Genomic DNA, 424,440 nt, shown 5'->3' with positions numbered 1-424,440 from the left:
TGGTGAGTGCTGTGTGGGCAGTGTTTGCTGTTGTTCGCAGCGGCTATTACGGAGGAAGCTGGCCCACCCTGCCGAAAGGAATGATCATGGCGATCGCAACGATCAACCCGGCCGACAATGTCACAGTCGAGGAGTTCGACGAGTTCAGCGACCAGAAAGTCGACGATGCCGTCGACGTCGCAGACGGTGCATTCGCGTCCTGGCGCGCCACGACGAAATCCGAGCGTGCGGCCGTTCTCGCCCGAGCCGCACAGCTCATGGCAGATCGGGCAGATGAGCTGGCGCCGCTGCTGACACTGGAGATGGGCAAGTTGATCGGCGAGAGCAAAGGCGAGGTTGCGCTGGCTTCGGAGATCTTGCGGTACTACGCGAACCACAGCCAGGAAATGACCGCGGATGAGAGTATCGAGGTCGACGACGGTACTGCGATCGTGCGCACCGTGCCGATCGGGACTCTGCTCGGGGTAATGCCGTGGAACTTCCCGCTGTACCAGGTTGTTCGCTTCGCCGCCCCGAACCTGGCACTCGGCAACACAGTGCTGATCAAACACGCCAGCAATTGCCCACAATCGGCGCTGGCCCTGGAACAGCTGTTCGCCGACGCCGGAGCCCCGAAGGGCGTGTACACCAATCTTTTCGTCTCCGGTTCGAAGATCGCGCGCATCATCGGCAACCCCAAAATCAAGGGCGTCTCGCTCACCGGAAGTGAGGCCGCCGGCGCGAGTGTGGGCGAACATGCCGGCAAGAACCTCAAGAAGTCAGTGCTCGAACTCGGCGGCAGCGACCCGTTCATCGTTCTCGACGATGGCGATGACTTCGATCGGCTGATCGAGGGCGCGGTCACCGGGCGAATGGCCAACACCGGGCAGAGCTGCGTGGCCTCGAAGCGATTCTTCGTCGTCCAGGGCCTCTACGACCGTTTTGTCGAGGGACTGGTCCAGGCTTTCGGGACCTTGAAGGCCGGGGACCCACAGGACGCGGCGACCACGCTGGGGCCACTGTCTTCCGATCAAGCCGCTGCCGATCTCGCGGAAATCGTGCAGGACGCACTCGACCGAGGAGCTACTGCCGAGATCGGCGGTCATCGAATCGATCGACCCGGCGCCTACTTCGAAGCTACGGTGCTGACCGGAGTCACCGCGGATATGCGCGCGTACAGCGAAGAACTGTTCGGCCCGGTCGCCGTCGTCTACGCGGTCGACGACGCTGACGAGGCGGTGGCGAAAGCCAATGCGTCGACCTTCGGACTGGGAGCCACCATCTTTTCGGGTGACGCCGACGCCGCCCGATCGGTCGCGGACCAGCTCGCCGCCGGCATGGTGTGGATCAATCACCCCACCGGGACCGCCCCCGAACTGCCTTTCGGCGGGGTCAAGCGCTCGGGATTCGGCCGCGAGCTCTCGCACTACGGGATGGGGGAATTCGCCAACCACAAGCTGATTCGCACCGTTCCGACGAACTCGGAAATCGCAGGCGCGGGCGGCTGATACCGATCGACATGAGGTTCTTGCCGAGAGAGGTGGTGGGAGTATGCGTGCAGCGGTGATCAAGGAATTCGGTGGACCCGACATGCTCGGGGTCCAGGATGTGGATACACCGCGCCCCGGGCCGGGGGAGGTGCTGGTGCGGGTGCATGCGTCGAGTGCGAATCCGGTGGATGCGCTCGTGCGCGAAGGTGCGGTGAATCCGCAGCTGTCGTTGCCCGCAGTTCTGGGCAGTGATGTCGCCGGGGTTGTCGCCGAAATCGGCGCAGGCGTCAGCGATTTCGCGGTGGGTGATGAGGTGTATTACACCTCGGAACTCGCCGAGGGCGGAGGCGCGTACGCCGAATACCATGTCGCGTCCGCCGCGATCGTGGCGCCGAAACCGTCGGCGCTGACGTTCGGCGAGGCGGCGGCGATCCCCTTGGCTGGTGGGACAGCGTGGGAGGCGATAGTCCGGCGGCTCGCGGTTCGGCCGGGACAAGTGGTGGTGGTGCACGGCGGGTCAGGTGGTGTGGGGTCTTTCGCTATCCAATTCGCCCAGGCCGCAGGAGCGTCGGTGTTGGCTACGGCCGGTTCGGCCAACATGGAGATGGTGGGTGAGTTGGGTGCGACTCCGATCGACTATGAGTCGGAGGACTTCGTCGAAGTGGCTCGCGAACATACCGGTGGCCTCGGCGTCGATGCCGTTCTCGACACCGTCGGCGGGGGCAACGTGGCACGCAGCCTGTCTGCCACACGGGACGGCGGCAAGGTAGCTACGGTCCTCGCTCCGGACGGATCCCTCGACTCTCTGTATCAGCGCAACCAAACGCTGTATGGCATCTTCCTCACCCGGGAGCGCGCACGGCTCACCGAAATGACCCCGGTTTTCGAACGCGGGCTGGCACGTCCGCGGATCGGGAAAGTTCTTCGCCTCGATCAGATCGCTGAGGCCCATCGACTCCTCGACGCCGGACACAACAGCGGCAAGATCGTCATCGACATCAGCTGATGGCACGAACTTCAAGGTAGCGGGCGTTGCGGTCACGACGGCAGCGGGCTCGGTGGCGGACCACCGCCAGCGGACCCGCGTATATACAGTGTCAGCCGGGCGTGCATCTGCCTCGTGGGTGGAGTCCAAAGATGTTGGGCAGTGGGCGATCTGGTTGAACCGAAGGGCGTGAGCTACCCTTCCTGTCGGCGCGGTCCACAGTTCGGCAACACCTGGCAGCTGATCCGCGAGAACGGCGGCTGGCAAGCCGACCTGCCCGCCCTGCGGCATGGTGGGCGGCGCGGCGAGTCGGCGCAGGCTGGCTGACCGCCGATTCGCCGAGGACGCGGCACTTTTCATCGGGCTGGCGATGACCGTCACGTCGGCCACACCCAGTGGCTCGGCTCCGGTCGGCGGGCGCTATGACGGCTCCCCGGCGCCGCGGACACTGATCTACCCGGCGCCGGAAGGCCGCACCACGCGGATCAGTTCAGTGCGCCGTTGTAGTCGGGGAACTTGAAGGTGCGCTCGGCATGCCCACCGGACAGGTCCGACGCACTGTTGCCGATATTGGCGACGATCGTGTAGCCCTTGCTCTCGATGTCGGCCCGGCTCGCGGTCTTGTACTCGGCCAGCCCGGCATTGCCCGCCGACAGCGTGGTCGGCGCACTGCCGTACAGCGCGTCAACCGGGTAGCCGACCGAGGTCAGGTTCGCTTGCGAGTAGGCGTTGACCAGGGCGGGCCTGCCGGTGACGAAGATAATTGCGGCGCCGTGCTGTTTCGCCCAGGTCGCCAGGCCGAGCACCGGCTGGATCGCCGGGATGATCAGGCCGGTGTTGTAAGTGGTCTCCAGCGTCGTGTTGTCGATGTCGAAGACGATCGCGGGCCGGGTCGCGCCGGGCAGCCGACCGGCGAGATAGGTCTTCGCCTCGGCCACGACCGGGGTGATCTCGCCGATCCACTGCGCGTACGGCGGCAGCTCGGACTGGTTGCCCGACAGCGAGGACGAACCGCCGCCGGACAGCGACGACGAACCGGTGTCGGCGCCCGCGGCGGGCAGTGGAGCTAGGAGCGCGGCCGCGACACCGGCGACGATCGATGCAGTAACACGTTTCATCTGTCGCACGCTAACAGCGGACCGAGCCACGCAGCTTCACAATCCGTGCAGTGGGACTGCTACGCGGGACCGCCCACTGAATCGGCGTCGGACACCTCGGCCCGGTTCAACCGCTGCGAGATCACCTGGGTGATGCCGTCGCCGCGCATGCGCACGCCGTAGAGCGCGTCGGCGATCTCCATGCTCGACTTCTGGTGGTGAAGAGCACCTGGCGGAATGCAGTGGCGAAGCTCTGACCCCGGGTCAGCTTGTTCACCTGAACGTCTGCACGGCCGAAGGTGGGACATGGACGCTAGGAATAGCAGAAGGTTCACATGCGGCTGGCGCCCAGGTTCGAGGCTCTATTTCGGTGCCGGGCTGGTGTGTGAGCGAGAGAATCGGCAGGGCGATGAAACTCTGGGGCAGGCTGCCCTCCACCAGACCCGTGCTTCGGCGGCGGGCACACCTGCGGTGATCGCTAAAGCGCGTAGCGCGGTGAACGACAGCCAGAAGAAAGCGCTGTCGGCTTGGTGGATATCGGTGGCGCGGCAGTCAGGTTGGAACCGTCTGTTCAGATATCGGTGGCCGGATGCTGTGGTTCGGCATCAAGTGGAATGTATCCGTCGCAGTTGGCTCATTGGGTTGTCTGAACTACCCGGCATCACATGTATAAATATAGATATGCGTATCTAAGCATGAAAATATTCACTCTTTGCAGCGTTGGAAACCATCCTCGGTCACATGCATTGGCTATGGAGCAGGGAAGGCCTCGGGCCAAATGCGTGGCGCGGTCGGCGTAATTGTGTCCACCGCACTGGTGGGCGCCGAGCAAGCCGGGCCCAGCGGGTCTGTCGGCGTGGACCCCTTCTAGATGGGGCTATCGTGTCGACCGTGTTAGACGAATGCGCAGCATCGAATCCGGTTCAAGACGACTAACACTGAAGGACCCGACGATCCACGACACCGAGCCGTTGAGCCTCGGCAAGATCTGTGCGATTCACAGTGTCGATGGCCGATGTCAGTGATGAAGGTTGGTCGCTGTGCCTTCGATATCAGGCAGGGACCAGGTGTGGTCGTAGAGTTGCGGGGTGGGGCACACCCCGGAGCGAAGATTCAACCCGTCTCGGAGTTCGATCCGGCGACAGCGTCATTGGCGAACCTCCGCAAGTCAGGGTTCGCCATCTCGCCGAGAAGTGTCCAACCCGGCAGCGGCAAGTTCTTCGAAGGTTCCCGTGCGGATCTGATCGAGCGCGCTGACGACCGAAGGCGATCTCCCCGTCAGGTCCTCGACGCGGATCAGCCGTATCTTGGGCGAATCGCCATCGCGAAGCCTCAATCCAGCGCGGCGAGATGATGTAATGAGCGCCAACGGGTTCCGATCCATCGAGGAGGCAAATCGCATGCGCTCGAGATCGATTTTCGCCGTAGCTGCCACCCTGGTCGCGTTGCTCTCCGGAGCACCGGCCATCGGTGCGGCCGCGCCGGCTGGACCGTGCAGTCCGGGCACTCCCGACACCGCGCCGGCGACCACCACTTTCTATGACGGCGACCGCCAGTATCTCGGTCCCGACCCACTACCGACGCAGCCACCGGTCGGTCCGCTCCTGGCTGGATATCAGCGGTTCGGAGCCTTGAACGCTGACCAGTTCGTCGCGAAATACCGTACCGAGCAGGGGTGGTGGATCTACCCACCCGAGGACGGATTCGTCGTGCGTGCCGGACACACCATGCGCCACCCGCAGGCATTGCCACCGGGTAAACGGGTCGACCGTTTCGGCTACGCGGGCGGCAAATTCCTCGCACCGCAAGATGACTCGTTCGCCGCCCGCGCCCTACCGCCGCAGAACCTGAACACCCCGACCGGCACACCGCTGAGCAACTACCACCTGTATTGCGTGCTCAAACCGTTTCAGGTCGACGCGGGCCCGATCGCGGCGTGGTTCGAACAGCCCGGCGGCGGCACCCAGTACAAACTGGAGTCGAACTACCTCCCCGAAGCCGGTCCGGCTTTGAGTGTCACCTGGCTGCTGCAGAACGGCTACCTCGTCGAAGAACGACCTTCCTGAGCGGAGTGCCCACCATGAATCGCCATGAACTCGCCGACGCCCTCACGGCCGCCGGCTTGCCTTCCGAGTCGTTCCAGATCGCCGGCGTTCACGAAACCAGTCCACCCCCCACCGACTTCTGGTTCCTGCGACCCGGCTCCGACGATGGCTGGGAGGTCGGTGCCTACGAGCGGGGACGATTCGACGTGCGGGCGAACTTCGACACCGAAGCCGATGCCGCCCAATGGATGCTGAACACGCTCACCGGCGCACCATCGAACTGACGAAAACTGGTGCCGCACCGACAATTCGGTGCGGCACCCGCTGGGTCGGCTTAGTACTGCAGCTACACTCAGGTGAGCGAGTGGCCGCGTCGCCGGTAGCGCGAGTGTGAGAGTGGTCGAGTCCGCCTTCGCCTATGGCCTGCTGAAACGTTTCTTCCGCGTGCCAACGCGACCCGGCGGTCCAAGCCAGATCACCATCCGCGACGAGGCCGGACCGTAGCAGAGGTAGTAGGCGATTTCGGTCGGGTTACAGATGCTGCGCCAAGAAACGCAGACCTGGCAGTTGCTCCGTGCGGCCGGCGGTGCCGGAGTACTGCCGTTGCACGCCAGCGGATTTGATGTACTTCTTCAGGAACCGGTCTCGTCACCGGGTGATGTGGGTGTCCTTCGCCGGGAGGTGGCGGATGGGGGAGACCTTGCGGTATCGGTCGGGTACCTGCGCGGGTGTACCGCCGAGGAGCTTCGGGACGAAGGGGTCGCGGCCGTCGATGACGGCCAGATCCAAGTCGAGCACCGCGGCCGAGGTCGCCGAAAGTCTCGGGTGAATCCCCATAGCTGATGCGCATCTCGATTGCATCCTGACCCGCACCGTATCGTTCCCGCCGTCGGCCGACGGTGATGTAAGGCCGAGGGCGCGCCTCACCACCACCCGAGTATCGGCTGCAGCTCCCGCCCGAGTGGTCCGGCCAGTGACCGGGAGTAGCTGGCGGTGAGGTGATGCTCGTCGTGATAGATCAGAATGTTGCCCTCCGCCACCGCGCACAGCGTGGGCTCGCAGACCGCGTCCGTCATGTCGATCGGGAAGACGCTGGGGAACGCCGAAGCCGGTTGCAGCCCTGGGTTGATCGGGTCGAGCGCGTCTTCGCGGCGCATGCCGCAGCTCCTGCGATTCCCGCCGCCGGCCAAACAATCGGTGGCTTTGTATCGGACGGTTCCTCGGCGCAGCCACGGGGTGTCGCGGATGGCGACCACGTTGAGACCACGATCCGACAGTGCCGTCCAGACGGCGAGATAGTCGGCGGGAGTCTCGTCGCCGCCTTCGTCGCGGGGCCGTGTTCCGGTGGTGAAAACCCAGTCGGGGCGGTCGGCGTCGAGGCGGTTGATCACTTCGGTCGACCAGTACCGGCAATCGGGGATGGGCTCGCCTTTGTATGTGGCGTCCTCGGCGAGCGTGAGCGGGCAGCCCATCTTCAAGTACACCTGGATGCGGAACGAGTGTTCGGTGGCGAGCACCTGGAGTGCGGGCAACCAGTGTTCGGCGTGGGAGCTCCCGACGAGTGCCAGCGTCCGATCGGCCTCCGGGTCGCCGTAGGTACAGGTGACGACGTCGCGGGTGTCCCAGTCCGCGATACACCCGTCCGCTGTGGGCGGGGGGACTTCGGTGAGCGCGTCGAAGACGGTGGGCCGCATCGGCTCGTCGGGAGTCGCCGCGCCGGAGGCCAACGCCTCCGCACCCGGGTACTTCGCCGGGTCGAGCTCCCAGGCCGCGACCGGTGGGTGGACCTGGGCCACTGTGAACTGCCAACCGGCGGTGACGGTGATGGTCGCCACCAGCAACACCGCGACCGTGGAGGCGACCAGATGTCGCGATCGTGAATGCCTTACATCGGGTGTGTCGATGCGCGTAGTGCGTTGCCGCAGTGGCTGTTCGATCCAGCGGTGTGTCATCCAGGCCAGGACAACCGACAGCCCGATCACCCCGGTGCCGCCAACGAGCCCGGCGTGGGTGTTCCCGCGTTCGGCGAGGAAGAAGATCAGGATCGGCCAGTGCCACAGGTACAGGGGATAGGCGATATCGCCGAGCCACCGTATGGCCGGGTGAGCCAGTAGCCGGTTCGCCAACGGCCAGTCGGCATACCGCAGCCGCATCGCCGACAGGATCACAGCAGCTGTCGCGCAGACCGGGAGAAGGGCCGCGGGCCCCGGGAAACGGTTGGCGCCGTCGACGATGAGCCACCCGCACAGCACGACACCGAGAGCGCCGAGCACCGAGAGCGCGACACGCACCTGCCGCCACAGCACCAGCGAAGGCGCGACGACGGCGAGACCGGCGCCGACCGACAATTCCCACCCGCGGGCGAAGCTGTCGTAGTAGTTCCATCCTTGATTCGTCGCGGTGCCATAGGCGGCGTAGCAGAACGAGGCCACGGACACCGCGACCACCATCCCGCCGACAGCGGGGCGAACTCGACCCGGTCGTGAGAGCCGAGTAAACAGCCAGGCGACAGCGGCGACCACCAGCAGCGCAACCGAGTAGAACTGGGCCTGCACCGACATCGACCACAGATGTTGCAGCGGGCTGACCGAAGGATCAGCGGCCAGGTAGTCCGACCATGTCAGGGCGAGTTGCCAGTTCTGGTAGTAGAACAGCGACGACAGAATCTGTGCGGCTGCTGGCGACCACTGCGTATACGGCAGCAACAGCACTGACGCGACGGCAACCGCCGCCAGCACGACCGTCATGGCCGGGACGAGTCGGCGCAGGGTGCGGCGCACGACCGACCACGCCCAGAACGGTTCCGACGATGCCGCCCGACGCAGCAGCAAGCCCGTGAAGAAGTACCCCGAAAGCACCAGGAAGACGTCTACACCGCCGGAAACACGACCGAACCACACATGAAAGACCACGACCAATGCGATCGCGAGCCCCCGCAAGCCGTCCAGATCGAAGCGGTACTCCCACTGACGGCTGGTTCGCGTCGCGGTGGCGAGGCGAGCCTGCTCGGTCGAGTCGATCGAATCGGCGTCAACATCGGTCACAACCGCTGACACCACCCTGCCGAGATCACATCAGGCACAGGCGAGCCGGTTCCCCGGCGAACGGACGATGACGACGACATGACAACTCTCCTATCACGGTCGAAACCACCAGGTCCATTCGCGCTGGTACGCAACGAGTTACACCATCGCGGCGGTGAGCCCGCAGGCCGTTCCAGATCGGAGCAGAGTTCGACGGCTCCGAGGATCGGTCACGCGGCGGCGGAGAGGAAGGTCGATCGTTCGAACTCTCGGTGGCGCACCGCGTCGACGAACGCGGTGTATTCGAGGCGGTCGAAGAAGAGGCGGGCGGTCCCGGCTGATGCTCTGCACTCCGGCGCGGCGCTGAATTCGTAGAGGCCGTCGAATCTTCGAGCGACGACGAGAGCTCCCCGGATGGGCCGGCCTGCTCGGATCGCGGCTTGCAGGGCCTCGAACTGGTGATGGTCGAGGGTCAGGCATTCATCGAGTGGGACCGGTTGCGTCACAGTGTCGACGGGGCCGGCGAGTTTGTCGTCCCAGATGATGGTGCGGTGGTTGTCGCGGTAGACCATCACGCACGCCTGTTGTGGGGAACTGGCGGCCGCTTTACGGAAATGATGAGCGGGCGGTGTCGGTAACGACATGGTGGATCCTTTCGAACAGCGCTGTCGGCGACGTTGACGACAGCGCGGGCGCACACTACGGCAGGCTGCCGATAGCGGCGAAATTGCAGGGGCGGGCATAGTCGTCGTAGTCGATCGGCTGGTCGGGCCGCCAGTCCGTGGCGTAGGTGATGCCCGGGTCGGCGATGGTCCACCCGTCGAAGAACGTCTGGAACTGCGCACGGGTGCGCAGGGTGACCGGTGTGCTGGCATCGGTGAAGACCGCAGCACCGGCGGCCACCTGCGCTTTGATCTCCGGACCCGCGTCTTCGAGGGACACATGGGTCATCGCGATGTGGCTGCCGGGGGCCAGCGCGTCGCGCAGTTGCGCGACGATCTTGCCGGGCTCGCTGGCGTCGGTGACCCACGGAAGCACCGAAACCAACAGCAGCCCAACGGGTTCGCTGAAGTCGATCAGGCGTTGAGTGTCGGGGTGGGCGAGGATGCGCCCGGGCTCGCGCAGATCGGCGTCGACCATCGTCGCGGTGTCGGTGACGCCTTGCTCGCGCAGCAGGTCGCGGGCGCGGTTGATCGCTTCTTCGTCGTTGTCGACGTACACGACGCGGGAGTCGGGGGCGAGCTCGCGCGCGACTTCGTGGGTGTTGCCGCCGGTCGGCAGGCCGGACCCGATATCGAGGAACTGGCGAATTCCGGTGCCCGCCATGTGGCGAACGGCGCGGGCGAGGAACCGGCGATTGTGCTGAGCCCACAACGGATAGAAGGGAATATCGGCGTAGAGCCGCTGGATGAACGGCAGGTCCGATTCGAAGATCACCTCGCCGGTGACCATGTGGTGATAGATGCGTGCGGAGCTGGGCTTGTTGGTGTCGATGGGGCGGGGCTCGAAGTCACTGTCGGACATCGTGTTTCCTCTGCGGTTGAGGTGGGGCCGGTCTATCGCTGGATGGTCGGTCGGCTGCGGAGTCCGCGGACGAGGTGTTCCATGAACTGACGGGAGTCGTGGGGGCTCAACGCGGTCATCGTCAGGCGGTTGAAGATCTTGTCGCGGATCCCGACAGCAGGTTTGTCGTCGATGTAGCGGATCTCGCCCTGGGCTTCGATGACGGCCATCTCGAGATCGCCCGCGGCCCCCGGGGAGGGCACGCGAACCAGGATGTAGCGGTCCTCCATGCCCGCGCCGGGTGCTTGGTGGGTGAAGGGCATGACCTGGATCTGGATGTTGGGGCGGCGGGACAGCTCGAGCAGATGGGTGATCTGGGCGAGCATCACCGTGTCCCCGCCGTAGGTACGGCGCAGGCAGGACTCCGACAGGATGGCGTGGAACTCGGGTGCTCCCCGCTTGAGCAGGATTCGCTGACGTGCGATGCGGGCCTGCACGTAGTCGTCGACGGTGACCGCGCCCGGGTCGTCGGGGTCGGGTTGCAGGGGTTCGTGCAGCGCGCGGATATAGCTCTCGTGCTGCAGCAGGCCGGGAACTATCTCGGCACCGGTCTCGCGCAGGCGATCGGCCACATCCTCGAGGTCGACGAGTAGTCGTAGCTCCTCGATGTAGGCGCGGCGATAACCGGAGTTCCAGAATCCGCGGCGGTGGTTGTCTTCGCGGAGATCGAGCAGGATCGCGATGTAGTCCTCGTCGGTGACGCCGAGCTCTCGGACCAGCTCGTCGAGCGCCTGGGCGCTCAGGTTGCCTGTGCCGCTGATCACCGCCGCGATCCGCGACTGGCTGACCCCGATCATCTTCCCCGCCTCGGCCTGGGTAGTTCGAGACCGCCGCAGGAGCGCGTCGATCTCGCGACCTAGCAGCACTTTTCGTGCGGTTCGTGCCATGGATCCCACCGTATCGGGCTGCTGGGCGGCGGATGCCACCAGTTTCGCAATCCTGATTATCAGGTTAGATTATCAACCAAGATTATTTGGCGAACAAGTCAGAGGGTGAGTCCGGACTGTGACATACCCTGCGGCGCAACAAGAGTGGGGCCCACTCATGGACGTCACCGACTCCGAAACCCTGCGCGGCTATCCCGACGCTGGGGCCGTGAACAGCTGGGGACAGCGACTTCGGACCTATCGCCGCGCTCGATTAGGGCTCAGCCGTGGGGATTTCGCCGAGATGATCAACGATCGTGCTCGCCGCGACAGCATCAATGTCGCGTGTTCGGAACGCCACGTCGCGCGCTGGGAACTCGGCGAGGTCCGCAGGCCGAGCAAGACCTACCGCGGCCTGCTGGCTGTGCTCGGCGCGCCGGTACCCGAGGTCGACTCCGTTCCCTCGGCCCCGGACCCGACTGTCGGGATCGCTGATAGAGCGGTGTCACAGTCTCCCGAATTTCCCGGTGCCGGGACGCATCGCGGCGCGAACGCGACTCTGCTGGAGGCCCTTGCGACCGCCGTCGTAGGTTCGGCTGACATTCTGACTCCGTGGCTGCCGTCTCTCGACGGTCCCGAGAGCGTCAGCGACACAACGCAGCTCGACCTCGATGTCGTACGTAGCGCCATCGCGGAACTGCGGGAAAAGGACCAGCGACACGGGGGCGGCTCAGTCGCGCGCACGGCTGTCGGCCTGCTGAAATCGACCACCGCGCTGCTGGCCCAGTACCGCGGACACACGGCACTCGCGCACTCACTGCTGGTCGCCACCGCCGACCTGGCCAGGCTGATCGGATGGGCCTACCACGACATCGGTGATCAACAGCGCGCCCGCCAATTCGCGACATTGGCCCTGGTCTCCGCGCGGCGGGCGGGCGTGGACAGCCTGGTGGCGTCGACGCTCTACGTCCTGGGTCGGATCAGCCTGATCGAGCGCGACCCACGCGTTGCCCTGCGGGTGTTCCAACTCGGGCAGTTGCCCGCCCAAGACGCCGCCGGCGGTGGGGAATCGGCCCGCTTGTATGCCAATGAGGCATGGGCGCATGCCATGATGGGCGATGTCGGCCGGATGCGGACCGCGCTCTCGCGCTCCGAGGAAGCGATCGGCAGGGTCGCGGACCCCGTCGAGCCGTGGACCCGGGTGTTCTTCACCCCCGGAGAGTTCACCGGTATGCGATCGGTGATCTACAACGAGTACGCCCTGACGGCCCGCGGACAGACCGCTGAACGCTATACGGTCGAAGCAGTCGACGCCGCCCGAGCCTCGTTGGCCGCGTCCACACCGGGGCGACCGGTCCGCAGCATTCTGTTCGACAACATCACTGTCGCCACCGGCGCCTTCCGCCTCGGCCAGATCGATGATGCGGTCTCGTTTGCGGCGGCTGCGCTGGACATGACCGGCCAGGTCGACAGCAGGCGAGTCGGCGACCGACTGGGGCAGCTGGTGCATGCCGCGACCCTCGCGTCCTCGCGATCCGATGTGCGGGAAATGTGCCAGGTGATCCGGCGGACAGTTCGCGCCGACCAGCACGCTCCGCGTTCGACGTCTCGATACCGCCTCGCGACCGCGTAGCCATGCGGGCGCGCCTCCGGACGAGCTCGGTCGATGTCATCCGCGCTTGGCGCCACCGAGGACATGTCCGGTCGAATGTCATTGTCGCAGAAAATCTTTGGGGCTGTAATCGAACAATGATCACCACGACCCCCAGACGTGGCCAGCGGGACATGGCCAGACGCCAGTGCGCCGGGTGTGTGTAATGAACGGAGTGACGCACGCGGGCCGCTCCACCGCGACGCCTGACAACCGCGGCGTGGCCGACGTGCGGGCACGGACCGCGGAGGGATTGCTCGAAGCCCGCCAGCTACTGCTGGCCGTCGCCGGGAATCTGCAGGGCGGTTCCCCGTTGATCGAGTGGGCGCGCGAACTGGCTGATCTGCATGCGACGCTGCTCACCGCCTCGGTATCGACCACCCGTCGGCCGGCGGACTTCGATGCCAGCGTCACCAGCGGCCGGATCAACACCGTCATCGGCCTGATCGACGAGTGGGCGTCGTGTCACCTTCCTCGTCCCACCTCGGGCCGTCGCCACACCCATTCCCTCGGCGAGGTGATCAGCCACGTAGCCGACAACTACACCCAGGTTCAATGGACACTGCGCCACACCAAGAGCGCTGAGCACCAGCACCATGCCGTCCTGCGATTCGCTCAAGTCCAGGAAGGCTATGCCGATCTGGTCGACGACATTCGAGCATTGCGCGTCGCGCTACCGCTGGGGCGGGGCAACCAACCTGTCCGGTAACGAGGGCAACAGCGCAGCATCGGGGCTCGGCGGCGCTGCCGTGCGATCGTCTGACCTGGGGTAACGAGGTTCAGTGCACGGTCTCGGAGAGCCGAAATAGTCAGTGCGCGCAGAGGGTTCGCAATTCGGATTCCTCGGGTAATATCGCCGTCGGGGGGAGCACGAGATGAAGGTCTTCGGCTGCCCCTATACCGATATACCACCATCTCCAGGGGATGAAACTTGATCGACATGGCACCGAACCCCACCTCGCGTCGGCGCTTCGCGCGACGTTCCGGCATCACTTCGGTCGTCGCGGCGGCGGCGGTCTGCGCGGCTCTCGTATCCGGCTGCACGAAAGACGATTCGGCCACCACGGCGGGTCCGGCGCCCACCGGCCAGTTGCCCGAGGGCGCGCAGATCGTGAAGGAGTCGGCGAAGACCACGCAGACCCTGCACAACGTGCACCTGAAGATCAACGTCAAGAACCTGCCCGACCTGCCGGTGGAAACCGTGTCCGCCGACGTCACCAACGAGACACAGGGCTCGGGCGCGGCGATGGGCGAGGCGAAGGTCAAGCTCACCCCCGAAGCCTCCTTCACCGAGGCGAAATTCCTTGTGGTGGACAAGGTCCTCTACACCCAGACCGGCGGCCGCTACGTGCCCGCGGGTCCGGCCGAGAAGGTCTACGATCCGGGCGTCATCCTGGACAAGGACAAGGGCATCGCGAATGTGATCGCCAATATCCAGAACGCGAAGACCGAGGGCCGTGAGGTGATCGACGGCATCAACACCGTCAAGGTTTCCGGCACCATCGACGCCGCCGTGATCGACCCGATCGTGCCGCGCATCGGCCAGAACGCGGGCACCATGCCGATCACCGTGTGGATCCAGGACACCGCCCCGCCTGCCTCCGATTCCACCAAGCCCTCGGATGCGGCCTCTACCGGCGACGGCCCGAATCTTGTTCGCGCCGTGGTGAAGAAGGACCAGGGCGAGGTCACCGTCGGCCTGTCGAACTGGGCCAAGCCGGTCAACATCATCAAGCCCGCCGGCTGATATTCGCCGGTAATACCGGATCAACCCACACCGGTCCGGGGTCAGCGGAACCTGGCACGCAGTGCCCTCCGCAGCCCCGGGCCGGTGTGTCGTCTGGGTGTCGTCAGCGGTAAACGAATCACGAACGCACGAGTGCGCATCCAATAAGAGAATGTTCAGCGAGATGCAAGGCGCCACAAGGACTATACGTGTCGGGACGCTGGTCGGCAGGCAACACGCATCGGAAGCCGATCGGACACGAAGGAAGAACTAATGACGATCGATGATCGACCTGATGAAGCGGAGCGCGAGCTCCCGCCACCGCCGGGCCCGGGGGGTCGTCCTCCCGTCAACAACGTATGGGTTTATAACGGAAGAGCCTACGACCTGAGCGAGTGGATCTCCAAGCATCCAGGTGGTGAATTCTTCATCGGCCGCACGAAAAATCGCGATATCACCTCGATCATCGGTTCCTACCACCGTGATCCGGAAAAAATCGGGCGGATGATCGAGCGTTACAGTCTCGGTCGCGATGCTACGCCCGAGGACATCCATCCCAAGAACAACGCCCCCGACTTCCTGTTCAAGGACGGCTTCAACAGCTGGGACGACACCCCGAAGTACAAGTTCGACAACAAGTCCGATCTGCTGCACCAGGTGAAGGCCCGGCTCGAGGAGCCCGAGCTGGCCGCGCGACTGAAGCGCATGGACCGCGCGTTCGACATCGTCGTGGGCGTGCTGATCTTCGCCTACATCGCTGTGCAGGCGCTGCGTCTCTACGACACGAGCTGGATGCCGTTGCCTGCCTTCGTGATCGCGATGGTGCTGCTGCGCAGCTCGCTGGCGGGCTTCGGCCACTACGCGATCCACCGCGCGCAGAAGGGCTTGAACAAGTACGCGGTCAACGCCTTCGACATGAACTATGTCGCACTGTCTTTCGTCACCGCCGACGGCCACGCGCTGCTGCACCACCCGCACACCCAGAGTGAAGTCGACATCAAGAAGAACGTCTTCACGATGATGATGCAGATCCCGCGCCTGTACCGGGTGCCGGTGCACACGGTGCACAAGTTCGGACATCTGTTGACGGGCATGATCATTCGGCTCCTCGATGTCTGCCGGCTCACCCGCAAGGTGGGCATCAAGGACATGTACGGCAGCTGGCGCGGCGCGCTGCCGCACTTCATCGGCTCGTTCGGGATGCGGTTCCTGCTGGTGGCCGAGTTCGTGGCCTTCGCCTTCGCGGGCGATCTGCTCGCCTGGGGCCTGCAATTCGTGATCACGCTGTGGATCAGCACCTTCATGGTGGTGGCCAGCCACGACTTCGAGGTCCCGACCGAGGAACTGCACACCGAGACCGAGGACTGGGCGGTGAACCAGCTCGAGCAGGCCTACGACCTGACCGTGGTCGGCAACAAGTACGTCGACTGCTTCCTCTCGGCCGGGCTGAGCTCGCACCGGGCGCACCACGTACTTCCGTTCCAGCGCAGCGGGTTCGCCAATATCGCCTCGGAGAACGTGGTGCGTGAGGAAGCCGCGAAGTTCGGCGTGGAGTGGCTGCCCGCCAAGAGCTTCTTCGGAGATCGTTTCCCCAAGCTGTGCCGGACCTACCTGCTCGCACCTTCTCGTGCGGCCGAGGAGAACCGGTGGGGTTTCGTGCGCGAACACTGCGCACCGTCAGCGCTGAAGACCTGCGTCACCTACACCGCGCAGGGCTTCTCCGGCATCGGAACCGTCTGACCCGGCCGTTGCCACCTCTGATCTGTCTCGAAAGGATAAGTGCCCGTGTCTGTTTCCTTTGACCTGCTCCGCACGCCCGACGTCGAGCGCGGGCACGACCTGCTACCACCCACGCCGCCGACGACCGTCGGCGTGATCGAAGCGGTCGCCACCGGTTCGCCCTCGCTGGTCGTCGATCAGTCCGTGAACGCGGGCCGGGTCGCCGACATGTTCTCCGATCCCGCGCAGCGCCAGCGCATTCCGCGAATCTACGCCAAGACCAGGATCGACACCCGTCGCCTGGTGATCGACCCGCTCGATCCCGATTTCCTCGAGTTCAGTCGCAAGCCCGGCACCATCCGGGAGCGGATGAACCTGTTCCTCGAGCACGCGGTGCCGTTGGCGGTCGACGTGGCACGGCGCGCGGTCGCGGGACTGGAGAATCCGGCCGACGACATCGGCCAGCTGATTTTCGTGACCAGCACCGGCTTCATCGCCCCTGGCGTCGACGTCGCGGTGGTCAAGCAGCTGGGCCTGTCGCCGACGGTCGGCCGGATGGTCATCAACTTCATGGGCTGCGCGGCGGCCATGAACGGCATTCGCGCCGCCGTCGACTACGTCCGGGCGCATCCGGACAAGAAGGCGATGGTGCTGTGCATCGAATTGAGTTCGGTCAACGCCGTTTTCGACGACGACGTCAACGATGTGATCACCCACAGCCTGTTCGGTGACGGCTGCGGCGCGGTGGTGATCGGCGCCAACCAGGTGCACAAGCCACTCGCGCCCGGCAGCGTCGTGATCCGCGACAGCTTCAGCCACCTGTTCGACGACGCCGAGGACGGCATCGTGCTCGGTGTGAAGGACGCGGGCATCACCTGCGAACTGGCGACCAGCCTGCCCGACTACATCTACCGCGGTGTCGACCCGGTGGTCTCGGAGGTGTTGGCGCGCAACGGACTCGGCAAGTCCGATATCGAGTTGTGGGCGATCCACCCTGGTGGTCCCCGCATCATCGAGGAGTCGGCGCGTTCGCTCGGCATCCCCGCCGAACTGGCGGCGCCGAGCTGGGAGGTGCTCGCCGAGCACGGCAATATGCTCAGTGTCTCGCTGATCTTCGTGTTGGAGCGGATGATCCGCGACGCGCAGACGGCGGCACCGATCTCGACCGGTGTGGCGTTCTCGTTCGCACCCGGTGTCACCCTCGAGGGCATCGTGTTCGATGTCATCCGCAGCTGAGAGCGCAGTCAAGTCATGCATCTGCTCCGTTTTCTCGCCGCGCTGTCGCCGGCCAGGATCGCGGCCGTCGTCGCCGCGGGCCTGATCTGCGGCGCCGCCAACACCTACCTGGTCACGCTGATCAACGCGGTCGTCTCGCCGCGCCCGCAACCGGACAATCTGCTGCTCCACTTCGGGGCGACGGGTCTGGTGATCCTCGTCAGCGGTGTGCTGTCGCAGGTTCTGCTGATCCGGCTCTCCCAGGACGCGATCTACCGGCTGCGCAGCGATCTGAGCTCCGGCATCGTCTCCGCCCCACTGGAACACCTCGAACGGCTCGGCATGCATCGTCTGATGGCGACGCTCACCGAGGACGTGCGTTCGCTGTCGCAGGCCGTCACCGCCATCCCGTCGATCTGCGTGGATGTGGCGACGATCGTCGGCTGCTTCGTGTTCCTGGCGGTGGTGTCGGGACCGATCTTCGCGGTCACGGTGGGCGGCACATTGGTCGGCATCGCGTGTGTGGAACTGGTCCTCAAACGGGTTCGCGGTATCTACCGGGAAGCCCGTGAGAACGAGGACGCGCTGTTGCGATCGTTCCAAGCCGTGACCCTCGGCATCAAGGAACTGAAGCTGCACCGTGGTCGGCGTCGTGACTTCATGGACCGGCACCTGCTCGGTTCTGCGGGCACGCTGCGCGATCAGAACACCGACGCGGGCTCGAAGTTCTCCTACGCCCAGGGCTTCGGCCAGGCGTTGCAGTTGGGCACGATGGCGCTGATCCTGTTCGTCATCGCGGCCGCACTGGATCTGCCGCGCGAGACGATGGTCGGCTACGTGCTGGTCACCACGTTCCTGGCGATGCCGATGCAGAACTTCATGCACCGCATCCCCGACCTGCTGCGCGGTGATGTGGCGCTGGCCAAGATCCGTGCGATGAACCTGTCGATGACGACGCTGCACGACGAGGAGTCGCTGCCGTATTCGGAGCGTCCAGCGGCAGGGGAGGCCAAGCTGGAACTGACCAACGTCAGCTACATCTATCGCGCGGAGGCGCCCTCGCAGGTGCCACCGCCGCCGGGATCGCATGGGCCGGGCGGGCATCCGCCGCGTCCCGGGATACCGCCGCGTGAGGGTAACGGCAGGCCGCCGCATCCGCATCCCGCTCATCCCGGTGCCCATCCGGGTGGCGGTCAGGTGGATGTCAACGGCAAGAACTGGGTCGACCACGGTGGCACCGATGTGCGTCCGCTGGCTCCGCCGCCCGGACTCGACGAGTCCGACGACGCCGGTTTCCGGCTCGGTCCGATCGACCTGGTTTTCGAGCCGGGCCAGATCACGTTCATCGTCGGTGGCAACGGCAGCGGGAAGTCGACGCTGGCCAAGCTGATCACCGGTCTGTATGTGCCACGCTCGGGGTCGTTGTCGCTCAACGGGGAGAGGATCGACCACGACAACATCGAGTGGTACCGGCAGAATTCGTCGGCGGTGTTCACCGATTTCCATCTGTTCGAGGACTACCTGGGTTTCGACCGCCCCGGTATCGACGCCGACGTCCAGCGTTATCTCGACGAGTTGCAGATCGCGCACAAGGTGACCGTGCAGGACGGGCGGTTGTCGACGGTCGATCTGTCACAGGGGCAGCGCAAGCGCCTGGCCCTGCTCACCGCACTGCTCGAAGACCGCCAGATCTATGTCTTCGACGAATGGGCGGCTGATCAGGAGCCACGCTTCCGCGACGTGTTCTACCACGAGATCCTGACCGATCTGAAGCGGCGCGGAAAGACCGTCATCGTGATCACCCACGACGACCGGTACTTCGATTGCGCCGACCAATTGGTGAAGCTCGACTTCGGTCTCGTCGCTGTGTAGTGCGTGAACGCCGGCCCCACGCGGGGCCGGCGTTTTCGTGTGTCAGGCGATGTCGCGGTACTCGGCGATGCGGCGCGACATCGGCGGCCTGTCGGCCAGACTCACCTCGGAAGGTGTTCGCCGCCAACCGGTTTCCTCGGGCAGGAACTGCACGAGACCGATCCCGGAATCACGGATGCCGAGTCGGTCGAGCAGAGTCGCCACGACCTGGCGGCTCATCACCGCGAGTTCGTGCGTCGGCCGATTGCGGTGCACGCGGATCCCGAGGTCGACCTGGGCGATGGCCGACAAACCGCGTCGCTGCCAACAATCGAGCAGGATCCCGATCTCCGCGCCGTACCCGCTGGCAATGGAGATCTGGCCGAGAAACGCACGGGTAGTGGCACATTCGCCGCCGAGCGGCTGGATGATCTCGGCCAACGCGGGCGCGAGCGCGGTGAGCAGCGGGCGCGCCATCAACTGGGTGACCCGTCCGCCGCCATCGACGTCATCTGTCATCGGCCTGCGATAGAAACCCTTGACCAGGGTGATCTGCGGGTCGGTGAGCAACGGTGCGAGCAGGGTGGGCACGAACATCGGATCGGGTTCGATGAGATCCGCGTCGAGAAAGACGATCAGGTCTCCGGTGCACACCGCCATCGACCGCCACAGCACCTCGCCTTTGCCCGGCCGTATCGCCACGCCGGGCAATGCCTGCTCCCGCGTGTAGACCTCGGCGCCGGCGGCGCGTGCCCGCGCGATGGTGCGATCAGCGGACCCGGCATCGAGCACGATCAACTCATCGACCAGCCCACCGAGCAGCGGCCGAACAGAAGCGACCACCCCGGCGACGGTGTCCTCGTCATCCAGCGCGGGCACCACCACCGAGACCCGACGACCGGACTTGCGGTCGTTCAGTTCACGGATATCCATCCAGCCAGTCAACGACACACTCGCCCCCGCCGCCACCGGTGCGCGCCGATCCTGTGACCGACTCCAACGGTTTTCCGACAGGGGTTGGTCATACCCACAGGTCCGGGCCGGTTACCGAGTGCGGGACCGGCGGCGGCCCCTGCGGGTACCGTGGGGCTCAGTCGACTGGCAGAGGGGCGGAATCATGAGCGGGAGTGCGGCAACGATGGTCGAGGTTTCCAAAGGGTCCAAGACGGATCTCGTCGACGGGCAGTACACGGTGCGCCTGGATCTCGACAGCCCGGCCGGGGCGGTCGACATCGCCGCGGTGTTGTTGACCGCCGACGGCAAGGTGCGCTCCGATGCCGACTTCGTGTTCTTCAACAATCCGTCGTCCTCCGGTGTTCGTTTGGAGTCGGATGCGGTTGTCGCGGTCGATTTTTCGGCGCTGCCCGCCGAGATCCATCGAGTGGTGATCACCGGAAGCACCGAGGCGCAGGGGATTCGGTTCGGCGCGGTCACCGGTCTGCGCGTCTCGGCTGTCGGTGCGAGTCAATCGGTGAGTTTCGTGCCACCGGGTCTGGACTCGGAGACGGTGCTGCAAGCTGTCGCGCTGTATCGCCGGGGGAGTAGTTGGCGGCTCGACGCGATCGGGCAGGGCTACAGCGCCGGGCTGGCGGCGTTCGCCACCGATCACGGCATCGTCGTCGATGCCGAGGAAGAACCGGGCGATTCGCCTTCGAATGTGACCGAAGTGCCTGCGCCCCAGCATGTTAGGCCCCCCGCTCCGTCGGTCGATCTGCGCAAAGTCGATGTCGTGCTGACCAAGGATTCGCCGGACCGCCGGGCCACCATCGATCTGCGCAAGGGCGATTCCGGCTATGTCCTGACCGTCGGCCTCGAATGGGACGGGCGCGGTGCGAAGTACGACGCGAACGGTCGGGTCACCGAGTTCGGTACGGGCGACCTGGACGTGTACTTCTTCTGCCGCAACGAGATCACCGGCGACTATGTGGTCCTCAGCGGCGAGAAGGGTCACCAGGGCGACATCACGCAGTGGCCGTTCATCCACCACCAGGGCGACACCCGCGGTCCCGGCGCGAACAACCTCCCCGCGACTGAACAGGTCACCGTCCGCCCCACTGAGAACGGCGACCTGCTCCTCAACGTTTACCAATCCGTAGACAACGGAGCGGGCGCCATCGACAAATTCGGCAATCCCCGAGTCCGAGTCCGCTACGGCCGTCCCGGCCCCGACGGTCTGCCCGACAAGGACGCCGACCAGATCACCGTCATCATCGGCAACGGGAAGAGCTCGTTCTGGGCCACCGTCGCCCACATCGACGTCCGCGACGGCATCCTCACCGTCGACGGCACCATCTACTACAGCCGAGCCTTCAGCGAACGCATGCCCGTTCTCGACACCAACGGCACCTGGGTCCGCTCCGCCAAGAACGGCCCCGTCGGCCGCAGCAAGAAGGCCAACGGTCTGGGCTTGAGCCGCTACGAAGGGCAGTGCCCGACCTCTCGCTGAGCTGAAAACCGCCCCCGAGACCAGTCGAGGGCTGGGCTACATCGCTAGCTCGAGCCAGCCGACTCGTCCTTCGAGCAGCCCTCGCAGAGCAATCGCTTCGCTTCGACGGCCGTCAGCTGGTCCGGGGGAAAGAGTTCGGCGCAGCTCGCGCAACGCTTCCTACGGGTCGATGGCGGCAACGGAGGACCATATTGCGAGAGAGCGGAGAGATCGAATGTCCACTCCTTCTCGGAGCGGACACGCCATTGCTCGAACTGCTGCTCGAGATAGAGATCGGTTTGCGTCGGGGTCCAACCATTCACCTCGGCCAGGTGACTGCGGGCTCGCTCTCCCCGGCCACCGGCATACTCCCGGCCTATGTGCTTGACGGCATGGCAGTCCGCGCACAGCGCCTCGAGCCGGACCAAACGCTGGATCTGTTGCTGGTCATCATATTCCCAGACCTCGTTGCAATCCGGAGCCCGCCGCCCGACACCATCGCAGATCTCACACTGGTTGCCTGCCGCCTCGCACACGATCCCTCGAAGCCGCTTCCACTCCCTCGCGGACAACTCCGACCGCAAGTTGGCGCCCGACCGCGTCTTCGGAACCAGTTCGACGGCGAGCCGCGGAGGAGACGGGCGAGTCGTCGGCGTAGTCACCTGGAGTGCCCGCGAACTCGTCGTAGTGCCGACGAATCTACGGCGTCTGCTGCTAACCAGGGCCACCAACATGATCAGCACGGCGGATAAGACAACGCCGACGATTCGAATCATGCGAGTGATCGTGTCACTCAATCCGCATGTTGACGTAGCAATCAGAAGGATGTCGGTTCGCAAATCCGGGAAGCTCCTGGAATTCGATCCGGCGGCCGTGCAGTGCCCACGGGGCACTGGCTCCGTCGAGTGGCGCAGAACGGTGTCATCATCTTTCGGGATCGGCGACCTGACGGTGCGCGAGAATGATTCCTCCGAGTTTGCTCTCGGCTGAGCTGAGGGTTCTGTATGTATCGATGACGAAGCCGGCGTCCTTGAGCCACGCGTGCATCTGTCTGTGCTGGCGACGATGGACATAGAGATTCATCGGGCGCCCGCCGTAGCCCTGGGTCAGCAGGTGCGACTCGTCTCCGACGTGGAAGCCGAGTAGCAGCGGACCGCCGGGCCGAAGCACTCGCTGGAAATGTGTGAAGACCGAACGGATCTCATCGTCGGGGATGTGGATCAGCGAGTACCACGCAAGAAGGCCGGCCATCGAGGCATCGGCCAGGGCCAGGTTTGTCATGCAGCCGAGATCGAATCGCAGGCCGGGGTGATCGCGGCGGGCCACCTCGATCATTGCGGGCGACAAGTCGATTCCGAACACGTCCATGCCCAGCTGACTCAAGTGAGCGGCGATCCGTCCCGTCCCGCACCCCACATCCACAACTGGTCCCGCGCCCTGGGCCTGCACCAGATCGGCGAACGATGTCAGGACAGCGCGCTCTTCAGGTGTTTCATCCAGAAGTCCGCGCGTCAGTTCTGCATAACTATCAGCGATGTTGTTGTAAGACGTGCGCGTGTCTTCCCGCCAGCCATCTACGTTCGTTCCCATCCCCATGGACACAGCTAACCAGGCCAATCGAGACGATCCCCAAGTTCGGCCCGAATCGCGCACATGCTCTGACCACCACAAGCCATCTCGGCAGCCGGAAGTCCAGTCGACGATGTGTTTGCCCAGGTGGTTTCAGTCGCTGCGGAGCCGGGCGTGGAGGTGCATATCGTGACGGCCGTCGCTATGGCGACCGGCTCCACGCAGCGTGCCCTCGAAGGCGAATCCGCACTTCACTGCCACCCGGCACGATGGCGGATTCTGGACCGAGTGGGTGAGCTCGATTCGGTCGAACCCGATGTCGTCGAAAGCCCAGCGGGTCAACGTGTTTGCGGCGCGGGGTGCGATTGAGCGCCCGCGCCAGCCGGGCAGGGTCCAGTAGGCGAGCTCGGTGACACCCTCGGCGAGGTCCGACTGCCGCAGTCCGATGCGTCCGGCGACTTCTCCGTTGCTGGTGACGGCCCATTGGCCGTTGCCAGTGGACCAAGCCGCGCCCCATCGATGAATCCATTGGCGGACCTCTTCGATGGACTCGGCGGTTCGAACATGCCAATGGCGGACCGCGGGGTCTCGGAATGCTTCGTACACGGTGCGCGCATCGGCGGCGGTCCAGGGGCGCAATGCCAGGCCGTCGGCGCCGGTGAGTGTGGGCTGGGCGGTGGTGAACGTGCCGGGATCGATCACGGCCGACATCAACTCGGGCATGTCTGCATTGTCCGCCCGGGGAGGCCGCGGTGTGAGCATGGCGAGACCGACCCTGGCTGCTCCGGAACGGGGCCACGTCCGATCGACGACAGCGCGTTTCCCTCGAGGCGCATTCGCATGCCGTCGAACGAAGGGTGTTGCGCAGCAACGCTTCTCTTGCGGCTGCGCGGATGACCTGGGCGACCAGAACTCGGTCTACACCCGCGCGGCCTGGACCAATGGGACAAGCGCAACGTTGAGGGCACGCGCCTCTGGTGCGCATCGCGAATGTCACCGGCCGCGAGGAACTTCGGGAGGCCATCCGAGGTGGTATCCGACCGCCGCCGACCACCCTGCCCCTCTTGATTGGTGCGCCAGGAGGAGTTCAGCGGGCGCCGTGGCCGGTTCTCGGGCGCGGCGGTGCGTAACGCGCGGGGGTCCGGATCCGACCGCAATGGTGTGAGCTGGGCTATCGAGGACGGGACGGGGGGCGCGTGACGGCCGGTCGGATGAGACGAACAGCCGTGGTGGCCGGGGCCGCGGGCGTTCTCGGGCTCCTCGGATACGGCGGGCTTGCTGCTGCTCAGCCGACTGTCCGCCCCAGCGAAAAGGTCGCTGTCGTCGCAGGACTCGGCTCCACCGAGGTTCCGGGTGGTGATGGACTCGGCACCGGCGACGCCGTCCGGTTCGTCGCGGGTCCGGGAGACCACGGTCATGGCGGGAACAACGGCAACTCGAACGCTGGCAGCGGGAACGGCAACCAGGGAAAGGGTGGTGGTAATCAGGGCAACAACGGGAATCAGAACCCGGGCAGCGGGAACGGCAACCAGGGTAACGGTGGTGGTAATCAGGGCAACAACGGGAATCAGAACCCGGGCAGCGGGAACGGCAACCAGGGAAATGGTGGCGGTAACCAAGGCAACAACCCGAACCCAGGCAATGGCCCGGAGCCGCAGGCGCTTGCCCCGGAATCCGCTCCCGAAGCCCCTGCCCCTGCCCCTGGCGCACCATCCGTACCCGTACCGCCCGAGCCGAAGGCTGCCCAGCCGGATACTGCCGAACCCGACAGCGACTCACGCAGCGGTGGCGGCGCAGCACCGCCGGTCCGATCGGCGCCCGGGGGAGTCGGCGAGTCGCCCGGGGGAGTCAGCGAGTCGCCCGGATCACCAGCTCCCGGCGGAGTCGGTGGTCCACCCGCGTCCGCGCCTGGCAGCGGCGGTGCAGCGGTTCCGGTCCACGAGGTCGAGCCCACCAGCGATACGAGCAACCTTCCCGAGCCGAATCTCCTCTCGGTGATCGGCGGTCTCCTAGCCTTGGGGATCGCCGGTGGCGGATCGGCCGCGGTCAGCTTCCAAGGCGCTGCCCAGGCTCAGGCCCGCATCGATGCCGCCCGAGCCGAGTTCTTCGGACCGCGTGCGTGATCGTGGGCTGCATGCCGCGTCGGTGCGCGGGCGTGCGGGCGCTCGGCCCCGTCGGTGATCTCCCGCCGATCCGGGCGTAGATAGGACTCGGGTTGTCCGGCTGTCAGCTGGCCCGCGATCGACTGCAGCGCAGGCAGACTGACGTCGGCGGCGCGCAGAACACGCGTTGCGATTCGACCGGTCTATCCTGTCTCATCGTCGCGCTCCTGTGGTCGGTCGTCCAGGTTCGCAATGGCAGTGTTGAATGCGTCGATATCATCGGTTGAAGGTGGTTCCCTGGAACGGGGTGGCCGGCCGGTTGTGATCAGCGGTCCTGGCTCGTCGCCCGGGAGGCGACCAGTTCGGCGAAGGCGGTGGCGACGAGGGCGACAGAGTGATCGGTGTCCGCGCTCAGTGCCCGCAAGGTCGTCAGCGCGCGGGTGCCGGGCAGCTCCACCAGTGCCTGGATGAGCCGGATTCGGATGCCTGCGTCGTCCTCGTGTGCGGTCAGCGCGTCGGTCAGCGCGCCCAGTATTCGATCTGCGGATGCCGGGTCCCCCGACAGCGCGCCGAGCACTTCGCCCGCGTCGACATCGTTGGTGCCCGCGATCACCATGGCCACCAGGACCGGCTCGGCCGCGGTCACCCCGCGGGTACCGGCGGCGAGGGCGGCGGGGCCGCGGACAGCGGAGTCCGGGTCCTTGATCGCGGCGGTGAGCAGCTCGGTCGCGGCGTCGCCCGGGATCTCCGCCACTGCCAGCACAGCCCGGCGCCGGACCTCGACGTCGGGGACGGACAGCCCGGTCGCGAGCCCGACCAGGCCGTCGTCACCGGCCCGCGACAGCGCCCAGCGCAGGGCGCCTGCCATGTTCGGTTCGGTCTCGGCGAGCACGGCCGCGGCCAGCAGGTCGGTCGGTACCGGCTCGTTGTCGGCCGGGTTCAGCACCGCCTGTAGGCGACGGTGCGGGTCGGTCGAGCCGAGAGTGCGCACGAGTTGCACGATGCGCAGCACATCGCGCCAGTCTCCGGGCTCGGCGTTCTCGACCGCGCGCAATCGTTCGAGCAGTTCGCGCTCGCGCACCAGCCGCTCCTCGGTGCGTCGGATGAGATCGCTGACCAAGGTCCGCGGCGTGAACGACTGGTCTGCCAGTACCTGGGCGATCTCGCGCAGCGAGAGGCCCAGGGAGCGCAGGCTTTCCACGTGAAAGATGCTGCGGATGTCGGCATCGGAGTACTGGCGGTAGCCGCCGACGGTGCGCCCGGTGGGGCGAACCAAACCGAGCGAGTCGTAGTGGCGCAGCATTCGGGTGCTGACTCCCGAACGCCGCGCCACCTCGCCGATCAGCACGGCGCGCCGTCGAGCGCCGCGACCCGCTTCGCCGCGTCGACATCGAGATCGAGATCGAAGGCGGCGTCCGGGTCGCGCAGCAACTGCTCGGTGGCCTGTGCGTGCGCTCGCACGTGCGGGTCGGTGCTGCGCGCCGCCCGATGCAGTACCGCGAGGATCACCTCGCCCAGCGTGGTCAGCGCCCGGCTCAGACTGCGCTGAACCTCCCGATCGCCGCGCCCGAATTGGGTGGACAGTTCGGTGGCCAGCGCCTCGCGCTCGGGGTCCGGCACGAGAACAACCGCTGCGCGCCACGCGCTGCGCGCCACGTCGTCGTCGGGATCGCGCAGCAGCGCCGGGGTGATCGCCGGCCAGACCGCCGGATCGCCGATCTTGGACAGTGTGTGCAGCGCCTGGCTGCGGGCCTGGGCACCGTCGGATTCCAGTTCGGCGCGAAGCCGGGGCACGGTCAGCTCGGTGGGGAGCCTGGTCAGCGCCCAGGTGAGCATGTCGCGGACGAAGAAGTCCGGCTCCACGGCACAGCGGTCGATCAGTGCCCCGAGCAGCGCCGGGCCGGGATGTGTGCCCGCGATCAGCGCGGCCTGCAGCCGGGTCGACGTATTCTCCGCGCTCAGTGCGGCGAGCAGCCGCGGATCTACCGATTGTCCTGGTGTCGAGTTCATGGGAACCACCTCCTGCCTCCAGTGAAGACGTTGTCACTGTGTCAGGGTCAAGCGCTGGATCGTGTCAGGCTGCTCATGGCAGACCCCTCGGTGAGTCGAAAACCACCCGATAGTCCCTACGGCCCCGGGTTACGCTCGAATCGACGTTTCCGACGACGAGGGGACACGAAACACGATGAGCGGCACAGTGATCGCGGTGAACAGCAATGGCGAGTACTCGTTCACCAAGCCGACCAGGCCCAGCATTCGGCTGTTGACCGGCCTCGGCGTAGAAGGCGATGTCCACGCCGGAACGACGGTCAAACACCGCTCTCGTGTCGCGAAGGACCCGACCCAACCGAACCTGCGGCAGGTGCACCTCATGCACGAGGAGCTGTTCAGCGAAGTCGCCGAACACGGATTCGAGCTATTCCCCGGCGATCTCGGTGAGAACATCACCACCAGCGCCATCGATCTGCTCGCACTACCGGTAGGCACGCTGCTTCGTATCGGCTCCGACGCGGTGGTCGAGGTAACCGGCCTGCGCAACCCGTGCGTGCAGATCGACAGATTCCAAGACGGGCTTTTGAAGCGGCTCGTCCATCACGACGCGGCAGGCACCGTTGTGCGCAAAGCCGGAATCATGGGCGTGGTCACCGCAGGCGGCGAGGTCAGACCCGGCGACAGCATTGTCGTCGAATTTCCGCCTGAGCCGTGGAAGGCGCTGGACCGGGTCTAGGCAGCGGAAACCTCTCGGCAGTCGGGGTTGATGGCCAGCCGTCGACCCTCGGATTCGGTCGGCGAATTCAGGCTTGCACCTGACGTAGCGTCAGGTTCTACCGTCGACGATGCCGACGCACAGTGCGTCGGTGGAAGTGGGATGAAACGGATGAACCAGCGCGGAACCGGGCGTCTGTGGAAGGTCGGTGAGCTCGCGGCCGAGGCCGGTCTGACCGTACGGACGCTGCACCATTACGACCGCATCGGGTTGGTACATCCTGCGGAGCGAAGCAGCACTGGTCACCGGCTCTACACCGCGGGCGATGTCGAGCGGCTGTACCAGGTACTCGCCTTGCGTCAGCTTGGCCTCGGGCTGGATCAGATCGCCGACGTGCTCGCGGGCGCCGTGGTGATGCTGCGGGTATTGGCTGCTCATCGCGACTATCTGGCCGCGCAGCTGGCCGCGACCCGGGACCTGCATGCCCTGGTCGCCGCACTGGCTGCCACAGCGGACAGCCGCTCGGACGCATCCACAGAGCACTTCCTGGATTTGATCAGGAGGACCGTCATGGTCGACGACACCATCAAGCAATATTTCACCGAGGAGCAGGTGACTCAGCTCGCGCTGCGCCGGGAAGAGCTCGGTGAACCGCGTATTCAGCAAGCCGAAGCGGACTGGGCCGTGCTGATCCCACAGGTCGACGCGGCGATAGCGGCGGGAATGGACCCGACCTCACCCGAGGCGCAGCACATGGCGGCGCGATGGATGGAGCTGTTGGAAGGGTTCCACGGCGGTGACACGGGCCTGCGCGACAGCATGTACCGGATGCAGGCCGAGGAGTCCGAGCGCATCGAGAGCGAGTACTGCGGACCCTCACCCGCGCAGATCGAGTTCATCACGACCGCGAACGCCGCACGCGGGTAGCGGTTTCGGCGATGCCGTGCGGGCGGCACGGCTGAACGTGGAACGTCGTGTGGGCCAGCCGGTGTAGAGATGGAGCGCCTCTTTTGATGGCTATCTGAATTGATGTGTTGCACCGCAACGGAATTCACCATCGAAGGAGACTCTGATGTCTAGTCTGTACACCGTCCTCACCCTGGTGACCGCGACGGCGACCGGCCTGGGGTGCTGGATGAACTACATCCGCCATCCCGTTCCGGTCGCCGCAGCGAAAGTCGTCCGGGTGCCGGAGTCTTGGATTGTGGTGATGGGCACGCTGCTGGGCGCTGGTGCGCTCGGACTACTTGTCGGGTTCGTCGTTCCGGTGCTGGGGCTAGCCGTCGCGACCCTGGCCGTCACGCTGAACTACCGGCTCGGCTGACGCTCCCGGCCACACTCGACATCATGAGCAAGCTGATGCACTCGACGCTCACAGCAGCAGAAGTGTCATTGTTGTCCGTGCCTCTATGTTTCGGCGTCGACGAGATCGGGCGGCGGTGGTAGGTGCCTTCAGTGCGGTTCGCGGCCTGCGGCGACCCGGCCCGCGACATGGCGTACGTCGCGGTGCGAGATCAACCACTCACCCTCGTGCTGCTCGAACTCGTCTCGGACCAGTCCGATGACGGTCCAGTCCGCCGGGCGGCCCACGTCGGTGCTCGAGAACCAGTGCCAGACAGTGGCATACGCTGTGAGCAGTGGTTTGTCACCGTTCCACTCGATGGTGGCTTGCCCGATGACGTGGGCTACCAGGGCGCGCTGCGATTTGGGAACCCGGCTCATGTGATCGGTGAACTCGTCACGGCCGTGAAAGAACACCGGCGGGCCCGGCATGATTCGATACTCGATCAACGCGTCGGGGGTGAAGCACTCGCTGAACCGTTCGCTCTCCTGGGTGTCGGCGATCCGGAAGAATTTGAAGAACGTTCGGAAGATCGCCCGCTCCGCTTCGATCGTGGTAAGCAGATTGTCGTGTACCGCGGTCACATCGGTCCTTTCTCTGCCGAGCGACAACGCGTCGCGCGGCGCGTGTTTCGGTGGTCGACTTCGGCGTGATTCCGAAGCTCAGGGAGCCTCCGGCGTCCCATAGGCGCGCAGGAAGGTGTCGACAGCAGCGGCGGCGACGGCACGCATCTCGGCGGTGGAGACCTTGCGGGTGCCGAGGCGGGTGCGCCCCTCCATGGGACCGGTGATCAGTACGAGGAATTGCTCGGCGGCGGTCCCCGGATCGCTCGGGCGCAGGCGACCCGACAGCGACAAGCGCGCCAGTCGATCCGCGATTGCTTCGCCGAGCTGATCAGAGGTCCGGCTCACCACGACATCCATCAGATCGGGGAACTGCGCGACCTGCCCGTAGGTGAGCCAGCGCAGCGACCGGGACCGCTCAGTACAGCAGGACCGGATCAGTCGGTACGCCACGTCTTCCAGGGTGGCGCGCAGATCGTCACCCGGGTTCCGCAACCGCTCGATCACCGCCAGATTCTCGGCCAGCACCGCGTCGCCGACAGCGGCCAGCGTGTGCCGGAACAGCGTTTCCTTGTCGTTGAGGTGGTTGTAGATCGTTGGTTTGGCGACGCCGGCGACTTCGGCGATCTCCTGCACGCACGCCTGCGCGTAACCACGGCGAGCGAAGACGACGAACGCCGCCTCCAGAATCGCCTGCCGCTTGTCGATCCGTCCCCGCGAGGCCGACTGTCCGGTCGGTGGTGTTGCTACAGCCATCCATGAACTATAGCTCAATCATGTCAAAAATTTACTAGCGGGTTCAGTTTTATATACCGGGTGGCAATTTTCTGAGTGGGATTTCAAAGTGAACCGGTGAGTTCAAAAGTTAAGCGGTGATCTCACGCGTGCCAACTCTTGTCGGTGCGTGTCAGGACCACTCGGCGCTCACTACGCGGCAGCGCCGTCGGCGAACGAGTAAGTGGTGACCACACACCGGATACCTAGCCGCGCAGGGAGCTACACCTGATGACTACTTCGACTTCCACGAAGGACGATGAGACCGAAGCGTTGTATCCGCAGCGCTGGGCCCCTATCTGCTGGCCTTCGAGGCCGCCCTGATCCCCGCGGCCCGATTGGGCGACCTTGTGGGGGCATTTCTCGTCGGCTTGGTTCTGTTCGCGCTGTCCGGTGCCTGGTTCGCGCTCGGGAACAGTCCGGGCGAACTGATCGTCAGTCGCGCCGCGCAGGGCGCAGCCGCGGCAATTCTGGCGCCACAGGTTCTCGCCAGCCTGTTCGTTCGGCGCTCAGCCTCGCTCTGCCCGCCCCGGCCGCCCAGTCGGAAGGAAACGGATAGCGCTGCCCGTCGTGGGCGACAGCCCGTCAGCCGGATGGTTCCACGCGGTCGCCGAGTAGCTCGTCGCGGCGGTCGTCCACGGTGGCGCGCAGCGCCTCGACGACCGCGGCGACTTCGGGGCGGCGCAGCGTTTCCGGGCGAGTGACGAGCCAATAGGTGAGTTGAACACGGACCTCGTCGGGCAGAACGCGGATGAGGTCGGGGTGGCGGTCGGCCATGAAGCAGGGCAGTAGGCCGATGCCGGCCGCGGCCCGGGTGGCTTCCACATGGACGAAGACGTTGGTAGAGGAGACGGATCTGCGCATGGTGGGAGCGAAGGCGAGAGCCAGGTCGAGATCGTCGACCTGGAGGATGGACTCGATGAAGTAGACCAGCGGGTAGCGGGCGAGTTCGGCGACGGTGGTCGGGACGCCGTGTTCGGCGAGGTAGTCGCGCGAGGCGTACAGGCGCAGGCAGTAGTCGCCGAGCTCGATCGCTACGGCGCGGTGTACCTGGGGTTTACCGACCACCACTTCGATGTCGAGGCCGGTTCGCTGGGTGGATGCTCGTCGGGTCGCGGCGATGATGTCGACGGCGACGCCCGGATGCCTGCGCTGCACGCGCGCGGCGGACGGCGGAGCCAGGTAGGCGCTGAAACCGTCGGTGGCCGAAATCCGCACCACCCCTTCGAGCGTGCGTTCGCCCGCGCTCGAGCCGAGCGATCGGACGGCGGCCTCGACGGCTTCGGCGGCGGTCAGCGCCTCGCGGCCGAGGTCGGTGAGCTCCCAACCACCGGTGACCCGGGTCAGTACCCGCCCGCCCATGGCGTGCTCGAGGGCCGCGATGCGCCGCGAGATCGTCGTGTGGTTGATGCCCAGTTCCTCGGCGGCGGTGATGTAGCGCCCTGACCGGCCGACCGCGAGCAGAACCAGCAAATCGTCAGCGCTCGGTCTGCGCCCCGAAGTCGAGGAAGAATGGCTCACGTGTGCAGTTTCGCAGATTGCTGCTGCGAAACTGGCCATTGTCACCGAGATGGATCTGCACGAATACTCTCCTCACGGATTGTGGGCCACGTCACAGTTGTCTGCTGATGTGGCCTGGAACATCGAAGGAGTAGTGCGATGAGCGTGCGGAACGCGATACGACCGACCGGCGACGACCCGGACGAGGCCCCCACCGGACTACGGCGGGTCGTGGCCGCCTCGATGGCGGGCACCGTCGTCGAGTGGTACGAGTTCTTCCTCTACGGCACCGCCGCGACCCTGGTGTTCAGCAAGGTGTTCTTCTCCAAGGACACCAGCGACCTCGACGCGATCCTGGCCGCCTTCGTCACCTACGCCGTCGGTTTCGCGGCGCGCCCGCTCGGCGGCATCGTCTTCGGCTACTTCGGCGACCGCTACGGCCGCAAACAGCTGTTGCAGGTGAGCCTGGTACTCGTCGGCGCGGCGACCTTCTTGATGGGCTGTCTGCCGACCTTCGCCCAGGTCGGTTACTGGGCACCGGCGATGCTGGTGATCCTGCGCTTCGTCCAGGGCTTCGCGATCGGCGGCGAATGGGGTGGTGCGGTGCTGCTGGTCGCCGAGCACAGCCCGAGTCGCAGTCGCGGTTTCTGGTCGAGCTGGCCGCAGGCCGGTGTGCCCGCGGGCAATCTGCTCGCCACGGTCGTGCTGCTGGTGCTGACCTCGACCCTGTCGGACGCGGCGTTCCTGAGTTGGGGCTGGCGCGTGGCGTTCTGGCTGTCGGCGGTGGTCGTGCTGGTCGGCTACTACGTGCGGACCAAAGTCACCGATGCCCCGATCTTCGTGGCCGCCCAGCAGACGATGGATCAGGCCAAGGCAGCTTCGTTCAGCCCGTTCGAGGTGCTGCGCAAGTACCCGCGTGGGGTGTTCACCGCGATGGGTCTGCGGTTCGGCGAGAACATCATGTACTACCTGGTCGTCACGTTCTCGATCACCTATCTCAAGGTTCACGTGCATGCCGACACCACGACCATCCTGTGGTGGCTGCTCATCGCCCACGCCGTGCACATGGCGGTGATTCCGTTGGCGGGCAGGCTCGGTGACCGTGTCGGGCGCCGCCCGGTCTACCTGGCCGGTGCCGTCGCCGCGGCCACCTGGGGCTTCTTCGCCTTCCCGATGATGGACAGCGGCAACAGCGCGATCATCTTGTCCGCCATCATCATCGGACTGGTGTTCCACGGGTTCATGTATGCCGGTCAGCCCGCGATCATGGCGGAGATGTTCCCGACTAGGATGCGCTACTCCGGTGTGTCGCTGGGTTATCAGGTCACCTCGATCGTGGCGGGTTCGCTGGCGCCGATCATCGCGGTCAAGCTGCTCGACGAGTTCGGTTCGTCGGTGCCGATCGCCTGGTACCTGGCGTTCGCGGCGACCGTCACTGTGATCGCGGTGCTGTGCGCCAAGGAGACCCGTGGTATCGACCTGGAATCTGTGGACCTCGCCGACGCCTCCGCCGCGAAAGGTGTTGCCGCATGACCGATCTCACGGGGCGTAAGGCGCTGGTCACCGGAGGTGCGAGCGGCATCGGCGCGGCGTGCGCGCGCGAATTGGCCGCGCGGGGCGCCGAGGTCACCGTCGCCGATATCGACGGAGTCGGCGCGAAAGCGGTCGCGCACGAGATCAGCGGACACGCCTGGAGTGTCGATCTGCTCGAGGTCGATACCTTGGCCGAATTGCGTCTCGACGTCGACATCCTCGTCAACAACGCGGGCGTGCAGAGCGTGAACCCCATCGAGGACTTCGCGCCGCATCGGTTTCGCGCCATGCAGACGCTGATGGTGGAAGTGCCGTTCCTGCTGATCCGCGCCGCCCTGCCACACATGTACGCCAAGGGTTTCGGGCGGATCGTGAACATCTCCTCGGTGCACGGGATCCGCGCCTCCCAGTTCAAGGTCGCCTATGTGACGGCCAAACACGGGCTCGAGGGGCTGTCGAAGGTGACCGCGCTCGAAGGCGGTCCGCACGGGGTCACCAGCAACTGCGTCAGTCCCGGATATGTGCGAACGCCGTTGGTGGACAAGCAGATCGCTGAGCAGGCGGCCGCGCACGGGATCCCGGAGCAGGAGGTACTCGAGAAGGTGCTGCTCACCGAGAGCGCGATCAAGCGGTTGATCGAGCCGGAAGAGGTCGCGGCACTGGTCGGCTGGCTCGCTTCCGACACCGCGGGCATGGTCACCGGTTCCTCCTACGTCATGGACGGAGGATGGAGCGCGCGATGACCGTGGTCGGTGCCGGATAGGCACGACACTGGACCGGTAGCCCGTCAGTCGCCACACATCATGTGACTGACGGGTCGCTGCCGTCGGGGGTGTCCCTATGGTTTCGTCAGGGGGCTCGGTGTGGGCCGTCGCGGATTTCGGCGAGGAACCGTTCGACGTCGTCGGGGTGTCGGAGCAGTCGCAGGGTTGCGTGGGGAGCGTGGTCGGCGATGGCGGTCGTGATCACCGGGAGGCTGTGGCGGCGGTAGCCGATCAGCCAGCGCCAGAAGGCCAGGTTCTCGCGGGAGCGACGCAGCGCGCGCCATGCGCAGATCCAGAGGGGGAAGTCGAGCAGAACAATGGTGTCGGCGGTCTCGAGTCGCACCTCGAGTGCGTCGAAGGGGCCGAGGTCGCCGTCGAGAATCCACCCTTCGGCGTCGGTGAGCCGCTGCTGGATCGGCCTCCATTGATCAAGGGGTAGCGGTGTCAGGTCCGGTGGCCAGAAGTGCTGGTCGAGCTCGATGACCGGCAGTTCGATGGCGGCGCCGAGTCGGCGGGCGAGGGTCGACTTGCCTGCGCCGCCGCGACCCAGGATCACGATTCGCTGCACGCTGCCTCCGTGTCGGGGGTGGTCGATAGTGCTGTTCGATTCTCAGCATGGCCTAGAGGACATCGCAGCGGCGTCTGGCCAGGCAGATGAGGCGGCGCAGAAGGTGGGGTAGATCGTGGGCGGGGGCAGCGATCTACGCAAGATTCGCCAGCAAGAGCGCTTGTTGTGGACGCTTGTTCATGTTGTAATCCAGATGTTTGCTGGTGGATGTCGGCGGCGCTTCGTGACCGGTATGACGGAGGGGCGTCGACACTGTTCGAAAGGTGGGGGACGAGATGGCGCGACGCAGGGAAAACGGGTCGGAGACGATCGTGGGGGCCATCGGAGATCTCCCGGTGGTCGAGCTCGCGGACAGTCCGCTGACCGCTGACCGTGTCGAACGGCTGAGCTCGGCGGCCCGGCACCGGATCGCGGCGTTCGTGCACACCACCCTCGCTGATCTGGACGAGCTACCCGAGCCCTGGGTCCCGCCCATCGAGGTGACCTTGGGGTTGACCGACCGCGAGCAATAGCGACCCATTGTCGAGCGGCTCTCGTTCGACAGTTGGCACCCCCGGTCGGCATGTTAGCGATACAGCACACCGCCGGAATCGTTCGCGATACGTAGCGTGCGTGGCGAACTACCCCCGGTCGGATAGCGTCGGGCGCCCATCACCGTGCCCTCACCGAGGAAGACACGGTGATCACGGCCGAGGGTTACCGGAAGAGGGCGGCGACGTCGACGGTGGCTGCCATCGCGGCGGCGCCCTCGTCGTTGAGGTGCATGCCGTCACCGCTGTCGAACTCGGGACGGATGTAGTCGGGGCGCTCGGGGTCGGACACGGCACGGTCGACGTCGAAGACCGAGTCGAAGACTTCGGTGGTGCGCAGCCATTCGTTGACGGCGTGGCGGGTCGGCTGGGTTTCCAGCAGGGGCATGCCGGGGTAGACGCAACCGGCGTACGGGCCGATGGTGGCCGCGTGGATTCGCAGTCCGACGGCGTGCGCGCGGTCGGCCAAGTCGATGAAGCCGGCGATCAGTTCCTCACTGGTCGCGGAGGACTGTCCGCCCATCGCGCCGAGGATGAGGTCGTTGATGCCGAAATTGATCAGAATGTCGGTAACGCCGGGGACCTGCAACGCGTCGGAATCGAAACGGCCAGAACCGGATTCGCCGATCTGGTCGGCCGTGAGGCGATTGCCGGAGATCCCGTTGTTGACCACCCAACCCTGGGTGAGACGGGCGTTGAGAGCGTCGACCGAGCGGCGATTGGCGCTCTGCGTCGTACCGAAGCCCTCGAACCAGGAGTCGCCGAACGCGACGGCGACCGGTGGCGGGTCGGTGACCAGCACGTCGATCCCGGTGACGAAGAATCGAAACGGAACCTCTTGCGCGTCAACGAGTTCCACGTCCGCGGTGCGGTCGCCGGTGGCGATGTAGGCGACCTCGCCGGGTTGGTGGGAGAAGGTGGCGAGCCCGGTCGGCGTCGGGAGGTACAGGCTGAGCAGCAGGTCTTCGCCCGCGGTGACCGGCAGGGCGATCGGATCGCTCACGAGCTCGGCGCCCGCGTCGATGGTGACCTGTGCCGCGCCGTCGAAGGTGATCTCGCGATCGGCGATGATCGCCGATCCGGTCTTGCGGGCTGCGAAGCGCGCGGCGCCGATCCGCAGCGGCGCGAGACCGTAGCGGTTGGTCAACCGCACGCGCACCGCCTCGCCGCCACCTGCCATGTGTACGACGTGGCGCACGGTTTCGTCGGCGAACTCCCGTGACTCGGCGAGCTTGATCTGCTCGTTCGGGGCGATGACACCGGTCCGGAACCCGGCGACCCACATGTTGCGCTGCATGATCTCTCCGATATTTGCTGTGCGGAATAATGCTTACGCATAGGTCTACTCGGATGTATTCCTCGTGTCAACTATCCGCATGGCAAGTATCAGCTAAGCTGGCCTCATGTCCGTCCACGAGCTGTTCGACGACCCCCGCTTCACCATCTCCGGCTTGCTCTTCGAGGCACACAGCGGTCTGATCGCCAAGCTCGAGCCGACCTGGAAAGCGCACGGCCTGTCCGGTCTGGACCTCAACGCCTTGCTGAGACTGAGTCGCTCTCCGAACAGCCGCCTACGGATGTCGGATCTCGCCACCCAAACCGAGCTCTCGACCAGCGGCGTCACCCGTGTGGTCGACCGCCTTGTCACCGCGGGACTGATAGAACGCCAGCTCGACCCGACCGACCGCCGCAGCGCATACGCGGCCTTGACCGACGCGGGCGTCCGCCGCCTCGAACAGGTCCTTCCCGATTACCTTGCCGCCCTCGAGCAATGGCTCACCGGCCTGCTGACCCCCGAGCAACTCGACGGCTTGATCACCGGCCTGCGCGTGATCCGCGATGCCACGAACCCGGCCGCTACCGCTGTGTCCGACCGGTCGTGAGGCTGTCACGGTCTCCGCGGGGCGAGCCGGGTCACTGATCGGCCCAACTGTCATGGCGCAGGCGTGGAATCGGTCGTCGTGCGGTCGCGCTGGCGTGCTGGTGAAAAGCAGGCGGGTCGGCTTCAGGGGAGTGAATGGTAACCGGTTAAGGTGCCGACCCGCCTGCAATCACATTCGTTGACACGAACGGCACGGATGGGGGGTATTCTCCAACGCGATGGTGAAGTCCCGCACCATAACTCGTGCGAGTGGCCGCTCGGACCACCGCAAGCCCGGAGAGTGCCGGGCCTGCGGTGTGGAGTGGATCAGGGCAGGGGAACCCAGGTGCCGAAGAACCAGAAGCCGTGCTGCGGCGCGTCGTTCTGGTGATGCTCCGGCTGTTGCTGCGGCCGATGCTGCTGGCCCTGCTCGGGCCGCTGCTGGTCGTGCCCGCCCGGATCCGCGCTCGCCACGCTCGCCGTCGCGCCGAGGGCCCCGAGGGCCAGCGCGCCCGCCACCGCGGTCTTGGCCAGTGTCGATTTCATCCTCATGCGCGTTCCTCCAGATCGTCGATCTCACTGCCGAGATCATCGGCCGGCCGAAGTGCTCGGCCGATAGCTGAATCTTCGCGGTGGAACTGTCGAGCCCGGTGGGACGCGGCTGGGAGTCGGCTGTTGTATCGGCGCCGACCCTCGACGGAGCCGACGTTGCTACAGTTCACCAGCCGTGGTGTTCGGGAAACCGGTGTAGAACCGGTGCGGCCCTCGCCACTGTGATCGGGAGTTGTGAATCGATCCGTACGACGTATGTCGTCCGGAGCCACTGGGGCACCTGCCCTGGGAAGGTGGATTCACCGCGCACTATCCCGTCAGCCAGGAGACCGGCCACGGCTACGCAGTACCCCATTCCACGAGGACCTGGAAGGCCGTCTCTTGACCCGCTCTGTTTTCGCGCGCCTACGTTCCGGCGCGTTGCTCACCTGCACGATTGTTCTAGCCGGTTGCGGTGTGCAACCGACCTCCGATACGGGCGGCGCAGCTGTTGTCACCCGCGTGAACTGTGGAATCGACGTCGCTGTCGACGGCCCACCGCAGCGGATCTACGCGGCGTATCAGCCCTCGATCGAGATCGCGCACGCGCTCGGCGTCACCGATCGGCTGGTGGGCACAGCATTCCTGGACTCAGCCGTGCTTCCGGAATATGTCGCCGCGCAGGCACGCTCGCCCTACGTCGAGAAGCTGCCGAGTCGCGACGAACTGCTCGCCCAGCGACCCGACTTCGTCATGTCGGGGTTCAACGGGGTCTTCGCCTCCTCGGCGCAGAACAGCGTCGGTACCAGGGCAAGCCTGAACGAGTTGGGCGTGCGCAGCTGGGTGCTGAGTCCGCTGTGCCCCAGCGCCGACGGACTCGCCGATGAAGCGATCGACCCCGATACCGTGCGCTTCGACAACGTGTACGCCGACCTGCGCGACCTCGGTGCCCTGTGGGGCGCCGCCGAGCGCGCCGAAGAAGTTGTCACGCAGCTGAGTTCGCGCATCGACGCGGTCCGCGCGAAGGTCGGCAACGCCGTGAAGCCTAGGGTCGCGGTCGTCACCCCCAAAGACGACGGCTCCTACACCGTGGCAGGCGGCATCGACTTCATCACCCAGATCATCGAAGCCGCAGGCGGAGTGAATGTCTTCGCCGATCTCACCGCCAAGCGCAATGTGCCCGTCGGCGCGGAAGAGCTCATCGCTCGTGACCCCGACGTCATCCTGACCAGCCTGTGCTGCAAGGCGACCTACACGCGCGCCGACGGCCGGCCCCAGGTCGACAAGATCGTCGGAAACCCGGCATTCGCGAATCTGGCGGCCGTGCGCAACGCGACCGTGCACCCGTTCCTGTTCGCCGACCGGGCGGCAGGGGTGCGGATCGCGCACGCGACCGAATTGGTCGCCGAATTGATCCATCCTGAGTTGTTCAGGCGGTGACGCGCACCGCTCGCGGCACCGGTCTGATCCTGGCCGGCGCCGCGCTGGCGGCTGCCTGCGTGGCGTCCATCCTGATCGGTTCGCACCCGCTCACCCTCGACCAGGCCGTGGTCGCGTTCACTGATTTTCAGGGGACCGATACCGACCGGGTCGTGCGCTACATCAGGCTGCCCAGAACTGTCGCGGGCCTGCTCGCGGGTGTCGCGTTGGCGCTGGCGGGCGCGGTGATGCAGGGGCTCACCCGCAACCCGCTGGCCGGGCCGGGCCTGCTCGGCATCAACGCGGGTGCGTCGCTGGCGATCGTGATCGCGATGGGTGCGCTCGGCCTCACGGCGACGGGCGGATTCATCTGGTTCGGCTTCCTCGGCGCCGCGATCGCCGCCGCGTTCGTCTACACGCTGGGATCGTTGGGGTTCGGCGGCGCGACGCCGGTGAAACTGGCGCTCGCGGGCGCTGCCTGCACCGCATTGTGTGGGTCGATCACCACGGCGATCACCCTGCTCGACCGGGCCCTGTTCGACAACTTCCGATTCTGGGTGGTCGGTTCGTTGACTCGTGCCGACATCGAATCCGTTTGGGGGACAGTACCGTTCATCGCGGTCGGGTCGTTGCTGGCGGTAGTGGTGGCACGACCGTTGAACGCCGTCGCCATCGGTGACGACATGGCGCGCACGCTGGGCACCCGACTGGTCGCGACGCGCGCGATCGGTGCGTTGAGCGTGGTGCTGCTCGCCGGCTCGGCGGTAGCGATCGCCGGACCGATCGCCTTCATCGGCTTGGTGATCCCGCACATCGCCCGATTCTTCGCCGGGCACGACTACCGGTGGATTCTGCTGTGGTGTGCGCTGCTCGGTCCGACGTTGCTGTTGGTGGCCGACATTCTCGGACGGATGCTGGTGCGGCCGCAGGAAATCCAGGTCGGCATCATCACCGCCTTCGCGGGCTCGCCGTTCTTTCTCTATCTCGTGCGCAATCGAAAGGTGGCCACACTGTGACGCGCACCGAGCCCGGCGTGCTGCCCAGCGGCACATTATTGCTGCGAACACCCGACCGGCGCATCGTCTTTCGCGTCGGGAAACGCTCCGCGGTCCTGACCGTGCTGATCACGGCGGCCGCGGTGGCGGTGGCGGCATGGTCACTCACGATCGGCTACTACCCGCTCACCGTCGCCGATGTGATCCGGGTGCTCGGTGGCGGCGGCACGCTCATCGAGTACGACGTGGTGGTGGCCGACCGGTTGCCGCGCGTGCTCACCGGACTGTGTGTCGGCGCGGCCTTCGCGATATCGGGGGCGATCCTGCAACGGATCGCGACCAACCCACTGGTGAGCCCGGAGATCATCGGGATCAACGCGGGCGCCTCACTGGGCGCGTTGGTGGTGAGCGTGTTGCTCGGCGGCGCCGGACTGGGGCTGGTCGGCGGCGCGGTGCTCGGCGCCGGGGTGGCCATGGCGCTGATCGTGGCCGTGGCCACCAAGGACGGACTCGATGGCTATCGACTCGTGCTCGTCGGCATCGGCGTCACGGCGATGCTGTCCTCGGCCATCGCGTTCATCCTGACCGTCGCTGACAACTACCAGGCGCATACGGCCGCCATGTGGCTCACCGGCAGCTTGGCCAACCGCGATTGGAGCCATGTCGGCTTCGCCGCGGCGGCACTGCTGGTGGTCGTGCCGCCGCTGATCGTTCTCGCTCGCTCGTTGCCGCTGCTGGAAATGGGCGACGACCTGGCGAACTCGCTGGCCGGGCGACGCGGCCCGGACCGCAGCACGCTCATCGTCGTCGCGGCCGCCGCCGCGACCCTGGCGACGGCCGCGGCCGGTCCGATCAGTTTCGTCGCCTTGGTGGCGCCGCAGATCACGCGACGGTTGCTGGCCGAACGCGGTGCCGGGCTCGCGCCCGCAGCGGCTACCGGGGCGTTGCTGGTGGTCGCCGCCGACCTGGCCGCCCGGCGGCTGTTCCCGGCGGAACTCCCTGTCGGGGTGGTGACGGCCATCCTCGGCGCTCCCGTTCTCATCTACCTACTCGCCCGCGCAACCCGGATCGGACACGCTGGATGACCGCACACTTGACCACCGAGGGACTCACGCTCGGCTACGGCGACACCGCGATCGTCACCGACGCCACCGTCGACTTCCCGACCGGTGCGATCACTGTCATCGTCGGCCGCAACGGCTGCGGCAAATCGACCCTGCTGCGCGGCCTGGCCCGACTGATCGCGCCGACGGCGGGCGTGGTCCTGCTCGACGGCGCCGATATCGCACCGCAGCCCGCGCGCACCGTCGCCCGGCGGCTCGGCATGCTGCCGCAACAACCCGTCGTCCCCGACAGCATCACCGTGGGTGAACTCGTCGGCCGCGGTCGCCATCCGCACCAACGCTGGTTCCGTCAGTGGTCGGCGCAGGACGGTGAGGCCGTGCGAAAAGCGTTGGTGGCCACCGACACTCTCGAGTTGATCGACCGGCCGGTGGATCAACTCTCCGGCGGTCAGAAACAACGGGTGTGGATCGCGCTCGCGCTGGCGCAGGACCCCGAGGTGATGCTGCTCGACGAACCGACGACCTTTCTCGACCTGGCGCACCAACTCGACGTTCTCGACGTCCTGCGAAACCTGTTGCCGCGCACCATCATCGTGGTCCTGCACGACCTCAACCTCGCCGCGCGCTACGCCGACCATCTCGTCGCAGTACAGGACGGTCGCGTGGTCGCTCAAGGCTCACCCGCCGAGATCGTGCGCCCCGAGCTGATCTCGGAAGTCTTCGGCATCGACTGCACGGTGATCGACGATCCGATGACGGGCACACCGCTGGTGATTCCGGCCGGGCGAACGGTGCGCACCGCATGACGCGCCGGTATGTCCTCATCGCCCGGCCGACTCCATCGGGCGTCGACCTCCCGTCCCTCGAAGCTCTGGCGCAGGCCTGCGGGGTCGACTACGCGCTCCTCGACCAGCAGGAGCCGACCATCCACACCGCACTCGATACCGCCGCGCGCGACGAATCGCCGGTCACGCTGATCCCGCTCGCCGTGCCACGCGACCGTTACCTCGAGACCTGGATCGCGCGGGCGGTGGCGAACTGGAAGGAGACCCGCGCCAGCGACCTCGACGTGCGAATCACCGACGGCATCGACACCGCCGCCGGATTCGCCGATGTGGTGCGTTCGAGGATGTCCGAGGACGGCGTACCGGTGACGGCGAGCCCGCGGGCTTTCCGCAGCCCGGCCTGGTCCGAAATCCCGGACCACACCACGCACATCCTGGTCTGTCGAGGTCCCCGCTGCACCGTGTACGGCGCGGGCGAGCTGCACCGAACTCTGCGCCGCGACCACCCCGACGCCCTGATCACCCCGACCGGCTGCCTCAACCCGTGCAATCTGGGCCCGCTCTACATCACCTACCCGGACGGGCAATGGCACACGAACGGCGTACGCGGGGGTGACGCCATCGGTGCCGTGCGCGATAGCCTGACGGAATGATCGAGGACGAGCCGACCACGATCCACCCCGACCGGGCTGCGCGGCAGTCGAGACCCGCATGCTGATCGAGAAGCAGCGCTGGGCCGGGATCCGCAGTGGGGCGGTGACGGTGCTCTTTCGCCGGTGGCGTCATCGGCAGGCCACCGAGGGCAAGATCTACCGCACGGGTGCCGGGCGTATCGCCGTCGACCAACTGTCGACGGTCACCGCCGAGCAGATCAGCATCGAGGACGCACGCGCCGCGGGATATGGCGCGCCCGCCGATGTGCTCGCCGATCTCCGGGGCGCCGAGCAGGACCCGATCTATCTGCTCCGGATCCGCTGTCTCACCGACGAGGACCCGCGCGACGCGCTGGCCGCCGACGACCGGATCGACGATCCCGCGGCCTTGGCCGCTCGCCTCGCACGCATGGACCGGACCGATCCCGAGGGCCCGTGGACCCACGCAACACTCCGAATCATCCAGCGGCGCCCCGCGACCCGAGCTCCCGACCTGGCCGAGGAACTCGGGCGTGACCCGCACCGCTTCAAACTCAACGTGCGCAAACTGAAGAATCTCGGCCTGACTATCAGCCTGGGCACCGGATATCGGATCTCACCCCGCGGCGTGGCCTTGCTGGCAGCGCTGGATTCGACGCAGGCCGGGGAGTGAACGCCGACGCCGTCCTTCATGCCGGGGTGAGGACCCGAACCTGCCCGCACGGCTGAACCGCGCGGGCAGGGGACGTCAGCTTCGGAAACGTTCGGCGACCATCTCCTCGGTCAATCCGTAGTCGGCGAGGGAGTAGTGGTGGGTGGCTTTGCGGTCGCCCGTGCGGCTTTCGTGATCGAGTGCGGTGATGGCTGTTCTGGCCTCGGGGGTCAGAGTGGTGCCGGTCCGGGTGTAGATGCGGTCGACGACGCCCAGAGGATCGGCGCGCAGGTCGTCGAAGTCGACGTCGATGAAGGTGGCCTCGGGGTGGCGGGTGCGGGCGGCGGTGAACTCGGAGAGGCCGCTCGCCCACAGGTCGAGCTGTGTGCGACCGATGGTTTCGCCGGTGAAGACCGTCGACCAGCCTCGGGTGGCGTGCTCGTTGAGGCTGCAGACCGACGGGATGATGGTGGCGGGGTCACGATGGGTCTGGATGACGATGGCGTCGGGGTAGGTCGCCAACAGGGCATCGAGGCAGAACAGGTGGCTGGGATTCTTGAGCACCCAGCGGCGGGTGTCGTTCATGCCGATCAGCTGCAGGTTGCGGCGGTGACGTGCGTAGGCGGGTGTCCAATCCTGACCGGACAGCCATTGCGTGTAGCCCGGAATATAGGCGAGGCATCCGTAGGAGTACGACATGCCCGATTGGCGCAACAACTGCCAGCATTCCTCCACGTCGGAGGCGCTCATATAGTGCAGGCCCATGAATTCGGGGTTCTGGACCTGATGCTGTCGCAGACCCGCGTCGATCTGCGCGTAGGCGGGATTGTCGGCCCAGCTCTCGCGCGGTGGTCGCGGCTGCGGGAAATCGGTCAGCCACATCTCCAGCCCCTGATTGGCCGGATCGGCCGCCAGCAGCCGGTGCAGTGCGGTGGTACCGGTCCGGGGCAGCCCGGTGACAAAAATCGGCTTGGTGACAGGTGTTTCGACGTAGCCGGGATTGGCCGCCCACGCGGCTTCACTCAGCGCACGAGCGACCAGCGCACCGCGCAGGAAGAATCGCGACATTTTGGAGCCGAGCTCGGTGAGACCGGCCTCGTCGCGATACGAGTCGAGCAGAACCTGCAACGCCTCGGTGTAGTCGTCGGCCCCGAAATCGGTGAGACCGGTGAGTTTGGTGGCTGAGGCGTGCAGGTCGGCCACGGTGCCGACATCGGTGCGCACAGTCATCTTCTACAAGCTCCTAGTTGTGGTATTCGCCGCAGTTGACGTCGAGGGTCTGACCGGTGATCGCCGACGACCAGTCGGAGGCGAGAAACACCACGGCACGGGCGATTTCTTCGGGCTCGGGCAACCGCTTGAGATCGGACTTCGACGCGGTCTGCTCATAGACCTGCTCGACGGTGATGCCGTACTTCTCGGCGACCTGACCGAAGTACCACTTCAGCTGATCGGTCCAGATGTAGCCGGGCAGCACACTGTTGACCCGCACGCCCTTGCCGCCGAGTTCGGTGGCCAGGGTCTGCGACATGGCCAGCAGCGCGGCCTTGGTGAGTTTGTAACTGCCGTACCTGGGTTCGGAATGACGTACGACCATCGAATTGATCATCACCACAGCGCCTTTGGCCTCGGCGAGCGCGGGCGCGAACGCCTGCGTCATCCGCAGACCGCCGAGCACCGTCATATCGAGGCTCGACCGGATGTGGTCGAAATCGGTGCGGTCGAGGGGCTTCATCGACGGCACCGAGAACGCGTTGTTCACGAGTGCGTCGACCCGGCCGAAGGTGTCGACCGTGCGCGCCACGAGATTCTGCACCGCGGCCTCGTCGGTGATGTCGGTGGGCACGCTCAGCGTGGCGCCCCCGGCGGCCTCGATTTCGGCAGCCACCTCGAGCAGACGGGATTCGGTGCGCGCCGCGAGCACGACCGTCGCCCCTGCCGCGGCCGCCTCCAGACAGATCGACCGGCCCAGACCCGGCCCGACCCCGGAGACGACGACGACCTTGCCGTCCAACAGTGCCCCGCTCATCCCAGCATCCTTTCGGCGAAGGCCCGCTGGCGGGCCGCGATACGGTCGCGCCAACCAGCGGCGTCGATCCGGTTGTCTTCGATATGGGGAAGGTGTTGTGCGACGTCGTCGATCGGCACGACGACGACCGTCGGGCCATCGGCCTCGGTCATCGGGCGATCGGTGCGCTGCCACCGGAACTGCAGAATGCCGCGGGTACGGCCGGTGGTCTCGATCCAGTTCGCGATGCCCGGATCCTGTTTGCTCACCACCATCCGGATCAGCCCGTCCGAATCGACCTGGGCCTGAGCGTGATTGAGGCTCGTCTGGTGGTTGACGTAGTCCAGGGAGATGTACCAGAGACTGCCCAGCTGGAACCCCTGGTACGGCGCATCGGACTTCGGCACGGTGATCACCAGCGCCTGATCGTCGGCGAGATCGAAATGCCCCACCGAGGAGTACTGGGTGCTCAGCCCACCGGGCGTGAGCCGGGGTGCGGTGAGGGTGTTCACCGGCAGATCGAGGTAGAACCACTTCGGGAAGTTGAACCAGGTGTGCACGCGGGTGAGCAGCATTTTCGCCGCCGCGCCGTACCGTTTGCGGATCCGCGTCAGGTCCGGTTCGACCGGTGCGGTGCCGATGGTGTCGACCCGCTCGATCCGGATCGAGCCCTTGCGCTCGGACCAGTCGCTGTAGACCTCGCGCACGGCCAGCATGGACGCGCCTTCCCCGAGTGGGAAGTAGTCCGGGCCCGCATCGGGTTTCGCGGGGCCGAAGCGCAGGGTGAAGCTGCCGTCGGCGGCGATCGGAATGCGCCGGTCGTCGAACGCGTCGGCGCCACCGGGCACATCGGTCGCGGTGTAGTCGCCTTTGAGTACTTGGAAACTCAGGTCGACGGTGCTGCCGCGCACCCCGCTCACCACGTATTCGGCGGTCGGCTCGATATTTGCGTGGTAGTAGAGGGTGTCCGGGTTGTCGAGGCCCATTTTGGCGTACGGGCCGGTCGAGGACACGAAATACGGATGTGATGTGCCGTGTGCGCCCGAAAGACGCAGGCATGCCGCGACACTCGCCGCGAGGTAGTCATAGCCCTCGGCGAGATCCTGATCACTGCGGACGAATTCCGCTGCGGCGATAAGTTCTTCGGCCTGGGCGACCGCGGCGAGGAACGGCGCGGTGAGCGGTTCCGGTGGCGCGCTGCTCCCGGATTCGGTGGCGGTACTGGAGTGGGTCAACGGTCTGCTATTCCTAGCTCTCGGAGGATATGGGCGGCGATCTCGGCAGGGGAGCCGAGCTCGGGTGTGATGATCAGGTCGGCGTTCTCGGGTCGTTCGTAGGGGGAGCCGATCCCGGTGAAGCCGGGCAGCTCGCCTGCTCGGGCCTTGGCGTAGAGGCCCTTGGCGTCGCGGCGCTCGCATTCCGCCAGTGGGGTGTCGACGAAGACTTCGTGGAAGGGGAGCTCGCGGTCGGCGTGGGCGGTGCGGGCATTGCTGCGCTGCGCGGCGAACGGGCTGATCACCGACACGATCGCCACCGCACCCGAATCGGCGAACAGTGCGGCGACTTCGGCGACGCGGCGCACGTTCTCGTCCCGGTCGGCGGGGGTGAAGCCGAGGCCCGCGTTGAGACCGTGCCGCAAATTGTCGCCGTCGAGCAGATAGGCGGGGCGGCCGGCCACGACCAACTGCCGCTCCAGCTCGACGGCCAACGTGGACTTGCCCGATCCGGACAGGCCGGTCAGCCAGACCGTCGCACCCGCATGTCCGCGTTCGGCGCGACTGACTGCCGACCGGTGCCAGACCACAGACGACGCCGCGCGCGCACGGTCCGAGGTCACCGAGTCGGTCCCGGTTTCTCGGCCGGTCACCATCCCCGCGGCAACCGTTTGATCGGTGACCGGATCGATCAGGATGAAGCTGCCGGTGCGCCGATTCTCCCGATACGGATCCGACAGCAGCGGATGACGGCTGCGCAATCGAACGCGCGCGATGTCGTTGAGCGACAACGTGGTGACGTCCTCGATTCGGTGCAGGGTGTTCACGTCGAGGCGGTAATCGATGGCCGTGATCTGCGCGGACGAGGTCTGCGCGGCGGTGCGCACCAAGTATTGCGCGCCCTCGCGCAACTGAGCGCTCTCCGAGAACCAACACACCATCGCGTCGAGTTCGGTGCCGATATGGGGACGGTTGCCGGGCCGCGCTAGCAGGTCGCCGCGCCCGACGTCGATGTCGTCGTCGAGGGTCACCGACACGGCCATTCCGGTGAACGCCTCGGCGACCTTGCTGCCACCCGGACCCCAGATCTGCCTGACATGGGTCGACTTCCCCGCGGGCAGCACCACCACTTCGTCGCCGGGCTTGAAGATGCCCCCCGCGACAGTGCCCGCGTAACTGCGGTGGTCGAGACCCTCCTGCGCCCGGATGACGTACTGGATCGGCAACCGGGCATCGATGAGATTGCGGTCGGAGGCGATATGGACGTCTTCGAGGTGGCGCAGCAACGGCGGGCCCGGATACCAGTCCATGTGCTCGGAGCCGTCGACGACGTTGTCGCCGAGCAGCGCCGACACGGGCACGAAGCTCAGATCGCCCACCGTCAGTTTGGCGGCGAACGCGGCGAACTCGGTGCGGATCTCCTCGAAACGCTCCTGCGACCAGTCCACGAGGTCCATCTTGTTCACGCATACCACCAGGTGCGGAACGCCGAGCAGGGTCGCGAGGAACGCGTGCCTGCGGGTCTGCTCGGAAACGCCGGTGCGGGCGTCGACCAGGATCAGCGCGAGGTCGGCGGTGGACGCACCGGTCACCATATTGCGGGTGTACTGGACGTGTCCCGGAGTATCGGCGATGACGAATTTGCGTCGTGGTGTCGTCACGTAGCGGTAAGCGACGTCGATGGTGATGCCCTGCTCGCGTTCGGCGCGCAGACCATCGGTGACCAGCGCGAGATCGGCTGAGGCGCCGCCACGTTCGGTGCTGACTCGTTCGATGGCGGCGAGTTGATCGTCGAACAGGGACTTGGAGTCGTAGAGCAGCCGACCGATGAGGGTGGACTTGCCGTCGTCGACGCTGCCCGCGGTCGCCAGTCGTAACAGATTGCGGCGCATCAGAAATAGCCCTCTCGCTTGCGGTCTTCCATGCCGGTCTCGGAGATCCGGTCGTCGGCGCGAGTGGCGCCGCGTTCGGTGAGCCGGGTGGCGGCGGTCTCGGCGATCACCTTCGCCGGGGTGTCGGCGGTGCTCTCGACGCAGCCGGTGCAGGTGGCGTCGCCGACGGTGCGGAACCGGACGGTGGCTTCGAAGGTGCGTTCGCCGGGGGCCGCGGTGACGAAGCGTGTCGCCGACAGCAGCATCCCGTCGCGCTCGATCACCTGACGCCGGTGCGCGTAGTACAGCGAGGGCAGCTCGACGGCCTCGCGATCGATGTACTCCCAGATGTCGAGCTCGGTCCAGTTCGACAGCGGGAACACCCGGATGTGTTCGCCGGGCTGATGGCGACCGTTGTAGAGGTTCCATACCTCGGGCCGCTGGGCTCGGGGGTCCCACTCGCCGAAACTGTTGCGGAAGCTGAACACCCGTTCCTTGGCGCGGGCCTTCTCCTCGTCGCGGCGCGCGCCGCCGAATGCCGCGTCGAACCGGTGCTCGGCGATAGCGCGCAGCAAGGTGGTGGTCTGCAAGGGATTGCGGGTGCCGCCCGGGCGCTCCACGGCGCGACCCGCGTCGATGTCGTCCTGTACGCGGGCGACTTCCAGGCGGGCACCGGTGCGCTCGGCGGTGCGGTCGCGGAACTCGATCACCTCGTCGAAGTTGTGGCCGGTGTCCACGTGCAGCAGCGGAAACGGCAGCGGCGCGGGCCAGAAGGCGCGCCGCGCCAGGTGCAGCAGCACGGCGGAATCCTTGCCGCCGGAAAAGAGCAGCGCCGGTCGCGCGAGCGTGGCCGCGACCTCCCGGAAGATGTGCACCGACTCGGCCTCCAAGGCCGCCAGATGCGATAACTCGTACCCCGTCTGCACTGTTCACCCACTTCATTCGCGCATTTCGTCGGAAAACATTCCCCGACGGGTTGCGATGTCGAATATTCGACGCTATTGTTCGGTATTGTGACACCGACGATAAGCCGGGCCGAGCTCGCCGGTCAAGAGGCGGCCCCGGATTCGTCCGGTGATGCCGAGATTTCCGGCGCCGCGTCGCCGCCGACGCAGCGCGTGGTGAAGGTGCTCGAGCTGCTGTCACGGCGGGCAACCGAACGGCTGTCGCTGGCCCGCATCGTGCGAGAAGCGGGGCTCTCGCGGGCCACCGCGCACGCCGTGCTCACCCAGCTCACCGCCGACGGCTGGACGATGCGTGACGAGGACGGCTGCTACGGCATCGGCTTGCGGCTACTGACAGTGGCCAGGCGTGCCGAATTGGCGTTCCCGCTGCGCCGCACCGCGGTGGCGCACCTGCGAGCGCTGTCCGAGCAGGCCGGCGTGCCGGTGTTCCTCGCCGAACGCGATGGGGAGAGCATCGTGGTCACCGAGGTCGTCGGTCATCCGTCGGCGGGCTGGATTCGCCCGGGTCGGCGCCTTCCGCTGGCACCGCCTGTCTGCCGCGAATTCATCGCCTGGGCAACGGAACCCGTCAGGCAGGCATGGCTCGCGACAGCGAACTCGGCTCACCGCGACCGCCTAGCCCGTGTACTCGCCGAGATCCGGACCCGCGGCTACTCCGTCGAACGACTGGTCGACGACTCGACGCCGATGCTGGAAGTCCTGGCGGGTTTGCGCGATACGCCGATCACCGCCGCCCTGCGCGCTCAACTCGGTTCCGTCATCACCGAACTGATCACCATCGACTACCTGCCCGATGAACTCGGCCCCGAGAACGCGGTAGTGACCCTCGCCGCCCCCATCCGCGATCGCAACGGTGCGGTAGTGGCAGCGGTCGTCAGCTGCCCCGACACCCGCTTGTCGAGCCGGGCACTGAGTGAGCTCGGTGCGGCGACAGTGGCGGCCGCGGACCGGATTACCGCAGGCGTACCAGGGGACTGAATCGCGCGCTGCCGGTCAGAACCTGGACAAGGGTGATCACCTCTCGCGCCGAACGGGTTGTGTTCCTCCGGTTTCGAGTACTCGGCAGCGGCGGTTCGCCATTACGCTGAGGGGTGGATCTGCCCGAATGCGACCCGCTCGACGGTCGCGGAGGCGGAGGGCGAGGAAGGACGGGCCGTGGCAAACGACAGTGATCGGTGGTGGGAGGCGCCCGAAATCTCAGGCTCCACCCCTGACTCCTCGGCGCAACCGGCCTCGGACCCCACCATCCTGAGAGCTCCCGGCAACCAGGGTCAGCCAGGCGGTGCGCAGCCGGCACCCGGACAGCAGCCGGGAACGGGGGAGCAGTCGCCATGGCAGCAGTCAGGTAGCGGCCAGCATCCGTACGCGCCGCCAACAGTCGTCGGGCAGCACCCGTTCGGACAACCAGGGACCGGCGAACAGCCATACGGACAGCAACCCGGTACCGGACCGCAGCCACCGTGGCAGCAGTCCGGGGCGGGGCAACCGGGCAGTGGCCAGCATCCGTTCGCGCCGCCGACAGTGGTCGGGCAGCCAACATATGGGCCGCAACCCGGGGTGGGCCAGGATCCGTATGCCCCGCAACCCGGCAGTGGGCAGCCGTACCAGCCGGGAACAGGCCAACAGCCGTACGGGCAGCAGTACGGATCAGGCCAGCAGCCCTTCGCCCAGCCGGGATACGGGCAGCAGCCTTACGGCTATGCTCCTGCGCCACAGCAGTATTCGCCCCCACCGCGTCGCAATGGCGGCTCGGGCATGATCATCGCGGTGGTGGGTGTCGTCCTGCTGCTGGTGATCGGAGTCGGGGTCGCGGCCGCGTTTGCCGCCCGTTCCTCCGACGAGTCCTCGGCGTCGGCGGGTACGAGCACCACCACGAAGGCGGGACCACTGTCGGGCACGAGTACCGCACCCCTGGCCCCGGGCTCGAAAGGTGTGCTCATCCCGACCTATCGCGTCGCCTACGACGTGCCGTCGGCCTGGACCATCCACTCCGACTCCGACCCGATGTCGTTCACCAGCGCGACCGGCTCGGTGGACGGACGCGGTCAGGCCACCGAGGGCGCCAGCTACTGCCCCGGCTCGGTCTACCGTGCCATGGCCGCCGTTACCTCGAGCACGGAAAACGACCTCGCTGCCGCCGCCAAGAGCGTCGCGAAAATCTCCGCGGCAGGCGGATATTCGGATCCGACCGGCGGAAAGATCAGCACGCCTACGTCGCTGAAGACCCAGAGCGGCGTCAGCGGGCAATTCGTGGAGACCTCCGGCGCGTGGACCCCCCAGATCCCGGGTTGCACGGCGAACGCCTACTCCGTGTACACCTTCGGGTTCCGCAACGCAGCAAACACCACCCTCGTACTGACCATCCTCGTCGACCGGGGCGCCACCGGCGAACTCACCGCTGACCAGGCTCAGAAGATGATCGCCAGCCTGCGCCTGGTCTAGCGGCGTCGGCGCCACCGCGCTCGGTGTTCGTAGACTCGACTCATGACGGCAGCCGCATCGAATTCGTCCGATCTCCCGGCGAGTCTGGTGGAGATGACCGCCGACCACGTGCGTGCGGAGGTGCTCGGCGGCGCCTTGGCACCGGGGGAGCGGGTTGGTGAGGAGGCGCTGTGCGCGCGGCTGGGTATCAGCCGAGCGCCGGTGCGTGAGGCATTGCGCCGCTTGGCCGAGCAGGGTCTGGTCGAGCACCTGCCACGGCGCGGATACCGCGTGGTCGTGTGGTCGGCGCAGGATATCGTGCAGCTGTTCGAGGTGCGGCGGGCGCTGGAGCAGCACGCGCTGTCCGCCGCGCTCCCGTCTGCGGATCTGCCGCGACGGCTGAGCCGGGTCCGTGCCGCGTTGGCGGAACTGACCGCGGCGGACCGGCGTGCGGACTGGGTCGCCCGCGACGATGCCCACCGTCGCTTCCACGTCGAAATCGTCGCGCTGGCTGGCAATCGGCAGCTGGATCTGGTGTACGAGCAGGTGCTGGTGAAACTTCAGCTCGCGATGGCGCGCAATCTGCGCGAGGAAACCGAGGCGGGTGCTCGTCGCGAGGGCGTGCGCAGACATCAGGAACTGCTCACCGCGCTGCAGGCCAATGATCCGCTCCGGGCCGAGGCCGCGCTGCGCAGGCACGGCGAGCAAACATACCTGAAACTCGGTATCTGCTAACACGTCCGATACAGACAGATCCCACCGCCGTCATACTTTCTGTCGACAATCGACAACATGACAGGCTCTACGGTCACCGAAATTCTCACCCAGCATCAGGGTGGTAGCGGCTCCCCGACCAGAACCGCGGAACGGGTGGCCGACGCGATCGCCGCGCGCGGCGACGACGGCACCTGGATCACTCCGGTGTCGCGTGCCGAGTTGCTCGCTGCCGCAGCGGCTATCGAACGCAGGCCGGGCGCACTGACGCTGCCGCTGTACGGCGTGCCGTTCGGGGTGAAGGACAGTATCGACGTCGCCGGCTACCCGACAACCCTGGCCTGCCCCGACTACGCCTATGTGGCCACCCGCACTGCACCGGCGGTGCAACGCTTGCTCGACGCGGGCGCGTTGTTCGTCGGCAAGACCAATCTCGACCAGTTCGCCACCGGGCTCAACGGAACAAGGACCCCGTATCCGGTGCCGCGCAGCGTCTTCGGCGGCGATCTGATCTCCGGCGGTTCCAGTTCCGGATCCGCGCTCGCCGTCGCGCTCGGACAGGTGCCGTTCTGTGTGGCCACCGATACGGCGGGATCGGGCCGTGTGCCCGCCGCGCTCAACGGCATCGTCGGCTGGAAGCCTTCCCGTGGCCTGATCAGCACCGTGGGGCTTGTGCCCGCCTGTAAGTCGCTGGACTGCCTCACCCTGATGGCGACCACGGTCGAGGACCTGGATCTGGTCGCGGAGGTGATCATGGCGGTTGATCACGAGGATCCGTGGACCCGCGCCAGGGGCGGGCGATTCTCCGGCGGCCCGATCCGGCTCGGGTTACCGGCACCGCAGGAGCTCGAGTTCTTCGGCGACGACGCCATGCGCGCCGCGCACCTCGGCGCGCGAGACCGGCTGCCGGGCAAGGGATTCGATTGCGTCGACATGACCCTCGCGCCGTTCCTCGCGGCGGGCGCTCTGCTCTACCAGGGCCCGTGGGTCGCCGAACGCCTGGTCGAATTCGAGGAGTTCCTGACCGAACGGCCGGACTCGATTCTGCCCGTGATCCGGGAAATCCTCGACAGCGGAAAACAATTCAGCGCCGTGGACGTGTTCCGCGCGCAACAGCGACTGCAGACACTGCGCGCGCAGGTCAACCGCATGTGGGACGAGGTCGACGCGGTGATCGTGCCGACCATCGGCACCACGTTCACCGTCGACCAAGTGCTGGCCGACCCGATCGCGACCAATACCGTGCTCGGCCACTACACCCACTTCGGCAATCTCCTCGACCTGACCGCCATCGCGGTCCCCGCAGGCACCACGCGCGACGGAAGACCGGTCTCGCTCATGGTCTTCGGCCCGGCGCTCGCCGACGATGTCGTCCTCGCCGCCGCCGCGCGGCTGCTCGACGAGCCGCGCACCGCGGCTCTGCCCCATCACCTCGGCCCGGTATCCCTTCAGGAGCGACGATGACCGAAATCCCCGCCGACCCGACCCCCTTGTCCTTCGATCCCGCGACGACGGCGCTCGTCATCATCGACATGCAGCGAGACTTCCTGCTGCCCGGCGGGTTCGGCGAAAGCCTCGGCAACGATGTGGCCCTGTTGCGTACCGTGATCGAACCGCTCGCCGAGCTACTCGCGTCCGCGCGAGCGGCGGGCATCACCGTGATCCACACCAGAGAAGGGCACCTGCCCGATCTCTCCGATTGTCCACCGGCGAAACTGCGGCGCGGCAACCCGTCTCAGCGGATCGGCGATCCGGGACGGTTCGGGCGCATCCTGATCCGCGGCGAATACGGCCACGACATCATCGACGAACTGGCGCCGCTCGACGGCGAGACCGTCATCAACAAGCCGGGCAAGGGCGCGTTCTACGCGACCGACCTGGCCACTGTGCTGCAACAGAATTCGATCACCACGTTGCTCGTCGCCGGCGTCACCACCGAGGTCTGCGTGCACACCACCGTGCGCGAGGCCAACGACCGCGGCTACGAATGCCTCGTCGTCGCGGACTGTGTCGGCTCGTATTTCCCCGAATTCCAGCGCGTCGGGCTCGCGATGATCGCCGCCCAGGGCGCGATCTTCGGCTGGGTCGCCGACTCGGCGGATGTCATCGCCGCACTCACCACCACAGCCCCCGTCACGGCCTAGCGAACAGGATCCACCATGTCCGTCGACACCTCGAAAACGACCACCGCACCAGAACCCCCCGCGCCATTGGCACTTCCGTGGTGGACCAGGGGAGACACCAACGCCTTCTTCGGCCTGGCGTTCAACATCCTGGTCAACGTCCTCACCCTGACCACGCTCACCATCGCGGTGGTCAAGATCCCCAGCAGCGATGTGCTCGGCACGGTGCTCCCGGCTCTCGGTATCGCCCTCGTGCTCGGCAATCTGTACTACATGGCGCTGGCCAGGCGCCTGGCGCGGCGCGAAGGACGCTCCGATGTCACCGCCCTGCCCTACGGACCGAGCGTTCCGCACATGTTCATCGTCGTGTTCGTGGTGATGTTGCCGATCTACCTGGCGACGGGAGATCCGTTGCGGGCGTGGGCAGCCGGTCTCGCCTGGGCGTTCATGATCGGGATCATCGTGATGATCGGCGCCTTCGTCGGGCCGTACATCCGCAAGGTCACCCCGCGCGCCGCGATGCTCGGCACCCTGGCCGGAATATCGATCACCTTCATCGCCATGCGCCCCGCCGCGCAGATGTGGGAGGTGGCCTGGATCGGGCTCCCGGTGCTGGCCATCATCCTGATCGGCTTCTTCACCGATGTGAAGGTGCCGGGCAATATCCCGGTCGGACTGGTCGCGCTGCTGGTCGGCACGGCGATCGGTTGGATCGGCGGATACATGTCGGCACCCGACGTGGCCCAGGCCGCAGGCGATATCGCGCTCGGCTTGCCCGACCTGCGCCTCGATCTGCTCTTCGACGGCCTGAGCGACCTCGCCCCGCTGCTGGCCACCGCCATCCCACTCGGCATCTACAACTTCACCGAGGCCATGAGCAATGTGGAGAGCGCCGCCGCGGCGGGCGACAACTACAACCTGCGCAGTGTGCTGCTGGCCGACGGCTTCGGCGCTGTGATCGGCGCCGGCTTCGGCTCACCGTTCCCGCCCGCGGTCTACATCGGTCATCCGGGGTGGAAGGACGCGGGCGGGCGCACCGGCTATTCCCTTGCCAGTGGCCTGAGTATCGGAATCATGTGTCTGCTCGGGCTGTTCGGTGTCCTCGCGACGCTGCTGCCCATCCCGGCGATCGTGCCGATCCTGCTCTACATCGGCCTGCTGATCGGCGCGCAAGCCTTCCAGGCGGTGCCGCGCATCCACGCGGTCGCGGTCGTGGCCGCGCTGCTGCCCAATCTGGCGGAATGGGCGGTGACCCAGATCGACAACGCGCTGACCGCCGCCGGGACCTCGGCGGAGAAAATCGGTTCGGACGCGCTCGGCCAAGCGGGCGTGGTCTACGACGGGTTGAAGGTGCTCGGTTCCGGTGCGGTGCTGGCAGGTCTGGTGCTCGGCGCGATTGTCACGTTCATCCTCGACAAACGGTTCCGGGCGGGCGGAGTGGCGGCGCTCATCGGCGCGGGGCTGAGCTGGATCGGGCTGATCCACGCGCACGCGGTCGAATGGGCTGCCGCGCCCGGTGTGGCGCTGGGCTATCTGCTTTTCGCAGTGGTCTGTCTGGCCTACTCGCTGCTGCCGTCCCCGAGCACGGAGACCCCGGTCGCCGACGAGGTCGCCGTGTGAGGTGGTCTGCCTGACCCGGCCCAGATGAGCCGGGTCAGGTGTTCTTCGGCAGCGTCGCGAGGAAATCGCGAAAGTCGGTGGCGGGGTGGCCGGTCAGGTATGGGACCGCATCGCTGACGTGCTCGAGCTCGCCCTGAGCGATCGCGGTGTAGGTGCTGACCCAGCCGTCGACTTCCCACTGTGGCGCGTCGTATTTCGCGCGGGAGGCGTAGGCCTCGTCGACGGTTTGGTCGACGTAGCGGAACGGACGACCGAGGATCTCGGTCATATCGGCGGCAGCGGTGGTCAGGCTGAAAGCGAGCGGACCGGTGAGGTCGAAGGTCTTGCCGAGGTGGGCGGTCGAATCGAGCACTGCCGCAGCGCAATCGGCGACATCGGCGCGAGTGACCGCGGCGACCTTACCGTCGGCCGCCGGGCCCTCGATCACTCCGTCGGCATCGGCGAAGTGCGGGATGATGTCCTGGTATTGGTTGTCGCGCAGGAAGGTGAACGCGAGCCCGGAGGCGCGGATGGCCTGTTCGGTGTACCAGTGGTCGCGACCGAAGGTGAACGTGGCGTCGGGCGCCGCGCCGACGAAGGACAGATACACGATCCGTTGCACACCCGCGTCTTTCGCGGCGTTCACCACCGCGCTCTGCTGGGCGGCCCGGTCGGCGCTCTCGGTGGCGGAGACGAAGAAGAAGGTCTGCACGCCGTCGAGCGCAACGCCCACGCTGGCCGGATCGCCGAAGTCGATGGTCGCTGTGGTGGCACCGTCGATGGGCGCGATGTGGTCGACGTTGCGTCCGAGCAGTCGCAGTCGCGCGCCCGACGCGGCGAGCAGATTGGCCACCCGGCCGCCGACATGTCCACTGGCTCCTGAAATCGCAATGGTCTCCGGCATCGGTCCAGGCTATGGGGCGGGCGCGACAGGTGGTGCCGACACGCCCAGCAAGCAGGTCGGCGCGCGCGTCGAAGCGCGGATCCGCCGATGAGGTGGTGGAATCGGCGCGTGCGCGTATCGAGTGGAATTGCAGCCTGTGTCGCGGTCGTGGCATTGGCCTTGCCCGTAGGCCCGGCCTCCGGCGCGGTACAGGACACGGCCTGCGGGTCGACCCTGTCGCAGGCCGACATCGCCGAGCTCGCGCGGCTGTCGGACACGTCGGCGATCTCCGGTGCGGGCAGCCTGGCCGGCCTCGAGGACGCGGTGGCCCGCCACCATCGGATCACCGAGATCCTCGTCGAGCATCGAGACTTGCGCGGGCTGTTCGCGATCGGGCTCGACGGCGTCGAATACGCCGCGGTGATGCCGATGCAACGCGATCCGGCGGCCTTCGTGAACCGCGAGTACGCGCACGCGATCAGCTTCGAACTGCTGCGCCGGTTCCTCGACAATCTGCACGCCGAGTTCACCGGTGGCATCGCGGAACCCCACTGGGCGCACTACTTCGCGCTGGCCCGCGACTGCGGGGCATCGCGTGCTCGCACGGCCATGGCCGGATACAACGCGCACCTGACTGTCGACCTGACCTATTCGGCGGCAGCGGTCGCCACCAAGCCCGAGAACGCGCCGGACTACTTCAAGATCGTGGCGGGAATCGCCTCGGTCGGCGACGTGATCATCGACCGCACGAAGGCGGCCTACGGGGCCGACCTCGGACCACTGTGGCGGTTCTACTTCGTCGGCGAAGGACTCGACCAGCTGTTCGGCGCGGGCGTAGCCACCGAACAGCTGCTCATCGCCGCCGACCTCGGCGCGAACACGGTGATCTTCACCAACGGCCTCGCCCTACAAGACCCCGCTCTCGCCCCCGCGGTCCGTACCGAGATCACGGCGTTGTGGCAGGCAGCCGATCTGGCGTTCGAAGCACTGGCCCGAATCAACGCACTCTGAACACTTCGGCGGTGCCTTCAGGAGCGGTCGAACCGGATATCTGCCGCGAGCGGGTCATGACAGATGTCGTCGAGCTCGAGAAGCTGATGGATCCAGGTCGGCGCGGAGACCGGATTCCGGATCAGTGCGCGCACCGTGATGGCGGCGACCACGGCCGTAGCCTGTGATTGTCCACGGCCGCACGCGATCTGATGGATCCGTCCGCGGACTGCGCGAGCGCTACCCAGCGATCACTGCTGCCGGGCATATGGGCAGGCGCCAGCGATTGCAGGGCAGGCGTCCACGTGAGGGCAGCCAGGCCGAGCGTGGCGAGTCGGGAGTCGAGGCGGAGGTAGGTGCGCACCGGGACACCGAACTCGCGGGTGAGACGGTGCTGATCGGCGAAGTCCGCGCGGAGAGCGGGAAACGGTCGGTAGCCGGCGTGCGCGGGCGCCGCAAAGCGTTGCCGCCCGGTGAAATTGCGGATGCTCGTGCCGTCGGCGTCGGGAAAGCGCTGACCGAGGAGCCGATAGGTTCAGGCAGTCGCGGCGGGGCCGTGGGATTCGCCGGAGCCGAGGCCGATCATGATGTCGACGGGGCCGCTGCGGGCTGTGAGTGCGTCGACGGCGAGCAGGGTGGTGAGTCCGGGAGCCAACCCGACATCCTCGGTGCCCGCGCAGTTCACGACGATGGTCGCATCTGCCGAAGCCGCGTCGACACCGGCGCTGTCGCGCAGGTCGACCACCCGGTCCGCCCTGGCGGGATCGCGCCCCGCCGCCTGCACGGAGATCCCTTCGGCGCGGAGCAATCGCACCAGATGCGCGCCGACCGTTCCGTAGCCGCCCAAAACCAGCACCGTCATCGAAAGCTCCTCCCCGTCGTCGGCACCGATGCTACGTGTCCGGGAACAGGAAAGGCCCCGGCCTTGCGGTAGTAACCGCAAGGCCGGGGCCTGATTTCGTCGAATCAGCCCGCGGTCTTCTCCGAGCTGCGGACCTCGATGATCGGCAGGATCAGGGCGGCGGGCGCGCTCGCGGGCACGACCGGCTGGTTCGGGCGAACCGGGGCGATCTTGCTGTAGCCGGCGCTCTGCTCGGGGCGGGTGTCGACCTCGCCGTTGTTGGGCCAGTAGGCGGCCGCGCGCTCGGCTTGGGCGGTAATGGTGAGCGAGGGGTTGACGCCGAGGTTGGCCGACACGGCGGCACCGTCGACAACGCTGAGCGTCGGGTAGCCGTACACGCGGTGGTAGGCGTCGATCACGCCGTGCTCGCGGTCGGCGCCGATCGCCGCGCCGCCGAGGAAGTGCGCGGTCATCGGCACATTGAACACATCACCCCAGGTGCCACCGGCGACGCCGCCGATCTTCTCCGCGACCCGTCGGGTGACATCGTTGCCCGCCGGGATCCACGTCGGGTTCGGCTGTCCGTGGCCCTGTTTGGAGGTCAGCTTGCGGCCACCGAACAGCCCGCGCTTGGTGTAAGTGGTGATCGAGTTGTCCAGGTGCTGCATGACGAGAGAGATGATCGTGCGCTCGCTCCAGTTCTTCGTGCTCATGAAGCGGAAGAAGGTCAGCGGATTGGACAGCACCAGCCCCAGGAACCGCAGCCATCGCGGCACCCGCCCGCCGCCGTCGACCATGAGCGTTTGCAGCATGCCCATCGAGTTTGAGCCCTTGCCGTAGCGGACCGGCTCGACGTGGGTATCGGGGGTGGGGTGGATCGAGGAGGTGATCGCGACGCCCTTGGTGAAGTCCTGGTCCGGCCCCAGCGTCTTGGTCGCCGCACCGACGATCGACTCGGAGTTCGTGCGGGTCAGCAGGCCGAGCTTGTCCGACAGATTCGGCAGCGCACCCTCATCACGCATCGCGTGCAGCAGCTTCTGCGTACCGAGCGTGCCCGCCGCGAGCACGACATGCTTGGCGGTCAACGTCTTGGGCGCCTTGCGCACCCACGCGCCGGTGCGCTCGGTGGCCACGTCCCAGGTGCCGTCGGGCAGCGGTCGTAGCGACGACACTGTGGTCATCGGAATGACCTGCGCGCCGGCCTTCTCCGCGAGGTAGAGGTAGTTCTTCACCAGGGTGTTCTTGGCGCCGAACTTGCAGCCGACCATGCAGTCGCCACATTCCACACAGCCGGTGCGCTCGGGACCGACACCACCGAAGTAGGGGTCGGCCTCGGTCTCACCGGGCGTACCGAAGAACACGCCGACGGGAGTCTGCACGAACGTGTCGCCCACACCCAGGTCCTCGGCGACGGACTTGAAGATCTCGTCGGCGGGAGTCATGTGGGGATTCGTCACGACACCGAGCATCTTCTTCGCTTGCTCGTAATAGGGAGTCAGCTCGGTGCGCCAGTCGGTGATCTCCCGCCACTGCGGGTCCTGGAAGAACGGCTCCGGCGGCACGTAGAGGGTGTTGGCGTAATTCAGCGAGCCACCACCCACGCCGGCGCCGCCCAGGATCAGAACGTCGCGCAGCGGGTGGATGCGCTGGATGCCGTAGCAGCCGAGCTTGGGTGCCCACACGAATTTACGCAGGTCCCAGCTGGTTTTCGGCAGTTCGTCATCGGCGAAGCGGCGGCCCGCCTCGATCACGCCGACCTTGTAGCCCTTCTCCACCAGGCGCAGCGCGGTGACACTGCCACCGAAGCCGGAGCCGACGATCAGAACGTCGAAATCGGTGGTGCGCTCGGGCATGGGGGAGCTCCTCGATCGGTGTCGACAGTGACGCGGGTAACGCTAATGGCGACAGCCAGAGCTGTCAACGTAGGCTCCGCTTCGACCTATGCTGTTCGGGTGGCCCGATATACCCGAGCGGAACTCGCCGACGTCAGCGGCGTGGCGTCGCGCACCATCCGCTATTACCACTCGCTCGGCGTGCTCCCCAAGCCCGGCCGCGCGGGTAAGGAAGTCGTCTACTCCGACGAGCATGTGGACCGCTTGCGCGACATCGTCGCCATGCAGGCGCGCGGCCTGCGCCTGGACGCGATCCGCGAGGTGTTCGACGCTGAGCCGCAGGCCGGTGATTGGCGCGTGCTGTTCGATCCGCGCGCGAGCCAGGCTGCCGAACGCTCGTGCCACATCGACGACGCCGAGCTCGCGGCGATGCTGGGCGACCGTGGTACCGATGTGCTCGCGGAGCTCATCTCGGCGGGATATCTCGAGCGCCGTGACGAGCGCTGGTTCCTCGGGGACCGGTCGATGTTCAAGGCCGCGCTGGTCCTCTACGACGTCGGCATCGACATCACGCTCAGCGGGGTGCTGCGCACGATGATCCAGTCGCGGATCGCCGTGCTCGCCGACGAAGTGGTGCACACGATCCGTGACGCCGCGGGCACGAGCTACGGCGGCGAGAGTGTCGGTGTGGACCTGAGCCGCTTCCGCGACCGATTGCTCGCGATGGCATGGGAGGTCGGCGGTGCCACGCTCGCCGCCGAGATCGAACGCGCCGCGGCCGCCGCCGACGACGCGGCCGGGCGCCGTGCCCCGGCTCGCGCCACCAGTGGGCGATGATCGGAAGATGAGTTCCGACCAGCCGGGCCCGCGCGCCCTGGCCCGTGCGCAGACGATCGCCGACATCAAACGCATCGGCCGCGAGCACCTCGCTACCCAGGGCGCCGCGGCACTGTCGTTGCGTGCGGTCGCGCGTGATCTGGGTGTGGTGTCCTCGGCGGTGTATCGGTACGTGCGCAGCCGCGACGAACTGCTGACCATGCTGGTGGTCGACGGCTACAACGCATTGGGCGACGCCGTCGACGCGGCACTGATCGACGCACCCGGCGACCCGGCGACCCGTTTCCGGGTCACCGCGCGGGCGGTGCGGGAATGGGCGCTGGCCGAACCCGCCTGGTACGGCCTGCTCTTCGGCACGCCCGTACCCGGCTACGACGCACCCGCCGCTGACACCGAGGCGCCAGGGGTGCGGGTGATCGCGATCCTGCTCGGCATCGTCGACAGCGCTTACCGTCAGGGGCAGCTCGACGTCCCCGCTACCGGACCGGCGATCAGCGCGCGAACGGCCGCCGATTTCGCGACGATTCGTGAGCAGTTCGGCCTGCTCGCCCCCGACTCGGTGATCGCGTCAGCCCTCACCGCATGGACCACGCTGTTCGGTGCCGTGAACTTCGACGTGTTCGACATGTACGGCCGCGACACCTTCGCCGATCGCGCGGAGATCTTCGACCTGAATATCGATCGGTTACTGCATCTGCTCGGCTTCGTCGTGCCGCGCTCGGATGATGTGGACCGGTCGGTACGGTAGCGATTCGAAGGGTTCCCGCGGTATGTGGGGAGAGGGAATGTGTGAACGGCGACGACGGCGTCGCCAACGAAGGAGAGTGCCCGAGTGAATTCCCGCGAGGAGATCTTGCGCCGAGTCCGTGACGGGCTGCTCGACCTACCCGAGGACGAGCGCCGGGTCCCCATGCGTCGATCCTCCGGCAGGCACGCGTTGGTGGATCCGGCCGAACGGGCCGAGGTGCTCGAGCGGTTCGTCGAAAGGTTGCGCGAGCACGGCTCGCTGGTGCGCACCGTCGACATCGCGGGCCTGCCCGCCGCGGTCGCCGACGTGCTCTACGGCATGAGCGTGCAGACGGTACTCGCCGCGGTCGAGCCGGGCCCGGCGTGGCTGGACCACTGGGCCAGCGCACCGGGACATCGGGTCGTGCACAGCGGCTCGGATTCGGATGAGTCCGGTGAGGCGGTGGTTCGCGACGCGGTGGCCGGTGACGCGTCTACCGGCTCGCTGGCACTCGATGCCGACGGTGGACCAGCCGTCTCTGAGGAGATGCCTCAAGTCTGCGTCGTACGTGCCGACCGGGTGTTCCTCTCCCTGCCCGAAGCGCTGGACCACCTCGACCAACGTCGCCCGTTGATCTGGCTCGGCGGCCCCGGCGATACCGAGTTGGCCCGCCAGATGGTGGTGCTACTGGTCGAATAGCTCGTGGGGAAACGTTATCGAGCCAGGGTTGTGTGGGACTGGAGGTCTCAGTTATTCTCGGGGTAACGGTGTGACGGCGCTAACAGGGCCGTGCGCGCCGCACGCGAACCGAGGAGGCACCGATGACGCTGACCGAATCGAGCCGTGGTGGACCCATTACCGAGGAGTACCGAGAGGCGCTGGCAACCCTGTCACAGGGGTCTGTCGACCGCCATTTCGATCCCTACCTCGATATCGACTGGGATTCGCCCGAGCTCGCCCTTGACCCGAACGACGTGCGGTGGGTTCTCTCGCCCGAGATCGACCCGCTCGGCGCGACACAGTGGTACCGCGATCAACCCCTGGACCGGCGCATTGCGATCGGCAAATGGCGCACCGCCAATTCGATCAAGGTCGGCGCCGCCTTCGAGAGCATCCTGATCCGCGGAATGATGCAATACATCATGAAGCTGCCGAACGGGTCGCCCGAGTTCCGGTACTGCTTGCACGAGATGACCGAAGAGTGCAACCACATCCAGATGTTCCAGGAGCTGGTCAACCGCATCGACGTCGACGTGCCCGGCATGCGGCCGATGTTTCGCGCGTTGTCGCCGCTGATCGGTGTGGCGGGCGGCTACGCCCACACGATCCTGTTCATCGGGATCCTCGGCGGCGAGGAACCGATCGATCACTATCAGAAGGCCGTGATCCGCGCGGGTGCGACGATGCCGCCGATGGTGTTGCGCACCATGGAGATCCATATCGCCGAGGAAGCGCGTCACATCTCCTTCGCCGGTGACTTCCTCACCGCGCATATCGGGCGGATGGGCAAGTTCAATCGTGGCGTCTGCTCGGTGGCCTTCCCGATCGCGATGCGCTGGCTGGCCAGCGAGATCATGGCGCCGCCGCGTTCGTTCGAGCGCGAGTTCGATATTCCGCGCGAGGTCATCGAGCAGGCGTTCTGGAAGTCGGAGCATTCCCAGCAGATCCTGTCGGGCTACTTCGGCGATATGCGCAAACTGGCCAATGACCTCGGTCTGATGAACCCGACCGCCAAGTGGCTGTGGCGCAAGTTCGGCATCGACGGGCCCGTGTCGCGCTACCGTAGCGAGCCCGAACGCAGCGCTCGGCGCGTCGCCTGAGCTGACGTCGCCGGCGATCAGCCGCCGGCGACCAGCTGGGTGATGATCTCGGTGAGTTGCTTGTCGGGATCGAGGTTCAGGCCGTGGCGGCGGGCGACGCCGTCCACGACGTGCCAGGCGTAGGAGGCGACTTCCTCGATCAGCTGGTCCCTGGTGAGCGCCGGACCGGGGTCGTTGGCCCAGCGGGTGACGGTGGCCTCGGTCATCGAGACGATGGCGAAGGTCATCGTGTCGGCCGAGGCCTCGTCGGTCACGCCCACGACACCGGCCAAGCCCGTGACGAGCGCCCTGGTCGAACCCGCGAGGGTGTCGATCAGCGCGCTCATCGCGTCGATATCGGGATCGGTCTCCGATGGACCTGTCCGCAGGAACTCGTGTAGCCGGGGATGGTCCTGGATCCAATCGACGACGCCGCCGATCGTGCGAACCAGGATTTCGTGGATCGATCCCTCGGCGATGTCGAGGGCGTCTTCGATATCGGCGACGAACCGGTCGGCGATCTCGCTCCTGATCCGGCGATCGAGCTCGTCGCGGCCGGCGAATTGCCGGTAGACCACCGATTTCGCGAGCCCCGCGTGCTCGGCGATCTGGATGATCGGCACCTCGACGCCGGCGGGCGCCTGTTCGATCAGCTCGACCGCGGCCAGCACGATTCGCTCCCGGCGGCTGTCGTTGTGCGGCTGCCATCGGGCTTGCCTGCCGCTCACGGCGCCGGCTGGGTGTGACGCTGTGCTCGACACCCGCCCGAGTGTAGAGCAAGCATCGGCGGTTCAAACCTCTACCGGGGGACCGACACCGGATCGGTGCAACTGGCGAGACCGTCGACGAGCGAGCACACGGCGACGGGGCGCGTCGGCCGGTAATCGGGGGCGACGCCGCCCGCCGCGGTGATCGCACGGTAGGCGGCGACCGCGTCGGTGGGCGTGCGAGTCAGAGTCGGGTCGGTGAGGACGTCGACCGTGTAGAGGCCGAAACGTGGAGTGTAGGAGCCCCATTCGTAGTTGTCGGTGAGGCTCCAGTAGTTGTAGCCCATCAGCGGGATGCCGTCGGCGACGGCGCGCTGGAGCCAGTAGACGGTGTCGCGCAGTGAGTCCGCCCGCGTGTAGCCGTCGGCGCGGGGGAGTCCGTTCTCGGTGGGGATGCCGTTCTCGACGATGTAGAGCGGGCGACCGGGGAACTTCCGCGCGAAGTGGTCGAGCGCGTAGTAGATGCCTTCGGGTTGCAGCGGCATCGTCCAGAGGCGGTCCGGATCGGGAATCTGTAGCTGGGTGGGGGAGAAGCCGTAGTAGTAGTCGATGCCGATGTAGTCCAGGCGCGCCGAGATCCGGTCGAGCAGCGGTCCGCTGACCGCGTCGTCGACAGTGGGGACGTAGGCGACATTGCTGGTCACCTGGGCGCCGGGGTGTACGGCGTGGATATAGTCGTAGATGCTGTTGTGCGCCTGGGCGATTCGTTCACCCATGGTGAGAATGTCGGCCGCGCCGATGCCGCCGTGGCGCAGATCGTTGACTATGTAGAACGTAGGCTCGTTGAACGTCACCCACAGCGGATCCGCGTCGGCGAACCGGTCGACGACCACGCGCGCGTTGGACAGCCAGTTGGCGACGATCTCCGGATCGCGCCAGCCGCCGCGGTCGGCCGCCCAGCCCGGGTACACCCAGTGATCGAGCGTCAACATCGGCCGCATCCCCGCCTCGGTGATCGCGCTGACGACGTCGTCGTAGAACGCGAGTGCCGCCTCGTCCCAAACGCCGGGTCGCGGTTGGACCCGGGCCCACTCGATGCCGATGCGGTACACGCGCACACCGAGTTTCGCGGCGAGCGCGATATCGGAGCGGTAGCGATTCCGGAAGTCGACCGAGTTCAGATAAGGATCGTCGGTGGTCCCGGATTCGACATACCGGCGCCAATTGCTGTCCGGCGCATCACCTTCGACCTGGAATCCGGAAGCTGCCACCCCCCAGAGAAATTCGGGCCCGAGTGGTGCCAGCTGGGCCGGCGCTGGTGGTCGCGCCAGGGCAGGGGAGGTGCTGGTCGTGAGCAGGGCCGCGGCGGTGAGAGCAACTGCGGCGAGGATTCGGCGACCAGTGGGGGAGGGCATGGCACTCCTGGGGTCTGAGGGAGGGGAGGGGAGTTCAGTGTGCGACATCGAGGTAGTCGTGCGGGGGAAGTGGGGCGGAGCGGCGGGCATGGAGCCTGTCACTTTCAGAAAGTACATGGAGTTACGTAGATATGCGCATCTCAATATGTTTCTCCCTCTTGGTATTGATCGGACCGGTTCAGTTCACAACATGTTCGAACCGAACAACCACTCACCAGCAAAGACAGGGGAGGGGTTGCGTCACGTCGTTAAATCGACGGCAACTGCGCGACCGGTGTCGAACCAGTACGCATGCAGGTTCCGGATCTTCGCCCGCGCCGAACTCCACCGGCACCACGGTGTCGCACAGCAGGGCACGTGCGGCGATCGGTCGTCCAGCACGTCGAGTGAGTTGCCTCTCAGCGCAGCATCGTGAGTGGGCGTACTCGGTTCGCTCGAGCCAGGATTCGTGGATGGTTTTCAATCCCTTGCCAGGCTTTGCGCGCGTGTTCGCGACACAGCCCTGGGTGATGCGTGGCGCCGGCGTAGTCCTGCCGACCGAGCGGTTGTTGCGCAGGCTCAGTGGCGGTCGGTGGGGTGTACTCGACCTGGCAGGGCTCCCATCGATCGAGATCACGGTGGTCGGGCGTAAATCGGGACAGCCGCGAACCACCTCGCTGCTCTGCGTGCCCGATGGTGACGGCTTCTATTTGGTCGGGTCGAACTGGGGCAAACCGGAGCATCCGGCCTGGTCGGCGAACCTGCGCGCGGCCCGCACGGCATCGGCTCGATTCGGTGGCAGTTCCGCGTTCCCGGTGACCGTCGCCGAGATCACCGGTGTCGATCGCAAGCGCGTGTGGGACCAGGCCGTCGAGTTCTGGCCGGGCTACGAGATGGAATTCCAGCTCTCGGGTGGTCGTGAGTTCCGCATCTTCCGACTCGACCGGATCGCCTGACCCCAAGACCTCGGGGATGATCTGCTCGGCGATCACTAGCTGATACCTTGGGCGGCCAGGAGGAGCCTTGGCGCGGATCACCAGTCTGGATGTCGCTCGAGAAGCCGGAGTCTCACAGACGACGGTGAGTTTCGTGCTGAACGGCAAGAACGAATTCGGGATTTCGGAGACCACGCGGCGACTGGTCCTCGATACCGCACAGCGGCTCGGCTATGCGCCGTCGGCGGTCGCTCGGGCATTGCGCAGCGGCCGCAGCCAGGTAGTGGTGTTCCTCTTGGCGGATGCTCCGGTGTCGGAGCCGTTCGCGCGGTTCAAACGCGAGGTGACGACCGCTTTGCAGGCGCAGGGGTTCACGTGCGTGTTCCTCGAGTTGACCGGGCTGGCAGGTGGGGTGAGTGCTGTGTGTCAACATCTGGACCCGGCCATCGTCGTTTCCGCGACAGTTCTTCCCGAGGCCGACAAGCAGGCGTTGGTGAAGTCGGGGGTGCCGGTCATCGATGGCGTTCTGGGGTCCGAGGATGCCTCGGTCGCCGGACTCGATCAGCGCGAGATCGGGCGAATGCAGGTGCGGCACTTGGCCGATCGTGGGCATCAGGTGATCGGGTTCGCCGCGGTCGAAACGCCACAGGATCAGCCGTTCTGTCTGCCTCGGCTGGAAGGCGCTCGCGAACAGTGCCGGCTGCTCGGGCTCCCGGAGCCGGTGGTGGCGAGCATGGATTACTCGCTGGACGGGGCCGCTGACGCGTTGACGCGTTGGGTCGAGAGCGAGCCGCCGGTGACGGCAGTGGCGGCGTTCAACGATGTTGTGGCCGTGGCTGTCCTGGGTGCGTGCCGGTTGCGTGGCCTCGATGTTCCTGGAGATCTGGCGATCATCGGGGTCGACAGTGAGACGATCGGCGCTCTGACAGTGCCCACGTTGACCACTATCGGCATCGATCTGACGGTTCCCGCCGGGAGTCTCGCCGGCGCCATCGTCGATCTGGCACAAGGCGGCGCGGCCCAGGTGCGCGCGGTCGCGACGGATGCGCTGGCGTTGGTTCACCGCGGGTCGTCCTAACCCTCGCTGTAGTGCCACGACGATCCAGCCGTGGATATTTCGTGCTCGATTCTCCCTTCGAAGGTTCTTACTCACTGTTAGCCTCAATGGACCTAATACGTATTAGTCGGCCTGCCGTTGCAGTCCGGCAATGGCTATTGGTCGCACCCTGATCGCGGAATCGGTAGACACCATCGCCTGATTCTGCGTTGACCAACCGATTCGACCCAGAGGTGATCCGAACGATGCGCAACGTTGCACACCGTGTATTACTCCTTGCCGCGGCGGGACTGCTGTTGTCCCCGGCGGCGCTGACGTCCGCCGCGCCGGGGGACCCTTCTCACCGACCTGGCGCCGAATTCGTCGCAATCGGCGACTCCTATATCGACAGCGGCTCCTTCGGGGGCTCGCTCATCGGACCGTGCATTCAGGCCACCGACAGCGTCGCGCGACTCATCGCCGCGAAGATGCCACAGACCACCTTCGGCGACTGGGGCTGCGGAGGCGCTGTCTCCGCCGACATCACGCAGGTATCACCGATGGGCCCACAGGTGGACGGGTTGTCCGCCGCCACCGAGTTCGTCGCGGTCTCCATCGGCGGCAACGACGAGAACCTGTTCGTCTCGGTGATCAGCAACTGCTTCCTCGCCGCCACCTGCACGCAGGCCTTACGAGACCAGGCTGCGGACGCGCTCACGAGACTTCCGGCGCGACTGGACGCCGCGTACGCCGCGATCGGACAACACGCCCCCAACGCCGAGGTTGCCGTGCTCGGCTATCTGAATATCCTGCCCGAGGACCCCACCGGCTGCTTCATCGATCCGATCGCCGGCCCGACGGCCATCGCCTTCAACATCCGCGCGCAGAAAGCACTCAACGACACAGTCGCGGCGGCCGCTGACCGAGCGGGTTTCACCTTTGTCGATCCCGACTCCGAGGGAGATCATTCGATCTGCGCCCCTGTGGGGCAACGCTATGTGTCGTTGGTCGGACTCGAACCCGGAGAGGGAGGCACGTTCTTCCATCCGACTCGACTGGGCCGGGAGTATATGGCCGCGAAAGCGTATGAGGCGTTGACCGTCAATTGATACGAGAACTGCGGAGCCGGACCGCTTGCCGGCAGTCACTCGGGTTCATAGGCCGAGTTTGGTGACGGCGTTGTCTTCGAGTGGGTTCGCGGTGCGGATGTAGCCGTGGACGGTGCGGGGGTTGGACCAGCGGCCCTGGCGCATGATCTCGCGGTCGCTGGCTCCGCCGAGGGCGGCTTGGGTGGCGAAGCCGGCGCGTAGGGAGTGCCCGGAGAACAGGTCGGGGTCCAGGCCCGCGCGGGCCGCGTAGCGCTTGACGAGTTCGGCGACGGCCCGGCCGGACAGGGCGGTGTCGCTGATCGAGCCGTGTCGGTTGATCGTGGGGAACAGCGGGCGGTCTTCGTCGGTGCTGAGGCGGGTTCCGGTGAAGCCGTGGCAGCGGTGGATCGTGGTGTCGGCCGCGAGGTTGTTCGTCGTCCAGGTGCGCGCCCCCGCGTCGCCGGTGTCGGCGTGGACTTCCAGAAGCCGGACCCAGTCGGCGAACGCGCAGATCGGGCAGGTGCGTGGATGTTTGCCGCGAGGCAGGGCGATGCGCTGTTCGGCGACGCCGGTCGGGTCGGTCTTCGTTGTCGGCAGGTGAACGACGAGCAGTGGTTCGCCGGTGGTGTGGTCGGTGCGCACGTGCACGTCGCTGATGCGTAGGCCCGCGAGTTCGCTGCGCCGCAGAGCGCCGGCGAAACCGACCAGCAGTGCCAGCGCGTCGCGGCGGCGCGCGGGTTCGGTGGGCCAGTCGCGCGCGGGGAGCTCGGCGAGAAGTTGGTCGAGGGTGTGCAGCAGGACCGGCCGTTTGCGGGTCGGTGGGGTGCGGCGGGTGCGACGGATACCGCGCAGGGTGAGCCGGACGACGTCGGAACGGGTCGGTGAGGGGAGTCCGTTGGCGGCGTGGACTGCGGCGATGGCGGCGGACTTGCGATCGAGGGTGGCCGGGCTGAAGGCCCATGTGCCGTTTTCTCGCCGGGCGTCGGCGGAGGCCGCCAGGTAGACGGCCACATCGAGCGGGTCTGCGGGGAGCGCTTGGCGCTGTTCGATCGCGCACCAGCCCGCCCAGGCGATCCAGTCTGTTCGATAGGCGCGCAGGGTGTTCGCCGATTGGGACGCTTCGAGGTAGCGGCGCAGTGCGCCTGCTTGATTGTCGTCGAAGCGTTCACGGACCAGGCGTAGGGCCGCGGTGTCGACCAGGACGCTGCGCACTCCGCGGCGTAGTTCGGTGCGGACCTGTTCGGGAAGCACGACCGATGCGTCGCTCAAACCTCGCCACTCCTCGCGTGAATCGCTGTGTCGCCGATGACTCCTGGCGTTGCAGCCTAGTCGTGCGCGGGTGCGATGACGTGGGGACGCGTGGTCATGGGTGTGAGGTCACGGCATCTCTTCGAGTTCGGCGAGCTGGGTGTGGATGTAGGCGGCGAGGCGGTGTCGGGCCGCGCCGGTCAGGAAACTGGTGTCGCCGAGGCGCGGGAAGTGCTCGTCGACCTCCTCGGTCGGTGCGCCGGTGGTGGCGGGCGCTTCGCTGACGAGCTCGAGTCGTACCGGATGCTGTTGGGGCAGAGGAACACTCGGTTCGTACGGCTCTGAGGTTACTGCTCCGGTACGTACCATGAATGAACCCTAACGTTTTGGTTACGGCCGTTGCCAACATCGCGGGCCAAGTAGTGATTACTGCCACGTTTTGTTCGATATAGTTCATGACTGCCGGTCCAGGTGCTTTCGGGCCGCCATCATGGGGCGATGCGGGCGGTCATCGGCGACACAGAGATTCAGTTTGTCGACTATCCTTTCGCGGGCGCATCGGTGTATCCCGATGGCGTGCTAACGGTTTCGGAGATCGCCGATGCCGATCCGCGCGCGTTTCCGCCGGAACTTCGCACTGTCTCGGGGGAGACGCTGTTCGTGCTCGCGGCCGATGCGCCGGCCCTCGCCGAGTTCTGTCGGCGCACCGAGATTGCCGTGCGTCGGCGTGGCGATATCTGGGCGGATCTGCTGGAGCCGTTCCTCGATACCTCGTTCGAGGACGACGATCAGCGCGCTACCGAGGCACGACTGCATCGGTCGGGGATCGCGCCGCAGGAGGTCACCGACATCCGGGAGCGCGTCGAGCGGGCGATGATGTCGTACAACTTCGACAGCATGTTGTGGGAATGGGTGCATCTGGGCCTGTACGATCTGTTGTCCGCCGCTAACGGCGTCCTGGTTCGGCCCGCAGCGCGAGCGACGCTCGGAGATCCCGAACAGCTGTACCGCTGGGCGATGCGGATTGCCGCGCGCACCGGTCCCGATCACGAAGCGCGCGCTACCGGACCAGGCTGAGCCGTCGCGGCGACATATCCGGCGACCGGGCTCAATCGCAGGACGGCAGGCATCCGGCGGGTGATCGCGGGTGGACCGGTGAACCTGATCCGTCCGGTGTGCTGCGCATGGGTGAGCGGCATGCGCCCCAACCACACCTCGTACAGGCCCGCGACGTCGGCATTGATGGTGACGTCGACTGGATAGCCGGGGTCTGTTTCGCACACCGAGGCGACGGCGGCTTCGACCACGATCCAGAACCGACGGATGTCGTCGGTGAACCGGACATGCAGCACCTGTCGTCGTCCGGGCAGCATGGAGGTGTCGAGCCTGGTGTGCATCCACCAAACCAGCAGCGCCGCGTCGAGCTCTTCTTCCTGCGGTTCGCCGAAGGTCCAGCGCGCACCCCATTCGCCGAGGCCGAACAGGATCGGCTCGAGTTGGCTGCCCGCTTCGGTGAGCAAGTGTTCGGTGCCGAGCTTCTCGATCAGTCCGGCGCGTTCGAACTGGCGCAGGCGTTTGGCGAGCAGGCTGCGTGAGAGGCCGGGTAGGCCGCGAGCGAGGTCGTTGAAGCGGGTGGTGCCGACGAACAGGTCGCGCAGGATGAGCAACGACCACCGTTCGCCGAGCACGTCGAGCGCGCGCGAGATCGGGCAGTACTGGCCGTAGCCTACGGTCGTGGTTGTCATGGTCACCTCACCGACGGGGTCCACTTTCAGGACCGGGAGAGTCCACTTTCTGGACTATCTGGTTATCGCGGCGCTTCCTACCTTCGAAACATGACTTCCACAATTTCTGACACCACGTCCAGCACCGACCGGGTCGCACTGGCTCGCGAGATCGGTGAAACCCTGCGTCTCGAGGTCCCCGAACGGGACCGCACCGGTGAGATCTCCGTCGCCGCGTTCGACCGGTTGCGGTCGAGCGGTCTGTCGGCAGCGCTCGTGCCGGTCGAGTTCGGCGGCGGGGGTGCCTCCCATCAGGAGATGGGGCAGATCCTGCGCGAACTCGGCAGCCACGATCCGTCGACAGCTGTCGCGTTCGCGATGCATTCGCACCTGGTGGCCGCGCAGGTGTGGCGGCACAACCATGGGGTGGACGCTTCGGCGGTGTTCGCGAAGGTGGCAGGCGGGGCGATCCTGGTCAGCACCGGGGCCTCGGATTGGGTCGAGTCCAACGGGCAGGCGGTGCGCGTCGACGGTGGGTATCGGGTGAGTGCGCGCAAGGCGCCCTCGAGTGGGTGTGAGGTGGGCGACGTGCTCGTCACCAGCGTTCGCTACGACGACGAGGTGCTGCATTTCGCCATCCCGTTGTCTGCCGCGGGGGTGAGCATCGACAAGACCTGGGATTCGTTCGGTCTCCGCGCGAGTGGCTCGCACACCGTCGTCCTCGACGACGTCTTCGTGCCCGACGCCGCGATCTCGATGACCCGCCCCGCCGGTCCGTGGCCGCCGGTGCTGAATGTGGTGATCGGCGCCGCCCTTCCCCTGGTACTGGCCGCCTATCTCGGCGTCGCGGACGCAGCCGTCGATCTCACCGCGCACCTGCTGGCGGGCCGTTCCGAGGCCCACACGATCCAGTCGGCCGGTGAAATGCTCAACGCCTACACCACCGCCGAGGACCTCATCACCGCCATGTTCACCGACTCCGAGAACCTGAACTTCCCCAACACCGACACCTACGCCGCCCGCACCCTCAGCCGCAAGACCGTCGCGTCCGACGCCCTGATCACCACCGTCCGACTGGCAATCGAAACCACCGGCGGCGCAGGCTATTCCCGCGCCTGCGACCTCGAACGCCTCTACCGCGACATCCACGGCTGCCAATTCCACCCCCTGCCCCGTGCCAAACAGACCCGCTTCAGCGGGCGAGTTCTGTTGGGGCACAACCCCCTCGGCTGAGGTGACGGGTCATCCGTGGTGGATGGCCCCTCGGCTACCCGTACAGGTGGTCCGAGACGGTCGGGTCGTTGGCCAGCACATAGTCGACGACACTCCAGAACTCCGGAAGGCGAGGGTGGACCAAACCGTCCGCACGCGAGAGCACCACACCGTGGACGTCATCGGCTGATCCGTCCAAGCAGGCCTGGACCAGGGTCGCCGCAGGGTTCGGATTGTTCTGCACCGGCCCGACCCGGCAACCGAAAGTCACGTGATCGTCGGCGGTGTCGGAATCCCAGGTGCCCAGGATGACGTCGATCCAGGTGTCATGGGCCTGACCCGTGTGGTGGTAGCTGTTGGCGAAGTACGCCGCGTAAGCGATCCCATCGCGGGTGATCATGTTCCAAGTGCGCTCGATCGGCTTGTCGCAACAGGGGCATTCGTACCGCGCGAACTGGCGCTCGTCCAGATCGGCCGCGAGTTCGGTGGTTTCCATGTCAGGCAGCCGCCGGGGTCGGTCGGTTCGCGAGGTGCGAAATGGCCCGCTCGCGACCGGTTCGGTCGGGCATGCACACGTTTTCGGCGGCGAATTCCGCCGCCCGAGACCGCAGAAGATCTTGATTCACCGCCATATGATCCGCTATAGCGACGAATTTCGCATAGTCGACAGTACACCGACATGATTCAATCACCGGGTGTTGATGTTCGCGCAACTGTGGTGGCCGCTGACCTAGCGGCTGACCGAGTTGTGCTCGGCCGCCCCCAAGCGGCCGAATCTGTCGTGAAGACAGCTGTTCCGGCCTCCGTGGCGGTCCCGGAAACAGGAGGACGACCATGATCGACAACGACAAGTCCGCGGGAACCGGCGGGTTCGGCGAGATTCTCGTCAGCTCTCGCTCCCTCGGCGAGTACCAGGCGATGTTCGCGCTCACCGACGACGACCTCGGGCGCCGAATTCTGGACTGTCCGGGCGGTGCGGCAGGATTCGCCGCCGAAGTCATGGAACGCGGCGGTGATGTCACTGCCTGCGACACAGCCTATTTCGACAACGGCGTCGAACGTGTGGCTGCCACCGCGGTCGCCGAAGCAGACCGCGGCAACGAATACGTTCGCCAGCACGCCGACGCCTACCGCTGGACATTCTTCGCCGACCCCGACGAACACCGACGCGCCCGTCGCGAGTCGGCCCAACATTTCGCCACCCACACCCGCACGTCCCCCGAGTGCTACATCCCGGCCCGTCTCCCCACACTCCCGTTCGCCGACAACACCTTCGACCTCGCCCTGAGCTCACACCTGCTCTTCAGCTACGCCGACGACCTGGACTACACCTTCCACCACCAGTCGATCATCGAGTTGGCACGGGTCGCCACGACCGAAGTCCGACTGTTTCCCTTGACGCCCATCGGTTCGTCGGCCCGGTACCCGCAGCTCGATCAGTTGCTCGCGGATCTGTCGTACTCCGGTATCCGGGGCCGAATCGTGGAGGTCGAATACGAGTTCCAGGCGGGCGCACACGAGATGCTGGTCTGCCAGGTGCCGACCTAGTCGGCGCGCTCATCGGCGGCTACCGTCAAATGTGTGAGTGACACGCAGTGGAAGATCCTCGGCGAGCATCTGGTGGACGAGAACCGCCACATCCAACTCAAAACCGTCGATATCGAGCTTCCCGACGGTGTGAGGTTCACGCAGTACGTCGCGAAGATGCCGCGGTGCGCGATGACGTTGGTACTCAACCGATCCCGTGAGGTGCTGCTCATGCGGCGCCACCGGTTCATCATCGATCAGTGGGTGTGGGAAGTCCCCGGTGGCTATGTCGACGGTGCGGAGGATGTCGCCGCGGCAGCGGCCCGGGAGGTGGAGGAGGAGACCGGCTGGCGGCCGACGTCGATGGAGCATCTCGTCACCTACCAGCCCGCGATCGGCACACTCGACCAGCCGCAGGAGATCTACCTCGCACGCGGTGCCGAGCCCACCGGCGCGGCGCCCGACATCAACGAAGCGGTCGAGGTCCGGTGGTTCTCCCTACGCGAGGCAGAGGCGATGATCAGTCGCGGCGAGATCGTCGGCGCGGCGACCGTAGTCGGGATCTACCGGGCGCTGGCGCTCGCCTGAGTTCTTACCCGCTGACGGAATTCCGCCACTTCGGGGATCGTGTCGTGGGGTGCGAGGCGGGCACGGACATCACGCAAGTACGCGCCGGTCCGCTTCGACTCCACCTCGCCGGCCAGCTCGAGTGCCTGGTCGCCGATATTGACAGCTTCGCGAGGGTCGTCGGCTGCGAGGCTGGACGCGAGTAAACACAGATTGAACGCGCGCCCACGCAGGTATCCCTCGCTCATGTTCAGCGAATCGAATGCCAACTCCGACGCCCGCTTGTGGTCACCCAGGTCGCGGAAGCAGTGCGCCGTGATGGCCGACATGTACGCGGTATCGAGGTAACTGAGCCACCTCGGTCGATGCGGGTCTGCGCGACCGAATGCCCGCTCAGCTGATGCCAGGGTGGTGGTGCAGGTCGACCGGTCGAAGCGGGCGGCATGGCCATGGGCTTCCACCATCAGACACCCGGCCTCCAAGGTCGGCGAACCCGCGGTTCGGGCAGCTCTGCCGACGCTGCGTACAGGCGGCGCCCGACATCCTCGGTGTAGGTGCCGTGCAGCATCGGCGCGACAGACGTGTGCAGATAATGCACGACAGTGGAGCGGATACGCCCGCCACCGACCCGGTTATCCAGTTCGACGAACGCCGTGGTCATCGTCCGGACCGCATCGACATCTGCCTGGCCGATCCGGCGGTACCCGGTCGAGGACACCGGGTGCTCAGGTCCAGGCAGTGTCAACCATCGCATTGTCGCAGCCGGGTAGACCGCAACGGCATAGGCAGAGTCGCGCAGGAACCTCCTGCATTCGACGTCACTGCGCCACAGGGCGGTCGCGGCGGCAGTGGCCTCGGCGAGCGACAAGGAAAATTCCAAACCGAGGTCGGCTGACTCGGATCCTGTCATCCCGCAGTCGGCGGACGTGATTCGGCGACCGGTCAACTCGCTCATCACGTCCGCGATGAGCGAGGGCGCGGGTGGAATGGGCTGCTCACCCGCGAGCCACCGTCCGACCGAGGTGTGGTCGTAGGCGAGGTCGACGCCCACCGTGCGACCACGTTCGACAACGCGTCGGGCCAGACTCTTTCGGAGCACGCCCGTCTCGTCGACGAGTTCCTGCAGCTGGCGGTTGGGTTGCTTCGGGTGGCGTCCCATCTATGGAGTGTGGCACCGGGTGAACGCCGTAGCCAGGAATTCCCTCTCGCGCACACCCCCTCTGCACACATCCGCCCCGGACACGCGCCTTCCGCATTGGCGTCCGCCACGGTGTGCTTGGTTTCGGCCCAGCAACCCTGGAGCCTGCCGATCCAACGATGGGGCCACCGTGAACGTTCTCTTGTTCTGCAACCGCGACCCTGGTCCACTCACGGCCGAAAATGCACACAAAGTGATGCAAATCCACTTGGAGTGTGAGGTCGACACCTGCCGCGCTCGTCGACGCGCCCGGAATACGTTGGTCGAGCTGAAGCGGATGGTGCTCGACGAGCGGGCTCAGCAAGCGAGATCTTGACGATGGTCGTCAACTCCCCGGCGCTGACGAGGTGCGAGACCATGATCCTCGCCGCTGTTGTCCTGTGGGACAAGCCGATCGCTGGTTGCACATCGGAGGATCTCGTGAAGGCTCTGCAGCACAACCGGTTTCGCACCGAGCAGTATCTGGGACAACTTCATGCCAAGGGGATGATTCGTCGTCGACACGGGCAGCGGACCGACCGATGGTGGCCGACCGCGCGAGGCATCAGCGCCCTGGAACTACCGGAATGAAGCCCCCGTGCTGGGACATCACCCGGTTCAGCGCGGCATCTCGCTGGGGTGCTCGGTTCGTTGAGTGTGGTGGTCCAACAGTTTCGACAGCAACTTCGTCAGGTTTTCTCGTTCCGGGGGAGACAGCGGTTCGAGGAGTTCTTCTTGGCTTTGGGCGAGTTGTTTTTCCAGGCGGCGCAGTTGGCGTTTGCCCGGGGTGGTGAGGGAGATGACGTTGCGGCGGCGGTCGGTGGGGTCGGGGGTGCGTTCGACGAGGTTGTGGTCGGCGAGTTCGTTGATGGTGGCGACCATGTCGCTGACGTGGATGCCACTGCGGCGGCCGAGGGTGGCTTGGCTGGCGGGGCCGAATTCGTCGAGGCTGGACAGGAGGCGGTAGTGGTAGCCGCGGGCGTCGGCGGCGGCGAAACCTTCGGTGACCAGGCGGTGGGCGTGGTTGCCGGTTTGGGTGAGTAGCCAGGTGGGCAGGGTTGCCCACCTGGCGGGGGTCGGCTCTGGTGGGTGTTCCATGTGACAACTCTAACAAATCGTTTGTGTGACCAACGATCGCGATATCGTTGGTCACACAAACGTTAGTCGCCCAAACATTGGGCCGACAGAGGAGTCGAGACCATGATCGAACCGTTCCGCGTCGACATCCCGCAAGCAGATATCGACGACCTCAACAACCGGCTCGCCCGCACCCGCTGGCCCAACGAAATCGCCGACGCCGGCTGGGACTACGGCTTCCCCCTGGCGCGGTTGAAGGAACTCGCCGAATACTGGCGCACCGGCTACGACTGGCGAGCGCACGAGGCGAAACTCAACGAACTGGCGCACTTCACCACCGAAATCGACGGCCAGAACATCCATTTCGTCCACGTCCGTTCCCCGAAGCCGGACGCGCTCGCGCTGATTCTCACCCACGGCTGGCCCGGCTCGTTCCTCGAATTCCTCGACGTGATCGAACCGCTCTCGCGCGACTTCCACCTGGTGATCCCGTCCATCCCGGGCTACGGCTTCTCCGGTCCGACCCATGAACGCGGCTGGGATATCGTCCGCGTCGCGCGCGCCTGGGCCGAGTTGATGCGTCGGCTCGGCTACGAGCGCTACGGCGCGCAGGGTGGCGACTTCGGTTCGGGAATCTCCCAGTCACTGGGGGCTCTGGCGCCCGAGAACGTTGTCGGTGTCCACGTCAACTACCTGCCGACCCGACCGAATCCGGAGGTCGAACTCTCCGGCACCGACGAAGCGCGACTCGACAAGGTCAAACAGCTCATGGCCAATCGCGCGCCCTACCAAGCACTACAAGCCGCCACCCCACAGACCATCGGCTACGCGCTCACCGATTCACCCGTCGGCCAACTCGCCTGGATCGCCGAACGCTTCGCGCAGTGGACCGACCCGCGCTCGCCGATCAGCGACGACCGGATGCTCACCGACATCTCCCTGTACTGGCTCACCGCCACCGCGGCCTCTTCGGCGCGACTGCATCGGGAGTCTTCGCGCGGGAGCGAGCCGTGCCCGGTGCCCGTTGGCGTCGCGGTATTCGCCCATGACATCACCCAATCGGTGCGCCCGCTGGCCGAGCAGCTCTACGACATCAGGCACTGGTCGGAATTCGACCGTGGCGGTCACTTCGCCGCGATGGAGGTGCCGGACCTACTCGCCGCAGACATCAGGGAGTTCTTCCTGCACAACATCAAGTGAGATCGGCGCGGAAAGTTGACAACAGGTGTCAAGTTATGGGTCGAGGATGGGTTCGCTGGTTGATGCACAACTAAGAGATAAGGGACCTCCTTGCGTGAAACTTCAGAAGATCTCGCAGAGCTTCAGGCGCTTCTCGACGCCTCGCTGTCCAGCGCGACCTCGCACCTTCGCTCGATCATCGATGGTGAGAACACGCTGACCGCAGAGCAGCTCGCCCAGACCCTCACGGGCATGTGCACGCTCGCTCTGTCCACGGTGACGGCGAAGGGCGAACCGCGGATCAGTGCCGTGGACGGACACTTCCTGCACGGACGGTGGCACTTCGGTACGGCGCGCCACGCCGCGAAGGCGCGCCACCTCGCAGCGCGACCGGCCGCCAGCGTCGCGCACCTGCGCGGTGAGGACTTGGGCGTGTTCACGCACGGCACGGTCGAGGTCCTCAATCCGCTGGGTGGCGAGCCTTGCGCGGAGTGGCCGCAACTGCTCGCGTACTTCCAAGACTTCTACGGCGACGACGCCTTCGACTGGGACAGCGAGGTGGTCTATTACCGGCTGCGTCCGCACTGGATGACCGTCTACGCACCCGACATCACCAGACTCGCTACCTGACCGCGGGGCATCTGTAGCTCCGCTGAAAACTCAGGGTTGCGCTATACGTATACATCTACTTATAGTGAGAGCACGCAATGTACGTATACATCTACGTATAGCCTTCGCAACTTAGGAGTACAGATGCCTACTTTCCAGACGTCGCAGCCGATCGCCGTCACCGTTGATGTGGCCTGCGGTGATGTCACCGTGGTCGCCGCCGACCGAGCCGACGCTGTTGTGGACGTCCGACCGGCCGACGCGTCCAGCAAAGCGGATGTGCGTGCCGCCGAACAGATTCAGGTCGAATTCGCCGGCGGCAAGCTGACGGTCGAGTCTCCCAGGAAGTGGAAGGCCTTCACCCCGTTCGGCGGCAACCCGACGGTCTCGGTGACGGTCGAGGTGCCGATCGGCTCCGTGCTCGACGCGACCGTCGCCATGGGTCGACTGGTCAGTGTCGGCGAATTCGACCGGTGCGAGCTCGAGGTTTCCGCCGGCGACATCGTGGTCGAGCGCCCGGGCGGCTCGGTGACCGCGAAGACCGCCAAGGGCAACATCCGCGTCGACGAGGCCGCGCGCGGGGTGCTCCGACTGGAGACCTCGATGGGCGATCTCGAGGTGGGGATCCGGCCGGGCAGTGCGGCGCGGCTGGAGACCAACGCGCTGCACGGCAGCGTGCAGAACCGGATGGAACCCGTGAACCCCTCGCGGGGGAGCGGAGATTCTGTGCAGGTCTTCGCGCGCAACCTCTACGGGAACGTCACCGTGGGGCACGGAACTCTCGTGTAGCGAAGGCCAGAACTATTGCGCCCGAAGCCATTCACGTGTGACCTTCATTGCCCTGAGCGATGATCGCCTGACCGACCGGCAGCACATGATGGGCCTCGAGCGCTCCGCAACTGGTGCGACAGCCGCCGACCACCCCCTGGTGGTCGGCGGCTGTTTTGTCGTCCGCGCAGGAGCTTGTGTCATCGGTTGAACGCGCCGGCGTCCGCGGCGAGCGCGGCACTGGTGGCCGCGCGGGCGGGCAGGCGGGGGTCAGCCGGAGCGCGCAGGAGAACCAACTGGTGGTAGATCGGTGCGGTCGCGGCGATCAGGAGGGCGTGCGCGTCGATATCGGGTGGAAGCTCGCCGCGCTGGATCGCGCGCTCGACGATGACCTCGGACTGGGCGTAGCGGTCGTCCCATAAACGCCGCAGAGCTCCGGCGGCTTCCTCGGAACGGAACGACGCGGCGATCAGCGCCACCGCGAGCGACGGCTCCTCGACCAGGGAAGCCTGGATCTCGTGGTTGAGCGCCGCGAGATCGCCGCGCAGCGAGCCGGTGTCGCGAGGGCTCCATTGCTGGTCACTCGCCGCATCGAAGAGGTCGGCGAGCAGACCGCCGACGTCTTGCCAGCGGCGATACACCGTGGCTCGGTGCACGCCCGCCCGGGCCGCGACGGCGTCCATGCTGAGCGCGTCGAAGCCGTGTTCGGCCAACTCCGCGGTGACGGCGTCGAGCACCTGGGTTCGGATGCGGGCGGTTCTGCCACCCGGGCGGGGGCGCGCCGGGGGAGCGGGCTCGGAGGTCTCCGGTTCGGATCTCATTGTCGGCCATCCGATTGCTTGACGAGGTAGGGCTGTCGACGTAGCTTAGTGCGACAATTGTCGTATTAACAACGGTGGGTGTGCGACCTCCACCGGCGTCCGATAGCGCACCCGCCGAAGGAGTTTCGCTGTGCCCCACGAATCCGCACCTGTTCCCGCAGACCCGACGGTGTTGCACCCGATGCCCGAGCAACCGCGAGTCGTGCTGCTGAAGCCGCTGATCACCTCACCCCTCATCGAGGTCGGCGAGTACTCCTACTACGACGACCCCGATGAGCCGACCTCGTTCGAAACTCGCAACGTCCTCTACCACTACGGGCCGGAGAAACTGATCATCGGAAAGTTCTGTGCGCTGGGCACCGGAACGCGGTTCATCATGAACGGCGCCAACCACCGGATGGACGGACCGTCGACCTTCCCGTTTCCCACCATGGGCGGCTCCTGGTCGAACCACTTCGACCTGCTCACCGGACTGCCGATCCGAGGTGACACCGTGGTCGGCAACGATGTCTGGTTCGGCAACGGCGTGACGGTGATGCCCGGCGTGCGGATCGGCCACGGCGCGATCATCAGCACCGGCTCCGTCGTCACCCGCGATGTCCCCGACTACGGCATCGTCGGCGGAAATCCGGCCAACCTCATCAAAACCCGATACAGCGACGGCGATATCGCCCGACTGCTGGCAGTGGCGTGGTGGGACTGGCCCGCCGAGCACATCACCGCACACGTGCCGACGATCATGTCGGGCAGCATCGACGACCTGGAAGCCGCCGCCGAATCTTTGAAATGAGTGAAATGCCCTCTCGCCCAGCACATATCGCGATGGTCGGCATCCCCATCGTCAGCCATGTCCTGCCGAGCCTCGAGATCATCCGTGAGCTGGTGGCCCGTGGCCATCGCGTCACCTACGCCAACGACCCGGCCGTAACGGACTTGATCACCGCAACCGGTGCCGAGCTGATCCCGTGCACCTCGACGCTGCCGGTGGCCGACAACAACTGGCCCGACGACCCTGTCGCGGCGATGAACCTGTTCCTCGACAATGCCCTGCTCGCCCTCCCACAATTGCACGCGGCCTACGACCACGACCCCGCGGCACAGCTGCGACAGCTGCCGGGCGCCGACGCCTACCAGGCGAGGTTCGCGCAGTGGCTAGCCGATTGCGGTGCCGCAACCACCGATGTCGACGACTTCTCCGGCCTGCCCGACAAGGCCGTAGCGCTGATCCCGCGAGCGATGCAACCGCATGCCGACCACGTCGACTCCGGCACAGTCACTTTCGTCGGCCCCTGCTTCGACACCCGCGAGTCAGCGGGTTGGGTCCGCCCCGAACACGCGGAGAAGGTCTTGCTGATCTCCCTGGGATCGGCCTACACCCACCAACCGGAGTTCTACCGCCAGTGCCTCCAGGCTTTCGGTGACCTACCCGGCTGGCATGTGGTCCTGCAGATCGGCAAACACACCGACCCCCACGAGCTCGGCGACATCGCAGCCAATGTCGAAGTGCACTCCTGGGTTCCCCAGCGGGCGATCCTGGAACGGGCCGACGCCTTCGTCACCCACGCCGGTATGGGTGGCTGCGGCGAAGGGCTGCTGGCTGGTGTCCCGATGATCGCTGTGCCCCAGGGCGCCGAGCAGTTCATGAACGCGGACCGTCTCGTCGAACTGGGCGTAGCTCGCCGCATCGACACCGCGGAAGCCACCGCCCACAACCTCCGCTCAGCCCTGAACGATCTGATCGGCGATCCCGAGGTCGCCCGCCGCTCAGCGCAACTGCGCACCCGAGCACACGCCGAAGGCGGGACCATCCGTGCCGCCGATCTCATCGAAAACATGCTGGTCTGAGACATCTGTCCCTGTTGTGCAAATAGATGTTTTATGGCTCCCGCGACCTGCGGTTAGCGTCGAATTCATGGATTGGAATTTCGCGTCGGCTGAAGAACTCCTGACCGCTTTGCGTGCCGGTGAGGTGACATCGGTGGAACTGACCGAGGAGGCGATCGCCCGGATCGAGCGTGACGACGAGGCGATCAACGCGATCTGTGTGCGGGACTTCGATCGTGCTCGGGTCGCCGCGCGTCGTGCCGATCAGGCGCGTGTGGGTGGTGAGGATCGGCCGCTGCTCGGTGTTCCGGTGACGGTCAAGGAGTCCTACAACATGGCTGGGCTGCCCACGACCTGGGGCGTGCCGCACAACAAGGACTATGTTCCTGCCGAGGACGCGATTCAGGTGTCGCGGCTGGAAGCCGCCGGGGCGGTGATGCTCGGCAAGACCAATGTGCCTTTAGGGCTGCGAGATGTGCAGAGCTTCAACGAGATCTACGGCACCACCAACAACCCGTGGGATCACAGCCGGACGCCGGGTGGATCTTCCGGCGGATCATCGGCGGCACTGGCGTCGGGATTCGGTGCGCTGTCCATCGGTTCCGACATCGGCGGTTCGCTGCGCACCCCCGCACATTTCTGCGGTATCTACGCGCACAAGCCGACACTCGGGCTGGCGGCGAATCGCGGAATGGTCTCGCCGCCCGCGCAGGCTTTGCCGGTCGACCTCGACCTCGCCGTTGTCGGTCCGATGGCGCGCACCGCCCGCGACCTCACGCTGCTCCTCGATGTCATGGCCGGGCCCGACCCACTGACGCTCGGTAAGGCCTACGAGTTGACGCTGCCGCCTTCACGCCATGAGCGGCTCCACGATTTCCGGGTTCTTGTCCTCGACGAGCATCCGCTCATCGGAACCGGGATCGCGGTACAAGCAGGGGTGAATCGGGTAGCCGACGCGCTCGTCGACAGCGGTGCCCGCGTCGAACGACACAGCGCGTTGCTGCCCGATCTGGCCGAGGCCGCGACGATCTATATGCAGTTGCTGTTCTCGGGCTCGGGCGCAGGGTTTCCCGTCGAAGCGTACGAACAACTTCGGACCCAGGCCGCGGAACTGAGCATCCACGACCAGAGTCTCGACGCGACGCGGTTGCGCGGCATAGTCTTCACCCACCGCGACTGGGTCGAGGCTAACAACCGCCGCGAACTCCACCGCCACGGCTGGCGCCAACTCTTCGCCGAGTTCGACGCCGTGGTGTGCCCGATCACCCCGACTCCCGCATTCCCCCATGACCACGATCCCGATCTGCTGGGACGCCGCATCGACATCGACGGCGTCGAATACCCCTACCTCGACCAGCTCGTCTGGGCCGGTCTGGCCACCATGCCCGGCCTACCCGCCACCGCCATCCCTACCGGCCTGTCACCCGAGGGGCTGCCGGTGGGAGTGCAGCTCGTCGGTCCGATGTTCGAAGACCGCACCCCGCTGCGGCTGGCCGAATTGCTGGAGCAGAAGATCGGCGGCTTCCGAGCACCCGTTCGTGAGTAGGTTCGAGACCATGGACAACGACGGACCCAGCCGGACCGCACTCATGACCGCCTACGCTCGCGCCTACCACCAGATCGCTGACAGGCCACTGATCCTCACCGACCCGATCGCGGCGCGTCTGCTCGGCGTCACCGCGGACGAACTGTCCGAATGGGCCGAGCCGACAGGTGATCGTCACGGTGGCCAGGCCGGCGATCGGTCGCGACGGCTGTTCTTCGCTGCTCGCGCCCGGTTCGCGGAGGACCGGGTGGCGACGGCAGTCGCTGCCGGGGTACGACAGGTCGTGTTGCTCGGCGCGGGCCTCGACACCTTCGCCTACCGCAACCCGCACCCGGACCTGCGAGTGTTCGAAGTCGACCACCCTGCTACCCAAGCGTGGAAACGCCAACGTCTCGTCGCGGCCGACATCGACCGCCCCGAGACGTTGACCTTCGTCCCAGTCGACTTCGAAACCCAGGTGCTGGCAAAGGAACTGGAGTCAGCTGGATTCATCCGGTCGGAGCCGGCCGTATTCGTGTGGCTCGGTGTGGTCTTCTATCTGACCCCGGGAGCCGCTCAGTCGACCCTCGACTACATCGCTGGTCAGGCAGAGCCGGTCGAGGTGATCCTCGACTACCTGCAACGGGCAGAGACCGACGCGGAGCGCGCGCACCTGAAGGCGCGCGCGGAGCGCCTGGCCGCTATCGGCGAGCCGCTGTTCAGCTACTTCACACCCGACGACATCGCCGCACAGTTGCACGCTCTCGGCTTCACCGACGTCGAAGATCACCCCGCCGCAGACCTCATCGACAGCTACCTGGACGGATCCGCGAAATTCGACGGCGAATCAGCCCAGGGCCTGCGCGCTAGCCGGATGCTGCGGGCGACGAAGCGGTCATAGACGCTGGTGGAAGTGCCAACGATGTCCCGACAGACCAGCGTCATCGTGGACCGATCCCCTCATGCAATGTCGCTGCCGAGGGCATATTCTCGCGGAACCCGGTGGAGAGATCGTCGAGCACATGGACCTGATAGCCCACGGTGCACAGGTCGTCGGGACGCGCGTACTTCTGCGCCGTCAGTGGTCCTTCGAGTGCGTGGATTGGAATCCGCTGGTACCAAGGACAAGTGAATACCGAAGCCGCCATCGAACCGGAAATCCGTACGGCTGCCGGAGTGGTACGCGGCCGACGGGAGGGCCTTCTCACCGTATTTCGGGGGATTCCCTATGCCGAGCCGCCAGTCGGCTCACACCGATTCCAGGCTCCCGTCCCGGTGCGGCAGTGGGAGGGGACCCGCGACGCATCGAAGTTCGGTCCGCCGGTTCCGCAAACCAGCCACACGGGCTCGGTGATGACGGCTGAATTCGGAAGTACCGCAGATGGTTCCGCCGATTGTCTAACGCTCAATGTATGGTCACCCGATCTCAGTGATGCCCGGCTTCCGGTAATGGTGTGGATCCACGGTGGCGCCTACCTGGAAGGCACCTCCGGCAACCCGGATGCCGACGGTGCGACGCTGGCCCAAGAGGGCGTGGTGATGGTCAGCATGAACTACCGCACCGGAGTGGAGGGTTTCGCTCACATCACCGGTGCTGTGGACAACCGGGGCATTCTCGACCAGGCCGCCGCCCTGCGATGGGTGCAGGACAACATCGCCGGTTTCGGTGGAGATCCGAGCAATGTCACCGTATGCGGCCAGTCCGCAGGCGCCGGATGCATCGCTGCCCTACTGGCGATGCCGACGTCGGCCGGGCTGTTTCGCCGTGCGATCGCGCAGAGCGTCCCGGGCACCTATTTCTCGTCACGGCTCGCCGGCGCGATCACCACGACGATCGCCGCAGAACTCGGTACTCGGGCCACTGTCGATGAAGCTGACAAGCAGCTGACCGTGACACTCGATCTCCTTGCACCCGCTCCGGACGGTGGGCGCGATTACCGCGCCGCATACCCCGATGCCACTGCGGCGCAGTTGGATGAAATCGTCAACGCCGACTGGCTGTTCAGGATGCCCAGCCTGCACCTCGCCAATGCTCAACACGCGGGCAACGGGAGAGCATGGACCTATGAACTCGGTTGGGGCTACAACCAGGAGCAGGACGCCTCACACAGTCTCGATTTTCTGCTCGTGTTCGGAACGCTCGACATCGACGATGTGCGCAACCACTCCGCCGTGTACCCGAACGCCGCCGGCGAAGCACCCGGCGTCTCCCGCGACATGCGCACCGACTGGGTCAATTTCGCGACCACCGGCGACCCTGGCTGGTCGACCTATGACCCGCATGCGCGAATCACCCGTGTCTACAACGCCGAACCGACCACCCAGCCCTACCCCGAGGAGAATTCGCGCCGCATCTGGTCCGCCCACCAGTTCGACACGTTGGACATTCAGGGCACGCCCTAGTCGACCTGCCCGGTGGCGACCGAGGCTCGGGAGGTGAACCGAAAGACGATCGCGGCGGCTGCTCCGATGGTCGCCGCGGTGATTGCCGCCGTGGTCGGCCAGCCGAACCAGTCGACCGATGCCGCGCCGAAAGCAGTGCCGAGGCTTCCGCCGACGAAATACACCAGCATGTAGGCGCTGTTGAAGCGGGCGGGGGCTGTGGGATCGATCGCGAGAACGGTGCTCTGATTCGCCACCTGGGCGGCGAAGAGGCCGGCATCGAAGAGTGCCAGGCAGGCCAGCGTCACGACGAGGTCGGTGAGTGCGAACCCGGCGACGACCAACGACGCTGCTGCTATCGACAGACCGACCATGATCACGCGCCGGGCGCCCACTCGGTCGGTCCACGCGCCGGCTACCTGCGTCGCCAGAATCCCCGAAAGCCCGGCCAATGCGTAGAGGCCGATTCGTTCCGACGAGTACGAGAAGGGAGGCTGCGACAACGCAACGGCCAGACCTGCCCACGTCGCGCAGAACGCGAAGAACCACAGCGCGCCCGCGATGGCAGCGATCCGCAGTGTGGCGTGGCGCACGAGCAGGCCGGGAAGCGAACGCAGAGTCGCGAGGTAGCTTCGCTGTCCTGCGCCCCGACCGCCGGGCAACATCACCAGGCAGCATCCGGCGATGAGCGCGCAAGCGGCGGCGAACGTCAGAAGTGTTCCGCGCCAGCCGATCTCGTCGGCGAGCCAACCGCCGAAGATTCGGCCCGCCAGGATCCCCACCGAAATTCCGGCGGTCACGACACCGAGGGTTTTCGCGCGTCGACGCGGGGGAGCGAGCTTGCCCGCGACTGAGCTGAGGCTCGCTCCCACTGTCGAACACGTTCCGATCACCGCGGTCATCAGCGCCAACTGCCACCTATTACCGACTGCGGCACTGAGCGCCAGGGCAACCGCCAGCACTGCGAACTGAGTCCCGATCACCCTCCCGGGTGCGCACCGATCGACCAGTGGGACAAGCAGACCCAGACCTGCCATGTACCCGATCGGCCCGCACGCGAGGGCGAGTCCGACCACCGTGATCTGTAAACCCAAGGAATCGGCCACGTCCCCGATCGCAGGCTGCAGGGGGTAGATGGTGGAGGTCCCGAGCGCGGCCGCCAGCGCCATGAGCAGCACGACCGAACCCCGCAATCGGGTATCGGTGTGGATCTCGACGGCAGGATCTGTAGTCATATCGACCGACGGTAGAAAGTCCGAGTACCCGGCGCTGGCGGGAAACCGACACAACCGTGTCCCGCGGATCAGGTCCAGACGTAGTCGGTGATGCTGTACCGAAGTCGGCGAAACAGGGTGTCGCCCCAATCCGCTCGGCGGCGTGGGATTCCCGCATCGTCCAAGATCTGGCCCAACAGTGCGCCGTGGCGTTGCTCTTCGCGGACGAACAGGTCGATGACGTCGCGGTATGCGGGGTCGTCGGTGGCTGTGGCGTAGCGGTCAGCGGAGGCGGCCAGGTGAGCGCCGTCCGATCCACTCGTACCCGAAAGCCGACGTCGCCGCCAGCGCCTGCCGATCATTTGCCGCGCAGGGCAATACTGTTGCGTGGGCATTCGCCAAAATCTCTGATGATTGAGAGGACGAAGTCATGACGAGCAGGCTCCGATCGAACATGGCGGTCGCGGTCGCGGTCGGCCTGGGTGCGGGCGCGCTCAGCGCGACGGCACCCGCTCTGGCCGCCGACACCCCCACCGTGGTGCTGGTTCACGGCGCGTTCGCCGACACGACCAGCTGGGACGGTGTCGCCGAGGCCCTGCGCGCGGACGGTTACCGCGTGGTGGTCCCCGACAATCCGCTACGCGGTCCCGCCAACGATGCCGCCGCGATCGAACGCACACTCGCCACGATCGACGGGCCGATCGTGCTGGTCGGACATTCCTACGGTGGCGCGGTGATCACCAACATCGACGACCCCGACGTGACCGCGCTGGTCTACATCGCCGCGTTCGCCCCGCAGCAGGGTGAGCCCGCCCAGTTGGCACTGGATCCGATCCGTTTCCCGGGTAGCCAACTGCTGCCCCCGGTCCTGCAGCTCGCCATCGTCGACGACAGCCAGGGCATCGCGGGCAAGAACCTCGACGGCTATGTCGCCCCGGCGTCGTTCCACGAGGTGTTCGCGCAGGACGTCAGCGACGCCACCGCCGCCGACATGATCGCCCACCAGCGCTCCATCGCCGTAGCGGCGAACATCGAACCCTCCGGACCGACCTCGTGGTCCCACACGCCCAGCTGGTACCTCGTCTCCGGCGCCGACCGGGTGATCCCCCCTTCGTCCCAACGCTTCATGGCCGACCGCATCGGCGCCCGCACCACCGAGATCCCTTCCTCCCACGCCTCCTTGGTCGCGCAGCCCGCTGCTGTCGCCGCTGTCATCGAAGAGGCCGCCACGCACTGACATTCGAGGTATCCGGCCTCGAGTGTGGTCAGTGGCGTGGCCTGACCCAGCCGCCGAACGCCCTCTCGAGAGTGAGGGCCGCGGCGATCGAGAGGTGGTCGCGGTTCGGGCCCGCGACCACCTGAACTCCCAGCGGCAGACCACCGGAGCCGCGGCCGAGGGGAACCTGGGTGACCGGTAGTCCCGCGAGGCTGAACGGTGCGACCGTGTTCGTGCGCCACAGGCGCCCGGTGGTGCGACCGTGACGGGGTGCGACCGTGGTCAGGGTGGGGTGCAGGAGCAGTCCGTCGCCGATGGTTTCGGTGATCTCGGCGGCAGCGTTGTGCGCGGCATCGGTGATGCGCCGGGCCGTCGGGCCCGGTACTCGTGCGGCGATCAGTTCGCCGAGTGCGAGGAGCCGGGTGGGGAGTGTGTGGTCCCCGCCGGCGGCGGTGAGCTGCCCCAGCGCGAGGATGTCGGCGCCTTCGTTGCGCATGATCTCGGCGAAACTGATCCCGGTTTCCTCCGCCAGCACGATCGAGGCGAAGAGCCCGATCATCCGCAGTGCGGGCATCGGTACACGGGTGATCTCGGCGCCTACATCGGCGAGCGCGGCCGCGGCGCGGTCACGTGCTGCCAGCACTTCGCGGCCGACGCCGGGGGTGAACGTTTTGTCGAGCAGCACCACGCGAAGACCGCGTAGCGAGGTGGTCGCCGGATCGCCGAGGGTGACTTGCTGTGCCAGGGGATCGGTCCCGTCGGGGCCTGCCATGATCTGCAACAGCGGAATGAGATCGGCTGCACGGCGGGCGATGACCCCGTTGGAGCACAAGGCGGCGACCCCGAAAGGCGGTGGCCAGGCGCCGGTGGTCGGGAGCAGACCGGTCGAGGGGCGGTGGCCGAAGACGCCGTTGCAGAAGGCGGGGATGCGGATCGAGCCGAGGGTGTCGGTGGCCAACCCGAGCGGAGATCCGCCGCTGCCCACAGCCGCACCCTCACCGCCCGAGGACCCGCCGGCGGTGCGTGCCCGGTCGTGCACATTGCTGGTTCGCCCGTAGACCCGGTTGGTCGACTCGATCCACATGCACCCCTCGGAGGTGTTCGTCAGACCGAGCACGATCGCGCCGGCATCCAGGACTCGTTGCACCACAGTGGCATTGGCGGCAGGGCGCAAATGCTTGCGTGCCACCACACCCGCCGTGTTCGGCAAACCGGCGACGGCCAGGGATTCCTTGACGGTGATCGGTACGCCGAACAGTGGTGGCAGGTGCGCCGGTCCGGTCGCGAGGTGGGCGTCGGCGGCGTCGGCCTGCTGTCGCGCGGTGTCGTAGCAGTCGACGACCACGGCGTTGGTGGCAGGCGCGAAGCGTTCCAGCACAGCGATGTGGGCATCGATCACCGCACGGACGGTCACCTCGCGCGCGCGGATGGACGCGGCGAGGCCGATCGCGGACTCATCAGTGATCGTCATGCCGTCGGGGCGAAGCATCATGCGTTACAGTATTACGTACTCTGTCAAGGCGTATCCTATCTGGTCGGCAAGCGGAAACTGCCCCAATCGCGGGAGGCTGCATACGGTTTCCCTTCACCGATGACTTTCGGGTGGATCCGTCGTCGTTACCACTGGGTGTACCGACAGACAGGAGTACTAGCATGACCAGACCAGTTCGATTCGATACGACCGTGGTACGGGCGAACGGGGTGGATCTCGGCATCGAGAGCTTCGGCCGCGAGGACGATCCGCTGGTGCTGCTGGTCGGCGGAACAACGATGCTGTCCTGGCCCGATGCGCTGTGCGAACGACTCGCGTCGGGCGGGCGGCGCGTGGTCCGCTACGACCTGCGCGACTCCGGTGCGTCGACGCTTCTCGACCCGGAGCATCCCGCGTATGACCTGCGGGATCTCGCCACCGACGCGGCCGCGCTGGTCGAGGCGCTCGGAGCCGGGACCGCCCATCTCGGTGGGGTCGGCGTCGGCGGGATGATCGCTCAGGTCGCCGCGCTGGACCACTCGGACGTGTTCTCCGCACTGACCCTCGTCAGCACCCGGTCGGTGGCGCCGGGCCCGGTCGACGAGGACCTGCCCGACCACGACGGCGCGATCATGCGCGAGCTGTTCTCCCGCCCGATGCCGGTCTGGACCGACCGGGACGCGGTCGCGGCGTTCGCCGCCGAGGGCGCCGAGTTGTTGGGCAACGATGCGGAGCAGGCGCGGTCGACGGCAGCCCGGATCTGGGACCGGACGCCGTCACCCGATCCCGCCGTCCACCAGGCGAACCAGCTCGGGATGGTGTTCTCCCGCATCGACTGCACCCCGCGATGGCGCGAGCGGCTCGGCGAACTCGACGTGCCCACGCTCGTGGTGCACGGCCGCGCCGACCCGTTCTTCCCCGTCGGCAACGGCGAAGCCCTCGCCACCGAGATCCCCGCAGCGCGACTACTCGTCCTCGACGACATGGGTACCGCCCTGCGCCACACCGCGGCCGACCAGATCGCTGCCGCCATGCTCGCCCTCTGACACGCGGCATGCTGTCCGACCTAGGGGCTGGAACGCAGTAGCGCGCCGCACAGGACTTGTGCGGATATGGTCCGGGTCGGCTTCGTGGTCGTCGAGGACGACCGCCGCACACAGTCCGTAATTCGGTGGGTCACCCGCCGACGCCTTCGCGGTGCCGAGTCCAGATCGTCGAGGCAACGCTGGCGATCGTGATGGCCGCGTTGTGTGCGGCCGTCGATCGATCCCATATCCACGGATGGCCCTGCCGGCCTGCCGCATCCCGTGATATCCCGCTTTCCGTGACGGATTGGACCGAGCACAGTTTTCGAGGTGTTCCGTAGCAGTAACGTTACGTTGGCAGTGACCAAACGTAAACGTAATAAAATCAAGGTCATTGAGAGCGAGGGGAGACCCTGACCGCCGATAATGTTCACTTATCGGCGGTCAGGGTCGAGAAGGCTCGATTCGACTCTTCCTGGGGCGACACGGAATTCGTTTCGTGTATTACGTAAGGAAACGACGAAACCAACGCTACGATTCTCCCGTGTCGAGCGTCTGCAACTATCCGGGCTGTGCCCGCCCCATTACCCGCGCCGGTGGCCCGGGTCGCCCCTCCGAGTACTGCGATCACCCGGACCACACCCGGTGGCGAGCCTGGCGCGAAAGGCAACGGCAGCAACAGGAGTCCGAGAGTGCGGCCGCTACCGTCACTGTGACGGCTCAGGGGCCGGTGACCGTGGCGCGGTTGCGGGCCGATGAGCTGCTCGGCCAATTCCGTGGGCTGGCCGAGCAATTGGGGACCACGTTGAACGCGGCGGTGGCCGAGCTGCAGACGATCGGGGATCCGTCGGTGGCCGAAGCGCAGGTCCAGGCCGCGCAGGCCGACGCTGCCCGCCGGATCGCCGAGGCGGAGATGGCGACGGTCGCGGCCGAACAAGCGCGCCGCGAAGCCGAAGAGGCACGCGCGCTGGCGGAATCGGTGGCCGAAGAGGCAGTCGCCGCGGCGGAACATGCCGAACAGGCGGTGGGTGAGGCGCTCGCGGCCAGGGACGAAGTCGTCGCCTCGGTGGACGCGCTCACCAGGCAGGCCGCCGAGGACGTGTTCGCGGCGCGCAGCGATGCCGAGGCGCAAGTGCGTGCGGCACAACGACAAGCGGCCGACGACATCGACAAGGCCAAACAGGATGCCGACGACACCGTGGCCCGCGCCGAACAGCGCGCCGACACCGAGATCGCCCACCAGCGCCGAGACGCCGACGCCCGCATCGCCGCCGCGAACGCCGAACGTGATCTCGCGATCCAGCGCGCCGCCGACGCCGACCGGGCCACCGAACGCGCCGAGCAAGCCACCGCCGAGCGAGTGGAGGCCGCCGCCGAAGCACGCGAGGAGTGGCGCCGGGCCCGCACCGAACTCGACACCGCGCGCGGCGAACTCGACCGCACCCGTACCGAGCTCGCCGAGCTGCGCCGCGCCACCACCATCGAAACCCAGCAGCGCCGTGACGAATCCGCGGCCGCGCTGGAACAGGTACGCGCCGAAGCCGCCGAACGATGGGCCGCGCTCGACGACGCCCGCAAACAAACCCTGGCCCGAGCCGAACGCGCCGAAGCGCAGCTCGACGAACTTCTCGCCACTACCCGCGCCCCGATACCACAGACATGAGTGGGGTATCGGCGGCGGCGAGCAGCGACCTGGACTAGCGTCACGCACATGACCGAGCAGCCCGGCCCTCTCGAATCGACCCGTGAGTTCGCCGCCATCGACATCGACGACATGCTGAACGCCGAGGAAACCTACACCGGCCCCACCTCACGGACGCGGCTGATCGCGATCCTGGTGGTGGCGGCGCTGGTACTGGGCGCTGGCGCCACCACCTTCGCCATTCTGTTGGCCTGACCCCCTACGCGGGCCGAGCCAACGGGGTGTCGGGGTCGCCGGAATTACGCAGTGCGACGATCTGGTCGGGCACCCAGTAGATCCGGCCGAACTCGAACGCCTGATAGACCCCGTCGTCATGGCCGGTCTCATCGGAGGCCGGCCACCCGAGCTCGCCGTTCTGGTAACCGGCCGCTGCCCACCGATCACCGATCGCACCGTGCACCCAGTACGCGGGTTGCTCAGCACGTCGGTAGACGGTGCCACCCTGAAACGTTTGCGCCAGCCCGGGTCCGGAACCGCGCGGGTCGGGCAGTTCGGTGTGCTCGGCGGTCGGGTAGCCCAAGGGGCCTGCCTCCCACCCCAGCTCGGCATATTTGGACATGACCGCCGTCGGGATCGCGTGGGCATCGGTGGCCGGATGCCAGTAGACGTAGCCGTGCTCGAATTCGGCGAAACGTCCCACCCTGTCCGGTGTGGGAAGTTCGCCGTCGGTGCGGCGCGCGCCCAACCACGGGGACGCCGCGGCACGAACATCGATCGCCGTCGGTGTGGTCCCACCGGCGAACGCGGCGACGTGGGCGGCGAACACATCCCACGGGAAGTTCGGTCCCACATCGGTGTGGGAGCCGATGCCGAGCGCCCTCGTGACGTACTGGTGATCGGAGATGCCGTCGCCGATGTGGTAATCCGGTTCGATCACCTCGGTCGAGTACCCGTGGCGGTGCGCGCTGCGCACGGCCAGGAACGCCGCGATCCGCAGATCACCGTCGATGCGCAACCACTGCTCGCGCGACCACGCGATCCGGCTGCCGGCGAAGCACAGATTCACGGTGAAAGGGTTCGCCGACAGCACCGACCACGACGCGCGTTCCTCCGCTACCACCCGCACCACGATCGCGTCGCGCAGCGTGTAGTGGTAGGACACGCCGTTGGCGGGGTTGTTGAGGTAGGCGGCAAGGGATTCGGCGGTGCCGTTGCCTTCCTGGGTGTGCAACAGGAAGTTGGTGATGCGGGCGCCGTCGCGCGAGGAGTGCGAGGGTCCGAGGCGGTCGATCTCGGTGAACTGCGGGACCGGTACCGAGCGGTCGAGTGCCCACTGCCCGAAGTCGGGGGCGAGGATGTCGTTGACATCGACACGGGTGCCGTCGATGAGAGGTCCGGGGTTGCTCGGGGTGTCGATCACCCGCTGGTAGAGCACCGCGCGCGGTTCCCGCTCGGTGCCCGACCACGCTCGCGTCTGCCACGCCCAACTGAATTCCCCGCGCGCGCCGACCACGCCGTCCTCGATCGCCCACGCGCACACCCGCGAATGCCCGTAGACCCCGGTCCATTCCGTACCGAGCACCGCATTGACCCCGCGAAAGAACTCGACGGCGGTGCTGTTCCACTGCGAGAGCGAGATGTCCTCGTCGACGGCGAAGAAGATCGGTGCCTGTCGAGGCGCGCCCACGCTCAGATGCGTGGCCAGCGCCTGTTCGGCCATCCGCCGACCGCCGTCGAAACCGGTGGTCCAGTCCGACGGTGTCGCGTCGCCGGGTTTGCCGTATTGCCAGATGGAGACGATGTCGAGCCCGGCAGCGGTGAGTGCGCGCGCGTAGTCGGCGGTGATCGGTTTGGCACCGAAGTTCGCACCCGGCCTGCTCGGTGAGATGTAGGCGAGGACCGCCGAATGACCCGCCGCGACGATCGCCGGCGGATCGATGAGCCTGGCCGCGAAATCGACAGCTGTAGACATGATTGACCCCCTGTATGACTGCGTACCCGATGGAATTCCCGAAATGGTGGAACTATCGCGATGATCTACGCTGGTACCCGAGGACCGGTACCGGGGTGAGGATCTCACCTCGCACCATTCTAAACGAAACACTCACTCCCGCACCGTCGTTCACCAACGAACAGGGTAGTACCCGAATGTGGGAGTAGTTTCACTCACGCATGCGGGCCATCGCGCCCGCTAACCTTTGGCCATGGTGGCGCAGCTGATGTGGGGGATCCCGACGCACGGGTTCTTCGTCGCGCTCGGGGTCGCTGTCGCCGCGGTGGTGTTCGTGACCGAATGCAGGCGCCGCGACGCACTGCGCGAAGAGTCCCTGGTCGCGGTCACCGGAGCGTTGGTCGGTGGGGCGATCGGAATGCGGTTGTCGAGTCTGGCCGAGACGCTCGATCCCTATGAGAGCTGGATGTTCGGTGCGCGCAGCGTGCTGGGCGGATTGCTCGGCGCGTATGTGGGCGTGTTGATCGCGAAGCGGATCATCGGCTACCGGGAACGGACCGGTGACCTGTTCGCCCCGGCGGTGGCACTGGGAATGGCGGTGGGGCGCATCGGGTGCCTGCTCACCGAGGCGCCGGGACGGCCCACGAGCCTGCCGTGGGGGATCCACGCGCCCGCGACGGTACCGCAATGCCCCGGGTGTGTGGCCGGTGTGGCGATGCATCCCAGTTTTGTCTACGAAATCGTGTTCCAGCTGGCCGCTTTCGGCGCACTGTGGTGGTTACGCGACCGGATCAGCACACCGGGGGAGCTGTTCACCCTCTATGTCGGGGCCTATGCGATCTTCCGGTTCCTGGTCGAGTTCACTCGCGCCAACGACACGGTGTGGCTGGATCTGACGCGCCCGCAATGGTTCCTGCTGCCGGGACTGGTCCTGGTGGCGGTGCGCTGGACCATCGGCTATCGGCGCGGCAACTACGACGGTGTACTTCGACGAAAGGTCGCGGCATGAACTTTCCTCCCGGACCACCACCGAACATGCCACCCCCACCGCCCTATCCGGGCGGAAAGCCGCCGGGGCAGGGCGGTCAGATCGCGGCGATGGCATTGGCGGGTGCGATGGCGTTCATCGTGGTCAATGCGATCGCGGGATTCGTCGTGTTCCTGGTGGTGGCCTCCATCAACGACGACGCCGCGACCAAGGCGCTGGTCGGGCTCACCGCGGTGGCCAGTGCGGCGGCGGCCTTCGGGGGTGGCTGGCTGTTGATCCGGCGCAAACGGCCCGCTCCCAAGGGGTTCGGAATGGGGCTGATGATCGGGTGGTCGCTGGTCTCGGTGTGCACGGCGGGTTTGTGCACGGCCATCAACCCCGAGCTCTACACCGGCATGTTCGGGATGGCGCGATGACCGGGATGCCGTTGCGGGGCGATCGGATCCTGCGCTATGTCACCGCGTTCTGCCCCCGCTGTCACGACGAACACCCCGAAACGCCGCTGCCCGAGGTCGCGCGACTGTCGGGGTGGCTGGCCGAACGGGACGGGAAGGTCTTCCTCGAACGCGGGTGCCGCACCCACGGCATGGTCCGGACCCTCTACGACGAGGACCCCGAGATCCTGGCCTACCTCGAAGAGTGGACGGCCCCGACCAAAGCGCACCTGCCCGACACCGTCGGCAATTTCGATCCCGTGCCCTCGGCGTATCTGCGTGGGCTGCCCGAGATGCAGACTCAGCACACCTGCATCCTGCTCGAGGACATCATCGACAGCTGCAACCTGCGCTGCCCGACCTGTTTCGCCGACTCCTCGCCCGAACTGCGCGGTGTGGTGGCGGTCGAGGACGTGCTGGCCAATGTCGATCAGCGGCTGGCCCGCGAGAACGGGCGCCTGGACGTGCTGATGCTCAGCGGCGGTGAGCCGACCCTGCATCCGCAGTTGGCGCGACTGCTGGCCGAGCTCACCGCGCGGCCCATCACCCGAATCCTGCTCAACACCAACGGTCTGCGCATCGCCGTCGACGACGAACTGCTGGCGCTGCTGCGTACCCATCGCGACCGGGTCGAGGTGTATCTGCAATACGACGGGGAAACAGCGCAGGCCTCACGCCATCACCGCGGCGGTGACCTGCGGGTCCGCAAACAGCAAGCACTGCAACGGCTTTCGTCGAACGCCGTCTTCACCACCTTGGTGATGACAGTGGCGCTGGGCGTGAACGACGACGAGATCGGCGCGGTCCTGCGCACCGCCATGGACACCCCGTTCGTCGGCGGAGTCTCGATCCAACCGCAATTCGGGTCCGGGCGTTCGGGAGCGATCGACCCGATGGACCGGCTCACCCACACCGGCGTGCTGCGCCGACTCGGCCCGCAGACCGACGGGCTGGTGACCTGGCGTGACCTCACCGCGCTGCCGTGTTCGCATCCGCACTGCTGCTCGGTCGGCTACCTGTTGCGTGATGACGCCGGGCAGTGGCGGTCGCTGGTCTCACTGATCGGGCACGAGAGGTTGAAACAGCAGTTGGGGCTGGTGTCGAACCGGATCGCGGACTCGGCGCTGCCCGCCGAACTGCGGATGGCGGTGCAGGAGTCGCTGCTGGGACTGCTGTCGGAGCAGTCGTCGCTGTCGCATCCGGAGATCGGGCGGGTGTGGCGCAATATCTGCGAGAACTGCGACCTGGGGATGTCCACCCTGCTGACGTTGGCGTCGTCGGCATTGCCCGGACGGCGCACACGGTTGCGGACACTGCTCGGGGAACGGGTCGTGCGGATCACGATCAAACCGTTCATGGATATGTCGACGATGATCGAAGAACGACTCACCCAGTGTTGCGTACATGTGGGCACTCGCGCCGATGCTGATCAGTGCGCGCCGTTCTGTGCGGTGCAGGCGTGGCCCGCGCTGTCGCGGCAACGGTTGTCGGCGTCGGCACCGTCGGGACGGGCGTTGCTGCCGGTGGAGGTGCGGTGAGCGAGCGCGGGGTCTATTACGAGGAGGCGATGCGCGCCCAGCAGCCGCACGACCCGTTGACGTTGTGTGTGGTGGCGACCGTGGCGTTGCTGACGTGGTTGGTGGGCCCGTGGGCGGTGGTCGGGTTCGGCGCGCTCGCGTTCGCCGGGTATTGGCGGGCGTGGCGGGCCGGGTTGCGGCGCAGTCGATGCTGGTTGCGCGACACCCGCCTGGTGCTGGCCTACGTCGCGGCGATCGCTGTGGTCGGGGTCGTCGGCGTGATGTGGTGACGGCGTGTCGCAGAAGCCGGTGCGGCAGAACAGTAGCGGGCGAGCGCGGGGCGCGGTTGACTGGTAACCATGGCCGCCACTCGATCCAGCAGGCAGCGTCGATCAGGGGTGGCCGCACCCGCGGTCCCGCCGGGCGAACTGATCGTCATCACCACGCCGACCGGCCCGGAGATCACACCGATCGCCTTGCGCGAGAACCGATCCGTCCGCACCAGAGTCGATGAATTGCTCCCCGGCTCGGCACGTCTGGTGCCGATCTTCGGTCCGGACAATCGACTTGCGGCCAGACTGGCCGACACACCGCAGGCACCGGTCGCGGGGGACTACCTCAGCTACTACTCGGTGCACGGTGAGCTGGGTGACCTCGGCGAACTCGCGCATCGGCTGCGCGAGGACGACACCGTGGCCGCCGCCTATGTGAAGCCCGCGGCCGAACTGCCGCTGGCACCGCTCGCGGACACCATCGTCGCGCCGCGAGCGCCCGCTGTGACACCCGATTTCCGGGTCAGGCAGGCCTATCTGGACGCCGCGCCCCACGGTATCGATGCGGTGTGGGCGCACGGTCAGCCCGGCGGGCTCGGCACCGGCGTGCGGGTGATCGACGTTGAGGGCGCGTGGCGGTTCACCCACGAGGACCTGCGCCAGAACCAAGGCGGGATGATCGGTGGCACCGCGTCCGACGATCTGGGGTGGCGCAATCACGGCACCGCCGTCGCCGGTGAGATCAGCGGCGACCTCAACGCCTTCGGCGTCACCGGGATCGCACCCGAGGCCCACATCAGGGCCATGTCCGTCTTCGGCATCGGCTCGGCCGCCGCGATCCGCTCCGCGGCCGACGCCTTGAACCCCGGCGACATCGTCCTCATCGAATTGCATCGCCCCGGTCCGCGATTCGACTACCGGGCCACTCCTGATCAGCGTGGCTACATCGCCGTGGAATGGTGGCCCGACGACTTCGCCGCCATCCGCTACGCCGTGAGCCGCGGCGTCGTCGTCATCGAAGCGGGGGGAAATGGGGCCGAAAACCTCGACGACGCCGTCTACGACACCCGCCCCGGTGATTTCCCCGCCACCTGGCACAACCCGTTTCGCGCGGGCCGGGCCGACTCCGGCGCAGTCCTGGTCGGCGCGGGCGCCCCACCACCGGGCCTGCACGGCCGCGACCACGGCCCCGCCCGCTCGCGTCTGGACTTCTCCAACCACGGCGCCCGCCTCGACGTCCAAGGCTGGGGCCGTGAGGTCACCACCACCGGCTACGGCGATCTCCAAGGCGGTCCCGACGAAGACCTCTGGTACACCGACGAATTCAGCGGCACCTCCAGCGCCTCGCCGATCGTCGTCGGCGCCGTCGCCGCCTACCAGGGCATCCGCGCCCACGGCCCCGGCCGCGCGACCCCGGAACAGATAAGGACCCTGCTCCGCACAACAGGCTCCGCCCAGACCGCCGCCCCCGGCCGTCCCACCACCCAGCGCATCGGCACCCTGCCAGACGTGCGCGCCATGTCGGCGAAAGGCTGATACCCGCGATGGCAGTCATCAACCAGACCACCGTCACCCCGTCCAAGCGCCATCTCGTCGCGACGTGGTTGCCCAGCCGGCAGTGGTACCGGGGCACGACACCACACATCCGGAAGGCCGGCGGGTTCCGCCTCGACGATCCCGCAGGCGAGGTGGGCATCGAATTCCTGCTGTTCGTCGACGATTCCGGTGCCGACGAAGTGTTGTATCAGGTGCCGTTGACCTATCGTGGGGCGCCGCTGCCGGGAGGTGACGCCGCGCTCGTCGGCACTGCCGAACACGGAGTACTGGGCCGTCGCTGGATCTACGACGGCACCCGCGATCCGGTCGCGATCGGCGCCGTCGTGGATCTGCTGACAGGTCGGACGAGGGCTCAGGCTCAGAGCGTCAGCGACGCGCCGGATCCGACCGTCGTCGTGACGCAGCCCGAACACCGGTCGATCGAGGGTGATGTCGGCATCGGTCTGGACGACATCACCCACACCGACGTTCCCATCGGGTCCGCTGTCGTGCGATTCCACCGCTCGCCCGCAGCCGTACGACTCGGCGCGGCGGGCTCGGTCGCCGTGCCCTCCGCGCTGGGCCCGGTCGTGGAGCTGATCACCGTGCTCACCGACTAGCCCCACAACTGCTCCCCACCACGCCACCACGGGTCGAAAACCAGATGTGCAGTGCTGGGGTGGCGTGGGAGGGTACGAGGATGGCATCGGCGAAGAGCGTGTGCGTTCGAGCGGCTACCCAGGCGGACTCGGCTGCGATCTTGGGGTTGCAAGAGGCCGGGTTCGGGATGCGGTACGGCGGTGACGAGGACGAATTCCGGGGCAAGGTCTTTCCGGTCGAGCGGTCGTTGGTCGCGGTGGACGGTGACCGGATCGTCGGGCACACGGTGGATCGGACGATGACGGTCACGGTGCCGGGGCAACGGTCGGTGCGGGCGTGCGGGGTATCGGGGGTCGCGGTGGCTCCGACGCATCGGCGGCGGGGGATTCTGCGCGAGCTCTATGAGGCCCAGCATGCTCGAACCGAGGCCGACGGATTGCCGTTGACGATCTTCACGGCCAGCGAGGGCACGATCTACGGGCGGTTCGGGTACGAGGTGGCCATTCTCGACACCGCGATCCACATAGATACGCGGCGCGCCGAATTCCGTCCCACTACACCCGATCCGGGCGGTGTCACCCTGGAGACGCTGGCCGACGCCGCCTCGCGGATTCGCGAGATCTACCAACGCTGGCAGGAAGTGACCTCGGGTGCGCAGGATCGTCCGGATGCCAAGTGGGACCTGTTCTTCGCCGATGTGGAGCGCCATCGCCAGGGCGCGACGACACTGTTCGTGCTGCTGCACGCCGACGGCTACGCCCTGTATCGGCGCTTCCGGCGGGATGGCCGCGATATCGCCTCGGTGTGGGAATTCCGTGCCGTGACCCCTGAAGCGCACGCCGCACTGTGGCGGGTGCTGCTCGGCATGGACCTCGTCGACACCGTCGAAGCCGAGATCGCCGACGACGATCCGCTGGCCCACATGCTCACCGACCCACGCGCGGTGCAGGTGACCCACCGCGGCGACGCACTGTGGGCGCGGGTCATGGACGTACCCGCCGCCCTGACCGCGCGCACCTACCGCGCCGACCTCGATACCGTGCTGGCGGTGCACGATCCGTTCCGCGGCGCCGGCGGAAATTTCGCCCTGCGCATCCGTGACGGCCTCGCCGAATGTGAGCCCACCACCCGGACAGCGACACTCGCCTTCGACATCAACATTCTCGGCGCCCTCTACTTCGGCGGGCAGCGTGCCAGCACTTTCGCCGCCGCGCACCGGATCGCCGTCGAGGATCCGAAGGTGCTGCGCGCGTTCGACGCAGCGTTCACCGCCGATCGCGCGCCGCAATTGGGCTGGCCCTTCTAGGCTCTACGCCAACGGGCGCGTTCGCCCCGAAGGTCACCGCTTCGGGAGTACGGTAGGTAGCTGTGGATTCGCACGAGGTCGATCCTTCGGTTCGGGTGCGTGGCGCCCGGGTCCACAATCTGCGCGATGTCGACGTGGATATGCCCCGAGACGCCCTGGTCGCGTTCACGGGTGTGTCGGGCTCAGGCAAGTCTTCGTTGGCGTTCGGCACGCTGTACGCGGAATCGCAACGCCGCTATCTGGAGTCGGTGGCACCGTATGCCCGGAGGTTGCTGAACCAGGTCGAAGCTCCCGATGTCGACACTGTCACCGGCCTGCCGCCGACGGTGGCCCTGGCCCAGCGTCGGTCCTCGCCGTCGTCACGATCGACCGTCGGCACCGTCACCGCGATCTCGAACACGTTGCGCATGCTCATGTCCCGCGAAGGTGACTACCCCGACACCCCCGCAAGAACCGGCCCCGGGCACTACCCGGAGGGCACCAACCGCCTCTACTCCGACGCGTTCTCCCCGAACACCGTCGAAGGCGCCTGCCCGCGCTGCCACGGACAAGGCGTCGTCCACGAAGCCACCGAGGCGTCGATGGTCCCCGACCCGTCGCTGAGCATCCGAGAGGGCGCGATCGCGTCGTGGCCCGGCGCCTGGCAGGGCAAGAACCTGCGCGACGTGCTGAGCGCGCTCGGCTACGACATCGACCGCCCGTGGCGTGAACTCTCACCCGCCGCCCGCGAATGGATCCTGTTCACCGAGGAGAAACCGGTCGTCACGGTGGAACCCGTGCGCGAACCGCATCGCATCCACCGCCCCTACCAGGGCACCTACACCGGCGCCAAACAGTTACTGCTGCGCTCGCACGCCGAATCCAAGAGCGAGGCCACCAGGGCCCGCGCGGCCGAGCACCTGCACACCGCCGTCTGCCCGTTGTGTGACGGGCGGCGACTCAAACCCGAAGCGCTCGCGGTGACCTTCGCCGGGTACAACATCACCGAACTCGCCGACCTGCCGCTGGGTGAGCTCGTCGAGGTGTTGCGGCCCTACACCCCTGGCACGGAGGCGCTGGCGGTGCTCACCCAGGACCTGACCTCGCGCATCGATGTGCTGATCGAACTCGGGCTCGGTTATCTGAGCGTCGACCGGGAGAGTCCGACACTGTCCGGCGGTGAGCTGCAACGATTACGACTGGCCGGGCAGCTGCGGTCGGGACTGTTCGGTGTCGTCTACATTCTCGACGAGCCGTCAGCGGGACTGCACCCGGCCGATACCGCCGCTCTGACGAAAGTGCTCGACCGGCTCAAGAATTCGGGTAACAGCGTGTTCCTCGTCGAACACGACCTCGACGTCGTCCGTCACGCCGACTGGCTCATCGACATCGGTCCCGGCGCGGGCGTGCACGGCGGCACGGTGCTCTACGCCGGTGAAGTCGACGGCTTGCGCGAAGTGGCCGACTCGGTCACCCGGCCCTACCTGTTCGACGAGATCGTGCGTCCCCCGCGCGCGGCCCGCACGCCCACCGGCGCGCTGCGACTGCGCGCGATCACCAGCCACAATCTGCAAGACCTCGACGTCGACATTCCCCTCGGTGTGTTCACCGCGATCACCGGTGTCTCCGGATCGGGCAAATCCACACTGCTGCACGCTGTTTCGACCACCGCCGAGGCGGATGCGGACATCGTGCGAGTCGTCGAGGTCGACCAGGCGCCGATCGGGCGCACCCCACGGTCGAACCTGGCCACCTACACCGGCCTGTTCGACACGGTACGCAAACTGTTCGCCGCGACCGAGGCCGCCCAAGCTCGCGGGTACGGCGTCGGCCGGTTCTCGTTCAATGTCGCCGAAGGACGTTGCCCGACCTGTCAGGGCGAGGGATACATCACCGTGGAACTGCTGTTCCTGCCCAGTACCTACAGCCCGTGCCCGGCCTGCCACGGTGCGCGCTACAACCCCGAAACCCTCGAAATCACCTATCGCGACACCACGATCGCCCAGGTGCTCGACATGACCGTCGACCGCGCCGCCGACTTCCTCGCCGACGTCGGCGTCGTCGCGCGCGCTCTGCACACGCTGCGCGATGTCGGCCTCGGCTACCTGCGGCTCGGGCAACCTGCCACCGAACTGTCCGGTGGTGAAGCGCAGCGGGTGAAGCTGGCCACCGAGTTGCAGCGAGCGCGGCGCGCGGGCACCGTCTACCTGCTCGACGAACCGACAACCGGGCTGCATCCGGCCGACACCGATATCCTGATGACACAACTGAATTCGCTCGTCGACAGCGGCGCGAGCGTGGTGGTGGTCGAACACGACATGACCGTGGTCGCCGAAGCCGATCATGTGATCGACATGGGACCGGGCGGTGGCGGGCAGGGGGGCCGAATCGTGGCACAGGGGACACCGGAGCAGGTGGCGGACAATCCGGTGAGCCGGACCTCGCCCTACCTGGCGGAGCGGCTGACATGACCCGCGACGCCGATCGGACCGGCACCGCGATGCTCGTGGCCGGTGGGTGCTCGTTCGGGTTGGGTGTGGCGCTGCTGCTGTGGCCGGGGCGCGACGAATCCACCCTGGCGACGCTGTTCGGGATCTCGCTGGTTCTGAGTACCGCGGTGCAGACGTATCTGGCGTTCATGGCGCGGATCGCGTTGCCGCTGAGGGTGCTGGTACTGGTCAGTGCGGGGCTCACCGGGATATTGGCCGGGCTGGTCTTCTACGGCGGCAATATCGAACTGCTCGCCCTGTGGATCGGCATCGGCTGGTCGGTGCGCGGCATCGTGCAGGCGCTGGTCGCGGCGTGGGACGACAGCATCGTCGACGGCTGGACCCACGAAGTGTGCGGGCTCGTCACCACCGCGATCGGCATCGCCGTCATCGCGATCACCTTCCAGACGGTCACGGGGCTGGCCACGATGGCCGGTGGTGGGCTGGTCGTGATCGGTGTCATGGAACTGCTCGCCGGTGGACTCTGGCGGGCGGCGCTGCACGCGGCGCACGGGTCCGCGACCGAGGAACAGAGTCGGCCGATTCGCGCCGCGACCGAGCTGTAGTAGCGAATCACACACTGCCAGTATGTAATTCGAGGTTTACGCGAACTCGGGGACAACGCGACATTGCGGGCAGTCGAGCGCGTGCTGAACTCTGTGTGCACCCTCGCTCACAGCTGGGGTAACTATGCTGCGCGCCGGTAGCGTGGCCCGCGGCGTGCGCACGGGGAGAGAGGGGCCCTGTTCGGCGCGCCGCGTCCGCAGAGCCCGATTGTGAGCCCAGGAGAATTGTGGTGTCGCGCGTAGTACCCGGCCTAGCTGCCGATGCCGTCCAGCGTGAAGAGCTGGCTATGCGGCGCATGACCGAGAGTTTGGTCGAAGACCTGTCCGAGAACGTCCCCGTCGACCAGGTGACGTCGGCGGTAGGCGCCGCGCACCATCGTTTCACCGATAAGCCGATCCGGGAGTTCGTACCGATTCTGGTCGAGCGGATCGTGCGCCGTGAACTCGCCGATCCCGATCCGACGGTGCGGATTCCGGCGCCCTCGGCCAGCGTGCGGGCCTCCGAGCTCATCGCGCGAGAGTCGAACACGACCGAGAAGCAGCCCAAGCGGCTGGTGAGCAGGCGGGCGGCGGTGCCGTTGTCGCTCGGCGCGGTCGTGGTGGTCGCCGCCGTCGTGGCCGGGGTCGTGCTGTTGCCCGGAGGCGCCGATGCTCCGGCCGCCACTCCGGTCGCCGCGGCGACTGTGGTGCGCGGTGTCGTCGGGTCGGAGAAGATGTCGTTCTTCGCCGACGAGCGCGTGGTGAAGGTGCTCGCCGACAACGGCATCCGCGTCGAGGTCGAACCGGCCGGTTCGCGCCAGATCGCGACCACCGTCGATCTCGGCGCCTTCGATTTCGCGTTCCCGTCCAGCATTCCGGCCGCGGAACGAATCCAGCGCCAGCGCAACATCACCACCAAATACACGCCGTTCTCGTCGCCCATCGCCATCGCCACCTACCGGCCGATCGCGGACCTGCTGACGACGGCCGGGGTGATCAAGCCGGGTCCGGTCGCGACGTTCGACATGAACAAGTACCTGGAGTTGGCCGGCACCGGCGTGCAGTGGGACGACCTGCCCGACAACACCACCTACCCGGTGGCCAAGAACATCCTGGTCTCCACCACCGATCCGCGCAGTTCCAATTCCGCGGCCATGTACCTGTCGATCGCCAGCTACGTCGCCAACGACCACACCATCGTGCGCGGCGCCACCGCCGAACAGCACGTGTTGCCCGCCCTGTCGAAGCTGTTCCTCGCCCAGGGCTACACCGACAACAGCAGCGAAGGACCGTTCAACCAGTACCTCACCAACGGTATGGGCCCGACCCCGCTGGTCTGCATCTACGAGGCGCAGTTCGTCGAAGCGGCGGGCAAGGGCCGGATCAAGCCGGACATGGTGCTGACCTACCCGACCCCGACCGTCCTGTCGAGTCACACGCTGGTCCCGTTGAATCCCACCGGCGACAAGATCGGCAAACTCCTCACCGACAACCCCGAGCTGCGTCGTCTGGCCGCCGAACACGGTTTCCGCACCGGCGACACCGCCCAGTTCACCTCGGTCGCCGCCGAGCGCTCGGTGCCGGTGGCCGCCGATCTGATCGACGTGGTCGACGTCCCGGCCTACGAGACCCTCGAGCACCTGCTCGACGGGGTCGCCAATTCCTACAACTGAACCTGACCCACCCTGGTGCCGTGCAGCTCTCCGCTGTGCGGCACCGGCGTTCGTTCGCTCGCTGCTGCGGTAGTGCCGGTGCTTGTCGGTCGGATCACTGCGTGCTCGTATGGTTCCAGGTGAGAGCTCAGCATGCGAAACCCCTTGACGGACGGGCTGACATGCGGGAATCGTAGTCACCGCGACGCGGGGGGCTTGACACGTATTCAGTGCACGACTGTACACTGAGCTTTCCAGGTGATACCAGCTGGTTTGCACTGCGAATGGAGTCCCACCGAGATGGACAAATTCGAACCCGGCCGAGAACTGCTCAACGAACTGTCCATCGCGGCGCGCCGAACAGGTACCGCGCTGGCGAGCATCGTGAGCGACGCGGGACGCAAGAGCGCCCGCGAAGTGGTCGATCTGGCCCACGAAGGTCGCGAACTGGTCGCCGCGACACTGCGCGCACGCGCGGACGAACTCCGCCGTCGTCGTTAGCTCGACCGCGCCCCGTCAGCGAATGTGCCATAGCGGGGAACATCCTTGCCGATTCGGCAATTTTTCTGGGCAGCTCGGCTGACAGCTGGTGATACTCGGGTCCTCGATTCGAGGAGGACCGCCCATGCTGGACAACCCTATTCGCGCCCATACGACCGCCGTTCGTCCCTGGGCGGTGCTGGCGGTGTGTTCGTTGAGCCTGTTCGTCGTCGGGCTCGACGCGACCATCGTCACCGTGGCCCTGCCCGCGATCGGTGACGGCATCGGTGTCGGGCCGCAGGGCCTGGAGTGGGTCGTCGACTCCTACACGTTGGCGCTGGCGAGCTTTCTCATCACCTCGGGGGCGATCGCGGATCGGGTCGGGCGGCGTCGGGTATTCCGGCTCGGCCTCGCGGTTTTCGGCTTCGCTTCGGCAGTATGCGCGCTGGCACCGACGGTCGAGGTACTGATCGCGGCGCGGATCGCCCAGGGTGTGGGTGGATCGATGCTGAGCCCGGTGGCGTTGGCGATCGTGGTGTCGACGATCACCGATCCGCGGCAGCGCGCACGGGCGATCGGGGTGTGGGCGGCGGTGTTCGGGGTGAGCATGGCGGTCGGGCCGACGTTGGGTGGGGCGCTGGTCGACTGGTTCGGGTGGCGGTCGGTGTTCTGGATCGCGGTACCCGTGGTGGTGATCGCTCTCGTCCTGAGCGCGGTGTTCGTCCCGGAATCGCGGGCCGAACAGGCACGCCGGATCGACGGCGTGGGGCAGGTATTGCTGGTGCTGGTCATCGCAGGGGTGATCGCGCTGCTCATCGAAGGCCCACGGATCGGATGGAGCTCGGCCACGGCAGTCGCCGGATATCTCGGCGTCGGGGCCGCGACCGCCGGATTCGTGTGGGTGGAGCGCCGGGTGGCCGAGCCGTTGATCGATCCCGCGCTGTTTCGGCGGGCGCCCTTCTCCGCCGCGGTCGTCGGGGCGGTGGTGGTGTTCGTCGCGCTGACGACCACCTTGCTGCTGAGCACCTGGCATCTGCAGCAGGGACGGGGGATGGGCGCGGTCGCGGCGGGAGCGATCACGCTGCCGCTCGCGGTGGCCGCGACCTTCTGCGCACCGCTGTCGGGAATTCTCGTCGGCCGCGTCGGTGCTCGACTGCCGTTGTTGCTCGCGGGTGGATTCCTCACTGCCGGTGGAGCTCTGCTCGTCGGCGCTGGTGACAAGCCGGATCCGATCGTGCTGTTGGGCGCGTTCGCGCTGATCGGGGTCGGCTTCGGGTTCGCGAACGCCCCGATCACCAACACCGCCGTGAGCGGATTGCCCGCCGCCAGGGCCGGGGTCGCGGGTGGGATCACCTCTACCGCTCGGCAAGTCGGCGCCGCGGTCGGTATCGCGGTTGCCGGCGGACTGATCGCCGGTGCCGGATCGGCCCGGCTCGGGTGGATCGTCGTCGCCGGTTGCGGCGTGACCGTGGTGGCGCTGGCCCGACTTTCGCCATCGAAAGATCTCTGACCTGCGACAAAGGTTATGGTGAAAGAACATTCGCAACGACCGATGAATTCTCGCATCCCGCACCGTCTGTATGAGTGCTACCTGTAGCCGAGATCCGGGAGAGCCTCATGACCGCCAGTTCCGCCGTCACCACCGGCACCCTCGTGGTGCCCGACGCCCGCCTGTATTACGAGGTCCGTGGGTCGGGACCGCTGCTCGTCCTCGTCGGCGCCCCGATGAACGCCGCCTCGTTCGCCGCGGCCGCCGAACAACTCGCCACCACCAACACCGTCCTCACCACCGACCCGCGCGGCCATTTCGGTAGCCCTCTCGACGATCCGAACCAGGATTCGACGGTGCTCGCCCGTGCCGGGGACCTGGCCCAGCTCATCACCCATCTCGACGAGGGCCCGGCCGTGGTCTTCGGATCCAGCGGCGGCGCCGTCACCGGGCTGGCTCTGGCTCAGGCCCACCCCGATCTGGTCACCACCGCCGTCGCCCACGAACCGCCGCTGCGCGAACTGCTGCCCGACGCCGATGCCCAGCGCGCGCTCACCGAGGACATCGTCGCCACCTACGCCACCGGCGAGGTGGTCGGCGCCTGGCGAAAGTTCTTCGCCCAAGCCGAGATTCCCATCCCGGACCCGATGCTCGAACAGATCTTCGGCGGCGACCGCGATCCTCAGCAGGTGGCCAGCGAACGCTTCTGGTTCGCCCATGAACTAGGCCAGACCACCGCCTGGGTACCGGACCCGCCGTTGCTGCGCTCGATCCCCACCCGTGTGATCGTCGGAATCGGTGCCGAATCCACCGGCCAGTTCTGCGATCGCACCACACGAGAACTGGCCTCGGCGCTGGGCGTGGACCCGGTCCTGTTCCCCGGCGACCACACCGGATTCGTCAACGACCCCGTCACCTTCGCCGCGCGCCTGCAAGAAGTACTCGACGAGCCGTGAGCGTGGTTGCTCGCACACGGCGAGGCCGGGAGAGAAGATGCCAGGCATGAGCGAATCCCAGGACTGGAACAGCAAGATCATCGCCGAGTTCCGCGACAACGACGGGCGAGTGGGTGGGCCCTTCGAGGGTGCGCCGATGGTGCTGGTGCATCACCGAGGGCGGCGCACCGACCGGCAACTGGTGTCTCCGATGATGTACCTGGCCGATGAGAACGACCCGAAGGTCATGTATGTCTTCGCGTCCAAAGCCGGTGCCCCCACCAATCCCGACTGGTACCACAACCTCGTCTCGGCGGGCAAAGCAGAGGCGGAGGTCGGCACCGAGACCTTCGCGGTCACCGTCACCGAAGTCACCGGCGCCGAACGTGACCGCCTCTACGCCGAGCAGGCGCGACGGTATCCCGGTTTCGCCGAATACGAGGAGAAGACGAAGGGTATCCGCACCATCCCGGTGCTCGCGTTGCGTCGGAACTGATCTGATGACGTAGCGGGGCAGGGCGACCGGACCGCCCTGCCCCACTACCGCAGTCCGATGTGGTGGTAGTACCGCAGTCCGATGTCTGTGTGGGCCTGCGCTTCCTACCGTTCGATCATGCGTTTTGGAATCTTCACCGTGCCGATCCTCACGGCCGCGCTGGTCCTGTCCGCCTGCACGACGAGTGAGGCCGATCCTGTCGCGGTCGCCCGGGTGGACAGCGTGCGAGGCGACCTCGATTCGATGGTCGGCGCGGGCGCCGTCGGGGCCATGGCCACGCTCACCGAGAACGGTGTGAGCACCGTCGTCGGCGCCGGTCTGGGCGATGCGCTCGCCGCGACTCCGATCGTCACCGACGTCGCCCAGCATGTGCGGATCGGCAGCGTCACCAAGGCCTTCACCGCCGCGATCATGCTGCAACTGGTCGCCGAACACCGCGTCGACCTCGACCGGTCCGTCGACACGTACCTGCCCGGATTGCTCACCGGTGACGGCGTGGACGGTCGCGCGATCACCGTTCGTCAGATCCTGGGCCACCGCAGTGGCCTGCCCGAGCCGGCTCGATCCCCCGAGCTCGACGAACACGCAGCGGCCGAGAACGGTCGCACCTTCACCCCGGCCGAGGAGATCGCACTGGCCCTGGAGAACCCCGCGAAGTTCGCGCCCGGCAGCCGGTTCGAGTACACCAACATCAACTACATCGTCGCGGGCATGCTGATCGAGGCGGTGACCGGACACCGCTACACCGACGAACTGCGCGACCGCATCCTGACCCCGCTCGGCCTGTCGAATACCTACCTGCCCGCCACCGGCGAAACCGGGCTGCGCCTGCCCCATCCCACCGGTTACACCGCGATCGACGGGACCGTCACCGACACCACGCCGATGGAGCCGTCGGTGCCGTGGACATCCGGTGCCCTGGTCAGCACCGGCGCAGATGTGAATCGGTTCTTCCTCGCGCTGCTGGACGGTCAGGTCGTACCCGAGCCACAACTTCGGCAGATGCTCGACGGAATCGACATGGGCAACGGGGACGGCATGTCCTACGGTCTCGGTCTCGGCTACACCCCACTGCCGTGCGGTGCCCAGTTTGTCGGCCACATCGGCGGCGTTCCCGGATTCTCCACCGTCGCGGGCGCCACCCGAGCCGGCCGGGCGGTCACCATCGTCTACACCGGCACATCGTCGGCTGTCGATCTCGGCGGGATGCTCACTCACGCACTGTGCGACTGAATATCGCGCCTCAGAGCATTGGTGGCGCGGGATGCAAAGTTGCACCAGGTGCATTTATGATCGCGTCACGGCAGCGCTCGCTCACCGTACGCAGCGCGGTGATGAGCTCCGGTGGATCGGTGACGGTGAACTCGGTGTCCAGGGCGGTGATCATCCAGGCCAGCGAGGCAGGGGAGTCGGCACCCAGATGCAGCAGGCAGCGGGAGTCGTCGACCGCTTCGAGCACACCCATTCCCGGCCAGACACGATCGGCCAGCGCGGTGGCCGATCCGTGCAGGGTGACGACCGTGCGCCACGGCCACGACGCGACCGACAGCCTGCGTGACAGATAGGTTGCCGCGTCGCCGTCGGGCAGTGGGCGCGGGGCGAAACGTGGGCCCGTCGGCACGCGCGGCTGGAGCCGGTCGATGCGGAAGGACCGCCAGTCCGCCCGGTCGACATCCCAACCGACCAGATACCAGTGCCTGCTCACATTGACCAGCGAATCGGGTTCGACATCGCGGCGAGATGTGTGACCGGCGTGGTCGGTGTAGTCGAAACGCAGACGTTCGTGGCGTCGACAGGCCTCCGCGATCGTCAGCAGGATCTCGGGCGCCACCCGCGGTGCTTCGGCGGCGACCCGCACCATCGACTGCTGCAATGTCGTCAGCCGATGCCGCAGCCGCGACGGCAGCACCTGTTCCAGTTTGGCCAGTGCGCGCGACGACGCGTCCTCGATGCCGGTGACGGTGCCGCCCGAGGTGGTGCGCAAACCGACCGCGACGGCCACGGCTTCCTCGTCGTCGAGCAGCAGCGGCGGCATCGACGCACCGGCCCCCAGTCGATAACCCGCGCTGCCCTGCAATGCCTGCACCGGATAACCCAGTCCGCGCAGCCGTTCCACATCGCGGCGCACGGTGCGGGCGGTGACTTCGAGCTTGGCCGCGAGTTCGGCGCCGGACCACCCGCGGTGGGTCTGTAGCAACGACAGCAGACGCAGCAGCCGGGCAGAGGTGTCGGACATCTGTTCATCATGCCGCGAACTTAGGAACGATACTGACCTAAGTGGAACCTAGCGTTGTCGGTATGAGCGACATCGACACCTTCCGAATCGACATCCCACAGCCCGAACTCGACGACCTGCACGAGCGGCTCGCCCGCATCCGCTGGGCCGAGGACCTGCCCGGCGCCGGCTGGACCTATGGCCTGCCCACCAGCTACCTGCGCGATCTCGCCGACTACTGGCGGACCGGGTTCGACTGGCGCGCCGCCGAAGCCGCACGCAACGCCCACCCGCAGTTCGTCACCGAGATCGACGGACAGCGCCTGCACTTCACCCACGTCCGCTCTGGCGAACCGGACGCGCTGCCGCTGGTGCTCGTGCACGGCTGGCCGTTCACCGACTTCGGCGCGACAATCGGACCGCTCACCGACCCGCGTGCGCACGGCGGCGACCCGCGCGACGCGTTCGACCTCGTCATCCCGTCCCTGCCCGGTTTCGGCTTCTCCGGACCCACGCATCAGCCCGGCCACGCCGCGACCGAGCGATCCGCCGAACTGATCGCCGGGCTGATGAGCGAACTGGGCTACGAACGCTACGGCACGCAGGGCGGCGACGCGGGCTCGTTCATCGCCCCGCAACTGGGTCGCGTCGACACCGCGCGAGTCGCCGGCGTGCACCTCAACGCCGCGATCACCATCCCCGCCTGGAACGACGACGGCGCGGGCTACACCGAGCGGGATCAGGAAAAGCTTGCCGCACTCCAGGATTGGAGCAGCAACGAAACCTCGGCCTACGCGGGTGTCCACGGCACCCGCCCCCACACCCTGGCCCACGCGCTCACCGATTCGCCGGTCGGCCTGCTCGCCTGGATCGTCGACGTCGTCAACACCTACAAGGACCCCGCCGCCGCGCTGCCCGAGGACTCCCTCGACCGCGACGCCATGCTCGCCGAAATCGCGATCCTGTGGTTCACCGGCACCGCCGGATCCTCGATGCGCCTGTACAAGGAATCCCAACAGTGGGGCGCCGACCTACCCAGCTCCGGTGTCCCGACAGCGGTCGCGGTCTTCCCCGGCGACTCCACGATTCGCGGCATCGCCGAGAAACAGAACAACCTCGTCCGCTGGACCGAATACGACCGCGGCGGGCACTTCGCCGCGATGGAAGCGCCCGACCTGCTGGTCGAGGACGTGCGCGAGTTCTTCCGCTCGGTGCGGTAGGCACGTCGGCCTCCGGGTCACGACCTGGGGGCACCGCCGTCTCGATGCCACACGGCACCGATCTCGCTCAATCGCTCGACCGCGTAGGCGGGGTCGACCAGTGCTTCCGGGGTGTGGACGCCCGGTGCGGGGCGATCGCCGCGCAGGCCGAGCAGCCTTTCGACGCCGAGCGCGATCCCCAGGGCAGTCAACGGGCGCTGCCCGTCCCGATGGACGAGATGCTGTGCCCTCGCGATCGGTTCGCCGGTCGAGTCGGTGCCGACGAGATCGATGCTGATCTCGAGGGAGGCAGGTTCGCCGCGACGTCTGGTCGGGGTCTCGCCCACTGCGAAGTCGACCCGGACATTCGGTGCACCGGTCGCGAGGGCCAGGCTCGGCACATCGAGAACCGGGATGCTCTGACCGGGCAGCGCGGTGCCGTCGACCGTGTAGACGTCGGCTCGTGCGTCGGCCTCGGTGAGCCAGGTGAAGACGCCGTCGCGTCGCACCGGGCCTGCCGAGGTGACGGCCGACCAGCGCTCCAGGTCCGCGATTCCCGCCGGTCCGCCGGTGTCGGTGTCGTCGAGGGCGACACCGACTCGAACCGAGTCGACACTGTCGAACTCGCGCGCGGAATCCAGTACGGCGAGAACGATGATTCCCGCCATCAAGTGGCTGGCGACCAGAACCGGTGCCGTACTCGACCTTTGCGCGCCCGCGACGATCTCCGGGCCGATGTCGAGCAGGCCGCTGGAGATGCTGAGGTAGGGCAGTCCGTGGTCCTGTGCGAAGTGCAGGCCGTTGAGTCGGTCGTCCCACAGTGTCGCGACCACCGCCGAGTAGGCGGCATCGGCGAGACCGAGATCGCGGCGGGACAGATCGATCGTGACAGCGGTCGCGGTGCCGAGTTCGTCGGCCACACGTTGCGCCCGGCCGAGATCGCGACCCGCGATGCTCAACGGCAGGGTCGGATACCACCGGCGCAACAGGGCGGCGGTGTCCGACCCCGCCAGCCCCGAACCACCCATGATCAGTACCGATTTCTCCATGGTGAATTCCTCTCCAGCCCGTAAGTTACAGTTTGTAACTTACTCTTTGTAGCTAAACTGGAGGAATGGCGCAAGGGAGGACGATGACCACACGATCGGCTCGGTTGGCGAAGCCGGCCAGGCGCGAGCAACTGCTCGATACCGCCTTGACGTTGGTCCGCGAGCACGGCACCGACGGCCTGACCCTGGCCACCCTCGCCGAAGCCGCAGGAGTGAGCAGGCCGATCGTCTACGACCACTTCGGCACCCGCCCCGAACTGTTGCTCGCGCTCTATCGGCAACTCGACGAACGCCACCGCCTGGCCTCGGAACAAGCCGTCCGCGACGCCACCCCGACCGTCGACGAGATCGCACGCGTCATGGGCGCCGCCTACTTCGCCTGCGCCACCGACATGCCCGAGTTCGACGCGATCTCCGCCGCGCTGAAAGCGAACCCGGACGTCCAAGCGATCCAGCACGACATGCTCGACAGCTACCGAGACTGGATGGCGGCCACCCTGCAACCGTTCTCCGCACTCACCACCGCGGCGCTGCGGCTGCGCTGTGTCGGCGTGCTGGGGGCGGCCGAAACGCTGGCCGCGGAACTGAACCTGGGCGCGACGTCGGCCGAGGAGGCAGTCTCGGCGCTGACCGATCTGATCGTGGGGAGCATCGGTGCGAGACAGCGGAACTGACGGTCCGGGAGCGCCCGCGTTGATCGCACCCTCCGTCGATCTGTACAGCACGTGGCGCGAGGCGCATGCGGAGTGGGGTCCCGGTGCCCACGAGGACGGTTTCGGCCTGCTGCCGAGTGACGACGTGGACTCCGTGGCTGGATTCGAGGTCTGGGTGGCGCGGCTCGCCGCCGCATCGGCGGAGAGTGGCGACCGGCGCTGCTCGTATCGCTGGATAGTCGAGGGTGATCGTGTACTCGGTGGGATCGCGTTGAGGCACGGGACCGGTGACTTCGTGCGGAAATTCGGCCATATCGGTTACGGGATCCGTCCTTCCGCGCGTCGACGCGGTCTGGCGACCTGGGCATTGGGTCAGATCATCGCTGACGCGAGAACGGCGGGCATGGACCACGTGTCGGCAGTCTGCGCGGCCGACAATGTCGGGTCGGCGAAGACGATCGAACGCCAGGGTGGCGTACTCGAGGCGATCGAGGACACCGAACTCGGTCCGGCGCGGCGGTATCGGATCACAGTTCTGGGGCAAAGCGGCACTTCTGGCGTGGAGGGGCGCTGACGTAGCGCCCCTCCACGGCCGATCATCGACGGCCGAAGTGTTCGACCAGTCGGGAGTAGCTGTCCTGTCCGTGGCCTGCCGCGATGGCCTCGGCGACCAGGCTTCGCGTGTAAGTGGGCAGATCTGTATCGATGCCTCGGGCCTGGCTTTCGGCGATCAGGTCATCGAGGGAGGGCAGGTGGTGGCTCAGGTCGCCGAAAGGGGTGGCGAATTGACCGTGATCTATTTCCTTCGCCAGCATCGGGAACAGGGTCGGCAGGGCCGCCAAGGAGGGCAGCGCCTGCTGGTGGAACTCGTCGATCCGAAGCCCTGCGTTGCCGAGAAGTGCTGCGGCGTGGAGGAATCCGTTCAGCAGGCCCCACATGATGTCGTGTACGGCCATGCCGTACAGCGCCGGTACGCCCGGGTCGGCAGAGACGTAAGTGGCGCGGCCGCCGAGAACCTGGAGCAGGGTTTCATACTGGTCGAAGGCATGGCGGGCGCCGCCGTAGAACACCAGCGTCTCGGGGGAGCCGATGCCCGGGGCGATGGTCATGATCTGGCCGTGCAGGTAGTCCGCGCCGTATTCGTTCGCCAATTTCTCAGTGGCAGTGGCCTGTTCGGAGGTCCCGTCGGTCAGGTCGACCACGGTTCGCTCCGCGAGCCGCGACCCCGCCGCGCGCAACAGTTCCGCTGCCACCGCGCCACCGGTGACATTGACGATCACCACCTCGGCTGCTCCGACCGCCTCCGCCGATGACGCGGCCCACCGGGCTCCCTTGGCCACCAGCGGATCCGCTCTGTCTGGCGACCGGTTCCACACGGTGACACGGTGACCACTCTCCACGAGAGCTGCGGCCAGTGCCGACCCCATCTCGCCCAAACCCAGAACTGCGACTGCCGGTGTATTTTCGTGTCCGCTCATGGACCGGACACTAGAAGCTCAACTTCTCTCGAGGTCAAGTCCGAAGGTCTTACCTGCGCAGGACGGTCGCTAGCCAGGCGGGGGTGGAATCGCTGAAGCGGGTTCGCAGTTGTTCCGGAGCGATGTTCGCCAGCCGCCATGCGGGACTGTCGACGAAGGGGGCGGCGAGGGCTTCCTCGCTGACCGGATGAGGTCCGATATCGGCTCCGATGTCGCTGAAGCACAACACGTACAGGGCGGCGCCGTCGTCGGCGACCGAGGCCAGGCTCGCGACGTACTCGACGCGTTCGGCCTCGTCGAAGGTGTGGAACAGACCGCAGTCGAGGATTGTCTCGAAGCGGCGGTACAGACGTTGCAGGTGCAGGGCGTCGGCCATGGCGAAGTCGACGTCGACAGTGCGGTCATCGGCTGTTCGTCTGGCGACGGCCAAGGCCGCTTCGGCCACATCGACGCCGAACACCGGCAGGCCGCGGGCGGCGATGAACAGCGCGTTGTCGCCGGTGCCGCACCCTACGTCGAGGACCGGTCCGCAGAATCCGCCTGCCTCGGCCAGACGGACAACCGCCGGTTGGGCAACGCCGATGTCCCACGGCGCGGGGCCGTCGAGATACGACGCGTTCCACGGTTGGCCGAATCGGCGTTCGTGGCTGGTCGGCGGGCGAGGGTCGGACTGGGGCATCAGCGGATGAACAGCGCGGAGCGCTCGGCGAGGTCGAGAACCGGCTGGGGGAAGATACCGAGCAAGAGGGTGGCGCCGGCACTGAATGCCACGACCAGCGTGGTGGCGAAGGGGGCGGTCACGATGGGGGCATCGGAGGGGGGATCGGTGAAGAACATCAAGACGATGACGCGGATGTAGAAGAAGGCGGCGATGGCACTGCACACGACGCCGATGATGACCAGGGGGGTGTAGCCGGCACCGGAAGCGGCCGCGAAGACAGCGAACTTGCTGACGAATCCACTGGTCAGGGGCAGACCGGCGAAGGACAGCAGCAACAGAGCGAATGCCGAAGCCAGCCAAGGGGATCGGCGTCCCAGACCCGCCCATTGGGACAGCGCGGTCGCTTCGTCGCCGGAAGCGTCGCGGACCAGGCTGACCACCGCGAACGCACCGACGGTGCCAAGGCCGTAGGCCAGCAGGTAGAACAGCACCGCCGCGACACCGGCGGTGTCGGCGGCGACGATACCGACGAGCAGGAAACCGGCGTGGGCGATCGAGGAGTAGGCCAGCATGCGCTTCACGTCGGTCTGGGTGATGGCCATGATCGCGCCGACGATCATCGTAGCCACCGCGACCGCGGCGATGACCGGGCGCCACTCCGAGCTCAGCGCATTCACTCCGACCATCAGCACCCGCATGGTCGCACCGACGGCGGCGATCTTGGTGGCGGCGGCCATGAAGGCGGTGATCGGTGTCGGCGCGCCCTGGTAGACGTCGGGAACCCAGGCCTGGAACGGGACGGCACCGATCTTGAACAGCAAACCGACAGCGAGCATCCCGATGCCGAGCAGGGCCAGGGTCGCGTTCTCGGGCTGCTTGTCCAGTGCCGCACCGATTCCCGGCAGTGACACCGTGCCGGTCTGCCCGTAGAGCAGCGCGACGCCGTAGAGGAAGAACGCGGAGGAGAACGCACCGAGCAGGAAGTACTTCATCGCCGCTTCTTGCGAGAGCAACCGCCTGCGGCGAGCCAACCCGCACAGCAGATACAGCGGCAGCGACAGCACTTCGAGCGCCACGAACATCGTCAGCAGATCATTGGACGCGGGAAACAGCAGCAGGCCACCGACCGCGATCATCGTCAGCGGGAACACCTCGGTGGTCGAGACGCCCGAGCGCACCGCGGCGAGCTCGTGCGCGCTGCCGGGCACCGCGGAAGCCTGCGGGGTGAACGCGTCGACCCCTCGATCCAACGCGGCCGCCGCCCGGCTCCACGTCCCCGGCCCGCTGCGTGCCCGCGGTACCGCGCCGCGCTCGGCGATCAGGAGCAGACCCAGCAGCGCGACCAGCAGGATCGTGCCCTGCAGGAACAACGTGACCCCGTCGATGGCCACCGCGCCCACCGCCGCCGTGCCCTCGGTACCCGCGAGCAGCACCACAGACACCAGCGCGCCGACCACACCGGCCACCCCGAGCGTCAACTGCGTCGGATACCGGTAGGGCCGTGGCACGAACGCTTCGACGAGCACGCCCACCACACCGACCGCGAACACGATCAACATCGGGGCGAGCAGGTGGTATTCGATGCTCGGTGCGGGCGCGATGGCCGCGAGCTCGGTGATGGTCACGGAGTCCGTCCTCATTTGTGGCCGCCTGCGGGCGGAGTGGCCGCACCTGCTTCGGGAGCGGGGACCGTCGGAGCGGGATCGTGCTTACCGATCGTCGACAGGGTGTGTCCCACCGCGGGATCCACCAGATCCAGGATCGGTTTCGGATAGAACCCGAGCACCAGCAACGCGACCAGCAGCGGCACCACCACGGCCAGCTCACGCGGCACCAGATCGCGCAGGTGCTCGTTGCCCTTCTTCAGCGGGCCGGTCATCAACCGCTGATACAGCCACAGCACATAGATCGCGGCCAGTACCAGCGCACCGGTCGCGATCACCGCCGCCACCTGATACTTCGGGAAGGTGCCGACCAGGACCAGGAATTCGCTGACGAACGGCGCCAGCCCGGGCAACGAGAGGGTGGCGAGGCCCGCGATGAGGAACGTCCCGGCCAACACCGGCGCGACCTTCTGCACGCCGCCGTATTCGGCGATCATCCGGGTGCCGCGCCGGGAGACGAGGAATCCGGCGATGAGAAACAGTGCGGCCGTGGACAGCCCGTGGTTGACCATGTACAGCGTCGCCCCCGATTGGGACTGGCTGGTCATGGCGAAGATGCCCAGGATGATGAACCCGAAGTGTGAGATCGAGGTGTAGGCGATCAGGCGCATCACATCGGTTTGGCCGATCGCGAGCAGCGCGCCGTAGAGAATGCCGATCACGGCCAGGGTGATGACCAGGGGCGCGAAGGTGTCCGACGCCAAGGGGAACAACAGCAGGCAGTAGCGCAGCATGCCGAAGGTGCCGACCTTGTCGACCACGGCCATCATGAGCACCGCGCTGGACGGGGTGGCCGAGACCGCCGCGTCGGGCAGCCACGTATGCAGTGGCCACAGCGGTGCTTTCACCGCGAAGGCGAACATGAAGCCGAGGAAGAGGGCGTTGAGAACCGCGGTGCTGCCCCCGAGCTCACCGTTGTTGGCCGCGGCCACCACGACGCGCAGATCGAAGGTGCCCGCGGAACCCTCGCCGAGGCCCGCGGTGACGGTGAGCACGTACAGCCCGATCACCGCGGCGAGCATGATCAGCCCACCGAACAGGTTGTACAGCAGGAACTTCACCGCGGCGCGCGAACGTTGGGCGCGGATCGCGGCATCGGACGTGCGGGTGCCGAAACCGCCGATGAGGAAGTACATCGGGATCAGCATCGCTTCGAAGAACACGTAGAACAGCAGGATATCGAGGGCGAGGAACGAGATCAGCACCATCGACTCGACCAGCAACATCAACGCCATGTAGATGTGGGTGGTGCGGCGTCCGTCACCGGTGGCGGTGTCGTCGTTCCAGCCTGCCAGGATCAGCAACGGCACCAGCACCGCCGTCAGCAAGACCAGCGCGGTGGCGATGCCGTCCAAACCCAAGGTGTAGCCGACACCGAATGCCGGGATCCATTCGTGGGATTCGACGAACTGGTACTGCGCACCGCCGGGCTGGAACCGCGTCGCGATGACGACGGCGAGCGCGAGCACGCCGATCGAGACCACGAACGCGATGGCGCGCGCCACATTGCGCCGGGCGGCGGGCACGACGAGCACCACACCCGCACCGATCGCGGGGGCGAGCCAGAGTGTCGTCAGCCAGGGAAACGAGTTCACCAGAACCTCACCGCCAGCAGGGCAGCGGCCACCAGGGCCGCGCCGGTGAACATGGACAGGGCGTAGGAGCGCACGAAACCGGTCTGCACCTTGCGGATTCGCGCCGACAATCCGCCGATCCCAGCGGCCGTCCCGTTGACGATCCCGTCGACGCCCTTCGCGTCGACGAACACCAGCGCCCTCGTGAGATGGCGACCGGGGCGTTCGAAGACCGCTTCGTTGATCTTGTCGCCGTAGAGATCGGCGCGCGCGGCCGCGGTGAGCACACTGACCGGCTCCGGAGCGAGCTCAGGGATCGGGCTCTCGGCGTACTTGCGGTAGGCGACTGCCACACCGATCGCGACCGCGGTCAAGGCCAGGCCGGTGACCACCGCCGCGGGGATCACGGGCTCGCCGTGATGGGACCCGACAACAGGTTCGAGCCAGTTCACCAGCGAGGACCCCCACACGAACAGTCCGCCCGCGAAGACCGAACCGAACGCGAGCAGGATCATCGGCCCGGTCATCACCGCGGGTGACTCGTGCGGATGGGTGTCGGGCTTCCAGCGGCGCTCGCCGAAGAACGTCATCAGCATCACCCTGGTCATGTAGAACGCGGTGAGTGCGGCGCCGACGAGAGTGACCACGCCGAGCAGGATTCCGGTGGCTCCGCCGTAGTCGAAGGCCGCCTCGATGATCTTGTCCTTGGAGAAGAACCCCGACAGCGGTGGCACCCCGATGATGGCGAGATAGCCGAGGCCGAAGGTGATGTAGGTGATCGGCATCAGCGTGCGCAGACCGCCGTAGCGGCGCATATCGGTTTCATCGTTCATCGCGTGCATCACCGAACCGGCACCGAGGAACAGTCCCGCCTTGAAGAAGCCGTGGGTGAGCAGGTGCATGATCGCGAACGCGTAGCCGGCCGGGCCGAGGCCGGCCGCCAGGATCATGTACCCGATCTGGCTCATCGTCGAGGCGGCCAGTGCCTTCTTGATGTCGTCCTTGGCGCAGCCGATGACGGCGCCGAACAGCAGCGTCACCGCGCCGACGGCGATCACCGCGGTCCGCGCGTTCGGGGCGAGATCGTAGATCGGGTTGGAGCGGGCGATCAGGTACACACCGGCGGTGACCATGGTGGCGGCGTGGATGAGCGCCGAGACCGGAGTGGGACCCTCCATCGCGTCGCCGAGCCACGACTGCAGCGGCACCTGCGCGGACTTGCCGCAGGCGGCCAGCAACAGCAGCAGCCCGATCGCAGTGAGGGTGCCTTCGCTCGCGCCGGGGCTCGCCGCGAACACGGTGCTGAAGTCGAAGGAACCGAACGTCGTGAACATGACCATCATCGCGATGGCCAAGCCCATGTCACCGACCCGGTTCACCACGAACGCCTTCTTCGCCGCCGTTGCGGCCGAGGGCTTTTCGTACCAGAAGCCGATCAGCAGATAGGACGCGAGACCGACGCCTTCCCAGCCCAGGTACAGCACGAGGAAGTTGTCTGCCAGGACCAGCACGAGCATGGCGGCCACGAACAGGTTGAGATAGCCGAAGAACCGGCGCTTGCCCGGGTCGTGGCTCATGTAGCCGATCGAGTAGAGATGGATCAGCGACCCGACACCGGTGATGAGCAGCGCGAAGCAGATCGACAGCTGGTCCAACTGCAGGCTGAAACCGACTTGGAGATCACCGGCGGAGACCCAGTTGAACAGTTCCTCGTGCACGGCCCGGTCGGCGTCGGCGCGCCCGAGCATGCCGACGAACGCGACGACGGCGACAGCGAACGAGGCCACCGCGGCCGCGGTGGCCAGATACGGGCCGAAGCGGTCGGTGAAACGGCCGAATAGGAGCAGAACGATCGCGCCTGCGAGCGGGAGGGCGGGCAGCAGCCACAGCGTTGCGGTACCCATGTCAGAACTTCAACAGGTTGGCGTCGTCGACCGAGGTCGACCGGCGGGCACGGAAGATCGTCATGATGATGGCAAGGCCGACAACGACTTCGGCGGCGGCGACCACCATGGTGAAGAACGCGATCACCTGCCCGTCGAGGTTGTCGTGCAACCGGGCGAAGGTCACGAACGCCAGATTCACCGCGTTGAGCATCAGCTCCACGCACATGAACACCACGATCGCGTTGCGGCGCAACAACACTCCGGCGGCGCCGATGGTGAACAGCAGCGCAGACAGGAACAGGTAGTTCTGGGGGTTCACCGCTTGCCTTCCTCGTCGGCCGTCGGGTTGTCGTCGCTGATCTTGTCCGCGTGCAGCGTGCCGACCGAGGCCACGGCGGCTTCGGTGTGGGCGCGGGTGCGGCGGTGACGCAGGATCGTGCTCACCGAGAGTTCGGCGAAGGAGCCGTCGGGGAGTTGAGCGGGGCTGTCGACGGCGTTGTGTCGCGCGTAGACGCCCGGCGTCGGCAGCGGAGTGGCGCGTTCGCCCGCGGTGCGGAAGCGGTCGCGCGACATCTCGCGCTGCCCGCGTTTGGGGGTGAACTGTTCGCGGTGGGCCAGCACCATCGCACCTATCGTGGCCGTGATCAGCAGTGCGCCGGTGAGTTCGAAGGCCCACACGTAGCGCAGGAAGATCAGCTCGGCGAGTTCGGCGATCACGTCGCGGTCTCCGAAACCGCGGCCGGGGAAGCTCGTTCCACTGTCGCGCAGGGCCGCCCCGATGCCGCCGATGAACAGCAGCCCGAATCCGACCCCGACGATCGCGGCGGCGATGCGCTGCCCGCGCAACGTCTCCCGCAGCGATTCCGCGGAGTCGACGCCGACGAGCATCAGCACGAACAGGAACAGCATCATCACAGCGCCCGTGTACACCACGATCTGCACCACGCCGAGGAACAGCGCGCCCTGGGCGATATAGAACACCGCGAGCGCGATCATGGTGGCGGCCAAGCACATCGCCGAATGCACGGCCTTGGCCGCGGTCACCATGCCCAGCGCGCCGAGCACCGCGATCGGGGCGAGTACCCAGAACAGCACGCCCTCACCGGTGGAGGTGTCGGCGACTTCGGCGGCCAGCATGTGTGCGGTGCTCATCGCAGTACCTCCTGCTCCGACGGTGCCGGACCGACCCGGCCCAGGTAGTAGTCGGCCGCGTCGGTGCCCGGTGCCATCGGGTGCGGCGCGGGGGTCATCCCCGGCTGCATGGGCGCCATCAGCTGGTCCTTCTCGTAGATGAGATCGGCGCGGTTGTCGTCGGTGAGTTCGTATTCGTTGGTCATCGTCAGCGCGCGCGTCGGGCAGGCCTCGATGCACAGGCCGCAACCGATGCAGCGCAGGTAGTTGATCTGGTAGACGCGCCCGTACCGTTCACCCGGGGAGAAGCGTTCCTCCTCGGTGTTGTCGGCGCCTTCGACGAAGATCGCGTCGGCCGGGCACGCCCACGCGCACAGCTCGCAGCCGATGCACTTCTCGAGTCCGTCCTCGTAGCGGTTGAGCTGGTGGCGACCGTGATAGCGCGGTGCGGTCGGCACCTTCTCCTCGGGGTAGGACTCGGTATTGGGCTTTTTGAACATGGTGGCCGCGGTGACCGCGAAACCGGCGAGCGGTTCGAACAGGCTGATCTGGGGTTGGTCGTTGGCGGGCCGGGCCGGCATCGGCGGGACCGGGAAACCGAGGAACACCGACGAGGTCGATGGCTCCTGCGGCGGCAACGGCGGCAGCCCCTTGCTGCGCCCGGCGCGCAGGAACATCGCGATCATCGCCGCGGTGATCACCACACCCACGCCGACCAGGATCAGGTTCTGTCCGGGCAGGCCTTCGAGGTCGAGCACCCGCGCTCCGGCCACGATCATCACCCACACCAGGGAGGTGGGGATGAGCAGTTTCCAGCCGAGGTTCATGAACTGGTCGTAGCGCAGGCGGGGCAGGGTGCCGCGCAGCCAGACGAACACGAACAGGAACGTCCACACCTTGATGGTGAACCACAGCAGCGGCCACCACCCGGAGTTGGCGCCCTCCCACAGGCTGATCGGGAACGGTGCCCGCCAGCCGCCGAGGAACAGGGTGGTCGCCAGCGCCGACACCGTGGCCATGTTCACGTATTCGGCGAGCATGAACATCGCGAACTTCAGCGACGAGTACTCGGTGTGGAAGCCGCCGACCAGTTCACCTTCGGCTTCGGGCAGGTCGAACGGCGCCCGGTTGGTTTCGCCGACCATCGACACGCAGTAGATGAGGAACGAGGGCAGCAGCAGGAAGACATACCAGGTTCCTTCCTGTGCGCCGACGATCTCGGAGGTCGCCATGGTGCCCGACAGCAGGAACACCGTGGCGAAGGTCAGCGCCATCGCGATCTCGTAGGAGATCACCTGCGCGGTCGAGCGCAGGCCGCCGAGCAGCGGGTACGTCGAACCCGACGACCAACCGGCCAGCACGATGCCGTACACGCCGATGGAGGTGATGGCGAGGATGTAGAGCACGGCGACCGGCATATCGGTGAGCTGCAACGCGGTCTGCGTCCCGAAGATCGACACCTCCGGGCCCATCGGAATCACCGCGAACGCCATGAACGCCGGGATCACCGAGATGATCGGGGCGAGCACGAAGATCGGCTTGTCCACGATCGCCGGGATGATGTCTTCCTTGAGCGCCATCTTCACGCCGTCGGCGACCGACTGGAGCATGCCGCCGGGGCCGATCCGGTTGGGCCCGACGCGCATCTGCATCCACGCGACGACTTTGCGTTCGGCGTAGACCGCGATCAACGGCACCAGCATCAGGTAGACGAACACGCCGAGCGCCTTGACCACCACCAGCCACAGCGGGTCGGTGCCGAAGACGGGTCCGGCTTCGGCCGCGAGGAATAGCACGCGATCACTCATGACGGTGTTCCTTCATCCTGTCGTCGGCGCGACGCACGCGCACCACGGCGCCGGGCGTCACACCGAGTTCGGCGGCGACCGTCGAGCCAGGCGAATGCAGCGGCAGCCACACCACCCGGTCGGGCAGGTCCGTGATCATCAGCGGCACCGAGATCTCACCGCGGTCGGTGGAGACGATGACGTGATCGGCATCGTCGGCTTCGATCTCGGCGGCGGTCGCGGCCGAGAGCCGAGCGACCGGCGGGCGGGCGATGCCGGCGAGGTTGGGTTCACCGTCTTGCAGTCGACCGGCGTCGAGCAGCATCCGCCACCCGGCGAGCACTGCTGTGCCGGGGCCAGGGGCGGGGCGGGTCTGGCTGGTGAGTTCCGGCGCTGGGATGGGTTCGCCCGTCCACGGACCGAGCGCGTCGAGTTCTGTGCGCGCGGCGGCGGGGTCGGGCAGGTTGATCGAGACGCCCATCTGCGCGGCCAGTGAATGCAATACCCGCAGGTCCGACAGGGGGGCGGCGACGCGGCGGGTCGTGTCGAGCGAGGCCGCGGTGAAGGGGCGCGGACGTCCTTCCCAGGTGCGGAAAGTGCCGGACTTCTCCATCGCGGTCGCGACCGGGAAGACGACGTCGGCCCGTTCGGTGACGGCACTGTGCCGCATTTCGAGGCTGACGACGAACCGGGCCGCGTCGATGGCGGCCAGCGCGGCCGCCGGGTCGGGCATATCGGCCGGGTCGACACCGCCGATCACCAGCGCACCCAATTGGGCGGCGCTCGACAGGATCGCGGTGGCGTCGCGGCCCACCGTGACCGGGAGTTCTCCGGACTGCCACCGGTGTCGAACCTGTTGGCGCGCGGCGGGATCCACCACGGGCCTGCCGCCGGGCAACAGCGCGGGCAGTGCGCCCGCTTCCAGCGCGCCGCGTTCGCCCGCGCGGCGCGGCACCCAGGCCAGCGCGGCGCCGGTGGCATCGGCCAGCCGGGTTACCGCCGACAGCGCGCCGGGGCTGCCCGCGAGCCGTTCGCCCGCCATGATGACCGCGCCGGTGGTGTTCAGCAGCGTCATGAGTTCGGTGGCATCGGCCGATGTCTCGGCCATGATCGAGGTGATGACATCGGCTTCGCCGCAGGGCGGGGTCTGGATGAGCGCGCCCGACATGCGTTCGAGGCCGCGGGAGGCGAACGGCGCCAGCGAGACCACCCGCTGCCCGCGCGTGCGTGCGGCCTTGCGCAGCCGCAGATAGACGATCGGCGATTCTTCTTCCGGTTCGAACCCGACCAGCAGGACGACAGGAGCCCGGTCCAGCGCCGCGAAGTCGACCTGGACACCGCGTCCGGCGATGCGGGCGGCGAGGAATCGTTCTTCCTCGTCCGAGTGCACCCGGCTGCGGAAGTCGATGTCGTTGGTAGCGAGGACCATGCGCGCGAACTTGCTGTACGCGTAGGCCTCTTCCTCGGTGACTCGGCCGCCGACGAGTACTCCGGCATTGCCGATCGCGGCCTTCAAGCCCGCGGTGGCGGCGGTGAGAGCTTCGGGCCAGGAGGCAGGGGCGAGGACGCCGTCCCAGCCGCGCACCATCGGTGTGGTGAGGCGGTCACGTTCGGTGGCGTAGGCGAAGGCCCAGCGGCCCTTGTCGCAGTTCCACTCCTCGTTGACCTGCGGATCGTCACCGGCCAAGCGGCGCAACACTTTTCCCCGGCGATGGTCGGTGCGTTGCGCGCATCCGGAGGCGCAGTGCTCGCAGACGCTGGGTGTGGAGACCAGATCGAACGGGCGGGCCCGGAAACGGTAGGAGGTGCCGGTGAGCGCGCCCACGGGGCAGATCTGCACGGTGTTGCCGGAGAAGTAGGAGTCCAGTGGCTCGGCCTGGGCGGTGCCGACCTGTTGCAGCGCACCACGATCCATCAGTTCGATGAACGGGTCACCGGCGACCTGCTGGGAGAACCGGGTGCAGCGTGCGCACAGCACGCACCGCTCCCGGTCCAGCAGCACCGCAGTGGACAGCGGGATCGGCTTCGGGTAGGTCCGCTTCTCTCCGTCGAAGCGGGATTCGGCGCTGCCGGTGGACATCGCCTGGTTCTGCAGCGGACACTCGCCGCCCTTGTCGCAGACCGGGCAGTCCAGCGGATGATTGATGAGCAGCAGCTCCATCACCCCGCGCTGGGCCTTTTCGGCGACCGGCGAGCTGATCTGGGTGCGCACGATCATGCCGTCGGTGACGGGGATCGTGCAGGAGGCGACCGGCTTTCGCTGCCCTTCGACTTCGACGAGGCACTGCCTGCACGCGCCGACGGGGTCGAGCAGGGGGTGGTCGCAGAAGCGGGGGATCTGCACGCCGATCAGTTCGGCGGCACGGATCAGCAGGGTGCCGACGGGCACCTCGATGGTGGTGTCGTCGATGGTGACACTCACCATGTCGGTGGGCACCACACCGCTGCTGTTGCCTGGCGCGATGGCTGGCCCACCCGCCGCCCGACCGCCGCCCCTCACGGAATCGCTACGCGATGCGGGATTCATTTGTCCTCTTTCGCTGGTGCCCACACGGTCGATGCGGCCGGGTCGAACGGACAGCCGCCGAGTCGCTGATGCGCGAGATATTCCTCACGGAAGTACTTCAGCGAGGAGAAGATCGGGCTGGCCGCGCCGTCACCGAGCGCGCAGAACGATTTGCCGTTGATGTTGTCGGCGATGTCGGCGAGCTTGTCCAGGTCGGCTTCGGTGCCTCGGCCCGCTTCGAGCCGGCGCAGCAACTGCACGAGCCAGTAGGTGCCTTCACGGCACGGTGTGCACTTGCCGCACGATTCGTGGGCGTAGAACTCGGTCCAGCGAAGGACAGCGCGTACCACGCAGGTGGTGTCGTCGAAGATCTGGAGGGCTTTGGTGCCCAACATGGAGCCGGCTGCGGCGACGCCTTCGTAGTCGAGAGCCACGTCGAGGTGTTCGTCGGTGAACATCGGTGTCGACGAACCGCCGGGTGTCCAGAACTTGAGGGTGTGCCCGGCTCGCACGCCGCCCGCGTAGTCGAGCAGCTCACGCAAGGTGATTCCGAGCGGGGCCTCGTACTGGCCGGGGCGGGCGACATGTCCCGACAGTGAGTACAGGGTGAAACCGGGTGACTTCTCGCTGCCCATCGAACGGAACCATTCGGTGCCGTTGCGCAGGATCGAGGGCACGCTGGCAATGGATTCCACATTGTTGACCACCGTCGGGCACGCGTACAGGCCCGCGACGGCGGGGAACGGTGGACGCAGTCGGGGCTGTCCGCGCCTGCCCTCGAGGGAATCGAGCAGGGCGGTTTCCTCGCCGCAGATGTAGGCGCCCGCACCGGCGTGCACGATCAGGTCGAGATCGAAGCCCGAGCCGAGGATGTCGTGGCCGAGCAGGCCCGCCGCGTAGGCCTCCGCGACGGCGGCTTGGAGTCGGCGCAGCACCGGCACCACTTCTCCGCGCACATAGATGAACGCGGTCGCGGCCCTGATGGCATACGCGGCGATCACGATGCCTTCGATCAGGGTGTGCGGGGTGGCCAGCATCAACGGAATGTCTTTGCAGGTGCCGGGTTCGGATTCGTCGGCGTTGACGACGAGGTAGTGCGGTTTCGTCGTGCCGTCGGGGCCGGGGCCCTGTGGGATGAACGACCACTTCATCCCAGTGGGAAAGCCTGCTCCGCCGCGACCGCGCAGACCCGAGTCTTTGACGGTTTGGATCACCTCGTCGGGCGTTATCCGCAGGGCGGCGCGGAGTCCGTCGTAGCCGCCGGTGGCGCGGTAGCTTTCCAGGGTCCATGACCGCGGGGTGGCCCAGTGTTCACTGAGGACGGGGGTGAGCGTCGTCATCGCGGTCCCCCTGCCGAGTCCTCTTCTGCCGCAGCAGCTTCGAGCCCCACCAGGGTGGGTGCGCCCGGTGTGCCTTCGAGGGCGCCGGGGCGTTCGTCGGGGAATCCGGCGAGAATGCGAGCGGTCTCGCGGAATGTGCACAGTGGTGCGCCGCGGGTCGGGCGGACCTGGTGGCCCGCGCGCAGTGCGTCGGTGATCGCGAGTGCCGATTCGGGGGTCTGGTTGTCGAAGAATTCCCAGTTCACCATCATGACCGGGGCGTAGTCGCAGGCGGCGTTGCATTCGATGTGTTCGAGGGTGATGGCGCCGTCGGAGGTCGTCTCGCCGTGCTTGATATCCAGATGCTGTTGCAGTGCTTCGTAGATGGCGTCGCCGCCGAGGATCGCGCAGAGGGTGTTCGTGCACACGCCGACGTGGTAGTCGCCGGTGGGGGTGCGCCGGTACATCGAATAGAACGTGGCGACCGCGGTCACTTCGGCGCCGGTGAGGTTCAAGTGATCGGCGCAGAAGTCGATGCCGGTGCCGGTCACGTAGCCTTCCTCGGCTTGCACCAGGTGCAGCAGGGGAAGGAGTGCGGAGCGGGGGTGCGGATAGCGGGTGATGATCTCCTTCGCGTCCAGTTCGAGACGTTCGCGCACATGCGGCGAATACGGTTCGGGACGGGTGCTGAGGCTCAGGAGAATCGGTGTGCTGGTGGGGTTTTCAGTGCTCATCGGTCTACTCCGCCCAGTGAGAGGTCAGGGCATGAGGACAGTGCGGCTTCATCGGTCCACTCCGCCCATGACGGGGTCGATGCTGGCGACGGAGGCGATGACATCGGCGACCATGCCGCCCTCGCACATCGCTGCCACCGCTTGCAGGTTGGTGAACGAGGGGTCGCGGTAGTGCACCCGGTAGGGCTGGGTGCTGCCGTCGCTGACCATGTGCACACCCAGTTCCCCGCGCGGGGACTCGACCGCCGTATATACCTGTCCCGCAGGCACTCTGATGCCTTCGGTGACGAGCTTGAAGTGGTGGATCAGCGATTCCATGGAGGTGCCCATGATCTTGCCGATGTGCTTGGGCGAGTTGCCGAGGCCGTCGGGGCCCAGTTCCAGGTCGGCGGGCCAGGCGATCTTCTTGTCGTCGATCATCACCGGGCCGGGCCGCAGCTTGTCCAGGCACTGTTCGACGATCTTGATCGACTCTGTCATCTCGGCGACCCGGATGATGTAGCGGCCGTAGCAGTCGCAGCCGGTGGTAGTCGGGATGTCGAATTCGTAGTTCTCGTAGCCGCAGTACGGATCCGATTTGCGCAGGTCGTGCGGCAGGCCGGTCGCGCGCAGGACGGGGCCGGTGATGCCGAGGGCCATGCAGCCGGTGAGGTCGAGGTAGCCGATGTCCTGGGTGCGCTTCTTCCAGATCGGGTTGGCGCTGAGCAGGTGCTCCATATCGCGGAGCCGACCGGGCAGCAGGTCCAGGAGTTCGCGGACCTTGGTGACGCCGTCGTCGGGCAGATCCTGGGCCAGTCCGCCGGGGCGGATGTAGGCGTGGTTCATCCGCAGGCCGGTGATGGTTTCGAAGACGTCGAGGATGAGCTCGCGTTCCCGGAAGCCGAACAGCATCGGGGTGAGCGCGCCCAGTTCCATGCCGCCGGTCGCCAGCGCAACCAGGTGCGAGGAGATGCGGTTGAGCTCCATCAGTAGCACTCGCACCACGGTGGCGCGTTCGGGGATCTGCTCGGTGATGTCGAGAAGTTTCTCCACGCCGAGGCAGTAGGCGGTTTCGTTGAAGAACGGGGACAGGTAGTCCATCCGGGTCACGAAGGTGACGCCCTGGGTCCAGTTGCGGAATTCCAGGTTCTTCTCGATACCGGTGTGCAGGTAGCCGATGCCGCAGCGGGCCTCGGTGACGGTTTCGCCTTCGATCTCGAGGATCAGGCGCAACACCCCGTGCGTGGACGGATGCTGTGGGCCCATGTTCACCACGATGCGTTCTTCGGCGCCGCCGTCGATCACTTCGCTGACCTGGTCCCAGTCTTGGCCTGCGACGGTCACTACCGGTGGTTCGTCGCGGCGGAAGTCGGTGTCGGTCATCAGCTGTAGGTCCTCCGCTCGTCGGGCGGCGGTATGCGCGCGCCCTTGTACTCCACCGGGATCCCGCCGAGCGGGTAGTCCTTGCGCTGCGGATGGCCGCGCCAGTCGTCGGGCATGGTGATGCGGGTCAGGGAGGGGTGCCCGTCGAAGAGGATGCCGAAGAAGTCGTAGGTTTCGCGTTCGTGCCAGTCGGTCGTCGGATAGACCGAGAACAGCGACGGAATGTGCGGATCGGCATCGGGCGCGGACACTTCCACGCGTACGCGCCGACCGTGGGTGATCGACTTCAAGTGATAGACCGCGTGCAGTTCGCGGCCTTCGTCGTCGGGATAGTGCACGCCGTTGACGCCGAGGCACAGCTCGAATCGCAGGGTGCTGTCGTCGCGCAGCGTGCTCGCGACGGCGACGAGATGTTCGCGCTTCACGTGCAGGGTGAGTTCGTCGCGGAACACCACGATCTTCTCGATCACGGTGTCGAAGGCGATGACTCGTCCCACGAGTGCGGCGCGCAACGTGCCGACGAAAGCGTCGAACCAACCGCCGTACGGGGGCGGGGTGCCCGCGGGCAACGCGACCGGAGTGACCAGACCGCCGTAGCCGGAGGTATCACCGGTGCCGGTGACGCCGAACATGCCGCGGCGGGTGCCGATCACCTCGTCTTCGGCCGGTTTCGGCTGCGGCTGTGCGGGTGATTCTTCCGGAACCTCTTGTCCCGCAGGGTTGTCGGTGCTGTCGGGGGAATCGAAGGTCATCGCAGCAGCCCCTCCATCCGGATGGTCGGCGTGCTGGCCAGCGCGGCCGCTTCGGCCGCGCGGATCGCTTCCTCGCGGTTGACGCCCATCGGCATCTCGGCGATTTTCGCGTGCAACGCCAGGATCGCGTTGAGCAGCATCTCCGGGCGCGGCGGGCAGCCGGGCAGGTAGATGTCGACCGGGACGATGTGGTCGACACCCTGCACGATGGCGTAGTTGTTGAACATGCCGCCTGAGGACGCGCAGACCCCCATGGCCAGCACCCATTTCGGTTCGGTCATCTGGTCGTAGACCTGGCGCAGCACCGGCGCCATCTTCTGGCTCACCCGGCCCGCCACGATCATCAGGTCGGCCTGGCGTGGGGAGGCGCGGAATGCTTCCATGCCGAAGCGGGCGATATCGAATCGTCCGGCACCGGTGGCCATCATCTCGATCGCGCAGCACGCCAACCCGAACGTCGCGGGCCAGACCGAGCCCTTACGCAGGTAGCCGGCGAAATCTTCGACCGTGCTCAGCAGGAACCCGCTGGGCAGTTTCTCTTCGAGACCCATTTTTTCCCACTCATTCCCAGCTGAGGCCGCCGCGACGCCACTCGTAGGCGTAGGCGACTGACACATTGACGATGAACAGCGCCATCGCGGCGAGACCGAACAGCCCGAGCGTGTCGAAATGCACTGCCCACGGGTAGAGGAACACGATCTCGATGTCGAAGATGATGAACAGCATCGCCGTCAGGTAGTACTTCACCGGAAAGCGCTGTCCTGCTGCATTTCCCGGGCCACCGGCGATGGCGTGCGGGGTCGGCTCGATGCCGCATTCATAGGGTTCGAGTTTGGCCCGGTTGTAGCGTTTCGGGCCGATCAGCGACGCCATGATGACGGAGAACACCGCGAACGCCGCGGCGATGGCGCCGAGTACGAGTGCGGGCACCTCGATGTTCACGACTGCACTTCCCCTCCTCGCTGGAGCAGGCCGAGCCGTGTGGCCCGGCCGCGGACGGCAGCTTTCGGCGAGACGGGGCCGACAACGTTGTCCGCCGAACGGGGGCTCGCGCAAGGCTGTGCAGCGATGGCGGAGCGTTATACAAGTGCCCGTGCTCGTGTGAGCTAGAGCACAGAGTACCGCCGTTTCGGGGCTCCGCCGCACGTTTCCGGGGCGGGGTTTGATCGATATCGGTACCGCGATTCATGAGCGATACGGGGGTAATAGTCTGCGGGCATGCGGCAGCGAACCGCTGGCGTTACCAGTAGCGATAGGCAGAAAGGTGCGAAGCGGACTATCCGACGGTGCGGGACGATGTCCCATGCTCCCGGTCAGCGGGCGAGCAGGACCGCCGCGACCGCGTTGGTGAGCTGCATGGCGTCGATCGGGTGCGAGACGGCGGCCTCGGCACGCGACCAGTTGGCCAGCCAGGCGTCATCGGGGCGACCGGTGAGCACGACCACCGGCGGGCACTGGTCGATCTCGTCCTTGAGTTGCTTGGCGATGCCGAGGCCGCCGGTCGGGGCGGATTCACCGTCGAGGATGGCCAGATCGATCCCACCGGCATCCATCTGCTCGATGACCACCGGCGCGGTGGCGACCTCGAAGAAGTCGAGCTCGGGTAGATCGGCGCGCGGCCTGCGACCCAGCGCCAGGATCACCTGTTGGCGGGTATCGGCATCGTTGCTGTAGACCAGCACACGCAGAGGGGTGGAACCATTGGATTCGGCCACGCTCGGATCGTACGTCCGGGGGTGGCGCCACCGTGGCAGGTTCGTCGGATCGACCAGTCGCGCAGTGGTATAGGCGGCGATCAGCGCCTAGCCGGGTCTGCGCTCACGACCGTCGCGGGGGTAGCTCGAACTCGCGACGGATGCCGGTGAACAAGCTCTCGACGTGTGCGCCGTAGGTGATCGCGGCTTCGTTGAGCGCGGAGAGCGCGCCTTGAAGCGGATCGGCATGTCGCGCGTGAAAGACCGTGTTGAGCGCGAAGTGCGGGCGACTGATCGCACCGTGGTCGTACGGGTTCGGCTTCGGAGCGGGGTCCGCGGAAATCTCCCACACGACGCCGCTCTCGAAGCCTGCCTCGTCGGGTCCGTACTGGTCTTGGTCGAGCCGGGCGAACGCTGCGCCGTTGTCGTGGAAGGGTTCGGGTAGAGGTGCGCCGGATCGGAGGGCGTCCAGCGCTGGGCGCACCCAGGGACGATCGCTGAGACCTGCCATGTCGTAGGCGCTCTGGGCGCAGTACTGCGCCAGTCGGCGCAGTTGGGTGGCGTTCATGGCCGCGATCGACTCCGCCATGGCACGGTCGTACCCCGCGAGTTCGCGTCCGTTATAGGTATCGGCAAAAGCTGCAATCGGGTCGCCACCCCATGCTGCCCGGTCTCTGGCTTCGGCCTCGGTGCGGAGTTCCTTCTGCCAGTTCGATTCGGGCTCGGGCAGATTCGGGGCAGGCTCCGGCGGTGGTGGTTGGCTGTTCGCGGGGATTCCGAAGCCGGGCATGTCCCACTGTTGGGCCGGCCGAAGCGCAGTGCCGTCGTCGGGCCACAGCCGGATTCGCCAGCGGTCGCCAGGGGTGGTGTCGCCGGGCCAGCCGTAGTTGACGAAACCCGTTCCGGCGATCTCGGCGATGTAGTCGCCGCGCGGCACGGGTGCGTCGGCCCAGCCGTCGATGGGTGAACTGATGTTCAGTCCGTGCTCGCCGATGTGTAGTCGGGCTTCGCTGACCTGTTGCCAGTCGCCCTCGTCGGCCGGTCGCTGATCCCACACCTGGACGTGGATCGGCATGTCGAAGTTGTTCTGGTGTGGGCTGAGCACCACGACGGTGTGCCCGTCTCCAGCCGACGGTCTGTCCGCCAGCGCGGTGTCCAGCAACGCGAGCTCGACGTCTTCCTCACCATCCCCGCCGTGCAGGGTGAACTGGCCGTAATCGAGCGCCAGCTCCAGGCGATGCTCGGCGAGCAGGTGTGCGGGTTCGGTCATGGGCGAGATCGTGGCACACGCCACCGACAATGATCGAGGGGGTTTCGCGTGAGGCGCGGGGTCGGGGTGCGGCGCTACCAGTTGCCGTCTTCGACGGCGTTGTCGCCCAGTGGAATCACCGGAAGGGCGTATCCGATGGGCGGATTGGGATGTTCGTCGGCGAGCCAGTTGCCGGTCGGTTTCACGTCGGCGAGCTCGGTCGAGGGTGGTAGGTCGTCGGCGTCGGCGGCGTAGTAGTCGAACCACGGCAGGCCGTTCGCGGCATACGCCTGGGCGGTGATCGGGGTCGGGGGCGCGGGTTCGCCGGTGATCCGCTGCCATTCGGCGGCAGAGGCGAGATGGACGAAAACCCTGCCGTCGGCGTCGGGGTGGTAGTCGTCGACGGGGCGGGCATCGGCGTAGATCTCCTGGCGCATCGTGCCACCGGCGCCCAGGCCCATCTTCCTGGCCACAGGCAGGCCTGCTGGTGCCGCACCCGGCGACGGAGGAGCACCGGGTGCGCTGACGGGCATCGGCCCACCATAGGGCGCTGCGCCGTACGCAGCTGACGACGCCCACGGCGGTTGGGCGACCGGGGCCGGTGCGGCTCGCAAACGCTGCTGCCGTGCGCGCTCCTGCTGCTCCCACACTTCTCGCGCGGCGTCGGCCAGCCCGTGCACCGACAATTGCACGCCACCCCACTGTTCGACGCCGGTGACCTGGCCTTCGACGGTCGCGCCGAGACCCATCGGAACCGCGACGAACTGGCGGACGGTTCCCTGTCCCGAATTGATTCCGTCCAGCCACGGCTGTTCGGGCAACGCGAGATAGTTCTGCGGATCCTTCGAGAGCGTGTCGCTCCACGGCTTACCCGAGACCGCGCAGACTTTGCCGACGGCGACCTTCAGCGCGGTCGGCGCAGGGGCGGAGAAGCGCAACCACATGGCTTCGCGCTGGTAGACCGGCAGCATCACCCCACCGCGTTCGCGCCATTCCTCGGGCACCGTGTCGGGGTAGTCGGCGACCCGTCGCAGCGGGAAGGTGCCGAGGCCGGGCGGCAACGGATAGGTGCCGGTCTCCGGCAGTCGCAAGGTCCGCACGAACGTCACCCGGACGCCGCCCGGCAATTCGAGCGCATCCCCCGCCAGCTTCACCGCAGTTGCCATGTCCCACCCCTTCATTCGACCGTCCCCAGGCAGCGACCGCGCCTGGCGACGACCGTACCGACGGCGCCGACAGTCGTCTACCTGGATCAGCGGCTCACTGCGTCGTCCAACTCGGTGAGGAGCCGAGCCTTGGATCGTGCCCCGACGAGGGTCCGCAGCAGTTGGCCGTCACGGAAGAGCAGTAGCGTCGGCGCCGCCATGACTTGGTAGTTGCGCGCGGTGAGCGGGTTCTCGTCGGCGTTGAGAGTGCGAACGGTGAGGGTGTCCGCGCGTTCGCGGGCGACCTCGGCCAGCACCGGCGCGATCATCTTGCACGACGGGCACCACGTGGCCCAGACATCCACGAGCACGAGGCCGGGGTGGGCGAGAACGTCGCGGTCGAATGTTTCATCGGTGACCGCGACGGTGTCGGCGATCGCAGAACTCTGAGTCATCATGATTCCTTCGGTTCGGTGGGGTGGTCGTGTGGTTGCTCGACGTGGCCGTCGATCGTCCCTTCGCGGCCCGATGGAGGCTGCCGCGCAAAGACCGCCTCCGGCCACGGGAGCATTCGAGTGGTGGTGTGGCGGTGGGCGGCGTCGCGGAGTCGATCGGTGAGGGCGTCTCTGCGGGCGGTGAGTGCTTCGATTTCGGTGTTCAGTGCGTCGATGGTGCGCTGGTATTCGGCCAGTGAGGCGGGGCAGTCGTCTACGTGTTCGCTGCCGGTGGCCAGGCAGTCCAGGAAGGGGCGTGTTTCCTCCACCGGGATTCCCAGGCGATTCAGGGATCGGATTTCCTGCACCAGTCGGACGGTGTGGTCGTCGTATTCACGGAAGCCGTTGGGGTGGCGTTCCGGCGCGACCAGCCCCAAAGCCTCGTACCGCCTGATCGCCTTGGGGCTGAGCTGAGCCAGCCGCGCAAGCTCTCCGATCCTCATGCAGCGAATGTAAACGCTGCCCCCAGGGGCAAGGTCAAGCATGAAGACTGATCGAGGTACAGCGACCTGTGCGGGATGGGATCGCGGGTGGTGTCGGGAGGGTTCACATTGATTGTGGGCGGGTTGTGAGCCATTCTGGAAAGGGCAAGGGACACACCGGATTTCGCAGGGGGTTGTTGCCGAATGCCGAATGGGCTGAAAACGCTTACTCGCTACACGATCGAGGAAGAACATCGGCACCCCGGCTCGTCGGGGGAATTCTCCGCGCTGGTCAATGTGGTGGCTACGGCGGCGAAGATCATTGCCAATCAGGTGACGCGTGGGGCGATCATCGGGTCGGGGGTCGACGACGAGTCATCGGTGAGTGGGCGGCTCGATGTGCTGACCGACGAGATCATGGTGGGGCAGACGCAGTGGTCCGGGCATTTATCGGGGCTGTTGTCCGAACAGCACGCGACGGTGTTGCCCGCTGCACAGCGGCGGGGAAAGTACCTGCTGGCCTATGACGCGTTGGACGGGTCGAGCAACATCGACGTGAATCTGCCGGTCGGTTCGATTTTCAGCATTCTGCGGGCGCCGGACGAGGTGGTCGCCGGCGACGCCGAACCCACCGAGACCGACTTCCTGCAACCGGGTGTGGAGCAGGTGTGCGCGGGGTTCACGCTGTACGGGCCCGCGACCATGCTGGTACTCACCACCGGCAGCGGGGTCGACGGGTTCACCCTCGATCGGGAGATCGGGGCGTTCGTGTTGACCCACCCGCAGATGCGAATCCCGCAGGACACTTCGGGATTCGCGATCAATGCCGCCAATGAGCGGTTCTGGGAGCGGCCGGTGCGCAGGTACGTACTCGAGTGTCTGGAGGGGGTGGAGGGCCCGCGCGGACGCGATTTCAATATGCGGTGGGTGGCGTCGCTGGTGGCCGACACCTTCCACATCCTGACCAGGGGCGGGCTGTATCTATACCCGCGCGATACCCGCAATCCCGCGCTGCCGGGGCGTGTTTCGCTGCTGTACGGGGCGAATCCGATCGCGTTCATCGTCGAGCAGGCGGGTGGGGCGGCGACCACCGGGCACGAGCGGATGATGGAGGTTCCCCCGGCCGAGGTACATCAGCGGGTGCCGTTCATCTTCGGTTCCCGCAACGAGGTGCTGCGCATCGAGCGCTATCACCGGGAACCGGACGCGGGCAAGCGGTTCGACAGTTCGCTGTTCGGGACGAGGTCGCTGTTCCGGGCGGCCAGGCACGACCAGCGCACCTAGATCCGCGACCGGCCCAGCGGCTTTCGGGTGATCAGGCCGGGTCCTGGTCGCGTTCTTCCTGTTGCCTGCGGGCTTCGCGACGCTGCTGTTCGGCACGCTCGCGCAGGCCGCGCAGGAAGGCCTCGTCGTCGTCGGGATTCGACGCCACCCGGCGGCCTGGACGGTCGTATTCGCCGAAAGAGGTGTTCGACGCGGGACGCGACTCCCCGAGCGGCCTGCCCGCGAACAACCACAGCAGCGCGCCGATCGTGGGAACGAGAACGACGACGATGATCCAGCCCATCTTCGGAAGGTGCCGGATGCCCGCGTCGGGGCTGGTGATGATGTCGACCAGGCAGTACACCCACAGGGCAAGGGTCAAGAAGCCGATGACGGCGTAATGCATCGCGGTTATCCTCTTCGGAAATCGATGGTCGGAGGACAGCTGTCGCCGAAGCCCCCGGGCAGTCAGGATGCCGCACCTTGGGCTCGAGCGCGAATTCGGGGTCAGTCGGGCAACATCGGGACCGAAATGCCTTCGCCGCTGCGCAGAAGTGCGGCGCGGGTGACGGCAGTGGAGCCGAAGCGGCGACGCAAGTCGTCGAGGGTGGCGTCGAGGGTGTTCTCGGCGCGCGCCTCGAGTGGCAGGGTGAGTTGCATGGTGTCGGCGTCGTCGAGGTTGGTCAGCGAGAGACCGATCAGGGTGATGCCGCGTTCGGCGATCAGCGGTTGGGCAGTGTGCAGGAGCAGGCGAGCGGCATGGCGGATCGCGGTGGAGGAGTCGGTGGCTTCGACGAGTGTGTGGGAGCGGGTGGCCCTGGTGAAGTCGTCGAAACGTAAGCGAAGTACCACCGTTCGGCATACGCGGTCGGCGGCGCGTAGGCGGCGGCCGAGTCGGTCGGTGAGGCCGTCGAGGTAGGCGGCGATCTCTTCGGGCTCGCGGGGGCGGCGACCGAGTGCGCGTTGTGCGCCGATCGAGCGGCGTCGTTTGCCGGTTTCCACGTGGCGTGGATCGCGCGCCCAGGACAGGGCGAACAGGTGACGGGCCGCGGCGGGACCGAGGATCGCGCGCAGATGCGGTTCGCCGAGTTCGGCGAGCTGGCCGATGCGGGTGATGCCGTTGGCGTGCAGGGTCGCCGACGTGACTTTGCCGACGCCCCATAATCGCTCCACCGGCAGTGGGTGCAGGAAGTCGAGTTCTTTGCCGGGTTCGACGAGGCGTAATCCGTCGGGTTTGGCGACGGCGGAGGCGACTTTGGCGAGGAACTTGTTGCGTGCGATGCCCACGGAGATGGGCAGGCCGACCTGCGCGGCGACCTGCGCGCGCAATCGGTGGCCGATCTCGATGGGCTCGCCGCTGATCCGGCGTAGCCCACTGACGTCGAGGAACGCCTCGTCGATCGAGATCCCCTCCACCGCGGGAGTGGTGTCGTGGAATACCGCGAAAACCGCCTTGCTCGCCTCGGCGTAGGCCGACATCCGTGGCGGCACGACGATCGCGTGCGGACACAACCGCAGCGCCTGCCCCGCGTTCATGGGAGTGCGGATACCGAACGCCTTGGCCTCATAACTGGCCGCCAGCACCACTCCGCCGCCCACGATGACCGGTTTGCCGCGCAGCCACGCCTGATCACGCTGTTCGACCGAGGCGTAGAACGAGTCGAGGTCGGCGTGCAGGATCGACGCTTCGGCGCGGGACTGGATACGCGGGCGACGGGGGGCGGCGGAATCGGACACGAACATATGTTCGCATCGGGGTATGACGAGTTCGTCGGGTCAGGGCGCGGCGGTGGTCCTGGCGCGCAAATTTTCGGCGAACGCGCGGGCGGCGGTGAGGTCGGCGGCGTCGGGGTGGCCTTTGTGGATGCCGCCGACCAAGCGCAGCGGTAGCACGGTGTCGAAGCCGCGGCAGTCGAAGGCGTCGATCACGTCGAAGCCCTTGCGCTCGATGTCGCGGGTCAAGGTGGTGACATAGCGGCGAATCGGTGTTTCCGGGAATCCGCTGGTGCGGAAGACGAACGCCTTGCCCTGGTGCCCGGTCGGGAGCGCGTCGATGAATCGGCGTAGTTCCGGGTGGAAAGCCATGTTGTAGATACCCGAACCGAAGCCGACGAGGTCGCAGTCGGCGAGCTCGGCCGGGTCGACGTCGACGGGGGCGAGGACCCGGCCGCCGAGCACCTGGTTCATGGCCTCGGCGACGCGCTGGGTGTTGCCGTGCGACACCGACTTGCACACGAGGATGACCTTCATGGGGATGGTCCTTTCGTTTCGCTGCACTTGCTGGACACTCTCGGAGACACCGCTCGGGGTCCCAGCGTGACACGGCAGCGTAGTGCCCTCGGTCACAGCACGCGATCAGGGCAGGTCGGCGGAGATGTCGAGGGACCGGATGACATCGACCGTCTGCAGTTTGTCGGGATTGCGGACCGCGTAGAGGCCGGTGATGAGGTCGTCGATCATCTCGACCACCAGCACCGTGTCCAGGTCGCCGTTCGCCGACCGGACGAGCACCGCGGGCTGGGCGTTGAAACTGCCGAATTCGACAGTCGCGCCCGCCATCGAGTTCTGTGCCAGCCCGATCATGAACCGCGCGACGGACTCGGCGCCGATGATCGGGCGACGTGCGGCGGAGACGCGGCCGCCGCCATCGGAGATCTCGACGACGTCGGGCGCGAGCACTGCCAGGAGGGCGCCGAAATCGCCGGTGTGGGCGGCGAGCAGGAAACGGCCGATCACTGCCCGGGTGGTGTCGGAGTCGGGTCGGAAGCGTCGGCGCCGAGCCGCGACGTGCGCGCGGGCCCGGTGGGCGATCTGCCGCACGGCGGTGTCGGATTTGTCGATCATGTCCGCGATCTCGCGGTGGCTGTGCCCGAACACCTCCGACAGGACGAACACCGCCCGCTCGGTGGGACCGAGGGTTTCCAGCACGAGCAACATCGCCATCGACACCGACTCCGCCAGCAACACGTCGTGGCCGGCATCGGGCGTCGTGCGGATCGGTTCGGGCAGCCAGGTGCCGACGTAGTCCTCGCGGCGCCGCCGGACCGAGCGGAGATGGTTGATCGCCTGACGAGTGACGATCTGGACCAGGTACGCGCGCGGATGCGTCACCTCCGTCGCTTCGCGCCAGCGAAGGTAGCTGTCCTGCAACACATCTTCGGCATCGGCGGCGCAGCCCAGGATTTCGTAGGCGATCGTGAACAGCAGGGGCCGGAAGGTGGTGAACGTGTCGAGCTCGGTCATCGGGCCACCCCTACCAACCTCATACGCCGATGATTCCGGGCGACAGCGAGTCGGCGCAACCCATGTCGACGCGCGCCGGTGGTCAGGAACTTCCCCGGTTCGCCCCGCCGAACCAGACCGGCAGGTGGGCGAGCAGGTCCTGTTGGTCGTCCCCGATCCACGCCACATGCCCGTCCGGGCGAAGCAGTACCGCGGGGGCGTCGAGTTCTTCGCTGACATCGATGATGTGGTCGACGCGGTCTGCCCATCCCCGCACCGACAGGCGCCCGGTCTGGTCGAGCAGCAGCCCGCGGGCCGTGTGCATCTGTGCGTAGAGGCGACCGCGTTTCAAGGCGATGTCGCGCAGTCGCCGACCGAGCAGGGGATCGCCCTCGCCGAAGTCGTAGCGGATGCCGATGGCGATGATCTTCTCGGTGAGATAGCGACTCACATCGTCGAAGTCCATCAGTTGCGACACCAGCCTGCGCACCGCCTGCGGACCCGGGTCCAGCGACATCAGCTCCATCTGGGCGCGGGTGTTGTCGAGCACGTCGGCGGCCACCGGGTGACGTTCGGTCTCGTAGGTGTCGAGCAGGCCCGGTGGCGCCCATCCGTTGATCTGCGCGGCCAGTTTCCAGCCGAGGTTGAACGCGTCCTGGACGCCGAGGTTGAGGCCCTGTCCACCGGCGGGCGGGTGGATGTGGGCCGCGTCGCCTGCCAGCAGCACGCGGCCGACGCGGTAGTGCTCGGCCTGACGGGTGCCGTCGCCGAACCGCGACAGCCACCGTGGTGAATGCACCCCGAAGTCGGTACCGGCGGTGGCAATGAGCTGCTGTGTGAATTCGTCGAAGGTGGGTGCGGCCGTACGGTCCTCGGCGACGCCGTCCGCGGGGACGACCACGCGGTAGACCCCGCCGCCCAGCGGCATCGCGCCGAAACGCAACTGGGTCTTGCGGACTTCGGCCATCACCTCGGTGATCGTTTCCGGTGACGCGGTCAGTTCCATTTCGCCGAGCAGTGTCTCGACCCGGCTCGGCTCACCGGGAAACGCGACGCCGAGCAGCCTGCGCACGGTGCTGCGACCGCCGTCGCAACCGACGAGGTAGCGCGCCCGCAGCTGTGTGCCGTCGGCCAGTTCGACCGTGACCGCGTCGTCGTGCTGACCGAGGCCGACCACTTCGGTTCCACGCCGTATCTCGACCCCGAGCTCGGTGGCGTGCTCGCTGAGCAGCTGGTCGGTGAGAGGTTGTGGGATGCCGAGCACGAACGGGTGAGCGGTGTCGAGTCGTTCGGGTGCGGGTTTGGGGATGCCGGCGAAGAAGCCGCCGACGGGATGCTTGCGCCCGAGCGCGAGAAACCGGTCGAGCAGGCCGCGCTGGTCCATGATTTCGATACTGCGCGCGTGCAGACCGAGCGAACGAACGATCTTCGTCGGCTCGGCATCCTTTTCCAGCAGCACCACACGCACCCCGTGCAGCCTCAACTCGGCGGCCAGCATCATGCCGGTCGGTCCACCGCCTGCCACGATCACGTCGATCATCGAATACTCCCCTTCGACCAGATTTCCGCAGGTTGCGGGCTCGCCGAGAGATTGTGCAGCACGACCGGGGCCTTGCCGCAAGCCCCGGGGTGCGCTATAGATTAGAGGTGGCAAGGAGTGGTTTTCCCTCCTTGCCATTGCCATGCTCGCAACTCTCACCGATGGCGTGCCGGTACTGTGAAGCCGGTTCGGGCAAGGTGAAGGAGTCGGTCGGCGGTGCGTGGTTTCGGGGATCTCGAGGCAGTGCTGATGGATCGGCTGTGGGATCGCGATGTGGACACGACCACGGTGCGCGAACTGTTCGACGAACTCGCGACCGAGCGCGACATCGCCTACACCACCGTGATGTCGACCATGGACAATCTGCACCGCAAAGGCTGGCTGGCCAGGGAGCGTGAGGGGCGCGCGTACCGGTACTGGCCGACGGTGACCCGCGAGGAATACAGCGCCCGGCTGATGCACGAAGCGCTCGGTGTCGGCGGGCGGTCCGACCTGGTTCTCAACTTCTTCGTCGATCGGATCAGCGAGGACGAGTTCGCGGGATTGCGCGCGGCCTTGCGCCGCGTCGCCACCCGCCGCAGCGAGGCGAGCTAGCCCGACCGTGTCGGAGTGATCTGATGGGCAGGTCCAACGGGATCGGTCACGGGGACGGGGACGCATGCTGAGTGTCGGATGGGATCAGGTGTTGGCCTGGCGGCTGGGTCGTCAGTTCGTCGCGGCACCGACCGGGGGCTCCGCGGAGGATGTCGCGGCCAGGTTGGCCGGGGTGCAGGCGCAGGTGGCGTCGGCGGCGGAAACGGCTGTCGCAGTACGAAGTTCGGACGCCCGCGCACTCGGTGTCGGCGCGGCATCGGGCGCGGGCACGCTCATGAAGACCTGGGCGATGCGCGGCACGCTGCACGCGATGGTGCCCGAACAGGCAGCGGCGGCGCTGTCGCTGATCGGCTCGGCCCGCACGTGGGAGAAACCGTCGTGGCAGAAGACTTTCGGTGCGACCCTGAGCAGGTTGCCGCCCTGGTGGAGGTGGTGTCCGGTGTCCTGGCCGATCAGGTCCTGACCCGTGACGAACTGGTCGAGGCGGTGCTCGCCGAACCCGGCTTCGCCCATCTCGGCGAGCAGTTGCGGTCCGGGTGGGGTGCGGTGCTCAAGCCATTGGCCTGGCAGGGCGCGCTATGCCACGGTCCCGCCCGCGGCAGCAAGGTCACCTTCACCGCACCGGCCGCCCTGACTCCCGAATGGAAGGGCTTACCCGAACCCGAAAGTGCCGCACCGACGCTGATCAGCGCCTATCTCGGCGCGTACGGTCCCGCGACGCCGGAGGCGTTCGACGCGTGGCTCAGCCGCAACAGCGTGCGCAAGACCGTGGTGCGTGGCTGGTTCGCGGCCATGGGCGAGGTACTGACCGAAGTCGACGTCGAGGGTCGGACTGGTTGGATTCCGAGCGAGTTCGCCGACGATCTCGCCGCGGCGACCCTCGACGGCGGCGTCCATCTGCTCGGCCCGTTCGACCAGTACGTGTTGGGGCCCGGTACCGGCGACACCGTGCTCCTGCCTGCCGAGCACCGGTCGAAGGTGAGCAGGACGGCGGGCTGGATCTCCCCGCTGGTGCTGCTGGACGGCCGGATCGCGGGCACCTGGGAACAGGTCGACGACGAAGTCGTGGTGTCGCTGTTCGACGGTCGCAAAATCCCGAAGCGCACGCTGTCCGCGGCGGTGAAGCGGTTCGCCGAGGCGACCGGCGCACGCGGGCTCGGCCTGCGCGTGGGCTGAGATTTCGGATACTCCGGACGCCGAACCAAGCGCTTGCTACGGTGGCTCGATGATCCCCACGATCGTCTGGGGCACGGGAAATGTCGGCCGCGCGGCCATCCGTGCCGTGGCTGCCCATCCGGCGCTCGTTCTCACCGGGGTGCTCGTGCACAACCCCGACAAGGTCGGCCGAGACGCGGGCACGCTCGCGGGCCTCGACACCGAATTGGGGGTGGCCGCCAGTGACGACATCGACGCGCTCCTCGCGACCGGTCCGCGGGCGGTGGTGTACGCGGCTTCCGGAGAGATCCGGCCCGATGAGGCGCTCGCCGACATCGTGCGAGCCATCCGCGTCGGGGCTGTCGTCGTCACCCCCGCGCTCTACGCCCTCTACGACCCGCGCAACGCACCGGCCGAAATGCGCGAACCGGTGCTGGAAGCCATTGCCGCGGGCGGTGGTTCACTGTTCGTCTCCGGCGTGGATCCCGGCTGGGGCAACGATGTGCTGCCACTGTTGATCAGCGGGCTCGCCGCCACCATCGATGTGGTGCGTTGCCAGGAGATCTTCGACTACTCCACCTACGACCAACCCGACTCGGTGCGCTATCTCGTCGGCATGGGACAGCCGATGGACTACCAACCGCCGATGCTCATGGCGAGCGTACCGACGATGGTGTGGGGCGGCCAGATTCGGCTGATGGCCAGGGCATTGGGTGTCGAACTCGACGAGATCCGCGAAACCGTCGACCGGCGCGCCCTCGACGAGACGGTGCAGACCACCCGGATGGGAGCCTTCGACGCAGGCACACAGGGCGCGGTGCGGTTCGAGGTGCAGGGCATCATCGACGGTCAGGCGCGCATCGTGATCGAGCACGTCACCCGCATTCATCCCAGCTGCGCACCGGACTGGCCGACACCACCCGACGGTGACGGCGCCCACCGGGTGATCATCGAGGGCTCGCCGCGCATCGAGGTCAGCGTGGAAGCGACCGACGAGGGCGGCAATCGCGCGGCGGGCGGAAACGCCACGGCGGTAGGACGTTTGGTCAATGCCATCGACTGGTTGGACGAGGCGCCGCCCGGTCTCTATGACGCACTCGATGTGCCGCTGCGTGCCGCGGTCGGCAAACTCGGAAGGACACCACGATGATCATCGACATTCCAGAGGGCAAAGATCCCATCGGTTACGTGTGGGGCGAGATGGTGCCCGGCATCGGCGTCGCCGCGGCGGCGTTCTCGCTGTCGGTCTATGAGCACTCCACTCTCGGCCTGCGTGAGTTCGAAGCGGCCCGGCTGCGGATCGCCCAGATCAACGGGTGTCTGTTCTGTCAGGACTGGCGCACCGAACGCGACGGCCAGAAGGTCGAGGCGGAATTCCCCGAGGCGGTCACGCACTGGCGTGACACCGATCAGTTCGACGAACGCACCCGGCTGGCCGCCGAATACGCCGAGCGCTACGCCACCGACCATCACGGCCTCGACGATGAATTCTGGGTCAGGATGTTCGCCGAGTACTCCCAGGCCGAAGTGGTGGAGCTGAGCATGAGCATCGGTTCCTGGCTGGCGTTCGGACGCCTCAATCGCGTCCTCGGGCTGGACACCGTGTGCGTGCTGCCCGGGCACTGACCGCCGCCTGCGCCAGACATCGAACCCCGTTCCCACCGGCTGTGTGCCAGACGCTGAGCAACACTGTCGCACCGATCCCGGTTAAGCTGCGGGCCGTGGTGGAACCTGCGCGACAGCAGCTCATCGATACGGTGGCCTGGGTGCTGATCGAGAACGGTCGCATCCTATGCGCCCGTCCACGCGGCAAGGACGTGTTCTTCATTCCCGGCGGCAAACGCGAAGGCGCCGAGACCGACCTGCAGACCCTGGTCCGTGAGGTCGCCGAGGAACTGACCGTCGAACTCACGCCGGACAGCGCCGTTCACGTCGGCACCTACGAGGCCGCGGTCGCCGACGGGCACGACACTGTGGTCCGGATGGCGTGCTACACCGCCGACTACCGCGGGGTGCTCACGGCCAGCAGTGAAATCGAGGCGCTGGCCTGGTTCGGGTTCGGCGACCGCGATCTGGTCCCCCCGGTCGACCAGTTGCTGTTCGACGACCTAGCAGCGGCCGGGTCGCTGCGGTGATCGGCGCGGTGGCACGGTCGGCGTTCTATGAACTGCTGGCACTGCCACTGGCATTCACGCGGGTACGGACCCGGCTGCGGGTGCCGCGCCTGCTCCTGCGCGAACCGGTCGGCGCCCACCATGTTTCGCTGGGACGCTGCCTGATCCACTCGGTGCTGTCGGGGGGACTCGGGCTACTCGGCTGGTTCCTCGCGATGCTCAGCGCGCTGGTTCTGGTGCGCGGTCTGGCTTATCCGCTGGTCGCCGCCGATGGGTACGAGAACTCCTGGGGCGGGCCCACCCTGGCGGGGGCGTGGGCGGTGCACGCGGCGCTGGGCGTGCTGATCGCGCCGGTGTTCGTCGGCTCGATCGCCCTGTTCGGCCGGTTGCAGCTGCGGGTGATCCGGACTGTTCTGGGCGGTGACCGCTCGTGGTGGGCGATTCCGCTCGTGGTGGTACTCGCGGCGGCGGGCGGGCTGTTCTTCGTGGCGTGGGTGCATCAGATCTGAGGGTGGCAGCGCCTCACCGAGAGTTCTGTCCGGGAATCCGTACACCCGCGGCACGCAGTTTCGTTTCGACGAGCGTGGACATCCGAGCCGCGGTCGATTCCGGCTCTTCACCGTGGTGCCGGATCAATTTGTAGCGTGTCGCGGCCTCGGTGCCGGCTTGTAGCCCGGTCACGATCTCGAGGTGATCGGGGTTGGCGAGATAGTGCTCGGCCACCTCGGTGGCGAGGTCCTCGATCCTGGGGTCGTCGGGCTCCCAGCCCATCGCCTCGGAAGCGCGCCGATACACGGCGAGGAACTCGGGGTCTTCGATGGCGTTCTCGATATTGGCCAGGTAGTCGTCGAAGCCTTCCGGAACGAGAGCTCTGGCCAGCACCCAGCCCTCGCGGGCGGCGGCGATGTCTGCCTGGCTGATGCCGAGTTCAGGCAGGCGGGCGAGCAGCGCCACCGCGCGGTCGGGCAGCAGCGTTCGGTCGCCGTCGGCGAGGCGGTGCAGGGTGTCGCGGCGGACGATCAACTCCTCGATCCGTTCGGTGAGGCGCCGCTCGACGTCGGCCAGCTCGGTGGCGAACGATGCCGCGTCGGCGTCGAGCAGGGCTCCGATCTCGGCCAGCGGTACTCCGGCGCCGGCCAGGGTTCTGACCTGCACCAGGCGCAGCAGCGCGGCCGAGCCGTACCGGCGGTAGCCGGAGCTGTCGCGCGCTGGTTCTTCGAGCAGACCGTTCTTCTCGTAGTGCCGCACCGTCTTGATCGTGACGCCGGCGAATACCGCGGCCTGGCCGATCGTGACGCCGTTGTTCATCTGCTCAGTCCGCCCTGCTCGGGGTAGTCCTACTGAGAAAGTTGACCTTGATGCGAGGGCGAGGTCAAGTCCTCGGCGCCGAACACCTCGTCGACCAGCCGTTGCGTGGCAGCCTGGAACACCGTGGACAGCGACAGGTCGGCGTCGTCGACATAGTTCAGCGCCGCGGTCATGGTTTTGGCGCCGTCGGGCGTGCTGTACATCAGTGCCGCGTGACCACCCGTGGCCGCCGTTGTGGGTGATGAGGGTGCCGGTCGCGGTCTTCTGCACGAACACCCCCAGGCCGTAGCAGACCTTGGTTTCGGGCGTGAGCATCTCGGCCAGCAGCGGGGCGGGCAGCAGCTTGCCGCTCAGCAGGGCGGATATGAAGGCATGCAGATCCTTGCTGGTGGAGATCATGTCGCCGCCGCTGGAGATCCAGGAGGGGTTCTGCACGCTGACATCGACGGTCTTCTCCACACCGGCGTCGTCGTAGCGGTAGTAGGCGTGGGCGTGCGGTCCGCCGATCTCGGTGGACGTCTCCGGCACCACGGTGTCCGACAGTCCGAGCGGACCCAGGATCAGTCGCTGCATCTCCTCGGCGAGTGGGTGGCCGGTGACCGCCTCGATGAGCAGCTTGGCCAGCACGTAGTTGGTGTTGGCGTAGCTCCAGTCGGTGCCCGGTTCGAATCGGGCAGGCTGGGCCAGGGCCAGCCGCACCAGTTCTTCGGCCTCGTGGGTCTGGAAGCGGTTGTCCACCCATTCTTTGCCACCCCAGGCGACGACGCCCGGCGCGGTCGTCCCGTCCTCGTAGACCTCGCCGGTGAAGTTGAAGATCCCGCTGGTGTGCTGCAACAGCATCCTCACCGTGATGCGCGGGTCCAGTGTGAACCGGGGCAGGTAGTCGACGGTGGGGGGTGTCCAGGGCGATCTTGTTCTCGGCCACCAGCTGCAGGACCACGGTCGCGACGAAGGTCTTGGTGTTGCTGCCGATCCGGACGCGCCCGTTGATCGGCGGGGTCGCGGGCTCGCCCAGCACGCTGCGCCCGGCGCTGCCGACCCACTCGCCGAGCTCGTCGTCGACCCGCAGTTGCAGGCCGACGAAACCGGTGTCGACGATCTCCTCGATGGTCTGCTGGAGATTCGGATAAGCCTGTGCTGCAACAGTTGTGGTGGCGTTCGCTGCGGTGTTCGAGTTCGAAGTCATGAGATGAGCCTCCACCTTGACCCAAGGTCAACCGCGAGAGTGATCCGGGTCACTCGGCATGCCCGGATCCGGTTTCGGCTAGCCGAGCGTGTCGGCGATGACGGCGAGGGCGCGGTCCTCGGTCATGCGCCAATGGGTTGCATCCACGGGATGGTTGTCGACGGAGCCGGTCACTGCCTGGTCCCACGACGACGCACCGGCGGTCCCGGTCGGATCGTCCTGGGCTGCGGTGAAATAGGTGATCGTGCCGTCGAACCGGCGGGGATGATAGGCGGCGTCGAGGGTGAGCGAGGTGATCGCCGCGTCGACGATTCGGTCGATGCGGGCGGGGTCGAGGGGTGTCTGCGGGGCGGTGCGTTCGAACAGGGTCCGGGCGAGTTGGTGCAGGTCGACGGGTTCGGTGAGGTCCACCTCGTCGGCGCCGACGAACCCGCCGAGCAGATCGGCAGCGGTCGCGGGGGTGGCGACGGCCGTCGACGCCGACGACAGGGTGCTGTCCAGCATGGCCAGCACCGCGACGTCTTCGCCGTCTTCCTGTAGCTGCACCGCCATGGCGTGGGCGATGACGCCACCGAGGGACCAGCCGAGCAGGTGGTACGGGCCTTCGGGTTGCACCGCGCGGATTTCCTTGAGGTAGAGCAGAGCCCATTCCTCGATCGAATCCGGGAGGGGCTCGACCGAACTCAACGCCGGTGATTGGAGTCCGTAGAGCGGACGGTCGAGGTGGGCGGCGAGGCCGCTGAAGGACCAGGCGATGCCGCTGATGGGGTGGACACAGAACAGCGGCTCGCCGGTGCCCTCGGTACGCAGAGGCAGCAGGACGTCGAAGGCGGCGTCGGTGCCCGCGCTGTCGGCGCCCTCGGCGCGCAACGCCGCCACGATGCCCGCCGGGGTGGGCGTGGTGAAGATCCAGGTGATGGGAACGGTCGCGGCTGTCGCGGCGCCGAGCTGGGTGGACAGGCGGGTGGCGCTCAGGGACGTGCCGCCGAGTTCGAAGAAGTGGTCGTCCATGCCGACGCGGTCCAGGCACAGGATGTCGGCGAAAATGTCGCAGACCGTGTGTTCAACGGCTGTGTCCGGGGCGCGGTAGGTGCGGGTGGCGAGTTCGGGGGCGGGCAGGGCGGCGCGGTCCAGTTTGCCGATGGTGGTCAGGGGGATGTCGTCGAGGACCATGATCGTGGTGGGAACCATGTGGGTGGGCAGCGACTGGGTTGCCCACCGCACGAGGCTGTCCACGTGAACCTCGCGACCGTGCGCGGCGACCACGTAGGACACCAATACTGTTGCCCCGGCCTGGTTCTCGCGACCGACGGTGACGGTGGCGCCGACGTCGGGGTGCGAGCCCAGGACGGCGTCGATTTCCTCGAGTTCGATGCGGAAGCCGCGGATCTTGAGCTGGAAGTCGGTGCGGCCTCGGTATTCGAGTTCGCCGTGTCGGTTCCATGCGGCGAGGTCGCCGGTGCGGTACAGGCGGGTGCCCGCCTGGAACGGGTTGGCGACGAAGCGTTCGGCGGTGAGGTCGGGGCGGGCCAGGTAACCGGTGGCCAGCTGGGCGCCTGCCAGGTACAGCTCGCCCGGCACACCGACCGGGACCGGGCGTAGTCGTGCGTCCAGGACGTAGACCTGGCTGTTCCAGACCGGTCTGCCGATCGGGACGGTGGTCGTGTCGGCGGCGCGCACCCGGTGGCTGGTGATCGAGACCGCGGCCTCGGTGGGGCCGTAGACGTTGAACAGCGCGATATTCGGTGCCACGGTGGCGAATCGGCGAGTCAGTGCGACCGGGAGGGTTTCGCCGATGGCCAGGACACGGCGCAGCGACGGCGCGAGCGTGTCGCTGAGCAGGGTGTCGAGCATCGACGGAACGACGTGCAGGGTCGTCACTTCTTCGCGTCGCATCAGCTCGGCGAGGTAGGTCGGGTCCCGGTGACCATCGGGTGCGGCGAGAACCAGTCGACCGCCGCAGACCGGCGCGGACCAGAACTCCCAGACCGACAAGTCGAACGTGGCGGCTGTCTTCAACAGAACGCTGTCCTGGGCGGTGAGCCCGAATTCGGTGGTCTTCCACCGCAACTGGTTGACGATCGCGGAGTGGGAGACGGCCACACCCTTCGGACGACCCGTCGAACCCGAGGTGAAGATCACGTAGGCGGTATTCGCGGCGCGCAAGGGGGCGCGGCGGTCGCGGTCGGTGATCGGGGCGGGGCTGTGAGGTGCCAGGTCCAACTGCTCGACGCACAGCACGGAGGTTCCCGGCGAGTCCGTCGCGGCAAGCCACGTGCCCGTGCTGGTGAGGGTCAGCAGTGGCGACGCGGTGTCCAGGATGTGCCGGGTGCGGGCCGGTGGTTGGTCGGGATCGATAGGGACATACGCGCCGCCTGCCGTGCTGACCGCGTACATCGCGACGACCAGGTCGACCGATCGGCGCATCGCCAGCGCCACGCGGGTTTCCGGGCCGACGCCTGCCGCGATGAGATAGCGCGCCAGGCGGTTCACTCGCGCGTCGAGGTCGGCGTAGGTCAGGCGCACATCGTCGGCCACGAGGGCTTCGGCATCCGGTGTCGAGGACACGGTCGCATCGAGCATCGAGACCAGGGTGGTGCTCGGGTCTGCTGGCCGGGCGGTGTGATTCCAGGTGTCGAGGAGCCTGCCTCGTTCGTCGGGGGCGAGCAGGTCGAAGGTGTGCAGCGGTGCGCCGGGGTCGGTGACCACCGCGGTGATGAGACGGGTGAGCCGGGTCAGGAATCCGGCTACCGTGGCCGCGTCGAACAGGTCGGTGGCGTAGGTGCAGTAGCCGCTGATGCCGGCGGGCGAACCCTCGGCGGTGTAGCGGTCGGCCAGGATCAGGTGCAGGTCGAACTGGGACAGCGCACGGTCGAGCTCCACCGACGACACGCTCATCCCGGGCAGGTCCATCCGCACCTCGGCCAGGTTCTGGAACGACAGACCGACCTGGAACAGCGGGTGGCGGGCGGTGGAACGGGTCGGGTTGAGAACTTCCACGAGCCGCTCGAACGGGATGTCGGCGTTGGCGAAGGCGGCCAGGTCGGTGTCGCGTTGGCGGGTCAGCTGTTCGGCGAAGCTCGCATCGGCGTCGACTCGGGTGCGGAACACCAGGGTGTTGACGAACATGCCGATCAGGTCGTCGAGGACGGCGTCGCCGCGACCTGCGACGGGGGTTCCGATGGCGATGTCGGTGGTGCCCGACAGCTCGGCGAGTACCACCGCCAGCGCGGTGTGCACGGCCATGAACAGGGTCGCGCCGTGGGTGCGTGACAGTTCGGCCAGGGCGGCGTGGGTGGCGGTGTCGACGGTGAAGGGGACGCGGCCGCCCGCATAGGACTGGATCGCGGGTCGTGGCCGGTCGCGGGGTAGGTCGAGCTGGTCGGGCAGCTCTGCCAGGGCTTGCTGCCAGTAGGCGAGCTGGGCAGCCGACATCGAGGTGGGGTCGGTTTCGTCGCCGAGCAGGGTTTGCTGCCAGACCGCGTAGTCCGCGTACTGCACGGGCAGCGGTGCCAAGGCGGGGACCTTTCCTTCGGCGCGTGCGGTGTAAGCGGTGACGAGGTCGCGGGTGAGGGGTCCGCCGGAGAAGCCGTCACCGGCGATGTGGTGCACCGCCATGGCCAGGACATAGTCATCGGGGCCCAGTTCGAACAGGGTGGCGCGCAACGGGACCTCGGTGGTGACATCGAAGACCGTGGACACCAGTGCTGTCACCGTCGCGTCGTCGCCCTGCGTGGTGACCTGCAGGCGTGGCACGTCCGGGTGGTCGATCGGCAGCACGATCTGTGCCGGGGCGAGGTCGACGGTCGGGTAGACCGTGCGCAGGATCTCGTGGCGTGCGACCAGATCGGTGAAAGCCTGCCGCATCGCGGTGGTGTCGAGCGCGCCGGTCAGGCGGAGCACGACCGGAATGTTGTAGGCGGCGGTTCCGGTGTCGAAACGGTTGAGGAACCACATGCGCTGCTGGGCGGGCGAGAGCGGGATGTGGTCCGGCCGTGGGCGCGCGGCCAAGGCGGGGCGGTGGGCCGCGCGGGTCAATCCGGCGATCTCACGGGCACATTCGGCGACGGTGGGTGCGGCGAACAGCACGCGCACCGGCACCCGGATGTCGACCGCCGCACCGAGCCGTGCGGTCAGGCGGGTGGCGAGCAGGGAGTTGCCGCCCAGGTCGAAGAAGTTGTCGTCGGCGCCGACGCGTTCGGCACCGAGCACCTCGGCGAACACCTCCGCGACCGTCCGTTCCAGCCCGGTCGCGGGCTCGCGGTAGGCCCGAGTCGCGAATTCCGGTGCGGGAAGGGCGTTCCGGTCGATCTTTCCGGCGGCAGACAGCGGGATACGGTCCAAGATGACGACCGCCGCCGGGACCATGTGCGCGGGCAGCATCGATGACGACCACCGTGTAATGGCGCCGGGATCGATGTCGCGGCCCGTCACGTACGAGACCAGCGCGGTCTCACCGGCGGGGTTCTCGGTGCCGATGGTGAGGGCGAAACTCAGCTGGGGGTGCCGCAGCAGGACGGAGTCGATCTCGCCGGGCTCGATGCGGAAGCCGCGGATCTTGATCTGGAAGTCGGTGCGGCCCAGGTATTCCAGCTCGTAGGTGTCGCCGTGCACCCAGCGCACGAGATCGCCGGTGCGGTACATGCGTTCGCCGGGTCCGGCCCACGGGCAGGCGACGAAACGGTCGGCGGTGGCGGCCGCGCGGCCACGGTAGCCGCGTGCGAGTGCGGGACCCGCCAGGTACAGCTCACCGGTGGCGCCCACCGGTACCGGGTGCAGGCGGGCATCGAGGACAACGGCACGCATGCCCGGAACGGGGCGACCGATCGTGACGCGATCCCCCGCGCGCAATGCCGAGTAGGTCGCGCCGATGGTCGCTTCGGTGGGGCCGTAGCCGTTGAGGAAGCTGCGGCCCGGTTGCCAGCTCGCCAGCAGTTCGGGGGCGGTGGCTTCACCGCCTGCCGACACGCACTGCAGATCGGGCAGTGCTGCCGGGTCCAGGGTGCTCAGCAGGGCGGGGGTGATGATCGTGTGCGTCACCTGTTGGGCGCGCAGCAGATCGTCGAGGTCGGTGCCGCCGAGGGTGTCCGGTGGTGCGATGACCAGGGTGGCGCCGTGATGGAACGCGGTACCGAGTTCCTCGATCGACTGGTCGAAGCTGGGCGAGCACACGTGCAGCATGCGGTGGTCGTGGCGCAGGCGCATCAGGGCCGCCGAGTGTGCGAGGAGAGCGCCCACTCCGGCGTGGGTGACCGAGACGCCCTTGGGTGTGCCGGTGGAGCCGGAGGTGTAGATCACGTAGGCGATGTTGTCGCGGCGCAGGGGTGCTCGGCGGTCGCGATCACGCACCGGGGTCGACGAACAGGCGGCGATACGGGCCTGGGTGGTCGGCTCGTCGAGGATCAACCAGCGCAGGGATTCGGGGAGTTTGTTGGCCTTGGCCGCGACAGTGAGGCCGATGGTCGCGCCGGAGTCGTCGAGCATGTGGCGGACCCGGTCGTCGGGGTAGTTTGGGTCGACCGGCAGATATACCCCACCGGCTTTGGCGATGGCCCAGAAGGCCAGGATCGACTCGTAGGAGCGCGGGACGGCCGAGGCGACGACTGTTTCCGGGCCGATTCCCTCGGCGACGAGGACGCGGGCCAGGCGTGAGGAGTCGGCGTCGAGGGTGCCGTAGGTGTAGGCGTTCGCGTTCTCGCGCACCGCGATTCGATGCTGGCCGAAGCCGGTGCCGCGCACGAGCAACTCGGGCAGGGTGCCGGTCGTCGAGGGGAGTGTGCCGTCGCCGAGGTGGGTCAGGAAGGTGTATTCGGCGTGGTCGGACAGCGGTAGGTCACCCGCCGGGGTCCGCGGCCGGTCGGCGACTGCGGTGAGCAGCCGGACCAGACGGCGGACGAAGGTGTCGGCCTCGTGGTCGTCGAAAAGGGTTCGGGCGAAGGATATTTCGATCACCGTGCTCGACTCGCCCTCGATCACCGTCACGGTCAGTTCGCCGGCTGTCGGGGCGTCTTCCTCCGGTGCCGCAGCGTCGGCGGACCGTACTTGCAGGCACACCTGTCCCAGAGAACGGGGCTCGACGCCGATCAGGTTCGCGAAGTCCGCGAGTGGGATTCCGGCATGAGCCAGCGCCTGGGACTCGGTGTTGTGTGCTTGGGTAAGCAGGTCGAGGAACGGTGCGGTGGGATCGATCGTGTTGCGTAGCAACAGATCAGGAGTGCCGGTTCTGATCACGATGTCGTCGGAAGCCGTCAGTCGTGCGAGAAGCACGGCTACGGCTGTGCGGACCAGCGTCTGCCGGCTCACATTCGCGGTGTCGGCGAGGCGGCCGAGGTCTCGGTGCACCGACGCCGGGACTGCGAATCGGGTGCGGCCAGGTTCGGTGGCCCCATGGTTGACCGATTGCCCGCTGCGCGAGTGTTCGGTGGGCAGGACCAGTCGGGCAGGCGGATCCGCCAGGGTCTGGCGCCAGTAGCGGGATCGGGTGATCGGGTCGGTCGGGTCGGCGGCGAGCTGTTCGGCGATGCGGACCGCAGGCGTGGTGGGGGTGGCGATGAGTTGGTCGATAGCCGAGTGGAGGCGGTCGGTCACGGCTCGAGCCGCCGCATCGGAGACGAGATCGCGGCGGTACTTGATCTGCACCTGGGTGCGAGCGCCCAGGAAGACCAGCACCGTGATCGGGTAATGGGTGTGGTCGGCGCCCTGCAGGTCGTCGATGCTCAGGTTGTCGAGTGCGCCGCCTGCCTGTTGCAGTCCTTCGACATCGACGGGGTAGGACTCGAACGCGAGCATGGTGTCGAACAGCTCGCCCAGCCCCGCGACCCGCTGGATCGCACCGAGACCGAGATGATGGTGATCGAGCACGGAGGCCTGCTCGGCCTGGACGGCGCGGATCAGGTCACCGGCGTTGTTGGCCGGATCGATCCGCACGCGCACCGGAACCGCGTCGACGAACAGCCCGATCATGTCGCCGACGCCGTCGAGCTGTGGCGGGCGCCCGGAAACGGTCGCGCCGAACACAACATCGTCGCGTGCGGTACTCGCGGCGACGACCAGGCCCCACGCCGTTTGGAACACGGTGTTCGCGGTGACCTCGGCGGCCGCGGCGAACGTGGTCAGTTCCGCTGTGCGCGCGGCGTCGAGTTCGAACTCGCACAGCCCGTAGCCGGTCCCGGTCGCGGGCGGCCAGGTCAGCTCGGGGGCGATCATGGTCGTGCGCACCCCATCGAGGACCTCCGACCACGCGCGCTCAGCGGCGGTGCGGTCCTGACGGGTGAGCCACTCGAGGTAGTCGCGGTAGGGGCGCACCGGCGGGAGCGGGGTCGCGTCGCCGTGGGTGGCGTAGAGGACGAGCAGTTCCTTCATCAGCAACGGCATCGACCAGCCGTCGAGGAGGATGTGATGGCCCGTCAGGACGAGGTGGCTGCGCCCGGAACCGGTGATGTACACCGTGAATCGCAGCAGGGGCGCGATCGTCGGGTCGAAACCGGCCTGCTGATCGGCGGCGAGCAAGGCGGGCAGCTCGGCGTCGGCGGCTTCGACGATCCGAAACGGTGCTTCCACGGCATCGGCGACGAGCTGGACCGGGGTCCCGTCGGGTGCGGTGACGAAGGCCGATCGGAGGTTGGCGTGCCGGTGCAAGACGGTCGCGGCCGCGTGGCGGAGCCGGTCGGTGTCGAGTTCGCCGCTCAGTTCGGCCATGAGCTGGATGACATAGGCGTGAACCGACTCGTCGAGCATGTCGCCCAGGGCCAGCAGCGAGTGCTGCAACGGCGACAGCGGCAACACATCCGACAGGCCCGGATGGGTTCGGCGCCAGGTGTCGAGGTCGGTTTGCGAGACCTGGACCAGTGCGACGTCGGACGGGGTCAGCCCGCCCGCGGACGGATGCAGGGTGTGGTCGGCCAGGGCGGTGAGCCAGCTCGTCCAGTCCTGCGCCAGTTCCTCGACCTCGGCCTCGGTCAGGATGCCGGTGGCGTAGCGGAAGTTCGCCTGCAGTCGCAGACCGGTGTCGGTGGTGACGGCGATCGCGTTGATGTCGAGGACGGTGTGCGCGGGCAGGGTGGGGTCGTAGTCGACCTCGATCTCGCCGAGATCGGCGGTGGGCAGCCACGCGACATCATCGGTGGGCAGGGCGCCGGTGGTCGCGCGGCCCAGGTAGTTGAAGCCGATCTGACCGATGTTTCCGGACACCAGGTTTCGGGTTTCCGGTGCACTACGCAGCAGGCCGAAACCGATGCCGTTGTCGGGCACAGCCAGAAGCTGTTCCTTGACGGTGCGCACCGTCGCCGCGAGGGCTTCGTCGTCGAAGGTCGCGGGTGTGATGGCGCGCAGATCGAGGGCGACGGGGTAGACGGTGGTGAACCAGCCGACGGTGCGGGTCAGGTCCGCACCGGGGACGGCGTCCTCCTGGCGGCCGTGGCCTTCGAGTCTCAGTCGCAGAGTGGCGGAGTCGATGCCGCGACGCGCACGCCAGACCCGCACCGCCAGGGCCAGCGCGGCGAGCAGGGCGTGATCGGCGCCTGCCCGGTATTGCGCGGGCAGGGTCGTGAGCAGGGGTTCGGTGATCTCGGCGGGGATCTGCACGGTGATCGACCGCATCGTTGCCTCGGTGTCGAGGCCGCTGTCGAGCGCGCGGGCGCCGAGCAGCGGGTCGGGGGTGGCCAGGACCTGCTGCCAGTGGTCGAGTTCGGCGGTGCGATCGGCGGTGGCCAGGCCGTGCGCCCAGCGGCGGAACGAGGTCGCGACCGGCGGTAGCGCGATGTGTTGACCCGCCTCGTGCTGGGCCCACGCCAGGACGAGGTCGGGCAGCAGGATGCGCCAGGAGACGCCGTCGATCACGTAGTGGTGGGCGGCGACCGCGAGCACATCGCGAGCGCCGTGGCGGCGAATCCAGGTGAAGGCGATCATGCGCGCGGCAGCGGGATCCAGTGCCGAGAGCGCTGAGTCCATGGCGGCGCTGCCGATTCGGGTCAGCTCATCCGGTGCGGTCGCAGTCTGTGGGGCGTCGATCTCGGTGATCAGCGAGTCCACATCGATGGTGTGGGGCGCCAGGACCTCCCACCGCCACTCGTCGCCGTCTCGCCGCAGCCGGGAACGCAGCATGTCGTGGTGGCGCAGGACCGTGGCGATGGTGGCCTTCAGGCCGGCACGGTCGATGTTGTCCGGTAGGGCCAGGACCATGGTTTGGGCGAAGCGGTCACTCGAACCGGTGGTCAGGAAGTCGGCCAGTACCGGTGTCAATGCGACATCGCCGATGCCGCCGCCGGGCAGTTCGGCCAGCACGGGCGCGTTCGGGCTGTCGAGGGCGGCGATAGCGGACAGTTTTGCCACGGTGCGGTGTTCGAACACGTCACGGGTGGTGAAGACGATGCCTGCCGCGCGGGCCAGGGAGACCAGCTGGATCGACAAAATGCTGTCGCCGCCGATCGCGAAGAACGAGTCGTGCACGCCGACCTGCGGCACCCCTAGGACGCGGGTGAACAGCTCGGCCAGCAGGGTTTGAATCGCGCCCGTCGGCGCTGCGGCGGGCTCTGTCGCGGTGGCCGGTTCGGGGAGGGCGTTGCGGTCGAGTTTGCCGTTGGAGGTCAGGGGCAGCGTGTCGAGGACCACGATCGCCGACGGCACCGCGTGCGCGGCCAGACGGTCTGCGGCGTACTCGGCGAGTGTGTGAGGGTCGGCCGAATGACCTTGTGCCGCAAGCACGTAGGACACCAGCGTCGTCGAACCGGAGGGGGTCCGACGTCCCACGGTGACCGCGAATTCGACGCTGGGATGGCTGACGAGCACGGCATCGATCTCACCCGGTTCGATCCGGAAACCACGCACCTTCAACTGGGTGTCCGCGCGGCCGAGGTAGTCGATGTCGCCGGTGTCGCGGCGGCGCACCAGATCGCCCGTGCGGTACATGCGGGTGCCGGGCGCACCCCACGGGTCGGGGACGAAGCGGGCCGAGGTCGTCGTCGGCTGATTGCGGTAGCCGCGGGCCAACGCCGCACCGGTCAGATAGAGCTCACCGGTGACGCCCGGCGCAACCGGATGCAGGCGGGCGTCCAGGATCATCGCGTGCGTGCCCTGCACGGGGCTGCCGATCGAGATGGGTTGTCCGGCCGTGAGTTCGGCGTAGGAGGAGATGATCGTGGTCTCGGTGGGGCCGTAGCCGTTGAGGTAGCGGCGACCGGGCTGCCATTTCGCGAGCAGTTCCGGGGTGGTCACATCACCGCCGACAGACAACGATTCCAGTGCGTCCAGACCGGCCGGGTCGAGGGTGCCGAGGACCGCGGGGGTGATGATGGCGTGGGTGACGGACTCGGTGGCCAGCAGGTCCGCGAGTTCGACGCCACCGGCGATGTCGGACGGTACGACGACCAGCGTCGCTCCCGTGGCGAAGGCGCACAGCCATTCCAGGACGGAAGGGTCGAACCAGGGGGCGCAGATGTGCAGGAAGCGGTGGTCGGACTCGAGGTGGTAGCGGCGGACGGCTTCATCGACCAAGGGAGCCAGCCCGGCGTGGGTCACGGTGACGCCCTTGGGCAGACCCGTGGAACCGGAGGTGTAGATGATGTACGCGGGGTGGTCGACACGCAGCGGTGCGAGTCGGTCGGCGTCGGTGATCGGCGTCGTCGGATGCGTGGCGCCGGCTCGGTCGAGTTCGTCGAGCGTCAGCCAGGTCAGGTCGTCGGGCAGGTCCTCGAGGTGCGCGGCGGCGGTGATGCCGAGCTTCGCACCCGAGTCTTCGACCAGGTGTCGGAGCCGCTGGGCGGGATTGCGGGGGTCCATCGGTACATAGGCGCCACCTGCCCTAGCGACGGCGAGTGCGGCGGCGACCATCTCGAAAGAGCGTGGAAGGGCAACGGCGACAGCGACTTCGGGGCCGACATCATGGGCGATCAGCGCACGGGCCAGTCGTGCGGTCTGCTCGGCCAGCTCGCCGTAGGTGATCGAGCGGTCCCGGTACCGGACGGCGACCCGATCTGGACCGTGGGTCGATCCGCGCGAGACCAGGTCGGGGAACAGCCCGGTGGCGGTTTCGGGATCGGCGTCCCGCGCGGTCAGCGCCGCGTGCTCCTCCGCGGCGAGCAGCGTGAGGTCACCGACGGGGGTATGGGGGTGCTCGATCGCCGCTGCCAGCAGGAGGATCAGTCGTTGCGCGAGAACCGCGACTGTCGACTGGTCGAAGAGAGCGCTGGCGTAGAGGAATTCGGCGGTGATGGGGTCTTCGTCAGCGGCCGGGTGGTGCGCAGAGTTCAGGGACAGCACGAGATCCCGCGCGACCGTGTCCACCTCCGGGGATTCGTCCGATACCAGCATCACCCGTACGAGAGGCTGCTCGTCAGGTTTGTGGTCCAGCGGCGGCCTGTTTCGCGTGAATGCCCGCCGGGCCACCGTGGTCGCCTCGGCCAGTAGTTCGTCGACAACGGTGTTGCCGCGCACCGGTAGTCGTAACAGCAGGTGGAGGGTGTCGATCGCGATGTCCTCGGTGCCGGACAGTCGGGCGAGGAGCACCGCGAAGACCGTGTGCACGAGGCTGAACACCGTCGTGTCGCGGGACTCGGCGAAGTCTCGCATGCGCCGATGGAGATCGGCGGGGATCTCGAAGCAGACGCGCGCGTCTGCCACGACGGACGTTGCCGGCCGGGCGCGGTCGGTGGGGAGGTTCAGGTCCTGCGGGAGGTCGGTGAGGACCGAACGCCAGTAGGTCGACTCCGCGATCGGGTCGTCGAGTCGATCCAGGGTGTCCAGGAGTTCGGCGGTGGTGTGTTCCGGCGTTCGGACGAAAGCGTCGAGGGTGGCACGCAAGCGGTGCGCGAGAGCTTCGGCGATGCCGCTGTCGATCACGTCCAGGCGGTACTGCACACCGACGCGGATTCCGTCACCGACCTCGACACCGACCGCCACCGGGTAGTGGGTCGCGTTGGCCGCTGTCACATCGACGATCTCGAGGCCGTCGATGGAGCTGTGCGCGCGCCGCATTCCCTCGGTGTCGACGGGGTAGGACTCGTAGGCCATCAGTGTGTCGAACAGCTCGCCCGTGCCTGCGGCGCGCTGGATCTCGGCGAGGCCGAGGTGATGTCCGTCGAGTAGGGCGATTTGTGCGGACTGCAGCTGCGACAACATGTTTCGCAGTGGCTGGTCGGGGTCGATGTCGACTCGAACGGGGATGGTGTTCGCGAAGAGTCCGACCATGCCGTCGACACCGTCCAACTGCGGCGGGCGGCCCGAGACCACCGCGCCGAACACGACATCGTCGCGGCCGACCGCACCGGCCAGCACCACACCCCACGCTGCCTGGAACAGGGTGTTGACCGTGACGTCGTTGGCTGCGGCACAGACCGCCAATTCCTCTGCCTCGGCCGGTGACAGCTCGACGGTGCACATCCCGTGCCCCTCGGTCGGCGCGGTCGGCGCGGAGATCGCTGTGGTGAGCAGGCTCGGCCGGTGTCCGGACAGCGCCTCGCGCCAATTCCGCAACGCGGCGGACCGATCCTGGTCTGCGAGCCACGCGAGGTAGTCACGGTAAGGACGCACGCGCGGGAGCACGGTGGGCGCGCCGTCGGTGGCATAGCAGAGGAGCAGTTCCTGCATCAGCAACGGCATCGACCAGCCGTCGACCAGCAGGTGATGCGCGGTCAACACCAAATGCATGCCGTCGGCGCGCCGATACAGCGTGAACCGCAGCAGCGGCGCCGCGGAGAGGTCGAACCCGATCCGCGCTTCGGCGGCCAAGAACTCCTCGGCCTCGGCACGGTCGGTGTCGACGATCTGCCACGGCACCGTGACACCTTCGGCGACGAAACCGACCGGCGTACCCGCCGCCGACGAGCCGAAGGCTGTGCGCAGAATCGCGTGACGGTCGAGGACCGCTTGGGCCGCTCGGCGCAGACGGTCGGTGTCGACCTCGCCCGCCAACTCCACAGCCAGCTGGACCAGATACGGGTCGGCCGGAGACACCTGCGCGAGGAACATCAAACCGAGCTGCAAAGGCGCCAACGGCAGCACATCGGTCAGCTGCGGACGTTCGCGATGCCAGGTATCGAGTTCTGCCTGGGTGACCTGGACCAGCGGCACGTCGGCGGGGGACAGGCCACCCGCTGCCGGATCGCGCAGGTGTTCGGCGAGGATCGACAACGCCGCGGTCCAGCAGTCGGCCAGTTCTCGCACCGACGCCTCATCGATGATCTCGGAGGCGTAGGAGAACGACGCGCGCAGTTGCAAGCCGGTGTCTGTACCGGTGGCGAGGGCGTTGATGTCGATAACGGCGGCCGCGGGCAGCTCGGAGTCTTGTTCGGCGACGGGCTCGCCCCAGTCGGCGGTGGGTAGCCAGCTGTGGCCGGTTGCGGCGACATCGCCCGCGGAAAGACGTCCCAGGTAGTTGAAGCCGACCTGGCCCAGGGAGCCCTCGAGGTGGGCCACCGATTCCGGGTCCAGGTGACGGAGCATCCCGAAACCGATGCCCTTGTGCGGTACCGCGCGAAGCTGTTCCTTGATCGCCTTGACCACGGCGGCCGTGGCATCGCCACCGTGCCACGCGGCGTCGTTGTCGACCGCGCTCAGATCCAGCGCGACCGGATACATGCTGGTGAACCAGCCGACCGTGCGCGTCAGATCGGCACCGTCGACCGCGGATTGCTCGCGGCCGTGGCCTTCCAGACGGACTCGTGTGGAAGGCGCGTCGACGCCACGTCGGGCCCGCCACGTGCGTACGGCCATGGCCAAGGCGGCGAGCAAGCCGTCCTCGGCGCCCGCGCGGTACATGGTCGGTAGGTCGGTCAGGACCGCCTGGGTGATGTCGGTGGGCACCTCGACGCTGATGGTCCGCACCGTCGACGCGGTATCGACAGGCCCGAGCGGACGATCGCCCAGCAGCGGGTCGGACACCGACATCGTCTGCTGCCAGTGGTCGAGTTCCTCGCGCTTGCTTGCCGCCACGTCGGTCAGGCCGTGCGCCCAGCGGCGAAACGATGTGCCGACCGGAGGCAAGACGACCCGTTGACCGGACTGGGCCCACGCGGCGACCAAGTCCGACAACAGGATTCGCCACGACACACCGTCGATCACCGCGTGGTTCGCCGCGACGACCAGCCCGTCCGGGCTGTCCTCACGAGCCAGCCAAGCGAAGCCGATCATCCGGTACGCCTGCGGATCCAGCGACGCGAGCACGGAATCCATCGCGGTGTCGGCGATTGCGTCGAGCTCGTCGGTGCCTGCCGGGACATCGACGCGAATGAGTAGCTCGTTCACATCCACCGCGCCCGGCGGCAGCGCGTGCAGCTCCCACTTCCCGTCGACCTGACGCAGACCCGCCCGCAGCATGTCGTGGTGATCGATCACCGCCGTGAGCGTGTCCACCAGGGCATTTCGATCGATCCCGGCAGGCAGGGCAAGGACCATCTGCTGGGTGAACCGGCCGAACACACGTCCCCCGGCCAGCGCGGCGGCCAGCACCGGCGTCAACGGCATCTCGCCCACGCCACCACCGGGGAGTTCGGCCAAGGTGGGCGCGGATTCGGCACCCAGCACCGCCACCCGCGCCAACCCGGCGACGGTCCGGTGCTCGAACACCGCCTGCGGAGTGAACGAGATGCCGGCATTGCGTGCTCGCGACACGAGCTGGATCGACAGAATGCTGTCACCACCGGCGGCGAAGAACGAATCCTCGGCACCGATCTGCTCCAGGCCGAGGATCTGGGTGAACAGCTCGGCGATGGCGGTCTCGACCGGACCTTCGGGCGCGCGTGAACCGACCGCACCGAAAACCGGTGTGGGCAGCGCATTTCGGTCGAGTTTGCCGTTGGGGGTCAGCGGGATCTCATCGAGGATCATCAGGACGGTCGGCACCATGTGACCGGGCAGCGACGTGCCGACGAAACGGGCCACTTCCTCGGTGTCGATCGAAATACCTTGCCGGGGCAGCACATACGACACCAACACCGTGGCGCCCGAGTCGGCCTTCACACCGAGGGTGACCGCGTACTCGATGTCGGGATGGGCGGTGAGGGCGGCGTCGATCTCACCGAGCTCGACGCGGAAGCCACGGATCTTCACCTGGAAGTCGGAGCGGCCGAGATACTCGAAATCACCGTCGGCGGTACGTCGAACCAGGTCTCCGGTTCGGTACATACGGGAACCGGAGAAGGGTGAGGCGACGAAGCGTTCGGCGGTGAGAGCGGGCCTGCCCTGATAACTCTGGGCCAGGGCGGGGCCGGACAGATACAGCTCACCCGCCACGCCCGCGGGGACCGGGCGCAGACGCGAGTCCAGCACGGTCGCGCCAAGGCCAGGGAAAGCCGAACCGATCGTGATCGGCTGCTCGGGGGCAAGCTCGGTGGTGCCGGTGGCGAGGATGGTGGCCTCGGTCGGGCCGTAGCCGTTGAAGAAGGCGCGGCCGACAGCCCAGCGGTCGACGAGGGTCGGGCCGAACGCGTCGCCCGCGACGACTACCACCCGCAGGGCGTCGAGGTCGTGCGCGTCGACAGATTCCAATGCCGCCGGGGTGATCAGCATGTGGGTCACCCGCTCACGGCGCAGCAGCTCGGCGAGCTCGGGACCACCGAAGACCGACGGAGGTGAAATCACCAGCGTGGCACCGGAATTGAACGCCACCAGCAGCTCGAGCACGGAGACGTCGAAGTTCGGTGAGCACACGTGCAGGACACGGTCGCCGGCGTCGACCGAATAGCGTTCCCTGGCCGCCGCGACCAGCGCGCCGAGACCGGTGTGGGTGACGACGACGCCCTTGGGTCGGCCCGTCGAGCCCGAGGTGTAGATGACATAGGCCGGGTGCTGATCGGTCAGCGGGCGGACGCGATCGAGGTAGGAGATCGGGTGGGCGGGGTGCGCCGTGATGCGGTCGTGGTGGGCCGGGGCGTCGAGATCGAGCCAGTCGACGCAGTCGCCGAGCTTGTCCCGATACGCCGTGCAGGTGAGTCCGAAGATCGTGCCGGAGTCCTCGAGAAGGTAGGCGATCCGCTCCGCGGGCAGCGCCGGGTCGACGGGGACATACGCGGCACCGGTCTTGGCCACCGCCCACACCGCCGCCACCGATTCGATCGAACGGGTGAAACCGAGCGCGACGACATCGCCGGGGCCGATCCCGCGCTCGAGCAGATCCCTGGCCAGTCGTGACGAGTACTCGTCGAGTTGGGTGTAGGTGAGTTCGCGGCGTTCACCGTCGACGGGGGAGTACGACACGGCCACGGCATCACCCGCGGTGTCTACCGCGGCGGTCAGCAGCTGCGAGAAGAGAGGAGTACTCGACTTTCGAATGCCTCGCGGCGCACGGCGAGCTTCACGTCCAGAGGTGCGCGCTTCACGCATTCGGGTACAACATCCTTCATCTGTCCGGCCCACATCTCTGCGATGACCCACGAACCCTGTCGGATTCGGCCTACCGGGGCGGACCAGTGTCGAACAAGCAAGAAGGAGTCGATATCGGGGCGTTCGGCGACCATGACACCACATGTAAGGCTGTCACGACCACATGACCGGTTTGTTTCTCGGCGCCCAGACCGAATCGATCAGAAATTTGTGCGGATGGCACAATGTCGTCGATGTTTTTTGTTCAACGAATGGAAGCGCCCGTGGCGGCATACGGATCCCTGATATGGGTGGGACAGGCCCTCGGCCCGCGTGTCGAGGCCATCACCGAAGACCTCATCCGCGTCACCGAGCAGATGATTCCGCTCAACGACGTGGCCGCCGACCTGGCCGAGATGCGAGCCGCCAGCATCGCGGAGAACATCGCCGCCGTGCAGCACGTCCTGGCGAACGGTATCGATCCGTCCACTGTCAGCCCGCCTGCGGGCGCGGCCGCCTACGCCCAACGCCTGGCCCGGCGAGGTGTACCGCTGACGATCCTGCTGCGCGCCTACGGGCTGGGGCAGTACCGCATCCTGGACGCTGCGATCGGGCTGATCCTCGCCGTTCCCGGCCCCGACCAACCCGCCCGGATCGCGGAGGTCCTCGAGTTCGCGGGGACCTACCTGGATCGGCTCAATTCGTCGATGGGGCGAATCTACGAGGCGGAACGCGATCGCTGGCTCAGCAGTCGCCAAGCCGCACGGCAGCAGTGGATCGCACGTCTGCTCGACAACGAGGATGTCGACGTCGCGGCGGCCGAAGAAGTGCTGAACTACCGACTCGACCAGCGACACCACGCGGCCGAAGTATGGTCGACAGCCACCGGCACCGACGCCGTGCGCGCGCTCGAGCAGGCACGACAGCTGCTGTCCGCCGCGATGCGCACCCGCGGCTCCGAATTGGTCGCAGCGTCGGGGGACCGCGCCATGTGTCTCTGGTTCCCGATCGAGGAGCCGTGCGCGCTCCACGAGCTCACCGAACAGGTCGAGGCCTCCGGCCTGCCGGTACGAGTCGCTCTCGGCCCGATCGGCGAAGGGCTGCCCGGGTTTCGACGCTCGGCCCGCAGTGCGGCACGGGCGAAGGCGCTGGCCATTTCAGCGGGGGAGACCGCACCCACCGTGGTCGACTACGACACGGTCGCGCCCTTCGCGTTGCTGACCGACGACCCGGACGAACTCGCCGGCCTCGTCCACCGCGTCCTCGGCCCCCTCGCCGGCGACGGCACCAAGGTGGAGCTACTGAGGAACACCCTCGAGGTGTTCCTCGCCGAAGGCGCCAGCTACTCCCGCACCGCCCGCGTCCTCGACGTCCACCGCAACACCGTCCAATACCGCATCCAGCAGGTCACCGGCCGCTACGGCATCGCGGTCGACACCGACACCTTCGAGCTGCGCTTCGCCCTCGGTATCTGCCGCTGGTACCGCCACGTCCTGACTCGGACAATCTGAGTCCCGGTGGTTTGTGCATCCCGCACAGCTGATCGACAGCCGAAATCCGCTACATGACAGTGCCGCCGCGGCGGCCCGAGAGCCGAAATCCGCTTCGGGCGGAAATCCCTTCTGACAGTGGCGAGCTCGACCGCTGACGCCCATGATGGTCAGAAGAAGGATCGAAGTGAGGTGGGGGAATGAACAACAAGCTCATCGCCGACGTCGACCGTCCCTGAACCAGGGGAGCGGAACAGAACTAGCGATCGCTCCGCTGATCTGGGGTCTTACGCTGGTTCGCGGTGAAGCGCGCCTTCTTCTGACGATTCCCGCACGTGTTCATGTCACACCATTTGCGGGTGCGGCTCTGGCTGGTATCGAAGAAGGCCGCTCGACACGTCGGCGATGCGCACAAGGCCAATCTTCCGTCTCGTTCGCCCGCGATGATGCTGATCGCGTCGGCGGCGATGACGCCGAGTGCATCTTCTACACAGGAAGCCGAGCTGAGTCGCCATTCGCGGTTGCTCTCGGGCGTCAGGATCGCCGCCGCCCGCCCTTGAATGCTCCGGTCGTTGATGATTCGGACAGCAGACACAGGGGGAGTGTCCTGGATCGCGGCCGCTGTCGCGGCGGCGTGAATTGATTCCCGCAGTGTCCGAGCGAGTTCGAGCTGGGCGGTGGTGCAGGAGTCGACGGCTAAGCCGCTCGCCGCGAGCCAGTCGACGAGTCGCTGCGGCGTGGGAATGCGTTCCACGGCGTCGCCGTGACGCTCCGTCAAAGTCGCCGTGAAGCTGGTAGCCAGCACACTCCCGAGGCGGAAGTCAGGGAACTCGGCACGCATGGAACCACCTTAGCCGGTTGCGCATCGGAATCGCGGCGTGTTAGAACCGTCTTAGCCGGTTCTCGATAAGCGGTAGCCGGTTTCGCGACGGCAAGGAGGTCTCATGCCCCGCCCGACCAGCGACGTGCACCCATTCGAAGCCCACGCACCAGACGCTGACCTCGACGATCTGCGCGCGCGATTGGCCGCGGCGCGCCTACCGGAGGCCGAGACGGTCTACCGCGCGGCGCCCGACCCTCGGCGATGGGAGCAGGGAGTCCCTCTCGCGGACCTCGTCGACGTCGTGAATTACTGGCGCACCGAGTACAACTGGCGATCGTTCGAACAGCGCCTCAACCGGATCGGCCAGTTCCGCACGATCATCGATGACCTGGGAATTCACTTCCTGCACCGCCGATCCACGCGCGCGGACGCCGCTCCGCTGATCCTGACGCACGGTTGGCCGGACAGCATTGTTCGGTTCATCGATGTCGTAGACGAACTGGCAGATCCGAAAGACACAGACGCACCGGCATTCCACGTCGTAGTCCCGTCGCTGCCCGGCTTCGGCTACAGCGACAAGCCCGCCACCACCGGATGGGGCACCGAGAAGATCGCGGCCGCCTGGGTGGAACTCATGGAAAGGCTCGGCTACCGCCAGTTCCTAGCCCACGGCGGCGACTGGGGCGGCAACATCACCACGGTTCTCGGGGGCAGGTTCCCGGCGCACGTCCTCGGCATCCACACCACGTTCGCGGAGGGACCACCCCGGTTGACCACGGACGGACTGACGGCGGTCGAGCGCGAGTGGGCAGCGGAAACCCGCGACTTCTGGCGCCACCGCGCGGCGTACGCGAAGCAGCAGGCAACCCGACCACAGACCATCGGCTACTCGCTCGTCGACTCGCCGGTCGGGCTGCTCGCCTGGATCCTCGACAAGTTCGCCGAGTGGACCGATACCGACGACAGCCCGTTCGAAACGATCTCCATCGACAGCGTTCTCGACGATGTCACCCTGTACTGGCTGACGCGGACCGGCGCCTCCGCGGCCCGCATCTACTACGAAAGCCACAACGCGCTCGACCCAGAACTTCGCGTAGACGTGCCGTCAGCGATCACCATGTATCCACGGGACGTCGAGAAGGCTCCACGCGCATGGGCGCAGGAGCGGTACCGACAGATCGTCCGATGGAGCTTGCCCGAGAGCGGGGGACATTTCCCGTCGCTCGAGGTACCCGGGTACTTCGTCAAGGACCTGCAGGAAGGCCTCGCGGAAGTACTGGCGGCTGCGAATGTCCGATTTCCGTCTTGTTGACCACCTTGGAATAACTGGCAACTTCGTGCCCGACGGGATCGCCATCGAGTGCCCCGCACCTGCGCGGCAACACGACATCACAGGTATAACTCGGTCGGCCACGATGCCGCCCCGGTGACGCATGCGTTCCGGAATCGCCGGAACCATCGTTCACTTTCGGCTACTGTCCGGAACGGGGCCACCCGCTCGAGCGGACATCGCGATATCCGCTCCGTTCTACGAAGGAGCAGTATGTATCCGGGCGCACACGTCGACCGATTCCCCGACAAGGTTGCCATCGTCATGGCCGAGAGCGGCGCCACGCTGACCTATCGGCAACTGGAGGAGAACTCGATCCGGCTGGCCCGCCACCTCCACGACGCGGGGCTGCGCAGAGGCGATCATGTGGCGCTGCTGTCGGTGAACGACCCGAAGGTATACGAGGTGTACTGGGCCGCACTTCGTTCGGGGCTCTACATCACGGTCGTCAACTGGCATCTGACTCCCGCCGAGATCGGCTACATCGTCGACGACTGCGGGGCACGCGCGCTCATCGTGTCCGCAGCGCTGGCCGCGACCGCCGAGCAGGTCACCGCGCATACGCCGCAGGTGGAGATCCGGTTGGCCTTCGACGGTCCGGTCGAGGGATTCAAATCCTATGAGCAGGCGCTCGCGGCGGCCTCTCCCGAACCGTTGGCCGATCAGCCGCGCGGAGCCGACATGCTCTACTCCTCGGGGACCACGGGCAGACCCAAGGGCATCAAGCTACCGCTGTCCGATCGTCAGGTCGGCGATCCGCCCGGTGACACCTACACCGCGATCTTCGGCCCGCTCTACGCCTTCGAATCCCAGAGTGTCTACCTCTCACCCGCACCGCTGTATCACGCGGCGCCGTTGCGTTTCGGTGGTGTGGTGAACGCGCTGGGCGGCACCCTCGTGGTGATGGAGAAGTTCGACGCGGAGCTGGCACTCGCCACGATCGAACGGCACCGGGTCACCCACAGTCAATGGGTGCCGACCATGTTCGTCCGGATGCTCAAACTCGACGAATCGGTGCGAGCCCGCTACGACGTGTCGAGTATGCAAGCCGCCGTACACGCCGCCGCACCGTGTCCGGTCGAGGTGAAACAGGCCATGATCGACTGGTGGGGGCCGGTGCTGCGCGAGTACTACGCCTCGACCGAGGCCAACGGTGCCACCTTCATCGACAGCGAGCAGTGGCTGCGTAAACCGGGTTCGGTCGGTAGCGCGGGCCTGGGTGTCATCCGGGTGTGCGGCACCGACGGCGCCGAACTGGCGTCCGGCGAGATCGGCACCATCTATTTCGAACGCGAAGAACTGCCGTTCAACTACCACAACGATCCCGCCAAGACCGCCGAGGCGGTCCACCCGAACCATCCCACCTGGACCACCACCGGCGATATCGGTTACCTCGACGAGGACGGCTACCTGTTCCTCACCGATCGCAAGGCGTTCACGATCATCTCGGGCGGAGTCAATATCTATCCGCAGGAGATCGAGAACGCACTGGCCCTACATCCGAAGGTGTTCGATGTCGCGGTGATCGGCGTGCCCGACGAGGAGATGGGCGAATCGGTGAAGGCGGTCGTGCAACCAGCGGCCGGGGTCGCGGCAGGGCCCGCACTCGCCGAGGAACTGCGCGAATTCCTCGAGGAGAGGATCGGCGCCTACAAGGTGCCACGCACGGTCGACTTCTCCGAGGATCTGCCGCGTACGCCAACCGGAAAGCTGGTCAAGGGCAAACTCCGCGCCCGGTATCTCTGACCGACGGGCCCGCCGCCGATGCCGAAGCAGCACCCTACGCAGCGATGCCGGCCTCATGACATAAGCTGACCCCGGCACCGCGATATCCGTGCCTGGATCTGTGCTCGACAGAGATGCCCGCAGTTTCGATCTAGTTCTCAGATCGAACAGCACGCTTTTCTGCTCACGATCCGCTGACAAGCGGTGTTGCGCTCCATCCCGTGGCGATTGTGCTGTTCGGTTCGATAGATGCCCTGAACGGACCACCTCGCACGAAGGATCGGTATGAAGAGCGGAAAACGCGCCTGGATCGCAGCCCTCACGGGAACCCTCGTGGTCGTCGGCACCGGGGTCGTGGCCACATCGACGGTAGAGGCCCAGCCCCCGCAGTTACAGGTGGCGGGGGGTGACGTTATCCATGCCGACGGTGCTGCGACGGCGATCACGATTCCCGGCGCGGCCGGGCCGATACCGGCACGATCCACCCGGCTGGTCTACTCCAGCAACGACACCCACGGCGCGCCGAACACGGTGGTCGGCACCTATCTGGAGCCGAGTCAGCCGTGGACCGGCCCGGGCCCGCGACCACTGGTGGCATACGCGGGCGGCGCACAGGGGCAGAGCGCCGAATGCGCGCCGTCGGCGATGCTGGGGCAGGTGGTCCGGTACCAGCCGCCTGCCGACGTGGTCTTCGAATACGACATCATCGCGATCTATCAACTCCTGGCGAGCGGGATGGCGGTCGTGATGACCGACTATCACGACTTCGGGGTACCGGTAGTGCACAACTTCCTCAACCGCAAGACGCAGGCTTACGCGGTGCTGGATTCCGCGCGGGCCGCGCTGCGCCTGCCCGGTTCGGGACTCGGCCCGGATTCACCGGTCATCATCTACGGCTACTCCCAGGGCGGGATGGCCTCCGCTGCCGCCGCCGAACTGCAGGCCGAGTACGCACCCGAACTCAACGTGCGCGGAGCTTACGTGGGCGGGCCGGTGGCGGGGCCGCAGGACTTCATCGCGCGCAGCAACGGCACCCCCGGCGTCGCGCCCGCCATCGCGTGGGTGCTCAACGGAATCGCCGCCGACTACCCCGAGACCCGCCCGGTACTCGACGCCGAGCTCAACGACACCGGCAAGGCGATCCTGCGCGACTCCGCCGGCACGTGCGGGGGCGGTCTGTCCGAGATTCTCGTCCAGCCCCAGGACACGGCCCGGTGGACGACCAGCGGACGACCGATCACGGCCGTGATCGACGGTTCCCCCGAGTTGAAGCGGGCATTCGACGAGCAGCGGCTCGGCGGGACCGCCCCTGCGGCGCCGGTGCGCGTCTACTCGGCCATGCACGACGACAAGGCCACCTATCCCGCGGCGCGCGATCTTGCCGCGCAATGGTGTGGCGGCGGCGCGGCGGTACAACTGGAAGCCGACGGCACGGTTCCCGCGATGTCGGGCTTCTTGGGTACCCATGATCTGGCCTTCTTCCCGTCGCTGACGAGTTCGCAGCCCTGGATGGTCGATCGCCTCGCGGGCGTGCCCGCTCCGGTGAACTGCGCGTCGTTGCCCTGACAACGCCGGTCTCCATCAATCCTCGGGACCACAGGGGAGGGGCCTTCGAATTCTCTGCCGCGACAGGAAACGTCCGACATCAATCACACTGAGCGGACGCAGATCTCGGCAGAGAGTTCAGAGGGCAGTCGCACCCACCCGCGGTCGGCAAAGCTGGGGGTGGCCAGATGGTTTGCAGCCGGACGAATTCTGCTGAACGCAGCTGGCAGGGAGGGCACCGAGTAAGGGCTTACTTGACATAATGTGCATTATCGGCGTTTGAAGGCGGCCGGTCGGGAGGGGTATTCGCGAGTTCTGCGGATGCTTGCAGTGTGTGCTGAGCTGCACCGCGCGCAGACAGGCATCTCGGGATGTCTGTCTGCGCTCCCATTTTGTGCGCGCAGACAATTTATGCGGACCTCTGCACGACATTTCGGTATCTGGGACGAAATTCGGACAATTCTCGGATTGTTCGATTGATGACCGTTCGCGCTGAATGCCGCTAATCACCAGATCTGGGGCCTGGATCCACGGAAAGCTGATGCGGCCACCCGAAGGGCGGCACTCCCCCTCCCGCTTCCCCGACCTTATTTCGTCACAGTGACGAAACTATCGGAGGTTCCCCGACGGCGCACCGCATCACCGAACTCGAAGTGATGCGGTGCGCGACGAGGATCAGACGAGAACAGGGCTCAGGCGGCGCGATTCAGTGGCCTTTTCGGAGCTGGTCTCCGGGGCGTTGTCGGCATCGGCGGTGAGGTACTTTTCGGGCAACGACAGTTTCGCGATGGTGCGCAATGTCAGACCGTATTGCCGGACCAGGCTGCCGGTGGTGTAAGGCAGGCGATATTCGGCCGCCAGTTTGCGCACTTCACGTTGAATTTCGGGAAGTCGGTTGCTCGGCAGATCCGGGAACAAGTGGTGTTCGATTTGATGGCTGAGCGTTCCCGACAGAATGCGCATAAGGGGACCGACTTCGATATTGGCGCTGCCCAGGTATTGGCGCAGGTACCATTCGCCGCGAGTCTCGTTCTCGATATCGCGTTTGGTGAACTTCTCCGCACCGTCGGGGAAATGCCCGCAGAACGTGATGATCTGTTCCCACACGTTCTTGGTGAGGTTGGCGGTAATGTTCGCACGTATCGTCGATTTCCAGTTCCGCCCGGTCATCGCCGGGAAGATGACGTAGTCCTTGAGCAGCTGCTTTCCTGCCTTCTGAACGATTTCGTCACGAGCTTCCCGGAACTTCTTCTTGTCCTTCTTGCCCGCCAGCACGCGCGGGATCTCCAGGTGATACACGCACATGCCCAGTTCATAGAGCAGCGAGACCGGGACGAGGTAGACGAAGTTGCCGAGGTGGTAAGGACGCCAGCGACGGTCGCGGGTGATGCGGAGCAGGCCGTAGCCTTCGTCGGGGTCGAGGCCGAGCACGTTGGTGAAAACGTGATGGCGATAATTGTGCGCTTCTTTCCAATGCGCGGCGGGCATGGAATGGTCCCATTCCCAGGTGGTGGAGTGGATTTCCGGGTCGTTCATCCAGTCCCACTGGCCGTGCATGACGTTGTGCCCGATCTCCATGTTCTCGAGCACCTTCGACAAGGTGAGTAGGCCTGTCCCCCACCACCAACTGCTTTTCCGACCCGAGTCGATCAGCACGAGTCGAGCGGCGATCTCGCACGCTCGCTGAACGCGGATGACAGTCTTGATATATTTCGCGTCGCGCTCGCCCAAGCTGGATTCGATCTGTCCGCGCAACGCGTCCAGGCGTTGCCCGAACTCTTCGATGTCGGTCGGCGAGAGATGTGTGTACGCCTCGACGTCAGATATAGCCATCTGCTGTGTTCAACCCCTGTTCCGGTGCCGCGCGCCGGGCGCGGTCCTGGTGAGGATACGAACTCGAGGGGTCGATGCGGTGCAGTCCGCGTTATTTAGTTAGACATAACAGACTGGTGTCCAGAATTGGGTGGTAGTAGCTACTAGCCGTAGATCTTGTCCACCTCGGTGGCGTACTTCTTCATCACTTCTGCTCGCTTGAGCGACATCTTCGGCGTCAGTTCGCCGGTGGCCTCGGTCCAGTCGACGGGCAGAATGCGGACCTTCTTGATCGCCTCGGCATGGGACACCTTCTTGTTGGTGTCGGCGAGGACCGCGTCGATCTCCGCGACGAGGTCCGGGTTGCCGATCAGGGCCTCGTTCGTGGTGTCGGCGGGCAGGTTGTGGCTTTGCTTCCATGCCGGGAGTACTTCGGGGTCGAGGGTGATCAGGGCGCCGACGAACGGGCGGCCGTCACCGACCACCATCGCCTGGCTGATCAGCGGGTGGGCGCGCAGGGAGTCCTCCATCAGTCCCGGGGAGACGTTCTTTCCGCCTGCGGTGACGATGATTTCCTTCTTGCGACCGGTGATGGTGAGGTATCCGTCGCGGTCGATGGCGCCGAGATCGCCGGTCTGGAACCAGCCGTCGGCGAAGGCGTCCTCGGTGGCCTGGGCGTTGCCCCAGTATTCGTGGAATACGACCGGGCCGCGCAGGAGTAGTTCGCCGTCGGCGGCGATCTTGACGGCGTGGCCTTCGGTCGGGCGGCCGACGGTGCCGACGCGGGTATCGGCCGGGGTGTTCACGGTGATCGCCGCGGTGGTCTCGGTGAGTCCGTAGCCCTCGTAGATCGGGATGCCGGCACCGCGAAAGAAGTGACCGAGCCGAGCGCCCAGCGGTCCGCCACCGGAGACCGCCGCCTCGCAGCGTCCGCCGAGCGCCTGGCGTAGTTTGCGGTACACCAGTGTGTCGAACACGGTGTGGCGCAGTCTGAGCGAGAGACCGGGTCCCCCGGTGTCCAACGATTCGCTCCACGCGATGGCGGTCTCGGTGGCCAGGTCGAAGATCTTGCCTTTGCCGCCGGCGTGCGCCTTCTGCTTGGCGCCGTTGAAGACTTTCTCGAACACTCGCGGCACCGCGAGGATGAAGTGCGGTCGGTAGCTGCCGAATTGGTCGACGAGCGTTGACCAGTCGGAACTGAACGCGACGACCACCTTGGCGTCGAGCGCGGCCAGTGTCACCGCTCGCGCGAACACATGGGCGAGCGGCAGGAACATCAGCGTCTTGTTGCCCTGGGTGACGAACTCGCCCAGGGCGATGCGGTCCGATTTCGACTCCGCGTAGAGGTTGCCGTGCGTGAGAATGACGCCTTTGGGACGGCCGGTGGTGCCCGAGGTGTAGATCAGGGTCGCCGGGGCGCTCGCACCGACCTCGGCTCGGCGGATGTGGACGGCCGCGTCGTCGAGTTGGGCGCCGCGAGTGGTCAATTCCTCGACGACGCCTTTGTCGATCTGGAGGATTTCTCGCAGCTCGGGCAGTGCGCGATCGTCGATCTCCTCGATGATCGCGCGGTGTTTGTCGCTGTCGACGATGAGCAGTTTCGTCGCGGAGTCCTGCAGGATCCACGTGGCCTGCTCGGCGGCGGAGCTGTCGTAGATGGCGACGGTGCAGGCGCCGGTTGCCCAGATCGCGTGGTCGAGCACGACCCACTCGTAGCGGGTGGGTGCCATGATGGCCACGCGGTCGCCGGGTTCGATGCCCGAGGCGATGAGGCCCTTGGCCACGTCGGTGACCGTTCGTGCGAACTGGGCCGCGGTGATGTCGGTGAGTCCGCCGCTGCCGTTCGAGACGTTGAACAGCACCGTGTGCGGCGAGTGTTCGGCGTGCAGGAACACGCTGTCGGAATTGTTCGCGTGTTCCGGAATCGTGTAGGAAGCCGGGGCTTCGAACTCAGGCATCACAGGGCCCTTCCACGTGGGTTGATCAGTTATCGCGCGGGCGCGTGGTCGATGCCGAGACGCAGCAGTCCGCGCAGGTCGTAGGCATTGGTGGCCACCGCACCGACGACCAGGCCGATCGCGAGTCCGGCGAGGGTCATCGACAGGCCCTGTGCCATGCCCGCTTCGAGATGTCCGTCGAAGAACAGGATGGCGCGCACGGACAGGTAGATCTGATGCATGGGTTCGAAGGTGGCCATGTCGGCGATCCAGCGCGGTGTCGCCTCGAGCGGGATGGTGCCCGAGGACGACGGGATGCCGAGCACCACGAACACGATGAGATTGATCATCAGGCCTGCCGTGCCGAAGGCGGCCATCACCGACAGGGCGGTGACCGCGATGGCGGCGATCGCCAGTGTGCCATAGAGAAACAGCATCAGTGGTCGCTCGATCGACATGTTCAGCAGGGTGCCGACGCCGAGGAACACTCCGGATGCTAGCGGGGCGCTGATCGTGGCGATTGCCCATTTCACGAGCAGGGTGCGCCATCGGCTGATCGGGGCCGGGGCTGTGGTCTTGTGCCAAGGGCCGTATTCGGCGGGGATGTAGCCGAGGGAGGCGTCGACCAGCGAGTTGATCATCATCGCGCCGCTGAATCCGACGATCAGCAGCACCAGGGTGTAGAAGAACGCGGCCAGGCCTTGGCCGGTACCTTCGGGCAGTGGATGGTAGGCGCTGACCATGACGTCGATCGGCTCGGTGAGTTGCAGCTGGGCCGCGCCGCTGAGTGGGGTGGTGCCGATCGCGGCGTTGACCTGCTCAGCGAGTTGGGCGCCGACGGTGCTGTTCACCTGTGTCATGGCTTGGTCGGCGACGGTGTTCATGATCTGCGCGGCGAGAGTGCCTGCCCGTGGATTGGTGAGCACGGAGATGATCGGCTGTTCGACCTGGCCGGGGACGATCGATGCGGCGCCGAGGATGGCGACGCGCTTGGTGAAGTCGCCGGGGATGACGATGGCGCCGTACACCTCGCCGTTCTGCAGCTGTCGCTGGGCTTCGTTGATGCCGAGTGGGCGCAGGTCGATCTTGTCGGCGGGGATGTTGTCGCTCAGCGCCGTGGCGATCTGTGCGCCGATGTTGGTGGGTGTGCCGCCGACGGTGTCGCCGACGTCCTGGTTGACCAGGGCGATCGGGAAGTCGTGGAGGTGCTTCTCGGGGTCGGCGGTGTAGCCGAGGTACATGGTGCCCAGCAGCGCCGCCAGGATGGTGACCAGGGTGATCGGGGCCAGCCATTCGCGGATCGGCATGGTGCGCTGCTTGCGGGTGGGCGCGGTGTTGTCAGTCATGGCCTTCGTCAATGTAGTCAGCGACAACAAAGTAGTCAACGCAAACATTGAGCGGACGTCGGATATCCTGCTCGTACCATGTCCCTGCACACCCCGTACCACCACGGCGACCTCCGCGCCGCGCTGCTGACGCGCGCCGAGGCGACACTGCGCGAGGCCGGTGTAGACGGGCTGTCCCTGCGTCAGCTGGCCCGCGACACCGGTGTGAGCCATGCGGCGCCGAGTCGGCACTTCCGCGACAAGCAGGCGCTCCTCGACGCACTCGCCGTGACCGGGCTCGAACGCCTCGGCTCCTGTTTCGAACAGGCCGTGATCGAAGGACCCATCACGGCACGCCTACAAACCGTCGCCTACGCCTACCTGCGATTCGCCGTGGACAACCTCGAGCTGTTGCCGCTGATGTTCGCGCGCCGAAACAACTCCACCTCCGCCGATATCCAGCAGGCCGCCGACCGGGCGTTCGCGGTGCCGATCACCCTCATCGCCGAAGGTCAGGCCGCCAGCGAGATCGTTGCGGGTGACCCGAAACGGCTCGGTGTCACCGCCCTGGCCGCCCTCCAGGGGTTGGCTACCTTCGTCGGGTCCGGCTATACCGCCGACTACGACTCCGAACAGCTGCTCGACGACCTGGTCCGGCACCTCACCCTCGGCCTGCTCCCCCGGTCCTCCCCCAGCTGACGATCGCAGAACACGCCATCGACGACTGCTCAGTTGGATCCGGCCAGGACTACCGGGCGACCGTTGCGCGGCTGGGTGGGTCTGTTGCTGTGCGGGAACAGCGCGCGGTAACTGTCGACATCGCGGACCGCGACCGACATCGGGTGGCGCAGCACGATCCACTCGACGCCTTCGGTGCACGGGGGTGTGGTCAGGGAGCCTTGGTAGCGGAACTGGGCGAGGTCGGCCGGGAGGAACTCGCGCGGGTCGACGGTGGTGACAGCGCGGGTGAGTCCTGCGCGGTTCGGTGCGGCGGTGAGTATGCGACTCAGCGGGGTGGGGTCGGTGTGCGCGTTCAGGAGGACCGCGAGAACAGCCAGCCGGCCGGATCGGGCGGTGTGGACGAAATGCAGTTCCATGGCGGTCTCGGCGCCGTCGACTGTGTGCTCGCTGGGGAGATGGAAGTGGAATTGGGTCAGGGTGAACGGGGTTCCGTCGACGACGATGTGGTTGCCGGAGTCCGCTGGGGCGCCCACCTGAACGGTGTGTCCGTTGTTGAGCAGGTCCACCGAGGGGATGGGGCGGTAGTCGATCTCGATGTGGTCGGACGGGTGTAGTTCGGTGGGGCTGTCCAGGTCGATCGGCGATTGGGCGTGGCCGACTCGGCAGGCCGAGTAGCCGCGGTCGAGGTCGGCCCAGTGCTCGGGGCCCTCGGCGTCGTAGTCCCAGTGCGGCTTGCCCGTGGTGGCCGCGACCGAACCGCCGCAACCGGCGGCAGCGAGCAGTGCCAGTGCGGCGAGTGCGCCGCGGCGGGTGATGACGGGGCTGAGGTCTGTGTGACGAACCGGCACCGGTGTAGCTCCTTGCCATGATTCTGCCGTCGGCCCGGATGTACACGTCCCGGGACGGCAGGGTGCGCGCGTCGAAATCAGCGAGACGCCTACCGAATCGACGGTGTCCGTTTTGCACCGAATATTCTTCTAGTGCAGTCGATTTCGCTCCTGCGCGGGGTCTCAGGCTATGCCTGTCGTCATTGCGGAGAACAGACTCGAGGGCGGCGAGATACGTCACATCGGTGGTGGCCGGGAACGGACGAGGTGCGGTGCACTTGTTCGCCCGCGATGACGAGCGGTTCGCGATGCTGCTCGAGCGCACAGGACCCAAAACTCTGGCCGACGTCACCGACTTCGACGAGGCAGTCGGCATACTCGGGCAGCTGTCGCACCGCTTGGCTGTCGACGCCCCTGCCGGGCTACCGCGCTTGAGCGACCTGGTCGCCGACTGGGCCGGCGAGATCCGCACGACGGCCGCCGAACTGGGCGACCCACTCCCCTGCCGCGTTCTGGATGCCGCAGCCGAGACCTTGCGCGACCTCGGTTCGGGGCAGCCCGAGACCCTCGTCCACGGCGACCTCCATGATGCGAATGTACTGGCGGGAGAACGAGAACCCTGGCTCGCGATCGACCCCAAGGGGTATGTCGGCGACCCCGCCTACGACACGATCACCGTCCTTCGCAGCTACCGGTTCGCGCCGCTACTGTTCGCCGCCGATCCGGGCGCCGGTATCCGTCGCGGACTGGACTTGTATTGCGAGGCAGCGGGGGTCGACCGTGATCGTGCCCGCCGGTGGGCGCAGGTGCGTGCGGTCAAAGCTGCGCTCTGGGGACGGCGTCACGGTGATCCCGACTGGTTGACCCGAGCGACCGATCAGCTGGCCGAGATTCTGTTGTCAGGGTGATTTCGTGATCGGCCGACCCCAATGAATTCTTCAAGCGGGGTTGCTCGGCCAGTTCTTTTCCATCCACTGGTCCGGCTTGGGGTGGGCGGTGAAGCCATAGGGGCGGTACATGTCGTGGGCATCGCCGGTGGCCAGGGCCATGCGGCGCAGTCCCCAGTCGTCGGCGTCGGCCATGATCCGGTCCAGCAGGAGTTTGCCGACGCCTTTTCCGCGCTGGTGACGGTCTACGTAGACGTCGGAGAGCCAGGCGAAGGTGGTGCGGTCGGTGACCAGGCGGGCGAAGGCGATCTGGGAACCGTCGTGGAACACGCTGTAGGGCAAGGAGTTCTCGACGACGCGGCGGACGCGTTCGCGACTGCGGCCGAGGGCCCAGTAGGCGTCGGTCGACAGGCGTTGGTGGAGCCAGTCGAGATCGACGGCGGCGGGATCGGTGGAGATCTCGAGCATCGGTCCAGGGTAAGCGCGGCCGGGCTCAGGGTGAGCCCGGCCGCACAATCTCAGGCGCCGACGTAGGTGGCCAGGTGTTCGCCGGTGAGGGTGGAGCGCGCCTCGACGAGCTCGGCGGGAGTGCCTTCGAAGACGATGTGGCCGCCGTCGTGGCCCGCGCCGGGGCCCAGGTCGATGATCCAGTCGGCGTGGGCCATCACGGCCTGGTGGTGTTCGACGACGATGACGGACTTGCCGGATTCGACGAGCCGGTCGAGCAGGCCGAGGAGCTGTTCGACGTCGGCCAGGTGCAGGCCGGTGGTCGGTTCGTCGAGGATGTAGGTGCCGCCCTTGTCGGACATGTGGGTGGCGAGCTTGAGGCGCTGGCGTTCGCCGCCGGACAGGGTGGTCAGTGGCTGGCCGATGGTGAGGTAGCCGAGGCCCACTTCGGTGAGGTGGGTGAGGATCTTGTGGGCGGCAGGGGTGCGGGCTTCGCCGTCGCCGAAGAACTCACGGGCTTCGTCGACGGGCATCGAGAGCACTTCGCTGATGTTCTTGCCCGCGAAGGTGTATTCGAGGACTTCGGCCATGAACCGTTTGCCCTCACACACCTCACACATGGTCGAGACACCGGCCATCATCGCCAGGTCGGTGTAGACCACGCCGGCGCCGTTGCAGTTGGGGCAGGCGCCTTCGGAATTGGCGCTGAACAGGGCTGGTTTGGCGCCGGTGGCCTTGGCGAAGGCTTTGCGGATGTGGTCGAGCAGGCCGGTGTAGGTAGCGGGGTTGCTGCGGCGCGAGCCCTTGATCGGGGTCTGGTCGATGGAGATGACGCCTTCGTCGATCGGGATCGAGCCGTGCACCAGCGAGCTCTTGCCCGAGCCCGCGACGCCGGTGATCGCCACCAGAATGCCGAGGGGGATGTCGACGTCGACTTTGTCGAGGTTGTTGGCGGTGGCGCCACGAATCTGCAAGGCGCTGGTCGACTTTCGCACCGAGTCCTTGACCGAGGCGCGGTCGTCGAAGTGGCGGCCGGTGACGGTGTCGCTGGCGCGCAGCCCGTCGACGGTGCCTTCGAAGCAGATGGTGCCGCCCTTGGAGCCGGCGGCGGGGCCGAGGTCGACGATGTGGTCGGCGATGACGATCGTTTCGGGCTTGTGTTCGACGACGAGCACGGTGTTGCCCTTGTCGCGCAGGCGCAGCAGCAGGTCGTTCATCCGCTGGATGTCGTGTGGGTGCAGGCCCGCGGTGGGTTCGTCGAAGACATAGGTGACGTCGGTGAGCGAGGAGCCGAGGTGGCGAATCATCTTGACGCGCTGGGCTTCACCGCCGGACAGGGTGCCCGAGGGTCGCGACAGCGACAGGTAGCCGAGGCCGATCTCGACGAACGAGTCCAGGGTCTGGCGCAGCGACTCGAGCAGCGGCGCCACCGACGGGTCGTCGACTTCCTTGACCCATTCGGCGAGATCGGTGATCTGCATGGCGCAGGCGTCGGCGATGCTGATGCCGTTGATCTTCGACGAGCGGGCCGCGGCGGACAGTCTCGTGCCCGCACAGTCGGGGCAGGTACCGAAGGTGACGGCGCGTTCGACGAAGGCGCGCACATGCGGTTGCAGCGAATCGATGTCCTTGGACAGCATCGACTTGCGCAGTTTGGGGATGAGTCCTTCGTAGGTGAGGTTGATGCCCTCGACCTTGACCTTCGTCGGTTCCTTGTACAGCAGGTCGGCGAGCTGCTTCTTGGTGTACTTCTTGATCGGCTTCGCCGGGTCGAAGAAGCCGGAACCCTTGAAGATGCGGCCCATCCAGCCGTCCATGCTGTAGCCGGGGATCTTGAACGGGCCGTCGTCGAGGGAGAGATTCTCGTCGTAGAGCTCGGTGAGGTCGATGTCGTTGATCTGGCCTTTGCCCTCACAGGTGGGACACATGCCGCCGGTGATAGCGAAGCTGCGGCGTTCCTTGACGGTGACGCCGTTCTTCTCGACCTCGACCGCACCTGCACCACTGATCGAGGCGACATTGAACGAGAACGCCTGCGAGGACCCGATGTGCGGGTCACCGAGGCGACTGAACAGAATGCGCAGCATCGCGTTGGCGTCGGTGACGGTGCCGACGGTGGAGCGCGGGTCGGCACCGAGGCGGGACTGGTCGACGAGGATGGCGGTGGTCAGGCCCTCGAGTACGTCGACGTCGGGGCGCGCTTGGCTGGGCATGAAGCCCTGCACGAACGCGCTGTAGGTCTCGTTGATCAGGCGCTGCGATTCGGCGGCGATGGTGCCGAAGACCAGGGAGCTCTTGCCGGATCCGGACACGCCGGTGAAGACCGTCAGCCTGCGCTTGGGGATCTCGATGCTCACATCGCGCAGGTTGTTGACCCGCGCGCCGTGCACGCGGATCACATCGTGGCTGTCGGCCGGCTCTATGGTGGTGCCGGTCTTCTTGGCCGTGCTCATGGGTCTCCCTCGATCAGTCGACATCGCCGGATATCGAATCTACCGGCGCGTGGCTTACTTGGTCTGCTGGATGCGGACCATGTTTCCGGCCGGGTCGCGGAAGGCGCAGTCGCGCACACCATAGGGCTGATCAGTGGGTTCCTGGACGACCTCGATATCTCCGGCCTGCAGCTTTTCGAACAGGCCGTCGAGATCGTCGGTGGCGAGGTTGATACCGGCGTAGGTGCCCTTGGCCATCATTTCGCTGATGACGCGACGTTCGTCGTCGGTGAGGCCGGGGTCGGCGGCCGGTGGGTGCAGCACGATGGAGGTATCGGGCTGGCCGGTGGGGCCGACGGTGATCCAGCGCATCCCGTTGTAGCCCACATCGTTGCGTACCTCGAAGCCGAGCGCGTCGCGGTAGAAGGCGAGCGCGGCGTCGGGGTCGTCCTGGGGCAGGTAGCTCTGGTGAATGGTGAGGTTCATGCCGACCACGCTAATTGTCGACCGGAGCGGAAGCTTCTCGATTCCTGATCGGTCTGGTCACCTTCTTGACCACGCACGACGGCATGCCCGCGGTCTGTTCGTCCTGCTGCTGTTTGTAGACGCTGGGCGGTACGCCGACGAGTTCGGTGAAGCGGGTGCTGAAGGTGCCCAGCGAGGACGAGCCGACCGCGAAGCAGACGTCGGTGACGCTCAGGTCGCCGCGGCGCAGCAATGCCATGGCGCGTTCGATGCGGCGGGTCATCAGGTAGGAGTACGGCGATTCCCCGTAGGCGAGGCGGAATTGTCGACTGAGGTGTCCGGCCGACATGTGTACGCCGCGGGCGAGCGCTTCGACGTCGAGAGGCTGGGCGTATTCGCGGTCGATGCGGTCGCGCACGCGACGCAGCAGCGCGAGATCGCGCAGGTGCTGTGGTTTCGCGGGTGTGCCGGTCACAGGGGCGATCGTCCCACGTCGGGTGGTATCTACGACAGCGGCTGCCCACCTCGGGTGTGCAGGACCCCGTCGAGTTCGGCACGGAAGTGCGGGCAGGTGCGGAAGTCCTCGGCATCGCAGTCGAGCACATGGGTGACGGCGTCGAGGGCGGCGCGGGTGCGGGCGATCTGGTCGCCGAGGCGGTCACGATGGGCCTCGAGCACCTCGCGGCGGGTGGCGCGGGCGGGAGCGCGGGTGAACAGGATGGCGAGATCGTCGAGGGAAAGCCCAGCTTTCTTGCCGAGGACGATCATCGCGACGGTGTCGATATCGGTGCTGCGGTAGTGGCGGCGTCCGGCCGAGTCACGCGGTGGGCAGAGCAGCCCGCGGTCTTCCCAATGGCGAAGCACGTGGGGCGCCAGACCGAACCGTGTCGCCACCGCACCGATCGTGGTGTGTTCCTCGGCCATCCGCCGAGCCTATGCGGTGACGCGGTAGCAGGTGATCAGGGCGACAGGATGCCATGGCAGGCGCACTGTTTCGGTGTCGACCGCGCCGAAGACCGCGCCGAGTGCGTGCCGGATCTGCCGGGTTCGCGAGAAGCGGAAGTCATAGATCCCGGCGCCGCCGCCGGGTCGCAGCACTCGATGCAGTTCGGTGACCGCGGCCGGCAGGTCGGGCCATTCGTGCATGCTCAGGCTCGACACGGCGAAGTCGATGCTGGCGTCGGGGTGAGGCAGCTCGGCGACGTCGGCCACAGCCAGCCCGACCGGGTGCCCGGTGAGGGTCCGGCGGGCGATCTCGATCATGTGCGGGGACAGGTCTATGCCGTGCAGGTGCAGGTCGGGGCGACGAGTTGTCAGGTGCGACAACAGCTTTCCCGGACCCGTACCGAGATCGACGACCGTGGCCGAGGCGGTGGTGCTGGTATCGATGTCGGTGGCGATCCGGCGGTACAGGCCGGTGAGCAGTCGGGTGGCGCGCCGATCGTAGCCGAGGCTCTGTTCGTATCCGAAGGTGGTCATGAGACCACGGTGCTTGCTCAGGTCGACCTGAAGTCAAGCTCTTCGGTCGGGCGGACCGCCGCGGCACGACCGGGCGCTTGCTGGAACTGCCAGTACAGGTTCGTGTGGGCGATGACGTCTTCGGGTTTCGGTGCGCCCCACCGGGTTTTGTCTCCGGTGGTGTGCGCGTCGCCGACGAGGGTGACGTCGTAGCCGCGAACGAAGGCGCCGTGGATGGTCGAGCGGATGCAGGCGTCGGATTCGGCGCCGGTGACGATCAGGTGACCGGCACCCACCGCGGCGAGCAGTCCCTCGAGCTCGGTGTCTTCGAACGAGTCGCCGTAGCGCTTGTGGACCAACGGCTCGGTGTCGGCGCGGGTGAGTTCGGGGACGTAACGCCAGGGATCACTCTCCTCGACGAGTTCCTCGGAGGAGTGCTGGATCCAAATGATCGAGATATCGGCGCCGCGGGCACGCTCGACGAGGGTGGTGATGTTCGCGACGACCTCGTCGCGACGGGGCGCTTCGTCGACGACGCCGTTCTGGACGTCGACGACGAGCAATGCGGTATTCGGACGGTCGGGAAGCGTGGTCATGGCGAATCCTTGGAGTCGGTCAGAGCGGGCGCAGGACGACGATGCCGGGGACGCTCCGAAGGTAGTCGCTCAGGGGTGTGTCGACGACCTGGTTGTTCGCGGCGAGGGAGGAGGCGTTGCGGAAGACGGGACCGGTGGGGGTCTGAACGACGAAGCCGACGTGGGTGACATCGAGGCCGGCCTCGGGGGTGTAGGCACCGAGGTAGTCGCCCGTGCGAAGCGCGCCCGACACTGCCCCGTCGACAGCGGCCGAGGGGATGTGGGTGACGGCGCGGTCGACCACGGGGACGCCGGGCAGGTAGGTGCTGCCGTCGGCTTTGGCGTTGAGGTGTTTGGTGGTGGTGACGGCGGCGGGGCTCAGACTCGCGGTGATGTCGGTGGCCGCCAGGCGCTCCCGGGTGGCCCAGTCGGTGAAGAAGTGCTTGCGCTGGGCGAATTCGACCCGGCCGTCGATATAGCGGGTGGCGATCAGGTTGGTGAGGAACTGGTCGCGGTCGGCGGAGCGGGAAGCGGCGTCGATGTAGTCGAGGTAGGTGAAGCAGTCCACCCGGCGCAGGTCGACGACGAGCTGCTCGGGTTCGGTGGCCGAGCCGATCAGCATGTTCGCCCCGTAGGGGGTGCCGAGCAGGCGTGCGGAGAGCCGTTCGATGAGTTCACCACGGCCGAGATCGCCCGATTCGGCGCGCACGCTGAGCAGTTCGTCGATCTTGCGTGTGGTGGCCTCATCGACCGACGGCGCGGCCGAGGCCGGTGCGAGCGCGCAGACGAGTGCGGCGAGCACGAGCAGGATCCGGACGATGATGCGCAAGACGCCTCCAACTGGCCACGGGTCGATCGGTGCGAGCGCTGTCCACCGTAGCCGAGTCGACCGACACGATTGATGTCTCGGCGTTCCCCTGGTGTTCGCGTACCGTTGTCGCAGGTAGTCCGTGTTCGCGGCGAGTTCGCGATGGGGTTGCTCCCCCGGGTGTCGTGGATATGGTTCGTGCGAACGTCGACCGTTGGCCCGTCCGGGCGGAAGGGATGCCGAAATGCGTGCGTTGACAGTGATTCCCATGCAGAAGCAATCACTGCGTGTGGAAGATGTCCCCGATCCGGTCGTCGGTCCCGGCGAACTGCTCGTCGACGGGATCTCGCTGGGCATCTGCGGCACCGACCGTGATATCGCGCAGGGCAACTACGGCTGGCTGCCACCGGGCAAGCCACGGATGGTCCTGGGGCATGAATCGCTGGGCCGGGTGAAGACCGCGCCCGAGGGCAGCGCGTTCGCCCCCGGCGACCTCGTGGTCGGGATCGTGCGCAGGCCGGATCCAGTGCCCTGCGGGGCATGCGCGCGCGGGGAGTGGGACATGTGCCGCAACGGAATGTACGTCGAGCGCGGGATCAAGGAGATCGACGGCTACGGGTCGACGGCCTGGGTGGTGCGCGAAAACTTCGCGGTGCGGCTGGATCCGGCGCTGGAGAAGGTCGGGGTGCTGTTGGAACCGACGACAGTGGTCGCCAAGGCGTGGGATCAGATCGAGAAGATCAACCACCGCGCCTGGTTCGACCCGCGCACGGTCCTGGTCACCGGCGCCGGGCCGATCGGGTTGCTGGCGGCGTTGCTCGGCCGACAGCGCGGCCTCGACGTGCACGTCCTCGATCGCACCAGTGGCGGGACGAAACAAGAGCTGGTCGAGGCGTTGGGCGGCACCTTCCACTCGGGGACCGCGGCGGCGGTCGCGGAGGCGATCCGGCCCGATGTGGTGATCGAGGCGACCGGTGCGCCCGCGGTGGCCTTGCAGGCGATGGAGATCGACAACCCTGGCGTGATCGTCTGTTTGACCGGAGTGTCGACGCCCGGTGTCGACACCGACGTCGATGTGGGCGGGTTGAACCGCAATATCGTGCTCGACAACGCGCTGGTGTTCGGTTCGGTGAACGCGAACCGCCACCACTACGAGCAGGGCGCGCAGGCGCTGGCCGAAGCCGACGAGTCGTGGCTGGAACGGTTGATCACCCGGCGACTGCCGCTGGATCGGGCGATCGAGGCGTTCGAACCGGGTGGGTCCGATATCAAGGTCGTCATCGACCTGGCCTGACTCCGGACACCGCGGCGGTCAGTTGCTCGCCGCGGACTCGGTGGCGGGGACCGCGCAGCCGTCGGGACCACAGGTCTCGCCGTCGGCGATGAGCTGAGGGGCGGGTCGATCGTTCCAGGCTGTGTTCAGCGCCCGGGTGAACGTTTCGGCGGGCTGAGCGCCGGAGACCGCGTATTTGCCGTCGAAGACGAAGAACGGGACACCGGTGGCACCGAGCGCGGCGGCTTCTGCTTCGTCGGCGCGGACCGCGTCGGCGTAGGCGTCGGGATCCGCGAGCACCGCACGCACCGAGGTCTCGTCCAGACCCGCGCGCACGGCCAACGCCACGAGACGTTCGGTGTCGCCGAAGACGGGTTCGGTCTCGGCGAAGTTGCCCGCGTAGAGCGCGTCGAGCATGGCTTCCTGTTTGCCCTGGTCGAGGGCGTAGTGCAGGAGCCGGTGCATATCGAAGCTGTTGCCGGAGTCGCGGCCTGCGGTCTGGTAGGGCAGACCCATCGCCGCGGCCTGGGCGCCGATGCCGCGTTCGTTGGCGGCGGCCTGCTCGACGGTGATGCCGTATTTCTCGGCGATCGCCGGGATGACCGGCCGCGTGGAACCGGCGGGCAGCGTCGGATCGAGTTCGAAGGACCGGTGCACGACCTCGACGTCGTCACGGTGCGCGAAGTCGGCCAGGGCTTGTTCGAAGCGCGCTTTGCCCAGGTAGCAGAACGGGCAATTGATGTCGGTCCAGATCTCTACTCTGGTGGACAAGCGGGCCTCCTGCGGCGCATCACGGGGTGCGGCGGTGGTCCGCCGGACGGTACTGGACAGGCGTTCGAATTCGGGGTGTGTAACGCCGGCGATGAAGCCGCTATTCCCTGGCGCGTCCGGGCACGACGGGACGAGCACGAAGGACATCGATGGGGTTCGAGCAGCGGAGTGGGTGGGTGCAGATGCCCGAAGGACTGGTGGTGCCGCGCGCGCTGGGCGGGTTGTGGGCGGTGCGCCACGCACAGAGTGAGGCCAATGTGTGGTTCGCCGACCCGGCGACCGGACAGCGGCCGATGCGCGGGACGGACTCTGCGGTCGAATTGACCGCGCACGGGCAGTGGCAGGCGCAGCGTCTCGGTGACTGGCTGGCAGGGTTGTCCGGTGTGCAGCGGCCCACGCTGGTGGTCTGCTCCCCCTACCTGCGCACCCGAGTCACCTGGGCGGTGATGGCCGAGGCGGCCGCCACCCGCAACCGGCAACTACGCCCGATCCGCACTCTGGTCGACGAACGGTTGCGTGATCGGGAGATGGGGGTGTTCGAACTGCATCCGTACCGGGCGATCCGGCGACGCGCGCCCGAGGAGGGTGCGCGCCGTGAACTGGTCGGCAACTGGGTGTATCGCCCGCCGGGCGGGGAATCGCTGGCCGATGTGGCATTGCGGGTGCGCAGTTTCCTCGACGAGTTGGATGGGGTGGCCGCGGGCGAGCAGGTCCTCGTGGTGACCCACGATGCGGTAGTGGTGTCGTTGCGCTACATCCTCGACGGACTCGGCGCGCCGGTGCCGGATTCGCTCGAGCCGGTACCCAACGCGTCGGTTTCACAGTGGCGACGCGAGGGCCCGCGACTGGCATTGCGGGTGTGGGGCGCGGTCGAGCACCTGACGACCGACGAGCAGACACGACAGCGCTCCTGGGGCGAACAGGCTGGATGAGGCGGCGTCAACGGACTGACCGGTTCGTGGATGACAGAATGCGCGAGTGGATGTCGCAATCGGTCTGGTTGTCCTCATCGGCTCGGCGACCGCGCTGGCGGCGCTGGCGCGGCGATTCGGGGTGTCGGAACCGCTGGTGCTGACGTTGGCCGGCGTGGCCGCGTCGTATCTGCCGATGGTGCCGCAGGTGCATCTCGAGCCGGAGGTGGTGCTGCTCGGTTTGTTGCCGCCGTTGCTCTACACCGCCGCGCTGCGCACGTCGCTGGTCGATTTCAAGGACAACCTGCGCACCATCGCGTCGCTGTCGGTGGGCCTGGTGCTGTTCAGCACGTTCGCCGTGGCGTTGGTGGTGTGGTGGTTGCTGCCGGTGCCGTTCGCGGCGGCGGTCGCGTTGGGTGCGGTGGTCGCTCCCCCGGACGCGGTGGCCGCGACCGCGGTGGCACGGCGCACCGGGATGCCGCGCAGCATCGTGACAGTGCTCGAGGACGAGTCGCTGTTCAACGACGCGACCGCGCTGGTGGCGTTGCGTTCGGCCATCGCGGCGATGGCCGGTGCGGTGACGGCGTGGCAGGTGGGTGGCGATTTCCTGCTCGCCGCTGTCGGCGGCGGCGTCATCGGGGCCGTGGTGGCGGCGGCATTGGCGATGTTGCGCAGGCGGATCACCGATCCCGTGCTGGATACCTCGGTCTCGCTGCTGGCCCCGTTCGTGGCGTATCTGCCTGCCGAACATTTTCACGCTTCCGGCGTGATCGCGGTGGTGACGTGCGGGATGATCCTCGGCCACGGCGCGCAGCGATGGCAGGGGGCGGCTTCGCGCGTCGCCGAGACCACCAATTGGCGCACCATCCAGTTCATTCTGGAGAGCGCGGTGTTCTTGATCATCGGCTTGCAGGTGCGCTGGATCGTCGAGGGCGCCTGGCACAGCGGGTTGGATCACGGCACCCTCGTCGTGGCGGCGATGGGTGTGCTGGCCGCGGTGATGCTGGCTCGCCCGGTGTGGGTGTTCACGCCGGTGTTGGTGGCCAGGCTGTTCGGGCGCGCGAGCGAGCCGTTGAGTCACGCGGCGGTGGTGTCGTGGGCGGGGATGCGCGGGGTGGTGACCTTGGCGGCGGTGTTGTTGCTGCCCGAATCGACACCGCAGTTGCCGGTCTTGGAGTTGCTCGCGCTGGTCGTGGTGGGTGGCACGCTGCTCGTTCAGGGCAGTTCGTTGCCGTGGCTGGTGCGGTGGCTGCGGTTGCGCGGGCCCAGCCGTGAAGAGGACGCGCTCGCCAAAGCTGATCTGCTCCAACAGGCTTCGACCGCGGGCCTGGCCGAACTCGACCGCCGGATCGGCCCGAACACCCCCGAGCCGGTGATCGAGTCGCTGCGTCAACGACTGATCTGGCGTTCCAATGCCGCGTGGGAACGGTTGGGTCGCCCCGAGGCGGAATTGGTGACACCGACCGCGGAATACCGGCGGCTACGGCTGGCGATGCTGAGCGCCGAACGCGATGCGGTACTGAAGGTCCGCGATGCGGGAGCCGTGGATTACGAAGTGCTGCAACATGTGCTGGCCCGCCTCGATCTCGAGGAGTCGATGATCGACCGCTTCGACGAACGCGATGACGCGCGCGGGGTCGAAACGCTGTCGACCGCGGCCGGGGCGCTGGGGTGCGCGCATCTCGACGAGGCTCCGCTCTTACTGGAGCCACCTGCCGGTGAGCTGGTGTGCCAGACGTGCCTCGACGAGGGTCTGCGCTGGGTGCATCTGCGAATGTGCACCGACTGCGGGAACATCGGCTGCTGCGAGTCCTCGATCGGCGACCACGCCAGCGCCCACTTCCGCACCTCGACGCATCCGGTGATGCGCAGTGTGGAGCCGGGCGAAGCGTGGCGCTGGTGCTATGTGGACCAGCTGCTCGGATGACCCGGCTGCTCGGTCAGCCGCGGTGGGAGTAGATCAGGCGGGCGTACTCGGCGAGCAGGTGGTCGAGTTCGGTGGGTTCGCCTGCGGCGGCGAGCTGTTGGTAGCCGATGATCATGGCCATGCCGAATTCGGTGACGACGGTGGCGGTGGCCGTGTCGTCGACGACGCCGTCGATCACGCGGTGCACGGTGCGACGGCGTGACTCGTCGACTCGCTTGACGGTCACGTGTACCGATTCGTCGTTGGCCGCCCAGGCGCGCAGCGCGGCCTCGGCGCCGTGTTCGAGTCCGCTGGCGAGCACCGACATGGCGCGCACGTCGGCGTCGGCGTCACCGTGGCCGACATCGAGCGCGCGTAGCTCGACCATCTGACGGTTCTCCCAGTGTTCGAGCAGGGTGTCGACAAAGCCCTGCCAGGAGCCGAAGTGGTGATAGAACGAGCCACTGGTAACACCGAGGCGACGGCAGAGCACCCCGATGTTGAGACCTTTGAAACCGAACTCGGCGAGCACCGCCACCGCGGTGTCGAAGTACTGCTCCTTGGTGACCACTCGGGACATCGCGATGCCGTTCTGTTCGTGCGGGCAGGGCCGAAGAATCCGAACAGTACCCCATCGTATCGAGCCCTCGCGCGCCCATAGCGTTGTCTATGCTGTGTCATATTCGGCCGATCTGCCGACGAAATACCAAGTGGTGGAACGAAATACGTGCACAACGGCCTGAAAGTGCATCCGAATGGAATAGCGGAGCGCACGCTCTGTAAACTATTGTTCATGCCGAGACCGCGCACTCACGACCCACAGACGGTTCTGGACGCCGCCGAAAAGCTCGCGGCCCGTTCCGGACCCGCCGCTGTCACGGTGCGCGCAGTCGCCGCCGCTACCGGAGTATCCAATGGCGCGCTCTATCACACATTTCAGTCTCGCCAGGTTGTGCTGGCGCGCACCTGGTTACGCGCCGCGCACCGATTCCTGGCCCTGCAGTCGGCCGACATCGACCGCGCCGTCGCGGCAACCGACCCCGAGACCCGCCTCGATGCGGTCCTCGACGCCGCGCAGGCCCCGGCGCGGTTGGCCGAGCAGCACCCCGACTCCGCGCGCCTGCTGCTGCTCGTCGATCGTGCCGAATTGCTCGCCGGTGACATCGCGCCCGCTCTGGCCCAGGAGATCGCCGACACCGAGAAGGCACTCGTCACCGCGCTCAACCGGCTCTCGCGTGCCCTGTGGGGTCGCGCCGACCGGCGCGGCGTCGCCACCGTCACCACCTGCCTGGTAGATCTGCCCACCGCGCTGCTGCTGCGCCGCGACCGGCTCACCGATCCCCTGGCCCGCGCACAGCTGCGTGCTGCCGTGCGAGCCGTCCTCGACCTCGGCCCCCACTGAAAAGGAACCCCGTGCCCACACTGCGCCACCATGATTCGATCGCCGTGCTCGACCTCGGCGACGGCGAGAACCGCTTCTCCCCCGACTTCCTCATCGAAGCGCAGACCCACCTCGACACCGTCGTGGCCGAGGGCGCGCACGCGCTGGTGACCACCGCGACCGGCAAGATCTTCTCCAACGGCCTCGACCTGGACTGGCTCACGGCCAACGGCGACCGGGCCGCCGAATACGTCGCAGCGGTGCACACCCTGTTCGCCCGGGTCCTCACCTTGCCGATGCCGACGGTCGCCGCGATCGGCGGACACGCCTTCGGTGCGGGTGCGATGGTGGCCATGGCCCACGACTACCGGGTGATGCGCGCCGACCGCGGCTACTTCTGCTTCCCCGAGGCCGACATCCGCATCCCGTTCACCAACGGCATGGCCGCGCTCATCCAGGCGAAGGTGCCCCCCAAGACCGCCGTCGCCAGCATGACCACGGCGCGGCGCTTCGGTGGCCCCGACGCACTCGCGCTGGACCTGGTCGACGCCACCGCCGCCGAAGGCGAAGTCCTCGATGCCGCACTGGCCTTGGTCGCACCGCTGGGCGGCAAGGATCAGACCACGATGACCGCGATCAAATCGGTGATGTTCGCCGATGTCCTCGACGCGCTGCGTGGGCGGGACTGATCACGGCAGCCGGGGGCCCTTGCCCAGGTAGATGTCACCACGGTCATCGCTTGCCCAGCCGCCCCCGGTGTAGTCACCCAGCACGAAACACGCGTGGCAGAACTGCTTTCCGAACACCGTCAGGTAGATGCTGCGGTACGAGCTGATCGCCCGCATCTTCACCGATTTGTACGCCGCCTGCGCCGGGGGCTGGGCTTCGAGGAACGCGTAGCGACGGAAATCGGCCACCGGTTCGGTGGAGAAGCGGATCAGCCCGAGACGACTGAGGTTGCCCAGATAGTGGTGGTCACGGTCGGGCAGCGCGCACCCGGCCATTGCCGCGATCATGTTGATGCCGTCGGCCAGCCGTTGCGAGCCGATCCCGAACGGCGCCTTGGTGCGAATGTCGATCGCTGGCTGCGGTCCGGCGACGGCGAGGAAGCGCAGGATCCGCGCTTCGTCGGGTGTCAGGTCGTGCAGGATCGGTACGAACGAAGGGTGCAGGTCGCGCGGTTGCTGCGCGCAATCCCAGCCCTCGGTGATCATCGCGTCGCCCATCGCCTTGAGATCGTCGGCGTCGACCTCGGTTTCGACCGGGCCGTAGACGCCGGTGGCCGTACTGGACAGGCCGAGCGCGCTCAACGCGGCGCGACGGAACAGATCGACGCGTTCGTCGAAGATCTGCGATATCGGTTCGCCGGAGCGGAGGTCGTCGACGAGATCGGTGGCGGTGTGCACCGCACCCTTGGTCACAGCGCCGACGATGTGGCGCAACGACTGTCCCGCGATCCGCGCCAAGCCGAGCAGATCGGTGGGAATGCCGGGTTCGCGATCAGGGGTGGGCTCCATGCTCATGCTCATGCTCCGAAGATCAGCAGGTGGAGGGCACCGATGCAGGCACCCAGCACGCCACCGTGCAGATACAGCAGCCACGCGTCCTGTTCGATGGCGGTGTAGAGCATTTCGACGAACTCCTCCGGGGGGAGTTCACGCAGCTTCTCGGTGGCGAGCCGGTCGACGCTGGCCGCGGTGGACTGGGAGAACTCGATGTCCTCGACCAGCCACGGCTTCATCTCGGTGGCCAGGTTCGCGCCGGCGGTGGCCTGAATGGCGTCGAAGTGGCGCGGCCCGATCGCGAGCCGGGTCACCGAGCGCAACGGGCCGAGGATCCGGTCGATCTCGGCCTCGAGGAAATGGGCGATCACCGCGCGGGTCTTGTCACCGCTCGGCCCGTCGAGCAGTTGCTCGGCGACGACGTCGAGGGTGACGATCTGATACCCGATCGCGTGTCCCAGATCCGCCGCGGCCTGGTACTGCCGTTTCGCGAATTTCGCGACCCGCCACGGATATCGGTAGCGCGGCTGCGGCACCGAGGGTTCGAACACCACCTTGATCGCGATGATATTGACCAGCACACCCACCGTCGCGCCACCGACGAGCACCCATGCCCACGCGGGCAGGAAATGCAGGATGTCGTAGAGCCAGCCGGGTAGCGAGATCACCGCGGGGCTGTCGCCGTGCGGTGAACTGTAGTGCAGCAACGACAACCACAGCGCCACGATGACCCCGAACGGGAACCCCAGCACCCCACTGCGGATCATGAAGCGCAACTCCGGGGCGCCGAGCCCGTAGATCACATCCTTGAGCAGTTCGGGCCGACGGCGCAGGTAGCCCACGACCATCAGCTTCACATCGAGGAGCTGGTCGATGTTCTCGCCGATGAAGTCGAACGCGCGATCGGTGATCGCGGGCAGCTCGGCCTCCACCCGCGTGTAGATGGCTTCGCGTGCGCGCGGCGGCATGTCGGCCCACAGTCGCGGGTGCTCGGCGTCCATGATCGAGTCGACCATCGAGCGCACGTTCGGCAGCGCCACCAGCGCGACCTGCTCGGAGATCTTGCGCGGATCCATCTGGTCGAAGAAGTCCTTGGCGGTGCCGATCTTGGCGACCGCGTTGTCGACCATCAGGCTCGCCATCTTCTCCGAGCGCGCCGGAATGAAACCCTGGAAGCCGAGGATGCCGCCGGGGGCGAAGGTCGGCAGGATCTGCACTTTGCGCGGCAGCAGCGGAAAGATCGTTTTCAAGCCCGGCACGTAGAAGCCGGTGAAGCGCACCGGCGCGAACAACATGATCACCCCGGTCCAGTTGGTGATCAGACCTGCCATGGCGCTGAAGATCGGAATGGTGATCATGTCGACCCAGAACCTGCTCAGACCGGTCGTCTTCTCCCAGTCCAGCAGGCCGAAGAACCCCGCCGCCTCGATCCCAGCATTCATCCGGCGTCCACTCCGTTGTGTGGCGAACATCGCGCGTACGGACATCATAGGCGACCGAACTCCGCGTTTCTGGCAAGTTCAGCCGTTACCCGCTAAACCGGAGCAAACATCTGATCGGGACCGGATACGGCGTTCTCGGCGCGCGCCACGTGGCGCGGAGCCCGGCGGCAGCATCGCCCGGACTGTGCGACCTCGACTCATGGGCCGAGGAATCAGTGCGTGGTGTTGACCAGCAGCAGGTTGGTGTCGATGTCGTGGGTGACCTTGTTGGCTACCGAGCCCAAAAGGCGCGCGGGCCCGCTCATTCCGCGGTTGCCGATCACGACGAGGTCGTATTTCCAGGCCGAGTTGCAGATCGCCTCTGCCGCGGGGACCCCGGTGAGGACATCACGCCCGAACAGTTCCGGGTCCTCGACCGCGAGTCGAGCTTCCGCGTCGATCAGGGTGTCGACGCCGTCCTGGTCGATTTTGGCGGAGGTCACCAGGAACGGGCGCGCGCCCAGGGCCAGGGCCAGGTCGTAGCCGCGACGGACCGCGGTCAGCGAACTCGCCGATCCGTCGGTGGTGAGGCCGACAGTGGTCCAGCGTTTGGGAACCTTGCTGGTGAACACCACATCGGTCTGACTGTGGTGGGACACGTGATTGGCTGTCGAGCCGAGCAGACGCGCCTTGGAACTGCCCAGGCTGCCCCCACCGATCACGAGCAAGGTGCCGGGTTCGCGTTCGGCGATCTCGAGCAGTAACGCGCCCGCCGCGCCGTCGAGTTCGATGCCGACGACCTCGGCCACACCGGCTTCGAGGAGAGCTTCGGCGGCCGTGCGCGTGTTGTCTTCGGCCCATTCGGCATCGGTGCCCGATTTGCGCCCCGCGTCCTTCCACACGCTCACCGCGGTAACCGGAATACCCAGGCGCACCGCGAACTCCCCCGCCACCGCTACCGCCGTCTGCGCGGACTCCGAGCCGTTGGTTCCCACGATGATGTGCTGGTAGCACCCCATGTGACGCTCTCCGATCGACGGCAGGTCAGCTGCGCTGTGGCCCACAGTATAAGCGCAGCACACTGCGGGCAACCGGCACCGATGGGGCACGCCGCTCGGTGCTACCGGTGCGCCGGCGCCGACGGCAGTGACAGGCGTTTGAGGTGCAGGGCGTTGAGGGCCACGATCAGGCTGGACCCCGACATGGCCATCGCCGCGATCTCCGGGCGCATGGTCAGACCCCACGGAGCGAAGACACCGGCCGCGATCGGCAAGGCCAGGCCGTTGTAACCGACTGCCCACCCCAGGTTCTGGTGTTCCTTGTGGACGGTGCCACGGCCGATGCGCAAAGCCGTCGACACCGCGTACGGGTCCGAGCGCATGAGCACGACGTCGGCGGTCTGGATGGCCACGTCGGTGCCGGCGCCGATGGCGATACCGAGGTCGGCGCGGGCCAGGGCGGGCGCGTCGTTGACGCCGTCGCCGACCATCGCGACCAACTTGCCGCTGCGTTGCAGATCGGCGATCCGGTCGGCCTTGTCTTCGGGTAGGACATCGGCGATCACGGTGTCGATGCCGAGATCGCGCGCGATACGTTCGGCGGTGCCCTTGTTGTCGCCGGTCAGCATGATCACGCCGACGCCGAGCTCGTGGAGCGCCCGCACGGCGTCGGCGGAGGTCGGGCGTGGGGCGTCGGCCAGCGCGATCACCGCTTGCGCGCGCCCGTCGACGGCGACCAAGACGGCCGTATGGCCCGAGGCCGCCAGCTCGTCACGATGTTTCGCCAATTCGCCCAGTGCGATGTGGTCGGCATCGAGCAGGCCGCGGTTGCCGACGATTACCTGCTGCCCGTCGACGGTGGCCTTCGCACCGCGGCCTGCCACGTTCTGGAAGTCGGTGGCCGAAGGAATCTGCACGCCATGGGCTTTCGCGTAGTCGACGACGGCTCGGGCCAGGGGGTGCTCGGAGTCGAGTTCCACAGCCGCGGCCAGTGCCAGCACCCTGTCGGTAGCCACGCCGTGCGCGGTGATCACGTCGGTGACCTCGGGTTTTCCCTTGGTGAGGGTGCCGGTCTTGTCCATCACCACCACGTCGATGCGCGCGGCGTCCTCGAGTGCTGTCGCGTTCTTGAACAGCACACCGCGTGCGGCGCCGAGCCCGGTGCCGACCATGATCGCCGTCGGCGTCGCCAATCCCAACGCGTCCGGGCAGGTCACCACCACAACGGTGATCGCGAACAGCAGCGCCTTGCTCAACGACGCACCGACGAGCAACCACACCACCAGCGTGGTCAGGCTGCCCAGCAGCGCGACCAGGGTCAACCAGAAGGCTGCCCGGTCGGCCAGTCGCTGACCCGGCGCCTTCGAATTCTGTGCCTGCTGCACCAGTTCGACGATCTGGGCCAAGGCGGTGTCGGAACCGACCTTGGTGGCCTTCACCCGCAGGCTGCCGGTGCTGTTGATGGTCGCGCCGATCACCAGGGAACCCGGTTGCTTGTGTACCGGCATGCTCTCGCCGGTCACCATCGACTCGTCGACTTCGCTGGCGCCCTCCAGCACGGTGCCGTCGACGGCGATCTTCGAGCCGGGCCGCACCAGCAGCACGTCACCGACTCCCACCTCGGCGGTCGGCACCTCGGTTTCCTTACCCTCGTGCAGCACCACGGCTTTCGGTGGCGACAGGTCGAGCAGGCTCGTCACCGCGTCTCCCGCACCGCTGCGCGCGCATCTCGAACCAGTGCCCCAGCAGCACGAACGTCGCCAGCATCGTGGAGGCCTCGTAGAACACCTCGCCGCCACCGGTGAACGTCACAGCAAGGGAATAGAGCCATCCCGTGCCGATGCCCACCGAGACCAGCACCATCATGTCCAGCGTGTGGGCCCGCAATGCCGCCCATGCCCCGGTGAAGAAGATGGTCGAGGAGTAGAAGATCACCGGCAGGCTCAGGACCAGCATCCAGATATCGGCGCGCATCCCGAACGGAGTGGGCAGATGCAGGCCGAGCATGTGCGTGGCCATCGGCGACCAGAGCATCACCAGGGCGGAGAAGACGAGCGCGACGAGGAACCGATCACGCATGTCGCGGGCCATATCGTCCATCGACATCGACGCATCCCCGCCGTGCGTGTGTGTCGCCTGCGGCTGGTCGCCCGGCTGTTCGGGGTGGCCCGAGGACTCGACATGGTGCGGGGTGGTCGGCTCGCTCGTCGGGTCGCAGACGTGGCTCGGGACGGAGCGTCCCGCGCAGTGGTAGCCACAGTCGCGGACCCAGGTGCGCAGATCGGCGACGGATGTTCGCGTGGGATCGTAGGTGACGGTCGCCGTTTGGGCGACGGGGTTCGGGTCGACAGCGAGTACGCCGGGACGGTGGCGCAACCCGTTGGTGAGTACCCCGTGGGAGCTGGCGCGCAGTTGCCCGCCCACGTGCAGGACGGTCGTAACGGAGGCCGGTTGATCCTGGGGCATCGCCGCTCCTGTCGCCGGTCGTCCGCACGACGCGACAGCGCCCCGCGCCTCACTTCCAGGCGACTCTACCGGCGGCTGATCACAAGTCGACGCAGCTCGAGCGGCGCCGCGGTGAGCGGCGACGGCGTCAGAGACTGATACCCAGCAGTGCGTCGACGGCGGTGCGGACCAGGGTGGGGGCTTCGGTGTCGGTACCGCCGTAGGCGATGGCCTGTTCGGCCCAGTTGTCGATCGTGTCGAGGGCTTTCGGGGTGTCGAGGTCGTCGGCCAAGTGCTGACGCAACCGGGCGATGGTGTCGGTGGCCGAGGGGCCCGCGGTCAGCGACACCGCTTCACGCCAACGTTCGAGACGGCGCTGGGCGGCAGTGAGGACCTCGTCGGTCCACATGCGGTCGGAGCGGTAATGCCCAGCGAGCAGGCCGAGCCGGATCGCTCCGGGGTCGACCCCGGAGCGGCGCAGCGTCGACACGAGCACCAGGTTGCCTTTGGACTTCGACATCTTCTCACCGTCGAGGCCGATCAGCCCGGCGTGCACGTAGTGGCGGGCGAAACGGCGGGCGCCGGTGATCGCCTCGGCGTGCGCGGCGGAGTATTCGTGGTGCGGGTACATCAGGTCCGAGCCGCCGCCCTGGATGTCGAACTCGGCGCCGATGCGGTTGAGCGCGATCGCCGCACACTCGATGTGCCAGCCGGGGCGGCCCGCCCCGAAGGGCGCCTGCCACGACGGCTCGCCGGTGCGTTCGGCCCGCCACAGCAGGGCGTCGATGGTGTCTCTTTTGCCCGCCCGGTCGGGGTCGCCGCCGCGTTCGGCGAACAGCGTCTCCATCGTCGCGCGGTCGTACCCGGATTCGTAGCCGAACTGCTCGGTGGCGTCGGTGCGGAAGTAGATGTCGGGGTACTCGGCGTCGTCGACGATGTAGGCGGCGCCGGCGGCGAGCAGCTTCTGCACCAGCTCCACCACCTCCTCGACCGATTCGATGGCGCCGATGTAGTGCCGCGGCGGCAGTACCTGCAGGGCGGTCATGTCCTCGCGGAACAGGTCGATCTCGCGGCTGCCGAGGTCGCGCCAGTCGATGCCGTCGCGGTCGGCGCGTTCGAACAGCGGGTCGTCGACGTCGGTGACGTTCTGCACGTAGTGCACGTCGTGGCCCGCGTCGCGCAAGATCCGATTGACCAGGTCGAACGTCAGATAGGTCGCCGCGTGACCCAGGTGGGTGGCGTCATAGGGGGTGATGCCGCAGACGTACATCTTCGCGGTCTCGCCGGGGGTGACCGGACGGATCTGACGATCGGCGGTGTCGTACAAACGCAACGGCGGCCCTGTTCCGGGGACGGTCGGCAGGGAGATATCGGACCAGGACTGCATGTCTTCGAGGGTAGAGCCCCCGCGGATGTGCTCGGCTCGCGGCCCGGCCCATGGGGTTGCTCGCGGTGTCGCGGCACGGCCCGCTACCTGCACACAAACGTGTTGTGGCGCCCGCGTCAAGGTTTGCGCTCAGGCAGATCCCCTGGTCACAGGGGTAACGGGTCGAATCGGGCGTCTCGTGCCCATTGTGCGTTCCGGCCTGGGTGAACGGTTGCCATCGCGATCATTGTCACAGTCCGAAACTACCTGAACTTCCCTATTGATACTTATCTGCACGTTCGTTTACGGTCGTTTTATGACGGATCGTCTCTATTCGGTCGAGCGGGTTGCCGAACTTCTCGGACTACATGTCCGCACGGTGCGCAGCTATGTGCGCGACGGCAAACTGCCCGCCGCCCGCATCGGCAAGCAGTACCGCATCACCCACGAGGACCTCGAGGCGTTCACCGGGCTGCCGATCACCACGCCGCAGACAGCGCCGCGCCGCCATGCCGAGTCCTCCTGCATCGTCGATATCGACGACATCGACCGCGCCACCGTCGACCGCATCACCACTCTGCTCACCGCGACCGCCGGAACCCGAGGTGCGGGCGGTCAGCGCATGCGCGTGGAAACCAGCTACGACCCGGCCCGCCATCGCCTCAAAGTGATCCTGCTCGGCAGCCTCGCCGACAGTTCCCGCCTCCTCGACTACCTGGACGGAATCCTCAGCTCATGATCTACAAATCCGACGAAGGGCGAGAGCTCATCCACCGGCGCTACCGCGAGCACCTCGACGCCTGGCCGGTCCCGCGCGAGGAACGGCGGATCGACACCGAGGCAGGCGAAACCTTCGTCGTGGTCTCCGGACCCGTCGACGCACCGCCGCTGCTGGTGCTGCACGGCTCAGGAGCCAATGCGAGCACCTGGCGCGCCGACATCGCCGACTGGTCGAGAAGTTTCCGCGTGTACGCGGTGGATCTGCCCGGCGAACCAGGATTCAGCGCCCCTACCCGGCTGCCACTGGACACCGACGCGACCGCGAGCTGGCTCGACGAGGTGATCGACGCACTCGGCCTCGACACCGTGGCGCTGGTCGGCATGTCACTCGGTGGCTGGACCGCACTCGATTTCGTGCTGCGCAGGCCGGGTCGGGTCACCATTCTGGTGCTGCTGTGCCCCGGTGGACTGGGCAAGCATCGCTACGGCTGGCTGGTGAAGGCGATCGGCCTGCGGATGATCGGCAGGCACAGCGCACGCGACATGGCCCGCGCCGGTCTGGGTCTCGACGGTCCGGAAGCGGACCCGATCATCGACGACATCGAGCTGACATTCGCCCATTTCGTGCCGCGCCCAGTCAATGTGCCTATTTTCCGCGACGAACAACTACGCAAGGTGGACATCCCGGTCCTGGTAATCGTCGGCGAACGCGATGCCCTGTTCGATTCGGCGCGTACCGCCGAACGCGCCCGCGGTGCCTTCACGCGAGGCGAGGTGCGTGTGCTGCCCGGCGTCGGACACGCCTTACTGAATCAGACTGCGGCGGTGAGCGAATTCGTGCTGACACACGCAGGATGAGCTTCGGTGCCACCGCTCCCCGACGTGCGGCGACACCGAACAGATCACATCAGAGTTCGCGGCACTGCATCTGCGCCGCGTCCGGGCCGAGCTGCTGCGTCGCGTAGTACGCCGCACCAACCTCGTTGCCCGCCTTCACCGTAACGTCGGGCAGCGGCGCGCCGACCTGGTTGGTGGAGGAACACACGTAGGTCTTCTCAGCCCACCACCCGGCGGGGAACGCCTGCGCGGGCGCGGCAACAGCAGCGGCAGCACCGGTGAGCAGCAACGCGGCAGCGGAGGCGGTAACGATAGAACGGGTCGACATAGGTTTCCTCAGATCTCACGGGGACAACGAAAGTGCTTGGAGCACACTAGCACCGGGGCTGACCAGGCAACAGAGCCCCGGCAACCCCAAAAACCTCGGTGGTGGCGCCGGCTCAGTCGACCAGGTAGCGCAGCAGCACCGCGGTCTCGAAGCGCCTGGTCTCGACCAGGCGGAGCCTGATGCGCTTGTCCAGCAACGGAAACATCGGTGTGCCGCCGCCGAGCACCACGGGCGAGACGCACACCTGATACTCGTCGATGAGACCGTGTGGCATCAGCGAGGCCGCCAGGCTCGCGCCGCCGACCTCCATGACGCCGTCACCGCCTGCCTTGAGCCTGCGGACCTCCTCGACCGCGTTCTCACTGACCAGGGTGCTGTTCCACTCGACCTCGGTGAGCGTGCGGGAGAAGACGACCTTGGGCTTGTTCGTCCAGAACTCGCCGAATTCGCGCTGGATGGGCGGTGCGTCCTCGGGCACGTGCGGCCAGTACTCGGCCATCAGCTCATACAGCCGACGACCGTTCAACGCGACTTCGAGCCCGCCGAACCTGTCGTTGTGGAACTGGTGCAGCTCCTCGTCCGGATCGGTCCAGTCGATGCGGCCCTCGCGGTCGTTGACGTAGCCGTCCAGGGATACGCCGAATCCGTAGATCAGTTTCCTCATGACCGTGTAGACCTCCTACGCGCTCGAAACTCACCGGTGTGCGGACGTGTTGTCAGAAAGCGGGCCAGGGAATCGGTCGCGAGGAATTGGGCACCGGCATCACCGGGTGTTCGAGTAGGGCTTTCGCGCGTTCGGTGAGCGCGGTGATCTCGGCGTCGGTGATGTGGACGGCCAGCGAATCAGCGACGGCGCCGGGCAGATTCGCGGCGAAGGTGGAGATATCGGTGATCAGCGACTCGTGCACCGGGCGCCCCGCCCAACCCCACAGCACGGTGCGCAGCTTCGGTTCGGTGTGCAGGCAGATGCCGTGGTCGACGCCGTAGACCTGACCGTCGATACCTTCCAGCGCGTGCCCGCCTTTGCGATCGGCGTTGTTGAGCAACAGATCCAGCACCGCCATCCGTTGCAGCCGCGGATCGTCGGCGTGGATGAGTGAGACCTCGTTGCCCTGCTCGTCGAGGGCGCGCAGTACCTCACAGAATCCCTCGGGCACGGTTCCGGGTGTACACAGGTCGACCAGGTCCAGGCGCTGATGGGCGTCGGTGCGGTTGTCGACCGAGGTGACCCAGCGTTGCACCATGCCCGGCCCCAAAGGCCCGTCGCGCAGCACCGTTTCGGGGATCACACCCCAGCCGAGGTGCTCGGAGATCAGATACGACGCGACTTCACGCCCGGCCAGGGTGCCGTCGGGGAAGTCCCACAGCGGCCGTTCACCGCGTACCGGCTTGTACACCACCCGCAGCGGGGCACCGTCGGGTTCGGGTGCGGCGATCTCACAGACCAGCGTGAGATTGCTGGCCACGCCGATCCGGCCGACGATGTCGAGATCCCCTTCGGTGAGCACCGGCACGCCGAGATCACTCCTCTTCGAGTTCGGCGGCGCCGAAGATCTCGCCGCGCTTGTACCCGTTGGTGCGCACACACATGTGCCCGCGCGAGGACAGCGGTTCCCCGCACAGCGGGCACGGTGGGCGCCCTGCCGCGATCACCCGCGCCGACCGCAACGCGAACTCCCGCGCCTGGATGGGGGTCAGGAACACACGCACCGCGTCGGGTCCTTCGTCGGTGTCGTCGAGCACCACCGATTCGTCGACCTCGGTCTCGGTGATCGCGAGCAACTCCACCACCACGGCGTTGGCGTCGGAATCCCAGCCCAGACCCATGGTGCCGACCCGGAATTCGGTGTCGATGGGGGTGACCAGCGGCGCGACATCGCGCACGTCCTCACCTTCGGGCGGCACCTCGGCGCCGAAGCGGCGCGCTACCTCGTCGAGCAGCAGACCCATCCGGTCGGCGAGCACTTTCACCTGCTGCTTCTCGAGCAGCACACTCACCACCAACGGCTCCTGCACAGCCTGCAGGTAGAACGAACGATCGCCCGGTTCACCGACGGTCCCGGCGACGAAACGATCGGGGGTGCGAAATACATGGATTGCGCGTGACACATGCACCTCCTGATACGTGACCCTGATCGACACTCACGAACACACTCCTCTAAGGAGAATCGCGGTGCCCCGCATTCCCATTATCCGCGTCAGCGGCCGTCGGCACCTCTCCACCGGGTGTCGGTGTCGTCGGTGCGGCCGCGGCCAGCGCGGAAAGATCGGCGCCGGTGTCGTTGAACTTCCACACCGACGGCCCGTGCGTGCCGTAGCGGACGACGCTGATCGAGGCCGGTTCCACCGCGATCCGCTGAAAGCTGTCCAGATGCAGGCCCAGAGCGTCGGCCAGGATCGATTTGATGACGTCGCCGTGCGCGCACGCCACCCACAGCACATCCCGGCCCGCCTTCTCGGCCAGTGTGCGTTCGATATCGCGGACTCCGGCGACCGCACGCTGCTGGACCTGGGCCAGGCCTTCCCCGCCGGGGAACACCGCGCCCGAGGCGTGACCCTGCACGACCCGCCACAGCGGTTCGTTGAGGAGTTCGGCAATCGGGCGCCCGGTCCAGTCGCCGTAGTCGACCTCGATGAGTCGTTCGTCGTGCTCGGGTTCGAGACCGAGTTTCTCGGCCAGCGGCGCCACGGTGCGCTGACAGCGCAACAGCGGTGAGCTGGCGATGTGTTCGATCGGCAGCATCGCGAGCCGGTCGGCCACCGCGGCGGCCTGTTCGGTGCCGCGCTCGGTGAGTTCGACGCCGGGTGCGCGCCCCGCGAGGGTGCGCGCGGTGTTGGAGGTCGACACACCGTGCCGGAGCAGGATCACCGTCATGGGACCAGCCTAATGGGCGCAGTCGCGAAGCGGTCGTCGGTCATTTCGCGCATGGCCGGAGCGAATGCGGAGGTACGCCTAACCATGGGTCGATCTCGGGATCAGGTCGCGGAGACGACGCCGGTGGCCAGCAGGCCCAGCAACGTGACGCCGAGGATGATCCGGTAGCCGACGAACCAGTAGAACGAATGCTTGCCGACGAACTTCAGCAACCACGCCACCGAGGCGTATCCGACGACGAACGCCACGACTGTGGCGACCAGCAGCTGCGGCCCACTGGCATTGAGGCCCTCACCGGCCGGTTCGAACGCGTCGGGCAGGCTGAACAGGCCCGATGCGGTCACCGCGGGGATGGCCAGCAGGAACGAGAACCGCACGGCCGCTTCACGCTCGAGGCCGAGGAACAGACCCGCGGTCGAGGTAGCGCCGGAGCGGGAGACGCCGGGGACCAACGCCAGACACTGCGCCAGACCCATCACGATGCCGTCTTTGGTCGTGAGTTGGCTGAGGGGCCGAGCCTTGCTGCCGAAATGCTCACCCGCGGCGATCACGAGCGCGAACGCGACCAGCATGAACGACACCAACCACAGGTTGCGCGCCCCGGTGCGGATCTCGTCCTTGAACAGGAAGCCCAACACCCCGATCGGGATGGTGGCGATGATCACGTACCAGCCGATGCGGTAGTCGAGTTCGCGCTGGGTGTCGCGTTCGTGGGCGTCGCGGGCACTGCGGTCCATCACCGGCAGTTTCGTGGTGACCCGGTCTCCCACCGCGACCTCGCGTTGGGACCGTTCGCTCCACCGCATCCCGAGTGTGGTGAACCAGGCTACGACGATGCGCTGGATGTCCTTGGCGAAATACACCAGCACCGCTGCCTCGGTGCCGAGCTGGGTGACCGCGGTGAACGACGCGCCCGCGTCGTCGCCGAAGAACACGCCCGACACGATGCGCAGGTGCGCCGAGGACGAGATCGGCAGGAACTCGGTGAGTCCCTGCACTAGTCCGAGTACCAATGCCTGGAACCAGGTCATCGCCTCGCCCACCACGTCCTCCTGCTGACTCGCGCCCGAAAGACCGCGTCCTCCTGGGCTTTTGCTACATGTCCGGCCGTAACGGCCACGGTCTCGCAGCGACCCTACCTGTCGACGCCCTCGGTCGTCGCCCGCCGGTCGCCGAGATCGGGTTCTGCCGCGCCGCGGCACGGGTCGCCGAGTGAGGTTGCGCAGGCGCGCACATTAGGCTGTCGCCGTGACGAATGCGCGGGCGCGGTGATGGAGCAGCGAACGGTGGGACGCAGCGGACTTCGGGTGTCGCGAATCGGGTTGGCGACCCATACCTGGGGGACACATACCGATGCCGACGAGGCATCGGTGCAGTTGGCGGCGTTCACCGAGGCCGGTGGCACGCTCGTTGACATCTCTCCCGTCTACGGCGAGGGGGCGGCGCAGCGGATCCTGGCGGATCTGCTCGGCGACTTGGTCTCGCGTGACGAATTGGTCCTCAGTGGCAGCGCGGGTGTGGTGATGCATGCACCCGGCGCCGGGGTCGGCGACTCGGTGCCCGCGCCCGCGGCGGTGGGCCCGGTGGTCGACTCGTCGCGGCGCACCCTGCTCAAACAACTCGACCGCACCCTGCTCGAACTGGGCACCGACCATCTCGACATCTGGAGCATCGCCGCCTGGGATCCGTACACGCCGCTCGACGAGGTCGCGGCCACCCTCGACACCGCGGTGCGGACCGGCCGTACCCGGTACGCGGGTGTGCGCGGGTTCGCGGCGTGGCAGTTGGCCAGTCTGGCCGCGATCGCGCCGATCACGGCCGCGCAGACGCCGTACTCGCTGCTCGCGCGTGGTACCGAGAACGATGTGATCCCCGCCGCTCGCCATCACGGGGTGGGCGTCATCGCGTCGGCGCCGTTGGCCGGTGGGATCCTGACCGGCAAGTATCGCGACGGTGTTCCCGCGGATTCGCGGGGCGCCGACGAGGCGACCGCGGCCGAGATCCGGCGCAGGCTCGACGACGATCGCGCGACCAGAGTGGTCGACGCGCTGGTCACCGCCGCCGACGGGCTCGGTACGTCGCCGTTGGCGGTGGCGCTGGCCTGGATCCGTGATCGGCCCGGCATCACGAGCATGATCGTGGGTGCCCGCGATATCGGTCAGCTCACTGGAGTGCTGGCCGCCGAAACCCTGGAGTTGCCGCGCGCGATCGCGGCGGCATTGGACGATGTGAGCGCCCGTTCCGAATGATGGCTAGCCTTACCTACATGAAACTGCGTGGTGTGCTGACGGCGATGCTCGCGGCGACGGTACTGACCGGCGTCGTCGCTTGCACCGCGAGCAATCCTGCATCGACTGCCGATTCCGGTGGACCGGTGACGGCTCAGCTCGCTGACCTGGACCCCGTCCCGATCGGGCCCGCACCGACACCGCGGTTGCCGGTGACGGTGAAGTCCTATGACGGCAGCGACGTGACGATCGCCGATACCTCGCGCATCATCGCCGTCGACCGGTACGGCACCCTCGCCCAAACCGTGTGGGCACTGGGTCTGGGCGCGAACCTCGTCGGCCGCAGCACCTCCGCCTCGTTCCCCGCCATCGCGGCCGTGCCCAATGTGGCAGGCGGCAACGGCAGCCTCAGCATCGAAGCGGTCCTGAATCTGCGCCCGTCGGTGTTCCTCACTGATACGACCAGCGCCGCCCCCGCCGTGCGTGAGCAGTTGCGGGCCGCCGGGGTGACCGTGGTCTACTTCGACCCCGATCGCAGCATGGCCGGTGTCGTCCCGCAGATCGAGTCGGTGGCCACCGCACTGGGTGTTCCCGAGGCGGGCAAGCAACTCGGCGCGCGCACCGCCGACGAGATCGCGGCCGCGACAGCTCGCGTGCCGAAGCAGGATCCGCAGCCCACGATCGCCTTCCTCTACCTGCGCAGCGCCGCGATCACCATGATGGCCGGCCGCGGGTCGGGAGCCGATTCGCTGATCACCGCGATCGGCGGCGTCGACGCGGGCACCGCCTCCGGGGTGAACGAGCCGTTCGTGTCCATCACCAGCGAGGCGATGATCGCCGCCGCCCCCGATGTGCTGCTGGTGATGTCGGACGGGCTGAAATCGGTGGGTGGCCTCGACGGGCTGGAGAAGGTGCCCGGCATCGCCCAGACGCCGGCGGGCCGCAACCGGCGCGTGGTCGACATGTCCGACGCGGTGATACTCAGCTTCGGCCCCAATACCGGCCGCGTCGTCTCGGCGCTGTCCGATGCCGTCTACGGCAAATCGGCATGAGCGATGCGCCCGACCTGACCAAGTCTGCGGACGCCCCGCGGATCACCGACGCCACCCCCGATCCCCTGCCGCCCACGACGCACCGGGGCACGCGCGTGACAGTCGTGTTCGCTGTCGCGTTGCTCGCCCTGATCGTGCTGGCCGTGGTCTCGGCCGTGCTCGGACAGGTCCCCACGACGGCCGCCGAGGTGCTGGGCAGTGTGGCCCACCGGATCGGCCTCGATATCGGGCCGATGCCCGCGCATCCGGCCGGTGAGGTGACGCTGTGGGAGGTGCGGTTCCCCCGGGTGGCCCTGGCCGTCCTGGTCGGAGCTTCGTTGGCGACAGCGGGCGCCCTGCTGCAGGGGGTGTTCGCCAATCCGCTCGCCGAACCCGGCGTGATCGGGGTATCGGCGGGTGCCGCGGTCGGGGCGGGCACCGTCATCGTGGTCGGTGGCGCGTTCGTCGCCTCGTGGTCGATCGCGGCCGCGGCCTTCGTCGCGGGATTGATCACCACCGCGCTGGTCTATGTGCTGTCGAGGTCGGGTGGGCGCACCGAGGTGGTCACCTTGATCCTCACCGGTGTCGCGATCAACGCCTTCGCCGGCGGGTTGATCGCGTTGCTGTTGTTCGTCGCCAGCCCCGCCGCCCGGGATCAGATCGTGTTCTGGCAGCTCGGCAGCCTCAACGGCGCCACCTGGCAGTCGGTGGCGGTGGTGGCGGTGCTGGCGTCGGTCGGCATCCTGGCCGCGATCCTCATCGCACCAAGGCTCGATCTGCTCGCACTCGGCGATTCCGCGGCCCGCCACCTCGGCGTCGACGTGGAACGGTTGCGCAGGCAGGTGATCGTGGTGGTCGCCGTGCTCACCGCGGCAGGGGTCGCGTTCAGCGGCATCATCTTGTTCGTGGGGTTGATCGTGCCGCACCTGGTACGCATGATGGTCGGCCCCGGCCACCGGGTGCTCGTGCCGCTCAGCGCGATCGTGGGCGCGGTGATGCTGCTCGGCGCCGACGTCGTGGCCCGCACACTGGTCCACAACGCCGACCTGCCACTGGGCATGCTCACCTCCCTGATCGGCGGCCCGTTCTTCTTCTGGCTGCTGCGCCGCACCCGCGCCCGAGCAGGAGGCTGGGGATGACCGAGATCGACACCGCCGACACCGCACTGCACCGCCGAGCCTCCTGGCGTTCGCTGTTCGCGCGAACCCCTGACGTGCCCGCCCGCCCCGAACTCGGCGCCGTCACCCTGCGTGCCGGCGGGCTCACCGTCCGTCGCGGCACGCGTACCGTCCTCGAAGCTGTCGACTTCCAAGTCGCGGCAGGAGAGATCGTCGCGCTCGTCGGCCCGAACGGTGCGGGCAAGTCCAGCCTGCTCGCCGCCCTCGCCGGGGAGCTCGAACCCAGCGCGGGCACCGTGAAACTCGAAGGCCACGCGCTCTCGCACTGGACCCCGGCCGACATGGCCCGCCGCCGCGCGGTCCTGCCCCAATCCCACGCCGTCGGATTCCCTTTCACCGCCCGCGAGGTCGTCGCCATGGGCCGTGCTCCGTGGCTGCACACCCCTGCCGCCGACAACGACGACGCACTCGTCACCGCGGCACTGGCCGCGACCGATGTCACCCACCTCGCCACGCGCGTCTTCCCGTCACTGTCGGGCGGCGAGCGCGCCCGTGTAGCCCTGGCTCGTGTCCTGGCCCAGGACACCGCCACCCTGTTGCTGGACGAACCGACCGCTGCCCTCGACCTCGGCCATCAGGAGGCCGTCCTTCGCCTGGCCGCCACCCGCGCCGCCGAAGGCGCCGCCGTGGTCGTCGTCGTCCACGACCTCGGCGTGGCCGCCGCCTACGCCGACCGCGTCACCGTCTTGGACGCGGGCCGCGTCGCCGCCGACGGCCACCCCCGCGAGATCCTCACCCGCGAACTGCTCACCACCGTCTACCAGCACCCCGTCGACGTCTTCGATCACCCGACCACCGGCGCCCAACTCGTCCTGCCCGACCGCGGCCGCAACTGACGCACCCCCTGATCGAGCGCGGCCGCCACAGGAGAAGGGCGGTGTCCTCACCTGACCGACTGCAACGGTCGAAGCTGCACACGCGGGTTCTGCACCGGACCACGGTCGCCGGGCGGTTCGTGCCCGGTCGGCAAGCGCACCCGGTAGCGACAGTGAACTTCCACAGTCGCGAGCCGAGGGCAACAAAGATTGCGGCGTGTCTCCTACTCTCGGTCGCGGCGCCACCCCGTTCGAACAGTTGCTCGGGCTGCTACAAATCTTATTGTCCCGCAGAGGAATTGACATGCCGCCTGCACAGCAGAGCTTGACCGGCCTGAGCCGCCGCCGACTGCTGGCAACCGCCGCCGCGGCTACCACACTCAGCGCACTGAGCCTGGGCCGCGCGTCCGCCGGACCGGCGGACGATGCCGACGTCATCGTCGTCGGTGCCGGCCTGGCCGGGCTGGTGGCGACGTCGGAGCTGGTCGCCGCCGGTCGGCGCGTACTGCTGGTGGATCAAGAGCCCGAGACCGGTCTCGGCGGTCAGGCGTTCTGGTCGCTGGGCGGGTTGTTCTTCATCGACTCCCCCGAACAGCGGATCGCCGGGGTCTGGGACTCGCTCGAATTGGCGCGACACGACTGGTTCAACACCGCCGGCTTCGACCGCGGGCCCGACGACCCGCTCGGCGAAGACTACTGGGGCACACGCTGGGCCGAGGCCTACCTGCAGTTCGCGGCCGGGGAGAAGCAATCATGGCTGGCCGGGCTCGGGATGCGCTGGGTCCCTTATGTGGGGTGGGCCGAGCGCGGCGACAGGAGTCCGAACGGACCGGGCAATTCGGTCCCGCGTTTCCATCTGACCCTGGGGACCGGTCCCGGTGTCATGGAACCGTTCGAGAAACTCGTGCGCGACGCGCAGTCCCGCAGCGCGGTCTCGTTCCGGTTCCGCCATCAGGTCGACGGACTCGTCACCACCGGCAATGCCGTCACCGGCGTCCACGGCAGCGTGCTCGAACCCAGCGACGCGGCCCGCGGCACACCCAGTTCCCGCACCGAGATCGGCGAGTTCGAGCTGCACGCCCCGATGGTGATCGTCACCTCCGGCGGCATCGGCGCCAACCACGATCTCGTCCGCCGCAACTGGCCGACCCGCCTCGGCGCACCGCCGGCCCGCATGATCACCGGCGTACCCGCCCACGTCGACGGCCGCATGCTCGCGATCAGCGAAGCGGCCGGCGCCCGGCTGGTCAACCGGGACCGCATGTGGCACTACACCGAAGGGCTCACCAACCACACGCCTATATGGCCCGACCACGGCATTCGCGTGCTCGCCTCACCCTCCTCGATGTGGTTCGATGCCACCGGCCGCCGCTTCCCCTCCCCCGGTATCCCCAGCTACGACACACTCGGCACGCTCGAACTGATCATGCGATCGGGCTACGACTACTCCTGGTTCGTACTGAACAAAAGGATCATCGACAAAGAGTTCGTGCTCTCCGGATCCGAACAGAATCCCGAACTCACCCGCAAAGACATCCCCGGCTACCTCCTCAGCCGCCTGACCAACAGCACACCCCTGCCGACCCAAGCCTTCATCGACCACGGCCCGGACTTCGTGACCGCCAACGCATTGCCAGAGCTCGTCGCGGGCATGAACCGGCTCACCGGCTCGGACCTGATCAACGTCGACGACCTGCACGCGCAGATCTCCCTGCGCGACGAGCAGGTCGACAACCCGAACAGCACCGACCCCCAGATCGTCGGCATCAGAAATTCGCTGGCCTACATCGGCGATGCCCTGGTCCGCACCACCCCGCTGCATCGAATTCTCGACCCCGCAGCCGGTCCCCTCATCGCGATCCGGATGAACATCCTCACCCGAAAAACCCTCGGCGGCTTGCAAACCGATCTCTCCGGCCGCGTTCTCGACGCCACCGGCAATCCCATCACCGGGCTCTACGCCGCGGGCGAGGTCGCGGGCTTCGGTGGCGGCGGTGTCCACGGCTACCGCGCCCTGGAAGGCACCTTTCTCGGCGGCTGCCTGTTCTCCGGCAGGCAAACCGGCCGCGCAGCCGCCCAGGAAAGCGCGTGATCCGACGCTCCCAACCAACCGGCGGCGGGAATTGTCGGTGCCTCGTGCGACGGTAGGTCAACGAATTGCTTACCGGCCGAAGGAGAACGACGTGGCCGATTCCGATGACCGACCCGAGGTAAGGCTGGTCGCTCACTGCCGCCGCTGCCGCGGCTGGCTGCTGTCGGCGAAGTCGATCGCCGAGGGCATCGGCCCCACCTGCGCGATACGCGAACGATCCGAGCAACGCGCCGCGGCCGCGAACGAGTTGACGCTGTTCGACTTAGCGGCCTGAGAGCCGGTCGCCGCGGGGAGAACACTGCTCGACACGCGGATTCGGCGCCGGCCGACGGCCGTGCGCGCCTGAGTAGGCTGAGCGCCGAGGTCATTCGTCCATCGCGGTCACCGTCGCCGGCGACGATCGGTCCACTCGTCGTATGCGAACGTGGCTCGCTCCCATCGCAGAGGAGATCCGATGAGCCCCACCATCGCCAGCGTCGTCATCCCCGTGTCCGATCTGGCAGCGACGAAAGCTGTCTACACCACCCTGTACGGCACACCCCACACCGACGAGGCCTACTACGTCGGCTGGGCAGTGGGCGATGTCCAGATCGGCCTCGACCCCAGCGGTGACGTCGCGGAAGGCCCGGTCGCCTACGCCGGAGTCGATGATGTCGACAAGGCCAGGGCCGCGGCGATCGCCGCGGGCGCGACCGAACGAACCGCCCCGCGCGAAGTCAGCCCCGGCAGCCGCATCTGCGTTCTGGAAGACACCGACGGCAACCCTTTCGGCATCATCGGCAAGTAGCTCACGAGATCGTGGCCATCGTTGCCACGGTCTGTCGCCCGAATTGTTGACCTAAAGGTTTAAAAAATCTATGGTCGAGACATGGCCAGGCCTCAGAACTTCGACACCGACACGGTCCTGGACCGTGCGATGGACCAGTTCTGGACTTACGGCTACGCCAATACCTCCCCCGCGCAGCTCGCCGAGGCCACCGGCATCGGAAAAGGCAGCCTGTACAACACCTTCGGCAGCAAACGCGCCCTGTTCGACCTCGTTCTCGACCGCTACGGCCGATTCGGGGTGGCCATGGCCGAGGACTACATGTCCCGCCCGGGTACCACCCGCGAGTGCCTGCGCGAATACCTGCGCGCCGCAGTCGATCTGGACATGGCCTCCCCGACCCGACGCGGCTGTCTCGCCGTCAACACCGCCACAGAACTCGGCGGCCACGACGCGGCGGCCACGGCGACACTGCGCGACATCGAACAGCGCATCGTCGCCACCCTGGCCGCCCGTATCGACCAGGGCCGCCGCGACGGTGACGTCGATCGCGACGTCGACCCGAATTCGATCGCGGCCCTGCTGTTCACCACCAGCGCGGGCCTGCGCCTCATGGCGAAGACCAACGATGCCGCCCAGCTCTACCGTCTCATCGACGTAGCACTGACGACTTTCTGAATGCCCCACCCCACAACCCCTTTCCGCATGCCCTAATTATTGACCTGTAGTTCAAGAAAGGTACGAGCATGGATCTCGAACTCACCGGAAAAACCGCCGTCGTCACCGGAGCCTCGCGCGGTATCGGTCTCGCCGTCGCCGAAATCCTCGCCACGGAGGGCGTGCGCGTCGTCGGCGCCGCTCGCACGATCACCCCCGAGCTCGACAAGGTCGCGGCCGCGACAGTTGCCGCCGATCTCAGCACCGCACAGGGCGTGACCACCGTCATCGACACCGCACTCGAGGAACTCGGCGGCATCGACATCCTGGTCAACAATGTCGGCGGCGGTGACCCGGATCGACTCACCTTGGCCGGGTTCCTCGACACCACCGACGAGCAGTGGCTGCACTATCTGGATCTCAACCTGTTCAGCGCGATCCGGTTCTCTCGCGCGGCGTTGCCGAGCCTGCTCGAACGTCGCGGCACCATCATCAACGTCTCCTCCATCAACGCGCACCTGCCCGCGGTGGGCCCCGTCGGCTACAGCGAAGCCAAAGCGGCCCTCACCTCCCTCGGCAAACGCCTCAGCGAGGAGTTCGGACCTCAGGGCGTACGGGTCAACACTGTCTCCCCTGGCCCCGTAGGCACCCGGATCTGGCGCGACGAACACCGCATCGGCGCGAAACTAGCTGCCGCCCAGGGTATTTCGCACGAGCAATTGCTCGAGGCGCTGCCCGGCCAGTTCGACATCGCCTCGCGCCGGATCTCCGAACCCGACGAGGTCGCCGCGCTGGTCGCCTTCCTCGCCTCGGCCAAGGCCGCCAACATCCTCGGCGCCGACATGGTGATCGACGGCGGTGTCCTCAAGACGATCTGAGCCATCGCGCGCAGTACCTCGGTATCGGAGCGAGGTACTGCGTGAGAGTGATGTGGTCGTGTACCAGCGGTTCGTAGCGTGAGTCGCATGCCCACAGTCTCGAAAGTCGCCGCCACGATCGCTCTCGCCGGAACGGTCGCCGGTGTCGGAATCGGTGTCAGCTCGGCGGATTTCGCACCGGCGGGACCGGCGCCGCGGGTGGCGGTGATCGGTCTCGGCGGCACCATCGCGGGAACCTCCGATCGGCGCACCGATCTGGAAACCTATCGGCCCGGCACGCGGCCGATCGCCGAACTCGTCGACTCCTTGCGTCCCGAGATCGGTGAGATCGCCGCCGTGTCGACCGAGGACTTCGGGCAGAAGGGATCCGGCGACTACACCGTCACCGACCTCTACGAACTGGCGCGCCTGGTGGAAAGCCGCCTGCGAGATCATGATTCGGTCGTGGTGAGCACCGGTTCGGCCACCATGGAAGAGCTGAGCTACTTCCTCGACCTCACCGTGCGCAGCACGAAGCCGGTGGTCGTGACCGGTGCGATGCGACCGTGGACCGCGATCGGCAGCGACGGGCCGGTCAACCTGTACAACGCGATCCGCCTCGCGGCGAGCAACCGGACCACCTGTTTCGGCACGGTCATCGCCCTCAACGACCAGATCCTGCCAGCCCGCGACGCCACCAAATCCGACTCGACCCGCGTGCACACCTTCACCACCCGCGAATACGGCGACCTCGGCACCATCGACCAGGCCGGAATCCGGCTGCAACGCGCCCCCGCCCGCGTCCAACGCTGCGACGACCCCGCCCGCTGGCTGACCCCGTTCGACCTGACCACGATCAACCGCGACACCCTCCCACGCGTCGACATCGCCCACAGCTACCTCGACGCGCCCGCCGAGTCCGTCTCCGCGGCCGTCGACGCGGGCGCCAAGGGCATCGTGTTCGCGGGCACTCCCTCGCCGAAACAGGCGAGCGCCGCCATGGCGACCAAGGGCGTGGCCCTGGTCGCCACCAACGCCTACGGTTCCGGCGCGATCACCGTCGACCCCGCGATGGGTGTGGTCAGCGGCGGTGACCTCGCGCCCAAGAAGGCACGCCTGCTGCTCCTGCTGGCACTGGCCAGAACCGCCGAGCACGACCAGATCGTGGCCTGGTTCCGCGATTACGGCAATCAGCAGTTCTGAAGCCCGAAGTTGTCCCGCGGCGGCTAGGGAGGAGGCTCGCTCAGTCGGTTGAGGCCGAGTCGTCGCACCATTCGATGGATGAGCGACAATGACAACGCGACGCTGCCCAGCGGCACCAGCACGGCCAGCAGGATGAAGCTCCATAGCGTGGTTTGCGCGTGAGAGGTGAGGATCGTGAAGTTCATTCCGAAGTAGCCTGTGATGAACGAGAGCGGGAGGAAGACAGTCGCGACAATCGTGAGTCCGTTGATCACCACCGCTTGTCGGCCCGCGACCGAGGCGGAGTAATGGCTCAGTGCGTCCTTCGCCTCCTCACGGATTTCTCGAGCGTTCTCCTTCATGCGAGTGACGCGCTTGCGGTGCTGCTCGAGGTGCGCATGGGAGTCAGGGCGCATGCCGGGTAGCCCGTCCAGGTCCGCCGCGATGTCCTCGAGATCGTGCGAGTACCACCCGAACTCCTGGATGCCATCGGTGAGGACGCCCAGCATGTTGACCAGCTCGTCGTGAACTTCTGGCGCGCCGCCTTGGAGCATCTCCAACTGCACCTCGCCGAGGCGGTCGTCGATGGCCAGCAGTAGCGGCTTGAAGCTGTCGATCAAAGAATCCAGGATCAGAAACAACAAGTGTGGGCCTAATTCTCGCCCGTCCTGGTCCTGTTCGGCGTCAATACTTCTGAGGGCCCGACCCAGCGGCTCACAGGCACTCGCGTGAACGGTCAGCAGGAACCGATCCGTCAGGACCATATTCAGGTAGCTGGCGCCCTGCGACGCACGCCAATCGGTGCCGGTGACCCACCGAAGCGACACCACGACGGCGGTCTCGGTCGGGGCGAACCATGATCGCGGTCTACCGTGCGCGACGATGTCCACGAGCTCGGCAGGAAGCTGGAGAGCCCGGCAGAAGTCCGACAGATCCTCGTTTCCCAGGGCCTCGAGGTCGAGCCAGAATGGCGTGTCCGTCGAGAAATGCCGGGCGACGTCGTCCGGAGTCGCTACGCCGTCATGACCTTGCGCATCGACCAAACGAGCGACAGCTGACGACGCAGAACGGTGCGGTGACCTGGACGGATCATTCGGGCTTGCCATCTCTGCTCCTCGAATCGAGCTGCGCGGCTATGCCGAGCCACGTCTGTCGTACACATTTCCGGCGACGAGGCGTGCATACCGGACCTCGAGCAGCGGCTTCTGCGCGAACTCGCGCAGTGCGGTGCGGTGCGGTAACCCTTGACCACTCGACGGGACCCGGGAGGGTCTCGTCTAAATCGTTGACATTTAACACCAACCGGCGATCCGGTGCAGCGAACCACACCGTAGTTCGACAGTTGCGCTTCGAGTGAGGGCCCTTCTCCTCAGACAGCTACCGGCCGCTACAGCTCCGCGAGCCGACACCGTTCGGCGCGCAGGTCGAATCCGCTATTTCCAGATTATTTTCAGCAGGGCCGGGGTGAGCACCATCCGGATGATCGTGGCGTCGATGATCAGCGCCACGATCATCCCGTAGGCGATGTATTTCATCAGCACCAGATCCGAGAACCCGAACGCCCCGGTCACCACGATCAGGATCGCGGCCGCCGAGGTGATCACCCCACCGGTGTGGGCGACGCCGTAGCGGATCGACTCCTCGGCCTCGGCGCCGGCGGCCCGTTTCTCGGCGATGCGCGACAGCAGGAACACCTCGTAGTCGGTGGACAACCCGAAGATCACCGTCACGATCAACGCCACCACCGCGAACATCAATGGTCCCGGTGTGAACTGGAATGTCCCTGCCCCATGGCCTTCGACGAAGATCCAGGTCAGCACGCCCAGGGTCGAGACCAAACTGAGCGCGCTCATCGCGACGGCCTTCACCGCCAGGATCACCGACCGGAACGCCACGATCATCAGCGCCAACGCCGCCGCGATCAGGATCGCCAACAGCAGCGGCAGCCCGTCGATCAACCCGTTGATGCTGTCGCGTTCGAGCGCGGGGATACCCGCGACCATCACCTGCACGCCCGGTGGCGTGGGCAACGAACGCAGCGCGTCGATCACCTGGTCGGCGTCACGTTTGTCGCCGAGCCCGGCGGAGAGCACATTGACGTTGTCCTTGGTCGCCGCCGCCGGTTCGAACCGTCCGGTCAGCCCGGGAACCTGATTGGCCTCGAAGCGGATATCGCTGAGTTGCTGGGGCGAGGCGCCGACCACGATCAGCTTCAACGGTTCGGTGCGGAACCCGGGAAACAGGTGGTCGAAGTCTTCCTGGGCCACCCGCGCCGGATTGTCGGCGGCCAGATATTTCTCGCTGATCCCACCGAACTCGATGTGGCGCAACGGAATACTCAGTGCCAGCAGGCCGAGCACGATCGGGATGACCACCGCCCACGGCCTGCGCATCGCCCACTGTGCCAGCCGGGAGAAGAACCCGGCATCGATCTGGGCTTCGGTCTTGCTGCGTGAGAAGCGTTTCCAGCCCAGCCAGTCGATCTTGTGTCCGGCGATGCTCAAGGCGGCGGGCAGGGCGGTCACCGACAACAGCGCCGCCAGCATCACCGCGGAGATGCCGCCGTAGGGCACCGACCGCAGGACCCCGTTGGGGAAGATGAACAGCGCACCGAGGCTCGAGGCGATGATTGCCGCGGAGAACAGCACGGTGCGCCCCGCGGTGGCGACGGTCCGTGCGGTCGCGTCCTCCACGGAGCGACCGGCCGCCAGTTCCTCCCGGAACCGGGTCACCGTGAACAGCCCGTAGTCGATCGCAAGGCCGAGCGCGACCAACGTCATCACCGCGCTGGCGAACACGTTGACCTCGATCTGGGCGGTGAGTACCCGCAGGATCCCGGAGGTGCCCAGGATGGTGAGTCCGCCGATCAGCACCGGCAGCAGTGCGCCGATCACCCCGCCGAACACGAAGTACAGCAGGATGGCCACGATCGGCAAGGCGATGATCTCGGCGCGCTTGATGTCGTGCTGCATCCCGATATTGATGCCCTCGACCACCGGCTGCAGCCCCGCCAGCTGCACCGTCGTGCCACCGGGCCCGGCGCCGGGTACACCGGCGTTCAGGTGTGGTTTCAACGCGAGATAGTTGTTGACCGTCGCGGTCCCGCCGCCGCCTGCCAGCCCGATGCTGGCGAACGCGTGCTGTTTGGTCGGGTCGGAGGCATTCGCCGAGAACGGGCTGTCCCAGTAGCTGTCGATCTTGTGGATCCGCTCGCCGTACTGCTTGCGCAGGTCGGCCAGTGCCGCTGTCACCGGGCCGCGCACGGCGGGATCGTCGACGGTGGTGCCGGGTGGGGCGGTGTAAATGACGATCAGGTCGCCGTCGGTATCGCGCCCGAAGGTGTCGTCGGCCAGCTTCGACGCCGCCACCGACTGGCTCGACTCGTCGAACCAGCCCTCCTGGGTGTAGCGGTCGGCCAGGTCACGCCCGAACCACCCCGAGGCGAGCACGGTGATCACGAAGAAGCCGAGCACGAGGAACCGGTGGCGGTAGACGAACCTGCCCCACCGCACGGATCGAGATTCGCGCATCTCAGCCGCAGGCGGCGGTGCGATAGTCGGCCGAGCGCAGGATGCCGCACAGGTCGGTGCGCGAGATCTTCCACTTACCGTCGAGCAGCACGAAATGCACGATGGTGGTGCGCACGTTGGTCCCCGAACCGTCCTTGTCCAGTCGCATGGTCGCGGTGAGTGTGCCGTCACGGTTGTCGAAGACCGGGTCGACGACGCCGTACACCGCGTGGGGGTTGTCGCGCAGCGCCTTGTACATGTCGGGGATGGCGTCGGAGAACGCCGCGCCGTCCTCGATCAGTTCGGTGCGTTCGACATCGGGCAGGCTCGGGTCGAGCGCGCGTTTGATCTGCGCGTCGAGCTCTTGGGCGTTCGGCAGCGGCACCTTGGCCTTGCTGACCGAGGTCGCGACGGAGGAGGCGAGGGAAGCGTTGGCCGAAGACCGTGCGGCGTCGACCGAGGCCTCGTCGGTGGTTCCCCCGCACGCGGCGAGGGCGACGAGGGCCGTGAGGCAGGCGGTGGCCGCAGCGGCCCTGGCGGAAAGTGTGGAAGGCATCACCATCTACATACCATCAATGACTGCACTGATCCGTCCCAGGATGGCGCGAACTGTGGAGATCTCACTGGAAGCGGGCGCCTCGACCGGGTCGGCGTCAGGGAGCAGATCGCGCACGAAGGCGCTGACGCTGCGTTCGTCGCCGAGGTCGATGTCGGTCACCTGAGCCTGCGCCTGGGCCACCACGTCGTCGGATCCGGGTACCGCATCGCCGAGGTCGGCGCGGTAGATCTGCACGGTCAGCGTGGCGCGGTGGGTGCGGAAGGCGAAGGGACGGCCGTCGTCGGTGGTGCCGAAGCCGTGGGCGAACGGTCCGACGGAGATGTCATCGATGCCGAAACCCGCCTGTGTCCGGTCGGTCATCGTGGGGATCTCCTGCCGGTGTGTGGCAATCAATTAGTCGACGCGTCAACAGTAACGCGCGTCACCGACACCTCCGACGCGAGCACCCGGTCGAAGCTACTGGTGAGTCATCATGGTCAGATGGTGATCAAGGGAGTCACCTCGTGCGGATTGAAGGAGTTCGGTGCATGCGCCCTCGTGGCTCGGTCGCCTCTGCGTTGGTCGGCGCGGCGGTTTTGGTGTTGTTGACCGGGTGCAGCGGTGAGGACGGCGGTTCCGATGTCCCGACCAGGGCCCCGGCCACCGCAGCGGTTTCTCCCGCTACCGCGAACCCGGTCGGTCAGGTCTTCCCGGCGGCGCCGACGAAAGCTCTGCTCGCCGAGAGCTCGACCGGCCGCCTCGCCGCCCTGGACGCCGCGGGCACCGCACTCGCGCTGATCGACCCCGCCGCACCGACCACCCCGCGCACGGTCGGCCTCCCCGCCGTCGGCGCGTCGCTGTCGCAAGGCAAGCCGGGCGAAGTGCTCGTCGCCGCCCCCGACCGGGTATTGCGGGTCGACGTGACCACCGGCGCGCTCACCGAGACCCCCGTCGACGGCGACGTGCACAGCGTGCGAACTCGCACCGACGGCACCCTCGTGGTCGGTACCGCCGACGGCACCGTGCGCGAACTGACCGCCGACGGCGCGGTCACCCGCACGATCACCGGCCTGGTCTCCGCCGACGAGATCGCGTTGACCGGTGAGAACATCACCGTCCTCGATCGCAAGCAGACCGCCGTTGTCGCCGTGGGGCAGGAAGCCCTCGGCCTGATGCTGCGTGCGGGCGACGGCGCCACCAACGCCATCGCCGACCAGCACGGCCGCATCATCGTGGCCGACACCACGGGCGGCGAACTGCTCGTCTACTCGGCCGGTCCGCTCGTGCTGCGCCAGCGTTTCCCGGTATCATCATCGCCTTACGCGCTCGCCTACGACCCGCGTTCGGACACGGTCTGGGTGAGTTGCACGCAGAGCAACGAGGTCGTCGGCTACGACCTGTCGACCGGCATCGGCGTCGAGGTGGCCAGGCTCGCGACGCTGCGCCAGCCCGACGCGATGACCGTCGACGAACGCACCGGCGACCTGTTCGTGGCCTCGGCTGTGGGTGATGGCCTCCAGCGGATCGGCGCGGACGAGCGGAAGAGAGGGCAGTGATGGCTACAGCTCCCAAGCCTCGCAGTTCGCGCTCGGCGATACCGCCGAGCTGGGAAACCAGCAACGACGACTACGAATACGTGCCCCTGCGGCTGCCACCGGAGGTCAACCGGGTCACCGCCTCGATGCGACTGGCCATCCAGGCCGAATTCGGTGGCTGGGAGTTGTCCCGGGTGCGTGCCTACACCGACGGCAGTCGCCGGGTGCTGTTGCGCCGCCGCAAGAACGCCGTCCTGCCTGTGCCCGAACCCGGATTGTGAGCCGACCATGTACGCCCTCCTGTTACGCCTGATGTTCCTGATCCCGCCGGAGCGAGTGCATCACCTGGTGTTCGCCGCGTTGCGTTTCGCCACCTGGTTCCCACCGACCCGCTGGCTGGCGCGCAAGCTCACCGTGGTCGAGGACCCGATCCTGGCCACCACCGCGTTCGGTGTCGCCTTCCCCGCGCCGTTGGGTCTTGCCGCCGGTTTCGACAAGAACGCCGACGGCGCGAATGCCTGGGGCACACTGGGTTTCGGTTTCGCCGAGATCGGCACCGTCACCGCCCACGCTCAGCCCGGCAACCCCACCCCGCGCCTGTTCCGGCTGCCCGCCGACCACGCCCTGATCAACCGGATGGGGTTCAACAATCACGGTGCCGCAGCCGCGGCCGCCCGCCTGCACGGTGCGCACCCCACCGTCCCGATCGGTGCGAACATCGGCAAGACCAAGATCACCGAACCCGATGCCGCCGCGGGCGATTACGCGACCAGCGCCCGACTACTCGGCCCGCTCGCGGACTTCGTCGTGGTCAACGTGTCCTCGCCCAACACCCCCGGCCTGCGTGACCTGCAAGCCGTCCAATCGCTGCGCCCGATCCTGCAGGCCGTGCTCGACAGTGTCTCGGTGCCGGTCCTGGTGAAGATCGCCCCCGACCTGTCCGACGACGACATCGACGCCGTCGCCGACCTCGCGGTCGAACTGGGTCTGGCCGGCATCGTCGCCACCAACACCACCATCCGCCGCGACGGCCTGCACACCCCGGCCCCCGAGGTCGAAGCCATGGGTGCGGGCGGGCTGTCCGGCGCCCCCGTGGCCGAACGGTCCCTGGAAGTCCTGCGCCGCCTCTACACCCGCGTCGGCGACCAGGTGGTCCTGATCTCCGTCGGCGGCATCGAAACACCGGAGCAGGCCTGGGCCCGCATCCTTGCCGGGGCCACCCTGCTGCAGGGCTACACCGGCTTCATCTACGGCGGCCCTTTCTGGACCACCCGCATCCACCGTGGCATCGCGGCCAACCTGCGCGCGGGTGGCTACGCCCGGCTGTCCGAGGCGGTCGGCGCCGAACACCGTACCCACTCGGTCTGAGATCTCAGCCGTAGTACGCCTGGGGCGACCGATCCTCGTGCATCGGTCGCGCCGGGCGTAGCCGGGACAACGGCGCCGGTGGATCGTGGAACGACTCCCCCGCGGCCGGGTCGTCGCCGCGTTGGCGGGCGTCGATGCGCTTGGCGAGCTTGATCAGAGCCTGTTGCCAGATGATGCCGAGCAGGTCGGCGCGGGCACTGATCTCAGCGTGGGCGATTCGGTCGTGCACCGCGTCCGGATCGCTGACGAGTTCATCGAGTTCCATGCCCGCCCAGGCTTGCTCACGACTGAGGGTGTACTCGGGCAACCAGCTCAAACGCCAGCCGCCGGTGTCGGTTCGCTGGGCGAATTCCGGTGTGCGGTCGCTGCGTAACGTGTCGTCGGTGCCATGAATAACCATCGTGGACCTGCCTTCCCCGGTGGGGGCGCTGCGCCCTCCCCGAGCGTCTGGCGGGGCATCTACTCCCCGTAATCCAGTGTGGCATTTGCCATTTGTCTTGGTCAATTGCCATTGTTAGTAGGTAATTGCCAGATTTCGGGCGTGGCAAACCCGGCAATGTGGCGATCGCGGTGCGGCGTCCGCCCCGATCGAGTGCGCGGTGGCGTCGAGAAGTTGACGGGAGGCAGCATGTCGATGGTTCCCCAGGATGCCCGCGTCGCCGCGATCCGCAGCATCCTGGCCAGGCTGGGCAAGTACGCGGGCTTGAACGCAGAACGCTTGCGCCACACCGAGATCGACGCCGCGCCGCTGCTGGAGCTGCTGTCGGTACGCCGACACGCCCGCCGCACCGGGGTCTCCGTCGAGGCATCGATCCTGCCCGTGGTGCGTGAGGTCACGCAGTGGCTGGCACCGACGGACCGGCTGATCGTGGATGCGGCGCTCTCGCTGGGGCTGTTCCGGGACCGGTCTGGCGTGGGTATCGATATCGAACGCCTGTATGCAGATAACCTCGGGGAACGTCGAGAGGCCTTGACCGAGCAGTGGGTTGCCCTGCACACCCTGCTCGATGTCGACCCCGTTCCCGAAGCTCCCACGGTCAAGCGGTTGCGCACGGTCTCCGAACACAGCGCCTTCACCGCGCTGGCCGGGCTGCTCGCCACCGATTCCGGCTATCCCATGGCCGCGCCGTCGGCCACACAGCCCACCGCCGCGCCCGACCGGCACGGTGTCGTCACGGTCTTCGGCGACGCCGTCATCGATCATCTCTACCGGGTCGACACCTTCCCCGATGCCGACAACGCCGCCGGCGGCACCTTCACCGGCCACCCCGGTGGCAAAGGGCTCAACCGGGCCGTCGCCGCGGCCCGCCTGGGCGTCGGCGTGCACCTGGCCTGTGCGGTCGGCGGTGACGAATACGGTCGCCGCATCCTCGAATTCATCGAAGCCGAAGGGGTGCACCTCGACCTGGTCAAGGTTGTGCCGTTCGCGACGTCGCTGGTGACCGCGGTGGTGATCACCCCCAACGGCGAGACCCGCATCATCGGCTGCCGCGACAGCCGCGTCCAACTCCAGGACGAAGACCTGCACCGCCCGGAACTGCGCGCCGCGCTGGAAGCCTCCGACGCGGTGATCCTGAGCTTCGAACCACCGCCCTCGGTGATCGAGCAGGTGCTGTCGGTGGTGTCGCAGATGCGGCCCAAGCCGCCCGTCATCGTGTGCCCGACGCCGTCGATGCCGGTGCCGCAGAGCCTCTACCAGTACCTGGGCGCGGTCGACTATCTCGTCGGCGCCGCCGCGGATCTGGACGCGCTGCTGCCCGATGTGCCCGCCGAATCCGCCGACGACATCGCCCGGCTGCTGCGCGGGCTCGGCGTCGGCACCGTCTGCACGGTCGAGAACTTCCGCTGCGTCGTCGCCTCCGACACGGTCGAGACCGTGATCGACTACTTCCCGCAGGTGCTCAAAGCCTCGGTCGGGGCCGCCGCCGCCTTTACCGGGGCGCTGGCCTATCGGCTCGTCAATTCCCGAACCCCGCTCACCGCAACCGATTACGTGTGGGCGACCGCGGCGATGATTCCCACCCAGAATCTGGGGGCGGTGGCGGTGTCGATGCCCGGTGTCGCCGAGATCGACCGCATCGTGCGGCTGTACGCGCCGTCGGCCTGATCCGGGGGTAAAGTCGCGCCGTCGAGGCTCGTCCCTGTCCGGTATCGCCTGTCCACGCACGGAGGATCGTTGACCATTCTGTCGTTCGGCAGTGCCAGGACCGGGCGTGCCGGTGCCGACACCGCACACCGGCTGGGTCGCCACGGCGCACAACTGCCGATCCGGGTCATCGAGATCCCCGACCCCCGCGACGGTGGACACCTGCTCGTCTTCGGTGACCCCCGCGACGGCTGCCTGGTTCGAGTGCATTCGCGCTGCCTCTACGGCGAGGGCCTGGGTTCCGACGACTGCGATTGCGGCGGTGAACTCACCGAGTCGATGGACCGCATCCAGGCCGAGGGCGCCGGTGTTCTCGTCTACCTCGAACAGGAGGGACGCGGGGCCGGCTTGATCTGGAAAGCTCGTGGCTATCGCGAAAGCGAGCAGTCCGGCGCCGACACCTTCGACAGTTATCGAAGCCTCGGCCTCGACGCCGACACCCGCCGCTACGAGCCCGCCGCGCGCGCACTGCGCGAGCTCGATCTCACCCGGGTCCGGTTGCTCACCAACAACCCCGACAAGTGCCGGGCACTGACCGAGGCCGGGATCACTGTCGAGCCCATCGCCCTCACCATCGCCTTGCAATCCTCGCGCGGCAGGCAATACCTGCAGGCCAAACGACGCCAACGTCAGCACACCATCCCCGCCGATCCGCTCGCCGACGACGAGCGATCGGCGCGGGTGCGGTCGTGGTGGCGGCTACGGGCTCGCCGGTAACCGTCCTCACGATCCCGTATGTCCGGTTACGATAAGTGAGCCACGCCACTGCTGACGTCTCCATCTCGAGATAACGAGATGGTTTCACTCGCATCGGCTCGGTATCCAGCTCGGCCTATGGGAACAAGGGATATGACTGACATCGGTTTCGCGCACGCATCCGGGGTCACGGTGCACACCGTGCCCGCCGCCTTCCAGCAAACCGCCGCGTTGCGGCCCGACCAAATCGCCTTGCGCACGGTCGGTGGCACCCAGGAGATCACCTGGGCCGAGTATGCGACGAGGGTGCGCGCGCTGGCCGCGGGGTTGGCCAAGCTCGGTGTGCGCCGTGGCGACACGGTCGGCATCATGCTCACCAACCGTCCCGAGTTCAACCTGATCGACACCGCGGCCCTGCACCTGGGCGCCGTGCCGTTCTCGGTGTACAACACCAGTTCCACCGACCAGATCGCGCACGTGTTCGCCAATGCGGGCAACAAGGTGGTCATCACCGAGCAGGCGTTCCTCGACACCCTGCGCGCGTCGGGGACCTCGGTCGAGCACACGGTCGTGGTCGACGGCACCGCCGAGGGCACCGTCACCTTGGCTCAGCTCGAATCCGATCCCGAACCGGACTTCGATTTCGACGCGGCCTGGCAGGCGGTGCAGTCCGGCGATTTGGCCACCTTGATCTACACCTCCGGCACCACCGGCCCGTCCAAGGGTGTCGAGCTCACCCAGAGCAATGTGATCGCCCAGGTCGCCGGCCTGGTCTCGGGTCCGCTGCCGGTCGGTTTCGACGACCGTGCCGTGTCGTATCTGCCCGCCGCCCACGTCGCCGACCGCATCTCCGCGCACGCGATGAGCCTGCTCACCGGCATCCAGATCACCACTGTCGCCGACCCGCGTGAGATCGCCGCCGCCCTGCCCGATGCCCGACCGACGGTGTTCTTCGGCGTGCCGCGGGTGTGGCAGAAGATCAAGGCCGGTATCGAGAACAAACTCGCCGTCGAGCCGAGCCCGGTCAAGAAGGCGCTCGCGAACTGGGCGATCGGTGTCGGTGTCGCGCAGGCCAAGGCGAAGCTGGCCGGTGAGAGCTCGCTGCTGCTCGGGGTACAGCACAAGATCGCGGACGCGCTGGTGCTGTCCAAGCTGCGCGAGGCGCTCGGATTCGCCGAGCTGAAGGTCGCCGCGTCCGGTGCCGCGCCGGTACCGCCGGAAACCCTCGAATACTTCCTCGGCCTCGGCTTCGCCGTGAGCGAGGTGTGGGGGATGTCCGAAACCGCGGGCGTGGGCACCTTCACCGAGATCGACAAGCCGCGCCCCGGCTCGGTCGGACGCGTCATGGACGGTGTGGAGCTACGTCTGGACGCCGACGGCGAGGTCCTCATCCGTGGCCCGATCATCACCCCCGGCTACCGCAACATGCCCGACAAGACCGCCGAGGCGATCGACGACGCGGGCTGGCTGCACACCGGTGATATCGGCACCCTCGACGCCGACGGCTATCTGCGCATCGTCGATCGCAAGAAAGAACTCATCATCAGTGAAGCGGGCAAGAACATCGCCCCCTCCAATATCGAGAACGCCATGAAGGCGGCCTCGTCGATGATCGGCCAGGCCGTCGCGATCGGCGAGGCCCGCCCCTACATCACCGCCCTGATCATGCTCGATCCCGATGTCGCGGCGCTGCGCGCCAAGGACTTCGGCGCCACCGACGCCACCCACGCGGAGCTGGCCCGGCGCAAGGAGATCGTCGACGAGGTCAAAGAAGCGGTGCTGGCGGGCAACCGCAAGCTCTCCCGGGTGGAGCAGATCAAGCGTTTCGTGATCGTGGAGAACCTGTGGGAGCCCGGCGGTGACGAGCTGACCCCGAAGATGTCGCTCAAGCGCACCCCGATCTCGAACAAGTACGCCGAGACCATCACCCAGCTCTACGCCGCGACCCCGCCCGAGCATGTCGTCAACGTGAAGTAGTGACGAAAACAGCGGTGGCCCTGGAAGTCTCAGGGCCACCGCTGTTGTGTGTTGTCAGTTCTGTTCGTAGGTGCCGATCAGGGTGGCCCTGGCCAGGGTGTGGGAGAACAGGTTGAACCCGAGATAGGCGGGCGACGCGTCGGTTCCGACCTCGAGTGCGGGGACGTCGACGGCGTGTACGACCACGAAATACCGGTGCGGCCCATGGCCTTTCGGCGGTGCCGCGCCGACGAAGCCGGGAAAACCACCGTCGTTGCGCAAGCTCACCGCACCGGCGGGCAGGTTCCCGCCTTCGCTACCCGCGCCGGCATCGAGGGTGGTGACCGACGCCGGAATATTGGCCACGGCCCAATGCCAGAACCCGGACGCGGTCGGTGCGTCGGGGTCATACACCGTCACCGCGAAACTCTGGGTGCCCTCGGGGAATCCCGACCAGCTCAGCTGCGGCGAGATGTCCTTGCCGCCTGATCCGAAGACCCCCGACACCTGATCGTTGGCCAACGGCTGACCGTCGGTGATATCGGCCGAAGTGACGGTGAACGACGGCACCGTCGGCAGCGCGTCATACGGGTTGTAGCTCATAAAGGACCTTTCCAGTCGAGGTCAGCTGTGCAGAAGGAAGTGTTCCAGCACCCGGGTGCCGAATTCCAGTGATTGCACCGGAACCCGCTCGTCCACCCCGTGGAACAGGGCAGTGAAGTCCAGCTCGGGCGGCAACTGCAGCGGCGCGAAGCCGAAGCAGCGGATTCCCAAGCGCGCGAACGCTTTCGCGTCGGTGCCGCCGGAGAGCATGTAGGGCACGGTGCGCCCGTTGGCGTCGTGGGCCAGCACCGCGTCGTTCATGGCGTCGACGAGGTGGCCGTCGAACGTGGTCTCGTAGGAGTCGAGCTTGGTGATCCATTCCCGCTCCACGTCGGGTCCGATCAGCTCGTCGACCTCGCGTTCGAACGCGGCCTGCCGCCCCGGCACCACCCGGCAGTCGATCACGGCCTCGGCGGTCTGCGGGATGACGTTGGCCTTGTATCCGGCCTGCAGCATGGTCGGGTTCGCGGTGTCGCGCAGGGTGGCGCCGATGATGCGCGAGATGGTGCCCAGTTTGGCGAGCTGGCCTTCGATATCGGGTCCGTGCGGGTCGAATGCGAGCCCGCTCTCCTCGCTCACCGCGGCGAGGAATTCGGCCACCGAATCCGAGAGCACCACCGGGAAGGTGTGGCGGCCCAGGCGCGCGACGGCTTCGGCGAGGATGGTGACGGCGTTGTCCTCGTGCAGGAACGATCCGTGTCCGGCGCGGGCCTTGGCGCGCAACCGCATCCAGCCCAGGCCCTTCTCCGCGGTCTCGACCAGGTAGAGCCTGCGTTCGGTGCCGTCGGGGCGTGGCACGGTCAGGGAGAACCCGCCGACCTCACCGACCGCCTCGGTGACACCGTCGAACAGGTCGGGCCGGTTGTCGGCCAGCCATTGCGAGCCCCATTTGCCGCCGTTCTCCTCGTCGGCCAGGAACGCGAACACCAGATCCCGTGGCGGGACCGTGCCTTCGGCTTTGAACTGGCGGGCCAGGGCGAGCGTCATCCCGACCATGTCCTTCATATCGATCGCGCCGCGCCCCCACACGTACCCGTCGCGCACCGCACCCGAGAACGGGTGCACGCTCCAGTCGGCGGCCTCGGCCGGTACCACGTCGAGGTGCCCGTGGATCATCAGCGCACCGCGGCTGGAATCGGCGCCCTTCAACCGTGCGAACACGTTTCCGCGTCCGGGCGCACCCGACTCGACGTATTCGGTCTCGTAGCCGACCTCGTGCAGTTGCTGCGCCACCCACTCGGCGCACTCCTTCTCACCTTTGGTGGTGGCCAGCTCGCCGGTGTTGGAGGTGTCGAACTGGATCAGCTTGCTGACCAGCTCCACCACCTCGTCCTCCGCGCGGGACCGCCCGTTCGAACCAGAATTCTCGCCAGATGCCGACACGCCCCCTTTCCTACCACCATGCGCGCACCTCTCGCGCCACCTGCCCTGCTCGCAACGCTTGCGTCGCTGCTCGCTGCGACAGACTCGGGGTGAGCAGAACTCCGCCGGATCCGCCTTCGCGGCCGCCGTCAATGGAGGACGAATTCGCCTGCGTCCCCGTCGCGTGCTTGGCTGGCGCGGTGAGAGCGCAGATTGTTCGGGGCGGTGTCCGCCTGGTGGCAGCGGCGGCGACGCTGGCCGCGGCCGCGGGGGTGGCCTTGCATTTCACCCGGTGGCCGGCCGAACCACTGGTCCTGGCAGCTTCGGGGGCGCCCTATCTGATGGGCGGTGCGGTACTCGGCATCGTCGGTTTCGCGGCGACCAGGCAGTGGATCGCGACCGGGGTGGCAGTGGTGGTGGCGGGCGCGGGGATCACGACCCAGGTGCCGCTGTATGTGGCCCAGACCGGTGGTGACGGGCAGCCGATCATGGCGATGCAGGCCAATCTGCTTTTCGACGGTGCTGATCCGAGCGCGCTCGTCGACCAGGTGCAGGCCCGTGACATCGCGATTCTCACCGTCAACGAGCTCACCCGCCCGGCCGTCGAGGCCCTGTCCGGTGCCGGTTTGGACCGACTGCTGCCATACCGGTACCTCGCTCCGGGTCAGACGGCCAGCGGCACCGGCATCTGGAGCCGATTCCCGTTGTCGGACACCGTGGAATACGACGGCTATGTCCTCAACCAGATCTCGGCGACCGCCACCGTCCCCGAGATCGGACCGGTCGCGGTCTACGCCTTCCACCCGGTCCCGCCCGTTTACGACACCGGCGTCTGGGCCGACGAACTCACCCGCCTCCACGAAATCCTGCGCCGGTCCCCCACTGACCGCCCCGCGATCGTCGGTGGCGATTTCAACGCCACCTATGACCATGCCCGTTTCCGCGCCATGGCATCCGGGCGTTTCGCCGATGCCGCGGTCCAAGCCGGTGCGGGGCACCTGGTCACCTACCCGACCGACAAGGCCATTCCACCGCTGGTGGGCATCGACCATTTCCTGCTCGCGAAGGCGCGGGCCACCAGTGTCGAAACGGTCGCCCTTCCCGGCGCCGATCACCGAGCGCTGGTTGCCCGGATCGTCCTCACAGCTGACCGTTAGACACCCGGTATTCGGCTGTCGCAGAGCACTTTTCCTCGCGAGGGAGACGACCCGGCGCACCGTGGTGGGGCGGTCACCACTATCGTTCGGCGCTACGTTCGGCCAAGCGCACTCGCCACTGTTCCATCGCCTGCCGCAGTGCCGCGCCGACGATGGCGACGAACTCGGCGGATTGTTCGAAGCGGGCACCGGCGGGAGTGTCGGGCCCGAGGATCTCGACTCCGCGCCGGGTCATGGCGGACAACGAGTTCTGCATCTGGACCGAGGCGACGAGGTTGCGTAGCCAGATGTCGTCGTCGACGAGGTACCGTTCGCGCCGTTCGCCGGGGACCAGCTCTCGTCGCAGCATGCCCTGCTGTTCGAGGAAGGCGACCGCGTTCGAGATCGAGGCGGGGCTCACGCGTAGTCGCGCGACCAACTCGGCGGCCGTGAGCGCCCCGGAGTCGGTGATCTGCAGGCAGGCGAGCACTCTGGCTTCCATCCGGGGCAGACCCTGTTCGATGAGTAGAGCGGTGAACGACTCGGTGAAGTCGGCGACCGCGCGGGGGTCGCGCCCGTAGCCGGCGTGGGGAATCGGTGGCGTTGCGGGCTGGGTCTGCTTGTGGCGGCGTGCGCGCTGTTGGGTGGCTGCCTGCGCGCGTTCGGCGCGGTAGTCGTCGGGGCCGCCGTTGCGGGTGACCTCGCGCATGATCGTCGAGGCGGGGCGCTCCAGCTTCCGCCCGATCTCGGCGTAGCCGAGTCCTTCCGCGAGTCCCGCGGCGATGCGCTGACGGTCCGCGTCGGTGAGTCTGCCTCCGGGCATCGCTCCTGGTCACCTCTCTGTCGACCGGTACGGAGCGGGTGGCCCGCACCACGCCCAGTATGCATTCACCGTCAGTTCATTGCAAAGCTCACGGGCGGATACTCATTGCATTCACGCCCATAGTCATTGCACTACCGGCAGCATTGCTAGCTCTATCAGGCTTTTCGCTAATATTTACCGTTGACAGATTAGTGAACGCAATCTACGGTTTAGCCATCAGTAAAACCCGAACATCGCAACGCAAGGACATGGCAATGACTTCCTCGAACCCCACCAGTGCCGCCACCGCCCCCTGGACCGGGATGGTGCCGATCGACGACACCGAACTGGCCCTCACCGACACCGGCGGCGCCGGCACCCCGGTCGTCTACCTCAACGGCCAGTTCGCCACCCAGGGCTACTGGCGTCGGGTCATCGCCGACCTCGGCCCCGGCTACCGTCACATCACCTTCGACGAGCGGGCCCGGGGCAAGTCGAAGAAGTCGGCCGACTACTGCTTCGACACCTGCGTGCGTGACATCGACGCCGTCCTCGCGGCCAGGGGGATCACCGAGAAGCCGATCCTGGTCGGCTGGTCCTACGGCGCCTACCTCGGGGCGCACTGGGCCAGCCGTCATCCCGACAGCACGCGCGGCGCGGTCCTCGTCGACGGCGCGTTCCCCTACGACTGGCTCGACGAGGCGATGGAGCTGCGGATTCGCAAGCTGTTCAAGCGTTTGAGCTGGGTGTTGCCGTTGGCTCGCCCGACGGGTCTCGCACCCCGGTTGACCGCGCAGCAGCAGGCCGACAGCAATATCGAACTCGGCAAGCTCTCCAGCGTCGCCGCACTGAGCCCGGTACTCGATGCCACCACCGCCCCGGTGCGCTACGTGGTCGCTTCGGGAACCTCGTTCGGCAGCCGTGGCGGCGAGCAGGAGAAGATCCGCGCCGGCCTCGACGCGGTACTCGACCGCAACCCCAACATCCGTATCAGCGCCAAGGTCGCCAGCAACCACGGTGCGATCCTGCGCAAGGACTTCCGCGCCATCGCCGACGCGGTCCGCGAGATCGAGACCATCACCTCGACGACCCCCTGACCCAGGACTCGCGGAGCGAACCGCCATGCCCTTCGACCCCATGTGACCCACATCACAGATTGATGCTGTCAGGATTTCGGCGGCTGTCTCGTTCAGAAACCACGCGAACCAGACAGGAGCCACTCATGAAGCACCGCATCGTCGTCCTCGGGGCCGGTTACGCCGGGGCCTTCTCCGCCGGACTACTGGCCCGCCGACTCCATTCCGACGACTTCGAGATCACTGTCGTCAACGCCGACCCCGATTTCGCCGAGCGGTTGCGCAATCATCAGCTCGCCGCCGGGCAGGATCTGCCCCGGCGGCCGCTGGTGGAAGTGTTCGCGGGCACCGGAATCCGGCTTCACGTAGCGCGGGTGACCGGCGTCGACGTCGAGCACCGGACTGTCACGGTCGCCGACAGCGAAGGCATCGACACACTCCAATATGACACCCTGCTCTACTCGCTCGGCAGTACCGCCGACATCCACAGTGCCGTCGGCGCGGTCGAGCATGCCTTCCATGTGGCATCGCGCCCGGCGGCGCTGCGGTTGCGTGCCCGCCTGGACGAGCTGGGCGCGAGGGCGAAGGTCCTGGTGGTCGGCGGCAATCTGACCGCGATCGAGGCGGCCACCGAGATCGCCGAATCTCATCCCGAGCTGGCGGTCGGACTCGTCACCCGCGGTGAGCTCGGCGGTTGGCTGGGCGACAAGGCCCGCGGCCACCTGCTCGCTGCCTTCGACCGGCTCGGCATCACGGTCGACGAGAACACCACCATCGAGCGGGTCGAGGCCGCGGGCGCCGTGGCCGCCGACGGCACCGTTTTCGCCGCCGACGCGACGGTGTGGGCCGCCGGTTTCGCCGTGCAGCCGATCGCCGTGGCCAGCGGTCTGGCGGTGGAGCCCAACGGACAGATCACCGTCGACCGGCAGATGCGCTCGGTCTCGCACCCCGATGTCTATGTCGCCGGTGACAGCGCCTTCGTCATCGGCGACAACGGTTTGCCGTTGCCGATGTCGTGCGCTTCCGCGGGATTCACCAGCATGCAGGCCACGGCCACGATCGTCGGGGACCTGACCGGGCGCACGATCTCGACGACCTCGCTGTCGTATGTGGGCAACCACATCAGCCTCGGCCGCAAGGACGGGATCTTCCAGGTGGTCGATGGTGAGGCGCGATCGAAGTCGTGGGCCCTGCGTGGGCGCACGGCCGCCCGCCTCAAAGCCGCGATCCTCGGGGTCAACCCGTGGAGCCTGAGCCATCCGACCTTCGGCATGCCGAGTCGGCGGTACCGCGCGAACACCGATCGACCCCACGACGTGCTCGCGACCTAGAGTCGTGCTCATGGACACTGCCACCGTGGCGCGTTTCGAGGCCAGCCGTCACCGGCTGGCCTCGATCGCCTACCGTCTGCTCGGCTCGGCCGCCGACGCCGAGGACACGGTCCAGGACGCGTTCCTGCGGTGGCAGGCCGCCGATCGCGACTACGTCGAGGTGCCGGAGGCGTGGCTGACCAAGATCGTCACCAACCTCGCGCTGGACCGGCTCCGTTCGGCGAAGACGCGCCACGAGCGCGCGGTCGGCACCTGGATGCCCGAACCGCTGCTCGACGGTGACCCGATGCTCGGCCCCGCCGACACCGTCGAGCAGCGCGAATCGGTGACCCTGGCGGTGCTGACGCTCATGGAAAGGCTCTCACCGACCGAGCGCGCGGTGTATGTGCTGCACGAGGCCTTCGCGTACCGGCATGCCGAGATCGCCGAGATCCTCGACCTCACCGTCTCCGCGAGTCAGCAACACCTCCACCGTGCCCGTGGGCGAATCACCGTCGCGCGCACCGGTACCGATCTCGATCACAGCGCCGCGCGTCGCGTCGTCGAAGAGTTCGTCGAGGCCGCCACCTCGGGTCGCACCGATCGGCTGATCGCGCTCCTGACCGACGATGCGACCGGGATCTCCGACGGTGTCGGGGGGCTGGCCACCAAGCTGATCCGGTACGCGAGCCCGCAGCGCCTGGCCGGCGCGGTGCGGGCCGGGTTCGCACCGACGGAAGCCAAGCGCCGCCTCGCCGGTGGCTCACCCTCGATCCATGCCGTCGTGGTCAACGGCTGCCCGGCCGTGCTCGTCACCCTCGGCGATCGAGTCCTCGGCGTCGCGATCCTGGAGATGCGCGCGGACAAGATCGCGGGCATGCGCAGCATCGCCGCACCGCACCGGCTGGGCCGTATCACCGACGCGTGGGCGCGGAGCGAACATGACGCTCCGCTGGTCGAATCGTGGTGATCGGCCGTGCCCGTGCAGTTCAGCGACGTTCCGCGACGCCGAGGGACAACGCCGCCATGGCTTTCGGGGCGCCGGGCTGGTAGAACCGGTCGAGGTCGGTGATCTCGAAGCCCGCGTCGATGATCAGGCCGACGATGTCGCGATTGAGGTGACAGCCGCCGGCGATCTTCTGCTGGATCGGGTCGAGCCGGTGCTGCCAGATCTGTACCGACTCCTCCGGTGCGAGTCCGTGTTCGACGAAGTGCAGGGTGCCGCCGGGTCGCAGCACCCGGCGGATCTCGGCGAGTGCGGTCGCGACATCGGGGATGGTGCACAGGGTGAAGGTGGACAGGGCGGTGTCGAAACCGGCGTCGGGAAACGGCAGCGACTGACCGTCCAGGCCGGCGCGTTCGATCGGAATCGAGCTCGCCGCAACACGTTCGGCCCCGATGTTCCACGCTGTCTGCGCGGGCTCGACCCCGGCGACCCGCTCCACCGCGGCGGGATAGAACCCGATGTTGTTGCCCGACCCGAAGCCCACTTCGAGCACCGTGCCGTGTAACCCGGCACAGGTTCGTTCGCGCAGCGGCCCGTTCTGGGCGACGCCGCAGACTTTGTCGACGATGTGCGGGAGGATCCGGTCGGTGTAGAAGCCCATCCGTCGATCATCCTCCCGCCGTCACCAGCGGTCGAGTTTCAGCCGAGTCGTCGGTGGAAGACCTCGGTGCTCGCGCCCGAGGCGGGGTCGACGGTGAGCACTGTCAGGTTCACCGAGTCCGCGGTCAGGTCCATGACCATGAACCCCAGTTCGTGCTGGGTCTCGAACAGCGCGCTGTGCCCACCGGTCGTCAGAGCCGGCTGACCGCCCGCGGTCTTGCCCGCCGCGCCCGACACGATCTGGCGGGTGCCCTTGGTCGCCGGCGTCGGTTCGAGCACCTGCAGGGTGTGATCGTGGCCCGAGAGCAGAAACGACACTTTGCCCAGCACATGGTTTTCGAAGAAGCGTTTGGCGTGGACGCCGTTGATCGGCTCCACCGGCAGACCCTCGTAATTGCCCGCGTCACCGTGCGGGCCGTTGCTGATGTAGGCCTGGTGGGTGCAGGCGATCTTCCATTGCGCGGTGGACTCGGCGAGCGCGGTGTCGAGCCAGGCGCGCTGCTCGTTCATGTACGGCCCGTCGACGGCCCAATACGGGTCCAGGAACGGCGGGATGTAGGCCGCGAGGGGATTGATATCGAGCACGAAGAACTCCACGACCGGGTTCTGTTCGGGCACGCGCACCGAGTAGTAGCGGCTCGGCATCCACCAGCGCGGCGACTTCGCGTGATAGGCCACCTCGAAGTTGCCACGCGCCAACCAGCCGCCGTCGCCGGGGAACACCGAGCTGGTGTCGTGGTTGCCGAGAACCATGGCCCACGGAAAGTCCAGTCCCGCATTGGGATTCTCGAATTTCGTGGCGAACTGTTCGTCGTCGGGGCCGTGGGGTCCGGTGTCGTAGATGTTGTCGCCCAGACCCACCGCGAGCGAGAACGGGCGGCGTGCGTGGAATTCTCGTGCCGCGTCGGCCACCGCCCACTGGGTGCGGGTGCCGGTGCCCGCGTCACCGGTGACCAGCACCCGGACGCTGCCCCCGGCCTGGGGCGCGAACTTGGGCACCTCGGCAGGCACCGCCGCCGCGGGCGTGAGCCCGACCAGCGACAATCCCGCGGCGACACCGGCGGCGCCCGCCAGAACTTCACGACGGCCGATTCCGGACGAGAACTGATCGTGCATGGTCACCTTCTGGGTTGTGGCTCTATTGGACAACTGACCTGATCGAAGCACAGTGACATGATCGCGACGCCGCCGCAGCCTAACGGGCGCACCGGCGAAGCGATCGTCAGCCTCGTGCGCATGTCGGCGAAGCGGGGCTTCGCCTAGACCGCGCACATCGATTGGATGACACCGCGCACGATCGGCGCACCGTAGTCGGTCGGCGCGAACACCAGTTTCTGCACGATCGACAGCGGCGTGGTGACCGTGTCGGCCACTCCGGCGAACCCGGCGACGCTGGTGCCCGCCGAGAACAGCAGGCTGGTGATGTCGAGGGTCAGGGTCGCGAGGTCGAAGGCGTTCTCGACCTGGACCTGCGCCAATGGCACCGTGTCGAGCGCCGTGCCCGCGGCGAGGTCGGCGCCGAGGTTGGCCAGGAAGGTCAGCGGACCCAGATCCAGGGCCTCGACCAGCGGGCCCAGGTCGTCGGCGCGACGCATCAGCATCACTTTGGCCACCCGATTGCTCGCCAGGAACTCCTGCAACGCGTCGGCGGCCTCGTGCATCGCGACGCGGTCCAGGGCCACGGCCCCACTGTCGAGGAAGGTCCGTGCGCGCTCCACAACCGCGGCCAGGGTCAGTTCCGCGACGGGCGTGCAGGTGCCGTCGGCGTTCATGACCAGCGCGGCCAGGTCCTCGATCGGCTGGGGTACGTGCACGGGCTCGATGACAGGTTCGCCGAGTTCGAGCGGCGGATACACATTCGGCGCCACACAGCCCGCGTCGATCGAGTCCTGCACCGCGCGCGCCAGCGCCTTGGTCCCGGTGAACATCGCACCGACCACCGGCTTGAGGAATATTCCGACGGTGGGCACCATGCCCGCGACGAGCTTGGCCGGGATCTTGACGATGCCGGTCGCCAGGATGAATACCTCGATGGCGTCGTTGACGCTCAGCTGCGAGACCGACATCGTCTCGTCGATGCGCCCGGTGCGCACCGCGTCCAGGCCGTTCACCAGGTAGGTGACGATCGGATCGTCGAGTTCGGCCGGTCGCGTGCCGACCTGTTCGGGACGCATGGGCAGCCCGTCGCGATGCACGCGCAGCGCGGCGATCCCGGCCCGGAAATCGGCGACCCGCTGGTCGTAGGCGAGCAATTGCCCGGGCCCGACGGTCCCGCGCAGCACCGATGCCGCGGCGGTCACCACGTCGTCGAAAGTCGGTGCGCCGCTGACACACAGGGTCGCGCCGTCACTGATCGGCGTCGTGGCCAGCGCCTGGGAAGCCTCCGCCTGTGCGGTGCCGGGTACGAGCATCATGCCCGTCACAAGGGCCAGTGCGGTGAACGAACCGACGCAGGGCGTGACGCGGCGGGGCAGGGGTATTCGCATGCGCGGTGATCTCCGACCAGGGGGCGACAGGGTGATTCGTGCGATCCGAACCTATTGCCGCCTGGTTTCCGAAACATCCCCGTTCACATGAACACTTGCCCAACTTGGACACACGTTCAGTTTACGTCGGGTAACTCAACTGTTCCCTGACGCCGCTGACCTGCGCCGCTCGATCCGATCCTCGAGCAGGTCCGCCAAGTCGCTGACGACGACGTCGGCGCCCCCAGCCCGCAACGCCGCCGCTCCGATCCCCCGGTCGACCCCGATCACCCGAAATCCGCCCCGACGCCCCGCCTCGACCCCCGCCACCGCGTCCTCGATCACCACCGTGCGCACCGGGTCCACCCCCAAAACCTTTGCGGCCGTAAGGAACATGTCCGGTGCCGGTTTGCCCGCGAGGTGTTCGTCCTGGGCGACGACACCGTCGACGACCACCGCGAACCTGTCCAGCAGACCCGCCGCGCCCAACACCAGCACCGCGTTGCGCGAGCTCGACACCACCGCCATCGGGATGCCGGCCGCGTCGAACGCGTCGAGCAGACGCAACGACCCGGCGAACACCTCGACGCCGTCGCTGCCGATGATCTCGGTGAAGCGAATGTTCTTGCGGTTGCCCAGCCCGTACACGGTCTGGGCGTCGGGCGGGTCCGCCGATGTCCCGTCAGGCACTGTCACACCACGGGAGCCGAGCACCGACCGCACCCCGGCCGCGCGCGCCTTGCCGTCCACCAGCGCGAAGTAGTCGGCGTCGGTGTAGGGGGCCGCTTCGGGGGCGACTCTCGGCAAGAACTCGGTGAACAGCGCCGACCAGGCCCGCCGGTGCACCGCCGCGGTGTCGGTGAGCACGCCGTCGAGATCGAACAGCACTGCCTGCGCGTCGAAGACGCCCGTCATGAGGCCTCGACCTCGACCACGACGCCGGGTTGCAGCGTCACCGGCTTGCCCCACACGGTGATCTGCGCGGCGGGCCCGTCGCCGACGAGCTCGAATCGCGCGTCCCGGTTCCCGAGGTCGGCGCGCACCGTGCGCCCGCGCCAGTGCACCGAGAACCGTAAGCGTTGCCACGATGTCGGCAATGCGGGCGCGAAACGCAACCCGTCGGCGGTGGCCCGAAAGCCCCCGAAGCCGTGCGTGGCGACCTGCCAGGTGCCCGCCGCCGACGCGATGTGAATTCCCTCTTCGGTATTGCCCTGGTTGTCGTCGAGGTCGACGAACGCCGAGCGCCCGAAATACCGTTCCGCCGTGCGGGAATCGCCCACCTGCAAACCCACGATGGCATGGATCGACGGGCTCAGCGAGGACTTGTGCAGCGTGCGCTGCTCATAGAACTCGTAGTTCAGCCGCCGGGTTTCCAGCGAATATTCGTCGGGCAGCATATGCAGCAGCATCACCACATCGGGCTGTTTGAGCAGTGAGGTGGCCTCGCAGTCGAAAGGGGCGTAGCCGAGCGGGTATCGCGGCATATCGTTGTCGTCCCATTCGACGATGGGCACGACAGTGCGCTCGAAATAGCCGTCGAACTGTTCGATGACACCGCAGTCGGGATCGGTCGGTGCCCGCAGCCGGGCCGCGGCGGCGAGCCACTGCGCCGGTTCACCCTCGTCGAGCCCGATCGAGGCCATGAGCTCGCCCAGCTGTCCGGGCCGTTCTCGCGACATCCGCTCGTAGACCGCCGCCGCCTGCTGCAGATGCCAGTGCACCAGCTTGTTGGTGAACGCGTTGTTGTCGACGTGGGAGTGGAACTCGTCCGGTCCCATCACCATCCGGATCACGAGCCGGTCGCCCTCCTCGGCGCACCGCTGCACCCAGAAGCGGGCCGTCTCGAACAGGATCTCGGCGCCCTCACCGAACAGATAGTCGTCGTCGCCGGTGACGGTCGCGTAGCGCATGATCGCGTAGGCCACATCGGCGGTGATGTGGAGTTCCTCTTCGCGGGTGTAGAAACGGTCCTTGCCGTCGGGGGTGTACTGCGGACATTCCTCGCGTCCGGTGTCGGCCGATTCCCACGCGAAGCGCGCGCCCCCGGTTCCGTTGTCGGCGGCCACTTCCCGCGCACCGGGCAGGGTGTGGTGGCGGTAGCCCAGCAACGCGCGGGCGGCGCGCGGCTGGGTGAACAGGAAGAACGGCAGCAGCATCACCTCGGTGTCCCAGAAGACATGGCCCCGATAGCCTTCGCCGGACAGCGCTTTCGCGCCGATGCTCACGGTCGGGTCGTCAGGGTCTGCGGCGATGAGCAGGTGATAGATCGCGAACCGCAGCGCCTGGGTGACCCGATCGTTGCCGAGTACTTCGCAATCGGCGACGGCCCATACCTGATCCCACGCCGCCTGGTTCGCCGCGGCGGCGGCATCGAAGGAGCTCGTCCGCGCGAGGGTGGCCATTGCGCGCTCCCGCGGCGGGGTCAGCGCCCGGTAGTCGCGGCTGGTGGCGATCCCGACCAGCTTGTCGACCCGCGCGGATTCGCCCGCGCCGGTGTCGAATTCCCATTCCATCTCGATGGCGTCGTGTCGGCACCGTTGCCGACGCCGCCGACCGGTTGCCGAGCAGGTGAAGGCATAGGCCAGATCCACCCCGCTGTCGATGGTGCGGCTCTCGACGATACCGACTTCACCGGCGAATCCCGCACCGACCGACACCAGGTGGGTGGACTTGGCCCACTTGTCCCACTTGCGTTCATGGCCGAACGTGGCCTGCTCGCGATAGGTCGGCAGCCGTTCGAGGTTGCGCCGGTTGGCATCGATACCGGTTCGCACCGTCACCGTTCCCGCCCGATCCAGACAGCTCACCTCGATCCGCAGACAGCACAGGTCACGATCGGCGGTACTGGCGAACCGTTGGGTCCGCAGCCGGACCCGCGCACCGTCCGAGAGCGCGAACACGGTGTCGCGGTGCAGAACTCCGTGGCGCAGATCCAGTTCACGACGGTGCTCGATGACCCGCGCCGACTCGGTGTCCAGGCGTACGCCGTCGACGAAGACCTCGCTGTCGAGCCAATCCGGCGCGTTCACCAGATCGATGACCGGCGAGTCGTGAGCGTCGTAGACACCGGCGAGGAAGGTGCCCGGCAACGCCCCGGTGTGGCGTTCCTCGAGCGAGCCTCGGGTTCCGAGGCGCCCGTTGCCGACGGTGAAGATCGACTCGAAGTAGTTGGCGCGCGCGGGGTTCCAGCCGTCCTCGACCACCGACCAGTTCGCCGGGGTGGGTCGGGCCTGTGCTCGCCGCGCGCCGTCGGGACCGAGAAGATACATCGCGCTGCCTTCCTCGTCGGGCGGGTGGGGTCAGGCGCCGGCGGTGGGGCGTTCGAAGCCGGTGGCTTCGTCCATGTCCTCGAGGGTCATCCCCTTGGTCTCGGGCACGAACTTGGCGACGAAACCCAGCGAGAGCAACGCGAACATCGCGTACATCCCGTAGGCGAACCCGAGCGAGAAGGTCTTCAGGCTGGGGAAGGAGACGGTGATCGCCCAGTTCGCCGCCCACTGACCCGCCGCGGCCAGCGACAGCGCGGCGCCCCGGATCCGGTTGGGGAACATCTCACCGAGCAGCACCCACACGACCGGGCCCCAGCTCATGCCGAAGAAGACGACGAACAGGTTGGCCGCGACCAGCGCGATCGGGCCCAGCGCGCCGTTGAGGTGCGGTTCCATGACGCCTTCGGCATCGGGCACCTGATCGGCGCTGCCGAAGCAGATCGCCATCGTGGCCAGTGTGACGGTCATGCCGATCGAGCCGGTCAGCAGCAGTGGTCTGCGCCCGACCTTGTCGATGAGCATGATCGCGACAATCGTGGTGGCGATGTTGACCACCGAGGTGAACACGCTGATCAGGAACGACTGGGATTCCTCGAAGCCGACGGCCTCCCACAGCACGTTCGAGTAGTAGAAGATCACGTTGATGCCCACCGCCTGCTGGAACACCGACAGCATCAAACCCACCCAGACCACCGGGTAGAGCCCGCCCGTGGGACGGCGCAGGTCCTTCCAGGACGGTTTGGTGTCGCTGCGCAGGCTCTCCTCGATGCGGCCGATCGTGAGCTCGAGGTTCTTCTCGCCGAACAGCATCGACAGCACGCGCCGTGCCTCGGGGATCTTGTGGGTGGCCACCAGGTAGCGCGGCGATTCCGGAATCGTGGAGGCCAGCACCCCGTAGACCACGGCGGGCACCACCATGGACAAGAACATCCAACGCCACGCTTCCAGCCCCCACCACAGCGTCTCGCTCGCACCGCCCGCGAGGTGGGCGAGCACGTAGTCCACCAGCAGTGCCAAGAAGATGCCGAGCACGATGGCGAGCTGCTGCAGGGACCCGAGCCTGCCGCGGATGCGCGCGGGCGAGGTCTCGGCGATGTAGGCCGGGGCGATGACCGAGGCCACGCCGACACCGACACCACCGATCACGCGGCCGATGACCAGGATCCAGACGTTGGGCGCGAAGGCGGTGACCACCGCGCTGATGAAGAACAGGACCGCGGCGATCTTCATCACCTTGAGCCTGCCGATACGATCGGCGATCCGGCCCGCGGTCATCGCACCGGCGGCGGCACCGAGCAACGCGGAGGCCACCGCGAAGCCGAGAACGGCGTCGGCGACATCGAATTCGGATTGGATCGCCGAGACCGCGCCGTTGATCACGGCACTGTCGAAGCCGAACAGCAATCCGCCCAGCGCCGCGACGGACGCGATCCGGATCACGCGGCTGCTCGATCCTTGGCCGTCGGAAGGGGCGGGCTGGGCGGTGAAGGCGCCTCCATCGTGCATCGGCTTCATCCTCTCCACGGCAGGCATCATTGCCTCGCGAGTAGCAGCGTGAATCAGCTCACAGTGTCCCCCGAATAGGGTGCCATCTGCAGGAACGCACGATATCGAGCCCATATCGCCGTGTTGCCGTCGTGGGAGTTTCGCTCCGGCGGGCACCGCGTGTTCATCTGAGCGACACGCACACCATTTAGCGTCGCAGGGATGACCGATGTCGAGATTCGCCCGATCCCCCGTGATGTCAGCGAGATCGCCGATCTCGCGACCGTCGTGAACCTGGCCGACACCACCGGATTCACTGTCGACGACAGCGACGACGACGATCCGATCCTGCTCACCGAGCCCGGCGGGCTGCTCGTCGACACCTGGCGCGAGGGCTACCCCTACGACGAGCGCCTCTCGCGCCTGCAGTACGACCTCGACAAGCGGTTGCTGCAGATCGAATTGTTGAAGTTGCAGAACTGGGTCAAGGCGACCGGTCGCCGCGTGGTCATCGTGTTCGAGGGCCGTGACGCCGCGGGCAAGGGCGGCACCATCAAACGGTTCATGGAGCACCTCAATCCGCGCGGGGCCAGGGTGGTGGCCTTGGAGAAGCCCTCCGTGCGCGAATCGACCCAGTGGTATTTCCAGCGCTACGTCGAGCACCTGCCCGCCGCGGGTGAGATCGTGCTGTTCGACCGGTCCTGGTACAACCGTGCCGGTGTCGAACGGGTGATGGGTTTCTGCACGCCGGAGCAGCATCGGCGGTTCCTGGCGCAGGTGCCGCTGTTCGAGCGGATGCTCGTCGACGACGGCATCGACCTGGTCAAGTTCTGGTTCTCGGTGTCCCCACTCGAGCAGCGCACCCGCTTCGCCATTCGCCAGGTCGACCCGGTGCGGCACTGGAAGCTCTCGCCGATGGACCTGGCCTCACTCGACAAGTGGGATTCCTACACCGCGGCCAAGGAAGAGAACTTCGAGCACACCGATACCGACCACGCGCCGTGGATCGTGGTCAAGAGCAACGACAAGAAACGCGCCAGGCTCAACGCGATGCGGCATGTGCTGAACGGGTTCGACTACGACAACAAAGATCTCGAGATCGTCGGCACCGCCGACCCACTGATCGTGGGCCGCGGGCGCGACGTCATCGGTTCCTGAACGTTCTAGCGGCTCAAGGCCACTCGGTGCGCTTGCAGCATCAGCGCGGCGAGTTCGTCGCGTTCGGACTCGTCGAGGACCTCGAAGCAGGGTGCGATCAGCTCGTCGGTCAACTTCTCGGCCGCCTCCCAGCGCACCCGCACATCGTCGGTGATCGTCTCGAACGGTTCGGCCCAGCCGAGAAATTTCGCGTGGCCGGGTCCGTCGTAGATCGGTGATCCCGCGACCAGGATCGCTTGCAGCGGGGTGAGCCCGTTGGCCATCACCGCGATCAGGTGCAGGCCACCGCGGAGTTCGCGCAGCACGTGCGTGAGCTGCAAGACCGCGGCCCGCCCGTCCTCCGGCACCGGCAGCGCCCGCCACCCGGCGAACAACGGCACCCCGGTGCAGGGCGCGGCGTCGACCACGCGTCGCAGCAACTCGGCGAGCCGGTCGGCGTGTTCGAACGCGGCGAGCTTGCGCTGTCCGAAATCGCGACACGCGAGCATGTAGCCCTCCGCGGCGTCGGCGGCAGGCATCGGCACCGATTCCCACGCCGCCCGCACGCCCGCGGGTTCGAAGAATCCGAACGCCGCGGTCACGACATCGGCGTCGACATCACCGAGGACCCCGCCGCGCCCGCGCGTGTAGGCGCCCTGGAACCCGGCCACCCCGGTCGTATCCCCGAACACCCTGGCCTCGCGCGAGATCATGAATGCCCCACCGAGTTCGAGTACCTGCTGTTTGACCGCTGCCGACGTCATTCGTCTGCCACCTTCCGCTGTAGTCCACTCCAGGCAGACTTTAGCGCCCAATAGTCAGATGCGACAGCCCTTCGCCGACACCACGACCGAAATCCCGTCGACCGCGGTGTTCGACCGGCCCTACGCTGGAGCCCATGACCAACCAGCTCGTCGCGATCCTGTCCGGCGCCGGTGTCTCCACCGACAGCGGAATCCCGGACTACCGTGGCCCGGCGGGCCTGTGGCAGCGCGACCCCGACGCACAGAAGCTGGTCACCTACGACTACTACATGGCCGATCCCGACATCCGCCGCCGATCCTGGCTGATGCGCGGCGAACACCCCGCCTGGCGCGCACAACCCAACCCCGCGCACGAGGCCGTCACCGCACTGGCCGCGACCGGCACGGCGGTGCGCGTGATAACCCAGAACGTCGACGGGCTGCACCAGCTCGCCGGCCTGCCCGACCGTGAAGTCCTCGAATTGCACGGCAATGCCCGCACCGTGCTGTGTACCTCCTGCGATGACCGCACCAGCACCGAGCAGGCCCTCGACCGCATCGCCGCGGGCGAACCCGACCCGGCCTGTCTGCGCTGCGGCGGCATCCTCAAAACCGCGACGGTCATGTTCGGCCAGGCACTGGACCCCGAGGTGCTCGGGCACGCCATGGAGATCGCCCAGGCCTGCACCGTTTTCATCGCCGTGGGCACCAGCCTGCAGGTCCAGCCCGCCGCGTCGCTGGCCGGTGTCGCCGCCGAACACGGCGCCCGCCTGATCATCATCAACGCCGAACCCACCCCCTATGACGACCTCGCCGACGAGATCATCCGCGAACCCATCGGCACTGCCCTGCCCGCCGTGCTGGCGACGCTGGCCGCGAACCGTGCCGGGCACCGCTAGGCCGCCCCCCAGCGCTGTGCGCCGACACCCCTTAGGCTCGGATACATGACCGTCGACACCGGCATCGACAGCCGGAAGGTGTGGCTCACAGTCGAATTCGTCGCCCTCTTCTTCGGCCTGGGCGACTTCTTCTATCACGGCGCCGCGGCCTCGTAGTCGTTGAACCATCGGTGCGGCGCCTTCGTATCACTGGGACAGGCCGAGCCCGCGGCCGCCATGCGATGACGGAGACCGGATGCGAGTGCTGTTCGTGGCCATGCCGTTGATCGGGCATCTTTTCCCGATGATGCCGTTGGCGCGGCAATTACGCGAGCGTGGGCACGAGGTCATGGTGGTTACCGGCGGCGATGCCGCCGCGGTGGTGCGCGCGCAGCTACCGGTGGCCGATGTCGCCCCGCCGATCGACTATCTGCGGGCCGCGGTGCGTGGGTTGGGCAGCCATCCGGTGCTGGCGTGGCGCTCGGGGAAGGGAATGGCGGATGCGCGCGGCGGTGCCCATGTTTTCGCTGTCACCAATCGGCCGATGATCGAGCCGCTGCTGCGTGCGGCCACCGAGTTCGGGCCGGAGGTGATCGTGCACGAGCCGTTCGCCTCGGCGGCGGCGATCGTCGCCGATCGACTCGGGGTTCCCACGGTCCTGCACAACATCGCTCTCGACAACGGCACCGTCATCCGCCGTGAGTTGCTGCGTCTACTCACTGACATCGCCCCGCCCGCACCGGCGGCCACGTTGTCCATCGCCCCGCTCAGCATCGTCCGCGTCGAGGGCCGCCCGCTGCGCTACACCCCGTACTCGCCCCCCGGTGCGGCCACGCCCGCGTTCCTGCGCGAACCATCGACTCGTCGACGCATCCTTGTCACCCGTTCGACCATGCTCGGGGACGGTCCGGACACGATGCTGCGTGCGATCGTGCGTGCGGCCCCCTATGTCGATGCCGACATCGTGATCGTGCGGCCGGATCGAAAGACGGTGCGTACCACCACCCTTCCCGCGAACGTCCACACGACCGGCTGGATCGCCCTGCACGAAGCCCTGCCCCACTGCACGGCGATGGTCAACCACGCGGGCGCCGGTTCGGTCTATGCGGCCCTGCACGCGGGCGTGCCCCAGATCGCCACACCCGCCCCCGGGGATCGCGCCTGGAATGCCCTCGCGGTGCAGCGACGCGGCGCCGGACTGTCGGTGCCTGCCCGCTCGATCACCGCCGACCATCTCAATACCCTGATCGACGATCCCGACCTGGCGCGCAACGCTCGTGCGGTCGCCGCCGAGATCGCCGCGATGCCCGATGTCAGCCAGATCGCCGACGAGCTGACGCAATTGGTCACCACCCATTGACCTACGGAGCTTGGACCAGCGTCAGCTTCGACTTCTCCCGTACGGTGAAACCCAAGGTCTCGTACAAGCTGATCGCCGAGGTGTTGTGCGCGACCGCATGCAGAAACGGCGTCTCACCCCGCGCCCGAATTCCCGCCCCGACCGCCCGAATCAACCGCGACGCGAACCCACGCCCCCGGAATTCGGCGTCGGTGCACACCGCGCTGATCTCGGTCCATCCCGGCGGATGCAGCCGCTCCCCCGCCATCGCCACCAACCGACCCTCGACCCGCAACCCCAGATAGGTGCCCATCTCGATGGTGCGCGGCGCATACGGCCCCGGTTCGGTCCGCGCGATCAGCTCCAAGATCTCGGGAACATCAGCGGCAGTGAGTATTTCGAGCTCGGGATCGACGGCGACCCGCAACCCCGCACCTTCCATCTGCACCGTGTCGAACTCGGCGAGCACCGTCCACTCCGGCGGCAGAACATGCCCCAACCCTCGTATCCCGGCACTGCCACCCGACCCGAGCGCAGTCCCCAGATCAGCCCAGTCCTGCGCGTCCAGGACGGCCGGATGCCCGACGAACCGCGCCACCTCCGGCTCATACCGCCCGATCCGCCCCGTCCAGTGCGCGAACCGACTGTGCTCCCCACGCAGCGAGGCCCGCACCGGATCATCCAGCGGATGCACCGCGATCTCGACGTCGACCGTCACCACACCCTCCTAGCCACCGAACCCGACCGCCGAAACGTTAGCCGAACACACAATCACCGGTCACCGGTTGCACTCAGCACGATTCCGACCCCTCCGCCTACGACAGTGCGCGCTGGATGTCTTGTTCGAGCAGATAGTGGTTCACGGCCACCGCAGCCCTGGATCCCGCGGCCGCGGCGTGGATCAGTTGCGCAGGCGAATCGACGACATTGCCCGCCGCCCAGACACCCGGCACGCTGGTGCGGCCCGTGGCATCGACCGCCACCCAGCCATCCTCGCCTACCGAGCACCGCAACCGGGTCAGCAACTCGCCACGAGGGCTGAAACACGGCCCGACGAACACCGCCGCGCGTGTAATGACTTGCCCCGAGGCGATTTCCACGCCGTGCAGTTCACCGTCACGCACGACAACTTGCGCGATATCTCCCTCGACGACTCGAATGCCACGCGCGGACAGACGGCGTCGCTCGTCACCGGACAGGTCGATCTCTCGCGGGAAGAAGGTGACATCGTCGGACCACTGACGCACCAGAGAGGCTTGGTGCACGGAGAACGCTCTGTTGGCGCCACCCAGCACAGCAAGCGGTTGGTCTCGCACCTCATATCCGTGGCAGTACGGGCAGTGCAGGACCCCCTTGCCCCATTGCTCACGAACTCCCGGGATCGCAGGCAGTTCATCGCGTAGGCCGGTCGCCACGACAACCGACCGCGCCGTAATAACCTGTCCAGCCTCGGTTTCGACCGAGAAGCCGAACTCTGCCTCGGCTATGTCGACAACTCGACCACCCAGCAACTGTGCGCCGTATCGCAGCACTTCGGTCGTGCCGACCGCCAGCAACTCCGCCGGTGTCGCGCCGTCGCGGGTCAAGAACCCATGTGCGGTCTCGGCAGCCATGTTCCGAGGCGCACCGGAGTCGATGACCACTACCCGGCGGCGAGATCGGGCCAGAACCAGCGCTGCGCCGAGACCTGCTGTGCCCCCGCCGATCACCACTACGTCGTGAAGCATGGATCCCCCTCGTAACAGCTCGCCCCCAGGGCAGTGTCGCCATCAGGGGTACGCTCCCGAACGTACCGAATTGTTAATTAGTTTACAAAAGGAGCGTCGATGGCCGAGCGATCACTGCGAGACCGAACGTGCGATCTCTGGCGAGACCGGAATCCCGAACTCGACACCTCCGCGATGGTGGTAGTTGCCCAGGTCAAGCGCATCTCCGCGCTGCTCGACCGGGCCGTGGAAGACATCTACGCCGAGGCGAACATCACCGTCGCCGAGGTCGGACTCCTGGTTCCCTTGCGCTATGCCGAGCCACCACTCACCGCGATCCGACTCGCAGAACATCTCGGAATGTCGCGAGCCGGCGTCGGCAAAACACTCACCAAACTCGAACGCCGCGGCCTGATCACCCGCACCCAGAATCCGACCGATCGACGATCAACCTCGATCCACCTCACCACGGCCGGAATCACGCTGATCGACGAGGTATTCCCCCGTGAAATCGAGGCCCACACACAACTCCTGGCCGACCTGAATCACGAACGCCCAACAGTGCTGCAGGGATTGGACCGCCTCGCCCGAAGCCTCGAAGCTCGAAGCGACCGCTGAGTCCGAACATTGTCAGGCCGCCACGCCAACGCGCTGGCACAACTCCCGCACGTCCTTCGTCATGCCGACCGGTGGGCGCTTCGACAACTCGAGCAACAGATCCTTCGCGAACCCGTTGAAGCCGATCGTCTCCGGTGCGGTGCGGTGCGCTTTGTCCAACAGTGCCAGCACAGCGGCACCCTCGTCGCGCTGGCCGTAGGCGCGGGCGACCTCGATCAGATGACGCGATCTGCGTGGAACCGACACGATCGTGTCCTCTTCGAGCGCACGCGCAGCCCGCAGCGCTTCACCGGATCGACGCAGATCCACGCCGAGGGTGACCGCGTTCGCGCCCTGCACGGCCTGCCCGAAGCTGGTCTGGATGTGGCGGTAGTCGGGGCCCAACTTTCGCGCCCAGCGGTCGGCGCGGTCCCATGCGGCCCACGCATCACCGTGTCGGCCGCGGCGAGCCTGCACCAGGGCCGCCTCCGCCTGCAACGCACCGGTGATGCCCCGCCAATCGTCGGGGGTGTCATCGCGATCCAGATAGGGGGCGAGGATTTCAGTGCCCGATTCGATCAGATCGAGCGCCTCATCCCACCGGCCCGAGTCTCTCAGCGCTTGCACCATCGACCACGAGGACGCGGCGACCAGGTACGGGTCGTCGGCTTCGTACGCTTGCTCCAATGCTCGGTCAGCGACCATCCATACCAACGAACTGTCGCGCTGATAGGCCACGAAAAAGTCCACCAATTGGTAGACACCAGCCAGAACTCGACGCGCCTGCCGTCGACCCGAGCCTGGTGTGCGCGCCGCCTCCTGGGCATCGCGAATCAAGCTCGGCAGAATGGCGCCGAGCTGCGTGCGGTGATCTGGGCTGGCGTGCCGGACCTCCCACGCCAGGCGCAGCCGCTCGGCAAGGTGCGCGACGTTGTGTGCACGGCCGGGCGACGGCCGACGAAAGTCTGTCAGTGCGGCTTGAACGTCGCCGAGGGACTTGTGCCTTGCCCCTGCGTAGAGATTCACCGAGACAGCGTGACCGTTGCCTGTCAGCTCGGCGAGGTCTGCCAGCCCGAGGGCGTCGGCGATAGCCAGCAGCATCGGCAGTTTCGGCGGTTGTAGGACCCCGTTCTCGATCTGTTTCACCCAGTCCGACGACCGGTTGATCCGGTCGCCGAGCACAGGCCGACTGATCCCCGCGCGCTCGCGGTGGCGTTTGATACGCAGCCCGATGGGTGCCTGATCTTCCATATTCCGTACCCCTTCACGGCGGGCTGGAAATGCAACGCGTCCAGTCTAGGTGGATAGGGGGCGAAATCCTCCCCGTCCGGCCTCTTGGTCGACCTTAACGTTGCGGCACATCAACCGCCGAGCCACTAGCAAGTCCGCTCGACATTCCCGATTCCCGCCGTGAAGGGAAACACCAATGACCACACTTGAATCCAGGATCCTCGCCGCACTCGCACCGGGTGGCATGCTCACGATCACGACGATCGCCCGCAACGTCAAGTCAACGAAGTGGGCGACCATCCGAGCAGCTACCGCGTTGCAGCGCAAGGGTTTCGCCTTCAAGAATCGTCGCGACGAATGGCAGGTCACCATTGCAGGTCGGAAGGCGACTACACGATGAACGCTCTCCTTCTCTGTGGCCGTGACCCTGGTCCGCTGACTGTCGAACAAGCGCATCGGGCGATGCAAGTCCATCTGGAATGCGCGGTCGATACCTGCCGGAGTCGGCGCCGCGCCAGAAACACGCTGGTGGAACAGAACCGGATGGTCCTCGACGGACGCGCACAGCAGGCAGGGGGCTCGTGATGAGCGAGGATCACCTGACCCACTGCCAGGACTGGATTTTGACCAGCCTGTGCCGGTTCTCCCCGACCGCGCCGATCACCACACCTGACCTGGCCTCGAAGTTGAGCCACTCGGTAAGCCGCACCGAGGTTTACCTGGAACAGTTGGTCGAGATGGGATTGGTTCGTGTGCAACACGTTTCGGGTGAGCCGGCGTGGCGGCCGTCCAGCGACGGCCTCACGATCGGCACCGTAGTATGAGCACGCTTGCGGTGGGTCCGACATTTCCTTGGTTCGGCAGCATCGTAATGACGCACAGCGGTGGTGTTCCACCGGTTTTCGAGCAGACACGCGACTCGTTGCCCGCCCGGTCGACCGTGGCCATCCATCGGCCGAATCCCTACCTCCCCCACCGATTTCCGACCGCCGACCACTGTTTGACTCTGCGCGAGGCGGGCATTCGCACTGAGCTAGGACAAACCTCTACCGGAGGGACCGGGTCGTGTTCACACATCTACGAGGGGCCATGTTGATCGGGCTGCTGGTTGTTGCCGGCTGCGCCACCAGCACCGAGGCGCCGGATCCCGGGTTGCCGCCGTCGCCCGCGGGCGCACCGGAGATCTCCGATGCGGCCGGCGTGCACCTGTGCGAGATGCTGGCGCCGGATCTCGATAATTGGCGTCAGCAGGGGTTCAATGTCGCGCGGGTGTCGTTCAACGCCACGGTGCAGAACTGGGCGGCGCGCAGCGGAGGCATCAATATCGCGGTGGTTCGCAATCGCGAGGTGATCGATACGGTCACGCTGAAGCACTGCGTTGATGTGCGCCAGCAGGCTTTGCAGGCTCTGGATGTGCCGAATCTGGCCTCAGCGCTCGCCGGAGCCTGAGGCAGCCGCGGCGGCCGAGGTCTCCTCGATGCCCTCGGCCCCACGGCGCCGGTCGCGCAAGACCAGCACGCCGGCCGCGACCGCCCAGATCACCGCGAACGCGACCGCGCGCATCAGACTCCAGTTGACCATCAGCATCACGAGGGCGACACCGGCGAACAGTGTCAACAGCCGACCGGTACTCGTCTGACCTTTCATCGCCAGATCATCCCACGAACCCACCGACCCGCCGCCCTCAGCTTTCGGCATGCACGGGCGAACTCTCGTCGCGGATGCGTGGACGGCGAGTGGTCCAGGCCAGCGCGGGCACGATCAGCAGCGCGATCCCGGCACCGAGCAACGCCAGACCCGGGTAGTCGGCGAATGCCACGACGACCCCGGATCCGAGCCCACCCCCGGCACCGGCGATAGCGATGCCCACATCGACAGTGCCCTGCGTGCGCGCACGGGTGGCGACCGGCGTCGCATCCGCGATCATCGTCGTCCCCGCGACCAACCCCAGATTCCAGCCGATCCCGAGCAGCCCGAGCGCCACCGCCAGCGCCGCCACCGAACTCGGCGGGGCGAGTGCCGCGGCCGAACCGGCGGCGACCAGCGTGCCCGCGGCGGCCACGGCCACCAGCCCCGACCCGAATCGATCGACGAGCACTCCCGACAGCAACGACGGTAGATACATCCCCGCGACGTGCACCGCGATCACGAACCCCGCCGCGCCGACACCGTGCCCGTGCTGCTGCATATGGATCGGGGTCATCGTCATGACCGCGGCCATGACCAACTGCGTCACGATCATCACCGTCGTCCCGGCCACGATCGGCGCCGACCACCGCGTCGGAGCATCCGGCACAACAGCCTCGCCGGGCGGCTCGACGAGGGTGCGGGCGAGCACGAGCGGGTCCGGGCGCAACATCACCCACAGCACCAGCGCCGCGAGCACATAGGCCATTCCGGACAGCACGAACGGACCCGACAGCGCTGGAATGCCCCACCGCACAGCCGTATTCGACATCGGCGTCGTGAGATTGGGCCCGACCACCGCTCCCACCGTCGTCGCCACCAAGACCGTGCTGATGGCACGCGCCCGATGTGCGGGCTGCGCCAGATCGGCGCCGGCGTATCGCGCTTGCAGACTGGTCGCGGTGCCCGCCCCGTAGACGATCAGCGAGACGAACAGCAGCGGCAGGCTCTCGGTCACCGCGGCCGCTACCACCCCGAAACTTCCCAGGCCGCCCGTCAGGTACCCGAGCGTGAGGCCCACCCGACGCCCGCCCCGCTGCGAGATCCGACCCACCCCGACCGCGGCGGCAGCCGACCCGACGGTGAACATCGCGCTGGGCAACCCGGCCAGCCCGGTGGAACCGAGCATTTCTTGCGCCAGCAGCGCGCCGACGGTGATTCCCGCGGCAAGCCCCGCACCACTGAAGATCTGCGCCGCGACCAACACCGCCAGCGTGCGCCGTTGCGCGGGATGCTCACTCATGGGCATCACACTGCGACATAAGTGGACGCAGGTCCAGTTATTAGGACGTCGAAGTACCGAGCGCGTCCCGCATCACCGAGACGCCGCGCTCAACGCAAGTAGGGTCCCAGCGCGATGTTCACCTCGGACCCGACATCCTCGATCGAAATGATCGGCCAGATCCGACCGGGCAACATCGTCCCCGCGGCCGTGGCGTAGCCGACCACATCCAGCGCAGCGCTCCCGTCGTCGTCATGCAGAATCCCCGCCGCGGTGCGCACACCATCGGAGAACACCACGTCGAACTCGTCGGCTATCCGATCGGCGCGCACCACCACGCCGGGGAACAGATGCGAATAGTCGACGGTGATCCGTCCGGGCTCGACACATTCGTCCATCGGCGTCCTCTCGTTGTCCGACGTCAGTGACCACACGGATCCGTGAGATGCAGTCCCTCACCCACCTTGATCCGGCGATGCTCGGCGAGCACGATCCCGATACCGAGCAGCAAACACACACCAGTGAGAATTCCGGCGATCACCGCCCATCCGACAAATCCGGAACCGGCGGCCGTCAGGGTGGCCGCGAGCATCACGATGCCGATCCCGACGAGCAACAGCCCCGGCCAATTGAGCGAGTCCTGGACCAACTCCCCCGCATGCGAGCGCGTCGTGCGTTCGGTATCGGGAAACTTGTGTTGATGGGGATCGATGTAGTCAGTCATGGCACGGCCTCCTTTCGATGAGGGTTCTCCCCATCCGGCGCGTACCCCCGATTCACTCGGGCAAACGACCACCCTCGTGCGTGTTCTCGCGAGCGAGCACGAAAAAGTACGGCTCGGGGAAATCGCGGTAATCCATCAGGCCCAAGACTGTGTCGTCGTCGACCCGGCGGAATACATCGATGATCGCCCGATGGTCGTACACCATCGCCGTGGTGACGACCCCGCGATGCTCGACCGAGCGCAACCGCGCCCGATAGTCGCGAGCGCGCAACGCCGGCTTCAACACCCCGAGCAGTCCGCGACCCCGGTCGACAATAGAGATCGGCACCTTGCCGACCAGACCCAGCGGCACCTTCTGCGGATCGACAGCGAAGATGTCGCCCGTCCGGTCACGGAACAGCAGCGGATGCACACTGTCGACGCCGTCGAACTGCTTGCCGTACCACCCCGATGCCACGAGCAGGCCGTCCATCGGATGCCCGGTGGCCAGCTCGCGACCGTGCCAGCGGCCACTGAGCTGGGACGCGGGCACCGGCGGCAGACTGTCGAACAGCGCCAGCGCCGCCTCTTGGGAACAGACAGGTTCGAGCGCGGTGAGTTGGTCGATCGTCATGAAGATCCTCTCTCTCAGGCAGGCAGTCGGAGCGCGCCGGGCGCGGTCGCGGGCACCGCGGGACGTTCCGGGGCGACCGGACTGATCCGCTGGTAGGCGGCACCGAGATCAGGACGCGGATCCGGCTCACCCTTGTTGGGCCAGAACGCCATCGCACGCTCGGCCTGCGCGGTGATGGTGAGCGAGGGGTTCACGCCGAGATTGGCGGTGATCGCGCTGCCGTCGGCGATGTGCAGGCCGGGATGGCCGTAGACGCGCTGGTAGGGGTCGATCACGCCGGTATCGCGGGAGTCGCCGATGGTGCAACCACCGATGTAGTGCGCGGTCGCGGGGATATTGAAGATATCGGTGGCGATGTTGCCGGTGATGCCGTCGGACTCGGCCGCGTAGCGCCGGGCGATATCGTGCGCCATGGGAATCCACTCCGGATTCGGCTCACCACTGCCCTGTTTGGTCACCAACCGCTTGCCCTTCAGATACGAAGTCAGCGAATTGTCCAGCGATTGCATGACCAGCAAGATCACCGACCGCTCCGACGCACCGTGCGCGTTCTGCGAACGCAAGAATTGCACCGGATGCAAAAGAATCGTCAGCAACAGCCGCAGGAATCGGAACGCCCCGCCGTCGATCATCGGCACCGTCTGCACGAACAGCGCGTTCTGACCCTTGCCGTAGGTGCACACCTCCACGTGCGTCTGCGGTTCCGGGTGAATGGACGACGTGATCGCCACACCCTGAGCGAAGTCGTGGCGGGACTTGCTGGTGACGCCGATGATCGCCTCGGAGTTACTGCGCGTCAGCTCACCGAGCCGCGAGGACAACTCCGGCAGCGTGCCGTCGCCCCGCAGCTTGTGCAGCAACTTCTGGGTGCCGAGCGCCGCCGCCGCGAACACCACCTGCTGGGCGGTGAACGTGCGACGCTGCTTGCGCACCCAACCGTTGGACTGCACCGTCTCCACGCGATAACCGCCGTTACCGTCGGGGGTTACCGCCGTCACCGTGGTCAACGGATGCACCTGTGCGCCGTTGCTCTCGGCCAGGTGCAGGTAATTGAGCGTGGTGGTGTTCTTGGCATTGTGCTTGCAGCCGGTGAAGCACTCCGAGCAGTGGATACACCCCGCCCGGCGCGGACCGGCGCCGCCGAAGTACGGGTCATCGACCTCCACGCCCTCGGAACCCTCGTTGAAGAAGACACCGACATGGGTGCGATGGAAGGTGTCGGCGACCTTCAGATCCCGTGCGACCTGCAACAGCACGTCGTCCTTCGGCCCGATCCGCGGATTCTCCACCACGCCCAGCATCCGCGCGGCCTGGTCGTAGTAGGGCGCGAGCTCGGACTTCCAATCGGTGATGTGGGCCCACGCGCGATCGCGATAGAACTCCGGCAGCGGTTCGTAGAGCGTGTTGCCATAGATCAGCGACCCGCCGCCCACGCCCGAACCGCTGAAGACCAGGCACTTACCCAGCGCGCTGATCCGCTGCGGTCCGGTCAGACCCAGGCGCGGCGCCCAGATGGCCTTGGGAATGTTCCAGTTGGTCTTCGGATAGTCCTCGGCGTTCCAGCGCCTACCGGATTCGAGCACACCCACCCGATAGCCCTTTTCGGTCAGCCGCAGCGCGGTCACGCTGCCACCGAAACCGGAACCGACGACGATCACGTCGTAGTCGTAGTCGTTCATCGTGACACCACCTCATAGTCGGCGGGATCGAACCGCGCCTGTTTCTTGTATTGGATTCCGAGCAAGGGCCAGTTGGTCGTGATGCGGCCGTCGGCCTGGCGATACCACGACGAACACCGGGTCCACACGCTTCCGGTGAGCTGCGCCTGGATCCGCTCGTCGTAGGCCTGTTCCACGTCCGGACGAACCGTCAGCGCGCGACCGGACGCCGCGAGATGGGCGACATAGTCGCCGAGGTACTTCGCCTGCGCTTCCAGGAAGTAGATGATCGAACCGCCACCGGTATTGGTGTTGGGGCCGTACATGATGAACAGGTTCGGAAACCGCGGCACGGTCATCCCGTAGTAGGCGTGCGCGCCGCTGTCCCACTCCTGCGTCAGTTCCCTGCCCTGCGCGCCCGTGATGGTCATCGGGGCCAAGAACTCCGTGCTGGTGAAACCGGTGCCCCAGATGATGACGTCGACCTCGTGGTCACGCCCGTCCACGGTGCGCACACCCGAGGGGGTGATCTCGGCGATCCGCTCGGTGGTCACCTCCACGTTCGCTTCGGCCAGCGCCGGAAGATAATTGTCGGAGAACAGGATTCGCTTGCACCCGACCGGATAGTCCGGCCAGACCTTCTCGAAAAGACCCGGCTTGGCCTTGGTCTGCCTGCGCATATGCCATTTCGACACGGCCTTGATCGCGGCGGCGAGAGGTTTGGAATACACCCAGGCGACGCTGAGCCCTTCGACCACGCCGTACCAGGTCGCGCGTTCGGCGAGCTCGGTCACCGGCACCTTCTCGAACACCCGGTGATGGCGCTCGGAGAACTCCCGATCAGGGCGCGGGATGATGTAGGGCGCGGTCCGCTGGAACAGGGTCAGCTTCTCGACCTGTTGTTGCACCTCGGGAACGAACTGGATCGCGCTCGCCCCGGTGCCGATGACAGCCACACGCTTACCGGTCAGGTCGATGTCGTGATCCCACTCGGCGGAGTGGAAACTACTGCCGCCGAAGCTGTCTCGACCATCGATCGCCGGCACGGCGGGCCGCGACAGCTGCCCGACCGCCGACACCAGCACATCGACCACCACGGTGTCCCCGCCACTGAGCCGGACGGTCCACTTACCGGTGGCGTCGTCGAACGCGGCGCCGAGCACCTCGACACCGAAGCGGATATGACGGCGGACATCGTATTTATCGGCGACGTGCCTGATGTAGTCGAGAATCACCGGCTGCCGTGAGAATCGGTGCGGCCAGCGCGGATTCGGTTCGAAAGAGTACGAGTAGAACGGGGACGGCACATCACAGGCAGCACCGGGATAGGTGTTCTCCCGCCAGACGCCACCGACATCGTCAGCCTTCTCGAACACGACGATGTCATCGAAGCCGCGCTTCTTCAGTTCGATGACAGCAGCCAAGCCGCCGAACCCGCTGCCGATGACTGCAATGGACGGGGTCATGAGGTCCCTTCGAGAACGATGCGAGCACAGGTATCGGGGTCGTCGCTGAACGGGAGGTGCCCGCAGCCGGGAAGGTCGAGATGGCGCGCGAACGGCAACACCACGCGCGCACGCGCGCTCTGGGTGCGGTGCACGAGCACGACGTCGCGGGTGCCCCATGCGATCGTCACCGGAATTTCACCCAACGAGCCACGGTCGTCGCCGGGATCGAGGACGTAATTGCCGAAGTCGTCGCGGGCGGCCGCGAAGGAGGTGGCACCGGCCAGCCCGGCCAAGTCGCTCCGAGCGGCATCGGGGTCGACGCGGACCGGGTGACCGAACATGCTCGAGAGCAGGATCCTGCGGCCCGCGGGGTATTCGACCAGCCGGTCCAATGTCGGCCCGGCGGTCCGGGCGGCACCACGCATGCTGGTGAGCAGGACCTGAGTCCACCGCCGTCCGACGGGCCCGTAGAAGCCGACCGGCGAGAACGCGGTGACTCCGGACGCGACTCCGGTGCGACCCAGTTCGATGGCGATGCCACCACCCATGGAGCTGCCTACCACGTGCGGGCGTCGAATTTCGTTGTCCACCAGCCAGCGCGTGAGCCAGGCGGCGTACCCGCGCGGACCCGGCCGGACATCGTCGAGCGCCGGCGAGTCACCGAAACCGGGTAGGTCGATCGCGATTACCTCGTGCTGATCGGCCAGTAGGTCGATGATCGGCGCGAAGACCTGCCAGCGACTGCCGAGGCCGTGCACCAGCACGATCGGCGCACCACTACCCCGGCGGAGGTGAGAGATCTGCGTCATCGCAGCCTTTCATCCAGAGAAACAGTTACTGCGTACGGTATGTTGATTGCACCAGCTTGATCCACCGTCGTCAAGGGGTGACCGCCGACACATTTCACCCAATCTACCGAATCTTGTCGGCAGGACGTACGATTTCTCAGGTGACCGTGCAACCACCGCGCCGCACCCAGGCCGAACGTCGGGCATCGACCCGCGCCAGAATCTTGGCCTGTACTGCCGAATGCCTGCTCGAACGCGGCTACGCGGCAACCACCGTCAGCGCGGTCCAGGAACGCGCTGGGCTCGCCCGCGGCACCGTGCAGCACCACTTCCCCACCAGAGCCGAACTGCTCATCGCCGCCACCACCGAAGTGGTCGACATCCGGCTCGAGAAATTCCGACGCGAAGCCGAACTCCTCCCGCCCGGCCGCGACCGACTGCAATCCGTCGTCGACCTCGCCTGGCGCGACCTCAACAGCCCCGCCTTCTTCATCGCACTCGACCTCTGGGTCGCCGCGCGCACCGACACCGAACTCCGCGACCAGCTCGTCACCGAGGAACGTCGCGTATTCACCGAAATGCGCAGGCTCTACCTGCAAGTACTCGGCGAGCCCTATGCCTCGGACCCGCGCGCCGAGTTCCTCGTCGAATTCACCATCGACATGCTCACCGGTCTCTCGATGACCGCCATGCTCACCGGAACACTCGGCGAACGCGAGGCGGTACTGCGCCGATGGAAGCGCGCCCTGGCGGTACTCGCCGGTCAGCTCCCCAGCGATGAACTCCTCGACGGAAGCCCATTGCCGATCGGGGCGAGCTGACCGCTCGCGACGTCGTTTCTAGTCGCCCGAAGTCTCCACGCCGGACAATCCGTTCCAGCACAGCGCCACGACAGTGTCGACAGCCTCGACCATCGGAATCGGACGACCCGTGTCGAGCCACTGCCGAGCCGCGAGGTGGCTCGCGCCCACCACCCCGAACGCGCACGCGTAGGCACGGACGTCGTCCATACCCGCGGCGCGCAGCTCCGCGCTGACCAGCACCGCGCATTCACCCATGGCATTGCGCACCCGCCACCGCACACACGGCTCACTCGGCACCGGCGACTCGAAGACCAGGGTGTGCCCACCGGCGTCCTCGTCGACGAAATCGAAATAGGCCAGCACCGCGCGGCGCACCTTGTCCTCTTGACCGTCGGCGTCGGCCAGCGCGTCCCGGATACCGTCGACCATCCGGTCCAGATAACCCTGCAACACAGCGAGATAGAGATCGAGCTTGCTCGCGTAGTGCGTGTACAGCACCGGCTTGCTCATCCCGGCCCTGATACCGATGTCGTCCATGCTCGCCCCGTGGTAGCCGTGGGCGACGAAGACCGAACGCGCGGCGCTCAACACTGCGAGTCGTCGCTGGGTGCGGGCAGCCGTCTCGGCGCCCTCGACAGCCGGGGCGTCGTCGAAGAGAAGTGTCATGGGGTGTCCGAGGATTCGAGGGTACTCACCATGTGAGCACCGGTTTGACGACAGCGCCCGCGCGCTGGTCGGCCAGCGCGGCACCGACCTCGGTGTGCGGGTACCGAGCGATGAGGCGCTCGACCGGGAAGCGACCGGTCGCGTACAGATCGAGCAGCTGGGGAATGAAGGCGGCAGGCACGCTGTCGCCTTCGAGGCAGCCGCGAATCACCTTACCGTGCAGCACGATATCACCGATATCGACCGGTGGCGCGCCACGGCCGAGACCGACGGCCACCACCGTGGCACCGACAGCGAGCGCGGCGACGGCATCGCCGAGAACAGCGGCGACACCGGTCGTATCGAGCGCGTGCGTCGCACCGCCATCGGTGAGTTCGCGGATACGTGGCGCGGTGGGCCCGTCGGCGGGATCCAGCGCCACGTCAGCGCCGAGCTCGACAGCCAGTTCCCGCCGCGCGGCAGATGTTTCGACAACGACCACGCGCACGTCGGGAATCGACCGAGCAGCGAGCAAACCTGCCATCCCGACCGCGCCCGCCCCGTACACAGCGACCCACGCACCCGATTCCGGGCGCAACGCGTTCAGGACAGCGCCCGCGCCGGTCTGGAACCCGCAACCGAACGGCGCCGCCACCGCGAGGTCGATCGCGGGGTCGATCACGATCGTGTTGTCCTCAGTGGTCAACGCGTAGCCGGCGAAACTCGACTGACCGAAGAATCCGTCCAGCACCGGAGAACCGTCGACAAGCGCCCGGGGTGTGTCGTGCGCGCGCCGTCCGAATTGGTTGAGCGCGGTCGCGCGGTGGCAGTAGGCGGGACGACCGGCCGCGCAGTTGCGACAGGCACCGCAGTGCCGGAAGGTCAGCACGACATGATCGCCGGGCCGGACCGTACGCACGTCGGATCCGACCGCCGCGACGACGCCCGCGCCCTCGTGTCCGAGCAGAATCGGACGATCCGCGGCACCCGCGCGGCGACTGACCAGATCGGTGTGGCAGATCCCGGCGGCGACGATCCGCACCAGGATCTCCCCGGCACGGGGCTCGTCGACCTCGATCGGCTCGATCGAGAACTCCGCCGACGGATCGCGCGACAACACCGCCGTTGTGCGCATCAGGCGACCCGTTCCAGCAGGAAGTAGAAGTATTGGCCGCGGGACAGAACCAGTTCGGGGCGCCCGTTCATGATGCCCATCAAGGTGGTGTCATCGAGCCACTTGAAGTGGTCGAACACCGCGCGGCCGTCGTAGACCATGGTCGCGGTGACCTCGCCGCGGAACTCGACATTCCACAGGGTCGCTTCGCCCTGTCCCAGCTCGACATTCGAGAACAGGGTGCCGTCCTCGGCTCGGCACATCAGCGGCTTGGCGTCGTCGAGAGCGAGGAAATTCTTGCCGTACCAGCGGCTGGCAGGCAGCGCGCGGCACAGCGGGTGACCGGTCTGGAACGCGTCGCCGCGCCATTCACCGAGGATCTCCTCGGCTCGAGCCGGGCGTAGCCGGGTCCACAGCTGGTCCAGATCGGCAGTATCGACACCGTCGGTCTGCTCCCTGAGCTGCTGCCACCGTGGTTTGTCCGCGCTCATCAAAGCCCTCGTCTCACAGAGTTCAGAACCGTCCGGTTCACATGGGACCATAGTTCCGAACCAGATGGTTCGGCAAGGGGTACGCTTCGGCTCATGCGGGCGGCAGGTCAGGCAACACGGGAGCGAATACTCACCGCGGCGAAAGCGGAGTTCGCCGAATTCGGCATCGCCGGTGCTCGGATCAACCGCATCGCGGCCGCCGCGCACGCCAGCAAGGACCGCCTCTACGCGTACTTCCCGGGCAAGAACGAGCTGTACGCCGCTGTCACCGAACGCTGGACGACCGAGACCAGTAGCGAAGCCGCGATGTCCGCCGACGACCTTCCCGCCTATGTGGGCCGCCTGTTCGACCACTTCATCGCCCACCCCGACAACGCCCGGCTACAAGCCTGGTCCGAACTCGAGCCGTCCGGCGATATCCCCCAGGTCCTGCGGCGCACCATCGACGCGAAACTCGTCGAGCTCCGCCGCGGCCAGCATGAAGGACTCGTCACCACCGACATCCCGGCCACGATCCTGCTCCACATGCTCACCGACCTGGCTCGCACATCAGCCGCCCACGCCCGGGCCGGAACAGTCGTCGCCGGCCGCGACCGCCTGGCAGAGCAGCGCTCGGCGATGGTGTCGGCCGTCGCCCGCATTGTGACCCCTCGCTAACAACCAGTACCCACGGAGACCAACCAGCTGGGCGCCCCCCGGCCTCCTTGTGTTCTTTTGGAGATGGTTTGCCTGCGTGTGAGTGGGGATGACGTCGGGTGTAATACATGTTTAGATGCGCATATCTAAGTATCGGCATTAAACAATTTAGGAGTTGCGGCAACCAAGATCGTCGACGTGGCCCTCGACCACTCGAATCCGGAGTGGCCAGGACGATTCAAACCTGTACCGCCCCTTGGTATACGCGCTCCCCCACCACCGGCCGGACCAGGTAACACGGCCCCGCTCCCCCACCTCGTACAGTTGCCGGAATGAACGAGGATCTACGCATCTGCTTAATCGGGGACTCCTTCGTCCAGGGCATCGGTGACCCGGAGTACCGCGGCTGGGTCGGCCGCGTACTCACCGCGTTCAACCTCGGCATCCGCCGCAACACCTCCGACGATGTCCTGCGTCGCTGCTGGCGCGAAGTCGATCCGCGTGTGCTGCCCGGCGCCGACAATCGCCTGGTGATCTCCTTCGGCAGCAACGACGCGGTCGTGGAGGACGGCAGCGTCCGGGTCGGTAAGGCGCGCTGCCTCGACAACCTCGCGACCCTCCTGGCCGAAAGCCGCGAGCGCGCGATCCATCCGCTGGTGATCGGCCCACCACCTGTCGTCGACGGCGGCGAGGAGCATCTGCGCCGAACGGTGGAACTCGCCGACGCCATGGCAGAGCTGTGCGGCTCGCGTGACGTGCCCTTCGTCGCCACCACCAAGCAATTGGCAGAAGACCCGATCTGGGTCGGCGAAGCCACGGCGGGCGACGGCGCCCACCCCGGCAGCGCCGGTTACCAGCGCTTGGCCGAGCTGATCGTTGATGGCGGGTGGCACTCGTGGATCGCCCGGCCTCGCCTGTGAGTGCTATTCCAGAATGCCGAGATGCTTCAGGTCACGGACATATTTGGCGATGAGATCTGTCGGCAGGTGCGGGATGTCGTGGTCGGGACCGATCTGTGCGGCGCGGACGGCGGCGCGAAAGCCGTCGGCGGGTAGGGCCGAGCCGCGCAGTGGACGGCCGGGCTTGCGGTAGGCATCGAGGAGCGGGAGCAGGGTGTGCTTGCGCTCGGGTTCGGGTAGGGCACGTAAGGCGGTTTCGAAGCGGGCGAACCAGTCGTCGTAGCCGTCGATGCGATCGATGCGGTGGCCCGCTTCGATCAGCCAGTCGACGAACACGTCGAGGGAGATCCCGTCGTCGTGCGGGTTGAGGACGTCGTAGGTGCGGTACCCGCTCGAGGCCGCGGCACCGAGTTCGGTGATGGCCGTGGCGACGAAGTCGGCAGGCAGGCCGTCGTAGTGGGCGCGCTGCGGTCGGCCATGGGAATCGGTGCGGTAGAACGATGTCGGGGCGAGCCCGGTGACGAGCACACTCAGCAGCAGACGGGTGAAGACGTCGGGCACATTGAGCTGGCCGAGGAAGTGGCTGTGCGCCAGGATCATGTCCGAGCGGAATACCGCGACGGGTAGCCCGAACCGCTCGGCAGCCTCGCGTAACAGAACCTCGCCCGCCCACTTGCTGTTGCCGTAGCCGTTTGCATAGGAACCGTCCAGTCGGCGAACCGGACTCATGGTTCGCACGTCGCCGTCCTCGGCGAAGGACTCCCCCTGCGCCGCGACGGCCACCGTCGACAGATAACTCACCGGCTTGCGGGTCGTTGTCAGCGCCAGCCGGATGATCTCGGCCGTGCCGACCACGTTCGGGCCGAACAGCTGCGCGTACGGCAACACATGGTTCACCAGTGCCGCGGAGTGCACGATCAGATCGACCTCGCCGGCCAACCGGTCCCAGGTCGGCTGCGGCAAACCGAGATTCGGTTCACCGATATCGCCGGGCAGCACTTCCAAGGTGTCCTTCGCGAGAACCTGGAAGTGCATGACCAGCTCACTGTCGCCGGTGTCGAAGGCCGCGTCGAGTCGCTCTCTGGCGGCGACCGCGTCACCGCCACGGACCACGCAGATCACCTTGCCGCCCTCCGGGGCGAGCCGCTCGAGCCAACTCAGCAACAGGAACCGCCCGAGATAACCGTTCGCGCCGGTGATCAACACCGTCTTCGCGGGCGTAGCGGCAGGAACGCGCGCGGCGGTGCTGACATCCACGAACTTCTCGAGCGTCAGATCCGCCGCGCGAATCTCGGTAGCGCCCTTGCCGTGCACCGCGTCGGAATCGGTTCTGTGCGTGCCGGGTTCACGCTCACGTCGCACGTAGTCGGCGATATGGGCCAAGTCGCTGTCCGGTCCGAGCAGCACGTTCACCGGCACGTCCACCGCGAGCAGTTCCCGGAGCAGCGTCGAATACGACAGCGCAGCCAGCGAATCACCGCCGAGATCACCGAATCGTGCGTCCGGACGCAGATCCGCCGGATCGCCGCCGAGCACAGCGCGAGCGGCGCGGGCGACGGTGTCGTACACCGGCAGCCCTGGTGCGTCGTGACGCAGCCGCTGCAGTTCGTCTTCCTGACCCCGCGCGAGGTCGGTATAGAGCTGCTCGAGACGCTGCCCGTACCGCTGTTTCAGCTTGGGCCGCAACAGTTTCCCCACCCCCGACAGCATCCCGTCGGCTGTCGAGAACGGTTCGGACTCGATGATGAAGTCACGCGGAATCTCGTAGGGCTCGAGTTCTGCCGAGGCGGCGGCGCGGTGCAGCGACGCACTCACCGCGGCGCGCAACTCGTCGGCAGGCCCCGCGAGCGCGGCCTCGGTGGGCACTACGACCGCCAGCAGATAGGAGCGTTCACTGCTGCCGTACACATAGATCTGGCGCACCAGGTCCGCGCCCGCGAACACCGCCTCCAACCGCGACACCGTGACGAACTCACCCTGGGAGAGCTTGAGGACATTGTTGCGGCGGTCGACATAGGCCAACCGATCGGGCGCCAACTCGACCACCACGTCTCCGGTGCGGCAGAACCCGTCGGCATCGAAGACCTCGGCGGTCACCTCGGGGCGGCGGTAATACCCGGCGATCATGGTGGTGGTCTTGAGCAGTAACTCGCCGCGCGGATACGGCTTGTCGGTGCCGAAATAGCCGAGCTCCGGCACGTCGACGAGTTTGTAATCCAGTACCGGCGGGCGCATCACCTTCGTATCGAAGATCACCCCGCCGCCGGTCTCGGTGGAGCCGTAGCCGTCGTGCAGGCGCAGCTGCAGTACTGACTCGACGAAGGCACGCAGGTCGGGTGCGATCGGCGCGCTGCCGCACAGCACCGACAGCAGCCGGCCACCCAGGAACTGTTCGCGCAGTTCGGTTTTCACCGTGTCGATCGCCGCGTCGCCGCGCTCGGCGACCGCACGCTGGAAGCGCTGCAGGATCATGTCGCACACCCGGGGCACCAGGAAGATCTCGGTGGGCCGCACCAGGGAGATGTCGGTGAACAATGTCGACAGGTCCGCCGCCGCCGTGAAATACGCCGTGCCCCCACGGGCGAGCACGCTGTTGAGGGTCAGCCGAGCGGCGATGTGGCACATCGGCAGGAAGTTGACATTGATCGCGGTCAGCGGCCGCGCGGGCTGCCAGCCCACCGCGACCAGGCGCTGGGTGTACATCGCGCCTTTGGGGGTCCCGGTGCTGCCCGAGGTGTAGATCAGCAGGGCGAGTGGGTCCTCGCCCGCGGCGGGCACGCTCAGCGGAGCCGCGTCGGCGCGGCGACCCTGCTCGATGGTGTCGTCGAGGGTGCGGAGCACGAGGCCCGATCCCCCGGCCCGAAGGCGGGCGCGGGCCGCGTCGAGGGTATCCCGGTGATCGTCGTCGTCAGCGTGATGATCGAACACGATCAGCGAACGCGGCGTGACGCCTGCCAGTACCGCGTCCACGGCGATGTCCAGGTGCGCGGTATCGACCGCGAACACCGTCGGCTCGGTCTCGTCGAGAATCGACCGCAACTGTTCCAGTCCCGCGCCCGCCTGCAACGGCACCGCGACCCCACCCAGGTGGATCGTGGCGAGATCGAGCACGGTGTAGTCGGCACTGGTGAACCCGAGCACCGCGACGAAATCCCCCGCGACGACACCGTCGCGATGCCAGGCCGCGGCGAGCGCGCGAGTGCGCTCCCACACCTGCCCATAGGTCAGCAACTCGAACTCCGGCAACAGCTTTCGCGTCGACCGTCCGCTGTTCTCGACCAGTTGGGTACGGCGGGTGCCGAGCGCCGGGCGATCGGCGTAGGCGGTCATGACGGTCTCGACGATGCGCGCCGTCGCGAGTCCGGGAGTCGTCACGATGGCGTGAACATCCTCGACGGGCCGCGCCGCACGGATCTGCTCGTCTTCGGCGTAGAGCGCCTTGATGCGGTCGGCCAGCTGCCCCGCGGCGAGCTCTACAGTCATGCTTCACACTTCCGAATGCCTTGCCACGCTTCACGTTGCGCGGACTCGGGGTCGACCAGGACGCGCGGCGGATGGTCGATGATGGAGGTGGTGCGGCGTTCCGCGGTGTAGGGCGACCACGGCGCCAGCGGTTGGCCGGTGCGGGCGAAGCTGAGCCAGTTGTCCTGGATGTAATCCTGGACCGCGAGGAAGGCCCGCCTGCCACCGGCTGCGGTCATCGCGCGCCCGACGGGGCCGTCGACCCAGCCGAAGACGGGGACCAGGTCGAGCGCATGGGTAGCGCCGAAGCCCGCCAGGTGCAGCGCGCGGGGGGCGTAGTCGTACCGGTAGGCGTAGGTGGGGGCGTATTTGCTGTGGCCTTCGAGCACGGCCAACGTTGGCCGTAGGAACAGATGGTCGCCGCCGACCCGTACTGCGGTTCGCGCCGCCGGATACCCGGGGTAGCTGCTGGTCACCCGCTTTTCGGCGCCCGGCTCGTAGCGGTCGAAAATGGTGCTGAGTTGCTGGGGGGTGTGTGGCACCGACTTGGCGAAGCGCTGGAACAGCGTCGCCTCGTCGCGGTTGGTGCCGATGATCAACGGCACCGGATGTGCGCGGCCCGCCGCGATCGCGTCCAGGGGCATCTCCGGGAGGAAGTCGCCGTCCGCGACAGGGGCGTAGGGAAAGCTGCCCGGCTCCTCGCGCAGCGAACGACCGAGCGCACGGTCACCCGCCCGGCACAGGTCCTTCGCGGACACGGTGCTCAGCACGGTCGCGGCGTCGGCAGGGGTGGCGCCGAGCCGGTCCAGGCAGCGACGGGCGAAGCGACGCGCCTCCTCCGGTGTCGAGGTCCAGTCAGCGGGGGCGCTCTGCGCGATCGCCCGATGGAACAGACCGCGCGCGGCGGGCGTCGCCAGCAGGCTGACCACCGCGTGCGCACCGGCCGATTCGCCGAAGATGGTGACGTTGTCGGGGTCACCGCCGAACGCGGCGATATTGCGACGTACCCATTCCAGCGCCGCGACCTGATCGCGAAGTCCGAGGTTCGACTCGAAAGGTCTGTCAGCCGTGGAGAATTCGCTGAAGTCGACATACCCGAGCGCGCCGAGGCGGTAGTTCACCGACACCACGATCACGTCACCGCGCGCGGCCAACCGTGCGCCGGAATACATGCTCGACGTGCCGATCAGGTATCCGCCACCATGGAAGAACACCATGACCGGGCGCGGGGTGGCCGACGGCGTCGCAGGCGCGGTGACATTGAGCGTCAGGCAATCCTCCCCGGTGGGTTGCCAGGTTCGCGGGCCGATGCGGGCACCGTTCGGATTCTGCACGGCGGCGTAACCGAACTCGGTCGCCGACCGGACCCCCGTCCACGGCCGAACGGGCTGGGGCGCACGCAACCGCAACGCTCCGATGGGTGGGGCCGCGTAGGGCAGGGCACGCCAGCGGGCGATTCGACGACCCGCACGACCGCGCACGACTCCGTCGGCGCTCACGATCTCGGTGGACAACATCCCTCGAATGTACGTGGTACCGACGGTACCGCGCAGCTGGTTCGGTCGGCGAACTTTTCCGAAGCCGCAACCACGCCGCGGACTAGACTGAGCCGATGACCGGCGAGGATCCGGAAAAGGCCCCGTGGGCGGCAGAAATCGCTCCCGATATCGCCGCACTCGATCGCTTGGTTTCCACCTGCCGCGCCTGCCCCCGACTCGTCGCCTGGCGCGAAGAAGTCGCCGTCGTCAAACGGGCAGCCTTCCGCGACGAAGAGTACTGGGGTCGGCCGGTACCCGGTTTCGGGCCCGCCGACGCTCGAATTCTCGTGGTCGGCCTCGCCCCCGCCGCCCACGGCGGCAATCGCACCGGGCGCATGTTCACCGGCGACCCGAGCGGCAACGTCCTGTTCGGTGCGCTGCACGCGGTCGGATCGGCGACCGGCGCGCATCCGGTGAGCCTCGACGATGGCATCGAACTGCTGGATACCCGGCTCACCGCACCGGTGCACTGCGCCCCGCCGGAGAACAAGCCGACACCCGAGGAGCGGCGCCGCTGCGCGCCTTTCCTCAGCCGGGAATTGGAACTGCTCGGCTCGACGCTTCGGGTGATCGTCGTCCTCGGCGGCTTCGGCTGGCAGGCCCTGTTCACCGTCCTTTCCGCAGGCGACTGGAATGTGCCCCGTCCGCGTCCACGATTCACCCACGGCGCGCAAGTCGTCATCACCCATCCCGACGGCCGGTCGGTCACTGTGCTCGGTAGTTACCACGTGAGCCAGCGCAATACTGCCACGGGAAAGGTGAATCCCGCGATGATCGAAGACATACTGCTCCGGGCGAAGACGATCGCCGAGTCCTGACCGGAATTCGCGACCTCGTCACCTAGGATCGAGCAGTGCTGACGCAACGCGTCGTTCCGCGCGTACGCGAATTACCTGCAGACACCGGAATTCGCCGCGGGCGTAGACGAACTCGTCGACCTGCCGGGCGAAGCGACAACCGCCGTCATGTGCGCCGAAGCGGTGCCGTAGCACGTCAGCATCCATTTCATCTCGACTCAGACAGCAAGCGGTTCGGCAACAGTTCACTGCGATGGCAGGAGATCCGACGATGAGTTCGCTGGCAATGAGCACACTGGATGTCTCCAGATGGCAGTTCGGTATCACCACGGTCTACCACTTCATCTTCGTCCCGCTCACCATCGGACTGGCACCGCTCGTAGCGGGAATGCAGACGGCGTGGGTGATCACCGGAAAAGAACACTGGTATCGGCTCACGAAGTTCTTCGGAAAACTGTTCCTGATCAACTTCGCCATCGGCGTCGCCACCGGCATCGTGCAGGAATTCCAATTCGGGATGAACTGGAGTGAGTACTCCCGATTCGTCGGCGACGTCTTCGGTGCGCCGCTGGCATTCGAAGCGCTGGTCGCTTTCTTCCTGGAGTCGACATTCCTCGGATTGTGGATCTTCGGCTGGACCCGATTACCCAAACTCGTTCACCTCGCGACGATCTGGATCGTCGCCTTCGGCGTCAACGCCTCGGCGTACTTCATCATCGCGGCCAACTCGTTCATGCAGCACCCGGTCGGCGCGAAGTACAACCCCGACACCGGACGCGCCGAGCTGGACAGCATCTGGGCGCTGCTCACCAACAACACCACCCTCGCGGCATTTCCGCACGTGGTCGCCGGCGCGTTCCTGACCGCGGCGACCTTCGTCGTCGGCATCGCCGGGTGGTTCATGGTGCGCAACGCGCGCAGCGGTGATGCCACGAAACTCGACGAAGCCAGGATCATGTGGCGACCGGCGGCCCGGGCAGGGATGTGGGTCATCGCCGCATCGATCGTCGTGGTGGGGGTGACCGGCGACATCCAGGGCAAGATCATGTTCGATCAGCAGCCGATGAAGATGGCGTCGGCGGAATCGCTGTGCCACACCCAAACCGATCCGAAGTTCTCGATCCTCACCGTCGGCACGCACAACAACTGCGACAGTGTCACGCATCTACTGGAAGTTCCGTACGTGCTGCCGTTCCTGGCCGAGGGCAAGTTCACCGGCGTCACGTTGCAGGGCGTGGAGGATCTGCAGGCGTCCTACGTGCAGGACTACGGGCCCGGCAATTACCGGCCGAATCTCTTCGTCACCTATTGGGGCTTCCGCGGCATGATCGGCTTGCTGGCCGGACCTGCGCTGTTGCTGCTCGCCGGTCTCTGGATGACCCGCGGTGGCCGAGTACCCGACAAGCGCTGGTTCTCCTGGCTGTGTCTGATCGCCATCCCTACTCCCTTCCTGGCCAACAGCGCGGGCTGGGTCTTCACCGAGATGGGACGGCAGCCGTGGGTGGTGGTGCCGAATCTGACCGGCGACACGACCATTCGTATGACCGTGGCGCAGGGTGTCTCCGATCATGCGCCGGGGACGGTGATCTTCTCCCTCGCGGTTTTCACGTTGCTCTACGGCGCACTGGCCGTGGTCTGGTACTACCTGATGCACCGCTACACCGTGGTCGGGCCCGAGCCGGGGCCGACGGCGTCCGATGACGAGTCCGGTCCCGATGACGACGGCGGTGGCGGTAGGCACCGCGCCGAACCCGTCGAGCCGCTGTCCTTCGCGTACTAGGAGACGACGATGAGTCTGCAGCAATTCTGGTTCGTGTTGGTCGGCGTGCTGTTCACCGGCTACTTCATTCTCGAGGGCTTCGACTTCGGTGTCGGCATGCTGATGCCGATCCTGGGCAAGGGTTCGGATGCGCGCAGGCGCGTCGTGCTCAACACGATCGGCCCGGTCTGGGACGGCAACGAAGTGTGGCTGATCACCGCGGGCGGTGCGATGTTCGCGGCGTTTCCGGAGTGGTACGCGAGCTTGTTCTCCGGGTTCTACCTGGCCCTGCTACTGCTGTTGGTCGCCTTGATCCTGCGGATCTGCGCCATCGAGTGGCGATCGAAGATCAACTCGCCGAAGTGGCGGTCCTGGTGCGACATCGGCATCGGCATCGGCTCGTGGATTCCGGCACTGGCATGGGGCTGGGTGTTCGCCAACCTCGTGCGCGGTGTGCCGCTGAACGAGAAGCGCCAGGTCGTCGGCTCGGTGTGGGATCTGCTCAGCCCCTACGCGCTGCTCGGCGCGGCCACCACGGCGATCCTGTTCGCCCTGCACGGCGCGATCTTCCTGGCGCTCAAGACCGGTGGCGAGGTCCGCGACGATGCCCGCACGTGCGTCCGGATCCTGTTCGTGCCCACGGTGGTGATCGTCGGCGGGTTCGGGCTGTGGACCCAGCTTGCCTACGGCTCCGGCTGGACCTGGGGCGCTCTCGGCACCGCGGTACTCGGCCTTGTCGTCGCCGGTGGCGCCACCGTCGCGGGCCGTGACGGCTGGGCCTTCATCGGCACCACGCTCACGATCGCCTCGGCCACCGTCCTGCTGGTGGGCTCGCTGTACCCGAACGTCATGCCCTCCACCATCGACTCCGCCTTCGACCTGACCATCTACAACGCCTCGTCCAGTCACTACACCCTCCAGGTGATGAGCTGGGCAGCGGTGCTGTGCACCCCGGTGGTTCTGATCTACCAGGGCTGGACCTACTGGGTCTTCCGCAAACGTCTGACCGTGGAACAGATCCCCGAACCGACCGGGCTGCCCCTCACGAAATAGGTCTTCCGCCCACAACATTCGCCGCGCGCGTCATGGCACCCACAGTGCCGTGGCGCGCGCGGCGCGTTGTGGGCGCCCGCATCGACCCCGCTGGAATCCCCTCAGCGGTGGCCTGGGTCGCGGAGCCGGGCGACAAGGCGCGCGCGAACGTCGGGCCAGTCTTCGACGGTGATCGAGAACAGCACAGAGTCGCGGACAGTGCCGTCGGCACGCCGGGAATGGCGGCGCAGAGTGCCCTCGTACTGGGCGCCGAGGCGGGAGATGGCCTGCTGGGAACGGTGATTGCGGACATCTGTCTTGAGCTCGACACGACCGGCGCCCAGCGTATCGAACGCATACTGGAGCAGCAGGAACTTGGCCTCCGGATTCACCGCACCGCCCCATACCGGCGGCGTGTAGAGGGTGGCGCCGATCTCCAACCGCGCGTCACGCGCACGGGTTTCGAGATAGGCGGTCATCCCGACGATCGCACCGGCAGGAAAGCCCGCGACGGCCCGCCGCGTCCGGACAACCCACAGATGGCGGTCGGACGTTGCGTGCCACGAATCGAGGAACTCTTCCAGCTGCTGCCGATCACGTAAGCGAAAAGGAAGAAGCGCCCACACGGCATCGTGATCGAGCACCGCGAACAACTCGGCGGCGTCCGCTGAAGGATCGACCGGGTTCAACCGCACCGCCTCGCCGACGAGTTCGGCATCCACGGGAACAGGCCACGTCAGCTCCGGCCACGGCTCATCGATCGGCCGCGGGTCCGGCATCGGATCGAAGCGAATCACGTCGGTGAGGGCATTCTGGGACACGTCGAGAGCCTAGACCTGCGCCGATCGTATCGACACTTCTTTTACACCGGGCCCACCTGTGCGGGCCGACAACACTATTCGATGAGGTTCGCGCTCTTCAGCCAGTCGTAGGCGACGTCGGCGGGGTCTTCTCCGTCGATGTCGACTCGGCCGTTGAGTTCTCGCATCAGGTCGTCGGTGAGGAGCTCGGAGATGGTGCCGAGGAGCTCGCGCAGTTCGGGGTCGGCGTCGAGGACGGCGCCGCGGACGACCGCGGTGCCGCTGTAGGGGAGGAAGAATTTCTTGTCGTCGTCCAGGACCACCAGATTCAGGTTCTTGACGCGGCCGTCGGTGGTGTAGACCATGCCGAAATGGCAGGGCTCGCCTTTCGCGGTCGCGGTGTAGACGACGCCGGCGTCCATCCGGGTGACGTTGCCCACGGGGACACCGTTGGGATCGTTGTAGGGCATGCCGTATTTCTGCAGCATCGGAATGAAACCGTCCGAGCGACTGAAGAATTCGTCGTCGACGCAGAAGGTACGTTCGGCGACCGGTAGCGCGGCCACATCCGAGAGCGACTTCACGCCGAGTCGCTGCGCGGTCGGGGTCGACGCACCGAAGGCGTAGGTGTCGTTGAAATTAGCCGGGGGAAGCCATTCGAGGTTGTGATCACGCTTTTCGACATCGTGGACGCGCTGCCAGAGCTCCTGCGGGTCCGCGATCGTCTCGGTCTCGTTGTGATAGTTGACCCAGCCGGTGCCGGTGTATTCCCACAGCACGTCGGCGTCGCCGTTGAGCTGGGCCTGCCGAGACGAGGCCGAACCCGGAGCGCCCGTCAGGTCGGTGACCGAGGCACCCGCCGCGGCCAGGTAGGTGGCAGTGATCTTGCCGAGCACCACACCCTCGGTAAAGCTCTTCGAGGTGACGACCAACTTCGCGCCGTCGAGGGGACGTTCGCCGTCGGGCAGGCTCGCCTCGTGGAAGGTGCCCGACGAGCTCACCAGCCCACAGCCGACGAGCAGCGACATCGTCGCGACCAGCGCGGAAATCAACGGGACTCGCCTCATGAGACACCTCGTGGGGTCGCGGCCAGTTCGACGAGTCGGCCGAGCCAATCGATGATCAACGCCAGCAGGCCGACGAGCACGGCGCCGGAGATGAGCAGCTTGGGCAAGAACAGGGTGACACCGGTCGTGATCAGGGTGCCGAGGCTGGTCGCACCGATGAAGGTACTCAGCGTCGCGGTACCGACCAGGATGACCAGCGCGGTGCGCACGCCGTTGAGGATCACCGGCACCGCGAGCGGCAACTCCACCTGCGCGAGGGTCCGTCCGGCCGAGAAGCCGATACCGCGCGCGGCCTCGATGGTGCGATGGTCCACCTGTCGGAGTCCGACGATCGTGTTCTGCAGGATCGGCAGGATCGCGTAGACGACGAGACCGACGACCGCAGTGCGGAACCCGGTGCCGAGCCAGAAGGTGAACAGCACGAGCAAACCGACGGCGGGCGCGGCCTGGCCGACATTGGCGATGTTCACGGCGATCGGCTCGAACCGCTGCAACGCCGGTCTGGTCAGCGCGATACCGAGCGGAATCGCGACGACCACCACGATCAGTGTGGCGACCACGGTGAGACGGATGTGATCGAGGATTGTGGTCTGCAGATTGGCCCAGCCGAGCGAGGCCTGTTCGGTCGGGGTGAATGTCGAGGACTGATACCAGAACACGTACCCGATGCCGATCACCACGATGATGAGCGGTTCGAACCACACGTCGATCGGGACCCGGCGCAGACGGTTCATGCCGGTTCGACCGATCCGGGTTCGTCGTCGGCGGCGACGACCGGCGTGGGCGTGGGATCGGAACCGTCGACATAGGTTTCGTAGGACGAGTCCTCGACCGCGGCGTGCCCCTCGGCGAGCTTGGTCTGGATCACATCGGTCACCGAGCCGATGTTCAGCGAGCCGACGACGGCGCCGCGACCATCGGTGACCAGGGTGGCGCCCTGACTCGCCGCGAGCATGGCGTCGAGCGCGTCGTTGAGCGTCGAGGACTTGGCCACCACGGGCAGACGGCGGTCCAGATAGTCCGAGACCTCCGGCTTGCTCGCCACTTCCGTCAGTGACGGCCACGACCGCGGCCGACCCGACTCGTCCACGACCACCACCCAGGTGTGTCCCGCGGCTTCGGCCCGCCCGATCACGACCTGCGAGGATTCCCCGATCCTGGCGGTGGTCACCGGGTCGACCTCCACATCGCGCACCCGAGACACCGTGAGATAGGCCAGCTTCGCGCCGGATCCGACGAATTCCTCCACGAACGGCGTCGCCGGGTCGGTGAGGATCTCCTCCGGCGCCGCGTACTGCTCGACATGCCCGCCTTCGGACAGGATGAGCACCTTGTCGCCGAGTTTGGTGGCCTCCTCGAAATCGTGGGTGACGATCACGATGGTCTTGCCGAGTTCGTGTTGGATCGCGATCAGACTGTCCTGCAGGCGAACCCGGGTGATCGGGTCGACCGCGCCGAACGGTTCGTCCATCAGCAGCACCGGCGGGTCGGCCGCGAGCGCGCGGGCGACGCCGACGCGCTGCTGCTGGCCGCCGGACATGTCCTTGGGCAGCCGGTCGGCGAACGTGGCCGGGTCGAGACCGACCAGGTCGAGAAGGTAGTCGGTGCGCTCGGCGATCCGCTTCTTGTCCCAGCCGAGCACCCGGGGGATCGCGCCGATGTTCTTGGCGACCGACCAGTGCGGGAACAGGCCACCGGACTGGATGACGTAGCCGATCGACTGCCGCAGCTTGTCGGGATCCTCCCGGGTGACATCGCGGCCGCCGATGAAGATCCGCCCTTCGGTCGGCTCGATCAGCCGGTTGATCATCTTGAGCGTGGTCGTCTTGCCACACCCCGACGGTCCGACGAACGCGACGATGTCGCCGGCGTCGATCTCGAGGTCGAGGCGCTCGACAGCGGGCGTGTCCTGGCCCTTGTACCGCTTGACGACGCCATCCAAGGTGATGGAATCACCGGTCACATCGCGTTGCGGGGCTGTCGGCGCGGGCTGGCTGGTCACATCGGTCATCACAGTCCCTTGGCAATCGTGAGGCGTCCGAGCAGGACGAGGAGCGCGTCGAAGACCAACGCGATGGCAACGATGAGAATGGTTCCGGTGAGCGCCATTTCGAGGGCATTGGCGCCGCCGAGGCGAGACAGGCCATTGAAGATCAGCGAGCCGAGGCCGGGCCCGAGAACGTAGGCCACGATCGCGGCGACCCCGACGATCATCTGGGTCGAGACCCTGATGCCGGTGAGAATCACCGGCCAGGCGATCGGCAGTTCGACGGTGAGCAGGATCCGCCACCGCGAAAGCCCGATGCCGCGCGCGGATTCGACGACCGTGGCGGGCACCGAGCGCAGGCCGACGATCGCGTTGCCGATCACCGGCAGGGCAGCGAAGAACGCCAGCATGATGAACGACGGCACGACACCGAGACCGAACGGGACGAGCAGCAACGCCAGCAGCGCCAGCGAGGGAATCGTCAGTGCTACCCGACTCGAGGTCAGGGTCAGTGCCGAGCCCAGCGGCAACCGATACACCGCCACCGCGATCAGGATCGCGACGACGGTTCCGACCAGCACTGTCTGAAAGGCCAGTGACGCGTGCTGATAGGTGAGGAAGGTCAGTACCTCTCCCCTGCCCTGGACGTAGTTCCACAAATTCACGGCATTCCCATCGTCGGACCGGGCCAGTGGGTAGCTGTTCGCGCGTGCGCAACCGTCGGATGTGCCGTCGCAGAATAGTTGATCTCGAGTGTCGTCCCCGGGATGCGCGCGAGGTCGTGGCGGTCGATGATGGCTATGCGGCGCGCTCGAGCGGAGCAGCGTACGGCTCGGCGTCGCCCGCGATCACCGTGCTCGCGGAGCCGTCGACGCCCACGGGCACCGGCCCGCCCAGCGTGATGCGGGTGAGCCTGCGGTGCTCGCTGCCGTCGTAGTCGTCGATGGCGTAGTGCTGGGTGGCCCGGTTGTCCCAGATCGCGACATCGCCCAGCGACCAGTTCCAGCGCGCGGTGTGCTCGAGACGGGTGACCCGGTCCTGGAACAGCCGGAACAGCGCCCGCGACTCGCTGCTCGACACCCCGACGATCTCCTTGACGAAGCAGCCGAGCAACAGGGCTCGCTCGCCGGTCACCGGGTGCACCTCCACCACGGGGTGCTCGGTCTCGAAATAGGTGGACTCGAACTCGCGACGATAGGCGCGGTCGGTATCGGCGGATCGGTCCTCGATCTCGGCGGCGTAGTCGTATTGGTTCGAATGGCGCGCGCGCAGGCTCTCCGCGAGTCGCTTGAGCGGCTCGGGCAGTGCGTTGTAGGCGGCGACGGTCGAGGCCCAGGTGGTCGAACCGCCATAGCTGGGCAGCGCCACCGCGCGCAGGATCGAGGCCTGCGGGACGCGATCGACGAAGGTGACATCGGTGTGCCAGACATTGGAACGGGTCTGGTGCGAATCGATGGCCAGACTCTTCGCCCCGGCCGAGGTCACCGTCGGGTGCGGAGTCGTCGGATCGCCGAGCAACTGCGCGAACTCGTATTGCCCGTCCTCGGACAGGTGGTGCTGGCCACGGAAGAAGATCACCTTGTGCTCGTCGAGCGCGGCGCGGATGGCAGCCACCGACAGCGCGTCCAGGTCACCACCGAGCCGGACACCGTCGATCTGCGCGCCGATGTGGGCGCCGAGCTTCACCACCCGTACTCCTGGGGCGGCTGCGTCATCGACGGACATACGGTGGCCTTTCGCTCGAACCTGGACGATCTGGTCACACGAAACCACCAGGAACGAGCCGCGACCAGCATTGAATTCAGGCTGAGCCGAATCGCCGCGTCGACTTCAGCGAAAATTACGGAATGCGCAGTTCCGCCGCCTCGTGCTCAGGAGCGGCCCACTTGCTGAATCGCAGTTCGGCGGCTTCCGCCGAGGGCGCGCTGATCACTCGGGCAACCGCTTCCCATGACGCGCCGGACGCGCGCACGAACCGGACGGCTTCGGCGAGGCGCTGCTCTGCCGAGGCCGTGTCCGCGAATGCCAACCGCACCGGGATCAGGGCCTGCATCTCGAGCTGGTGGTAGTCCCACTCCGCGAGCACCAATCGGGCCAGGTCCGGGTCGAGTCTGCCGGCCGGGCAATGCAGGACCCGCGCGGACGGCGCGTGGTCGGCGCTGCGGTCGGCGCGTAGCCAGGTTCGCCCGTGCCAGCTGTCGCAGGAGCACAGTGCGCGCCACCCGATCACCTCCTCCGGTCGGCGCGGGTGCCGATCTTCGGATGACAGCGGTGGGGTGTCGATCGCGAGTGTCGCCCTGGGGCCGGGGGCCTCGCTACGTCCGTACAACCCATCGGCGAAGATATCGGCAACCCATCCGCGATGGTTTTCGAGCAAGCTGTTCATTCTGACTCCGATGTCGAATCCGAAAAGCTCGATCCCGAACCGGCCTGTCATGAAGCGCTTACCAGCGGTTCGGTGTGTGGGACGAATACTCCCACATACTGACGATCGACCTTGTCGACGCCGTCGGCAATCACTTCGCCGCATTGTTGTACCTAGTCACATATTGCCTGGTTGTGGCCTGTGCCCCGCAAGCGATCGGAGCGAGTCGCGAGGTAGATCGTCGCGCCGGATTGCCCTCGGGTCAGCGGGTTGTCGAACACGATCGGTTGCGCCTCGACGTCGATGAAGGCGGATTCGAGTGTGGCGCAGAACTCGTCGTCCGGTGCGTCGTCGGACCACATCGCGAAGGTGCCGCCGTCGACCAGGTGGTTCGCGACCGCGCGCAAGCCCGCCCCGGTGTAGAACGCGGCGTTCGAGCCGTGCAGGACGTGGCGTGGCGAATGGTCGATGTCGAGCAGGAGGGCGTCGTACTTGCGGCCGGGTTGGGCCGGATCGAAGCCCACCGGACCCGCGGCCGCGGCGAAGAAGTCCGCGCAGACGAGTTCGACCCTGCGATCGGCGGCCAACCCGGCAGTGTCGGGCAGCAGATCACGTCGATGCCAGTCGACCACCGCGTCGGAATATTCGACAACGGTGAGTTGACGAATTCTCGGGTCCGCCAATGCTTCTCGCGCGGTGTACCCCAGTCCGAGGCCGCCGACGACCACATCGAGCCGATCGCCCGGTGTCCGAGCCAGCCCGAGCCGCGACAGCTCCCGTTCGGCGACGGTGAACAAGCTCGACATCAGGTACTCGTCGCCGAGCTTCACTTCGTAGACATCGGCACGCACCGTCGGATCGAACCGTCGGCGCAAACTGATCTCGCCGATCGGGGTCTGTCGCCAGCCGAGTTCTTCGAAGCGTGCGCTCATCGCCGTCACGGTAGTCCTGCGATGACCGGAACCCAGCCGACAACGTGCCCATGGCGCCGTCAGAATTTGCGGTGGCCGTGGCTTTTACGGCATGTTTATGGGTCGACGAGTCGGGAAGTCTGGTCGACAACCCGGCTCGAGCCCGATCGAGTGGGGTTCTACCGGTGACGGGTACGCATCCGTTCAGCCAGGAGTACCGCATGACGCACGCACTCACTCACCTCAGCATGGGCCTAGGTTGGGATCCCGCCCACGGCTACGGAACACACCCCCGTCGCAAGGACATCGATCTCAACGCCGCCGCGCTGTCGTTCGCCGGCGACAACTTCGTCGATGTCGCCTATCACGAGCAACTGATCTCGCGCGACGGCGCGCTGCGCCACCTCGGCGACAGCGTCACCGGCGACGGGCACGGCGACAACGAAGTCATCGTGGTCGACGTGTCCCTGCTCGATCCCGCCGTCACCACGATCGTCTTCCTCGTCACCTGCTACACCGGCCAACGATTCGACCAGATCGTCAACGGGTTCTGTCGTGTCGTCGACAATGTCACCGGCATCGAATTGATCCGCATCGACCTCGACAGCGTCGGCGCCCACACCGGCATAGTCGTCGGCAAACTGCATCGCCCCCACCAGGAATGGGTCTTCACCATGATCGGCCAGCCGATCATCGCTCAGCATGTGGTCAACGCGGTTCCCCAATTGGCCGTCTACCTCGACTGAGGTCGACGGTTGTCCTCACTCCGACAATCGGTCGCGGGCTCGTAGTCGGGTCTCGAGTGCGTCCAGGACGTGCGTCACGTCCGCGTCGAACTCCTCGGCCAGCATCTCGAGCAGCGCCGCACCGATCAGCAGCAGTGTGCTGAAGACGACGGGCGCGATGGGTTCGGTTGCCTCGAGCAGAGGTCGGGCCCGGGGCGCTCCGCCGCGATGCCAGGCGTCGAGAAGGGCCAGTGCGCCCTGGAGGTAGATCGGCGGGTCCGGTCGAGTACTCAGTGCGGGGATCGCCCGGTCAGCGGCTCGGCGGAGGATATCGTTGGTAGCCTCGATACCCGGCGCCATGGATTCCACCGCGCAGCAGGCCAAACGCAGGGCACCGTCCAGATGTAGCGGGGTATAGCGGGCCGATTCCGGGATCTGGTCCCAGGGCAGACGCAGTACGTGCAGCAGCTCGGCGGTGATCGCGGTCGACGACGGCGCCTGCACTGCCGTCGGGGCAGAACCCGACGCGTAATCGACACCGAGCATGATCTCCAGCCCGATCGCCGAAGCCATGAGATTGCTTCGGCTGCAACGTGTTTCGCGGCGATGGCGGCGATCCTCGACCAGTAACCAGCCGACCGTCTGCGCGTCGTCGGTCCGCAACAGTTTCGCGTCGGCCTGCCAGCCGTTCGCGGTATCGCACCGCGACAGCGCGCACACGAGGTCAGCCATGACGTGATTGCCGGTGACCAGCGTCGGCTGATGCAGTGGACGGCGCGACACCACCGGAAGATCACCCAGCCTGGCCGACGAGGAGACGAACGACATCGCGGTGAGCGCCGCCGCCGCCATGCGCGCGGCGGATACGGCGTCGGCGGCGTTGGTGCGCAGCAGCGCGCGATGGATCGAGTCCGCCAGCGGCGCGACGCCGAACTCCGCGTAGTGCAGCAGCAGCCAGGCCAGCGGCATCTCACCGAGGACCGGGGCGAGCCGTTCGTTCAGCTCGTACAGCAGCGCGGCCGACTGCTCCGGCCGCCGAGATCGCGGCGCCTCCCCGGTGAGGTCACGCCATTCCAGCAACGCCAGATAATTAGGGAGCAGCAAGCTATCGACCAGCTCACTCACCTGAGCGATCACGAATTCGAAATCCAGCTCCGTCATCGTGTCCGGCCCGACCGAATTCCGGACGGGATTTCCGTCGAACGGATCGATACCCGAATCACTGAGGGCGAGATCGAACAACAACTCCGCGTTCCCGAGCCTGCCGACGACCCGGCCGACAAACGGCACCACCCCACCGTCTTCGACGGCCGTGGCCGCACCGAGAAGGCAATTCACCATTGCCCCTTCGGCTTTCGCGTGCGCGCAGAATCTCCGCAGCCGCTGGTGCACGGTATCTTCGGCATCGAAACCCGTCCGCACGATCTCTTCGGCAATCGTCACGATCGCCGCGTCGACGACATATTCTGGTCTGCCGCCGACACCCTCGGAGGCCGACGCGGGGCCCGCAAAATAAAGCCGATCACTGAATGCGTCGCCCATTCGTCGCCTCACCACAACCTCCACTCGGATGCGCCGTATGCCGTCCCCTTTGACAGCCTTCCAGCAAATTGTTCGCAAGTCGCGGCTCACACCTCACAAGGCGATAACGGGATGAGCTCCGCACGCCTCGGCCGGACCATCCGGCGCGCAGGACGCGGCCCGCCGGTGCCCTGTTGAGACACTATTTGCCCGAATTCGGGCAGAGATGTTGGAGAACCGGGTCGGGCGAGGCAAGATCGTGCGAGTGAATGACGGGGTACCCACCGAGCTCGTCCGCTACGTCGTGGCGTCCACCGGCCTACCCGAACGCGTGGCCGCCCGGGTCGTCGCCGATATCGTCGGGTACTTCGACGAGACGGCCGAGCAGTTCGTCCGGCGCAGGCACGCCGAGCTGCAGTCTCGGGAGATGCGCAACGCCGAGATCTGGCGACGGCTCGAAACCGAACTCGCCGAGCGTCCGGTCGCGGCGCCGTCATTCACCGAACGGCAACTTCGTCGCATCGTCTACGGGTAAGGGGTTCACGCCATGTGTGGAATCGTCGGATACATCGGTCACCGGCAAGCTGTTCCCGTGCTGCTCGAGGGCCTGCATCGGCTCGAGTACCGCGGCTACGACTCGGCCGGGTTGGCGCTGCCGCATCGAGGGAAGGCGCGCGTCTGCAAGACCCAGGGGCGGGTGCAGGATCTTCGCGACAAGGCCGACACCACCGCCCTGCGCGGCGCCGTCGGGATCGCGCACACCCGCTGGGCCACCCACGGCGAGCCCAGTGATGCCAACGCACACCCCCACACCGATGTCAGCGGACGAATCGCGGTGGTACACAACGGCATCGTCGAGAACGCCGAACAGCTGAGGGTCGAGCTCACCGCACTCGGCATCGACCTGGTCTCCGATACCGATACCGAGGTGATCGCCCACCTCGTCGCCCGCGAACTCGAGGCCACCGAATCGCTCGAGGACGCCGTTCGCCTCGCGCTGCACCGGGTCCGAGGCACCTACGGACTGCTGGTGCTCGACGCGCGCCGCCCGACCGAACTGGTGGTGGCCCGCAACGGCAGCCCCATCGTGCTCGGCGTCGGCGACGGCGAGATGTTCGTGGCCTCCGATGTCGCCGCCCTTGTCCACCACACCCAGCGCGTGGTGTTCCTCGACGACGGCGAGCTAGCCACGGTCCGCGACGGCGAATTCCGCACCAGCACACTGGGAGTCGAGTCCGAGCAAACCGACAAGATCCCGACCACCATCGACATGGTGGCCGAGGACTACGCGCTCGGCGGTTTCCCCGACTTCATGCGCAAGGAAATGGCCGAGCAGGGCGAGGCGGTCCGCAGAGCACTCCGTGGCCGCCTCGACGACCGCTTCGCCACCGCCCATCTCGGCGGGTTGAACATGGACGCGCGTGAACTGCGCAGCATCAGCAAGGTCGTTTTCCTCGGTTGCGGCTCGGCCTATTACGCCGGTCAGCTCGGCGCCCAGCTGATCGAAGAACTGGCTCGCATCCCGGCCACCGCGGAGCCCGCTTCGGAGTTCCGCTACCGCAATCCGGTCGTGGACCCCGACGCGCTCTATGTCGCGATCAGCCAATCCGGCGAAACCCTCGATACTCTCGCCGCGGTGCAGGAGCTACAGCGCAAGGGCGGCCGCGTGATCGGTGCCGTCAACGCGGTGGGCAGCGCGATCGCACGCCAGTGCGGGGCAGGTGTGTTCCTGCACGCGGGCCCGGAGATCTCCGTCGCCTCCACCAAGGCGTTGACCAACATGACCGTGTCGTTCACGATGCTGGCCCTGTTGCTCGGCCGGGTACGCGACCTCTCGGCAGCCGACGGCAACCGGATCGTCGACGGGCTGCGCGCCCTGCCCGACGCCATCGACCAGGTCCTCACCGACGAAGACGACATCGCCGAGATCGCCCACCGATACGCCAAGGCCCGCAGCATGTTCTTCATCGGCCGGGTTCGGGCGTGGCCGGTCGCCCGCGAAGGCGCGCAGAAGCTCAAGGAGGTCTCCTATGTGCATGCCGAGGCCTATCAGGCCTCCGAGCTCAAACACGGTCCGCTCGCGCTGATCGACCCGGAGATGCCGAGCGTGGTGATCGTCCCCGACGACGAACTGCTCGCCAAGAACATCAGCACCATCGAACAGATCAAGGCACGTGGCGGGCCGGTGATCGCCGTCACGAACGCGGACCTGCCGCCGAATGTGGCCGACGAGGTGATCCGGGTCCCCAGGGTCGCACCGGAATTGGACCCCATGCTGCTGACGATCCCGCTCCAGCTGCTGGCTTATCACACCGCGCTGGCCCTCGGTCGTGATGTCGACAAGCCACGCAACCTGGCCAAGAGCGTCACCGTGGAATAGAAACTGCCGTAGCCGACGGCGCGGCTGGCAGGATCGAGGTATGAACTCCGCGAACCTGACCCGCTCCGAGACCGCCGCGCGATCGGCGGCGGTCACCGTCCGCGACTACCGCGTCGACCTCGACCTGTCGGAGGCCACGGACCAGACCCGGGCCGTTTTCGCCACGACGACGACCGTCGTGTTCGATGCCACTGTCGAGCAGACGTGGCTCGACTTCATCGGCCTCGCGGTGGAGTCGGTGACGGTGAACGGTGCGGAGGTGGCGGTCGAGTACGACGGGGCTCGGCTCACCGTCGGAGGGTTGACCGAGACCAACGTCGTCGTCGTTCGTGGCACCGGTGCCTACAGTCGTTCGGGTGAGGGACTGCACCGGTTCCTCGATCCGGTCGACGGCCTGACCTACCTCTACACCCAGTACGAGCCCGCGGACGCGCGCCGCGTTTTCGCGTGCTTCGAACAGCCGGACATGAAGGCGCCGTTCACGTTCGCGGTGACGGCCCCGGCCGACTGGCAGGTGGTGTCGAATCGGCCCTACGCGGCGATCCAGAACAACGGTCTGATTCAGAACGTCGTGTTCTCCCCCACGCTGCCGATCTCGACCTATATCACCGCGATCGCGGCCGGACCGTACCATCGTGTCGAATCCTTGTGGACGCGAGGCGAACTCACGATTCCGCTCGGAATCTACTGCCGCGCCTCGCTGGCCCGCTATCTGGACGCGGACACGATCTTCGAGGTGACGAAGCAGGGACTGGACTTCTTCGCCGAACACTTCGACTACCCGTACCCGTGGGGCAAGTACGACCAGGTGTTCGTTCCCGAATACAACCTGGGCGCCATGGAGAACCCCGGGCTGGTCACGTTCACCGAGGCCTATGTGTTCCGTGGTGCGGCCACCGCCGCGCAGTACGAGGGCAGGGCGAACACGATCCTGCACGAGATGGCGCACATGTGGTTCGGCGATCTGGTCACGATGGTGTGGTGGGACGACCTGTGGCTCAAGGAGTCCTTCGCCGACTACATGGGCGCGCTCGCGAGCTCCGAGGCCACCGAGTGGACCGATGCCTGGGTGGCGTTCGCGAACCGTCGCAAGGCCTGGGCGTACTCGCAGGATCAGCTGCCGACCACGCATCCGATCGTCGCCGACATCGCCGATCTCGAGGCCGCCAAGCTCAATTTCGACGGCATCACCTACGCCAAGGGCGCCAGCGTGCTCAAGCAGTTGGTGGCCTATGTCGGCCGGGAGGAATTCTTCTCGGGTGTGCGCCGATATTTCCGGACGCACGCCTTCGGCAATACGACCCTCGACGATCTTCTGACCGAATTGTCGGCGGATTCCGGCCGCGACCTGGCGGGCTGGGCGCGGGCCTGGTTGCAGACGACCGGGGTGTCCACCCTGACCCTCGACGAGGGTGAGATCCTGCAATCCGATCCGCGCCCGCACCGGCTCGCTGTCGGGCTCTACGACTTCGATGCTTACGGCAACTTGGTGATACGTGACCGCGTGGAGTTCGACATCGTCGACGAACGCACGCCGGTTGCCCTCGCGTCCGCTCCGCTTCGCCTGCTCAACGACGGCGATCTCACCTATGCGAAGGTTCGTCTGGATACGGCTTCGCTTGCGACCGTGGAGGGTTCGCTGAATCGGGTGACCGCCCCGCTGGCGCGCGGACTGATCTGGTCGGCGCTGTGGAACGCTACCCGCGACGGGGAACTCGACGCCGAACGCTACCTGTCCATGGCTCGCGATTTCGCGCCCACCGAAACGAACATGGCGCTGCTCACCGCTGTCCTGGCGAACGCGTCTTTCACGATCGGCCATTATCTGCCCGAGGCGACACGGGATCAGTGGCGTGGCGAGTGGCTCGAATCATGCTGGGCCACACTGCATTCGTCAGCGCCGGGTTCCGGCGCGCAGCTGGCGTGGGCGCGTGCGACCGCGGCTGCTGCCACAGTCGACGGGCGCCGTGCCGCCGACATTCGGACGATGCTGCTCGACCGGGCGCCGCAGGGTCTGGCGCTGGATCCGGATCTGCGCTGGGCGCTGTGGACTGCGTTGGCCGCCGCCGGAGGGGCGAAGGTCGCCGAACTCGACGCCGAACTCGAACGAGACAACACAGCATCGGGACGAACCGCCCACCTGCGCACGCTCGCGGCGCGACCGGAACCGGAGGTCAAAGCCTCGGCATGGGATTCAGCGCTGAGCGATACCAGCCTGACCAACGATCATCTCGATGCCGTCATCGAGGGATTCCGAGCCGGGCAACGCCGTGATCTGACAGCGCGCTACGACGACGAGTATTTCGCGGCGTTGCGCGCGGTGTGGGATCAGCGCAGCATCGAGATCGCCCGCCGGATCGTGGTCGGGCTCTTTCCCGCAGCTGATTCACTCGACGGGGTCGACCGCTGGCTCGCGGCGAATGCGGACGCACCTGGGGCGTTGCGCCGTTTGGTCATCGAACAGCGCGACCATCTCGCTCGTGATTTGCGTGTGCGCGCCGTGAAGTGATACTTCCCCTTCAGCGGTGGGGTAAACATAAAACTCTGAAAATATCGCCCTGTCAAGCCCTGTCGACCCATAACGGTTTAATAACCACCGAAACGGTGAACCCTTCATTCATGACCTACTCACGTAATCGCACAACGAGTACGCCGAGCATGGATCTGACCAGCACCACCATCATGTTGGCCACCTGCGTGTTCTTCCTCTTCGGCCTGACAGCACTCACCGCATCGCTGCCCGCCGCGATCTTCGGCGCCGTCAGCCTGGGCGCGGGAATGATGATGACCTCCAGGATGCTAGGCCTTTAGCTCACCTCCCCGCCGAACCGAAGCGCACTTGAAGGCCAGGAGCTGATCTGCATGTCCAAGACCACCGACCGCATCACCTACGAGCATGCCGAGCCCTTGTTCGTGCACTTGTCGCTGACCGATCCCCGCAGCCCCGAACACGACGCCCTGCGGGACCGGATCATCGAGGTCTGCCTACCCCTGGCCGAGCACATCGCTCGCAAGTACGCCAACCGTGGCGAGATCTTCGACGACCTGCTCCAGACCGCGCGCCTCGGCATGGTCATGGCGGTCGACCGCTACGACGTGACCACCGGATCACCCTTCCTCGGCTTCGCGGTGCCCACCATCATGGGTGAGGTACGCCGCCACTTCCGCGACCACATCTGGCCGCTGCACGTTCCGCGTCGCGAGAAGGAACTCCAGGGCAAGGTACGGGCCGCGACCGAGGAGATGAGCCGTCGTCTCCAGCGCTCGCCCACCGCCCACGAACTCGCCACCGAACTCGATGTGCCGGTCACCGACATCGCTCGCACCCTGGTGGCAGCCAACGCATTCCAGACCCGCAGCCTCGACACTCCCGCACGCGACAACGACGGCGATCCCAGCATGACCGTCGCCGACACCTTCGGCGCCGACGATCCCCACTACCGTCTCGCCGAGGACACGATCACCGTCGCACCGCTGCTGGCGCAACTGCCGCCCGAAGACCGGCAATTGCTGATCTGGCGGTTCTACGACACGCTTTCCCAAGCCGAGATCGCCGAACGACTCGGCGTCTCCCAGATGAGCGTGTCCCGCAAGCTCACCAGGCTGCTGGGCAATCTGCGTGCCGAAGCCGCCGACGAGCAACCGGTACCCGCCTGAACTTCGGCCCGCCCGCGCCGTGTCGGGGCGGTAACGGTGCGTGCTTCCACCGGCACCGTCCATTGACTCTGCGTCTACCGGGCTGCACTGTTGACGAAACAGAATCTCGCGCGTGTCGTGGCGGCGCCACCTGGTCGGCGCTGTTCACATGGTCAACAGTGTGGTGCTCGCCGGTGGGAAGGGTGCGATGACGATGCGCGGTCGACGGAATCGACGTGATCGAGAAATTCGTGAAGTACGAGAAATCCGGGCCAGCCCGGCCCACCAGACCGCCAAGTTCTTGTTGTCGGTGCTGATGCTGGCTTGGTTCGGGTCCGGGCTCGTGGCCGCGATGCAGCGAGACTATTTCACGAACACCCCGGTCAACTGCGGTGATCTGGGCACGATCGGCCTCACGGTGCTCGCGGGCCCGCTCAACTACCTCGGCATGAACCCGAGGGTCACCGAGTGCCAGTTGCCGGAGCCGAGCCCCTGAACACGCCACAGCGTCTCAGATGAGTTCCGCGAGTTGGTCGCGGTCGGTGGCGTCGAGCTTGATGCAGGCGCGGTAGATGTGACCCTCGACGGTGCGGACCGAAACGCAGAGGCGTTCGGCGATCGCGCGGTTGGACAGTCCGCGTCCGATGAGGGCGGCGATCTCGCGTTCGCGTTCGGTGATCGGCAGGGGGCGCGCGGCCGCGGTGATGGCGGGCGTGCCCGCACCGTCGCAGCGGGCGGCCAGGGCCGTGGCACGGGCGGCGGCCTGGGCGCTGGGTCGGCGCTGTCCGGCATGGTCGTGGATCGGCACCGTCTGCGCCTCGGCATCGGCAGCGGACAACAGCAGGCCCGCGGACTCGAACTCGCGGCTGACCGCGGCGAGCGCGCACGGATCGGCATCGGCGAGGGCCGCGGCGTGGCGGGCGTAGATCGCCGCGACCGGGCCCTGTACGCGATCGGCGACGGTGGCGAGCCGGGCCGCGAGGGTGCGGTCACCGAATCGGGTGGCGTGATGTAGTGCTTCGGCTTCCAGCGCGTATTGACCGGCGCTGTGGGCGAGGTCGGCGGCTTTACGGGCCAGGTCGACCGCAGCGTGCGCGCTGTGTTCGGCGGCGGCCAGCCAGGCGCGCGCGATGATCCGCTGTGGCTCGTGCAGGGCCATGTGTGGCCCGCTGTGCTCGTCGGCGTCGTCGAGGACCCGTTCGGCTTGGTCGACCTCGCCCAAGGCCGCGTAGGCGCGGGCCAGCAGCAGCCGCGCCGGCAGTTTCCACGGCAGCGAGGATTCGGCGTTGAGCGCGGCCAGCGACTGTTCGAAGGCGGCGATCGCTTCACGGAACCGACCGCGGTAGGTGGCGACGACGCCATCGGCGATTCGCGCGATCGCCCAGCCGACGAACTGGCCCGCCGAGGAGAACTCGCGATATTCGGTGGCGCGCCGCTCGGCGAGATCGAGGTCGCCGATGGTGGTCAGGGCGAGGACGTCGCCGTAGCGGACCATCACCCGGATGATCCCGTCGGTGGACTTCTGCTGCGCTCGGCTGCGTGCCGCGATCGGCGCGAAGTCGGCGCCGCGTCCGGCCACCGGCAGCGCCAGACCCAGGGCGAATGCGGCGAAATCGACGGCCTGCCGCGGCGAGTCGGGGTCGGCGATCACCCGCTCAGCTGCCTCGATGCCCGCGGCGAGGTGGTTTTCGTGCACCGCCATCGCCGCCGCCGCGGCGTCCACGGTCAGGCGCAGCGCCGGATGCTCGACGCGGGCGCGCAGCATCTCGACCAGGTCGCGGGCATGTTCGACATCGCCCAGCGACCAGAATCGCAGGCTGGCCCGCACCACACCCCATTGGACCAGTTGCAGCGGATCGAGGCGGTCGGGATCGAAGCGGGCCAGGATCTCGTCGGCATGCTGTGGCCTGCCCTGCCACAGCAGCGCACGGGAGAGCAGTTCGGCCGCGCGCAGCCCACCGCCCCGCTCGCAGGCGGCGCGCGCGAGTCGTTCGCCCAGTGGCAGATTGGCCAGCGACACCGCGTCCTTGGCCGCGTCGATCAACAGGACGATGTCGATCGGCCGGTCGCTGTCGACGCACAGCCGCGCCAGCCGGATGCGATGTGCCGGTGTGCTGAGGTCCCGATCCTGCAGCGTCTCGACGAGGCTTCCGCGCCGGGTGCGCGCGGCGGCGGTGCCGACCCGGCAGCGCACCACCTCACCGAGCAGCGGATGGCTGAACCGGACGTCGGCGACACCGTTGTGGCTCGTGACCCGGATCAGGCCGGTGACCTCGGCGGCGTCCACGGCGTCGGCGCCGACGAGCTCGCTGAGGATGTCGATGTCGAGCGGCTCGTGCACGGCCAGCGTCTCCAGCACGTCGAGCACGGGCGCGCCGGCCCTACTCAACCGCTCGTCGAGCAGCTCGACCAGACCCGAGGGCACCGCGGTGGGCCCGCGCAATTGCCAGACGCCGTTGACGTCGGTCAGGGTGCTCGCCTCGACCCCGCCCTCGACCATATTGCGCAGGAAAAGCGGGTTGCCGCCGGAGGATTCCCACATCACGTCGGCGCTGAGCCCCTCCAGGGTCCCGCCGAGGACGGTCTCGACGAGTTCGGTGCACTGGGATTTGGTGAACGGCGCCAGCTCGATTCGCTCGAGGTAGCCGTCCTTCCACAGTGAAGTGACCGCGTCGGGCAGCGGTTCCCCGGTACGGACGGTGGCGATGATGCGGGCTCGGTGGTCGACCGCGATCTGGTGCACCAGCGTCGCCGAGAGGACATCGAGCAGGTGCGCGTCGTCGACGCCGATCACCGTGTCGGGTTGGGCGAGTACGTTTTCCCTGGCCGAGTGCAGCAGCGCGAGCGGGTCACGCGACGCGGACGCGGCGATCCAGGGCGCGAACGCACCGAGCGGAATGGCCTGCGAGGACGCCGTGCAGGCCACCCAGCGCACCGGGTCGGACAGCACCGCGGTGACCAGCCGGGCCAGTGTGGTCTTGCCGACGCCCGCGGCGCCGACCAGGATCACGCCGCCGGTGCCGGGGTCGGTCAAAGCCCTACGGACGGCGTCGTATTCGGTGGGGCGATCGAGCAGCTGCCAGAGTCCGCCCATGCATGAAAAGTGTAGTTGTCCTGCGGTGATGTCACAACGAATCGACCCGGCGACACGGTTGGCGCGCCGGTGGTCCGGCGCGGCGAGCGGACGCGCCGGACGTGCGAGCGGCGTGGGGGTCATGGCGGGAGCTCGGTGGCGTCGCGCGGCTCGACGCGTGGCGCGTTGTTCACGTCGTGGCGGTAGTTGCTCGACGCCTCGTATACCCGCTTCTTGAGCCGGTTGATCGATCCGAGCGGCCGGTGCGCGTCCAGGCCACGCCAGGAGTTGAACGAGAGCACGTCGTCGCCGTAGGCCCGCCGCTGCGGGGTGTACGGATCCTGTACATCGAAGCGGATGGTCGCGATGGTGCGGTGTGGCGACTCGTCCTCCGGCCACGGCACGGTCGCGTCCTCGATCGGCATGGTCGCCGCATCCGTGCACAGTTGCGCGCGCAGTTCGTAGGTGGCGCTGTGCCCGACGAAGAAGTCGACGATCAGGTCCTGGTGCGCGTTGACGCCGGCATCCGGGTCGACCGGTTGTCCTCGCAGCGCGACGACTTCCGACGACACCGGGACATAGAGCAGCTTGGCCACGTAATCCCCGTATCGAAGGGGCGCAGAGGTGAAGAAGGTCTCGCCGAGGATGTGGGTATTGGGTGCGACGAAGACACCGAGATTCGGTGGCACGCTACGCCCGATCCGACGCAGCACGTGCGTGTTCAGCGCGGCGACGAGGTCGCTCCCCGCACGCAGGGCCAGGTCGGGCAGCCGGGCCAGCGCCCAGGCGGTCGGCATGCCCTTGGTGAGGTAGGCGTGCGCGTCGGCGAAGAGGAATTCGCGATGGGTGACCATGATGAAGTCCTGGGTGATCGCCTCGTCGTCGGGCATCGCGCGGGGCCCGTGGATGCCGAGTACCTTGATCCCGAGTCCGCGGACGCCGCGCAGTTGATCGCTGCGGATCACCCCGGACGTGCTCGACAACCTCGCGATCACCGGATAGGTGGCCGGGGTGGCGAACATGCCCTGCGCCAGTTCGGGCGCCAGGCCCGCGGGCACCGTCAGTTCGCCGCGCAGGATGCCGTGACTCTTGGCGTGCGCGTCACGCAAGCCACGCTTGTACTTGCGGTAGGCGCGTTCGTTGTTGTGCCGCAGCACCGCGATGATCTTGTCGATGTCGCGTTCTTCGTCGAGGCGCGGTTGTTCCAGGTCGTCGCGGTAGCGCAGGTAGCTCATCGCGGACTCCTCCACGGGGCGAACGGATTCGCGACACCGTCGAGCGCGGGCGCCAGAGTCGGGAAATGCCGCAGCAGCACACTGCGCATCGTGGTGTCGCGCACCCAGGCCATGCCCGCCTCGGTGTAGATCTCGGGCCGGAAGTCGGTGGTGAAGAACCGGTCGGCCGACAGCCGCCTCGACGCCATCAGCACGAATACGCGAAAGGCGGTGTCGCTGAAGCCGAAACCGGGCGGCTTGGGTTCGGCGTAGAGGCCGATCATCAGATCGACGTCGTCCACGTCGCCGTAGACCTCTTCGAGTTCGCGCGCCCACCGCGGATCGTCGGTGAGCTCGTCGAACGAGGTGATCGGCGGCAGCCGCAGGTGGCGGCGGAATTCGTTGTAGCGCGGCACTCCGCGCTCGCGGACCCGCAGGATGTCCACGGTCGCGAGATCGAGCAGCGGCTGGCCGGGGCGCTCGAGCTGTTGCAGGTGTGCGGGGTAGTTGTGCAGCGTCAACGCGCCGGGGTTGGCTCGGCCGAAGGAGTAGAGCAGGGTGTCCATAGGCATCTCGGCGAGGCGTCGGCGGATGTGGGCGACGCCGAGTTCGGGAAGCGGATGCTCGGCCAGCACGGTGTCGTCGCCGAGGCTGCGGACGACGAGTTCGTCGGGAATCAGTGGATGCATGCGGTACACCGCGACGAATTCCTCAGTGAGCGAGTACGGCACGCCGCTGTCATCACGCTCGGAACCCGGTATGCCACAGAGCACTTCGTTGCCGATGAGATCGCCGAAGCGGCGCGATACCCGCTCCCCCAGCACGCCGAACCAGTTGGCGCGCATGGCGGCGACGGTGGTGGGATGGGCGATCACCGCCGGTGTCCAGTCGACGGTATGGATCTTCGCGATCAGCGCGGAATTGACCAGTCGCGCGGTGTCGTAGAGCTGCTGGTCGTCCATGTCGGGGTAGCGCCGGGACAGGCGGGCACAGATCGCGTTGTGTTCGCGCAGGAACAGCGAGTGCAGCAGCGCGAGGCCGACCCACGCGTTGGCTGCCTCCGGCTCGAGCGCCACCAGCCGTTCGGCATCCAGTGGCGGCAGGCCCAGTTCGTCGATCACGAGCTGGCCGTGCTTGCCCGAGCGCAGAGATGCGGCGAATTCTGCGGTGCTGCCATAGATCTGGGAGGCGTCCCACCAGTGGGTCTCGCCGGTGACGTAGGTCGGCGGATCGGTCGGATCGGGCGCGGCCGTCGTCGCCGTGCGCGGGATCGTCATCGGGGGGTGTGGCCACTGATCGTCGTCGTCCAGGGTGACGGTGAAGGGGTCGCGTTCGGCAGGCTCGTGGACGAACCAGTCGTGCACCTCGAATTGGATCCAGGCCGCGGCCAGCAGATTCAGGGTGGTGGCGGGCTGGAATCGCTCGCGCGTGAGCAATTGCCTGCTGACCGTGCGCGGGTTGGGTTCCATGATCCGCGACGGCCCCTCGGGGTAGGTGTGATCCAGCGGGAAATTGCGACCGAAGCGGCAACCGATCGACCCCGCGCGGGGGTCGTCGGGACTGTTGTAGGTGCCGTCGACGGTGCGCGCGCGCTGATGCTCGCCGCTGACATCCGGTGGCAAGGGCCCGGCCGGGTGCGGGCCGGTGTCGAAGAGGTTGCGCGACCGCAGTCGGCTGCGCAGGCCGACCAGTACGGCCAAGCCCAACGGGGTCGGCAACCGGAACCAGCCGACGCGGCGGTCCAGCGCCTCGGCGGCGGCGACCAGTGCGCGGGTGACCAGGGTCTGCTGCTGTGGGTCGACCATCGAGAAACCTCCACGGGAGGGCGCCTGCTCGGCGCCTACCGGACCGATCGATTCCAGTCTCCGACACCTGGTCAGGACTGTCACGAGTAGTCGACTACGCGCGGACCCGAGCGGGCCGCGCATCGTCGCCGATGCGGGGCTGCCGTCGTCGATGGTCGTCCAGCGACTCGGACACCGCCCTGATCGGGTAGCGCACTACGCGCGCGCCGCAGCCGGTCGATGGGCGAATCTGGGTTCCAGGGCGCTCGCGCACCGCGGGCGGTACCCGTCACTGCGACAGGAAGGGGGCTCGGGTGATCACACCGATCGAAATCAAAGTGAATCTCGACGGAGATGTCGCGGGCGCACTGCAACGCCTCCGATGTAGCGACACCGGTGCGGCCTACCGCGACATCTGGTTCGCCGAGCCGCTGCACCCCGGTTCCACGGGAGCGCCGACCCTGCTGTCGAGCCGCATCGTCATCCGGTTGCGCAGCGGCGACGAAGACGATCTCACCGTCAAGCTGCGCCCGTGCCTGCGATCCCAGTTGGCGGGTCGCTGGGCGGCGCCCTTCACCGAGCCCGGCGTCCGATACCGCATCGAAACTGATTGGTCCGGCGACCGGCGGATGCTGTCGGCCTCGGCGATCAGCCTGCGGTCCCCCGGCTCCCTGCGCGCCGCCGTGGCCCGGGGTATCGATGTCACCGACACGCTGACCTCGGCCCAGCGGCAGTTCCTGGTGAGCTGCACACCTCCCGGCATCGCGGTCGATCATCTGTGCGCGATGGGCCCGGTCGCTTCGGCACGGTGGACCGGGGTGCCGGTGGGAAATCTGCGGGCCGACGTGGAACGGTGGACCGCCGCCGGTCTCGATCTGGTCGAACTATCGCTGACAGTTGTGCCCCGACAGGGTGATTCACCTGTCGATCTGCATCTGCGCGCGGTCGACGCCCAGCGCGACCTCGAAGCCGCGCTGCACGCGCTCGGGCTGACGATCGCGACGGGCGATACCAAAACCGAGCAGGTGCTCACCGCACTGGCGGCAGCACGTAGGCCCGGGTAGCACTCTCGGCAGGGGGTCGATGGCGGGGTCCTGGTCGACTTCGTCGGCGACGCGGACCCGCCCTGCGACTGTCACGGGCCCGGATGGTCCGAATCGACCACGCTGTCGATTCCGGCTCGGCATCGGACGGACCCCTGGCACTGCCATCGCGGCTGTTCAATTGGCGATGATGAAGTTGAACAGCACTCTGATATTACTGTTCCAGCCGACGTGATACCGCACCGTCATGGTGCCGTCGGCGTGTGGAACCACGTTCATGACCTGGGTGGTGGCCGGCCCGACAAACGGGGTGTTGTCGGTATCTATCTCCGTGAGGCTGACCGAGACCTGGCTGTTGGCCCGCACGTCGGCGCTCGGGAATCCGAATACCCAGGCACCCGTTCCGTGTGTGCGCAGAATCTTCTGGGCACACACGGCTGCCTCTCGAGCACCGTAGCCGGTTTTCGCCGACACGAACCTTTCCTCTTCGGTATCCGCGCTCGCTGCCACGACCGCGTCCTCCGTATCCATCTCCAACATTTCGATGCCTTTCTCAGCGAAAACACTGTGTGGAGCTATCCTCGCGCGCGATCACGTCCGCGCGAACGCGTAATCCACTACGTGAATACGCGCGGGTCCGGTGTCGACGATTTCGCTTTCGAGTAGTCCGTCACGCTATCGAGTTCCACACGCCCGCAGCAGGATCGAGGGGTAACGAATTGAGCGCTCACCTCGGGCGATCATTATCTCTGGATGGAGGAACGGCAGTGAGCGGATATTCTGTGCACATCGGATTGAACCGGGTCGATCCCGCCGCCTACGGTGGCTGGGACGGCGCACTCGCCGGTTGCGTGAACGACGCGAATTCCATAGCGGCGTTGGCCGCCGCGCAGAAATTCGCCACGTCGACAACATTGCTCGACAGCGCGCCGCCGACGACGATCCGGCTGGACTCACCGTTGTCGCGGGCAGTGCCAAAGCGATGCCGCGCGAGGTCCAGACCGAGGACAACAAGCGGCGCAGGCAGCTGCACTCGTTCGTCCAGTGCCCGAGCGGTCCACAGGCACGGGCCGATATCCGGGCGAGCGTGCTGCTGCCCGCCGGCTGCCAGGATTCTCAGCTGTCCTACGACGGACCGGTCAACGGGCAGTTCACGGGCTCGCTGCTCGAGGTCTGGGGCAACGGCGCCTTCACCGCCGGGTATTCCCAGTTCCACCGGCAGATCATGAATATCATGCCGCCCGACCAGGTTCCGAACCTGTTCACGATCAACGCGGGCGCCGATCTCCTCGATCAGCGCCCGTTCACGCCGTAAACCGCAGAGGGTACCCGGGTGTGAATTGCCTTGTCGCTCAGGCTGACAGCACATGTCCGATCGTGGCGGCCACCGCGGCATGGGCGAGGTATTCGGCGATGTCGTGCGCCTGTTCCTTGGGGTTCTCGACCGGGAGGTCACGCAGATCCGGACCCCAGGCCCGACGCAGCGGGCAGCCGATGGCGATCGGGTCACCGGCGTACCAGGTGTTGAGCCATTCGCCGACCCGTTCGGGCCTGCTCGCGCCGCCACTCAGCAGCTTGCGATACACCCCGTCCAACCCGAGCGGGCTGCCTGCGGTCACCAGCAGGCGCACGTTCAGTTCGCGGGGCAACTGGGTGAGCAGATCCATCGCGACCACGGTGCCGAGACTGTGGCTGACCAGGATCAGTTCGCCCTCGGTGGGTGTGTCGGTGAGCACCGTGTCGAGCACACTCTTGCGGATCCGTTCGTTGTCGAGGTAGGCGGCGACGTCTTTGAAGATGGCGCCGATGAGCGCGGAGTCGAGGCCGCTGCGGGCGGCGATCCAGCTGAGCTGGTCACGCAGTCGCCCCAGAACCACCGCACCGAAGCCGCCGAAGAGCTCCCGCGCCTGCGGGTCGGCGGGCACTTCGTCGACGTTCGGCATCCCCGCGCGGTGCGCCGCCTCGGCGACCAGGTCCTCGTACAGTGCCGGACCTGCGGCGACGGCCTCGCGGGTGTCCATGCTCTCGATGAGCTGGTCACCGTAGAAGGGAAAGTAGACGTCGACGGGGTCGATGGGGCCCAGACCGGCGAGGGTGAGTCCTTTGTTCAAGCCAGCTGTCCAGTTGCGGCGCAGCTCGACCGGGTCGCGCCCCTGTTGTCCGCGCCCGTGCAGGAACAGCACGCTGCGGTGACCGCCGAACGCGGTCGACTTGCCACGTAGTCCGCGCACCAGGCTTTCGTCGGCCGAGATCGGTTGCGGCATCGGCATTGTCGCCGCTTCACGCGGTGGGATCGCCGCGAGCCCGAGTTCGTCGAGCAGGGTGCGCTGTGCCGGATCGAACTGGCGCGATCCCAGATCATGGAGCAGCACGCTTACCCGCGCGCCTTCGTTGGCGATCCAGTCGATCGCGTCGTCGCCGTCTCCGGACTGCCACAGCTTGCCGTCCTTGCGCAGCACCCGGCCTTTGTCGTCCTTCTTCGGCACTCCGGCGTGGTGCAGCGCGACGATCTCCCACTGGTCGTTGAACACCGGTGAGCCCGAATTCCCCGGCTCGGTATCGGAGGCGTAGTGCAGGAAGTCGTCGAGTTGCAGGTCGAGGCGGTTGTGCCGGATCGAGATTTCCTTGAGCCGCCCCGAGGGATGCCCGACGACGTTCATCGCCTCGCCGATCACGATCTTGCCCGGCTTGGCGATCAACGGGTTCCAGCCGAACGTCGTACCGGGTGCGGCGCCGTCGGGTCCCGGTGCCACCCGGACCACGGTGTAGTCGAGGTGTTTGTCGGTGACGAAGAAGTCGGCGGGCGCGAGCCGAAAGCGCGTCGTCGGTCCGGGAACGTTGTCGATGTCGGCCTCCGCGCGGAACTCGATCACCACCGATTCGGCCGCCCCCGGCGTGGGCAGCACGTGATTGTTGGTGAGCAGCAGTTGTGGTGACACCAACGAACCGGTGCCCATCGGAACCTCACGCCCGTTGTCGGCCAACGAGATTCGCGCCACCGCCGCGGCGGCTCTGGCACCGCGGGTCAGGAAGTTCACGGCCTGTAGCTCGTTGGCGAAGCCGATGACCCGCTCGAGCGAGCGGATGCTGCCGACCGGCTCCTGCCTGCCCAGTTCGATCACCGCCTGCGCGGGAACCTCACCGGTGACGAGCAGGCGGTCGGCCCGGGCGAGAATCTGTTCCTCGGTGTCGACGACATCGGACTCGCTCACCTCACGGCGGCGGGTCACCTCGTCGCGTTCGGCCTCGGTGTCGTCGAATCGCCGCGATGCGGCGTCCATCTGTTCGTGCCATGCGGCGGTGCGTGCTTCACTCTCGGTATCCATGGGTCACCTCGCCCGGAGAAATATGCTGGAGTATTCAGCGTGGGCGCGGGCGCGGTGTCGGGCACGAGTAGTGGACCACTCGACTTCACCGAGCGGGGTACGTGCGCCGATGTCACGGGTAGATCGCGTGGGCGGCGTTCACATCGCCGACCGAGAGCGCGGAACGCTGGCCCATCGTCACGCCGGGCGGCACGGGAACGCGCGCGAGGATCGTCGGCTGCCCGGTGATGCTGAACGCCGTCGCGGGGTAATGCATGATCGAGCCGAAGTCGTACCGGCCGACGTCGTCACCGTCGCTGATGTGCTGGTCGAAGTTGTGCCGGTGGGCCGGATCGACCCGGTCCAGCCGCACCGCGACGAAATTCCCGCGGTCCTCCCTGCTCTGTTCGTGCCATAGTCCGAGCGCGTGCCCCATTTCGTGGACCACGGTGCCCACCGGCGCAGTGGCGGCGAGTTCGATGGTCTGGCGTCCGCCCTGCCGCCCCACCGGCGACCGACTCGACATGCTCGGCACGAATCGCACGAAGTCGCCGTGGGCGCCGGTGCGTGGGACGAATCGGATCCTGGTGCGCGAGTTCCACTGCGCGATCGCGTCGAAAACCCGATGTGGGACGGGCAGGGCCGGGTCGACCTCGAAGGGGACCACGGCATTCGGCCAGCGGAATACCGCACCGGAGATCACCACGCCCTCCTGTCGACGGCGGGCATCGATCTCCTCGACGGTGCCGAGCACGACGTCGCCTTCGAAGATCGCGAGATCGTCGACCACCGCAAAGCGCAGTTCGCGCACGCCGTGCGTGACGCTGCCGATCAACGCCGATCCCGCCTCCGGGCCGGAATGGAATTCGCCGGTGTCGATGGTGTCGACGGCCGACGGAACAGTGTCGTCGATGATCATGGGAATCGCGCTTCCTGTATCGGGTTCGACGACGGCGGAGTCCGTCGCCCCTCCAGGAAGCGTGGGCCGAAGACCCACCCCCACGCGCGAGTAGCGGGCTACCCGATCACGCGCACCGTCATCGGGTCGGCAACGGCCACTGACTACGCTGACGGCATCCCCGGACGAAGTCTGACGGGGCCGTGCGCCGACCCGCGAGGAGAACTACCCATGTGGCCGTCCGATTGGCCCTCGTCAGCCCGCGCGATCACGACCGCCATCGAGTCCGCCGTCACCGCGGCGAAGGCGGCCGACGAATCCGGGTTCCGTGCGACCACCGCGGACCTGTCCGAACTCCCCGCCGATCAGGTCACCTCGGTGCTGGCCGCGATCGTCAGAGAGCTGCTCGAGACCGCGCATCCGGACGGTCTCACCGGTGACGATGTGCGTGCCGTCCTGGAATCGGTGGTCCGGCGATCGGCTCCGTGGCTGTCCGGACTCGACGCCACCGCGGTCGTCAGCGCGCTCACCGGGGCGCTCGGGGTCGACGAGTCCGCGGAAACCGACCGCGCTTGGACGAACCCCCAACCCGCCGCGGTATTGCTGATCGAATACCTCGCCGATCTGGCCCGCACATCGCCGCAGCAATCCATTCAGCGCGCCATCAACGAGATCGCCAGAGCCGAGACAGTCGAAATGCCTTGATGGGCCCGTGAGTTCAGCGGCCCGCGGCGGTGAGCCGATAGTCGGCTTCGAGCAGCATCCATCCGCTCAGCTGCACCGACAGGTCGCGGCTCAGATTCGCCGACGACGAGGCGGAGGTGTCGGCGAGCTGGAGGAAGACTCCTGGATGGTCCGGGACCACGACCGGACGGTTCCAGTCGGTACCGAACAGCGGCAGGCCATCGACCTCGGCGCGATGCGCCCAGGCCGCCTGAGCGGAGGCGTGCACGATATTCGCAGCGGTCGTGTTGCCCAGTGCCAGTGCGGTTTCGGCGAGATAGCGCGCGAGAATTCCCATGAAGAGCCCGGAGTCGTTGCCGGCGGACGCGGCGATCACTCCGGTGTCGGTGAGCCGGTGCTCGACTGCGGTCACGAGTGCCGCCGCACGGTCGCGGTGCCCCGATTCGCCGGTGCGTAAAGCCAATTCGGTTTCCAGCCCGATGGTCACGCCCTGGCAGTAGGTGTGGACGGTGCGATCCACCTGGCCGCCGGGCTCGTGGACACCATCGTGGATCAGGCCACTGTCGGTGTCACGCAGTCGAGTGTTCAGGAAATCAGCGAGTTCACCGGCGCGGGACATGTCGCCGAGGCGAGCCATCGCGAGACCGGTCGGACCGATCGCCGCGGTGTTGTAGAAATCGTCGCCGGACCGCCATGGCACCGCACCCACGTCGGGGTTCCATCCATCGTTCAAAGCGCCCCGCAGATCGCCTATCGCGTCGTCGAACCGGATATCGAGTAGTCGGTCGGCCCGTTCGAGCGTCAGCGCCAGCCACGCCATATCGTCGTAATACCGATTGGTCCATCCGGTGACATTGCGGGTTCGGATTCCCCGTGCGAGTGCGACCACCCGATCGACGCGGTCGGGGGTAGGTGCGCGGTGGGTGGCATCCACCGCGCAGTCGAGCAGATGCGCCTGCCACCAGTAGCACCATCGCCCGAAGGCCCGTTCCGCCAGATCAGCCGGCCACACCAGCGCACCCAACCGGCGCTGCGGCAGCCCCCAGAGCGAGCGCACATGTCGCGCCACGATCGCCTGTTCCGCCAGATCCGCCCGCTCCCCCGCACCGAGGTCGCGGGAACGGCCACGGATGATCGTCCCCGCCGGTGTCGGCGGCGCTACCGCCGCCAGCGCGATCGCCGCCCCCGCCGCATACAGCACACTGCGCCGACTGAACTCGTGGTTGCGGCGATGCATCCGCTCGGGCTCCTCCTCGTGGACATCGGCGTCGGCGCCGAATCTCCAGGATCCCGTGTCGGGATTGCCAGAGCCTGAACTGCTCCGGTGAGCCGCGGAAACGTTTGCGCAACCACCAGCCGAACCTGCCCGAGCCAGCACCTGCCAGGAGGTTCCCGGGCTAGGACTCGCCGGTCTCGGTCCCCGGGGAATACGGCGAGCTGAAGCCGGAAATCCACTCGAAGGACGTCGCACCCGGTTCGGCAGCCCGCTCGGCGGCCGCGGCGAATGGAGCATTGTTCTGCGTCAATCGGACGATGGCGCGTTCGAGTGCCGGCAGGATCTCGGTGATCGCGATATCCCCCTGCGCGAAACGTGCCAACAGGGCGTAGACCATGTTGGTCAGCACGAGGGCGAAATCGGCGGCGTAGTCCTCGTCGAGACTGGCGAACATCGCGCCGACCGCGGGCAACACCGCGGCGAAACCTTGGGCGTCGAGTCGCTGCCCACCGGGACCGGAACGAGCATGCGAGTAGGCAGCCAGCATCCGAGGGTGACGCTCCCACGGTTCGAACACGTAGCGGGTCACCCGTATCAGCACATCGGCGAGCGATTCGCCGACTCGCGGCGGGTCGAGTTCGGTGTAGGTGTTGGTGGCCATCCAGTGGGCGACCGCTGTGAGGACGAGTTCGTCACGGGTGGGGTACAGCTTGTAGACCGTGGTCAGCGATACCTGCGCGAGGCGGGCCACCCGGCGCAGCTGAACCGCGTCGTAACCTTCCGATTCGAGCAGCGACAGGGTGGTTTCGGTGATTTTGCGCGCGGGATCACCTTCGCCCTTTCTGGCCACCATGTCACAGTAGTCCATCCACTCTTCCTGTCACCGAAGCGATCCGCCCTCAGATGCGGGTCCCCACATCCTCGGCGACGAGGATGAACCGGTCGCCGTCGTGGGGCCAGTGCAGGATCGCGTCGTCGCGGGCAGCGTCGTAGGCGAAGGCACCGCGGCTGTCGCTGACGCCGTAACCGACGAGCATCGTGCTGGCAACATCCACCTGCATCGGTGGGATGGGGGCCTGGACCACGGTGTGCGCCGCCTGTGGGTCGTTCCAGTTCTTGCTGCCGTTAGATCACCGGACCACCCTGCGGCGCAACGAATTGCGCGGTCGGGTCATTCCAGACGTAGATGCGGTCGGCGTTGGTGGGAGGTGCCGAGGCGCTGCACGTGCACGGTCCAGCGGCCGTCGCGGGCGCGCTCGAGATCGGTCACCTCGTGCAGGGTCTGCACCTGGCACCGGCCGGTCGCTTCGGCGGCGGCGATGTAGGTGACGTCGACGGAGTGCTTGCCGCCGTTGTTCACGCCCATCGCACCGTCGCCGTTGGTGTAGAAGGCTTTCGTCTCCCCACGCAATTCGGCCAGCGCGAAATTCCAGTCGATGGGCATCGGGATCTTCGACAGCGGCATCCCGGCCCCGCGCACGCGTTCCGGCGAAAACCCGTGCGGCCCGATAGTTTTCGGTGGCGATCAGTTCGTCCGGCGCTTCGGCCAGGCCCAACATTCGCGCCACTCGCGGGTAGTGCACCCGGTCCATCGTCGCCCAGTCCGGCTCTCGCGGAAAGTGCGCGTTGAACCCAGATTCGGCGGGCTGTAGCGACATGCCCTGGTAGACAAACGAACCGCCGCCGACACCGGCCGCGCACAGCGCGTTCGGCCCACTGGGCCATCGCTGGCCCCGCTCGAGAACCGTCACGCTGACACCGGCCTGCGCCAACCGCAGCGCGCTCACACCGCCGCCGAAACCCGACCCGATCACCACCACTCGGTGATCCTCGTCCCTTGTTCAGTCGATACTGCAGCCGGAGACCGGCTTGTCCGCAAGGCGATCGAGAAGATAGGTGAACGCGTTGTCGGGACCGAAACCGTCGATGATCTCCGGCCCGAAGTGATTCGGGATGGTGGTTCCGGGCAGGATCGGCGGCAGGTCGTTCGTGCGGAAGGTGACCGTAGCGCCCTTGCCGCACCAGTCTTCGGCGAGCCGGCGAGCCTGCCCGTACGGGACGGTGTCGTCGTTGAGACCGCTCGTGATCAGGACCGGCGTGGCCGGGGTGGAGTTGCCGATGCGCAGTTCGGCCAGTACCGGTGTGGCTTCGGGCAATTCGGCGAGATGCGCGGACAACGGTCGACCGTCGTTGGTCAGCGACGAGGTCTTCAGGAACGGGTGGTAGGTGATCACGTCAGCGATGCAGGAATTGCTCAAGGTCTCGAGCATGTCGCGCCCGGCCTGGCTGGTGACCCGGTCGACCGCACGGTGCAGTTCGGGGTAGCGCGCGAGCATGCCGTTGACGGCGAATCCGATCGCGCCGCCGATCAGCGCGCCGTCGATCTTGTCCAGGATCGCGGTCAGGTCGGCGACAGGTCCGCCGGCCCAGGTGCCTTTGAGATTCAGTTCCGGCGCGTAGGCCGGAGCCATCTCCGCGGCGGCCGCGGTGGCGCCACCGCCCTGGGAGTAGCCCCAGAGCACGACCGGCGTCTCCGGCCCGACACCGCCCAGATTGTTGGCCGCGCGAACACCGTCGAGAATCGCGTGTCCGCTGTCGAACCGATTGGCGTAGGTGTGCATGCCGGGTGTGCCGAGGCCGATGTAGTCGGTCACCAGCACTCGCGCGCCCAGACCGCTCCACACCACAGACGACGGCAACTCCTGGTTGGCCGACACCCCCAACGGCTGGGTGGACACTGCCAGCCCCGTCGAGAACGCCACCGACATCGCGCAACGGTCGGCCTGACCCGACGTGCCGGGGCCGATCACCACCGTCGGGCGCGGTCCCGCGCCTTGCCACGGTCCGGTCGGCTCGATATAGGTCCCGCTCACCGCGACCGGGGAACCGTCCTGCAGGCGCGACGTGTACATCACGTGCTGCGCGCGGCCCGGCCACCCCTGTTCGGTGGGCGGTGTCACGTACAAGGTCATCGGCTGGGTTTTGATGATCGCGCCCGGTTCCTGCGGAATCTGGTCCGGCGGCGTGTAGAACGAGCTCATCGGCTCGGCCGAGACCTCGCCCGCATCCGTCACCACACCGGCCACCGCCGTGGCACAAGCCAAGACCAACACCGCGACGATGCGCCCGGCCTGCGGCCGCATCCGTCGAAGATCCTGTCGCTTCATCGAGAACCTCTCAGTCGACACCACTGACCGGCGTCGTCGCCGCAGTGACTCAGGTCGCCGGAGAAGCAGATCATGATGCCTGTCACACCAGCGCCCGGTAGAGAGTAACATTGTTACTGTCAGACGATTCCACCGAGGGTTCGCCGGTCGATGGCCCGCTTGAGGATCTTGCCCGTGGCTCCCCTGGGCAAGGCGTCGACGAACTGGATCACGCGCGGGATCTTGTACGCGGAGAGTCGTTCTCGGGCCCACGCCGCCACGTCGGCGGCTTCGAGCACTGATTCCGGGTGCCGCACGACGACGGCGGCGACCTCCTCGCCGTAGTGGTCGTCCGGAACACCGATCACGGCCACCTCGACGATGTCGGGATGGGCGAACAGGATCTCCTCGACCTCGCTCGGATAGACGTTGTAGCCGCCACGAATGATGAGGTCCTTGGCTCGGTCGACGATGCGCAGGTCCCCGTCGGCATCGACGACACCCAGGTCCCCGGTGCGCAACCAGCCCTCGTGGTCGAGAACATCGGCGGTGTCGGACGGTCGCTCCCAATACCCCTTCATCACTGTCGCGCCGCGGATGAATATCTCACCGACACTCGACGGCGGGCACGGGTGGCCCGCCTCGTCCCTGACCTCGATCCGGGTGAACGGCGTCGGACCGCCGACGGATCCGGCCTTCGCATCCCGCTCGATGTCGGTGAAGGTGCCCATCGCCGTAGTTTCGGTGAGCCCGTACCCCTCGAGCAGCGTGCAGCCGAAGCGCGCCCGGAATTCCCTGGTCACCGCGGCGGGCAATGACGCGCCGCCGGAGACGGCGATCCGCAGGTGGGCGAAGTCGGCGGAGTCGGCGTCGCCCGCGGTGTGCAGCATCGCGTTCCACATGGTCGGTACGCCGACCATGACGGTGAGCCGATCGCGGCGCAACATCGCCGTCATCGCCTGCGCGTCGAATCGGGAGAGCAACGACAGCGACCCACCGGCGGTGAAGGTTGTCATCATCACCGAGGCCTGGCCGAAGACATGGAACAGCGGCAGCGCTGTGCCCGTGCGGTCCGACCGCGTCGAACGGCTGCACGCGACGCCGATCTCGCCCGCGGACAGCAGATTCGACACGGTCAGTTGCGCGCCCTTGGGACGACCGGTGGTGCCCGATGTGTAGAGGATCGCCGCGGTGTCGTCGGGGTCACGGTCACGAACCTCCGTCGACGCGAGACCCGCGTCCGCGCCGGGGCGTAGGTTCCAGACGGGCACGCCGCGCGCCTGTGCCGCCGACGAGGCGGCGGGACCGAGTGCGTGCCAGGCGATGACGAGCGCGCAGCCCGCATCGTCGAGGACATAGTCGACTTCGTGCCGGGTCGACATCGTGTTGATCGGTACCACCACGGCACCGGCCACCTGAATCCCCAGGTAGGCGACGACGAATTCGGGTACCGACGGTGCGACGAGCAGCACGCGATCCCCGACCCGCAGCCCCGCCGCGACCAGCGCCGCGGCGTAATTGATACTCCTCGAACGCAATTGGTGATAAGTCCACGCGGCGACGTCGCCGGGGACGGAACTTTCGCCGCGAACGGCCACCGTGTCGGGGTGGGTATCGGCATGCCGGCGAACGGGATCGAAAAGATTTGCCATGGTCAGTCCTGTCGTCCTGGGTGGCGCGTCGCGTTTTCCTCGGCACGCGGATTGCCGACCAGCTGCGAGGAAGGCTCGTCGAAGGTCATGACCAGCTTGTCCTCGGCGTAGCGGGGCCAGCCGGGGTCACCATGGGTGGCGAACCCGATCCAGGCCGAGTGCATTTCGTCAGCGATCCGCTGTGGCGGATTCGGACCGGTGAGGCTGGTCGCCACGGCCAAGGTGTCGAAGACGAACGGCACCTCGAGTCCGTGTATCGCACCCAGATCCGCGCGCCGCCACCCGAACTCGTACAGGAACGCCGGGGTGTCGACAGCGGTCTGCGATTCGACGAGTTCCCTGGTGGGACCACGGAATACCGCGTCGGTCACCATCGCCGCGAGCAGGTCACCCGCGGTCGCCGCGGGACGGTTGGCGGCGTACCGCCTGATCGACGAAGCGCCGATGCCGAAGCGTGCGAGCGCGAACGGTAGCGCGTCGACAGTGATCGCGTCCCCGAGTCCGGTCGGCACCGTGAAAAGCCGGAACTCCTCGGTGGTGCAGCCCGCGAGCAAGGCGATGCCACGGGCGGATCCCGCCGCGATCGCCTCGACGGGTACCGCGGGAAGAACATCGCCGTCCACGACCGGAAAGAAACTCATGCCGGCCCCGGCGACCAGCACCGACTCCCCCCAGCGCGCCGGGTCAGGATCGCGGGACAAGGCCGCACGAACCGACTCCTGCGCGGCCAGCAGCGCCGAAGGTGACACTGCCGCGAAGGCTTCCGCGGTCGCGGGCACACCCAATGCCTCAGCGAGTTCGCCACTCAGCACACGAGCATCGTCGACGGTCGCCGCGACGCCGCCGTTGCCGCTCTGCATGATCGCCCGTGCGAACAGCCCGGTGGCGGCGGGCGAGCTCAGCAACGAAGCGACGCTCATCGCACCCGCTGATTCGCCGAAGACCGTGACATTGTCGGGATCTCCGCCGAACGCCCGCACGTTCTCACGCACCCAGGCCAGCGCGAACAGCTGATCGAGCAGGCCGCGATTGGCCGGTGCCCCGTCGAGCACGGCGAAGCCCGCAGCACCGAGCCGGTAATTGATCGCCACGAGCACCACCCCGTCACGGGCGAAGGCGGTTCCGTCGTACGCCGGTACCGCGTTGGACCCGTGCACGAACGCACCTCCGTGGATCCACACCATGACCGGCAGGCCGCCCCCGCCGGGGTCGGGCGTCCAGATGTTCAGGTTCAAGCATTCAGTCCCCGCGACCAGGTGCGTGCCCAAGATCTGTTCGATACCAGGCGGGTACGCGCCCTGCAGGCACGTCGGGCCGAGTGCGTCCGCCTCTCGAATCCCCGTCCAGCCCAGGACTGGCGCCGGTGCCCGGAAGCGAGCAAGTCCCACCGGGGAGGCTGCGAAAGGCACTCCGAGAAACGCACTGACACCGTCGACCGTCCGGCCACGCACCTTGCCGCCGGTGACCTCGACGACCGGTCGCCCGGTGACCGCGGGCTTCACAGGTCGACCATGTCGTACTCGGCGACCCGGTCCATCAGGTATCGCAGATGGTCATCAGAATTTCCGAGCGTCTGTTCGATGGCGGTGAGCCGCGCGAAGTAGCGCGATATCGGATGCTCCTCGGTCATTCCGATGCCGCCGTGCAGTTGGACAGCCTCTTGACCGACGAACCGTGCCGACCGCCCGACACGCAGCTTCGCCCGCGAGGCCACCGTCTGGTCGATCAGGCCGTCCGCCAACGCCGTCGAGGCGTATACGGACATGCCGTGGGCGAGCGCAACCGCGATGTGCATGTCGGCGGCGCGGTGGGTGAGCGCCTGGAAGCTCCGCAAGGGAACACCGAACTGTCTTCGCGTACAAAGATATTCGGCAGTGATACGCAAGGCCTCGGTCATCGCGCCCACAGCCTCGGCGCACAGCGCGGCCTGGGCCGCGATCTGGGCAGCTTCGATGGCCGAGTCGGCGCCCAGCGCGGCCAAGGGCTCGGCGGCGGCCTGTTCGAAGACGATGTCGGCCGCGCGCATACCGTCATGGGTGGCACTTCCACGCCTGGTCACGCCCGCGTCGGCGGGGTCGACGAGGAACAGGCCGACACCGTCGGGCCCGGTCGCGCTGACAACGAGCAGGTCCGCTTCGGCACCGTAGAGAACGGGTGACTTACGCCCGCTCACTCGCCACGAAGCGCCCCGCCGGACCGCAGCCGTCGAGAAGGTTCGCAGTGGCCAGCGCGAGCACAGCTCCTCGTGTGCGAACGCGAGCCGCAGGTCCCCCGCCGCGACCTTCGGCAGCAGTTCGCGGCGCTGGCCGGGACTGGCCGCCTCGACCAGCAGGCTCCCCGGTAGGTAGGCGCAGTCGAGTACCGGGATCCGGGCCGGGCAGGCGCCGAGTTCCGACATCACGATCATGGCCTCGATCGGACCCGCACCCTGGCCACCGTCGGATTCGGGAAAGGTCAGCCCGAGCAACCCGAGGTCAGCGAAAGTTGCCCACAGATCATCCGACGCCGCAGGCGCAGGATCGGCCAGCACGTCGCTGACGGTGTCGCGCAACATCGCTTGTTCCGCGGTCGGTTCGAAATTCATGGTCTGGGCTCACAGTCCGAGGATCGTCGAGGCGACGATGCCGCGCTGCACCTCGGTCGATCCTCCGTAGATGGATGTCTTGCGGCAGTTCAGGTAGGCGGCGGTGCTGCGGCCCACCCATCGGTTGTGGTCCGGCAGGAGCGCGCTCGGACCCGCGACCTCCATCATCAGTTCGGTGGCGGCCTGCTGGAGTTGGCTGCCACGGAGTTTCAGAATCGATGCCGTCTGCGCGGTCCGGTCTTGCTTCGCTCCGGCGATCGCGCCGATCTGGATCAATTCCAGTGCGAGCGTTTCGTTTTCGAGTTCGGTGAGCCGCGCGGCGAACAGCGGGTCGTCGAGTAGCGTGCCCTTGCCTACCCGGGTGTGACGGGCACGCGTTTTGATCGTGGACAGCCGGACTTTGGTGCGTCCGATCGCGGCCATGCCGGTGCGCTCGTTGCCGAGCAGGTATTTCGCGTAGGTCCAGCCTTGATTCTCCTGTCCGACACGATGTTCGACCGGCACTCGGACGTCGTCGAGGAACACCTCGTTCACCTCGCGGCTGCCGCCGATGAGCTCGATCGGCCGCACCGTGACCCCGGCCGCGTCCATCGGGATCAACAACAGCGAGATTCCCGCTTGCTTCTTCGCCGCACCGGGGTCGGTACGGACCAGGCAGAACATCCAGTCCGCGTACTGGGCCATGCTGGTCCAGATCTTCTGCCCGTTGACGACGTAGTCGTTGCCGTCGCGAGTCGCGGCGGTACGCAGGGAGGCGAGGTCCGAGCCCGCTTCGGGTTCGGAAAACCCCTGGCACCACCAGATGTCGAGGTTGGCGGTCGGGGGCAGGAACCGGGCTTTCTGTTCCTCGGTGCCGAACCGGGCGATGACCGGGCCGATCATGTCGACATTGAAGGTCAGCGGTTCCGGTACCGACGCGAGCGCCATCTCGTCGTGCCAGAGATGGCGTTGAATCGGGGTCCAGTCCCGGCCACCCCACTGTTGCGGCCAGTTCGGCACCGCGATGCGGTTGGCATCGAGGATGCGCTGGGTGGTGACGAGCGCCTCGCGGCTGAGCTCGCGTCCTTCCCGCACGCCATCGCGGATCTCGGGTGGGACTTCGTTGCGATACAGGGACCGCAGATGACTGCGGAAGGCGATCTCGTCGCCGGTCAGTGCCAATTGCATGGTGGTTGTCGTCTTTCTGCGCTGGTGGTCAGATGCCGGTAGCGGTGGCCACCACGTCGGCGAGCTCGACGAGGTGATCGATCTGTTCGGTCGTCGGGGCCCCGGCATGGCCGCTGTTGTCCGGGTTGTCGAGTGCTCGGCGCCGCACGCCTTCGGCGATGATCGCCAGCTTCCAGAGCCCGAGTGCGTGCCAGAAGGCCAGTGCCGCGGGGTCACGTCCGGTGTGGTCGAGGTATTCGTCGACGAGTTCCTGCCTGCTGGGGAACCCCGGCAGCGTGGTCATCTCGAATCCCGCGACCCCGGGTTCGCCCGGCTCCGTCCAATAGGCGAGCAGGCTGCCGAGGTCGGCGAGTGGGTCGCCGAGGGTGCACAACTCCCAGTCGAGGACCGCGGTGATCGAACCGTCGCCGGACGCGATGATTATGTTGCGCAGGTGGAAGTCGCCGTGCACCAACGTTCGTTCCCGCTGTTCGGGGATCGCGGCGGTCAGCCGATCGGTGAGCTGATCCACCAGCGGGAGATCCCGGGTTCGGGACTGTTCCCCTTGCCTGGACCAGCGGCGGATCTGACGTTCGGCATAGGGACGGTGTCCGGCCAGGTCGGTCAGTCCGGTGGCGGTGAGGTCGACGGCGTGTACCTGCGCGAGTGCGCGGACCGAGGCCAGCGCCGTGGCCCGACGCTGATGGGGCGTGAGCCTCTGCGCGACGGACATGTCCTCGATGACCTGACCCTCGACATGCTCGAGCAAGACCATCGGGACGCCGTCCTGAGCACCCACCCCGAGAATCCGCGGCACCGGCACCTCGGTGTCGAACAAGGCGCCCACGACTCGCGCCTCGCGGACGACGTCGTGGGCCGAGGCGAGCAGCTCGCCCAGCGGCGGTCGGCGCAGCACCCAGCGGCGGCCGGCGGAGTCGGTGACCAGGAACGTCAGGTTGGAATTGCCCCCACCGATGCGAGCGACGTCCACCGGGCCCGCGCACCGCAGACCGAGCGAGATCAGCCATTCGCGCAAGTGGACGCGGTCGATGGTCGGTTCGGCAGCACTGCCGGTGTTGTGCATGGATGCCGGGCACACGTCAGATGACTCCTCGAGTGGAACGAATATAAGTAGACGTTCCATCAAGCTCGCCGTCGTGTCAACAGATCTCCAACAAATACGGGAGTTTTGCGGCGATATAGCTTTACTTCTAGTAAAGCCATGCTAGAACTTCTGGCAGTACAACGATGTCCTAGGAGTGCTCATGTCTTCTCCCGCCCGAACCACCGACCGCCGACGCCCCGGCGTCATGAAACGGCTGATCCTGGCCGCGACACTGGCCTGCGCCGCCGCTGCCGGTGCACCCGCCACCGCGCAGGCCGCTCCGCAGTACCCCGTCCCGTACGGACTGATTCCCGGAATCGTCCACTTCATCGACCGGGCCTCCCCGCCCGGAGCCAACGACTGGAACTGCCGCCCGAGCGCCGAACATCCGGAACCTGTGGTGCTGGTGCACGGTCTCACCGCGACGATGGCCGCCAACTGGACGACCATCGCGCCGCTGCTGGCGAACAACGGCTACTGCGTGTTCGCCCTGAACTACGGCCTCGACCCGGCCGCACCGGTGCCGTTGAACCTGATTCCGGGCACCAAGTCGATGCGGGAATCATCAGCCCAGGAGCTCGCGCCGTTCGTGGATCGCGTGCTCGCCGCTACCGGAGCGCAGAAGGTCGACCTCGTCGGCCACTCGGAAGGCACCGTGATGCCGCGGTGGTACATCAAGTACCTGGGCGGAGCGGCCAAGGTCGCCAAGTCGGTGAACCTGACCCCGCTCAACGACGGCACCAGAGCCGGCGGTCAGGCGCTGATCGCCCGCGCTCTCGACCTGCTCGGAGTCTGGGACGACCTCCAACTCCGTTCCGAGGCATTCGGATTCGGCGCGAGCCTGCAGATGACGAGCGGCTCCGACTACCTCGACGCGGTGAACTCCGGTGACGCCTACCCCGCCGATATCGACTACACCTTCATCATGACCCGCTGGGATCAGGTGGTGGCTCCGCATACCAGCGGCATGGGACCGATCGCCGCGAACGTCACCAATATCGTCGTGCAGGACCAGTGCCCGCTCGCGATCTTCGAACATGCCGGCGCCGCCTCGGATCCGGTTGTCGCACAGCACATTCTCAACGCCCTCGATCCGGCCAACCGAGTGCCGGTCAACTGCTTCGCCCACCCGCGCAACGGCTGACGGTAGTCTGCTCCATCATGACCAGGTCCGATTCGGAGTCGGCCGACGACCGGCCGCGCCGCCGTTCCACGGCGGTGCGGCCATCCGACGACACGCTGCTCGACGGAGTGCTCTCGGTATTCGCCGCGCACGGCTTCGACAACGTCACCATGGAGCAACTGGCCACCGCGGCCGAAACCTCCAAACCCACGCTGTACGCGCACTTCGGAACCAAGGAACAGCTCTTCGACGCGTGTGTGCGCCGCGAGGCGGCGAGCCTGCTGGAGTGGATGCGGGAAAGCTACCGGCGCGCACAGGGTTTCGATCTCGACCGGCACATCGCGACGACAACGCGCGCACTGTTCGATTTCGCCGCCACCCACGCCGAGGGCTTCCACGTACTGTTCGGGGCGCCGACGGCGGGACGGTCACACGAAGTACGGACCGCCACGATCCAGTCGGTCACCGACACCGTCGCCGAACTGATCCGGCACGAATACGGTGGCGCCGACCTGCAATGGGGCGCCAGTGCCGATTTCTGCGCGGCGGCGATCGCCGACATCGGGGTGCGCGGGGTGCAGCAAGCCCTCGCACAGCACCTCGATTTCACCGCGGCCGCGAATCTGACGGTCTCGATCATCGTCGCGGCGATGCGCCATCTCGATCCGGCTGCCGTGCGTGGGGTCGATGAAGGCACAACACCGACCACAGAACCATCCCTGCCTGATGAGGCGACCTCGCCGGGCGACGCACCGCGGCCCCGCAATACACAGTCGGCTCCACTCCTGTCCCCCACCGCACCCCCCAATGATGTGCTCGACACCGCGATCCGTATCTTCCTTCGCGGTGAACGTCTGGAATTACATGCCGTAGCAACGGAACTCGGGATCAGCCGCACCACCATCTACCGCCGATTCGGCACCAGAGAAGACCTGCTCGGTATCGCCATAGCCCGTCAGTTCGAACGCCTGCTCAACGCGATCGACAGCGAGTGCGACAGCCGCGGCGCCCACCGCATCTCCGAAGTCTTCGATCGAATACTGCGCCGCCTGGCGGCCGACCCGGCACTGCGCACCTATCTCCAGAACGAATCACCGGCGGCCCTCCGCCTGGTCACGCAGGCCGACGGACCGGTGCATCGCGGCAGCGTCGCACTGGTCGAGCGACTCATTCAGCGCGCCCAGGAACAGGACGGATACCGCCCCCCGATCGACCGAACAACCCTGGCTTTCGCCCTGGTCCGCCTCGGCGAGAGCTTCCTCTACAGCAACGCCGTCGCCGACACCGAAGGCGACATCGACCACCTTCTACAGGTGCAAACGACCCTGCTCGGAGTAGCCGGTCCGGTCGGCGGATTGTGAGTTCGGCACTTCACACCACGCGGAGTCGCTAGCCTTGCTCGGGCGGCCACAGTGAAAACGCAAGCGGCCGAGCAGGATCAACGACCATCGGTTCACTGTGAGGTCAGATGCCGTATCGAGCCGCTCCGTTCCTTCGCCGACTGGCCGCGAGGCTCATCGACTTCGTGGCCTGCCTGGCACTCACCTTTCTCATCGCCTTGCCGATAAGCCTGCCAGTGGTACTCACGGCGATGGCGATCGGCCAGACGTACGAGAACGTTGTTTACAGCGTCGGAGCCTGGTTGTGCTATTTCGCCGCCTACATCGGGCTCGAGGTCTTCCTCCTGGTTCGCCGAGACGGACAGACGCTCGGCAAGGGCTTACTCGGGCTACAGGTGGTTCCCGCCGATGCCTGGGCTCGACCTGGACTCGGTCTGCGTCAGGCTGCGGTCCGGATGCTGATCATCTTCTTGCCGTTCTTCCTCATGTCGGTCTCGGGCAGCAACCCGGACTCGTCGGTATCGAATGCGTTGACGCTAATCGGATTCGGCATATTCGCGGTCAGCTGCGTGCTCGCGATGGTCACCGCGAACGGTCGTCGAGCCGTCCACGATCTGGCGACAGGAACACGGGTGGTTCGGGCCGCGACGCGCAGGGTCGAGGTCAAGAAGGATCTACTGATGGTCCTGCCCGGCCGCGTCGATCTGTCCAAACGACACCTGGACGGCTCCGCTCGGTAGTACGCCCGGACTGTGGCGAAAGCTGTTCCAGCAAATCATATTTCAGACCGCTTCGTCTGTGGGATGGTGCCGGAATGCTGATCGAATACGGAGTGTGGGGTTCGCGATTGGTACTGGCTGGGGCCTTCGGACTGTCGACGTGGGGGAAGTTGGCGGACGGGCCCGCGACGCGGAAGGCGGTGGCGGATTTCGGGATACCCATCAGATGGGTTCCCCTGGTGGCGATCGGATTACCGGTAGCCGAAGGACTGGTGGCAGCTGGGGTGCTGTTGCCATGGACGGCCGCGGTCGCGGGTGGTGTGGCGATGCTGCTGCTCGCCGGGTTCACCGCGGCTATCGTGCGGTTACTACTGCGGGGTGAGCATCCGAACTGCTCCTGCTTCGGTGCGGCGAGCGCGGGGCCGATCGGGCCCGCGACACTGGTGCGCAACGGACTGTTGATGGCACTCGCCGCGCTGGTCACCGCGGGGGCGCTGCGGTATCCGCAGGTTCCGGCCGGTTTGCCGGCCGAGGCCACTGCCGGGCTGGCACTGATCGTGATCTTGGCGGTGGTGCTGCTCTGGACGCTCGGGGAGCTGCGGGCGCTGAGTCGGCGGGTCGACGAACAGGCGCTGTCGACGCTGGGCGCCGAGGGTCTGCCGGTCGGTGCGGTGGCACCCGAGTTCGAGTTGCTCGCCGTCGAGGGTGGGCGGATCAGCTTGGAGTCGCTCCTGGCGCCCGGCAAGGCAGTGCTGCTGGTGTTCGTCCATCCCGGCTGCGAGATGTGCGCGGCGCTGGCTCGTGAGTTGCCGCGGTGGCAATCACGGGTCCGGAAGGTTCTGACGGTCGTACTGGTCGGCAATGGTGATCTCGCCGAACATGCCGCCTGGGGCCGCGCGCAGGAGGTTGGCGACATACCGGTACTGGTGCAGCAGGGCAACGAGGCGGCTCTGCGCTACCGGGTTCGGGGCACGCCATCGGCCGTGTTGATCGGCGCGGACGGTCGGGTCGCGGGCGCTGTCGCGCGAGGTGCGATGGCGGTCCGGGAGTTGATCACCGCGGCGAAGGCGGATTCTGGACGGCAGTCACCGCGTCGAGACGAGCTCGCCTCGGGGACGCGCCGATGAGCACTCTCCCGTTGCCCCGTTTCACGGACAGAAACCGACCGCTTCCCTAAACCTGTTGTTTCCCAACAGCTTTCATCCGCAATGCGCTCCTGCTCGCGCGATTCGGCCGATACACTCGGCTTCGCAACACGCTCGACTCCCGCTCTCTCGAACGTATCGACAAAGGGGAACTGTCATGGCGCTCTTTGCATTCACCGACTACAGCGGAAAAGAATTCATTTTCCAGCTCAACAACGAGCAGCGGATCTCCGAGGCCCGTCGGATCCTGTCCGGCGAGGAAACGATGTCCACCCACGTCATGGGCAAGCTCCGCAAGTCCAAGCAGAGCTACAACCCGGAGTGGAACTTCCATCTCGACCCCGACACCATCACGTTCTTCACGATGGCGATCGAGGTCTGCGATTCGAGCATCCAGTACACCGAGGACTACCTCGACGAGGCGTGCGGCGCCTTCCTTCCCGGCTGTTTCTGGTGCCCCTGGTCCTCGCGACTGACTCGTGAAGTGACAGCCTCGGTCAGCGCCTGATCTCGGTTCCGGCCGACGCACTGAGCGTCGGCCGGAACCACTCGAAACAACTTCAGCGAGTATGTGATTCGCGCCGCTGGCTCAGGTGGTATCCGCACGGTGGCGTGCCGCATCGATGGCGGTGAATGCCGCGGCGGCGAGGATCATCAGCGCCGACACCAGCAGCGCCACGTCGAGTCCGTGATGGAAGGCCGCCTTGCCCGCGTTGAGCACCTCGGACACCTTCGACAGATATTTCAGATACGGGCCGATGTCGACGCCCTCGGGAATCTTCCCGAGTTCGACCGCTTGGATGGCGTCGGGCTGTAGCGAGGTCGGCAAACCCAGTTCGTTCATGCGCGCCTTCAGGTCCGCGGACAGGAATCCGCTCACCAGCGAACCGAGGACCGCGACACCGAAGGCCGAGCCGACCTGGCGCATCGTATTGGTCACCGCGGCAGCCATTCCCGAGTGTTCGGCCGGGACGCCCGACATCACGGCCGATGTCAACGGCACCACCGCGATCCCGAAGCCGAAGCCCGCCACCGCCATCGCGGCCGACAGCGAAGGATCGTGGATTTCCCCGGACAGCATGTGGCGGGTGAACAAGATCCCGCCCGCGCCGATCACACAGCCGAGAATCATCGGGGTGAGCGCACCACGCCTCGCTACCCAGAGCCCCGCGACCAGCGAGCCGATCACGATCGCGCCGGCCATCGGCGCGAAGACCGTGGCCGTGCGCGCGCCCGAATACGACTGCATCACCTGCAGATACAGCGCGGTGAAGAAGAAGATCGAGAAGATGCCGAAATAGACGGCGAAGGCCACCAGCAGTGCGCTGCGCACGGCAGGAAAGCGCAGGTAGTGCAGGTCTAGCATGGGTGCGCGCGCTCGTGTTTCGACGGCGATGAACCCGACGAACGCGAGCGCGCCTATCGCGAAGAACGCGAGCACCGACGGCGCGGTGTAGCCCCGGTCCTGACCGGAGATCGCGGCATAGATCACCGACCCGAACGCCGCCGCGCCGAGCACCGCGCCTGCCCAGTCGATGGGCTCCGGACTCGGGTCGGCGCTTTCCGGCACCGACCACAGCGCGATGACGAACGCCACCGCCGCGATCACGAGGTTGAACCAGAAGATCGAGCGCCACCCGTACGCGTGGACCAGCACGCCGCCCAGCACCGGTCCCGCCGCCAACGCCAGCCCCGACACCGCCGCCCACACACCGATCGCCTTGGCCCGAGCCCGATCGTCGGGAAAGACATGGCGCAGCACCGACAGCGTTCCCGGTTCCGACGCCGCGGCGCCCAGTCCCATGATCGCGCGGCCCGCGATGAGCACCGCGACACTGCTCGCGAGCGCGGAGACCACCGACCCGGCGCAGAAGATCACCAAACCGACGATCATCACCCGCTTGCGCCCCCACCGGTCCCCCAGCGAGCCACCCGCCAACATCAACCCGGCGAACACCACGGTGTAGGAGTTGACCACCCACTGCAACATCGTCACGTCGGCACTCAGATCGCGCCGAATGTCCCCCAGCGCCACGCTCACGATCGTGGTGTCGAGGAACGTCACGAACACCACCACAGCGACCGCGGTCAGAGCGATGCGTGGTCGCGCCGCCCCGCCCGGCGCTTTGCCCATCGGTATCACGGGCCACAGGTTACTGGCGGGTTCGTCCGTATGCGAGCCGGACGTCGGTCACGACATCGGCAGGCCCGATCGCGATCACGAGTCGAGTTCGCCGCGATGCCAGCGGAATCCCCTACCCCACCTGCCGACTTCTCGTTTACGGCCCCGCGTACTTTTCGGACTACCGCGCAGCAGCTCGATGAGGTGCGCACCGCGATTTCCTCCAGAGTTCGCGCCATGAACATGTCGGCCTCGAGTGGAGCGCGACCGCACAAGAACGCCATGGCTGTCCCGGGCGTTGGTCGACTCCCCGAGCGCGTGGGTATGCGAGACTGAGGCGGTGAGCGATGCCGGTGCGGGCACCTACGTCGAGGCGGGCGAGTTCCGTCGCGACACCAACTACATCACCACGCGGATCACCGCCGACGGAGGTGATGGATACCCCGTCGAAGCGGGTCGCTATCGACTCGTCGCGGCCAGGGCCTGTCCGTGGGCAAATCGCACGCTGATCGTGCGGCGGCTACTCGGGCTCGAACCCGTGCTGTCACTCGGCCTGTGTGGGCCCACCCACGACAAGCTGAGCTGGACCTTCGATCTGGATCCGGACGAGGTCGACCCGGTCCTCGGCATCCACTACCTGCGCGACGCCTATCTGGCCCGGTTCCCGGACTATCCGCGTGGGATCACCGTGCCCGCCGTTGTCGAGATCGCGACCGGGCAGGTCGTCACCAACGACTACGCACAGATGACCCTGGATTTCTCCACCGAATGGACCGCGTATCACCGGCCGGGCGCACCGCAGTTGTATCCCGAACCGCTGCGCGCGCAGATCGACGAGATCAACCGGGACGTGTTCCGCGACATCAACAACGGCGTCTACCGCTGTGGTTTCGCCGGCGATCAGGACGCCTACGATGCCGCCTACGCTCGGCTCTTCGCCGCCCTCGACCGGATCGCCGATCGACTGAGCACTCAGCGCTATCTGGTCGGTGACACGATCACCGAGGCCGACGTGCGGCTGTTCACCACGCTGGCCCGTTTCGATCCCGTCTATCACGGCCATTTCAAGTGCAACCGCACCAAACTCAGCGAGATGCCGGTGCTGTGGGCATATGCCCGTGACCTGTTCCAGACCCCCGGCTTCGGCGACACCATCGACTTCGGGCAGATCAAGGAGCACTACTACGTGGTGCACCGCGATATCAACCCCACCGGAATCGTCCCCGCGGGGCCAGACCTGTCGAATTGGCTCACCCCGCACCGTCGTGAGGAGTTGGGTGGGCGCCCCTTCGGCGACGGCACCCCGCCACCCGCGCCGGTTCCCGCCGAACAGGTACCCCCGATCGGCTGAGACCTTCACCGACAGTCGGTCCGGATAGTCAAGCGCGGCAACAGCTTCCGAAGACCGGTTCGCGACCTTCGGGACAGCATCGTGTCGGTGGTCATCGCTAGCGTGCTCAGGTATGGACACCATGCCCGATGGACGTTTCACCGACTTGCTGACGCAGTTGCGTGCGGGTGTGTTCCGCACGTTCGTCCGAGCCGACGTCGAACAGGTGTGCCGGACCGCGGGATGGACGCTGATCAGCGACGGTTCTGTCGACATCCCGCACACACCCTCCGGTGGCCGAATTCGCGACGACCACGATCCGTATGCCGAGAGCGAGCGGATGCAGTTGTCCATCGCCGTGGCGACGATCGCGGCAGAGCAGTTCCGTCGCTACCTGGACCTCGCGGTGGCGACATGGGGACCGCCCACCTGGTATTGCGGTCTGGCGGATCTCGGTGTCGGCTGGGTCGACGGCGATACGCTGCGTACGCTCGAGCTCTCCGAGTGGGGAGGCTTGTCCGTGCGGGTCGAGTCCACCGATTCCGATGCCAACAGCAGGTGGTGGCACTGGAAGACCCAGTACCACTATCCCGAATTCGTCGACGCGGACGACCGGATTCCGGTTGACGAGCACGATATCGAGTACAACAGCGCCGACGACTACGAGGTCAGCTTCACCTGGTCCGCCTCACCGGCCGGTTCGGACGGCCGCGGCAGCGAGATCTGGAGCGTCTACACCCTCGGTCATCTACGCGGCCTACTGACCGATTTGCTGCGCAGCGTTCACCTCGCCATGCGCGCGCTCGGCCCCGGCCCCGAGCCGCTCGTGCTGCACTTCTTCGACCGCGACAAAGCACCGGAGCGCTACGCCCAACTCGAGTTGTCCCCGACCGAGATCCGCCTGCGCGCCTTCACCACCGAATCCACCCGCCCACACCTCGACGAGCTCGGCTTCGTGGACTGTGGCGACGGCAGCTCCACGCGGATGTGGCCGACCGAACGCGACCGGGCACGAGCCGCCGCCACCGTCACCACGGTCTTCCTACATCGAATCGGCCTCGGCACCGAGAAGCTGACGATGACCGAGTCGGGCAAGCCACTGTCTATCGACAACTTCTCGGTGGATCTACAGGTCGATCTGGAAGGCGATGACGAAGATCTGAGTTGACCGTCAGCTGTCCTGCACGCGCTCGAACGGCCCGTCCGACGGTTCGGGTCGGTGCCCGAGACGGCCGATCAGCGCGGCGAGCAGGAGCAGGGCGCCCAAGATCACGACGTGTGCGGCGAACAGCACCAGCATGGGTAGTGCGAAGCCCTCGTCAGTGAGGACACCGCGGTCGCTGACGCAGTACAGCGTGTAGTTGGTCGAGGTTCCTTCGGAGTCGTGGAAGGTGTCGGAAACGACCACGGGCTCGGTGGCCGGAGACGAACAGAACAGCGGTGCGGTGAGTTTCGCTTCGCCCGGCCAGACGGCGACGGCAACAATAATCGTCAGAAAAGCGGCGGCGCTGACGAGGGAAACCGCTGCTACCAGTACGCGTCGCATGCGCTACACCTGCTGTCCTCGGAGGAATGCGCCGGTGCGGTCGAATTCGACGACCATCTCCGAGCGCGGCGACAAGACGTTGGCGACGATGCGGATCTCGCGGCCGAAACGACTCACCACGATGACGGTGACCTGGCCGTCGGGCAGCTCGCTGCGGGCGAGGGCAGTGTCGACGATCTCTTCTACGCGCGACAGGCCGGGCACCTCGCTGACGGTGAAATCCTCGCCGTCGAGGTCGTCGAAGGCGGAAACCCGGACCGGGCGTGGTGCGCTCAATTCCCCGAGGGCGAAGGAATAGTCGTCGAGTTGCCGCGAACGATCAGGTGGCCGCACACGCAGGCGGACGGTGGGTGTCCGAGCGGCCAGCACTGCGTCGTCGGCCATGAACCGCGTGATCTGGGCGGGTTGATCGTCCAAGGTCAGGCGGAACTGGGTCGAGTTCGGCGGAGTGAGGAGGATGAGGTTCGCTTCGACGTCGGTGACGCCGGTTCGCTGGGTGAGCGCCGCGATGGCGTCCTGCGGCAACGCACTCACCAAACCGCCGCCACGCGATCGGAGCTGATCCTCGAATTCCGCCCGGTCCACCGCACCCACGCAGCCGCTGGTAGTGCCGAGCACCACCAGGCAGACGAGGACCCGGAACCATCTGCCACCGCGCACATCCCGAATGCTAGGCGTTGCGCTCGGATCGCGCCGGTCGTCAGCCTCCGATCGGCTGCAGAACGCGCAGGATCGGGTCGTAGGCCCAGTTCAGCATGCGCTCGGCGTCCTGCCTGGCCGCTGCGCTGCTGTGGTCCGAGCTGTGCAGAACCACACCGATCATCGGGATGCCCGCCCGAACCGTCTCGAACATCAAGCAGTGACCCGCGGCGTCGGTGTTGCCGGTCTTGATACCGATGGTGCCGGGATACTCGTCGAGCATGCGGTTCGTGGTTTCCCAGTGGTGCTCACGGTTGGCAGGCCCGGCCGGAACGTGGAAGTTCCTCGCACCGACGATCTCACGGAACAGCGGCAGGTTCATCGCGTGCACACCCAGCGCCACGAGATCTGCCGGTGTGGAATAGGTGGAGAAGTCGGTGGGGTACGGCATGCCGGCCGGGTCGCTGAAATATGTTCCCGCCAAACCCATGACTCGCGCGGTGTCGTTCATCCTGGCGAGGAAACCGCCCTGGCCAGGCCCGAAGGACTCAGCGACGGTGTAGGCGGCGTCGCAGCCGGAGGGCAGCAGCAGCGCGTACAGCAGTTGGCGCGCGGTGAGCACCTCGCCGGCGACCAATCCCGCGGTGCTGCCGTTTTCCCTGGCGCAGTAGGCGCCCGCTTCCTGCGGCACCGTCACCGGCCGTTCGAGGTCGCCGCCGGCGATCACGACCACCGCCGTCATCACCTTCGCGATACTGGCGATCGGGACCGGGGTGTTCGCCTCGCGCGACCACACCACCATCCCGGTGAGCCCTTCCGCCAACGCCGCACCCGACGCGTTCACACCGTCCGGCCCTGCGGCCGGCCACGGCAGCAGACCGTCAGCACTCCCGGTGGGTGCGGCATCGGCAACACCGTGACCAGCCACGACGATCAGAACCCCGGCAGTGACGGCGTGCACCATCTTGGCGAATGTCCGCATGGCGACATTCTGGCGTACAACTACGCCGACCTGCGGGATTTGCCGCCTCGATTCGAGAACTACGCCTCGAACGCCCGCACATAGGCCGTATCGACGCCGAGGACACCGACCGATGTCGCGCCGCCCGGATGACCCAGTGGCTCGACTCTGCCGGGCAGCGGTTCGTGGAAGAAGCGGGCGTTTTCGGTGATGAACTGTTCTTGGCCCGACGGCAGATCGTCTTCGTAGTAGATGGCTTCGACCGGGCAGGCGGGTTCGCACGCGCCGCAGTCGGTGCACTCGTCGGGTTGGATGTAGGCCATCCGATCGCCGATGAAGATGCAGTCGACCGGGCACTCCTCGATGCAGGCCCGATCCAGGATGTCCACGCAGGCGGCGCCGCCGCCGCGCGCCGACACGGCATCAGCCAACCCGCGGTCGGCATGCGCATCAGCGCGCTGGAACGGCGACTGCATCTGCGGCTGCTCGATCGCGGACCCACGGGTTCGGCGTTGACCGATGCCGGTTCGGCCGTGGTCGAACTGGGTCGGCCGGTGCTGGCCGCGAGCCGTGCCTTGATGGACGGTGTCGCGGACCTGCACCGCGAGCTGTCACCACAACTGCACCTCGGTCCACCCGACAGCGAATCTCCGCTCACAGCACCAGGTTCGGCATCGATACCGGGCGGGATCCTTCACGCAGCGAGCGGGCGCCCGCAACACCGACCAGCGAAGCCGCTACCGCCGGGCCGATCGGTACGAGCGGTGGCGCACCCTCCTCCACGCACGCCCGAAAGCCTTGCAGGATCCGGACCGTGCCTTCGGCTTTCGGTTCGACGAGCGTGCCATCGGAGAGGGCCATCGGTGCGGACCTGCGTTCCTGGTCGCGGGTGACGCCATCCCGATCGGTCCAGCCTTCCTTGCGCACGCGCACCGACCACGCGCGCCCACCGGGCGCGCGAACCGATTCGGCCAGGCCCTCGGTGCCGCGCGCCGAAACCCAACTCCAGTGGCTGTCCGGTTCGCCCTGCAGGAATCCGTGCCGGGTGATGGCCAATCCGCCGCCGCTGAGCCGGACCACCATGACCACGGCGGCCCTGGCATCGGCGGAGTCGACGTGAAAGGCCGTCACCTCGGTCGGCAGCTCCGCGGTGAGGGCGAGGATCGGCGACAGGGTGTGAGTGCAGTACGCCGTCGGTTCGATGCGGCCTCGCCAGTGGCCGGGATCGCCGATCAGGCTCGAGACGTCATCGGGTGACATCCCGTGCAGATAGTCCGCTTCCACGAGCGTCACCCGACCGATATCCTTGGCTTCCACAGCGTTTCGTATGAGCTGAACATGCGGATGGAAGACGTAGTTCTCGGCGAAGGAGTACGTCGCGGACGAGCGACGTTCGGCGTCGAGCAGCGCGGCCGCTTGCCACTCGTCCACGCAGGCGGCCGATTCGGAGAGCACGTGGATACCGCGTTCGAGGAAGGCGATGGCCAGGGGTGCGTGCTCGTCGAAGTCGTTGGCGAGCATCACCGCGTCGAGGTCGTGTTCCAGCAGGGCATTCCAGTCCTCGAACACGCCCCCCTGTGGCAGGAGCTCGGCCGCCTCGGCCCGCCGGATGGGGTCGCGATCGCAGGCGGCCACCACCTCCATACCCAGTCGGCGACACCAAGTCGCCAGGTACATCCCCATTGTCGAACCGACCACACCGACGCGCACGTCCACCATCCTTCCCAGTTCTCAGCAATCGATCTGTCGGCTCGGAAACGTTGACTACTGCTGCGACAGGATCTCGACGTAGCCATCGGTGCCGTTCACCCGGATGCGCTGCCCGTCGCGGATCAGCTCGGTGGCATGTTCCACGCCGACCACGGCGGGCAGGCCGTATTCGCGGGCGATCACAGCACCGTGGGTCATCAGGCCGCCCACCTCGGTGACCAGCCCCGCGATGCCGACGAACAGTGGGGTCCAGCTCGGATCGGTGTAGGCGGTGACCAGGATGTCGCCCGATGCGAGGTCGGCCTGCGCGATATCGGAGATCACCCGGGCGCGGCCTTCGATCGTCCCGGCCGAGACCGCCAGGCCGGGCACCGCGTCGGCGGGCAGATCCTCGCGTCGATACGCCCCGGTGAGCGCTTCGCCGTCGGAGGTGAGCACTCGCGGCGCGGTGAGCGACTGATAGGAGCGAAACGCGTCTTTTCGCGCGGCGACGAGTTCCTGATCTGCCCGGTGCGTGCGAACCACCTCGTGCAGCTCATCGAACCGCAGAAAGAAGAAGTCGTCGGCCTCACGCAGCACACCGGACTCCACCAAGCGTTCGGCCTCGCGCAGCAGTGCCTGCTTGTAGACGAAGTAGCGACTGACCATGCCGTACTTCGGGTACTCCCGATAGCCGGAGAAAGTGCGCACGCGCTCGATCATCTGCTCGGTCTCGACGGCTTTCAGTTCCCCGTCGGGAAGAGCTCGTAGAGCTCGCAGAATCTGTTGTTGCTTCTGTTGCGCATCGCGAAGGCCGTCCTCGAAACGCTGTCTCCCCGCACCGGGCCCGAAGTTCTTGATATTGCCGAGGATTGTCGACACCAACGTGGCGGGCTTCTCGCTCCACCGCGGCCTGGTGATGTCGATTTCGCCGGCGCAGCGCATGCCGTACTCGACGAGGAAGTCCTCGATCGCGGCTCTCGTCTCGTCGCCGCCCGGAAACTCGGCCAGACCGACCAAGAAATCGTCGTCCTCGATCCGCTCCAGGTGCGCCACTACCTCCGGGTGCGGTCGGATCACATCGGCGACGTCCAGCAGCGCCAGACCCATTTCCGATGTCACGTTACCGGGAACCGACTGGGTGAGGGCATCGGCGGCGTTCTTCTCGCCCAGCCATTCTCGCAGCCGATCGTTGAGCCACTCCGTGGCGTCCATCGCGGCCATGATCACCTGTAAACCCCGGGGCGCGAACAGAACCCGCCGCAGTTCCTCCTGGATATCGGATCGGATGAAGTCGAGCAGCGCCGGTCCGGACAGGTTTGCGATCTCGCCTCTCAATGCCGTGAGAGAAGCCTCGCTCTCGGCGATCAGCTCGGTGACGATGTCAGGATCGGTCTCGATCCTCTCGGCAGCGATGCCGAACGGTGCGGGTGGTGCGCCGGATTCCTCCTCTGGCACTTGCCGAACGAAATCACCGCGTTCCAGCACGGTCCGCAGCGCGTCTCCCATCAACGGGTCGGATTTACCGAGGCCCGCGACCAAGGCGGCACCTTTCGTGGGCGCGGACATCATCGCGGTGACGTCGACGAACAAGCGGCCGCCCGCGTCGCGCATCGGCGCGTTACTCGTCAGCTGCCACACCGAGATCCCCAACGGCTTCATCGCATCGGTCATCATCTGCTGATGGCCGACCGACACATAGACGTGGTTCTCCCCGTCGGCGGCGACGGGGATCGGGAACAGGGTGGTGATCGGCCTGCTCTGCACGATCCGGAAACCATCACCGTCCGAACACCATTCGATGTCCTGGGGGCTACCGAAATGTGCTTCGATACGACGGCCGAGCCGCGCGAGCCGCAGCACCTCGTCATCGCAGAGCACCGGCTCGTTTCGGTGCTCCCGCGCGATCTCGTTCACCTGGGTACCGCCCGTCGGCACCGGCTCGACGGCGACCTTCTTGGTGGCGATCGCCTTGCTGGTGATGCGGTCGTCGCGCACCTGGTAGACGTCGGCATTGACGAGACCTGATACGAGAGCCTCGCCGAGACCGAAACCGGCGTCGATGGACACCACGGTTCGGTCGGAGCTGACGGGGTCGGCCGTCATCAGAATGCCGGCAGCCCGCGCGAACACCATCCGCTGGACGACGACGCTCATCTGAATCATTTTCTGGTCGAAGCCGTTTCGCAGTCGATAGGTGACGGCTCGCTCGGTGAACAGCGAACCCCAGCACCGGCGCACGTGCTCGAGGATCGCCGCCGGTCCCACGACATTGAGAAAGGTGTCCTGCTGACCGGCGAACGACGCGGTGGGCAGGTCCTCGGCCGTCGCACTGGACCGCACGGCGTAGGCGCCGTCGATTCCGAGCCGAGCATGCGCGGCGAGGATCGCCTCCGCTACCTCCTCGGGAACGACCAACTCCTCGACCGTGCGCCGCAGCTGTTCGCTCAGCACGGAGATCGCCGCCCGATCCCCCGGCTCGAGGCGCGACAGCTCGTCGAGCCGATCGTCGAGCGACGATGCCCCCGCCACCGTGCGCGCGAAGGCCTCGGTAGTCACACAGAAGCCGTCCGGCACCTCGACACCGTCGATTCGCGACAACTCACCGAGGTTCGCCCCCTTACCGCCGACGATCGCGACCTGCGTCCGATCGACCTCGTCGAACCCGAGCACAAATGCCATCTCGCTACTCCTCACCTGGTGGTTTCGGTTTTCGCGAGCGATTATGGACCAAGAATTGACGCCTCATGAGGGCCCGGAATCGTGTATACAGTAGAAGGGGGAACAACGACGGGCGCTAGTACGCCCGGCTCCGGCGGCATATCCGCCGACCCTCCCGACTTCCAGTCGACCGAAAATCCGATCGGTGACGATCCATCATGGTTGCCGGGTTGTGAGCTGCCGCACTACAGGCCGTCCTCTTCCTGTTGCCGATCGATTGCGGATGCCGAGATTTTCACCTCGAGCGCCGATCCGGGCCGTCTGCGACCCCGAATACCTGACAGCTCAGCAAGTACGCAGCATCCCGCCATCGGACGCACACGACGCGGTGTCGACCGTTCCAGCCGCACTAGCGGCTTTGCCCGTGAGGACAACATGGTCAACGAGAACCCGCTCGACGCCCCGCCCACCCAGGCCACGGCCGACGCTCCAGCTGAGCCCAGCCCACCGTCGTGGGCAGCGCCGGCCCTGCTCCTCTCGATACTGATGCTCGGCCTGGACCTGCTGGCTCTGATTCCGCTCGGCGCCTGGATGCGCGACTACGGTATCGGCCTGATCGGCACGATCTACCTGATCCACGTGCTGGCATCGACCGCGGTGGCCGCCTGGACCCTCAGCTGGTTCCCGCTCCTGCTCGATATGGAACCCGATCAGCAGAGCTCCTAGCGCTCCGGTGACGCGGGTGCATCCACGCTGAATTGTGGGCGAACACACTGCTTCCGCGAAACCCCGCGTGGGGCTTGATCTTGGTGCCGATCACGCTGACCACCACCCCGTTCTGGTCGCTGATCCACGAGTCCATTCACGGATCGCTGCTGAGGAGCCGGACACGCAACGACCGGATGGGACGACTTCTGGCGGTGGTGTACGGGTCGCCGTTCGCGATGCTGAAAGTCGGTCACCTGCTGCACCATCGCTACAGCCGGGTCCGTGAGCGCAGCGAGGTCTACGATCCGACGAAATCCAGCAGGCAGGCCGCGGTGCTGCTGTTCTATCTGAAGTTGTTCGGCGGGCTGTATCTGTTGGAAGTGCTCGCGTTGCTCCTCGGGCCGATGCCCGAGCGTGCCATTCGCGCGCTGGGACGCTGGGTCGAAGCACCGGATTCGGTCGGCGGTCTCGTGCTCGAACGGGTTGCCCAGCCGGTGGTACTGGGAAGGTTCCGCACCGACGCCGCCGCGATCGTCGTCATCCACACCGCCACTTTCGTTGCCTACGGTGCTCACGGCTGGATGCTGCTTGCCGCGATCGGCTGCCGCGCGCTGATCATCTCACTGTCGGACAACGCCTACCACTACGGCACCGAGCTCGAATCACCCAGGGCGGCAATGAATCTGCGTCTGCCTCGCGGTCTCGAGCGTTTCGCCCTCAGTTTCAACCTGCACGATGTGCACCATCGGCACCCCGGGCTGCGCTGGTACGAGTTGCGCTCCCGATTCGACGCGGAGGGCGGCCGCTACCATCTCGGCTGGTTCAGCGCGGTGGCTCGCCAACTCCGCGGACCGATCGCACTGACCTGAAGTCGCGTGATCCCGCCGGGCCGAGTGCGGCACGGTCAACGCAGGTCGAGGTCGGTGACGGTCTCGGTGCCGAGGGCGATGCGAGCGTGCCAGGTCGGCGGCGGTGGTGAACCGGTCGGCCGGGTAGCGGCCGTTCCAAGCTGCCGGATCGGCGAGTACCACGTCCTGAAGTGGCTCTACGGCAACACGATGCGACGTTGCCGGGGCGGCTCCTGCCGTGCCGCAACCGGATTGACCGCGCAATAGCGCGTTCGCCGTCACCAGCACCGAGGTGGGTTGTCCGGACCCCCGGTGTCGCCCCTGTCGACCAATGAGGTGGGGTGTCCTCGTCGTGTCCGGCCATGAGCTCGATGATCGTGGCTGCTTCGGCGCCGTCGATCGTGGCGCACAGCACCGTCCCGTAGCCACCGGCACCCAGGGTGCGCTGTGTCAGCGGGGTCGCGAACGGCCATCTGATGGGTGCGGGCAACTGCTTGTCGCCCTCGGGCACCGCGGGCTGGAACGCGATATCGAGGGTAGTAGGGGTATACGGCGCACGGCGCTGCACGGTGAGGTGCTCGTCGTCGGGCAGAGCTCGCAAGCGATCGATCACGCCGGCCAATCTGCGGACCTCACGGTTGGCCGATTGCGCACCGGGCTCGATATCCAAGCCGAACATGCTTTCCTCGGCGCCACCGTCGGCCGTGGTGAAAACCTACCGTCACGGCGCAATTCGAAAAGGGGAAGCCGTCTACTTCCGCCATATTCGAGCCTGACGCGCCGATTTAGACGTACCGACGAGCACACACGTCACCCCCCTGTGATCTTCTCCAGCCGAGTGGCCGCCCACTTCCGACCGAGGCATCATTGATCAATCGCCGACTCTCGGATCTGGGGCATCTGTCAGTCGCGTGCCACCGGTGCCGCGCATCAGGCGAGACTGCCCGAGTCCTAGGAGTCCGCCGGTGAGCCATGCATTCTTTCGCGCACAATCCGATCCGACCGATCGCACGGAAATCCTTCATCCCGAACCCGAGGCGAGCAGTGGGTGGATCGGTGGGCAACTGCGCGGTATGGCCGTCGGAGCGGTTCTGGCGCGCGCGGTGGAACGAGAACCGATCCTTCGCGAGCGGACCGACTTGCGACCGGCGCGGTGGACGCTCGACCTGTTTCGCCCAGTATTCATGCGTCCCTGTACAACTCGCGTCGAGGCGGTGCGAGACGGCCGTCGGCTGTCATTGTTCGATGCGATCCTGATCCAAGACGACCGACCCGTCGCGCGAGCCAGCGCGCTGTACCTGCGCCCCGGACCGACACCGGATGGCATCTGCTGGTCGCCGGATACGATCGCGGACCCTCCGCCGACCGACCGGGAACCATCGCCCGATCAGGATCGGGTGTACTTCAGCGAGGAACAGGGGTGGACCCCTGATGCCCGCACACATCACAACCCCGCACGCACGGGGATCTGGCACCGTCCGATCACGGTCGTGGTCGGTGAGCAACCGACTCCCTTCCAGTTCGTCGCGGGTTTGGCCGACGTGACGAATGTGGTCACCAATCTGGGCAGCAACGGCCTGGAATACATCAATGCCGACGCCACCCTGACTTTGACCCGGCTTCCGGAAGGGGAAGAAGCCGGACTGGTCGGCCTCGACCGGATGACCCAGGACGGGATCGCGGTCGGCACCGCGGCGATGTACGACCGCAAGGGCGTATTCGGTACCGCGACAGTCAGTTCCATCGCCAACGTCCGGGGTCCCGCGGACCTGGGCGCCATCGGGACTTCGTCGTCCCCCCTTGCTGTCGGGTAGGCCCGCACCGATCACAGTGGTGCCGTCGTGGCGATTTCGCGAGCCGGGCTCGTAGGCTTGCGCTATGGCACACGACACCGAACAGCCCGTCGACATCAAGCCACGCTCCCGCGATGTGACCGACGGGCTAGAGAAAACTGCCGCCCGCGGCATGCTTCGCGCTGTCGGCATGGGTGACGAGGACTGGGTCAAACCGCAGATCGGGGTGGCCTCGAGCTGGAACGAGATCACCCCGTGCAATCTGTCGCTCGACAGACTGGCCAAGGCGGTCAAGCGCGGCGTCCACGCCGGGGGTGGCTACCCGCTCGAGTTCGGCACGATCTCGGTGTCCGACGGCATCTCGATGGGGCACGAGGGGATGCACTTCTCACTGGTCAGCCGCGAGATCATCGCTGACTCGGTCGAGACCGTGATGATGGCGGAGCGTCTCGACGGTTCGGTTCTGCTCGCGGGCTGCGACAAGAGCCTGCCGGGCATGCTGATGGCCGCCGCGCGGCTGGACCTGGCGAGTGTGTTCCTCTACGCGGGTTCGACCTTGCCCGGCAATATCGACGGCAAGGACGTCACGATCATCGACGCTTTCGAGGCTGTCGGCGCCTGCATCAAGGGGCTGATCACCCCGGCGGAGGTCGATCGCATCGAACGCGCCATCTGTCCGGGCGAAGGCGCGTGTGGCGGCATGTACACGGCCAACACGATGGCCTCGGCAGCCGAGGCACTCGGGATGAGCTTGCCCGGCTCGGCCGCACCGCCCGCCCCCGACCGTCGCCGTGACGAGTACGCCGAGAAGTCCGGTGAGGCCGTCGTCGGGTTGCTGCGCAAGGGAATCACGGCTCGCGACATCATGACGATGGAGGCGTTCGAGAACGCCATCACGGTCGTCATGGCGCTCGGCGGGTCGACCAACGCGGTGCTGCATCTGCTGGCCATCGCCCGTGAGGCCGGCGTCGGGCTCACCCTCGCCGACTTCAACCGAGTCGGTGACAAGGTGCCGCACCTGGGCGATCTCAAGCCGTTCGGTCGCTACGTCATGAACGACGTCGACAAGGTCGGCGGCATCCCCGTCGTGATGAAAGCCCTGCTGGACGCCGGTCTCATGCACGGCGACGTCATGACGGTCACGGGCGCGACCATGGCCGAGAACCTCGCCCATATCGAACTCGGCCTCGACGGCGACGTGATCCGGCGGCTCGATCGGCCCATCCACCGGACGGGCGGACTCACCATCCTGCACGGCTCGCTCGCACCCGAAGGTGCCGTGGTGAAGAGCGCCGGTTTCGATTCCGATGTCTTCCGCGGCACCGCTCGGGTGTTCGACGGCGAACGCAACGCCATGAACGCCCTCGAAGACGGCACGATCGTGGCCGGCGACGTGGTCGTCATCCGCAATGAGGGACCCAAGGGCGGGCCCGGCATGCGCGAGATGCTCGCCATCACCGGCGCGATCAAAGGCGCCGGCCTCGGCAAGGACGTGCTGCTGCTCACCGATGGCCGATTCTCCGGCGGCACGACCGGTTTGTGCGTGGGCCATGTCGCGCCCGAAGCAGTGGACGGCGGGCCCATCGCCTTCGTCCGCGACGGCGACCCGATCGTCCTCGACGTCGCCAACCGACTTCTCGACGTCGAGATCGACGACAGCGAACTCGCCGCGCGCAAGGTCGGCTGGGAACCGCTCCCACCCAGGTACACCTCGGGTGTGCTGTCCAAGTACCGCAAGCTCGTCAGCTCGGCCGCGCACGGCGCCGTCACCGGCTGACGCACCGCGCGGCCCGACGTCGACTCAGCTGAGAATCTTCAGCGCCGCCCCGTCGTACGGCTTCACCTCGTCGATCCGCCCCGCCAGGACCTTGGACGCCCACTCCGGGTCCTGGAGAAGGGCGCGGCCGACGGCGACCATGTCGAATTCGTCGCGCTCCATGCGGTCGAGGAGGTTGTCCAGGCTGCCGAGCTCGGCGCCCTGGCCCGAGAACGCGCGCAGGAAGTCACCATTGAGGCCGACCGAACCGACGGTGATGGTCGGCTTGCCGGTGAGTTTCTTGGTCCAGCCCGCCAGGTTCAGATCCGAGCCGTCGAACTCCGGGAGCCAGTAGCGGCGGGTGGAGGCGTGGAAGGCGTCGACACCGGCCGCGGCGAGCGGGGCCAGGATCGCCTCCAGCTCCTGCGGGGACTCGACGAGCCGCGCGTCGTAGGCCTCCTGCTTCCACTGCGAGTAGCGGAAGATCACCGGGAACTCGGGCGAAACGACCGACCGGACCGCTGCCACGATCTCGGCGGCGAACCGTGTCCGGGCCACCGCGTCGCCGCCGTAGGCATCCTCGCGGCGGTTCGTCCGAGCCCAGAGGAACTGGTCGAGGAGGTAGCCGTGCGCGCCGTGCAACTCGACGCCGTCGAAGCCGATGCGCTCGGCGTCCGCGGCCGCCTCGGCGAAGGCGCTGATGACGTCGTCCAGGTCACGCTGGGTCATCGCCTTGCCGAGGCCCTCGGCGCCGTCGACGCGGATGCCGGAGGGACCGACGGCGGGCGCGTCGGCATAGGGCTCGTCGCCCTGGTTGCGGACCATGCCGATGTGCCACAGCTGCGGCACGATGGTGCCGCCCGCCGCGTGGACGTCCTCGACGACCTTCGCCCACCCCGCCAGCTGCTCCTCGCCGTGGAAGCGCGGCACCCGATCGCTCTGCCCGGCCGACTGGTGGCCGACATAGGTCCCCTCGGTGACGATCAGGCCGACACCGGCGGCGGCGCGACGGGCGTAGTACGACCGCACATCGTCACCGGGGACACCGCCCGGCGAGAACATGCGTGTCATCGGCGCCATCACGATGCGGTTCGGGACGGTCAGTCCGTTCAGCGTGACGGGCCGCGACAGGATTTCGGCCGTGCGGGAGGTCTCGGACGGGGTGACGATCACTGCGTACTCCTCAGAGCTACTTGACAACATCGATGGTTGAGAACTTCAAGCAATGCCCACACGCTAGAGGCAGATATTTGAGATAGTCAAGTTTCTACGGATAAGGTGGCTCGTATGGAAGAAGCTCCGCGCATCGATAGAGCCCAGCTCATGGAGCTGCTCTCGGTGGCGCTCGGCGTCTATTACGGGGACTTCACCGCCGCGGCGGCGAGTGAGAACCTCACCGCCAGCCAGGGCAAGACACTGACCGTGTTGCGCCGAGGGCCTGTCACAATGCGCGCCCTGGCCGCGAACTTGGCCTGCGACGCTTCCAACGTCACCGGGATCATCAACCGACTGGAGAAGCGTGACCTCGTGCGCCGCGAGACCAGCGCATCCGACCGACGCGTCACCAATCTCGTCATCACGCCCGAGGGCGAGCGTGTCACCGACACGATCCGGGCGAGGATGCACGCCACGCAAGACGGCCTGAAGAAGCTCAGCGACCGAGACCGGGACTGCCTTTACGCCCTCTTGGAACGCGTTTTCGTCGATGCGCCCAGCGACCGAGCTGTTCGCCTACCGGCCGAAACGTCAGAATCCTGATCCGAGAAGGGTCTGCACGAAAGCGTCTGTCGAGTCGGTCAGCTCCTCGGTCGTCCCCGAGGCGACGACCCGCCCGGCGTGCAGAATCACCATTCGGTCGGCGAAGCCGTGGGTCAGCATGCGTACCTCGTTGCTGACTACGAGTACCGCCGCTCCGGAGTCGGCGTAGTCACGCAACGTTCGCCACACCCCGTATGCCGTTTCCCAATCGAGGGAATTGGTCGGTCCGTCCGCGATGAGGATGGACGGAGCGGGCACCAGCGCGGCGGCGAGTGCGGCTCGCTGGATCTGGCCCCCTGAATGCTGACTCGGGAGCAGGTCCAAGGCCCCGACGGGATAGTGCGCCGCGGCGCATGCTCGCTCGACACTCCACGCTCGGTGGCGTCGCTCCAGCGTTCGCAACTGTGCTCCTACCGACCGGCCGGTCTCGAAGGCGGTCACACCTTCTTGCGGGACGTACCCGACGACTCGCTCACGAAGAGTCGGCCATCGCTGAGCGTTCACGTCCTCACCGTTGATCAGGACGCGCCCCTGACAGTGAGCCGTTGCGGGCAATCGTCCCGTGAGCGCCGAGCCGACCATCGTCTTTCCGGCACCGGGCCCGCCGAGCACGGCGGTGATCCGACCGGCGGGCACGACGAGATCGACCTCGGTGAGCACAGTTTCGCTCCATCGGCCGGTATCCACGCGGACGGTCAGGCGGCACAGTTCTGCGGTCATGAGCCAGCTTTCTCGACGACAGGCAAGCCCCTTTTGTAACGACCTTGCCGCTAGTTTTCGAATCCGCCCACCATTGTTGCCCTGGTGACGGAGGCTTTCGCCACCAGCGCGGAGCTGGTAGAACCGGATCAAACACGAGGTGCCGATCTCAAGCGACAAACGTTCGACGGACTCTCCCCGTCGGGCAATGTCTGCAGCTGATGAAGCCGCGACCGCTCGCAGATCGGCATGCTGCCCCGAGGAGACGTCATGGCTACCGACCAGAGTTTGCTGCACCGTTTCGTCATCTCCCAGTTCGGCGCTGCCGGGCTGGATCGTGCGCAGCTGATTCGCGACACCGGGCTCCCGGATTGGTCGATGACCGGCAATGACGTGCATCTTCCCAGCGCGACGTTCTCCCGGCTGTGGGAGGTCGGCGAACATCGCTTAGGCGAGGATGTCGCCCTGCAGGTCGCCCAGCGCTACGAGCTGTCCAGCCTGGGCTTGTACGACTACCTGTTCGCGTCGGCCCCGACGCTGGGCTCCGGGCTGGCCACCTGCGGTCCTTACATCACCGCCGTCACCACCAATCACCGGTTCGACCTGGTCGCCGAGACCGAAGAAGAGTCGACGCTCTACCTCGAGATGCTCGACGGCGAAGGTCGGGGACGCGATCACACCCAACTGTGGGGACTATCGGCCGTCCTGAGCCGGGCGCGCCGCGTCGTGGATGCTCCGTTGAACCCGGTGCGCGTCTCACTGCGCCAGGCCGCGCCCGCGCACGTCGAAGGCTTCCGTGCGGTGTTCGGTACCGCCACACTGGAATTCGACGCACCCACCGACTCGATGACCTTTCGCACCACAGACCTCAACCTGCCACTGACCACCGCCGATCCGGTGCTGGCCGCGGTCCTGCAACCGCTGGCCGCCGCGCTGGCGCCCCCGCCGACACTCGTCTCGGCCTGGCCGAGACGAGTGGCCGACGCCTTGGACCAAGCTATCGAGGGCGGGGAGGTTTCCCTCGACAGCGTCGCCCGGATCCTCACCGTCAGCCCTCGAACCCTGCAGCGGCGACTGACCGAATCGGGCACGACCTGGCGGGCCGAACTGGATCGGGCCCGCAGTGCGCGGCTGTCGGAAGCGGTCTCCGCGGGGTCACTCAGCGGCGCCAGGCAGGCCGAGCTCCTCGGCTACTCCGACGCGGGCTCGTTGCGCAGGGCAGCCCGGCGCTGGTCATCGGGCTCTCACCCGATCGGGACCGTTACGTCCTGAGGTAGGTCGAGGCGATCTGCCAGAACGTATCCCGCTCCAACAGGCGGAAATCCCACCCGTCGATGATGTCCCGGAACGCAGCGACTATCCCGGCGACATCGAAATCGTCCCGGGTCGCGGTCCCCTTCGCCTCCAGCGCGGAAATCACGTAGGCGGTGGCGCTCTCCCTGGTAACCGACACCGCAGGCTCCTATCGTTCAGACACCGACCATTCGAACGTAAGTCTCGAATCCCCTCGCGGCCACGACAAGTGCAGAACGCGCCAACCCCCTGCCGAACGCGCCAACCTCGGGGCCGATCAGTCGCCATGCGGCTTTCACCGGCGCCGACCTGGAATCTGATTCACCCGTTCCGGATGAGGTCGGCGCCCACGTTCGCTGGTTGGCTGAAACTCGCCGACCGCACGAACGGCGGTCCGAGGCGAGGAGCGTTCGTGAACACGTACCCGCCGATCGACGAGCACGGCATCGTCGGCGATCTGCAGACCGCGGCGCTGGTGTCGTCCGCCGGAACCATCGACTGGTGGTGCGCACCCCGGTTCGATTCGCCGAGTCTGTTCGCCTCGCTGCTCGACAGCGAGAAGGGCGGACATTGTTCGCTCGCCGTCGAACCCGCCGGCAGCGCGGCGACTGTGCGGCAGCTGTATCTGCCCGACACCGCGATCCTGTTGACGCGGTTCTCCGGACCCGACGGAGTGGGCGAGGTCGCCGACTTCATGGAACCGATCCTCGGCACCGACCCCGCCACCCGGCACAGGTTGGTGCGAGTCGTGCGAGTGGTGCGCGGAACGTTGACGTTCGCCCTCGAGTGCCGCCCCCGGTTCGACTACGCGCGCGCCACCCACAGCCTCGACCGAGTCGACGAACGAACCGCCGTCTTCCGTTCCGCCGACGCCGATCTCCACCTGCAGGCCACCGACCCGATCGCGCTGCACCCCGACGGCGACGACATCACCGCGCGATTCACCCTGTCCGCAGGTGAGCGAGCCGCGGTCGTGCTCACCACCGCCCCCGCCGGCGCGGATGTCTCGTCGGCACCGATGTGGGCAGCGATCGCCCACGAGTTCGACCGGTGCCGTCGCTTCTGGCAGACATGGTTGCGCTCGTCCACCTACCGCGGGCGCTGGCGCGACATGGTCAACCGTTCCGCGATCACCCTCAAACTGCTCACCTACGCCCCGACCGGCGCGCCGATCGCCGCGGCCACCATGGGGTTGCCCGAACAGATCGGCGGCGAACGCAATTGGGACTATCGCTACACGTGGATTCGGGACGCTTCGTTGTCGGTGCGGGCACTGGTCGACCTCGGTTTCACCGAGGAGGCCTACGCTTTCCGTCGCTGGCTGCGCGATCGGGTCGAAGCGGGCGGCACCGCCTCGGGCGAACCGTTGCAGATCATGTATCGCGTCGACGGTGACCCACACCTGGACGAAATAATCCTGCCTCATCTGGAGGGATACCAGGGATCGGCGCCGGTGCGGGTCGGCAACGGTGCGGCCGACCAGATCCAGCTCGACATCTACGGCGAGGTAGCCGACGCGCTGGCGCAGTCGACCGACATGGCCGCCATCGCCGGCTGGCGGACGCTCGCCGGCCTCATCGACTGGCTCGCCGACCATTGGGACCGCCCCGACGAGGGCATCTGGGAAACCCGCGGCGGCCGACAGGAATTCACCTACAGCCGCCTGATGACCTGGGTGGCCTTCGACCGCGGCATCCGCATGGCGACCGAGCACGCCAGGCCCGCGGACGTGGTGCGCTGGACCGCCGAGCGCGACGCGGTCTTCCGGCAGATCATCGAACGTGGCTGGAGCGAGAAACGCCGAGCCTTCGTCCAGCACTACGCCACCGAGGTACTGGACGCCTCGCTGCTGCTCATGCCCCGGATGCGATTCCTGTCCCCCACCGACCCGATGTGGCTGAGCACGCTCGACGCGATGGACGAAGAGTTGGTCAGCGACAGCCTGGTCTACCGATACGACCCCGAGGCCGCACCCGACGGCCTGCAGGGCACCGAAGGCACTTTCAACCTGTGCAGCTTCCTCTATGTCGAAGCCCTCGCCCGGACCGGTCGCGTGCAACAGGCCCGCTACGCCTTCGACAAGATGCTCACCTACGCCAATTACGTCGGCCTGTTCGCGGAGGAGATCGGTCCGTCGGGCGAGCAGCTGGGCAACTTCCCCCAGGCTTTCACCCATCTGGCCCTGATCGCCGCCGCCCTCGCCCTCGACGAAGAACTCGATCGTGCCGAGGCCGAGCCACCCTCGACAACGCACTGACCCGGGTGCACGCGCTGCCTTTTTGCACAGCACGCCATTCTGATCGACAACTTCTCGTGTCAGCGAATCCGACCGCCGCGGCCCGATTTGGGCGCCATGCCGACCGGTCACGGCACCGCGGACCCGGCGAGCGTGCCAGACTAGCGACGTGAGCGGGCCGGTGAAGGAATCGAGTGGGGCGCAGCCGAACGGAAAGCCGTCGCGTGATCGCGGGGACGTGATCGGCGGCGGGGTCCTGTGGCTGGCGAAATGGTCGCTGTGCATCGTGGCGATCGCGGCGGGAGCGTGGGTACTCGGCACGATCACCGCCCGGCTGTGGGTGGTGCTCCTGCCTGTCGCGCTGGCGATCGTGGTGACCACCATCCTGTGGCCGCCGACCCGCTGGCTGATCCAGCAGAAGCTGCGGCCCGCGTTGGCCGCTTCGATCACCCTGCTGACCTTCGTCGCGATGTTGGCCGGGGTCGTCGCGCTGATCGTGCCCTCGGTGGGCGATCAAGCACCTCAGCTCGCAGACAAGGCCACCGACGGGGTCAACCAAGTACGCGACTGGATCCAGGGACCACCGTTCCGCGTCCGCGACGAGCAACTCGATTCCGCGGTCGAAGCGATCGTCGGACGGCTCCAGTCCAGTGGTGCGCAGATCGCCAACGGTGTGTTCACCGGCGTGTCCACCGCCACCTCGGTCCTGATCACCGTGTTCTTGGTCTTGGTACTGGTGTTCTTCTTCCTCAAGGACGGCACCCGTTTTCTGCCCTGGATGCACGGGGTGTTCGGCAACCGCAGCGGCCGCCACGTCGAAGCTGTCCTGGCACGGGTTTGGGCGACCCTGGGTGGGTTCATCCGCACCCAGGCGATCGTCAGCATGGTCGACGCCGTTCTCATCGGCGCGGCACTGTTCATCCTCGACGTTCCCCTGGCGCTGGTGCTGTCGGTGATCACCTTCATGGGTGGATTCATCCCGATGGTCGGCGCTTTCGTCGCCGGCGCACTGGCTGTGCTCGTCGCGCTGGTGGGCAACGGGCCGACCACGGCGCTGATCGTGCTCGGCATCGTCATCGCAGTGCAGCAGCTGGAAGGCAATGTGCTGCAACCGGTCCTGCAGAGCCGCAGCATGGAGCTGCACGCCGTCATCGTGCTGCTCGCCGTCACCGCGGGCGGCTCGCTCTACGGCATCACCGGCGCCTTCCTCGCGGTACCGGTGGTCGCGATGATCGCGGTGGTCATCCGCTATATCGGCGAGCAGATCGACCTGGCCACCGGACGACAACCAGAGGTCGACGATCCCGATACCGGCGAGGTGGTGACAGCGCCGTCGCCCGATTCCGGCGCAGCACCCGACCCCGGCGCCTAGGTCTGCCTGTCAGCGCAGTTCCTGGACCAACCCGATGATGATGCCCTCGGGGCCGCGAACATAGCTGTACCGGTAGATGTCTTCGTATCGGGCTACCGCGCCTACGAGTTCGGCGCCGTGCGCACGCAGGCGGTCGAGAACGTCGTCGACATCGTCGACGACGAAGGTCAGGCGAGGGATCCCCGGGGTGTTCACCGAGGCCTTCGGCGCAGCGCTGGTGGTCGTCGGCGAGAGGAACGTGGAGAGCTCGACCCGGCTACGACCGTCCGGCGTCCGTACGACGGCGATGTCGGCCCGGACGCCGTCGAGTCCGAGCAGATCGTCGGCCCACTGACCACCGACTGTCGCCTCACCCTCCAATTCCAGGCCCAATTCGACGAAGAACGCGACAGCGGCCGCGAGATCCTCGACCACCATGCCGACGTGATCCATCCGGTGAATCGTCATGTTGTTCTCCTCAGGTTTCGCTTCGGCCCGTTCCGGCCGGTTCGACAGGTTCAAGCGTGCTGCTGGATCAGCTGCTCGCACCACTGGGACGGATCCACTCGAGAGTTCTCGACATCCGCGGCGCAGTAAGTCCAGCCAGTGGGAACGCTGGTGCTCACACGGGAGGCAATGCGAGGTTCACCTCTAACGGCGGAGCATGTCAGTCGGTCGGCTTCACACCCGCGACCTGCAGAACCCCCGAGTTGTCGGTGAGCAGCAGCAGTCGCGCGATGAGATCGGTGAGGTGTTCTCGGGTGGCGGCGAATTCCCCGCGCATCCACGCGGCGACCAGCTCGAGGGTCCCGCTGACTACCGCGTAGGCGGCCATGTCGGAGTCGAGGGGATCGACGACGGATTCGGCGACGAGTTCGCGGCCGACCGCCGACATCGCCCGGGCGATCGCGTGCTGAGTGGTGAGCCGCGCGGCTTGCAACGCCTCGGTGCTGTGCGCGTCGAGCAGCAGGGCCTGTCGGCGGGGGTCGGCCAGCAGGAACCCGATCGCCGCGTCGGCGGCGGCGTAGACCTGGCTGTGGAGATCAGGGCCGGCCTCGTGGGCCGCTGTCACCACCGCGACGATGCCGAGCTCGGTGTGCTCTTCGACCAGCGCGGTGAGCAATGCGTCGCGGTCGGTGAAGTGGTCGTAGAAGTAGCGGTCGTTGAGCCTGGCCCTGGCGCACACCGCTCGCTTGGTGACAGCGGGCGCGCCGCCTTCGGCGAGCAAGTCGAGCGCGGCGTCGACCAGCGCGTCACGGCGGCGGGACCGGCGCTCGTCGGCTGCTACCCCGCCGTAGGCGCGCGGCGCCGCCGCGACATCAGCTTGCTCACGCATGCGCTCGATCGCCTCCGTTCCGGTGCCCGCCAACCGCAGCCGCGGTTGTGGAGCTGTAGTGCACCAGAGTAGTGGATAAGAACTCTTGACCATCCGACAATTCTGGTGCACTCTGACACCACACACGTTGTGGTGCCGTGCAGCACCACAACCAGTGTTGGCGGGCTCGACACGACACAGCCCCCAACGGCGGAACAAAGGAGTTCACCGATGACCTGTCCCGTGCCACACCAGGAACTGCGTGCCAACAATGGCGCAGCCTCGGCGCTCGAATCGAACGCTGCCGTCGAACGATTCGAGCGCGTCGGCGGCTCGGTCCTGTTCAGCCTGTTCGGCGTCGGACTCTTCGATCAGCCGATGCTGCCACCGGTTTCGGCGGCACTCGAGGCGACCGGGCGTTCCCGATATGAGCCATGGGGACGCGCGGTCCGCACCGCCGCGGCCGACCAGCTGATCTACCACGGCGAGGACGTCGATCGCGACGCCGAGTCCCGCCGACTGATGCTGCTGCACCGCGACGTCAAGGGCGTCGGCCCCGACGGTGAGCGCTATTCCGCGCTCAACCCGCACGCGTGGAACTGGATCCTCTACTCCACCTTCTTCGTCCAGCGCAGCGCCTACGTGGTGCTCACCGGCGACACCCCGTCGACGGCGGACAACCAGGCGATCTGGGAGCAGTACCTCCACAAGACGAGCGGGCTGCACCTGCCGGGCACTTCGGCGCCCATCGCCGACTACACCGAGCTGGTCGCCCACTACGACCGGATGGTCGCCGAGCTGCGCGTGACCCCGGCCCTCGAGGCCGCCACCACCGAGGTCCGACGCTCGGTGCGACCGTATTTCCTGCCCGCTGTCACCGAACCGCTGTGGCGGCTGAGCGCGCCCGTTCTCGGACATCTCGCGATGATCCTCGGCTGCGGCATCATGCATCCCGAGGTCCGCGCGAAGATGCCGATCACCTGGACCAGCCGCCAGGATCGGGAATTCCGGCTCCTCAGCGCGATACTGCGGATCGCCTTCGCCCGGCTGCCCGCGGCAGTCACCGACTCCCCCATGGCACGCAATCGCCGCAAGTATCAGCAATTGGTCGGCAAGTACCGCGAGGTCGGCTTGACCTCGTTCGCGCCCGATCCCGCCGTCCGTTCGATACGGCGCTGACGAGGTCTCGATGCCCTGCTGTCTGCTGACGGGTTATCTCGTCGCAGGAATCCGACGCCTCCGGCGACGCCCCGCAACGACCGAAGCCGCGAGTTTCGCTCCTGCCGCGCGTCGCCGGGGCCGGCTCGACGAACGACGGAGGTAGGCGCGAGCTAAGGCGCGTCACCGTAGATGACGAGCCAGATCGCGCGTCCGAGCGAATCGGCCAATTCCTCCTCGCCGATACCGGTTTCGACGGCGAAAGCGACCGAGATCGTGCGTTCGACCATCGACGTGAGAACCAGCGCGGTGGCCCGGGGGTCGAGCCGCTGCGCGATGTGGCCTTCGCGCTGTTCGGACTCCAGCCGCGCACGGACCAGTTCGGCGAAAGTCGCCACCCTCGAACGCCAGTAGGCACCGACTTCCCGGTCGTAGGAGCCGACTTCGGTGAGGGCGAGCAACAGATAGCGATGATCACGGAAACCGCCGATCATCGCGCGCATGGCGCCGACGACCCCGGCCTGCTGATCGGTGTGCTCGGCACTCCACCACATCTCCGCCGCCGCGAACAGATCGGTGGTCGCCAACTCGGCCATCCGGATCAGCAGCCTGCTCTTGTCCGGAAAGTAGCGATAGAAGGTGGACCTGGCCGACCCCGAGGCCGCGGCGATCTTCTGCACGGCGATCTCGGTGAACGGCGTTCCGTCGGCGAGTAGGTCTTCGACCGCGGCCAGGACGCGACGCTCGAATTCGGCCCGCCGATCGTCGGCGGGTTTGCGCGCCGATCGCGGGACACGGGTCAGCGAGGGCATCGGCGATCCGTCGCCGAGGCAGCAGCTGGCGCGCTGGCATTGACCATGTGCCCATTGTGCCCGTAGTGCGGCGCGCCGCCGCGTCGGCGTGGACCAGGCCACGCCAATCCCCCTGTCCAGGTTCGCTATTGACACCTTTACGCGGCCCGCCTCATCATCAATCGGACACACTGTCCGAGACTTAGTGACCGAGGTGGTTCCCATGGTCGATTCCCCTGCCACCACGGTCGAACGGGCCGACGTCGTCGTGGTCGGCGCGCGCTGCGCGGGATCGGCCACCGCGGCGACCCTGGCGAGGGCGGGGCGCAACGTCGTCGTGCTCGACGCCGCCATATTGCCCTCGGACACGCTGTCCACCCACCTGCTCTGGCCGGGCGGACTTGCCGAACTTCAGCGCCTCGACGCGTTGGCGGCAGTCGAAGCGCTCGGTGCGCCGCGCCTGACGAGGGCCTACGCACAGGGTGCCGGCTACGGCATCGGCTCCGCCTTTCCCCCGGTCGACGGCATCGACTACGCGATGTGCGTGCGTCGCACCGGGCTCGACGCCGCACTGCTGGGCACCGCGGTAGCCGCCGGCGCCGAGGTGCGGGCGCGCTGTCGGGTCACCTCCGTGTTGTGGGACGGAAACCGTTGCGCCGGTGTGCGTTATCTCGACGCCGCGGGCCGGGTCGTGGAGATCCGCGCCGCGTTGGTCGTCGGCGCCGACGGACGCCGCAGTACCATCGCCCGCGCGGTGGGCGCCGAGCAACCGTTTCTGACTGTGCCGAGTGGGCGCGACTGCTACTTCGCGTACTGGCGTGACACCGCCGACACCCACCGCCACATCGCCGCCCAGTGGCGGGTGGGCGCCGACCTCGGCACGGCCTTTCCGTGCGATGACGGCCTGGTGCTCAGCCTGGTGCAGCCGCCTTCGGTCAGCGAACCCGGACGCGGCCCCGGCGAGGCCGAACGCCGCTACACCGAGGCCCTCGCCCGGATTCCGGACCTGACCGACCGGCTGAGCGGCTGTGAGCGGGTGGGCCGGGTCCGTTCAGCTACTGGCATCTCCTCGTACTTCCGGCGCTCCGCGGGCCCCGGGTGGGCACTGCCCGGCGACGCCGGGCATTTCAAGGATCCGGTCACCGCGCAGGGCATCCGCGACGCCCTGCACTACGGACGCACACTCGCCGAATCGGTCGCCGACGTTGTCGATGATCCGCGCGCACTCGATGCGGCACTGGCGCAGTGGGAGCGTCGTCGCGTCGTCGAGTGCCGCGAGATCTTCCACTGGACCAATCGGCTGGCACGCGGTGAGACCATGCGGCCCTTGGAGATCGAGCTCTACCGCACCGCCGCCGACGATCCGGAACTGGCGCGGATCACCGCGGGCATCTTCTCCCGCACCCACCGCCCCGCCGAGCTGTACACCCCGTCCCGCGCGCTGGGCCTCGTGGTCCGCGCGCTACGTCATCAACGAGCGGATCTACCCGCCCTCCTCACTGACGTGGCGCGCGAGATCCGTGACTCGACCAGCGAATGGCGCACCACGCGAACAACGTTGCGTGGCACCACACCACACGATGCGGCACCGTCCGCACCGCGCTCCACCCTCACCACCGCAGGTCCAGGAGAACACCATGCCTGATCAGCCGACACCGTTGTCAGCACCGATCACCCGGCGCACCGCGTTGCGTGCCGGACTGGTCGCCGGAGCCGCACTAGCCGTCGCCGCTCCGAGCGTTGCCGCCGCTCCGAGCGTGCGGCGCTCACCACTGTTGCGTTCCGGCGGTAAGGCGGTGGCGATATTCGGCGGCGGCATGGCCGGTCTGAGCGCGGCGCACGAACTGGTCGAGCGCGGTTACGACGTCACCGTTTACGAACCCGCGTTCCTCGGCGGCAAGGCTCGCAGCATGGGTGTGTCGGGGACGGCGTCGCCCGGTCGCCAGGAACTGCCGGGTGAGCACGGATTCCGCTTCTTCCCCGGCTGCTATCAGCACGTCCCCGACACGATGAGCCGAATCCCGTTCCCCGGCAATCCGAACGGCGTGCGCGACAACCTCGTGCGGGTCGAGGGTACGGTCGCCGGATTCCAGGACCTCCCGCCGATCTTCGCGCCGGTCGAGCTCGGTGGACTGAGCCAGATCACGCCGGAGCTGGTGCAGAACAGCATCATCGGCGCGCTCGGCTTCATCCCCGACCTGCCGCCGCAGGAGCTGGCGTTCTTCGCCAAACAGATGCTGGTGTGGTTCACCTCCAGCACCGAACGCCGCTTCGGCCAATGGGAATATGTGACCTGGGAACAGATCATGCAGGCCGAGGGGAAGTCGCCCGCGTACCGGAAGTATCTGGTGAACGCGCTCACCCGGATCACCGTCGCCGCGAAACCACAGACCAGCTCGGCCCGCACCATCGGCACGATCGGCGAAGCACTCGTCCTCGCCGCGTCCGGCACGATCCCGCAGTTCTCCGGTGGCGTCGACCGTATCCTCAACCGCCCGACCAACATCGCGTGGATCGATCCGTGGGTCGGGCACCTACGATCGCTCGGTGTCCGCTTCGTCATGGGACAGGGGCTCGCCACGTTGCAGATGGCGGGGGGTCGCATCGCCTCGGCTACGGTGCGCGGAACGAGCGGAACCACGACGGTGACAGCCGACCACTATCTGTGCGCCATGCCGGTCGATCGCGCTGTCGATCTCCTCGACGACGACATCATCGACGCCGATCCGCGCCTGGGCGGCCTGCGCAATCTGGTCACCGACTGGATGGTCGGCATCCAGTTCTACCTGCGCCGCACGACCGATATCCCCGAAGGACACATCGCCGCACTCGGCTCCCCCTGGGCGCTCACCGCCCTGCGCCAAGCCCCCATGTGGGTGGGCGATTTCCCCGCCACCTACGGCGACGGCTCGGTGCTGGAATGCCTCTCGGTCGACATCTCCGACTGGGACACCCCCGGAATCCACTTCGGCCGCACCGCCAAGGAATGCAGCGCATCCGAAATCGCCACCGAGACCTGGGCCCAGCTCAAAACCTGGCTCAACACCGGCACCGACTGGCTCCGCGACGAGGACATCCATTCCTGGCACCTCGACCCCGGCATCACCTGGTCCGGCGGCGCCATCCACAACCAGACCCCGCTGCTGGTCAACACGGTCGGCTCCTACGACCATCGCCCCGACGCGCACTGCGGCATACCGAATCTCTACTTCGGCGGCGACCACGTCCGCAACCACATCGACCTGGCCACCATGGAAGGTGCCAACGAATCCGGTCGCGCCGCCGCCAACGCCATCCTCGATTCGGCCGACGACCCGAGCCCCCGCGCCCAGATCTTCCCGCTGGTCTCGCTGCCGGCGTTCGCTGCGGCCAAAGCCATCGATGCGGATCGCTTCCGCGCCGGCCTACCGCACCTGCTCGACGGCTGAACCCCTCCGATCACCGGCCCCAGCAGGTTTTCGGAAGCGCCGACGTTGCACTCGGTGTGAGGATCGCCAGACGACGATCCGAGGAGAAACTATGCGACGACATGTTGGGTCGGCTTTGTTGGCGGCCGCGGGTTTGCTCAATACCGCACCTGTCCTCGGTGCGCTGGCACCGCGGAAAATGTACGCGGCCTACGGCATCACTCCGGCGGGGCCCGATCTCGAGGTGGTGCTGCGACATCGGGCCGTACTGTTCGCCGTCGTCGGTGTCAGTTCGGTGGTGGCGGTCTTTCGGCCCGCGCTGCGACCGATCGCGATAGGCGCCAACGCGATCAGCTTCGGCGGCTTTCTCGCCCTGGTCATCGCCGACGGTTCGGTAAGCCCGGGGCTGATGCGGGTGGCAGCTGTCGACGTCGCGGGCCTGATAGTGCTCGGAGCCGGCGCCGCGCTGCTCCGGGATGAGCACGCTGTCGAGCGGGGGCGCTCGGTGGTGGCAAGTCGATGAGAACCTTGGTGCTCTGCTTTGTCGGTGTGCTGTTCGTGGGGATGGGACTGTATGCGCTGGCAGCCCCTGCCGCGCTGGTACGGCCGTTCGGATTGTCGGCGCCGACAGCGGCGGGCCGGTCGGAGATTCGCGCCGTGTACGGCGGGTTCGGCCTTGCTGTGGCAGGGGTGTTGTTCTGGTCTGCGTTCGGTGCCGACGAACTGCGGACCGGGGCAGCGTTGACAGTGGGGTTCGCGTTGGCCGGGATGGCAGGTGGACGCGTCATCTCGAGGCTGGTCGACAGCGGGGTCCGCTTCTATCCGATTTGGTTCTACTGCGTGGTCGAGCTCGCGGGCGCCGCGCTGGTGCTCGGTGTCGCCTGACATGCCCGTGCACGGTAGGTCTACTGCGATGATCACGGCTATGGCAGTCGAACCGGGCGAGCGCACCCTGTGGCTCTGGCAGGGGCACGCGGCGTTCCTGGGCCCGTCGTTCCACCTGGACACCCATTCGACACCGGTTCAGTGCTTCGTTCTCGGCGTCGACGCGATGCTCACCATCCGCACATCCGACGGTGAGCGGCGGCGGCGCAGCGTGCTGATACCGGCGCGCACGGCCCACAAACTCGAATCCGACGGACGCGTCCTGTTCTACTATCTCGATCCCCGCTCGGCTGCGGCTGCCCGCCTGCGAGCCGCGATGAGCGAACCGCCGACGCCCGTGGCGGCGAGACACCGCGACGAGGCGACCTTGACCGCCTACCTGAATCGACCCGACCCACCAGACCCTCGAGAGCTGCGCCGGATCATCGCGGGCCCCGAGGCACCGGCGACGATCGACGAACGGATCCGAGCGGTGATGAACACGATCGTCGACGATCCCGCCGGGCAGGCGGGCGCCGCCGAATTGGCCGCCGCCCTCGGGATCTCCACTTCCCGTTTCCTGCACCTGTTCTCGGCCGACGCCGGGACCAGTTTCCGGCGCTATCGCCTGTGGGCACGGCTGTTGTCGGTCGCAGGTGCCGTTGCCGAGGGCGTCGACCTGACCCGCGCCGCGGCCGACGCGGGGTTCGCCTCGGCCAGCCATTTCAGCGACACCTTCCGAACACTGTTCGGGCTCACCGCGACCTCGGTACTCACCCAGGGCGTGCGCATCGTCCTCGTCCCCGACACAGCGCAGATCCCATAACGGGACAGCTGCCGGGTGAATACCGATCGTGCTCAGAGCCGGGCGATCGCCAAGGCGACACAGCCGATCAGCGGAGGAAGCAACTGGATCAGTGCCGGACGCGCCCTACCTGGTGACGACGCCAGCAGCACCACACCCGCCGCCACCATCGACCCGGCCCCGGCCAGCACCAGCGCCAGCCCGATTCCCTTGTCGCCGAACGCGGTGAACCCCATCCCGATCGCCGCGACAACGGCCAGGAAAAGATTGTAGAACCCCTGATTGAAGGCCATTTCCTTGGTGGTCTCCGCCTCCGCGGCCGACATCCCGAACGTCGCTCGCGTCCGCGGCGCCGTCCATTGCAGTGACTCCATCACGAAGATGTAGCCGTGCAGCAGCACAGCCACTCCGGTGAAGACCAACCCGATCGCGGTCATCGATCCGCCTCCCGCCACCGCCCGGCACCTGCCGAGCTTTCGTGGCGATTATCGCCCATCGGGCCCGGCGCTCGGCTCCGACTCGCGGCTCGTCCCGAAACACTCAGTGGGCCTGGCGTATTCAGTCGCCGCTCTTCTTTCCTTTGCCTTTCCCTTTACCTTTACCCTCACTCTTACCTTTGCCCTTACCTTCGCTCCCTGGATCGTCGGCACTTTCGTCCTTGTCCCCAGCAGGAGCGGACTCGGCGATGTTTTCGTTCCCGGCGACCTCACTGTGTTGGTGCCGCAGGATCGGTGCCGATGGTTGAGCGGAGACGGTGCCCGCGGCCAGGAAAGCGGTGAGGATGCCGGCGGCGACGGCGAACTCGAGATTCGACAACGTGTGAGCCCCTTCTCGTGGTGGAAGTGCTACGGCTGCTGTGATCAACCTACGAGCCCTGCGGATATGTCGGTGACGCGACGCGCGCACAGCCGAGCGCCATCGTGGCGAAGCGGCCATTTCGCGAGGACACTGTGGACAGACACGCCAACTCGTCCTCAGGAGGACACGCGATGGCAAACACCGGGCCATTCGGCATCGATCCGGAAGATTTCGAACGTGCACTGCGCGGGACGGGCGCCGAGCTCAGCGACCTGTTCGGGAAGGCAGGCGGCTACCTGGATCGGATAGATCAGGCCGGCGTCGGCGCACTGTCGTCGCTGCTCGGACAGTTCGTCCAGCCGCAACGCCCACCGTCGACAGCACCCGAGGGCGAAACCACCGGCGAGACCGGAAGCGGAGTGTGGGCGATCTACACCGCCGACGATGCCGGTCAGGCCAGGATCGACCAGGTCTTTCCCAATGAGCTGGAGGCCTTACGCGCCCACCGCGACAACACCGACGACCGCCGTCGGGTGCGCTTTCTCCCCTATGGCGTCCCGGCGAGCGTGCTGGACTCGCCCTGATCGAAGCAGGCGCATCGGCGGGGTGACCGATCAGCGCGCCACGGTAGGCGGTCACCGAAGATGACACGCGTCGTTCCCACGCAGGAAGCACGACGCGGCCCATAGTGGACGAATGGGTAACAAGGCCGCGATCTCCGCCGCGTTCGAACCTCTGCTGCGAGCCACCCTCGGCCCGCATCCCGCGGTGGGATTCGAATTCTGGGACGGCAGCACGATCCAACCCGACGGTGACAGCCCCGGCACGATGCGCGTGCGCTCCGAGGACGCTCTGCGCCACCTCGTCTGGGCACCTGGCGAGCTCGGCGTAGCGCGCGCGTTCGTCTCCGGCACGGTCGACCTCGACGGCGACATCTTCAGAATGCTCAGAGCACTCCAGTCGACCGCGCCGAACGACGCCCGCCTCGGCCTCGGCGCGGCCTGGCAGGCCATCGGCGCGGCACGGCAACTCGGGGTGCTCGGGCGCCGCCCGTCACCACCACCGGAGGAAGCGCGACCAGCGCGCGGAGCCTTGCACACCAAACGTCGCGACGCGGCGGCGATCAGCCATCACTACGACGTCAGCAACGATTTCTACCGGCTGGTGCTCGGATCGAGCATGACCTACTCCTGCGCGCGGTTCGTGCCCGACGACGACGGCTCACTGGAGCAAGCCCAGAGCGCCAAGCACGATCTGATCTGCCGCAAACTCGGGTTGGCCGAGCGGTCGGGGATGCGCCTGCTCGACGTGGGCTGCGGCTGGGGGTCCATGGCGATGCACGCGGCGTCGACCTATGGCGCGCAGGTCGTCGGCGTCACCATCAGCAGTGCCCAGGTGGAACTGGCCCGCAAACGAGTGGCCGAGGCGGGGCTCGCCGACAGTGTCGAGATCAGGCTCACCGATTATCGGGACCTGCGCGGCGAGGAGTTCGACGCCATCTCCTCCATCGGAATGTTCGAACATGTCGGCTCCAAGCGTGCCGGAGAGTACTTCGATACCCTGCGCGCACTGCTGCGCCCGCATGGACGGCTGCTCAACCACGCCATCTCCTCGCCGGGCGGCTCCGTCATCAGCAATCGTTCCTTCATCGGGCGCTATGTCTTCCCGGACGGCGAACTCGTCGATGTGGGCGAAGTCGTCCTGGCAATGGAACGCGCCGGCTTCGAGGTGCGTGACGTCGAGGCCCTGCGCGAGCACTACGCGCTGACCCTTCGCCAATGGGTCGCGAATCTGGAAAACGCTTGGGAACAAGCGGTCTCACTCGTCGGCGAAGGGCGGGCACGAATCTGGCGGCTCTATATGGCTGCCTCCGCCTTGGGCTTCGAGGATGGCGGACTCGGGATCCACCAGGTACTCGGCGTGGTGCCGGAACCAACGGGGAACGCCGAGATGCCCCCGACACGACGTACTTGGGGATAGACCTCCGCGCGTCTCCTCGCTATCGCTCGACAGCTCGTCCAGGACTCAGGGCTTGCGGCCGATACCTGCCCAGTACCAAGCACTTTCGGCCTCGGCGACGGCGACGGGGCGGTCGACGAGTTCGGGTCGCCACGCGGCGACGGGGACCAGACCCGGTTCGATGAGGGTGGTTCCGGTGAACAGCTCACCGGTCTCGGCGTTGCTCCGCGGGTTGAAGGAGATCCCCGACGCTTCCGCGGCGGCCTTGACTCCGGCCATCGCCTCGGGTGCGAAATCCGCGGTGGGGTGCGTGATCACGACGTAGCTACCGGAGGGGACGGCATCGAGCAGCGTGGCGATGATGTCCTGGGGACGGTCACTGTCGGCGAAGTACATCATGATCGCGACGAGCATGATGGCAACCGGTTCGTTCAGGTCGAGGGTGTCGGCGATGTCGGGGTGGTCGAGGATGGACTGCGGGTCGTGCAGGTCCGCGTGAATGAATCGGGTGCGACCTTGCGGAGTGCTGTCCATCAACGCCCGGGCGTGGGCGAGCACGATCGGATCTTTGTCCACGTAGACGACCCGCGCGTTCGGATCGAGCTGCTGGGCGACCTCGTGGGTGTTTCCGGCGGTGGGTATTCCGGTGCCGATATCGAGGAACTGGGTGATCCCGGCGTCGGTGACCAGATGCCGGACCGCCCGACCGAGGAAGGCGCGGTTGGCGCGAGCCATCGTTTTGATGGCAGGGACGTGCTCACCGATGGCGTCGCCGAGCGCCCGGTCCGCCGGGTAGTTGTCCTTGCCCCCGAGCCAGTAGTCGTAGACGCGGGCTTCGTGGGCGATGGTGGTGTCGACGTCGGTGGACAGTGGGGCACCGAAGGCGTTGTCTGACATCAGATCTCTGTTCTTGTCGGGTTCGCTAGAAGGAGGGGTCGACGGTAGCGGGGCTCGTTCGCAGCGTGTCCAACAGCTCAGCGGTCCGCCCGGGCGGAAGAGCACAGACACAGAGGCGATCCCAGACCGCGTTGAATCGGTCCAGCTCGCCGGGCTTCTCGAGGAACTGGGGGCCGGACAGGTGCAGAAAGTGCGCGATATCGCTCAACTCGGGCGCCGCGAACCGCAACATGGTGAAGGGGGTCGCGCTGATGGCTGGGCCGCCGATGTGATCGGGCAGCACCTGCACGGTGATATTGGGGCGCTCCGCCAACTCGGCGAGATGCTCGAGCTGCGCCTGCCAGATCGCGGCTCCGCCGATCGGTCGACGCAAAGCGGCTTCCTCGATGACGAACCACGCCCGTGGCGGGTCCGCGCGGGTGAGCAGTCGTTGCCGTCGGGCCAGCACTTCGATGCGGTGCTGGATCTGTGCGGCCGGTTGCTGATCGGCGATCGCGAAGATCGTGTGCGCGTAGGAGGGCGTCCACACCAATTCGGGCATCAAGTTCGGTGCGTAGCAACGGATCAGCGCGGCGGCATCCTCGAGTGCCAGGTAGGTATCCGGTCGCGCGACCGTCAGATCCGGACCGGCCTGCCAACGTCCGGTCCCGTTGGCCCGCTGCACCAGGAGCCGGTATTCGTCCCGCAGATCGGCATCACGCACCCCGTACGCGGTCAGCAGATCGTCGACGTCGGCCACCCGGAAGCTGACCCGACCGGCCTCGAGGCGACTGATCTTGGAATGTGAGGCACGAATCATCCGGCCTGCCGCGTCCCCGCTGATACCTGCCGCCTCACGCAACCGCCGCAGACGCACACCGAGTACCCGACGCAGCAGAGCAGGGTCTTCATCCGGATCCGGCCCGGTGCAGGCACCGACGACGGCGGTCACATCCTCACTCACGGGCACTCCTGTCAGCATCGAACTTCGCGAAGCCGAGTGTGCCACAACCTGTTACATGGCACAGTCCGATGCCTTGCACGTGCAGATGCACGTGCAACACGTTAGGCTCCAGAAGGGATCGGTACGGATTCCCGATTGGGGGTTGCAATGAGAATGAGTGACACAGCCGCAAGATTCGCCTCCGCTCCGTGCGGCAGAGTCGGTATCGCCGACGTCGTGCGGTCCTATGGCATCGACCGGGTACACAACCGGATCGAGCAACTGCGCGGCACCGGAATGCATCACGCGGCGGCAGCGATCGAACGCGAGCTGAAGGAGCTCGGTTGATCGTCGATCGGTCCGCTCCTACTGCGTGATCCGACAGGCGTCATCGAGCGGTCTGGTGATCGCCCACAACTGGTGAAACCGGCAGGTCGCGATCTTCCAGTGCCCGTCCTGCACCCGGTACTCGTCGGCATATTCGCCGGTGGCAACGGTTTCGGTGCGTTCGACCAGGTCGACCTGACGAAAGCGCAGCGTCCACCGACCGCTCGCAGTGCCGTCCTCCCCGACCGTGATGTCGGGGTGCACACCGTGGTGCATATCGAGGATCGTGTGCTTGCCGTCCATCTGCCGCAACGCGATCGAAGCGAAGACCGCGGCCATGCCGTCGGCATCCATGACTCCGAGGTGGCCGTAGTCCAGCACCGAGCCGACCGCGACGAAGCAGTCGCGGAACCCGACGGGATCCTTGGCGTCGCAGGCCCGGAAGTAGCGGTGTTTGAGCGCGATGATCGATTCTGTCGCCGCCAGCCGCGCGAGCTGCCGGGCAATGTCATCGGGGCGCAGGGCTGTGGACATGGAGCTCCCTTGTTCGATCGCTACGTCACTACACCGTACGACCGCGACGATGTCACCGCCCGCACATCCTTCCTCTCATCGGGAACGCGCGAATCGCGTCCGAGCCTGATGACGGCATACGTATCGCCCGACTATTTATTTAGCGACGGACCACGTAGAAACTTTTCCGGAATTAACTATTCGGAGTAAATATCTAATAGCGGATAATGATATTTTCAGCACTCTTCTATTGACGATTTCAACCACAGAAATGCGAGAACAGGTTATATTTTTTGAACACCCATTTTGCGGTTCGACTTCTCGTCATACCGCTGATCGACATTCCCTGGAGTTCGCCATGAGATCGACCTCGTCCCTGTTTCGTGCCGGCCTTATCGCTCCGGTGGCCGTCGCCACCGTCTTCTGTTTGGCCGCACCGGCAAATGCCGCCCCCATCAGCGTGAACTGGAGCTGTAAAGGCACCGTCTTCGGCATCGGCCAAACCTCGAGTATGACCACCTCGGTCACCGGCACCGCACCGGGCTCGGCGGCGTCGGGCTCCGCGGTGGCCATCACCATCACACCGGGCGCCTCGTCGGTTCCCAGTTCGGCCGCCGGCTTCACTGTGAACAACATCAGCAACCTGAAAATGACCATTCCGACTCCGGCGAATTCGACCTTGGTCTCGGCCACCGCCTCCGGGGGCACCGTGGCAGGCACCGTCGCCACGTCAGGCGGGAATGTCGTGCTGACCGTGCCGGGTCCGATTGCCGGCGGCACCAGCTTCACCCCGCCCGCGGTGACCATCAATGTCACCGCGGGCGCCGCCGGAACATCGATCACCAGCAAGTACGCCGGGACCAGTTACACCAGTCCCGGCATGACCATGACGACCAACGTCTCCTTTGTCGGCAACGTCGCGACCTCGTGCTACCCCAACCCGTCCCCGACCCTCACGACCACATCTGTCACCTAAGCCGGCGGACAGGCGCCACAGCACGACTGCCGGTATCCGCCGGTGCCTGTGGTGAACATGCGGACCGGGTTGTGTCAGCAACCCGGTCCCTCCGGAGCTGGTGACCAGTGATGCCGACAGTGGTTGCCACGCTTCGGCTTTGACGTTGATACAGCCACCTCGATCGAATAATTCGATGCGCAGTATCGCATCGGCCGCCGTGTCGTACAGTGCATGTCTGACACAGCCACGTTTCGCTTCGACGGCCGGTGCGGTGCCGCTTTCGTGATGTTCGACAGGAGCCGAGATGTCATCCATCGAGACCACCGATCTGCCTGACTCCCCGGGACCGAATCGAGCGCTCGCCAACCGAGGACTCCCTGATCGGTGACCTCTGCTGAGCGGTTCTCTGTTTCAAGTGATCGATGGGAAAGCCTGTGTGCCCGACGACAAGCGAACCCGCCCGGATCTCGGTCGAGCTCAAGAGGGCGCTGGAGTTCTATCACGGAACCGTCGATGATCTGATCCGGGAATTGGTCCGAGTGCTGGGCGTGAACGAGACCGATCGGCGTGCACTGGAAATCGTCCTGCTCGGGGAAGAAAAGTCCACGACGCCGGGAACGCTGGCCGAACGGCTCGGCCTCACCGCTGCCGGCGTCACGATCATGCTCAACCGCCTGGAGAAGCAGGGCTATATCGCCCGCTCGCTGCACCCGACCGATCGTCGTCGCGTCATTGTGGTGGCCACCGAACTCGCAGCCCACCGCATACAGGAACTCGTCGTACCCATGATCGTCGAGAGCTACAAGATGTTGCTGAGTTATTACGACTCCACCGAACTCGAAATAATCGCCGACTTTCTCACCAGAGCGGGCGAGCTGCAACGAATCCATTCGAAACAGCTGCGCGAAGTGGATCCCTACTCGCGCCCCCGAAAGTCTCGATCACATAAGTTCCCGGCGCGTCGCGAGGGAGAAAGCAGGAGTTGAATGCGAACCGTCGACAACAGCGCCGCGACGCCATCGCCCGATCGGTTCCGGCGGCAGACGTCGTATGCGGGCATGGCGACTGCGTTGGTCACCACCGCGATCGGGATAACGCTCATGGTAAGGGCGGATTCGAGTCCGCCTCTGCGAACGAACAATGCGGAGCCGATCTCGGCCGAATCGACGATAAACACTTCCGAGTACAGCGCCGTCCCGAGCCAGGCCGGCCCGACGGAGACGAGCACGCCATATGTCCTACCGAGCGAGGTCCCCGTACCGGGCGACTTCTCGACCGCCGACGCGGCTACCGTTCCCGGGACCGCCCAATCGACCGCCGATGCCACCGACTCTGCCACGAGCACGGCCCCTGCGCCGGAAACGACGGCAGCCATGACCACGGATGCCTCGCCCGAGAATTCGGCGGCGATATCGGTGAGCGCGAGTTTCTCGGCCACGGTGAGCCTTCCGGCTCCGGACACGTCCAGTGCACAAGACCCGAGCACGGTCGCCTCGACCGCGATCTCCACGGTGACCGTCATAATGACCCCGACGGATACGTCGACGGTCACGGTGACAGCCGATCCGAGCACGGTGACGGTGTCGGCTGATCCCTCGACCACCACGGTGCCGACCACCACCACGACAACCACGATTCCGACCCGCCCGACCACGGCATCCACCACGCCAGTGGTGTCAACAACACCCGCGTCACCGACGACCACATCGACTCGGCCCCCGACGAAGTCGACGCGTCCGACTCCGTCGCTCGCACATCCACCGACCACAGCACCGAAGGTGGCGTCAACCAGTTCTCCCCACCCCGAAAATCGTTAGCGCACCACAGCACTCCCCAGATAGCCTGGTCGAGATCCATATGAGCTCTGGGGAGGAGCGAAAGATGTGGAACTGGGGAAGATCCGTCGCAGAACATGCAGCCGCTGCCGGATGGACGACGTGGCCACCGGCCGATACACGACCGACCGTCGTCGACCCTCCGACGTGGCGTCAGCCGACTGACGAGGACGAAGATCAGAGGACCCCCGCTAGAGCAGTTCGCCGCCGGGTCAGGGCACGAATCTGTGCCCGGCCCAACTCGATCTAGCCCTGAGCGAGGCAGCACTACACTGCTTCCATGACTGTCGGCTGGATCGTCTCCATGGTCCTCGTCATCGTGGCCGTGGCACTCGCGGTCATCATGCTCGTCACCCGACTCATCCTTCGCGCGATCCGCCGGACGGCCGAAGCAGCCATCGCGGAGAACTTCACCCCCGGCGAAGCCGTGCGCAGCGACCCTGTCGCCAACTACTTCGGGCGAGGCTCGAAGGGTGGGCGGCAGGTGCGCGGCAACGGCGCGCTTGTACTGACCGAGACGCGCCTGTGGTTTCGCCGAGCGGGCTCGGATGACGCACTGGAGATTCCGCTCGCCTCGATCACGTCGGTGGATCTCGTGCGCTCCCACGCCGGAAAATCGATCGGGCGCCCGCTGGTCAGCGTGAGCTTCGACGGTGACAGCGCCGCGTGGTACGTGCGCGATTCGACGCAGTGGCGCGACGACATCGCACGCAGGTGCCCGGCAGCAACTGATCACTGAGCCGACCGCGTCGACGGCGGGCACCTGCGCACTGAGCACTCTTGACCATCCGTCATTTCTGGTGCACGCTGACACCACACCATTGTGGTGTCGCGTCACACCACAATGGTGCGAGGCGGGCCGGACAGAATCGGCCCGCTGCGGCGGAACACAGGAGTTCACCGATGGCCCGGCCCGATCCCGCTGTCCACGCGACGCGGCGTTGACGAGGTAGCGATGCCCTGCTGTCTGTTGGCGAACTACCTCGTCGCAGGATTCCGGCGCCTGCGCCGTCGTCCGGCCACGGAGACCGAAACCGCGAGTTTCGCTCCCCCCGCGCGGCGCCGAGGGCCGGCTCAACGAACGGAGGCGGCGCGATGAGCGACGCGATCACGATGCCCACGGTGACCGAATCCAGTCCGGAGGACCTGGCATTCCAGCGCTTCGTGCTGGATCTGGCCCTGCAACCGCTCGACCGTTTCGACGGGTTCGACCGGATCGAGCAGATCGCGGCCAGCGCACTGCGCTACCAGCTCAACTTCATCGGCTACGGACTCGCGATGGCCCAGTACACGCGCACCCCGGCCTTTACCGGCTATCTCGCCGAAGCCCAGCGCAATGCCATCGTGAAGATGTGCGACAAGCGCGTGTGGTCCTACTGGGCGACGGAGAGTCTGTTGGGATACGCCCGGCTCAACACCGACCCGATCCGCCATGCCAATGTCATGTACACCGGCTATTTCGGGGTGATGCTCGGCCTCTACGAAACTCTCAACGCCGACACCACTTTCGACCAGCCCGGTTCACTGCGCCTGCGGTGGAGCAAGTCCCGGGTGCACGACTACGACTTCGAACGGCTCACCCGCGCGATTCGTACGAACATGCTGGTACGCAAGGACTGTCCGCAATACCCATGCGAGCCGCACCTCATCTATCCGATCTGCAATGCCTTCGCGTTCAACACGCTGGTGATGCACGACCGGCTGCACGGCACCGAACTCACCGGCGACCTGGTCGACCGGATCCGGCACAGCTACCTCCACGACGGCTGGCGCACACGCAAGGGCCGGTTCATCCCGGGCAAGCTCGGTCCCAAGCTCACCATCAGCGCACCGGTACTCGCCTACGACGCGGGCATGGTGGCCTGGCTCAACGCGACCATGCCCGATCTGGCCCGTGATACCTGGAACACCATCCGGCAGCGCTTCATTCGGTTCGACGGCACCGAAGTGCAGTTGCGCGGTTCGGCTCGATCCCGCGTGGACCTGGGCAACTACAACGTGGTCAACGGCGACGGGATGACCCGGGTGTTCGTCGCGACCGCGGCTGCCGAGATGGGCGAGACCGACCTCGCCGACGCACTGAATCAGTCTCTGGCAGAACATAATCGGCTCATCGACCGAGCGGGCGCCCAACGCTACGCCGGCGCGTCGACGGTCACCAACGCACATCACGTCCTGGCGCGCTTCGCCCGCCCGGACGGCCTGCGCGACCTGATCCGGGGCGAAATCCCACAGCAGTGGCGGACCGGTCCGATACTCAGCGATGCCGCCTACCCGGATGTCCTGGTCGCCAAGGCGGTGACCGACGGCACCGCCCTCGATCTGGTGCTGCGGCCGGGCGACGGCCCGCGGCGCGTTCGGCTCGGACTGCAACGACTGATTCCCGAGCGCTCCTATCAACTCACCGGCGCCGTCGAGGCCGCGGTGATCGCGGATGCCGACGGTACCGCGGTGATCGAAGTGGACCTCGGCGGACGCCACGTCGTGCGCGTCAGCCCCGTCTGAGCGCGGTGAACCACGCACTACCCGGACCGGTGGGCTGGATCGCGATCGGCCTGTGTTCGACCGCCGCGCTCGTCGCGGCGGTCGACGCCCGTTCCGGCACGCCGACGAACAGTCGATACGGCGGTCGGGCAACCGAACTCGCCCATGTCGTCATGCTCGTCGCGATGGCGGTGATGTGGACGCCGGCAGGTGGTGACCTGCCCGCCACGGTCTGGCGTGCCGTCTTCTCGGCGCTGGCGATCGCGATGTCGGTCTGGGTCGTGGTCGCGATCGGTCGCCGCACCGACGACGTCGGAGCCGCGATCTACCACTGTGTGGCCGCGTTCGCGATGCTCTACGCGACCCTCGGGCAGCAGCAGCACCAGCACCATGTCCACGGTGGAGCGGAGAACCAGCTGCCGGTCCCGCTGCTCGGCTGGGCATTCGTGGCGATCTTCACCCTCGACGCCGTCGTCACGCTCGGCGCACTGACGTGGCAGATCGCCCATCGGCGACCGGCCCGGGCATTGTTCCCGCACTTGGTGATGGACGCCGCGACGGCCGTGATGATCTGGCAGGCGCTGAGCGCCTGACCCTCTTTCGAGACGGATCGCGCCCAGGTAGCGCAGGAGCAGGGGGCCGACGCTACCTGGGCGATCGACACTATTCGCGCAGCCGAACCTTCTCGAGGAACGGCCGCGCCCCGCGCGGTACCCACCAGTTCCAGGTGCCCGCCAATCGCATGAAGGCGGGGACCAGAATCATGCGGATCAACGTGGCGTCCACCAGCACAGCCAGCGTCAATCCGACGCCGAGCATGCGCATGATGGTGACTCCGCTCGTCGCGATCGCCGCGAAGATCACGATCATCATCGCCGCCGCCGCCGTCACCACCTGCCCGGAACGGGCGAGCCCGACCGCGACTGCCCGATCATTGTCGGCCCTGGTGTGCCCGGAGCTCTCCCATTCCTCGGTGAAGCGCGCGAGCAAGAAGACCTCGTAGTCCATCGACAGCCCGAACGCCACACAGAACAGCAGAACAGGGACCGTGGCGACGGTGAAACCGGTGATCTCGGTGCCGAATCCACCGAGGTGTCCCGACTGGAACACCCAGACCAACGCACCGAAGGTCGCCATGAGCGAGAGGACGTTGAGCGCCAGCGCCTTCAACGGCAGCAGGAGGCTGCCGGTCAGCAACATCAGCAGGATGAACGTGGTGACAGCGATCCAGACCAGGGCTTTCGGGAAGGCAGCCGCGATCCCCGCTGCCGTGTCGCGCTTCTGCTGAGCCAAACCGCCGAACACCGCGTCGCCGGGTGGCGCGACCGCACCGAGCTCGTCGAGTTGGCGTGCGGCGGCAGGTGAGTACGGATCGAGCGAAGTGGCGATCGTCAGATGGGTACTGTCGGCGCGTGCAGCGCCGGGATCGCCGGGCCCCACCGGTTGGCCGCCCGTATAGGTCCCCGACGGCGCGAGCACCACATCCACATCGCGCACCCGAGACAGTGCGGCCGCGTACTCGGCCGTCGCAGCGTCGCCACCTTCGCGGTGGACGATGATGTGGACGGTGCCGGTGGCATTGCCGTCGAACTGTTCTCGGATCGTGTCACCGACCTGGCGTGCCTGCGCGGCGGCGGGCAGGACTCGATCGTCGGGCAACCCGACCTGGAGTCCCAGGACCGGCGCACCGGCGATCAGCAGAATTCCCAGCACCGGCAGCGCGATGAGAACGGGGTGCTTCTGCACCGCCACCGCCAGTCGGTACAGGAACATCGACTCGACCGCGGCCGCCTCTCGCAACGGCTTTCGGGTGATCCGCTCACCGAGGAGTGCGAGCAGGGCGGGCACACACGTCAGCGCCAGCACGACCGACAGCGCGACCACGGCCACACCCGCGTACCCGATGGAACGCAGAAAGTTCATCGGGAAGAACGACATTCCGATCAGCGCGATCGCCACCGTCACCCCGGAGAACAGCACGGCCCGCCCACCGCGGCGCATGGCCAGCGCGATCGCGGTGTGCTGGTCGTGACCACGAGCGATCTCCTCGCGGAACCGCCCGATGATCAGTAGTGAGTAGTCGATCGCCAGCGCCAGCCCGAGGGCGGTGGTGATGTTGAGCGCGAAGACCGACAGGTCGATGACGAAGGTCAGCACGAACAGCACCGCGGTGGTCGCGACGATGGCCAGCACTCCCGCCGCGATCGGAATCGCCGCGGCGACCACACTGCGCAGGAACCAGATCAGCAGCAGAAATGTCAGCGGGATCGCGATCGATTCCGCCAACACGAGGTCGTGCTCGGCGCCTTCGTTGATCTCCTGGAACGCCATCGCCTGTCCGCCCGCGGTGACGGTGATCTCGCCCGTGGACCCGGTAAATCGGGTGGCCAGGTCGGCCGCGGTCTTCTGCGCCTGGTCGTCGTCGCCGGCCAGACCCGCCACGATCAGTCCGACGTGTCCGTCCCGGTCGGTCAACCGGGCACGGCTGTTCGGGTCGGTCCACGGCGAGTCGACCGACAACACCCGGTCGTCGATGCGCAGATCGTCCACGATGTCGTTCGCGCGATCGGCCCCGGCGCCGGTGAGTACATCACCGGGTGCTTCGACAGCGAAGATCAGCTGCATTCCCGCGATGTCGAAGTTGCGAGCCAATGCTTGCTCAGCCTGCGAGGACTCCGCGTCGGGATCGAGAAACCCGCCCGCCGACAAGCGGTCGGTGACCTGCGCGCCGAGCAGACCGAACAGCACGAACGCGATACCCGCTACGGCAAGAACCAGTTTCGGCGTCCGGATCGCGATCGTGGCGAACCGTTCGATCATCGCAGGACCGCGCGATCGCCCGGGGTCGACGCGACCGAGGCCAAGAGGGCCGATCCCGCCCGACGCATGGAGCGCGGACGGAGTTCGTTCCAGATCGCGGCGTCGGTGAACGCGTCGGCCAGCACACGCGCGCACTGTCCTCGCTGCCCGCGCTCGACGTTCGACGGCATTGTCGGTTGCATATTTCATTTCCCCTTCTCGGCGGGCACGGTGATCATCCGTGCGCGCCCTGATAGAGAGCGTCGACCTTCGCGCCCCCGGCCAGCAGCGCGTGGCGGGCGTCGTCGATCATTCGTGTCGTCGTCGGCGACCGGTGCGCTGAACACGACGGAGGCCTGGGCTTCGAGCAGATGATCCTGTGCGGCAAGACCTTCCATCAGGTCGCCGGGCGGCAGTGCCGACGCGCCGCGGACGCGCCCGCTGACGTGGACGACCGGCCACGGCAGTCCGAGCCCGCGCAACGCGGCGTCGGCGCAGGCGAACGCTTCGGTGAACACCGCGTCGAGATCGTAGTCCGGGCCCGGCGCGAACGAACTCGCGGAGCGCCGGGCCGGAATGAACCGCGCGAGATTTCCGGGAATCGGCGGCACCGCGTCGCAGAACACGGGCCGTATAGCCCCTCAGCACGGGGGGAGACCACCCCGAGAACAAGCGTGATGTTAATCAGCATTCTTCCGATGGGTCAACCAACAGCCAACCCCTCAACGGGATTCGACTTAGCAAATATCACTACTACCAGCACGTACTGATCGCCATATGCCTTGTGTAACAACAGTTTTCACGACCCACGGGAGGTTGATTCTTCACGCCTACATGAAGGCCGATCAACCGTTGACAGACGTTCGAGGCAATGAGAGACTTCAAGAGTCATTCTCTCAGCGTCGCTCAGGTAGCCGCCAGTATTCGAACGGGGTCAACGATGACCACACCACTTCCCCTACCCGCCGCACCGCACTGCCGGATGCGCGGTTGAGGAAGTCATCGATGCACCGCCAACGAGGAACCTCGCTGCTGCGCCGGTACGTCGGCGATCGACGATTCCTGCTCGCGTTGCCGCGCGCGGTGGGACTACAGATTCTGCACCCGGCCATCGCGACAGCTCTCGACGAGCACATGGCGATGCGGCTGTGGTATCACAAGGCGCGGACCGTCTCACAGACGATCGACATGGCCTACCACGAACGGGACCAGCGACACCGCATGGTCAACATTCATGGGCACATCAGCGGAATCGACGACCGGGGCGCGCGCTTCCACGCGCTGAATCCGGACGTGTTCCACTTTCAGCACGCGACCTACGTGGAGACGCTGGTGGTCGCGATCAATACCTTCATCTCGCCGATGTCGGATCTCGACCACGAACGCCTGTACGCGGAGTGCTGCGAATGGTATCTGCGGTTCGGGGTGTCCGCGCGGGCCATGCCACCGGACTGGGCGAGTTTCGGCGACTACTTCGAGCGGACCTGCGCGCAGGAGCTGCGCCTCACCCCTGCCGGTCGCACGCTCGCACCCGAGGTCTTACGTCCGACCAGCTGGGTTCCGCGGCTGCTGCCGTCCGTCGCCGTGCGCGAGTTGCTGCATCCTCGCACCAGGGAACTGCTCGGCGTGCGAGCGCGACCGGGAGATCGGGCCGCGTTCCGCTCCTACGCCACCGGCCTCCGGATGGCGGCAACGATCGCGCCGTCAGGGATTCGCTATGTCCCTTCGGCGCGCGCGGAGAGGTCACCGCGTCCCGCGTAGAAGGAAGATCCATCTACCCCCCAGTCCGGGCAGACGGAGACCGCGCCCCCGCCTGCCCGGGCCTGCGCTACAGCAGTGGTGTCGACTCGGAAGGGCCTTGGCGGTACCTGGTCACCGTCAAAGTCTGCGGCTGCGCGTTGTATTCCGGGATGGGCAGCGGGAAACTGCCGTCCAACCACGCCTGGCCCGCCAGCGGCGCGGGCAGCCCGAGCACATCGATGGCCTGACCCGACGGGGGATTCCGGAAGGTGCCGACGTTCTCACCGTCGTTGAAGAAATCGACGTACTCACCACCCAACTGGACGGCATAGGCGTGATCCTGCGCCAAGATCTTCTCGTCGAGAAGCTTGACCTGAGGGACCAGGGCCCCCGCACGTTTGACCATCAGGAAGAAGCCGTGGGGCAAATCGGCGCCGAGCACGTTCGCCACCGGACTCGAGGCGTCGGCCGTGGCGCCCATCGCGCTGGGCCGCGAACCCAGCAAAAGCCGCCACGGGTTGCCTGATCACCATTTCGGTCCCACTTCCTCTTCGTTTACGAGAGAATGCTCGGTAACATAAGGCAGTCAATCACGGCTGCCACCTTTCCGAATATCGCGAGGCCCGAGAAATAGCCCATGAACATGACTGATCTACTCCCCTTTCGCGGGCAGGGCCAGAGCTCCGCGCCGGGCGGTCGCAGCACCTGAACGGCAGCTCGACGGGCGTCCCGGCTACCGGCGTCACCAGATGCCGCTTCGGCGAGCCCTCCCCCACCCAGCAGAACAACAGCATGATCCATCTCGTGACAGAGTGATATACAAAACATCTCACTCTGTCTAAGGTGGTCTGTAGACCGATACGGCTATCCAGGAGAAAATGTGTCTGAATCCGCAACACCCACCGTCGACGCCACTGAGCTGGCTGTTCGCAACCCGGCATCCGGAGAACTCGTCGGCACCGTCGCCGTGTCGACCCCGGAGGAAGTAGCCGCAGCCGCCTCCGCGCTGCGCAAGGCGCAGCCGCGGTGGGCTTCGATCAGCGCGTCCGGACGGAAGCAGTGGCTGCTCAAGCTGCAGGATTGGGTGCTCGACCACACCGACGAGCTGGCGGATTCGATTCAGGACGAGTCGGGAAAGCCCCGCGTGGAGGCCGAGGTCGAGGTCGCGTTCACTGTCGATCTGCTGGGCTACTACGCACGCAACGCTGCGAAGTTTCTCGCCGACACCGCCGTGAGCCCCCACACCCCGCTGATGCGGATCAAGAAGTTGACCACCACCTACACGCCGTATCCGGTGGTCGGCATCATCACGCCGTGGAACTTTCCCCTCGCCATGCCTGCCTCCGATCTCGTCCCGGCGCTCGCCGCGGGTGCCGCCGTGCTGCTCAAGCCGTCGGAGGTGACCCCGCTGACCCCGCTCGCGCTCGCCCGCGGCTGGGCCGAGATCGGCGCGCCGCCGGTGTTCACGGTGGTCTCCGGCGCCGGAGCCGCCGGCGCCGCGGTGGTCGAGAACGCTGATTTCATCCAGTTCACCGGCTCCGGCAACACCGGGCGCCGCATCGCCGTCGCGTGCGCCGAACGCACGCTGCCCTACAGCCTCGAGATGGGCGGCAAAGACCCGGCGATCGTGCTCGCAGACGCCGATCTCGACCGTGCGGCCAACGGCATCGCCTTCGGCGCGCTGACCAATGCCGGACAGCTGTGCGTGTCGGTGGAGCGGGTCTATGTCGAAGCTCCGGTGTACGACGCGTTCGTCGACAAGCTGGTCACCCACGTCAAGTCGCTGAGGATCGGCCGCGACGATCGCAGCGGAAACATCGATATCGGCCCGCTCGCCAACCAGGCCCAGCTCGACATCGTCACCCGCCACGTCGACGACGCGATCGCCGGCGGAGCGCGCGCGCTCACCGGCGGAAAGGCCACAGGCGAGGGGAACTTCTTCGAACCGACCGTGCTGGTCGACGTCGACCACTCGATGTCGTGCATCACCGAGGAAACCTTCGGCCCGACCATCCCGGTCATCAAGGTCGCCGATGAGAACGAGGCGATCAAGCTCGCCAACGACTCAGAGTACGGACTGTCGGCGTCGGTGTGGACGGGCAACAAGTCCCGCGGGCAGTCGATCGCGCGGCGCTTGACCGTCGGCGCGGTGAACATCAACGACGCCACCATCAACCTGTTCAACTTCGCGCTCCCCCACGGTGGTTGGGGACAGTCCGGCACCGGGTACCGCTTCGGCGGCGCGGACGGCGTGCGCAAGTACTGCCGTAAGCAGGCGATCACGGCTCCGGCACTGCCGACGCAGAAGTCCGAACTGGTCTGGTACCCGTACAGCCTGAAGAACTTCGGATTCATGCGCAACGCGATGCGCGTGGCCGGTGCGCGCGGTCGACGCCGCTTCGGCAAGTAAGTGAGCTGCGCCTCGAGTGGATGTGTCACCGGTCGGTGACACATCCACTCGAGGCGAGCGGTGTTCTCTGCCCCACGCGTGGGGCCTAGCGAGGCTCGGTATCGGCCTCTTCGGTAGCGGCGCACACGTCCAGCGGACGGAATCCGGGGGCGATGTGATCGCGGGCGAACTTGCGTGCCGCGACCTCGTCGTCGAGCGGGATGACCGTCGGCTTGGTCAGTACCAACGACAGCGCGGTGCGGGCCACCAACTCGGCTACGGGCAGCGGGTCGTAGGCGGGGAGCTTGCCTGCCTCCTGCAAGCGGGTGATGAACTCGGCCAAGAAGTCTCGACCGAGTTCGATCACCGGCGCCCCACCGGTGGTGAGGTAGGGCAGCACGGTGGCGGCGTCGGTGGCGAGCAGGCGGTCCAGCAGCGGGTTCTCCCGCAGGCCGAGGGCGAAGGCGACGAACAGTTCGACAATCTGGTCCTCGGCGCTGGCGCCCTCCTCCGCCTGCCGACGCATCGAGGCGTCGGCCTGCTCCAGCAGGTGGCGCACCTGCCAGAGCCCCACCGCCTGGACCACGTCGGTCTTGCCACCGAACCGGCGGTACAGGGTCGCCAAGGACAGCCCGCCGCGGCGGGCCACCTCGCCCATGCTGGTGCGCTTGATCCCGAAGTCCAGAAAAGCGGCCAAGGCGCCGTTCAGGACATCGGCGTTTTCGCGTTCGACACCGCCGTGCCCGCGAATCCGGGCCAGCAACCTGATCGACTCGGCCATATCCCATTCCCCTCAGCTGACAAGAGCCCGAACATAATGTGGTCGGCCGGTGGCCCGCAACCTCGCCGGTCTCAGACCAAGGGGCGGCCGAGTCGGTGCCGACGCCGCATGTCCCAGAGCACGGCCGCGTACGGCTCGATCCGCGCGCGGACGGGTAACCGTCCGTAGACGGTTCCGATGGCTCGGAACATCAGCCGATGCCGCCGCTCCTGCGCGTCGGTCCACGGAAGGTAGAGCTGCGCGCGCATGGTCTCGGGCAGCAGACCGGTGACGGCGAAACGATGAAAATTGGCAAGAGCGCGTGGCCTCGGCACATTTCGCAAGCCGACAAGCTTGCGCAGGTATTCGGCGACCACGTCGTCGATCTGCATGCTCGCCAGCCCGGCTTCGAAATAGCTTTCGAAAGCCGCCAGGTCGGCGGGCCACATGTCGGGCCGCATCTGCAATCCGGTGCCGAACTTGGCCCCGTACTGCACGAAGACCTCCTTGGTGGCCTTGTCCAGTGGACCGTAGAGACGTTCGTGGGTATCCATGACTCCCCAGCACAGGCAGACCGCGACCCACTTCTGCAGCTCGGGATCGAACGCGTTGTACTTCACCTCGGCACCCGGCGCCGAACGAACGCGTCGATGGACGCTACCGACGGCCTGTCGATACACGTCCCGGTCGTCCTCGGTACCCAGCATCGCCACCGCGATGTAGGTCAGCGTGGTGCGCAGCCGCTTCCACGGATGGACATCGGCGCGGCCGGAGTCGACGGTGCTCTGGACGACGCCGTACCCCACCGGCCGGTTCGCCAGCTGCACAATGACATTCGCACCGGCCCCGGCGAAAGCGCCGATCCCGTCGAGAAATCGCTCGATATCGAAATCCTCGACAGTGCCGTAGCGGCACGTCAGGACCTCGCCGAGATCGTCGACCATGACGGGATCGCTCACCGTTGAAACTTCACGCATAGTCCTGCGTCTCCTTCTTCTGAGCCACGAAGGCTTGATACATTGAGATGATATTCGACTAATCAACTCAAGGGAAGCCTTCGGTGCGTACCGCTACGCACCGACGCCCCGTAGCGCCGAGGCGCTACGGGGCGTCGTGGTCTCCTGCGGGATCGCTCTCAGGCGTGTTCCTTGCGGAGCAAGTGTTTGATCACCTTGCCGCCCGCGTTGCGCGGCAGCTCGTCGACGACGATCAGATCCTTGGGATGCTTGTACCTGGCCAGATTGGCGTCGAAGTGCGGGGCGAGGGCGACGAGGGTGAGTTCGGCGTCGGGCTCGGCGACGACCACCGCGATGGCGACCTCACCCCACTTGTCGTCCGCGCGCCCGATGACCGCGGCTTCGCGCACGGCGGGGTGGGCGAACAGGACGTTCTCCACCTCGGCGCAGTAGATGTTCTCACCGCCGGAGATGATCATGTCCTTCTTCCGGTCGACGACGTAGACGAATCCCTCTTCGTCTCGACGGACCAGGTCACCGGAATGGAACCAGCCGCCTTCGAACGCTTCGGCGGTCGCCTCGGGCTTGTTCCAGTATTCGCGCATCATGGTCGGGCCCCGGTAGACGATCTCGCCGATCTCGCCGGGAGCGACATCGTTCATCTCGTCGTCGACGACGCGGGCGGCGATGGTCGGAATCGGCTGCCCCACGGAGCCGAGTTTGCGGATCGCGTCCTTGCCCTCGAGGACACAGGTGATCGGCGACATCTCGGTTTGCCCGAAGACCGCGATGTTCAAGGCGTCGGGGAACGTGTCGGCCATCGCCTGCAAGACGGTGTCAGAGGCCGGGGCCGCGCCCCAACTGATCACCCGCAGGCGCAGATCACGCTCGCGCACAGTCGGATCGGCGCACACTATCTGCCACTGCGCCGGTACCAGGAACACCGAGGTGGCCTTCTCGCGCTCCCATGCGTCGAGTACCTGACCGGCGTCGAAGGCGAGCAGCGGATGCAGCACGGTGAGGGTGCCGAGCACGAAACACGGTGCGATGCTGCCCAATCCGGCGATGTGGAACAGCGGCGCCGCGCAGAAGGCGACATCCTCGGTGGTGTACTGCATCGCGCGGATACAGGTGAGCGCTTGGGCCTGCATATTGGTGTGGGTCAGGACCGCGCCCTTGGGGCTGCCGGTCGTCCCCGAGGTGTACATGATCAGCGCGGCCGAGTCCTCCCTGACGTCGACCGCGGGATGGGGTGCACCCTCCTCGGCCAGCAGTTGCTCATAACCCTCTGTGCCGTCACCGGTTTCGCCGCCGACGACGACGCAGGTGGTCAGTGCGCCGGTCTGCGCGCGCACCGCCGCGACGAGAGGTGCCAAGGCGGTGTCGGTCACGATCGCCTCGGCGCCGCTGTCGGCGATCAGGTACAGGATCTCCGGTGGGGTGAGCCGGAAGTTCACCGGGACGGCGATGGCGCCCAGGGTATTGATCCCGAAGACCGCCTCGAGGTATTCGGTGCTGTTGAGCATCAACACCAGGACGCGGTCACCGAAACCGACACCGCGGCGGGCGAGCGCGTCGGCGAAGGCTTCGGAGCGCTCGTGCAGCTGCTGCCAGCTCGTGTCGACCCCGCGAAACCGCACGGCGGCGGCGTCGGGTTTGACCGTCGCCTGCAGGGCGACCTGGTTCATCCAGTGGTTGCGGCGCGAACGGATCGGTTCCACGTCGAGGTTCATTCGTTTCCTTGCGGTGCGTCGGTGAATCGGGGAGCACGCTTGCCGAGCATGGCCATGGTGCCTTCGTAGAAGTCGGGTGAGACGAGCAGTTCGATCTGGGCCGTCGTCTCGCGGTCGAATGCCGGTTCGAGTCCGCTCAGGGTCGCGGCGTTCACCGCGGCCTTGGTCAGCTCCAGTGCGCGGCGTGGCCCGGCGGCGAGGCGGGTGGCGATGGCGTACACGTGTTCGGTCAGCTCGGCGTCGGGCACGGCCGCGGTGATCAGACCGGCCGCGGCGGCCTCGGGTGCGGGCAGCCGGTCGCTGAGCAAGGCCATTTCCATCGCGCGGGCGCGACCCATCCCCGCGGGGACCAGGGCGGTGGCGCCGCCGTCGGGCAACAGCCCGATGGCGGTGAAAGGCAGTAGGAGATAGGTACTTTCGGCCGCGTAGTGCAAATCGGCGGCCAGGGCCAGCGACGCGCCGACACCCGCTGCCGGACCATTGATCTGGGCGATGACCGGGATGGGCGCTTGGACGACCGCGCGGATCATGCGCGCGGCTTCTGCCATCACCGTTTCCGGGCTCGCCTCGTTGCCGCCGGACGCGGCGGCCGCCGCGAGATCGGCGCCCGTGCAGAACGCACGCCCCTCGCCGGTCAGCACGATCACCCGGATGGTGGAATCGGCCGCGGCGCCTGCGATGACGTCAGCCAATTCGCTCATGGTGGCGAGGTCGATCGCGTTGAGCCGGGCGGGCCGATTGATGCAGATCCGCAGTATGCCGCCCGCGAGGGTGGTCTGGACCGACTCGCTCATGAGGCCACCGCCGTCACGACCGAACCCGCCAGCGATTCGGTGATCAGGGCCTGCGCCTCGGCCATGATGTTCGAGATCAGGTCAGCGCAGGTGGGGATGTCGTGGATCAGACCCTGGCATTGCCCGACGCTCCAGATACCGGCATCCACGTCGCCGTCCTCGTACACCTTGCGCCCGCGCGCACCGGACACGAGATCACGCACATCGTCGAAAGTGCCGCCGTTGCGCTCGATTTCGACGACCTGGCGGCTGACCGCGTTGTCCGCGACCCGCGCGGTGTTGTTCAAGGTCCGGAAGATCAGCTTGGTGTCGAGCTCGGTGTTGGCGACGATCTGCTCCTTGACCACGTGCGCGATCGGCGACTCGACGGTGCACAGGAATCGCGTGCCCATATTGACCCCGTGCGCGCCGAGCGCCAGTGCCGCGACCAGTCCGCGACCGTCCGCGAAACCGCCCGAGGCGATCATCGGGATCTCGATCTCCCTGGCCGCCGCGGGAATCAGCACCAGGCCCGGAGTGTCGTTCTCGCCGGGATGCCCGGCACATTCGAAGCCGTCGATGCTGATCCCGTCCACACCGACCTGTTGCGCCTTGAGCGCGTGTTTGACGCTGGTGCACTTGTGCAGCACCTTGACGCCCGCGTCCTTGAAATAGGGCAGGTGCGTGGCCGGGTTGCCGCCCGCGATCTCGACGATCTTCACCCCGCTGTCGATGATCGCCTGCCGGTATTCCGCGTAGGGCGGGGGCGTGATCGAGGGCAGAATCGTGAGGTTGACCCCGAACGGCTTGTCGGTGAGGTCGCGGGTCCTGGCGATTTCGTTGCGCAGCTCGGCCGGGGTCGGCTGGGTGAGGCCGGTGATGATGCCGAGCCCGCCCGCGTTGGATACCGCAGCGGCCAGCGGGGCGCGGCCGACCCACATCATGCCGCCCTGGACGATCGGGTGCTCGACACCGAATGCCTCGGTGAATCTGGTGCGCAGCATGGAGCCTCTCTCCGCTCGGGAGTTCCGCACCGGTCGAAACGAAACCCTCGGGCCTCTTTGCTTCCGGCGAGAATGATGATTAACTTAGCGAGAATTGCAGTTAACTTATCTGGGTAGGGGCTGCTGTGTCAACGGCCACACTCCCCACCTCGACTCGGTGGATCCTGCGTCCGCGCTCTCGCGCGAGCGACCTGGCTCTCATCTGACCGAAAATCGAAGGAGAACTTCACTATGGGCGTCGAATTCAGCCCGGAACAGCAGGATTTCGCGGCGGCGGTCGCCGCGTTCGCCAAACGCGAGGCAGGTACCAGGGAAAAGCGGGACGCGCTGACCGAACACGACGCCGAGCAACACAACCCGGGTCTCTACGCCAAGATGGCCGAACTCGGCTGGCTCGGTCTGACCGTGTCCGAGGAATACGGTGGTTCCGATGCCACGATGGTCGATATGTGCATCCTGCTCGAGGAAGCCATGCGCGGCATGCTGCCGATCGGTGCGATCGGACCGACCCTGATCACCGGTGGCGCCTACGCCAAGTTCGGCTCCGAAACACAGAAGAACGACGTGTTGCGGGGGATCGTTCGTGGTGCGTCGCAGTCGATCTCGATGTCAGAACCCGAAGCCGGATCCGACGTCGGTAACATCACCACCCGCGCGGAGAAGACCACCGACGGTTGGTTGATCAACGGGCAGAAGACCTGGTGTTCCAACGCCCATATCTCCGAGAACATCCTGCTCGTGGCCCGCACCGACCGTAGCGGCGGCAAGCACGAGGGCTTGACCATGTTCCATGTGCCCGCCGGTACCCCGGGGTTGAAGATCAACCCGATCGAGTTGATGGGCAACCAGAAAGAAACCAACGACCTCTACTTCACCGACTGCCTGCTGCCGCAGGACGCGGTCGTGGGTGAGGTCGGTAACGGGTGGCGGCAGTTGATGACGGGGTTGAACTTCGAACGGCTGATCCTGGCCGCGATGAGTTTGGGTGCGGCCGAGCGCGCGTTCGACGATACTGTGCAGTTCGTCAGTGAGCGTAAGCAGTTCGGTAGGCCGATCGGGACGTTCCAGGCGTTGCGTCACCGCGTCGCTGACCTCGCGACCGAGATCGAGTGCACCAAACTGTTGGTCTACAGCGTCGCGGCCGCGGTGGATGCGAATCCGACCAAGACCTTCGCTCGGGAGGCGTCGATGGCCAAGCTCAAGGCCACCGAAACCTCCAAACAGGTCGCGTTGGCGGGGATGCAGATGATGGGCGGCTACGGCTATGCCCGCGAGTTCGACATGGAAAAGCATGTGCGTGGTGCTTTGGTCTCGACGATCTTCGGTGGCACGAGCGAGATCCAGCGTGACATCATCGGCAAAACCTACGGACTCTGACATATCAGGCGCCCGGCCGTGCGGTCGGGCGCCCTCGCCGTCGCCCGCGGCTGGGCACTAGCGGGGTAACGGCTGACCGAGGGCGACCGTCTCGAGGAGCCGAATCACCTTCTCCTGCGGGCAGATCCCCCCGTCGCCGAAGATCCGGACGAGGTCGACGACCAGGCTGAAGCAAGCGTGCACGAGGATGCGCGCCTCACCCATCGTCAGCTGCGGGCGTGCCCCGACGACCAGCTCGGCCCACTCGGTGATGATCAATTGCTGCAGGTGTCGCAGCGCGATCTGATCGGCGGGGTCGATGTGCCCGAACTCGGCGTAGTAGACGAAGGCCAGGGCACGTTCGGCGAACGAGTCGCGAACGTAGAGGTCGATCAGCACACCGAGCGCCTCCCCTGGGGTATCGGCGGCCAGTACCGCGGGGGTGATCGCCGTCGATACCCGATCGGCCGCCAGCCAGAACGCGGAGCTCAACAGATCGCTCTTGCCACGGTAGTAGCGGTATATCGCCGACGCCGCCGACAGGTTCGCCGCGACGGCGATATCTTCCATGCTGACGTTCGGGTAGCCCCGCTCGTGGAAGAGCGTGACCGCCGCGCGCAGTAGCTGCTCGTGCTTGAACAGCTGCGGGTCGGCGTCGGGCTTCGTCTCGTCCGCGCAGATCCGCGGCGGGGTCAGATCGGCATCGATGACCGCCCAGCAGGCAGAACGTAGGAGTGCGGCCAGAGTTTGCGCGGGCACGCTGACATGGTGGTCGCCGATACTGCTGGTCAGCGCGAAGATCGACACCGCGCGGACCGCGCGATCGTGCCCGCTCAGCTCAGGACGTACCTGGCCGATCAGGACGCGCAGCACGCGGATCGACGCGGTGAACTCGGCGATGAACAGCTCGTAGTCGGCAGGCTCGAGGTAGCGACGGTCCCACCGGGCCAGCCCGACTGTCGTCCGATTGGTGATCGTCATCGTGATCATCGAGTCGAGGAAGTGGTCCACGCGCTCGCGCGGGGACCACTTCTCGGCATCCTCGGGCAGCTCGGCGGCGCGCACCATGAGCCCCGCCAACCGGAAGAGCTCTTCGCGGAACAGCGCGTACTTGCTGGGAAAGTGCCGATAGAGCGCGGTCGGACTGATATCGAGCCGCTTGGCGATGTCGTCCATGCTGACGCTGTGATACCCGTGCGCGCCGAACGCCGCCGCCGATTCCGCCGCGATCTGGGCGCGCCTGTTCTTCGGCCTGCGCCTGACCTGGCGCCGCTGCGAGCCCGCCCGTGGCCCGTCTGCCTGTGTGCTCGTCGTCTCGCCCTTTGTTCAACGCGCTGCGTGCGAGTTCGTCTAGCCCTCGCTGACATGATATGCCCGCGTGCACGCAGCGCCGATGTGGCGATCGTCGAACGATGACGAGACCTCAGCCCCCAATCGAGAGGCGCAATGCGGCGGGCGCGGTGGCGGGGACGGCGGGCTGCTTCGGCATGACCGGTGCGACGCGGACGTACGCCGAACCCAGCGCGGGACGGGGGTCGGCCTCGCCCTTGTTGGGCCAGAACGCCATCGCACGCTCCGCCTGCGCGGTGATGGTCAACGACGGGTTCACCCCGAGGTTGGCCGTGACCGCACTGCCGTCGGCGATGTGCAGGCCCGGATATCCGTAGACCCGCTGCCATGGGTCGACGACACCGGTATCGGCGGCGTCGCCGATCGTGGCGCCGCCGATGTAATGCGCGGTGGCCGGAATGCCGAGCAGGTCGGTGATCAGATTTCCCGCGTCACCGTCGATTTCGGCGGCGTACTCGCGAGCGATGTCGTGCGCGATCGGGATCCACTCAGGATTCGGTTCCCCCGACCCCTGCTTGGTGACCAGACGTCGTCCCTTCAGATAGGACGTCAGCGAGTTGTCCAGCGATTGCATCACGAGCAGCACGACCGAGCGCTCGGCGGCGCGATAGACATTCTTCAGCCGGATGAACTGGAGCGGATGCGCCAGCACCATGAGCAGCAGCCGCAGCACCCGGAAGGCGCCGCCGTCGATCATCGGTAGGCCCTGGGTGAACAGCGCGTTGTGCCCCTTGCCGTACGAGCACACCTCGATATGGGTTTGCGGCTCAGGATGAATCGAGGAGGTGATCGCCACGCCCTGAGACATGTCGTAGCGACTACGACTGCAGACTGCGACCACCGCCTCGGAATTGCTTCTGGTCAGCTCACCGAGCCGTGGCGACAATTCCGGCAGCACGCCGTCGTTTCGCATGCGGTGCAGCAACTTCTGGGTTCCCAGAGCGGCCGCGGCGAAGACGACTTGGCCTGCGGTGAATGTGCGCCGATCCTTGCGGACGACACCGCCCGAACGCATGGTGTCCACGACGTAGCCGCCGTCGCCGTCGGGCCGCACCGAGGTGACCGTGGTGAGCGGGTGCACCTCGGCGCCGTTGCGCTCGGCCAGGTACAGATAGTTCACCGTGGTGGTGTTCTTGGCATTGTGCGTGCACCCGGTCAGACATTCGGAGCAATGAATGCAGCCGGCGCGCGTCGGCCCGGCGCCACCGAAATACGGATCGGGCACCTCGGTGCCCTCCTCGCCCTCGTTGAAGAAGACCCCGACATTCGTGCGGTGGAACGTGTCGGCGACCCCGCGTCGCTCGGAAATCGTCAGCAGCACTGCGTCTTTGGGTCCCACGCGTGGATTGGTTCGCACGCCGAGCATCCGTTTGGCCTGATCGTAGTACGGCGCCAACTCCGACTTCCAGTCCGTGATGTGCGACCACGCGCGATCTTCGTAGAACGCGGGCAGCGGCTCGTAGAGGGTATTCCCGTAGATCACCGACCCTCCCCCGACCCCCGACCCGCTGAAGACCGCGCACTTGCCGAGAACGCTGATGCGCTGCGGTCCGGTCAAGCCGAGTCGGGGCATCCACAGCGACTTACGGATATTCCAATTGGACTTCGGGAAATCCTCGGGATTCCACCGCCGCCCGGATTCGAGAACGCCGACACGGTACCCCTTCTCGGTCAACCGCAAGGCCGTGACGCTGCCGCCGAACCCGGAACCGATCACGATCACGTCGTAGTCGTACTCGGTCATGGCTTCACTCCTCGGCCCACAGGCCCGTCGACGACGTACTCGGTCAGCGCCTTGCGCACGATCTTGCCGGTGGGATTGCGCGGCATCTCGTCGAGGAACACCACGTCACGGGGCACCTTGTATCTGGCGAGGTTGTCTTTGACGTAGTCCTTGATCTCCTGCGCGACCGGCTCGTGGTCGGTGGCGGGAACGACGAAGGCGCGCAATCGCTGTCCGAAGTCCGCGTCGTCGACACCGATCACCGCGACGTCGGCGATATCGGCGCGACCCATCAGCAGATTCTCCACCTCCAGCGGATAGACGTTCTCGCCGCCGCAGACGACCATGTCGTCGTCGCGGCCGTCGATGAACAGCAGCCCGTCGGAGTCGAAGTGGCCCATGTCCCCGGTCGACATGTACCCGTCGATGATCTGTTTGGTCTTCCCGTCGGTGTAGCCCTCGAACGGTGCGACGGTGCGAGCGAAGATGCGCCCCGAGATGTTCGCCTCGGTGATCCGGCGATCCTCGCTGTCGTAAAGCGCGATGCGCGCGGTGACCGGCGCCCGGCCGACAGTGCCTGGCGCACGCCGCAATTCGTGCGGCTGCGCGACGGCGGTGATCGCGACCTCGGTGGAACCGTACCCGTTGTAGAGCACGTCGCCGAAGGCGTCCTGCCATCGGGTCGCCAGGTCGGGTGGCAGCGGTGCGCCGCCGACGAACACTGTGCGCAACGACGAGGTGTCGTACTCGGCGATGGTCTCGGGACCGAGCGCGAGAATGCGGTTCAACTGGGTCGGCACCGCGACCAGCATCTCGACCGAATGCTTCTCGATCGCTGCCAACGTGGCTTTCGCGTCGAAGCGGCGCCGCAGCACGATGTGGGCGCCGAGCGCGCTGGCTATCGTCCAGGTGCCCATACCCGTGGTGTGAAAGACCGGGGTCGCGATCATCACGACCCCGCCGCGCGGAAACGGCACCCGGTCGACGACGAGTGCGGTGGCGAACGGAGATACCTTGGTCCGCGGCGCACCTTTGGGCAGACCGGTGGTGCCACTGGTGAGGATGATGAAGCCGGCGGGCCGGTCCGGTGGTGGCAGCGGGTCACTGCTGTTCGCCGACACCAGCATGGCGATAGTCAGTGCGCCCGGCAGCGGCGTGTGTTCCTCATCTACCCAGCTGAGAATCCGTGGCATGTCCGCGGGCAGCGCATCGACCAGTCCGGCGAATTCGCTGTCGAACAGAATCGCGCGAACCTTCTCCCGCACAGCGACTTCGGTGAGCTGCGGCTTGGCGAAACTGGTGTTCAGCATGGCCAGCCGTAACCCGGCCTTGCCCGCTGCCACCATCGCCAGCACCAGGCCACGATGGTCACGCGCCAGCACGCCGATCACCTCGCCGCCACGCAGGCCCTGCCCGAGCAAACCGTGTGCCAGGGCATTGGACTGTTCGTCGAGCTCGCGGTAGGTCAGTACCCCGCGCTCGTCGGTCAGCGCGGGTTCGTCGGGCCGATCGGCCGCCCCGGCGCTGATCATCGCCGCCTGGGGGCCGTAGGAGTTGTTGAGCGCGATCATGCGCTTGATCCGGCGCGGTCGCCATAGGTCGATCAGGCCGGTTCGGTGCAGTCGACGCACCGCCGTCAACTTCTCGCGTACGTCGGCCACAGCGCCGTTCGTCAGCTTCATCGATGATCCTCTGGTGAGTTCTGGTCGGTGAATATCACTGGCCCGCGGTCGTTGTCGTGCCGGCGCGCAGGTGGTAGTCCTCGGGGCGCAGTGTTCGGGTCTGCAGTCGGTAGCTCACGACCGCGCCCGGCCAGTTGTTGGTGATCCGGCCTGCGGCGTTGCGGTACCAGCTCGAGCACAGACCCCACGGCGTACGGTCGAGCCGGGCTTGCAGCTTCATGTCGTATTCCTCGGCCACCGCACGCCGGACATCGAGCGTGTGCGCCGGATTGCGGGACAGTTCCTGCATCCCCTGGCGGATATAGCGAGCCTGCGATTCGATCATGTAGACGATGGAGCCGACACCCAGATTCGTATTGGGCCCGTACACCATGAACATATTCGGGAATCCCGGCACCGACATGCCGTGATAGGCGCGGGCACCGCCCTGCCATTCATCCTCCAGCGCGAGCCCGTTCGCGCCGTGGATCTTCATCGGCCACAGGAATTCGGTGCCCTTGAACCCGGTTCCGTAGATGATCACGTCGACCTCGTGCAGCACACCGTCGGCGGTTCTCACCCCGGTCGGCACGATTTCGGCGATCTCGGTCGTCTCCACCCGCACGTTCGGCTGGGTCAGCGCCGGATAGTAGTTGTTGGAGAACAGCCCGCGCTTGCAGCCGGGCGCGTAGTCGGGCGTCAGTTTCGCGCGCAGCTCCGGGTCGGTGACCTGCCTGCGCAGATGATTCACCGCGATCTTCGCGACCAGGCCCCTGATCGCGGGGACATCGGCGATGCCGAGCGACAGGAACTCACACAGCGCCCACACCGCGAACCGCTCGGCGAGCCGGACCGGCGGCACCGCCGCGAACATCCGGTGATGCCACGGCTTGTACTCGACATCGGGCTTGGGCAGCACCCACGCTGCCGAGCGCTGGAACAGCGTCAGCGCCGCCACCCGCGGCTGGATCGCGGGCACGAACTGGATCGCGCTGGCGCCGGTACCGACCACGGCGACCCGCTTGCCCGTCAGGTCGACGCTGTGGTCCCACTCCGCGGAGTGGAACGCGGGTCCGTCGAACGAGCCGATGCCCGTGATGGTGGGCAACGCGGGCCGCGACAGCTGGCCGACCGCGGAAATCAGCACGTCGGTGGTCACCTCGTAGCCGTCGGCGGTGCGCACCGTCCATGTCCCGCTCGCATCGTCGAACTCGGCTTCGGTCACCTCGGACTCGAACCGGATCCGCTCGAGCAGATTGTTGTCGCGCGCCACCTCACGCAGATAGGCGTAAATATCGGACTGCCCCGAAAAGCGCTTGGGCCAATTCGATTTCGGCACGTAGGAGTACGAGTAGAGCGGGGACGGAATATCGCAACCGGCGCCCGGGTAGGTGTTCTCCCGCCACACGCCGCCCACGTCCGAGGCCCGCTCCAGGATGACGAGGTCATCGAAACCATGGCGCAGCAGTTCCATCGCCATGCCGAGACCACCGAACCCTGTGCCGATGATGACAGCGGACGGCGTTGTCCGAATGCGCATAGCGAAGCTCCTCGAGTCATGGATATCTCGGGTCAACGGTAGGTCGCCGTCGACGCGGTGACGAGGACGCGCGCGGACAGAAAATTGACATTTCAGGCCATAATGGAAGGCATGCGCGCGCGGCAGGAGCCAGAAGTGGACACGTGGGACTTCCCACGGGGTGTCGCCAGTGTCGCCGTGATGAACCGGTTCGCGGTCGAACACGGCGCCGATCCCACGTCCGTCCTCGGCGGCACCGGCCTGTCCGTCGCCGACCTCGACTCCGCCGACCGCCAGATCGATGCCCGCACGGAACTGCTGGTGGTTCGCAATCTGCTGCGCGAACTCGGAACCAGGCCCGCGCTCGGCATCGAGGTAGGTCGCAGTTATCGCATCAGCGCCTTCGGCATCTACGGCTACGCCTGGATCACCAGTCCCACCCTCGGCGAGGCGATCTCCCTGGCGCTGAGCTACTTTCAGTTGAGCTTCGCGTTCTGCACGCCGGTCGTGGAAGTCAACGACCAGCAGATGATCGCCCGGATCCGACACGATCGGATACCCGATGACGTACGGCAATTCCTCGTCGAGCGCGACACCTTCGCGATGCATCGAGTGCTCGGCGACCTACTCGGGCGACCGGTCGACATCCACCATGCGCGGTTCGCGTTCCCAGAACCCGACTACGGGGACCAGATCGCCGCGATCCTGGGCGTACACCCCCGGTACGCGCAGGCCGAGACCAGCATTTCGATCTCCGCCGAAACCCTGAACCAGCTACTGCCGCAGGCGAATCAGGCCACATTGGCACTGTGTCTGGCGCAATGCCGTGAGCTGATCGACCGCCGGACCACCCGCACCGGGATAGCGGCCGACGTTCGCGACCACCTCCTGGCAGGCAGCGGCAGCGCGGGGATCGCGATACCGCCGTCACTGGACGCGGTCGCCCACGACCTCGGCATCACCGGCCGCACTCTACGACGACATCTCGCCGCGGACGGAACCAGCTACCGCGTCCTGCTCGACGAGGCGCGGCGCGGTCTGGCCGAGGACATGTTGGCCGCGACCGCGCTCTCGGTCGAGGAGATCTCCGCGCGGCTCGGCTACACCGAGGCAGGCCCCTTCATCCGCGCCTTCAAACGCTGGACGGCCACCACACCAGCCGCCTACCGACGCACCCGAGGTCGGCGCTGATCACCACGACCCGGACCGCGCACGGCTCGCTGTTGACGTTCTGCCAATATATCTGACAATCTGTTTTCGCAGATTGAGGCAGATGGCGTCCTGGGAGGCACTGATGACCGCACAAGCGGGCTGGGTAGACGACGAGATCGTGGCTGTTCGCGAACTCGCGACGAAGTTCTTCGAGAAGGAGGTGCTTCCTGGCGCCGAGCGGTACAAACAGCAGGGCCACCCCGACCGTGACCTGTACCGGAAGGCAGGCAAGCTCGGGTTGCTCGCCCCGTCCGTGCCGGAAGAGTACGGCGGCGGGGGCGGCACGTTCGCACACGAAGCGGCGATCATCGAGGCCCAATCGCGGGCAGGCGATACGTCGATGGGCATCTCGATCCACTCCGGGATCATCGCGCCCTATCTCGTCGAGTTCGCCTCCGAGGAGCTCAAGCGGCGCATTCTGCCTGAGGTGACCAGCGGCGAGTGCCTGCTCTCGATCGCGATGACCGAACCGGGCACGGGCTCGGACCTGCAGAACATCCAGACCAGGGCGGTGCGCGACGGCGACGAGTACGTCATCACCGGTTCGAAGATGTTCATCAGTAACGGCGCGCTCTGCGACGGGGTGATCATCGCCGCGAAGACCGACCCCGACAAAGGGGCCGCCGGGGTCTCGCTCATCTTCGCGGAGGTCGGTGACGACACCCCCGGCTTCACTCGCGGACGCACCCTGTCCAAGATCGGCGGCACCGGCCAGGACACCGCTGAGCTGTTCTTCGACGGCCTGCGGGTGCCGGTCGGCAACCTGCTCGGCGAGGCCGAGGGGCAAGGCTTCTACCAGATGATGACGCTGCTCCAGCAGGAGCGACTCGTCTGCGCGGTGATGGCTGTGGCGTCCATGGAGGCCGCGGTGGCGATGACCATCGCGTACACCAAGGATCGGCAGGCCTTCGGAAAGCCGCTGCTCGGCTTCCAGAACACCAAGTTCGAGCTCGCCGAATGCGCCACCATCGCCCGAATCAGTCGCGTCTTCCTCGACGACTGCCTCACCCGACACCTGGCGGGCGAACTCGATGTGGCAACGGCATCGATGGCGAAATACTGGCTCACCGATCAGTTGAGCGTGGTCGCCGACCGGTGCCTGCAGTTGTTCGGCGGATACGGATTCATGACCGAATACCCGATCTCGGAGATCTTCACCAGCGCGCGGGTACTTCGCATTCTCGCGGGAACGAACGAGATCATGAAGGAACTGATCGCCCGTTCCCTGTAGCCGCTCCGACACAGAACCCCCCGTCGCCCGGGAAAACCGGGCGACGGGGGTTCTGTTCGTCGTATAGGTCAGCCGAGCGTTTCCCCGGCAGCGGCCTTGACCCGCAACGACTCCGGGACCTCGAACCGCTCGCCGTAGGCGGCCCGCAGCTCATCGGCCCGTGCGACGAATCCGGTCAGGCCGCCCGCGTACTGGTTGATGTACTGGATCACGCCGCCGGTCCAGGCCGGGAACCCGATGCCGAAGATCGACCCGATATTGGCGTCCGGCACGGTGCGCAGCACGCCCTCGTCGAAACACCGCACGGTATCGAGGGATTCGGCGAACAGCATCCGTTCCTGCATGTCGATGAACGCGATGCCGTGATCGTCACGGGTGTACTTCTCGACCAGTCCCGGCCACAGGCCGAGTTTCTTGCCGTCGGCGTCGTATTCGTAGAAGCCGCGACCCTCGAGTCGGCCCGGTCGATCGAAGTCGTCGACCATCGCGTCGACGAGCGGATAGGCCTTCGAGTCGACCCACTCCTTGCCTTCGGCGAGCAGGTTCTCCTTCAGGCTGCGCCGGATCTTCTGCGCCAGCTTCATATTGATCTCGTCGGCCAGCGCCAACGCACCCACCGGGTAGCCGGCCTGTGTGGCTGCCTGCTCGACCGAGGCCGGGTGCACGCCCTCGGCGACCAGCGCGATGGCCTCGTCCATGAACTGGCCGATGACCCGGCTGGTGAAGAAGCCGCGGCTGTCGTTGACCACGATCGGCGTCTTCTTGATCGCCAGGGTGTAGTCGATGGCGCGGGCGATGGCTTCGTCGCTGGTTTCGTCGCCGACGACGATCTCGACCAGTGGCATCTTGTCCACCGGGGAGAAGAAGTGCAGACCGATGAAGTCCTTCGGCCGCTTCACGCCGGTGGACAGATCGGTGATCGGCAGGGTCGAGGTGTTGGACCCGAGCAGGGCATCGGAGTTCACCAGATGTTCGATCTCGCCGAACACCTTCTTCTTCAGGCTCGGATCCTCGAACACCGCCTCGACCACGAAGTCGCAGCCCGCGGCGTCGGCCGGATCCGCGGACGGATGGATGCGACCGAGGATCTCGTCGTACTTGTCCTGCGTGATCGCACCCTTGCGCAGCGCCTTGTCGAGCAGCTTGCGCGAGTAGGCCTTTCCGCGCTCGGCCGCCTCGATGGTGACGTCCTTCAACACGACCTGCATGCCGGCGCGAGCCTGCACATAGGCGATGCCCGCGCCCATCATGCCCGCGCCGAGCACGAGGACCTTCTCCGGCGTGCGCACGGGGAAGCCTTCGGGGCGGCTGCCGCCCTTGTTGATCGTTCCCAGATCGAAGAACAGGGATTTGATCATGTTCGTCGAGACCTGACCACAGATCAGGTTGGCGCAGTAACGGGTCTCGATCGCGAACGCGGTGTCGATGTCGACCTGCGCCCCCTCCACCGCGGTGGCGAGCACCGCGATCGGTGCGGGCATCGGCGAACCCTTGAGCTGCTTGCGCACGTTGGCCGGAAACGCGGGCAGGTTCGCCGCGACCGCCGGGCTCGACGGGGTGCCGCCGGGGATCTTGTAGCCCTTCACATCCCACGGCTGCGCGGCCTCGGGGTTGGCCGCGATCCAGGCACGGGCCTGCGCGAACATCTCGTCGCTGGTAGCGGCGACCTCGTGGATGATCCCGACCTGCAACGCCTTGGCGGGCTTCATCCGCTGGCCCTGGCCGACGACATTGAGCACCGCGTTGGTGATGCCGAGCAGCCGCACCGTCCTGGTGACGCCACCCGCGCCGGGCAGCAACCCGAAGGTGACCTCCGGCAAGCCGAGCAGGCTGCCCTTGGCGTCGAGCGCGATCCGGTGGTGGGTGGCGAGCGCGACCTCGAAGCCACCGCCGAGCGCGGTGCCGTTGATCGCGGCGACCACCGGCTTGCCCAGCGTCTCGAGCCGACGGAACGCGGCCTTGTAGGTGTCGAGGCCGAGCGCGATCTGCGGGGCGGTCTCCGGTGTCGCGTTCATCAGCAGGTTCAGGTCACCACCGGCGAAGAAGGTGTCCTTGCCCGAGGTGAGGATGACGCCGTCGAAGCTGTCCTTCTCGGCCTCGAGCCGGTCGACGGTCGCGGTGAGGTCGCGGGCGAACGCCTCGGTCATCGTGTTGGTGGACTGGTTCGGGTCGTCCATGGTGAGCACGAGCACCCGGTCGGCGCCGAGATCCCAGGCAATCATGTTGTCAGTCATTGCTTTTCGTTTTCCTTCGGTATCGGATCCGACGCTCAGACGCGCTCGATGATGGTGGCGATGCCCATGCCGCCGCCGATGCACAGCGTGATCAGCGCGCGACGCGCCCCCCGACGCTCGAGCTCGTCGACCATGGTTCCGGTGATCATGGCGCCGGTCGCGCCCAGCGGGTGGCCCATGGCGATGGCGCCGCCGTTGACGTTGAGCTTCTCGTCGGGGATGTTCAGCTTCTTCTGGAAGTTGAGCACCACCGACGCGAAGGCCTCGTTGAGCTCGAACAGGTCGATGTCATCGACCGTGAGCCCCGCCAGCGCCAAGACCTTCTCGGTCGCCGGGACCGGCCCGGTCAGCATGATCGTCGAATCGGCGCCACTCACCGCGGCGGCGACCACCCGGGCGCGCGGCGTGAGGCCCGCGGCGACACCTGCGGATTCACTGCCGATCAGGACCAGCGCCGAACCGTCGACGATGCCGGAGGAGTTGCCTGCGTGATGGACGTGGTCGATCTTCTCGACGTGGTGGTAGCGCTGCAGGGCGACGGCGTCGAAGCCACCCATCTCCCCCATCGCCGCGAACGATGGGGGCAGCCCCGCCAGGCTGTCCACCGTGGTGTCGGGGCGCATGAACTCGTCGTGGTCGAGCAGCACCGCGCCGTTGATATCGCGCACCGGGACAATGGATTTGGCGAAGTAGCCGCCCGACCAGGCCGCGGCGGCCTTGCGCTGCGACCGCACCGCGAAGGCGTCGACGTCCTCGCGGCTGAAGCCCTCGATCGTGGCGATCAGGTCGGCGCTGACGCCTTGAGGCACGAAGTAGGTGCTGTAGTTGGTGACCGGGTCCATCGCCCACGCGCCGCCGTCGGAGCCCAGCGGAATCCGCGACATCGACTCCACGCCGCCGGCGATGACGAGCTGCTCCCAGCCCGAGCGAACCTTCTGAGCGGCGGTGTTGACGGCCTCGAGGCCCGAACCGCAGAACCGGTTGAGCTGCACACCGGCAACCGTGTCGGGCAGGCCGGCCGCCAGAGCGGCGGTCTTGGCGATATCGGAGCCCTGATCGCCGACCGGCGACACCACGCCGAGCACGATGTCATCGATCGCCGCGGGGTCGAGTCCGGGGTGGCGGGTCTTCAGTTCGTCGATGAGCCCGACCACCAGATCGAGCGGCTTGACGCCGTGCAGGGCGCCGGTCTTCTTGCCGCGCCCGCGCGGGGTGCGAATCGCCTCGTAGATGAATGCCTCGGTCATGATTCTCTCTCCTCGCTGAAATCTGACAATAGGATGCCGCAGATTTGGAAATCTGACAAGGCTTTGTGGCAGACTCGGCGCATGGTGAAGGATCGTGCGTATGCGGGTGTGCCTGCCGAACAGCGGCGCGCCCAGCGTCGAACCACGTTCCTGGAGGCCGCCCGGGAGATCGTCGGCACCCAGGGCTCCGCTCGACTCACCGTCGGCGGCCTCTGCCGCCAGGCCGGACTGACCGAGCGATACTTCTACGAGAGTTTCACCAACCTGGACGCCGTCGTCGCCGAGGTCTACGACCAGGCAATCGGTGAGCTGACCGATCTGATCGCCGGCCGGGTGCGCGCGGCCCCCGATCCCCTGCGCGACAAGGTGCACGCGGCCATCGCCGCTGGTCTGCAAGCGGTCGCCGACGATCCGCGGCTGATCCGCATCGCCTTCACCGAGGCCCAGCTCAACCCCGTCCTCAACGAGCGACGCACCGCGACGATCCGCAGCTTCGCCGCCCTGGTCTTGGCGACGGTGAACAAGCGACTCAGTCCCGAGAGCACCGCGACCGCGGGGGCATACGGCGAGCTCGCCGCGATGCACCTCGTCGGCGGGCTGTACGAGACCGTCTACGGCTGGCTCAACGGAACACTCGACTTGACCAGAGACGAACTCGTGGACGAGTCGACCGAGATCTTCCTCGTCGTCGTCGAACAGATCCTGGGCCCCGAAAGCCTTCTGCGGCGCAAGCGCGTAGCCCGACCCTGATCAACCGCGCGGATCAGCCCCTCGAACCACGCACGAGGTGCTCTCGTTCGCCCGAGAGCACCTCGCCCCCATTCGCGACCCATCATGAGTCGAGTTCCGTTCCGCACGAGCGGGTTCGGCTCTGTACGAACACGTCGACGCCATGCGAGTATGACGAGAATATTCTCTCATTCATTCTCGCATTCATCGATTGTCCGGAGGTACCGATGGGGCAGCAAGAATCCCCGCACATCCTGGTCGCGGGCGCGGGCCTGGCCGGATTGGCCACCGCGGTCTGGCTCGCGGAGGCAGGTCACCGGGTCACCCTCGTCGAGAAGCGGGGACGGCTCGGCGGTCGCACGATCTCATTCGAGGTGCCCGGCATCGAAGGCAGGGTCGACAACGGCCAGCACCTGTTCGCCGGTTGCTACGACGCGCTGCTGCGCTACGTCGACACCATCGGCACGCGAGATCAACTCCGCTGGGACGCACCACCTTTCGCGATCAGGACCGGGCCCGACCGGCTGCTGACCTTGCGCGCGCCCACCTGGTTGCCCGGCACGCTGCGTCGCGCCGTCGGGCTGTCCTGGATGGTGTGGCCGCCGATCCCGCTGCGCGAGCGACCCGCCGCCCTGCGCACCTGGGCGCGGATCGCCCGCGCCGCGCTGCGCCCGGCACCGGAACTCGACGATCTGACAGTCGATCGCTGGTTCACCCAGATCGGCGCGCCGGCATCGTTGCGCGCGTTGGTGCTCGATCAGTTCGTCATCGGGCTGCTCAACGAGAAGACCGAGCGCGTGTCGGCCTCTATGTTCGTCCAGACCCTGCACTGGATCGGCAAACGCGCGCTGTCGGGCAACACCAGGGCAGGCGACGCGGTCTGGCCACGGGTGAGCCTGCACGAGATGTTCGTCGCGCCCGCCGAGCGTTATCTGCGGGCGCGCGGCGGCGAGATCGTCGTCGGTGCCGGTGTCGCCGATATCGAGATCACCGACGACGGGCTCACCGGTGTGCAACTCTCCGACGGGCGTGTCATCGAGGTCGACGCGGCGGTTCTCACGCTGCCGCCGTGGTCGCTGACGACACTCCTCGATCGCGGACGGCTCGGGCAGTACGACCATTTCACCCCCGTGCGCAAGATAGAGCCTGCCCCGATCTCGAGCGTCTACGTCTGGCTGGATCGCCCACTGAAGATGCGCAGGCTCGCGGAGAATCTGCGCGACACCACCATCGAGTGGGTCTTCGACACCACCGGCATGCACGGCGTCGAGACCGAGGCAGGGCACTGCTATTCGCTGGCCGTGAGCGCCTCGTGGGATGTCGTCCATCTGCCCAACGCCGCATTCACCACGGCGGCACTGGAATCGTTGTCCAAGCACTACCCCGAGGTCGCCGAAGCCGAGGTGCTGCGCACTCACGTCATCCACCAGCCGCAGGCCACCTTCTCGGCGCAGCCCGGTTTCGACGAGCTGCGCCTGCCACAGCGCACGCCGATCGAGGGCCTGTTCCTCGCGGGCGACTGGACCGAGACCGGGATGCCCTCGACGATGGAAGCCGCCGTCGAGAGCGCGGTCCGCGCCGTCGACGCTGTCCGCGAATACCTCGGTACCCGCAGCGGCGTCGACGCAGCTAAGTGAATCACCATTCTGCGCACTGACACCTCCGAACCAGTTGATTCCGCACTGAGACAGAAGTACATTGTGTCTCACACTGCCGCAGGTCTGCACGGACACAATGGCGCACATCCCTCCGGGAGGGTTGATGGATTACGACTGGTCAGCGGCCGATATGGCCTTTCGAGACGAGGTTCGGGCCTTTCTCGACGAGAAGCTGACACCCGAACTACGCCGCGCCGGGCACTTGGCGACAAGCGTCTATCCGGATCACGAAGCCAGCATGAAGTGGCAGCACATTCTTCATGAGCGCGGCTGGGCGGCACCGGCGTGGCCGAGCGAATACGGCGGCTGCGACTGGAGCCTCACCCAGCACTACATCTTCGGCCGGGAGTTGATGCAGGCCGGTGCGCCGGCGCTGTCGCCCATGGGCATCAGGATGGTCGCGCCCGCGATCGTCGCCTTCGGCACCACCGAGCAGAAGGCGTACTACCTGCCACGGATCCTCACCGGCGAGGTGTTCTTCTGCCAGGGGTATTCGGAGCCGGAATCCGGGTCGGATCTGGCATCGCTGACGATGGCCGCCGTCGACGACGGTGACGATTTCGTATGCACCGGAAGCAAGATCTGGACCACCCACGCCACCGAGGCGAATTGGATCTTCTGTCTGGTCCGCACTTCACGCGAGGGAAAGAAGCAGCAGGGCATCACCTTCCTGCTCATCGACATGACCTCACCGGGCATCGAAATCCGCCCGCTGGTCATGACCTCCGGCGAGCAGGTCCAGAATCAAGTCTTCTTCGACAGCGTCCGAGTGCCGAAAAGCAATGTGCTCGGCCAGATCGACGATGGCTGGACCGTGGCGAAATATCTGCTCGTCCACGAACGTGGTGGGGCACTGTCGCCCATGTTGCAGGTCATGGCCCAGGAAGTCGCTACCGCGGCAGCCGGGCAGACCGGTCCGGACGGCAATCCGCTCATCGATGACGCCACCTTCGCGGCGAAGTTGGCCGAGGCGCGGATTCGCACCGAAGTACTCGAGATCCTCGAATACCGAACGCTGTCGGTGATGGCGCAGGGCAAGAACCCCGGCCCCGCCTCGTCGATGCTCAAGATCCTGGCCACCGAACTGAGCCAGAAGATCACCGAATTGGCGCTCGAGGCAGCAGGTCCGCGCGGTCGGGTGTACCAACCGCACGCGACGAAACCCGGCGGCCCGATCGCCGAGTTCCAGCCACCGGCCGACGGCTACCGCAGCGGCGAAGAATGGCAGGCCGTCGCACCGCTGCGCTACTTCAACGACCGGGCAGGCTCGATCTACGCGGGCAGCAACGAAATTCAGCGAAATATCCTCGCCAAGGCAGCATTGGGGCTCTGATGGACTTCACCTTCACCAAAGAGCAGGAACTCCTGCGCGATTCGGTGGCCCGATTCCTCGGTGCCCGCTACGACCTGGAGAAGAGTCGCAGCGCGGTCAAGTCCGACGCGGGATGGCAGCCCGCTGTATGGCGCGGTTTCGCCGAGGAACTGGGCATTCTCGGTGCGACCCTGCCCGAGGATGTCGACGGTATGGGCGGTGGACCGATCGAAATGATGGTCATCGCCGAGGAACTCGGGCGTGCGCTCGTCGTCGAGCCGTATGTCGACACGGTCGTAGTCGGAGCGGGTCTGCTGAAACGCTCCGGCGGCGCGGCTGCCGACGCACTGCTGCGCCAGATCGTGGACGGGACGGCGCGCACCGCGTTCGCCGCACTCGAGCCGACGTCGGGTCACACGATGCGCGATCTTTCGACAACCGCGCGCCGCGACGGTGATTCGTGGGTGCTCGACGGCAGCAAGACTGTCGTGACCAGTGCGCCGTTGGCGACCCATCTGATCATCAGCGCACGCACCGCCGGTGCTCGGCGCGACGAATCCGGCATCTCGTTGTTCCTCACCGAATTCGATGCGGCGAATCCGCCGGCCGGGGTGGAGATCCACTCCTACCGGACGATCGACGATCGGGTCGCTTCCGATATCACCTTCACCGAATTCCGCTTGCCCGACGCCGCGCTGCTCGGCACCGAAGGCGACGCATGGTCCTCGATCGAGGCCACCGCTTCCGAGGCGATCGCGGCGATCGCCTCGGAAGCGGTGGGCTGTATGCGGAAGGTGCTGGCCGATACCGTCGAATACGCCAAGCAACGTCAGCAATTCGGTCAGCCGATCGGCAGCTTCCAAGTTCTGCAACACCGCATGGTCGATATGTACATGGAGCTCGAACAGGCTATCGCCGCAGCGTATTTGGCGATCCACGCGTTGAACGCGGCACCGGCGGACCGGGCGCGGGCGGCATCGGCGGCCAAGGTCACCGTCAGTCGTGCCGCTCGATTCATCGGCCAGAACTCCGTCCAGCTGCACGGTGCGATGGGCATGACCGAAGAACTCGCTATCGGTCACTATTTCAAGCGACTGACCGCGATCGAGCACGAATTCGGATCCACCGACCACCACCTCGCCCGCTACGCCGAGTTGACGAGGCCGTAGTCGTGACCAGCGGCACGGTGCGCGAGGACATCATCGACCTCGCGCACCGGTGGTTTCTCGAAGGCCGCCGCATCGATATGCAACAGCTGGCCCGCGAATCGGGGATCGGCCGCGCCACGCTGTATCGCTGGTGGGGTAGTCGAGAAGTCGTGATCGGTGAAGTGGTCTGGCGGATCATCGCGGAGGCGATCGGTCGCGTCGAGGCGCGCTACGCGGGCGTGTCCGATGATCCCGCCGGACGTTTCGTGCGCAACTTCGGCACCCTCGCGGATACCGTTCGCACCTTCGAACCGCTGACCCGATTCGTCGCCGACGACCCGGAATACGGCTTGCGCGTGCTGACTTCGGGCTACACCGTCGTCCAGGGCCGAATGATCGACTGGGCCGCGTCGCGACTGATCGACCTGCCCGATCTCGATCCGCGCATCGAAGTCCGCGATCTCGCCTATGCGATCGTGCGCGTCGGCGAAGCTTTCGTCTGGAGCGACATCATCACCGGTGACCCGCCACAGTCCGGCAAGGCCGCCGCCATGGTCGAGTTACTCGTGTCCGCCGCATCCGGCAGACGCTGAACCAAGGAGTCGAATTGACTTACCAGACCATCGATTACAGCGTGGATGCGGCCGTCGCCACCATCACGCTGAATCGTCCCGAGGCACGCAACGGTTTCACCACCGAGATGGCCGACGAACTCGGCGCTGCCTTCACCGAAGCCGATCGCGACGACGATGTTCGTGCGGTGATCTTCGCCGCCGCGGGGCGCGACTTCTGCGTCGGCATGGATCTGACAGCGGGCGGATCCGATGAGGACGTCACCCACCCCGAATGGGTCGAATGGTCCACCCGGGTCGTGCGCCCGATGACCGACCTGAACAAACCCGTCATCGTCGCCATGCAGGGTGCCGCCATCGGCGTCGGCCTGTCCATGACCCTCGCCGCCGACTTCCGCCTTGCCGCAACCGATTCCCGCTTCGGTTTCGTGTTCGCCCGACGGGGCCTGTTCCCCGAGGGTGGTTCGCTCTGGTTCCTGCCCCGCATCGTCAGCCTGGCCAAAGCCAAGGAGTGGATGATCACGGGCCGCGTTTTCGACGCCGACGAAGCTCTCGCCGCGGGCCTGGTCACCAGCCTGCATGCCACCGAAGATCTCCTGCCCGCCGCCCGGGCGCTCGCCGCCGAACTGACCACCCAGGTGGCCCCCGTCTCCGTCGCCGCCATCCGCCGCGGCCTGGTCGCCATGTCCGGCGACAAGACCCCCGACGACGTCTTCACCCTCGATGCCCGCCTCATCTCCTACGCCTTCTCCAGCGCCGACCTGCGCGAAGGCATCATGTCCTTCCTCCAGAAGCGCCCACCCCACTTCACCGGCAAGGTAGCCACCGAACTCCCCCACCTCGACGACTGGCTGTCCTGACGCTCAGCCGTTCAGGATCAGGTCCGCGCATTTCTCGCCGATCATGATCGTGGGCGCGTTGGTGTTGCCACCTGTCACGCTCGGCATGATCGACGCGTCGGCGACGCGCAGTCCGTCGATTCCGCGTACTCGCAGCTGCGGATCCACCACCGCCCGTTCGTCGGCACCCATCCGGACCGACCCGACCGGGTGATAGACGGTGTGGATGCGATTCGGCAGTTCTTCGCGCATCGCCGCGTCACCGGTGAATTGCGCACCCGGAACGAGTTCGCCCTCGTTGTCGCCGGTTCCCGCCATGATCTCGCGGACCATGGCGATGCCTTCGAGCAGTACCTCGGTGTCCTTCGGCGCCGTCAGATAGGCCGGATCGATCAGCGGCGCGGCCGTCGGATCCGCCGATGCCAACCGGACGGTCCCCCGGCTCTCGGGGTAGATGAGTGCGGGGAAAACGCTTTGCCCCGGCCGTTTGGTGGCCGGGGCAAAGCGCTTGTCGGAGTCCTGATTCGGTGACGGATACACCCAGAAGAGGCTGAGTAGTTGCAGGTCGGGAATCTCGCGCGCATGCGAGGTGCGTACGAAGGCGACGGATTCGAAGGAGGAACCAGCCGCCCACGACGACCCCGGACGCACGCGTTCGGTCGCCAGTCCCCGCAGGAAGTACGGCGCCGTCGGCCTGCGCAATGCTGATTTCATCGTGAACGAGAGGGGGACGAAGAGGTGGTCGTGCAGGTTGTCGCCGACCGGCAGATCCGCGTTGACGGCGATGCCGTGCGCTGTCAGGTGCGCGGCCGGGCCGATCCCGGACAGTTGCAGCAGCTGAGGCGACCCGTACGTGCCAGCCGACACGACGACCTCGCGTGATGCACCGATCACCCGCTTGCCGCCGTCGACCAGGATCTCCACGCCCGTCGCGCGGGAGCCGTCGATGACTACCTTGGTCACCCTCGCCTTCGTGAGCACGGTGAGATCGGGCAGCGGATCCTGATGGAGGTAGCCCTCGGCGGTCGAATACCGGCGCCCTTTCGAGGCACTCTGTTGAAAGACCGCGACGCCTTCCTGGCTCTCGCCGTTGTAGTCGTCGAGCTTCGGCACACCCAGGCGCGTCGAGGTGGCGTCCATGAACGCGTGCGCCGCGTCGGTGAGGGTGTGCTGGCGAGTGACCTTGATCGGACCGCCGGACCCACGCCACTCGCTCGCGCCGTCCTCCCAGTCCTCCATCCGCTTGAAGTACGGCAGGACGTCCTCGTAAGACCATCCGTGACAGCCTTCGGCGGCCCAGTCGTCGAAGTTCTTCCTGTTGCCCCGCACGAAGAGCATCCCGTTGACCGAGCTCGATCCGCCGAGCACCCGACCGCGCGTCATCGGGATCTCGCGGTTGAGCGCGTTGCGCTGCGGTATCGACTTGTCGCCCCAATCGAACAGTTTCTTCAGCTGCGGCGTCGAGTGCATGACGTTGATCGCCCCCGGGATCTGGAACAACATCTTGGCCCAGCCCTTGTTGTCCACCCCACCGGCTTCGAGCAGCACCACGGATGCGCCACTTTCGGCGAGCCTGCGCGCGACCACACACCCCGCGCTGCCCGCGCCGACAACGATGTAGTCGGTCTCGGTCATGGTGTTCTCCATTCGGGAGTCGACCCACAACAACACCCGAACAGTAGCGTGCGCTACGTCACACCGAACTGTGCAATCCGTGGTCTGCCGGGCCGCAGATTGAGCCTCGGCGCATCGGGTATTGCCAGCCCAAAGCCGACCAGTCGGAGGGAACAGTGATGACGTCTTCGAATCAGCACCATGGCCCCGTAGAGAAGCGCTCCGAAGTGTCCGGTGGGGAGTTTCCCGACGACGCTCGCACAACCCGCAGTCACGCAGGCGAGGGCCTCGAGGACGGCTACAACTTCCCCGGCATCATCCTGTGCGCGATGGGAATCATCGCGCTGGGACTGTGTTTGACCGCGACCGGATACGGCTTCGCCGGCTGGGCCACGATCGCGGGCATCGCCGCGGTGATCTTGGCTGGAGGCGGCGTCGCGTGGCTGTTGCTCGAGCATCGGCGGATCAAGGCCAAGGAAGGTCTGGCGCTGACAGATCCTCGCGGGCATTGATCAGTCGGGTGGTTCCTATACCCGTCTTCGGCCGATCCATCGGAACGCGAATGCAACGCGGCCCGGTCCGATAGTTGTCTGAAGTCGGAAAACGAGGAAAACTGCGAGCGTGCCCACGGACGTGGAGTTCCAGAACATGCTGCGGGGAGTTTCGGTGCGCGTGACGGCACCGAGGGTCGCCGTGCTGAGTGTGGTTCATGAACATCCGCATGCCGACACCGATTCGATCATCCGTGCCGTGCGGTCCCGCCTGTCGGTGGTGTCGCACCAGGCCGTCTACGATTCGTTGCGCACTCTCACCGCCGCGGGCCTGCTCCGCTGCATCCAGCCTCGCGGCCTGCTGGCCCGTTACGAGACCCGGGTCGGCGACAACCACCATCACCTCATCTGCCGGGTGTGCGGGTTGATCGGCGATGTCGACTGTCAAGTCGGCGAAGCACCCTGCCTGACCGCTTCCGACGACCTAGGCTTCGCGATCGACGAAGCCGAAGTCATCTACTGGGGCCTGTGCCCTGATTGCGCGAATTGAACGCCCTCCGAACCCGACGCCACTCGCAGCCCGTTAGTCCGTCCAGGAAGGAATATCGTGACCTCCGATAGCCGCCCGCCTGCTCCTGACACCGACACGCACAGCACCAGTGAGAGCGAGAACCCGGCGATCCCCTCGCCCACTGCGAAGCCCGACCAGCGCCCTCGGACCAACAAGGACTGGTGGCCCGAACAGATCGACGTCTCGGTCCTGCACGCGCACTCGTCCAAGTCCAACCCGCTGGGCGAAAACTTCGACTACGCATCAGAATTCGCCGGGCTCGACGTCGACGCCCTCAAAGCCGATATCGCCGCGGTGTTGACCGATTCGCAGGACTGGTGGCCCGCCGATTACGGCAACTACGGTGGCCTGTTCATTCGGATGAGCTGGCACGCTGCGGGCACCTACCGGATCGCCGACGGTCGTGGCGGCGGCGGTCAAGGCGCGCAACGTTTCGCCCCGCTCAACAGCTGGCCCGACAACGCCAATCTCGACAAGGCTCGTCGCCTCCTGTGGCCGGTGAAACAGAAGTACGGCAACAAGATCTCCTGGGCCGACCTGCTCGTGTTCACCGGCAACGTCGCCCTCGAGTCGATGGGGTTCCAGACCTTCGGTTTCGGCTTCGGCCGGCCCGATATCTGGGAGCCGGAGGAAATGTTCTGGGGGCCGGAGGACACCTGGCTCGGCGACGAACGCTACAGCGGCGAGCGCCAGCTGTCGGGGCCGCTGGGCGCGGTCCAGATGGGTCTGATCTACGTGAACCCGGAAGGGCCGAACGGTAGGCCAGATCCGGTGGCCGCGGCACTCGACATCCGCGAAACCTTCGCTCGCATGGCGATGAACGACGAGGAGACCGCCGCCCTGATCGTCGGCGGTCACAGCTTCGGCAAGACCCACGGCGCGGGTGACGCCAGCCTGGTCGGCCCCGAGCCCGAAGCCGCCCCGATGCAGCAGCAGGGCCTCGGCTGGAAGAGCGGCTACGGCACGGGTAAGGGCAAGGACGCGATCACCAGCGGCTTGGAAGTCGTGTGGACCGCCACCCCGACGTCGTGGAGCAACGGCTTCCTGCAGAACCTCTACGGTTTCGACTGGGAGCTCACCAAGAGCCCCGCCGACGCGTGGCAGTGGAAGCCGAAAGACGGTGCGGGCGAAGGCCTCATCCCTGATCCATTCGGTGGTCCCGCCCGAACCCCGACGATGCTGACCACCGATCTGGCCCTGCGCGAGGACCCGATCTACGCCGAGATCACCCGCCGCTGGCTCGAGCACCCGGAAGAGCTGTCCGAGGCGTTCGCGAAAGCCTGGTACAAACTGCTGCATCGCGATATGGGTCCACTCAGTCGCTATCTCGGCCCCTGGGTGCCCGAGGCGCAGCTGTGGCAGGACCCGGTTCCCGCCGTCGATCACGCACTGATCGACGAGCAGAACATCGCCGCGCTGAAGAGCACTGTCCTCGAGTCCGGTCTGTCGATCGCGCAGCTGGTCAAGACGGCGTGGGCGTCGGCGGCGAGCTTCCGCAGCACCGATAAGCGCGGCGGCGCGAACGGCGCCCGGATCCGGCTCGAGCCCCAGCGCAACTGGGACGTCAACGAACCCGCCGAGCTGGCGAAAGTGCTGCCGGTCCTCGAGCAGATCCAACAGAATTTCAACGCCTCGGCCACCGGCGGCAAGAAGGTGTCGCTGGCCGACCTGATCATCCTGGCCGGTTCGGCGGCGATCGAGAAGGCAGCAAGCGACGCCGGTCATCAGGTCACCGTGCCGTTCTCCCCCGGGCGTACCGATGCCACCCAGGAGAACACCGATGTCGACACCTTCGATGTACTCGAACCTCGCGCCGACGGGTTCCGCAACTACGTACGCCCCGGCGAGAAGGCTCCGCTCGAGCGGCTGCTGCTCGACCGCGCGTACATGCTGGACCTGACCGCGCCGCAGCTGACCGTGCTGATCGGCGGCCTGCGCGCGCTCGGCGCCAATTACGGTGGCAGCGGACACGGCGTTTTCACCGACCGGGCGGGCGTGCTGTCGAACGACTTCTTCGTGAATCTGCTCGATCAGAGCACGGAGTGGCAGGTGTCGGAATCGTCGGAGAACGTCTACGACGGTGTCGACCGACGTTCCGGCGAGAAGCGGTGGACGGCCACGGCCAACGATCTCGTCTTCGGCTCGCACTCGGTACTGCGCGCGGTGGCCGAGGTGTACGCACAGAAGGACGCAGGCGCGAAGTTCGTGAACGATTTCGTCGACGCCTGGGTCAAGGTGGCCGACAACGACCGGTTCGACCTGCACTGACCTGTCCCGAGCCCCGGCCGATCCTCGGATCGGCCGGGGCTCGAGCTGTTCCCTCAGCTAACCCCCGCCAGGCGGGACCGTCAGGCAGAAGGGATGACCAGAAGGGTCGATGAGCACCCGCCACCGATCGGGTGATGGCTGAAAGTCGGCTTTGACCGCACCACATTCGATCGCCGCCGCCTCGGCGCTGTCGAGCTCGGTGACGAACAGTTCGAGATGCATCTGCTTGGGCACCTCGTTACCGGGCCAATCCGGCGGTACGTGGTCCGCCACTCGCTCGATCGTCAGCATCACCCCCTTGCTCCCCAGCACGACCACATCGTCTGATTCGTAGCGGATCTCGCAATCCAGCAGTGCTCGATAGAACTGTCCGAGAGCATGCGGATCCACGCTGTCTAGCGCAATCGCACCGAGTCTTGCTATCGCAGTCATTACTCCCCCGAAGTCGTGGCACCGGCACGCACCCGGACCGCTGATATCTACCATCGGTATCACAACTCGACGGCACGGACCGGTTCATGGGCTCCCCTGCGCGGCTCGGTCCGCGCGATGAGACGGAGCGGCGAAGGCATCGCGTAGCGACTGCGGGCCGACAACCTCGATGTCGGCGTCGAAACGCGCCAGTGCCGCGGCGAGTGCCGCCCAAGACACGTCGCGGCCGAATACATTCCGGCTCGAGCCGTACTGTGCCCCTCGATCGGTCAGCGCGGGTCGGCGGTGGGATGCGCGGCAAGGAGTGATTCCAGATGCGTGCGCGACCAGCCACACAGTTCGTGCACGGTCGCGAGTAGGTCGATTCCGGCCGCGGTGAGCGAATAGTCGACGCGGGGGTTGGCGGAGTGGTGGTCGTAGCGGGCGACAATTCCGTCGGCCTCCAACCCCCGCAGGGTCTGGGTGAGCATCTTGTAGCTGATGCCGTCGACCGACCCGATGCAATTCGGCGAAGCGCCGTTCGCGAGTTCCGAGCGCTTCGATGGCCCATCGGTTCGTCACCGACGTCGGCGGCGCGATCACCCGCGGACCGGTGGTCTCGGCGACAGGTCGGGTGGTGTACGCGCGCCACCCCGATGGTGCGCACGTCGAATACGTGGAGTGGGCGGCCGACATCCGATCGCACGTGCTCGGCTGACAGCGGCGGGTTCACCGGACAGCTACGTGGCGCTGTCGGTGGCCGCGTTGGCCAGGTCGATCTCGGGCATGTGCGTCTCGGCCCAGGCGCGCAGCGCGGCCAGCGGAATCTCCAGCGACAAGCCGAGTTCGGTGAGTTGGTAATGCACGCGCGGCGGTACGGTCGGCTCGACCCGGCGAGCGGCCAGGCCGTCACGGATGAGGCTGTGCAGTGTCACCGACAGCATCTTCTGCGACACTCCCGGCATCCGCCGCCGCAAGTCGGCGAACCGCACTTCCTGTGGCGCGGCGTCCGCGAGTACCTTGACCGCCATCGACGTCCATTTCGTCCCGATGCGGTCCAGTAGCTGACGCGTCGGGCACTGCGGATCGAAGACATCGCCGCGCTCTGGCCGGGTGGTCACCTCGACCTCACCACCTTTCGGGAAAGTGCCTTCTTGGCAGCCCAGCGACGGTTTCGTACCGTTTGCTGGTAACCAATCGTAACCAGGAGACCTCGATGCTCGATTCCCCGCCCGTAGGCGTCACTCTGCACAAGATCCCCACCAACGGCACCTACGCCAACGTGGCGACAGCGGGTTCCGGTCCGGCTGTCGTACTCCTGCACGGTTTCCCACACACCTGGCAACTGTGGCGCGAGATCATCGGCCCGCTGTCCACAGCCCATCGAGTCATCGCACCGGACCTGCGGGGGTTCGGTGACAGCAGTCGGGCGCCGAACGGCTACGACGCGGGCACGCTCGCCGCCGACATCGATGGAATCCTCGACGCGCTCGACGAACCGTCTGCCGCCGTCGTGGCCATCGACGCGGGCACCCCGGTCGCGTTCTTGCTCGCCATGCGACGTCCGGACCGGATCCGACGCCTGATCCTCATGGAATCGCTACTCGGTCGCCTTCCAGGCTGTGAGGAATTCCTGGCAGCGGGCCCACCGTGGTGGTTCGGCTTTCACGCCGTCCCCGGGCTCGCCGAAACCGTACTCACCGGCCACGAAGCCGAGTACATCGACTGGTTCCTCGACACGGGAACACGCGGAAACGGTGCACCACAACATCTTCGAGATGCCTTCGTCGACGCCTTTCGGCAACCGGAAGCCCTTCGCTGCGCCTTCGACTACTACCGCGCCCTCCCGATCAGCGCTCGTCAGATCGAAGATGCCGTCGCCACCGGCCCACTCACAGCGCCGACACTCGCCATCGGCGCGCACCCGGTCGGTGCCACTCTCGAGCGTCAGCTCCGCCCGATCACCGCCGATCTGACCGGCCACCTCATCCCCGACTGCGGCCACATAATCCCCCTGGACCGGCCGGCCGAGCTGCTCCGTCTCGCCGTGCCTTTCCTTGCCGCCGAAGGTGATTCGTGGTGACCTGCCCGACAGTCGGTGCCCGCGCGGCGGGACAGTTGGCTCGCCCCGGCCGCGAGGACACCGAGGGAAATCCCTGAGGCAAAGCTCCGGGTCGGGACCTGATGTGCCCGGCACGCCCCGACTAGACCATTGAAGTATGGAACCCGTTGGTAATCAGACTATTTCAGCAACCGTTCGACGACGTCGCGGGATCGCCGCACTGGCATCGGTCGTCACAGCAGTGGGCATGCTCGGAATCTCGGCGGGAGTCGCATCCGCGGCCGCACGGTCCGTGAGCGAGTGCCAGGCGGATCCTCAAACCTGAGCCCAGTCCGTAGACCTTCGAAACATGTGCACGCACAAGCTTTCTCAACAGCACCGCGTAACGTTGCACCCGGCGACAGCGGTCGATCAGGTTGGCTGTTGTCAGGAGGTTTCCGGTACGGACCCCGGCCTCGGGTTCGGTCTCTCCTCAGCACCGAGCAGCTCAGGAGATGGTCACGACTGTCCCCAGACGGGGACAGCGGGCACTTTTGTTCGTAAAGTTCATGATTGTGTCACCGAACTCGAATACCGCGGCTGTGGCCGGAGCTCTGTCCTTGCTCGCTATGAGGCTCGATCGCCTACTGCGCCTGCACCACGCCGACTCGCAGATCTCGTTGGTCCAGCGCTCGGCGCTCACCACACTCGTCCGCGACGGCGCGATGTCACCGGGTGCGCTCGCCACCAGAGAACGGGTGCGGCCGCCGTCGATGACGCGGACCGTCAACGCGTTGGCCGAGCTGGAGCTGATCATGCGCAGCCCCCATCCGTCCGACGGCAGGCAGGTCGTCGTCTCGGTCACGCGAGCTGGTCGGGCACTGGTGACCGATGAGGTCTCGGCCCGTGATTCCTGGCTCGCCGGGCAGTTGAGCAAGCTCTCCGACGAGCAGACTCTCCTGCTGAGGCAGGCTCTCGTGATCATCGGCCAAATCGGCGAGGCGGAAGCCGTGCCCGGGTGACGGACTGTAGCGAGCCCGCTCCCCCGGCACCGGGCAGCGCGCGTCAGCTCCTCGTGTCGAGAACCTCACGCAGCTTGTGCGCGAAGGCTTCTGGTTGGCCGGGGTAACCGAATTCATCGCCGGCGAAGCCGCCGTGGTGGCTCGGGAACACCGTCGCGTGCTGACCGAGAAGCTCGGCCAGCCGCACCGCGGTGCGGGCGGTGAAGGTGCCCGAGGATTCCTCGCCCACCGCGACCACGATCCGTGTCGGGGCAGCGGCGAGCGCGGCGAGGTCGGGGCGATAGCTGCTCACGGCCCAGGACACGTCCGAGAGCAGCGGGTCTTCGCGCGCGCCGTCGTCCTCGGTCGGCAGGCCGAACAGGGCGGGATCGGGATCGGGCTGGTCGAAGTAGTCCTCGGTGAACTCGCCCTGCCATGAAGTCATCGCGATGAAGCTCGCCATGCCCGCGCCGAAGCCCTTCGCCACGTAGGCATCTCGAAAACCGGCACGAGCGCGCTCGGCGGCCGCGGCGTCGGGAAGTACCGGGATCAGCGGTGGCTCGTGTGCTACCAGCGTCGTCACATCCGTGGGGTAGGCGGTCACGAGGGCGAGCGCCACTACCGCACCGCCACTGCTGGCGAACATCTCGACCGAGTCGACGCCGAGTTCGCTGATGATGTCGTGCACATCCTCGGCGTGCACCGCCGGCACGTTGTCGATCCGACCGTCGGTACGGGTGCTGCGACCCAGACCGCGCGGGTCGTAGGTGATCACCGTGCGATCGCCGAAGTACGACGTCAAGGTGGTGAAGCCACTGGCGTCCATCGGCAAGCCGATCATGAACAGCGGCGGTCGGCCGTCGGTAGTGGGCAGCGGCCCGTGTACGTCATAGGTGAGGATGCTCTCGGCCGTGGCGAGCGTCTGTGTCGTCATGCCAGTAATGACGTCGCCCGCGTCCGGAATTCATCGCAGGTGTCCGGGACCGACAAAGTCCCCCGCTCAGTTCCCGGCGAGGACCGCGGCATCGACATACCGTGGATCACGCGCGATCGCGGCGAAACTCGACTCACCGCCGACCGATTCCTCCACCTCCGCCAACCGGACGAGCAGATCGAAGTAGCTCGCCTCGGCTGTCCGTAGCTCCGCGATGGTCGCCGTGAGATCGATATCGGCGGCGAACCGCGCCCCGTTGACACCCACCAGCAGCGTCGCCAGCCACCCGTCCGAATCGGCCGCGAACATCGACCCGCTGGTCTCGGCCCAGAACAACACCGTGCTCGGCGCCACCTCGGAACTCAACCGCCCCGCCGCCGCGAGCATCACCAGCGCGGTATAGATGTTCGACTCACAGAACCCGAAGTGCATCAGATACGCCTCGAGCGCTCCCTCCCGATAGGTCAGTACATAGGTGAGCCCGCCGGTGTCCTCTCCGAAACAATCGGCGAAATACTCCCGTGGCGTCACCCCCGCCTCAGCCTGCCGCCAATCCGGCGACTTCCCGTCCCAGAACCACCGGTCATACATCGCGCCGTGATTCTCGATGGCCTCTTCCCCCGGCGCCGGTGTCTCCAGCCAATGGTCGAATGCCTCCCGCCGCATGGGAATTCGAGCGGCAACGACATACGTGTCCGACACAACCTGCTCCTCATCGACCTCGACGGCACCCATCGTCACGGGCCGTCCTCGCTGAAAACGACTACCGCCGAACGGTACGCGCGGTGTCGGACAACCGGCGATTGGTCACCCGCAGTTGCCGTGCGGTACTGGTGGCCAGTGCCCGCGTCTGAGCGGAATCGAGGCGGCCACACACGCGCTCCCAATGCACGGCGACCTGGTCGCCGACCGCCACCTCGGTCGCGAGGTGATCGTCCACCTCGGCGCGTTGCACTGCTGGAGCGGACAACCGCAGGAGCGGACCGTCCAGGACCAACCGCCGACACCGGACGGAAGCAGCGCCGCCTGCGCGGGCCACCACGGTCCCCCAGGTGATGCGGCAGCTGTCCAGGATGCGGATCGGGTGCTCGTCGGCGCCACGCCCCAGCAGCCGGGTCCACGGATACACACCGAAGACGTGGAATCCGTGGTTGGCGGCGGCTTCCTCGGCGAGGTCGGTGTTCAGATGCGACCAGTAGTGTCCGGCCATCGGCGCGATGATCGCGAGCAGTTCGGTGGTGAACGCGCCGGCGTCGAGGTCGGCGCCGATTCCGCCACCGAGCCAATAGGACTCGACGAGGCGCCGGTCGAGCGGATCGGCGATGCCGGTCAGTCGCGACATCGCCCGCAGGTAGGGCCAGGCTCCGGAGAACTGCGTGGCCAGCGCGCGGATCTCGGCGGCCGAGCCGTTGTGCAGCGCCCGCGCGTCAGCGGGACCGCAGTAGCCGAGCCGATTGGGCGCGTAGGCGTAGCGGGCGAACATCTCCGTCCCGTCGATGATCGCGCCTCCTGTCAGCAGATCCGTGGCAGTTGTTCTCCGGCGGGCAGATCCACCACCCGGGTGCCGCCGAGGGCGGTGCGAGCGACCACCATGCCTGGATGCTCCTCGACGCACACGCCGATGGCTTCGGCCCGAGAACCCAGCGGATGCGCCCGCATCGCCGCGAGCACCCGGTCGGCGTCCTCGGGGGCGACGAAGGCGACCAGCTTGCCCTCGTTGGCGACATACATCGGATCGAGCCCGAGCAACCCACACGCATCGCGGACCGCATCGGGCACGGGCAGCTTCCTTTCATCCAGTGCCACACCGACTTTCGCGACGCCGGCGATCTCGTTGAGCGTGGCCGCGACCCCACCGCGGGTCGGGTCACGCAGTACGTGCACATCGGCGCCGGTGGCCAGCATCGCGGCGACCAGACCGTTGAGCGGGGCGGTGTCGCTACAGACCGTGGTGCCGAATTCGAGACCTTCACGGCAGCTCATCACCGCGACGCCGTGCACCCCGATGTCACCGCTGACGAGGACGACGTCGCCGGGGCGGGCACGCTGCGGGCGGATGTCGATGCCGTCGTCGATGATGCCGATGCCCGCGGTGTTGATGAAGATGCCGTCGCCGTGGCCGGAGTCGACGACCTTGGTGTCGCCGGTGACCAGCTTGACCCCTGCCGCGAGGGCGGCGGTGCCGACGGCCTCGGCGACCCGGGCGATCTCGGCGAGTGCGGTGCCTTCTTCGAGGATGAACGCCGTGGACAGCACCATCGGCCGCGCGCCCGCCATGGACAGGTCGTTGACGGTGCCGTTGACGGCCAGGTCCCCGATCGACCCACCCGGGAAGGCCAGGGGTTTGACGACGAAGGAGTCGGTCGAGAAGGCCAACCGCACCCCACCGACGGCGAGCACCGCCGAATCGCCCATGCCCGCTTCGGCCGCGGAGCCGAACGCGGGCAGGAACAGGTGCTCGATCAGTTCGCCCGACATCGCTCCCCCGCCACCGTGGCCCATCACGATGGTCGGTGAGTCGCGCAGCGGCATCGGGCACACCCAGCTGTCCATGTCGACTCCGGCCGCCACGTTGTCCTCACGCATGAGCCACCTCCGAGGGCAGGTCGAGGCGCCGGTACAGGTAGTACGCCGCGCAGGCGCCTTCGGAGGAGACCATGGTGGCCCCCAACGGGTTTCGCGGTGTGCACTGCTTGCCGAAAGCGGCGCATTCGTGCGGCTTGATCAGTCCTTGCAGCACCTCGCCGGAGCGGCAGATCGAGGACTCCTCGGTGTGCAGGTCGGTGACCGCGAACCGGTGCTCGGCGTCGTAGGCGCGGTAGCGTTCCGAGAGACGCCAGCCGCTGTCGGGGATCACGCCGATGCCGCGCCAGGCACGATCGGTGACCTCGAAGACGTCGGTGAGCATCGTCTTCGCGGCGAGGTTTCCTTCGGCGCGGACCGCACGGGGATAGGCGTTCTCGAGCTGGTGTCTGCCGTCCTCGAGCTGAGTCACGGTGCGCCGGATACCTTCCAGGATGTCGAGCGGCTCGAAGCCGGTGACCACCATCGGCACTCCGTACTTGTCGGCCAGCGGCGGGTACTCCTCGGTGCCCATGACACTGCAGACGTGCCCGGCGGCCAGGAAACCCTGGACCCGGCACTTCGGCGATTCCATGATCGCGGCAATGGCAGGTGGGACGAGCACGTGGGAGACCAACAGCGAGAAGTTCTCGATGCCCAGCTTTTTGGCCTGATAGACAGTCATCGCGTTGGCCGGTGCGGTGGTCTCGAAGCCGATGCCGAAGAACACCACCTGCCGATCGGGGTTCTGTCTGGCGATCGTGAGCGCGTCCAGTGGTGAGTACACCACTCGCACATCACCGCCTTCGCTCTTGACCCGGAACAGGTCGCGCTCGCTACCCGGTACCCGGAGCATGTCGCCGAAGGAGCAGAAGATCACCCCGGGCTGCGCGGCGATCTCGAGCGCCTTGTCGATCACCTCGAGCGGGGTGACGCACACGGGGCAGCCGGGGCCGTGGATCATCTCGATCTCGTCGGGCAGCAGTTGGTCGATGCCGTGGCGGATGATCGAATGGGTCTGTCCGCCGCAGACTTCCATGATGGCCCACCGCTGGGAGGTGGTCGCGCGGATCTGGTCGAGCAGCTTCTTCGCCAGGTCGGGGTCGCTGAATTCGTCGAGATACTTCATGACGTCACCTCCGTGTCGTCGCCGGCGCCGGAGTCGGTCGCTGCCGGTTCTGCCGTGGGATCGGGGAGCCCGGATTGTTTGGCGGCGAGGGCGAACCCGTCGCCGAACTCCTCGTTGAGCACACCGAGGTGCTCGAATTCGGCCAGTGTGCGCAACGCCGATTCCTCGTCGAGGCGCTGGATGGCGAAGCCGACGTGGACCACGACGTAGTCGCCGATCGCCGCGTCCGGAATGTATTCCAGGCACACCTCTTTGTGCACGCCGCCGAAGTCGACGACCGACATCATGGTGCCGTCGCGTTCGTGCAGGCTGAGCACCTTTCCCGGGACTGCCAGGCACATTGCTGCTCTCCTTTCGCTCAACCCGCACCGGCGGCGAGTAGTTGTCCGAACGCGAGACCACCGTCGTTGGGCGGCAGTCGGCGATGGGTGATGACGTGGAATCCGTTGTCGCGCAGCGTGGTGCGTGCTGCCGAGAGCAGCAACGCGTTCTGGAACACCCCACCCGAGAGCGCGACGGTCGTCGGGCGCGGTGCGAAATCCAGAGCCAGGTCCAGGACCAGCGCCGCCACGGCGTGATGGAAGCGCGCGGCGATCACGGCGGCCGGAACGCCGTGATCGGCATCGGTGACCACTGCCGCCACGACCGGGGCCGGGTCGATCACCGCCGGGTCGGCGGTGTGGTCGAGGCCGAACCGGTAGGTGCGCGAGCCGGGGTCGGCGGCGCGCGCGAGGGCCTCGAGTTCGATCGCGGCCTGGGCTTCGTAGTCGACGGTGTGGCGGACCCCGGCCAGCGAGGACACGGCGTCGAAGAGCCGTCCCATGCTCGACGTCGGGGTGCACCCGAAGCCGGAGCCGAATTGGTGCGCCAGCACCGCTCGTTCGTCGGCGGGGCAGGCGGCGACCGAGGCGATCGTGTCCGACCAGTCCAGTCCCGCCGACCACAGGTGCGCCAGCGCCATCCGGTAGGGCCGGTGCACACTGACGTCCCCACCCGCGAGCGGCACGTACTTCAGGTGCGCGAGCCGCCGGTAGCCCTTGTAGCCGACGGCCAGGACTTCTCCGCCCCAGATGGCGCCGTCGGGTCCGAATCCGGTGCCGTCGAACGCGATCCCGGTGACAGTGTCCGAGGCGCCGAGTCCGTGTTCGCCCATGACCGCGGCGATGTGGGCGTGATGATGCTGCACAGTGTGCACCGGACGGCCTGCGGCGTGGGTGCGCGCCCAGGTGGTGGAACGGTAGCGCGGGTGCGCGTCGGCGACGAGCTGGGTGGGTCGGACCCCGGTCAGTTCCGCGAGGTGCTCGGCGGCGGAGTCGAAGGCGCGCAGGGTGGCCAGGTCGTCCATGTCGCCGATGTGCTGGCTGAGCCAGGCATAGCGGCCCTCGCCGACCGCGCAGGTGTTCTTCATGTCCGCGCCGACAGCGAGCATCGGCGGTACCGGGACGGGCAGGGTCAGCGGGAGGGGTGCGTAGCCGCGCGAGCGGCGCAGGGGTAGTTCGATGCCGTCGACGACACGCACCACCGAGTCGTCGCAGGGGGTGAGGATGCGGCGGTCGTGCGACAGCCAGCCGTCGGCGATTTCGGCGAGCCGGGTGCGGGCATCGGAGTCGTCGAAGCAGATCGGTTCGCCGCCGAGATTGCCGGAGGTCATCACGAGCACCCGCGGGCCGGGCCGGTCGCCCGGCAAGCCGAACAGCAGCAGGTGCAGCGGTGTATAGGCGAGCATGACGCCCAGGTCGGGGTTGCGGGGCGCGACCGAAGCGGCCAGTTCGACGGTCTCGCGATCGAGCACGTCGTGCGAGTCTGCGTCGGATGCCGCCCCGGCGGGGATGCGGACAGGGGCCCTGCCGGCGAGCAGGACGATCGGGCGCTGGGGGCCCGTGAGTAGCACCGCGGCGGTGTCGTCGACCTCCGCGATCGTGCGTGCGGTGCCGAGGTCGGGAACCATGACGGCGAAAGGCTTGTCGCCTCGCCGCTTTCGGCCCCGCAAGGTGGCCACGGCGCGCTCGTTGGTGGCATCGCAGGCGAGGTGGTAGCCGCCGACGCCCTTGACCGCGAGAATCCCGCCCTCGCGCAACACGTTTCGCGCCGAGTCCAGTGGCCCCTCGGCGAGTGGGGCGGAAGGGCCGAGGTAGGACAGGCGGGGGCCGCAGTCCGGGCAGGCGATGGGTTGGGCGTGGAAGCGGCGGTCGGCGGGGTCGGTGTATTCGGCGGCGCAGCGGTCGCACATCGGGAAGTCGGCCATCGACGTGCGGGACCGGTCGTAGGGCAGTTCGGCGATGATGGTGAACCGGGGGCCGCAGTTGGTGCAGTTGATGAAGGGGTGGCGGTAGCGGCGGTCGGTGGGATCGGCGAGTTCGGTGGCGCAGTCGGCGCAGATCGCGACATCGGGTGAGGCCAGGGTGCGGCCGCCGCCGTCGCGGGTGGTGTCGGCGATGCGAAATCCGGTGCCGCCGTGCAGCGCGACGGGGGTCTGCTCGACCGATTCGACGACGGCCAGCGGCGGTGGGTGCTCGCGCAGGCGTCGCGCGAACTCGTCCAGATCGGCAGGGGCGCCTTCGATTTCGATTATCACGCCAGAGCTGTCGTTGGCCACCGACCCGGACAGGGACAGCTCGGCGGCGGTGGTGTAGACGAAGGGCCGGAAGCCGACGCCCTGAACCACGCCGCGGACCACGAGGCGGCGGCGTTGCCGGCCGGCGGTCATAGCTGTTCACCTCGTCCGAGCAGGTTCAGCCCGGCCAGCGCGGTGGCCGCCCCGGCTTCGTCGGTCTTCTCCACGGCCAGGCCCATGTGGATGATCACCCAGTCGCCGGGACGGACCGGATCCTGCTCCAGCAGGCCGATGTTCACCTTCCGGTCCTCGCCGGAGACCGTCACCAGGGCGAGTTGACCGTGGTAGCCGTCGAGGATCTCCACGACCTGTCCGGGGATGCCGAGGCACATGGTTCACCCCTCCGATCGGTTCGACGGCGCGACAGGCCCGTGCGAGTCGGTGACCGGCTCAGGCGGGTCCGCGATCGACTCGTGCGGATCGGCGACCAGTCGCGCGAGGACCGCTATCACCGCCTCGACAGCAGGATCGACCGCGGCACCTACCGGATCGGACAGGCCGATGCCCTCCTCCACCGAGTCGACCTGGCAGCCGACGACGACGGTCGGTGGCAGGGTTCCGCCCAGCGCGCGGACGCTCGCGAACACCGCGTCGGGGTTCATGGCGTGCGCGTCGAGCTGCGCCGCGCCCGCTGGGTCGGGTTCGGCGTGGAAGACCGCGAGGGTGCCGGGCGCGCCGCGGTCGGGGACGGCGTCGACGAGTACCAGCGCGTCCCACGGATCGAGCAGGTCGTAGGCCAGGTGCATGCCGCGGATGCCGTAGTCGACCACGCGCACGGTCTCGCCGTGCGGCGGTAGTCGCCGCACCACTTCGGGCCCGAAGCCGTCGTCGCCGAGGAAGATGTTGCCGATCCCCGCAACGAGCACCCGCGCCGTCATGTCACATCCGGCGCATCTTCAGGTAGCGCTGGACATCCGGTATCGAACGCACGCCGAGCACCGCGGCGGCGGCTGCCGCCACGGCGGCGAGCGCCACCGCGATCATTCCTATCGTGGCCATGATTGACCTCTTCTCTCATTCTCGTTGGCTGTCGAGTGGTTCGATCTCCTCCGGGGCGAAATACAGGTACCGGCCATACCATTCGTGCAGTTCGGCAGCGGGGTCGTCCTCGATGACCACGCCGACGTGGGATTGCCCGTCGACATCGGCGTGCACCGAGACGACCTTGGCGGTGCGGCCGTCGTAGAACAGATCGTGGGCATCGGCGCGCCGAGACGGATGCAGGCGCACCCTGCTGCCGTTGCGGACCCGGATCGCGCCGACCATGATCGCGTCGGTATCGGGGCGAACAGCGTTGTCGGCCAACGGGTCCCACCAGTCGACGCCGTCGGGCACCTCGGGGATCAGCGCGGCCTGCTCGGCGTGCGGATTCCGCAGGACACCGTGCAGCTGCTGCAATGCCTCCGGTGTCATCGCGTCGCAACGGTCGATGATCTGCGCCGCCCGCTCGTCGGTCGCGCGAGCCTGGGCCTTCTCGTCGTCGGTCATGGTCATGACGCGCAGGGTGAGGATCTCGTCGATCTCGGTGGAGTCGAACAGCGGCCCCTCGCTCTGCTCGGCGATCTCGGGGTGGTCGTAGAGGATGATGGGCGAGATCAGCACGATGCTGTGGTCGCCGGGTGGCCCGGCCAGCACCGGGAAACACCGGTGCTGGGCGCATCGGGCGACGGCCGCTTCAGCGTCGGGTGGCGGTTCGAGCAGGGAAACCCATTGGCCGCCTTGGGTTTCGGCGATGATATGCGCGCCGATCAGGGAGCGGGCGATGGCGTCGTACTGGTCGGTCGCGGGGGTGCCGGTATTGCGAAGGGTGAGGTTCAGACGCAGACAGCGCTCGTCACGGTCCACGGTCAGCTGGACTTCCGCATCGAGGTGGGCGCGGTGTCGGACCAGTCGTCCGGCCGGTGCGCCGTCGGGGCCGGGGATCGTCTCATAGTCGGTGCCGGCCGGAATCGTCAGCCGCGCGGTCGAATCGGTCAGCGGCAGCGGACCGATCGACTGCTCGCGCTCGACCGCCTCGTCCCAGCTGATCCACGATCGGCCGTCGGCGACGAGCTCGGCGACCGGTGTGTTCCCGGCGTCCTCGACGGTCCGACGCTGCAGCTGCAGGAACCGCACGGTCAGCGTGACCGAGGCAGACTCGTCCGCGTCGAGCAGACATTGGGCCGACAGTTCCGGGTCCTCGCCGAGTCCGGCCGCTGCCGCCCCGGTGGGGCCGAGGACACCGAACTGCCAGCGCGACTGGTTCTTTCGCGAGTTGGCCCGGTACGGGTACAGCAGGTAGCCCTCGTAGAGCACCGCGTCGGCGACCGCCCGTGCCCTGGCCTGCGATCTGGTCAGCTCGATGCTCATGGGTCCTCCTCGGCAGTGTCGAGCAGGCTCAGTACCGCGTCGTCGAAACCGAGCATCCCGTGGCTGGATTTGTACGCGGCGAGCGCGTCGAGGGTCTCGCGCCGCAACCGCACCCAGCCCGAGTTCGGGAAGCTCGTGGCCATCAGGTCGTCCCAGACCGAGACCGGCATCTCGAACTTGTCCTCGCGGTCCCACGGAATCTGCTGCACCGCGAAACCGGTGGAGCCCCGGATGAAGACAGTGCCGCTGAACAGGAAGATCAGCGGCACTGTCCCCTCGCGTAGGGCGTGCAGGTATTTGGAGCCGCTCACCTCGAAGTCGTAGGTACACGGCATCGGCAGGTCCACTTGGGCGCCGCCGTGGAAGCCGGGAACCATGGTGGCGCAGTGCATCCAGAGGAAGGAGCGCTGGGTGTCGCGCCAGCGTTCGCGTGGGCCGAACAGGTCGACCAGGCCCGCGCTCTCCGCGTCGGTGTAGCCGCGGCGGTGCGGTTCTATCCGCACCTGCGCGCGCAGGGCGATGGCGTGCACCGGTTCCTCACCGAGTACCGCGATGCCGATCCGGGCCGACAACGTCGGTGTCGCGGCGTAGGGCTCCGGCGCGATGTCGAGCACCGCGAAGGTCGTCGAGTAGGCCGGGCACATCACACACCACCCGGTCGCGCACGCGCCGAGACCGCGGCGAAGAACTCGTCGAGATAGCGGTGCACATCCTGACCGCCGTCGAATCCGCGCCACAGCATCCGCATCCGGCCGACGAATTCGTAGCAGGTGTCGATGGGCAGCAGCAGGCAGGCCGCCTCGACGGTGCCCCGCTCGGGGACCCGGATCATCAGCGCCTCCACGTCGGGAACCGCGACAGCGATCTCCGGGTGCCGCTCGAGCACCGTGCGCCACTGGTCGAGGGGCAGTTCGGATTCGGTGGCGCCGGCCGGTCCCGGATAGAACGCGACGGTGCGGCCCAGCGCCGAGTTGTCGAAGAAGAACGCCAGGCCCACCGGGATCTCGAGCGCGTCCCATTCGCCGTGGCCGATGGTGAAGTCAGGGAAGCGCAGGTACCGGTCGGGCACGGCGCGGTATCGCAGGACCGCGTTCTGGTCTGTGAACAGCAGATAGCAGCCCCGGCACACGCACAATAGTTGGCGCCCTTCGACATTCACCACATGCTGATGCTCTTCGGCGATGGCCTCGGCGCACATCTCACATCGCTCGCCCGCCGGGACGGCGGGTTTGCGGTCGACGGTGAGGCGCCGCAGCACCCCCAGCCCAGAACTCACCCGGCCACCCCCACCGGCACGGCCACCGAGAGCTCCCCCGCACGCACCAGCACCGGCAGTGGTTCCAGATGTCCTTCGCCGTCGACTCTGGCACCGGCATGGACGGCGTCGTAGTGCGCCCGGCAGGTCGGGCAGCGCAACACGGCGTCACCGACCGGGAAACCCATCCGGCGATGCAAAACCGCGCCGGCGAGCGAGTTGTCGCAGGCGGGGCAGTGATCGCGGTAGACGAACAGATCGTCACCGACCCGGCAGGCGAGCACGGTCTGCCCGCCGATGACGAAGCCACCGACCTCGCCCGCACCGAGTTCTCCCAGTTCCGGGACCGCGATCCAGCTCCCGTGCTGCGACTCGACCGGGTGGGCGTCGGCGTGTACCCGAGCGAACAACGAATCGGCGGAGATCAATGAATCCGTCGATTCCGGTTGCGCGGCAGCCACTTCGATCGACTCGATCTCCGGCGCGGCGGCGCGCACCGCGTCCTCCACCGCCAGTTCCAGGGTCACCGACGAGGAGGGACAGGTGCGACAACTGCCCGACAGTTCGAGGCGCACGACACCGTCGGCCACGCCGAGCAGTTCCACGTCACCACCGTGGGACCCCAGGTAGGGGCGCACGCTGTCGAGTGCCGCGCGGACCCGGGTGTGCACGTCGTGCGGATGCAGGCCGTGTACCAGCAGCAGACTCGCGATCAGATCGTCGGCGACGAGTCGCTCACGGATGCCACCATCGACCAGTTCCAGGACCCGCGCCAGCCCGGCACCGTAGAGGTCGGCGACCTCTCGCACCAGTTGCTCGGCACGCTCGCGAGCGACGACGCCACCCGCCGAACTCGCGTTCAGCAGGGTCTCGATCCGGTCGCCTGCGCCGCGCCACCGGTCCGGGTCGAACGCCGCCTCGTCGTGCTCCCCCGGACGATCCGGCATCACCGTTACTCCCCGGTGAGTGTCTGGGTCGGCGAGTGGAGTTTGTCCAGGGACTTGCCGTTGCCGAGATACATGTGCACACCGCACGGCAGGCAGGGATCGAAGCTGCGCACAGTACGCATGATGTCGATGCCCTTGAAGTGCTCGCGGTCGTTCTCCTCGAAGATCGGCTGGCCCTGCACCGCGTCCTCGTAGGGTCCCGGCGTGCCGAAACTGTCGCGGGGGTTGGCATTCCACGGCGTCGGCGGATACGGGTGGTAGTTCGCGATCTTGCCGTCCCTGATCACCATGTGGTGGGACAGGACCCCGCGCACCGCCTCGGTGAACCCGCAGCCGATGCCCTCGTCGGGTACCTCGAAGTGCTCCCACGTCTTGGTCCGTCCCGCCCGGATCTCCACGAGCGCCTGCTCCGCGAAGTGCAACGCGCTGGCCGCGGCGTAAGCCTGGAAGTAGGTGCGGGCGCGGTTGCGTTCGATGGTGTTGCTGCCGAACGCGGGAATCTGCCATTCGAAGCTGACCGGGCCCTTCAACGCGGTCTTGGGCAGGTTGATCTGCACGCTGTGCCCGGTCGACTTCACGTAGCCGATGTCGACGAGCCCGGCCAGCGCCGTCGACCACAGCCGCGCCAGCGGCCCACCGCCGGTGTCGAGGGCCAGATGGTCGGTGCCGTCGAACCAGCGCGGCGACATCACCCAGCTGTACTTGTCGTCCATATCGCGCTTCTGCGGCTTGGGGTTGGTGTGCTGGTTCCAGGGGTGACGGCGGTCGACCGGATTACCGAGCGGGTCGGTCTTCACGAACATCTCCTGGTCGGTCCAGTCGTCGTAATACGAACTGCCCAACAGGATTCGGATGCCGAGATTGATGTCGACCAGGGACGTGGTGACCAGTTTTCCGTCGACGACCACGCCGGGGGTGACGAACATCCGCCGACCCCACTCCTCCATGTCCTTGTACTCGAAATTGCACACCTCGGGGTCTTGGAAGGAGCCCCAGCAACCCAGCAGGGTGCGCCGCAGTCCGACCTGTTCGTAGCCCGGCAGCGCCTCGTAGAAGAAGTCGAAGAGATCGTCGTGCATCGGAACGACCTTCTTCATGAATTCGACGTAGCGCATCAGGCGCGTCATGTAGTCGGTCATCAGCTGGATGGTCGCGACGGTTCCCACACCGCCGGGATACAGCGTCGACGGGTGCACATGTCGGCCCTCCATCAGGCAGAACATCTCACGGGTGTAGCGGCTGACCTGCAGCGCTTCCCGGTAGAACTCACCGGTGAACGGATTGAGCGCGCGCATGATGTCGGCGATGGAGCGATAACCGTGCTCGGCCGAATGCGGTGCGGTGGTCTTCTCCGCCTGGGCCAGGACGCCGGGGTTGGTCTCGGCGACCATCTTCTCGCAGAAATCCACGCCGACCAGATTCTCCTGGAAGATGTTGTGGTCGAACATGTATTCCGCGGCCTCACCGAGATTGACGATCCACTCGCCCAGGTGCGGCGGTTTCACCCCGTAGGCCATGTTCTGGGCATAGCAGGAGCAGGTGGCGTGATTGTCGCCGCAGATCCCGCAAATGCGACTGGTGATGAAATGCGCGTCGCGGGGGTCCTTGCCCCGCATGAAGATCGAGTAGCCGCGGAAGATGGACGACGTGCTGTGACACTCGACCACTTCACGGTTCTCGAAATCGATCTTGGTATAGATTCCCAGGCTGCCGACGATGCGGGTGATCGGGTCCCAGGCCATTTCGACCAGGCTGTCGGGATCGATCCGCTTGTGTGACGGCTCGGGGATGATGGCAGTCATTCCAATCGCCTCCTACCAGGTGCGGGTGGCGCCGGATTCCAGCTTCTCGCCCTTGTGCCGCCATCGCGGCTCCTTGTCCACCGTGCGTCCGGTGATGTGGCGCAGACTGCGGATCACCGACCCGTACAGCCCTGATGCCGTCGAGGAGATCTTGCCGCCGGGCGGCTCGTCCATGAACGGCATGAATTTGTCCGGGAATCCCGGCATGGTGCAGCCGATGCAGATGCCGCCCACGTTCGGGCAGCCACCGACGCCGTTGATCCAGCCCCGCTTGGGGACGTTGCATTTGACCACCGGGCCCCAACACCCCAGTTTCACAATGCATTTCGGGGAGCCGTACTCGTCGGCGAAATCGCCTTCCTCGTAATAGCCCGCCCGATCACAGCCTTCGTGGACGGTGGCGCCGAACAGCCATTTCGGGCGCAGCGCCTCGTCGAGGGGAATCATCGGGGCCTGTCCGGTGGCCATGTAGAGCAGGTAGGTCAGCGTTTCGGACATGTTGTCCGGATGGGCCGGACAACCGGGCACGCACACGATCGGGATTCCGGCCTTGGATTTCCAGTCCCAGCCGAGGTAGTCCGGCACACCCATCGCGCCGGTGGGGTTACCCGCCATGGCGTGGATGCCGCCGTAGGTGGCACAGGTGCCGACCGCGACCACCGCGGTGGCCTTCGGGGCCAGCCGATCGAGCCATTCACTGGTCGTCATCGGCTGTCCGGTGGCGGGATCGTTGCCGAAACCGCACCAGTAGCCCTCCTCGTGGAGCTGTTCGTTCGGGATGGAACCTTCCACCACGAGCACGAAAGGTTCGAGTTCACCACGGTCGGCTTTGAAGAACCATTCGAGGAAATCGTCGGCGCCGCCGGTGGGACCGCATTCGAAGTCGATCAACGGCCAGTGGACCGAGATCTGCGGGAGGCCGGGAAGAGCGCCGAGCGCGATCTCCTCGATACTGGGCTGCGTCGCGGCGGTCAGCGCGACCGAATCACCGTCACAACTGAGGCCCGCGTTGATCCACAGCACATGGATCAGGGCCTGTTCTGCTTTGATTGCTTCCTGGGTAGGCATGGGCTGTGCCACTTTCTGAAGCGAGATCGCAGGCTCGCGAGAACCTACGCTGTGATCCTGATCACGTCAGTCTATGTCGCCGGTGAGTGATCCTCAATAGTTGCCGATCGCTGCCGACGGAGCCAGTCGTACCATCGCGCCATGCCGGAACCGCTGGTCACCGACAGGGGCAGGATCTGCGCATGCGGGTTGATCCTCGCCGCGTATTCCCGGCATTTGTCCAGGTCGAAGTCGACATAGGGCAGCAGGTCGATCTTGTTGACGAGGACCAGAGAGGCCGCGGCGAACATGTGCGGATACTTCAGCGGCTTGTCGGTGCCCTCGGTCACCGAGATAACCACAACTTTGCCGCGTTCACCGAGGTCGAACAATGCCGGGCACACCAGGTTGCCGACGTTCTCGACGAACAGCAGCGTGCCGGGTGCGGGATCGAGTGACTCCAGCGCGCGGTAGGTCATCTCGGCGTCGAGATGACAGCCCGCGCCGGTATTGATCTGCACGACCCGACAGCCCGTCGCCCCGATCCGCTCGGCATCGAGCAGGGTTGCCTGATCGCCCTCGATCACCGCGATCGGCACCTCGGTGAACTCGCGGATCGTGCGTTCGAGCAACGTGGTCTTGCCCGCGCCGGGCGAGCTGGTCATGTTCAGCGCCAGAATGTCGCGGGCGGCGAGCCATTCGCGGTTGCGCTGGGCCAACAGGTCATTTTTGGCCAGGACTTTCTGCTCGAGGGTGATGGTCTCGGTCACCGGCAGGTGCACGTGATCGCCGCCGTGACCATGGCTGTGGCCGTGCGGTTCGTGTTCGTGTTCGTGTTCGTGTTCGTGTTCGTGTTCGTGTTCGTGTTCGTGTTCGTGCGGGAGGGTGATCACCGCGGCGTCGTCGTCGCCACATCCACAGGTTGCGCACATTCTCGGCTCACTTCCATCGAGCGGATTCGGAGTTCGTGCCCGGCTCTGATCTCGACATCGGCGCTGCCGCACTCGCACAGTGCGATCGGCTCGAGCACGGTGAACTCCGCGCCACAGCTTCGGCAGCCCGCCCGGCCGGGTACCACGTCGATCTCGAGGCGCGCGCCCTCGGCCAGGGTGTCCTCGGCAGCGAGTTCGAAGCAGAACTGCATCGCCTCCGGAACGACCGCGCACAGCACGCCCACCTCCAGGAGCACGCTGTGCACCTGTGCACCCGCCGCGTGTTCGCACACGGCGTCGATGACACTCTGGGTGATCGCCATTTCGTGCATCGCAGTCTCGGCTCGTCGAGGGTGAACCCATCGCTCAGGTTACTCCTGAGCAACCCACCTACGCGATGGTCGGCACATGCTCAGCTGAGCCGGTGTGCGGCGAGCAGCGCGGCATCGCCGAGGATGTCGGCGGTGGGGCCGTCGGCGACGACTTCGCCGGCGTCGAGGATGACGGCTCGCTCGCAGATCCGTTGCGCGTAGGGCAGGTCGTGGGTCACCACGAGCATGGTGGTCGGCAGCGACAACAGGATCCCGGCGAGTTCGCGGCGGGCCACCGGATCGAGGTTGGCGGCGGGCTCGTCGAGGACGAGGACCTCCGGTCGACACGACAGCACCGTGGCCAGCGCGGCCCGGCGGCGTTCCCCGAGCGACAGGTGCGCCGGTGAACGCCCGGCCCGATCCGTCATCCCCACCCCGTCCAGCGCCTCCCGTACGTATTCGGCCAGGGCGTCGCCGCGGACACCGAAGTTGGCGGGCCCGAACGCGACGTCCTGTTCCACGGTCGGCATGAACAGTTGGTCGTCGGGGTCCTGGAACACCACCCCGACCCGTTGCCGAATGGCGCGAACACTGTTGCGGTCCAGCCGCATCCCGCCGATGTGCACCTCCCCCGAGGTTGCGGTGAGTACCCCGTTCAGATGCAGCATCAGGGTGGATTTGCCCGCGCCGTTGGGCCCGAGAACGGCCACCCGCTCCCCTGGCGCGATCTCCAGGTTCACCCCGTTCAGCGCGCCGGTCCCGTCGGGATAGGCGAACGCCAGGTCGACCACACGCACCGCCGGTGCCGTCGGTTCGGTCACCGCACCATCCAAGCACCCGCGCAGACCGCGATCGCGGCGGCTGCGGGCAGGCAGCCGAGCAGCCATTGCCTGCGGGTGGCAGGCGGGGTGCCGACATCGGGCACGGTGCCGTCGAATCCGCGTGACAGCATGGCCAGATGAACTCGTTCGCCGCGTTCGTAGGATCGCAGGAACAGGGTGCCCGCGCCGCGTGCGGTCGCACCGGCTTGGCGCAGTGTGCGTGGGTCGTCGCCGCGTGAGATCCGTGCCAGCCGCATCCGCGCCGCCTCGTCGACCAGCACGTCGACATAGCGCAGCATCAGGACGACGATCATCACGATCGTGCCGGGAACGCGCAGTCGCGTCAGTCCTTCGGGCAAGGCACGCACGCTCGTCGTCGCGGCCAAGGTCAGTGAGATGCCCACGCCGATAGTGCCTTTCGCGATAATGCCCCACGCAGCGTAGAGGCCGGTCACCGACAGCGACAGCCCGAAAACCTCGGTGCGGGGTTGCCCGGCGGCGAAGGGCAGCAGGATCGCCAACACGACGAACGGCAACTCGATCAGCAGACGCGGCGCGATCCAGCGCAGCCCGATTCCCCACCACCGCCACAGCGCGACCAAGCCCAAAGCATAACAGCCGAACGGCCACAACAACTCCCGTGGTGTCGCCACGACCGCGAACACCGTAACCACCGCGCAGACGATCTTCACCTCGGTCGGCGCCCGATGCGCCGGTGAATTCCCCGCCAGATACAGCCGGTGGACCGAGGCGCTCACTACTCCCGCTCCGTATCCGACCGCGCCGCGACATCACCCGCGCGGGCCGCCGGGCGCGATCCGTTTCGGCCGATCCGGATGGTGCGGGCCACCGCGAACAGCACAGCGAAGGCGGCTCCGACACCGACGACGCCTGCCGGACCGGCCAGATCGCTGTTGCCGTCGATCGCGTAGTCCGCCAGCGGAGAACCGACGAACCGGTGTTCCTCGGCGCTCTGCGCGATGCACTCACCGTGCAGCTCCTCGGCCCCGTTCACCTCGACCGTGGAGCACCCGCGTCGGGTGGTGGCGTCGAGCCCGTCGGGCTGTGAACTCGCGGCATAGGACAGCACCCCGGCAACGAGCACCGACGTCGCGGCGAACACCCACAGAAAACCGGTGAACGACAACCGCACGCGAGCGGGAGACGCTTTCGCGGACACCGGTCCGGCGGCACGCAGCACATAGACCAGATCGGGTCGTACGCTCACCACCGCCACCACGGTGATCGCCGTGATGATGCCTTCGCCGACCCCGATCAACGCGTGGGTGAGGAACATGAACCCCGCGACCGCCCCGACCGTGGAGCCCGCAGCCCCGCCGATTGCGTATTCGACGACAAAACCCATTGCGGCACACAGTGTTCCGATGAAAGCGGCGACGAACGCCACGACACCCATCCCGGTGTCGCTACGCCGGTGCAGCAGCGCTGTCCCGGCCCGAGCGACGAGATATCCCACGCCGACGCCGATCAGGGCCATGTTCGTGATGTTGGTGCCGAGTGCGGTCAGCCCGCCGTCGGCGAACAGCAGCGCCTGCACGACCAGCACCACCGCCACGCACAATGCCCCGAGAGCGGGCCCGACCAGAATCGCGGCCAGCGCCCCACCCAGCAGGTGCCCACTCACACCGGGCAGGATCGGGAAGTTCACCATCTGGACCGCGAAGATGAACGCGGCCACCAGCCCGGCCATCGGCGCGGCACGCTCATCGAGTTCAGCTCGTGCTCGCCAGCCCGCGAGCCCGAGTCCCACCGCCGCGATCCCCGCGAAGATCAGCGACGTCGGCGCATCGACGATCCCGTCGCTCATATGCATTGCTACGGTGCTGCCGTTCACCTGTCAGAACACTACGCCCTTTATCTGTCCAAGTGAACAGATGAAGGAATGTCCGACCGCGACATCGGTCCGGCTGCGACAGGGGTGAGATGGGCCTAGAATTCGATGATGGAGCGCCACAGTGAAACCGCGCGCAGCCGTAGCGGAGGTGATCACCGCTCGCCTTTCGACCGGTTCGTCGAGCAGGCCGAGCTGCGAGTGAGTCAGGCTCCGTTCTTCTTCGTCTGTGCCGGAATCGTCACGGCATGGCTGATCAGCTTGCCGTGGTGGACGGACCTCAAGACGTGGCAGGTCGCCATTCACACTGTCGCGAGCGTCTTCACGCTGCTGTTGGTGGTACTGCTCGAGAACGCCGGCCGCCGCGCGAGCGAGGCCGCACAAGAGAAACTCAATGTCATCGCCGAGGCACTGGCCGCGCTCCTGGATTTCTCCGCGTCCACCGATCCCGAACTCCGGGTGGCCGCGGATCGACTACGAGACGCCGTCGGGCTCGAACAGCGCCACTGACTGGCACGAAGTCAGCGCTCGCGATCGCCGACGTACTGCGGACGCGTGCCAGACGGCCGTTCTGCCGGCCGACTGAATGACCAAGTTCAAGTTACCCGAGCTTCTGATGCCTGAGCCGAAAGCACGAGAACGCGTGGACGCATCATTGCAGACTGGATGGTCTTTTGACGGTGAGGAGCTTCGAATATGTGACCTTCGATTCAGTTCCTGCCGAGGCAGCGTGGAACCCGCTGCGGAACGTGTTCCACCACTACTGTCGGGCTATGGTCGTTGGTAGAGTTCACACAGCAAAGACAGCGCCTGGTCCCCAACCGAAGCCGAGTAGCCCTGCGCCGGTCCGGCGGAGGCCGGCCGACCGTCGTGAGCACATCGCACGGGTTTCCGCCGAAGCATTCGGTGCACGAGGACTGCACGGCGTGAGCATGAACGAAATCGGCGCCAAGTTGGACATCAGCCACGCCGCTGTGTATCGGCATTTTCCCAGCAAATACAGCCTGTTCCGGCAGGAGACGCTACGGCTCAGCGAACTCGGAGTGCGGGTGGTGCGCCTGCCCGAAGTTGCGAGGAACTGGGATCCTCAGCGCAAGTTCGACTTCACCGTCGACGCCATGATCGGTGCCGCGCTCGCCAACCGGGGCTGCGGTGCGCTGCTGCGATGGCAGCACCGCTACCTCGACGACGACGACCGGCGCATTCTGCTGGATCAGGTCGCCACCACCGAAGCCGCTTTGCGCAATCGGATCGAGCAGATGCGACCCGAACTGTCCGACGCGGAATGCTCCGTCATCACCAGTGCATTGATGAGTGTGATCACCAGTGTCTGCGACCACCGCACCCGCGTTCCGGCCCCCGAGCTGGCCGAGATTCTGGCCACGACCTGCAAAACGATTGTCGGCACGACGCTTCCGACCATGGTGCCCGCCGACACCGACCTTCCTGCGGTGCGCAGGCACCACCACGAATTGGTGATGTTCCGAGCTGTCGAACTGTTCCGTACACGCGGTTACCCCGTCGTCAGCGTCGAGGACATCGCGACAGCGTCCGGGCTGCCTTCCGCGTCGGCGCTCTACCGCTATTACCGCAGCAAAGGTGACCTGCTCACCGCCGTATTCCATCGTCGTCTCGACCGAATCACGACCGCCGTGACCGCTGCTTCCGACGGCGACCCACATGCCGCGCTGACCCAGCTGATCGAGAGCTATGTCCAGGATTCGATCTCCGAGCCCGGACTGTCCTTCGTGTACCACGCCGAGATCGCCAATCTCCCGGCTGCCGACGGCGCGACGATGAACCACCGTCAGCGACTCGCCATCGAGGCCTGCGCCCAATTCGTCACCGCCGCCCGGCCCTCCTTACCGCCCGCGCACGCCCAAGTCCTCGTCCACGCAGCACTCGCCCTCGTCGTCGACCTGGAGCAATTGATGGGAACCGACCATCCCGAATGCGGCGCTGCCCGAATCGAGCACCTGATGTCCGATATCCTCCTCGGCACCTAGGGTGCGACCACGCAGTCCGTGGCAGGTGTGGCGACCACCGACAGCGTCCGAGTCCGCCCGCGCCTCGGTCGCGCTGCGCGCACCCTAGGGGCGCGCGCAGCGCGAGGATTCGCGCGGCTCCCGATGACACCTACAGAATCCACAAAGGCTGGCGCGCAACAGGTTCGACGCTCGAGGAGTGGTGGTATCGGCTACCCACCCGGTCGTTTACGAGTCACCCGAGGGAGACGCAGCCCTGCAATGTCTGGAAGTCACCGGCCAGCGCCGGGCCACCCACGCAGGTCGGCGTGGTCTTCCCGTCGATGGTGACACTTGCACCGGCACCGGCGATCCCGAGCGCCAGTCCGGGCCGCACACCGCTGGCGTCGACCGTCGATCCTGGGCCCAACGCGAGCGCGGCCGGCCCGGACAGGCCCTGTGCCTGCGAGGTTGCCGCGCCGCCGCCTACGCCGATCGCGAGAGCGAGCGCCTGTGGCCCCGCCGACGCCGCGGCGGATCCATCGACTCCGAACGCGGCAGCGGCACTTCCGCCGACGCTCGACGCGGCGCATTCCGAAGTGTCCGATGAATTCTCGATCATGCCCGCGCCGGGAACGCGGCAATCGACGGGCGCTGCGCCGGCAGTCGGCGCCATCGCGATCACGCCCGCGATCGCGATGGCCGCGCCGAAGCCGATTCCTGTTACTCGCCCGTAATGGTGAATCTTCATGTCAATCTCCTAGAGAGTTGTTCACTGTGTCTCGTCGAGATATCGACGAGATTCTCACTGCGGCATCAGAACCGAATCAATCAGGTAGACCGTGGCATTGGCGGTATTGATGCCACCGCAGAGCACTGCGGCGTCGTTGACTTTCAGATTGTCACCGGAGCCGGTGACCGTCACCGTGCCACCCTGCACCGTTGTTTGCGTACCCACGATGGCGTCCGGCGCGATCCGGCCCGGCACCACGTGATAGGTAAGAATCTTCTCCAGCGTGGGTGCATCGGTCTTCAAGCTCTCGATGGTGGCGGGATCGACCTTGGCGAAGGCCGCGTCCACCGGAGCAAAGACCGTGAACTCGCCGCCGTTGAGCGTGTCGACCAAGTTGACCTGGGGATTCAGCTGACCCGAGACCGCAGCGGTCAAGGTGGTGAGGAGCGGATTGTTCGATGCCGCCACCGTCACCGGTACTTCGGACATACCTTCGACCGACCCCGGCCCGGTCGGGACTTGCGCGGCATACTCGGCGCAGCCCGGGCCCACCAGGGTGTCCCCCGCCGCAGCCCCCGAAGTGGGCGTCATCGATTGTGTCGACATCGATGACGTTGTCGCCATCGCCATCGACGTCGATGCCGAGTCCGATGACGAATCATCTGACGAACACGCCGCCAGACCGAACATCGCCATCGCTGCCACCCCTACCGCTGCCACGGTTACTCTCGTGTTGCTTCTCATCGTGTTCACTCGCTTTCTCCTTCCGACGAGGCGGCGGGGTTCGCCACCACGATTTCCGACGGTCATCGAACTTTCGTCCAGGTTGCCGACGGCCAGAGGAGAAGATGCACCCAAGGCTCGTACGGGCTGGTGCGAGGGCAATTCCGTGAGCTGATCAGGAGTTGCCGAGTGGTCGCCGACATGCGGTTGTCACCTCCAATGATCCTAGGAGCGAAACGGACGCGATCGAGCAAATGATGCAGAAATGATGCACACTTTTCGTGTTCACCCGCTCCGGTGCCGAGTGCGCAATTGGTAGCGACGCTCCGCGTAGGAGAGATCGTCACGCCACAATCGAGTCGCGGCGTGTGCCATCAGCGGCCTCAGCGCGGTGCCGGCGCGTCGGGCTACGCGGAAGCCACGCCTTCCGCTGTCCGCGACCACTGCTTCGATGACTGCCGTGCGCGGCTGTCCGTCAGGTCCGACGCCCAGTGGAGTGGCATGGGTTTCGACGACACTGCCCTGTCCTTCGCCGTCGATGATGCGCATCGTCAGCGTTCGTGGTTCCGGGCTGATGAACTCGGCGTGTACGGGGACGCCGAGCCGACCGCCGACCCGGAAGGTGACCGCGACGACGAACCGTTCGACAGAGTCGGCGGCGCCGGGTTCGGACGCAGGAGATTCGAGCACCTCGAGATGGGCGAAGGAGTAGGGGTGAAACCAGGACCCGTGCCAGGGATCGAGCCGGTTGGCGATGATGTCGGCGGGCTCACACACCCCGGTCACGGTGGCGACCGCCGAGATCGCGCGATTCGAGGCCGGACGAGCACCGATGACCGGCGCGTCCAACGGCGGTTCGGCGCCGATGTGGTCGAGTCGGACCCAGACCAGAACCCCGTCGTCGTGGCACGGCAATGCTGCCCAGCCTGGTCCACCGTCACCGCTGAGCCGTAGGCCGTGCCAGCGGCACACCAGCGCCCCGCAGTCGACTCTCGCCTGAGCAAGCGGCGCACCGAGGTGCGGACATGCGCCGGGTCCGACCAGCAGCCGCTGCTGCTGGTCGCGCCAGGCCACGAGCTCTACGCCGGCGACTGTGGCACCGAAAGGCCGATCGTTTCGAACGTCACGGCTCGCGCCGAAGACGTACCAGTTCCCGGAGGGACGGTTCTGCGACCGTTCGAGTGCTGCGCCGATGACAGCGGGGTCGGCGTCGCGGTAGGTGGGATTCTGGGCAGACCACCGTTCGGAATCGACAGGCTGCACCGGCCAGCCGGTGGGCCAGCGCCGAAAGATCCTGTCGCTCATACAGATTCCTCCTGGATCGGCGCTTTCGACATTTCGCGCGCGGCGAGACGGCGCAGCACCGCGTGTCGTCCGGTCGTGGGCACGGTGTACAGGTCGTGCCCGGACAGGCCCCATTGCGTGAGCAGGGCATTCGCCGCGGTCCAGCCGGTCGTGGCGGCACGTTCCATCAACGCGACAGGCAGGTCGATACGGATACCGTCCCCGGCCAGCATCAGCTTGTCGTGCGGCGTGCGAACCGGCGGACGGGCGGCGTGGTCGCCCACTCCGAACAGGGGGCAATCCTGTCGCCACAGCACCTGTTCACCGACGACCCTCGCATCGGCTGTCTCGGGATAGAGGTGGTGCAGTCGAGCGAGAAGCTGTGCGCGGATCTCACGCTCGAACTCTGGTGTCCGAACCTCGGACAGTGCGTAGGCATGCAGTTCGACCACCGCACCGTTGTGCCGCTCGGCCCAGGAGCGAGCCCGATCCTCGTAGCGGTCGAGAACGCTGATGTTATCCAGTGGAGGCATCCCGCCGGTGGCGAGAAACGCCGGTCTCTCCTGCGCGACCGGCCGATCCAGCCACAGGCGATGGACGAGAAACGGTGGAGCGCTGCGCAACGCCTGGATCCGTGAGCGCCAGTCGGAATCGCCGAGATCCGGGGAGTCGGCGACGATCCGACGCAGCCCGGCGACATCGGTCGCCAGCACGACCGCGTCGGCATCGACGACGCCACCGACATCGTCGTGAACTCGGAAGGTTCGGTTTCCACCCGTCTGCACCCGGGTGACGGTCGTTCCGGTGCGGATCCGGGATCCGCGCGCTGCGAGGTACTCGCTCAGCGGCGACCACAGTGCGGAGTCGTAGTTCGACGTCGGCACGTCGAAGAGCAGCCCTTCGCTGGATCCGAGGAAGTAGATGTGGAACATGGCGGCCAACTCGGCGGCCGACATCTGCGTCGGCGGCGCGAAGAAGCTCCGGGAGAAGACCTCGAAGGCGAGATGGCGTGCGGCGACGGGAAATTTGATCTTCCGCAGAAACGTTTCCGCGTCCACATGATCCAACTGGTCGTAGATGGCGGGCACCGACACCATCGCCAACGGGGCCGCGGCCCTGGCATCGAGTCGCCACAACTCGTGCAGCGGAAACGTGCGACTGCGCGCCGCGAAGGCGAGCGCGTTCCATGGTGGGGTGAGCGGCAGGCGACGGAACGAATCGCGTCGGCCTTCGGCATCCACCAGCGGATAGTCGTCGACGCGCGTCATGCGCTGCAGTAAGGGATCGGTGCGGCGCAACAATTGCCGCAGGTTGTAGTACTGCCGGAAGAAGGCATGAAAACCACGGTTCATCGCGATCGTGGTGCCGTCGGGAAGGGCTTCGGTCCACCCGCCGACGCGACCGCCGAGATATTCCTGGCCTTCGATCACCTCGACCTCGATACCGCGTTCGGCGAGCCCGGTAGCGGCGGCCAGCCCGGCGATGCCCGCGCCGACCACAACCACGTACGGGCGGGTGCGCGGCTCACGACCGACAGGACGGGCGGCGGCATGGTGAACGATGCGCCGATCGCGGCCGATAGCAGCGTCCACTAGCGCTCGACTCCATCCAGGTACTGAGAACGATGGGTGGTCGCCAGGAACGTGTGCACGATGCCGTGCTGCCAGCCTGGGACGGTTTCGCTGCAGACTGCCGTGAAGCCGTTCTCGCGCAGCCGCTCCCGGAATCGGGACGTGCTGTCGAAGGAGACGACGCTTCGTTGGAGGTGTCGGTACAGCGTGGCGTCGCGGCTGAGCATCCATCCGGCGGGCACGATGATGGTGCGGCACACCGTGTTCCAGACGATGCGGGACCACCTCGATTCCGCCACCGAGTATTCGTGCACCCCCAGTGGGGCGCCAGGGCGTAGCAGCGCGGCGAACGCGCGGAGCTGGGCGTCGGGGTCGGCGAGATTGCGCACGAGATAGGCGGCGAAGATGCCGTCGAAGGGTCCGACAACGCCCGCGGCCTCGATATCCTCGATACGGCTGTGCACGAACCGGACGGAGTCGGGCCATGTTTTGGCACGCGCTCGTGCGAGCATCTGTGCCGATCCGTCGACAGCGACGATCTCCGCTTTCGGGGCGACCGACAACAACGCGGCGGTGGAAGCACCTGTCCCGCAGCCTGCGTCGAGCAATCGAAGCCCTGCCCCGCGGTCGGGAAGTTGCATCCGGCGCGCGGAGGTGCGCAGGTGTTTGTGATAGCCGGGATTCACCGCGACGAGGCGGTCGTAATCGTCGGCGACCGCGTCGAAGGCAATCGGGACCTCGTCGCGAGATAGCCCGTCGACACCGATTCGAGAGTCGTTCACAAGCGCACACCTTTCCGATCCCGGATTCGTTCGCGTTCCCACAGCAGCAGGACCGCGGTGACCATGGCGAAGCCGAACAGGTAGTCCTCGACCGGGATGTCCCACGGGAACCGGATCCCGGTGATGTGTTCAGCGTCGTAGAGAACCAACGGTGCGGTGAGTTTGGTGAGCCAGCCGTCGACCAAGATCTGGAAGCCGAGCACGATGACCATCGACAGCCAATAGCCGGGCCGGCGGAACAGCCCTGTCCGGAGGAACGCGAGTTCCCATACACAGACGAGGACCACCGCGACCAGCGCGGGCAGCGTATAGCCGAGGCCGGTCACCGGGTCCGCTCCGAGGGCGCCGAGGGCGACTCGGTGGGGTGCAGCCGCTGGAGAATCGTCTCGACCGCGTTGTAGGTGAGCAGTGCGCACAGCGGTATGACGAGGAAGAAGACCAGTTCCTCGACCGGTATCGCCAGCGGCAGCGTCCAGCCTGTCAGATAGCGCGGGCTGTAGGTCCAGACGTCGGCAGCGATGGCCATCGCGTCCCAGACGAGGAACACGGCGGCCACCGGGAGCACGCATCGAGCGAGCCGGGCGGGGCGCCGATAGACCCCGCCACCGAAAGACTCCAACGGCAGGGTCACCAGCAGGCAAAGCCCCATGACTATCAGGTATTGCCAGCGTTCCATCGTGTCACCTAACTCTCGGTCAACAACACGCGGTCCAAACGGCGAAACCATCGGTCCATCTGCTCAGGGATCTCGAGGCATCAGGTACTCACAGCACAAACTAGTCCCGGATCCCGCCGAGTTGGATGACCCGCACCGCCTTTTTTCGCCGAGTTCGAGAGATCACGTCAACCCTTCGGCTTTTGTCAGTGCGCGTGCGCGCCCGCCTCGCCGCGCCCACAACGCGCGAGCCAACGCCGAACCGGCGACCCGGGTGCGACGCGCGTTGCCCACGGTGGCGCGTGCGGTGAACACCGCGAACTCGGTGTCCTCGATGCGGTCGAGAATCTCCGAGTACAGCACAGCCGCGGTGGCGACACAGGGTCGCGACACCGGGTGCAGCAGCTCGATTCCGGCGTCGGCGTATCGGTACCAGTCTCGGGCAATCGCATGTTGTGCGGACAGGGCCGATCGCACCTTGGTGTCGGTGCGGCGATTCGTCCGGCACCACTGCAACCGGGCGCGATCCACATCGAAAGCGGCCAGCTCGTCGGCAGGCAGATACACCCGGCCACGGTCGAGGTCTTCGGCGATGTCTCGAAGGAAGTTGGTGAGCTGGAACGCTTTTCCCAGCGCGGCCGCGTACGGGGCGGCATCGGCTTGTGCGCCCACGGTGCCGAGCACCGGCAGAACTTGCAGCCCGATCACCGCTGCCGAACCGTGCATATAGCGATCCAGCGCGGCCCGGTCCGGGTAGTCGGTCACCGTCAGATCCATGCGCATCGAGTCGAGGAAATCGTCGAACAAGGCGTGGTCGATCTGGTATCTGGCGGCGGTATCGGCAAGCGCGGCAAGGATCGGGTCGTCTCCGGGGGTCCCGGAAAGACTG

At 66.8% G+C, this 424,440-nt stretch carries 405 protein-coding genes, 10 pseudogenes and 1 riboswitch (1 of these 416 cut by a window edge); of the genes and pseudogenes, 189 read left to right on the top strand and 226 right to left on the bottom strand.

The features are described from left to right. The first annotated feature begins 86 nt into the window (after positions 1 to 86). The 3 genes from NS1_RS03395 (at position 87) to NS1_RS39820 (ending at position 2,781) form a co-directional block, all read left to right on the top strand. The gene (locus tag NS1_RS03395; protein ID WP_084503426.1) at positions 87 to 1,487 is read left to right on the top strand and encodes an NAD-dependent succinate-semialdehyde dehydrogenase; all 1,401 of its coding nucleotides are present in this window, start codon (positions 87 to 89) and stop codon (positions 1,485 to 1,487) included. 43 nt (positions 1,488 to 1,530) lie between these two features. Then, complete coding sequence (locus NS1_RS03390) at positions 1,531 to 2,475, top strand: zinc-binding dehydrogenase (RefSeq protein WP_062981403.1); 945 nt, start codon at positions 1,531 to 1,533, stop codon at positions 2,473 to 2,475. A 168-nt stretch (positions 2,476 to 2,643) separates the two neighbouring features. Then, positions 2,644 to 2,781 carry a hypothetical protein gene (locus NS1_RS39820; protein ID WP_169812735.1) on the top strand — a complete coding sequence of 46 codons (138 nt, stop codon included), beginning with the start codon at positions 2,644 to 2,646 and terminating at the stop codon, positions 2,779 to 2,781. Positions 2,782 to 2,939: 158 nt separating this feature from the next. Here NS1_RS39820 and NS1_RS03385 read toward each other — a convergent pair whose 3' ends face one another. Continuing rightward, positions 2,940 to 3,572 carry an HAD family acid phosphatase gene (locus NS1_RS03385; RefSeq protein ID WP_062981402.1) on the bottom strand — a complete coding sequence of 211 codons (633 nt, stop codon included), beginning with the start codon at positions 3,570 to 3,572 and terminating at the stop codon, positions 2,940 to 2,942. A 59-nt stretch (positions 3,573 to 3,631) separates the two neighbouring features. Next, positions 3,632 to 3,754, bottom strand: a complete 123-nt coding sequence (locus tag NS1_RS41475) for a hypothetical protein (protein ID WP_255284396.1) — start codon at positions 3,752 to 3,754, stop codon at positions 3,632 to 3,634. Positions 3,755 to 4,951: 1,197 nt separating this feature from the next. Here NS1_RS41475 and NS1_RS03380 point away from each other — a divergent pair. Next, positions 4,952 to 5,617, top strand: coding sequence for a TNT domain-containing protein (locus tag NS1_RS03380; protein ID WP_218019885.1), 666 nt, complete (start codon positions 4,952 to 4,954; stop codon positions 5,615 to 5,617). A 14-nt stretch (positions 5,618 to 5,631) separates the two neighbouring features. Continuing rightward, positions 5,632 to 5,880, top strand: a complete 249-nt coding sequence (locus tag NS1_RS03375) for a hypothetical protein (RefSeq protein ID WP_062981398.1) — start codon at positions 5,632 to 5,634, stop codon at positions 5,878 to 5,880. 97 nt (positions 5,881 to 5,977) lie between these two features. Here the strand turns inward: NS1_RS03375 and NS1_RS42600 are convergent. The 7 genes and pseudogenes from NS1_RS42600 to NS1_RS03350 form a co-directional block, all read right to left on the bottom strand. Beyond that, positions 5,978 to 6,120, bottom strand: a pseudogene (locus NS1_RS42600) (IS701 family transposase); the annotation flags it as partial. A 27-nt stretch (positions 6,121 to 6,147) separates the two neighbouring features. Beyond that, positions 6,148 to 6,235: pseudogene (locus NS1_RS42355) on the bottom strand (transposase); the annotation flags it as partial. Between the two features lie 9 nt (positions 6,236 to 6,244). After that, positions 6,245 to 6,433: a hypothetical protein gene (locus tag NS1_RS03370; protein WP_062981396.1), complete on the bottom strand. Its 189-nt coding sequence runs from the start codon at positions 6,431 to 6,433 to the stop codon at positions 6,245 to 6,247. An 86-nt stretch (positions 6,434 to 6,519) separates the two neighbouring features. Then, positions 6,520 to 8,640, bottom strand: a complete 2,121-nt coding sequence (locus NS1_RS03365) for an acyltransferase family protein (RefSeq protein WP_062981394.1) — start codon at positions 8,638 to 8,640, stop codon at positions 6,520 to 6,522. A gap of 209 nt (positions 8,641 to 8,849) precedes the next feature. Then, on the bottom strand, positions 8,850 to 9,263 hold the full coding sequence (locus NS1_RS03360) for a hypothetical protein (protein WP_157125076.1): 414 nt from the start codon (positions 9,261 to 9,263) through the stop codon (positions 8,850 to 8,852). Positions 9,264 to 9,318: 55 nt separating this feature from the next. Next, entirely contained in the window at positions 9,319 to 10,143 is an 825-nt protein-coding gene (locus NS1_RS03355) for an SAM-dependent methyltransferase (protein ID WP_062981390.1), read from the bottom strand. 32 nt (positions 10,144 to 10,175) lie between these two features. After that, positions 10,176 to 11,069, bottom strand: a complete 894-nt coding sequence (locus tag NS1_RS03350; protein WP_063816050.1) for a helix-turn-helix domain-containing protein — start codon at positions 11,067 to 11,069, stop codon at positions 10,176 to 10,178. Between the two features lie 157 nt (positions 11,070 to 11,226). On the opposite strand from NS1_RS03350, the gene NS1_RS03345 reads away from it, so the two are divergent. The 6 genes from NS1_RS03345 to NS1_RS03320 all read left to right on the top strand — a co-directional run bounded on the left by NS1_RS03345 (position 11,227) and on the right by NS1_RS03320 (position 19,231). Further along, positions 11,227 to 12,681, top strand: coding sequence for a helix-turn-helix domain-containing protein (locus tag NS1_RS03345; RefSeq protein ID WP_157125075.1), 1,455 nt, complete (start codon positions 11,227 to 11,229; stop codon positions 12,679 to 12,681). Between the two features lie 184 nt (positions 12,682 to 12,865). Beyond that, positions 12,866 to 13,408, top strand: a complete 543-nt coding sequence (locus tag NS1_RS03340; protein WP_062981386.1) for a hypothetical protein — start codon at positions 12,866 to 12,868, stop codon at positions 13,406 to 13,408. A 231-nt stretch (positions 13,409 to 13,639) separates the two neighbouring features. Then, positions 13,640 to 14,446 carry an LppX_LprAFG lipoprotein gene (locus tag NS1_RS03335; protein ID WP_056819493.1) on the top strand — a complete coding sequence of 269 codons (807 nt, stop codon included), beginning with the start codon at positions 13,640 to 13,642 and terminating at the stop codon, positions 14,444 to 14,446. A gap of 252 nt (positions 14,447 to 14,698) precedes the next feature. After that, on the top strand, positions 14,699 to 16,165 hold the full coding sequence (locus NS1_RS03330; RefSeq protein WP_084503395.1) for a fatty acid desaturase: 1,467 nt from the start codon (positions 14,699 to 14,701) through the stop codon (positions 16,163 to 16,165). A 45-nt stretch (positions 16,166 to 16,210) separates the two neighbouring features. Next, positions 16,211 to 17,380: a type III polyketide synthase gene (locus NS1_RS03325; RefSeq protein WP_062981382.1), complete on the top strand. Its 1,170-nt coding sequence runs from the start codon at positions 16,211 to 16,213 to the stop codon at positions 17,378 to 17,380. Between the two features lie 15 nt (positions 17,381 to 17,395). Then, positions 17,396 to 19,231: an ATP-binding cassette domain-containing protein gene (locus tag NS1_RS03320; RefSeq protein WP_062981380.1), complete on the top strand. Its 1,836-nt coding sequence runs from the start codon at positions 17,396 to 17,398 to the stop codon at positions 19,229 to 19,231. Positions 19,232 to 19,273: 42 nt separating this feature from the next. On the opposite strand, the gene NS1_RS03315 is transcribed toward NS1_RS03320, so the two are convergent. After that, positions 19,274 to 20,143, bottom strand: coding sequence for a glucosyl-3-phosphoglycerate synthase (locus tag NS1_RS03315; RefSeq protein WP_062981378.1), 870 nt, complete (start codon positions 20,141 to 20,143; stop codon positions 19,274 to 19,276). 184 nt (positions 20,144 to 20,327) lie between these two features. Here NS1_RS03315 and NS1_RS03310 point away from each other — a divergent pair, with 184 nt between their 5' ends. Next, a complete protein-coding gene (locus tag NS1_RS03310) occupies positions 20,328 to 21,656 on the top strand; it encodes a TerD family protein (protein ID WP_255284394.1) in 1,329 nt (442 codons plus the stop codon). A 44-nt stretch (positions 21,657 to 21,700) separates the two neighbouring features. Here the strand turns inward: NS1_RS03310 and NS1_RS03305 are convergent, their stop codons facing one another. From NS1_RS03305 to NS1_RS03295, 3 genes are all read right to left on the bottom strand, one after another. Next, entirely contained in the window at positions 21,701 to 22,411 is a 711-nt protein-coding gene (locus NS1_RS03305) for a hypothetical protein (protein ID WP_157125074.1), read from the bottom strand. A gap of 148 nt (positions 22,412 to 22,559) precedes the next feature. Then, positions 22,560 to 23,231 carry a class I SAM-dependent DNA methyltransferase gene (locus NS1_RS03300; protein WP_084503390.1) on the bottom strand — a complete coding sequence of 224 codons (672 nt, stop codon included), beginning with the start codon at positions 23,229 to 23,231 and terminating at the stop codon, positions 22,560 to 22,562. Positions 23,232 to 23,357: 126 nt separating this feature from the next. Further along, complete coding sequence (locus NS1_RS03295) at positions 23,358 to 23,927, bottom strand: GNAT family N-acetyltransferase (RefSeq protein WP_062981371.1); 570 nt, start codon at positions 23,925 to 23,927, stop codon at positions 23,358 to 23,360. A gap of 488 nt (positions 23,928 to 24,415) precedes the next feature. Between NS1_RS03295 and NS1_RS03290 the strand changes: the two genes are divergently transcribed. Continuing rightward, positions 24,416 to 25,327: a hypothetical protein gene (locus NS1_RS03290; RefSeq protein ID WP_062981369.1), complete on the top strand. Its 912-nt coding sequence runs from the start codon at positions 24,416 to 24,418 to the stop codon at positions 25,325 to 25,327. Between the two features lie 304 nt (positions 25,328 to 25,631). On the opposite strand, the gene NS1_RS03285 is transcribed toward NS1_RS03290, so the two are convergent. After that, positions 25,632 to 26,654 carry a MerR family transcriptional regulator gene (locus NS1_RS03285; RefSeq protein ID WP_062981367.1) on the bottom strand — a complete coding sequence of 341 codons (1,023 nt, stop codon included), beginning with the start codon at positions 26,652 to 26,654 and terminating at the stop codon, positions 25,632 to 25,634. Then, positions 26,648 to 27,316, bottom strand: coding sequence for a HEAT repeat domain-containing protein (locus NS1_RS03280; RefSeq protein WP_062981365.1), 669 nt, complete (start codon positions 27,314 to 27,316; stop codon positions 26,648 to 26,650). The genes NS1_RS03285 and NS1_RS03280 overlap by 7 nt, the downstream gene beginning before the upstream one ends. 175 nt (positions 27,317 to 27,491) lie before the next feature. On the opposite strand from NS1_RS03280, the gene NS1_RS03275 reads away from it, so the two are divergent. The 3 genes from NS1_RS03275 to NS1_RS03265 all read left to right on the top strand — a co-directional run bounded on the left by NS1_RS03275 (position 27,492) and on the right by NS1_RS03265 (position 29,337). Then, positions 27,492 to 28,034, top strand: coding sequence for an MOSC domain-containing protein (locus tag NS1_RS03275; protein WP_062981364.1), 543 nt, complete (start codon positions 27,492 to 27,494; stop codon positions 28,032 to 28,034). Positions 28,035 to 28,175: 141 nt separating this feature from the next. Continuing rightward, complete coding sequence (locus tag NS1_RS03270) at positions 28,176 to 28,940, top strand: MerR family transcriptional regulator (RefSeq protein WP_084503388.1); 765 nt, start codon at positions 28,176 to 28,178, stop codon at positions 28,938 to 28,940. 145 nt (positions 28,941 to 29,085) lie between these two features. Beyond that, a complete protein-coding gene (locus tag NS1_RS03265; RefSeq protein WP_062981363.1) occupies positions 29,086 to 29,337 on the top strand; it encodes a DoxX family protein in 252 nt (83 codons plus the stop codon). 128 nt (positions 29,338 to 29,465) lie between these two features. On the opposite strand, the gene NS1_RS03260 is transcribed toward NS1_RS03265, so the two are convergent. The 3 genes from NS1_RS03260 to NS1_RS03250 all read right to left on the bottom strand — a co-directional run bounded on the left by NS1_RS03260 (position 29,466) and on the right by NS1_RS03250 (position 32,252). Next, a complete protein-coding gene (locus NS1_RS03260) occupies positions 29,466 to 29,939 on the bottom strand; it encodes a nuclear transport factor 2 family protein (protein WP_062981359.1) in 474 nt (157 codons plus the stop codon). Between the two features lie 78 nt (positions 29,940 to 30,017). Continuing rightward, positions 30,018 to 30,674 carry a TetR/AcrR family transcriptional regulator gene (locus tag NS1_RS03255; RefSeq protein WP_062981357.1) on the bottom strand — a complete coding sequence of 219 codons (657 nt, stop codon included), beginning with the start codon at positions 30,672 to 30,674 and terminating at the stop codon, positions 30,018 to 30,020. Between the two features lie 603 nt (positions 30,675 to 31,277). Then, positions 31,278 to 32,252, bottom strand: coding sequence for a LysR family transcriptional regulator (locus tag NS1_RS03250; RefSeq protein WP_062981355.1), 975 nt, complete (start codon positions 32,250 to 32,252; stop codon positions 31,278 to 31,280). Positions 32,253 to 32,351: 99 nt separating this feature from the next. Here NS1_RS03250 and NS1_RS03245 point away from each other — a divergent pair, with 99 nt between their 5' ends. Beyond that, positions 32,352 to 33,725 carry an MFS transporter gene (locus tag NS1_RS03245; protein ID WP_062981353.1) on the top strand — a complete coding sequence of 458 codons (1,374 nt, stop codon included), beginning with the start codon at positions 32,352 to 32,354 and terminating at the stop codon, positions 33,723 to 33,725. Beyond that, positions 33,722 to 34,468, top strand: coding sequence for a 3-hydroxybutyrate dehydrogenase (locus NS1_RS03240; protein WP_062981351.1), 747 nt, complete (start codon positions 33,722 to 33,724; stop codon positions 34,466 to 34,468). The genes NS1_RS03245 and NS1_RS03240 overlap by 4 nt, the downstream gene beginning before the upstream one ends. Before the next feature lie 106 nt (positions 34,469 to 34,574). On the opposite strand, the gene NS1_RS03235 is transcribed toward NS1_RS03240, so the two are convergent. Continuing rightward, positions 34,575 to 35,057 carry a P-loop NTPase family protein gene (locus tag NS1_RS03235; protein WP_062981349.1) on the bottom strand — a complete coding sequence of 161 codons (483 nt, stop codon included), beginning with the start codon at positions 35,055 to 35,057 and terminating at the stop codon, positions 34,575 to 34,577. Between the two features lie 263 nt (positions 35,058 to 35,320). Here NS1_RS03235 and NS1_RS03230 point away from each other — a divergent pair, with 263 nt between their 5' ends. After that, positions 35,321 to 35,569 carry a hypothetical protein gene (locus NS1_RS03230; RefSeq protein WP_157125073.1) on the top strand — a complete coding sequence of 83 codons (249 nt, stop codon included), beginning with the start codon at positions 35,321 to 35,323 and terminating at the stop codon, positions 35,567 to 35,569. A 184-nt stretch (positions 35,570 to 35,753) separates the two neighbouring features. On the opposite strand, the gene NS1_RS03225 is transcribed toward NS1_RS03230, so the two are convergent. Then, the gene (locus tag NS1_RS03225) at positions 35,754 to 36,884 is read right to left on the bottom strand and encodes a GDSL-type esterase/lipase family protein (RefSeq protein ID WP_062981345.1); all 1,131 of its coding nucleotides are present in this window, start codon (positions 36,882 to 36,884) and stop codon (positions 35,754 to 35,756) included. A gap of 106 nt (positions 36,885 to 36,990) precedes the next feature. Between NS1_RS03225 and NS1_RS03220 the strand changes: the two genes are divergently transcribed. Further along, on the top strand, positions 36,991 to 37,470 hold the full coding sequence (locus tag NS1_RS03220; RefSeq protein WP_062981344.1) for a MarR family winged helix-turn-helix transcriptional regulator: 480 nt from the start codon (positions 36,991 to 36,993) through the stop codon (positions 37,468 to 37,470). A 305-nt stretch (positions 37,471 to 37,775) separates the two neighbouring features. Here NS1_RS03220 and NS1_RS03215 read toward each other — a convergent pair whose 3' ends face one another. Continuing rightward, entirely contained in the window at positions 37,776 to 38,000 is a 225-nt protein-coding gene (locus tag NS1_RS03215; protein ID WP_307618684.1) for a hypothetical protein, read from the bottom strand. Positions 38,001 to 38,159: 159 nt separating this feature from the next. Then, positions 38,160 to 38,352, top strand: a riboswitch (cobalamin riboswitch). A 149-nt stretch (positions 38,353 to 38,501) separates the two neighbouring features. Here NS1_RS03215 and NS1_RS03210 point away from each other — a divergent pair. From NS1_RS03210 to NS1_RS03185, 6 genes are read left to right on the top strand one after another with little or no spacing between them, the layout of a single operon-like run. Continuing rightward, positions 38,502 to 39,419, top strand: coding sequence for an ABC transporter substrate-binding protein (locus tag NS1_RS03210; RefSeq protein WP_255284393.1), 918 nt, complete (start codon positions 38,502 to 38,504; stop codon positions 39,417 to 39,419). Continuing rightward, positions 39,416 to 40,414: a FecCD family ABC transporter permease gene (locus NS1_RS03205; protein WP_218019884.1), complete on the top strand. Its 999-nt coding sequence runs from the start codon at positions 39,416 to 39,418 to the stop codon at positions 40,412 to 40,414. Before NS1_RS03210 ends, NS1_RS03205 begins: the two co-directional genes overlap by 4 nt. Beyond that, positions 40,411 to 41,478 (top strand): FecCD family ABC transporter permease, encoded by a 1,068-nt coding sequence (locus NS1_RS03200; protein WP_218019883.1) that lies wholly within the window; start codon positions 40,411 to 40,413, stop codon positions 41,476 to 41,478. The genes NS1_RS03205 and NS1_RS03200 overlap by 4 nt, the downstream gene beginning before the upstream one ends. Beyond that, complete coding sequence (locus NS1_RS03195; protein ID WP_062981339.1) at positions 41,475 to 42,263, top strand: ABC transporter ATP-binding protein; 789 nt, start codon at positions 41,475 to 41,477, stop codon at positions 42,261 to 42,263. The genes NS1_RS03200 and NS1_RS03195 overlap by 4 nt, the downstream gene beginning before the upstream one ends. Then, a complete protein-coding gene (locus NS1_RS03190; RefSeq protein WP_062981338.1) occupies positions 42,260 to 42,895 on the top strand; it encodes a (2Fe-2S) ferredoxin domain-containing protein in 636 nt (211 codons plus the stop codon). Before NS1_RS03195 ends, NS1_RS03190 begins: the two co-directional genes overlap by 4 nt. A gap of 58 nt (positions 42,896 to 42,953) precedes the next feature. After that, positions 42,954 to 43,547, top strand: coding sequence for a hypothetical protein (locus NS1_RS03185; RefSeq protein ID WP_062981337.1), 594 nt, complete (start codon positions 42,954 to 42,956; stop codon positions 43,545 to 43,547). Between the two features lie 75 nt (positions 43,548 to 43,622). On the opposite strand, the gene NS1_RS03180 is transcribed toward NS1_RS03185, so the two are convergent. The 5 genes from NS1_RS03180 to cysD are packed head-to-tail and all read right to left on the bottom strand — an operon-like array spanning position 43,623 to position 49,545. After that, positions 43,623 to 44,756, bottom strand: a complete 1,134-nt coding sequence (locus NS1_RS03180) for a sulfotransferase family protein (protein ID WP_062981336.1) — start codon at positions 44,754 to 44,756, stop codon at positions 43,623 to 43,625. 13 nt (positions 44,757 to 44,769) lie between these two features. Continuing rightward, a complete protein-coding gene (locus tag NS1_RS03175; protein ID WP_062981335.1) occupies positions 44,770 to 45,555 on the bottom strand; it encodes an SDR family oxidoreductase in 786 nt (261 codons plus the stop codon). After that, positions 45,552 to 46,769 (bottom strand): hypothetical protein, encoded by a 1,218-nt coding sequence (locus NS1_RS03170; protein WP_062981334.1) that lies wholly within the window; start codon positions 46,767 to 46,769, stop codon positions 45,552 to 45,554. Before NS1_RS03170 ends, NS1_RS03175 begins: the two co-directional genes overlap by 4 nt. Beyond that, positions 46,766 to 48,640, bottom strand: coding sequence for an adenylyl-sulfate kinase (gene cysC / locus NS1_RS03165; protein WP_062981333.1), 1,875 nt, complete (start codon positions 48,638 to 48,640; stop codon positions 46,766 to 46,768). Before cysC ends, NS1_RS03170 begins: the two co-directional genes overlap by 4 nt. Further along, complete coding sequence (gene cysD, locus NS1_RS03160; RefSeq protein ID WP_062981331.1) at positions 48,640 to 49,545, bottom strand: sulfate adenylyltransferase subunit CysD; 906 nt, start codon at positions 49,543 to 49,545, stop codon at positions 48,640 to 48,642. The genes cysC and cysD overlap by 1 nt, the downstream gene beginning before the upstream one ends. Before the next feature lie 87 nt (positions 49,546 to 49,632). On the opposite strand from cysD, the gene NS1_RS03155 reads away from it, so the two are divergent. From NS1_RS03155 to NS1_RS03130, 6 genes are all read left to right on the top strand, one after another. Next, complete coding sequence (locus NS1_RS03155; RefSeq protein ID WP_255284392.1) at positions 49,633 to 50,562, top strand: IclR family transcriptional regulator; 930 nt, start codon at positions 49,633 to 49,635, stop codon at positions 50,560 to 50,562. 177 nt (positions 50,563 to 50,739) lie between these two features. Continuing rightward, a complete protein-coding gene (locus NS1_RS39815) occupies positions 50,740 to 52,026 on the top strand; it encodes a DUF8017 domain-containing protein (protein ID WP_157125072.1) in 1,287 nt (428 codons plus the stop codon). A 42-nt stretch (positions 52,027 to 52,068) separates the two neighbouring features. Then, entirely contained in the window at positions 52,069 to 52,740 is a 672-nt protein-coding gene (locus tag NS1_RS03145) for a GntR family transcriptional regulator (protein ID WP_062981328.1), read from the top strand. A gap of 57 nt (positions 52,741 to 52,797) precedes the next feature. After that, positions 52,798 to 54,183 carry an allophanate hydrolase gene (locus NS1_RS03140; RefSeq protein WP_062981324.1) on the top strand — a complete coding sequence of 462 codons (1,386 nt, stop codon included), beginning with the start codon at positions 52,798 to 52,800 and terminating at the stop codon, positions 54,181 to 54,183. Next, positions 54,180 to 54,863 (top strand): cysteine hydrolase family protein, encoded by a 684-nt coding sequence (locus NS1_RS03135; RefSeq protein WP_062981322.1) that lies wholly within the window; start codon positions 54,180 to 54,182, stop codon positions 54,861 to 54,863. Before NS1_RS03140 ends, NS1_RS03135 begins: the two co-directional genes overlap by 4 nt. A 15-nt stretch (positions 54,864 to 54,878) precedes the next feature. Further along, positions 54,879 to 56,462 carry a SulP family inorganic anion transporter gene (locus NS1_RS03130; protein WP_062981320.1) on the top strand — a complete coding sequence of 528 codons (1,584 nt, stop codon included), beginning with the start codon at positions 54,879 to 54,881 and terminating at the stop codon, positions 56,460 to 56,462. 34 nt (positions 56,463 to 56,496) lie between these two features. On the opposite strand, the gene NS1_RS03125 is transcribed toward NS1_RS03130, so the two are convergent. Beyond that, entirely contained in the window at positions 56,497 to 57,345 is an 849-nt protein-coding gene (locus NS1_RS03125) for an SDR family oxidoreductase (RefSeq protein ID WP_062981318.1), read from the bottom strand. A 108-nt stretch (positions 57,346 to 57,453) separates the two neighbouring features. On the opposite strand from NS1_RS03125, the gene NS1_RS03120 reads away from it, so the two are divergent. Next, complete coding sequence (locus NS1_RS03120) at positions 57,454 to 58,335, top strand: DUF5995 family protein (protein ID WP_062981534.1); 882 nt, start codon at positions 57,454 to 57,456, stop codon at positions 58,333 to 58,335. A 17-nt stretch (positions 58,336 to 58,352) separates the two neighbouring features. Here the strand turns inward: NS1_RS03120 and NS1_RS41470 are convergent, their stop codons facing one another. From NS1_RS41470 to NS1_RS03110, 3 genes are all read right to left on the bottom strand, one after another. Next, positions 58,353 to 58,487, bottom strand: coding sequence for a hypothetical protein (locus NS1_RS41470; protein ID WP_255284391.1), 135 nt, complete (start codon positions 58,485 to 58,487; stop codon positions 58,353 to 58,355). Positions 58,488 to 58,849: 362 nt separating this feature from the next. Next, positions 58,850 to 59,176 (bottom strand): NAD-dependent epimerase/dehydratase family protein, encoded by a 327-nt coding sequence (locus NS1_RS41465; RefSeq protein WP_062981315.1) that lies wholly within the window; start codon positions 59,174 to 59,176, stop codon positions 58,850 to 58,852. A 104-nt stretch (positions 59,177 to 59,280) separates the two neighbouring features. Further along, positions 59,281 to 61,008 carry a GMC oxidoreductase gene (locus NS1_RS03110; RefSeq protein WP_062981314.1) on the bottom strand — a complete coding sequence of 576 codons (1,728 nt, stop codon included), beginning with the start codon at positions 61,006 to 61,008 and terminating at the stop codon, positions 59,281 to 59,283. A gap of 99 nt (positions 61,009 to 61,107) precedes the next feature. On the opposite strand from NS1_RS03110, the gene NS1_RS03105 reads away from it, so the two are divergent. From NS1_RS03105 to NS1_RS03090, 4 genes are all read left to right on the top strand, one after another. Continuing rightward, the gene (locus NS1_RS03105) at positions 61,108 to 61,824 is read left to right on the top strand and encodes a MerR family transcriptional regulator (RefSeq protein WP_062981307.1); all 717 of its coding nucleotides are present in this window, start codon (positions 61,108 to 61,110) and stop codon (positions 61,822 to 61,824) included. 7 nt (positions 61,825 to 61,831) lie between these two features. Next, a complete protein-coding gene (locus NS1_RS03100) occupies positions 61,832 to 62,572 on the top strand; it encodes a TetR/AcrR family transcriptional regulator (protein ID WP_062981305.1) in 741 nt (246 codons plus the stop codon). Positions 62,573 to 62,656: 84 nt separating this feature from the next. Continuing rightward, the gene (locus NS1_RS03095; protein ID WP_062981303.1) at positions 62,657 to 63,250 is read left to right on the top strand and encodes a hypothetical protein; all 594 of its coding nucleotides are present in this window, start codon (positions 62,657 to 62,659) and stop codon (positions 63,248 to 63,250) included. 122 nt (positions 63,251 to 63,372) lie between these two features. After that, positions 63,373 to 64,371, top strand: coding sequence for an AurF N-oxygenase family protein (locus tag NS1_RS03090; protein WP_062981301.1), 999 nt, complete (start codon positions 63,373 to 63,375; stop codon positions 64,369 to 64,371). Between the two features lie 17 nt (positions 64,372 to 64,388). Here the strand turns inward: NS1_RS03090 and NS1_RS03085 are convergent, their stop codons facing one another. Then, positions 64,389 to 65,111 carry a TetR/AcrR family transcriptional regulator gene (locus tag NS1_RS03085; RefSeq protein ID WP_062981299.1) on the bottom strand — a complete coding sequence of 241 codons (723 nt, stop codon included), beginning with the start codon at positions 65,109 to 65,111 and terminating at the stop codon, positions 64,389 to 64,391. A gap of 38 nt (positions 65,112 to 65,149) precedes the next feature. Continuing rightward, entirely contained in the window at positions 65,150 to 66,472 is a 1,323-nt protein-coding gene (locus tag NS1_RS03080) for a family 1 glycosylhydrolase (protein WP_062981297.1), read from the bottom strand. A gap of 452 nt (positions 66,473 to 66,924) precedes the next feature. Here NS1_RS03080 and NS1_RS03075 point away from each other — a divergent pair, with 452 nt between their 5' ends. The 3 genes from NS1_RS03075 (at position 66,925) to NS1_RS03065 (ending at position 69,531) form a co-directional block, all read left to right on the top strand. Next, a complete protein-coding gene (locus NS1_RS03075) occupies positions 66,925 to 67,407 on the top strand; it encodes a nitroreductase family deazaflavin-dependent oxidoreductase (RefSeq protein ID WP_062981295.1) in 483 nt (160 codons plus the stop codon). A 67-nt stretch (positions 67,408 to 67,474) separates the two neighbouring features. Continuing rightward, positions 67,475 to 68,464, top strand: a complete 990-nt coding sequence (locus tag NS1_RS03070) for a LacI family DNA-binding transcriptional regulator (RefSeq protein ID WP_062981293.1) — start codon at positions 67,475 to 67,477, stop codon at positions 68,462 to 68,464. Between the two features lie 224 nt (positions 68,465 to 68,688). Continuing rightward, the gene (locus tag NS1_RS03065; protein ID WP_063816061.1) at positions 68,689 to 69,531 is read left to right on the top strand and encodes an SGNH/GDSL hydrolase family protein; all 843 of its coding nucleotides are present in this window, start codon (positions 68,689 to 68,691) and stop codon (positions 69,529 to 69,531) included. 45 nt (positions 69,532 to 69,576) lie between these two features. Here the strand turns inward: NS1_RS03065 and NS1_RS03060 are convergent, their stop codons facing one another. Beyond that, on the bottom strand, positions 69,577 to 70,779 hold the full coding sequence (locus NS1_RS03060; RefSeq protein WP_062981289.1) for a site-specific integrase: 1,203 nt from the start codon (positions 70,777 to 70,779) through the stop codon (positions 69,577 to 69,579). 108 nt (positions 70,780 to 70,887) lie between these two features. Next, positions 70,888 to 71,127: a hypothetical protein gene (locus NS1_RS03055; protein ID WP_056819678.1), complete on the bottom strand. Its 240-nt coding sequence runs from the start codon at positions 71,125 to 71,127 to the stop codon at positions 70,888 to 70,890. A 129-nt stretch (positions 71,128 to 71,256) separates the two neighbouring features. On the opposite strand from NS1_RS03055, the gene NS1_RS03050 reads away from it, so the two are divergent. Further along, positions 71,257 to 71,835, top strand: coding sequence for a hypothetical protein (locus tag NS1_RS03050; protein ID WP_062981287.1), 579 nt, complete (start codon positions 71,257 to 71,259; stop codon positions 71,833 to 71,835). Here the strand turns inward: NS1_RS03050 and NS1_RS03045 are convergent. Further along, positions 71,805 to 72,503 (bottom strand): winged helix-turn-helix transcriptional regulator, encoded by a 699-nt coding sequence (locus NS1_RS03045; RefSeq protein WP_062981532.1) that lies wholly within the window; start codon positions 72,501 to 72,503, stop codon positions 71,805 to 71,807. The genes NS1_RS03050 and NS1_RS03045 overlap by 31 nt on opposite strands. Before the next feature lie 90 nt (positions 72,504 to 72,593). Between NS1_RS03045 and NS1_RS03040 the strand changes: the two genes are divergently transcribed. Further along, positions 72,594 to 73,715 carry an acyl-CoA dehydrogenase family protein gene (locus tag NS1_RS03040; RefSeq protein WP_062981285.1) on the top strand — a complete coding sequence of 374 codons (1,122 nt, stop codon included), beginning with the start codon at positions 72,594 to 72,596 and terminating at the stop codon, positions 73,713 to 73,715. 34 nt (positions 73,716 to 73,749) lie between these two features. On the opposite strand, the gene NS1_RS03035 is transcribed toward NS1_RS03040, so the two are convergent. After that, positions 73,750 to 74,190: a hypothetical protein gene (locus NS1_RS03035; RefSeq protein ID WP_062981283.1), complete on the bottom strand. Its 441-nt coding sequence runs from the start codon at positions 74,188 to 74,190 to the stop codon at positions 73,750 to 73,752. A gap of 338 nt (positions 74,191 to 74,528) precedes the next feature. Here NS1_RS03035 and NS1_RS03030 point away from each other — a divergent pair, with 338 nt between their 5' ends. Both NS1_RS03030 and NS1_RS03025 read left to right on the top strand, forming a co-directional pair. After that, positions 74,529 to 75,242 carry a class I SAM-dependent methyltransferase gene (locus NS1_RS03030; RefSeq protein ID WP_062981281.1) on the top strand — a complete coding sequence of 238 codons (714 nt, stop codon included), beginning with the start codon at positions 74,529 to 74,531 and terminating at the stop codon, positions 75,240 to 75,242. A gap of 33 nt (positions 75,243 to 75,275) precedes the next feature. Next, positions 75,276 to 75,809: an NUDIX hydrolase gene (locus NS1_RS03025; protein ID WP_062981279.1), complete on the top strand. Its 534-nt coding sequence runs from the start codon at positions 75,276 to 75,278 to the stop codon at positions 75,807 to 75,809. Here the strand turns inward: NS1_RS03025 and NS1_RS41285 are convergent. Then, positions 75,785 to 76,327, bottom strand: a pseudogene (locus tag NS1_RS41285) (NsdA family TPR-like regulatory protein); the annotation flags it as partial. The gene NS1_RS03025 and the pseudogene NS1_RS41285 sit on opposite strands and share 25 nt — an antisense overlap. After that, the gene (locus tag NS1_RS41280) at positions 76,252 to 76,947 is read right to left on the bottom strand and encodes an NsdA family TPR-like regulatory protein (RefSeq protein ID WP_062981275.1); all 696 of its coding nucleotides are present in this window, start codon (positions 76,945 to 76,947) and stop codon (positions 76,252 to 76,254) included. The gene NS1_RS41280 and the pseudogene NS1_RS41285, both read right to left, overlap by 76 nt. 396 nt (positions 76,948 to 77,343) lie before the next feature. On the opposite strand from NS1_RS41280, the gene NS1_RS03005 reads away from it, so the two are divergent. Beyond that, on the top strand, positions 77,344 to 77,556 hold the full coding sequence (locus NS1_RS03005) for a hypothetical protein (RefSeq protein WP_157125071.1): 213 nt from the start codon (positions 77,344 to 77,346) through the stop codon (positions 77,554 to 77,556). A gap of 27 nt (positions 77,557 to 77,583) precedes the next feature. Here the strand turns inward: NS1_RS03005 and NS1_RS03000 are convergent, their stop codons facing one another. Beyond that, positions 77,584 to 78,063 (bottom strand): MarR family winged helix-turn-helix transcriptional regulator, encoded by a 480-nt coding sequence (locus tag NS1_RS03000; protein ID WP_062981269.1) that lies wholly within the window; start codon positions 78,061 to 78,063, stop codon positions 77,584 to 77,586. Between the two features lie 102 nt (positions 78,064 to 78,165). Between NS1_RS03000 and NS1_RS02995 the strand changes: the two genes are divergently transcribed. From NS1_RS02995 to NS1_RS02985, 3 genes are all read left to right on the top strand, one after another. Continuing rightward, entirely contained in the window at positions 78,166 to 79,242 is a 1,077-nt protein-coding gene (locus tag NS1_RS02995) for an epoxide hydrolase family protein (RefSeq protein WP_062981267.1), read from the top strand. Between the two features lie 90 nt (positions 79,243 to 79,332). Next, a complete protein-coding gene (locus tag NS1_RS02990; RefSeq protein ID WP_062981265.1) occupies positions 79,333 to 79,851 on the top strand; it encodes a pyridoxamine 5'-phosphate oxidase family protein in 519 nt (172 codons plus the stop codon). A 123-nt stretch (positions 79,852 to 79,974) separates the two neighbouring features. Next, positions 79,975 to 80,619: a DUF4097 family beta strand repeat-containing protein gene (locus tag NS1_RS02985; RefSeq protein WP_062981263.1), complete on the top strand. Its 645-nt coding sequence runs from the start codon at positions 79,975 to 79,977 to the stop codon at positions 80,617 to 80,619. A 179-nt stretch (positions 80,620 to 80,798) separates the two neighbouring features. On the opposite strand, the gene NS1_RS02980 is transcribed toward NS1_RS02985, so the two are convergent. Next, a complete protein-coding gene (locus NS1_RS02980) occupies positions 80,799 to 81,419 on the bottom strand; it encodes a TetR/AcrR family transcriptional regulator (RefSeq protein ID WP_062981261.1) in 621 nt (206 codons plus the stop codon). Positions 81,420 to 81,600: 181 nt separating this feature from the next. On the opposite strand from NS1_RS02980, the gene NS1_RS02975 reads away from it, so the two are divergent. The 5 genes from NS1_RS02975 to NS1_RS02955 all read left to right on the top strand — a co-directional run bounded on the left by NS1_RS02975 (position 81,601) and on the right by NS1_RS02955 (position 87,171). Beyond that, a complete protein-coding gene (locus tag NS1_RS02975) occupies positions 81,601 to 82,209 on the top strand; it encodes a CatB-related O-acetyltransferase (protein WP_062981530.1) in 609 nt (202 codons plus the stop codon). Further along, on the top strand, positions 82,206 to 83,264 hold the full coding sequence (locus NS1_RS02970) for a macrolide family glycosyltransferase (RefSeq protein WP_063816048.1): 1,059 nt from the start codon (positions 82,206 to 82,208) through the stop codon (positions 83,262 to 83,264). The genes NS1_RS02975 and NS1_RS02970 overlap by 4 nt, the downstream gene beginning before the upstream one ends. Before the next feature lie 67 nt (positions 83,265 to 83,331). Further along, complete coding sequence (locus NS1_RS02965; protein ID WP_062981259.1) at positions 83,332 to 84,789, top strand: amidase; 1,458 nt, start codon at positions 83,332 to 83,334, stop codon at positions 84,787 to 84,789. 10 nt (positions 84,790 to 84,799) lie between these two features. Beyond that, complete coding sequence (locus NS1_RS02960; protein WP_062981258.1) at positions 84,800 to 85,669, top strand: class I SAM-dependent methyltransferase; 870 nt, start codon at positions 84,800 to 84,802, stop codon at positions 85,667 to 85,669. A gap of 140 nt (positions 85,670 to 85,809) precedes the next feature. Continuing rightward, entirely contained in the window at positions 85,810 to 87,171 is a 1,362-nt protein-coding gene (locus tag NS1_RS02955) for a carboxylesterase/lipase family protein (RefSeq protein WP_307618683.1), read from the top strand. On the opposite strand, the gene NS1_RS02950 is transcribed toward NS1_RS02955, so the two are convergent. After that, on the bottom strand, positions 87,168 to 88,385 hold the full coding sequence (locus NS1_RS02950; RefSeq protein ID WP_062981255.1) for an MFS transporter: 1,218 nt from the start codon (positions 88,383 to 88,385) through the stop codon (positions 87,168 to 87,170). The genes NS1_RS02955 and NS1_RS02950 overlap by 4 nt on opposite strands. 68 nt (positions 88,386 to 88,453) lie before the next feature. Next, positions 88,454 to 88,759, bottom strand: a complete 306-nt coding sequence (locus tag NS1_RS02945) for a hypothetical protein (RefSeq protein ID WP_174562615.1) — start codon at positions 88,757 to 88,759, stop codon at positions 88,454 to 88,456. 35 nt (positions 88,760 to 88,794) lie between these two features. On the opposite strand from NS1_RS02945, the gene NS1_RS02940 reads away from it, so the two are divergent. Beyond that, positions 88,795 to 89,601: an alpha/beta fold hydrolase gene (locus tag NS1_RS02940; RefSeq protein WP_062981251.1), complete on the top strand. Its 807-nt coding sequence runs from the start codon at positions 88,795 to 88,797 to the stop codon at positions 89,599 to 89,601. A gap of 28 nt (positions 89,602 to 89,629) precedes the next feature. Here the strand turns inward: NS1_RS02940 and NS1_RS02935 are convergent, their stop codons facing one another. Continuing rightward, on the bottom strand, positions 89,630 to 91,072 hold the full coding sequence (locus tag NS1_RS02935) for an amidase (protein ID WP_062981249.1): 1,443 nt from the start codon (positions 91,070 to 91,072) through the stop codon (positions 89,630 to 89,632). Between the two features lie 161 nt (positions 91,073 to 91,233). On the opposite strand from NS1_RS02935, the gene NS1_RS02930 reads away from it, so the two are divergent. From NS1_RS02930 to NS1_RS02920, 3 genes are all read left to right on the top strand, one after another. Then, positions 91,234 to 92,097: an alpha/beta fold hydrolase gene (locus NS1_RS02930; protein ID WP_062981247.1), complete on the top strand. Its 864-nt coding sequence runs from the start codon at positions 91,234 to 91,236 to the stop codon at positions 92,095 to 92,097. Positions 92,098 to 92,620: 523 nt separating this feature from the next. Beyond that, the gene (locus NS1_RS02925) at positions 92,621 to 93,739 is read left to right on the top strand and encodes a coiled-coil domain-containing protein (RefSeq protein ID WP_255284387.1); all 1,119 of its coding nucleotides are present in this window, start codon (positions 92,621 to 92,623) and stop codon (positions 93,737 to 93,739) included. Between the two features lie 48 nt (positions 93,740 to 93,787). Next, positions 93,788 to 93,973, top strand: a complete 186-nt coding sequence (locus NS1_RS02920) for a hypothetical protein (protein WP_056819732.1) — start codon at positions 93,788 to 93,790, stop codon at positions 93,971 to 93,973. 4 nt (positions 93,974 to 93,977) lie between these two features. Here NS1_RS02920 and NS1_RS42350 read toward each other — a convergent pair whose 3' ends face one another. Beyond that, a complete protein-coding gene (locus tag NS1_RS42350) occupies positions 93,978 to 94,544 on the bottom strand; it encodes an LGFP repeat-containing protein (RefSeq protein WP_373864325.1) in 567 nt (188 codons plus the stop codon). A gap of 492 nt (positions 94,545 to 95,036) precedes the next feature. Then, a pseudogene (locus NS1_RS42345) lies at positions 95,037 to 95,690 on the bottom strand (DUF1906 domain-containing protein); the annotation flags it as partial. A 232-nt stretch (positions 95,691 to 95,922) separates the two neighbouring features. On the opposite strand from NS1_RS42345, the gene NS1_RS02905 reads away from it, so the two are divergent. The 15 genes from NS1_RS02905 to NS1_RS02835 all read left to right on the top strand — a co-directional run bounded on the left by NS1_RS02905 (position 95,923) and on the right by NS1_RS02835 (position 111,620). Further along, positions 95,923 to 96,678, top strand: a complete 756-nt coding sequence (locus tag NS1_RS02905) for a prolipoprotein diacylglyceryl transferase (RefSeq protein ID WP_062981243.1) — start codon at positions 95,923 to 95,925, stop codon at positions 96,676 to 96,678. Beyond that, on the top strand, positions 96,675 to 97,073 hold the full coding sequence (locus NS1_RS02900; RefSeq protein ID WP_157125069.1) for a hypothetical protein: 399 nt from the start codon (positions 96,675 to 96,677) through the stop codon (positions 97,071 to 97,073). The genes NS1_RS02905 and NS1_RS02900 overlap by 4 nt, the downstream gene beginning before the upstream one ends. Positions 97,074 to 97,078: 5 nt before the next feature. Beyond that, a complete protein-coding gene (locus NS1_RS02895; protein ID WP_062981524.1) occupies positions 97,079 to 98,629 on the top strand; it encodes a radical SAM protein in 1,551 nt (516 codons plus the stop codon). Further along, positions 98,626 to 98,898 (top strand): hypothetical protein, encoded by a 273-nt coding sequence (locus tag NS1_RS02890; protein WP_245661306.1) that lies wholly within the window; start codon positions 98,626 to 98,628, stop codon positions 98,896 to 98,898. Before NS1_RS02895 ends, NS1_RS02890 begins: the two co-directional genes overlap by 4 nt. Positions 98,899 to 98,967: 69 nt before the next feature. Next, positions 98,968 to 100,416, top strand: a complete 1,449-nt coding sequence (locus NS1_RS02885) for a S8 family serine peptidase (RefSeq protein ID WP_084503383.1) — start codon at positions 98,968 to 98,970, stop codon at positions 100,414 to 100,416. A gap of 8 nt (positions 100,417 to 100,424) precedes the next feature. Beyond that, entirely contained in the window at positions 100,425 to 101,036 is a 612-nt protein-coding gene (locus NS1_RS02880) for a maltokinase N-terminal cap-like domain-containing protein (RefSeq protein WP_062981237.1), read from the top strand. Positions 101,037 to 101,116: 80 nt separating this feature from the next. Then, the gene (locus NS1_RS02875) at positions 101,117 to 102,322 is read left to right on the top strand and encodes a GNAT family N-acetyltransferase (protein ID WP_062981234.1); all 1,206 of its coding nucleotides are present in this window, start codon (positions 101,117 to 101,119) and stop codon (positions 102,320 to 102,322) included. Positions 102,323 to 102,462: 140 nt separating this feature from the next. Beyond that, a complete protein-coding gene (locus tag NS1_RS02870) occupies positions 102,463 to 104,772 on the top strand; it encodes an ATP-binding cassette domain-containing protein (RefSeq protein ID WP_255284402.1) in 2,310 nt (769 codons plus the stop codon). Beyond that, positions 104,769 to 105,356 carry a hypothetical protein gene (locus NS1_RS02865; RefSeq protein WP_062981231.1) on the top strand — a complete coding sequence of 196 codons (588 nt, stop codon included), beginning with the start codon at positions 104,769 to 104,771 and terminating at the stop codon, positions 105,354 to 105,356. The genes NS1_RS02870 and NS1_RS02865 overlap by 4 nt, the downstream gene beginning before the upstream one ends. Positions 105,357 to 105,586: 230 nt before the next feature. Continuing rightward, positions 105,587 to 107,008: a three-helix bundle dimerization domain-containing protein gene (locus tag NS1_RS02860; RefSeq protein ID WP_255284385.1), complete on the top strand. Its 1,422-nt coding sequence runs from the start codon at positions 105,587 to 105,589 to the stop codon at positions 107,006 to 107,008. Positions 107,009 to 107,287: 279 nt separating this feature from the next. Beyond that, the gene (locus tag NS1_RS02855; RefSeq protein ID WP_056819754.1) at positions 107,288 to 107,488 is read left to right on the top strand and encodes a hypothetical protein; all 201 of its coding nucleotides are present in this window, start codon (positions 107,288 to 107,290) and stop codon (positions 107,486 to 107,488) included. Positions 107,489 to 107,612: 124 nt separating this feature from the next. Next, entirely contained in the window at positions 107,613 to 108,977 is a 1,365-nt protein-coding gene (locus tag NS1_RS02850; protein WP_062981229.1) for an MFS transporter, read from the top strand. Between the two features lie 107 nt (positions 108,978 to 109,084). Continuing rightward, entirely contained in the window at positions 109,085 to 109,912 is an 828-nt protein-coding gene (locus NS1_RS02845; protein WP_062981227.1) for an alpha/beta fold hydrolase, read from the top strand. 46 nt (positions 109,913 to 109,958) lie between these two features. Then, the gene (locus tag NS1_RS02840) at positions 109,959 to 110,387 is read left to right on the top strand and encodes a nitroreductase/quinone reductase family protein (RefSeq protein WP_062981225.1); all 429 of its coding nucleotides are present in this window, start codon (positions 109,959 to 109,961) and stop codon (positions 110,385 to 110,387) included. Between the two features lie 117 nt (positions 110,388 to 110,504). Next, positions 110,505 to 111,620 (top strand): serine hydrolase domain-containing protein, encoded by a 1,116-nt coding sequence (locus tag NS1_RS02835; RefSeq protein WP_062981223.1) that lies wholly within the window; start codon positions 110,505 to 110,507, stop codon positions 111,618 to 111,620. A 10-nt stretch (positions 111,621 to 111,630) separates the two neighbouring features. Here the strand turns inward: NS1_RS02835 and NS1_RS02830 are convergent, their stop codons facing one another. Beyond that, complete coding sequence (locus tag NS1_RS02830) at positions 111,631 to 112,623, bottom strand: helix-turn-helix transcriptional regulator (RefSeq protein WP_062981221.1); 993 nt, start codon at positions 112,621 to 112,623, stop codon at positions 111,631 to 111,633. Positions 112,624 to 112,685: 62 nt separating this feature from the next. Between NS1_RS02830 and NS1_RS02825 the strand changes: the two genes are divergently transcribed. Then, positions 112,686 to 113,822: an epoxide hydrolase family protein gene (locus NS1_RS02825; RefSeq protein ID WP_062981219.1), complete on the top strand. Its 1,137-nt coding sequence runs from the start codon at positions 112,686 to 112,688 to the stop codon at positions 113,820 to 113,822. A 17-nt stretch (positions 113,823 to 113,839) separates the two neighbouring features. Here NS1_RS02825 and NS1_RS02820 read toward each other — a convergent pair whose 3' ends face one another. Further along, positions 113,840 to 114,850, bottom strand: coding sequence for a saccharopine dehydrogenase family protein (locus NS1_RS02820; protein ID WP_062981217.1), 1,011 nt, complete (start codon positions 114,848 to 114,850; stop codon positions 113,840 to 113,842). Between the two features lie 83 nt (positions 114,851 to 114,933). Between NS1_RS02820 and NS1_RS02815 the strand changes: the two genes are divergently transcribed. After that, a complete protein-coding gene (locus NS1_RS02815) occupies positions 114,934 to 115,524 on the top strand; it encodes a TetR/AcrR family transcriptional regulator (protein ID WP_062981215.1) in 591 nt (196 codons plus the stop codon). Positions 115,525 to 115,543: 19 nt separating this feature from the next. Further along, entirely contained in the window at positions 115,544 to 116,077 is a 534-nt protein-coding gene (locus tag NS1_RS02810; protein ID WP_255284384.1) for a GNAT family N-acetyltransferase, read from the top strand. A 22-nt stretch (positions 116,078 to 116,099) separates the two neighbouring features. Here NS1_RS02810 and NS1_RS02805 read toward each other — a convergent pair whose 3' ends face one another. From NS1_RS02805 to NS1_RS02710, 20 genes are all read right to left on the bottom strand, one after another. Continuing rightward, positions 116,100 to 116,981: an NAD(P)-dependent oxidoreductase gene (locus NS1_RS02805; RefSeq protein WP_062981212.1), complete on the bottom strand. Its 882-nt coding sequence runs from the start codon at positions 116,979 to 116,981 to the stop codon at positions 116,100 to 116,102. Between the two features lie 49 nt (positions 116,982 to 117,030). Continuing rightward, a complete protein-coding gene (locus tag NS1_RS02800; RefSeq protein ID WP_062981210.1) occupies positions 117,031 to 117,660 on the bottom strand; it encodes a class I SAM-dependent methyltransferase in 630 nt (209 codons plus the stop codon). After that, positions 117,660 to 119,282: an NADH-quinone oxidoreductase subunit NuoN gene (gene nuoN, locus NS1_RS02795; RefSeq protein ID WP_062981208.1), complete on the bottom strand. Its 1,623-nt coding sequence runs from the start codon at positions 119,280 to 119,282 to the stop codon at positions 117,660 to 117,662. Before nuoN ends, NS1_RS02800 begins: the two co-directional genes overlap by 1 nt. Further along, entirely contained in the window at positions 119,279 to 120,901 is a 1,623-nt protein-coding gene (locus tag NS1_RS02790; RefSeq protein ID WP_062981206.1) for an NADH-quinone oxidoreductase subunit M, read from the bottom strand. Before NS1_RS02790 ends, nuoN begins: the two co-directional genes overlap by 4 nt. Next, complete coding sequence (nuoL, locus tag NS1_RS02785; RefSeq protein ID WP_062981204.1) at positions 120,898 to 122,784, bottom strand: NADH-quinone oxidoreductase subunit L; 1,887 nt, start codon at positions 122,782 to 122,784, stop codon at positions 120,898 to 120,900. The genes NS1_RS02790 and nuoL overlap by 4 nt, the downstream gene beginning before the upstream one ends. A gap of 1 nt (position 122,785) precedes the next feature. Further along, positions 122,786 to 123,085 (bottom strand): NADH-quinone oxidoreductase subunit NuoK, encoded by a 300-nt coding sequence (nuoK, locus tag NS1_RS02780; protein ID WP_056819797.1) that lies wholly within the window; start codon positions 123,083 to 123,085, stop codon positions 122,786 to 122,788. After that, entirely contained in the window at positions 123,082 to 123,918 is an 837-nt protein-coding gene (locus NS1_RS02775; protein WP_062981202.1) for an NADH-quinone oxidoreductase subunit J, read from the bottom strand. The genes nuoK and NS1_RS02775 overlap by 4 nt, the downstream gene beginning before the upstream one ends. Next, complete coding sequence (gene nuoH, locus NS1_RS02770; RefSeq protein WP_062981200.1) at positions 123,915 to 125,705, bottom strand: NADH-quinone oxidoreductase subunit NuoH; 1,791 nt, start codon at positions 125,703 to 125,705, stop codon at positions 123,915 to 123,917. Before nuoH ends, NS1_RS02775 begins: the two co-directional genes overlap by 4 nt. Then, a complete protein-coding gene (locus NS1_RS02765) occupies positions 125,698 to 128,109 on the bottom strand; it encodes an NADH-quinone oxidoreductase subunit G (RefSeq protein WP_373864324.1) in 2,412 nt (803 codons plus the stop codon). The genes nuoH and NS1_RS02765 overlap by 8 nt, the downstream gene beginning before the upstream one ends. A gap of 98 nt (positions 128,110 to 128,207) precedes the next feature. After that, positions 128,208 to 129,530, bottom strand: a complete 1,323-nt coding sequence (gene nuoF, locus NS1_RS02760) for an NADH-quinone oxidoreductase subunit NuoF (protein WP_062981198.1) — start codon at positions 129,528 to 129,530, stop codon at positions 128,208 to 128,210. Continuing rightward, complete coding sequence (nuoE, locus tag NS1_RS02755; RefSeq protein WP_062981196.1) at positions 129,527 to 130,243, bottom strand: NADH-quinone oxidoreductase subunit NuoE; 717 nt, start codon at positions 130,241 to 130,243, stop codon at positions 129,527 to 129,529. The genes nuoF and nuoE overlap by 4 nt, the downstream gene beginning before the upstream one ends. A gap of 48 nt (positions 130,244 to 130,291) precedes the next feature. Then, positions 130,292 to 131,605: an NADH dehydrogenase (quinone) subunit D gene (gene nuoD, locus NS1_RS02750; RefSeq protein ID WP_062981194.1), complete on the bottom strand. Its 1,314-nt coding sequence runs from the start codon at positions 131,603 to 131,605 to the stop codon at positions 130,292 to 130,294. Then, on the bottom strand, positions 131,605 to 132,357 hold the full coding sequence (locus tag NS1_RS02745; protein WP_062981192.1) for an NADH-quinone oxidoreductase subunit C: 753 nt from the start codon (positions 132,355 to 132,357) through the stop codon (positions 131,605 to 131,607). Before NS1_RS02745 ends, nuoD begins: the two co-directional genes overlap by 1 nt. After that, entirely contained in the window at positions 132,354 to 132,908 is a 555-nt protein-coding gene (locus NS1_RS02740; protein ID WP_056819813.1) for a NuoB/complex I 20 kDa subunit family protein, read from the bottom strand. Before NS1_RS02740 ends, NS1_RS02745 begins: the two co-directional genes overlap by 4 nt. Positions 132,909 to 132,918: 10 nt before the next feature. After that, entirely contained in the window at positions 132,919 to 133,299 is a 381-nt protein-coding gene (locus NS1_RS02735; RefSeq protein ID WP_056819816.1) for an NADH-quinone oxidoreductase subunit A, read from the bottom strand. A 371-nt stretch (positions 133,300 to 133,670) separates the two neighbouring features. After that, a complete protein-coding gene (locus tag NS1_RS02730) occupies positions 133,671 to 134,072 on the bottom strand; it encodes an Rv3143 family two-component system response regulator (RefSeq protein WP_131816457.1) in 402 nt (133 codons plus the stop codon). Between the two features lie 103 nt (positions 134,073 to 134,175). Then, positions 134,176 to 135,321 (bottom strand): hypothetical protein, encoded by a 1,146-nt coding sequence (locus NS1_RS41160; RefSeq protein WP_063816047.1) that lies wholly within the window; start codon positions 135,319 to 135,321, stop codon positions 134,176 to 134,178. A gap of 74 nt (positions 135,322 to 135,395) precedes the next feature. Further along, complete coding sequence (locus NS1_RS02720; protein WP_062981190.1) at positions 135,396 to 136,466, bottom strand: hypothetical protein; 1,071 nt, start codon at positions 136,464 to 136,466, stop codon at positions 135,396 to 135,398. Positions 136,467 to 136,552: 86 nt separating this feature from the next. Then, positions 136,553 to 136,900 carry a thioredoxin gene (gene trxA / locus NS1_RS02715; protein WP_056819820.1) on the bottom strand — a complete coding sequence of 116 codons (348 nt, stop codon included), beginning with the start codon at positions 136,898 to 136,900 and terminating at the stop codon, positions 136,553 to 136,555. Then, a complete protein-coding gene (locus NS1_RS02710; protein ID WP_063816046.1) occupies positions 136,900 to 137,382 on the bottom strand; it encodes a MerR family transcriptional regulator in 483 nt (160 codons plus the stop codon). The genes trxA and NS1_RS02710 overlap by 1 nt, the downstream gene beginning before the upstream one ends. 183 nt (positions 137,383 to 137,565) lie before the next feature. On the opposite strand from NS1_RS02710, the gene NS1_RS02705 reads away from it, so the two are divergent. Beyond that, positions 137,566 to 138,645, top strand: coding sequence for a class 1 fructose-bisphosphatase (locus NS1_RS02705; RefSeq protein WP_062981187.1), 1,080 nt, complete (start codon positions 137,566 to 137,568; stop codon positions 138,643 to 138,645). A gap of 31 nt (positions 138,646 to 138,676) precedes the next feature. On the opposite strand, the gene NS1_RS02700 is transcribed toward NS1_RS02705, so the two are convergent. The 5 genes from NS1_RS02700 to rox all read right to left on the bottom strand — a co-directional run bounded on the left by NS1_RS02700 (position 138,677) and on the right by rox (position 143,386). Then, positions 138,677 to 139,030, bottom strand: coding sequence for a PLD nuclease N-terminal domain-containing protein (locus NS1_RS02700; protein ID WP_062981186.1), 354 nt, complete (start codon positions 139,028 to 139,030; stop codon positions 138,677 to 138,679). Between the two features lie 101 nt (positions 139,031 to 139,131). Beyond that, positions 139,132 to 140,367 carry a DNA polymerase IV gene (gene dinB / locus NS1_RS02695; RefSeq protein ID WP_062981184.1) on the bottom strand — a complete coding sequence of 412 codons (1,236 nt, stop codon included), beginning with the start codon at positions 140,365 to 140,367 and terminating at the stop codon, positions 139,132 to 139,134. Positions 140,368 to 140,400: 33 nt separating this feature from the next. Next, positions 140,401 to 140,874 carry a flavodoxin family protein gene (locus tag NS1_RS02690; RefSeq protein WP_062981182.1) on the bottom strand — a complete coding sequence of 158 codons (474 nt, stop codon included), beginning with the start codon at positions 140,872 to 140,874 and terminating at the stop codon, positions 140,401 to 140,403. Between the two features lie 105 nt (positions 140,875 to 140,979). Beyond that, entirely contained in the window at positions 140,980 to 141,867 is an 888-nt protein-coding gene (locus NS1_RS02685; RefSeq protein ID WP_062981180.1) for an RNA polymerase sigma-70 factor, read from the bottom strand. An 82-nt stretch (positions 141,868 to 141,949) separates the two neighbouring features. Further along, a complete protein-coding gene (gene rox, locus NS1_RS02680) occupies positions 141,950 to 143,386 on the bottom strand; it encodes a rifampin monooxygenase (RefSeq protein WP_062981178.1) in 1,437 nt (478 codons plus the stop codon). Positions 143,387 to 143,602: 216 nt separating this feature from the next. Between rox and NS1_RS02675 the strand changes: the two genes are divergently transcribed. The 7 genes from NS1_RS02675 (at position 143,603) to NS1_RS02650 (ending at position 147,758) form a co-directional block, all read left to right on the top strand. After that, the gene (locus NS1_RS02675) at positions 143,603 to 143,980 is read left to right on the top strand and encodes a BlaI/MecI/CopY family transcriptional regulator (RefSeq protein ID WP_255284383.1); all 378 of its coding nucleotides are present in this window, start codon (positions 143,603 to 143,605) and stop codon (positions 143,978 to 143,980) included. 64 nt (positions 143,981 to 144,044) lie between these two features. Continuing rightward, positions 144,045 to 144,443 carry a DNA glycosylase AlkZ-like family protein gene (locus NS1_RS41455; protein ID WP_255284382.1) on the top strand — a complete coding sequence of 133 codons (399 nt, stop codon included), beginning with the start codon at positions 144,045 to 144,047 and terminating at the stop codon, positions 144,441 to 144,443. Then, positions 144,359 to 145,156 (top strand): DNA glycosylase AlkZ-like family protein, encoded by a 798-nt coding sequence (locus NS1_RS02670; RefSeq protein WP_255284381.1) that lies wholly within the window; start codon positions 144,359 to 144,361, stop codon positions 145,154 to 145,156. The genes NS1_RS41455 and NS1_RS02670 overlap by 85 nt, the downstream gene beginning before the upstream one ends. A gap of 49 nt (positions 145,157 to 145,205) precedes the next feature. Next, positions 145,206 to 146,285 carry an NAD(P)H-dependent amine dehydrogenase family protein gene (locus tag NS1_RS02665; RefSeq protein WP_062981176.1) on the top strand — a complete coding sequence of 360 codons (1,080 nt, stop codon included), beginning with the start codon at positions 145,206 to 145,208 and terminating at the stop codon, positions 146,283 to 146,285. Next, entirely contained in the window at positions 146,282 to 146,761 is a 480-nt protein-coding gene (locus tag NS1_RS02660) for a carboxymuconolactone decarboxylase family protein (protein WP_056819847.1), read from the top strand. Before NS1_RS02665 ends, NS1_RS02660 begins: the two co-directional genes overlap by 4 nt. 95 nt (positions 146,762 to 146,856) lie before the next feature. Then, entirely contained in the window at positions 146,857 to 147,270 is a 414-nt protein-coding gene (locus NS1_RS02655; RefSeq protein ID WP_056820451.1) for an NUDIX hydrolase, read from the top strand. Between the two features lie 8 nt (positions 147,271 to 147,278). Then, the gene (locus NS1_RS02650; protein ID WP_255284380.1) at positions 147,279 to 147,758 is read left to right on the top strand and encodes a hypothetical protein; all 480 of its coding nucleotides are present in this window, start codon (positions 147,279 to 147,281) and stop codon (positions 147,756 to 147,758) included. A gap of 13 nt (positions 147,759 to 147,771) precedes the next feature. Here NS1_RS02650 and NS1_RS02645 read toward each other — a convergent pair whose 3' ends face one another. The 3 genes and pseudogenes from NS1_RS02645 to NS1_RS02635 form a co-directional block, all read right to left on the bottom strand. Beyond that, positions 147,772 to 148,557: a MerR family transcriptional regulator gene (locus NS1_RS02645; RefSeq protein ID WP_062981516.1), complete on the bottom strand. Its 786-nt coding sequence runs from the start codon at positions 148,555 to 148,557 to the stop codon at positions 147,772 to 147,774. Positions 148,558 to 148,836: 279 nt separating this feature from the next. Further along, positions 148,837 to 149,743, bottom strand: a pseudogene (locus tag NS1_RS38795) (serine hydrolase domain-containing protein); the annotation flags it as partial. Positions 149,744 to 149,821: 78 nt separating this feature from the next. Beyond that, positions 149,822 to 166,057, bottom strand: a complete 16,236-nt coding sequence (locus tag NS1_RS02635) for a non-ribosomal peptide synthetase (protein WP_062981173.1) — start codon at positions 166,055 to 166,057, stop codon at positions 149,822 to 149,824. 251 nt (positions 166,058 to 166,308) lie between these two features. Between NS1_RS02635 and NS1_RS02630 the strand changes: the two genes are divergently transcribed. Beyond that, the gene (locus NS1_RS02630; RefSeq protein ID WP_062981172.1) at positions 166,309 to 167,547 is read left to right on the top strand and encodes a PucR family transcriptional regulator; all 1,239 of its coding nucleotides are present in this window, start codon (positions 166,309 to 166,311) and stop codon (positions 167,545 to 167,547) included. 238 nt (positions 167,548 to 167,785) lie between these two features. Here the strand turns inward: NS1_RS02630 and NS1_RS02625 are convergent, their stop codons facing one another. Further along, a complete protein-coding gene (locus NS1_RS02625; RefSeq protein ID WP_062981171.1) occupies positions 167,786 to 168,367 on the bottom strand; it encodes a CGNR zinc finger domain-containing protein in 582 nt (193 codons plus the stop codon). 103 nt (positions 168,368 to 168,470) lie between these two features. Between NS1_RS02625 and NS1_RS02620 the strand changes: the two genes are divergently transcribed. The 3 genes from NS1_RS02620 to NS1_RS02610 all read left to right on the top strand — a co-directional run bounded on the left by NS1_RS02620 (position 168,471) and on the right by NS1_RS02610 (position 172,970). Then, the gene (locus NS1_RS02620) at positions 168,471 to 169,661 is read left to right on the top strand and encodes an epoxide hydrolase family protein (RefSeq protein ID WP_062981170.1); all 1,191 of its coding nucleotides are present in this window, start codon (positions 168,471 to 168,473) and stop codon (positions 169,659 to 169,661) included. A 231-nt stretch (positions 169,662 to 169,892) separates the two neighbouring features. After that, entirely contained in the window at positions 169,893 to 171,425 is a 1,533-nt protein-coding gene (locus NS1_RS02615) for an acyl-CoA synthetase (RefSeq protein ID WP_062981168.1), read from the top strand. A gap of 264 nt (positions 171,426 to 171,689) precedes the next feature. Then, positions 171,690 to 172,970: a lipase family protein gene (locus NS1_RS02610; protein WP_062981166.1), complete on the top strand. Its 1,281-nt coding sequence runs from the start codon at positions 171,690 to 171,692 to the stop codon at positions 172,968 to 172,970. A gap of 654 nt (positions 172,971 to 173,624) precedes the next feature. Here NS1_RS02610 and NS1_RS02605 read toward each other — a convergent pair. The 3 genes from NS1_RS02605 to NS1_RS02595 all read right to left on the bottom strand — a co-directional run bounded on the left by NS1_RS02605 (position 173,625) and on the right by NS1_RS02595 (position 178,044). Beyond that, on the bottom strand, positions 173,625 to 174,782 hold the full coding sequence (locus NS1_RS02605; RefSeq protein WP_062981164.1) for a fatty acid desaturase family protein: 1,158 nt from the start codon (positions 174,780 to 174,782) through the stop codon (positions 173,625 to 173,627). Positions 174,783 to 174,925: 143 nt separating this feature from the next. Next, the gene (locus NS1_RS02600) at positions 174,926 to 176,719 is read right to left on the bottom strand and encodes an AMP-dependent synthetase/ligase (RefSeq protein ID WP_062981162.1); all 1,794 of its coding nucleotides are present in this window, start codon (positions 176,717 to 176,719) and stop codon (positions 174,926 to 174,928) included. A gap of 29 nt (positions 176,720 to 176,748) precedes the next feature. Next, positions 176,749 to 178,044, bottom strand: a complete 1,296-nt coding sequence (locus NS1_RS02595; RefSeq protein WP_255284379.1) for a YhgE/Pip domain-containing protein — start codon at positions 178,042 to 178,044, stop codon at positions 176,749 to 176,751. A gap of 78 nt (positions 178,045 to 178,122) precedes the next feature. Between NS1_RS02595 and NS1_RS02590 the strand changes: the two genes are divergently transcribed. After that, positions 178,123 to 178,722 carry a TetR/AcrR family transcriptional regulator gene (locus tag NS1_RS02590; RefSeq protein ID WP_062981160.1) on the top strand — a complete coding sequence of 200 codons (600 nt, stop codon included), beginning with the start codon at positions 178,123 to 178,125 and terminating at the stop codon, positions 178,720 to 178,722. A gap of 29 nt (positions 178,723 to 178,751) precedes the next feature. Here the strand turns inward: NS1_RS02590 and NS1_RS02585 are convergent, their stop codons facing one another. After that, on the bottom strand, positions 178,752 to 179,552 hold the full coding sequence (locus NS1_RS02585; RefSeq protein ID WP_062981158.1) for a carbonic anhydrase: 801 nt from the start codon (positions 179,550 to 179,552) through the stop codon (positions 178,752 to 178,754). A gap of 17 nt (positions 179,553 to 179,569) precedes the next feature. Between NS1_RS02585 and NS1_RS02580 the strand changes: the two genes are divergently transcribed. Further along, positions 179,570 to 180,439, top strand: a complete 870-nt coding sequence (locus NS1_RS02580) for an aminoglycoside phosphotransferase family protein (protein ID WP_084503372.1) — start codon at positions 179,570 to 179,572, stop codon at positions 180,437 to 180,439. Between the two features lie 30 nt (positions 180,440 to 180,469). Here NS1_RS02580 and NS1_RS02575 read toward each other — a convergent pair whose 3' ends face one another. From NS1_RS02575 to NS1_RS02540, 8 genes are read right to left on the bottom strand one after another with little or no spacing between them, the layout of a single operon-like run. Continuing rightward, a complete protein-coding gene (locus tag NS1_RS02575) occupies positions 180,470 to 180,886 on the bottom strand; it encodes a GNAT family N-acetyltransferase (RefSeq protein ID WP_062981154.1) in 417 nt (138 codons plus the stop codon). 50 nt (positions 180,887 to 180,936) lie between these two features. Further along, on the bottom strand, positions 180,937 to 183,318 hold the full coding sequence (locus NS1_RS02570) for an ATP-binding cassette domain-containing protein (protein ID WP_062981152.1): 2,382 nt from the start codon (positions 183,316 to 183,318) through the stop codon (positions 180,937 to 180,939). 54 nt (positions 183,319 to 183,372) lie between these two features. Next, positions 183,373 to 183,783: a VOC family protein gene (locus tag NS1_RS02565; protein ID WP_056820461.1), complete on the bottom strand. Its 411-nt coding sequence runs from the start codon at positions 183,781 to 183,783 to the stop codon at positions 183,373 to 183,375. Positions 183,784 to 183,793: 10 nt separating this feature from the next. Then, complete coding sequence (locus tag NS1_RS02560; protein WP_062981150.1) at positions 183,794 to 184,237, bottom strand: helix-turn-helix transcriptional regulator; 444 nt, start codon at positions 184,235 to 184,237, stop codon at positions 183,794 to 183,796. Positions 184,238 to 184,266: 29 nt separating this feature from the next. Continuing rightward, positions 184,267 to 184,686, bottom strand: coding sequence for a MerR family transcriptional regulator (locus NS1_RS02555; protein WP_062981147.1), 420 nt, complete (start codon positions 184,684 to 184,686; stop codon positions 184,267 to 184,269). A gap of 9 nt (positions 184,687 to 184,695) precedes the next feature. Continuing rightward, on the bottom strand, positions 184,696 to 185,241 hold the full coding sequence (locus tag NS1_RS02550; protein WP_062981145.1) for a class I SAM-dependent methyltransferase: 546 nt from the start codon (positions 185,239 to 185,241) through the stop codon (positions 184,696 to 184,698). 17 nt (positions 185,242 to 185,258) lie between these two features. Next, positions 185,259 to 185,816 (bottom strand): isochorismatase family protein, encoded by a 558-nt coding sequence (locus NS1_RS02545; protein WP_062981143.1) that lies wholly within the window; start codon positions 185,814 to 185,816, stop codon positions 185,259 to 185,261. A gap of 19 nt (positions 185,817 to 185,835) precedes the next feature. After that, positions 185,836 to 186,624 carry a DUF1460 domain-containing protein gene (locus NS1_RS02540; protein ID WP_062981141.1) on the bottom strand — a complete coding sequence of 263 codons (789 nt, stop codon included), beginning with the start codon at positions 186,622 to 186,624 and terminating at the stop codon, positions 185,836 to 185,838. A 247-nt stretch (positions 186,625 to 186,871) separates the two neighbouring features. On the opposite strand from NS1_RS02540, the gene NS1_RS02535 reads away from it, so the two are divergent. Further along, positions 186,872 to 187,897, top strand: coding sequence for a glucose 1-dehydrogenase (locus NS1_RS02535; protein ID WP_255284377.1), 1,026 nt, complete (start codon positions 186,872 to 186,874; stop codon positions 187,895 to 187,897). Positions 187,898 to 187,915: 18 nt separating this feature from the next. On the opposite strand, the gene NS1_RS02530 is transcribed toward NS1_RS02535, so the two are convergent. Next, on the bottom strand, positions 187,916 to 188,647 hold the full coding sequence (locus NS1_RS02530) for a DsbA family oxidoreductase (RefSeq protein WP_056820464.1): 732 nt from the start codon (positions 188,645 to 188,647) through the stop codon (positions 187,916 to 187,918). Between the two features lie 182 nt (positions 188,648 to 188,829). Here NS1_RS02530 and NS1_RS02525 point away from each other — a divergent pair, with 182 nt between their 5' ends. Then, the gene (locus NS1_RS02525) at positions 188,830 to 189,579 is read left to right on the top strand and encodes a histidine phosphatase family protein (protein WP_062981512.1); all 750 of its coding nucleotides are present in this window, start codon (positions 188,830 to 188,832) and stop codon (positions 189,577 to 189,579) included. A 46-nt stretch (positions 189,580 to 189,625) separates the two neighbouring features. Further along, the gene (locus NS1_RS02520) at positions 189,626 to 191,485 is read left to right on the top strand and encodes a Na+/H+ antiporter (RefSeq protein WP_062981137.1); all 1,860 of its coding nucleotides are present in this window, start codon (positions 189,626 to 189,628) and stop codon (positions 191,483 to 191,485) included. Positions 191,486 to 191,498: 13 nt separating this feature from the next. Here NS1_RS02520 and NS1_RS02515 read toward each other — a convergent pair whose 3' ends face one another. Continuing rightward, positions 191,499 to 192,044 (bottom strand): TetR/AcrR family transcriptional regulator, encoded by a 546-nt coding sequence (locus NS1_RS02515; RefSeq protein WP_056819923.1) that lies wholly within the window; start codon positions 192,042 to 192,044, stop codon positions 191,499 to 191,501. Between the two features lie 213 nt (positions 192,045 to 192,257). Between NS1_RS02515 and NS1_RS02510 the strand changes: the two genes are divergently transcribed. Then, positions 192,258 to 192,866, top strand: a complete 609-nt coding sequence (locus NS1_RS02510) for a TetR family transcriptional regulator (protein WP_062981510.1) — start codon at positions 192,258 to 192,260, stop codon at positions 192,864 to 192,866. 11 nt (positions 192,867 to 192,877) lie between these two features. Next, the gene (locus tag NS1_RS02505) at positions 192,878 to 193,534 is read left to right on the top strand and encodes an enoyl-CoA hydratase-related protein (RefSeq protein ID WP_062981135.1); all 657 of its coding nucleotides are present in this window, start codon (positions 192,878 to 192,880) and stop codon (positions 193,532 to 193,534) included. Here the strand turns inward: NS1_RS02505 and NS1_RS02500 are convergent, their stop codons facing one another. The 5 genes and pseudogenes from NS1_RS02500 to mshC all read right to left on the bottom strand — a co-directional run bounded on the left by NS1_RS02500 (position 193,535) and on the right by mshC (position 200,598). Further along, a complete protein-coding gene (locus tag NS1_RS02500) occupies positions 193,535 to 194,374 on the bottom strand; it encodes an Abi-alpha family protein (RefSeq protein WP_084503368.1) in 840 nt (279 codons plus the stop codon). Next, positions 194,371 to 195,789 carry a DUF445 domain-containing protein gene (locus tag NS1_RS02495; RefSeq protein ID WP_062981131.1) on the bottom strand — a complete coding sequence of 473 codons (1,419 nt, stop codon included), beginning with the start codon at positions 195,787 to 195,789 and terminating at the stop codon, positions 194,371 to 194,373. Before NS1_RS02495 ends, NS1_RS02500 begins: the two co-directional genes overlap by 4 nt. 212 nt (positions 195,790 to 196,001) lie before the next feature. Then, positions 196,002 to 196,787: a universal stress protein gene (locus tag NS1_RS02490; RefSeq protein ID WP_062981129.1), complete on the bottom strand. Its 786-nt coding sequence runs from the start codon at positions 196,785 to 196,787 to the stop codon at positions 196,002 to 196,004. Positions 196,788 to 196,888: 101 nt separating this feature from the next. Next, positions 196,889 to 199,232, bottom strand: a pseudogene (locus NS1_RS02485) (heavy metal translocating P-type ATPase). A gap of 127 nt (positions 199,233 to 199,359) precedes the next feature. Next, positions 199,360 to 200,598, bottom strand: a complete 1,239-nt coding sequence (gene mshC, locus NS1_RS02480) for a cysteine--1-D-myo-inosityl 2-amino-2-deoxy-alpha-D-glucopyranoside ligase (protein ID WP_062981127.1) — start codon at positions 200,596 to 200,598, stop codon at positions 199,360 to 199,362. Positions 200,599 to 200,893: 295 nt separating this feature from the next. On the opposite strand from mshC, the gene NS1_RS02475 reads away from it, so the two are divergent. After that, positions 200,894 to 201,316 (top strand): helix-turn-helix domain-containing protein, encoded by a 423-nt coding sequence (locus NS1_RS02475; RefSeq protein ID WP_062981125.1) that lies wholly within the window; start codon positions 200,894 to 200,896, stop codon positions 201,314 to 201,316. Further along, positions 201,313 to 202,155: an alpha/beta fold hydrolase gene (locus NS1_RS02470; protein ID WP_062981123.1), complete on the top strand. Its 843-nt coding sequence runs from the start codon at positions 201,313 to 201,315 to the stop codon at positions 202,153 to 202,155. Before NS1_RS02475 ends, NS1_RS02470 begins: the two co-directional genes overlap by 4 nt. Before the next feature lie 49 nt (positions 202,156 to 202,204). Here NS1_RS02470 and NS1_RS02465 read toward each other — a convergent pair whose 3' ends face one another. From NS1_RS02465 to NS1_RS02440, 6 genes are all read right to left on the bottom strand, one after another. Further along, positions 202,205 to 202,462: a hypothetical protein gene (locus NS1_RS02465; protein ID WP_062981121.1), complete on the bottom strand. Its 258-nt coding sequence runs from the start codon at positions 202,460 to 202,462 to the stop codon at positions 202,205 to 202,207. A 112-nt stretch (positions 202,463 to 202,574) separates the two neighbouring features. Beyond that, positions 202,575 to 203,126 (bottom strand): dihydrofolate reductase family protein, encoded by a 552-nt coding sequence (locus NS1_RS02460; protein ID WP_062981119.1) that lies wholly within the window; start codon positions 203,124 to 203,126, stop codon positions 202,575 to 202,577. A 52-nt stretch (positions 203,127 to 203,178) separates the two neighbouring features. Continuing rightward, the gene (locus NS1_RS02455) at positions 203,179 to 203,976 is read right to left on the bottom strand and encodes an SCO1664 family protein (RefSeq protein ID WP_062981117.1); all 798 of its coding nucleotides are present in this window, start codon (positions 203,974 to 203,976) and stop codon (positions 203,179 to 203,181) included. 7 nt (positions 203,977 to 203,983) lie between these two features. After that, positions 203,984 to 204,571, bottom strand: a complete 588-nt coding sequence (locus NS1_RS02450) for a DUF3090 domain-containing protein (RefSeq protein WP_056820470.1) — start codon at positions 204,569 to 204,571, stop codon at positions 203,984 to 203,986. Positions 204,572 to 204,620: 49 nt separating this feature from the next. Next, positions 204,621 to 205,337, bottom strand: coding sequence for a histidine phosphatase family protein (locus tag NS1_RS02445; protein WP_062981114.1), 717 nt, complete (start codon positions 205,335 to 205,337; stop codon positions 204,621 to 204,623). A 101-nt stretch (positions 205,338 to 205,438) separates the two neighbouring features. Then, positions 205,439 to 206,380: an undecaprenyl-diphosphate phosphatase gene (locus tag NS1_RS02440; protein WP_174562614.1), complete on the bottom strand. Its 942-nt coding sequence runs from the start codon at positions 206,378 to 206,380 to the stop codon at positions 205,439 to 205,441. Positions 206,381 to 206,608: 228 nt separating this feature from the next. Here NS1_RS02440 and NS1_RS02435 point away from each other — a divergent pair, with 228 nt between their 5' ends. The 10 genes from NS1_RS02435 to NS1_RS02390 all read left to right on the top strand — a co-directional run bounded on the left by NS1_RS02435 (position 206,609) and on the right by NS1_RS02390 (position 216,164). After that, positions 206,609 to 207,586, top strand: coding sequence for an aldo/keto reductase (locus NS1_RS02435; RefSeq protein ID WP_056819960.1), 978 nt, complete (start codon positions 206,609 to 206,611; stop codon positions 207,584 to 207,586). 17 nt (positions 207,587 to 207,603) lie between these two features. Then, positions 207,604 to 208,617, top strand: a complete 1,014-nt coding sequence (locus NS1_RS02430) for a heme/hemin ABC transporter substrate-binding protein (protein ID WP_157125068.1) — start codon at positions 207,604 to 207,606, stop codon at positions 208,615 to 208,617. Continuing rightward, the gene (locus NS1_RS02425) at positions 208,614 to 209,735 is read left to right on the top strand and encodes a FecCD family ABC transporter permease (RefSeq protein ID WP_174562613.1); all 1,122 of its coding nucleotides are present in this window, start codon (positions 208,614 to 208,616) and stop codon (positions 209,733 to 209,735) included. Before NS1_RS02430 ends, NS1_RS02425 begins: the two co-directional genes overlap by 4 nt. Next, positions 209,732 to 210,610, top strand: a complete 879-nt coding sequence (locus NS1_RS02420; RefSeq protein WP_062981111.1) for a heme ABC transporter ATP-binding protein — start codon at positions 209,732 to 209,734, stop codon at positions 210,608 to 210,610. Before NS1_RS02425 ends, NS1_RS02420 begins: the two co-directional genes overlap by 4 nt. A gap of 283 nt (positions 210,611 to 210,893) precedes the next feature. After that, a complete protein-coding gene (locus tag NS1_RS02415; RefSeq protein ID WP_062981109.1) occupies positions 210,894 to 212,681 on the top strand; it encodes an FAD-binding dehydrogenase in 1,788 nt (595 codons plus the stop codon). A 91-nt stretch (positions 212,682 to 212,772) separates the two neighbouring features. Beyond that, positions 212,773 to 212,955, top strand: a complete 183-nt coding sequence (locus NS1_RS02410; protein WP_062981107.1) for a DUF6011 domain-containing protein — start codon at positions 212,773 to 212,775, stop codon at positions 212,953 to 212,955. A gap of 180 nt (positions 212,956 to 213,135) precedes the next feature. Further along, positions 213,136 to 213,468 (top strand): VOC family protein, encoded by a 333-nt coding sequence (locus NS1_RS02405; protein ID WP_062981105.1) that lies wholly within the window; start codon positions 213,136 to 213,138, stop codon positions 213,466 to 213,468. Positions 213,469 to 213,549: 81 nt separating this feature from the next. After that, positions 213,550 to 214,125: a TetR/AcrR family transcriptional regulator gene (locus NS1_RS02400; RefSeq protein WP_062981102.1), complete on the top strand. Its 576-nt coding sequence runs from the start codon at positions 213,550 to 213,552 to the stop codon at positions 214,123 to 214,125. A gap of 68 nt (positions 214,126 to 214,193) precedes the next feature. Beyond that, on the top strand, positions 214,194 to 214,982 hold the full coding sequence (locus tag NS1_RS02395) for an oxidoreductase (RefSeq protein WP_062981100.1): 789 nt from the start codon (positions 214,194 to 214,196) through the stop codon (positions 214,980 to 214,982). An 87-nt stretch (positions 214,983 to 215,069) separates the two neighbouring features. Beyond that, entirely contained in the window at positions 215,070 to 216,164 is a 1,095-nt protein-coding gene (locus NS1_RS02390; RefSeq protein ID WP_062981098.1) for an asparaginase, read from the top strand. Between the two features lie 23 nt (positions 216,165 to 216,187). Here NS1_RS02390 and NS1_RS02385 read toward each other — a convergent pair whose 3' ends face one another. From NS1_RS02385 to NS1_RS02370, 5 genes are all read right to left on the bottom strand, one after another. Then, positions 216,188 to 217,249 (bottom strand): CorA family divalent cation transporter, encoded by a 1,062-nt coding sequence (locus NS1_RS02385; protein ID WP_084503366.1) that lies wholly within the window; start codon positions 217,247 to 217,249, stop codon positions 216,188 to 216,190. Further along, complete coding sequence (locus tag NS1_RS42245; RefSeq protein WP_307618686.1) at positions 217,233 to 217,442, bottom strand: hypothetical protein; 210 nt, start codon at positions 217,440 to 217,442, stop codon at positions 217,233 to 217,235. The genes NS1_RS02385 and NS1_RS42245 overlap by 17 nt, the downstream gene beginning before the upstream one ends. A gap of 134 nt (positions 217,443 to 217,576) precedes the next feature. Further along, positions 217,577 to 219,655: an MMPL family transporter gene (locus NS1_RS02380; RefSeq protein ID WP_255284376.1), complete on the bottom strand. Its 2,079-nt coding sequence runs from the start codon at positions 219,653 to 219,655 to the stop codon at positions 217,577 to 217,579. 19 nt (positions 219,656 to 219,674) lie between these two features. Further along, entirely contained in the window at positions 219,675 to 220,208 is a 534-nt protein-coding gene (locus NS1_RS02375; protein ID WP_235569779.1) for a WKL family lipoprotein, read from the bottom strand. A 6-nt stretch (positions 220,209 to 220,214) separates the two neighbouring features. Then, positions 220,215 to 220,571: a hypothetical protein gene (locus tag NS1_RS02370; RefSeq protein WP_062981093.1), complete on the bottom strand. Its 357-nt coding sequence runs from the start codon at positions 220,569 to 220,571 to the stop codon at positions 220,215 to 220,217. Positions 220,572 to 220,738: 167 nt separating this feature from the next. Between NS1_RS02370 and NS1_RS02365 the strand changes: the two genes are divergently transcribed. From NS1_RS02365 to NS1_RS02355, 3 genes are read left to right on the top strand one after another with little or no spacing between them, the layout of a single operon-like run. Next, positions 220,739 to 221,746 carry a YncE family protein gene (locus tag NS1_RS02365; protein WP_062981091.1) on the top strand — a complete coding sequence of 336 codons (1,008 nt, stop codon included), beginning with the start codon at positions 220,739 to 220,741 and terminating at the stop codon, positions 221,744 to 221,746. Continuing rightward, positions 221,746 to 222,006, top strand: coding sequence for a DUF5703 family protein (locus NS1_RS02360; protein WP_062981089.1), 261 nt, complete (start codon positions 221,746 to 221,748; stop codon positions 222,004 to 222,006). The genes NS1_RS02365 and NS1_RS02360 overlap by 1 nt, the downstream gene beginning before the upstream one ends. Before the next feature lie 7 nt (positions 222,007 to 222,013). Beyond that, positions 222,014 to 223,093 carry a quinone-dependent dihydroorotate dehydrogenase gene (locus tag NS1_RS02355; RefSeq protein WP_062981087.1) on the top strand — a complete coding sequence of 360 codons (1,080 nt, stop codon included), beginning with the start codon at positions 222,014 to 222,016 and terminating at the stop codon, positions 223,091 to 223,093. A gap of 4 nt (positions 223,094 to 223,097) precedes the next feature. Here NS1_RS02355 and NS1_RS02350 read toward each other — a convergent pair whose 3' ends face one another. Beyond that, positions 223,098 to 223,493 (bottom strand): hypothetical protein, encoded by a 396-nt coding sequence (locus NS1_RS02350; protein WP_063816045.1) that lies wholly within the window; start codon positions 223,491 to 223,493, stop codon positions 223,098 to 223,100. Between the two features lie 228 nt (positions 223,494 to 223,721). On the opposite strand from NS1_RS02350, the gene NS1_RS02345 reads away from it, so the two are divergent. From NS1_RS02345 to NS1_RS02335, 3 genes are all read left to right on the top strand, one after another. After that, on the top strand, positions 223,722 to 225,200 hold the full coding sequence (locus NS1_RS02345; protein ID WP_084503364.1) for a PfkB family carbohydrate kinase: 1,479 nt from the start codon (positions 223,722 to 223,724) through the stop codon (positions 225,198 to 225,200). A 69-nt stretch (positions 225,201 to 225,269) separates the two neighbouring features. Continuing rightward, positions 225,270 to 225,956, top strand: coding sequence for a GTP cyclohydrolase II (locus NS1_RS02340; RefSeq protein ID WP_062981085.1), 687 nt, complete (start codon positions 225,270 to 225,272; stop codon positions 225,954 to 225,956). A gap of 132 nt (positions 225,957 to 226,088) precedes the next feature. Continuing rightward, positions 226,089 to 227,912 carry an AMP-dependent synthetase/ligase gene (locus tag NS1_RS02335; protein WP_062981083.1) on the top strand — a complete coding sequence of 608 codons (1,824 nt, stop codon included), beginning with the start codon at positions 226,089 to 226,091 and terminating at the stop codon, positions 227,910 to 227,912. A 54-nt stretch (positions 227,913 to 227,966) separates the two neighbouring features. On the opposite strand, the gene NS1_RS02330 is transcribed toward NS1_RS02335, so the two are convergent. Both NS1_RS02330 and NS1_RS02325 read right to left on the bottom strand, forming a co-directional pair. Beyond that, the gene (locus NS1_RS02330; RefSeq protein WP_062981081.1) at positions 227,967 to 228,494 is read right to left on the bottom strand and encodes a YbhB/YbcL family Raf kinase inhibitor-like protein; all 528 of its coding nucleotides are present in this window, start codon (positions 228,492 to 228,494) and stop codon (positions 227,967 to 227,969) included. A 21-nt stretch (positions 228,495 to 228,515) separates the two neighbouring features. Beyond that, positions 228,516 to 229,877, bottom strand: a complete 1,362-nt coding sequence (locus tag NS1_RS02325) for a M20/M25/M40 family metallo-hydrolase (RefSeq protein WP_084465284.1) — start codon at positions 229,875 to 229,877, stop codon at positions 228,516 to 228,518. Between the two features lie 179 nt (positions 229,878 to 230,056). On the opposite strand from NS1_RS02325, the gene NS1_RS02320 reads away from it, so the two are divergent. After that, on the top strand, positions 230,057 to 231,013 hold the full coding sequence (locus NS1_RS02320; RefSeq protein ID WP_255284375.1) for an endonuclease/exonuclease/phosphatase family protein: 957 nt from the start codon (positions 230,057 to 230,059) through the stop codon (positions 231,011 to 231,013). A 79-nt stretch (positions 231,014 to 231,092) separates the two neighbouring features. Here NS1_RS02320 and NS1_RS02315 read toward each other — a convergent pair whose 3' ends face one another. Next, positions 231,093 to 231,815, bottom strand: a complete 723-nt coding sequence (locus NS1_RS02315; RefSeq protein WP_062981079.1) for a GbsR/MarR family transcriptional regulator — start codon at positions 231,813 to 231,815, stop codon at positions 231,093 to 231,095. 254 nt (positions 231,816 to 232,069) lie between these two features. Here NS1_RS02315 and NS1_RS02310 point away from each other — a divergent pair, with 254 nt between their 5' ends. The 3 genes from NS1_RS02310 to NS1_RS02300 all read left to right on the top strand — a co-directional run bounded on the left by NS1_RS02310 (position 232,070) and on the right by NS1_RS02300 (position 235,150). Then, entirely contained in the window at positions 232,070 to 232,891 is an 822-nt protein-coding gene (locus tag NS1_RS02310; protein WP_062981077.1) for an alpha/beta fold hydrolase, read from the top strand. Between the two features lie 125 nt (positions 232,892 to 233,016). Further along, a complete protein-coding gene (locus tag NS1_RS02305; protein ID WP_062981075.1) occupies positions 233,017 to 234,201 on the top strand; it encodes an NAD(P)/FAD-dependent oxidoreductase in 1,185 nt (394 codons plus the stop codon). A 10-nt stretch (positions 234,202 to 234,211) separates the two neighbouring features. After that, positions 234,212 to 235,150, top strand: a complete 939-nt coding sequence (locus NS1_RS02300; protein WP_062981073.1) for a sigma-70 family RNA polymerase sigma factor — start codon at positions 234,212 to 234,214, stop codon at positions 235,148 to 235,150. A gap of 19 nt (positions 235,151 to 235,169) precedes the next feature. Here the strand turns inward: NS1_RS02300 and NS1_RS02295 are convergent, their stop codons facing one another. The 6 genes from NS1_RS02295 to NS1_RS02270 form a co-directional block, all read right to left on the bottom strand. Next, positions 235,170 to 235,787, bottom strand: a complete 618-nt coding sequence (locus tag NS1_RS02295; RefSeq protein ID WP_062981071.1) for a class I SAM-dependent methyltransferase — start codon at positions 235,785 to 235,787, stop codon at positions 235,170 to 235,172. 38 nt (positions 235,788 to 235,825) lie between these two features. Beyond that, positions 235,826 to 236,902: a metallophosphoesterase gene (locus NS1_RS02290; RefSeq protein ID WP_062981494.1), complete on the bottom strand. Its 1,077-nt coding sequence runs from the start codon at positions 236,900 to 236,902 to the stop codon at positions 235,826 to 235,828. Between the two features lie 143 nt (positions 236,903 to 237,045). Next, positions 237,046 to 238,272: a hypothetical protein gene (locus NS1_RS02285; protein WP_062981069.1), complete on the bottom strand. Its 1,227-nt coding sequence runs from the start codon at positions 238,270 to 238,272 to the stop codon at positions 237,046 to 237,048. A gap of 135 nt (positions 238,273 to 238,407) precedes the next feature. After that, on the bottom strand, positions 238,408 to 239,166 hold the full coding sequence (locus tag NS1_RS02280; protein WP_062981067.1) for an HAD family hydrolase: 759 nt from the start codon (positions 239,164 to 239,166) through the stop codon (positions 238,408 to 238,410). Beyond that, positions 239,163 to 241,520 carry a glycoside hydrolase family 65 protein gene (locus tag NS1_RS02275; protein ID WP_062981065.1) on the bottom strand — a complete coding sequence of 786 codons (2,358 nt, stop codon included), beginning with the start codon at positions 241,518 to 241,520 and terminating at the stop codon, positions 239,163 to 239,165. Before NS1_RS02275 ends, NS1_RS02280 begins: the two co-directional genes overlap by 4 nt. A 30-nt stretch (positions 241,521 to 241,550) precedes the next feature. Then, positions 241,551 to 243,026 carry a sugar porter family MFS transporter gene (locus NS1_RS02270; RefSeq protein ID WP_062981492.1) on the bottom strand — a complete coding sequence of 492 codons (1,476 nt, stop codon included), beginning with the start codon at positions 243,024 to 243,026 and terminating at the stop codon, positions 241,551 to 241,553. A gap of 201 nt (positions 243,027 to 243,227) precedes the next feature. Here NS1_RS02270 and ppk2 point away from each other — a divergent pair, with 201 nt between their 5' ends. Beyond that, positions 243,228 to 244,163, top strand: a complete 936-nt coding sequence (ppk2, locus tag NS1_RS02265) for a polyphosphate kinase 2 (RefSeq protein WP_062981063.1) — start codon at positions 243,228 to 243,230, stop codon at positions 244,161 to 244,163. Positions 244,164 to 244,168: 5 nt separating this feature from the next. Here ppk2 and NS1_RS02260 read toward each other — a convergent pair whose 3' ends face one another. Beyond that, complete coding sequence (locus NS1_RS02260) at positions 244,169 to 244,906, bottom strand: SCO6745 family protein (protein WP_062981061.1); 738 nt, start codon at positions 244,904 to 244,906, stop codon at positions 244,169 to 244,171. 134 nt (positions 244,907 to 245,040) lie between these two features. Between NS1_RS02260 and NS1_RS02255 the strand changes: the two genes are divergently transcribed. Continuing rightward, positions 245,041 to 245,784 (top strand): SIR2 family NAD-dependent protein deacylase, encoded by a 744-nt coding sequence (locus NS1_RS02255; protein ID WP_062981059.1) that lies wholly within the window; start codon positions 245,041 to 245,043, stop codon positions 245,782 to 245,784. A gap of 235 nt (positions 245,785 to 246,019) precedes the next feature. Then, positions 246,020 to 247,123 (top strand): glycosyltransferase, encoded by a 1,104-nt coding sequence (locus tag NS1_RS02250; protein ID WP_062981057.1) that lies wholly within the window; start codon positions 246,020 to 246,022, stop codon positions 247,121 to 247,123. A 1-nt stretch (position 247,124) separates the two neighbouring features. On the opposite strand, the gene NS1_RS02245 is transcribed toward NS1_RS02250, so the two are convergent. Continuing rightward, complete coding sequence (locus NS1_RS02245; RefSeq protein WP_373864322.1) at positions 247,125 to 247,823, bottom strand: GNAT family N-acetyltransferase; 699 nt, start codon at positions 247,821 to 247,823, stop codon at positions 247,125 to 247,127. Between the two features lie 94 nt (positions 247,824 to 247,917). After that, a complete protein-coding gene (locus tag NS1_RS02240) occupies positions 247,918 to 248,829 on the bottom strand; it encodes an NAD(P)/FAD-dependent oxidoreductase (RefSeq protein WP_062981056.1) in 912 nt (303 codons plus the stop codon). 99 nt (positions 248,830 to 248,928) lie between these two features. Between NS1_RS02240 and NS1_RS02235 the strand changes: the two genes are divergently transcribed. Next, on the top strand, positions 248,929 to 249,426 hold the full coding sequence (locus tag NS1_RS02235) for a MarR family winged helix-turn-helix transcriptional regulator (protein ID WP_062981054.1): 498 nt from the start codon (positions 248,929 to 248,931) through the stop codon (positions 249,424 to 249,426). Between the two features lie 12 nt (positions 249,427 to 249,438). Here the strand turns inward: NS1_RS02235 and NS1_RS02230 are convergent, their stop codons facing one another. Beyond that, complete coding sequence (locus tag NS1_RS02230) at positions 249,439 to 250,656, bottom strand: helix-turn-helix domain-containing protein (RefSeq protein ID WP_062981052.1); 1,218 nt, start codon at positions 250,654 to 250,656, stop codon at positions 249,439 to 249,441. A gap of 175 nt (positions 250,657 to 250,831) precedes the next feature. Here NS1_RS02230 and NS1_RS02225 point away from each other — a divergent pair, with 175 nt between their 5' ends. The 3 genes from NS1_RS02225 to NS1_RS02215 all read left to right on the top strand — a co-directional run bounded on the left by NS1_RS02225 (position 250,832) and on the right by NS1_RS02215 (position 252,084). Then, positions 250,832 to 251,035, top strand: coding sequence for a hypothetical protein (locus tag NS1_RS02225; protein ID WP_062981050.1), 204 nt, complete (start codon positions 250,832 to 250,834; stop codon positions 251,033 to 251,035). A gap of 184 nt (positions 251,036 to 251,219) precedes the next feature. Beyond that, positions 251,220 to 251,459: a winged helix-turn-helix domain-containing protein gene (locus tag NS1_RS02220; protein WP_062981048.1), complete on the top strand. Its 240-nt coding sequence runs from the start codon at positions 251,220 to 251,222 to the stop codon at positions 251,457 to 251,459. 265 nt (positions 251,460 to 251,724) lie between these two features. Then, entirely contained in the window at positions 251,725 to 252,084 is a 360-nt protein-coding gene (locus NS1_RS02215) for a hypothetical protein (protein ID WP_062981046.1), read from the top strand. Here the strand turns inward: NS1_RS02215 and NS1_RS02210 are convergent. The 8 genes from NS1_RS02210 to NS1_RS02175 form a co-directional block, all read right to left on the bottom strand. Then, complete coding sequence (locus NS1_RS02210; protein ID WP_157125067.1) at positions 252,064 to 252,333, bottom strand: hypothetical protein; 270 nt, start codon at positions 252,331 to 252,333, stop codon at positions 252,064 to 252,066. The genes NS1_RS02215 and NS1_RS02210 overlap by 21 nt on opposite strands. After that, entirely contained in the window at positions 252,320 to 253,564 is a 1,245-nt protein-coding gene (locus NS1_RS02205; RefSeq protein ID WP_062981042.1) for an MFS transporter, read from the bottom strand. The genes NS1_RS02210 and NS1_RS02205 overlap by 14 nt, the downstream gene beginning before the upstream one ends. Before the next feature lie 89 nt (positions 253,565 to 253,653). After that, a complete protein-coding gene (locus tag NS1_RS02200; protein WP_062981040.1) occupies positions 253,654 to 253,941 on the bottom strand; it encodes a hypothetical protein in 288 nt (95 codons plus the stop codon). Between the two features lie 23 nt (positions 253,942 to 253,964). Then, positions 253,965 to 254,267, bottom strand: coding sequence for a hypothetical protein (locus NS1_RS02195; RefSeq protein ID WP_062981038.1), 303 nt, complete (start codon positions 254,265 to 254,267; stop codon positions 253,965 to 253,967). A gap of 52 nt (positions 254,268 to 254,319) precedes the next feature. Then, entirely contained in the window at positions 254,320 to 254,880 is a 561-nt protein-coding gene (locus NS1_RS02190) for a DUF4334 domain-containing protein (RefSeq protein WP_062981036.1), read from the bottom strand. A gap of 14 nt (positions 254,881 to 254,894) precedes the next feature. Continuing rightward, on the bottom strand, positions 254,895 to 256,559 hold the full coding sequence (locus tag NS1_RS02185) for a GMC family oxidoreductase (protein ID WP_062981033.1): 1,665 nt from the start codon (positions 256,557 to 256,559) through the stop codon (positions 254,895 to 254,897). Continuing rightward, positions 256,556 to 258,004: a flavin-containing monooxygenase gene (locus NS1_RS02180; RefSeq protein ID WP_062981031.1), complete on the bottom strand. Its 1,449-nt coding sequence runs from the start codon at positions 258,002 to 258,004 to the stop codon at positions 256,556 to 256,558. The genes NS1_RS02185 and NS1_RS02180 overlap by 4 nt, the downstream gene beginning before the upstream one ends. Then, positions 258,001 to 258,795, bottom strand: coding sequence for an alpha/beta fold hydrolase (locus NS1_RS02175; protein WP_062981030.1), 795 nt, complete (start codon positions 258,793 to 258,795; stop codon positions 258,001 to 258,003). The genes NS1_RS02180 and NS1_RS02175 overlap by 4 nt, the downstream gene beginning before the upstream one ends. Positions 258,796 to 258,935: 140 nt before the next feature. On the opposite strand from NS1_RS02175, the gene NS1_RS02170 reads away from it, so the two are divergent. Then, entirely contained in the window at positions 258,936 to 259,595 is a 660-nt protein-coding gene (locus tag NS1_RS02170; RefSeq protein WP_062981028.1) for a TetR/AcrR family transcriptional regulator, read from the top strand. 18 nt (positions 259,596 to 259,613) lie between these two features. On the opposite strand, the gene NS1_RS02165 is transcribed toward NS1_RS02170, so the two are convergent. The 3 genes from NS1_RS02165 to NS1_RS02155 are packed head-to-tail and all read right to left on the bottom strand — an operon-like array spanning position 259,614 to position 261,827. After that, entirely contained in the window at positions 259,614 to 260,243 is a 630-nt protein-coding gene (locus NS1_RS02165) for a TetR/AcrR family transcriptional regulator (RefSeq protein WP_062981026.1), read from the bottom strand. Positions 260,244 to 260,268: 25 nt separating this feature from the next. Next, positions 260,269 to 261,357 carry an NAD(P)-dependent alcohol dehydrogenase gene (locus NS1_RS02160; RefSeq protein ID WP_062981024.1) on the bottom strand — a complete coding sequence of 363 codons (1,089 nt, stop codon included), beginning with the start codon at positions 261,355 to 261,357 and terminating at the stop codon, positions 260,269 to 260,271. Further along, positions 261,357 to 261,827 carry a DUF4334 domain-containing protein gene (locus NS1_RS02155; protein WP_062981022.1) on the bottom strand — a complete coding sequence of 157 codons (471 nt, stop codon included), beginning with the start codon at positions 261,825 to 261,827 and terminating at the stop codon, positions 261,357 to 261,359. Before NS1_RS02155 ends, NS1_RS02160 begins: the two co-directional genes overlap by 1 nt. 93 nt (positions 261,828 to 261,920) lie before the next feature. On the opposite strand from NS1_RS02155, the gene NS1_RS02150 reads away from it, so the two are divergent. Both NS1_RS02150 and NS1_RS02145 read left to right on the top strand, forming a co-directional pair. After that, on the top strand, positions 261,921 to 262,484 hold the full coding sequence (locus NS1_RS02150; RefSeq protein ID WP_062981020.1) for a TetR family transcriptional regulator: 564 nt from the start codon (positions 261,921 to 261,923) through the stop codon (positions 262,482 to 262,484). Between the two features lie 311 nt (positions 262,485 to 262,795). Further along, positions 262,796 to 263,383, top strand: a complete 588-nt coding sequence (locus NS1_RS02145) for a GDSL-type esterase/lipase family protein (RefSeq protein WP_062981018.1) — start codon at positions 262,796 to 262,798, stop codon at positions 263,381 to 263,383. A gap of 3 nt (positions 263,384 to 263,386) precedes the next feature. Here NS1_RS02145 and car read toward each other — a convergent pair whose 3' ends face one another. Beyond that, positions 263,387 to 266,845, bottom strand: a complete 3,459-nt coding sequence (gene car, locus NS1_RS02140; RefSeq protein ID WP_062981016.1) for a carboxylic acid reductase — start codon at positions 266,843 to 266,845, stop codon at positions 263,387 to 263,389. Further along, positions 266,842 to 268,341, bottom strand: coding sequence for a carboxylesterase/lipase family protein (locus tag NS1_RS02135; protein ID WP_062981014.1), 1,500 nt, complete (start codon positions 268,339 to 268,341; stop codon positions 266,842 to 266,844). The genes car and NS1_RS02135 overlap by 4 nt, the downstream gene beginning before the upstream one ends. 95 nt (positions 268,342 to 268,436) lie before the next feature. Between NS1_RS02135 and NS1_RS02130 the strand changes: the two genes are divergently transcribed. The 4 genes and pseudogenes from NS1_RS02130 (at position 268,437) to cydB (ending at position 271,971) form a co-directional block, all read left to right on the top strand. Then, positions 268,437 to 269,180, top strand: coding sequence for a uracil-DNA glycosylase (locus NS1_RS02130; RefSeq protein ID WP_062981013.1), 744 nt, complete (start codon positions 268,437 to 268,439; stop codon positions 269,178 to 269,180). Positions 269,181 to 269,237: 57 nt separating this feature from the next. After that, positions 269,238 to 269,351 (top strand): annotated as a pseudogene (locus tag NS1_RS38790) (DUF488 family protein); the annotation flags it as partial. Between the two features lie 94 nt (positions 269,352 to 269,445). Further along, positions 269,446 to 270,939, top strand: a complete 1,494-nt coding sequence (locus NS1_RS02125) for a cytochrome ubiquinol oxidase subunit I (RefSeq protein WP_062981011.1) — start codon at positions 269,446 to 269,448, stop codon at positions 270,937 to 270,939. A gap of 9 nt (positions 270,940 to 270,948) precedes the next feature. Next, positions 270,949 to 271,971: a cytochrome d ubiquinol oxidase subunit II gene (gene cydB, locus NS1_RS02120; RefSeq protein ID WP_062981009.1), complete on the top strand. Its 1,023-nt coding sequence runs from the start codon at positions 270,949 to 270,951 to the stop codon at positions 271,969 to 271,971. Between the two features lie 101 nt (positions 271,972 to 272,072). On the opposite strand, the gene NS1_RS02115 is transcribed toward cydB, so the two are convergent. From NS1_RS02115 to NS1_RS02080, 8 genes are all read right to left on the bottom strand, one after another. Further along, positions 272,073 to 272,771, bottom strand: coding sequence for a GNAT family N-acetyltransferase (locus tag NS1_RS02115; RefSeq protein WP_084503360.1), 699 nt, complete (start codon positions 272,769 to 272,771; stop codon positions 272,073 to 272,075). Between the two features lie 74 nt (positions 272,772 to 272,845). Beyond that, positions 272,846 to 273,817, bottom strand: a complete 972-nt coding sequence (locus NS1_RS02110) for a glycine betaine ABC transporter substrate-binding protein (RefSeq protein ID WP_062981007.1) — start codon at positions 273,815 to 273,817, stop codon at positions 272,846 to 272,848. Continuing rightward, a complete protein-coding gene (locus tag NS1_RS02105) occupies positions 273,814 to 274,551 on the bottom strand; it encodes an ABC transporter permease (RefSeq protein ID WP_157125065.1) in 738 nt (245 codons plus the stop codon). Before NS1_RS02105 ends, NS1_RS02110 begins: the two co-directional genes overlap by 4 nt. After that, on the bottom strand, positions 274,548 to 275,828 hold the full coding sequence (locus NS1_RS02100) for an ATP-binding cassette domain-containing protein (RefSeq protein WP_062981005.1): 1,281 nt from the start codon (positions 275,826 to 275,828) through the stop codon (positions 274,548 to 274,550). The genes NS1_RS02105 and NS1_RS02100 overlap by 4 nt, the downstream gene beginning before the upstream one ends. Continuing rightward, positions 275,828 to 276,469, bottom strand: coding sequence for an ABC transporter permease (locus tag NS1_RS02095; protein WP_056820141.1), 642 nt, complete (start codon positions 276,467 to 276,469; stop codon positions 275,828 to 275,830). Before NS1_RS02095 ends, NS1_RS02100 begins: the two co-directional genes overlap by 1 nt. Before the next feature lie 133 nt (positions 276,470 to 276,602). Then, a complete protein-coding gene (locus tag NS1_RS02090; RefSeq protein ID WP_062981003.1) occupies positions 276,603 to 277,529 on the bottom strand; it encodes a TauD/TfdA dioxygenase family protein in 927 nt (308 codons plus the stop codon). Positions 277,530 to 277,644: 115 nt separating this feature from the next. Next, positions 277,645 to 278,190, bottom strand: a complete 546-nt coding sequence (locus NS1_RS02085) for a hypothetical protein (RefSeq protein ID WP_157125064.1) — start codon at positions 278,188 to 278,190, stop codon at positions 277,645 to 277,647. Between the two features lie 152 nt (positions 278,191 to 278,342). After that, complete coding sequence (locus NS1_RS02080) at positions 278,343 to 279,101, bottom strand: polyamine aminopropyltransferase (protein ID WP_062980999.1); 759 nt, start codon at positions 279,099 to 279,101, stop codon at positions 278,343 to 278,345. Positions 279,102 to 279,301: 200 nt separating this feature from the next. Between NS1_RS02080 and NS1_RS02075 the strand changes: the two genes are divergently transcribed. Next, positions 279,302 to 279,826 carry a TerD family protein gene (locus NS1_RS02075; RefSeq protein WP_062981484.1) on the top strand — a complete coding sequence of 175 codons (525 nt, stop codon included), beginning with the start codon at positions 279,302 to 279,304 and terminating at the stop codon, positions 279,824 to 279,826. A 15-nt stretch (positions 279,827 to 279,841) separates the two neighbouring features. On the opposite strand, the gene NS1_RS02070 is transcribed toward NS1_RS02075, so the two are convergent. Beyond that, a complete protein-coding gene (locus tag NS1_RS02070) occupies positions 279,842 to 281,248 on the bottom strand; it encodes a hypothetical protein (protein WP_157125063.1) in 1,407 nt (468 codons plus the stop codon). 343 nt (positions 281,249 to 281,591) lie between these two features. Between NS1_RS02070 and NS1_RS02065 the strand changes: the two genes are divergently transcribed. The 6 genes from NS1_RS02065 (at position 281,592) to NS1_RS41445 (ending at position 287,838) form a co-directional block, all read left to right on the top strand. Next, positions 281,592 to 281,861: a hypothetical protein gene (locus tag NS1_RS02065; protein ID WP_235569782.1), complete on the top strand. Its 270-nt coding sequence runs from the start codon at positions 281,592 to 281,594 to the stop codon at positions 281,859 to 281,861. A gap of 12 nt (positions 281,862 to 281,873) precedes the next feature. Continuing rightward, positions 281,874 to 283,706 (top strand): glutamine--fructose-6-phosphate transaminase (isomerizing), encoded by a 1,833-nt coding sequence (gene glmS / locus NS1_RS02060; RefSeq protein ID WP_062980992.1) that lies wholly within the window; start codon positions 281,874 to 281,876, stop codon positions 283,704 to 283,706. 40 nt (positions 283,707 to 283,746) lie between these two features. Further along, a complete protein-coding gene (gene pepN / locus NS1_RS02055; RefSeq protein ID WP_062980989.1) occupies positions 283,747 to 286,215 on the top strand; it encodes an aminopeptidase N in 2,469 nt (822 codons plus the stop codon). A 110-nt stretch (positions 286,216 to 286,325) separates the two neighbouring features. Continuing rightward, the gene (locus tag NS1_RS39800) at positions 286,326 to 286,517 is read left to right on the top strand and encodes a hypothetical protein (RefSeq protein ID WP_157125062.1); all 192 of its coding nucleotides are present in this window, start codon (positions 286,326 to 286,328) and stop codon (positions 286,515 to 286,517) included. Between the two features lie 51 nt (positions 286,518 to 286,568). Continuing rightward, positions 286,569 to 287,363 carry a SigB/SigF/SigG family RNA polymerase sigma factor gene (locus NS1_RS02050; RefSeq protein WP_056820165.1) on the top strand — a complete coding sequence of 265 codons (795 nt, stop codon included), beginning with the start codon at positions 286,569 to 286,571 and terminating at the stop codon, positions 287,361 to 287,363. A 112-nt stretch (positions 287,364 to 287,475) separates the two neighbouring features. Beyond that, complete coding sequence (locus NS1_RS41445) at positions 287,476 to 287,838, top strand: hypothetical protein (protein ID WP_255284403.1); 363 nt, start codon at positions 287,476 to 287,478, stop codon at positions 287,836 to 287,838. Positions 287,839 to 287,853: 15 nt separating this feature from the next. On the opposite strand, the gene NS1_RS02040 is transcribed toward NS1_RS41445, so the two are convergent. From NS1_RS02040 to NS1_RS02030, 3 genes are all read right to left on the bottom strand, one after another. Further along, on the bottom strand, positions 287,854 to 290,436 hold the full coding sequence (locus tag NS1_RS02040; protein ID WP_062980986.1) for a LuxR C-terminal-related transcriptional regulator: 2,583 nt from the start codon (positions 290,434 to 290,436) through the stop codon (positions 287,854 to 287,856). Positions 290,437 to 290,555: 119 nt separating this feature from the next. Beyond that, positions 290,556 to 291,650 carry a catalase family protein gene (locus tag NS1_RS02035; RefSeq protein ID WP_062981482.1) on the bottom strand — a complete coding sequence of 365 codons (1,095 nt, stop codon included), beginning with the start codon at positions 291,648 to 291,650 and terminating at the stop codon, positions 290,556 to 290,558. Further along, on the bottom strand, positions 291,647 to 293,434 hold the full coding sequence (locus tag NS1_RS02030; protein WP_062980983.1) for a peroxidase family protein: 1,788 nt from the start codon (positions 293,432 to 293,434) through the stop codon (positions 291,647 to 291,649). Before NS1_RS02030 ends, NS1_RS02035 begins: the two co-directional genes overlap by 4 nt. A gap of 293 nt (positions 293,435 to 293,727) precedes the next feature. On the opposite strand from NS1_RS02030, the gene NS1_RS02025 reads away from it, so the two are divergent. Beyond that, entirely contained in the window at positions 293,728 to 294,477 is a 750-nt protein-coding gene (locus NS1_RS02025; protein WP_062980980.1) for a hypothetical protein, read from the top strand. Between the two features lie 156 nt (positions 294,478 to 294,633). Here NS1_RS02025 and NS1_RS02020 read toward each other — a convergent pair whose 3' ends face one another. Then, complete coding sequence (locus NS1_RS02020) at positions 294,634 to 294,996, bottom strand: hypothetical protein (protein WP_062980977.1); 363 nt, start codon at positions 294,994 to 294,996, stop codon at positions 294,634 to 294,636. Between the two features lie 307 nt (positions 294,997 to 295,303). On the opposite strand from NS1_RS02020, the gene NS1_RS02015 reads away from it, so the two are divergent. Then, on the top strand, positions 295,304 to 295,771 hold the full coding sequence (locus NS1_RS02015; RefSeq protein WP_062980974.1) for a caspase family protein: 468 nt from the start codon (positions 295,304 to 295,306) through the stop codon (positions 295,769 to 295,771). 37 nt (positions 295,772 to 295,808) lie between these two features. On the opposite strand, the gene NS1_RS02010 is transcribed toward NS1_RS02015, so the two are convergent. Next, a complete protein-coding gene (locus NS1_RS02010) occupies positions 295,809 to 297,782 on the bottom strand; it encodes a trypsin-like serine peptidase (RefSeq protein ID WP_062980971.1) in 1,974 nt (657 codons plus the stop codon). Positions 297,783 to 297,894: 112 nt separating this feature from the next. Next, positions 297,895 to 298,680 (bottom strand): Dot/Icm T4SS effector Zinc-dependent metalloprotease LegP, encoded by a 786-nt coding sequence (gene legP / locus NS1_RS02005; protein ID WP_062980968.1) that lies wholly within the window; start codon positions 298,678 to 298,680, stop codon positions 297,895 to 297,897. Between the two features lie 210 nt (positions 298,681 to 298,890). Here legP and NS1_RS02000 point away from each other — a divergent pair, with 210 nt between their 5' ends. Further along, complete coding sequence (locus NS1_RS02000; protein ID WP_062980966.1) at positions 298,891 to 299,364, top strand: hypothetical protein; 474 nt, start codon at positions 298,891 to 298,893, stop codon at positions 299,362 to 299,364. Positions 299,365 to 299,377: 13 nt separating this feature from the next. Here the strand turns inward: NS1_RS02000 and NS1_RS01995 are convergent, their stop codons facing one another. The 9 genes and pseudogenes from NS1_RS01995 to NS1_RS01955 all read right to left on the bottom strand — a co-directional run bounded on the left by NS1_RS01995 (position 299,378) and on the right by NS1_RS01955 (position 310,171). Further along, a complete protein-coding gene (locus tag NS1_RS01995; RefSeq protein WP_084503358.1) occupies positions 299,378 to 300,580 on the bottom strand; it encodes a glycoside hydrolase family 76 protein in 1,203 nt (400 codons plus the stop codon). 160 nt (positions 300,581 to 300,740) lie between these two features. After that, entirely contained in the window at positions 300,741 to 301,427 is a 687-nt protein-coding gene (locus tag NS1_RS01990; RefSeq protein ID WP_063816044.1) for a TetR/AcrR family transcriptional regulator, read from the bottom strand. Between the two features lie 64 nt (positions 301,428 to 301,491). Then, positions 301,492 to 302,391 (bottom strand): annotated as a pseudogene (locus tag NS1_RS38785) (FAD-binding protein); the annotation flags it as partial. A gap of 9 nt (positions 302,392 to 302,400) precedes the next feature. Continuing rightward, entirely contained in the window at positions 302,401 to 303,726 is a 1,326-nt protein-coding gene (locus tag NS1_RS01980) for a lipase family protein (RefSeq protein ID WP_084503356.1), read from the bottom strand. Positions 303,727 to 303,845: 119 nt separating this feature from the next. Next, positions 303,846 to 305,357 carry an AMP-binding protein gene (locus tag NS1_RS01975; RefSeq protein ID WP_062980958.1) on the bottom strand — a complete coding sequence of 504 codons (1,512 nt, stop codon included), beginning with the start codon at positions 305,355 to 305,357 and terminating at the stop codon, positions 303,846 to 303,848. A 2-nt stretch (positions 305,358 to 305,359) separates the two neighbouring features. Continuing rightward, positions 305,360 to 306,859: a carboxylesterase/lipase family protein gene (locus NS1_RS01970; protein ID WP_062980955.1), complete on the bottom strand. Its 1,500-nt coding sequence runs from the start codon at positions 306,857 to 306,859 to the stop codon at positions 305,360 to 305,362. Next, positions 306,856 to 307,941 (bottom strand): acyl-CoA dehydrogenase family protein, encoded by a 1,086-nt coding sequence (locus NS1_RS01965; protein ID WP_062980952.1) that lies wholly within the window; start codon positions 307,939 to 307,941, stop codon positions 306,856 to 306,858. Before NS1_RS01965 ends, NS1_RS01970 begins: the two co-directional genes overlap by 4 nt. A gap of 9 nt (positions 307,942 to 307,950) precedes the next feature. Continuing rightward, positions 307,951 to 309,108: an acyl-CoA dehydrogenase family protein gene (locus NS1_RS01960; RefSeq protein WP_062980950.1), complete on the bottom strand. Its 1,158-nt coding sequence runs from the start codon at positions 309,106 to 309,108 to the stop codon at positions 307,951 to 307,953. A 28-nt stretch (positions 309,109 to 309,136) separates the two neighbouring features. After that, positions 309,137 to 310,171, bottom strand: coding sequence for a phosphotransferase family protein (locus NS1_RS01955; protein ID WP_062980948.1), 1,035 nt, complete (start codon positions 310,169 to 310,171; stop codon positions 309,137 to 309,139). A gap of 181 nt (positions 310,172 to 310,352) precedes the next feature. Between NS1_RS01955 and NS1_RS01950 the strand changes: the two genes are divergently transcribed. From NS1_RS01950 to NS1_RS01930, 5 genes are all read left to right on the top strand, one after another. After that, the gene (locus tag NS1_RS01950; RefSeq protein ID WP_255284374.1) at positions 310,353 to 311,336 is read left to right on the top strand and encodes a lipase family alpha/beta hydrolase; all 984 of its coding nucleotides are present in this window, start codon (positions 310,353 to 310,355) and stop codon (positions 311,334 to 311,336) included. Between the two features lie 17 nt (positions 311,337 to 311,353). Continuing rightward, the gene (locus tag NS1_RS38780) at positions 311,354 to 312,676 is read left to right on the top strand and encodes a QsdR family transcriptional regulator (RefSeq protein WP_062980942.1); all 1,323 of its coding nucleotides are present in this window, start codon (positions 311,354 to 311,356) and stop codon (positions 312,674 to 312,676) included. Positions 312,677 to 312,783: 107 nt separating this feature from the next. Continuing rightward, a complete protein-coding gene (locus tag NS1_RS01940) occupies positions 312,784 to 313,395 on the top strand; it encodes an RDD family protein (protein ID WP_062980939.1) in 612 nt (203 codons plus the stop codon). Positions 313,396 to 313,469: 74 nt separating this feature from the next. Further along, complete coding sequence (locus tag NS1_RS01935) at positions 313,470 to 314,501, top strand: MauE/DoxX family redox-associated membrane protein (RefSeq protein WP_062980936.1); 1,032 nt, start codon at positions 313,470 to 313,472, stop codon at positions 314,499 to 314,501. A 175-nt stretch (positions 314,502 to 314,676) separates the two neighbouring features. Continuing rightward, positions 314,677 to 315,027: a BP74-related protein gene (locus tag NS1_RS01930; protein ID WP_062980933.1), complete on the top strand. Its 351-nt coding sequence runs from the start codon at positions 314,677 to 314,679 to the stop codon at positions 315,025 to 315,027. A gap of 81 nt (positions 315,028 to 315,108) precedes the next feature. Here the strand turns inward: NS1_RS01930 and NS1_RS01925 are convergent, their stop codons facing one another. Continuing rightward, a complete protein-coding gene (locus tag NS1_RS01925) occupies positions 315,109 to 316,653 on the bottom strand; it encodes an MFS transporter (protein ID WP_063816043.1) in 1,545 nt (514 codons plus the stop codon). A gap of 328 nt (positions 316,654 to 316,981) precedes the next feature. Here NS1_RS01925 and NS1_RS01920 point away from each other — a divergent pair, with 328 nt between their 5' ends. Both NS1_RS01920 and NS1_RS01915 read left to right on the top strand, forming a co-directional pair. Then, positions 316,982 to 317,992 carry a glutathione S-transferase family protein gene (locus NS1_RS01920; RefSeq protein WP_062980930.1) on the top strand — a complete coding sequence of 337 codons (1,011 nt, stop codon included), beginning with the start codon at positions 316,982 to 316,984 and terminating at the stop codon, positions 317,990 to 317,992. A gap of 112 nt (positions 317,993 to 318,104) precedes the next feature. Then, positions 318,105 to 319,139: a hypothetical protein gene (locus NS1_RS01915; protein ID WP_062980927.1), complete on the top strand. Its 1,035-nt coding sequence runs from the start codon at positions 318,105 to 318,107 to the stop codon at positions 319,137 to 319,139. Between the two features lie 3 nt (positions 319,140 to 319,142). On the opposite strand, the gene NS1_RS01910 is transcribed toward NS1_RS01915, so the two are convergent. Genes NS1_RS01910 through fdxA form a run of 4 tightly spaced genes read right to left on the bottom strand, consistent with a single transcriptional unit; the run spans position 319,143 to position 321,536 of the window. Beyond that, positions 319,143 to 319,517 carry a hypothetical protein gene (locus NS1_RS01910; RefSeq protein WP_062980923.1) on the bottom strand — a complete coding sequence of 125 codons (375 nt, stop codon included), beginning with the start codon at positions 319,515 to 319,517 and terminating at the stop codon, positions 319,143 to 319,145. 3 nt (positions 319,518 to 319,520) lie between these two features. Beyond that, positions 319,521 to 320,177 carry a hypothetical protein gene (locus NS1_RS01905; RefSeq protein ID WP_062980920.1) on the bottom strand — a complete coding sequence of 219 codons (657 nt, stop codon included), beginning with the start codon at positions 320,175 to 320,177 and terminating at the stop codon, positions 319,521 to 319,523. A 40-nt stretch (positions 320,178 to 320,217) separates the two neighbouring features. Then, positions 320,218 to 321,138, bottom strand: coding sequence for a D-alanyl-D-alanine carboxypeptidase family protein (locus NS1_RS01900; protein ID WP_255284373.1), 921 nt, complete (start codon positions 321,136 to 321,138; stop codon positions 320,218 to 320,220). A 59-nt stretch (positions 321,139 to 321,197) separates the two neighbouring features. Then, on the bottom strand, positions 321,198 to 321,536 hold the full coding sequence (gene fdxA / locus NS1_RS41440; RefSeq protein ID WP_062981468.1) for a ferredoxin: 339 nt from the start codon (positions 321,534 to 321,536) through the stop codon (positions 321,198 to 321,200). On the opposite strand from fdxA, the pseudogene NS1_RS41435 reads away from it, so the two are divergent. Further along, a pseudogene (locus NS1_RS41435) lies at positions 321,492 to 321,740 on the top strand (LysR family transcriptional regulator); the annotation flags it as partial. The gene fdxA and the pseudogene NS1_RS41435 overlap by 45 nt on opposite strands. A 31-nt stretch (positions 321,741 to 321,771) precedes the next feature. Here NS1_RS41435 and NS1_RS01890 read toward each other — a convergent pair. Both NS1_RS01890 and rph read right to left on the bottom strand, forming a co-directional pair. Further along, positions 321,772 to 322,827 (bottom strand): Gfo/Idh/MocA family protein, encoded by a 1,056-nt coding sequence (locus NS1_RS01890; RefSeq protein ID WP_084503408.1) that lies wholly within the window; start codon positions 322,825 to 322,827, stop codon positions 321,772 to 321,774. A gap of 54 nt (positions 322,828 to 322,881) precedes the next feature. Beyond that, on the bottom strand, positions 322,882 to 325,488 hold the full coding sequence (gene rph / locus NS1_RS01885) for a rifamycin-inactivating phosphotransferase (protein WP_062980916.1): 2,607 nt from the start codon (positions 325,486 to 325,488) through the stop codon (positions 322,882 to 322,884). A gap of 414 nt (positions 325,489 to 325,902) precedes the next feature. Between rph and NS1_RS01880 the strand changes: the two genes are divergently transcribed. The 4 genes from NS1_RS01880 (at position 325,903) to ilvD (ending at position 330,593) form a co-directional block, all read left to right on the top strand. Next, on the top strand, positions 325,903 to 326,193 hold the full coding sequence (locus tag NS1_RS01880) for a hypothetical protein (protein WP_062980908.1): 291 nt from the start codon (positions 325,903 to 325,905) through the stop codon (positions 326,191 to 326,193). Positions 326,194 to 326,225: 32 nt separating this feature from the next. Next, positions 326,226 to 327,044, top strand: a complete 819-nt coding sequence (locus tag NS1_RS01875; protein ID WP_307618682.1) for a fatty acid desaturase — start codon at positions 326,226 to 326,228, stop codon at positions 327,042 to 327,044. A 944-nt stretch (positions 327,045 to 327,988) separates the two neighbouring features. Continuing rightward, positions 327,989 to 328,837: an acyl-CoA thioesterase domain-containing protein gene (locus NS1_RS01870; RefSeq protein ID WP_062980905.1), complete on the top strand. Its 849-nt coding sequence runs from the start codon at positions 327,989 to 327,991 to the stop codon at positions 328,835 to 328,837. A gap of 64 nt (positions 328,838 to 328,901) precedes the next feature. Further along, complete coding sequence (gene ilvD / locus NS1_RS01865; RefSeq protein WP_062980903.1) at positions 328,902 to 330,593, top strand: dihydroxy-acid dehydratase; 1,692 nt, start codon at positions 328,902 to 328,904, stop codon at positions 330,591 to 330,593. 24 nt (positions 330,594 to 330,617) lie between these two features. On the opposite strand, the gene NS1_RS01860 is transcribed toward ilvD, so the two are convergent. Next, positions 330,618 to 331,745, bottom strand: coding sequence for an NADH:flavin oxidoreductase (locus NS1_RS01860; protein WP_062980900.1), 1,128 nt, complete (start codon positions 331,743 to 331,745; stop codon positions 330,618 to 330,620). A 150-nt stretch (positions 331,746 to 331,895) separates the two neighbouring features. Here NS1_RS01860 and NS1_RS01855 point away from each other — a divergent pair, with 150 nt between their 5' ends. Next, positions 331,896 to 332,330 carry a MarR family winged helix-turn-helix transcriptional regulator gene (locus NS1_RS01855; protein WP_084503352.1) on the top strand — a complete coding sequence of 145 codons (435 nt, stop codon included), beginning with the start codon at positions 331,896 to 331,898 and terminating at the stop codon, positions 332,328 to 332,330. On the opposite strand, the gene NS1_RS01850 is transcribed toward NS1_RS01855, so the two are convergent. Then, positions 332,319 to 333,050 (bottom strand): ATP-binding cassette domain-containing protein, encoded by a 732-nt coding sequence (locus NS1_RS01850; protein WP_062980893.1) that lies wholly within the window; start codon positions 333,048 to 333,050, stop codon positions 332,319 to 332,321. The genes NS1_RS01855 and NS1_RS01850 overlap by 12 nt on opposite strands. A gap of 249 nt (positions 333,051 to 333,299) precedes the next feature. On the opposite strand from NS1_RS01850, the gene NS1_RS01845 reads away from it, so the two are divergent. After that, positions 333,300 to 334,301 (top strand): AraC family transcriptional regulator, encoded by a 1,002-nt coding sequence (locus NS1_RS01845; RefSeq protein ID WP_062980891.1) that lies wholly within the window; start codon positions 333,300 to 333,302, stop codon positions 334,299 to 334,301. Here NS1_RS01845 and NS1_RS01840 read toward each other — a convergent pair. Then, positions 334,291 to 334,482 (bottom strand): hypothetical protein, encoded by a 192-nt coding sequence (locus NS1_RS01840; protein ID WP_056820260.1) that lies wholly within the window; start codon positions 334,480 to 334,482, stop codon positions 334,291 to 334,293. The two genes, NS1_RS01845 and NS1_RS01840, sit on opposite strands and share 11 nt — an antisense overlap. A gap of 252 nt (positions 334,483 to 334,734) precedes the next feature. On the opposite strand from NS1_RS01840, the gene NS1_RS01835 reads away from it, so the two are divergent. Both NS1_RS01835 and NS1_RS01830 read left to right on the top strand, forming a co-directional pair. Further along, complete coding sequence (locus NS1_RS01835; RefSeq protein WP_062981463.1) at positions 334,735 to 336,579, top strand: glycoside hydrolase family 15 protein; 1,845 nt, start codon at positions 334,735 to 334,737, stop codon at positions 336,577 to 336,579. A 148-nt stretch (positions 336,580 to 336,727) separates the two neighbouring features. Beyond that, on the top strand, positions 336,728 to 337,930 hold the full coding sequence (locus tag NS1_RS01830) for an AI-2E family transporter (protein WP_062980889.1): 1,203 nt from the start codon (positions 336,728 to 336,730) through the stop codon (positions 337,928 to 337,930). A 9-nt stretch (positions 337,931 to 337,939) separates the two neighbouring features. On the opposite strand, the gene NS1_RS01825 is transcribed toward NS1_RS01830, so the two are convergent. Continuing rightward, complete coding sequence (locus NS1_RS01825; protein ID WP_062981462.1) at positions 337,940 to 338,377, bottom strand: VOC family protein; 438 nt, start codon at positions 338,375 to 338,377, stop codon at positions 337,940 to 337,942. A gap of 199 nt (positions 338,378 to 338,576) precedes the next feature. Then, positions 338,577 to 339,245, bottom strand: a complete 669-nt coding sequence (locus NS1_RS01820) for a TetR/AcrR family transcriptional regulator (RefSeq protein WP_062980887.1) — start codon at positions 339,243 to 339,245, stop codon at positions 338,577 to 338,579. A gap of 210 nt (positions 339,246 to 339,455) precedes the next feature. Between NS1_RS01820 and NS1_RS01815 the strand changes: the two genes are divergently transcribed. After that, the gene (locus tag NS1_RS01815; RefSeq protein ID WP_084503348.1) at positions 339,456 to 340,403 is read left to right on the top strand and encodes an oxygenase MpaB family protein; all 948 of its coding nucleotides are present in this window, start codon (positions 339,456 to 339,458) and stop codon (positions 340,401 to 340,403) included. 152 nt (positions 340,404 to 340,555) lie between these two features. Here the strand turns inward: NS1_RS01815 and NS1_RS01810 are convergent, their stop codons facing one another. Next, positions 340,556 to 341,194, bottom strand: coding sequence for a TetR/AcrR family transcriptional regulator (locus NS1_RS01810; RefSeq protein WP_062980885.1), 639 nt, complete (start codon positions 341,192 to 341,194; stop codon positions 340,556 to 340,558). Positions 341,195 to 341,396: 202 nt separating this feature from the next. Here NS1_RS01810 and NS1_RS01805 point away from each other — a divergent pair, with 202 nt between their 5' ends. The 5 genes from NS1_RS01805 (at position 341,397) to NS1_RS01785 (ending at position 346,270) form a co-directional block, all read left to right on the top strand. Then, positions 341,397 to 342,818 (top strand): NAD(P)/FAD-dependent oxidoreductase, encoded by a 1,422-nt coding sequence (locus NS1_RS01805; protein ID WP_084503405.1) that lies wholly within the window; start codon positions 341,397 to 341,399, stop codon positions 342,816 to 342,818. Further along, positions 342,811 to 344,601, top strand: a complete 1,791-nt coding sequence (locus tag NS1_RS01800) for a hydroxysqualene dehydroxylase (protein WP_062980883.1) — start codon at positions 342,811 to 342,813, stop codon at positions 344,599 to 344,601. Before NS1_RS01805 ends, NS1_RS01800 begins: the two co-directional genes overlap by 8 nt. A gap of 91 nt (positions 344,602 to 344,692) precedes the next feature. Next, positions 344,693 to 345,103, top strand: coding sequence for a phosphopantetheine adenylyltransferase (locus NS1_RS01795; RefSeq protein ID WP_157125061.1), 411 nt, complete (start codon positions 344,693 to 344,695; stop codon positions 345,101 to 345,103). Continuing rightward, positions 345,100 to 345,465 carry a DUF4345 family protein gene (locus tag NS1_RS01790; protein WP_062980878.1) on the top strand — a complete coding sequence of 122 codons (366 nt, stop codon included), beginning with the start codon at positions 345,100 to 345,102 and terminating at the stop codon, positions 345,463 to 345,465. Before NS1_RS01795 ends, NS1_RS01790 begins: the two co-directional genes overlap by 4 nt. A gap of 40 nt (positions 345,466 to 345,505) precedes the next feature. Then, a complete protein-coding gene (locus tag NS1_RS01785) occupies positions 345,506 to 346,270 on the top strand; it encodes a helix-turn-helix domain-containing protein (protein ID WP_169812733.1) in 765 nt (254 codons plus the stop codon). 32 nt (positions 346,271 to 346,302) lie between these two features. Here the strand turns inward: NS1_RS01785 and NS1_RS01780 are convergent, their stop codons facing one another. Further along, positions 346,303 to 346,686 carry a DUF1304 domain-containing protein gene (locus tag NS1_RS01780; protein ID WP_062981458.1) on the bottom strand — a complete coding sequence of 128 codons (384 nt, stop codon included), beginning with the start codon at positions 346,684 to 346,686 and terminating at the stop codon, positions 346,303 to 346,305. Between the two features lie 121 nt (positions 346,687 to 346,807). Continuing rightward, a complete protein-coding gene (locus NS1_RS39790; RefSeq protein WP_157125060.1) occupies positions 346,808 to 347,065 on the bottom strand; it encodes a hypothetical protein in 258 nt (85 codons plus the stop codon). A 173-nt stretch (positions 347,066 to 347,238) separates the two neighbouring features. Here NS1_RS39790 and NS1_RS01775 point away from each other — a divergent pair, with 173 nt between their 5' ends. Both NS1_RS01775 and NS1_RS01770 read left to right on the top strand, forming a co-directional pair. Next, complete coding sequence (locus NS1_RS01775) at positions 347,239 to 347,631, top strand: Rv0313 family protein (RefSeq protein WP_062980874.1); 393 nt, start codon at positions 347,239 to 347,241, stop codon at positions 347,629 to 347,631. A gap of 112 nt (positions 347,632 to 347,743) precedes the next feature. Next, entirely contained in the window at positions 347,744 to 349,027 is a 1,284-nt protein-coding gene (locus tag NS1_RS01770) for a class I SAM-dependent methyltransferase (protein WP_062980872.1), read from the top strand. A 45-nt stretch (positions 349,028 to 349,072) separates the two neighbouring features. Here NS1_RS01770 and NS1_RS01765 read toward each other — a convergent pair whose 3' ends face one another. Both NS1_RS01765 and NS1_RS01760 read right to left on the bottom strand, forming a co-directional pair. After that, entirely contained in the window at positions 349,073 to 349,903 is an 831-nt protein-coding gene (locus NS1_RS01765) for an SAM-dependent methyltransferase (protein WP_062980870.1), read from the bottom strand. Positions 349,904 to 349,928: 25 nt separating this feature from the next. Next, a complete protein-coding gene (locus NS1_RS01760) occupies positions 349,929 to 350,846 on the bottom strand; it encodes a helix-turn-helix domain-containing protein (protein ID WP_255284371.1) in 918 nt (305 codons plus the stop codon). 153 nt (positions 350,847 to 350,999) lie between these two features. On the opposite strand from NS1_RS01760, the gene NS1_RS39785 reads away from it, so the two are divergent. Then, positions 351,000 to 351,173: a hypothetical protein gene (locus NS1_RS39785; RefSeq protein WP_156677544.1), complete on the top strand. Its 174-nt coding sequence runs from the start codon at positions 351,000 to 351,002 to the stop codon at positions 351,171 to 351,173. An 18-nt stretch (positions 351,174 to 351,191) separates the two neighbouring features. On the opposite strand, the gene NS1_RS01755 is transcribed toward NS1_RS39785, so the two are convergent. Together NS1_RS01755 and NS1_RS01750 are read right to left on the bottom strand one after the other, a co-directional pair. Continuing rightward, on the bottom strand, positions 351,192 to 351,686 hold the full coding sequence (locus NS1_RS01755) for a nuclear transport factor 2 family protein (protein WP_062980868.1): 495 nt from the start codon (positions 351,684 to 351,686) through the stop codon (positions 351,192 to 351,194). Between the two features lie 303 nt (positions 351,687 to 351,989). Next, complete coding sequence (locus tag NS1_RS01750; protein WP_157125059.1) at positions 351,990 to 352,358, bottom strand: hypothetical protein; 369 nt, start codon at positions 352,356 to 352,358, stop codon at positions 351,990 to 351,992. Positions 352,359 to 352,374: 16 nt separating this feature from the next. Here NS1_RS01750 and NS1_RS01745 point away from each other — a divergent pair, with 16 nt between their 5' ends. Further along, the gene (locus NS1_RS01745; RefSeq protein WP_056820539.1) at positions 352,375 to 352,641 is read left to right on the top strand and encodes a hypothetical protein; all 267 of its coding nucleotides are present in this window, start codon (positions 352,375 to 352,377) and stop codon (positions 352,639 to 352,641) included. A 530-nt stretch (positions 352,642 to 353,171) separates the two neighbouring features. Further along, positions 353,172 to 353,609 (top strand): MarR family winged helix-turn-helix transcriptional regulator, encoded by a 438-nt coding sequence (locus NS1_RS01740; protein WP_235569787.1) that lies wholly within the window; start codon positions 353,172 to 353,174, stop codon positions 353,607 to 353,609. Here the strand turns inward: NS1_RS01740 and NS1_RS01735 are convergent. Beyond that, positions 353,540 to 354,247, bottom strand: a complete 708-nt coding sequence (locus NS1_RS01735; protein ID WP_157125058.1) for a hypothetical protein — start codon at positions 354,245 to 354,247, stop codon at positions 353,540 to 353,542. The two genes, NS1_RS01740 and NS1_RS01735, sit on opposite strands and share 70 nt — an antisense overlap. Before the next feature lie 491 nt (positions 354,248 to 354,738). On the opposite strand from NS1_RS01735, the gene NS1_RS01730 reads away from it, so the two are divergent. The 3 genes from NS1_RS01730 (at position 354,739) to NS1_RS01720 (ending at position 357,535) form a co-directional block, all read left to right on the top strand. Further along, complete coding sequence (locus NS1_RS01730) at positions 354,739 to 355,197, top strand: hypothetical protein (protein ID WP_062980862.1); 459 nt, start codon at positions 354,739 to 354,741, stop codon at positions 355,195 to 355,197. A 356-nt stretch (positions 355,198 to 355,553) separates the two neighbouring features. Then, a complete protein-coding gene (locus NS1_RS01725; RefSeq protein ID WP_062980860.1) occupies positions 355,554 to 356,963 on the top strand; it encodes a linalool dehydratase/isomerase domain-containing protein in 1,410 nt (469 codons plus the stop codon). 5 nt (positions 356,964 to 356,968) lie between these two features. Beyond that, on the top strand, positions 356,969 to 357,535 hold the full coding sequence (locus NS1_RS01720) for a DUF5134 domain-containing protein (protein ID WP_062980858.1): 567 nt from the start codon (positions 356,969 to 356,971) through the stop codon (positions 357,533 to 357,535). A gap of 70 nt (positions 357,536 to 357,605) precedes the next feature. Here the strand turns inward: NS1_RS01720 and NS1_RS01715 are convergent, their stop codons facing one another. The 3 genes from NS1_RS01715 to NS1_RS01710 are packed head-to-tail and all read right to left on the bottom strand — an operon-like array spanning position 357,606 to position 360,367. Further along, entirely contained in the window at positions 357,606 to 359,762 is a 2,157-nt protein-coding gene (locus NS1_RS01715; RefSeq protein WP_062980856.1) for an MMPL family transporter, read from the bottom strand. Then, complete coding sequence (locus tag NS1_RS40720; protein ID WP_169812732.1) at positions 359,759 to 359,944, bottom strand: hypothetical protein; 186 nt, start codon at positions 359,942 to 359,944, stop codon at positions 359,759 to 359,761. The genes NS1_RS01715 and NS1_RS40720 overlap by 4 nt, the downstream gene beginning before the upstream one ends. A 3-nt stretch (positions 359,945 to 359,947) precedes the next feature. Next, positions 359,948 to 360,367 (bottom strand): hypothetical protein, encoded by a 420-nt coding sequence (locus NS1_RS01710; RefSeq protein ID WP_062980854.1) that lies wholly within the window; start codon positions 360,365 to 360,367, stop codon positions 359,948 to 359,950. A 379-nt stretch (positions 360,368 to 360,746) separates the two neighbouring features. Between NS1_RS01710 and NS1_RS01705 the strand changes: the two genes are divergently transcribed. Continuing rightward, the gene (locus NS1_RS01705; protein WP_062980851.1) at positions 360,747 to 361,502 is read left to right on the top strand and encodes an oxygenase MpaB family protein; all 756 of its coding nucleotides are present in this window, start codon (positions 360,747 to 360,749) and stop codon (positions 361,500 to 361,502) included. Between the two features lie 67 nt (positions 361,503 to 361,569). Here the strand turns inward: NS1_RS01705 and NS1_RS01700 are convergent, their stop codons facing one another. Further along, the gene (locus tag NS1_RS01700; RefSeq protein ID WP_157125057.1) at positions 361,570 to 361,962 is read right to left on the bottom strand and encodes a hypothetical protein; all 393 of its coding nucleotides are present in this window, start codon (positions 361,960 to 361,962) and stop codon (positions 361,570 to 361,572) included. Between the two features lie 399 nt (positions 361,963 to 362,361). Here NS1_RS01700 and NS1_RS01695 point away from each other — a divergent pair, with 399 nt between their 5' ends. Continuing rightward, complete coding sequence (locus NS1_RS01695; protein WP_056820338.1) at positions 362,362 to 363,891, top strand: aldehyde dehydrogenase family protein; 1,530 nt, start codon at positions 362,362 to 362,364, stop codon at positions 363,889 to 363,891. Positions 363,892 to 363,976: 85 nt separating this feature from the next. On the opposite strand, the gene NS1_RS01690 is transcribed toward NS1_RS01695, so the two are convergent. The 5 genes from NS1_RS01690 to NS1_RS01670 all read right to left on the bottom strand — a co-directional run bounded on the left by NS1_RS01690 (position 363,977) and on the right by NS1_RS01670 (position 369,096). After that, positions 363,977 to 364,651, bottom strand: coding sequence for a TetR/AcrR family transcriptional regulator (locus NS1_RS01690; RefSeq protein WP_062980847.1), 675 nt, complete (start codon positions 364,649 to 364,651; stop codon positions 363,977 to 363,979). A gap of 71 nt (positions 364,652 to 364,722) precedes the next feature. Beyond that, positions 364,723 to 365,607: an oxygenase MpaB family protein gene (locus tag NS1_RS01685; protein WP_255284370.1), complete on the bottom strand. Its 885-nt coding sequence runs from the start codon at positions 365,605 to 365,607 to the stop codon at positions 364,723 to 364,725. A 158-nt stretch (positions 365,608 to 365,765) separates the two neighbouring features. Continuing rightward, positions 365,766 to 367,319: a fatty-acid--CoA ligase FadD5 gene (fadD5, locus tag NS1_RS01680; RefSeq protein ID WP_062980845.1), complete on the bottom strand. Its 1,554-nt coding sequence runs from the start codon at positions 367,317 to 367,319 to the stop codon at positions 365,766 to 365,768. Further along, positions 367,316 to 368,113: an enoyl-CoA hydratase gene (locus NS1_RS01675; RefSeq protein WP_062980843.1), complete on the bottom strand. Its 798-nt coding sequence runs from the start codon at positions 368,111 to 368,113 to the stop codon at positions 367,316 to 367,318. Before NS1_RS01675 ends, fadD5 begins: the two co-directional genes overlap by 4 nt. Continuing rightward, positions 368,110 to 369,096: an NAD(P)H-dependent flavin oxidoreductase gene (locus tag NS1_RS01670; protein ID WP_062980841.1), complete on the bottom strand. Its 987-nt coding sequence runs from the start codon at positions 369,094 to 369,096 to the stop codon at positions 368,110 to 368,112. Before NS1_RS01670 ends, NS1_RS01675 begins: the two co-directional genes overlap by 4 nt. A 231-nt stretch (positions 369,097 to 369,327) precedes the next feature. On the opposite strand from NS1_RS01670, the gene NS1_RS01665 reads away from it, so the two are divergent. Next, positions 369,328 to 370,473 carry an acyl-CoA dehydrogenase family protein gene (locus NS1_RS01665; RefSeq protein ID WP_062980839.1) on the top strand — a complete coding sequence of 382 codons (1,146 nt, stop codon included), beginning with the start codon at positions 369,328 to 369,330 and terminating at the stop codon, positions 370,471 to 370,473. A 57-nt stretch (positions 370,474 to 370,530) separates the two neighbouring features. On the opposite strand, the gene NS1_RS01660 is transcribed toward NS1_RS01665, so the two are convergent. The 4 genes from NS1_RS01660 to NS1_RS01645 form a co-directional block, all read right to left on the bottom strand. Beyond that, positions 370,531 to 371,628, bottom strand: a complete 1,098-nt coding sequence (locus NS1_RS01660; RefSeq protein ID WP_373864321.1) for a TetR/AcrR family transcriptional regulator — start codon at positions 371,626 to 371,628, stop codon at positions 370,531 to 370,533. A 247-nt stretch (positions 371,629 to 371,875) separates the two neighbouring features. Continuing rightward, positions 371,876 to 373,546, bottom strand: coding sequence for a GMC family oxidoreductase (locus NS1_RS01655; protein WP_062980837.1), 1,671 nt, complete (start codon positions 373,544 to 373,546; stop codon positions 371,876 to 371,878). Further along, entirely contained in the window at positions 373,543 to 375,207 is a 1,665-nt protein-coding gene (locus tag NS1_RS01650) for an acyl-CoA synthetase (RefSeq protein ID WP_062980835.1), read from the bottom strand. The genes NS1_RS01655 and NS1_RS01650 overlap by 4 nt, the downstream gene beginning before the upstream one ends. 34 nt (positions 375,208 to 375,241) lie before the next feature. Further along, positions 375,242 to 376,726: a flavin-containing monooxygenase gene (locus tag NS1_RS01645; RefSeq protein WP_062980833.1), complete on the bottom strand. Its 1,485-nt coding sequence runs from the start codon at positions 376,724 to 376,726 to the stop codon at positions 375,242 to 375,244. Between the two features lie 111 nt (positions 376,727 to 376,837). Here NS1_RS01645 and NS1_RS01640 point away from each other — a divergent pair, with 111 nt between their 5' ends. After that, entirely contained in the window at positions 376,838 to 377,896 is a 1,059-nt protein-coding gene (locus NS1_RS01640; protein ID WP_062981452.1) for an AraC family transcriptional regulator, read from the top strand. 103 nt (positions 377,897 to 377,999) lie between these two features. Further along, positions 378,000 to 379,148: an acyl-CoA dehydrogenase family protein gene (locus tag NS1_RS01635; RefSeq protein WP_157125056.1), complete on the top strand. Its 1,149-nt coding sequence runs from the start codon at positions 378,000 to 378,002 to the stop codon at positions 379,146 to 379,148. 68 nt (positions 379,149 to 379,216) lie between these two features. On the opposite strand, the gene NS1_RS01630 is transcribed toward NS1_RS01635, so the two are convergent. Both NS1_RS01630 and NS1_RS01625 read right to left on the bottom strand, forming a co-directional pair. Beyond that, positions 379,217 to 381,382: a 3-hydroxyacyl-CoA dehydrogenase NAD-binding domain-containing protein gene (locus NS1_RS01630; protein WP_062980829.1), complete on the bottom strand. Its 2,166-nt coding sequence runs from the start codon at positions 381,380 to 381,382 to the stop codon at positions 379,217 to 379,219. Between the two features lie 35 nt (positions 381,383 to 381,417). Then, positions 381,418 to 382,632 carry an acetyl-CoA C-acetyltransferase gene (locus NS1_RS01625; protein WP_062981450.1) on the bottom strand — a complete coding sequence of 405 codons (1,215 nt, stop codon included), beginning with the start codon at positions 382,630 to 382,632 and terminating at the stop codon, positions 381,418 to 381,420. A gap of 78 nt (positions 382,633 to 382,710) precedes the next feature. Between NS1_RS01625 and NS1_RS40715 the strand changes: the two genes are divergently transcribed. From NS1_RS40715 to NS1_RS01595, 6 genes are all read left to right on the top strand, one after another. Continuing rightward, a complete protein-coding gene (locus tag NS1_RS40715) occupies positions 382,711 to 383,379 on the top strand; it encodes a TetR/AcrR family transcriptional regulator (protein WP_063816053.1) in 669 nt (222 codons plus the stop codon). Between the two features lie 206 nt (positions 383,380 to 383,585). After that, positions 383,586 to 384,995 (top strand): hydroxysqualene dehydroxylase HpnE, encoded by a 1,410-nt coding sequence (gene hpnE, locus NS1_RS01615; RefSeq protein WP_062980825.1) that lies wholly within the window; start codon positions 383,586 to 383,588, stop codon positions 384,993 to 384,995. A gap of 124 nt (positions 384,996 to 385,119) precedes the next feature. Continuing rightward, the gene (locus NS1_RS01610; RefSeq protein ID WP_062980823.1) at positions 385,120 to 386,349 is read left to right on the top strand and encodes an acyl-CoA dehydrogenase family protein; all 1,230 of its coding nucleotides are present in this window, start codon (positions 385,120 to 385,122) and stop codon (positions 386,347 to 386,349) included. Next, positions 386,349 to 387,497 carry an acyl-CoA dehydrogenase family protein gene (locus tag NS1_RS01605; protein ID WP_062980821.1) on the top strand — a complete coding sequence of 383 codons (1,149 nt, stop codon included), beginning with the start codon at positions 386,349 to 386,351 and terminating at the stop codon, positions 387,495 to 387,497. The genes NS1_RS01610 and NS1_RS01605 overlap by 1 nt, the downstream gene beginning before the upstream one ends. Positions 387,498 to 387,499: 2 nt before the next feature. Continuing rightward, complete coding sequence (locus NS1_RS01600; RefSeq protein ID WP_062980816.1) at positions 387,500 to 388,069, top strand: QsdR family transcriptional regulator; 570 nt, start codon at positions 387,500 to 387,502, stop codon at positions 388,067 to 388,069. A gap of 14 nt (positions 388,070 to 388,083) precedes the next feature. Further along, entirely contained in the window at positions 388,084 to 388,908 is an 825-nt protein-coding gene (locus NS1_RS01595; RefSeq protein WP_062980814.1) for an enoyl-CoA hydratase-related protein, read from the top strand. Positions 388,909 to 388,911: 3 nt separating this feature from the next. Here the strand turns inward: NS1_RS01595 and NS1_RS01590 are convergent, their stop codons facing one another. Then, on the bottom strand, positions 388,912 to 390,522 hold the full coding sequence (locus NS1_RS01590) for a GMC family oxidoreductase (protein WP_062981448.1): 1,611 nt from the start codon (positions 390,520 to 390,522) through the stop codon (positions 388,912 to 388,914). A 158-nt stretch (positions 390,523 to 390,680) separates the two neighbouring features. On the opposite strand from NS1_RS01590, the gene NS1_RS01585 reads away from it, so the two are divergent. The 3 genes from NS1_RS01585 (at position 390,681) to katG (ending at position 393,831) form a co-directional block, all read left to right on the top strand. After that, a complete protein-coding gene (locus NS1_RS01585) occupies positions 390,681 to 391,013 on the top strand; it encodes a hypothetical protein (RefSeq protein ID WP_062980812.1) in 333 nt (110 codons plus the stop codon). Between the two features lie 136 nt (positions 391,014 to 391,149). Then, positions 391,150 to 391,542 (top strand): Fur family transcriptional regulator, encoded by a 393-nt coding sequence (locus NS1_RS01580; RefSeq protein ID WP_174551928.1) that lies wholly within the window; start codon positions 391,150 to 391,152, stop codon positions 391,540 to 391,542. 57 nt (positions 391,543 to 391,599) lie between these two features. After that, complete coding sequence (katG, locus tag NS1_RS01575; RefSeq protein ID WP_062980810.1) at positions 391,600 to 393,831, top strand: catalase/peroxidase HPI; 2,232 nt, start codon at positions 391,600 to 391,602, stop codon at positions 393,829 to 393,831. Positions 393,832 to 393,888: 57 nt separating this feature from the next. Here the strand turns inward: katG and NS1_RS01570 are convergent, their stop codons facing one another. Continuing rightward, entirely contained in the window at positions 393,889 to 394,263 is a 375-nt protein-coding gene (locus tag NS1_RS01570) for a VOC family protein (RefSeq protein ID WP_062980808.1), read from the bottom strand. A 269-nt stretch (positions 394,264 to 394,532) separates the two neighbouring features. After that, a complete protein-coding gene (locus NS1_RS41430) occupies positions 394,533 to 394,733 on the bottom strand; it encodes a winged helix-turn-helix transcriptional regulator (protein WP_062980806.1) in 201 nt (66 codons plus the stop codon). A 71-nt stretch (positions 394,734 to 394,804) separates the two neighbouring features. Here NS1_RS41430 and NS1_RS41425 point away from each other — a divergent pair, with 71 nt between their 5' ends. Continuing rightward, the gene (locus tag NS1_RS41425) at positions 394,805 to 394,960 is read left to right on the top strand and encodes a hypothetical protein (RefSeq protein WP_255284369.1); all 156 of its coding nucleotides are present in this window, start codon (positions 394,805 to 394,807) and stop codon (positions 394,958 to 394,960) included. A 22-nt stretch (positions 394,961 to 394,982) separates the two neighbouring features. Here the strand turns inward: NS1_RS41425 and NS1_RS01560 are convergent, their stop codons facing one another. Next, positions 394,983 to 395,363 (bottom strand): winged helix-turn-helix transcriptional regulator, encoded by a 381-nt coding sequence (locus NS1_RS01560; RefSeq protein ID WP_062980804.1) that lies wholly within the window; start codon positions 395,361 to 395,363, stop codon positions 394,983 to 394,985. Positions 395,364 to 395,458: 95 nt separating this feature from the next. On the opposite strand from NS1_RS01560, the gene NS1_RS01555 reads away from it, so the two are divergent. Both NS1_RS01555 and NS1_RS01550 read left to right on the top strand, forming a co-directional pair. Then, positions 395,459 to 396,325, top strand: a complete 867-nt coding sequence (locus NS1_RS01555) for an alpha/beta fold hydrolase (RefSeq protein ID WP_062980802.1) — start codon at positions 395,459 to 395,461, stop codon at positions 396,323 to 396,325. A gap of 587 nt (positions 396,326 to 396,912) precedes the next feature. Next, a complete protein-coding gene (locus NS1_RS01550) occupies positions 396,913 to 397,305 on the top strand; it encodes a MarR family winged helix-turn-helix transcriptional regulator (RefSeq protein ID WP_084503401.1) in 393 nt (130 codons plus the stop codon). 43 nt (positions 397,306 to 397,348) lie between these two features. Here NS1_RS01550 and NS1_RS01545 read toward each other — a convergent pair whose 3' ends face one another. From NS1_RS01545 to NS1_RS41275, 22 genes and pseudogenes are all read right to left on the bottom strand, one after another. Further along, a complete protein-coding gene (locus tag NS1_RS01545; RefSeq protein ID WP_062980798.1) occupies positions 397,349 to 398,218 on the bottom strand; it encodes an alpha/beta fold hydrolase in 870 nt (289 codons plus the stop codon). Positions 398,219 to 398,284: 66 nt separating this feature from the next. Further along, entirely contained in the window at positions 398,285 to 398,959 is a 675-nt protein-coding gene (locus NS1_RS01540) for a hypothetical protein (RefSeq protein WP_157125054.1), read from the bottom strand. A 22-nt stretch (positions 398,960 to 398,981) separates the two neighbouring features. Next, complete coding sequence (locus tag NS1_RS01535; RefSeq protein WP_062980793.1) at positions 398,982 to 399,701, bottom strand: DUF6390 family protein; 720 nt, start codon at positions 399,699 to 399,701, stop codon at positions 398,982 to 398,984. A gap of 29 nt (positions 399,702 to 399,730) precedes the next feature. Next, positions 399,731 to 400,804, bottom strand: a complete 1,074-nt coding sequence (hypE, locus tag NS1_RS01530) for a hydrogenase expression/formation protein HypE (RefSeq protein ID WP_062980791.1) — start codon at positions 400,802 to 400,804, stop codon at positions 399,731 to 399,733. After that, on the bottom strand, positions 400,797 to 401,909 hold the full coding sequence (hypD, locus tag NS1_RS01525) for a hydrogenase formation protein HypD (protein WP_056808969.1): 1,113 nt from the start codon (positions 401,907 to 401,909) through the stop codon (positions 400,797 to 400,799). The genes hypE and hypD overlap by 8 nt, the downstream gene beginning before the upstream one ends. Next, complete coding sequence (locus NS1_RS01520; protein ID WP_062980789.1) at positions 401,906 to 402,250, bottom strand: HypC/HybG/HupF family hydrogenase formation chaperone; 345 nt, start codon at positions 402,248 to 402,250, stop codon at positions 401,906 to 401,908. The genes hypD and NS1_RS01520 overlap by 4 nt, the downstream gene beginning before the upstream one ends. Positions 402,251 to 402,267: 17 nt before the next feature. Further along, positions 402,268 to 404,616, bottom strand: a complete 2,349-nt coding sequence (hypF, locus tag NS1_RS01515; RefSeq protein WP_062980787.1) for a carbamoyltransferase HypF — start codon at positions 404,614 to 404,616, stop codon at positions 402,268 to 402,270. Beyond that, entirely contained in the window at positions 404,613 to 404,855 is a 243-nt protein-coding gene (locus NS1_RS01510) for a HypC/HybG/HupF family hydrogenase formation chaperone (RefSeq protein WP_062980785.1), read from the bottom strand. The genes hypF and NS1_RS01510 overlap by 4 nt, the downstream gene beginning before the upstream one ends. A 3-nt stretch (positions 404,856 to 404,858) precedes the next feature. Further along, positions 404,859 to 405,401: a hydrogenase maturation protease gene (locus NS1_RS01505; protein ID WP_056808977.1), complete on the bottom strand. Its 543-nt coding sequence runs from the start codon at positions 405,399 to 405,401 to the stop codon at positions 404,859 to 404,861. A gap of 1 nt (position 405,402) precedes the next feature. Further along, positions 405,403 to 405,522: a DUF6893 family small protein gene (locus tag NS1_RS42340; protein ID WP_371852078.1), complete on the bottom strand. Its 120-nt coding sequence runs from the start codon at positions 405,520 to 405,522 to the stop codon at positions 405,403 to 405,405. A gap of 15 nt (positions 405,523 to 405,537) precedes the next feature. Next, positions 405,538 to 406,872, bottom strand: a complete 1,335-nt coding sequence (locus NS1_RS01500; RefSeq protein ID WP_062980783.1) for a hypothetical protein — start codon at positions 406,870 to 406,872, stop codon at positions 405,538 to 405,540. Continuing rightward, positions 406,869 to 407,516 (bottom strand): DUF6084 family protein, encoded by a 648-nt coding sequence (locus tag NS1_RS01495; protein ID WP_062980781.1) that lies wholly within the window; start codon positions 407,514 to 407,516, stop codon positions 406,869 to 406,871. Before NS1_RS01495 ends, NS1_RS01500 begins: the two co-directional genes overlap by 4 nt. After that, entirely contained in the window at positions 407,516 to 408,148 is a 633-nt protein-coding gene (locus NS1_RS01490) for a DUF5947 family protein (protein ID WP_174562612.1), read from the bottom strand. Before NS1_RS01490 ends, NS1_RS01495 begins: the two co-directional genes overlap by 1 nt. Continuing rightward, positions 408,145 to 409,074 (bottom strand): NifU family protein, encoded by a 930-nt coding sequence (locus NS1_RS01485; RefSeq protein WP_062981446.1) that lies wholly within the window; start codon positions 409,072 to 409,074, stop codon positions 408,145 to 408,147. The genes NS1_RS01490 and NS1_RS01485 overlap by 4 nt, the downstream gene beginning before the upstream one ends. Before the next feature lie 5 nt (positions 409,075 to 409,079). Then, complete coding sequence (locus NS1_RS01480; RefSeq protein ID WP_056808981.1) at positions 409,080 to 410,876, bottom strand: nickel-dependent hydrogenase large subunit; 1,797 nt, start codon at positions 410,874 to 410,876, stop codon at positions 409,080 to 409,082. A gap of 12 nt (positions 410,877 to 410,888) precedes the next feature. Further along, the gene (locus tag NS1_RS01475; RefSeq protein ID WP_062980779.1) at positions 410,889 to 411,944 is read right to left on the bottom strand and encodes an NADH-quinone oxidoreductase subunit B family protein; all 1,056 of its coding nucleotides are present in this window, start codon (positions 411,942 to 411,944) and stop codon (positions 410,889 to 410,891) included. Positions 411,945 to 412,015: 71 nt separating this feature from the next. Then, complete coding sequence (gene hypB / locus NS1_RS01470) at positions 412,016 to 412,855, bottom strand: hydrogenase nickel incorporation protein HypB (RefSeq protein ID WP_062980778.1); 840 nt, start codon at positions 412,853 to 412,855, stop codon at positions 412,016 to 412,018. Next, entirely contained in the window at positions 412,813 to 413,187 is a 375-nt protein-coding gene (locus NS1_RS01465) for a hydrogenase maturation nickel metallochaperone HypA/HybF (protein ID WP_062980777.1), read from the bottom strand. The genes hypB and NS1_RS01465 overlap by 43 nt, the downstream gene beginning before the upstream one ends. 80 nt (positions 413,188 to 413,267) lie before the next feature. Next, positions 413,268 to 413,987 carry an energy-coupling factor ABC transporter ATP-binding protein gene (locus NS1_RS01460; RefSeq protein WP_062980775.1) on the bottom strand — a complete coding sequence of 240 codons (720 nt, stop codon included), beginning with the start codon at positions 413,985 to 413,987 and terminating at the stop codon, positions 413,268 to 413,270. Continuing rightward, entirely contained in the window at positions 413,984 to 414,745 is a 762-nt protein-coding gene (cbiQ, locus tag NS1_RS01455; RefSeq protein WP_062980773.1) for a cobalt ECF transporter T component CbiQ, read from the bottom strand. Before cbiQ ends, NS1_RS01460 begins: the two co-directional genes overlap by 4 nt. Next, the gene (locus NS1_RS41420; RefSeq protein ID WP_307618685.1) at positions 414,745 to 415,110 is read right to left on the bottom strand and encodes a PDGLE domain-containing protein; all 366 of its coding nucleotides are present in this window, start codon (positions 415,108 to 415,110) and stop codon (positions 414,745 to 414,747) included. Before NS1_RS41420 ends, cbiQ begins: the two co-directional genes overlap by 1 nt. 66 nt (positions 415,111 to 415,176) lie before the next feature. After that, positions 415,177 to 415,842: pseudogene (locus NS1_RS41275) on the bottom strand (energy-coupling factor ABC transporter permease); the annotation flags it as partial. A 108-nt stretch (positions 415,843 to 415,950) separates the two neighbouring features. Here NS1_RS41275 and NS1_RS01445 point away from each other — a divergent pair. Continuing rightward, entirely contained in the window at positions 415,951 to 416,349 is a 399-nt protein-coding gene (locus tag NS1_RS01445; protein WP_062980771.1) for a low affinity iron permease family protein, read from the top strand. A 263-nt stretch (positions 416,350 to 416,612) separates the two neighbouring features. Further along, complete coding sequence (locus NS1_RS01440) at positions 416,613 to 417,845, top strand: TetR/AcrR family transcriptional regulator (protein WP_063816052.1); 1,233 nt, start codon at positions 416,613 to 416,615, stop codon at positions 417,843 to 417,845. A 214-nt stretch (positions 417,846 to 418,059) separates the two neighbouring features. Here NS1_RS01440 and NS1_RS01435 read toward each other — a convergent pair whose 3' ends face one another. The 8 genes from NS1_RS01435 to NS1_RS01400 form a co-directional block, all read right to left on the bottom strand. After that, positions 418,060 to 418,554, bottom strand: a complete 495-nt coding sequence (locus tag NS1_RS01435; RefSeq protein WP_062980767.1) for a DUF6764 family protein — start codon at positions 418,552 to 418,554, stop codon at positions 418,060 to 418,062. A gap of 54 nt (positions 418,555 to 418,608) precedes the next feature. Beyond that, the gene (locus NS1_RS01430) at positions 418,609 to 419,280 is read right to left on the bottom strand and encodes a fasciclin domain-containing protein (protein ID WP_062981442.1); all 672 of its coding nucleotides are present in this window, start codon (positions 419,278 to 419,280) and stop codon (positions 418,609 to 418,611) included. Between the two features lie 264 nt (positions 419,281 to 419,544). After that, complete coding sequence (locus tag NS1_RS01425) at positions 419,545 to 420,564, bottom strand: Rieske (2Fe-2S) protein (protein WP_157125053.1); 1,020 nt, start codon at positions 420,562 to 420,564, stop codon at positions 419,545 to 419,547. Next, entirely contained in the window at positions 420,561 to 422,135 is a 1,575-nt protein-coding gene (locus NS1_RS01420) for an FAD-dependent oxidoreductase (protein ID WP_062980765.1), read from the bottom strand. The genes NS1_RS01425 and NS1_RS01420 overlap by 4 nt, the downstream gene beginning before the upstream one ends. Then, positions 422,135 to 422,896, bottom strand: coding sequence for a class I SAM-dependent methyltransferase (locus NS1_RS01415; protein ID WP_255284368.1), 762 nt, complete (start codon positions 422,894 to 422,896; stop codon positions 422,135 to 422,137). Before NS1_RS01415 ends, NS1_RS01420 begins: the two co-directional genes overlap by 1 nt. Next, positions 422,893 to 423,222, bottom strand: coding sequence for a lycopene cyclase domain-containing protein (locus NS1_RS01410; protein ID WP_062980763.1), 330 nt, complete (start codon positions 423,220 to 423,222; stop codon positions 422,893 to 422,895). The genes NS1_RS01415 and NS1_RS01410 overlap by 4 nt, the downstream gene beginning before the upstream one ends. After that, positions 423,219 to 423,572 carry a lycopene cyclase domain-containing protein gene (locus NS1_RS01405; protein ID WP_062980761.1) on the bottom strand — a complete coding sequence of 118 codons (354 nt, stop codon included), beginning with the start codon at positions 423,570 to 423,572 and terminating at the stop codon, positions 423,219 to 423,221. The genes NS1_RS01410 and NS1_RS01405 overlap by 4 nt, the downstream gene beginning before the upstream one ends. 162 nt (positions 423,573 to 423,734) lie before the next feature. Next, on the bottom strand, positions 423,735 to 424,440 hold the 3' portion of the coding sequence (locus NS1_RS01400) for a phytoene/squalene synthase family protein (protein WP_062980759.1). 263 nt of this gene lie beyond the right edge of the window; only the last 706 of its 969 coding nucleotides appear in the window; its start codon lies off the right edge, out of view; its stop codon occupies positions 423,735 to 423,737.

This window comes from Nocardia salmonicida NBRC 13393 (assembly GCF_001613085.1).
Classification (GTDB): Bacteria; Actinomycetota; Actinomycetes; order Mycobacteriales; family Mycobacteriaceae; genus Nocardia; species Nocardia salmonicida.
The sequence above is the reverse complement of the archived record's forward strand: the minus strand, read 5'-3'. Positions and strand labels throughout refer to the sequence as shown.

Bases quoted from the DNA above. Each gene is read 5' to 3' on its own strand.
- NS1_RS03395 (WP_084503426.1), top strand. From the start codon at position 87: ATGGCGATCGCAACGATCAACCCGGCCGACAATGTCACAGTCGAGGAG.
- NS1_RS03390 (WP_062981403.1), top strand. From the start codon at position 1,531: ATGCGTGCAGCGGTGATCAAGGAATTCGGTGGACCCGACATGCTCGGG.
- NS1_RS03385 (WP_062981402.1), bottom strand. From the start codon at position 3,572: ATGAAACGTGTTACTGCATCGATCGTCGCCGGTGTCGCGGCCGCGCTC.
- NS1_RS41475 (WP_255284396.1), bottom strand. From the start codon at position 3,754: ATGGAGATCGCCGACGCGCTCTACGGCGTGCGCATGCGCGGCGACGGC.
- NS1_RS03380 (WP_218019885.1), top strand. From the start codon at position 4,952: ATGCGCTCGAGATCGATTTTCGCCGTAGCTGCCACCCTGGTCGCGTTG.
- NS1_RS03375 (WP_062981398.1), top strand. From the start codon at position 5,632: ATGAATCGCCATGAACTCGCCGACGCCCTCACGGCCGCCGGCTTGCCT.
- NS1_RS03370 (WP_062981396.1), bottom strand. From the start codon at position 6,433: ATGGGGATTCACCCGAGACTTTCGGCGACCTCGGCCGCGGTGCTCGAC.
- NS1_RS03360 (WP_157125076.1), bottom strand. From the start codon at position 9,263: ATGTCGTTACCGACACCGCCCGCTCATCATTTCCGTAAAGCGGCCGCC.
- NS1_RS03355 (WP_062981390.1), bottom strand. From the start codon at position 10,143: ATGTCCGACAGTGACTTCGAGCCCCGCCCCATCGACACCAACAAGCCC.
- NS1_RS03350 (WP_063816050.1), bottom strand. From the start codon at position 11,069: ATGGCACGAACCGCACGAAAAGTGCTGCTAGGTCGCGAGATCGACGCG.
- NS1_RS03345 (WP_157125075.1), top strand. From the start codon at position 11,227: ATGGACGTCACCGACTCCGAAACCCTGCGCGGCTATCCCGACGCTGGG.
- NS1_RS03340 (WP_062981386.1), top strand. From the start codon at position 12,866: ATGAACGGAGTGACGCACGCGGGCCGCTCCACCGCGACGCCTGACAAC.
- NS1_RS03335 (WP_056819493.1), top strand. From the start codon at position 13,640: ATGGCACCGAACCCCACCTCGCGTCGGCGCTTCGCGCGACGTTCCGGC.
- NS1_RS03330 (WP_084503395.1), top strand. From the start codon at position 14,699: ATGACGATCGATGATCGACCTGATGAAGCGGAGCGCGAGCTCCCGCCA.
- NS1_RS03320 (WP_062981380.1), top strand. From the start codon at position 17,396: ATGCATCTGCTCCGTTTTCTCGCCGCGCTGTCGCCGGCCAGGATCGCG.
- NS1_RS03315 (WP_062981378.1), bottom strand. From the start codon at position 20,143: ATGGATATCCGTGAACTGAACGACCGCAAGTCCGGTCGTCGGGTCTCG.
- NS1_RS03310 (WP_255284394.1), top strand. From the start codon at position 20,328: ATGAGCGGGAGTGCGGCAACGATGGTCGAGGTTTCCAAAGGGTCCAAG.
- NS1_RS03305 (WP_157125074.1), bottom strand. From the start codon at position 22,411: ATGATTCGAATCGTCGGCGTTGTCTTATCCGCCGTGCTGATCATGTTG.
- NS1_RS03300 (WP_084503390.1), bottom strand. From the start codon at position 23,231: ATGGGGATGGGAACGAACGTAGATGGCTGGCGGGAAGACACGCGCACG.
- NS1_RS03295 (WP_062981371.1), bottom strand. From the start codon at position 23,927: ATGCCCGAGTTGATGTCGGCCGTGATCGATCCCGGCACGTTCACCACC.
- NS1_RS03290 (WP_062981369.1), top strand. From the start codon at position 24,416: ATGAGACGAACAGCCGTGGTGGCCGGGGCCGCGGGCGTTCTCGGGCTC.
- NS1_RS03280 (WP_062981365.1), bottom strand. From the start codon at position 27,316: ATGAACTCGACACCAGGACAATCGGTAGATCCGCGGCTGCTCGCCGCA.
- NS1_RS03275 (WP_062981364.1), top strand. From the start codon at position 27,492: ATGAGCGGCACAGTGATCGCGGTGAACAGCAATGGCGAGTACTCGTTC.
- NS1_RS03270 (WP_084503388.1), top strand. From the start codon at position 28,176: ATGAAACGGATGAACCAGCGCGGAACCGGGCGTCTGTGGAAGGTCGGT.
- NS1_RS03265 (WP_062981363.1), top strand. From the start codon at position 29,086: ATGTCTAGTCTGTACACCGTCCTCACCCTGGTGACCGCGACGGCGACC.
- NS1_RS03255 (WP_062981357.1), bottom strand. From the start codon at position 30,674: ATGGCTGTAGCAACACCACCGACCGGACAGTCGGCCTCGCGGGGACGG.
- NS1_RS03250 (WP_062981355.1), bottom strand. From the start codon at position 32,252: ATGGCCAGTTTCGCAGCAGCAATCTGCGAAACTGCACACGTGAGCCAT.
- NS1_RS03245 (WP_062981353.1), top strand. From the start codon at position 32,352: ATGAGCGTGCGGAACGCGATACGACCGACCGGCGACGACCCGGACGAG.
- NS1_RS03240 (WP_062981351.1), top strand. From the start codon at position 33,722: ATGACCGATCTCACGGGGCGTAAGGCGCTGGTCACCGGAGGTGCGAGC.
- NS1_RS03225 (WP_062981345.1), bottom strand. From the start codon at position 36,884: ATGCAGCGCAACATGTGGGTCGCCGGGTTCCGGACCGGTGTCATCGCC.
- NS1_RS03220 (WP_062981344.1), top strand. From the start codon at position 36,991: ATGTCCGTCCACGAGCTGTTCGACGACCCCCGCTTCACCATCTCCGGC.
- NS1_RS03215 (WP_307618684.1), bottom strand. From the start codon at position 38,000: ATGAGGATGAAATCGACACTGGCCAAGACCGCGGTGGCGGGCGCGCTG.
- NS1_RS03195 (WP_062981339.1), top strand. From the start codon at position 41,475: ATGACCGCACACTTGACCACCGAGGGACTCACGCTCGGCTACGGCGAC.
- NS1_RS03190 (WP_062981338.1), top strand. From the start codon at position 42,260: ATGACGCGCCGGTATGTCCTCATCGCCCGGCCGACTCCATCGGGCGTC.
- NS1_RS03185 (WP_062981337.1), top strand. From the start codon at position 42,954: ATGCTGATCGAGAAGCAGCGCTGGGCCGGGATCCGCAGTGGGGCGGTG.
- NS1_RS03180 (WP_062981336.1), bottom strand. From the start codon at position 44,756: ATGACTGTGCGCACCGATGTCGGCACCGTGGCCGACCTGCACGCCTCA.
- NS1_RS03175 (WP_062981335.1), bottom strand. From the start codon at position 45,555: ATGAGCGGGGCACTGTTGGACGGCAAGGTCGTCGTCGTCTCCGGGGTC.
- cysC (WP_062981333.1), bottom strand. From the start codon at position 48,640: ATGCGCCGCAATCTGTTACGACTGGCGACCGCGGGCAGCGTCGACGAC.
- NS1_RS03145 (WP_062981328.1), top strand. From the start codon at position 52,069: ATGACGGCAGCCGCATCGAATTCGTCCGATCTCCCGGCGAGTCTGGTG.
- NS1_RS03140 (WP_062981324.1), top strand. From the start codon at position 52,798: ATGACAGGCTCTACGGTCACCGAAATTCTCACCCAGCATCAGGGTGGT.
- NS1_RS03135 (WP_062981322.1), top strand. From the start codon at position 54,180: ATGACCGAAATCCCCGCCGACCCGACCCCCTTGTCCTTCGATCCCGCG.
- NS1_RS03130 (WP_062981320.1), top strand. From the start codon at position 54,879: ATGTCCGTCGACACCTCGAAAACGACCACCGCACCAGAACCCCCCGCG.
- NS1_RS03125 (WP_062981318.1), bottom strand. From the start codon at position 57,345: ATGCCGGAGACCATTGCGATTTCAGGAGCCAGTGGACATGTCGGCGGC.
- NS1_RS41465 (WP_062981315.1), bottom strand. From the start codon at position 59,176: ATGACGGTGCTGGTTTTGGGCGGCTACGGAACGGTCGGCGCGCATCTG.
- NS1_RS03110 (WP_062981314.1), bottom strand. From the start codon at position 61,008: ATGCCCGAGCGCACCACCGATTTCGACGTTCTGATCGTCGGCTCCGGC.
- NS1_RS03100 (WP_062981305.1), top strand. From the start codon at position 61,832: ATGAGTTCCGACCAGCCGGGCCCGCGCGCCCTGGCCCGTGCGCAGACG.
- NS1_RS03090 (WP_062981301.1), top strand. From the start codon at position 63,373: ATGACGCTGACCGAATCGAGCCGTGGTGGACCCATTACCGAGGAGTAC.
- NS1_RS03080 (WP_062981297.1), bottom strand. From the start codon at position 66,472: ATGCCCTCCCCCACTGGTCGCCGAATCCTCGCCGCAGTTGCTCTCACC.
- NS1_RS03075 (WP_062981295.1), top strand. From the start codon at position 66,925: ATGGTTTTCAATCCCTTGCCAGGCTTTGCGCGCGTGTTCGCGACACAG.
- NS1_RS03065 (WP_063816061.1), top strand. From the start codon at position 68,689: ATGCGCAACGTTGCACACCGTGTATTACTCCTTGCCGCGGCGGGACTG.
- NS1_RS03055 (WP_056819678.1), bottom strand. From the start codon at position 71,127: ATGGTACGTACCGGAGCAGTAACCTCAGAGCCGTACGAACCGAGTGTT.
- NS1_RS03050 (WP_062981287.1), top strand. From the start codon at position 71,257: ATGCGGGCGGTCATCGGCGACACAGAGATTCAGTTTGTCGACTATCCT.
- NS1_RS03045 (WP_062981532.1), bottom strand. From the start codon at position 72,503: ATGACAACCACGACCGTAGGCTACGGCCAGTACTGCCCGATCTCGCGC.
- NS1_RS03040 (WP_062981285.1), top strand. From the start codon at position 72,594: ATGACTTCCACAATTTCTGACACCACGTCCAGCACCGACCGGGTCGCA.
- NS1_RS03035 (WP_062981283.1), bottom strand. From the start codon at position 74,190: ATGGAAACCACCGAACTCGCGGCCGATCTGGACGAGCGCCAGTTCGCG.
- NS1_RS03030 (WP_062981281.1), top strand. From the start codon at position 74,529: ATGATCGACAACGACAAGTCCGCGGGAACCGGCGGGTTCGGCGAGATT.
- NS1_RS41280 (WP_062981275.1), bottom strand. From the start codon at position 76,947: ATGGGACGCCACCCGAAGCAACCCAACCGCCAGCTGCAGGAACTCGTC.
- NS1_RS03005 (WP_157125071.1), top strand. From the start codon at position 77,344: ATGATCCTCGCCGCTGTTGTCCTGTGGGACAAGCCGATCGCTGGTTGC.
- NS1_RS03000 (WP_062981269.1), bottom strand. From the start codon at position 78,063: ATGGAACACCCACCAGAGCCGACCCCCGCCAGGTGGGCAACCCTGCCC.
- NS1_RS02995 (WP_062981267.1), top strand. From the start codon at position 78,166: ATGATCGAACCGTTCCGCGTCGACATCCCGCAAGCAGATATCGACGAC.
- NS1_RS02985 (WP_062981263.1), top strand. From the start codon at position 79,975: ATGCCTACTTTCCAGACGTCGCAGCCGATCGCCGTCACCGTTGATGTG.
- NS1_RS02980 (WP_062981261.1), bottom strand. From the start codon at position 81,419: ATGAGATCCGAACCGGAGACCTCCGAGCCCGCTCCCCCGGCGCGCCCC.
- NS1_RS02975 (WP_062981530.1), top strand. From the start codon at position 81,601: ATGCCCGAGCAACCGCGAGTCGTGCTGCTGAAGCCGCTGATCACCTCA.
- NS1_RS02970 (WP_063816048.1), top strand. From the start codon at position 82,206: ATGAGTGAAATGCCCTCTCGCCCAGCACATATCGCGATGGTCGGCATC.
- NS1_RS02965 (WP_062981259.1), top strand. From the start codon at position 83,332: ATGGATTGGAATTTCGCGTCGGCTGAAGAACTCCTGACCGCTTTGCGT.
- NS1_RS02960 (WP_062981258.1), top strand. From the start codon at position 84,800: ATGGACAACGACGGACCCAGCCGGACCGCACTCATGACCGCCTACGCT.
- NS1_RS02950 (WP_062981255.1), bottom strand. From the start codon at position 88,385: ATGACTACAGATCCTGCCGTCGAGATCCACACCGATACCCGATTGCGG.
- NS1_RS02945 (WP_174562615.1), bottom strand. From the start codon at position 88,759: ATGCCCACGCAACAGTATTGCCCTGCGCGGCAAATGATCGGCAGGCGC.
- NS1_RS02940 (WP_062981251.1), top strand. From the start codon at position 88,795: ATGACGAGCAGGCTCCGATCGAACATGGCGGTCGCGGTCGCGGTCGGC.
- NS1_RS02935 (WP_062981249.1), bottom strand. From the start codon at position 91,072: ATGATGCTTCGCCCCGACGGCATGACGATCACTGATGAGTCCGCGATC.
- NS1_RS02930 (WP_062981247.1), top strand. From the start codon at position 91,234: ATGACCAGACCAGTTCGATTCGATACGACCGTGGTACGGGCGAACGGG.
- NS1_RS02920 (WP_056819732.1), top strand. From the start codon at position 93,788: ATGACCGAGCAGCCCGGCCCTCTCGAATCGACCCGTGAGTTCGCCGCC.
- NS1_RS02905 (WP_062981243.1), top strand. From the start codon at position 95,923: ATGGTGGCGCAGCTGATGTGGGGGATCCCGACGCACGGGTTCTTCGTC.
- NS1_RS02900 (WP_157125069.1), top strand. From the start codon at position 96,675: ATGAACTTTCCTCCCGGACCACCACCGAACATGCCACCCCCACCGCCC.
- NS1_RS02895 (WP_062981524.1), top strand. From the start codon at position 97,079: ATGCCGTTGCGGGGCGATCGGATCCTGCGCTATGTCACCGCGTTCTGC.
- NS1_RS02885 (WP_084503383.1), top strand. From the start codon at position 98,968: ATGGCCGCCACTCGATCCAGCAGGCAGCGTCGATCAGGGGTGGCCGCA.
- NS1_RS02880 (WP_062981237.1), top strand. From the start codon at position 100,425: ATGGCAGTCATCAACCAGACCACCGTCACCCCGTCCAAGCGCCATCTC.
- NS1_RS02875 (WP_062981234.1), top strand. From the start codon at position 101,117: ATGGCATCGGCGAAGAGCGTGTGCGTTCGAGCGGCTACCCAGGCGGAC.
- NS1_RS02870 (WP_255284402.1), top strand. From the start codon at position 102,463: ATGCCCCGAGACGCCCTGGTCGCGTTCACGGGTGTGTCGGGCTCAGGC.
- NS1_RS02865 (WP_062981231.1), top strand. From the start codon at position 104,769: ATGACCCGCGACGCCGATCGGACCGGCACCGCGATGCTCGTGGCCGGT.
- NS1_RS02855 (WP_056819754.1), top strand. From the start codon at position 107,288: ATGGACAAATTCGAACCCGGCCGAGAACTGCTCAACGAACTGTCCATC.
- NS1_RS02850 (WP_062981229.1), top strand. From the start codon at position 107,613: ATGCTGGACAACCCTATTCGCGCCCATACGACCGCCGTTCGTCCCTGG.
- NS1_RS02845 (WP_062981227.1), top strand. From the start codon at position 109,085: ATGACCGCCAGTTCCGCCGTCACCACCGGCACCCTCGTGGTGCCCGAC.
- NS1_RS02840 (WP_062981225.1), top strand. From the start codon at position 109,959: ATGAGCGAATCCCAGGACTGGAACAGCAAGATCATCGCCGAGTTCCGC.
- NS1_RS02835 (WP_062981223.1), top strand. From the start codon at position 110,505: ATGCGTTTTGGAATCTTCACCGTGCCGATCCTCACGGCCGCGCTGGTC.
- NS1_RS02830 (WP_062981221.1), bottom strand. From the start codon at position 112,623: ATGTCCGACACCTCTGCCCGGCTGCTGCGTCTGCTGTCGTTGCTACAG.
- NS1_RS02825 (WP_062981219.1), top strand. From the start codon at position 112,686: ATGAGCGACATCGACACCTTCCGAATCGACATCCCACAGCCCGAACTC.
- NS1_RS02820 (WP_062981217.1), bottom strand. From the start codon at position 114,850: ATGGAGAAATCGGTACTGATCATGGGTGGTTCGGGGCTGGCGGGGTCG.
- NS1_RS02815 (WP_062981215.1), top strand. From the start codon at position 114,934: ATGACCACACGATCGGCTCGGTTGGCGAAGCCGGCCAGGCGCGAGCAA.
- NS1_RS02805 (WP_062981212.1), bottom strand. From the start codon at position 116,981: ATGAGCGGACACGAAAATACACCGGCAGTCGCAGTTCTGGGTTTGGGC.
- NS1_RS02800 (WP_062981210.1), bottom strand. From the start codon at position 117,660: ATGCCCCAGTCCGACCCTCGCCCGCCGACCAGCCACGAACGCCGATTC.
- nuoN (WP_062981208.1), bottom strand. From the start codon at position 119,282: ATGAGGACGGACTCCGTGACCATCACCGAGCTCGCGGCCATCGCGCCC.
- nuoL (WP_062981204.1), bottom strand. From the start codon at position 122,784: ATGGGTACCGCAACGCTGTGGCTGCTGCCCGCCCTCCCGCTCGCAGGC.
- NS1_RS02775 (WP_062981202.1), bottom strand. From the start codon at position 123,918: ATGAGCACCGCACACATGCTGGCCGCCGAAGTCGCCGACACCTCCACC.
- nuoH (WP_062981200.1), bottom strand. From the start codon at position 125,705: ATGAGTGATCGCGTGCTATTCCTCGCGGCCGAAGCCGGACCCGTCTTC.
- NS1_RS02765 (WP_373864324.1), bottom strand. From the start codon at position 128,109: ATGGTGAGTGTCACCATCGACGACACCACCATCGAGGTGCCCGTCGGC.
- nuoF (WP_062981198.1), bottom strand. From the start codon at position 129,530: ATGACGACGCTCACCCCCGTCCTCAGTGAACACTGGGCCACCCCGCGG.
- nuoE (WP_062981196.1), bottom strand. From the start codon at position 130,243: ATGAGCACTGAAAACCCCACCAGCACACCGATTCTCCTGAGCCTCAGC.
- nuoD (WP_062981194.1), bottom strand. From the start codon at position 131,605: ATGACCGACACCGACTTCCGCCGCGACGAACCACCGGTAGTGACCGTC.
- NS1_RS02745 (WP_062981192.1), bottom strand. From the start codon at position 132,357: ATGACCTTCGATTCCCCCGACAGCACCGACAACCCTGCGGGACAAGAG.
- NS1_RS02740 (WP_056819813.1), bottom strand. From the start codon at position 132,908: ATGGGTCTCGAAGAGAAACTGCCCAGCGGGTTCCTGCTGAGCACGGTC.
- NS1_RS41160 (WP_063816047.1), bottom strand. From the start codon at position 135,321: ATGACCGAACCCGCACACCTGCTCGCCGAGCATCGCCTGGAGCTGGCG.
- NS1_RS02720 (WP_062981190.1), bottom strand. From the start codon at position 136,466: ATGGCAACTGCGGTGAAGCTGGCGGGGGATGCGCTCGAATTGCCGGGC.
- trxA (WP_056819820.1), bottom strand. From the start codon at position 136,900: ATGACTCAGAGTTCTGCGATCGCCGACACCGTCGCGGTCACCGATGAA.
- NS1_RS02710 (WP_063816046.1), bottom strand. From the start codon at position 137,382: ATGAGGATCGGAGAGCTTGCGCGGCTGGCTCAGCTCAGCCCCAAGGCG.
- NS1_RS02705 (WP_062981187.1), top strand. From the start codon at position 137,566: ATGCCGAATGGGCTGAAAACGCTTACTCGCTACACGATCGAGGAAGAA.
- NS1_RS02700 (WP_062981186.1), bottom strand. From the start codon at position 139,030: ATGCATTACGCCGTCATCGGCTTCTTGACCCTTGCCCTGTGGGTGTAC.
- dinB (WP_062981184.1), bottom strand. From the start codon at position 140,367: ATGTTCGTGTCCGATTCCGCCGCCCCCCGTCGCCCGCGTATCCAGTCC.
- NS1_RS02690 (WP_062981182.1), bottom strand. From the start codon at position 140,874: ATGAAGGTCATCCTCGTGTGCAAGTCGGTGTCGCACGGCAACACCCAG.
- NS1_RS02685 (WP_062981180.1), bottom strand. From the start codon at position 141,867: ATGACCGAGCTCGACACGTTCACCACCTTCCGGCCCCTGCTGTTCACG.
- rox (WP_062981178.1), bottom strand. From the start codon at position 143,386: ATGATCGACGTGATCGTGGCAGGCGGTGGACCGACCGGCATGATGCTG.
- NS1_RS41455 (WP_255284382.1), top strand. From the start codon at position 144,045: ATGCTGAGTGTCGGATGGGATCAGGTGTTGGCCTGGCGGCTGGGTCGT.
- NS1_RS02665 (WP_062981176.1), top strand. From the start codon at position 145,206: ATGATCCCCACGATCGTCTGGGGCACGGGAAATGTCGGCCGCGCGGCC.
- NS1_RS02660 (WP_056819847.1), top strand. From the start codon at position 146,282: ATGATCATCGACATTCCAGAGGGCAAAGATCCCATCGGTTACGTGTGG.
- NS1_RS02645 (WP_062981516.1), bottom strand. From the start codon at position 148,557: ATGAACAACGGCGTCACGATCGGCCAGGCCGCGGTATTCGCCGGCGTC.
- NS1_RS02635 (WP_062981173.1), bottom strand. From the start codon at position 166,057: ATGCGTGAAGCGCGCACCTCTGGACGTGAAGCTCGCCGTGCGCCGCGA.
- NS1_RS02630 (WP_062981172.1), top strand. From the start codon at position 166,309: ATGGAAGCGCCCGTGGCGGCATACGGATCCCTGATATGGGTGGGACAG.
- NS1_RS02625 (WP_062981171.1), bottom strand. From the start codon at position 168,367: ATGCGTGCCGAGTTCCCTGACTTCCGCCTCGGGAGTGTGCTGGCTACC.
- NS1_RS02620 (WP_062981170.1), top strand. From the start codon at position 168,471: ATGCCCCGCCCGACCAGCGACGTGCACCCATTCGAAGCCCACGCACCA.
- NS1_RS02615 (WP_062981168.1), top strand. From the start codon at position 169,893: ATGTATCCGGGCGCACACGTCGACCGATTCCCCGACAAGGTTGCCATC.
- NS1_RS02610 (WP_062981166.1), top strand. From the start codon at position 171,690: ATGAAGAGCGGAAAACGCGCCTGGATCGCAGCCCTCACGGGAACCCTC.
- NS1_RS02605 (WP_062981164.1), bottom strand. From the start codon at position 174,782: ATGGCTATATCTGACGTCGAGGCGTACACACATCTCTCGCCGACCGAC.
- NS1_RS02600 (WP_062981162.1), bottom strand. From the start codon at position 176,719: ATGCCTGAGTTCGAAGCCCCGGCTTCCTACACGATTCCGGAACACGCG.
- NS1_RS02595 (WP_255284379.1), bottom strand. From the start codon at position 178,044: ATGACTGACAACACCGCGCCCACCCGCAAGCAGCGCACCATGCCGATC.
- NS1_RS02590 (WP_062981160.1), top strand. From the start codon at position 178,123: ATGTCCCTGCACACCCCGTACCACCACGGCGACCTCCGCGCCGCGCTG.
- NS1_RS02580 (WP_084503372.1), top strand. From the start codon at position 179,570: ATGATTCTGCCGTCGGCCCGGATGTACACGTCCCGGGACGGCAGGGTG.
- NS1_RS02575 (WP_062981154.1), bottom strand. From the start codon at position 180,886: ATGCTCGAGATCTCCACCGATCCCGCCGCCGTCGATCTCGACTGGCTC.
- NS1_RS02570 (WP_062981152.1), bottom strand. From the start codon at position 183,318: ATGAGCACGGCCAAGAAGACCGGCACCACCATAGAGCCGGCCGACAGC.
- NS1_RS02565 (WP_056820461.1), bottom strand. From the start codon at position 183,783: ATGAACCTCACCATTCACCAGAGCTACCTGCCCCAGGACGACCCCGAC.
- NS1_RS02555 (WP_062981147.1), bottom strand. From the start codon at position 184,686: ATGGCCGAGGAACACACCACGATCGGTGCGGTGGCGACACGGTTCGGT.
- NS1_RS02550 (WP_062981145.1), bottom strand. From the start codon at position 185,241: ATGACCACCTTCGGATACGAACAGAGCCTCGGCTACGATCGGCGCGCC.
- NS1_RS02545 (WP_062981143.1), bottom strand. From the start codon at position 185,816: ATGACCACGCTTCCCGACCGTCCGAATACCGCATTGCTCGTCGTCGAC.
- NS1_RS02535 (WP_255284377.1), top strand. From the start codon at position 186,872: ATGCAGAAGCAATCACTGCGTGTGGAAGATGTCCCCGATCCGGTCGTC.
- NS1_RS02525 (WP_062981512.1), top strand. From the start codon at position 188,830: ATGCCCGAAGGACTGGTGGTGCCGCGCGCGCTGGGCGGGTTGTGGGCG.
- NS1_RS02515 (WP_056819923.1), bottom strand. From the start codon at position 192,044: ATGTCCCGAGTGGTCACCAAGGAGCAGTACTTCGACACCGCGGTGGCG.
- NS1_RS02510 (WP_062981510.1), top strand. From the start codon at position 192,258: ATGCCGAGACCGCGCACTCACGACCCACAGACGGTTCTGGACGCCGCC.
- NS1_RS02500 (WP_084503368.1), bottom strand. From the start codon at position 194,374: ATGAGCATGAGCATGGAGCCCACCCCTGATCGCGAACCCGGCATTCCC.
- NS1_RS02495 (WP_062981131.1), bottom strand. From the start codon at position 195,789: ATGAATGCTGGGATCGAGGCGGCGGGGTTCTTCGGCCTGCTGGACTGG.
- NS1_RS02490 (WP_062981129.1), bottom strand. From the start codon at position 196,787: ATGGGGTGCTACCAGCACATCATCGTGGGAACCAACGGCTCGGAGTCC.
- mshC (WP_062981127.1), bottom strand. From the start codon at position 200,598: ATGCAGTCCTGGTCCGATATCTCCCTGCCGACCGTCCCCGGAACAGGG.
- NS1_RS02475 (WP_062981125.1), top strand. From the start codon at position 200,894: ATGACGGATCGTCTCTATTCGGTCGAGCGGGTTGCCGAACTTCTCGGA.
- NS1_RS02470 (WP_062981123.1), top strand. From the start codon at position 201,313: ATGATCTACAAATCCGACGAAGGGCGAGAGCTCATCCACCGGCGCTAC.
- NS1_RS02465 (WP_062981121.1), bottom strand. From the start codon at position 202,462: ATGTCGACCCGTTCTATCGTTACCGCCTCCGCTGCCGCGTTGCTGCTC.
- NS1_RS02460 (WP_062981119.1), bottom strand. From the start codon at position 203,126: ATGAGGAAACTGATCTACGGATTCGGCGTATCCCTGGACGGCTACGTC.
- NS1_RS02445 (WP_062981114.1), bottom strand. From the start codon at position 205,337: ATGACGGTGATCCTGCTCCGGCACGGTGTGTCGACCTCCAACACCGCG.
- NS1_RS02435 (WP_056819960.1), top strand. From the start codon at position 206,609: ATGGAGCAGCGAACGGTGGGACGCAGCGGACTTCGGGTGTCGCGAATC.
- NS1_RS02430 (WP_157125068.1), top strand. From the start codon at position 207,604: ATGAAACTGCGTGGTGTGCTGACGGCGATGCTCGCGGCGACGGTACTG.
- NS1_RS02425 (WP_174562613.1), top strand. From the start codon at position 208,614: ATGAGCGATGCGCCCGACCTGACCAAGTCTGCGGACGCCCCGCGGATC.
- NS1_RS02420 (WP_062981111.1), top strand. From the start codon at position 209,732: ATGACCGAGATCGACACCGCCGACACCGCACTGCACCGCCGAGCCTCC.
- NS1_RS02415 (WP_062981109.1), top strand. From the start codon at position 210,894: ATGCCGCCTGCACAGCAGAGCTTGACCGGCCTGAGCCGCCGCCGACTG.
- NS1_RS02405 (WP_062981105.1), top strand. From the start codon at position 213,136: ATGAGCCCCACCATCGCCAGCGTCGTCATCCCCGTGTCCGATCTGGCA.
- NS1_RS02400 (WP_062981102.1), top strand. From the start codon at position 213,550: ATGGCCAGGCCTCAGAACTTCGACACCGACACGGTCCTGGACCGTGCG.
- NS1_RS02395 (WP_062981100.1), top strand. From the start codon at position 214,194: ATGGATCTCGAACTCACCGGAAAAACCGCCGTCGTCACCGGAGCCTCG.
- NS1_RS02390 (WP_062981098.1), top strand. From the start codon at position 215,070: ATGCCCACAGTCTCGAAAGTCGCCGCCACGATCGCTCTCGCCGGAACG.
- NS1_RS02385 (WP_084503366.1), bottom strand. From the start codon at position 217,249: ATGGCAAGCCCGAATGATCCGTCCAGGTCACCGCACCGTTCTGCGTCG.
- NS1_RS02375 (WP_235569779.1), bottom strand. From the start codon at position 220,208: ATGCCTTCCACACTTTCCGCCAGGGCCGCTGCGGCCACCGCCTGCCTC.
- NS1_RS02370 (WP_062981093.1), bottom strand. From the start codon at position 220,571: ATGACCGACCGGACACAGGCGGGTTTCGGCATCGATGACATCTCCGTC.
- NS1_RS02365 (WP_062981091.1), top strand. From the start codon at position 220,739: ATGCGCCCTCGTGGCTCGGTCGCCTCTGCGTTGGTCGGCGCGGCGGTT.
- NS1_RS02360 (WP_062981089.1), top strand. From the start codon at position 221,746: ATGGCTACAGCTCCCAAGCCTCGCAGTTCGCGCTCGGCGATACCGCCG.
- NS1_RS02355 (WP_062981087.1), top strand. From the start codon at position 222,014: ATGTACGCCCTCCTGTTACGCCTGATGTTCCTGATCCCGCCGGAGCGA.
- NS1_RS02350 (WP_063816045.1), bottom strand. From the start codon at position 223,493: ATGGTTATTCATGGCACCGACGACACGTTACGCAGCGACCGCACACCG.
- NS1_RS02345 (WP_084503364.1), top strand. From the start codon at position 223,722: ATGTCGATGGTTCCCCAGGATGCCCGCGTCGCCGCGATCCGCAGCATC.
- NS1_RS02335 (WP_062981083.1), top strand. From the start codon at position 226,089: ATGACTGACATCGGTTTCGCGCACGCATCCGGGGTCACGGTGCACACC.
- NS1_RS02330 (WP_062981081.1), bottom strand. From the start codon at position 228,494: ATGAGCTACAACCCGTATGACGCGCTGCCGACGGTGCCGTCGTTCACC.
- NS1_RS02315 (WP_062981079.1), bottom strand. From the start codon at position 231,815: ATGCCCGGAGGCAGACTCACCGACGCGGACCGTCAGCGCATCGCCGCG.
- NS1_RS02310 (WP_062981077.1), top strand. From the start codon at position 232,070: ATGACTTCCTCGAACCCCACCAGTGCCGCCACCGCCCCCTGGACCGGG.
- NS1_RS02305 (WP_062981075.1), top strand. From the start codon at position 233,017: ATGAAGCACCGCATCGTCGTCCTCGGGGCCGGTTACGCCGGGGCCTTC.
- NS1_RS02300 (WP_062981073.1), top strand. From the start codon at position 234,212: ATGGACACTGCCACCGTGGCGCGTTTCGAGGCCAGCCGTCACCGGCTG.
- NS1_RS02295 (WP_062981071.1), bottom strand. From the start codon at position 235,787: ATGGGCTTCTACACCGACCGGATCCTCCCGCACATCGTCGACAAAGTC.
- NS1_RS02290 (WP_062981494.1), bottom strand. From the start codon at position 236,902: ATGCACGATCAGTTCTCGTCCGGAATCGGCCGTCGTGAAGTTCTGGCG.
- NS1_RS02285 (WP_062981069.1), bottom strand. From the start codon at position 238,272: ATGCGAATACCCCTGCCCCGCCGCGTCACGCCCTGCGTCGGTTCGTTC.
- NS1_RS02280 (WP_062981067.1), bottom strand. From the start codon at position 239,166: ATGACGGGCGTCTTCGACGCGCAGGCAGTGCTGTTCGATCTCGACGGC.
- NS1_RS02275 (WP_062981065.1), bottom strand. From the start codon at position 241,520: ATGTATCTTCTCGGTCCCGACGGCGCGCGGCGAGCACAGGCCCGACCC.
- NS1_RS02270 (WP_062981492.1), bottom strand. From the start codon at position 243,026: ATGCACGATGGAGGCGCCTTCACCGCCCAGCCCGCCCCTTCCGACGGC.
- ppk2 (WP_062981063.1), top strand. From the start codon at position 243,228: ATGACCGATGTCGAGATTCGCCCGATCCCCCGTGATGTCAGCGAGATC.
- NS1_RS02260 (WP_062981061.1), bottom strand. From the start codon at position 244,906: ATGACGTCGGCAGCGGTCAAACAGCAGGTACTCGAACTCGGTGGGGCA.
- NS1_RS02255 (WP_062981059.1), top strand. From the start codon at position 245,041: ATGACCAACCAGCTCGTCGCGATCCTGTCCGGCGCCGGTGTCTCCACC.
- NS1_RS02250 (WP_062981057.1), top strand. From the start codon at position 246,020: ATGCGAGTGCTGTTCGTGGCCATGCCGTTGATCGGGCATCTTTTCCCG.
- NS1_RS02240 (WP_062981056.1), bottom strand. From the start codon at position 248,829: ATGCTTCACGACGTAGTGGTGATCGGCGGGGGCACAGCAGGTCTCGGC.
- NS1_RS02235 (WP_062981054.1), top strand. From the start codon at position 248,929: ATGGCCGAGCGATCACTGCGAGACCGAACGTGCGATCTCTGGCGAGAC.
- NS1_RS02230 (WP_062981052.1), bottom strand. From the start codon at position 250,656: ATGGAAGATCAGGCACCCATCGGGCTGCGTATCAAACGCCACCGCGAG.
- NS1_RS02225 (WP_062981050.1), top strand. From the start codon at position 250,832: ATGACCACACTTGAATCCAGGATCCTCGCCGCACTCGCACCGGGTGGC.
- NS1_RS02220 (WP_062981048.1), top strand. From the start codon at position 251,220: ATGAGCGAGGATCACCTGACCCACTGCCAGGACTGGATTTTGACCAGC.
- NS1_RS02215 (WP_062981046.1), top strand. From the start codon at position 251,725: ATGTTGATCGGGCTGCTGGTTGTTGCCGGCTGCGCCACCAGCACCGAG.
- NS1_RS02210 (WP_157125067.1), bottom strand. From the start codon at position 252,333: ATGCCGAAAGCTGAGGGCGGCGGGTCGGTGGGTTCGTGGGATGATCTG.
- NS1_RS02205 (WP_062981042.1), bottom strand. From the start codon at position 253,564: ATGAGTGAGCATCCCGCGCAACGGCGCACGCTGGCGGTGTTGGTCGCG.
- NS1_RS02200 (WP_062981040.1), bottom strand. From the start codon at position 253,941: ATGGACGAATGTGTCGAGCCCGGACGGATCACCGTCGACTATTCGCAT.
- NS1_RS02195 (WP_062981038.1), bottom strand. From the start codon at position 254,267: ATGACTGACTACATCGATCCCCATCAACACAAGTTTCCCGATACCGAA.
- NS1_RS02190 (WP_062981036.1), bottom strand. From the start codon at position 254,880: ATGACGATCGACCAACTCACCGCGCTCGAACCTGTCTGTTCCCAAGAG.
- NS1_RS02185 (WP_062981033.1), bottom strand. From the start codon at position 256,559: ATGAACGACTACGACTACGACGTGATCGTCGTCGGTTCCGGTTTCGGT.
- NS1_RS02180 (WP_062981031.1), bottom strand. From the start codon at position 258,004: ATGACCCCGTCCATTGCAGTCATCGGCAGCGGGTTCGGCGGCTTGGCT.
- NS1_RS02175 (WP_062981030.1), bottom strand. From the start codon at position 258,795: ATGACGCAGATCTCTCACCTCCGCCGGGGTAGTGGTGCGCCGATCGTG.
- NS1_RS02165 (WP_062981026.1), bottom strand. From the start codon at position 260,243: ATGACACTTCTCTTCGACGACGCCCCGGCTGTCGAGGGCGCCGAGACG.
- NS1_RS02160 (WP_062981024.1), bottom strand. From the start codon at position 261,357: ATGCGCACAACGGCGGTGTTGTCGCGCGATCCGTCGGCGGAGTTCTCG.
- NS1_RS02155 (WP_062981022.1), bottom strand. From the start codon at position 261,827: ATGAGCGCGGACAAACCACGGTGGCAGCAGCTCAGGGAGCAGACCGAC.
- NS1_RS02150 (WP_062981020.1), top strand. From the start codon at position 261,921: ATGCGGGCGGCAGGTCAGGCAACACGGGAGCGAATACTCACCGCGGCG.
- NS1_RS02145 (WP_062981018.1), top strand. From the start codon at position 262,796: ATGAACGAGGATCTACGCATCTGCTTAATCGGGGACTCCTTCGTCCAG.
- car (WP_062981016.1), bottom strand. From the start codon at position 266,845: ATGACTGTAGAGCTCGCCGCGGGGCAGCTGGCCGACCGCATCAAGGCG.
- NS1_RS02135 (WP_062981014.1), bottom strand. From the start codon at position 268,341: ATGTTGTCCACCGAGATCGTGAGCGCCGACGGAGTCGTGCGCGGTCGT.
- NS1_RS02130 (WP_062981013.1), top strand. From the start codon at position 268,437: ATGACCGGCGAGGATCCGGAAAAGGCCCCGTGGGCGGCAGAAATCGCT.
- NS1_RS02125 (WP_062981011.1), top strand. From the start codon at position 269,446: ATGAGCACACTGGATGTCTCCAGATGGCAGTTCGGTATCACCACGGTC.
- cydB (WP_062981009.1), top strand. From the start codon at position 270,949: ATGAGTCTGCAGCAATTCTGGTTCGTGTTGGTCGGCGTGCTGTTCACC.
- NS1_RS02110 (WP_062981007.1), bottom strand. From the start codon at position 273,817: ATGAGGCGAGTCCCGTTGATTTCCGCGCTGGTCGCGACGATGTCGCTG.
- NS1_RS02105 (WP_157125065.1), bottom strand. From the start codon at position 274,551: ATGAACCGTCTGCGCCGGGTCCCGATCGACGTGTGGTTCGAACCGCTC.
- NS1_RS02100 (WP_062981005.1), bottom strand. From the start codon at position 275,828: ATGACCGATGTGACCAGCCAGCCCGCGCCGACAGCCCCGCAACGCGAT.
- NS1_RS02090 (WP_062981003.1), bottom strand. From the start codon at position 277,529: ATGTCCGTCGATGACGCAGCCGCCCCAGGAGTACGGGTGGTGAAGCTC.
- NS1_RS02085 (WP_157125064.1), bottom strand. From the start codon at position 278,190: ATGAACAGCTTGCTCGAAAACCATCGCGGATGGGTTGCCGATATCTTC.
- NS1_RS02080 (WP_062980999.1), bottom strand. From the start codon at position 279,101: ATGAGCGCACGCTTCGAAGAACTCGGCTGGCGACAGACCCCGATCGGC.
- NS1_RS02075 (WP_062981484.1), top strand. From the start codon at position 279,302: ATGACGCACGCACTCACTCACCTCAGCATGGGCCTAGGTTGGGATCCC.
- glmS (WP_062980992.1), top strand. From the start codon at position 281,874: ATGTGTGGAATCGTCGGATACATCGGTCACCGGCAAGCTGTTCCCGTG.
- pepN (WP_062980989.1), top strand. From the start codon at position 283,747: ATGAACTCCGCGAACCTGACCCGCTCCGAGACCGCCGCGCGATCGGCG.
- NS1_RS39800 (WP_157125062.1), top strand. From the start codon at position 286,326: ATGACCTACTCACGTAATCGCACAACGAGTACGCCGAGCATGGATCTG.
- NS1_RS02050 (WP_056820165.1), top strand. From the start codon at position 286,569: ATGTCCAAGACCACCGACCGCATCACCTACGAGCATGCCGAGCCCTTG.
- NS1_RS02040 (WP_062980986.1), bottom strand. From the start codon at position 290,436: ATGGGCGGACTCTGGCAGCTGCTCGATCGCCCCACCGAATACGACGCC.
- NS1_RS02035 (WP_062981482.1), bottom strand. From the start codon at position 291,650: ATGAGCTACCTGCGCTACCGCGACGACCTGGAACAACCGCGCCTCGAC.
- NS1_RS02030 (WP_062980983.1), bottom strand. From the start codon at position 293,434: ATGGTCGACCCACAGCAGCAGACCCTGGTCACCCGCGCACTGGTCGCC.
- NS1_RS02020 (WP_062980977.1), bottom strand. From the start codon at position 294,996: ATGTTGGAGATGGATACGGAGGACGCGGTCGTGGCAGCGAGCGCGGAT.
- NS1_RS02010 (WP_062980971.1), bottom strand. From the start codon at position 297,782: ATGGATACCGAGAGTGAAGCACGCACCGCCGCATGGCACGAACAGATG.
- legP (WP_062980968.1), bottom strand. From the start codon at position 298,680: ATGATCATCGACGACACTGTTCCGTCGGCCGTCGACACCATCGACACC.
- NS1_RS02000 (WP_062980966.1), top strand. From the start codon at position 298,891: ATGTGGCCGTCCGATTGGCCCTCGTCAGCCCGCGCGATCACGACCGCC.
- NS1_RS01995 (WP_084503358.1), bottom strand. From the start codon at position 300,580: ATGCATCGCCGCAACCACGAGTTCAGTCGGCGCAGTGTGCTGTATGCG.
- NS1_RS01990 (WP_063816044.1), bottom strand. From the start codon at position 301,427: ATGGACTACTGTGACATGGTGGCCAGAAAGGGCGAAGGTGATCCCGCG.
- NS1_RS01980 (WP_084503356.1), bottom strand. From the start codon at position 303,726: ATGAAGCGACAGGATCTTCGACGGATGCGGCCGCAGGCCGGGCGCATC.
- NS1_RS01975 (WP_062980958.1), bottom strand. From the start codon at position 305,357: ATGGCAAATCTTTTCGATCCCGTTCGCCGGCATGCCGATACCCACCCC.
- NS1_RS01965 (WP_062980952.1), bottom strand. From the start codon at position 307,941: ATGAATTTCGAACCGACCGCGGAACAAGCGATGTTGCGCGACACCGTC.
- NS1_RS01960 (WP_062980950.1), bottom strand. From the start codon at position 309,108: ATGCAATTGGCACTGACCGGCGACGAGATCGCCTTCCGCAGTCATCTG.
- NS1_RS01955 (WP_062980948.1), bottom strand. From the start codon at position 310,171: ATGCACAACACCGGCAGTGCTGCCGAACCGACCATCGACCGCGTCCAC.
- NS1_RS01950 (WP_255284374.1), top strand. From the start codon at position 310,353: ATGTCTTCTCCCGCCCGAACCACCGACCGCCGACGCCCCGGCGTCATG.
- NS1_RS38780 (WP_062980942.1), top strand. From the start codon at position 311,354: ATGACCAGGTCCGATTCGGAGTCGGCCGACGACCGGCCGCGCCGCCGT.
- NS1_RS01940 (WP_062980939.1), top strand. From the start codon at position 312,784: ATGCCGTATCGAGCCGCTCCGTTCCTTCGCCGACTGGCCGCGAGGCTC.
- NS1_RS01935 (WP_062980936.1), top strand. From the start codon at position 313,470: ATGCTGATCGAATACGGAGTGTGGGGTTCGCGATTGGTACTGGCTGGG.
- NS1_RS01930 (WP_062980933.1), top strand. From the start codon at position 314,677: ATGGCGCTCTTTGCATTCACCGACTACAGCGGAAAAGAATTCATTTTC.
- NS1_RS01925 (WP_063816043.1), bottom strand. From the start codon at position 316,653: ATGGGCAAAGCGCCGGGCGGGGCGGCGCGACCACGCATCGCTCTGACC.
- NS1_RS01915 (WP_062980927.1), top strand. From the start codon at position 318,105: ATGGACACCATGCCCGATGGACGTTTCACCGACTTGCTGACGCAGTTG.
- NS1_RS01910 (WP_062980923.1), bottom strand. From the start codon at position 319,517: ATGCGACGCGTACTGGTAGCAGCGGTTTCCCTCGTCAGCGCCGCCGCT.
- NS1_RS01900 (WP_255284373.1), bottom strand. From the start codon at position 321,138: ATGCGGACATTCGCCAAGATGGTGCACGCCGTCACTGCCGGGGTTCTG.
- rph (WP_062980916.1), bottom strand. From the start codon at position 325,488: ATGGCATTTGTGCTCGGGTTCGACGAGGTCGATCGGACGCAGGTCGCG.
- NS1_RS01880 (WP_062980908.1), top strand. From the start codon at position 325,903: ATGGTCAACGAGAACCCGCTCGACGCCCCGCCCACCCAGGCCACGGCC.
- ilvD (WP_062980903.1), top strand. From the start codon at position 328,902: ATGGCACACGACACCGAACAGCCCGTCGACATCAAGCCACGCTCCCGC.
- NS1_RS01855 (WP_084503352.1), top strand. From the start codon at position 331,896: ATGGAGCTGCTCTCGGTGGCGCTCGGCGTCTATTACGGGGACTTCACC.
- NS1_RS01850 (WP_062980893.1), bottom strand. From the start codon at position 333,050: ATGACCGCAGAACTGTGCCGCCTGACCGTCCGCGTGGATACCGGCCGA.
- NS1_RS01845 (WP_062980891.1), top strand. From the start codon at position 333,300: ATGGCTACCGACCAGAGTTTGCTGCACCGTTTCGTCATCTCCCAGTTC.
- NS1_RS01825 (WP_062981462.1), bottom strand. From the start codon at position 338,377: ATGACGATTCACCGGATGGATCACGTCGGCATGGTGGTCGAGGATCTC.
- NS1_RS01820 (WP_062980887.1), bottom strand. From the start codon at position 339,245: ATGCGTGAGCAAGCTGATGTCGCGGCGGCGCCGCGCGCCTACGGCGGG.
- NS1_RS01815 (WP_084503348.1), top strand. From the start codon at position 339,456: ATGACCTGTCCCGTGCCACACCAGGAACTGCGTGCCAACAATGGCGCA.
- NS1_RS01810 (WP_062980885.1), bottom strand. From the start codon at position 341,194: ATGCCCTCGCTGACCCGTGTCCCGCGATCGGCGCGCAAACCCGCCGAC.
- NS1_RS01805 (WP_084503405.1), top strand. From the start codon at position 341,397: ATGGTCGATTCCCCTGCCACCACGGTCGAACGGGCCGACGTCGTCGTG.
- NS1_RS01800 (WP_062980883.1), top strand. From the start codon at position 342,811: ATGCCTGATCAGCCGACACCGTTGTCAGCACCGATCACCCGGCGCACC.
- NS1_RS01795 (WP_157125061.1), top strand. From the start codon at position 344,693: ATGCGACGACATGTTGGGTCGGCTTTGTTGGCGGCCGCGGGTTTGCTC.
- NS1_RS01790 (WP_062980878.1), top strand. From the start codon at position 345,100: ATGAGAACCTTGGTGCTCTGCTTTGTCGGTGTGCTGTTCGTGGGGATG.
- NS1_RS01785 (WP_169812733.1), top strand. From the start codon at position 345,506: ATGGCAGTCGAACCGGGCGAGCGCACCCTGTGGCTCTGGCAGGGGCAC.
- NS1_RS01780 (WP_062981458.1), bottom strand. From the start codon at position 346,686: ATGACCGCGATCGGGTTGGTCTTCACCGGAGTGGCTGTGCTGCTGCAC.
- NS1_RS01775 (WP_062980874.1), top strand. From the start codon at position 347,239: ATGGCAAACACCGGGCCATTCGGCATCGATCCGGAAGATTTCGAACGT.
- NS1_RS01770 (WP_062980872.1), top strand. From the start codon at position 347,744: ATGGGTAACAAGGCCGCGATCTCCGCCGCGTTCGAACCTCTGCTGCGA.
- NS1_RS01765 (WP_062980870.1), bottom strand. From the start codon at position 349,903: ATGTCAGACAACGCCTTCGGTGCCCCACTGTCCACCGACGTCGACACC.
- NS1_RS39785 (WP_156677544.1), top strand. From the start codon at position 351,000: ATGAGTGACACAGCCGCAAGATTCGCCTCCGCTCCGTGCGGCAGAGTC.
- NS1_RS01755 (WP_062980868.1), bottom strand. From the start codon at position 351,686: ATGTCCACAGCCCTGCGCCCCGATGACATTGCCCGGCAGCTCGCGCGG.
- NS1_RS01730 (WP_062980862.1), top strand. From the start codon at position 354,739: ATGACTGTCGGCTGGATCGTCTCCATGGTCCTCGTCATCGTGGCCGTG.
- NS1_RS01725 (WP_062980860.1), top strand. From the start codon at position 355,554: ATGAGCGACGCGATCACGATGCCCACGGTGACCGAATCCAGTCCGGAG.
- NS1_RS01715 (WP_062980856.1), bottom strand. From the start codon at position 359,762: ATGATCGAACGGTTCGCCACGATCGCGATCCGGACGCCGAAACTGGTT.
- NS1_RS40720 (WP_169812732.1), bottom strand. From the start codon at position 359,944: ATGCAACCGACAATGCCGTCGAACGTCGAGCGCGGGCAGCGAGGACAG.
- NS1_RS01705 (WP_062980851.1), top strand. From the start codon at position 360,747: ATGCACCGCCAACGAGGAACCTCGCTGCTGCGCCGGTACGTCGGCGAT.
- NS1_RS01700 (WP_157125057.1), bottom strand. From the start codon at position 361,962: ATGGGCGCCACGGCCGACGCCTCGAGTCCGGTGGCGAACGTGCTCGGC.
- NS1_RS01690 (WP_062980847.1), bottom strand. From the start codon at position 364,651: ATGGCCGAGTCGATCAGGTTGCTGGCCCGGATTCGCGGGCACGGCGGT.
- NS1_RS01685 (WP_255284370.1), bottom strand. From the start codon at position 365,607: ATGCGTGAAGTTTCAACGGTGAGCGATCCCGTCATGGTCGACGATCTC.
- fadD5 (WP_062980845.1), bottom strand. From the start codon at position 367,319: ATGAACCTCGACGTGGAACCGATCCGTTCGCGCCGCAACCACTGGATG.
- NS1_RS01675 (WP_062980843.1), bottom strand. From the start codon at position 368,113: ATGAGCGAGTCGGTCCAGACCACCCTCGCGGGCGGCATACTGCGGATC.
- NS1_RS01670 (WP_062980841.1), bottom strand. From the start codon at position 369,096: ATGCTGCGCACCAGATTCACCGAGGCATTCGGTGTCGAGCACCCGATC.
- NS1_RS01665 (WP_062980839.1), top strand. From the start codon at position 369,328: ATGGGCGTCGAATTCAGCCCGGAACAGCAGGATTTCGCGGCGGCGGTC.
- NS1_RS01660 (WP_373864321.1), bottom strand. From the start codon at position 371,628: ATGGACGACATCGCCAAGCGGCTCGATATCAGTCCGACCGCGCTCTAT.
- NS1_RS01655 (WP_062980837.1), bottom strand. From the start codon at position 373,546: ATGACCGAGTACGACTACGACGTGATCGTGATCGGTTCCGGGTTCGGC.
- NS1_RS01650 (WP_062980835.1), bottom strand. From the start codon at position 375,207: ATGAAGCTGACGAACGGCGCTGTGGCCGACGTACGCGAGAAGTTGACG.
- NS1_RS01645 (WP_062980833.1), bottom strand. From the start codon at position 376,726: ATGCGCATTCGGACAACGCCGTCCGCTGTCATCATCGGCACAGGGTTC.
- NS1_RS01640 (WP_062981452.1), top strand. From the start codon at position 376,838: ATGCGCGCGCGGCAGGAGCCAGAAGTGGACACGTGGGACTTCCCACGG.
- NS1_RS01635 (WP_157125056.1), top strand. From the start codon at position 378,000: ATGACCGCACAAGCGGGCTGGGTAGACGACGAGATCGTGGCTGTTCGC.
- NS1_RS01630 (WP_062980829.1), bottom strand. From the start codon at position 381,382: ATGACTGACAACATGATTGCCTGGGATCTCGGCGCCGACCGGGTGCTC.
- NS1_RS40715 (WP_063816053.1), top strand. From the start codon at position 382,711: ATGGTGAAGGATCGTGCGTATGCGGGTGTGCCTGCCGAACAGCGGCGC.
- hpnE (WP_062980825.1), top strand. From the start codon at position 383,586: ATGGGGCAGCAAGAATCCCCGCACATCCTGGTCGCGGGCGCGGGCCTG.
- NS1_RS01610 (WP_062980823.1), top strand. From the start codon at position 385,120: ATGGATTACGACTGGTCAGCGGCCGATATGGCCTTTCGAGACGAGGTT.
- NS1_RS01605 (WP_062980821.1), top strand. From the start codon at position 386,349: ATGGACTTCACCTTCACCAAAGAGCAGGAACTCCTGCGCGATTCGGTG.
- NS1_RS01590 (WP_062981448.1), bottom strand. From the start codon at position 390,522: ATGACCGAGACCGACTACATCGTTGTCGGCGCGGGCAGCGCGGGGTGT.
- NS1_RS01585 (WP_062980812.1), top strand. From the start codon at position 390,681: ATGACGTCTTCGAATCAGCACCATGGCCCCGTAGAGAAGCGCTCCGAA.
- NS1_RS01580 (WP_174551928.1), top strand. From the start codon at position 391,150: ATGCTGCGGGGAGTTTCGGTGCGCGTGACGGCACCGAGGGTCGCCGTG.
- NS1_RS01570 (WP_062980808.1), bottom strand. From the start codon at position 394,263: ATGACTGCGATAGCAAGACTCGGTGCGATTGCGCTAGACAGCGTGGAT.
- NS1_RS41430 (WP_062980806.1), bottom strand. From the start codon at position 394,733: ATGCTCACCCAGACCCTGCGGGGGTTGGAGGCCGACGGAATTGTCGCC.
- NS1_RS41425 (WP_255284369.1), top strand. From the start codon at position 394,805: ATGGCCCATCGGTTCGTCACCGACGTCGGCGGCGCGATCACCCGCGGA.
- NS1_RS01555 (WP_062980802.1), top strand. From the start codon at position 395,459: ATGCTCGATTCCCCGCCCGTAGGCGTCACTCTGCACAAGATCCCCACC.
- NS1_RS01550 (WP_084503401.1), top strand. From the start codon at position 396,913: ATGAGGCTCGATCGCCTACTGCGCCTGCACCACGCCGACTCGCAGATC.
- NS1_RS01545 (WP_062980798.1), bottom strand. From the start codon at position 398,218: ATGACGACACAGACGCTCGCCACGGCCGAGAGCATCCTCACCTATGAC.
- NS1_RS01535 (WP_062980793.1), bottom strand. From the start codon at position 399,701: ATGTTCGCCCGCTACGCCTACGCGCCCAATCGGCTCGGCTACTGCGGT.
- hypE (WP_062980791.1), bottom strand. From the start codon at position 400,804: ATGCGTGAGGACAACGTGGCGGCCGGAGTCGACATGGACAGCTGGGTG.
- hypD (WP_056808969.1), bottom strand. From the start codon at position 401,909: ATGAAGTATCTCGACGAATTCAGCGACCCCGACCTGGCGAAGAAGCTG.
- NS1_RS01520 (WP_062980789.1), bottom strand. From the start codon at position 402,250: ATGTGCCTGGCAGTCCCGGGAAAGGTGCTCAGCCTGCACGAACGCGAC.
- hypF (WP_062980787.1), bottom strand. From the start codon at position 404,616: ATGACCGCCGGCCGGCAACGCCGCCGCCTCGTGGTCCGCGGCGTGGTT.
- NS1_RS01510 (WP_062980785.1), bottom strand. From the start codon at position 404,855: ATGTGCCTCGGCATCCCCGGACAGGTCGTGGAGATCCTCGACGGCTAC.
- NS1_RS01505 (WP_056808977.1), bottom strand. From the start codon at position 405,401: ATGACGGCGCGGGTGCTCGTTGCGGGGATCGGCAACATCTTCCTCGGC.
- NS1_RS42340 (WP_371852078.1), bottom strand. From the start codon at position 405,522: ATGGCCACGATAGGAATGATCGCGGTGGCGCTCGCCGCCGTGGCGGCA.
- NS1_RS01500 (WP_062980783.1), bottom strand. From the start codon at position 406,872: ATGAGCATCGAGCTGACCAGATCGCAGGCCAGGGCACGGGCGGTCGCC.
- NS1_RS01495 (WP_062980781.1), bottom strand. From the start codon at position 407,516: ATGTGCCCGGCCTACTCGACGACCTTCGCGGTGCTCGACATCGCGCCG.
- NS1_RS01485 (WP_062981446.1), bottom strand. From the start codon at position 409,074: ATGCCGGATCGTCCGGGGGAGCACGACGAGGCGGCGTTCGACCCGGAC.
- NS1_RS01480 (WP_056808981.1), bottom strand. From the start codon at position 410,876: ATGACTGCCATCATCCCCGAGCCGTCACACAAGCGGATCGATCCCGAC.
- NS1_RS01475 (WP_062980779.1), bottom strand. From the start codon at position 411,944: ATGCCTACCCAGGAAGCAATCAAAGCAGAACAGGCCCTGATCCATGTG.
- hypB (WP_062980778.1), bottom strand. From the start codon at position 412,855: ATGTGCGCAACCTGTGGATGTGGCGACGACGACGCCGCGGTGATCACC.
- NS1_RS01465 (WP_062980777.1), bottom strand. From the start codon at position 413,187: ATGCACGAAATGGCGATCACCCAGAGTGTCATCGACGCCGTGTGCGAA.
- NS1_RS01445 (WP_062980771.1), top strand. From the start codon at position 415,951: ATGGAGCGCCACAGTGAAACCGCGCGCAGCCGTAGCGGAGGTGATCAC.
- NS1_RS01440 (WP_063816052.1), top strand. From the start codon at position 416,613: ATGGTCGTTGGTAGAGTTCACACAGCAAAGACAGCGCCTGGTCCCCAA.
- NS1_RS01435 (WP_062980767.1), bottom strand. From the start codon at position 418,554: ATGAAGATTCACCATTACGGGCGAGTAACAGGAATCGGCTTCGGCGCG.
- NS1_RS01430 (WP_062981442.1), bottom strand. From the start codon at position 419,280: ATGAGAAGCAACACGAGAGTAACCGTGGCAGCGGTAGGGGTGGCAGCG.
- NS1_RS01425 (WP_157125053.1), bottom strand. From the start codon at position 420,564: ATGAGCGACAGGATCTTTCGGCGCTGGCCCACCGGCTGGCCGGTGCAG.
- NS1_RS01405 (WP_062980761.1), bottom strand. From the start codon at position 423,572: ATGGAACGCTGGCAATACCTGATAGTCATGGGGCTTTGCCTGCTGGTG.